The 327,250-nt window shown below is 63.4% G+C and carries 294 protein-coding genes, 1 tRNA gene and 2 pseudogenes (1 of these 297 only partly in view); 170 read left to right on the top strand and 127 right to left on the bottom strand.

The annotated features are described in order from the left end of the window. A partial coding sequence (locus ASD01_RS05915) for an isocitrate/isopropylmalate family dehydrogenase (RefSeq protein ID WP_244495191.1) occupies positions 1 to 444 on the top strand: 444 nt, incomplete at its 5' end. Positions 445 to 561: 117 nt separating this feature from the next. Here the strand turns inward: ASD01_RS05915 and ASD01_RS05910 are convergent. From ASD01_RS05910 to ASD01_RS05865, 10 genes are all read right to left on the bottom strand, one after another. Further along, complete coding sequence (locus ASD01_RS05910; RefSeq protein WP_034787996.1) at positions 562 to 1,311, bottom strand: SDR family oxidoreductase; 750 nt, start codon at positions 1,309 to 1,311, stop codon at positions 562 to 564. Between the two features lie 20 nt (positions 1,312 to 1,331). Then, positions 1,332 to 2,174: a fumarylacetoacetate hydrolase family protein gene (locus tag ASD01_RS05905; protein ID WP_034787913.1), complete on the bottom strand. Its 843-nt coding sequence runs from the start codon at positions 2,172 to 2,174 to the stop codon at positions 1,332 to 1,334. Positions 2,175 to 2,216: 42 nt separating this feature from the next. Next, positions 2,217 to 3,239, bottom strand: coding sequence for a hypothetical protein (locus ASD01_RS05900; protein ID WP_034787909.1), 1,023 nt, complete (start codon positions 3,237 to 3,239; stop codon positions 2,217 to 2,219). Continuing rightward, complete coding sequence (locus ASD01_RS05895; protein ID WP_034787905.1) at positions 3,236 to 4,129, bottom strand: SMP-30/gluconolactonase/LRE family protein; 894 nt, start codon at positions 4,127 to 4,129, stop codon at positions 3,236 to 3,238. Before ASD01_RS05895 ends, ASD01_RS05900 begins: the two co-directional genes overlap by 4 nt. Positions 4,130 to 4,138: 9 nt before the next feature. Then, the gene (locus tag ASD01_RS05890) at positions 4,139 to 5,251 is read right to left on the bottom strand and encodes a mannonate dehydratase (protein ID WP_034787903.1); all 1,113 of its coding nucleotides are present in this window, start codon (positions 5,249 to 5,251) and stop codon (positions 4,139 to 4,141) included. A gap of 19 nt (positions 5,252 to 5,270) precedes the next feature. Continuing rightward, positions 5,271 to 6,056 carry an SDR family NAD(P)-dependent oxidoreductase gene (locus ASD01_RS05885; protein ID WP_034787900.1) on the bottom strand — a complete coding sequence of 262 codons (786 nt, stop codon included), beginning with the start codon at positions 6,054 to 6,056 and terminating at the stop codon, positions 5,271 to 5,273. Positions 6,057 to 6,164: 108 nt separating this feature from the next. Next, positions 6,165 to 7,157 (bottom strand): ABC transporter permease, encoded by a 993-nt coding sequence (locus ASD01_RS05880; protein ID WP_034787896.1) that lies wholly within the window; start codon positions 7,155 to 7,157, stop codon positions 6,165 to 6,167. Continuing rightward, positions 7,154 to 8,698, bottom strand: coding sequence for a sugar ABC transporter ATP-binding protein (locus tag ASD01_RS05875; protein ID WP_082566297.1), 1,545 nt, complete (start codon positions 8,696 to 8,698; stop codon positions 7,154 to 7,156). The genes ASD01_RS05880 and ASD01_RS05875 overlap by 4 nt, the downstream gene beginning before the upstream one ends. A gap of 74 nt (positions 8,699 to 8,772) precedes the next feature. Beyond that, positions 8,773 to 9,732 carry a substrate-binding domain-containing protein gene (locus ASD01_RS05870; protein ID WP_051659114.1) on the bottom strand — a complete coding sequence of 320 codons (960 nt, stop codon included), beginning with the start codon at positions 9,730 to 9,732 and terminating at the stop codon, positions 8,773 to 8,775. A 111-nt stretch (positions 9,733 to 9,843) separates the two neighbouring features. Beyond that, positions 9,844 to 10,587 (bottom strand): FadR/GntR family transcriptional regulator, encoded by a 744-nt coding sequence (locus ASD01_RS05865; RefSeq protein ID WP_051659113.1) that lies wholly within the window; start codon positions 10,585 to 10,587, stop codon positions 9,844 to 9,846. Between the two features lie 201 nt (positions 10,588 to 10,788). On the opposite strand from ASD01_RS05865, the gene uxuA reads away from it, so the two are divergent. Together uxuA and ASD01_RS05855 are read left to right on the top strand one after the other, a co-directional pair. Continuing rightward, on the top strand, positions 10,789 to 11,979 hold the full coding sequence (uxuA, locus tag ASD01_RS05860) for a mannonate dehydratase (protein WP_034787871.1): 1,191 nt from the start codon (positions 10,789 to 10,791) through the stop codon (positions 11,977 to 11,979). 8 nt (positions 11,980 to 11,987) lie between these two features. Further along, positions 11,988 to 12,680 (top strand): RraA family protein, encoded by a 693-nt coding sequence (locus ASD01_RS05855; protein WP_034787868.1) that lies wholly within the window; start codon positions 11,988 to 11,990, stop codon positions 12,678 to 12,680. Positions 12,681 to 12,713: 33 nt separating this feature from the next. Here ASD01_RS05855 and ASD01_RS05850 read toward each other — a convergent pair whose 3' ends face one another. Further along, positions 12,714 to 13,196, bottom strand: coding sequence for an Lrp/AsnC family transcriptional regulator (locus tag ASD01_RS05850; protein ID WP_034787865.1), 483 nt, complete (start codon positions 13,194 to 13,196; stop codon positions 12,714 to 12,716). Positions 13,197 to 13,296: 100 nt separating this feature from the next. Between ASD01_RS05850 and ASD01_RS05845 the strand changes: the two genes are divergently transcribed. The 6 genes from ASD01_RS05845 (at position 13,297) to ASD01_RS05820 (ending at position 19,907) form a co-directional block, all read left to right on the top strand. Continuing rightward, a complete protein-coding gene (locus ASD01_RS05845) occupies positions 13,297 to 14,793 on the top strand; it encodes an aminotransferase class V-fold PLP-dependent enzyme (protein WP_082566296.1) in 1,497 nt (498 codons plus the stop codon). Beyond that, positions 14,786 to 15,661: an MBL fold metallo-hydrolase gene (locus ASD01_RS05840; RefSeq protein ID WP_060643635.1), complete on the top strand. Its 876-nt coding sequence runs from the start codon at positions 14,786 to 14,788 to the stop codon at positions 15,659 to 15,661. The genes ASD01_RS05845 and ASD01_RS05840 overlap by 8 nt, the downstream gene beginning before the upstream one ends. A 28-nt stretch (positions 15,662 to 15,689) precedes the next feature. Next, positions 15,690 to 16,451 (top strand): sulfite exporter TauE/SafE family protein, encoded by a 762-nt coding sequence (locus ASD01_RS05835; RefSeq protein WP_034787855.1) that lies wholly within the window; start codon positions 15,690 to 15,692, stop codon positions 16,449 to 16,451. A 157-nt stretch (positions 16,452 to 16,608) separates the two neighbouring features. Next, the gene (locus ASD01_RS05830; RefSeq protein ID WP_034787853.1) at positions 16,609 to 17,604 is read left to right on the top strand and encodes an SLAC1 anion channel family protein; all 996 of its coding nucleotides are present in this window, start codon (positions 16,609 to 16,611) and stop codon (positions 17,602 to 17,604) included. Next, entirely contained in the window at positions 17,604 to 18,563 is a 960-nt protein-coding gene (locus ASD01_RS05825) for a GlxA family transcriptional regulator (RefSeq protein ID WP_060643634.1), read from the top strand. The genes ASD01_RS05830 and ASD01_RS05825 overlap by 1 nt, the downstream gene beginning before the upstream one ends. A 45-nt stretch (positions 18,564 to 18,608) precedes the next feature. Next, positions 18,609 to 19,907 carry an amidohydrolase family protein gene (locus ASD01_RS05820; protein WP_034787847.1) on the top strand — a complete coding sequence of 433 codons (1,299 nt, stop codon included), beginning with the start codon at positions 18,609 to 18,611 and terminating at the stop codon, positions 19,905 to 19,907. A gap of 17 nt (positions 19,908 to 19,924) precedes the next feature. On the opposite strand, the gene ASD01_RS05815 is transcribed toward ASD01_RS05820, so the two are convergent. Both ASD01_RS05815 and ASD01_RS05810 read right to left on the bottom strand, forming a co-directional pair. After that, on the bottom strand, positions 19,925 to 20,782 hold the full coding sequence (locus ASD01_RS05815) for a MurR/RpiR family transcriptional regulator (protein WP_034787843.1): 858 nt from the start codon (positions 20,780 to 20,782) through the stop codon (positions 19,925 to 19,927). 76 nt (positions 20,783 to 20,858) lie between these two features. Beyond that, positions 20,859 to 21,938 carry a polyamine ABC transporter substrate-binding protein gene (locus ASD01_RS05810; RefSeq protein WP_234852724.1) on the bottom strand — a complete coding sequence of 360 codons (1,080 nt, stop codon included), beginning with the start codon at positions 21,936 to 21,938 and terminating at the stop codon, positions 20,859 to 20,861. A 162-nt stretch (positions 21,939 to 22,100) separates the two neighbouring features. Here ASD01_RS05810 and ASD01_RS05805 point away from each other — a divergent pair, with 162 nt between their 5' ends. From ASD01_RS05805 to ASD01_RS05790, 4 genes are read left to right on the top strand one after another with little or no spacing between them, the layout of a single operon-like run. Continuing rightward, positions 22,101 to 23,192, top strand: a complete 1,092-nt coding sequence (locus ASD01_RS05805; protein ID WP_034787836.1) for an ABC transporter ATP-binding protein — start codon at positions 22,101 to 22,103, stop codon at positions 23,190 to 23,192. A gap of 1 nt (position 23,193) precedes the next feature. Next, a complete protein-coding gene (locus ASD01_RS05800) occupies positions 23,194 to 24,093 on the top strand; it encodes an ABC transporter permease (protein WP_034787833.1) in 900 nt (299 codons plus the stop codon). Then, entirely contained in the window at positions 24,044 to 24,931 is an 888-nt protein-coding gene (locus ASD01_RS05795) for an ABC transporter permease (RefSeq protein WP_234824461.1), read from the top strand. The genes ASD01_RS05800 and ASD01_RS05795 overlap by 50 nt, the downstream gene beginning before the upstream one ends. 2 nt (positions 24,932 to 24,933) lie before the next feature. Next, positions 24,934 to 26,058, top strand: a complete 1,125-nt coding sequence (locus tag ASD01_RS05790) for a DmpA family aminopeptidase (protein WP_034787986.1) — start codon at positions 24,934 to 24,936, stop codon at positions 26,056 to 26,058. 36 nt (positions 26,059 to 26,094) lie between these two features. Here ASD01_RS05790 and ASD01_RS05785 read toward each other — a convergent pair whose 3' ends face one another. Next, on the bottom strand, positions 26,095 to 26,973 hold the full coding sequence (locus tag ASD01_RS05785; protein WP_034787830.1) for a helix-turn-helix domain-containing protein: 879 nt from the start codon (positions 26,971 to 26,973) through the stop codon (positions 26,095 to 26,097). 94 nt (positions 26,974 to 27,067) lie between these two features. On the opposite strand from ASD01_RS05785, the gene ASD01_RS05780 reads away from it, so the two are divergent. The 3 genes from ASD01_RS05780 (at position 27,068) to ASD01_RS05770 (ending at position 30,553) form a co-directional block, all read left to right on the top strand. Further along, positions 27,068 to 28,630, top strand: a complete 1,563-nt coding sequence (locus ASD01_RS05780; protein WP_034787827.1) for a 4-hydroxyphenylacetate 3-hydroxylase N-terminal domain-containing protein — start codon at positions 27,068 to 27,070, stop codon at positions 28,628 to 28,630. An 8-nt stretch (positions 28,631 to 28,638) separates the two neighbouring features. Next, on the top strand, positions 28,639 to 29,151 hold the full coding sequence (locus ASD01_RS05775; RefSeq protein ID WP_060643633.1) for a flavin reductase: 513 nt from the start codon (positions 28,639 to 28,641) through the stop codon (positions 29,149 to 29,151). Positions 29,152 to 29,299: 148 nt separating this feature from the next. After that, positions 29,300 to 30,553, top strand: a complete 1,254-nt coding sequence (locus ASD01_RS05770) for a sensor domain-containing diguanylate cyclase (protein ID WP_060643632.1) — start codon at positions 29,300 to 29,302, stop codon at positions 30,551 to 30,553. Between the two features lie 84 nt (positions 30,554 to 30,637). On the opposite strand, the gene ASD01_RS05765 is transcribed toward ASD01_RS05770, so the two are convergent. Both ASD01_RS05765 and ASD01_RS05760 read right to left on the bottom strand, forming a co-directional pair. Next, on the bottom strand, positions 30,638 to 31,345 hold the full coding sequence (locus tag ASD01_RS05765) for a YczE/YyaS/YitT family protein (RefSeq protein ID WP_034787819.1): 708 nt from the start codon (positions 31,343 to 31,345) through the stop codon (positions 30,638 to 30,640). Positions 31,346 to 31,509: 164 nt separating this feature from the next. Beyond that, on the bottom strand, positions 31,510 to 33,237 hold the full coding sequence (locus tag ASD01_RS05760) for an amidohydrolase family protein (protein ID WP_034787816.1): 1,728 nt from the start codon (positions 33,235 to 33,237) through the stop codon (positions 31,510 to 31,512). A gap of 176 nt (positions 33,238 to 33,413) precedes the next feature. On the opposite strand from ASD01_RS05760, the gene ASD01_RS05755 reads away from it, so the two are divergent. Then, positions 33,414 to 34,316: a LysR family transcriptional regulator gene (locus ASD01_RS05755; protein WP_060604378.1), complete on the top strand. Its 903-nt coding sequence runs from the start codon at positions 33,414 to 33,416 to the stop codon at positions 34,314 to 34,316. Between the two features lie 45 nt (positions 34,317 to 34,361). Here the strand turns inward: ASD01_RS05755 and ASD01_RS05750 are convergent, their stop codons facing one another. Both ASD01_RS05750 and ASD01_RS05745 read right to left on the bottom strand, forming a co-directional pair. Beyond that, the gene (locus ASD01_RS05750) at positions 34,362 to 35,840 is read right to left on the bottom strand and encodes an aldehyde dehydrogenase (protein ID WP_060643631.1); all 1,479 of its coding nucleotides are present in this window, start codon (positions 35,838 to 35,840) and stop codon (positions 34,362 to 34,364) included. Positions 35,841 to 35,910: 70 nt separating this feature from the next. Next, positions 35,911 to 37,362 carry an APC family permease gene (locus tag ASD01_RS05745; protein ID WP_060643630.1) on the bottom strand — a complete coding sequence of 484 codons (1,452 nt, stop codon included), beginning with the start codon at positions 37,360 to 37,362 and terminating at the stop codon, positions 35,911 to 35,913. Between the two features lie 297 nt (positions 37,363 to 37,659). Between ASD01_RS05745 and ASD01_RS05740 the strand changes: the two genes are divergently transcribed. From ASD01_RS05740 to ASD01_RS05715, 6 genes are read left to right on the top strand one after another with little or no spacing between them, the layout of a single operon-like run. After that, complete coding sequence (locus ASD01_RS05740) at positions 37,660 to 38,442, top strand: IclR family transcriptional regulator (protein WP_034787810.1); 783 nt, start codon at positions 37,660 to 37,662, stop codon at positions 38,440 to 38,442. Further along, positions 38,442 to 39,695 (top strand): Tm-1-like ATP-binding domain-containing protein, encoded by a 1,254-nt coding sequence (locus tag ASD01_RS05735; RefSeq protein WP_060643629.1) that lies wholly within the window; start codon positions 38,442 to 38,444, stop codon positions 39,693 to 39,695. Before ASD01_RS05740 ends, ASD01_RS05735 begins: the two co-directional genes overlap by 1 nt. Continuing rightward, positions 39,692 to 40,366 (top strand): HAD family hydrolase, encoded by a 675-nt coding sequence (locus ASD01_RS05730; RefSeq protein ID WP_458574489.1) that lies wholly within the window; start codon positions 39,692 to 39,694, stop codon positions 40,364 to 40,366. The genes ASD01_RS05735 and ASD01_RS05730 overlap by 4 nt, the downstream gene beginning before the upstream one ends. Before the next feature lie 2 nt (positions 40,367 to 40,368). Further along, positions 40,369 to 41,724 (top strand): aspartate aminotransferase family protein, encoded by a 1,356-nt coding sequence (locus ASD01_RS05725; RefSeq protein WP_034787806.1) that lies wholly within the window; start codon positions 40,369 to 40,371, stop codon positions 41,722 to 41,724. A 3-nt stretch (positions 41,725 to 41,727) separates the two neighbouring features. Further along, on the top strand, positions 41,728 to 43,011 hold the full coding sequence (locus ASD01_RS05720; protein WP_060643628.1) for an aspartate aminotransferase family protein: 1,284 nt from the start codon (positions 41,728 to 41,730) through the stop codon (positions 43,009 to 43,011). 7 nt (positions 43,012 to 43,018) lie between these two features. Further along, positions 43,019 to 44,029 carry a phosphotransferase enzyme family protein gene (locus ASD01_RS05715; protein WP_060643627.1) on the top strand — a complete coding sequence of 337 codons (1,011 nt, stop codon included), beginning with the start codon at positions 43,019 to 43,021 and terminating at the stop codon, positions 44,027 to 44,029. 20 nt (positions 44,030 to 44,049) lie between these two features. Here the strand turns inward: ASD01_RS05715 and hpaR are convergent, their stop codons facing one another. Then, complete coding sequence (hpaR, locus tag ASD01_RS05710; protein WP_034787802.1) at positions 44,050 to 44,538, bottom strand: homoprotocatechuate degradation operon regulator HpaR; 489 nt, start codon at positions 44,536 to 44,538, stop codon at positions 44,050 to 44,052. A 108-nt stretch (positions 44,539 to 44,646) separates the two neighbouring features. On the opposite strand from hpaR, the gene ASD01_RS05705 reads away from it, so the two are divergent. From ASD01_RS05705 to ASD01_RS05640, 14 genes are all read left to right on the top strand, one after another. After that, positions 44,647 to 45,039, top strand: a complete 393-nt coding sequence (locus tag ASD01_RS05705) for a 5-carboxymethyl-2-hydroxymuconate Delta-isomerase (RefSeq protein ID WP_034787798.1) — start codon at positions 44,647 to 44,649, stop codon at positions 45,037 to 45,039. Between the two features lie 64 nt (positions 45,040 to 45,103). Then, positions 45,104 to 46,621 (top strand): 5-carboxymethyl-2-hydroxymuconate semialdehyde dehydrogenase, encoded by a 1,518-nt coding sequence (hpaE, locus tag ASD01_RS05700; protein WP_060529319.1) that lies wholly within the window; start codon positions 45,104 to 45,106, stop codon positions 46,619 to 46,621. A gap of 33 nt (positions 46,622 to 46,654) precedes the next feature. Then, positions 46,655 to 47,635 carry a 3,4-dihydroxyphenylacetate 2,3-dioxygenase gene (gene hpaD, locus ASD01_RS05695; RefSeq protein ID WP_060643626.1) on the top strand — a complete coding sequence of 327 codons (981 nt, stop codon included), beginning with the start codon at positions 46,655 to 46,657 and terminating at the stop codon, positions 47,633 to 47,635. 50 nt (positions 47,636 to 47,685) lie between these two features. After that, a complete protein-coding gene (locus ASD01_RS05690; RefSeq protein WP_060643625.1) occupies positions 47,686 to 49,122 on the top strand; it encodes a pyridoxal phosphate-dependent decarboxylase family protein in 1,437 nt (478 codons plus the stop codon). Beyond that, entirely contained in the window at positions 49,119 to 49,988 is an 870-nt protein-coding gene (locus tag ASD01_RS05685; protein WP_060643624.1) for a fumarylacetoacetate hydrolase family protein, read from the top strand. Before ASD01_RS05690 ends, ASD01_RS05685 begins: the two co-directional genes overlap by 4 nt. A gap of 3 nt (positions 49,989 to 49,991) precedes the next feature. Then, positions 49,992 to 50,795: a 2-oxo-hept-4-ene-1,7-dioate hydratase gene (gene hpaH / locus ASD01_RS05680; RefSeq protein WP_060643623.1), complete on the top strand. Its 804-nt coding sequence runs from the start codon at positions 49,992 to 49,994 to the stop codon at positions 50,793 to 50,795. 8 nt (positions 50,796 to 50,803) lie between these two features. Continuing rightward, entirely contained in the window at positions 50,804 to 51,610 is an 807-nt protein-coding gene (gene hpaI, locus ASD01_RS05675; RefSeq protein ID WP_060517795.1) for a 4-hydroxy-2-oxoheptanedioate aldolase, read from the top strand. A 134-nt stretch (positions 51,611 to 51,744) separates the two neighbouring features. Beyond that, positions 51,745 to 52,977 (top strand): peptidase T, encoded by a 1,233-nt coding sequence (gene pepT, locus ASD01_RS05670; protein WP_060517793.1) that lies wholly within the window; start codon positions 51,745 to 51,747, stop codon positions 52,975 to 52,977. Positions 52,978 to 53,073: 96 nt separating this feature from the next. Continuing rightward, the gene (locus tag ASD01_RS05665) at positions 53,074 to 54,006 is read left to right on the top strand and encodes a helix-turn-helix domain-containing protein (RefSeq protein ID WP_082584564.1); all 933 of its coding nucleotides are present in this window, start codon (positions 53,074 to 53,076) and stop codon (positions 54,004 to 54,006) included. Positions 54,007 to 54,233: 227 nt separating this feature from the next. Next, positions 54,234 to 55,511 (top strand): ABC transporter substrate-binding protein, encoded by a 1,278-nt coding sequence (locus ASD01_RS05660; RefSeq protein ID WP_082566294.1) that lies wholly within the window; start codon positions 54,234 to 54,236, stop codon positions 55,509 to 55,511. Positions 55,512 to 55,601: 90 nt separating this feature from the next. Further along, positions 55,602 to 56,462: a carbohydrate ABC transporter permease gene (locus tag ASD01_RS05655; RefSeq protein WP_060529313.1), complete on the top strand. Its 861-nt coding sequence runs from the start codon at positions 55,602 to 55,604 to the stop codon at positions 56,460 to 56,462. Next, positions 56,462 to 57,283, top strand: coding sequence for a carbohydrate ABC transporter permease (locus tag ASD01_RS05650; protein ID WP_060517787.1), 822 nt, complete (start codon positions 56,462 to 56,464; stop codon positions 57,281 to 57,283). Before ASD01_RS05655 ends, ASD01_RS05650 begins: the two co-directional genes overlap by 1 nt. Before the next feature lie 32 nt (positions 57,284 to 57,315). Continuing rightward, positions 57,316 to 58,362, top strand: a complete 1,047-nt coding sequence (locus ASD01_RS05645; RefSeq protein ID WP_060529311.1) for an NAD(P)-dependent alcohol dehydrogenase — start codon at positions 57,316 to 57,318, stop codon at positions 58,360 to 58,362. 3 nt (positions 58,363 to 58,365) lie between these two features. Then, positions 58,366 to 59,448, top strand: a complete 1,083-nt coding sequence (locus tag ASD01_RS05640) for an ABC transporter ATP-binding protein (RefSeq protein ID WP_060643622.1) — start codon at positions 58,366 to 58,368, stop codon at positions 59,446 to 59,448. Positions 59,449 to 59,488: 40 nt separating this feature from the next. On the opposite strand, the gene ASD01_RS05635 is transcribed toward ASD01_RS05640, so the two are convergent. After that, positions 59,489 to 60,796 (bottom strand): hypothetical protein, encoded by a 1,308-nt coding sequence (locus tag ASD01_RS05635; RefSeq protein ID WP_244495190.1) that lies wholly within the window; start codon positions 60,794 to 60,796, stop codon positions 59,489 to 59,491. Between the two features lie 276 nt (positions 60,797 to 61,072). Between ASD01_RS05635 and ASD01_RS05630 the strand changes: the two genes are divergently transcribed. Continuing rightward, the gene (locus ASD01_RS05630; protein WP_034787769.1) at positions 61,073 to 61,531 is read left to right on the top strand and encodes a hypothetical protein; all 459 of its coding nucleotides are present in this window, start codon (positions 61,073 to 61,075) and stop codon (positions 61,529 to 61,531) included. A 53-nt stretch (positions 61,532 to 61,584) separates the two neighbouring features. Here the strand turns inward: ASD01_RS05630 and ASD01_RS05625 are convergent, their stop codons facing one another. Both ASD01_RS05625 and ASD01_RS05620 read right to left on the bottom strand, forming a co-directional pair. After that, positions 61,585 to 62,226, bottom strand: coding sequence for a response regulator (locus ASD01_RS05625; protein ID WP_034787767.1), 642 nt, complete (start codon positions 62,224 to 62,226; stop codon positions 61,585 to 61,587). Between the two features lie 5 nt (positions 62,227 to 62,231). Beyond that, positions 62,232 to 63,617 carry a sensor histidine kinase gene (locus ASD01_RS05620; RefSeq protein ID WP_034787765.1) on the bottom strand — a complete coding sequence of 462 codons (1,386 nt, stop codon included), beginning with the start codon at positions 63,615 to 63,617 and terminating at the stop codon, positions 62,232 to 62,234. 278 nt (positions 63,618 to 63,895) lie between these two features. Here ASD01_RS05620 and ASD01_RS36115 point away from each other — a divergent pair, with 278 nt between their 5' ends. The 7 genes from ASD01_RS36115 to ASD01_RS05585 all read left to right on the top strand — a co-directional run bounded on the left by ASD01_RS36115 (position 63,896) and on the right by ASD01_RS05585 (position 70,384). Then, positions 63,896 to 64,648, top strand: coding sequence for a hypothetical protein (locus tag ASD01_RS36115; RefSeq protein ID WP_060529309.1), 753 nt, complete (start codon positions 63,896 to 63,898; stop codon positions 64,646 to 64,648). Between the two features lie 90 nt (positions 64,649 to 64,738). Further along, positions 64,739 to 65,491, top strand: coding sequence for an EAL domain-containing protein (locus ASD01_RS05610; RefSeq protein ID WP_244495189.1), 753 nt, complete (start codon positions 64,739 to 64,741; stop codon positions 65,489 to 65,491). Between the two features lie 355 nt (positions 65,492 to 65,846). After that, positions 65,847 to 66,155: a hypothetical protein gene (locus tag ASD01_RS05605; protein ID WP_060529307.1), complete on the top strand. Its 309-nt coding sequence runs from the start codon at positions 65,847 to 65,849 to the stop codon at positions 66,153 to 66,155. Between the two features lie 244 nt (positions 66,156 to 66,399). Continuing rightward, positions 66,400 to 66,780, top strand: coding sequence for a hypothetical protein (locus tag ASD01_RS05600; RefSeq protein ID WP_034787758.1), 381 nt, complete (start codon positions 66,400 to 66,402; stop codon positions 66,778 to 66,780). Positions 66,781 to 66,846: 66 nt separating this feature from the next. After that, complete coding sequence (locus ASD01_RS05595) at positions 66,847 to 67,521, top strand: response regulator transcription factor (protein ID WP_034787757.1); 675 nt, start codon at positions 66,847 to 66,849, stop codon at positions 67,519 to 67,521. After that, the gene (locus ASD01_RS05590) at positions 67,518 to 68,987 is read left to right on the top strand and encodes a sensor histidine kinase (RefSeq protein WP_060643621.1); all 1,470 of its coding nucleotides are present in this window, start codon (positions 67,518 to 67,520) and stop codon (positions 68,985 to 68,987) included. Before ASD01_RS05595 ends, ASD01_RS05590 begins: the two co-directional genes overlap by 4 nt. A 143-nt stretch (positions 68,988 to 69,130) precedes the next feature. Further along, the gene (locus ASD01_RS05585; RefSeq protein ID WP_034787751.1) at positions 69,131 to 70,384 is read left to right on the top strand and encodes an adenylate/guanylate cyclase domain-containing protein; all 1,254 of its coding nucleotides are present in this window, start codon (positions 69,131 to 69,133) and stop codon (positions 70,382 to 70,384) included. Between the two features lie 64 nt (positions 70,385 to 70,448). Here ASD01_RS05585 and hutC read toward each other — a convergent pair whose 3' ends face one another. Together hutC and ASD01_RS05575 are read right to left on the bottom strand one after the other, a co-directional pair. Beyond that, the gene (hutC, locus tag ASD01_RS05580; protein ID WP_051659117.1) at positions 70,449 to 71,228 is read right to left on the bottom strand and encodes a histidine utilization repressor; all 780 of its coding nucleotides are present in this window, start codon (positions 71,226 to 71,228) and stop codon (positions 70,449 to 70,451) included. Between the two features lie 139 nt (positions 71,229 to 71,367). After that, positions 71,368 to 71,559 (bottom strand): hypothetical protein, encoded by a 192-nt coding sequence (locus ASD01_RS05575; protein ID WP_034787749.1) that lies wholly within the window; start codon positions 71,557 to 71,559, stop codon positions 71,368 to 71,370. Between the two features lie 287 nt (positions 71,560 to 71,846). On the opposite strand from ASD01_RS05575, the gene repA reads away from it, so the two are divergent. The 4 genes from repA to ASD01_RS05555 all read left to right on the top strand — a co-directional run bounded on the left by repA (position 71,847) and on the right by ASD01_RS05555 (position 77,377). Then, positions 71,847 to 73,043, top strand: a complete 1,197-nt coding sequence (repA, locus tag ASD01_RS05570) for a plasmid partitioning protein RepA (RefSeq protein WP_034787965.1) — start codon at positions 71,847 to 71,849, stop codon at positions 73,041 to 73,043. 3 nt (positions 73,044 to 73,046) lie between these two features. Beyond that, a complete protein-coding gene (gene repB / locus ASD01_RS05565; protein WP_060582302.1) occupies positions 73,047 to 74,048 on the top strand; it encodes a plasmid partitioning protein RepB in 1,002 nt (333 codons plus the stop codon). 155 nt (positions 74,049 to 74,203) lie between these two features. Beyond that, a complete protein-coding gene (gene repC, locus ASD01_RS05560) occupies positions 74,204 to 75,472 on the top strand; it encodes a plasmid replication protein RepC (protein ID WP_060643620.1) in 1,269 nt (422 codons plus the stop codon). A 738-nt stretch (positions 75,473 to 76,210) separates the two neighbouring features. After that, on the top strand, positions 76,211 to 77,377 hold the full coding sequence (locus ASD01_RS05555) for an RHE_PE00001 family protein (RefSeq protein WP_060643619.1): 1,167 nt from the start codon (positions 76,211 to 76,213) through the stop codon (positions 77,375 to 77,377). A gap of 43 nt (positions 77,378 to 77,420) precedes the next feature. On the opposite strand, the gene ASD01_RS05550 is transcribed toward ASD01_RS05555, so the two are convergent. The 9 genes from ASD01_RS05550 to ASD01_RS05510 all read right to left on the bottom strand — a co-directional run bounded on the left by ASD01_RS05550 (position 77,421) and on the right by ASD01_RS05510 (position 86,701). Further along, positions 77,421 to 77,636: a hypothetical protein gene (locus ASD01_RS05550; RefSeq protein WP_034787730.1), complete on the bottom strand. Its 216-nt coding sequence runs from the start codon at positions 77,634 to 77,636 to the stop codon at positions 77,421 to 77,423. A 55-nt stretch (positions 77,637 to 77,691) separates the two neighbouring features. Beyond that, positions 77,692 to 78,390, bottom strand: a complete 699-nt coding sequence (locus tag ASD01_RS05545) for a helix-turn-helix domain-containing protein (protein ID WP_060582305.1) — start codon at positions 78,388 to 78,390, stop codon at positions 77,692 to 77,694. 89 nt (positions 78,391 to 78,479) lie between these two features. Continuing rightward, positions 78,480 to 78,875 carry a hypothetical protein gene (locus ASD01_RS05540; RefSeq protein ID WP_034787727.1) on the bottom strand — a complete coding sequence of 132 codons (396 nt, stop codon included), beginning with the start codon at positions 78,873 to 78,875 and terminating at the stop codon, positions 78,480 to 78,482. Between the two features lie 180 nt (positions 78,876 to 79,055). Then, positions 79,056 to 80,561 (bottom strand): tripartite tricarboxylate transporter permease, encoded by a 1,506-nt coding sequence (locus ASD01_RS05535; protein ID WP_034787722.1) that lies wholly within the window; start codon positions 80,559 to 80,561, stop codon positions 79,056 to 79,058. A gap of 10 nt (positions 80,562 to 80,571) precedes the next feature. Then, positions 80,572 to 81,033 (bottom strand): tripartite tricarboxylate transporter TctB family protein, encoded by a 462-nt coding sequence (locus ASD01_RS05530; RefSeq protein WP_034787711.1) that lies wholly within the window; start codon positions 81,031 to 81,033, stop codon positions 80,572 to 80,574. Between the two features lie 219 nt (positions 81,034 to 81,252). Further along, positions 81,253 to 82,230 (bottom strand): tripartite tricarboxylate transporter substrate-binding protein, encoded by a 978-nt coding sequence (locus ASD01_RS05525; RefSeq protein WP_034787709.1) that lies wholly within the window; start codon positions 82,228 to 82,230, stop codon positions 81,253 to 81,255. A gap of 228 nt (positions 82,231 to 82,458) precedes the next feature. Next, a complete protein-coding gene (locus ASD01_RS05520) occupies positions 82,459 to 83,244 on the bottom strand; it encodes a pseudouridine synthase (RefSeq protein ID WP_034787707.1) in 786 nt (261 codons plus the stop codon). Positions 83,245 to 83,322: 78 nt separating this feature from the next. Continuing rightward, positions 83,323 to 84,885 carry a D-aminopeptidase gene (locus ASD01_RS05515; RefSeq protein ID WP_034787706.1) on the bottom strand — a complete coding sequence of 521 codons (1,563 nt, stop codon included), beginning with the start codon at positions 84,883 to 84,885 and terminating at the stop codon, positions 83,323 to 83,325. A 97-nt stretch (positions 84,886 to 84,982) separates the two neighbouring features. Further along, positions 84,983 to 86,701, bottom strand: a complete 1,719-nt coding sequence (locus tag ASD01_RS05510; protein ID WP_034787702.1) for an ABC transporter ATP-binding protein — start codon at positions 86,699 to 86,701, stop codon at positions 84,983 to 84,985. Between the two features lie 335 nt (positions 86,702 to 87,036). Here ASD01_RS05510 and ASD01_RS05505 point away from each other — a divergent pair, with 335 nt between their 5' ends. After that, positions 87,037 to 87,330 (top strand): DUF6074 family protein, encoded by a 294-nt coding sequence (locus ASD01_RS05505; RefSeq protein ID WP_034787698.1) that lies wholly within the window; start codon positions 87,037 to 87,039, stop codon positions 87,328 to 87,330. A gap of 10 nt (positions 87,331 to 87,340) precedes the next feature. On the opposite strand, the gene ASD01_RS05500 is transcribed toward ASD01_RS05505, so the two are convergent. The 3 genes from ASD01_RS05500 to ASD01_RS05490 all read right to left on the bottom strand — a co-directional run bounded on the left by ASD01_RS05500 (position 87,341) and on the right by ASD01_RS05490 (position 91,367). Beyond that, positions 87,341 to 88,561, bottom strand: coding sequence for an adenylate/guanylate cyclase domain-containing protein (locus ASD01_RS05500; RefSeq protein ID WP_034787961.1), 1,221 nt, complete (start codon positions 88,559 to 88,561; stop codon positions 87,341 to 87,343). Positions 88,562 to 88,629: 68 nt separating this feature from the next. Continuing rightward, entirely contained in the window at positions 88,630 to 90,696 is a 2,067-nt protein-coding gene (locus ASD01_RS05495) for a 2Fe-2S iron-sulfur cluster-binding protein (protein ID WP_034787694.1), read from the bottom strand. A 59-nt stretch (positions 90,697 to 90,755) separates the two neighbouring features. Then, a complete protein-coding gene (locus tag ASD01_RS05490) occupies positions 90,756 to 91,367 on the bottom strand; it encodes a glutathione S-transferase family protein (RefSeq protein WP_034787691.1) in 612 nt (203 codons plus the stop codon). A gap of 147 nt (positions 91,368 to 91,514) precedes the next feature. On the opposite strand from ASD01_RS05490, the gene ASD01_RS05485 reads away from it, so the two are divergent. Continuing rightward, entirely contained in the window at positions 91,515 to 92,408 is an 894-nt protein-coding gene (locus ASD01_RS05485; protein WP_034787688.1) for a LysR family transcriptional regulator, read from the top strand. A 10-nt stretch (positions 92,409 to 92,418) separates the two neighbouring features. Here the strand turns inward: ASD01_RS05485 and ASD01_RS05480 are convergent, their stop codons facing one another. The 3 genes from ASD01_RS05480 to ASD01_RS05470 all read right to left on the bottom strand — a co-directional run bounded on the left by ASD01_RS05480 (position 92,419) and on the right by ASD01_RS05470 (position 94,765). Next, positions 92,419 to 93,222 (bottom strand): LytR/AlgR family response regulator transcription factor, encoded by an 804-nt coding sequence (locus tag ASD01_RS05480; RefSeq protein WP_060643617.1) that lies wholly within the window; start codon positions 93,220 to 93,222, stop codon positions 92,419 to 92,421. Next, entirely contained in the window at positions 93,219 to 94,307 is a 1,089-nt protein-coding gene (locus tag ASD01_RS05475) for a sensor histidine kinase (RefSeq protein WP_060529378.1), read from the bottom strand. The genes ASD01_RS05480 and ASD01_RS05475 overlap by 4 nt, the downstream gene beginning before the upstream one ends. A gap of 122 nt (positions 94,308 to 94,429) precedes the next feature. Next, complete coding sequence (locus ASD01_RS05470) at positions 94,430 to 94,765, bottom strand: LytS family sensor histidine kinase (RefSeq protein ID WP_060643616.1); 336 nt, start codon at positions 94,763 to 94,765, stop codon at positions 94,430 to 94,432. 28 nt (positions 94,766 to 94,793) lie between these two features. Here ASD01_RS05470 and ASD01_RS35370 point away from each other — a divergent pair, with 28 nt between their 5' ends. Genes ASD01_RS35370 through ASD01_RS05460 form a run of 3 tightly spaced genes read left to right on the top strand, consistent with a single transcriptional unit; the run spans position 94,794 to position 98,975 of the window. Then, positions 94,794 to 95,342: a hypothetical protein gene (locus ASD01_RS35370; RefSeq protein WP_156623614.1), complete on the top strand. Its 549-nt coding sequence runs from the start codon at positions 94,794 to 94,796 to the stop codon at positions 95,340 to 95,342. 46 nt (positions 95,343 to 95,388) lie between these two features. Next, positions 95,389 to 98,439 (top strand): autotransporter family protein, encoded by a 3,051-nt coding sequence (locus tag ASD01_RS05465; RefSeq protein WP_159415703.1) that lies wholly within the window; start codon positions 95,389 to 95,391, stop codon positions 98,437 to 98,439. Further along, complete coding sequence (locus ASD01_RS05460; RefSeq protein ID WP_060643614.1) at positions 98,439 to 98,975, top strand: invasion associated locus B family protein; 537 nt, start codon at positions 98,439 to 98,441, stop codon at positions 98,973 to 98,975. Before ASD01_RS05465 ends, ASD01_RS05460 begins: the two co-directional genes overlap by 1 nt. Positions 98,976 to 99,143: 168 nt before the next feature. On the opposite strand, the gene ASD01_RS05455 is transcribed toward ASD01_RS05460, so the two are convergent. Beyond that, on the bottom strand, positions 99,144 to 99,722 hold the full coding sequence (locus ASD01_RS05455) for a flavin reductase family protein (RefSeq protein ID WP_034787676.1): 579 nt from the start codon (positions 99,720 to 99,722) through the stop codon (positions 99,144 to 99,146). 219 nt (positions 99,723 to 99,941) lie between these two features. On the opposite strand from ASD01_RS05455, the gene ASD01_RS05450 reads away from it, so the two are divergent. From ASD01_RS05450 to ASD01_RS05440, 3 genes are read left to right on the top strand one after another with little or no spacing between them, the layout of a single operon-like run. Next, complete coding sequence (locus ASD01_RS05450) at positions 99,942 to 100,265, top strand: ArsR/SmtB family transcription factor (protein ID WP_034787670.1); 324 nt, start codon at positions 99,942 to 99,944, stop codon at positions 100,263 to 100,265. Beyond that, entirely contained in the window at positions 100,262 to 100,672 is a 411-nt protein-coding gene (locus ASD01_RS05445; protein ID WP_060517747.1) for an SRPBCC family protein, read from the top strand. Before ASD01_RS05450 ends, ASD01_RS05445 begins: the two co-directional genes overlap by 4 nt. A gap of 41 nt (positions 100,673 to 100,713) precedes the next feature. After that, a complete protein-coding gene (locus tag ASD01_RS05440) occupies positions 100,714 to 100,929 on the top strand; it encodes a hypothetical protein (protein ID WP_060643613.1) in 216 nt (71 codons plus the stop codon). A gap of 19 nt (positions 100,930 to 100,948) precedes the next feature. On the opposite strand, the gene ASD01_RS05435 is transcribed toward ASD01_RS05440, so the two are convergent. Together ASD01_RS05435 and ASD01_RS05430 are read right to left on the bottom strand one after the other, a co-directional pair. Then, on the bottom strand, positions 100,949 to 101,203 hold the full coding sequence (locus ASD01_RS05435) for a helix-turn-helix domain-containing protein (RefSeq protein WP_060517745.1): 255 nt from the start codon (positions 101,201 to 101,203) through the stop codon (positions 100,949 to 100,951). 65 nt (positions 101,204 to 101,268) lie between these two features. After that, positions 101,269 to 102,162, bottom strand: coding sequence for a LysR family transcriptional regulator (locus tag ASD01_RS05430; protein WP_034787658.1), 894 nt, complete (start codon positions 102,160 to 102,162; stop codon positions 101,269 to 101,271). 122 nt (positions 102,163 to 102,284) lie between these two features. Here ASD01_RS05430 and ASD01_RS05425 point away from each other — a divergent pair, with 122 nt between their 5' ends. Next, positions 102,285 to 102,980, top strand: a complete 696-nt coding sequence (locus ASD01_RS05425) for a type 1 glutamine amidotransferase domain-containing protein (protein ID WP_060517861.1) — start codon at positions 102,285 to 102,287, stop codon at positions 102,978 to 102,980. A 241-nt stretch (positions 102,981 to 103,221) separates the two neighbouring features. Here the strand turns inward: ASD01_RS05425 and ASD01_RS05420 are convergent, their stop codons facing one another. Beyond that, entirely contained in the window at positions 103,222 to 103,695 is a 474-nt protein-coding gene (locus ASD01_RS05420) for a VOC family protein (RefSeq protein WP_060517743.1), read from the bottom strand. A 251-nt stretch (positions 103,696 to 103,946) separates the two neighbouring features. Between ASD01_RS05420 and ASD01_RS05415 the strand changes: the two genes are divergently transcribed. Next, positions 103,947 to 104,711 carry an SDR family oxidoreductase gene (locus ASD01_RS05415; RefSeq protein ID WP_060517741.1) on the top strand — a complete coding sequence of 255 codons (765 nt, stop codon included), beginning with the start codon at positions 103,947 to 103,949 and terminating at the stop codon, positions 104,709 to 104,711. 197 nt (positions 104,712 to 104,908) lie between these two features. After that, positions 104,909 to 105,646: a glutathione S-transferase family protein gene (locus ASD01_RS05410; RefSeq protein WP_060517739.1), complete on the top strand. Its 738-nt coding sequence runs from the start codon at positions 104,909 to 104,911 to the stop codon at positions 105,644 to 105,646. 75 nt (positions 105,647 to 105,721) lie between these two features. On the opposite strand, the gene ASD01_RS05405 is transcribed toward ASD01_RS05410, so the two are convergent. From ASD01_RS05405 to ASD01_RS05395, 3 genes are all read right to left on the bottom strand, one after another. Further along, on the bottom strand, positions 105,722 to 106,099 hold the full coding sequence (locus tag ASD01_RS05405) for a hypothetical protein (protein ID WP_034787648.1): 378 nt from the start codon (positions 106,097 to 106,099) through the stop codon (positions 105,722 to 105,724). Positions 106,100 to 106,109: 10 nt separating this feature from the next. After that, positions 106,110 to 107,024 (bottom strand): glutathione-dependent disulfide-bond oxidoreductase, encoded by a 915-nt coding sequence (gene yghU, locus ASD01_RS05400; protein ID WP_034787644.1) that lies wholly within the window; start codon positions 107,022 to 107,024, stop codon positions 106,110 to 106,112. 128 nt (positions 107,025 to 107,152) lie between these two features. Next, on the bottom strand, positions 107,153 to 107,572 hold the full coding sequence (locus ASD01_RS05395; protein WP_034787642.1) for a GNAT family N-acetyltransferase: 420 nt from the start codon (positions 107,570 to 107,572) through the stop codon (positions 107,153 to 107,155). Between the two features lie 239 nt (positions 107,573 to 107,811). On the opposite strand from ASD01_RS05395, the gene ASD01_RS05390 reads away from it, so the two are divergent. Then, positions 107,812 to 108,780 carry a TerC family protein gene (locus ASD01_RS05390; RefSeq protein WP_210333184.1) on the top strand — a complete coding sequence of 323 codons (969 nt, stop codon included), beginning with the start codon at positions 107,812 to 107,814 and terminating at the stop codon, positions 108,778 to 108,780. 136 nt (positions 108,781 to 108,916) lie between these two features. On the opposite strand, the gene ASD01_RS05385 is transcribed toward ASD01_RS05390, so the two are convergent. Next, the gene (locus tag ASD01_RS05385) at positions 108,917 to 110,332 is read right to left on the bottom strand and encodes an aldehyde dehydrogenase family protein (protein WP_060517859.1); all 1,416 of its coding nucleotides are present in this window, start codon (positions 110,330 to 110,332) and stop codon (positions 108,917 to 108,919) included. 96 nt (positions 110,333 to 110,428) lie between these two features. Between ASD01_RS05385 and ASD01_RS05380 the strand changes: the two genes are divergently transcribed. The 10 genes from ASD01_RS05380 (at position 110,429) to ASD01_RS05335 (ending at position 123,052) form a co-directional block, all read left to right on the top strand. Next, positions 110,429 to 111,370 carry a LysR family transcriptional regulator gene (locus ASD01_RS05380; RefSeq protein ID WP_060529293.1) on the top strand — a complete coding sequence of 314 codons (942 nt, stop codon included), beginning with the start codon at positions 110,429 to 110,431 and terminating at the stop codon, positions 111,368 to 111,370. Between the two features lie 117 nt (positions 111,371 to 111,487). Next, the gene (locus ASD01_RS05375) at positions 111,488 to 112,030 is read left to right on the top strand and encodes an RNA polymerase sigma factor (protein ID WP_034787638.1); all 543 of its coding nucleotides are present in this window, start codon (positions 111,488 to 111,490) and stop codon (positions 112,028 to 112,030) included. 165 nt (positions 112,031 to 112,195) lie between these two features. Then, a complete protein-coding gene (locus ASD01_RS05370) occupies positions 112,196 to 113,194 on the top strand; it encodes a FecR family protein (protein ID WP_051659105.1) in 999 nt (332 codons plus the stop codon). 117 nt (positions 113,195 to 113,311) lie between these two features. Then, positions 113,312 to 115,618, top strand: coding sequence for a TonB-dependent receptor (locus ASD01_RS05365; RefSeq protein WP_082566290.1), 2,307 nt, complete (start codon positions 113,312 to 113,314; stop codon positions 115,616 to 115,618). Positions 115,619 to 115,728: 110 nt separating this feature from the next. Beyond that, positions 115,729 to 116,019, top strand: a complete 291-nt coding sequence (locus ASD01_RS05360) for a DUF2218 domain-containing protein (RefSeq protein ID WP_034787636.1) — start codon at positions 115,729 to 115,731, stop codon at positions 116,017 to 116,019. A 102-nt stretch (positions 116,020 to 116,121) separates the two neighbouring features. After that, on the top strand, positions 116,122 to 117,906 hold the full coding sequence (locus tag ASD01_RS05355) for an IucA/IucC family protein (protein WP_060529292.1): 1,785 nt from the start codon (positions 116,122 to 116,124) through the stop codon (positions 117,904 to 117,906). Further along, positions 117,890 to 119,626 carry an IucA/IucC family protein gene (locus ASD01_RS05350; protein WP_060643612.1) on the top strand — a complete coding sequence of 579 codons (1,737 nt, stop codon included), beginning with the start codon at positions 117,890 to 117,892 and terminating at the stop codon, positions 119,624 to 119,626. Before ASD01_RS05355 ends, ASD01_RS05350 begins: the two co-directional genes overlap by 17 nt. Further along, positions 119,623 to 120,903 (top strand): AMP-binding protein, encoded by a 1,281-nt coding sequence (locus tag ASD01_RS05345; RefSeq protein ID WP_034787620.1) that lies wholly within the window; start codon positions 119,623 to 119,625, stop codon positions 120,901 to 120,903. The genes ASD01_RS05350 and ASD01_RS05345 overlap by 4 nt, the downstream gene beginning before the upstream one ends. Beyond that, complete coding sequence (locus ASD01_RS05340) at positions 120,900 to 122,210, top strand: DUF6005 family protein (protein WP_060529014.1); 1,311 nt, start codon at positions 120,900 to 120,902, stop codon at positions 122,208 to 122,210. The genes ASD01_RS05345 and ASD01_RS05340 overlap by 4 nt, the downstream gene beginning before the upstream one ends. Then, entirely contained in the window at positions 122,207 to 123,052 is an 846-nt protein-coding gene (locus tag ASD01_RS05335) for a sugar phosphate isomerase/epimerase family protein (RefSeq protein WP_060529013.1), read from the top strand. Before ASD01_RS05340 ends, ASD01_RS05335 begins: the two co-directional genes overlap by 4 nt. A gap of 57 nt (positions 123,053 to 123,109) precedes the next feature. On the opposite strand, the gene ASD01_RS05330 is transcribed toward ASD01_RS05335, so the two are convergent. From ASD01_RS05330 to ASD01_RS05310, 5 genes are all read right to left on the bottom strand, one after another. After that, positions 123,110 to 124,933: an adenylate/guanylate cyclase domain-containing protein gene (locus tag ASD01_RS05330; RefSeq protein ID WP_159415697.1), complete on the bottom strand. Its 1,824-nt coding sequence runs from the start codon at positions 124,931 to 124,933 to the stop codon at positions 123,110 to 123,112. 117 nt (positions 124,934 to 125,050) lie between these two features. After that, positions 125,051 to 126,235: a glycoside hydrolase family 5 protein gene (locus ASD01_RS05325; protein WP_034787610.1), complete on the bottom strand. Its 1,185-nt coding sequence runs from the start codon at positions 126,233 to 126,235 to the stop codon at positions 125,051 to 125,053. A 232-nt stretch (positions 126,236 to 126,467) separates the two neighbouring features. Next, a complete protein-coding gene (locus ASD01_RS05320; RefSeq protein ID WP_060529011.1) occupies positions 126,468 to 127,223 on the bottom strand; it encodes an alpha/beta fold hydrolase in 756 nt (251 codons plus the stop codon). A 161-nt stretch (positions 127,224 to 127,384) separates the two neighbouring features. Then, positions 127,385 to 129,772, bottom strand: a complete 2,388-nt coding sequence (locus tag ASD01_RS05315) for a 1-deoxy-D-xylulose-5-phosphate synthase N-terminal domain-containing protein (protein WP_060529010.1) — start codon at positions 129,770 to 129,772, stop codon at positions 127,385 to 127,387. Between the two features lie 50 nt (positions 129,773 to 129,822). Continuing rightward, the gene (locus tag ASD01_RS05310; RefSeq protein ID WP_060529009.1) at positions 129,823 to 130,842 is read right to left on the bottom strand and encodes a 1-aminocyclopropane-1-carboxylate deaminase; all 1,020 of its coding nucleotides are present in this window, start codon (positions 130,840 to 130,842) and stop codon (positions 129,823 to 129,825) included. A 142-nt stretch (positions 130,843 to 130,984) separates the two neighbouring features. Between ASD01_RS05310 and ASD01_RS05305 the strand changes: the two genes are divergently transcribed. Then, entirely contained in the window at positions 130,985 to 131,461 is a 477-nt protein-coding gene (locus tag ASD01_RS05305) for an Lrp/AsnC family transcriptional regulator (protein ID WP_034787587.1), read from the top strand. Positions 131,462 to 131,554: 93 nt separating this feature from the next. Here ASD01_RS05305 and ASD01_RS05300 read toward each other — a convergent pair whose 3' ends face one another. Continuing rightward, positions 131,555 to 133,390: an ABC transporter ATP-binding protein gene (locus ASD01_RS05300; protein WP_060529008.1), complete on the bottom strand. Its 1,836-nt coding sequence runs from the start codon at positions 133,388 to 133,390 to the stop codon at positions 131,555 to 131,557. Positions 133,391 to 133,437: 47 nt separating this feature from the next. Beyond that, complete coding sequence (locus ASD01_RS05295) at positions 133,438 to 134,637, bottom strand: aminotransferase class V-fold PLP-dependent enzyme (RefSeq protein ID WP_060529007.1); 1,200 nt, start codon at positions 134,635 to 134,637, stop codon at positions 133,438 to 133,440. A gap of 202 nt (positions 134,638 to 134,839) precedes the next feature. Here ASD01_RS05295 and ASD01_RS05290 point away from each other — a divergent pair, with 202 nt between their 5' ends. Continuing rightward, positions 134,840 to 135,646, top strand: coding sequence for an IclR family transcriptional regulator (locus ASD01_RS05290; RefSeq protein ID WP_034787939.1), 807 nt, complete (start codon positions 134,840 to 134,842; stop codon positions 135,644 to 135,646). 15 nt (positions 135,647 to 135,661) lie between these two features. Here the strand turns inward: ASD01_RS05290 and ASD01_RS05285 are convergent, their stop codons facing one another. The 5 genes from ASD01_RS05285 to ASD01_RS05265 all read right to left on the bottom strand — a co-directional run bounded on the left by ASD01_RS05285 (position 135,662) and on the right by ASD01_RS05265 (position 140,870). Next, positions 135,662 to 136,177: a RidA family protein gene (locus ASD01_RS05285; protein ID WP_051659103.1), complete on the bottom strand. Its 516-nt coding sequence runs from the start codon at positions 136,175 to 136,177 to the stop codon at positions 135,662 to 135,664. Positions 136,178 to 136,199: 22 nt separating this feature from the next. Then, the gene (locus ASD01_RS05280) at positions 136,200 to 137,411 is read right to left on the bottom strand and encodes an amidohydrolase/deacetylase family metallohydrolase (RefSeq protein WP_060529006.1); all 1,212 of its coding nucleotides are present in this window, start codon (positions 137,409 to 137,411) and stop codon (positions 136,200 to 136,202) included. A 3-nt stretch (positions 137,412 to 137,414) separates the two neighbouring features. After that, positions 137,415 to 138,284 carry an ABC transporter permease gene (locus ASD01_RS05275; RefSeq protein ID WP_034787571.1) on the bottom strand — a complete coding sequence of 290 codons (870 nt, stop codon included), beginning with the start codon at positions 138,282 to 138,284 and terminating at the stop codon, positions 137,415 to 137,417. Next, positions 138,284 to 139,225 (bottom strand): ABC transporter permease, encoded by a 942-nt coding sequence (locus ASD01_RS05270; RefSeq protein WP_034787569.1) that lies wholly within the window; start codon positions 139,223 to 139,225, stop codon positions 138,284 to 138,286. The genes ASD01_RS05275 and ASD01_RS05270 overlap by 1 nt, the downstream gene beginning before the upstream one ends. A 115-nt stretch (positions 139,226 to 139,340) precedes the next feature. Next, a complete protein-coding gene (locus tag ASD01_RS05265; protein ID WP_060643611.1) occupies positions 139,341 to 140,870 on the bottom strand; it encodes an ABC transporter substrate-binding protein in 1,530 nt (509 codons plus the stop codon). Positions 140,871 to 141,092: 222 nt separating this feature from the next. Here ASD01_RS05265 and ASD01_RS05260 point away from each other — a divergent pair, with 222 nt between their 5' ends. Then, positions 141,093 to 141,791, top strand: a complete 699-nt coding sequence (locus tag ASD01_RS05260) for an aspartate/glutamate racemase family protein (protein WP_060529005.1) — start codon at positions 141,093 to 141,095, stop codon at positions 141,789 to 141,791. 36 nt (positions 141,792 to 141,827) lie between these two features. Here the strand turns inward: ASD01_RS05260 and ASD01_RS05255 are convergent, their stop codons facing one another. Next, a complete protein-coding gene (locus ASD01_RS05255; protein ID WP_034787562.1) occupies positions 141,828 to 142,121 on the bottom strand; it encodes a hypothetical protein in 294 nt (97 codons plus the stop codon). 233 nt (positions 142,122 to 142,354) lie between these two features. Beyond that, the gene (locus tag ASD01_RS05250; protein WP_034787561.1) at positions 142,355 to 143,302 is read right to left on the bottom strand and encodes a LysR substrate-binding domain-containing protein; all 948 of its coding nucleotides are present in this window, start codon (positions 143,300 to 143,302) and stop codon (positions 142,355 to 142,357) included. 140 nt (positions 143,303 to 143,442) lie between these two features. Between ASD01_RS05250 and ycaC the strand changes: the two genes are divergently transcribed. Continuing rightward, positions 143,443 to 144,069: an isochorismate family cysteine hydrolase YcaC gene (ycaC, locus tag ASD01_RS05245; protein WP_034787558.1), complete on the top strand. Its 627-nt coding sequence runs from the start codon at positions 143,443 to 143,445 to the stop codon at positions 144,067 to 144,069. A gap of 77 nt (positions 144,070 to 144,146) precedes the next feature. Here ycaC and ASD01_RS05240 read toward each other — a convergent pair whose 3' ends face one another. Beyond that, positions 144,147 to 145,328, bottom strand: a complete 1,182-nt coding sequence (locus ASD01_RS05240; RefSeq protein WP_060529004.1) for an MFS transporter — start codon at positions 145,326 to 145,328, stop codon at positions 144,147 to 144,149. A gap of 309 nt (positions 145,329 to 145,637) precedes the next feature. Beyond that, positions 145,638 to 146,054: a DUF2000 domain-containing protein gene (locus ASD01_RS05235; protein WP_060529003.1), complete on the bottom strand. Its 417-nt coding sequence runs from the start codon at positions 146,052 to 146,054 to the stop codon at positions 145,638 to 145,640. Positions 146,055 to 146,197: 143 nt separating this feature from the next. On the opposite strand from ASD01_RS05235, the gene ASD01_RS05230 reads away from it, so the two are divergent. Then, positions 146,198 to 146,683: an Lrp/AsnC family transcriptional regulator gene (locus ASD01_RS05230; protein WP_060529002.1), complete on the top strand. Its 486-nt coding sequence runs from the start codon at positions 146,198 to 146,200 to the stop codon at positions 146,681 to 146,683. A 12-nt stretch (positions 146,684 to 146,695) separates the two neighbouring features. Here the strand turns inward: ASD01_RS05230 and ASD01_RS05225 are convergent, their stop codons facing one another. After that, a complete protein-coding gene (locus ASD01_RS05225) occupies positions 146,696 to 147,601 on the bottom strand; it encodes a LysR family transcriptional regulator (protein ID WP_060529001.1) in 906 nt (301 codons plus the stop codon). A gap of 130 nt (positions 147,602 to 147,731) precedes the next feature. On the opposite strand from ASD01_RS05225, the gene ASD01_RS05220 reads away from it, so the two are divergent. The 3 genes from ASD01_RS05220 to ASD01_RS05210 are packed head-to-tail and all read left to right on the top strand — an operon-like array spanning position 147,732 to position 149,482. Next, the gene (locus tag ASD01_RS05220; RefSeq protein ID WP_034787548.1) at positions 147,732 to 148,211 is read left to right on the top strand and encodes a carboxymuconolactone decarboxylase family protein; all 480 of its coding nucleotides are present in this window, start codon (positions 147,732 to 147,734) and stop codon (positions 148,209 to 148,211) included. Positions 148,212 to 148,267: 56 nt separating this feature from the next. Continuing rightward, positions 148,268 to 149,020, top strand: coding sequence for an SDR family oxidoreductase (locus ASD01_RS05215; RefSeq protein ID WP_060517706.1), 753 nt, complete (start codon positions 148,268 to 148,270; stop codon positions 149,018 to 149,020). Positions 149,021 to 149,074: 54 nt separating this feature from the next. Next, positions 149,075 to 149,482 (top strand): cupin domain-containing protein, encoded by a 408-nt coding sequence (locus ASD01_RS05210; RefSeq protein WP_060529000.1) that lies wholly within the window; start codon positions 149,075 to 149,077, stop codon positions 149,480 to 149,482. 140 nt (positions 149,483 to 149,622) lie between these two features. Here the strand turns inward: ASD01_RS05210 and ASD01_RS05205 are convergent, their stop codons facing one another. Further along, positions 149,623 to 150,111 carry an RrF2 family transcriptional regulator gene (locus ASD01_RS05205; RefSeq protein ID WP_034787539.1) on the bottom strand — a complete coding sequence of 163 codons (489 nt, stop codon included), beginning with the start codon at positions 150,109 to 150,111 and terminating at the stop codon, positions 149,623 to 149,625. Between the two features lie 115 nt (positions 150,112 to 150,226). Here ASD01_RS05205 and ASD01_RS05200 point away from each other — a divergent pair, with 115 nt between their 5' ends. Together ASD01_RS05200 and ASD01_RS05195 are read left to right on the top strand one after the other, a co-directional pair. Further along, positions 150,227 to 151,129, top strand: coding sequence for a M23 family metallopeptidase (locus ASD01_RS05200; RefSeq protein ID WP_060528999.1), 903 nt, complete (start codon positions 150,227 to 150,229; stop codon positions 151,127 to 151,129). Between the two features lie 85 nt (positions 151,130 to 151,214). Continuing rightward, positions 151,215 to 151,859: a LysE family translocator gene (locus ASD01_RS05195; protein WP_060517700.1), complete on the top strand. Its 645-nt coding sequence runs from the start codon at positions 151,215 to 151,217 to the stop codon at positions 151,857 to 151,859. Positions 151,860 to 151,918: 59 nt separating this feature from the next. Here ASD01_RS05195 and ASD01_RS05190 read toward each other — a convergent pair whose 3' ends face one another. Beyond that, positions 151,919 to 153,193 carry a GGDEF domain-containing protein gene (locus tag ASD01_RS05190; protein WP_162250933.1) on the bottom strand — a complete coding sequence of 425 codons (1,275 nt, stop codon included), beginning with the start codon at positions 153,191 to 153,193 and terminating at the stop codon, positions 151,919 to 151,921. A gap of 187 nt (positions 153,194 to 153,380) precedes the next feature. Between ASD01_RS05190 and ASD01_RS05185 the strand changes: the two genes are divergently transcribed. After that, positions 153,381 to 153,950 carry a methylated-DNA--[protein]-cysteine S-methyltransferase gene (locus ASD01_RS05185; RefSeq protein WP_060517696.1) on the top strand — a complete coding sequence of 190 codons (570 nt, stop codon included), beginning with the start codon at positions 153,381 to 153,383 and terminating at the stop codon, positions 153,948 to 153,950. Positions 153,951 to 154,080: 130 nt separating this feature from the next. Here ASD01_RS05185 and ASD01_RS05180 read toward each other — a convergent pair whose 3' ends face one another. The 4 genes from ASD01_RS05180 to ASD01_RS05165 all read right to left on the bottom strand — a co-directional run bounded on the left by ASD01_RS05180 (position 154,081) and on the right by ASD01_RS05165 (position 160,213). Beyond that, positions 154,081 to 155,346 carry an alkyl sulfatase dimerization domain-containing protein gene (locus tag ASD01_RS05180; protein WP_082572814.1) on the bottom strand — a complete coding sequence of 422 codons (1,266 nt, stop codon included), beginning with the start codon at positions 155,344 to 155,346 and terminating at the stop codon, positions 154,081 to 154,083. 122 nt (positions 155,347 to 155,468) lie between these two features. Next, complete coding sequence (locus ASD01_RS05175; protein ID WP_060528997.1) at positions 155,469 to 158,525, bottom strand: AsmA family protein; 3,057 nt, start codon at positions 158,523 to 158,525, stop codon at positions 155,469 to 155,471. A gap of 99 nt (positions 158,526 to 158,624) precedes the next feature. Then, the gene (locus ASD01_RS05170; RefSeq protein ID WP_060528996.1) at positions 158,625 to 159,569 is read right to left on the bottom strand and encodes a DUF817 domain-containing protein; all 945 of its coding nucleotides are present in this window, start codon (positions 159,567 to 159,569) and stop codon (positions 158,625 to 158,627) included. Positions 159,570 to 159,730: 161 nt separating this feature from the next. Next, positions 159,731 to 160,213: a hypothetical protein gene (locus ASD01_RS05165; RefSeq protein WP_051659098.1), complete on the bottom strand. Its 483-nt coding sequence runs from the start codon at positions 160,211 to 160,213 to the stop codon at positions 159,731 to 159,733. A gap of 541 nt (positions 160,214 to 160,754) precedes the next feature. On the opposite strand from ASD01_RS05165, the gene ASD01_RS05160 reads away from it, so the two are divergent. The 8 genes from ASD01_RS05160 (at position 160,755) to ASD01_RS05120 (ending at position 172,805) form a co-directional block, all read left to right on the top strand. Further along, positions 160,755 to 162,497: a hypothetical protein gene (locus ASD01_RS05160; RefSeq protein ID WP_060517689.1), complete on the top strand. Its 1,743-nt coding sequence runs from the start codon at positions 160,755 to 160,757 to the stop codon at positions 162,495 to 162,497. Between the two features lie 129 nt (positions 162,498 to 162,626). Further along, entirely contained in the window at positions 162,627 to 164,663 is a 2,037-nt protein-coding gene (locus ASD01_RS05155) for a type I secretion protein (RefSeq protein ID WP_234798793.1), read from the top strand. Positions 164,664 to 165,071: 408 nt separating this feature from the next. After that, positions 165,072 to 167,150 carry a type I secretion system permease/ATPase gene (locus ASD01_RS05150; protein ID WP_234798812.1) on the top strand — a complete coding sequence of 693 codons (2,079 nt, stop codon included), beginning with the start codon at positions 165,072 to 165,074 and terminating at the stop codon, positions 167,148 to 167,150. Between the two features lie 6 nt (positions 167,151 to 167,156). Then, positions 167,157 to 168,497 (top strand): HlyD family type I secretion periplasmic adaptor subunit, encoded by a 1,341-nt coding sequence (locus ASD01_RS05145; RefSeq protein ID WP_034787518.1) that lies wholly within the window; start codon positions 167,157 to 167,159, stop codon positions 168,495 to 168,497. A 522-nt stretch (positions 168,498 to 169,019) separates the two neighbouring features. Beyond that, entirely contained in the window at positions 169,020 to 169,430 is a 411-nt protein-coding gene (locus ASD01_RS05135) for a hypothetical protein (RefSeq protein WP_090297111.1), read from the top strand. Between the two features lie 111 nt (positions 169,431 to 169,541). Further along, on the top strand, positions 169,542 to 170,513 hold the full coding sequence (locus ASD01_RS05130) for an aldo/keto reductase (RefSeq protein ID WP_034787512.1): 972 nt from the start codon (positions 169,542 to 169,544) through the stop codon (positions 170,511 to 170,513). Between the two features lie 122 nt (positions 170,514 to 170,635). Then, a complete protein-coding gene (locus tag ASD01_RS05125; RefSeq protein WP_060528995.1) occupies positions 170,636 to 172,366 on the top strand; it encodes an adenylate/guanylate cyclase domain-containing protein in 1,731 nt (576 codons plus the stop codon). A gap of 58 nt (positions 172,367 to 172,424) precedes the next feature. Beyond that, a complete protein-coding gene (locus ASD01_RS05120) occupies positions 172,425 to 172,805 on the top strand; it encodes a VOC family protein (RefSeq protein WP_034787509.1) in 381 nt (126 codons plus the stop codon). Positions 172,806 to 172,871: 66 nt separating this feature from the next. Here the strand turns inward: ASD01_RS05120 and ASD01_RS05115 are convergent, their stop codons facing one another. Next, positions 172,872 to 173,297 carry an OsmC family protein gene (locus ASD01_RS05115; RefSeq protein ID WP_034787506.1) on the bottom strand — a complete coding sequence of 142 codons (426 nt, stop codon included), beginning with the start codon at positions 173,295 to 173,297 and terminating at the stop codon, positions 172,872 to 172,874. A 173-nt stretch (positions 173,298 to 173,470) separates the two neighbouring features. On the opposite strand from ASD01_RS05115, the gene ASD01_RS05110 reads away from it, so the two are divergent. Continuing rightward, positions 173,471 to 173,953: a methyltransferase family protein gene (locus tag ASD01_RS05110; protein ID WP_034787503.1), complete on the top strand. Its 483-nt coding sequence runs from the start codon at positions 173,471 to 173,473 to the stop codon at positions 173,951 to 173,953. A gap of 211 nt (positions 173,954 to 174,164) precedes the next feature. Here the strand turns inward: ASD01_RS05110 and ASD01_RS35365 are convergent, their stop codons facing one another. Further along, positions 174,165 to 174,311, bottom strand: coding sequence for a hypothetical protein (locus ASD01_RS35365; RefSeq protein WP_156400696.1), 147 nt, complete (start codon positions 174,309 to 174,311; stop codon positions 174,165 to 174,167). 282 nt (positions 174,312 to 174,593) lie between these two features. Here ASD01_RS35365 and ASD01_RS05105 point away from each other — a divergent pair, with 282 nt between their 5' ends. Both ASD01_RS05105 and ASD01_RS05100 read left to right on the top strand, forming a co-directional pair. Continuing rightward, the gene (locus ASD01_RS05105) at positions 174,594 to 175,970 is read left to right on the top strand and encodes a GntP family permease (RefSeq protein WP_034787501.1); all 1,377 of its coding nucleotides are present in this window, start codon (positions 174,594 to 174,596) and stop codon (positions 175,968 to 175,970) included. Beyond that, entirely contained in the window at positions 175,967 to 176,476 is a 510-nt protein-coding gene (locus ASD01_RS05100; RefSeq protein WP_034787499.1) for a gluconokinase, read from the top strand. Before ASD01_RS05105 ends, ASD01_RS05100 begins: the two co-directional genes overlap by 4 nt. A gap of 136 nt (positions 176,477 to 176,612) precedes the next feature. Here ASD01_RS05100 and ASD01_RS35360 read toward each other — a convergent pair. The 7 genes from ASD01_RS35360 to fdnG form a co-directional block, all read right to left on the bottom strand. After that, positions 176,613 to 176,708, bottom strand: a tRNA-Sec gene (locus tag ASD01_RS35360). Further along, positions 176,709 to 178,613 (bottom strand): selenocysteine-specific translation elongation factor, encoded by a 1,905-nt coding sequence (gene selB, locus ASD01_RS05095; protein ID WP_034787496.1) that lies wholly within the window; start codon positions 178,611 to 178,613, stop codon positions 176,709 to 176,711. Continuing rightward, on the bottom strand, positions 178,610 to 179,986 hold the full coding sequence (selA, locus tag ASD01_RS05090; RefSeq protein WP_034787493.1) for an L-seryl-tRNA(Sec) selenium transferase: 1,377 nt from the start codon (positions 179,984 to 179,986) through the stop codon (positions 178,610 to 178,612). The genes selB and selA overlap by 4 nt, the downstream gene beginning before the upstream one ends. Beyond that, positions 179,986 to 180,897: a formate dehydrogenase accessory protein FdhE gene (gene fdhE, locus ASD01_RS05085; protein ID WP_060528994.1), complete on the bottom strand. Its 912-nt coding sequence runs from the start codon at positions 180,895 to 180,897 to the stop codon at positions 179,986 to 179,988. The genes selA and fdhE overlap by 1 nt, the downstream gene beginning before the upstream one ends. 103 nt (positions 180,898 to 181,000) lie before the next feature. Continuing rightward, positions 181,001 to 181,690 (bottom strand): formate dehydrogenase subunit gamma, encoded by a 690-nt coding sequence (locus ASD01_RS05080; RefSeq protein WP_034787487.1) that lies wholly within the window; start codon positions 181,688 to 181,690, stop codon positions 181,001 to 181,003. Then, positions 181,690 to 182,676 carry a formate dehydrogenase subunit beta gene (gene fdxH / locus ASD01_RS05075; RefSeq protein ID WP_060643609.1) on the bottom strand — a complete coding sequence of 329 codons (987 nt, stop codon included), beginning with the start codon at positions 182,674 to 182,676 and terminating at the stop codon, positions 181,690 to 181,692. The genes ASD01_RS05080 and fdxH overlap by 1 nt, the downstream gene beginning before the upstream one ends. Continuing rightward, positions 182,673 to 185,759, bottom strand: coding sequence for a formate dehydrogenase-N subunit alpha (fdnG, locus tag ASD01_RS05070; RefSeq protein WP_082936535.1), 3,087 nt, complete (start codon positions 185,757 to 185,759; stop codon positions 182,673 to 182,675). Before fdnG ends, fdxH begins: the two co-directional genes overlap by 4 nt. Before the next feature lie 194 nt (positions 185,760 to 185,953). On the opposite strand from fdnG, the gene selD reads away from it, so the two are divergent. Beyond that, positions 185,954 to 187,000 carry a selenide, water dikinase SelD gene (gene selD / locus ASD01_RS05060; protein WP_234852732.1) on the top strand — a complete coding sequence of 349 codons (1,047 nt, stop codon included), beginning with the start codon at positions 185,954 to 185,956 and terminating at the stop codon, positions 186,998 to 187,000. Between the two features lie 212 nt (positions 187,001 to 187,212). Here the strand turns inward: selD and ASD01_RS05055 are convergent, their stop codons facing one another. Continuing rightward, the gene (locus ASD01_RS05055) at positions 187,213 to 188,907 is read right to left on the bottom strand and encodes an amidohydrolase (protein WP_200953451.1); all 1,695 of its coding nucleotides are present in this window, start codon (positions 188,905 to 188,907) and stop codon (positions 187,213 to 187,215) included. A gap of 420 nt (positions 188,908 to 189,327) precedes the next feature. Here ASD01_RS05055 and ASD01_RS05050 point away from each other — a divergent pair, with 420 nt between their 5' ends. The 9 genes and pseudogenes from ASD01_RS05050 to ASD01_RS05020 all read left to right on the top strand — a co-directional run bounded on the left by ASD01_RS05050 (position 189,328) and on the right by ASD01_RS05020 (position 198,871). Beyond that, entirely contained in the window at positions 189,328 to 190,572 is a 1,245-nt protein-coding gene (locus ASD01_RS05050; protein ID WP_034787477.1) for an acyl-CoA dehydrogenase family protein, read from the top strand. 39 nt (positions 190,573 to 190,611) lie between these two features. Next, on the top strand, positions 190,612 to 191,364 hold the full coding sequence (locus ASD01_RS05045) for an electron transfer flavoprotein subunit beta/FixA family protein (protein WP_060517659.1): 753 nt from the start codon (positions 190,612 to 190,614) through the stop codon (positions 191,362 to 191,364). Next, on the top strand, positions 191,361 to 192,302 hold the full coding sequence (locus tag ASD01_RS05040; RefSeq protein ID WP_034787472.1) for an electron transfer flavoprotein subunit alpha/FixB family protein: 942 nt from the start codon (positions 191,361 to 191,363) through the stop codon (positions 192,300 to 192,302). The genes ASD01_RS05045 and ASD01_RS05040 overlap by 4 nt, the downstream gene beginning before the upstream one ends. Positions 192,303 to 192,341: 39 nt before the next feature. Continuing rightward, positions 192,342 to 193,358, top strand: a complete 1,017-nt coding sequence (locus ASD01_RS05035; RefSeq protein WP_034787459.1) for an AraC family transcriptional regulator — start codon at positions 192,342 to 192,344, stop codon at positions 193,356 to 193,358. Positions 193,359 to 193,467: 109 nt separating this feature from the next. Next, positions 193,468 to 194,970, top strand: coding sequence for an aldehyde dehydrogenase family protein (locus ASD01_RS05030; protein WP_051659097.1), 1,503 nt, complete (start codon positions 193,468 to 193,470; stop codon positions 194,968 to 194,970). Positions 194,971 to 195,126: 156 nt separating this feature from the next. Beyond that, positions 195,127 to 196,024: pseudogene (locus tag ASD01_RS36475) on the top strand (NAD(P)/FAD-dependent oxidoreductase); the annotation flags it as partial. Position 196,025: 1 nt separating this feature from the next. Beyond that, positions 196,026 to 196,503, top strand: a pseudogene (locus ASD01_RS36470) (NAD(P)/FAD-dependent oxidoreductase); the annotation flags it as partial. Position 196,504: 1 nt separating this feature from the next. Further along, a partial coding sequence (locus tag ASD01_RS34415; RefSeq protein ID WP_210173928.1) for a 4Fe-4S dicluster domain-containing protein occupies positions 196,505 to 197,002 on the top strand: 498 nt, incomplete at its 5' end. Positions 197,003 to 197,059: 57 nt separating this feature from the next. Beyond that, positions 197,060 to 198,871: a phosphoenolpyruvate carboxykinase (GTP) gene (locus ASD01_RS05020; RefSeq protein WP_034789831.1), complete on the top strand. Its 1,812-nt coding sequence runs from the start codon at positions 197,060 to 197,062 to the stop codon at positions 198,869 to 198,871. Here the strand turns inward: ASD01_RS05020 and ASD01_RS05015 are convergent. The 3 genes from ASD01_RS05015 to ASD01_RS05005 all read right to left on the bottom strand — a co-directional run bounded on the left by ASD01_RS05015 (position 198,862) and on the right by ASD01_RS05005 (position 201,309). Further along, complete coding sequence (locus ASD01_RS05015) at positions 198,862 to 199,167, bottom strand: GNAT family N-acetyltransferase (RefSeq protein ID WP_063979488.1); 306 nt, start codon at positions 199,165 to 199,167, stop codon at positions 198,862 to 198,864. The genes ASD01_RS05020 and ASD01_RS05015 overlap by 10 nt on opposite strands. A 113-nt stretch (positions 199,168 to 199,280) precedes the next feature. Then, on the bottom strand, positions 199,281 to 200,045 hold the full coding sequence (locus ASD01_RS05010) for an SDR family NAD(P)-dependent oxidoreductase (RefSeq protein ID WP_034789829.1): 765 nt from the start codon (positions 200,043 to 200,045) through the stop codon (positions 199,281 to 199,283). 223 nt (positions 200,046 to 200,268) lie between these two features. Continuing rightward, a complete protein-coding gene (locus ASD01_RS05005; protein WP_034789827.1) occupies positions 200,269 to 201,309 on the bottom strand; it encodes a LacI family DNA-binding transcriptional regulator in 1,041 nt (346 codons plus the stop codon). A 251-nt stretch (positions 201,310 to 201,560) separates the two neighbouring features. On the opposite strand from ASD01_RS05005, the gene ASD01_RS05000 reads away from it, so the two are divergent. From ASD01_RS05000 to ASD01_RS04945, 12 genes are all read left to right on the top strand, one after another. Then, positions 201,561 to 202,844 carry an amino acid ABC transporter substrate-binding protein gene (locus ASD01_RS05000; protein ID WP_034789825.1) on the top strand — a complete coding sequence of 428 codons (1,284 nt, stop codon included), beginning with the start codon at positions 201,561 to 201,563 and terminating at the stop codon, positions 202,842 to 202,844. 96 nt (positions 202,845 to 202,940) lie between these two features. Further along, on the top strand, positions 202,941 to 203,687 hold the full coding sequence (locus tag ASD01_RS04995; RefSeq protein ID WP_034789824.1) for an ABC transporter ATP-binding protein: 747 nt from the start codon (positions 202,941 to 202,943) through the stop codon (positions 203,685 to 203,687). Further along, complete coding sequence (locus tag ASD01_RS04990) at positions 203,687 to 204,415, top strand: ABC transporter ATP-binding protein (protein ID WP_034789822.1); 729 nt, start codon at positions 203,687 to 203,689, stop codon at positions 204,413 to 204,415. Before ASD01_RS04995 ends, ASD01_RS04990 begins: the two co-directional genes overlap by 1 nt. 11 nt (positions 204,416 to 204,426) lie before the next feature. Continuing rightward, positions 204,427 to 205,305, top strand: a complete 879-nt coding sequence (locus ASD01_RS04985) for a branched-chain amino acid ABC transporter permease (RefSeq protein WP_034789820.1) — start codon at positions 204,427 to 204,429, stop codon at positions 205,303 to 205,305. Continuing rightward, positions 205,305 to 206,348 (top strand): branched-chain amino acid ABC transporter permease, encoded by a 1,044-nt coding sequence (locus tag ASD01_RS04980; protein WP_034789818.1) that lies wholly within the window; start codon positions 205,305 to 205,307, stop codon positions 206,346 to 206,348. The genes ASD01_RS04985 and ASD01_RS04980 overlap by 1 nt, the downstream gene beginning before the upstream one ends. A 9-nt stretch (positions 206,349 to 206,357) precedes the next feature. Then, on the top strand, positions 206,358 to 207,143 hold the full coding sequence (locus ASD01_RS04975) for a glutathione S-transferase family protein (RefSeq protein WP_051659176.1): 786 nt from the start codon (positions 206,358 to 206,360) through the stop codon (positions 207,141 to 207,143). Between the two features lie 19 nt (positions 207,144 to 207,162). After that, complete coding sequence (locus ASD01_RS04970) at positions 207,163 to 208,104, top strand: dioxygenase family protein (protein ID WP_034789816.1); 942 nt, start codon at positions 207,163 to 207,165, stop codon at positions 208,102 to 208,104. Between the two features lie 39 nt (positions 208,105 to 208,143). After that, positions 208,144 to 209,022 carry a beta-keto acid cleavage family enzyme gene (locus tag ASD01_RS04965; protein WP_034789814.1) on the top strand — a complete coding sequence of 293 codons (879 nt, stop codon included), beginning with the start codon at positions 208,144 to 208,146 and terminating at the stop codon, positions 209,020 to 209,022. Between the two features lie 27 nt (positions 209,023 to 209,049). Beyond that, the gene (locus ASD01_RS04960; RefSeq protein WP_051659175.1) at positions 209,050 to 210,054 is read left to right on the top strand and encodes a quinone oxidoreductase family protein; all 1,005 of its coding nucleotides are present in this window, start codon (positions 209,050 to 209,052) and stop codon (positions 210,052 to 210,054) included. Positions 210,055 to 210,067: 13 nt separating this feature from the next. Continuing rightward, on the top strand, positions 210,068 to 210,400 hold the full coding sequence (locus ASD01_RS04955; RefSeq protein ID WP_034789812.1) for a cupin domain-containing protein: 333 nt from the start codon (positions 210,068 to 210,070) through the stop codon (positions 210,398 to 210,400). Between the two features lie 27 nt (positions 210,401 to 210,427). Then, positions 210,428 to 211,036 (top strand): gamma carbonic anhydrase family protein, encoded by a 609-nt coding sequence (locus ASD01_RS04950; protein WP_063979487.1) that lies wholly within the window; start codon positions 210,428 to 210,430, stop codon positions 211,034 to 211,036. Next, positions 211,023 to 212,075, top strand: a complete 1,053-nt coding sequence (locus ASD01_RS04945; RefSeq protein WP_060643608.1) for an alpha/beta hydrolase family protein — start codon at positions 211,023 to 211,025, stop codon at positions 212,073 to 212,075. The genes ASD01_RS04950 and ASD01_RS04945 overlap by 14 nt, the downstream gene beginning before the upstream one ends. A 52-nt stretch (positions 212,076 to 212,127) precedes the next feature. On the opposite strand, the gene ASD01_RS04940 is transcribed toward ASD01_RS04945, so the two are convergent. Then, positions 212,128 to 213,186: an adenylate/guanylate cyclase domain-containing protein gene (locus tag ASD01_RS04940; protein WP_034789808.1), complete on the bottom strand. Its 1,059-nt coding sequence runs from the start codon at positions 213,184 to 213,186 to the stop codon at positions 212,128 to 212,130. Between the two features lie 169 nt (positions 213,187 to 213,355). On the opposite strand from ASD01_RS04940, the gene ASD01_RS04935 reads away from it, so the two are divergent. Beyond that, positions 213,356 to 213,811, top strand: coding sequence for an SRPBCC family protein (locus ASD01_RS04935; protein WP_034789805.1), 456 nt, complete (start codon positions 213,356 to 213,358; stop codon positions 213,809 to 213,811). 196 nt (positions 213,812 to 214,007) lie between these two features. Continuing rightward, positions 214,008 to 214,175 (top strand): hypothetical protein, encoded by a 168-nt coding sequence (locus ASD01_RS35940; protein WP_089042981.1) that lies wholly within the window; start codon positions 214,008 to 214,010, stop codon positions 214,173 to 214,175. 98 nt (positions 214,176 to 214,273) lie between these two features. Here the strand turns inward: ASD01_RS35940 and ASD01_RS04930 are convergent, their stop codons facing one another. Further along, on the bottom strand, positions 214,274 to 216,343 hold the full coding sequence (locus tag ASD01_RS04930) for an ATP-dependent helicase (RefSeq protein WP_034789803.1): 2,070 nt from the start codon (positions 216,341 to 216,343) through the stop codon (positions 214,274 to 214,276). Positions 216,344 to 216,718: 375 nt separating this feature from the next. Here ASD01_RS04930 and ASD01_RS04925 point away from each other — a divergent pair, with 375 nt between their 5' ends. Then, the gene (locus ASD01_RS04925) at positions 216,719 to 216,898 is read left to right on the top strand and encodes a hypothetical protein (protein WP_034789801.1); all 180 of its coding nucleotides are present in this window, start codon (positions 216,719 to 216,721) and stop codon (positions 216,896 to 216,898) included. A 206-nt stretch (positions 216,899 to 217,104) separates the two neighbouring features. On the opposite strand, the gene ASD01_RS04920 is transcribed toward ASD01_RS04925, so the two are convergent. The 9 genes from ASD01_RS04920 to hmpA all read right to left on the bottom strand — a co-directional run bounded on the left by ASD01_RS04920 (position 217,105) and on the right by hmpA (position 229,159). Further along, complete coding sequence (locus ASD01_RS04920) at positions 217,105 to 217,419, bottom strand: hypothetical protein (protein WP_034789799.1); 315 nt, start codon at positions 217,417 to 217,419, stop codon at positions 217,105 to 217,107. Then, positions 217,413 to 218,885, bottom strand: a complete 1,473-nt coding sequence (gene cysG, locus ASD01_RS04915) for a siroheme synthase CysG (protein ID WP_034789798.1) — start codon at positions 218,883 to 218,885, stop codon at positions 217,413 to 217,415. The genes ASD01_RS04920 and cysG overlap by 7 nt, the downstream gene beginning before the upstream one ends. Then, positions 218,857 to 221,514, bottom strand: coding sequence for a nitrate reductase (locus tag ASD01_RS04910; protein WP_034789796.1), 2,658 nt, complete (start codon positions 221,512 to 221,514; stop codon positions 218,857 to 218,859). The genes cysG and ASD01_RS04910 overlap by 29 nt, the downstream gene beginning before the upstream one ends. 2 nt (positions 221,515 to 221,516) lie before the next feature. Next, positions 221,517 to 221,852 (bottom strand): nitrite reductase small subunit NirD, encoded by a 336-nt coding sequence (nirD, locus tag ASD01_RS04905; RefSeq protein WP_371273748.1) that lies wholly within the window; start codon positions 221,850 to 221,852, stop codon positions 221,517 to 221,519. Between the two features lie 4 nt (positions 221,853 to 221,856). Then, a complete protein-coding gene (nirB, locus tag ASD01_RS04900) occupies positions 221,857 to 224,307 on the bottom strand; it encodes a nitrite reductase large subunit NirB (RefSeq protein WP_060643607.1) in 2,451 nt (816 codons plus the stop codon). 17 nt (positions 224,308 to 224,324) lie between these two features. Then, positions 224,325 to 225,581 (bottom strand): MFS transporter, encoded by a 1,257-nt coding sequence (locus tag ASD01_RS04895; RefSeq protein ID WP_034789792.1) that lies wholly within the window; start codon positions 225,579 to 225,581, stop codon positions 224,325 to 224,327. A gap of 325 nt (positions 225,582 to 225,906) precedes the next feature. Beyond that, the gene (locus ASD01_RS04890) at positions 225,907 to 227,121 is read right to left on the bottom strand and encodes a CmpA/NrtA family ABC transporter substrate-binding protein (RefSeq protein WP_060643606.1); all 1,215 of its coding nucleotides are present in this window, start codon (positions 227,119 to 227,121) and stop codon (positions 225,907 to 225,909) included. Continuing rightward, positions 227,118 to 227,720, bottom strand: coding sequence for an ANTAR domain-containing response regulator (locus tag ASD01_RS04885; protein ID WP_034789780.1), 603 nt, complete (start codon positions 227,718 to 227,720; stop codon positions 227,118 to 227,120). The genes ASD01_RS04890 and ASD01_RS04885 overlap by 4 nt, the downstream gene beginning before the upstream one ends. 224 nt (positions 227,721 to 227,944) lie before the next feature. Continuing rightward, positions 227,945 to 229,159 carry an NO-inducible flavohemoprotein gene (hmpA, locus tag ASD01_RS04880; RefSeq protein ID WP_034789777.1) on the bottom strand — a complete coding sequence of 405 codons (1,215 nt, stop codon included), beginning with the start codon at positions 229,157 to 229,159 and terminating at the stop codon, positions 227,945 to 227,947. Positions 229,160 to 229,478: 319 nt separating this feature from the next. Here hmpA and ASD01_RS04875 point away from each other — a divergent pair, with 319 nt between their 5' ends. Further along, positions 229,479 to 229,928: an Rrf2 family transcriptional regulator gene (locus ASD01_RS04875; RefSeq protein WP_051659173.1), complete on the top strand. Its 450-nt coding sequence runs from the start codon at positions 229,479 to 229,481 to the stop codon at positions 229,926 to 229,928. Positions 229,929 to 230,089: 161 nt separating this feature from the next. On the opposite strand, the gene ASD01_RS04870 is transcribed toward ASD01_RS04875, so the two are convergent. Beyond that, entirely contained in the window at positions 230,090 to 230,551 is a 462-nt protein-coding gene (locus ASD01_RS04870) for an Lrp/AsnC family transcriptional regulator (RefSeq protein WP_089043044.1), read from the bottom strand. A 145-nt stretch (positions 230,552 to 230,696) separates the two neighbouring features. Between ASD01_RS04870 and ASD01_RS04865 the strand changes: the two genes are divergently transcribed. Next, entirely contained in the window at positions 230,697 to 231,593 is an 897-nt protein-coding gene (locus tag ASD01_RS04865) for a DMT family transporter (protein WP_234798795.1), read from the top strand. 18 nt (positions 231,594 to 231,611) lie between these two features. Here ASD01_RS04865 and ASD01_RS04860 read toward each other — a convergent pair whose 3' ends face one another. Together ASD01_RS04860 and ASD01_RS04855 are read right to left on the bottom strand one after the other, a co-directional pair. Further along, a complete protein-coding gene (locus ASD01_RS04860) occupies positions 231,612 to 232,763 on the bottom strand; it encodes an efflux RND transporter periplasmic adaptor subunit (RefSeq protein ID WP_034789769.1) in 1,152 nt (383 codons plus the stop codon). Positions 232,764 to 232,778: 15 nt separating this feature from the next. Then, positions 232,779 to 235,922 (bottom strand): efflux RND transporter permease subunit, encoded by a 3,144-nt coding sequence (locus tag ASD01_RS04855; RefSeq protein WP_034789766.1) that lies wholly within the window; start codon positions 235,920 to 235,922, stop codon positions 232,779 to 232,781. A gap of 457 nt (positions 235,923 to 236,379) precedes the next feature. On the opposite strand from ASD01_RS04855, the gene ASD01_RS04850 reads away from it, so the two are divergent. Beyond that, entirely contained in the window at positions 236,380 to 236,982 is a 603-nt protein-coding gene (locus ASD01_RS04850) for a TetR/AcrR family transcriptional regulator (RefSeq protein ID WP_034789764.1), read from the top strand. 10 nt (positions 236,983 to 236,992) lie between these two features. On the opposite strand, the gene ASD01_RS04845 is transcribed toward ASD01_RS04850, so the two are convergent. The 4 genes from ASD01_RS04845 to ASD01_RS04830 all read right to left on the bottom strand — a co-directional run bounded on the left by ASD01_RS04845 (position 236,993) and on the right by ASD01_RS04830 (position 240,766). Continuing rightward, on the bottom strand, positions 236,993 to 238,315 hold the full coding sequence (locus ASD01_RS04845; RefSeq protein ID WP_060643605.1) for an MFS transporter: 1,323 nt from the start codon (positions 238,313 to 238,315) through the stop codon (positions 236,993 to 236,995). A 48-nt stretch (positions 238,316 to 238,363) separates the two neighbouring features. Beyond that, positions 238,364 to 238,639 (bottom strand): metal-sensing transcriptional repressor, encoded by a 276-nt coding sequence (locus ASD01_RS04840; protein WP_089042985.1) that lies wholly within the window; start codon positions 238,637 to 238,639, stop codon positions 238,364 to 238,366. 225 nt (positions 238,640 to 238,864) lie between these two features. After that, positions 238,865 to 239,323: an SRPBCC family protein gene (locus ASD01_RS04835; RefSeq protein WP_034789739.1), complete on the bottom strand. Its 459-nt coding sequence runs from the start codon at positions 239,321 to 239,323 to the stop codon at positions 238,865 to 238,867. Between the two features lie 81 nt (positions 239,324 to 239,404). Then, the gene (locus tag ASD01_RS04830; RefSeq protein WP_034789738.1) at positions 239,405 to 240,766 is read right to left on the bottom strand and encodes a dicarboxylate/amino acid:cation symporter; all 1,362 of its coding nucleotides are present in this window, start codon (positions 240,764 to 240,766) and stop codon (positions 239,405 to 239,407) included. A gap of 397 nt (positions 240,767 to 241,163) precedes the next feature. Here ASD01_RS04830 and ASD01_RS04825 point away from each other — a divergent pair, with 397 nt between their 5' ends. From ASD01_RS04825 to ASD01_RS04805, 5 genes are all read left to right on the top strand, one after another. Further along, a complete protein-coding gene (locus ASD01_RS04825) occupies positions 241,164 to 242,516 on the top strand; it encodes an LLM class flavin-dependent oxidoreductase (RefSeq protein ID WP_034789736.1) in 1,353 nt (450 codons plus the stop codon). 9 nt (positions 242,517 to 242,525) lie between these two features. After that, positions 242,526 to 243,410 (top strand): ABC transporter permease, encoded by an 885-nt coding sequence (locus ASD01_RS04820; protein ID WP_034789734.1) that lies wholly within the window; start codon positions 242,526 to 242,528, stop codon positions 243,408 to 243,410. Positions 243,411 to 243,445: 35 nt separating this feature from the next. After that, positions 243,446 to 244,429 carry an ABC transporter substrate-binding protein gene (locus ASD01_RS04815; protein WP_034789726.1) on the top strand — a complete coding sequence of 328 codons (984 nt, stop codon included), beginning with the start codon at positions 243,446 to 243,448 and terminating at the stop codon, positions 244,427 to 244,429. Positions 244,430 to 244,438: 9 nt separating this feature from the next. Then, a complete protein-coding gene (locus tag ASD01_RS04810; protein ID WP_060643604.1) occupies positions 244,439 to 245,209 on the top strand; it encodes an ABC transporter ATP-binding protein in 771 nt (256 codons plus the stop codon). 113 nt (positions 245,210 to 245,322) lie between these two features. Next, complete coding sequence (locus ASD01_RS04805; RefSeq protein WP_034789721.1) at positions 245,323 to 245,709, top strand: hypothetical protein; 387 nt, start codon at positions 245,323 to 245,325, stop codon at positions 245,707 to 245,709. A gap of 112 nt (positions 245,710 to 245,821) precedes the next feature. Here the strand turns inward: ASD01_RS04805 and ASD01_RS04800 are convergent, their stop codons facing one another. The 4 genes from ASD01_RS04800 to ASD01_RS04785 form a co-directional block, all read right to left on the bottom strand. Further along, entirely contained in the window at positions 245,822 to 246,844 is a 1,023-nt protein-coding gene (locus tag ASD01_RS04800; protein WP_034789718.1) for an LLM class flavin-dependent oxidoreductase, read from the bottom strand. 133 nt (positions 246,845 to 246,977) lie between these two features. Then, positions 246,978 to 247,289, bottom strand: coding sequence for a cupredoxin domain-containing protein (locus ASD01_RS04795; RefSeq protein ID WP_034789875.1), 312 nt, complete (start codon positions 247,287 to 247,289; stop codon positions 246,978 to 246,980). Between the two features lie 11 nt (positions 247,290 to 247,300). Then, complete coding sequence (locus tag ASD01_RS04790) at positions 247,301 to 247,822, bottom strand: DUF4142 domain-containing protein (RefSeq protein ID WP_034789715.1); 522 nt, start codon at positions 247,820 to 247,822, stop codon at positions 247,301 to 247,303. An 89-nt stretch (positions 247,823 to 247,911) separates the two neighbouring features. Continuing rightward, the gene (locus tag ASD01_RS04785; RefSeq protein ID WP_082584561.1) at positions 247,912 to 248,613 is read right to left on the bottom strand and encodes an RNA polymerase sigma factor; all 702 of its coding nucleotides are present in this window, start codon (positions 248,611 to 248,613) and stop codon (positions 247,912 to 247,914) included. Positions 248,614 to 248,925: 312 nt separating this feature from the next. Here ASD01_RS04785 and ASD01_RS04780 point away from each other — a divergent pair, with 312 nt between their 5' ends. The 3 genes from ASD01_RS04780 (at position 248,926) to ASD01_RS04770 (ending at position 252,510) form a co-directional block, all read left to right on the top strand. Continuing rightward, entirely contained in the window at positions 248,926 to 249,336 is a 411-nt protein-coding gene (locus ASD01_RS04780) for a hypothetical protein (protein WP_034789708.1), read from the top strand. 325 nt (positions 249,337 to 249,661) lie between these two features. Continuing rightward, complete coding sequence (locus tag ASD01_RS04775) at positions 249,662 to 251,365, top strand: amidohydrolase (RefSeq protein WP_034789705.1); 1,704 nt, start codon at positions 249,662 to 249,664, stop codon at positions 251,363 to 251,365. 206 nt (positions 251,366 to 251,571) lie between these two features. Then, positions 251,572 to 252,510 carry a LysR family transcriptional regulator gene (locus tag ASD01_RS04770; RefSeq protein ID WP_060643603.1) on the top strand — a complete coding sequence of 313 codons (939 nt, stop codon included), beginning with the start codon at positions 251,572 to 251,574 and terminating at the stop codon, positions 252,508 to 252,510. A 57-nt stretch (positions 252,511 to 252,567) separates the two neighbouring features. Here the strand turns inward: ASD01_RS04770 and ASD01_RS04765 are convergent, their stop codons facing one another. The 3 genes from ASD01_RS04765 to ASD01_RS04760 are packed head-to-tail and all read right to left on the bottom strand — an operon-like array spanning position 252,568 to position 255,039. Further along, positions 252,568 to 254,400 carry a carbamoyltransferase family protein gene (locus ASD01_RS04765; protein ID WP_034789695.1) on the bottom strand — a complete coding sequence of 611 codons (1,833 nt, stop codon included), beginning with the start codon at positions 254,398 to 254,400 and terminating at the stop codon, positions 252,568 to 252,570. Between the two features lie 11 nt (positions 254,401 to 254,411). Continuing rightward, positions 254,412 to 254,561 carry a DUF5989 family protein gene (locus ASD01_RS36110; protein WP_089043047.1) on the bottom strand — a complete coding sequence of 50 codons (150 nt, stop codon included), beginning with the start codon at positions 254,559 to 254,561 and terminating at the stop codon, positions 254,412 to 254,414. A 46-nt stretch (positions 254,562 to 254,607) separates the two neighbouring features. After that, a complete protein-coding gene (locus ASD01_RS04760) occupies positions 254,608 to 255,039 on the bottom strand; it encodes an SxtJ family membrane protein (protein WP_034789693.1) in 432 nt (143 codons plus the stop codon). Positions 255,040 to 255,356: 317 nt separating this feature from the next. On the opposite strand from ASD01_RS04760, the gene ASD01_RS35355 reads away from it, so the two are divergent. The 6 genes from ASD01_RS35355 to ASD01_RS04735 all read left to right on the top strand — a co-directional run bounded on the left by ASD01_RS35355 (position 255,357) and on the right by ASD01_RS04735 (position 261,191). Beyond that, on the top strand, positions 255,357 to 255,524 hold the full coding sequence (locus tag ASD01_RS35355) for a hypothetical protein (protein WP_156400694.1): 168 nt from the start codon (positions 255,357 to 255,359) through the stop codon (positions 255,522 to 255,524). After that, positions 255,521 to 257,329: a sensor histidine kinase gene (locus ASD01_RS04755; protein WP_082566252.1), complete on the top strand. Its 1,809-nt coding sequence runs from the start codon at positions 255,521 to 255,523 to the stop codon at positions 257,327 to 257,329. Before ASD01_RS35355 ends, ASD01_RS04755 begins: the two co-directional genes overlap by 4 nt. Beyond that, complete coding sequence (locus ASD01_RS04750; RefSeq protein ID WP_034789687.1) at positions 257,290 to 257,973, top strand: response regulator; 684 nt, start codon at positions 257,290 to 257,292, stop codon at positions 257,971 to 257,973. The genes ASD01_RS04755 and ASD01_RS04750 overlap by 40 nt, the downstream gene beginning before the upstream one ends. A gap of 382 nt (positions 257,974 to 258,355) precedes the next feature. Further along, entirely contained in the window at positions 258,356 to 258,769 is a 414-nt protein-coding gene (locus ASD01_RS04745) for a hypothetical protein (protein ID WP_060519282.1), read from the top strand. 66 nt (positions 258,770 to 258,835) lie between these two features. Further along, complete coding sequence (locus ASD01_RS04740; protein WP_034789684.1) at positions 258,836 to 260,083, top strand: SGNH/GDSL hydrolase family protein; 1,248 nt, start codon at positions 258,836 to 258,838, stop codon at positions 260,081 to 260,083. A 25-nt stretch (positions 260,084 to 260,108) separates the two neighbouring features. Continuing rightward, positions 260,109 to 261,191, top strand: a complete 1,083-nt coding sequence (locus ASD01_RS04735) for an SGNH/GDSL hydrolase family protein (RefSeq protein WP_060519284.1) — start codon at positions 260,109 to 260,111, stop codon at positions 261,189 to 261,191. Between the two features lie 46 nt (positions 261,192 to 261,237). Here the strand turns inward: ASD01_RS04735 and ASD01_RS04730 are convergent, their stop codons facing one another. The 3 genes from ASD01_RS04730 to ASD01_RS04720 form a co-directional block, all read right to left on the bottom strand. Beyond that, entirely contained in the window at positions 261,238 to 264,222 is a 2,985-nt protein-coding gene (locus tag ASD01_RS04730; RefSeq protein ID WP_060643602.1) for an autotransporter outer membrane beta-barrel domain-containing protein, read from the bottom strand. Positions 264,223 to 264,408: 186 nt separating this feature from the next. Then, positions 264,409 to 265,803, bottom strand: a complete 1,395-nt coding sequence (locus ASD01_RS04725) for an NAD(P)/FAD-dependent oxidoreductase (protein ID WP_034789670.1) — start codon at positions 265,801 to 265,803, stop codon at positions 264,409 to 264,411. Between the two features lie 14 nt (positions 265,804 to 265,817). After that, complete coding sequence (locus tag ASD01_RS04720) at positions 265,818 to 266,195, bottom strand: cupin domain-containing protein (RefSeq protein ID WP_051659170.1); 378 nt, start codon at positions 266,193 to 266,195, stop codon at positions 265,818 to 265,820. Positions 266,196 to 266,580: 385 nt separating this feature from the next. Here ASD01_RS04720 and ASD01_RS04715 point away from each other — a divergent pair, with 385 nt between their 5' ends. After that, positions 266,581 to 267,465: a helix-turn-helix transcriptional regulator gene (locus tag ASD01_RS04715; RefSeq protein WP_051659169.1), complete on the top strand. Its 885-nt coding sequence runs from the start codon at positions 266,581 to 266,583 to the stop codon at positions 267,463 to 267,465. A gap of 52 nt (positions 267,466 to 267,517) precedes the next feature. Here ASD01_RS04715 and ASD01_RS04710 read toward each other — a convergent pair whose 3' ends face one another. Genes ASD01_RS04710 through ASD01_RS04695 form a run of 4 tightly spaced genes read right to left on the bottom strand, consistent with a single transcriptional unit; the run spans position 267,518 to position 271,458 of the window. Further along, complete coding sequence (locus tag ASD01_RS04710) at positions 267,518 to 268,315, bottom strand: ABC transporter permease (RefSeq protein WP_060643643.1); 798 nt, start codon at positions 268,313 to 268,315, stop codon at positions 267,518 to 267,520. Between the two features lie 10 nt (positions 268,316 to 268,325). Beyond that, positions 268,326 to 269,243, bottom strand: coding sequence for an ABC transporter permease subunit (locus ASD01_RS04705; protein ID WP_082566251.1), 918 nt, complete (start codon positions 269,241 to 269,243; stop codon positions 268,326 to 268,328). Between the two features lie 11 nt (positions 269,244 to 269,254). Continuing rightward, positions 269,255 to 270,322 carry an ABC transporter ATP-binding protein gene (locus ASD01_RS04700; RefSeq protein WP_234798796.1) on the bottom strand — a complete coding sequence of 356 codons (1,068 nt, stop codon included), beginning with the start codon at positions 270,320 to 270,322 and terminating at the stop codon, positions 269,255 to 269,257. Positions 270,323 to 270,351: 29 nt separating this feature from the next. Beyond that, on the bottom strand, positions 270,352 to 271,458 hold the full coding sequence (locus ASD01_RS04695) for an extracellular solute-binding protein (protein WP_034789666.1): 1,107 nt from the start codon (positions 271,456 to 271,458) through the stop codon (positions 270,352 to 270,354). 239 nt (positions 271,459 to 271,697) lie between these two features. Here ASD01_RS04695 and speB point away from each other — a divergent pair, with 239 nt between their 5' ends. Beyond that, on the top strand, positions 271,698 to 272,651 hold the full coding sequence (gene speB / locus ASD01_RS04690) for an agmatinase (protein ID WP_034789665.1): 954 nt from the start codon (positions 271,698 to 271,700) through the stop codon (positions 272,649 to 272,651). Positions 272,652 to 272,726: 75 nt separating this feature from the next. Here speB and ASD01_RS04685 read toward each other — a convergent pair whose 3' ends face one another. Then, complete coding sequence (locus tag ASD01_RS04685) at positions 272,727 to 273,695, bottom strand: DUF808 domain-containing protein (RefSeq protein WP_034789661.1); 969 nt, start codon at positions 273,693 to 273,695, stop codon at positions 272,727 to 272,729. A gap of 265 nt (positions 273,696 to 273,960) precedes the next feature. Here ASD01_RS04685 and ASD01_RS04680 point away from each other — a divergent pair, with 265 nt between their 5' ends. Genes ASD01_RS04680 through ASD01_RS04670 form a run of 3 tightly spaced genes read left to right on the top strand, consistent with a single transcriptional unit; the run spans position 273,961 to position 278,959 of the window. Beyond that, positions 273,961 to 274,569, top strand: coding sequence for a TetR family transcriptional regulator (locus ASD01_RS04680; protein ID WP_034789660.1), 609 nt, complete (start codon positions 273,961 to 273,963; stop codon positions 274,567 to 274,569). Between the two features lie 56 nt (positions 274,570 to 274,625). Continuing rightward, the gene (locus tag ASD01_RS04675) at positions 274,626 to 275,777 is read left to right on the top strand and encodes an efflux RND transporter periplasmic adaptor subunit (RefSeq protein WP_082572805.1); all 1,152 of its coding nucleotides are present in this window, start codon (positions 274,626 to 274,628) and stop codon (positions 275,775 to 275,777) included. Between the two features lie 26 nt (positions 275,778 to 275,803). Beyond that, entirely contained in the window at positions 275,804 to 278,959 is a 3,156-nt protein-coding gene (locus ASD01_RS04670) for an efflux RND transporter permease subunit (protein ID WP_034789658.1), read from the top strand. Between the two features lie 54 nt (positions 278,960 to 279,013). On the opposite strand, the gene ASD01_RS04665 is transcribed toward ASD01_RS04670, so the two are convergent. After that, entirely contained in the window at positions 279,014 to 279,811 is a 798-nt protein-coding gene (locus ASD01_RS04665; RefSeq protein WP_034789655.1) for a C1 family peptidase, read from the bottom strand. Between the two features lie 339 nt (positions 279,812 to 280,150). Between ASD01_RS04665 and ASD01_RS04660 the strand changes: the two genes are divergently transcribed. The 20 genes from ASD01_RS04660 (at position 280,151) to ASD01_RS04565 (ending at position 303,590) form a co-directional block, all read left to right on the top strand. Further along, positions 280,151 to 281,080 (top strand): sugar ABC transporter substrate-binding protein, encoded by a 930-nt coding sequence (locus ASD01_RS04660; RefSeq protein ID WP_060643601.1) that lies wholly within the window; start codon positions 280,151 to 280,153, stop codon positions 281,078 to 281,080. Between the two features lie 111 nt (positions 281,081 to 281,191). Next, positions 281,192 to 282,085, top strand: coding sequence for a DMT family transporter (locus tag ASD01_RS04655; RefSeq protein ID WP_034789649.1), 894 nt, complete (start codon positions 281,192 to 281,194; stop codon positions 282,083 to 282,085). A gap of 282 nt (positions 282,086 to 282,367) precedes the next feature. Beyond that, complete coding sequence (locus ASD01_RS04650; protein WP_234798813.1) at positions 282,368 to 283,981, top strand: ABC transporter substrate-binding protein; 1,614 nt, start codon at positions 282,368 to 282,370, stop codon at positions 283,979 to 283,981. Between the two features lie 19 nt (positions 283,982 to 284,000). Next, positions 284,001 to 284,984, top strand: coding sequence for an ABC transporter permease (locus ASD01_RS04645; protein WP_034789647.1), 984 nt, complete (start codon positions 284,001 to 284,003; stop codon positions 284,982 to 284,984). After that, positions 284,981 to 285,883 carry an ABC transporter permease gene (locus ASD01_RS04640; protein ID WP_034789645.1) on the top strand — a complete coding sequence of 301 codons (903 nt, stop codon included), beginning with the start codon at positions 284,981 to 284,983 and terminating at the stop codon, positions 285,881 to 285,883. The genes ASD01_RS04645 and ASD01_RS04640 overlap by 4 nt, the downstream gene beginning before the upstream one ends. After that, positions 285,880 to 286,695: an ABC transporter ATP-binding protein gene (locus ASD01_RS04635; protein ID WP_034789644.1), complete on the top strand. Its 816-nt coding sequence runs from the start codon at positions 285,880 to 285,882 to the stop codon at positions 286,693 to 286,695. Before ASD01_RS04640 ends, ASD01_RS04635 begins: the two co-directional genes overlap by 4 nt. Further along, positions 286,692 to 287,633 (top strand): ABC transporter ATP-binding protein, encoded by a 942-nt coding sequence (locus ASD01_RS04630; RefSeq protein WP_051659167.1) that lies wholly within the window; start codon positions 286,692 to 286,694, stop codon positions 287,631 to 287,633. Before ASD01_RS04635 ends, ASD01_RS04630 begins: the two co-directional genes overlap by 4 nt. A gap of 87 nt (positions 287,634 to 287,720) precedes the next feature. Next, positions 287,721 to 289,745 (top strand): beta-N-acetylhexosaminidase, encoded by a 2,025-nt coding sequence (locus tag ASD01_RS04625; protein ID WP_034789642.1) that lies wholly within the window; start codon positions 287,721 to 287,723, stop codon positions 289,743 to 289,745. Between the two features lie 256 nt (positions 289,746 to 290,001). Continuing rightward, positions 290,002 to 290,880 carry a LysR substrate-binding domain-containing protein gene (locus ASD01_RS04620; protein ID WP_090427612.1) on the top strand — a complete coding sequence of 293 codons (879 nt, stop codon included), beginning with the start codon at positions 290,002 to 290,004 and terminating at the stop codon, positions 290,878 to 290,880. A gap of 194 nt (positions 290,881 to 291,074) precedes the next feature. After that, a complete protein-coding gene (gene aldA, locus ASD01_RS04615) occupies positions 291,075 to 292,499 on the top strand; it encodes an aldehyde dehydrogenase (RefSeq protein ID WP_034789638.1) in 1,425 nt (474 codons plus the stop codon). Between the two features lie 107 nt (positions 292,500 to 292,606). Next, the gene (locus ASD01_RS04610; RefSeq protein WP_034789636.1) at positions 292,607 to 293,884 is read left to right on the top strand and encodes an MFS transporter; all 1,278 of its coding nucleotides are present in this window, start codon (positions 292,607 to 292,609) and stop codon (positions 293,882 to 293,884) included. Positions 293,885 to 293,889: 5 nt separating this feature from the next. Continuing rightward, on the top strand, positions 293,890 to 295,107 hold the full coding sequence (locus tag ASD01_RS04605) for a mandelate racemase/muconate lactonizing enzyme family protein (protein WP_034789633.1): 1,218 nt from the start codon (positions 293,890 to 293,892) through the stop codon (positions 295,105 to 295,107). 21 nt (positions 295,108 to 295,128) lie between these two features. After that, a complete protein-coding gene (locus ASD01_RS04600) occupies positions 295,129 to 296,742 on the top strand; it encodes a GMC family oxidoreductase (RefSeq protein WP_034789849.1) in 1,614 nt (537 codons plus the stop codon). Positions 296,743 to 296,984: 242 nt separating this feature from the next. Next, positions 296,985 to 298,724, top strand: a complete 1,740-nt coding sequence (gene ggt, locus ASD01_RS04595; RefSeq protein ID WP_034789631.1) for a gamma-glutamyltransferase — start codon at positions 296,985 to 296,987, stop codon at positions 298,722 to 298,724. 207 nt (positions 298,725 to 298,931) lie between these two features. Beyond that, complete coding sequence (locus ASD01_RS04590; RefSeq protein ID WP_034789629.1) at positions 298,932 to 299,288, top strand: SPW repeat protein; 357 nt, start codon at positions 298,932 to 298,934, stop codon at positions 299,286 to 299,288. Between the two features lie 877 nt (positions 299,289 to 300,165). Continuing rightward, positions 300,166 to 301,101, top strand: coding sequence for a YdcF family protein (locus ASD01_RS04585; RefSeq protein ID WP_244495187.1), 936 nt, complete (start codon positions 300,166 to 300,168; stop codon positions 301,099 to 301,101). Between the two features lie 235 nt (positions 301,102 to 301,336). Beyond that, a complete protein-coding gene (gene queC / locus ASD01_RS04580) occupies positions 301,337 to 302,047 on the top strand; it encodes a 7-cyano-7-deazaguanine synthase QueC (protein ID WP_034789627.1) in 711 nt (236 codons plus the stop codon). After that, complete coding sequence (gene queD / locus ASD01_RS04575) at positions 302,047 to 302,403, top strand: 6-carboxytetrahydropterin synthase QueD (protein WP_034789625.1); 357 nt, start codon at positions 302,047 to 302,049, stop codon at positions 302,401 to 302,403. The genes queC and queD overlap by 1 nt, the downstream gene beginning before the upstream one ends. Next, positions 302,400 to 303,137, top strand: a complete 738-nt coding sequence (queE, locus tag ASD01_RS04570; protein WP_034789624.1) for a 7-carboxy-7-deazaguanine synthase QueE — start codon at positions 302,400 to 302,402, stop codon at positions 303,135 to 303,137. Before queD ends, queE begins: the two co-directional genes overlap by 4 nt. 102 nt (positions 303,138 to 303,239) lie before the next feature. Beyond that, positions 303,240 to 303,590, top strand: a complete 351-nt coding sequence (locus ASD01_RS04565) for a DUF488 domain-containing protein (RefSeq protein WP_060643600.1) — start codon at positions 303,240 to 303,242, stop codon at positions 303,588 to 303,590. A gap of 19 nt (positions 303,591 to 303,609) precedes the next feature. Here ASD01_RS04565 and ASD01_RS04560 read toward each other — a convergent pair whose 3' ends face one another. Together ASD01_RS04560 and ASD01_RS04555 are read right to left on the bottom strand one after the other, a co-directional pair. Next, the gene (locus tag ASD01_RS04560; protein ID WP_060643599.1) at positions 303,610 to 304,455 is read right to left on the bottom strand and encodes an arylamine N-acetyltransferase family protein; all 846 of its coding nucleotides are present in this window, start codon (positions 304,453 to 304,455) and stop codon (positions 303,610 to 303,612) included. Positions 304,456 to 304,457: 2 nt separating this feature from the next. Then, positions 304,458 to 305,624, bottom strand: a complete 1,167-nt coding sequence (locus ASD01_RS04555; RefSeq protein WP_060643642.1) for a serine hydrolase domain-containing protein — start codon at positions 305,622 to 305,624, stop codon at positions 304,458 to 304,460. 198 nt (positions 305,625 to 305,822) lie between these two features. Between ASD01_RS04555 and ASD01_RS04550 the strand changes: the two genes are divergently transcribed. The 3 genes from ASD01_RS04550 to ASD01_RS04540 all read left to right on the top strand — a co-directional run bounded on the left by ASD01_RS04550 (position 305,823) and on the right by ASD01_RS04540 (position 308,540). Then, a complete protein-coding gene (locus ASD01_RS04550; RefSeq protein ID WP_060643598.1) occupies positions 305,823 to 306,638 on the top strand; it encodes an SDR family NAD(P)-dependent oxidoreductase in 816 nt (271 codons plus the stop codon). A 1-nt stretch (position 306,639) separates the two neighbouring features. Then, on the top strand, positions 306,640 to 307,539 hold the full coding sequence (locus ASD01_RS04545; protein ID WP_082584559.1) for a LysR family transcriptional regulator: 900 nt from the start codon (positions 306,640 to 306,642) through the stop codon (positions 307,537 to 307,539). A gap of 149 nt (positions 307,540 to 307,688) precedes the next feature. Next, a complete protein-coding gene (locus ASD01_RS04540) occupies positions 307,689 to 308,540 on the top strand; it encodes an alpha/beta fold hydrolase (protein ID WP_060643596.1) in 852 nt (283 codons plus the stop codon). 57 nt (positions 308,541 to 308,597) lie between these two features. Here ASD01_RS04540 and ASD01_RS04535 read toward each other — a convergent pair whose 3' ends face one another. From ASD01_RS04535 to ASD01_RS04505, 7 genes are all read right to left on the bottom strand, one after another. Further along, the gene (locus ASD01_RS04535) at positions 308,598 to 309,674 is read right to left on the bottom strand and encodes an ABC transporter ATP-binding protein (RefSeq protein WP_034789608.1); all 1,077 of its coding nucleotides are present in this window, start codon (positions 309,672 to 309,674) and stop codon (positions 308,598 to 308,600) included. Beyond that, on the bottom strand, positions 309,671 to 311,932 hold the full coding sequence (locus ASD01_RS04530) for a glycoside hydrolase family 2 protein (protein ID WP_060643641.1): 2,262 nt from the start codon (positions 311,930 to 311,932) through the stop codon (positions 309,671 to 309,673). The genes ASD01_RS04535 and ASD01_RS04530 overlap by 4 nt, the downstream gene beginning before the upstream one ends. Positions 311,933 to 311,940: 8 nt before the next feature. Beyond that, positions 311,941 to 312,762, bottom strand: a complete 822-nt coding sequence (locus tag ASD01_RS04525) for a carbohydrate ABC transporter permease (protein ID WP_051659165.1) — start codon at positions 312,760 to 312,762, stop codon at positions 311,941 to 311,943. Further along, positions 312,759 to 313,658 (bottom strand): carbohydrate ABC transporter permease, encoded by a 900-nt coding sequence (locus ASD01_RS04520; RefSeq protein WP_060519380.1) that lies wholly within the window; start codon positions 313,656 to 313,658, stop codon positions 312,759 to 312,761. The genes ASD01_RS04525 and ASD01_RS04520 overlap by 4 nt, the downstream gene beginning before the upstream one ends. A gap of 82 nt (positions 313,659 to 313,740) precedes the next feature. Then, a complete protein-coding gene (locus ASD01_RS04515) occupies positions 313,741 to 315,009 on the bottom strand; it encodes an ABC transporter substrate-binding protein (RefSeq protein ID WP_060643595.1) in 1,269 nt (422 codons plus the stop codon). A 126-nt stretch (positions 315,010 to 315,135) separates the two neighbouring features. After that, positions 315,136 to 316,164 carry a LacI family DNA-binding transcriptional regulator gene (locus tag ASD01_RS04510; RefSeq protein ID WP_060643594.1) on the bottom strand — a complete coding sequence of 343 codons (1,029 nt, stop codon included), beginning with the start codon at positions 316,162 to 316,164 and terminating at the stop codon, positions 315,136 to 315,138. A gap of 134 nt (positions 316,165 to 316,298) precedes the next feature. Beyond that, entirely contained in the window at positions 316,299 to 317,186 is an 888-nt protein-coding gene (locus tag ASD01_RS04505; RefSeq protein WP_060643593.1) for a LysR family transcriptional regulator, read from the bottom strand. A 91-nt stretch (positions 317,187 to 317,277) separates the two neighbouring features. Between ASD01_RS04505 and ASD01_RS04500 the strand changes: the two genes are divergently transcribed. From ASD01_RS04500 to ASD01_RS04470, 7 genes are all read left to right on the top strand, one after another. Continuing rightward, on the top strand, positions 317,278 to 318,177 hold the full coding sequence (locus tag ASD01_RS04500; protein WP_060643592.1) for an EamA family transporter: 900 nt from the start codon (positions 317,278 to 317,280) through the stop codon (positions 318,175 to 318,177). Positions 318,178 to 318,379: 202 nt separating this feature from the next. Then, positions 318,380 to 319,342 (top strand): galactofuranose ABC transporter, galactofuranose-binding protein YtfQ, encoded by a 963-nt coding sequence (ytfQ, locus tag ASD01_RS04495; protein WP_034789595.1) that lies wholly within the window; start codon positions 318,380 to 318,382, stop codon positions 319,340 to 319,342. Between the two features lie 133 nt (positions 319,343 to 319,475). Next, positions 319,476 to 320,990 carry a galactofuranose ABC transporter, ATP-binding protein YtfR gene (gene ytfR, locus ASD01_RS04490; RefSeq protein WP_060643591.1) on the top strand — a complete coding sequence of 505 codons (1,515 nt, stop codon included), beginning with the start codon at positions 319,476 to 319,478 and terminating at the stop codon, positions 320,988 to 320,990. Then, positions 320,987 to 322,012, top strand: a complete 1,026-nt coding sequence (locus ASD01_RS04485; protein WP_060519347.1) for an ABC transporter permease — start codon at positions 320,987 to 320,989, stop codon at positions 322,010 to 322,012. The genes ytfR and ASD01_RS04485 overlap by 4 nt, the downstream gene beginning before the upstream one ends. Continuing rightward, complete coding sequence (gene yjfF / locus ASD01_RS04480) at positions 322,009 to 322,977, top strand: galactofuranose ABC transporter, permease protein YjfF (protein ID WP_034789588.1); 969 nt, start codon at positions 322,009 to 322,011, stop codon at positions 322,975 to 322,977. The genes ASD01_RS04485 and yjfF overlap by 4 nt, the downstream gene beginning before the upstream one ends. Positions 322,978 to 322,992: 15 nt before the next feature. Beyond that, positions 322,993 to 323,721 carry a FadR/GntR family transcriptional regulator gene (locus ASD01_RS04475; RefSeq protein ID WP_060528942.1) on the top strand — a complete coding sequence of 243 codons (729 nt, stop codon included), beginning with the start codon at positions 322,993 to 322,995 and terminating at the stop codon, positions 323,719 to 323,721. Positions 323,722 to 323,871: 150 nt separating this feature from the next. Then, on the top strand, positions 323,872 to 325,395 hold the full coding sequence (locus tag ASD01_RS04470) for an FAD-dependent monooxygenase (protein WP_060643590.1): 1,524 nt from the start codon (positions 323,872 to 323,874) through the stop codon (positions 325,393 to 325,395). A gap of 105 nt (positions 325,396 to 325,500) precedes the next feature. Here the strand turns inward: ASD01_RS04470 and ASD01_RS04465 are convergent, their stop codons facing one another. Further along, positions 325,501 to 327,250, bottom strand: partial view of an efflux RND transporter permease subunit gene (locus ASD01_RS04465; RefSeq protein ID WP_060643589.1) — the 3' portion only. Its footprint extends 1,439 nt past the window's final position; only the last 1,750 of its 3,189 coding nucleotides appear in the window; its start codon lies off the right edge, out of view; the stop codon is at positions 325,501 to 325,503.

Here is a 327,250-nt window from a genome sequence, read left to right as displayed (position 1 = left end):
CTGGCGGACGCCGGCGGCATGCAGCTGGTGCGCCAGCCCAAGCAGTTCGACGTCATCGTCACCGACAACCTGTTCGGCGACATGCTGTCGGACGTGGCCGCCATGCTCACCGGCTCGCTCGGCATGCTGCCCTCGGCCTCGCTCGGCGCRCCGGATGGTGTCAGCGGCAAGCGCAAGGCGCTCTATGAGCCGGTGCATGGCTCGGCACCCGACATTGCCGGCCAGGGCATTGCCAACCCGATCGCGATGATCGCGTCGTTTGCCATGTGCCTGCGCTATTCCTTCAACCTGGTGAAGGAAGCCGACAATCTGGAGAAGGCGATCGCCACCGTGCTCGACCAGGGCATCCGCACCGGCGACATCATGGCCGAAGGGGCGACGAAGGTCGGCACCACCGAGATGGGCGACGCCATCCTTGCCGAGTTCAAGGCGCTGTCGGCGTAAGCGACAACCGATCCCGGATCGGCGTCACGCTGACGCCAACAGGCCTACGAAAACCAACACCTCCGGAGCGCATCCGGAGGTGTTTTGCGTTTCACGGCCTTGCGAGAATGCGGCGTCTCAGATCGTGATGCCGCCGTCTATGTTGATTGCCTGGCCGGTAATGAAGGCCGCCTCGTCGGAGGCGAGGAAGGCGCAGATGGCGGCGACTTCTTCGACCGTGCCGAACCGGCCGGCCGGCTGGCGGCTGATGAAGGACCGGTAGGCCTCATCCCGGCTTCCAAGCTTTTCGCCAAGTTCGCCGATGCGCTCTTCCAGGGAGGGTGATGCGACAGTGCCGGGGCAGACCGAATTGCAGCGAATGCCCTGAGAAACGTAGTCAGCTGCCACCGCCTTGGTCAGGCCTATGACGCCACCCTTGGCGGCGCCATAGGCGGCACGCCGCGGGAAACCCTTGATCGAGGAGGCAACCGATCCGATGGTGATGATGCTGCCGCCATTGGCCTTCATCTTCGGGATTGCGCCGGCAATGACGTTATAGGCGCTGTCGAGCGTAATGTTCACCGAGCGCCGCCAATCGGCGGGCGAGCATTCCTCGATCGTGCCCTGATGCACGTAGCCGACCGCGTGCACGAGGATATCGACCCGGGCGAAGGCGTCGAAATAGGCACCGACCGCCACATGATCCGTCGCATCGAGCCGCGTCGTTGTAGCCCCTTCGAGCGTGGCGAGCAGCTCGGCATTGATGTCGCTGGCGTGGACCTCGGCGCCTTCAGCCATCAGTCGTTCGGCGACCGCGCGGCCGATGCCTTGGCCGGCAGCCGTGACCACGGCAATGCGCCCGGCCAAACGTCCCGTCTTTTCCTTCATGGTGAAACCCTTCTGCATGTCTAGAGGGATTGAACGACCTGACGCTGGCGGCCGAGTCCATCGATACCGAGTTCGACCACGTCACCGGGCCCAAGATAGCGCGGCGGCTTCTTGCCCATGCCGACGCCGGGGGGCGTGCCGGTGCAGATGAGATCGCCGGGCTCCAGCACGCAGAACTCGCTCATGTAGGAGACGATGGTCGCGACGTCGAAGATCATGCGCGCGGTCGTACCCGCCTGCATGCGCTCGCCGTTGACGTCGAGCCACATCGACAGGGCCTGCGGGTCCGGAACCTCGTCTTTCGTCACAAGCCAGGGGCCCGTCGGGCAGAAATTCGGGAAGCTCTTGCCCTTCACCCACTGCCCGCCGCGCTCCATCTGCCAGGCACGTTCGGAGACGTCGTTGACGATCGTGAAGCCGAGGACATGGTCCATAGCCTCGGCGCGCGATACGTTGAGCGCCCGCTTGCCGATGACGATGCCGAGCTCGACCTCCCAGTCCAGCTTCGACATTTTCTCTGAGTGGAGAAGCGGTGCGTTCGGGCCGCAATAGGTGCCGGCCGCCTTGTTGAAGAGGATCGGTTCGGACGGCACTGGCAGTCCCGCCTCTTCCGCATGGTCGGAGTAGTTGAGGCCGACGCACCAGATTGTACCGGGCCTTGCGACCGGCGGCAGGATGTCCGCATCGACCACCGGCATCACAGGGAGCGCCGCGAAATCGGCGCCGGAGAGCACTGCCAAGACACCAGGCAAAGTCTCCGCCGTGAAGTCCTGGACGAGCGAAGACACCTCCCGCGCGTTGCCCTCGCCGTCGAGGATGCAGGGCACGGCAGAGCCGTCGACGGTGAGACGCAACAATTTCATTCTCTTGGCCTTTCAGTTGGATATGTCTCAGCGAGCGACCATTCAGCCGATCGGAGCGGCTTCGACGGAAAGCCGATAGCGGGTGGTGAAGGTCTGATCGGGTTCGAAGGCAATCGCCGTTGCAACGCCGGAGCCCGCGATGGGGCTGTCGCCCGTGGAGACAGCCGGTCCGAGATCGAAGGCGGATGCGATCGGCTCGACGCCGAGCGCCACGTGCCGCCCATTCCAGGGGTAGGCCTTGCGACCGCGGTTGCTGTACCAAAGCAGCAAGCTTGGGAAATGCTCGTTCTGCCAAGTGAGCCGCGCGCGAAAACCTTCATCGCGATAGTGAAGCGCCAGGCTGCCGTCGATGCCCGAGAGCTGCAGCAGGTCCTCGGTCTCCTCGACAAGCGGCACCTGCGACGCATCGAGCATGACACCTTTGCGCGTCTCGACCTTGCCGAGCGATAACCATTGCCGATCGGGCGAGAACAGAGCCGCGCCCGGTTCGACATCGCCGGGAAAACTCCAGACGCGATCATGGGCGCCGGGTTCGATCGTGACCGAACCGGGACGGCTCGGCAGTCGGAACGTCGGATGCAGGCCGATCGGCAGGCGGCACGGACGCCGGGCCTCGATTTCCAGGGTGATGTCGATGGAGGGCGCATTTGGATCCGGCACGATCTGCCGCCGCAACAGTCGGATCGGATGGTTCTCCGGATAATGGCATTCCATCGCTATCTGGCGGTCGTCGCAGGCACCCCACGCCCAATGGACATTGGAGCTATGGCCATGCGGCACGCCGGCGCCGTCGAAACTCTCACCGTCTACGGACCAGCCTGCAGGAAGCGTGCGGCTGGCGTCGCTGCCGAAAGGCACACACGGCCACTCGCCACGCAATTCCTTCAGGATTTCCGGCAGCGTCTCGCGCTCGGGATCGTTGCCCCAAGGCGCAACTTGCAAGGGGCTGACTTGCCGCCCGTCCGGAAGCAGGAACAGCACCGGGCCGAGCATGCCGCCGAGCGACTGCACCGAGAGGCAGCCATGCGCCCAGGCGAGCGCGCGCCGTGTGGTCTCCGCGCTCACTTTGTAGCCGCCCCGAACCGGTTTTCCGGCATGCCGGCGACCGTGACGCGCATGGCATAGAGGCTGCCGGCGAGACGCTCGGCTGGCCCCGCACCGGCCGTGGTGATGTAAAGCGTCTTCAGGTCGGCGCCACCGAAAGTGCAGGTGGTGATGTTGGTGATCGGCATATCGATCGTCTCGGCAAGGCTGCCATCCGGCGCAACACGGGCGATGCAGCCACCGCCATAACGGCAGTTCCAGAGGAACCCCTCGCTGTCGATCGCCGAGCCGTCGGGCGCGCCGAGATCGAAACCGGTGAAGAAGGGTCGTTCGCCGGAAATCGAGCCGTCCACGGCATGATAGTCGAAGGCGTAAATCTCGTTTGCCAGCGTATCGCCGAAGTAGAAGGTGCTTCGATCCGGGCTCCAGCAGAGCGTGTTGGAAATGCCGAGGCCATGCCGCCATTCGGTGACGGTGCCATCGGGTGCGATCCGGTAGAGGATGCCCTCCCCCGGGGCAACGTCGCCAAGCTGGCCATCCGGAAGCACGTTGTTCTTCATCGAGCCGACCCAGAAGTTTCCGAGGGGATCGGCGCGACCGTCATTCAGCCGAACACGCGGTGAACCGGGCAGGACGAAGCCGTGATCCTGCCGCCGGTCGGTTTCGGGCCACCACCATATGAGCTTCGAGCCGAGAGCGATGAGCAGACGCCCATCTTCACGGGTCAGCGAGATCGCCACCACCGGCTCGTCGAAGAGCCACGTCCTGACCGCGCACGTCGCCTCGTCATAGCGGTGGATCAGAAAGCGGTTGATGTCGGTCCAGTAGAGCGCCGCCTCTTCCGCCGACCAGACGGCGCCCTCGCCGCAGCGGTCGCCGACGGGCGCGACACAGACGAGCTCACGGGCCATCTCCGCCTCCTATTCCGCTGCGATGCTTGTCGGGATCGAACGCGCGGGGCCGAGCGCCTCGGCATTCTGCACAAGCGCCTTCATGTAGCCGAGCGCAAAGGCCTTGCCCGCATGCCAGGAGGCGCCGCAGGTCATGGCCGGCGTATGGTCGGGGATCATCACACCCTGGTAGTTTTCGTCGCGCAGGATGCGGATGATTTCGGCCATGTCGATATCGCCCTCGTCGACGAAGGTCTCGACATAACGCGGCATCTTTCCGCGTACGTTGCGGAAGTGGATGTAGCCGATGCGGCCGGAGCGGGCGAAACGACGAACGTGCTCGTAGATATCCCCTCCCGGCATTTCCTGCAGCGAGCCGAGGCAGAGTTCGAGCCCGTTCGAGGGCGAGTCGACGATCGCCATCAGCCGGTCGTACTTCTCCGGACGGTTGACGAGCCGCGCGGTGCCACGCAGTTCCTCGGCTGGCGGATCGTCCGGGTGAGCGCCGAGCACCACGCCCGCCTCCTCGGCGACCGGCACGACCTCCTTCAGGAAGTGGCTGAGGCGGTCCCAGAGCTCCGCCGAGCTGACGGAAACGGAGGCAGCGCCGGCGACGCCACGACGATAGCGCATGTTCCAGACCATGCCGTCTGGGATCGGCGCATCCGGGCTTGGCGCGATGCTGTTTTCGACGCCGAAGCCGACGGATTCCGCACCGCCGCGGGCATAGGGGCCGCGGGTCCAGCCATAGACGCCGGCAAGCGAGAAATTGTAGCCGATGCAGGGAATGCCGGCGCGACCGGCGTCGCGAATGAGCTGCTTCAGCCCCTCGATCTGCTGCGCCCGCTCTGGCCCGTCGAGCAACACGTCATGCCAGAAGCGCGGCGAGAAGTTCTCGATCGCCGCCACTTCCAGCCCACCGGCCCGCACGTCCTTCACCAGCGCCGACAGCTCTTCGTAAGTCCAGAGCCGGTCACCGGAGCAATCACCCCAGCCGCCCTGGTCGCCACTGTCGATCTTCGGATCCTTGCCGGCGAAATAGTTGGTGAGATGCGCGACGACGTGGGTCGCGCCCGCCTGCAAGGCAAACTGAAAGTTATCCGGGGTGAGTTGCTCCCGGTAGAGCCCAAGGCCGATTTTCATCTTGTCGTTTCCTATCCGATTATTTGACGCCGATGCCGGCGGTGAGGCCGCCGTCGATGCGGAAGTCCGAGCCGGTGACGAAGGCGGCGCGATCCGAGGCGAGATAAGCGACCAGCTCGGCCACCTCCTCCGGCTCGCCGATGCGGCCGATCGGGTGTGCAGCGCCGAAGCGGGCAAAGGCTTCCGCCTCGCTGACGCCCTCGCCGCCATAGGTGCGGGCTGCAAGCGATAGCAGCGGCGTGCGCACCGAGCCTGGGCTGACCGAATTGACCCGGACCTTCGCCGCCGCATGATCGAGCGCCATGGCGCGGGTCAGCGCATGGATCGCGCCCTTGGAAGCGACATAGGCGGCGACGTTCTGCTGGCAGGCATGACCCTGCACCGAGGAGATGTTGACGATCGCGCCGCCGCCGCGCTTCATCATTTCCGGAATGCCGAAGCGGCCGGTGAGATATATCGAGCCGACATTGACCGACAGGCAGCGCGCAAAGGTCTCGGCGCTGGTGTCGAGCACGGTGCCATAGGGGTGAACGGCGGCGGCATTGACGATGATGTCGAGGCCGCCGTGGCGCAGCACCGCCTCGCGCACGGCCGCTTCGACCTCTGCTTCCACGGCAACGTCCGTCAGTCGGGTCGACATCGGCAAGTCGCGCTCTTTGGCTATGCGGTCGAAGATCTCGTTGGTGGCGACGTCGTTGCCACAGGCAAGCACGGTGGCGCCTGACGAGGCGAGCCGGATCGCCGAGGCAAGCCCGATCCCGGACGTGCCGGTGACCAGCGCGATCTTTCCCTTGAATTCAGTCATGATTGTCTCCGCGATGGATCGCGATGATCCGGGCCGGCGTCGACCCGAGATCATAAGCGTGATCGTTGGTCATAAGGGGGAGCGGGATGCGGACACCCCGCGCCGGTCTCAGCGCACCCGTTCCAGAACCTGGTTCAGGAGCACGGCGCCGAGGATGATCCCGCCGCGCACGACGTATTGCCAATATTCGCTGACATTCATCAGCGTCATGCCGTTGGAGATGCATCCAAGGAAGAGCACCCCGATCAGCGTGCCCCAGATCCGGCCCTTGCCGCCGAAGAGCGAGGTACCGCCGATGATGACGGCCGCGATCACGTCGAGTTCCATGCCGGTCGCCGTCGTCCCGGTGCCGGCCCCGATCTGCGAGGCGATCAGCGTGCCGGAGACGGCGGTTAGCGCGCCGGTCAGGCCCAATGTCAGCGCCTTCACCTTCCAGATGTCGATGCCGGAGAGACGTGCCGCCTCCATGTTGCCGCCGACCGCGTAAACCTCACGGCCGAAGCTTGTGTACTTCATCAGGAAGTGCATCGCCGCGAAGGTCAGCGCAAAGATATAGACCGGGAACGGAATGCCGAAGAGATAACCGCCGCCGAGGAAATCGAAACCGAGCGGGAAGGACGACATCGGGAAGCCGCCGGTGATCAAATTGGCGACACCGCGGAGTGCCGCGAAAAGCGCCAGGGTGGTGATGAAGGTCGGCACGTTGAACCACTGCCGGAAACGGCCGGTGAGATAGCCGAGCGAGAAGCCGAGCAGAAGTGCCACCGCAAAACCGACGGTGACCGCGCCCCAGTCACCGAACGTGTCGGTGAAACGGTCGGCGAACCAGGCAACGATGCAGCCGGCGAGCGCGGCACCGGCGCCGACCGAGAGATCGATCTCCCCGCTGATGATAACCGCCGTCATGCCGAAGGCGATGATGCCGAGCATCGAGACGGTGCGCAGCACGTTCAAGACGTTGCTGGTGGAGGCGAAGCCCGGTGCGACGAAGATCAGGAAAATCACCAATGCGGCGAGAATGATCTCCATCGGGTAGGTTTTCAGAAACTTGAGCGGCGTGTTCTGTCCGCCTGTTTCCGTGGTCTGGCTCACGAGTGTCATTGCTTGGCCCCTTCCATGCACAGGCCGTAGAGTTCGGTCAGGTCGGTTTTCGTCGGATCCACTTCGGCGACGACGGCGCCGTGATGCATGACGAGGATGCGGTCGGCGACTTCCAGCACCTCCTCGAGCTCGGTCGAGACAAAGAGGCTGGCAAGGCCATCGGCGGCCTGTTGCCAGATGATGTCGAAGATCTGGCGCTTGGCCTGGACGTCGACGCCGCGGCTCGGCTCATCGAAGAACATCACCGACGGCTGCCGGTTCAACCATTTGCCGATCACCACCTTCTGCTGGTTGCCGCCCGACAGCGACGACACGGGCAGTTCCGGATCGCCGCACTTGATGTGCAGATCGGCGATCTGGCGGCGCACGTGCGGCTGTTCGCGGCGGCGCGAAATGAAGCCTCTGTTGGAGATCGGGCCGAGGCTCGCCATGCAGAGATTGTCGGCGGTCGAAAGCGACTGCACGAGGCCGACCTCCTTGCGATTTTCCGGCGTGTAGCCGAGTCCCGCCTTGCGCATGTCGCGTGGGCTGGCACCGGTCATATCGCGACTGTTGAACGTCACTGAACCGCTGTCGATCCGGTCGGCGCCGAAGATCGCCCTCATCAGTTCGGTGCGCCCGGCGCCGAGCAGGCCGGCGATTCCGAGGATTTCGCCCGGATAGAGATCGAAAGAAACATTCTGAAAATGCCCGGAGCGGCTGAGATCCCGCACCTCGAGCACCGGCCGGGTGCGATCGAGCGTGCGCCGCGGCGGCCGCGTTGCGCGGGCGGCATCGCCGAACATCATGCCGACGATCGCCGAAGGCGTCGTCGCCTTCATCTCGACCGCGCCGATGTAATGGCCGTCGCGGATCACCGTGCAGGTATCGGCAATCTCGAAAAGCTCGCTCATCCGATGGGTGATGTAGATCATCGTCACGCCGCGGGCGCGCAGCCGTTCGATCAGTGCGAAGAGCTGCTTGACCTCGCGCGACGCCAGCGCCGAGGTCGGTTCGTCCAAGAGCAGGATCGACGGGTTGAAGGACATCGCCTTGACGATTTCCACCACCTGCTGCTGGCCGACGCTCAGCGCCGAAACCGGCTGGCGGGAATCGATCGCAAGCCCCATGTCGGCAAGCAATTCGCCGGCGCGCTTGTGCAGGCCCGCCCAGTCGACGACGCTGAAACCGGCGCGACGCCGATGCGGCAGCCGGCCGAGAAAGATGTTCTCGCCGACAGAAAGCTCCGGCACCAGCGAGAGCTCCTGGTGCACGGTGACGATGCCGGCGGCAAAGGCATCATGCGGCGAGGTGAAATGGCGATCCTCGCCATTGACACTGATCGTGCCCGATGTCGGCTCGGTGACGCCGGCAAGCAGCTTGACGAGCGTTGATTTGCCCGAGCCGTTCTTGCCCATCAGGGCATGCACCTGGCCGGGGGCGAAGCTGTGGGTGAATTCGGAGAGGGCGACAGTCGGACCGTAACGCTTGGTCACGGCCCGAAAGTCCAGCCGTCCCTGCACCCCTTGCAACGCGGCTGAACTCGGTTGCGGATAGCTCATGCGGATTTCCTGCTGTGCAAGACGAGGGAGTGGCGGGCGCGATGTCCCGCCGCTCGGCTGACGTCAAAACCCAATCACTTCAGCGCCTTCAGGCCTTCCTTGTAGGCCGCGACCGCCTGCGTATCGGCGCGCGTCAGAGGCAGCACCGGCACGTTGACCTTGGTCTCGATCTTCTTGCCGTCGAGCAGGTTCTGTGCCGCTTCGATCGCCTGCTTGCCGACCTCGAGCGGCTGCTGCGCCGTCGTTGCCTGCAGTACGTTGTCGGAATTCAGCAACATGTTGGCGAGCTGCTCGGAACCGTCGGTGCCGAAGACGAAGACCTTGCCTTCGAGGCCTGCCTTTTTCACGGCCTGGACCGCACCGATCGTGCCGCCCTCGTTGGCAGCGTAGATCACCTGGATATCGGGATTGGCCGTCAGCATGTCGCTTGCGACCGCGAGCGCCTTTTCGGCAAGCCAGGCATCCTGCTGGGCGACGATATCGACCTGGTCCTTGACGACGCTTAAGAACCCGTCGACGCGGGCGTTCGACTGTTCAGGCAGCAGTGCCTTGAAGGCGAGCGTGCCGATCTTGACCTTGCCACCATTGCCGAGGGTCTTCAGGAAGTCGGTTGCGGCGTTGCCTGTGCCGATGCCGATATCGCGGTCCGAGCTCGTCACCGTCGCCTGGGCGACGTCGCCATTGGCCGAAGTGCCGTAGGTGACGACCGTGATGCCAGCATCACGCGCCTTCTTCAGCGCCGGCACCGAGGCATCGGCCGAAAGCGGCGCCACGACGATCGAGTTCACGCCGCGAGCGATGTAGGTGTCGATGAGCTGCGCTTCCTTCTCCAGCTTGCTGTCGCTGTTGCCGGCGAGAAGCTCGTCGCCGGCGGCTTCCGCAGCCTTCTCCATGCCGATCTGGATGCCGCGGAAATACTGGTCCTGCTGGAAGACGATGCCAGCGATCGCCTTGCCGCCAGCAAAGGCTGCGCCCGGCGCAAAGCTGACGGTGGCAAGAAGTGCGGCAAGCGCCAGACGTTTCATGTTGCTCATATTGGTTCTCCTCCCAAGTGCCCTGTTCGTGCCGCCGGACCAACGGGCGAAAATCCGGCAAATGGCTGCCCGCACCGCGTGAAGCGCGGTTCGGACCCAATCTCCAAATGTTTATCGTGGCTGCGAGCTGCCCGGCACGGCATCGACGAAGCGGATGCCGAACTCCAGATGACGGCTCATCAGGTAGACATAGGCGATGCGGTCGCGCGCCCTCAGCGCCCGGATGATCTCGGCATGCGCCTCGAAGGTCGCCGCGTGCACCGGACGTTCGGCCTTGCCGAGCCGCATGACCTCCTCGATCACCGAACGCAGCATGTGATAGGCGGCAAGCGTCGTGCGGTTGCCCGAGAGTTCGACGATCGCCGAATGGAACTCATAGTCGCACTGTGCGGCTGCCTCGACGCTCTCGGCCTCAAGGATCCTGGAATTGATCGCATCGAGCCGGTCGAAATCGGCGTCGCTGGCCGTCAGGATGATGTGTTCGCCGACACCGGTCTCGATGATGCGGCGGAAGCCCTGCAGGTCATGAAACGAGTCCGGTGAGATACCGTTGTGAAAGGCAAAGAGCCGGCGGATCGCCTCGCCGTGGCCACCGCTGATCACGGCGCCCACCTTCGGCCGGGTCTCGACCATGCCATAGGCGCGCAGCACCTGCAGCGCCTCGCGCACGGTGTTGCGGCCGGCCTGGAACTGTTCGCCGAGATCACGCTCGGTCGGCAACGCGTCACCGACACCAAGGCCACGCTCAGAAATCATGTCGCGGATCTGCTCGACCAGCCGATCGACGGCCGAGGTCTTGCCCGGCTCCACGGCCTCGACGCCCGACAACACCTCTTCCCTTACCGAACTGCTCACCGGCTCTCCTCCCTGCGATGCCTTATTTGTTGGTCCAGATTGCAGTTTCCGTCAAGCGAAAATTTTAAGGCCTCAGCTTAATCGGTGATTTTCACGCGAAATCTCCGCTTTCAGACTTGAATTGTTGGACCAATGGGACATTATTGCCGGGCGTGGTCCAACAATAGCCACGGAAGCGGGTAGGAGTTCTGCATGAGACTGATGGAAGAGTGCTTTCGCTGGTACGGGCCCAACGATCCGGTGCCGCTCAGCCACATCCGGCAGGCGGGCGCCACAGGGATCGTGTCGGCGCTGCATCACATTTACGACGGCTCGCCGTGGTCCGATGAGGCTATCCTTAAGCAGAAGGCGCTGATCGAGGCGGCCGGCCTGCGCTGGAGCGTCGTCGAGAGCATTCCGGTGCACAATTCGATCAAGCTCGCGACGCCAGATAGCGATCGCTATATCGGCTGGTACAAGGATACGCTTCGCGCCCTGGCACGTTCGGGCATCAGCATCGTCTGCTACAACTTCATGCCGGTGGTCGACTGGACGCGCACGGAACTGATGCAGCCTTTGGCCAATGGCGGCTTTGCGCTGCGCTTCGATGCTGTCGATTTTGCCGCTTACGACCTCTTCGTCCTGCAGCGTCCGCATGTGGAGGACAGCTACTCAACGCAGCAGATCGCCGCCGCCCGCCAGCGTTTCGACGAGATGGACCAGGCGAAAATCGACCGGATCGAACGCAATCTGATCGCCGGTCTTCCGGCCACCGAGCGCCAGTTCAACCGGGCGAGCTTCCTCGCAGCCCTCTCGGAATATAATGGCGTCACCGCCGACATCTTGCATGAGAACCTCGCGCGCTTCCTCAGGGAGATCGTGCCGGTCGCAGAAGAAGTCGGTATCCGGCTCTGCATCCATCCGGATGACCCAGCCTTCTCTCTCTATGGCCTGCCGCGGATCGTTTCGACGCCGGCCGACGTCCGGCGCATTCTCGCTGCCGTCGACAGTCCGGCCAACGGCATCACCTTCTGCACCGGCTCTTACGGCACACGCGCCGACAACGATTTGCCGGCCATGGTGCGCGAATTCGGCCCGCGCATCCATTTCGCCCATCTGCGCAACGTCCAGCGCGAAGAAGACGGATCCTTCTACGAGGCCGACCATCTTGGCGGATCGAGCGACATGCCCGCGGTGATATTGGCGTTGATGCAGGAGCAGGAGCGCCGCGTCCGCGAGGGTCGCACCGACTGGCAGATCCCGCTTCGGCCCGATCACGGCCATCTGCTCGCAGACGACATCGGCAAGGAGCGGATCAACCCCGGCTATTCGCTGATCGGGCGCTTGAAGGGTCTCGCAGAAATCAGAGGCGTCATGCAGGGCATTGCAACGGCCATGGCGCACAAGGATTGAGGGAAGACATGAAACATTTTGAAGACGATACCGAACTCTTTACCGCCATGCGCAGCCGGCTGTTCACGGCCGTGGTCGGCGACATTCTCGACACGATGGGCCTGCAGCACCAGTTCCTGCCGCCGCAGATCAAGGCGCTGCGCGACGACATGGTCGCTGTGGGCCGCGCGATGCCCGTGCTGGAGGCGGATTTTTTCGCGACCGCTGAGGCCGGCGGCCATTCGGAATTCAGCGCCAAGCCTTTCGGCCTGATGTTCCATGCACTCGATAGCCTGAAGGAAAACGAGATCTACGTCTGTTCCGGCTCGTCGCCGCGCTATGCGGTCTGGGGCGAACTGATGTCGACGCGAGCAATGAAACTCAAGGCGGCCGGTGCGATCTGCGACGGCTATTGCCGCGACAGCGCCGGCATTCTCGCGCTCGATTTCCCGACCTTCTGCTACGGCTCCTACGCCCAGGACCAGGGCCCACGCGGCAAGGTCGTCGACTACGGCATCCCGATCGAGATCGGCGGCATCCGCATCCGGCCGGGCGACATCCTCTTCGGCGACCGCGACGGCGTGCTCGTCATCCCGAAGGAGGCGGAGCGCGAGGCGATCGCGCTGGCGCTGGAAAAGGCCGAGACTGAAAACAAGGTGCGGCTGGCGATCGAGGCCGGCATGAGCACCGTCGAGGCCTTCGAACGCTTCGGCGTCATGTAACGACAGAATGATGAGGTGCCGGGAGACGGCGCCTCACCTCAACCGGCTCAGATCCACGGGGCGACCGTTGATGATCGCCTCCATCGAGAAGAAGCCGGTGACCGTGGCGAGGTCGAAATTGGTGATGAGCTTCTGGTAGAAGGTGTCATAGCCGCGCATGCCGCGGGTCACCACCTTGATCAGATAATCCCAATCCCCGCCGATGCGATAGAAATCGATCACCTCCGGCAACCGCTCGACATGCTGCCGAAAACCGTCGCTCCATTCCTTGGAGTGATGGCGGGTGCGGATCATCACGAACACGGTGAGATCCAGCCCCAAAGCGTCGAGATCGATGTCTGCATGCGAGCCCCGGATCACACCGATTGCCTGCAGGCGCTGGAGGCGCCGCCAGCAGGCGTTTTGCGACAGGCCGACCTTTTCGGCCAGATCCCGCTGCGACAGCGACGAATCTTTTTGCAATGCGGTAAGAATGTTCAGATCGAAAGCATCGATTTTGAGCGACGATTCGATCATTTGACACAATTCCTCGATGAAACCGCAGAAGATAGGTGAGGTTTTCGACCCTGGACGGGATTACAATTGCTGTCAATGTCCGCTCCGAGGAGTAAGCGCGATGATCGTGCCCGCCGTCCACCAACCCTGCGAGGCGCTCTCGCCGCTCGCCCGGTTCCGCCAGTCCCTCAACCGGCCGGGTCTCGTCGCCGAGCTACGCGACGACCTGGTCGGAGCGAAGGCGCGGATCGCCGGTCCCTACGGCACGAAGGCACTGGTCTATGCCGACTACGTCGCCTCCGGCCGCGCGCTGCGCGTGATCGAAGATTTCGTGCTCGAAGAGGTCCTGCCTTACTACGCCAACAGCCACACCGAAGCCTCCTATTGCGGGGGCTTCATGACCCGGATGCGGCGGGAAGCGCGGGCGCTGATCGGGGAATTCTGCGGCGCCACGGCCGACCATGCCGTGATCTTCACCGGCTCCGGTGCGACCTCCGGCATCAACCGTCTGGTCAAGCTCGTCGGCGTTAGCGACGCGGTTGCTGCCGGCCAAACCGTCCGCGTCATCATCGGCCCCTACGAGCACCACTCCAACATCCTGCCCTGGCGCGAAAGCGGCGCTGAGATCGTTGAGATCGCCGAATGCCCGGCGGGTGGACCGGACCTCACGGAACTTCGCAAAGCGCTGAGCGTTGGCTCGTCCGACCTGACAGTCTGTACCCTCTCGGCCGGCTCGAACATCACCGGCATCACCAGCGACGTGGCCGCGATCACCCGCATGGTCAAGGCTGCCGGTGCGAAGATGATCTGGGACTATGCCGGCGCCGGCCCCTATGTTCCAATCGCCATGTCTCCCGTTTCCGGTGCCGAGATCGACGCCATCGTCGTCTCGCCGCACAAGTTCATCGGTGGCCCGGGTGCTTCCGGCATCCTGATCGTTCGCCGCGACAGTGTCACGACCGACAAGCCGACCTGGCCGGGCGGCGGCACGGTGAAGTTCGTTTCGCCGGATACACACGACTACAGCGCCAACATCGAGGCCCGCGAAGAGGCCGGAACGCCGAACGTCGTCGGTGACATCCGTGCAGCCCTTGCCTTCATCGTCAAACACGCGATCGGGCTTGAGAGCATGGAGCGGCGCAACCGCGAACTGGCGGAGCAGGCGTTTGCCGCCTGGAGGGCCATTCCGCAACTGGAACTGCTCGGCTTGCAAGAACCGGACCGGCTGCCGATCTTTTCGTTCCGCATCAGGAACGGCAAGGGCGGCTATGTCCACCAGCAGCTCGTCACCCGCATGCTGAGCGACCGCTTCGGCATCCAGGCGCGCGGCGGCTGCGCCTGCGCCGGACCTTACGTTCACCGGCTGCTGTCGATCGATGCCGAGCACTCCGAACAGATCCGCCAGGCGATCCTTGCCGGCGAGGAAATCGAGAAGCCGGGTTTCACCCGGCTGAACTTCAGCGTGCTGCTTTCGGAAGACAAGGTGAAGTACATTCTTGATTGCGTCACGCAGCTCGCCGCCGACGCCCCGAGCTTCGAAGCCGATTACGATTTTGACCCCGCCCGCGCGATCTTCTTCCCGTGCGCCGCGGCTGAAGAGGCCCTCGCCTATGCATAAGCCCGATGTTACCGGCTTCTACGATCCCCGCACCGGCAGCATCCAATATGTCGTCGCCGACCCGGCGACGGGCAAATGCGCGATCATCGATCCGGTGCTGGACTTCGATGAAAAGTCCGGCTCGACCGCGACGCGGAATGCCGATGCGATCCTCGACCATATCGCCGCCAAGGGTTTGACGGTCGAGTGGATCCTCGACACCCACCCGCACGCCGACCATTTCTCGGCGGCGCGCTACCTCAAAGCGAAGACCGGCGCGCCGACGGCGATCGGCGAACATGTGAAGGGCGTGCAGCGGATCTGGAAGGAGATCTACAACTGGCCGGACTTCGCCTGCGACGGTTCGCAATGGGACCGGCTGTTTGCCGACGGCGAGACGTTTCAGATCGGTGAGCTCAAGGCCCACGTCATGCATTCGCCGGGACATACGCTCGCCTCGATCTCTTGCGTGATCGGCGACGCCGCCTTCATTCACGACACGCTGTTCATGCCCGACAGCGGCTCGGCCCGCGCCGACTTTCCGGGCGGAAGCGCTGCCGACCTCTGGCGCTCGATCCAGGCCATTCTGGCACTGCCGGACGAAACACGGCTCTTCACCGGCCACGACTATTGCCCCGGCGGCCGCGAGGCGCGCTGGGAAAGCACGGTCGCCGAACAGAAGGCCACGAACCCGCACGTTGCCGGCAAGTCCGAGGCCGATTTCGTCGGCCTGCGCGAGGCGCGCGACCGCACCCTGCCGATGCCGAAGCTCATCCTGTACGCGCTGCAGGTGAACGTGCGTGGCGGCGAGCTCCCTGTCGCCGAGGACAACGGCCGACGCTACCTGAAGATACCGCTCGACGCGCTGCCCGGTTCGGTCTGGGGGTAGCGGCATCGTGGCGGACCCCTTCCAGCAGATGCTGCTTGCGATCGGCTCCGGTTCGCTCACCGGCTTCACGCTCGGCCTGATCGGCGGTGGCGGCTCGATCCTGGCGACGCCGCTCCTGATCTATGTCGTCGGCATCCGCGACGTGCACACCGCGCTCGGCACCGGAGCGCTTGCGGTTTCCGCCAATGCCTATCTCAACCTGATAAGCCACGCGCTCCGCGGTCATCTCTGGTGGCGCTGCGCGCTGATCTTCACGGTCGCGGGTTCGCTTGGCGCCTTTTTCGGCTCCAGCCTCGGCAAGCTGATCGATGGCCAGCGATTGCTGTTCCTCTTCGGCCTCGTGATGATGTTCGTCAGCTTCGCCATGCGGAAGGTCAGGTGCGACACGGCGGCGACACCGCAGTCGCTTTCGCTCGGCACACACGGCAAGACCGGCTTGACAGCGCTTCTGACCGGCACCTGTTCCGGCTTCTTCGGCATCGGCGGCGGTTTCCTCATCGTTCCCGGACTGCTGCTTGCGACCGGCATGCCGCTCATCAACGCTGTGGGCACGTCGCTGCTTGCTGTCGGCACCTTCGGCCTGACGACCGCGATCAACTATGCCGCCTCTGGATTGGTGGATTGGCGCATCGCCGGCTACTTCATCCTGGGTGGCGTCGCGGGTGGCGTGATCGGCACGATCGTTTCGACGCAGCTTTCGACCCAGCGCGATACGCTGACCAAGATTTTCCGTGCGATCATCTTTTCCGTCAGCCTTTACGTTCTCTGGCGCAGCTACGGAGCCGTGTGACCGGCTTCGCCGTCCGCAATCCATATGACGGCGCGACTGATCGGTCCTTGGCCGGAAACATACGCAGCGAGTCCGGAATCGTACTATCTGGATCATTCAAGACAACGGCGTGGCGTGTTTTAATCCTGTCAGCACTCTTTCGGACAGGAATAATCCAATGACCGTTCAATCCATGGACCTCTCGAACAGCACGCCGTTGACCCGCAGGTCGATCTCGCAGCTTCCGATCAACCTGTTCGCCTCGGTAATGGGCATAACCGGCCTGAGCCTCGCCTGGCGCGAAGCCACCAGGACGATCGGTCTGCCGGCCCTTCCCGGCGAATATGTCGGCTGGCTCGGGACTTCGATCTTTCTAAGCCTTGCGCTCGGCTACGCTTTCAAGTGGCACCGCCATCCGGCCACGGTCGCCGCCGAATTCGCCCATCCGGTTCAAAGCAACTTCTTCGCAACGGTCGCAATCGGCTTGCTTCTGCAGTCAGCTTTTCTGAACCGCTATAGCCCGCTGCTGTCAGAAGTCGTCTGGACGGCTGCGTCGGCGCTGACCTTCGCCCTCGCTTATGTCGTCGCCAGGGGCTTCCTCGGCCGGCAACAGTCGCGCGATACGACGCTGCCGCCGCTGCTCATCCCCGGTGTCGCCACTCTGGATATCGCCGTTACCGGCCACGCCATGCCGTTCGCCTGGGCACATGAGGTCAACATGCTTGCCTTCTCGGTCGGCAGCGTCATCGCCGCAGTCTTCATTGCGCTGATCTTCTCGCGGTTGCGCCATGAAGATCCACTTCCGGCGCTGGCTCGGCCGTCTCTCATGGTTCTGGTCGCCCCCTTTGCCGTCGGCTTCCTCGCCTATACCAATGTCACGGGTTCGGTCGATCTCTTCGCCACGGTCCTGTTCTACTTCGCGCTGTTTCTGATGCTCGTCCTGTCGCCGATGGTATTCCGCTCCCATGTCCCCTTCAGCGTCGGCTGGTGGGCGATCAGCTTTCCGCTTGCTGCGCTCTCGATCGCCTTCTTCCGGTATGCTGCGTCTGCCGAGAGCACCGTCCTCACCGGGCTGGCTGGACTGTTCTTTCTGTTTCTGGCTGGCGCGATTGCGGTTGTCTTCTATCGGACGATCAGCATCATCCTCACCGGCAGATTGTTCGAGGTTCGCTAATGGCCGTTCACAAAGTCGCGATCGTCGCAATGCAGGGCGTCCAGCTCCTCGACGTTATCGGCCCTTCGGACGTGTTCGCGGAGGCCAACCGTCAGAGGGGCACCGACCATTATTCGGTGGAGGTCGTCAGCGCCTCCACCGCCCCGGTGCGTGGGTCTTCCGGGCTGACCCTCCTTCCCGACCGTGCGATGGATGACGGCATTGCCGACATCGATACCCTGCTGGTTGCCGGGGACCCGCTCATTCACGAACGACCGCTTCCGATATCGCTTCTGACTTGGGTGAAGGACGCATCCGCCCGTGCCAGTCGCTTCGGATCGGTATGCTCCGGCGCCTTCGTGCTCGGCGAAGCGGGCCTGTTGAACGGCAGGCGGGCGACGACGCATTGGTCGCAAGCGGCGGAATTCGGCAAGCGCTTTCCGGAGGTGAAGCTCGAGCCCAACCGCATCTTTACCAAGGACGGCAATGTCTGGACCTCGGCGGGCGTGACAGCCGGCATCGACCTCGCACTTGCCATCGTCGAAAAGGATCTCGGCCTGCACATCGCCTTGAAAGTCGCGCGTGAACTTGTTGTCTTCCTCAAGCGACCCGGCGGCCAGACCCAGTTCAGCACGCTCCTTGCCGGCCAGCTTGCGCAGAAGACCCCTATTCGCGCGGCGCAGGACTACATTGCCGACAACCTCTCTGCCGATCTCGGTGTCGGGGCGATCGCCAGGCGCACCGGCATGAGCGAGCGAAACTTCTCCAGGCAATTCAAGCAGGAGGTGGGCATGACGCCGGCTGACTATGTTGAGAGCATGCGGCTTGAGGCGGGGCGCAGATTGGCCGAAGACACAAGCATCCCGCTCAAAAAGATTGCGACCGATATCGGCTTCCATGACGATATCGCCTTCCGTCGTTCCTTCGTTCGTCGATTCGGCACGTCGCCGGCGGCTTATCGAAAGAGCTTCGGCTCCTAAGCCTCGCTCAAGGCCCGCGCCGTTACCGCCACCGGAGAAACCAGCATGTTCGACCTGATCATCCGCAATGCCAATCTTCCGGACGGACGGCTTGGCGTCGATGTCGGCGTCAAGGGCGGCAAGATCGCAGCGATCGAGATGGCTCTTGCCGCGACAGCGGGCGAAGAAATCGACGCCACCGGCCGCCTGCTCAGCCCGCCTTTCTGCGACCCGCATTTCCACATGGACGCGACGCTGTCGCTCGGACTGCCGCGCATGAACGTCTCCGGCACGCTGCTGGAAGGCATCGCGCTCTGGGGCGAGCTGCGCCCGATGTTGACCAAGGAGGCGCTGGTCGCGCGGGCGCTGCGCTATTGCGACCTCGCCGTCAGCCAGGGCCTTCTTGCCATCCGCAGCCACGTCGACACCTCCGATCCACGGCTGGTGACGGCCGAGGCACTGCTGGAGGTAAAGGAGAAGGTCGCGCCCTATATCGACCTGCAGCTCGTCGCCTTCCCGCAGGACGGCTATTTTCGCGCGGCCGACGGCGAGGCTTCACTGAACCGCGCACTCGATATGGGCATCGGCATCGTCGGCGGCATCCCGCATTTCGAGCGCACGATGGAAGATGGCACCCGCTCGGTGGAAGTGCTCTGCCGGATCGCCGCAGACCGCGGCCTGCCGGTCGACATGCATTGCGACGAGACCGACGATCCGATGTCGCGCCACATCGAGACGCTGGCGGCTCAAACGGTCCGTTTCGGACTTCAGGGCCGCGTCGCCGGATCGCACCTGACTTCGATGCACTCGATGGACAACTACTATGTCTCCAAGCTGATCCCGCTGATGGCGGAGGCGGAGATCAACGTGATCCCCAATCCGCTGATCAACATCATGCTGCAGGGACGCCACGACACCTATCCCAAGCGCCGCGGCATGACGCGGGTTCGCGAGTTGATGGCGGCCGGCCTCAACGTTTCCTTCGGGCACGACTGCGTCATGGATCCCTGGTACTCGATGGGTTCGGGCGACATGCTGGAAGTGGCTCACATGGCCATCCACGTGACGCAGATGGGCGGGATCGAGGACAAGCGCAAGATCTTCGACGCCATCACCGTGAATGCAGCGAAAACCATGGGCCTTGAAGGCTATGGCCTCGACGTCGGCTGTAAGGCCGACCTCGTCCTGATGCAGGCGGCCGATGTCAGCGAAGCGCTGCGGCTGAAACCGAACCGGCTCTGCGTGGTCAAGGACGGCAAGGTCATCGCCAGGACGGCGCCGCGCATCAGCGAACTGCTTCTCGACGGCCGGCCGGCCTCCATCGACATCGGGCTGGATTACATCCCGCAGACGTCGGCGCCCTGAGCTTTCGGACTTCGATTTCAATCCTCGAAGTCGCCGAAGACGTTCTGTAGCCGAGTAAGCTGGGCGACGCGCTCGCCGACCTCGTCGCCGAGGACGACGATGATGTTGCTCAGAAGCAGGTCCATGACCGCGACGGTCGTTGCTGCTCCATCCCAGAGCGGACCATGGGACCCGGGCACGACGAGGCAGATGTCGGAGACCTCCGGCGCCCAGGGGCAGAACTCGTCGGTGAAGAGGATGACCTTGACGCCGGCCCGACGCGCCTCCTCCGCCAAGGGCCGCGCCTTGGCGGCGAAGCGGCGTACGTCGTGCAGGAACAGCACGCGTCCCTCGACGGAACCGTCGAGCAGCTCGGCATAGGTGCCGTTGAGGCCATCGACGAACTGCACCCGCGACCGGGTATAGGATAGCTGGCTCGCGAAATACTGCGCGATGCCGCGTACGTTCTGGTAGGCAGCGACATAGACCTCGCTGGCAGCAATCAGAGCGTCGATCGCCTGCTGCCATTCCGGCGCGGTCGTCAACTCATAGATCATGCCGAGATTGTCGATCTGCTGCTGGATCAGGCCGGCAAGCAGCTTGCCTTCGCGGTTGTCGTCGCGCAGACGGCCAACCGATCCCTTCACCTGCCAGGCAGGATTGTTGGAGCCGTCGCGCCGAAGCTCCAGTTTCAGCTCGTCGAGACCGTCGAAGCCCATGCGCCGAAGATAACGCCCGACCGTCATCGGCGAAACTTCAAGCCGGGTCGCGATCGAACGCGCCGTCTCGAAGGGAATGTCGGCCAGATTACGCTCGATGTAGTTGGCGATGAGCTTATCAGATTTCGAGCGTCTGAGCTCGTCGCTGCGCACCAGCTTCAGGATTCGCTGCGCCACGTCCCCTCCCCTTGCATGATCGGAGCGGGACGCCGGCAAGCTAGCGCCGCATATCCCGCTCCGTCGCATCGCCTGTTTATTGCGCCGTCTTCACCTTCGTCCAGACCCGATCGAGCTGGCGCACGCCGGGGCCGAGATCTTCGAAGATCTGCAGCTTCTGCATGGTTTCCGGCGGCGGGTTGATTTCCTTGCTATTCTTGATCTGCTCGGGGGTCAATTGCCGCGCAGGCACGTTGGCCGTGCCGTTCGTCTGCTGCTCGATGTTGAGCGCCGCCACTTCGGGACGCGTGTAGAACTGCATGAACTTTACGGCGTTCTCCTTGTTCGGCGCGGTCTTCAGAACGCAGATATCCTCCTGATACATCGTCGCGCCTTCCTCCGGGATCACGTAGCCGAGATCCTTCGGATTGCCGAAGACGTCGACCATCGAGCCGACGAAGAAATGACCGGCCGCCACATCGCCGGCCGCGACCATCGGGCGGGTGTCATAGGTGAAGGCGGCGACATCCGGCTTCATGGCGATGATCGTATCGGCCGCCTGCTGCAATTCGGCAGGGTCGGTGGAATTGACCTTGTGGCCATTGAGGATGAGGCCGACCGACAGCACCTCGCGCATGTCGTCAAGCAGCGTGAATTTCAGGCCTTTGGCCTTCACGGTTTCGATCAGGTCGCGCCAGCCGGTCACGTCCTTGCCGAGCAGCGTGCGGTTATAAAGGATACCGACCGTACCGAAGGCATAGGGCAGGCAATATTCGCCCTTCGGGTCGCTTTTGGCGCGCAGGAACGTCGGGTCGATGTTCTTGAAGCCCTCATAGGTGTTGATGTCGGTCTTTTCGAGCAGGTCGAGCTTGGCCATGATGTCCTGCATGTGCACCGACGGGAAGACGATGTCGTAACCCGTGGCGCCACCCTGGATCTTCGCCAGCATCTCCTCGTTGGAGGAATAGGTCGAGAGGTTGACCTTGATCTGGGTCTCCTCCTCGAACTTCTTGAGGACAGCCGGATTGATGTATTCGCCCCAGTTGTAGATGTTGAGCTCGGCCGCTTGCGCCGTGCCGAAAAGGGCTGTCAGCGTCGCGAGGGACAGTGCCACTGTGCGCGCACGGGTCGCGAAGGCTCTCCTGCCCCCGCGGGTCGTCCCGTTTGTCATCGTCATCGAAATTCTCCTCTGATGGTTCTGGCCGGACGGCCTGACACGATCTTGACCGGCCGCTTCCGGATCACGGCTTCTCGTGGCCGTTGACTCCGATAGGCAAATGGTATCCATATATCGAAAACGCACAAGCGTTATTTGCATAACATTTTGGGGAACAGAAGTATGCAGAATTCCATCGTCCGGCTGGTGGAGGCGAGCAAGGCCTTTACCACTCCGGAAGGCGGCACCGTGACCGCTCTCGACCGTATAAATCTCGATGTCCGCCGCAACGAATTCCTGACCTTGCTCGGTCCCTCCGGTTGCGGCAAGACCACACTGCTGCAGGCGATCAGCGGCTTCGTCGAACTCGACGGCGGCTCGATCCTGATCGACGGCGAGGACATGACCGACCGGCCGCCCTATCGTCGCCCGGTCAACACCGTCTTCCAGAACTACGCGCTGTTTCCACATATGACCGTCGGCGAAAACGTCGCCTACTCGCTGGAGGTGGCGGGCGTTGCCAAGCCGCAGCGCCGGGAAAAGGTCGCGTCCGCCCTGAAGATGGTCGGGCTCGAAGGCATGGAAGCACGCAAGCCGCGCCAGCTCTCCGGCGGCCAGCAGCAGCGGGTGGCGCTCGCCCGCGCCATCATCGCCCGGCCGAAGCTGCTTTTGCTCGACGAACCGCTGTCGGCGCTCGACAAGAACCTGCGCCAGGCCATGCAGATCGAACTCAAGACGCTGCAGAACGAGCTTGGCATCTCCTTCATCTTCGTCACCCATGACCAGCAGGAAGCGCTGACGATGTCGGATCGCGTTGCCGTGCTATCAGGCGGGCGCATCCAGCAGCTCGATACGCCTCGCGCCATCTACGACCATCCGGTCAACACGTTCGTTGCAACGTTCATCGGCGCCAGCAATCTGTTCGAAGGCAGGCTCGACGGCGACCGGTTGATGACGGCTGACGGCATGGCGATCCGCCACCGGCCCTGCGAGCGGAAGATTTCGGCAGAGGCAACGGCGCTGATCCGTCCGGAACAGTTCTTCCTCGCCGAGGACAACGCTCCCTTCCCGACGATCGACGTCGATCTCGACCAGATCGTCTTCGTCGGCTCCACCTTCGAGCTGTTCGGTCGCACCGCCGAGGGCCGCAAGGTCGTCGCCGAGATTCCGGCCAACCGCCGCAGCCTCGTTGGCACGGTCGAGCAGACCCGTAAGGCGCGACTTGCCTATGATCCAGCCGCCGTGCACCTGATTGGCGAAAGCGCAGGTGCCTAAGATGACGATCGCCAGTCGCCGCCGCTTCCAGCTTGCACTCCTGCTCGGGCCCGTCTCGGCCTTTCTCGCCGTCTTCTTCCTCGGGCCGCTCGCGATCATGATCGTGACCAGCTTTCTCGCACCCGGCCTTTATGGCGGGGTGGAATGGACCTTCTACCCGCATAATTTCGGCCGCATTCTCGGCTTCGCCGATCCGATGTTCGAGGAGTTCGATCCGATCTACATCGCGATCTTCCTGCGCTCGATCGAGATCGCGGCCCTTACGGTGCTCGCGACCCTCCTCGTCTGCTACCCCGCGGCCTTCTGCATCGCCCGGCTTTCCGACCGCTGGAAGAACTTCTGCCTGTTCCTGATCACACTGCCCTTCTTCACCAGTCTGATCGTGCGGCTGTTCGTCTGGGTGCTGATCCTGCGCCAGACCGGCCTCGTCAACGAAGTGCTTCTATCCACGGGGCTGATCGAACGGCCGCTCGACCTGATCTACACCAAGGGCGCGATCATCCTCGGCATGACCTATGTGTTCATTCCCTTCATGTTCATGCCCGTCTATGCCAGCGTCGAGAAACTCGACTGGACGCTGGTGCGCGCCTCGCTCGATCTCGGCGCCGGCCCCGTGCGCACCTTCTTGCGCATCATCCTGCCCTTGACCGCACCCGGCATCGCCGGCGGCTCCGTCATCGTCTTCATCCCGGCGCTCGGCAACTTCGTCGTGCCGGCGGTGCTTGGTGGCGCCAAGGTGATGATGTTCGGCAACCTCATCGAGCAGCAGTTCCTCGCCGCCCGCAACTGGCCCTTCGGTGCAGCACTGGCGATGATGGTGATGAGCGTCATGCTGATCATGATGATCGCCCATGTCATCCTTTCCGGACGGCGCGGCGCTGCCGCCGCACTGGCACGGTGAGGCGCCCATGAAGATCGCTCGATCCCTTTTTACCGGTGGCCTGCTTGCCTACACCGGCTTGTTCTTCGCCTTCATCTACATCCCGCTCGTGGTCATCGCCGTCTATTCGTTCAACGCCAATCCGGTGAACATGATGACCTGGACCGGGTTCACCACCGAATGGTACGCTCAGGTTCTCGGCTTCAAGACCAAGGTCTCCGAGAGCGCGCTCTACATCGAATCGACGGGGCAGCTGCTGCAGGCGGTGTGGAACAGCCTGGTCATCGCCGCCTCGACAACGGCCATTGCAACCGTCTTCGGCACGGCGATCGCGATTGCGCTCTACCGCTTCGAATTTGTCGGCCAGCGCTTCTACCGGGTGGTGATGTTCATGCCGATGCTGATGCCGGATATCGTGCTCGGCATCGCGCTCCTGATCTTCTTCGTCAATTCCGGCATCCGGCTGGGCCTGACGACGATCATCATCGGCCAGTGCACCTTCCTGATCTCCTACGTCTTCATCGTCGTCTCGGCCCGCCTTGCCGGCATGGATCGCACGTTGGAACACGCGTCGGCCGACCTCGGCGCCAACGAATGGATGACCTTTCGTCGGGTGGTGCTGCCGCAGCTTTTCCCGGCGATCGTCGGCGGCGCGCTGCTCGCCTTCATCATCTCGATGGACGATCTCGTCATCACCTATTTCATCGCCGGCGTCGATGTCACGACGCTGCCGATGTTCATCTTCTCCATGCTTCGGCGCGGCATCAAACCGGAGATCAACGCCATCGCCGTGATGATGCTGACCTTCTCCTTCGTCGTCGCCTCGCTCGGCCTTTACCTTCGCTCCCGGCAGAAATGATCATGAACGACAAAACCTCTACGCCCTCCAGCGCCCGCGCCCGCGATATCGGCCTGCCCTTTGCCGGCCGCACCGGCCGCTTCAACGCCATCACGGATGTCGAAGGCATTGCCGTCGGCTTCCGCACTATCGAGGAGCAAACGCCGCGACCCGGCCGAAAGCGCCCGGTGCGCACCGGCGTCACCGCCATCCTGCCGCATGCCGGATCGGAAACACCGGTCCCGGTTTATGCCGGGGTGCACCGCTTCAACGGCAACGGCGAAATGACCGGCACCCACTGGATCGAGGACGGCGGCTTCTTCCTCGGACCCGTGATGATCACCAACACCCATGCGGTCGGCATGACCCACCACGCCACCATCCAATGGATGCTGGAGCGCTACAGGACGACCTACGACACCGATGATTTCCTCTGGCTGATGCCGGTGGTCGCCGAAACCTATGACGGCGTTTTGAATGACATCAACGGCCAGCCGATCACGGAAGCCGATGTGCACGCCGCACTCGACGCTGCCGCGTCCGGCCCGGTCCAGGAAGGCAATTGTGGTGGCGGCACCGGCATGATCGCCTATGGCTTCAAGGGCGGCACCGGCACCGCCTCGCGCGTCGTTGAATTCGGCGGCCGCGACTACACGATCGGCACGCTGGTCCAAGCCAATCACGGGCAACGCGACTGGCTAACGATCCGCGGCGTTCCGGTCGGCGAACACATGCGCGACGGCACGCCGCAAAGCCAGATGCAGGAGCGCGGCTCGATCATCGTCGTGATCGCGACCGACCTGCCGATGGCACCGCATCAACTCAAGCGCCTGGCGCGACGGGCGGCGATCGGCATCGGCCGCAACGGCACGCCCGGCGGCAACAATTCCGGCGACATCTTCCTCGCCTTCTCCACAGCCAACACCCAGCCGATGGCCCACAGGGCGCCGCCGCGACTGTCGCTGGAAATCGTCAACGACGAGCTGCTTGACCCCGTCTATCTCGCGACCGTCGACAGCGTCGAAGAAGCAGTGGTGAACGCGATGATCGCGGCCGAAGATTCCGGCGGTACAGCCCATGATCGCTTCAAGATCCAGGCGATCCGGCATGAGCCTCTGATGGCGGTTATGCGGGCCTATGGCCGATAACCGACGGACTTGGCGATACCTCTCGGAGCCGGTGACTTAGCCGGCTCCAGGCGAGTTCAACCGCGCACGGCGCCAGTCGCTCGGGGCTTCGCCGACCCTCAGGCGGAAGAAGCGCGAGAAATAGGCGGCGTCGGCAAAGCCGATCTCATAGGCAATGTCTTCGAGTGGCCGGACCGTAAAGAGCAGCAGGCGCTTGGCCTCAAGCAATCGCCGCTCGTTGATCAGTTCCTTCACCTGCATGCCGAAGGCATCCCTGCTCGCCTTGGCAAGCAGGTGCGGCGTCGTGGCGAGCGCATCGGTGTAGTGCCCGACGCTCCAGTTCTCGCGGAAACGCAGATCGATGAGCCGGCGCAGTTCCGTGGCCAGCATCGCCTGTGTCGGCTGGGCGGTGGGCGGTGCTGCGGCTGCCAGGCGGGCGATCTGGGTCAGCACGGCGGCGACCAGAGACGCCAGCATCCGCTGCGCGCCCGTGGCACCGCAGGCGTACTCATCAGCGACGATATCGAGCAGTTCCGCAAGACGGCGCCAATGCCGGTCTTCACCGTCGCCACGGATCATCATCGGCGTATCGAGCCCCAGCGTCGTTTGCTCGCGGATGGAGAGCAGCGCACCATCGGCAATCGAGACGACGATCGCGTCGCTCGTCTCTGGATCGACCGAAAACCCGTGCACGATGCCGCTCGGCACGAAGCTGATGGCGGGTGCGGAAAAGTCCAAAGGCTTGTCGTCGATGAAGTAAGTTCCCCCGCCGCTCAGCCAGTAGGTGATCTGTCCCATCTGGTCGTGCTTGTGCGCCTTGACCTGGCCCTGATGCAGGTTCCGCCGCGCCATCACCGTCTCGACATGGAAGAACCCGGGCTCGACCTTCTGCTCCGGTTCGCCATAGACGAAGAAACTTGGAATGCTGCTGCTCATGCTCCACCCGAAAAAGTCCAAGTCATTTTGCCATTCTGTCCATGGCCGCTGCCGATTTCAACGCCTAGCCTTGACGAAACTCAAGGAGGAGAAAATGAGAGCAGAGGATTTCCGCGCCGACAGGGCGCGGCCCTTCACCGGCGCCGAATATCTGGAAAGCCTGCGCGACGGCCGCGAAGTCTATATCAATGGCGAGCGCGTCCACGACGTCACCAGCCATCCGGCGATGCGCAATTCCGCCCGGTCGCTCGCAAGGCTCTATGACGCGCTGCACGACCCGGCGAAGAAGGATATCCTGACGTCACCGACCGACACGGGCTCGGGCGGCTACACCCACAAATACTTCCGCGTCGCCCGCTCCTCCTCCGATCTTGCGGCACAGCAAGGCGCGATCGCCGAGTGGGCACGCATGTCCTATGGCTGGATGGGCCGCACCGCCGACTACAAGGCGGCGCTGATGAACACGCTGGGCGCCAATGCCAACTGGTACGGGCCGTTCAAGGACAATGCGCTCGCGTGGCACCGACGCGCCCAGGAAGCCGCCCTCTTCATGAACCATGCGATCGTCAATCCGCCGATCGATCGCCACAAGCCGGCGGATGCGGTGAAGGACGTGTTCGTCCACATCACCAAGGAAACGGATGCCGGCATCTACGTCTCCGGCGCCAAGGTGGTCGCAACCTCCTCTGCGCTGACGCACTACAATTTCCTCGCACAGAGCTCGGCGACGGCGACCGAGGATCCCTCGCTCTCCGTCATGTTCATCGTTCCGATGAACGCGCCGGGCATCAAGATGTTCTGCCGGGTCTCCTACGAGCAGACGGCCAACACGGTCGGCCATCCCTTCGACTATCCGCTGTCGTCGCGCTTCGACGAGAATGACGCGATCCTGGTGCTCGACAATGTCTTCGTGCCCTGGGAGGATGTTCTGGTGCTGCGCGACGCCGCCAAGATCCTCTCCTTCCACCCGGCCTCCGGCTTCATGCACGGCTACTGCTTCCAGGGCTGCACCCGCTTCGCGGTGAAACTCGACTTCCTCGCCGGCCTGCTTGCCAAGGCTTTGAGGGCGACCGGCGGCGACGCCTTCCGCGGCAACCAGGCGGCGCTCGGCGAGGTCATTGCCCTTCGACACATGTTCTGGAGCTTCTCCAACGCCATGGCGCATAACCCCATTCCCTGGGCCGACGGCGCGGTGCTGCCCAATCTCGAAGCTGCGCTTTCCTACCGCACCTTCATGTCGGAGGCCTATCCGCGCGTCGTCGAGACGATCCGCAGGGTCGTCGCCTCCGGCCTGATCTACCTGCCCTCCTCGGCGCGCGATTTCGGCAATCCCGAGATCGATCGTTATCTGGCGCAATATGTGCGCGGCTCCAACGATATGGGCCATATCGAGCGCATCAAGATCATGAAGCTGCTCTGGGACGCGACCGGCACCGAGTTTGGCGGGCGGCACGCGCTTTACGAACTCAACTATGCCGGTGCACCCGAAGAGGTGCGGCTGCAGGTGTTAAAGGGCGCCGAGCGCGGCGGGCGTCTGAAGGAGATGGAGGCGCTCGTCGATCAGTGCATGGCCGACTACGACGAGAACGGCTGGACCGGCAATACCTGGCTGCCGCCGCTCGACGACAACGCCACCCTTCGCAGCGCAGCCGAGTGAGGCCGGCCATGGAACCGCTCGTTTCTAAGACCGAGTTTCGCAATGCGATGGCGCGGGTCTGCGCGCCGGTCAACGTCATCACCACCAACGGACCCGCCGGACGCGGCGGGTTCACGGCCACCGCCATGTGCTCGGTAACCGACGAGCCGCCGACGCTGCTTGTCTGCATGAACCGGAACTCCACCCAATGCGGGCTGTTCATCGACAACAGGCGCTTTTGCGTCAACGTGCTCAGCCACGACCATCGGGATCTCGCCGGCCATTTCGCCGGCGCGACGCAGGACATGGCCGCGCGCTATGCCGCCACCGACTGGGTCGAGATGCAATCGGGCAGCTTCGCCGTCAAGAATGCGATCGTTTCGCTCGACTGCGAACTGGCCGAGGCGCGGCTCTTGGGAACGCACCATATCCTCATCGGCCGGGTCGTCGGCATCCGCTCGCGCAGCGATGGTAATGCGCTGCTCTACTTCGACCGCAACTATGTACACGTGCCGACGCAGCTCGGAAGTTTCGGCGGGTAAGCACGGACGCAGCGTCGCTGGTTCGGTGCAAACACGGCATCCTTCGCCACAGAGCCGGCGCAATCCACATCCAGTTGCTGTTCAGCGCCTTTTGTTTTTTCCCTAAAACGCGTCTATTGCCGGGCGTGGAATGAGAAAGGAAAACGGAATGGTGGTTGCTGAGCCAGCCGGACGTCCGACGACGGACGCGAAAGGCAGGGAATTCGATCGCTTGGCCGCCCTTGGACATCTCGATATCCTCGACACGCCAAGGGATGAAGGCCTTGAACGGGTCGTACGGCTGATCAAACAGGTCTTCTCCATAGAGATCGGCATCGTCTCCTTGGTCGATGCACATCGCCAATGGTACAAGGCCTGCTCCGGCCTTTCGGCCGACGAGGTCCCGCGCAAAGAGACCTTCTGCCGATATGTCGTCGTCGCCGAGGAGCCTCTCGTCGTCCACGACGCCACGAAGGATGCACGCTTTTCGCAGCACCCGGCCGTGGCCGGTCCCGAACATGTTCGGTTCTACGCAGGCGTCCCGCTGAAGACGCGGGACGGGCATACAGTCGGGACCGTGTGCGCGATCGATCGCGCGCCACGACAGTTCACTGAGACGGATCTTGCGATCCTGATGGAGTTGGCTGGCGTGGCGATGGACCGGATCGATCTGCTCCGCTCGGCCGCGACGGATGGACTGACCGGGACGCTGACGCGGCGCGCCTTCCGCGAGGAAGCGGACAAGCTGATCTCGCTCGCGGTGCGGCACCAGCATGACCTGTCTTGCATCGTCCTCGATGTGGACCATTTCAAGCGGGTCAACGACACACACGGGCATGCGGCAGGAGACGAGGTCTTGAAGGCCGTTGCCTCCATCTGCCAGTCCAATCTGCGAGCAAGCGACCTCTTTGGGCGGCTCGGCGGCGAGGAATTTGCCGTCATGCTGCCGCATGTCGACGCGACAGGCGCGCTGACGGCGGCGGAAAAACTGCGGGCAGCGATCGCCGCTCAGACGATCCACGGTGAATTCGGCCAGCTCGCGGTGACTGCGAGCTTCGGCACCGCCGCCCTTTCGGCCAATAGCAGGGATAACGCCACCTTGCTCGCCCAGGCGGATGCGGCGATGTATCTCGCCAAGGCCGGCGGACGAAACCGCTGCGTCGAATGGAGCAGTCTCGAAGCCCGCTATCCGCTCGGTCCGCGCCAGCGCGTGCTGAAGGCCGGAACCATTCTCTTCGACGACAGGCATTCACGGATCGACTGCACCATCCGGTCGCTGGGCGCCGATGGCGCGGCGGTTACGGTCTCGAATTCCGCCGGCATACCACCGGAACTCGTTCTGGTGGTCGCCGGCGACGGTTTCGAAACCAAGTGCCAGGTGGTGGCACGGGACCGGCAGAACCTCGAACTCGCTTTCGGATAAGCCTGTTCGCCCGTAAGCAGAGATCACGACACATGATGAAGGGGCGCCGGTTGGGCGCCCCTTATCGCTTCTTCGCGCGGGATGCTATTCCGCGGCCGCTTCCAGGCCTTTCGGCGAAGGTGTCGCCTTGCCCTGGAACTTCCTGAACAGAAAGAAGTAGAGCTTGATATACTGACCGACGAGAATGGCGTTCAGGATCGTGCCTTCGCGGATGAACTTGACCTCTGCGAGGAAGAGCAGACCGATACAGGCCGACAGAACCAGCAGCGTGCAGTCGAAGCCGGTCTTGATGTTGCCCCACTTCCAGCCGGTGCGCTTGAAGATGGTGTTGACGAACATGTCGATCGGCATCAGCACCAGATTGGCGCGGATCATCAGGAACAGGCCGAAGGCCAGCGCCGCATCGGCAAAGACCAGCAGCGCCACCCGCAGCGGATAGGCCTCGAGCTTGATGAACTCGGTGATCCCCAGGTTGAAGTCCAGGAAAACCGCCAGCACGAAAGCCGGGATCAGCGAGGCGAAGTTCTTGAGCTTGAAGTCCTTGGGCAGGACCAGATAGGTCAGGAACAGCATGATCAGTTCGAGCATGAAGTTGTAGGTGCCCTGGCTGAAGGGCGGATAGACCAGCGTCATGGTCCGCGTCAGGCTGCTCTGGGGTGAAATGCCGATGCCGGCGCGGATCGCCAGGCTGACACCGAAGGTCAGCACATAGATGCCGACGACATACATGATCCAGCGCCGCGTCAGGCTGCCGGTATCGACGATTTCGGCTTCCGCCGCATTGTGTGCCATTGTTTCCTCCCTCGAAACGAGGCGGAGCTCCTTACCCCGCCGGCCCATCGCCCCCTCAGCGATGCGCTTTTAAATCTTTCGGCATGTCCGCCCATTGTCGCGGAAGCACGCCACTTTCCAGGCAGACGGACGCCGAAACGCCCGTCTCCTTTTTCTGAATGGCTCTAGGCCATGAAGCGGAACCGGTGCAACGAGATGAACAGGCTGAGCAGCTTGTTGACCACCGGTTCGCCTTCGTTGCGGTTGCCAAGAGCTTCGAGCGCCGCATCGATCGCAGCGGCACTGGCCGTCAGTTGCTCGACGCTCATGTTCGCCATGACCCCGTAGATCTCCAGCGGCATGACGGCCTTTTCCACCCTGTCGTCGGTGACGATGCAGGCGCCGGCATGGGTATCGACCCGCTTGAGGCAATGGCACATCTCGGCGCTGTCCTGACCGACGACGACGAAATAGGGCTTCGGCGCCGGCCAAAAGGTCGCCACTGCGCCACGATCGACATGAACGCCCTTGAAAAGCCCGTTCACCACATGGCGTTTGCCGTCGGCATAGCGCTGGACGACCGACAGCCGGCTCATCTTCTTGCCCTCATGCTCGGCAACGACCTTGCCATCCTTCAGCGGAACCCAGATTTCCTGGTAGAATTTGGCGTGGCCGCGGCCGTAGACATCGAACAAATAGACCTTGGCCTGCGTGCCGTCTTCCGACACTTCCAGGGGCACGATGTCCAGTTGCTCCGGCGAGAGATCGGCGAGGCCGGAAACGCCGTCCTTGCACATGCCGGAATAGTCGATGTCGGCATTCTTCAGCAGCTTGCGGTCTTTTGCGACCAGTTCGCCATCCTTGAACACGTAGAGCGGATTGATCTTCGACAGGCTGTCGGTCAAGACGATATCGGCGAACCGGCCGGGCGTCAGCGAACCGATCTTGTCTTCCATGTGGAAAGAACGCGCGGTGTTGTAGGTCGCCATCTTGATCGCGTGGATCGGGTTGATGCCCATTTCGGCTGAGAGCGAAATGATCCAGTCCATATGGCCCATGGTGAGCAGTCGCTCGATCGAGATGTTGTCGGTGCAGAGCATGAAATTGTCGGTCGGCCATTTGCGGTCAACGATCGCGCGCAACAGCACCTTGATCACCTCGCTGCTGCCGACCCCGAACTTGATGTGCGTCGGGAAGCCGTAGCGAATGCTCTTCTCGATATCCTTCTCGTTCCAGACGTCGTGATTGTTGGAGACGCCGATCGCCGGCAGGTAGTTGAGGATCATGTCGGAGAGCGCGGTGACGCCCCAGTGGCCGTTCATAAAGCCACCCTTGGCGCGGACCCAGGCCGCCTTGCGGAAATCGTCGTCGTTGCCGGAACTGTAGGTGAAGTGCTCGAACTCCCCGAGGCCGATCACCGGTTCCAACTTGAGCACCGCTTCCGTCACCGATGCCGCCGTCTTCTTGCCCGGTGCGAAGGCATAGAGCCGATAGGGCAGCTGCTCGTAATCCCGGAAAAGGCTCTCGGCCGCTTCGATGCCTTCCTTGCCGGCGGCGCTGAGCAGATCCAGGCACTCGGCATAGATCGTCGTCGTGCCGCAGGGAACCATCGCCTCGGCGAGCGCCGTCGGGTGCGCGAGCTGGGATTCGAAATGGATATGCGCGTCGATCAGGCCGGGGATCGCATAGAGGCCCTTGCCGTCGAAGACTTGCTTGACCTTCAAGACGGTCTCGTCGGGGTTGAGCGCAACGATGCGCTTGTCGTAGACGAGAATGGACCCCTGGTAGACGGTCTCTCCATGAACATCGAGGATGTTCAGGTTCTTCAAAAGAAGATCCGCCTCCCGCTCGCCGTTCAGGATATCGAAGATGGCGCGCACCTTTTCGTAATGCGCGGCTTCAGTCTGGTTCACGAATAGTCCTCCACTTTCAGAGTCGTCGGCGCCTGCCCATAACCCGCCATATTCAGCGGGTGCAGTGCCGGCAGCGCGCCCCTCGCCAACCATAAGAAGTCATTGCACCGCTTCCGAAAAGCAGTATTTTCTGCTCGTACCGTTCGCTTTTCGAGAACGATTAAATGGGGAAGACCATGCTGCATTCACGCGTGCTGCGCTATATCGACGAGGTGGCGCGCTCAGGCTCGATTCGCGGGGCGAGCGAACGGCTGAACGTCGCTGCCTCGGCCATCAACAAGCATGTGTTGCAGCTTGAGGAGGATATCGGCGAGCCGCTGTTCGAGCGGCTGCCGCGCGGCCTCAGGCTGACGCCGGCCGGCGAAATCCTCGTCGCGCATGTGCGCCGGACCATGAAGGAATACAGCCAGGTCGAAGCCGAGATTCGCGATATCAAGGCGCTGCAGAGCGGCGAGGTGATCATCGCCACAATGAACGGCCTTGCCGGCGGCATCGTGCCGAAGGTGGCTGCGATCTTCGGCGCACGGCATCCACGCCTCAAGATCACGATCCGGGTGATGTTCGCCCGCGAGATCGTTCAGGCGGTGGCCGGTGGCGAGGCCGACCTCGGCTTTGCCTTCAGTCTCCCGCCGACGCCGCAGGTCGAGACACTCTGGAAGATGGACACCCGCCTCGGCGCGGTCGTTGCTCCGGAACACCCGCTCGCCGGCATGGAATCATTGCCGCTGGCCTATTGCCAGCCCTACCCGCTGATCTTTGCCGACAAGTCGATGCAGATCCATGGCATCGTCGCCGACGCCTTCGCTGAGGCCGGGCTGACAGTCGAGCCGAGCTATCTCACCAATTCCATCGAGGCGATGAAGTTCCTGGCCGCGGCCGGCGACGGCATCGCTTTCCTCAGCAAGTTCGACATTACCGAGGAACAACGAAACGGCGTGCTGACATATCTTCAAATCCGCGACCGGACTTTTGCAAAGAACGTGCTTTCGCTGGTGCAGCGGGAAAGACGCGGCCACGGCCTGGCCGCCGCCATGTTTGCCGAAGAGATCATCCGGGCCTTGCGGGCGACGATGGAATAGCCGGCTTACCCGGCCCAACGCCGATACGGTTTGTCGTCCCGGGGGTCAGAGCTGAATCCAGGCGGTCTTCAGATCGATGTATTTGTCGAGCGCGTGCAGCGACTTGTCGTGACCATTGCCGGACTGCCTGACGCCACCGAGCGGCACTGTGTTGTCGGCGCCGCCATAGGTATTGACGTGCACCACGCCGGCGCGGATGCCGCGCACCATGCGGTGCGCGCGCGACAGGTTCGCAGTCCAGACGGCCGACGCCAGACCGTAGTCGGTCGCGTTGGCGATCCGGAGTGCGTCGACCTCGTCATCAAACGGTATGACCGCAAGCACGGGGCCGAAGACCTCCTCCTTCGCCAGCTTCATATCCGGCTGAACGTCGAAAACGGTCGGCTGCATGTAATAACCGCCAGTCTCCTCGAGGATGCGCTTGCCGCCGGAGCGCAACCTTGCACCTTCAGCCTCGGCCTCTCTGACGAAATCGAGGTTCTTCTTGAGTTGAACCTCGCTCGAAATCGCGCCGGCCTCGGTCGCAAGAAACAGCGGGTCGCCGACCTTCACGGATCCTGCGATCGCTGCCACCTTCTCGGCGAAGGCTTCGTGAATGGAGCGCTCGACAAGCAGCCGCGAACCGGCAACGCAGACCTGGCCGGAGTTGCGGAAGATGCCATAGGCGGAAATGCGCGCGGCCTGGTCGAGGTCGGGTGCGTCGGCAAAGACGACGTTCGGCGACTTGCCGCCGAGTTCGAGATAGACGCGCTTGAGGTTCGAGCGCGCGGAATATTCGAGCAGCCGACGACCGACGCCGCCGGATCCGGTAAAGGCGAGAACATCGATGTCGCCATGAAGGCCGATCGCCTCGCCCGTGGTCGCGCCGCGACCGGTCACGACATTCAAGACACCCTCTGGCAGACCGGCCTCGGCGCAGATCTCCGCGAGCTTGAGCAGGCTGAGCGAGGCGCCCTCGGCCGGTTTCAGCACGACGGAATTGCCGGCGGCAAGCGCCGGCGCGATCTTCCAGGCGCCGATCATCAGCGGAAAATTCCAGGGAACGATCGCGGCGACCACGCCGATCGGTTCGCGGTGCACGAGACCGAGAATATCGTCGGCCGTCGGAGCGATCTCGCCATAGACCTTGTCGAGCGCCTCAGCATAGTAGCGGAAGGTGCCGGCGGCACTGCCGGGTTCGGCCTTCAGCGCCATAGAGATTTCCGTGCCATTGTCGCGTACGCCGAGAACGGCCAGCTCGAGTGCCTGCGCCTCTATGATCTCGGCAATGCGCGTGAGAACCTTTTTGCGCTGGGCCGGGGCAGCCTTCGACCAGCTTCCCTTCTCGAAAGCGGCGCGGGCGGCCTGGACCGCGGCATCGACATCACCGGCTGCCGCGTCGGCGATCGTCGTCAGATGCCTGCCGTCGATCGGCGAGACGACATCGAGGCTTTGACCGGAGAGGCTCTCCTGCCAACGCCCCCCGATGAACAGTTTTTGGGCCGCAACGGGCAGGTTGCGCAATTGATCAATCTTGTCCTGCATCGTGTCCTGTCCCGTTTGGTTTGCAGGGATGGCGGCAAGCCGCCATCCCCAAAGCGATATTCCCGAGAGATCAGATCTCCTGGCCGGCACCCAGGCGGGCGAACTCAATCGGATTGCCCGATTTCAGCGAGGCCGCCAGGAACAGCCCGATGACCCCAAAGATCACGACGAGCCCCGGCAAGAACACCGCGAGCATGCCGGTAGCGCCGGCGAGATCGCCGAAATTGGCCGCGATCGCGATGATGACGGCAACGAGGATCAGACCGGTGACGACGGGAATGACCTTGGTGACCAGCGGGTTCGTTTCAAGCCGAGGATTGCGGTTGAAGAAGGCGACGATCGCAAAGGCGGTAAAGGCCATCAGCGTCATCACCGCAAGCGTGCCGACGTTGGTCAGCCAGGAGAACAGCGCCAGCACCGGGTCCTGGCCCGTTGCCGCAAAGAGCGCGACGATTAGCACGGCAATAACCGTCTGGATCAGCGAGCCGACATGCGGGCTGTGGTAGACAGGATGTGTGACGCCGATCGAGGCGGGCAGCAGGCGCTCGCGGCCGGCGACGTAGAGATAGCGGGCGACACCGTTGTGGAACGCCAGCACGCCGGCAAAGAGGCTCGTGACGAAGAGCACGTTCATCAACGGCGGCAGCCAGCCGCCGGCATAGCGTTCGGCGAGGCCGAAGAGAAAAGTGGTCGGATCGGCAAGGCCCTGCAGTTCGGGCACCAGCTTGTCCGCGCCGGCGGCGTTCACCATCAGCCACGAGGTGAACATGTAGAAGATGCCGATGATCAGCACCGAGATATAGGTCGCACGCGGCACGGTCTTCTCCGGATCGCGGGCTTCCTCGCTGTAGATCGTCGTCGCTTCGAAACCGATGAAGGCGGCGAAGCAGAAGAGAATGCCGATCGACGGCGAACCGGAGAGGATCGCCGAGGGCGTGAACGAAACCGTCGTCAATCCGCCGTCGCCGCCCTTGGCGAGGATCGCGACGTCGATGACGAGCACGACCAGATATTCAAGGATGACGAGGACAGTCAGCACCTTGGCGGAGAGATCGACGCGGCGATAACCGAGAATGCCGACCGCAGCGATGCCGATAAAGGTCCAGACCCACCAGGGCAGATCGATCCCCAAGCCGGCGAAAAGCCCCGCCGTTGCCGCGCCGAAGAGGCCGAAGACGCCGATCTGCATCGCGTTATAGGCAAGGATCGCGATCATCGCTGCGGCACCCCCCATCAGCCCGCCGAGGCCCTGTGCCGTATAGGCATAGAAGGCGCCGGCATTGCGGATATGCCTCGCCATGGCGACATAGCCGACCGAGAACAGAAGCAGGATCGCGGTGACGATCAGAAAGGTGCCGGGAATGCCCGCACCGTTTCCGAGCATCATCGACAATGGAACGCCGCCGGCAACCGCGGTTAGCGGTGCAGCGGCGGAAACGACGAGAAAGGTGACGGCGCCGACGCCGAGGGCGTTCTTGCGCAATTGGTTTGCCCCGGTCACGGGCGCAGGCGAATTGGTCATGGTCTTGGCTCCCCTTGCTGGCGCGAACGCCTTTTCGCCTCCGGTCCTTCTCTCCGGCGGCTGCTCCCTGAAGCGGACTTGAGGCGCGGGGCTTGCTTTTTGTCTTTGCCGCGCAAGTCTTTCGGTTCATTATTTGAACCTTAGCTTCAAATATAGACTTGCAAATTGCATCTGGCCCTGTCAAGTTATTTCGCATGTTAAGTATCTCGACCCAGAACGACCGGGAGAGCGGGTCTACCGCTCCTTAGGAGGGAACAGGCGAGAGGACTGACGGGGCGCTCGACAACGGAGGAATGGATGAGCACCATCGGTAAGGCCTTGACTTTGCTCGACGCGATCTCGCGCCTTGAGAAAGAGGCGGGGTTGAGCGACATCGCCCGCCACTGCGGGCTCGACAAGGCGACGGCCAGGCGCTTTCTCGTCGAACTGGAAAAACACGGCTTCGTCGAGCAGGACGTGGAAACGCGCCGTTATCGGCTGGGCGGTGCACCGGTGCGGCTCGCCCGTATCCGCGAGGCGCGCTTTCCCTATCTGAGCGTGGCGACACCTTTTGCGCGGGAACTCGCAAGCCTTGCGGGCGAGACCGTCCACCTCTCCGAATATGCCGCCGGCCGCCTGTCGACCATTCATGTGGAGGACTCGCAACGGGCGCATCGTGTCATCGTCGACGTCGGCAGCATCCTGCCCTTCCACGCGACTGCATCCGGGCTCGGCTTTCTCTCCTTCTGCCCGCAGAAGGAGATCGACGCGGCCCTGTCGGCACCGCTCCAGGCCTTCACCGACCACACGCTGACGGATCCGGCCGCACTCCGCCAGACGCTCGGCGAGACGCTCCGGCGCGGCTACTCGATCTGCCATCACGGGCTTGAGACCGGCGTCGTCAGCGTCGCCGCCCCGATCCGTGCGCCCGGCACAACGCCGGTCGGCGCCATCGCTATCGCCGCACCTGCAACGCGTGCCGACAAGGAGACGGTGGAACAGATGGGGCGCGCCGCTATGGCTGCGGCAAGACGCATTTCCGAAAGACTTTTCGGGTTGGAGCAGGTTGCTGCCGATCCGCTGGCAAGGAGGGCCGGCTGATGAATGCAATGAACCGTCTCCCCAATATCCTGGTCGTGGGTACGGGAGACACCAAATGCGACGAACTCCAGTTCATGGCGTCCGTCATCCGCGAAGCCGGCGGACTGCCTGTGATGATGGATGTCAGCATTCTCGGCGACCCGCCCTATCAGCCTGAATACTCGCGCCACGACATTGCCGAAGCGGCCGGCGTCTCGATCGCGGCCATCGCATCCAGCGGCGACGAACACAGCGCCATGGCGCTGATGGCAACAGGTGCCGCCGCCCTTACCCGTTCGCTCTACGAGGCCGGCCAGGCCGATGGCGTCATCATTCTCGGCGGCTCGATGGGCACCGACCTGGCGCTGGACGTCGCCGCGGCGCTACCACTCGGCGTGCCGAAATTCATCGTCTCGACGATTGCCTATTCGCACCTCTTGCCGCCCGAGCGCATCGCGCCTGATCTGATGATGATCCTCTGGGCTGGCGGGCTCTATGGTCTCAACGGCATCTGCCGCTCGGTGCTCTCCCAGGCCTGCGGCGCGGTCGTCGGTGCTGCGCGGTTCGGTACAAAGCCGGATGGATCGCGGCCGCTGATCGGCATGACCTCGCTGGGATCGAGCTGCCTCAAATACATGAAATGCCTGAAACCCGAACTCGAGCGCCGCGGCTACGACGTCGCCGTCTTCCATTCGACCGGCATGGGCGGGCGCGCTTTCGAGGCGATCGCGGCCGAGAAGGGTTTCACGGCCGTCTTCGACTTCTGCATCCAGGAGGTCAGCAACCACCATCACGGAACGGTCGTCACCTCAGGGCCGGACCGGCTTGAAAATGCCGGGCGAGCCGGCATCCCCCAGATCGTCGCGCCCGGCGCCGTCGACATGGTCGACCTGCCGGCTTGGCAGCCCGTTCCGCAAGCCTTCGCCGACCGCCCCTATCACGCCCACAACCGGCTGCTCGGCTCGGTCACCACGTCAGCCCATGGGCGGCGCGAGATCGCTCGCGTCATCGGCGGCAAACTGGCCGGCACCGGCGCCGAAGTCGCCTTCATCCTGCCGCTCAAGGGGATTCAGGAGTGGGATCAGCCCGACGAGCCGCTCTTCGAACCGGAGGCGCTCGACGCCTTCATCGACGAGATGCGCCGGTCGATCCCGTCAGGCGTCGCGCTGCTTGAGGTCGACAGCCACATCAACGCCCCGGAATTCTCGAAAGCAGCACTTGCGATCTTCGATGACTGGGTGTCGCGCGGCATCGTGCCCGAGGGTCGGCCATGACGAAGAACATGACCGACAAGGCATTGATCCTCGACTTCGGCGGCGTCGTCACCCGAACGCTATTCGAGACCCACGATGTCACCGAGCGCGCACTTGGCCTTGCGCCGGGCACGCTCACGTGGCGCGGCCCCTTCGATCCGGCGACCGACCCGCTCTGGGCCGCCATACAGCGGCGCGAGATCACCGAACGGGACTACTGGACGACACGCACGCGCGAGGTCGGACAGTTGCTCGACGAAGACTGGAGCGACATGAAGACCTTCGTGCAGCGGGCGCGCGGGGCCGAACCGGAGCTGGTGCTCAGGCCCGAGGCACGCGACGCGATCCTTGCCGCTCACAGGGCCGGTGTCCGGCTCGCCATCCTCTCCAACGAACTCGACCTCTTCTACGGCGTCGCGTTCCGCGAGCGTTTCCCGCTGATCGAGCTCTTCGAGATTATCGTCGATGCCACCTACACCAACATCCTGAAGCCCGATCCGCGCGCTTACGAACTGGTGCTGAGCCAGCTCAGTTTGCCGCGCGAAGCCTGCGTCTTCGTGGATGACCAGTTGAAGAACATCGAGGGTGCGCGGGCCGTCGGCCTGCCTCACGTCCATTTCGACGTCACCCGCCCCGCAGAAAGCTATGCCAGAGCGCTTCAGATGCTCGGCCTCGAACTGACAGGAGCATGAGCATGCGCGAAACCAACTTCCTCATCGAGAACAACGCCCGCCACCTCTGGCATCCGATGGCGCATCCGGCCGAGATGCAGGCGACGCCGCCGCGCATCATCAATGCCGGCGAGGGCGTCGAGATCGTCGACATTCACGGCAAGAAGGTGCTCGACGCGGTCGGCGGTCTCTGGAACGTCAATCTCGGCTATTCCTGTGAACCGGTGAAGGAGGCGATCCGCCGCCAGCTCGACGACCTGCCCTATTATTCGACCTTTCGCGGCACCACCAATTCGCCGCTGATCGAGCTGTCCTACGAGCTCGCTGAATGGTTCCGCGAGGACGGGCTGACGCGCTCGTTCTTCACCTCGGGGGGCTCGGATTCGGTCGAGACCTGCCTGCGTCTCGCCCGCCAATATCACAAGCTCAACGGCCAGCCGGAGCGCACCAAGTTCGTCGCCTTGAAGAAGGGCTATCACGGCACCCATTTCGGCGGCGCCTCGGTCAACGGCAATGCCAATTTCCGTCGCAACTACGAGCCGCTGCTGCCCGGCGTCTATCATCTGCCGGCGCCCTATACCTATCGCAACCCGTTCGACACGACCGACGGCGCTGTCATCGCCAAGTCGATCGCGCGACTCTTCGAGGACGAGATCGCCTTTCAGGGCGCCGACACCATCGCGGCGCTGATCATGGAGCCGGTGCTTGGCGCCGGCGGCGTGATCGTGCCGCACGAGACCTTCATGCCGCTGATGCGCGAGATCTGCGACCGCCACGGCATTCTGCTGATTGCCGACGAGGTGATCACCGCCTTCGGCCGCACCGGCGCCTGGACCGGCTCACGTCTCTGGGGCGTGAAGCCAGACTTCATGTCGACCGCGAAGGCGATCACCAATGGCTACTATCCCTTCGGCGCAGTGATGATCGCCGACAAGGTGGCCGAGGCTTTCGAAAGCAACAAGACGGCTGCCGGATCGATCGGCCATGGTTACACCTACTCCGGCCATCCGGTCGGTGCTGCGGCAGCACTCGCAACGCTGAAGGAGACGCGCAAGCAGAACGTGGCGGCGAATGCCGGTGCCCGCGGCGAGGAACTCATCGCCGGTCTCGAAGCGCTGAAGGAGCGGCACGAACTGATCGGCGACGTGCGTGGCAAGGGTCTGATGTGCGCGCTCGAACTGGTCTCGGACCGCGAGAAGAAGACCGCTGCGGCGAAGGATGTGGTGCAGAAGGTCCAGGACGTGACCTATGACGCCGGCGTCATGGTGCGAACCTCGGGCGCCAATGTCATCCTCTCGCCGCCACTCGTCATCACCGCCGGCGATGTCGCCCGTATTCTGACGGCGCTGGACGCCGGCCTCACCGCCGCACGGGGATAAACCATGACAGGTAACGCGGATCTGATCGCGCGCCGCGAGCGGCTGCTCGGGCGCAACATGTCGCTGTTCTACGAGGAGCCGGTGCATCTGGTGCGCGGCGAAGGCGTCTGGCTCTTCGACGCCGATGGCCGCCGCTATCTCGACTGCTACAACAACGTGCCGCATGTCGGCCATTGCCATCCGCGGGTGACCGAGGCGATCGCCCGGCAGGCCTCAACCCTCAACACCCACACCCGCTATCTGCACGAAGGCATTCTCGACTATGTCGAGCGGCTGACCGCGACCTTCGACAAGAGCCTCGACGCGGCGATCCTCACCTGCACCGGCAGCGAGGCGAATGACGTGGCGCTGCGCATGGCTCAAGCCGTGACCGGCAAAACCGGGGTGATTGCCACCGACCACACCTATCACGGCAACACCGCGGCCGTGTCGCAGCTTTCGACCCGAATGCCGCCGGTCGGCGGCTTCGGCGGCCACGTGCGCCACGTGCCAGCACCCGACAGCTACCGACCGCTCGGCGGCGAGCCGGGTGACGCATTCGCTGCGGCCTTCACCGCCAAGGTCGAAGAAGCGATCGCCTCGCTTGAGCAGAGCCCGCACGGCTTCTCGGCGCTGATCATCGACCCCTTCTTCGCCAACGAAGGCTTTCCGGAATTGCCATCCGGCTTTCTCGACGGCGCCGTCGCCGCCGTCCGAAAGGCGGGCGGCCTTGTGATTGCCGATGAGGTCCAACCGGGCTTCGGTCGCACCGGCGGGCACATGTGGGGGCACCAGAAAGCCGGCATCCTTGCGGATATCGTCACGCTTGGAAAGCCCATGGGCAACGGTCACCCGATCGGCGGCGTGGTCGCGGGAAGCGAAACACTCAATGCCTTCCGCAAGGCGTTTCGTTACTTCAACACCTTCGGCGGCAACCCCGTATCCTGCGCTGCCGCCATGGCGGTGCTCGATGTGATCGAAAGTGAGAAGCTCATCGAGAACGCCGCCACCGTGGGCGCCTATGCCAAGGCGGGTCTCGCGCGGCTTGCGGACAAACATGACGTGATCGGCGACATCAGGGGCAGTGGCCTGTTCTTCGGTACGGAACTCGTCACCGATCGCAGCGAGAAAACACCGGCGAGCGATCTCGCGACAAAGGTGATCAACGGCATGCGCGAGCGAGGCGTGCTGATGGGCAAGCTTGGTATCCACCAATGCACGACGAAAATGCGGCCGCCGATGCCGTTTACCCGCGAGAATGCCGACGTCATGCTGTCGACGTTCGACGACGTGCTTTCGGGCCTGTGAGCGGCTGATGGTCGCCGCCCTACCTCCGCATTTTCGCGCCGCGCTCGACGCGCGCGCCCGTCAGGCGCTCGCCCATTGGGGCGTCGCCGACCAACGGCCGGAACTGTTGAAGTATCGGGAAAACGCGGTGTTTCGCGTATGCCTCGCCGATGGTCGGTCGGCGGCGCTGCGGCTGCACCGCGCCGGCTATCACGACGAAGCGGCCCTTCGCTCGGAACTGCAATGGATGGCAGCACTCGTCGATAGCGGTCTCGCGCTGCCGCGGCCGATCGCAACGGCGGACGGATGCCTGCTTGTTGCCCTGCCGGAGGATGAAGCGTTTGCCGCGCAGCACGCCGATATCATCGGCTGGATGGACGGACAGACGCTCGGCGAAAGCGGAAAGCCGCTGTCCCACACACCCGAAAAGCTCGGCGCGATCTTCTCGGCACTCGGCGCCACCATGGCCGAGATGCACAATCTCGCCGACCGCTGGACGTCGCCGGAGGGATTCTGGCGCCCCGCCTGGGATGCGGAAGGACTGCTCGGCGAGCGGCCGCTCTGGGGACGGTTCTGGGACTGCGACGGCTTGTCTTCGGCGCAGACAAGAGCACTTTCGGCGTTGCGCCATGATCTCCGGCGGCGCCTGGCAACGATGCCGACTCCGGCGCAGGATTTTGGGCTGATCCATGCCGATCTCGTTCGGGAGAACGTGCTCGTTGCCGCAAAAGGCGTGACCTTCATCGATTTCGACGATGCCGGCTACGGCTTTCGCCTGTTCGACATCGCGACCGCACTTCTGAAAAACCGGCGCGAGCCGGCATATGAGACGATCGAGGCTGCGCTGATCTCAGGCTATCGAAGCCGCCGCGCCCTGCCGGACGAAGCGTTTTCCTGCCTGCCGCTGTTCCTCGTGCTTCGCAGCCTCACCTATATCGGCTGGTTTGCCTCGCGGCCGGAGTTGCCCGCGGCGCGCGACCGCGTCCTGCGTTATGCCGACGAGACGCTGGCGCTTGCCGAAGAAATAGGCTTCCGATGATCGGGGCGCTGTCGAAACACTCAATCGTTGAGGCTGGCAAGTTCGTCCAGCATATCGAGCAGGACCTCGACGCGCTCGTGGCCGTAGCGAGCTTCGAGCTCCTCGTAGATCGCGCGGCTTTCCGGGCTGACGTCGGCGATCACCCGCATGCCCTCGGGCGCGATCTCGAGCAGAACGCGCCGGCCGTCGTCGGCGTCCTTATGCTTGGTGATCAGGCCGCGCTCCTCGAGCGAGCGGATGATGCGCGTCAGGCTTGGCGCCAGGATGAAGGCCTTGTCGGCCATCTCGGACGCATCGACCCGGCCGGCTTCGGCGAGAATGCGGATCACCCGCCATTGTTGCTCGGTAATATCGTGACGCGCCAGCATCGGTCGAAAATGCGCCATGACGGCTTCGCGTGCGCGCAGAAGCGCGATCGGCAGCGAACGGCGCGTGTTGTGCGGCAAAAGGGCGTCGTGGCCCAGGTCGGTGGGAGGCTTTTCGCGGCTCATAGGCGTTCTATCGGACATTTTCTTTCGTTCTGCAATCGGCAGTCGCAGCTGCGGGAAACGGGCTGCTTGACACTGTCGGCAATTTCGTTAACGTGTTAAATATATGAGAGCGCATCGGGAGGAAAGATGCCGCATCTGACAATCGAATATTCCGGTAACCTCGACACTCGCGTCGACTTTGCCAAGCTGTGCCGCACGGTGCACGCGACCATCCTCGGCACCGGCCTCTTCGAGCTTGGCGCCATCAGGGTGCGCACGATCCAGAGCCGCGACTATGCGATCGCCGACCTCCTGCCGGAAAACGGCTTCATCGACCTGTCCTTCCGCATCGGCCGCGGCCGCACGGAAGCGGAGAAGAAGGCGACCGGCGACGCGATTTTCAAGGCCGTCAGCGAAGAACTCTCGACGCTCTTCTCGACGCCGCATTTCGCCCTCAGCCTGGAGATCCGCGAGATCGATCCGGAGCTGAGCTGGAAGAAGAACGCCATTCACCCCAGGCTGCGCGCCTCCAACGGCTGAGCGCGGCCCTCCCACAAAAACACAGCAGTGCGCGGCGAAGTCTGCGCCAGCATCGGAGACCATCATGTCCAAGCTCGCCGAAAACCTCGCCAAGGCGGAACGCTATCTTGCCCGCTTCAGACGCGAAGGCGTGCTCAACTACATCAACGGTGAAGCCCTTCCCTCGCTTGATGGCGAGACTTTCGAGACCATCTCGCCCATCGACCTGAAACCGCTGGCGAAGATCGCGCGCGGCAAGGCTGCAGACATCGACCGCGCCGCCAAGGCCGCGAAAGCAGCCTTCGCCGAATGGGCGTCCATGCCCGGCGATACGCGCAAGAAGCTCCTGCATAAAATTGCCGATGCGATCGTCGCGCGCTCCGAGGAGATCGCCTTCGTCGAGTGCGTGGATACCGGACAATCGCTGAAGTTCATGGCCAAGGCGGCGCTGCGCGGTGCGGAAAACTTCCGCTTCTTTGCCGACCGGGCGCCGGAGGCACGCGACGGCAAGATGCTGCGCGGCGGCAACCAGATCAACATGACGACGCGCGTGCCGATCGGCCCAGTCGGCATCATCACGCCCTGGAACACGCCCTTCATGCTGTCGACCTGGAAGATCGCCCCGGCGCTCGCCGCCGGCTGCACGGTCGTCCACAAGCCGGCGGAGTTCTCGCCGCTGACCGCACGGCTGCTGGTGGAGATCGCCGAGGAGGCCGGGCTGCCGAAAGGTGTCTGGAACCTGGTCAACGGTTTCGGCGAAGACGCCGGCCGGGCGCTGACCGAGCACCCCGATATCAAGGCGATCGGCTTCGTCGGTGAAAGCCGCACCGGCTCGATGATCATGAAGCAGGGTGCCGAGACACTGAAGCGCGTCCATTTCGAACTCGGCGGCAAGAACCCGGTGATCGTCTTTGCCGATGCCGATCTCGAACGCGCGGCCGACGCCGCCGTCTTCATGATCTATTCGCTGAACGGCGAACGCTGCACCTCGTCCTCGCGCCTTTTGGTCGAAGACAGCATCTATGACCGGTTCACCGCGCTCGTCGCCGAGAAGGCCAAGCGCATCAAGGTCGGTCATCCGCTTGACCCCGAGACCGTCGTCGGCCCGCTCATTCACCCCGTGCATGAGAAGAAGGTGCTCGACTATATCCGAATCGGCCGCGAGGAGGGTGCAACCATTGCTGCCGGCGGCGAGAAATTCGACGGTCCGGGCGGTGGCTGCTATGTGACCCCGACGCTCTTTACCGGCGCCAATAACGGCATGCGCATTGCCCAGGAAGAAATCTTCGGGCCGGTGCTGACGGCGATCCCGTTCAAGGACGAGGCGGAGGCGCTGGCGCTTGCCAACGACACGCAATACGGCCTGACCGGCTATCTCTGGACCTCCGACGTCACCCGCGCGTTCCGCTTCACCGATCATCTGGAGGCCGGGATGATCTGGGTGAACTCGGAGAATGTGCGCCACCTGCCGACGCCGTTCGGCGGCGTCAAGAGCTCGGGCATTGGCCGCGACGGCGGCGACTGGTCGTTCGATTTTTACATGGAAACCAAGAACATCGCCTTTGCCAGCTCGGCGCACGCGATCGCCAAGCTCGGCGGCTGAGCGCGCTGGCAAAAAAATCTGGAGGAGACATCAATGCCCTTGCCGAAACCGAACCTCTACCCGCCCTTCAACATCGTGCGGCTGAGCCATGTGGAGCTCGCCGTCACCGATCTCGCCAAATCACGCGCCTTCTATGTCGACGTGCTGGGCCTGCAGGTCACCGACGAGACGGCGGACACGATCTATCTGAGGGCCATGGAGGAACGCGGCCACCACTGCATCATTCTGAAGAAGGCGTCGAGCGCAGAGGCTCGCGACCTCGGCTTCAAGGTCTTTGGCGAAGAGGATCTCGAAAAGGCCGCGCATTTCTTCAAAGCGAAAGAATTGCCTGTCGAGTGGATCGAACGCCCCTACCAGTCACGCACCTTTCGCACCCGGGATCCGCAGGGCATCCCGCTCGAATTCTATTCGAAGATGGACCGTCTGCCGCCAATCCACCAGAAATACGCGCTCTACCGCGGCGTAAAACCGCTGCGCATCGACCACTTCAACTGCTTCTCGCCCAATGTCGACGAAGCGGTCGCCTTCTACAACGAGATCGGCTTCCGGGTAACGGAATACACGGCCGACGAGGAGACGGGACGTCTCTGGGCCGCCTGGACCCATCGCAAGGGCGGCGTGCACGACATCGCCTTTACCAACGGCCGCGGCCCGCGCCTGCACCACACCGCCTTCTGGGTGCCGACGCCGCTCAACATCATCGACCTGCTCGACCTGATGTCGACCTCCGGTTGGCTCGCCAATATCGAACGCGGCCCCGGCCGCCACGGCATTTCCAACGCCTTCTTCCTCTATGTCCGCGACCCTGATGGACACCGCATCGAGATCTACTGCTCCGACTACCAGACCGTCGATCCGGATCTGGAACCGATCAAGTGGGACCTGAAGGACCCGCAGCGCCAGACGCTCTGGGGCGCGCCGGCACCGAAATCCTGGTTCGAGGAAGGCAGCGCCTTTGCCGGTGCCGAGGCGAGGGACTCGATCCTGAAAGCCCAACCGATCGTCGCGCCGTGACGTTTGGCGATTGGATCAGGTAAGGGCCTCGCATCGAACGGGAGTAGAAAATGGACGAGAAGAGTTTCACCGAATGGTCGCTGAAGGCGGCGAAATGGGGTGCGGACTATCGCGCCTCGCTGCGTGACCGCCCCGTGCGGGCGCAGACGGCACCGGGGGCGATTGCCGCCCAGATCCCAGCGCAGCCGCCGCGGACCGGCGAGGACATGCAGGCGATCTTCGAGGATTTCGAAAAGATTATCCTGCCTGGCATGACACATTGGCAGCATCCGCGTTTCTTCGCCTATTTCCCCGCCAACGCCGCCCCCGTCTCCGTCGTCGCCGAATACCTCGTCACCGCCATGGCGGCGCAGTGCATGCTCTGGCAGACCTCGCCGGCGGCGACCGAGCTCGAGACCAAGGTCCTCGACTGGCTGCGCCAGGCCATCGGTCTGCCCGAGGGCTTCTCCGGTGTGATCCAGGATTCGGCGTCCTCGGCGACACTCTCAGCCGTGCTTGTCATGCGCGAGAAGGCGCTCGGGTGGAACGGCAACAAGAAGGGCCTCGCCAGCCAGCAGCAGCTTCGCATCTATTCCTCCGATCAGGTTCACACCTCGATCGACCGGGCGATCTGGGTCTCGGGGATCGGCGAGGAGAACCTCGTGCGTATCCCGGCGAACGGGCCGCGGCGGGCGATGGACTGCCAGGCGCTCGAAGCGGCGATCCTCCGCGACAAGGCAGCAGGCCTCGTGCCGGCGGGCGTGATCGCCTGCACCGGAGGGACAAGCACGGGTGCCTGCGACGACATCGCCGAGGTTGTGCGGGTCGCCCATGCGCACGGCCTCTACGTCCATGTAGATGCCGCCTGGGCCGGTGCCGCGATGATCTGCGAGGAGTTTCGCGAACTCTGGGCCGGCGTCGAAAACGCTGACTCCGTCGTCTTCAATCCGCACAAGTGGCTGGGTGCGCAGTTCGACTGCTCGGCGCATTTCATCCGCAGTCCCGATGATCTGGTGAAGACGTTGGCGATCCAGCCGGAATATCTGAAGACGCACGGGCGCGACGGTATCATCAATTATTCCGAATGGACGATCCCGCTCGGCCGGCGTTTCCGGGCTCTGAAACTTTGGTTCCTGCTGCGCTTCCATGGTCTCGAAGGCCTGCAGACGATGATCCGCAACCACGTGCGCTGGTCCCGGCAACTGGCGGAGCGGCTGGCCGAGCGCCGGGAATTCGAGATCGTGACCGCACCGATGCTGTCGCTGTTTTCGTTCCGCCATCTGAGCCAGGGGGATTCGGACACTCACAACATCGCGCTCGTCAACGCGATCAATGACGACGGCCGCATCTACCTGACCCAGACGCGCGTCGATGGTCGCGTGGCGATCCGTTTCCAGGCGGGCCAGTTCGACATGACGCAAGAGGATGCCGAGACGGCGTTCGAGGTCATTGTCGAGGTCGCCGCCGCGCTCGACGGACAACACGAAAAAACGAAGGCTTCCCGATGACACCTCCCCGTTTCGTCACCTTTTCGGCCGGAAACAGGCGGGGCTACGGCCTCGTTTCCGGCAATGGATTGATCGACCTTAGCACACGATATGGATCGACCTTTCCAACGCTGCGCGAGGTGATCGAAGCCGGTGCCCTTACCCGGCTTGCCGACGAAGCGGCCGGACTGCCGGCGGACATTTCGCTCGACGATATCCGCTACGAGATCCCCATACCGGCACCGGAAAAGATCATTTGCGTCGGCGTCAATTTTCCGGACCGCAATGAGGAATACAAGGACGGGCAGGCGGCACCCTCCAACCCGTCGCTGTTCATCCGTTTCCCGCGCTCGTTTACCGGCCACAGTCAACCGCTGATCCGCCCGCCGGAAAGTCCGCAGCTCGATTATGAAGGCGAGATCGTCATCGTCATCGGCAAGGGCGGTCGTCGTATCCCCGAGGCGACGGCGCTCGACCACGTCGCCGCGCTTTCGCTCTCAAACGAAGGCACGATCCGCGACTGGGTGCGCCATGCCAAGTTCAACGTCACCCAGGGCAAGAACTTCGACCGCACCGGCTCGATCGGTCCTTGGCTGGTGCCATTCACCGACGAGGCCCAGCTTGCCGACATCAAGCTGGAAACCCGCGTGAACGGCGAGGTTCGCCAGCAGGACCGCACCAGCCGGATGATCTTCTCCTTCCGCAAGATCATCAATTACGTCTCTACCTTCACGACGCTGGTGCCCGGCGACGTCATCGTCACCGGCACGCCGACCGGCGCCGGTGCCCGTTTCGACCCGCCAATCTGGCTGAAGCCTGGCGACATCGTCGAGGTCGAGGCCCAAGGCATCGGCACGCTCATCAACCCAGTTGCCGACGAAGCCTGAGCCATGCTTGATAAATCCCAGACCGAAGCCGCGGCCGCCGCGCTCGACACCGCCGAACGCGAGCGCGTCCAGACCGGTCTCCTGTCGCTGCAACACCCTGAAATGACCATGGACGACGCCTATGCGGTGCAGGCCGCCTGGGTGAAGAAGAAGATCGCCGCTGGACTCCGGGTGATCGGCTGGAAGATCGGCTTGACCTCGAAGGCGATGCAATATGCGCTCAACATCGACATCCCCGATTCCGGCGTGCTCTTCGATGACATGCTGTTTGAGGACGGCGCGCGCATTCCGGGCAATCGTTTCATTCAGCCGCGCATCGAGGCCGAGATCGCCTTCGTGATGAAGGCGCCGCTTTCCGGCCCCAATGTCACCGTCTTCGACGTGTTGAACGCCACCGATTACGTGACGCCGGCGCTCGAAATCCTCGATACGCGGATCCTGCGCGTCGATCCGGAAACGAAGAAGGCGCGCACGATCGTCGATACCATCTCCGACAACGCCGCCAATGCCGGCATCGTGCTTGGCGGAAGACAGATGCGGCCCGATGCGATCGACATGCGCTGGATGGGCGCGATCGTCTCGCGCAATGCCGAGGTCGAAGAGACAGGACTGGGCGCCGGCGTGCTCAACCACCCGGCCCGCGGCATCGCCTGGCTCGCCAATCGCCTGGCGCTCTACGGCGACCGTATCGAGGCCGGCCAGATCGTGCTTGCCGGCTCCTTCATCCGCCCGGTCGAGGCGCGCCATGGCGACACCATCGTCGCCGACTTCGGCCCGTCCGGCACCGTCAGCTGCTTCTTCGAATAGGACCGACCATGCCCGCTCCGCGCAATACGTTCAAACAGGCCCTCACTGACAAGCGCCCGCAGATCGGCCTCTGGCTGGCGCTCGCCAATCCCTATACGGCCGAGATCTGCGGCGGCGCCGGGTTCGACTGGCTGCTGCTTGACGCCGAGCATGCGCCGAACGACGTGCCGCTTCTGGCAGCACAGCTCCAGGCACTCGCCGCATCGCCAAGCCACGCCATCGTCCGGCCGCCGATCGGCGAGACCTGGATGATCAAGCAGATCCTCGACATCGGCGCGCAGACGCTGCTGGTGCCGATGGTTGAAAGCGACGAACAGGCCCGCGCCCTGGTGCGCGCCGTGCGTTATCCGCCCCATGGCGTGCGTGGAGTCGGTGCCGCCCTTGCCCGGGCATCGGCCTTCAACCGTATTCCCGACTATCTGCAGACCGCCAATGACGAGGTCTGCCTGCTCGTGCAGATCGAAAGCCGCGCCGGCCTTGCCGCCCTCGACGAGATCACGACCACCGACGGCGTCGACGGTGTCTTCATCGGCCCGGCCGATCTTGCCGCAGACATGGGCTTTCTCGGCAAGCCCGGTGCGCCGGAGGTACAGCAAGCAGTCGAGGCGGCGCTCCTTCGCATCCAGTCGCACGGCAAGGCGGCCGGTATCCTGACCTCCGATCAGGCCCTTGCCCGCCGCTACCTAGAACTCGGCGCGACCTTTGTGGCGGTCGGCAACGATGTCGGCCTGCTGGTCGGCGCCACGTCGAAGCTGGCAGCGGAGTTCAAGGGTACCAGAGGCGAGACCGAGACGACGGCTGGAAAAATCTACTGATCGGCATCGTCTGCGCCGCGACCGGAGGAGCCAGTCGGGCCACCACCAACCGCATGCGTTGGGCGGTCACGACTTTCCCTCGTCTCTGTCTGGGGGTATAGCGGTCTGACGCCCACCAGCATTGGATTCCCGCCATGACCGATACCGTTCTCGACCGCTTCCTTCGTTATGTCGTCATCGACACCCAGTCCGACGCCAAGTCGAAGACGCAGCCGTCGACGGAAAAGCAGAAGAACCTCGGTCGCGTGCTCGTCGAGGAACTGCTGACGATTGGCCTTGCCGACGCCCATCTCGATGAAAACGGCTACGTCTATGCCACCATTCCTTCGAACGTGGACAAGCCGGTGCCGGTCATCTGCTGGTGCTCGCACATGGACACGGCGCCGGATTTCACCGGCACGAACGTCAAGCCGCAGATCGTCAGCAACTACCAGGGCGGCGATATCCGGCTCACGGGAGATCCGCAGCAGGTGATCCGCGTCGCCGACCACCCGGTTCTCAACGACCAGATCGGCAATGACATCGTCACGACCGACGGCACGACTCTGCTCGGCGCCGACGACAAGGCCGGGCTTGCCGAGATCGTCGCGGCCGCTCAAGTTCTCGTCGACAATCCCGAAATCAAGCACGGCACGATCAAGCTGCTCTTCACCACCGACGAAGAGATCGGCCGCGGCGTCGACAAGGTCGACTTGAAGAAGCTTGGGGCCCAATTCTGCTATACGGTCGATGGCGAAACCGCCGGCCATATCGAGGACGAGACCTTTTCCGCCGATGGCGTCGAGATCGTCATTCATGGCGTCGCCATCCACCCGGGCTTTGCCAAGGACAAGATGGAGAACGCCATCAAGATCGCCGGCAACATCATTAGCCGGCTGCCGCGGGAGGTTTCGCCCGAGGGCACCGAGGGCCGCGACGGCTTCGTGCATCCGACCGGCGTGACCGGCTCGATGGACAGGGCGCAGCTCGGCCTCATCGTGCGCGACTTCGACGAGGCGGGCCTTGCCTCGAAGGAAGCCATGCTCGAAGGCATCGTCAAGGACGTGATGAAGGCCTATCCGGGCTCCACCTACAGTTTCGAGGTCAAGCAGCAGTACCGCAACATGAAGGCCATCCTCGACCGCCATCCGGAGATCGTCGAAAACGCCATCGAGGCGATCCGCCGGGCCGGCATGCAGCCGGTGCGCGGCAGCATCCGCGGCGGCACCGACGGTTCGCGGCTCTCCTTCATGGGCCTGCCTTCGGCCAACCTCTTCGCCGGCGGCCACGCCTTCCATTCGCCGCTCGAATGGGTCAGCCGCCAGGACATGGAGCGCAGCGTAAAGACGCTGGTCGAGCTCGCCAAGATCTGGGCCGAACGCGCCTGACATAGTCCGGAAAACGGGGCGGCTTGGGTGCAATAGCCAGCCGCTCCTTCTCCAAAGGAGACGACCGATCGACACGACGCGAAGGAGGGTCAGGCGATGAGTACGGCGCGGGGCCCAAAACGCGCGCCGGCAAAGCCCGCTTCGCTGGCAACCAACCCGCCGACCTTCGAGCACATCGTCACCGGCGTCAACGAGACGTTCCTATGGCGTCTCGACAACTATCCCTGGGAACGGAACGTCTGGAACTTCCATCCGGAGATCGAAATCCATCTCATCCGCAAGGCCTCGGGCCTTGCCTTCGTCGGTGATCATATCGGCCAGTTCGGTCCGGGTTATCTCACCGTCATCGGCAGCAACCTGCCGCATGACTGGGTAACGGTTACCGAACCCGATGAGATTATCGAAGGCCGTGACATCGTCATGCAGTTCCACCCGGATCGCATGCGCGAGATCACCGACGCCCTACCGGAATTTGCCGAGCTTGAGGCCTTCTTCGCCCGCGCCGAGCGCGGCCTGGTGTTTCATGGCGAAGCCCGCGCCAAGGGCGCCGATCTGATCGAACGTATGGGCAGCCTGAAAGGGCTCTCGCGCTTCTCGCTGTTCATCCAGCTGCTCGATCTGCTGGTCAACACCGAAGAATACGAGTTGCTCTCCTCGCCGGAATTCGCGCCAGAACTCGACCAACAATCGCTTGACGTGCTGCGCGGCGCTCTGGCCTTCATCTACGAGAACATCGCCACCGACATTCATCTTGCCGATCTTGCCCGGCAGGCCGGCATGAGCGAAACGGCCTTTTCCCGTTTCTTCAAGAAGAATACCGGCAACACCTTTACCGACCACGTCAACAAGCTGCGCATCTGGCAGGCGTGCAAGCTGCTTGCCGAAACCGACGTCCCGATCACCGACATCTGCTTCGAGGTCGGCTACCTCAACATCTCCAATTTCAATCGCACCTTCCTGCGCCAGCACAAGATGACGCCTTCGGCCTACAGGCGGCTGACAGGCCAGCGTCGTACTTCCCGTTCTTAGGCGCGTTTCACCCACCCAGGCGATGAATCCTTGCGTTTGCTGCGCTGCAAACGGCTGGCATCTGGAAATTTTCTGCAAGAAAGTACAGAATTGCCGCATCGCGCACGCTAGTTCGGCAGAGCGTAAGGCCTATCATCGAACCCAGCGAAACGGTTCGCTATGAGGAAAACGCACTGGATCTGAGGAGTATCCGGCGCGCATCGCAGACCTGGGGAGGTCTTTTCACAATGAAAAAAGCCAAAACGCTCGTTTCGAGCATCGCCTTCGCATGCCTTCTTTCCACAGGCCTGACGACTGTTGCGGTCGCTGCCGAATGCTCCGGCACGATCAAGGTGCTCGCCCAGCCGCGCGACGGCCTGACGCTGCTCGAAGACTACAAGTCCGAATTCGAGAAGCTCTCGGGCGGCGCATCCTTTGAGATCGACTATCTCAACGAAAACGACCGCCGCGCCAAGACCAAGGCGGACGCCTCGACCATCGGCAAGTACAACGTCTATTACATCGACGAGGCAAATGTGGCGCTATTTGCGTCGGCCGGCTGGGTCGCGCCGCTGATGGACTATTATCCTGATGACTACGACTACGCCGATTTCGATCCGGGCCGCCAGAAGGTCGCGACCTATGACGGCAAGGTCTGGTTTGCGCCGGTCACTGGCGGCGGGGACCTCATGGTCTACCGCAAGGACTTGCTCGAGGCGGCCGGCATTACGCCGCCGAAGACGCTCGACGAATATGTTGCCGCAGTGAAGAAGCTCAATCAGCCCGACCAGGGTATCTACGGCACAGCCCTTCGCGGCCAGCGCGGCTCGGGCGCCAATGTCTGGCGCTGGATGCCCTTCTTCAAGGGCTTCGGCGGCAACTGGTTCGACGGCAAGACGCCGGTCTTTGACGGCGAACAGGCGGTCAAGGCGACCGAGACCTATCTCGAACTCTTCAAGTACTCGGCACCGGGCAGCCAGACCGGCGGCTGGGACGAGGCGGTTGGTGCTTTTACCTCCGGCCAGGTGGCGATGCTGATCGAATCCACCCCGCTCGTCGGCATGGCGATCGATCCGAAGTCCTCGAAGGTGGCCGGCAAGGTCGGCTACCTGCCGCCTCCGGCACCGTTGACGGGCGGCGGCTACGGCCATGGTCTGGCAATCGGCATGAAGGCCAACAAGGATGAGGCCTCCAAGGCCTGCGCCGGTCTGTTCGTAGCTTGGGCGACCTCGAAGGAAAACGAGGCCCGGCGGCTCGAAGCCGGACAGTTCAGCGAACTCAATCGCACCAGCATCATGACCAGCCCGAAATTCGCCGAGCTCTACGGCCCCGATCTCGGCCAGGCGCTTGCTGATACCGGCAAGGTCACCGCCGTCAACTTCTGGCAGAACCCGCAATGGCCTGATCTTGGCGACCGCTGGGGCATCATCCTCGAGGAGCTGATCACCGGAACGCGCACCGACATCAAGGAAGGCCTCGACGAACTCGACGGCTTCGCCAAAGACCTGGTTGCCCGCAGCCAGTAAGCCGGTTCCTCCCAAGGGCCATCGGCCGGCAAAGCCGCCGGTGGCCCGCACCATCGGGGGCGTTCAAAGCCCAGCCGTAGGACTGATCACATGAAGCAGAAAAACAGCCTGCCGGCGGTGTTCCTCACCCCGGCCATGGGCATCCTTGCCGTTCTCGCCCTCGTGCCGACGGCCTATGCGATCTACATATCGTTCCAAAACCGGGAACTCAGCCGTCCGGACGGCAGCTTCGTCGGTTTCGCCAACTATATCGACCTTTTCTCGGACCGCCGCTTCATCAATGCGATCGGCGTCTCCCTGACCTGGGAAGCCGTGACCGTCGGTATAACGCTCGCCATCGCCGTCGGCCTTGGCATCCTGCTGTTCGAATGCGTCTCGCCGCGCACGCGCAACCTGCTGGCGCTCCTGTTTCTGGTACCGGTGATCCTGCCACGCGTTTCGGCCGCCTTCGTCTGGAAGTTCGCCTTCCATCCGCTCTATGGCATCGCCACCTATCCCTACAAGGCAATCACCGGTCAGCCACTCGATCTCCTGTCCAATCCGGCGACTGCACTTGCGACAGTCGCATTGGTCGATGTCTGGCAATGGGGCCTGTTCTTCGCCGTCATCGTGCTGAAGCTCCTGGAAACGCTGCCGCCCCAGCCATTCGAAGCGGCACGGCTGGACCACGCCCGCACCTGGGAGATTTACGCCTTCATCGCGCTGCCGATGCTGAAGGCGCCGCTGATCTCGCTTGCCTTCGTCAAGATGATCGAGTCGCTGCGCGCCTTCGACCTGATCTACGTAATGACCCGCGGCGGCCCCGGCATCGCGACCGAAACGCTCGACATGTACGCCTTCTCGCAAGGCTTCATCGAGTCCGGCCGGATTTCCTACGCCTCCAGCATGGCGGTTCTGATGATGATCGCCACCTCGATCGCCTTCACCTTCATCTGGAAGAGGGTTCAGTGATGACCGCCCACGCCCTTGGCCGCTTCATTGGCCGGCTCATCCTTGCCGCCGCCGCCTTCTCTGCCGTGTTTCCAATGTTCTGGACCGCGCTCAATGCCTTCAAGAACCGGGTCGACATCGTGACACCGACCCCGCTCTTCTTCTTCGAGCCGACGCTCGACAACTTCGCCTATGTGCTCGGCCGCGAAAGCGTCTTTGCCGGCCTCGTCAATTCGCTGCTGATATCGGGCGCTGCGGTGCTGATCGGTGCCGCTCTCGGCCTGCCCGCCGCCTATGCGATCGCGCGCTATCCCAACCGCTGGTCCCGCGACATTCAGTTCTTCGTTCTGTCGCTGCGCTTCCTGCCGCCGGTCGCGATCGCCATTCCGCTGATGGTGATCTGGCTCGATTTCGGCCTCTATGACACCCGCCTGTCGATGATCGTCACCTATTCGCTGCTGACGCTCGCGACCATCATCTGGCTGAGCGTCCCGGCCTTTGCGCGGGTGCCGAAGGAAGTCGAGGAGGCTGCCCGCGTCGATGGCTACGGTCCTTATGCGATCTTCTTCCTTATCGCGCTGCCGATTGCCCTTCGGTCGCTGATCGGAGCTGTCGCCTTTGCCTTCGTGCTCGTCTGGAACGAATTCCTGATTGCGCTGATGCTGACGACGTCCGACGCCAAGACGTTGCCGATCGTCGCCTCGGAGCTGACGCAACTCGGTCGCGACGTGCCCTGGGGCATCCTCAACGCCTCCGTCGTGCTGCTCTCCATCCCGCCGCTGCTCTTCATCGGGGTTCTAAGTGGCATGCTCAACAGCGCCTTCAAGCGCAAGACCCAATGAATCCCAAGACTGGAAAAACAAGGAAATCCTTCATGCAAGCGTTGGTCCTCGAGCAAAAAGGCAAGCTCGCAATCCGGGAGATCGATCTCCCGCTGGAACTTGGTCCCGATGATGTCAAGATCGCCATCGACACGGTCGGCGTCTGCGGCAGCGACGTACACTACTACACCCACGGCGCCATCGGCCCCTATGTGGTGCGCGAACCGATGGTGCTCGGTCATGAGGCGGCCGGCACCGTCGTCGCGGTCGGAAGCAATGTCGAAACGCTCGACGTCGGCGACCGGGTCTGCATGGAGCCGGGTGTTCCAGAACTGACCTCCCGGGCTTCCAAGCTCGGCATCTACAATGTCGATCCCAAGGTGCGGTTCTGGGCAACGCCGCCGGTTCATGGCGTGCTCGCTCCCTTCGCAGTCCATCCCGCCGCCTTCACCTACAAGCTTCCCGACAACATCTCCTTTGCCGAAGGCGCGATGGTCGAACCGTTCGCAATCGGCATGCAGGCAGCCGCCCGCGCGCGGATTGCACCGGGCGATGTCGCCGCGGTGATCGGCTGCGGGCCGATCGGCATCATGGTGGCGCTCGCAGCCCTTGCCGGTGGCTGCAGCCGTGTCTTCATCTCCGATTTCAGCGCGGAGAAGCTGGCGATCGCCGCTCAGTATCCGGGCATCATCCCGGTCAACATCGCCGAGCGGCCTTTTGCCGATGTCATCGCCGCGGAAACCGGCGGCTGGGGCGCCGATCTCGTCTTCGAGGCGAGCGGCAGCGCCAAGGCCTTTTCCGGGATATTCGATCTGGTCCGCCCGGGCGGTGCCGTGGTTCTGGTGGGCCTGCCGGTCGAACCGGTACAATTCGACGTTCCGGGCGCAATCTCCAAGGAAGTCCGGATCGAAACGGTGTTTCGTTACGCCAACATCTTCGACCGCGCCCTGCAATTGATCGCGTCCGGCAAGGTCGATCTGAAGCCGCTGATCACTGAAACCTTCCGCTTCGAAGACAGCATCAGGGCATTCGAGCGGGCCGCATCCGCCCGACCGACTGATATCAAACTACAGATCCACATGGACAGTGGGAAGGATTGAGCCATGGCGAACATCGTCTGCTCCAATGTCGACAAGCAATACGGCGCCGTTGATGTCATCAAGGATTTCAACCTCGATGTCGCCGATCATGAATTCATTGTGTTTCTCGGTCCATCCGGCTGCGGCAAGTCCACGCTGCTGCGCATGATTGCCGGTCTCGAAGACATATCCGGCGGCATCGTCTCGATCGGCGGGCGGGCGGTCAACGACCTGCCGCCTCGCGACCGCGGCGTTGCCATGGTCTTCCAGAACTATGCGCTCTACCCACACATGACGATCTACGACAACATCGCTTTCGGACTGAAGCGCATGAAGGTGCCGAAGGCGGAGATCGATACGCGGATTCGCGCTGTTTCGGGAACGCTCGGCCTCGAGCCCTATCTCGCCCGCAAGCCGACCGAGCTGTCCGGCGGGCAGCAGCAGCGCGTCGCTATCGCCCGCGCGATGATCAAGACGCCGCGGGTCTTCCTCTTTGACGAGCCGCTCTCCAATCTCGACGCGAAGCTGCGCAATCACATGCGGGTCGAGATCGCCCGGCTGCACCAGAAGCTGAAGACCACGACGATCTATGTGACCCACGACCAGTTGGAGGCGATGACACTTGCCGACCGGATCGTCCTGATGAAGGGTGGCGCGATCGAGCAGGTCGGAACGCCCGCCGAGATATACGAACGCCCGCGCACGCTCTTCGTCGCCGGCTTTATCGGCACACCCAACATGAATTTCATCGACGTGACGGCCGAAAAGACCGAAGGCAGCTGGCTGTTGCGCAGTGCGGGCGGCAGCTTCGCGATCTCGGACGACAGGTTCACGCTTCGCCATGGCCAGACGCTGGTGCTGGGCATACGTCCCGCCGACCTGGCGCCGGCGGAAAGCGGGCTCAATCGTGTCGAGGGCATCGCCGACCTGGTCGAGTTTCATGGTAACGACGCGCTCGTGACCTTTCTGTTTGCCGGCAAGGAAATTGGCGCACTGGTCAAGGCCAGCGGCTGCCCCAGGCCGGGGGAAGCGGTATCCTTCACAATCGAGCCAAACGGCTTGCACCTGTTCGACCGGGAGAGCGGTCTCTCGGTGCTGAGTACGTGAGCGGCAAGCAACAGCCCTGCCCCGACAGGACTGTTTGCCTTCAGGCCGCGTTGGCGAATGAGGCGGCCGGGAGCGGCCCGGCCGTCATCATCGTAAAATCGAAGGGCGCGCGAACGTCGGCATCGAGCACGTATTGGCGGTGCACACGCAGGAAGTCGCGCTTGATCCGGCCATAGCGCTCCGGTGACAGCATATGCTTGAGCCGGATGTAAACGATGGGCGGCTGAGGCGCATCGCCGTGTCCGGCAAGCGCCACCACCTGGCATCTGTAGAAATTGATCGCGTCGGTCAGGCACTGGACGTCGAACCAGAAGATATCCTTCACCCGGGCGATGGCGCCGACGCGCGCGCGCAACACTTCGGCTGAGCGCAGCAGCGCACATTGCAGGATCGCGCCGCCGAGCGTGACGAAGACGATGCGTTTTCCGGCAAAGAGGCCTGGCTCCCGCTCCACCAGGGCGCCGATCACCTGGGTGGCGATGCTGGAGCCCATGCTGTGAGAGCTGATGACGTACTCGTCGGCCGGTTCGTTGAGCGCGGCCCGCACGGATGCCAGGCTGTCTTCAACCCATTGCTTTAAATATGGTTTTTCCAGACGTGCAACGGCAACCGCCAGCTCCCAGTCGGAAAAGAGATGCAGGGTATGCCACCGCTCCGACCAGGGGAGAAACAGCTTGAAAAAGACCAGGTAGGCGACGATCGCGCTCAGGACGAGAAGCGATGATTCAAGCGCAAGCCAGTAGGGGGCGGTGCCGATCAACACGCTCCCCGCGACGCCAATTGCCACCAGCAGGAACGGAAAGAGAAAGAACAGGCCGAACCGCCAGGCATGCCGGAAGTAGCCGAATGCGCCGCCTTCCCAGACGACGCGCAGGGCGCTCAGGTAGCCCGCGACCATTCGATGCAGCGTGCCCCGGCCATTCAGGCGTCGGACGATCTCGTCGTGATCGAAGATGTAGACGCGGCTGGCCGTCTGCCAGTAGGCGCCCTGGCTATCCACGTCGAAATAGCGGCCGGGTCCCTCGCTCTCCACCTGCCCGACCTGAACATCGAAATCCTGAAGTCTCGCCGTCTTGACCGCCGATCGCTTGTAGCGCGCCTGATGCTTGACGGCATCCAGCGGCTCGAAGCCCGGAAAATGCAGCACGATGCGTTTCTTGACGTGCCCGGTCGATTTGTCGTGTGACAAGTGTTGATCTTTCAAAAGGCGCAAAACGCCCGCCCCCGGGCCTCCGAAGAGGCGCAGGAGCGGGCGCTCGATGAGCGCCGGGTGGTCCCAGCCTGCCGGAGACGTCAACGATCTCGGTGTCGAGAATATGGCCAAATGAAACGATGCAACGGCGTGCATGACAATTTCAATCGCGCCATCGCCTGACTACCCGTCACGCCACGGTCGCTGCTCGGCAAGAGCGCAGGCCACAGCCGCCAAACGACGACGCATTGAACCCGACTTTGGTCCTAAGGGAATCCGACGATTGTCCGGCCGTCGCCGGGGAAAGGTCTGGGAAAGCGTAACCAGCGCAGACGCGCGTTGACTGGCCATGCCGGCCATGAGCAAAGTCGAACTTGCCGGTATCCGCCGGAGCGTGCCCACCCTGTGCCGCGACATCGCCAGAGGACTGAAATGCCCAATCGCCGGATTTTTCTTGCTGCATTCTTCTGGCCCGCGGTCCTGTTGGTGACGACCCTTCCCTACAAGCTCGATCTGACCCGTGCAGGCCTGTCGATGACCGAGACGGTCGCCCTCGCCAAGAACGGCAATAGTGGCGGCGGCAACGGCGGTGGAAATAGTGGTGGTAATGGCGGAGGGAACGGGAACGGCGGCGGCAATAACGGCAATGGCGGTGGCAACGGCAATGGAAACGGGAATTCCAACGAAAACCGTTCCGGCGGAAACTCCAAGGCCTCCCGTGCAAATGAAGACGCCACCGACGATGGCGAAACCGGTATCCGTCACAAGGGCGGCATAACCGAGCAAGTCAGGAAGGGGCGCTACATCATGAAGGATGCCCGCGGACGGACGATCATCAACCGGCGCGCGACATCAGCCGACAAGCAGCGCATGGAGACCCTGGCGCATTAGCACGCGCCGCCGATCAGCGTCGGCGGTGCGACGGTATCGGTCGGTCTCAGAGACTAAAGCTCGCGCGCGTCGCGCAGAACCATTGCCGCTTCGGTGCGGTTGGCGACCCCGAGCTTCGTCATGATCTGCGTCATGTGATGCTTCACGGTCTTTTCCTGCAGGTCCAGCTCGATGGCGACATGCTTGTTGCTCATGCCGGCGGCCACCAGGTGCAGAACCTCTTTCTCGCGGGGCGTCAGGGTTGCGACCAGACCGGATTTTCCAGGCTGAGCCGGGCCCTTCGTCGACAAAAGCTTGGCCGACAGGGTCGGCGCCACGTAACGCTCGCCCGAAGCGACAGTGCGAATGACCTCGGCGAGCGCCGAGGCGCCGACGCCCTTCAGCACATAGCCGGTGGCACCCCGGTCGAGCGCCGTGGTCACGTCATCTCCGTCTTCGGAAACCGTGAGCATGATGATCTTCTGCGACGGAGCGACCTCCAGGATCGCCGGTATCGCCTCCAGCCCGCCGCCCGGCATGGAGATATCCATGAGCATCACATCCGGTCCGAGGCTTTGCGCGATCCCGGTCGCGTCGTCCTTCGAACTGCCCTCGGCGACGATCTCAAACCCCTCGATCTCCGACAGGCTCCGGGTCACGCCTTCGCGAAACAGAGGGTGGTCGTCGACCACGGCAACGCGTATCCTTGACGTCATGATTGTCAGATCTCCTTGACGCTTGTCGTCATGCGAACGGTGGTGCCGGTCGGCTCGATGATGAGCTCAAACGTTCCGCCGAGACTTTCGATCCGTTCGCGCAGGCCGGCAAGACCAAGACTTGTGGGCGGAACTTTGTCCGGATCAAATCCGGGTCCGCCGTCGGCGACCTCGATGGTGACACGGTCGCCGACTGTTCGTTGCGATACCTGCTGCCTCACGCCGCCGGCATGCCGGTAGCCGTTGTTGAGGGTTTCCTGCACGAAGCGGTAGATGCAGATCTTTGCCGCCTGCGACAGACGGTCCGGCGGATCGGCCAGGGCGAGCTCGACCGCCGCCCCTGTGCGCTGCTGATGGGCCTTCACGCAACGCTGCAGGATCTCTGCCAGTCCGGCCGTCTCGATCTGCGGCAGGACCAGGCCGCCGCAGATTGTGCGGATCTCCTGCATCGCCTCGTCGAGGCTCGCCTTGATCGCGCCGATCTCGCGCGCACGGGTGGCCGCCGGCGTCGCGTCGCGCTTCAAGGTCTCGCTGCCCAGTCTTAGCGAAGCATAGGCGACGAGTTGGGCGGGGCCATCATGCAGGTCCGCGCCGATGCGCCTCAGATAGCTTTCGTTCAATGCGGTGGCGCGCTGCGACGCGCGCTGCAGCCGGCCGCGCAACGTTTCGTTCTGCGCCAGCGATGCCGAAAGCTCGTCGACGCGCTGGGCGAGCGCATGCCGCTGGCTCTCGATCGTCTTGCTGCCCCGAAGCACGATCGCCGACAGCACGACGAAGAAGGCAAGCGTGAAGGCTGCGACCGCCAACCAGGTGTGTGCGCGCGCCTGATTGAGGCTTTGTTCGAAATCATTGGCCACCTCATGAAATTCCGACACGGCCACCACCTGGCCGGACCAGGGCTGGAGCACCGGATTGTAGATGGCAAGCGCCGGCTCGGCCGTAGCCCTGTCCGCCGTCCCATCCCCGGCCTGGTCGAAGCGGGCGACCATTTTGCCTGAAAATGCCGTCTGAAGTTCCTCGCTTGGCTCCACCTTGGTGCCGACGGCCGCCTGGTCACTCGAATAGAGAAGCGTGCCATCCGCACGCCAAAGGCGGAACGAGAGGAGGCGTTCGCCGAGCGCGCCCTGGCCAAGGGTCTCGTCCAGCGCACGGGCAACCGTTTCATCGAGCACTTCATTCGTCTGCATATCGGGCAGCAACGGCGCGATCACGCTGTCGACGTAAAGCGCCGTCGTTGCGGCGGAATTCCGGGTGACTGCGTCTTCGATCCTGTTCGATACGAAGGCGCCGACCAGAACCATCGCACAAGCGGCGACCGCTCCTCCGATCAGCAGGAACTGGGTGGCTAGAGATTGAGAATTCCAGCGGGTGATAAGCTGTTGGACGCGCACCAGGTCTCTCGGATCGGGCCGCCGGCTCGTGCGGCGCGACGATTGTAGCAAGGCCGCGCCAACCTAACCACTCTCATGACAGGGTCAATGGCGCAGCCATCGCGACCGAACTGTTCGGACCTTTGATGCTGCGGAATAGGACCTAGGTCCTAGGCGAAAAGGCAATGGTCGGGGGCCGATGGCGCCGTCTCGGAGGCGCAGATATCGTCTTCACATCGAACGTCGTGTCTCGATCCGTAAGCAAATGAGAACGACCAGTTGGAAATGAGGAGATATCTATGCCTGTGACGAAGCTGATCGTCCGGAGCATCATGGCGCTGACGCTGGCAGTCGCGCCAATGGCTGCCGGTTCCCTGAGCCTGATCGATTCCGCCTACGCCAAAGGCGGCAATGGCGGCGGTGGTGGCAATGGTGGCGGCGGCGGTAACGGCGGGGGCAACGGTGGTGGCAATGGCGGGAGCCACGGTGGCGGTTCTGGCCACAGCAAATCCGACACTTCCCGCGGAAGCAAGGAAACGAGCACTGGCAAGTCCAGTGGAAAATCGCAGCACAAATCCGGGACCTCCGGCAGCAAGACCAAGGCGACCAAGGCAGCCAAATCGGCAAAAGCCGAGAAACCCGCCAAATCGGTCGTGGTTGCATCGGACCCGGTGGTCGATCCGGTAGTCGATCCCGTTGTGGCGCCCGAGTCTAAGCGAGGGTTCAACTCGCTCAACCGCAACTACCACGCCTATCTCAATTCAAACGATCCGAAGATGGCGGCCGTTTCCGCTTACGCAATCGCCTATGCGCAGTTCGAGGCGGAAAATGGCGTCGACGCCATCCCAGCCGATCCTGCGCTGAGCGACGAAGCGCTGCGCGAGGCGCTAGCGGGCTTCACCAAGGATGGCGTGGTGACCGACGACATGGTCGACGAAGCCAAGGGGATTCTCGGGGTCGGCCCCGCCGTTGGCAAGATCGACGAAATCCGCGGCACGCTGCCGCCGCAGACGGTGGTTGTTGTCGAACCGGAGCCGGAGACCGCCCAATAACGAGGAACTGGCCACCGGCTCACTTGGTGAGCCGGTGGCTGCATCCGGACCCGCGTCCAAGCCAATGGAGTTTAAATGTTTGACCGTGTTGTGGAAATCTTCGACCACGCAGCAAAAGAAGGGCGCGTCGGGTTTTCACTTCAACACGTCAATGCCGTCGCCGATGTCGGCACCGTGCTCTATTCGGAGTGTCTGGGAAGGATCATCCGACCCGACGGCGAGGTCATGACCGCCAGCGAGTTCATACGCTATCTGGAGGCGGCCGGCCGCATTGCTGCGCTGGACAGGCACATGCTCACGCTCGCCTTCGACTGGTTGGCGCATCATCCAACCGGCGACCTCGGCTGCAACATCTCGGTCGGAAGCATCTGCGATGAACGTAACCGGACGCTGCTCCTGGATCTGCTGTCGACCCATCGGGGGCTGGCATCGCGCCTCGTGCTCGAACTCGCCGAAAGCCTGCCGATCTCAGCGCTCCCGACGGCCGGGTGTTTCGTTCGAAGCGTACGAGAGCTTGGATATCGGGTCGCCGTCGATGACTTCGGAACGGGATTTTCGACGCCGGAGGCACTTTTGTCCCTGCCCGTCGACATCGTGAAGATCGACGGCTTCTTCCTGCGGCTCGGACGTCCCGACGCGGAGCGGTTCCTTCTGCACATGGTGGGTCTGGCGTCCTGCGTCGCTCCCGTCGTTGTGGTCGAAGGTGTTGAAACTTATGCACAATTTGAGGCCGCGCAAGGCGCCGGGGCAACGCACGTGCAAGGGTTCCTGCTCTCCGAACCGACCCTCAGCCCGCTGTTTGGCGGCGAGTTGCGTCCAGCTCAAACCGCGATGCTCTGCTAGCGTCGCGCGCAATCATCCAAGCGCACTGCACTCCCTCCCCTTATGCTTTTCTGATCTTCCCATCCCATCTTCCCAGGCGAAATCCTATGCCGATCCGCGCGATAGAAGCAGCGGGCGGCAATGTGCCTGTAGGTCGTTTTGCCTCAGGCATGCTGCCATGCTGGTGCCGCTTTTGGATGGCTTGAGACGTGCCGCGCCGCAACACCCGGTGCCGCAGCATTCACCTTTCCTGTGATCGGCCGGATTTGCGTTGGCGGCAACCCACCCGGCTTCGGACGCGAAAGCAACAGAACAGCGCAGACGCTTGCCAGTACCGGCATGTCCGGTTCCGAAGGCGTCACAGACGAGCAAGACTATGAAATTCACAAACGGGTTCAAACTCTCCTCCAGAGCCAGCCGCCGTCTGCCGACGGAATATTTCATGCTGGTGGATGTCGCGTTCGAGGGCGACGTTATCGGCTCTCTGGGCGGTTGTCCGATACGGGAATCCGTGCGCGACGGAGAGGGCCTTGTCTATCGTTTCGTCGGCGTGGCACCGCGCCTGGTGAGCGGCGGCTTTGATGTACTGGCACTTCGCACGGGCGAGTGGATCGTCAAGCCGGGCCTGGTTTACGCGGCTGATCCCAAGGTAGCGCAAACACGTGACACAGACCGCGCTGCCTAGGAAGCATGCAGCGCTTCTTCGGCAGTAACGACATCCGTTGCCCCCGCCACCGGCTTCGTCGGCGCAGCTTTCGCCAGCTTCGCGCCGGCCCTGCAATGCCCCTGTAATCTTGGCCCTTTAGCTCCCGGTCAGCCGTCGCATCGCTCCGGATCGCAGTCGTTCCGGACGGGCGGCACGTCAACGACAACTGCTGGCTTCGCGCGTCCCGTGGACGACTGGCGCTGCAGGAAAACCGGGATCCGCCATGCTCTCCATTAAGGGGTTTTGCACCCTCGCCTGGTTCGCCGCCACCGCCGCCCTGCTGGCCGGCTGTGCATCCGATACGATGAAGACCTATATCGGCCAGCCGGTCGAATCCGTCATCATCGACTATGGTCCGCCCACCAATGTTCTCGATCTCGGCTGGAACGAGCGCGCCTATCAATGGCGCAAGATCTCAACGAATGTCGTCTCCGGCACATCCAGCGGCGAAATCAGGGACACCCGGCGCGGAATGCGCTACGAGGAGTATTCGACGCCGGGCTATGTCGAGGAACAGGAGTGCTTCTATAGCTTCTACGCCCGGATGCAGCACGGCCGCTGGTACATCACCAACTTCCGCCAGCCGAAGCTGGAATGCGAGTGACGCCTCGGGCAGTCGACGTGACGGATCAGCGACCCGCATAGATGCGGGCACAGAAGGGAAAGTGGCATGCGCATCTTGCTGCTGGAAGACGAGCCGGAGATGGCCTCGGCCCTCAAGGCTGCCCTGGCGCGGCGCCAGGTGATCGTCGATCATGTCTCGACGCTCGCCGACGCCGAGGCCGTTGCCGAACTCTGGCCCTATGACGTGGTCGTGCTTGACCGCCGGGTGCCGGATGGCGAGGGGCTGGATCTTATCCCGAAGCTCAGAAGCCTTGGCGTCGAGGCGCCGATCCTGATGCTGACGGCATTGGGATCGATCAACGACCGGGTCAGCGGGCTCGATGCCGGTGCCGACGATTATCTTTCCAAGCCTTTTGCCGTCGAGGAACTGATGGCGCGGCTGCGCGCGCTTGCGCGCCGTCCGGTCACGCTCAAATCGGAGCAGACCAAGGTCGGGCGGCTCATCTACGACTTCCGCCACCGGGAGGCCGCCGTCGACGACAAGCCTCTCGACCTCCTGCGCCGAGAACGGCTTGCGCTCGAAGCGCTGATGCGGCGGCCCGGCCGAACCGTGCTCAGGGCGACGCTGGAAGAATCGGTCTACGCCATGGAAGACGAGATCGAATCCAACGCGCTCGACTCCCATCTTTCGCGCCTGCGCCGCAAGCTCGACGACGTCGGCGCCGGCGTCGAAATCCGGGCGATCCGCAATCTCGGCTATCTCCTGCGCGCGACGACATGATCAAGGTTCGTCCGCGCTCGCTGCAATGGGTCCTCGTCCGTCGGCTGATCCTCCTGCAGGCGGCCACGTTGTTCGTCTTCATCGGCCTGCTTTTCCTGGGCGTGTTCATCGCCCAGCCACGGTTGCTCGTCGACAACGAAGCCGCCTTGGATGTGCTCGACCGCGCCGTCGGGCGCGACGCGAACGGCGTGCTGGCCGTGCACGAGACCGAGGACCTGCGCGAGCTTCGCCAGTCCTATCCCAATCTCTGGTACATCGTCCGCGACGCCGCCGGCCAGGTCGTGCGCTACGGAAACGTCCCTGTTCCCTATGAAGAAGCCGGCGGCGACCTGCTGCAACGGGTGGAGGGGGCGAAATTACTTTTCGAAGAAGGCGGTACGCTTCCGGACGCTGTCCTCCACAATGTCGAGACCGAAGCCGGCCGGGTCCAGATCCTCGCGGCGACCGTTTCCTCCCGCCGCGACAATGAGCCGTTGGACGTGCAGATCAGCATCAATGTCGATATGGCGCGCGACCTCGACGGCAGGACGGCGTGGATGGAGGTCATGCCGACGCTCGTGCTTGTTGTCCTTTGCTTTCTTTTGCCGATCGTCTTGGTCATGGGCGTCTCCACTCTGCTGACGACGCCGGCCGTCGTGCGCCGTTCGCTCGCGAGCCTCGTCTCGACCGCCGACCAGGCGGGGCGCATCGACATCGACAACCGCGCGGTGCAGCTCGAAACCGAGGAAGTGCCGACCGAAATCGCCCCTTTGGTGCGGGCCTTCAACCGGGCCCTGGCGCGACTGGGAGAGGGATACGACCAGCGCAACCGCTTCCTGACCGATGCGGCCCATGAATTGCGCACCCCGATCGCGATCCTGCGGACCCGCGCCGAGCTTCTGCAGGAAGACCCCGAAACCACCCGCCTGAGGCTCGATATCGAGCGCCTGTCGCATCTCGCCCAGCAGCTTCTCGACCGGCAAGTCCTCGAACATGCCGGCGGCCCGATCGAGGTGGTCGACCTCGTTTCTCTCGGGAGGGTCATGGCAGCGGACTTCGCACCGCTTGCGTTCGAAGCCGGCTACGAGCTGGCATTCGAAGCCGAAGCGCCGGGCGCCCTGGTCAGCGCGCGGCCGCGGCAGATCGAGCAGGCTGTCGCCAACCTTCTGCGCAACGCCATCGAACATGGCGGCGGTGCCGGCACGATCACCGTTCTGGTCGATGCCGCCGGCGGGCTCGAAATCCACGACGAAGGCCCCGGCATTCCGGTAGAGGAGCGCGATCGCGTCTTCGAACCTTTCTATCGCTTGCGTCCGCGCTCCACCGGCGCCGGGCTGGGGCTCAATCTCGCGCGTGAGATCGCCCGGCTCCACGGCGGCCGTATCGACATTCTCACCGGTCCATGGCGTGGCACGCGGGTGCGCCTGCACTTGCCGTTGATCGACGGAAGCCGGCCTGCGGCCGCGCCGGCACGCCCGATCGTCTGACAGAAGCGGCGGCATGCCGCCCCAGATTTCTCAAAAGCTTTTCAGGTTGCCCCTTATCAAGGCGGTGCCGATGCTCCACATTTGCTGCGATACATCGTTCGGCTTACGCGGCTTTACCCGCTTGAGCGCCATGGAGAACAGCAATGCAGACCCCATCTGAGGCCCCCTCGCCTTCACCCGAGGATGGCAGCTTTCCGGCTCGACGCCAAGGCGTGCTCGACTGGCTGATCATCGAAACGCGCAACGAGCGCTTCATCGACAATATCCTTGTCGAGTTGGGCGAACGGCTGCAGGCCGCCGGTATTCCGGTTGCGCGCGCCACGTTGCACTTCCGCATCAACCATCCGCAATGGCTCGGCGCTCGCATCCTGTGGCGCAAGGGGCTGGCCGAGGGCGAAATCGATCTCTACGACTATGGCACCCAGAACACCGCTCTCTACCTCAACAGCCCGCTCTACGTGATCAATAACGGTGGCACCGAGGTTCGAACCAACCTCGAGGACTTGACGGAAGAGCAGGAACAGAGCTCGCTCTATGTTGACCTCAGGGCCGAGGGCCTGACCGAATACATCGCCTGGCCGCTTGAGCACACGCTCGGCAAACGCCACATCGTCACCTTTGCCAGCGACCGGAAGGGCGGCTTCGAAGACGAACATCTGGCCTTTCTCGCGAAGATCGTGCCGGCGCTGGCGCTGGTCAGTGAAATCAGGCTGAAGAACCGTTTCGTCCGAACGCTGCTCGAAACCTATGTCGGCCCGCACGCGAGCGAACAGATCCTTGCCGGCGCCACCACACGGGGCAGCGGCGTCACCGTCGGTGCCGCCATCCTGATCTGCGACCTGCGCAATTTCACAAAGCTTTCCGATCTCTGGCCGCGCGACGACGTGATCGAACTGCTGAACGCCTATTTCGACGCCATGTCGGAACCGATCGAGCGCCATGGAGGCGAGATCCTCAAATTCATGGGTGACGGGCTGCTGGCGATCTTTCCGCTAAGCAACCCCGACGCCGCGGAGAATCTGCTCCAGGCGATCCGGGAGGCGGAGGCAGCCATCGCCGTCCTGAACCAGGACAACCTCTCGAAAGGTCGCGAGCCGCTCGGCTACGGCATCGGCGTGCATGTCGGCGACGTGATGTATGGCAATATCGGCTCGCGCCGCCGGCTCGACTTCACCGTCATCGGCCCCGCCGTCAACATCGCCTCAAGGCTTGAGAGCCTGACCAAGGAAACCAAACGCCCGGTGCTGTTGTCGCGCGCCTTCGTCGAGCTGGCCGGCTGCGCCTCGAGCATGGAGCATCTCGGCGCCTACCCGGTCAGGGGCATCGGTGAACCCATCGAGGTCTTCGCTTTTTCCGGCAACGAACCGGCACCGAAGCTGCGCCTCGCCGCAGGATAATCGGCGCCGAACCGCCGATCGAGGGCCTGCTTCATCGGTTGTCCGCGGACAACCGATCCTTCGACTAGCCGATGGGGCTGGGCGCGAACTGCGCAACGAGTTCGTGGCGGTCGCCGGGATAGGTGAGCCGCACATGCGTGACCGGCGCCCGTCCGCTCCAGGTCCGCCGCTCGATGACGAGGCAGGCTGTGCCGGTGGCGATACCGAGCGCCTGCGCTGCCGACTTGCTGGCCGCCACGGCACGAATGCGGTGTTCGGCCGTGCTCCACGGTACCTTGCCGAGCAGCCACGAACCGGGCGCCGCGGTCTCGAATGTTTCCTCTTCGGCCTCCGGAACCGCAGAAAGGCTGATCAACCTCTCCTCGAAGCAAAAGGGACGCGAGCCGGCAAAATGCCGGCACGTTACGTCCAGCAGCTTGCCCGAGCTCGGGAGATCCAGGCGTTCACGATCCCGGCTTTCGACCTTGCGCACTTTTCGCTCATCCACGCGGAAGCTGTAATCGAGCCCCAGCGACTGGACTTCGAGTTTAACGTCGTGGATCTCCATGACGGCGGACTGGACCTGCGGAAAGGTAACGTAGCTTCCCGACTTGCGCCGCCGCTCGATCAGCCCGCGCTTGACGAGTTCGGTCAGGGCCTTGTTCACCGTCATGCGCGAGCAGTCATATTGCTCGGTCAGTTCGTGCTCGAACGGGATGCGGTGTCCGGGTGGCCACTCCCCGGAAAGAATGCGCCCTTCGACGTCACCGAGGATGCGCTGGTGCAGCGATAGCACCTGCCCCTGACTGTCGGCCGCATCGCCAGGCGGGTCACTTGAAACGGATCGATCTTGCTTGGTGTCCATGACAGCGAACTTAATCAATTCGCAGCCGCGAAACAGCCCTTCCCTCGCCGATTTGCGCTTTTCCACGGCGGCTGAAACGGCTTTCACGTTGACAGCTGTCAACGCTTGGGCGGCGCAGTTCGGCGCCACGCCTCACTCCTCAGTAAAGGAGGTGCCACGGCGTCAGGAACGCGCGCGCCCATTCCTGATTACGATCGGACTCTTCGCACGTCGCCTTGTCGAGCGTCGTCGAGGCGACATCCACTTCCGCCTGCCGCTTTGTCTTCATCGCCTTCGGCACAGGCGGGGGCGGCTCAAGATAGCCAAGGGTCATTCCACCGAGATAGAACATCAGGAAGCTCCATGCATCCAATCGCCAACTGAACACAATCCTGACACAATCAGATCCGCTGTCAATAGTCTATTAAATCTATGCTCTAGTTGGAGATGCGCGAACGTGCCCGAAGGGAAGTTGTCCGCGGACAACTCGGCCGCTTCACAAGCTCGCTTTCCACCGCAAGGGCAGCACCTCCGTCAAAACGCTATGCATTTGTAAAACCGCGCCGAATCGGAGCATAGTGCATCTGCGCATATTGTCCGGATATGACGATTTTTGCGCAGTTTTCGGGGATATCAATGTTGCAGCAAAAAATTCAAAGCCAGGACGCACAGGAGCATCTGCCGACGCTTCTGGCTGCCGATGCTTTGGAGCTTGCCCATCAGCTGCAGCAGCACCAAAAGAAAATCTTCCCCCCGCAAGCGCAAAAGCAGATGCGTCTCTTCAGCCCTGCCGAAGCGGCAGCCTTCATCGGAATCGGCGAAGGCTATCTGAGGCAGGTGGCCTCAGAGGGCCACGGCCCAGCGCCCTTGTCAAACGGTCGGCGCATGTATGCCGTTTCCGACATCGAACGCATTCGCCGCGTTCTCGACGATGGCGGCAAGTCGGGCAAATATGTCCCGCACCGGCGCGGCGATGAAAAGCTGCAGGTCCTGTCTGTGATGAACTTCAAGGGCGGGTCGGCTAAGACGACGACCTCAGCCCACCTCGCCCAATATCTGGCACTTCGCGGCTACCGCACGCTCGCGATCGATCTCGATCCGCAGGCTTCGCTTTCCGCCCTCTTCGGCCATCAACCGGAGTTGGATGTCGGAGAAGGCGAGACGCTTTACGGCGCGATCCGCTATGACGCCCCGCGGTCGATCGCCGATATCGTGCGGTCGACCTACACCGCCAATCTGCATCTCATTCCCGGCAATCTCGAACTCATGGAATTCGAGCACGAAACGCCGAAGGCGATGATGACGGGCGGGGCTGCAGAAACCCTTTTCTTCGCCCGCATCGGCGATGTGCTCGCCGATATCGAGAGCTTCTACGACATCGTCGTCATCGATTGCCCCCCGCAGCTCGGCTTCCTCACCATGTCGGCGCTCTGTGCCGCAACGTCCGTCCTGATCACCGTGCATCCGCAGATGCTCGACGTCATGTCGATGTCGCAGTTCCTGTCGATGACGAGTGAGTTGATGAGCGTCGTCGAAAAAGCCGGTGGCCGCACCAGCTATGACTGGATGCGCTATCTCGGAACACGGTTTGAGCCGAACGACGGCCCTCAAAGCCAGATGACCGGTTTCATGCGCGCCATTTTCGGCAATCGCATGCTGCAGAACGCCATGGTGAAGTCGACAGCTATCTCCGACGCCGGCGTAACAAAGCAAACGCTTTATGAAGTCGAGCGCTCGCAGTTTGTCCGCGGCACCTACGACCGCGCAATGGACTCTCTCAACCTCGTCAATGGCGAGATCGAGGACCTGGTCCGCAAGGTCTGGGGGAGGAAGTAATCCATGGCCCGTAAGAACCTGATCGGGATATCGGAGGAACGCGTCGACGATGCCAACGGCGCACCGGGCAACGACCGCCCGATCGCCGGGCTGATGGCCGGTGCCCGCCCCCCGACTGCTGTCGGTGGCATCACCCGGTCGCTGTCGAACATCACGCAGAAGGTCGAACGCGCCCAGGAGCTCGAGCGGCAACTTGCCGAAGGGCAAGCGGTCGTCGAACTCGATCCGGCGCTCATCGACGCATCCTTCATCGTCGATCGCCTCGGGATTGCGGCCGACGCGCAACTGAGCCTCGCTGAACAGATGCGAGAGCACGGACAACAGGTGCCCATCCTGGTCCGGCCGCATCCAACCATCGAGGGGCGATACCAGGTCGCCTACGGCCATCGCCGCCTGGCTGCTGCCCGCGACATCGGTAGCAGTGTTCGTGCGGTCGTTCGCAATCTCAATGACGAGCAATTGGTCGTCTCGCAGGGACAGGAAAACAACACCCGTTCCGACCTCTCCTTCATCGAGCGCTCGCTCTTTGGCGGCCGCCTTGAGGATCGCGGGTTTTCGCGTGAGATCATCATGTCGGCGCTGGGTGTCGACAAAGCCGCCCTGTCGAAGATGATTTCTGTTGTTCGCCGGCTACCGATTGCGCTGATCGAGGCCATCGGACCGGCACCATCGATCGGACGGCGCCGTTGGTTTGAACTCGCTGAGCTTCTCGCACAAGATGGCAAGCCGGAGGCCGCAGCCGCCTTCACGCAAGGCCGAGAATTCCAGAAGGCCGGCAGCGATCAGCGTTTCGACGCCTTGTGCACCTTCTTAAGCGCCTCCAGGGCGCGTGCCCGGCCTATCCCATGGCTGGCGCCAGACAACACAATCCCGGTGCGTATCCGTGAAACGGACGTCGAGACGACGCTTGCCTTCAACAGCAAGACGGCACCAGGCTTTGCAGATTTCGTGAGGCAGAGGCTCAAATCTCTGTACCTCGAATATCAAGAGGAAACAGGAGACTAACTGAGCAAAAGAAAAAGGCTTCCGAACGACTAGCGCTGCGGAAACCCTTCTCTCGTGTAGCAACTAGAGAATCCCATTTCCGCGAATCGGTGTCAAGAGTTTTCAACGTCGTTTCGGCGAACGGATTTCTTTTGCCTTGGAAAAGGTGAAGAAGAATGGATCGTGGGATTGTCACGACGCCCTTCGGGCGGCGGTCGATGACGCTTGGGATGTTGGCACACCAACTTTCCAGCGCTCCGGCCGTCGACGACGGGAGCGTCGACAAATGGAAATTGTTTCGAACGGTATGTGCCGCCAAGACAAGCCTTGGGGTTTCCGACCGTTCGCTTGCGGTGCTGAACGCACTGCTGTCCTTTTACCCAAAGGCCGAACTCGACCGGGCCGCCGGCCTCGTCGTGTTTCCGTCGAATGCGCAGCTTTCGCTCCGTACGCACGGCATGGCCGAGACGACGCTGAGGCGGCATCTGACGGCGCTTGTCGAGGCTGGGCTCATCCTCAGGCGCGACAGTCCCAACGGCAAGCGTTACGCCCGGCGTGACCGCAAGGGCGCGATCGGCCAGGCCTTTGGCTTCGATCTCGCCCCGATGCTTGCACGGGCGTCCGAGTTCGCAGCGGAAGCGGCACGGCTGGAAGCGGATCGTCGCTACCTGCAGGTGATGCGCGAACGTCTGAGCCTTTGCCGGCGCGACGTCGTCAAGCTCGTCGAGCTCCTGCGCCAGTCCGATGTCCTCCAAGCGGAAGAAGCGGAAACGCAGTGCCAGGCGGTCTACACGGCACTGTCGCGCAAGCCGCTGATCACCGAAGTGGAGCGCGCCCTCGCCGTTTTGTCGGCACTCCGCGACAATCTGACTAATTACCTGGAAAACTTGCTGAAAACGCAGAATACGGCTGCCAATGAACGCCAGTATGAGCGGCACATACAGAGTTCAGAATCCGATTATCAATCTGAATCTGAAAACGCTTGTGAAAGACCTGAAGCGGCATTTTCGGATCTGGCTGGCACCAAGACGTCATGCACCGCGGATGATGATACCGTTGCAGGCAGTGCAAAGTCGCCCGGCCTTTCTCGCCTTCACGATCATATCGGCGCGCTGCCGGTGGTGCTGAAAGCCTGCCCGCAGATCCGTGACTATGGACCAGCCGGGCGAATTGGCAACTGGCGGGACATGTTCCTAGCCGCAACCGTTGTCAGGACGATGCTCGGCGTCAGCCCGGAGGCCTACGACGAGGCGTGCACGGTGCTTGGTCCCGAAACGACGGCAACGGTACTCGCCTGCCTTCTTGAACGATCCGAGCACATTCATTCGGCTGGGGGCTATCTGCGGGACCTGACGCGCCGCGCGAGAAACCAGACATTCACCGTGTCGGCGATGCTGTCGGCGCGCTTGCGAGCCCAGGCCGGAGTGGTGGCCGTGAGCGGATGAACAGCGACAGGGGGCATGAGCGTCGCCTCTCGCGGAAACGCTTTGGCTTGTCTGTGACGTTGAAATGCGGGACACTGTAAGTGCAGGGATTCGTTGACATCTCTACGTTATTCTTACGTCTGAGATTGTTTTCAGACCCTCGCCACCCATCAGAAAACATTGCTGTTTCTCCTTCTTTTGGAAAGGAAGGGGCGGTTCAGTTCCGTTGCGCGGACTCAGCGTACAAGACTTCGAATTTCTCGATCTCGAGCCGAATGATTGAGCGTCCTCCCTTGTTAGAGCCCGTTCTAGCGGCAGAATCCGTTCAGGTGGCGAACTCGCGGGCTGTTGCCAGCTGTCAACAGGTTGCTAGTTTAAAGCCGAGCGCCCTCCCCCCAAAAAGCTGGGTCGCGAAAGGGTAAACTAAAGCGACAAAGCACCAAGCATAGTTGGATCTCACTGCCGCGTGGATTGCGAACACGGTATGGCTGGGGGAAACAGCGAGTATGGTACTCAACTCACTGACCGGGTTTGGCGTTGATAGACGAGACATCAACACGGTTGACAGCTGTCAACACATTGGCGTGCGCCGAGACACATGCAAGTCCTGTTTGAATAGAAATATTCGCCCCGTCGTCGTTTGCGAAATCAGGCGGCGCAGCTTGCTGGTCTTCAAGCGGTGGAGAAAGCGTCTCCTGCCTGTGGGGGAAGTGATTCTCATGTTACGTTCCACATCCGCAGGAACCGTTTATTTTCAAAATGCGATACCAGTCTCCCGATCCCTACCATCCAACGCTGATCCCGCTGATGATTTCGGCGGAAGACGCCTTGGCGCGGCTCGATGAGCGCACGAACCGTCATGTCGTCGAAGACGGGTACCGCGAGCGCGGGCATTTCTTCGATGCGACGGCAGCACTTTGGGTGGCGGGCGAACTCGTTCATGTCGAGGATCTTGTGCTGCACGATGCGCACATGGACGCCCGAGCGCCGACCCACGAGTTGACCATCGCCCATTCGGTCCTGAAAGTCCGCCGCCGCATCTGGCTCGGCGAGCCTGGTTGGGCCCTTTCTGCCCAGGGGCTTGCAACACTCAGCGGCGAACAGAGCCCAGCCCTGGAGCTCGATATCCCTTCACTTGCGCCGGCCGAAACACGGCAGGCGGCGGGTGTCGATCGTGAGCCGGAGCGGGGCGAGCCGGAGGACGACGGCGACAGCAATCCGATGGCGGCCGAATTCGCGGCCATCGACGCCGCCATCGCTCGCTCGCAGCGCCTGCTCGATGCGCATGACCAGGACACGCTGGAAGTCGCAGAACGGACGGCGTTAGCGACAGCCCGCGAGCCGATGGGACAGCTCGGCCTGCTCTTCGACGAAGAGTGGGATGAGGAAGTGCGTCTTGACGAATGGCGCCAGATGGTGGCAGCGGCTGATCAGCTGCCGCCCTGTCTTGGAGCCGCCTTGCTCTTCGATGCCTGGGAGCGGAGGGAGCCTCTGCGCCGTCAGCATTGGCTGGGGTCATTGTTGGTCGGCGCTTACCTGCGCTCCAGAGGCAAGGTCACCTCGCACCTGCTGTCGTTCAACACCGGGCTAAAGACCATCCGCTATGAGCGACGGAGGTCCCAGGACGCACTGACCCGTTGGAGCGCCTTTCTGGAGGCGATGACGGTGACGGCGGATCTCGGTCTCAAGGAACTCGACCGTCTGTCGCTTGCGAAGACCCAGATGGACATGCGCATTCGCGATCGTCGTTCCAACAGCAGTCTGCCGGCCTTGATCGACCTGGTTCTGTCGCGGCCGATCGTATCGGCAGCTTTGGTCGCCAAGCATGTCGGGGTGACGCCGCGCGGCGCGCTGAACCTCGTTCGAGAGCTTGGCATCCGCGAGATGACCGGCCGCGGGCGTTACCGCGGCTGGGGCGTGCTTTGAACCGGCGGCAGCGCGGAAAGCTTGCCGCCGGACCGTATAGGCGTCAGCCCATCGTGATCACGATCAACAGAACGAAGATCACCGGCACCAGCGTCAATGCCGGAATGATGATCGCCGGGTAGCCGAAGGCGACGATGGCGAGCAGCCAGAGCAGCGCGCAGTTGATCAGAAACAGCACCTTGGCCGTCTGTGAACCTTGCACGGCCTCCTTGAGCATCCAGCCGAACACCGGCACGTGGTAGACAAGTCTCGCAATCATGGTTTTTCCTTTGCGTGGGTGGCCGCATTGGGGGGACAGGCGGCGCGGGTTTTATTCAAGGGCGTGTCGTCTCGCCGGTCTGTTGTCGGGTGAAGCCGGCGGTCGTTTCGAGGCGTTCGGGATCGAGGACACGCATTGTCTTCGGGTGGCTGAAGTCGATCAGGCCCTCGCGCTTGAAACGGTTGAGACAGCGGCTGACCGTTTCGACGGTAAGGCCAAGCCAATCCGCAAGGTCGGCGCGGGTGAGATGGAGATGAAAGCTCAACCGGGCAGGGGCGCCGTTACGGCCGGTCCGATTGAACAGGCGCGATAGTTCCACCAGCGCACTGGCGACTTTCTCGCTGGCGGTCTTGCGACCAAGCAGCGTGGCATGGATCTGCATGCGGTGAAGCGTCGTCTTCAACTCGCTGGCGACGGCCGGATTGGTGGCGTTGAGATCCGCGTCACCCAGAGGCTCGATGCGCGCGATACTCAGCGTTTCGGCGGTGGCGATGTTGCGGCCGTCGATAGTGAAGCCGAAGAGCCGGCCCGGTCCGAGCACGTCGGTGATCTGGCGGCGACCGTCGTTGAGAAGTTGCGAAAGCACGACGCAGCCGTCAACGACACGGTAGAGCGCGCGGTTGCGTCCGCCCTCATAGAGCAGGGTCAGGTTTTCGCCGACGACACGACTACGCGAGGCCGGGCGAGGCGGCCTTATCGAGGACGCGCGAGGGGGAGCCGCTGGCGCGGCAGTGGTGATCAGGGTTTCTGGCATGATAAACGTCCGCATGACCGACGCAAGGAGGCGTGATGCCCCGATGCCGACGGGCGTCGAAGGAGGATGTTGACAGCTGTCAACGGAGGTCAAAGCCGGATGACGACCTGTGGCGGGCCTCGCGGACGGGCATTGGGTGCGTGAACTTGTGGCACCGGTCGAACTGCCGCAACCCGGATCGCAGGTGTGCGGTTTGCCTCCAGGCGCTCGCTGAGAGAACCGTCCGGCGGCGTCAGCAGCGCCCAGAAGAACCGACAGGCGCTGCAAACATGTTTATGGCCGGGCTGGTCTTTGCCGTCTTCACCCAAACCGGTCTGGCAAAAATCGGGCAGGGACCCGTCGGGCAGGGCATAGAGCGCCAGTTCGGCCGCCGGCAGGCGAGTGGCCAGGGCAGGGCCGAGATGGGCAAAACCAAGCAGGAACAGCGCCGCGGCGCAAAGCATGCGCACGGCATTGTTCCATCTGATCTTCTCGCGACGTGTCATCGCCCCGGCTCGTTCCTGTTTCGATGGGGCAGAGATTGGCGACCGGCTTGATAAAGCTCAATGTGGCAAACCGCGCAGGGGCAGAATGCCGCAGCCAGAAGAACGCCGCGCCTCCGATTGGGGCGCGGCGATTAACCTATTGAATTATATTGTTATTGTTGCGAAATTGGCGGGCAGGGATCAATCCTCCTCGACAAAAACCTCGTGGCGCTTGGCATTCACACTCGGCAGGAACACGACGACGAGCACCAGGGCTGCGATCAGAAGCAGGATGGCGCTGATCGGTCGAGTGACGAATGTCGTCGGGTCTCCGCGCGACAGGATCATGGCGCGGCGGAGGTTCTCTTCGAGCAGCGGTCCGAGCACGAAGCCGAGCAGCAACGGAGCGGGTTCGCAGCGCAGCTTCAACAGCAGGTAGCCGACGAGGCCGAAGAAGGCGACGGCATAGAGGTCGTAGACATTGGAGTTGACGCTGTAGACCCCGATCGAGCAGAACGCCATGATGATCGGGAAGAGCACGTAATAGGGGATCTTGAGCAGCTTCACCCAGAGCCCGATCAACGGCAGATTCAGGACCACGAGCATCAGATTGCCGATCCACATGGAGGCGATGATGCCCCAGAAGAGGGCGGGCTGTTCGCTTGCGACGTTCGGACCGGGCACGATGCCCTGGATGATCATCGCGCCGATCATCAGCGCCATCACCGGATTGGCGGGAATGCCGAGGGTGAGCAGCGGAATGAACGAGGTCTGCGCGCCCGCATTGTTGGCGCTTTCCGGACCGGCGACGCCGGCAATCGCACCGTGGCCGAACTCTTCGGGGTGGTCCGAGACGCGTTTCTCCACGGTGTAGGAAGCGAAGGCCGCAAGGATTGCGCCGCCACCGGGCAGAATGCCGAGCGCCGAACCGATGATGGTGCCGCGCACGACCGGCGCGAACATGCGCTTGAAGTCGTCCCTGGTCGGCATCAGGTCGGTGACCTTGGCCATCAGCACCTCGCGGGTGCGTTCGTTTTCAAGGTTGCGCAGGATCTCGGCGATGCCGAAGACACCGACGGCGAGCGCTACGAAGTTCAGGCCGTCGGCATATTCCCGGATGCCGAGGGTAAAGCGCGGCGTGCCGGAATAGATATCGGTGCCGACGAGGCCGAGCAGGAGGCCGAGGGCGACCATGGCCAGCGCCTTGACGATCGACCCGTGCGCGAGTGCGATCGAGGAGACGAGGCCGACGATCATCAACGAGAAGTATTCGGCAGCGCCGAACTTCAGGGCGATTTCGGTCAGGGGCGGTGCGAAGACCGCGACGAGGAAGGTCGAGACGGTGCCGGCAAAGAATGAGCCGAGGGCAGCGATCGCCAGGGCGGCGCCGGCCCGACCCTTGCGGGCCATCTGGTAGCCGTCGATCGCGGTGACGGCTGACGACGATTCGCCCGGCATGTTGATCAGGATCGCCGTGGTCGAGCCGCCATACTGCGCGCCGTAATAGATGCCGGCGAGCATGATCAGCGAGGAGACCGGCTCGAGTTGGAAGGTGATCGGCAGCAGCATGGCGATGGTTGCCGTTGCGCCGATGCCCGGAAGGACCCCGATCAGGGTGCCGAGAAGCACGCCGATGAGGCAGAAGAGCAGGTTGGCGGGGGAACCGGCGGTCACAAAGCCGAGCGCGAGATTGTTGAAAAGATCCATTGCGCGTCTCCTAGAATTGGACCCAGGGGCCGAAGCGCTGGAAGGGCAGGCCGAGACCATAGCTGAACACGGCGACGGAGAAGGCCGTCAGCGCTGCGGAGAGCGCCAAAGCCATGAGCGGCGTCATGCGGCCGGAGGCAAAGCAGGCGATGAGTGCCGTGAAGAACAGTGCCGGGACGAAGCCGAGGCCGCGGACCGTGAGGCCGAAGAAAACCGGCGCCGGCAAAATGAAGAGCATGCCACGCAGCGCAATCGCGCCGATCGGCTCCCCCTGGACGCGGGTGGACTGTACGAGGATCACGATGCCGAGGAGCGTCAGGATGATCGCGAGCACGAGGGGGAAATAGCCAGGCCCCATGCGGAAGGCCGTGCCGAGCTCTAGGTTGAAGGCCTGCCAGGCGAAGAACAGGCCGACCGCGGTCAGGATCCCGCCGCAGAGCGCATTGGTGCTATCGAAGGAGAGTGATTTCATCGTGTCCCCATTTGTTTTCGCGGGGTAGCCGGGCCGAGGCGTCGACGGCCTCCCGCATTGGCATTGCCGGCTCGCGCCGGGTTCGCACATTGGGCAACGTCGCGTTGACAGCTGTCAACCGCTGTTGACGGCGCCTGTCCGGACACCGTCGGGAACATGCCCATGTCAGAACCGCCGCGCCCCGAGATGACTCGAGAGCGCGGCGCGATGAGCGGTGGATTAGTCGGCGTACTGGCCGGCCGCTTCGATCACCGGCTTCCAGCGGGCGATCTCGCCTTCGAGCTTGGTCTTCAGCGCGGCCGGGGTGGCGTCGGCGTCCGAAGACGGCTCGGTGCCGAGTTCGCCGAAGCGGGCAACCACGTTCGGATCCTTGAGCGCCACCTGCAGCGACTTCGACAGGCGTTCGGTCACTTCAGCCGGCGTACCCTTCGGCGCGTAGACGCCGTGCCAGATACCAACCTGCAGGTTCGGCAGACCACCTTCGGTGGTCGTCGGCAAGTCCGGGAAGACCTTCAGGCGTTCGGGCGAGGTGACGGCGTAAGCCTTGATCGTGCCGCCCTGAATCTGCTTGGTGGTGTTGGTCGTCTGGTCGCACATGATGTCGACCTGACCGCCGAGGAGATCGGTCATCGCCGGACCGGTGCCCTTGTAGGGAACGGTGGTCAGCGGCGTTTCGATGGCGCTCATGAACATCATGCCGCAGAGGTGCGAGGCGGCGCCGATGCCGGCGTTGGCGACGGTGACCGTGTCCTTGTTCGCCTTCACATATTCGACGAGACCCTTGAGGTCGGTCGGCTCGAGGTCCTTGCGCGCGACGATGGTCATCGGCACTTCGGTGACGAGGCCGACATATTCGAAGGCGTTCAGCGTGTCATAGGCGAGTTTGCGGTAGAGCGTCGCGCTGGTTGCCATGCCGATGTGATGGAGCAGCACGGTGTAGCCGTCCGGATCGGCCTGGGCGACGCGACCGGCGCCAAGCGTGCCGCCGGCGCCGCCGACGTTCTCGACGATGATCTGCTGGCCGAGGTCCTTCGACATGGATTCAGCAACCAGGCGCGCAACCGTATCCGTCGGGCCACCGGCGGAGAAGGGCACGACCATGGTGATCGAACGCTCGGGGTAGGTCTGTGCGTTGGCGGAAACGGCAAAAATGGAAAGGGCGGCAACGGCGCCGAGCAATGCGTTGAGGGTTTTCATCTTCTTCCTCCCGGATGAAATATGGCCAGCCGGCAAGGTTTCCTCCCACGCCGGTGCTGGATGCCCCCATTTGCGGACGCAATCTTAGCACAGACAACGGGCTGTCCGCACGATCCGACGCATTTGTCAGGAGCCTGGATCGGCTTTGGGTGGATTTGGAAACATGGCGGTGCTGGCGTGGGTGGATTTCCACCCATCGCGCGTTTGGCTGCGCGCCGCGGGAAGGGCCTAGAGGCCGGTGCGCCGCTTCAGATCGGCGATTTCGTCGGCGGTGAGGTTACGCGCAGCACCCTTCGGCAAATCACCGAGAGCGATCGTCCCGATCGAAACTCGCAGCAGCCGCAGCACTTCGAAGCCGAGCGCATCGAGCATGCGGCGAATCTGGCGGTTTCGACCCTCTTCGAGTTCCACCTCGATCCACATGTTGCGGCCGCCCACCCTTAGGCGTTCGGCCCTGGCGGCCCGCAACATCTCGCCGCCTTCGTCGATGCCGGCGACCATTTGCGCAAGCTGCGCGTCGTCGATCTGCCCGGTCAGTTGCACGTGATAGACCTTGCCGACATGGGTTTCCGGATCGAGCAGCCGCTGCGCAAGCACCGTGTCGTTGGTGAACAGCAGAAGGCCCTCGCTCGCCTTGTCGAGGCGTCCGACCGGCGACAGATGGGTGGAGTCGATGTTCTTCAGGCAGTCGAAGACCGTCGGCCGGCCCTCCGGGTCATGCCTGGTCGTCACCAGCCCGCGCGGCTTGTTCAGCATCAGGTAGACCTTCTCTTGGGCAAGCACGGCCTTACCGTCGACGGCGAGACGGTCCATGTCGACATCGACCCATGCGGTGAGGTCAGTCGCCTTGCGCCCGTTGATGCTGACGCGGCCTTCAAGCACCAGCTTTTCGGCCTGCGTGCGCGAGCAGTAACCAAGCTTGGAAAGGGCGCGGGCGACCGTCACGCGTTTTCCCGTATCGGCCGCGGGGCGGCGGCCGGTATCTCGGGCGGCTGTCGGTCGCTTCTGTTTCACGTTCTGGTCTTCCGGTTGCTGGTCATCTTGTGCAGCATGGTCCCGCCTGCGAGCATCGCCGGCGGCACAATCTCGACATCAGCCGATCTTGCTATAGTCGATCCGCCGGGCGAGCCAGCAGCCGATCGTCAGCCCCGTCACCTTGCCTTCTGCGTCACGCGAAACGACTACGGTCCAGTCTCCCGGTGCCGGCGCGTCCATCGAGCGTTTGCAGCGCAGCAGCCAGACATCGTCGGCGAGCGGCCGCAGGGCGTGCATGGCGCCTCTGCCAAGCGAACCGTCGAAACCACCATAGAAGACGCCGTTGGTGGAGACGATGTCGAGATGGGCGTCGAGTTCTGCCGCATGGTAGCGGCCGGCGATATCAGGCTTGGCGGCGCCAGAGATGCGCGCGGCGTGAACCGTCAGGTTCTCACGCGGGCGCTCCATGTGCAGCGAGGCGCCTTCCACGCGAAGGGTAACGGCCGCTGACTGCGCGCTGCCATCCGGACCGACCGCAAGCGTTTCGGCACCCGTGGCGAAGTTCAGCGCGACGCGGGATTTGCCGGCGGGCCTGGTAACGAGTGCGAGGCCCGTTTCCGGATCCAGATAGCTGCCGGTGCCGTCGGCATCCCAGGTGCCTGTCGCGGGCTCGGCATCGCTGTGGCCAAGGGCGACCTTCATCAATGCGGTCGCCGCCGCATGGGCGTCGGCTTCATGGTTGAACATCACCACGACCGAAAGGCGCTCAGCGGGCGCGTAGAGCCTGCGGCTGCGGAAGCCGCGCAGCGCGCCGCCATGGCCGGTGATGGCGACGTCGCCGATCTTTTCATGCGCAAGGCCGAACCCATAATGGGCCGGGCGGCCATCGGCATAGGTCTGCGGTACGGACAGGCGGCGATAGAGACTGTTTTCGTCATTCCGCGTCCGGTCGATGAAGCATTCCCAGGCGAGCATATCGTCGAGCGAAGCGGAAACACCGGCATCGCCCGCCCAGTAGATGTTGTTGGCCGCCTCGAAATAGCCAGCCGTCTCATTGCCCTCGTAGCCGACGATACCGTCGGGGGGCAGGCTCGTATCGGCGGTGAGGGCAGCGGTCTGCATGTCGGCCGGGCCGAACACGGAACGCTGATAGAGCTCGGCCATCGAGCGCCCGGTATGCGCTTCGATGAGGTCGGCGAGAATGCGGAAATTGCCGTTCGAATAGGAGTAGCGCGTGCCCGGCTCGAAATGGGTCGACCGCGCGGAGGAGAGCAGGGGCCGTGCGTCCTCGCGGCGGAAGGCGCCGTCGTGCCTGGCGCCTTGCAGCACGGTCAGCGCCCAGTAGTCGCGCAGCCCCGACTGGTTGTGACAGAGATGGGCCACGGTCGGGCGCTTGCCTTCGAGCAGAGGCAGGTAGGCGTCGAGCGCGCGGTCGAGCTTTGCCGGTTCGCCGACGGCGTCCAGAAGCACGGCGCAGGTCATCTGCTTGGTGATCGAGCAGATCGGTACGCGGGTTGTCGCCGTCATCGGCCTGCGGGCGGTCAGGTCGGCGTAGCCCCAGCGGTGGCTGAGGATCACCTGACCATCCCGGACCACACCGGCGACGCCGCCGGGACCGGGATAGTGTTGGGGCAGGGCTTTTAGGGCGCGTTCGAGAGTGGAAAGTTCGGAAGTGGTCATGGCGCTGAAGGATCGGTCCGACGAAGGGCAGGGCGGTGTCTGCCTTCGTTCGTACCGTCCCCTCCCGGCACTTGCAATGCCGCGCCGACAGCTCTCCTCAGCCGGCGCCTGCCTGGGCGTGATAGAGGCGGCTGTAGGCGCCCTTGGCGGCCAGCAGCGTTGCATGCGGTCCCTGCTCGCGAATGCCGCTGCCGTCGACCACGACGATGCGGTCGGCATCGCGGATCGTTGCCAGCCGGTGCGCGATGATCAGCGTCGTGCGCCCCTTGGAAAGCTCGGCGAGCGACTGCTGGATTGCTCTCTCGGTTTCCGTGTCGAGCGCCGAGGTGGCCTCGTCGAGAATGAGGATCGCCGGGTTTTTCAGGAACATGCGGGCGATCGCCAGTCGCTGTTTCTGTCCGCCGGAAAGCTTGACGCCGCGTTCGCCGATCACCGTGTCCATGCCGTCGGGCAGGGCGGCGATCATGCCGTCGAGCCGGGCGCGCCGCGCCGCTTCCAGGATGTCGGCTTCGTTTGCTCCGAGCCGGCCATAGGCGATGTTGTCGCGAATGGTGCCGGCAAAGAGGAAGACATCCTGCTGCACGATACCGATCTGGCCGCGCAGCGACGACAGGGTGATGTCGCGGATATCGGTGCCGTCGACAGTGATTGCGCCTTCCATCACTTCGTAGAAGCGCGGCAGAAGCGAGCAGATCGTCGTCTTGCCGGCGCCCGACGGGCCGACGAAGGCGATCGTCTCGCCGGCGCGGATCGTGAGGTCGATATTCTGGATGATCGGCTTTTCGGCGCTGTAGCCGAAGGAGACGTTGCTGTAGGTGATGTCGCCCTTGAGATCAGCGACGTCGGTCGCACCGGGACGATCCTCGATATCGGGCTCGGTTTCCATCAGTTCGAGGAAGCGCTTGAAGCCGGCGATGCCCTTCGGATAGGTCTCGATCACCGAATTAATCTTCTCGACCGGCCGGAAGAAGACGCCGACCAGAAGCAGGAAGCTGACGAAGCCGCCATTGGTCAGCTCGCCCGTCAACACGAAGTAGCACCCGGTAATCATCACGATCAGCTGCGTCAGCCGCATGCTCATGTAGCTCAGCGACGTGCTGGCCGCCATGATACGGTAGGCCTCAAGCTTGGTGCGGCGATAGTTCTGGTTGTCGGTCTCGAACAGGCTGCGCTCATGGGCCTCGTTGGCGAAGGCCTGGACCACGCGCATGCCACCGACATTCTCCTCGATACGGGCGTTGAAGTCTCCGATCCGGCCGTAGAGATTGCGAAAATTCCGGGTCATGCGCCCGCCGTAGCGGCTGGTCACCCAGGCGGTCAGCGGCACGACGGCGGCGGTAATCAGCGCCAGCTGCCAATGCACCATCAGCATCAGGATCAGCGCACCGATGAAGGTCATGACGGCAATGAACAGATCCTCCGGACCGTGATGCGCGACCTCGCCGATTTCTTCCAGATCCTTGGTGAGGCGGCCGACGAGATGGCCGGTCTTCTGGTTGTCGAAGAACGAGAAAGAGAGCTTCTGCAGATGATCGAAGGCCATGCGCCGCATGTCCGTCTCGATATTGATGCCGAGCATGTGGCCCCAATAGGTGACGGTTGCCATCAGGCCGGTGTTGAGCAGGTAGACGATCAGCAGCCCCACGGAGGACAGCAGGATCAGTGTCCATTCCTGGCTCGGCAAGAGCTGGTCGACGAACAGCTTCACCGCAATCGGGAAGCCGAGTTCGAGCAGGCCTGATAGTACGGCGCAGGAAAAGTCGAGAATGAACAGGCCGCGATAGGGGCGGTAGAACGCGAAGAAACGCTTCAGCATGCACGTGCACTCACTGGGGGCGGGGGCGCCATGGGCGCTGATAGAAAGATGATTTTTAATGTCATGTTTTTGGATCGAAACCAACCCAGAAAAGCGTGAAAGCGTGTCGGCCACGTGACGCGACCGATGTCTCGTGCACCTGCGAGACGCAATCGGTTCACTTCGGCACCGGTGGGAAGGAAACGTTAACCATAGGCTTCGTAGAAATGGAATCAGCAGAGCAAATCGCCTTCGGTTGGGGACACCGGAAGCGGAGCCATTGCTCGATATCACTACGCGTAGGGCGTCTTTGTGCGTTCGCGTCAACGCACGAAGTCCAGGGGGCAAACGAGACGATGGCAAGCAATCAATCAGTGGAAGCCACGGAAACCAACACCATTGTTCCGTTTCCGGTGGTCAGGAGATTGCATGCCATTCGCAGTGCTGCCGCCGAGCTTGAAGATCTGCACGGTGCCGAAGCGCTGCAATTCTGGCGCCGCCGCTGCCGCGCTCTAGCGGATGAGCTCTTTGCCTGCGGATGTTCGGAAGACGAAGTGCGCCATCAGGTTCTGGTTTTTCAGGACGAGGTGCAGATCGAGCTGCAGCATCGCCACCTCTCGCGTCTTTCTGCAGGCGCGATGAGCCAGTAGCCGCTGCGTCTCAGGCCACCGGCAATTCCGGATCCCAGGTAAACAGCTCCTTGGCCCTCGCGATGCCGCGCAGCGCAAAGCGGCCGAGCGAGACTGCGTGGACCCGTTCATCCGGCGGGCAGGCTTCGACGAAATCAGACGACATGATCATGTGCCGCTCGACGGAACGGCACATCGAGGAAATGCGGCTCACCTCATTGACCGCCGGGCCGACCACGGTGAAATCGAGGCGGGTCTGGCTGCCGATATTGCCATAGAAAACTTCGCCAATATGGAGCCCGAGATAGACCTCGGTGGTCGGCTTGCCTTCGGCCTGCCGGCGGGTGTCGAGTTCCGCAAGCATGCGGCGCAGCTGCCGTTCGGCGGCGATTGCGTTGGCGCAGGCGGTCCCCGGATCGTCGGCATTGAAGATCGCCAGAACACCGTCGCCGATCAGCTTCAGCACGCTGCCGCCATGGTCGTGAATGGCGGTGATCACGGTTCCTGAATAATCGTTGAGAAGCGGGATGATCTCGTCGGGTGCTGCGGTGTCGGAGATGCGCGTATAGCCGCGCAGGTCGGAAAACCACATGACCGTTTCGATGCGTTCGGCCGAACCGCGGGCAATGCTGCCTTTGACGACGCGCTGGCCGGCATCGGCGCCGAGATAAACGTCCGCAAGCGTGCTGATGATCCTCACGCATGAGCCTGCCTTCACCGCCAGCGCAAGCGTTGGCAGCAGGATACGGAGTGCTGCGATGTCATCGTCGCTGAAGCCACCGTCGTTCCGCGTCGTCCAATAGGAATAGAAACAGTCCATCTCGCCGACGCGGCCCTGGTCGGTGAAGTGGTGGATCATGCTGACGCAGTCGGTGTGGCCTTCGTCTTTCAGCTTGTCCAATATGTTGTAGGTGGTGCCCTCGTCGGAGGAAAGCCGGATGCGGCGCTCCGCGGTTCGGTCGCAAAGCATGTGGTAGAAGATCGAATTCTGCCAGTTCAGCAGCGCCTCGCCCGTGGTCGTCGAGCCGTATTGGATGACCTCCGGCGTGATCTCGCTTTCGTCGTTCCACTGGAACGCGCGCCCCTCGAATTCGGGATGCAACGTGTCGATCAACCCGAGCGCGCGGGCAAGGTCGAGACCGGCTGCCCGACATTGCTCGCAGAAGCCGGCAAACAGCTCCGGCTCGTCCAGTCCCTTCAGGCCCTGTTCTGAAAGCCAGAGCACGATATCGCGTAGCTGTTGGTCGTTCATGGCGCATCCCGCTCGGCCGAGGTCGACTGCCTGATGATGTGGTGCATCATCCATAGCCGAACCAGGGCTCAGAGCGAAAGATGCAGTTTGCCCGTTTCGCTCTCCGCCGGCACGGCGCAACAGATCAGCGCTTCGCCTTCGCCGACCGGGAAGGAGGGCTGCGAGGGGTAGGTCACCCTGCCCTCCAGCACTGGCGTCCGACAGGTGCCGCAACTGCCGTTGCGGCAGCCGTATTCCGGCTTCAGGCCACGCGCCTCCGCCAGATCAAGCAGCGTGCCTTCGCCCGGTTGCCAGCGCGCCTCCTTGCTCGACTTGGCAAAGACGACGTGAACCGGGGCGTTCGCCGCCGGTACCATCACCGGGCCAGAACCGCCGTCCGGTCGCCGGGTCAGCGACGACAGCCCGAAGGCCTCCGCATGGATGCGGGCATCGGCGATGTTGAGCGCCCGCAAGCCGTCATAGAGCGACTGGGTGAAGGCGGCCGGGCCGCAGAGATAGAAATCGTAGTCGTCGAAGGGCAGGGTGGCCTTGAGATGGGTGAGGTCGATGCGACCGGCAATGTCATAGTCCTGGCTTTCGATGGCCGTTGCCGGCTGGCTCAGCGCCCGCACCAGACGAATATTGCCCTCGCCTTCCGCGACCAGGTCGGCGATCTCCCGATCGAAGGCGCGCTCTTCCGGCGAGCGGGCGGCCTGAAAGATCCAGGTCGGGCGCGTGCGCCGCTTGCGGCGGCTTTCGGCGACAATGTGCTTGAGCATGGCAAGGATCGGCGTGATGCCGACGCCGGCGCCGATCAGCACGGCGGGCCGCCGCTCGGTTCCATCGATCGTGAAGCTGCCGGCAGGCGCCCGCGCCTCGATCCGGTCTCCAGGCTTCAGTCCGTGCAAGTGCCGGGAAGCCACGCCGTCCTTCTTGACGCTGATGCGGTAGAGACCATCCGTCGGTGCCGAGGACAGCGTATAGCTCCTGACGAGCGGTCTTTCGCCGTCTCCGACGTTGATGCGGATCGGCAGGTGCTGGCCGGCCTGATGGGCCATGAGCCCGACGCCATCGTCCGGCGCGAGGTAGAGTGAGCGGATCGTCGTGCTCTCGTCCTCAACGCGGGCAATCCGGAACGGGCGCCACGCATCGGCAAGGGCCGCGGCCTCAAGCCGGACCTTCGCCTGATCCCAGTCGCCGGTGGAATTGAGACTGGGAGACCAGCCGCCCTCCTCGAAGGCCCAGCGAAGCGGCAGGCCGTCCTCGCGATAAATGACCTTCTCCGGCCGGAAGCGCCACAGGCGTTCGGCGCCCTGAAATGCCGCGACCTCCGGAGAAGACAGGATCACCTCGGCGCTGCCGGTCATCTGCAGCATGTCGCCGGTCGCAAAATCGACGAACAGCAGTCCTGCGCGCGGGTTGACCATGAAATTGCCGAGCGTGTTGAAGAACAGGTTTCCGGAGAAGTCCGGAATCGTCAGCACGCCGTCCTCGCCGATCTGTACGAAACCCGCCTTGCCGCCGCGATGCGAGACGTCGACCTGGCGCTCGCCGCTGTCGCGATCGACGTAGGACGCGACGAAGAAGGTGTCGGCCTTGGCGATGATGGCCCGGGCGCGGGCGTCGAGCACGCGACCATGCACCGGGCGCACCGAGGCCGGCTGGTGCGGGTCGCGAACGAAGGCGAACTGGCGAAGCTGGATATATTGCGGGCAGTTGCCGAAGCTCTGCCGGACGCGGAGCGTGAAGCCGTCGTCGGCATCGCGCCGGATCGCGCCGTTCAACCGGTTCCTGCGCCGGGTTTCGAGCTGGATGCCGAGCATGCCGATGGAGTGCGCGTCCTCCATGCCGGCATCGGCCGGATCATCCCTGTCACGCGGCAACCGTATATCGAGATTCCAGGCGTCCGGCGCCTGCATGAAGCCGGGGGCTGCCGCGCGCATCGTCGCCCAGACATCGCCGCTCGCGTCGACGGCTCCGAACATGGCGAAGGGCAGCATCGGGAAGAATTGCTGGTGCTGCTCCGGCATGAAGCTGCGCACGAAATTGCGCCCGGTCGCATCCATGCGCTCGGCGACGCCGAGGCTGCGCTGGATGGCGAGTTCGCCTTCGTGCCACGGCGAATCCGGCTTTTTCTGCTGTGCGTTGTCCGGCATGGTCGGGTGTCCCGGTTGGAAGGGGGCCGGGGCAGCGCTGCCGCCCCGGGGAGCTTGGATCAGGCGGCGAGGCCGACGGCGGTCTTCTCAAAGCCGACGAAGCCGGGCAGGCGCTCGATGCGCGAAAGCCAGGCACGAACATGGGCGTAGTCGGAAAGGTCGACATTGCCTTCCGGTGCTGCCGACACGTAGCTGTAGAGGGCGACGTCGGCGATGGTCGGCCTTGCGCCCACGAGGAAGTCGTGGCCGGCAAGCTCCGCATCGATCTGTGCAAGCACCCGGTGGGCCCTGGAGATAGCCCCTTCTGCATCCAGATTGGCGCCGAAGACCGTGACGAGACGCGCGGCTGCCGGACCAAAGGCGATGTCGCCAGCGGCAACCGAGAGCCATTTCTGCACCTTCGCCGCCGAGGCCGGATCTTCCGGCAGCCAGTCGATGCGGCCGAGCTTCTTGGCGAGGTAGACGAGGATGGCGTTGCTGTCGGCGATGACCGTGCCTTCGTCGTCGAGCACCGGAACCTGACCGAAGGGATTGAGCGCGAGGAATTCCGGCGCCTTGTGTGCCCGCGCCTTGAGGTCGACGTCGATCAGCTCGTGCGGCACGCCGAGCAGCGACAGGAAAAGCTGCGCCCTGTGCGAGTGGCCGGAGAGCGGATGGCGGTAGAGTTTCATGGGAGATGTCCTCGAAGAGCTTGAGAACCGTCACGGCCCTCCGGCGGTTCGGAATGAACCACCTTCGAGATCAATCTATGACTTTCCAATTTTCGGCAGTAGAATGCGATTTCGATAGTCTGATTTCCGAATTATGGAAGGATAAAAGTGGACCGTCTCGACGCCATGGGAGTTCTGATCGCCGTCATCGAAAACGGCAGCCTGTCGGCCGCCTCCCGGCACCTCAAGGTGCCGCTGGCCACGATCAGCCGGAAGGTTTCCGAGCTTGAAACGCATCTGGGCGCGCAACTCATCACCAGGACCAACCGCAGGATCCAGCTGACCGAGGCCGGCCGCGTCTATGTCGAGGCTGCCAAGGAGATCCTTGCCCGCGTCGAAGAGGCGGAACGGGTGGCAGCCGGCGAATACAGCACGATCAAGGGCGATCTGACGGTCTCTGCGCCCATCGTCTTCGGACGCCTGCATGTGCTTCCCGTCGTGGTCGATTTCCTCAAGGCCCATCCCGAGGTCGATATGCGGCTCGCCTTGGGCGACCGGTTCGCCAATCTCGTCGACGATCACATCGACGTGGCGCTGAGGATCGGCAACCTGCCCGACAGCAATCTCGTGGCGACGAAGATCGGCACGGTGCGCCGGGTGGTCTATGCAAGCCCCGATTATGTCGCGCGGCATGGCGTGCTCCGGCACCCGAGCGAACTTGCCGATCACGATTGCATCACCTTCGAAAACGTTACGGCCGCCCATGTCTGGCGTTTCCTCGACGGCGGGCGCGAGCTGGCCGCGCCGATCCGGTCGCGGCTTATCGTCAATACGGCGGAATCCGCCGTCGACGCGGCGATATCCGGTCTTGGATTGACGCGGGTGCTTTCCTATCAGGTGGCGCGCCAAGTGGCGGACGGCCTGCTCGTGCCGCTGCTGGAAGACTTTGAGCACCCGGCGCTGCCGGTCCAGCTCGTCTATCTTCCGCAGGGGCTGGTGCCGATGAAGCTCCGGGCCTTCGTCGACTTCGCCGCCCCGCGGCTGCGCGCGGTCCTGCGATAGTGGGCGGCGGCTAGTCCGGCTGGCTGCGTTCGCCGGTCGTCGGGCGGATGTGTCGGGCGTAGGTTCGGCCGACGCGGATCTCGCTGCCGTCGGAGAGAAGGGCGATGAGCGCGGCGAAGGGGGCCTGCTTCAGCCCCACGATACAGTCCCGGCGCACGATCGAGCTGCGATGCAGCCTGAGGAATTCTGCGGGATCGAGGCGACGCTCGAGCGAGGCGAGGCTTTCGTGGTGCAGATAGGACCGGCCCTCGACGTGAATGCGGACATAGTCGCGTTCCGCCTGAAAGCGCACGACCCGGTCGAGCGCGATCCGCACGAATTCTCCCCGGGCCTTGATCCAAAGGTCGCCGGTCTGGGTTTCGTGCTTGCGCAGCGCCTGGCGCAGCGCCGTCACGGTTTCGTTGAGTTCGAGCACCCGCTCGGCGCTCGTGCGTGCGGCGATTGCGAGGCGGGCGCGCTCGATCGCGGTGCGCAGGCGGCTGGATTCGATCGGCTTGGTGACATAGTCGACCGCGGCGGCTTCGAAGGCGCGCAGCGCATAGTGGTCGAAGGCGGTCACGAAAACGACTGCGGGTGCGTGGTCGCCCAGCCGTTCCAAGACATCGAAGCCGGTGCCGCCCGGCATCTGGATGTCGAGCAGGATCGCGTCCGGCGAAAGCTCGGCAACCATGGAGCAGGCTTGCTGCACGTTGCCGGCCGTTCCCACCACCTCAACGGCGGGAATGGCGCCGAGCAGGCGCAGCAGGCGCCGCCGCGCCAGCGGCTCGTCGTCGATGACGAGGATTGAAAGCGGAACAGTCTGGATTTCATTCATGCAAGCCTCAGCGGCATTGTGATTGCAGCTCTGAAACGACCGGGCGTGACGAGACCCGAAACGCAGGCGCCGACGCCGGGAAAACGGGCCTGGACGCGATCGGCTACATTCTTGAGGCCGATCCCCGTGCCCGGCCTCCGCTCGGTTTCGGGTGCTGCCGCAATGTCGTTTTCGACGGAGATTTCCAGCGCATGGCCCACTTTGGCGGCGCTGATGACGATTTCCACCTGATCCGGCGAGCGGCTGACCCCGTGCTTGACGGCATTTTCGATCAGCGGCTGCAGGATGAGGCTTGGCACCAAGGCCTCCTCGAGACCGGTGTCGATGTCCATTCGGAGCCTCATGCGGTCGCAATAGCGCTCGCCCTCGATATGCAGGTAACCGGCCTGGAGCGCGAGTTCGTCGGCAAGCCGCACGTCGTGCAGCGGGTCAAGCTCCAGCGTCGTGCGCAGAAAGTTGGACAGCGACATCACCATGCGCGTCGCGGCAAGGGGCTGCCCCTCCTCGATCAGGCCGGTGATGGAGTTCAGTGTGTTGAACAGGAAATGCGGATTGACCTGGTAGCGCAGCGCCCGCATTTGCGCGGCGAGGGCTTCCTCGCGCGTGATCGCCAGGCGCCGCTCGCGCTCGCGCAGTTCGAAGCTGTAGAGCAATGCCACGAAGAAGAAGGACCAGCCGACGAAGGTCGCCATGCTGTAGACCAGCGTGTAACCGATGCTGGTCCAATCGGGCGTGATCGGGTCGGGACGCACGATGAAAAGATAGAGAAGAAAGTCGACGCCGGTATTGGCGATCGCAGCCATCAGAGCGGTCGTAAAGCCGACGACGATCTTCAGCGCGATGTGTTGATGGCGGACGCCGAACATCGCTGCGGCGATGCCATAGGAAAAGACCATGCCGCAGGACATCAACAGGAGCTTGCCTGGCGCGGACATGATCGGGTCGATCCCGAGGATCGCCCAAAGAATGCTGCTGATGAGGAATTCCACGAACCAGTAGAGAAAACCGAGCCAGAGCGTCGCGCGCCGCACGCTGGCGATGTAAGCGCTCTCGTCCACCGATCTTGCGTCGTCCTCAGGTTTCATGGCCATTTTTATCCTTCAACCGGCCGCCGATGTCGATTGCCGTTCGTCGGCCAAATCGAGCGGTTTGCAGAAAGGCCCGGACTTTCGACCTTTGCCGGCCGTCGTTGGCCGGAGAGCGGCGATCAGACCAGCCGCAGCGGCATGGTGATCGCTGCCCGAAAACGGTGCGGTGCCACGAGGCCGGATACGAAGGCTCCGACCTCGGGGAACAGGGCCTTGATGCGGTCGGCGACATTCCTCAGTCCGGTGCCGGTCCCGGCAGGTTTATTCGCCGGGCGCGGCGGCTCGTTCGCCATGTCGTTTTCTACGGAAAGCTCCAGCGTCTCGCCTTGCCTTGCCGCCCGGATCACGATCTCGACCACGCCGATCGAACCGCCGACGCCGTGCTTGATCGCATTTTCGATCAATGGCTGAAGGATGAGGCTCGGGACCAGCGCCTGCTCCAGTGTAGCCGACATTGGTCCAGTTGATTGGGCCCGGATCGCCATGCTCGATCAGGCCGTGACTGAGGAGATCGACGCTGGCATTGATCGCTGCGGCGACGAGCGCCAGGGCGGAGCCGAGCAGAAGCTTGAAGAGGATGGACCTGTCCCGGAAGCGAAAGAGTGCCACTGCCATCGCATAGGACATGAGTGTCCCGTTCAGCATCAGGATCAGGGTGATCGGCGCGATCGCAATCGGGTCATATCCAAGGAAAGCCCAGAGCGTACTGCTGATGACGAACTGCATGAACTGGTAGAGGAGCCCGAGGAAGAGCGTCGCCCGCCGAACGCTTGCGGCATATCCAGCCTCGTCAGGCAAAACCGTCTCATGTCCTCGCGCCATGCGAGGTTTTATCCTTCAAGTCCATATGGTTGTCGACCGCCGTTCGTCGCCGAAAACAAGCCGTTTGCAGAAAGCCACAGCCCTTCGACGCCGCAATCTGCCGTTTGCAGAAAGCCGAATTCTCGCTTTTTGCGGGCTTGCTATAGCCGCCCCATGACCCGTGCTTTCCCGGCGAATCCGTTCGCCTGGGATTTGTGCGCCCACGAATGAAAAGGAAAAGGGGCAGACATTGAATACCTGTGCGAAGGCGGACGTTTTGAGGATCAACCTTCTGAGTTCGACGGCGCTCGGTCGCGCCGGCCTGCTCTCGCTGGCTCTGGCCGCCGTGCCACTCGTGCCGTCGCCGGCAAAGGCGGCCGGATTGCTGGTTCCAAACGACACAACGTGGTCCAGCGACCATACGATCAACGGCAATCTCGTTATCCGCGGCGGGCCGGGCGGCGCGACGCTGACCATCAACAGTGGCGCCAAGGTTGAAAGCACCGATGGCTACATCGCAGACAGCCGCGGCAGCGTCGGGACGGTCGTCGTCTCCGGGCCGGGCTCGACCTGGGACATTGTCGATGCCAACCCCAACGGCGACCGCATGCTCTTTGTCGGCGGCTTCGAAGGCGGTATCTATGGCGGCAAGGGCACGCTGATCGTCGAGAACGGCGGCAAGGTTTCGGCCAAGGAGACCTATGTCGGCGCCCTGCAGGAGGGCGACGGAACGCTCGTGGTGCGCGGCGCGGGTTCCATGCTAAACACCGAGTTCCTGGGCGTCGCCTACGGCGCACTGACGCTCAATACCGCTACGGTTCGGATCGAGGACGGCGCCCTCGTCAACACCAACAAGACCTACTTCGAAAACGGCACGGTTCTCGTCACCGGCGACAATACGCGCTGGGTCAACACCGGTGAATTCACGATCGGCGACAGCTTTACCGTCGAAAAAGGCGCTGTCGTCTCGACTAACACCGCGATCCTGCGCGAGGACGAAAGCACCGACACCATCCAGGCTGCCATCGACGGCGCCGGCAGTGAGCTCAAGGTCGCCGACAGGTTGCTGATCGGCGAGGCTGGTCGGGCGAACCTTTCGATCGCCAACGGCGGCAAGCTCTCGGTTGGCGGTGACATCGTGCTCTCCGCCGTCGGCGGCATCAACAACGAGGGCATGGGCAACCTGACGATTGGCGGCAAGGTCAATCTCAACAACATCGCTGAACCGATCGCCGAACAGGCGCAGGCGGCAGGCACGGTCAATTCCTCGGCGAAGATCGATTTCGGACCGCGCAAGGGCTACGTCAACTTCAACCATACGAACACGGGCTACGAGTTCGCCAACACGATGGTCGGCAAGGGTACGATCACCAACTTCTCCGGCGAGACCATCGTTGGCGGCGACCTGTCGAAGTTCTACGGCAAGGTGAATGTCTCCGGCGGCAAGCTGGTCCTGAAGGGCAATATCGACACGATCGACAACGACCCGGACAACGGTCCCGTGGACTTCAGCGAGACCCGCTTCGAAGTGAGCGGCGGCACCCTGATCGTCGATGGCGAAACGGGACGTGTTGAGGGCGATCGTTTCTATACCAATGAAGTGAATGTGCTCGGCGAGTTGAACCGCATTCGCAATCCGAACTCGACCGCTTTCGGCAGGCTCGGCGGCTCCGGCACGGTCGGCGACACGTTTATCGACAAGAATGCGATCATCTCGCCCGGCAACAATTCGACCGGAACGCTGACGATCATGGGCCGGCTGGATATGGCCTCTGGCTCGATCTATGAGGCCGATATCGCCGGCGACGGCCGCTCCGACCGGATCGTTGTCAAGAGCATAGGCACCAACGACAACACCGGTATCGCCAAGATCGGAACCGGTACCAATGTCCAGGTGACGGCACTCGACGCCAACACCAGCTACAAGACCGGTCAGACCTACACGATCCTGACCGCCGATCGTGCGATCGAAGGCAAGTTCGCCGAGGCGATTTCGAAATCGGCGTTCCTCGAAATCTCGCTCGACCAGAAGCAAAAGCAGGTCGATCTGACGATCAAGGTCAAGAACGGCGGCAAGCCGGGCGGCGAAGAGCCGGGTAAGCCGGGTGAGCCGGGTGGAGAGCCGAAACCGGGCGAGCCGGGCGGAGAGCCCAAGCCTGGTGTCTTCGAAGGCGAGGCTGCCACCGGCAACCAACGGCAGACGGCACTGGCGCTGAACACTCTTGCCCAGAGCGGCCCGTCGGTCGGCCTCTACAATGCATTGACACTGCTCGACGGCGCCGGGGCACGCCGTGCCTTCGATCAGCTCTCCGGCGAAGTCCATGCGTCGGCCCAGACCGCGTTGATCAACGACAGCAGCCTGTTGCGCCACGCGGCGAACGACCGCATCCGCGATGCTTTCGGCGACGTCGGCGCTGCAAACGTCCCGGTTCTGGCCTACGGTCCGGAGGACAAGATCACGACAGGCGCAGTCGCGGCGGTCAACTCTGTCCCGGTGGCGCCGCCGGCCATGGTCGGCTGGGGACAGGTGTTCGGGTCCTGGACCAACACCGACGGCAACGGCAACGCCGGTGCGCTCGATCAGTCGACCGGCGGTTTCGTTACCGGTTTCGATGCGGCTATCTCGGACAATGCGCTCGTCGGTATCATGGCCGGCTACAGCCGGACCAACTTCGACGTCGACAGCCGCTCGGCGAGCGGCAACAGCGACAATTACCACCTTGGTGTCTATAGCGGCAGCCGGTGGGGCGACGTCGCACTGCGCTCGGGCCTTGCCTATACCTGGCATTCGATCAACACGTCGCGCAATGTCGCCTTCCCGGGCTTCAGCGATCAGTTGAAGGCCGATTATGACGCCGGTACCTTCCAGGCCTTCGGTGAAGTCGGCTACCGCATCGACCTGCCGAGTGTCGCGCTCGAGCCGTTCGCCAACCTCGCCTATGTCAGCCTGCACACCGACGGCTTCACCGAGCGCGGTGGTGCGGCGGCCCTTTCGAGCCGGAGCAACACGACGGATACGACCTTCACGACGCTCGGTCTTCGCGCTTCGGCTCCGCTCAGCCTCGGCACGACCGAAGCGAAGCTGCGCGGCATGCTCGGCTGGCAGCATGCCTTCGGCGATACGACCCCGTTCTCGTCGATGGCGTTCGGCACGGGCAGCGCCTTCTCGGTCGCCGGTACGCCGATCGCCGAGGATGCGGCGATCATCGAAGCCGGCATCGACTTCGCGCTGACCGGCAATGCGAGCCTCGGCATCACCTATACCGGCCAGTTCGGCTCCGGCACGACGCAGAACGCGGTCGACGCCAAGCTCGATGTGCGCTTCTGATGCGCAGGTTCGTCTGGCTCTCGACAATGCTGATGGCGACGTTCGTCGCCATCACGCCGCTTCATGGCGAAGACGCCGCCGGCAAACCCGCGGCGCCCTCCCAGCTTTCGGAGACCTACGAGGACTGGAGCGTCGCCTGCGCCGAGATCGAGGGAAAGAAACATTGCCTCCTCTCGCAGCGCCAGTTCCACAAGAGCGGTCAGCGTGTCCTGACGATCGAGCTTCGCACGGCGGCCGAAGCCGGGCTTGAGGGGAGCCTCGCGCTCCCCTTCGGTCTTTATCTGGACAAGGGCGTGACGCTTGGCGTCGACGACGCGACCGGCGGCAAGCCGACCCGCTTCCGCACCTGCTTGCCGCTCGGCTGCATCGTGCCTTTGACCTTCACCGAAGCGACGGTTGCGCTGCTTCGTAGCGGCACGGCATTGAAGATCGGCGCGTTCGCCAGCGACAGCCAAAAGGACGTGGCGTTCGCTGTCTCGCTCAAGGGCTTCGCTGCAGCACTCGACCGGGTGATCGCCCTGTCCGGAAAGAGCTGAGGCAACGTCACGGCCTTCGCTTCACCGCCAGGCTTTTGGCCGGTTTTTTTAAGGTGCGTAGCCTCCCGGGGCGGGCCCGGTCGTGCGAAAGAGCGCGGCCGGGTCTTCTCCATGGGGGGAACCGAGTGTCGCCATCCGGACGCGCCACCGTTGGTGGGCGCTTTCGGCCTATCGGGAGGACACGTCGATCGCATCGCCGATGGCGTAGAAATGCCCGCCCGCCACATAGTGCAGGCTGCGCAAGGCCGGATCGGCCGTCTCGAACATCCAATGCCCGTCGCGAAACACGCGATCGTCGGCCCAGGCCGCGAAGACTTCGCCGATGAACAGGTCGTAGCGGCTCTCGATCGACGGCTCGCTGATCAGCCGGCAGGCGAGCCAGGCGGAGCAACCGGTAACAAGCGGAAGATCATAGTCCGGCATGTCGAACAGTTTGACGCCGGCGTTGCGAAGTTTGTCGGGATCGTCGTGAAGGCTCGTGGTGCCCACCGCATGGGTCAGCAGCGCCTGGGCGGCGGTCGGCACCTGGATGACGAACACGCCCGCTTCCTCCGCGAGGCTGCGGGTACGGGTGGCGCTGTCGAGCACGACCGTCAGCTTGGGCGGATCGTAATCGAGCGCGCAGGCCCAGGCTGCCGCCATCACATCCTGAACGCCGCCATGGCGGGCGGAAACCAGGACTGTCGGGCCATGGTTCAGCAGCCGGTATGCCTTTTCGAGAGGAACGGCACGAATATGCGAAACCATCAGACTACCTCACCGCCATTGGCGGACATTGACCGATCATGCCTCTTCTATAGGGGCGCTGCATTTCGCCAACAAGCGCAAGCTTTCGCGGTGCCGGAGGGGCGGTACGGCAGCGGCTGCAAGGCACTTGAAAGGGATGGGGGCCGACGAAACATAAGCGTTTGACAAACGCATACCCGATTGGCTATATATCATCTCATAGCCAATCGGGTATGAGACATGACTGAGTTGCAGGACGCGGTTTTTCGGGCGCTCGCCGATCCCACACGCCGTGGGCTCTTCGAACACCTTTGCCGCCAGGGGGATACCACGGTCGTCGGCTTGTTGGCCGATGCCGGGGTTTCGCAGCCGGTCGTGTCCAAGCATCTCAAGATCCTGAAGGCTGCAGGGCTCGTGCACGACCGGCATGAGGGCCGCTACACCTATTACAGCGCCCGGCGCGAAGCGCTCGCGACGCTGGTTGACTGGACGACGGAGATGGCCGGCTTCTGGCAGGACCGCTTCGACGATCTCGATGATCTCCTGAAGAGAATGGACCAATGATCGAAACAACGGAAACCACCCGCTCTGTCGTCGTCGAACGCGACTTTCCCCATCCGCCGGAGAAGATCTGGCGCGCGCTGACGCAGCCGCATCTGATTGCCGAATGGCTGATGCGCAACGATTTCATTCCCGAAGTCGGCCGTCGCTTTACCCTTTCCGCCGATTGGGGCCAGGTCGATTGCGAGGTTCAGACGATCGAGGCGAACCGCTCGCTCGCCTATCGCTGGGACACCAAGGACTTGACCAGTGTCGTCACCTGGACGCTCGCGCCCGCCAGGGGCGGCACGAGCCTGCGCATGGAACAGCGCGGCTTCAGAGCCGACCAAAAGGCCTATTTCCAGGGCGCGACGGTCGGATGGCCACGCTTCTTCACCCAGCTGGAAGACGTCGTCGCGAAACTCGACTGATCGCAGCCTTCACGACCGTTGCTCAAACCCAAGGTGCCAGAATGACCGCCCTGATCCGGAAAATCCATCGCTGGGCGTCGCTGCTCTTCTCCCTGGCCGTTGCCGCCATCTTTGCCGGCATGCCAGTAATGACGCTCCCCGAATGGGTCTACTACCTGCCCCTGCCGCCGTTGGCGGTGCTGCTACCGACCGGCATTTACCTTTTCGTGCTGCCCTATCTGGGCAAGCCCGAGGGCAGGATGCAGGCGGCGGAGTAGGGAATAGCGCCAGCCCGGCTCAATCCGCGGACAGAGCCGGGCTGGCAAAGCGCTTGCGATATTCGGCCGGCGTGACGCCGACATGTCGCATGAAGGCGCGCCGGAGCGTATCGGCATCGGCAAAGCCGCAGCGGGCGGCGACCTGCTTGGGGGCGTCCTGCCCCTGCTCGAGCAGGCGCCGGGCCGCCGCGACACGTGCTTCTACGATCGGCCCACCATCGGGCATAAGCGACCAGCGAAGCAGATAGGGCGCAAAATCGCTGCTGATTGTCATACTGCGGATCCGCTGATTGCGCGCGGTGGCACCACGGCCACGGCGCGAACTGACGAGCGCTTCCCTCAGGCCTGCTCCACGAGGCAGTCGATCAATGCTCGGGTCGCAGCCGGTAGGTTTCTGTGCGGCGGATAAATGAGGGAGAAGGGGCGCGACCGGCCACCGAATTCCGGCAGAAGCTCGACCAGGCTGCCGCGCGCCAGGCGGTCGCGCGCGATGAAATCATAGGTTTGGCAGATCCCGAGGCCTGCCTCCGTCAACGAGACGGTGCCGAGCACGTCGTCCTCCACCTGGATCGGGCCATGGGGTATCCAGTCGAGGTCGGCTCCGGCGACGCGCAACAGCCATGGGGCCGGACGCCCGCTGCTCGGCATGATGAAGGGCAGGCAGGTATGTGCTGCGAGCTCGTCGACAGAACGCGGCATGCCACGCCGCGCGACGTAATCGGGCGAGGCGACCAGCCTCAACGGCGCGTCTTCGAGCCTTCTGCCGATCATGCCGCTGTCGGGGAGCTGGCCGAGGCGTATGGCAAGGTCGTAGCCCTCGGCGACCAGATCGACATTGCGGTTGGCAATCGACAGCTCGACGGTGACGGATGGATGCCTCGTCGCGAAGCGGGTCAGCTTTTCCGGCAGCTGGAAATGGCCATAGGTCGTGGGCGCACTGAGCCGAACGCGTCCGGCAACAACGCCGTCGCCTTGAATGGCGCGTTCGGCCTGATCGATTGTCTCGAAGGCCGCCCGCACCTGATCGAGGTAGACCCGCCCGGCGTCGGTGAGGCTGATGCGCCGCGTCGTCCGCCGCACCAGCTGCGTGCCGAGTTTCGTCTCGAGCCTGGTGATGGCGCGGCTCAGCACGGAAGGCGTCGTGGCCAGCGCGACGGCTCCTGCGGTCATCGACCCCTTGTCCATGACGGTGATGAAAGCCTCGACATCGGCGAGGTGATCGAAGCGACGCATTTTTGCCTCTGAAGACCAGATCATTTCCTGCGCGGCGCATTTATCGCCGCAGATGGAAGCAATAAATAAGCAGCATCAATTGAGAGCCGCAATGTCAGGCTCGCTTCAACCAGGAGAAAATGATGCCAGAGACGACATCCGTTCCGAAAAAGCCTGTGCTCTTTGTGCTCACCAGCCATGGCATCAAGGGGGAGGGCGGCCAACCCACCGGCTTCTATCTTGGAGAGGTCACCCACCCGCTTGCCGTGCTCGAGGCGGCCGGCATTGCCGTCGAGTTTGCTTCGATCAAGGGCGGCGAGCCGCCGGTCGACGGGCTCGACCTCAATGACGGGACCAATGTCCGCTACTGGAACGACGAAGGGTTCCGTGCCGCAATCCGCACGACGGTTCGGCTCGATGATATCGATCCCGACCGCTACGCGGCCATTTTCTTCGCCGGCGGTCATGGCGCCATGTGGGACCTGCCACAAAGCCGCGCCGTCGACCGGGTGACGCGTTCGGTGTTCGAGGCCGGCGGTGCTGTCGCGGCGGTCTGCCACGGACCGGCAGCCCTCGTAAACGTCAAGCTTTCCGACGGCCGCTATCTGGTTGCTGGCCGCAACGTCAGCGCCTTCACCGATTCCGAAGAGCGCGCCGTCGGCCTCGACAAGACGGTCCCGTTCCTGCTCGCAAGCACGCTTGTCGAGCGCGGTGCGACGCACCATCCGGCCGCGGACTGGACATCGAAGGTGGTTGTCGATGGCAGGCTGATCACCGGCCAGAACCCGCAGTCGGCGACTGGGGTCGGCGAGGCGCTTCGCGATATCCTGAGTGCCTGATCCCGCGTAGCCGGGCACTTGGAAAGGTTCGGCAAGTCTGTCCCGATCGTGCTGCCGGCGATGCGTCGCCGACAGCGTGAGGCGAACCGGACAGGTGGGGCGCTCGACTGCCATTGCGTTGGCCATGGCGGGAAACCGGAAAAACCGCCATGTTCACCATCCCTGTCGCGTCCGGTTGACACTGCCCGCACACCATTGGGTAAGCCGTGTCGGGCCGGAAAGTTCCGTCGGAGCGGAGGCTTCAGCCGCGCCGCGCCGCCTCGATCGCAGCGACGTCGATCTTGCCCATGGTCATCATCGCCTCGAAGGCGCGCTTTGCTTCGGCACCGCCGGCCGCCAGGGCATCGGTCAGGACCCTTGGCGTGATCTGCCAGGAAATGCCCCACTTGTCCTTGCACCAGCCGCAGGCACTCTCCTGTCCGCCATTGCCGACAATGGCGTTCCAGTAGCGGTCGGTCTCCTCCTGGTCGTCGGTGGCGATCTGGAACGAAAAGGCCTCGTTGTGCTTGAACATCGGCCCGCCGTTGAGGCCGAGGCAGGGAATTCCGGCGACCGTAAACTCCACCGTCAGCACGTCTCCCGCCTTGCCGGACGGAAAGTCGCCGGGCGCGCGATGCACGGCGCTGACCCGGCTATCGGGAAAGATCTCGGCGTAGAAGCGAGCGGCGGTCTCGGCCTCCTTGTCGTACCAGAGGCAGATCGTGTTCTTGGCCATGACGCGTCCTTTCGTTTTGAAGCCGGAGGGGCCGTTTCCTTCGCCACCTGCTCTGCGAGATAGGTCGGCGCCCCCGTTTCTCCACCCTGAAATCTTCCCGCACTTGCCTTTGCCCGGCGGAACGCGCGTCGAAGGCATGTGCGCCGGGTCGTCGCATCCGGCGCTTTCCCGTTGGAAATTCAACCGCTGATACCTAATTGTGCGGCTTCGACACGCGCGTCGGCCTTCTCTTCGCGCTTTAGGGGATGCGGATGATACAACTGAATGAAACTGTTGCGGTGGTTACGGGCGCTGGTCGCGGCCTCGGAGCGTCCCTGGCCTATGCCCTGGCAGAAGCGGGGTGCGATCTCGTGTTGTGCGGGCGCAGCCAGAGCGCTCTCAAGGACGTGGCCAAACCGATTGCCCTCAATCTCGGGCGACGGGTACAAACCGTCGCGCTCGATCTTGCGGATGCGAAAAGCGTGGCTGCGGCAGTCGAGGGCATCAAGTCCGAGAACGGACGCATCGATATCCTCGTGAACAACGGCGCCATGTGGCTCGAGGACAGTGACGAGGATCATCCTGATGACGCGGTGCTCGGCGTCGTCAACGCGGCGGTTACCGGGACCTTCCTGTTCACCCAGGGGCTGCTGCCTTTGCTCGCTCACTCGCCCCGCCCGGATATCGTCACGATCGGCTCGATCAGCGGCCTGCCTAATGCCGCACTCCAGACCGTGTCCGTGCCCTTTTATGCTGCCAAGCGGGCACAGGCCGCCCTGGCCGATGGCCTGCGCCAGAAGCTTGCCGGTACGCCCACCCGTTCGATCGTCGTCCACCCGCCATACATTGAGGACATCTCGCCGCTTGATGGCGCATGGGAGGCGGCCGGCAGTCGACGGAAGGGCGAGGCGGCGACGAACCGGGACATCGCCGAGGCAGTGCTGTTCGCGCTGACGCGGCCGCGGCATGTAACCTTGTCGATCACCGTCGATGCCGACGATGGCGGCCTCTATCCGTCTCCGGCTCGCTCCGCCTAGCGGCAAGGCCCTGCCAGGGGCCGATCTCGCACATTGCCGAACGCCCCAATGGCGTTCGGCGAAAATCAGGCATCGTTCGCCGAGATCCTTCAATCTCGATCGTCCACATATGCAGACGATAAGTCCAATTTAGGCCGACTACAGAGGCGCCGTCCACGTCGATATATCCATGACATCAACAATGGAGAAACGACATCATGCACAGTGTCTCTGAACCGATCTTCACCTCAGGCTTTCCACTCGGAAGTTCCGCCGGCCTGGTCACCGCCTTCGAATGGCTCGGCCAGCCCTATCGCCTCACCCGCGTCGACATGCTCGGGGAAATGCGCACCGACGCCTATGAGCGCTTCAACGGTCGGGTCGAAACGCCCGCTCTCGTGACCGACAAGGGCGACGTGCTGACCGAGACCATGGCGATCGCCTTATGGCTGGAGGGGCGCGATCAGGAGCGTCGCATCAGCTTCGCCCCGGGCACTTTCGAGGCGGACCGCATGCACCAGTTCATCGCCTTCCTCAACACCGGCTTCACCGGCGCGTTCTTCTCGATGTGGGTGGCGCTGGAATCCGAAGACGCCACGGAGGAATACCGCGAAACCTTGCGCGCCTTCGGCCGCGAGTTCGTCGCCAAGCGTCACAAGCAGTTGGAAGCGATGATGGGCGACAGCAATTACCTCATCGGCGACCGGCCGACGCTTGCCGATGCGGTCTTTGCCGGCGTGGCCCGCTGGGTCGATTTCCACGAGGCGATCGATCCGAAGGACTATGCGCGCAACTATCCGCGCATCCACGCGCTGCGCCAGCGCATCGAGGCCGATCCGGCCTTCCGCTTCGCAGTGGCGATCGAGGATGGCGAGCCCGTTACCGGCAGCGGTGCGATGAAGGGGCTTGTCCCGCTTGAGGATGTGTTGCGGATGACGGGCGCACTCCGCGCGTGATGTAAAAAAGTGAGGTGGCGCACCGGCAGGCGGTGCGCCACCTCAAACAGTTGGAGCGGCCAGCCGCCGCCGACATCACACCTCGAATACGTCGACGAACGATTCCGGGAAGCTTTGCCGGGCAACCTTCTCGTTGATGACGAGCAATGCTTCGTAGGACACGGGATCGAAATCCTTGTCGACCGGCAGCACCTCGCGTCCGAACAGGAGGTTCAGCCGGGCGGCATCGAGATTGCCGCGCTCGAATGGTTCCGCGCCGAAATGATGCCAGAGGGCGTGGAGGAAGGCCGCATCGATGCGGTGCGCCCCGGAGCCGGGCCGGGCATGGCGGGGCAACGCCTTGATCGGCGTTGCTCCCTTGGGGTTGGCCCGACGGATGACGAACTGGATGCCCGTGCCCGGCATGGCGTAGGGAAAACCCCGGTGTTTCGTCATATCAGCCAGCTTGGCCATTCTATTCTCCTTAGGCGGTCTGCTTCTCGACGATCTTGTCCTCAGTCTTCGTATCGAAGTCGGAAGCGTCGTGACGCTCATGCAATTGTTCGGACGGGTTGCCGCTCAAGCGGTTGACCATGCGGCCACGCTTGACGGCCGGCCGGGCGGCGATCTCGGCCGTCCAGCGCTGGACGTGCTCGTAGCTCTGAACCTCGAGGAAAGTACCGGCATCGCCATATACCTGCCCGAGCGCCAGATTGCCATACCAGGGCCAGGTGGCCATGTCGGCAATGGTGTATTCCGAGCCGGCGAGGAAGCGGTTCTCCGCGAGATGGCGATCGAGCACGTCGAGCTGGCGCTTCACCTCCATCGCGTAGCGGTCGATGGCGTATTTGATCTTCATCGGCGCATAGGCATAGAAATGGCCGAAGCCGCCGCCGAGGAACGGTGCCGAGCCCATCTGCCAGAACAGCCAGTTCAAGGTCTCTGTGCGGGCGCGAAGCTCGCTCGGCAGGAAGGCGCCGAATTTCTCGGCGAGATAGGTGAGGATCGAGGCCGATTCGAACACGCGCACCGGCGCGCCGCCGCCCTTGGGCGCATGGTCCATCAGCGCCGGGATCTTGGAGTTCGGGTTGACGTCGACGAAGCCAGAACCGAACTGGTCGCCGTCTCCGATCCGGATCGGCCAGGCATCGTATTCGGCGTCCTTATGGCCGGCCGCCAGCAGCTCTTCGAGCATGATCGTGACTTTCACGCCGTTCGGCGTCGCCAGCGAGTAAAGCTGCAACGGATGCTTGCCGACGGGCAGATCCTGATCGCGCGTCGCGCCGGCGGTCGGACGGTTAATGCTGGCAAACGCGCCGCCATTGCCCTTGTCCCAGGTCCAGACCTTGGGAACGTCATAGCCGGCGGGGAAATTGTCAGCGGGGGATTTTTCGGTCATCAAATCTGTCCTTGTCTTGGCGGAAACCTCGAACGTCGTGTTCGCTTATATAGGAAGTTTATCAAGCCACCACATCGACTTGGCTGCGAGGACGACCATGCTCAAAGGCCAGACGCTGGAGAATTTTTTTATCGAAGTTGGATGAGACCGGCATCCGTCGGCACGAAACCGCACCGGTCGACGTAGAATTCGCGCAGATGCGGGTCGAAGTCTACATGCAGCCATTCGCAGCCCGAGGCCTTGGCGTGCGTTACGGCCTCTTCGACGAGCAGCGTGGCGTAACCCTTACGCCTCAACGGTAGCGTCACCATCGTATCGAGCAGGAAAGCATGCACGCCACCGTCCCAGGCGACATTAACGAAGCCTGTCAGTGCGCCCGAGATCCGCATGGTGACCCAGCCGAGGCTGAAGCGGTTGACCTGGCTCCACCAGTCGTCATCGGTCAAGGCGTGCTCGAAGCATTCGGCGTGCAGGGTATTCAGTTCCTTGTTTTCAAATGCGCCGCGCCAGGCGAACGCGGGTACTTCAGTCGGATTCTCTACCGTCACGGTTCAACCTCAGAGTTTGCCGGGATCGATTTTGACCACCAGGGCTCGGCTGCCAGCAAGCGCGGCCGAGTTCTTGAAAAAAATCATGGGCCTCCCTTGATACCGGAAAACCGAGCTCCTATCTGCCGCCTAACCCGCTGGTCCGGGCCCCTCTGGCGAGAGCTTCGGCACTCTTGCGATGTCGGACCTTATTCCGACAACATGTGCCGATTGGGGACCCGTCTGTGGACTTTTCCTTCATGTCTGTAGTGTGGCTGGGAACGCCACTGTGGCTGTGGGCGAGCTTTTTCGCCCTCGTGATCGCTATCCTGTCGTTCGACCTTGGTATTCTCCATAAGGAGAACAAGGAGATCAACGTTGCCGAAAGCGTCAAGCTTTCCGCCTTCTATATCGCCCTCGGCCTGAGCTTCGGCGGCTTCGTCTGGTGGTATCTCGGTGCCGAGTCCGGCCTTGCCTATATGACCGGCTTCGTCGTCGAAAAGACCCTGGCGCTCGACAACGTCTTCGTCATCGCCCTCATCTTCTCCTTCTTCGCCGTCCCGCGCATCTACCAGCACCGCGTGCTCTTCTGGGGTATCCTTGGCGTTATCGTGCTGCGCGCGATCATGATCGGCGTCGGCGCGACGCTCGTCGCCGAATTCTCCTGGGTTCTCTATATTTTCGCTGCGTTCCTGGTCTTTACCGGCATCAAGATGCTGGTGATGAAGGAGGCCGAGCCCAACGTTTCGGACAACGCGCTCGTGCGCTTCATGCGCAGCCGTTTCAACGTCACCGAGGAACATCACGGCGAGCGCTTCTTCGTGAAGCTCGTCAACCCGAAGACCGGCAAGATGACCTGGTTCATCACGCCCCTTTTCATGGCGCTGGTCATGGTCGAGGTGGCCGACGTGATCTTCGCCGTCGACTCGGTTCCCGCGATCTTCGCGATCACCACGGACCCGTTCATCGTCTACACCTCGAACATCTTCGCTATCCTCGGCCTGCGCGCCCTCTACTTCGCGCTCGCTGCCATGATCCATCGCTTCCGCTACCTGAAGCCGGCGCTGGCCGTCGTCCTGATCTTCATCGGTTCGAAGATCTTCGTCGCCGATCTCCTGGGGCTAGAGAAGTTCCCCGCGGCCCTGTCGCTCGGTGTCACCTTCGCGATCATCGCTTCGGGTGTTGTCTGGAGCCTGGTCAAGACCAAGGAAGAGCAACTGCCGGCATAACGCCCGGGCTCATCCGACCGTGACGAGAAACGCGGCGGCCTTCGAAAGGGGGCCGCCGCGATCTTTTTGGCCTTGCCGAGCGTGGGGTTGACCCTCGCCCGGACGACCCGTCGGGTCGAGCCGTCCGGGCGAGGCATCACCCGATGATCGCCTTCGGTTCGAGGAAGGCGTCGAGGCCGAAGGGACCGAATTCGCGGCCGATGCCGGATTGCTTGAACCCGCCGAAGGGCGCTTGAGCGTCGGCCGGGGTTTCGTTGATCACCACGCGCCCCGCCTCCAATTGTCGGGCGATGCTGCGCATACGTTCGGCGTCGGTGCCAAGAACGTAGGACTGCAATCCGTATTCCGTGTCGTTGGCAATCGCGATCGCTTCCGCTTCCGTTTCGTAGGAAAGAACGCTGAGCACGGGGCCGAAGACTTCCTCGCGCGCAATCCGCATGTCGTTGGTCACACCGGAAAAGACGGTCGGGCGGACGAACCATCCCCGTTGCAGCCCTTCCGGCCGGCCTTCGCCGCCGACAAGAAGCGTCGCACCCTCTTCCTGCCCCAGGCGGATATAGGCCTGGACACGCTCCCACTGCCGGGCGCTCACCATCGGGCCGATGTCGGAGGCCGGATCGCTCGAAGGTCCGGGTCGCAGCGCGGAAACGGCGTGCGCAAGGCGCGATATCACCTCCGTATGTCTTCGCTTCGGAACAAGAAGCCGGGTTCCGGCGATGCAGGCCTGCCCGCTGTTGCGGAAGGCCGATGCCAGAACATGCGGGATCGCCCGGTCGAGGTCCGCGTCATCGAGCAGGATCTGCGGCCCTTTTCCGCCCAGTTCGAGCGTGACGCGCTTGAAGCTTTCCGCTGCATTGCGCAGGATCTCCCGACCGGTCGTGGTGGAGCCAGTGAAGGTGATCTTGGCGATGTCGGGATGCCGGCTGAGTTCCGCGCCGACCACGTGGCCGTAGCCGTTGACGACATTGAGGACGCCATCGGGCAGTCGCGCTTCGTGCAAGACTTCGAGCAGCACCTGGGTCTGGATAGCGCTCATCTCCGACGGCTTGATCACGATGGTCGTGCCGGCCGCGATCGCCGTGGCGAGTTTGGTGCAGATGAAGCCGATGTTGCTGTTCCAGGGTGTGATTGCCGCGGCCACGCCCACGGGTTCCATCACCACCTCCGCATTGCCGATACGACGGGTAAAGGCGTAGTCGGCCACGGTCCTTGCCGCGACGTCGAACACGTTCGCGGCGTGCGGCACGGAGAATGCGAGGAACGACTGCGGCGCGCCGTATTCGATGGTCATGGCCGCACGAAGCGCATCGGCGTTGGCGGCGACAGCCTTCGCCAGCGTTTGCAGCATGGCGATGCGTTCGGCCGGTGTCGTTTGCCGCATGGCCGGGAAGGCCCGTTTCGCGGCAGCAATGGCCGCGTGCGCATCCCGATTGTCGCCCAGCCGGACCTCGCCGATCTTTTCCTCCGTGGCGGGATTGAAAAGCGCGAAGCGCTCGTCGCCGTGAGGCGCAACGAAAGCGCCATCGACATATATCTGCTCAATGATCTTCATCGTCCGATTTCCTGTTGCGATGAAAAGGATATGCATCGGAACGATCGTCAGGATAAGATCATCAATCACAGACACTCTGATGAGGAAAATAGCGCAATGAAGGCGAGCCTGTCCGAACTGGAGGCGGTGGCGGCAATCGCGCGGCTCGGCGGCTTTCGGGCCGCTGCCCGGGAACTCGGGGTTTCGTCCTCGTCGTTGAGCCATGCGGTCCTGGCGCTGGAGGCGCGCCTCAATGTGCGCCTGTTCAACCGCACGACGCGATCGGTGGCGCTGACGACGGCAGGCGAGGCTTTCGTTGCCGAGATCCTGCCGGCTCTTGCCGCCATCGACGGCGCCGTCGAGCGGGCGACGGAGTCTCAGGCACGACCGAGCGGCATGCTGCGGCTCAACACCTCCCCGGGAGCGGCGAAGATGGTTTTGCGGCCGCTACTGATCGAGTATCTGAGGCGATATCCAGAGATGGCGCTGGAGGTTGCGACCGACAATGCGCTGGTGGATATCGTAGCGCTCGGTTTCGACGCCGGGTTTCGTCTCGCCGAGGCGGTTCCTCCGGATATGGTCGCCGTTCCGGTCGTGCCTCAGTCGAGCATGATCGTCGTGGGTTCGCCGGACTATTTTCGCGAAAGAGCGGTGCCGCTGCTGCCGGGCGATCTGAGGCAGCACGCCTGCATCCGGGCGCGCATGGCAAGCGGCAGGATCTATCACTGGGAGTTTTCCCGGCGCGGGGAAAGCGTCGAAATCGATGCGCCGGGACCGCTCATCCTCGACGACAGCGAACTCATGCTTCAGGCGGCTCTCGGCGGGGTGGGACTGGCCTATCTCTCCGATCATCACGTCCGCGACGACGTCGAGGCCGGGCGTCTGGTTCCGGTGCTGGAAGAGTGGACGCCGCCCTACGATGGGCTATGTCTCTATTTTCCTGGCCGCCGGCACGTACCGGCGAAATTGCGTGCCCTGATCGATCTGGTCCGGGAACTGCGTTCCGGCGGCCCCCGCGCGCCCGCTCACACCCCGCATTCGCCAGCCTTGAAATTTTAACATGAGTATTACAGACAAGTTTATTTCTGCGTGCTAAGAGACACGGCGCTCGATTGGTCCCTTGGCCATAGATCGCCTCTCGGCAGGGGTGCGCACGCCGCGCCAAATCGAAATTATATGATCGGATCAGACACAGTGGTCGACATCGATACGCGCCATCAGGTCTATTTCGCCAACCGTACTGCCCTGGTCGCCTATGCCACGCGGATCGTCGGATCGCGGGAAACGGCCGAAGATATCGTGCAGGAGGCCTTCATTCGATTTGCGCCGGCAAACACCGGCAATCCGCCTTCTGCCGGACCGTCCGGGCTTTCGCTCGCGTATCTCTACAAGATCGTCCGCAACCTGTCCCTCGACCTCTTGAAGCGCCGCAAGATCGAAGCGCGGGAAGAGCAGAGCGAGCCGCCGTTCTGGTCGATGCCGATCGAGGTGCCGACGCCCGAGGACATCATTCTCGTCAGCGACGAAATCAGACGCATCTCCGGCATTCTCGAAGACCTTCCCGAGGAAGTGCGGGTCGCGCTCGAGATGCACCGTTTCGGCGGCTACACCCTCGAAGAGATCGCCGCCCATCTCGACATCTCCGTCGCGACGGCGCACCGCCACGTGCGCGCCGCCATGATGCGGGTTGCGACAACGCTTGCGGGTGGGGCCTCCTAGAATTTCAGGGGTCCCCGTGTGAAAAAAAATCGGGTGCTGGTCGTCTTTATGACAGAGCGAAAGTACCACGGAAGCGTCCCGCTTCCCGGTGACGCCGCTTGACGGGGTTGGGGGCTACAGAAACAAAGTGCTAGGGCGTCGAACATCCAAGCGGCAGGCAGGGCTTTGACCAAGGACAACCACATATCGGAGGCGCTGCTCGAAGAGGCCATGGATTGGTTCCTCGAGTTGAAGGCGCGCCCGAACTGTCGCGACACGCAAGCCCGGTTCCGCGCCTGGCTGGGCCAGTCGGAATTGCATGGCCAAGCCTGGCAGACGGCGTTGCGGACCTGGCAGCTGCTCGGTGAGGTGCCGCCGGTGCACGAGCATCTATGGCGTGGGGCAAGGCCGTCCGTTTTCGTCGAGCCACCGGTCCGCCAACGTCGCCGGATGGGAACGGGCGGCTTGGTCGCCGGCGTGGCGCTGGCGCTTGCTGCCTGCCTCGTCCTCTTCGTCTCCCTGCCGTCGCTTCTCGTGTGGTGGCAGGCCGATCACGTGACCGAGACGGCGCAAAACAGGACGATTACGCTTGCGGACGGGACGATCATCGAAATGGGCGGCGGCAGCGCCATCGCCACCGACATCAGCGCCGGCACCCGCCATGTCAGGCTGCTGAAGGGCGAAGCCTATTTCAACGTCGCCCGCGATCCCTCGCGTCCCTTTGTCGTTGAGGCGGGTGGCGTCGAGGTGTCCGTGCTGGGGACTGCGTTTGATGTGCAGCTGGCGAGCACGGAGACGACCGTCGAGCTGGCGCACGGCACGGTGGCCGTCTCCTATAGTGCAAACGCGCACAAGCAGAATTTCGAACTGGCCCCGGGAGAAATGGCGACGGTGAGCCATGCGACCGGCGCAGTCTTGCGAAGCGCGATCGCGGCGGATGATATCGGCGCCTGGCGAAGCGGCAGGATGTTCGTCAATGATGTCACGGTCGCCGCTGCCGCCGAGCGGCTGCAGCGCTACCATTCTGCCTGGATTTCCATTCCGCAGCCGGATCTGGCAGGGCGGCGTGTAACCGGCGTCTACGATCTGAAGGATCCGGATCGGGCGCTCCAGGCGCTGGTGCAGCCTTTCGGCGGCAAGGTACGCGAGGTGACCCCCTATGGCCGCATCCTGACGCGGTTTTAATTGGAGTAAAAAAATCAGGAAAAAATCGCGCGCCGGTGAAAAAAAATCCGGGGCCGGTCGTCTTTGGTTGGAAACGCGCGCCCGCAAGGCCGCGTGGAATGCCGAGACGGGGGTAAAATGCGTTCGCCGAAATGCCGCAAGGGACATCTGAAATTCGATACGGGACGTCGCCGTGAAAGACGGCGCCTGCTGACGACGACGGCGATCGCCGCGTTTTCCTCGCTCGCGCTGATGCCCGTTTCCACGGCCTCCGCCCAGCAGACCACGTCGCGCGTCAGCAACGCCCGCAGCTTCGACATCCCGTCGCAGCCGCTTTCCACCGCGCTCAACGCCTTCGGGCGGCAGTCCGGCCTGCAGGTGACCCTGGCGGCTTCCACCTCGCAGGGGCTTCGCTCGGCGACGGTCAGCGGAACGATGACGGCGGACCAGGCGCTTGCCCGGCTTTTGTCGGGCACCGGCATTTCCTACAGGATATCGGGCGGCACCGCGCTGGTCGGCTCGGCCGTGTCGGCGGGTGGCAGCGCTGCTGTCGCTGCGGACGGAGCAACGGTCCTCGATCCGATTTCGGCCTTCGGTGCCGGGCCGCTCGGCGCCGGCGAGATCGTCATCTCGTCGGAAGACCTGAAGCGCAAGAACCCCGCCAACATTGCCGACGTGTTTTCCGGCGAGCCCGGCATTTCGGTCGGCAGCTCGTTGCCGATGTCGCAGAAGGTCTACGTCCACGGCATCGAGGAAACCAGCCTCGCTGTCACGATGGATGGCGGCCGACAGAACAACAAGGTCTTCCACCACAACGGCACCAACCTCATTGACCCCGGCCTGCTGAAGGCCGTCAACGTCGATGCCGGCGTTGCGCCGGCCGATGCCGGTCCCGGGGCGCTTGCCGGCGCGATCGCTTACGAGACGATCGACGCGCGCGATCTGCTCGATGGCGACGGCTTCGGCGGCTTTGTCACGTCGAGCTACAATTTCAACAGCGACACGGTGACGACCGGGATCTCCGCATACGGCATGCGCGACGGGCTCGAGTTCCTCGGCTACTTCAATTTCGGCAACGGCAACGATTTCACCGCCGGCAATGGGCAGGACGTGGAAGGCACCTCGACAGACGTGTTGAGCGGGCTTGGCAAGCTTGCCTACGAGTTCGACAGCGGCGACCGTTTCGAGATCAGCCACGACCGCATTCGCGACGACGCGCCGCGTCCGTTTCGCGCTAATATCGGCTTTATCGACGGACGCCCACCATGGGAGCCGCGCGTGCGCGACTACATGCTCGACCGGCAGAACACGGTGTTTACCTATACCGACAGCACGCCGGAGGGCTGGTGGGATCCAACGCTGATGCTCGCCTACTCCAGGACGGAGGTCGAAATTCCGATCATCCTGCCGCCGCGCCTCAACATTCCGCCCTATCCCGCCACCGGCACCACGAGCAGCTTCAACGGCAAGTTCGAGAACAAGTTCTCGTTCGACATGGGTAACGTCATTGCCGGCGTTGACTTTTATGACGACAAGGCTGACCTCGACGACATGTTCGATGCCAGCACCGAGAAGGCGCGCAATGTCGGCATCTATGCCCAGGCCCGGCTCGAGCCCTGGGAGAGAACGCGCCTCTCCTTCGGTGCGCGCGGCGACACGCAGCAGTTTACCGGGACGACGGGAGAAGAGTGGAACAATTCGGGCCTCAGCGGCAACGTCTCGGGCGAGTACGACCTCATCGAGGACCTGCTGACCGCCAAGGCGGGCTATTCGCACGTCTGGGCAGGCATTCCGCTCGCCGAAAACTTCATCATGAATCCCAACTGGAACTATGGCAGCGGTCCGAAGCCGGTGACGGCGGACAACTATATCCTGGGCCTGGAGGCGAACTACAACGACTTCACCGTCGAGGGCAGCGTCTTCCAAACCGATATCGATGACGCGCGCACGCCGCGTTATGCGGTCACGCGCGGGATCGAAGCGCATGACGTCCGCTCGCGCGGCTTCGAGATCGGCGCCGGCTACAGCTGGGGCGATGGTTTTTTCAAGGTGAAATACGCCAATATCGACGTGGAGATCGACGGCAAGCCTGCCGATTCTGATCTCGGCACCTATCTGGCCGCGCCGGCCGGCCAGATCATCACGCTGCAAGCGGTCCACACGCTGACGGACTGGGGCGTCACTTTCGGGGCCGACGCGGAAATTGCGCTCGACTACGACGACGTTGCCGACGGCAGCAAGCCCTTCGAGGGCTACCAAGTCTTCAACGCCTTTGTCGAATACGTGCCGCCGGAGCGGCCGAACCTGTCGCTGCGCGCCGAACTGAAGAACATTTTCGACGAAACCTATTCGGATCGGGCGACCTACGGTCAGGAGTTCGGAACGGTGACGCCACTCTACGAGCCGGGCCGTTCCTTCATCCTGACCGCCAAGGCGACTTTCTAGGGCGTCCGCGACCGCAACGGCCGCCGCCTCCAGGTGGCCGTTGCCTCAACAAGCGGAGGCGGCCACCCAAGCGCCGCCCACGCAAGCGAAAGCCGAAACGGGAGTTCCAGATGCAAGAAGCCACCACCCATTTTGCGACGGAAGACGGCCAGAAATACCTGACGCAGCTCTGCAAGCATTTCGCCCACAAGGTCGACGTCGAACAGGAGGGCCCGCGCGCCGAGCTCAGGTTTTCCTGCGGCACCGGCTACCTCCATGCCACATCAGAAGGCTTGAGCATCCGCGCCCGCTCACCCGATGACGCCAACCTTGCGGACACGAAATCGGTGATCGAAAGCCATCTTCTGCGCTTCGCGTTCCGGGAAGAGCCCGATCCGCTTGCCTGGCAGCCCGCCGGCTAAGCGAACCGCTCGCAAGCTAGTTCCGACAAGAAAATTCAATGTGTTGGTCGAAAGCGCCCAACGCAATTGCGCGGCTATGCGTGTCGCGTGCCGAGGATCAGGATGCAATCGTCTAGGCAAATAGCAGAAATCGCCACCTTTCAAAGCTTCGCAAACTGCTACCTGCGCGAAGTCAATCCGGGCATCCGGGCCATGCATCGCGCCGCAGGCGGCGCCGTCGACTGCGTGGAATGGTCTCTGCCCAGGCAGCAGATGATCCTGCGCGCCGAGGTGACATCGCCGTCGCTCTGCGGCCCACACCATTTCGGCAGGGTCTGGGGCAGGGGCGTGTCCGACGCCACCTGGCGCCATATCGAACTGATTTCGGCGCTCCATATCCTGGTGCACGAATGCTACCGCCAGGTCGACGAGGCCAAGGCCGACGTTTTGCGCGGCTTCGAGCTCGAACTCTTGATGCGCGTGCTCGAAAGTTACCAGCAAACGGCACTCTATATCGACAGGGCCGCGCCGGAGCCGGCGGACGGCGGTCATTTCATCGAAGCGGAGCAGTCGCTCGTCTTTGGCCATTGGCAGCACCCGACGCCGAAGAGCCGCCAGGGCATGACCTATTGGCAGCAGGAGAGCTACGCGCCGGAACTGCGCGGCCAGTTCAAACTGCACTACTTCGCGGCAAAACGCGGCGATATCAGGCACGATTGCGCGCGCGCGGTTGCAGCGCCCGAGATCGTGCGGTCCCTCGTCGGGTCGGATGCTAACGGCATCGCGCTCGGAGACGACGAGTATCTGTTGCCGATGCATCCGCTTCAGGCTGAAGCCCTGCTGCTTGATCCCGATATCCGCGGCATGCTGGGGGACGGGCGGCTGCGGCATCTCGGCCCCGCCGGCCCGGCCTTTACCGCGACCTCGTCGGTGCGCACGGTTTACGGCGCCGATGCCGGCTGGATGCTTAAATTTTCCCTGCCCGTGCGCATCACCAACTCTGTGCGTCTCAATCGTCGTCAGGAGCTCGAAGCGGGTGTCGCAATGGCGAAGCTGATTGACCGGATCGGTTTTGCCGAACGCTCGCGAAACTTCCGCATCATTCAAGACCCCGCCTATATCACGCTCGAGCTGCCCGGACGCAGCGAGAGCGGCTTTGAAGTCATCCTGCGGGAGAACCCATTTGCGGACGGCGGTGGGCGGGGCGTCGTCACCGTCGCGGCCCTGACGGCCGATCCGCTACCGGGGCAGGTTTCGCGCCTCGAACGGCTGGTTCGGACGGTCGCCGCCCGTACGGGCGAGAGCCTGCTCGATGCGACGCACCTCTGGTTTCGCCGGTATCTCGATTGCGCCGTCGAGCCGCTGATCCGCCTCTATGACGATTATGGTATAGCGCTCGAAGCCCACCAGCAAAACAGCCTGCTGGACGTCGGCACCGGCTATCCGTCCGTCAGCTACTATCGGGACAATCAGGGCTTCTATCTGTCGGAGCGGTACCGCAGCCTGATTGCCGGCCATGTGCCCGAGACGCAAACGATCGCGTCCCTCTATTTTGCCGAGAGCGAGATTCGGGATCGCTTCGCCTATTACCTGATCGTCAATCAGGTCTTCTCGGTGATAAGCCGCATGGGCCATGACGGGCTCTGCGATGAGAGCCTGCTCCTGCGCGAACTGCGCGGGCATCTCGAGCGCTATGCCAGCCGAATGAGTGGCGCCGGGCGTGACTTTGCCCGTCACGTGCTCGACCTGCCGACGATCGTCTCCAAGGCCAACCTGACGACGCGTCTCTACGACGTCGACGAACTGCAATCCAGCAACGCGCCGTCCCTTTATCGCCCCGTGCCGAACCCGCTGAGGGCGCCGGCTGTTCTGACTGCGCCGAGGACCGACCATGCCATTGCCTCTTGATCTCAAGGGCCGCCCGGACGAGCGGGTGCTTCGCCAGCTCGTTGCCGCGCTGCTGTTCGAAGGTATCGTTGAGGCCAGCGAGCACACGGACGGGGATGTCACCACCTTCCACTGGTCGATCGGCGGCCGGCAGTTCCGCTGCCACGGCGCCATCGGCCCCTTTGGCCGGCTCCGGCTGGCTGCCGGATCGGTAGAGATGCGCGATGATGCGGACGGCTGGGTCGTGCCGCCGCTGGCGCAGCTGGTATCCGTCCTGCCGGGCAGCGGACCGACGCGCGGAAAGCTGCTCAACGAACTCACGCAGACGATCGCCTTCAGCGCCTGGAACGAGCGTCAGGTACCGGCGCGGCTGCGCCGCGCTTTGTCATTTGCGGAGTTGGAGGGAGCGCTTGAGGAGGGCCATCCCTATCATCCCTGCTACAAGGCGCGTACCGGCTTTTCCGTCGCCGACCATGCAGCCTATGGGCCCGAAATGGGAGGAGCGTTCCAGCTCGTCTGGCTTCTGGTGGCGCGCAAGCATCTTCGCTGCGCGATCCCCGGTGACGAGGATGCCTTCTTGGAAGCGGAACTGGGGGAGGAAACCTGGTCCGAACTCCGGGCGAAGCGGCAAGAGCGCGGTGTTTCGCCTGATGCGTTCGGTCTCGTACCGCTGCATCCCTGGCAATGGCGCGAACTCCGTGAGAGACAGCTTTCTGGCTGGATCGCCGCGGGCGAAGCCCTTTGCCTCGGCCCGGCGGGGGACCGATACACGGCGACGCAGTCGGTCCGATCCCTGTTGAACCGGGACCGACCGTTGGCCGCGAGCGTCAAGCTGCCGCTCAACATCGTCAACACCTCGTCGCGCCGTACCCTTGAGCCGCATTCGGTCTGCACGGCGCCGGTGATCTCGCGCTGGATCGCCGAGATGGTTGCCGGAGATCCGGCCTTTCGCGACCGCTATCCGCTCACCGTCCTGCAGGAATATGCCGGCATCATAGCCGACAGCGACGGCCCTTTGGCCGGACAGGTCGCAGCCATCTGGCGCGAGAACGCGGAAGCGACGCTTGGCTCCGGCGAGGCCGTCATTCCCTTCAACGCGCTGATGATGGTCGAAGCGGACGGGCGTGCCTTCGCCGACGACTGGATCCAGCGCTTCGGCTTGATGCCCTGGATCAACCGCCTGATTGAAGTCGCGGTCCTGCCTGTCTGGCACCTGCTGGTGCACCATGGGCTTGCGGTAGAAGCGCACGGGCAGAACATGCTGCTCGTCCATCGCGATGGCTGGCCGGCCCGGCTGATCCTGCGCGATTTTCACGAGAGCATCGAGTTTTCGCCGGGCTTTCTGCGCGCGCCGGAAAAGGCGCCGGATTTCCTGTCGCTCGAGCCGATCTACCGGGAGGCGGAGCCCGACCAGTTCTATTGGACGGACAACCTGGATTCGCTGCGCGAATTGGTGATGGACACGCTGTTCGTCTACAATTTGAGTGAGATCTCCCACCTTCTCGACCACTGCTACAACCTGCCGGAAACGCTCTTCTGGCAGCGCGTTCAAACCGTGCTTGCCGCCTACGAGGCGGAGCACGGCGCGACGGAGCGGCTGGCGCAGCTCGGCTGCGACCAACCCCGCATCCTGACCGAATCCCTGATGACGAGGAAGCTGCTCGCGCTCAAGCCGGAATACCACCACGAGGTGGCAAACGCCTTGGCCGCAAGGATGCTTCAACGAAGGAGAAAGCCATGATCCGTATCGATGACAGGCTCTATGACGAGGCCTATTTCAGCGCCAGATCGGCCGAACTCGCAGCCGAGATCGGCCTTGGCGCACAGGACACCGGCCGCTACGCCGTCTGCTTCTCGGAGACGGTCGATTGGCTGGCTCTGTTCTTTGCCATCCGCAAGGCGGGCGCGAGCGTGCTGCCGATCCATCCGGGCACACCCTATCCGGCCGCGCGCAAGCTCGCGATCGGCGCCGGCTGCGACCGGCTGTTCTACAACAGCCTGACGGCCGAAGTTCTCGAACCATCCGACCTGCTTTCGGCTGAGGGCACGCTGTTGCAGATGAGCTCCGGAACGACGGGCGCGCCGAAATGCGTGGCGCGCAACTGGACGGAAATCGATGCCGAGATCGAAAGCTATGTCGCCACCTTCCGCGAACCGGAGGACATGACGCCGGTCGTCGCCTGCCCGACCACCCATTCCTACGGGCTGATCTGCGGCATCCTGGTGGCGCTGAAGCGTGGGCAGACGCCGGTCATCGTCAACACCGCGAACCCGAAATATCTCCTGAAGGTGCTGCGCGAGATCGAACGGCCGCTGCTCTATTCCTCGCCGGCGATCCTGCACACGCTGGCGCGGCTGACGCCCGCGGGCGAACAGATCCACGCAACGATGACGTCGGGCACGCTGCTTCCCGATCCGTGGTTTGCCGACATTCGCGCCAAGAGCCGGTTCATGTTCCAGCAATATGGCTGCTCGGAATCCGGCTGCATCGCCATCAATCCGGATGTGACTTCCGCCGGTGACATGGGCTTCGTCCTGCCGCATCTGATCGCCGCCACCGGCAACACCGCCGAGGACGCGGGTGAGATCGTCGTTAGCAACGGCGACGGCGCGCCGATCCACACGCGTGACCTCGGCTACCGGCGCGCCGACGGCATGCTGGTCTTCGTTTCCCGCCTGGACGACATGATCAACGTCTCCGGCCTCAACGTCTATCCGAAAGACGTGGAGGATGCCGTCATGGCGATGCCGGCGGTCACCGACGCCGTGGCCTTCCGCAAGGCCGATCGTTTTGCCGGCGAGCGCGTGGCGCTGCTCTTTAGCGCCGAGGCGCCGGTGGCGCCGCAGGCCGTGCGCGAATGGTGCAGCCGACACCTCGCATCTCACCAGTTGCCGATGGAAATCCTGCAGATCGATGCAGTTCCGCGCCAGGCGAACGGCAAAATCAGCCGCCGCGATGTCGCGGCCCGTCATCTGGCAGGCGAATTCAACAAACCGATTGCGGGAGCCGCATCATGACCGAAAGCGAAGTTCTGGCGGCGATCGAGGCCGTCCTGACCGACAAAATGGCGCATGGACATATGGACGGCTTCGGCCTCGATGCCCGTCTCAACGAAGATCTCTATCTCGACTCCGTGCTGATCCTCGAAATCTTCCTCAATCTCGAGCTCGAATACGGGTTGTCGGTGCCGGAAGAGGCGATCGCAAAACGGGAGATCGAAACGGTCGCCGATCTCGTCGCGCTCTATGTGCCGAAGCCGACCGCCGCCATCGTGCCCGCCTTTCCGCTCACCGGCGGGACGACCGACGAGGGGGTGCACGGCGAGGCCTATTACGACATCAAGGTCCATTGCTTCGTCAGTTGCGTCTCGGACGGCCTGAAGCGAAACGGGCTCGATCAGCGGCCGTTCTATTTCGGTGTCTGGGACGCGAAGTTCGCGGTCAGCGAGCGTTTCGAGCTTCTCTATCATGCGCCCGATATCACCCAGGAATTCTTCCGTGGCTGGTTCGAGCGGCTTTACGGCGTTTCCGTCGTCGAGTGGTACGATCCGCAGCGCACCAAGCTCGACAACCTCGCAGTGCTGCTCGGGCTGATGAAACAGCGCGGCGAAACCGGCTCGGTCATGGTCATGCTCGACATGTTCCACCTGCCGGAGCGGGAGAACAAGTTCAACCAGAACCCCTTCCCGCACTATCTGATGCTGCAGGAAACGGCCGATCCCGACACATGGTTCGTGCACGATCCCGACTATCGCTGGGAGGGCGAGATTGCCCGCGAGAAGGTCGTTCACGCCATCATGCAGCCGACTGTCGGCGGCGGTTATGTCTTCGACAATGCCGAGGCGCGCGCGCCGTTTGCCGAAGATCTGAGGGCCTATTTCGAGGCCTGCTTCGTCCGGGACCGCAATCCGCTGGTCGATGCCGTCAGAGCGATAGTCGCCGCGCATCTCGACGGGACGAACGGTATCGCACTCACTGATCTCGGCGCCGCGGTGCGGGAACTGCCTGTTATCACCATCCGAAAATACGCCTATGAGCACGGCTTTGCCTTCTACTGGCGGGCGCTGAAGTTGCCGGCCGCCGAGTTCGAGGGCTGGTGCGGGGAGATCGAGGCGCTGGTTCAGTCGCTGAAGACGCTGCACTACGCCTGCATGAAGCTCGCCCAGACAGGGGATCGCTCGCTGTTGGGCGCCGTCATCGAGCGTCTCGACGAAGCCGACCGGCTGGAGACGAAGCTGAAGGTCAAGCTCGCAGAGGTCTTCGATCTCTGGTGCGATCTTGCCATCCCCCAGGAAATCCGTCCCTTGAAGAGAATTGCGCGATGAGAGTTTCGCTCTGCACCATCACTTTCCGCCACCATCTGATCTCGCTCGACGAGATCGCCGCCTGGGCCGAGGCCAACGACTTCCAGGGTATCGAACTCTGGGGCGCGCATGCGCGCAACCTCTCGCCGCGCGCGGATCGCAACGCCGAATGGCTCGACGGCTACGGCCTCTCGGTGCCGATGATCAGCGATTACCTGCCGCTCGACGGCGACGTGGAAGCGCTGCGGCACAAGGCGGTCGAGCTTTGCCGACTGGCGCGCCGGTGGCGCACCCGCAAGATCCGCACCTTCGCGGGAAGCCGTGGCAGCCTTGACGTCAGCGCTGACGAGCGGCGGGAGATTGTCGAGCGCCTGAAGGAGATCTGCACCATTACCGCAAGCTACGGCATCCAGCTGCTTGTCGAAACGCATCCGAAGACGCTCGCCGACACGGCGGCCTCGACGATGCGGCTCATCGAAGAGGTGGACCATCCCTCCTTCGCCATCAATTTCGACACGCTGCATGTTTGGGAAGGCGGCGACGACCCGGTCGCCGTGCACCGTGCGATGAAACCGCACATTCGCCACTACCACCTGAAGAACATCGTCGGCCGGGCAGAACTTTCCGTCTTCGAGCCGGCCAATGTCTATGCCGCGGCCGGCAGCCGGCGCGGGATGACGCCGCTCTTCGAAGGGGTTGTCGACTACGAACGGTTCCTGACGGAGATCGCCGATGAGCCGTCGGTCGACGCGTCGCTTGAATGGTTCGGCAACGATTGTTTCGAGACCCTGCGTCGCGATCGCAGGCAGGTCCGCGAGGCGGTTGACGGGACCGAGCCGAACCGCCGGGCCGCCGGCCAATAGGCGTTACGCATCATGATGGCCCGGAGGTCTGCGCGCCGGCTCGTGTCGGCGCGGGGCCTATTGTGTCTGAAGCCTGTAGATCTCGGTCTCTTCGCTTCGGCCGGCCAGACAATGTTTGCCGAGCTGGGCGAGATCGGAGCGATCGTCATCAGCCACCAGACCGAAGGTTTCGCCGCTCAGGAGGATCATTACCTCTTCACTTGGCGCGATCGATTTGCCGAGCTGCTCCAGCCGGTTGCAGGCGTTCACCGTGTCGCCGACGATCGTATAGGCCGACCGACCGGTCATGCCGATATTGCCGGCAACGACCGACCCGGAATGGATACCGATGCGCACCCTGAGGGGCGGCAGGCCCTTTAGGCGTCGCTCGGCGTTGTCGCTGGCGATCGATTTGGCGATCGCCCGCGCTGCCCGGATTGCCCGATCTGCATGGTCCATTTGCGCGTCGGGTGCGCCCCAGAAGGCCATGACGCAATCACCGATGAACTTGTCGATGGTGCCGCCTTCGCTTTCGATGCAGTGGCCGAGCAGATCGAAGTGGCTGTTGAGCAGTGCCGCCACGTCGCCGGCGCTGGTCTTTTCTGCCGTCGCGGTGAAATCGACCACATCGGTGAACATGATGGTGACGGTGCGCTGGGTGGATGCCAGGTCCTCACGACCGATCAGGTGGCGCACGAGCTTCTTCGGCACATAGGTCTCAAGCCAGCGCAGCCCAGTCAGCATCGTGTTGTAGGCCTTAGCCTGCTCGTCGAGTTCGGTGAAGAGGCTGCCGGGAAGCGGCCGCAGAGCGGCAAAATCGAGCATGCCGACGGCACGGACCTCACGCGCCATGCTGGTGACCGGGCGAACGATCAGGCGACCGACAACCCACGCGATGACGATCGCGACGAACAGCACCGCGAGGCCGGCAATGCCGGCCCGCAGCAGGTCCCACACCGGCTTCTCGACCGCTTCGATCGGAACCTCGACACCGATAATGAGCGGAGAGGGAGCGTAGCCGCGGATCTCGCGCGTCAGGACGACCCGTCCGTCGTCCCCGAGCTTGACCGCGCGTATCTCCATGTCCGAATCGTCGAAGGTCTCGGCCGGTTCTTTCCACAGTGCGGCGAGAAAAGGGTCGCCCAGTTCGTCGAGCTTCGGCAACCGATGCTCCGCCGAAAGGAGCGGATGTCCCGCGGCCATCAGCGGATGGGCGAGAACCTGGTCGCGGCCGTAGAGGACGAAGGGCGTCGCCCCCGGGTTCGAGACGGCAATCTGGCGCAGGAAGTCGGACATGGTGTCGACCGTTATCGTGGCACGGAAAACGCCGGCAAATTCACCGTTGTGGTTTGCCGGTTGCTGCAAATTCGTGACTGACGTGCGTATCGCCGGATCGGGTACGAAATAGACGGGCCCCCAGTGAGGCGTGCCGCTGCGCCGCGCTTCCTCGATCTCCGCGCGCTCGTTGTCGCTCGTGACCTGGTCGGTATAGGAAAAGACACCCTTTGGACCCTGCGTAACGCCGATGATATCGCCGTTGGGCTTCACGAAAGAGAGTACTCGAACTTGCGGCGTTGCCGCCAGAGCGCCCGTCATCACGCGTTCGAACTTCGGCGAATCCTTCGGGTCGAGGCGGCCGGCACCGACCTCTCGCGCCAGAAAGGCGAGCTGATCCTCCACAGGCGAGAAGCGGCTGCCGATTTGCGTCTGCACCGCCTCCAGGCCGAGATGCGCCGATTGCACGAGCAGGTCGCGGGTCGTGCCCGCTGACATGAACCAGACGACCGAGAGGATAACGGCTGCGGTCAGGGCGACCAGGGCTGCCATCACGATCGCCAGGGTGCGCGACAGGGAGATGGTTCGGTTGGGTGTTTCGGCGTTAGTCGCCTTGGTCGTCTGCACCAGCATGCCTCATGTTGCAGCAGGTGCTCGCCATTCGCGCGGCCCCGCAAGGAATGCACCCTCTTCTAGCTGTTTTGGGCTTTTTTCCAAGCGTGCGCCGGCCTTTCCCGTTCTGCGTCAATCTGTCCCTTGCAGCCGCCGGCTGATCGGCTCGAACTCCGGGGTCGCCTTGCGCGGCGTCGTGTCGCGCTCGTTGGCCTCCATCTGCTGCCAGTATTTCCAGCCGACCTTTTTCGCGCCGAGCTCGTAGTCCATGCCGTCCCAGGCATCCTCGCGGAAACTGTAGAAGGCCCAGTGCAGATCGTCCCTGTCGAGCGCGGTCAACACGTCCTCGAGATAGGTCTTGCAGCCGGACCACAGGCGCATGCAGCCGAACTCGCCGGCAACCAGCCGATTGAGCGGCACGCCCTTGTCTTTTGCCCATCGCACCGGCTCTGCAAGATAGGCTTCGACCCGGGCCCTGTCCCACGTCTCCTCGCCGTCGCCGAAGGGCACCTTGCCGGGGTAGGCGTAGGGCTTGTCGCGCTTCATGTTCGGTGCGCTGGTCGCGGCATAGGGCTCATACATGTGGAAGCTGTAGAGCACCTTCTGGTCGGTGAGCGCTGCCGGCCAATAGGAAAAGGCGTCGGCAGCCGCATACCAGCCGGCATCCGCCATGATGGGCGTTGCCGGGTCGACCGCCCGGATGGCGGCGATTACCGTCTTGTAGAAGGCCCTGAGGTCCGAGGCGCTGCCCGCCTGGTCGCCGTACCAGGCTTGCATCGTCTTTCGGTCGGCATGTTCGGCAAGGCCGTTCCTCTTTTCAGGCGCCGGCTCGTTGACGATGTTGTAGGCGGCGACCGCGGGATGATCCTTCAGCGCGCGGGCCAGATCCTGCCAGAAGGCTGCTGCCTGGCCCCACCAGATCTTGTCCTGCCAGAGACGGCCGTCGAACCGGTTGCCGTTGTTCTGCGCCCAGCGCATGCCGGGCAGCGACAGCGGCGCGATGACGACCTTGAGGCCCGCCTTGTCGGCCCGGTCGAGGGTCTCCTTCAGCGTCTTGAGGTCTGCCGCCGGTATGCCTTCGTATTTGTCGGCGTCGCCGATCAGATAGTCGCGCTTGGCCGGCTCCCACTTGTCGTAGGACAGGCGCACCCAGGTGGCGCCGTAGCCGGCCAAGGCCCTGAAATAGGCGTCGTCCGGGGGCAGCCGGTTGAAGCTGTTGCCGCCATGCTGCGGCTTATCCCAGAAGGTGATGAGATCGGCGGCACTGGCGGAGCCCGCAAGGCTGCAAGCGAGGAGGGCGGAGGCAATCAGGCGCATTCGGTCGGTCCTTCTGGAGTTCTTGGCCTTCGCGGCTCTTGGTTTGGCGCGGCCAACCTACCGGCGGATCGTTTCGCTGAAGTTCCCTGGGGAACAGCGTCAGGGTTCAAAGCGAGTTTGCGAAACCCATTGGCGGTGACTGATGCCTAGCGGTTTCGTTCTTCGCGAGAAAAAGGCCTCGCAGCGGATCAGTGATCCGCTGCGAGGCCCGCTTGCCTGGATATCTTCGCGATCAGTCGGAAAGCGCTGTCGCCGCCTTCTCAATCAGTTCGGCGACGGCGGCCGGCTGGGACAGAAAGACCGCATGACTTGCCTTGACCTCGACCGTATCGCTGCCGGCACGCTTGGCCATCGTCCGCATCAAGTCCGGATGAATGGCCCGGTCTTCGGTCGCAATCAGCGCCCAGCTCTTCTTGCCCTTCCAGGCCGGTACCGTGATCTTCGTCTCGAAGGCAGATTTTGCCGGGAAGACCTGGGAATGAGCCATGAAACGGGCTTCTACCTCGGGAACGTCGGCGGCGAAGTCCGCGGCGAAGACTTCCGGATCGAGATAGAGATATCCGTCGTCCGTTGCCGCGATGCCCTTGGTTGCAGCCGGCTTCCTGGCTGCCAGGTCAAGCAGAGTTTCGCCAGCATCCGGCTGAAAGGCTGCGACATAGACGAGGCCGGCGACGTTTTCGGAAGTCCCGGCTTCGGTGACGATCATGCCGCCATAGCTGTGGCCAACGAGGACCGATGGGCCGTCCTGCAGGTCGAGGATGCGTTTGGTTGCCGCGACATCGTCGCCAAGCGAGGTCATCGGCGGTTGGACGACCGTGACGGTGAAGCCTTTGGTGGTCAAAAGGTCGAAGACCTTGCGCCAGCTCGAGCCGTCGGCGAGTGCGCCGTGCACGATGACGACATTCTTGACGGGTTCGGCCAGGGCATGCCCAAGCGGGGCCGCCGCCAAAGCCAGGAGTGTGGCAGCCAGGATTCTCATCTTTCGCATTCTTAGGTTTCCTTTCCTTGAGAGCGGAGTGATTGTTCCCCGACAAGCGGCGCCTTCTTCGGGTGACGCTTCTGGATTTTGAGAGGCGCACGCATGCTCTGGCCGCGGGGTCCGCGGCGCATGATGGTGCGTCTTCGATAGTTCGGACGGCGATTGCTGAACTATGGGAAGAGGAGAGCCGCTTGTCCGGCAGCGGTTCGCCGGCCTGCCGTCAGCGCCATTGCGGATGCCGCGAGCGCGTTGCGGTCGAGCCGGAAGTGGCGGTAGAGATCGCCGATCGTGCCGGTCTGGCCGAAATGTTCCACGCCGTGCGCGATGGTGCGGTGGCCGGCGACGGCACCGAGCCACGAGAGCGCTGCCGGATGGCCATCGAGCACGGTGACGATCGCGCAGTGGCCGGGCAGCGGATCGAGCAGCCGCTCGATATGGCTTTTCGCACGGGGGTTGCCACGGGCCCGTTCGCGCTGGGCGGCCGTCCAACCGGCATTGAGACGGTCAGCCGAGGTGACGGCGAGCACGCCAATGTCGCGGCGGACCTCGCCTATAAGTCCGGCAGCGGCAATCGCCTCGTCGGCCACCGCACCCTGGTAGGCAATGACGACATCGCAGTTTGGCCCTGGCTTGCGCAGCCAATAGGCGCCGTCGATTGCACCCTGGCCAAAATCATCGTCGACGCGCTTCAGCGGCTGTTCGAGCGGCTTGGTGGTGAGCCTCAGATAGACGGAGCCGCCGGTCTCGTCGCGCAGCCAGGTGCGCTCGTCCGGATCGTTGTCGCCATCGCGCTGCATGTAGTCGAAGGCCCATTCCATGATGACGGCGAGTTCGTCTGCAAAGGCTGGTTCGAACGCTGCCAGTCCGTCCTGGCTGATCCCAATCAGCGGCGTGCCGATCGACTGGTGCGCGCCCCCTTCGGGCGCCAGCGTCACGCCCGAGGGCGTGCCGACGATCATGAAGCGGGCGTCCTGGTAGCAGGCATAGTTGAGCGCATCGAGGCCGCGGCAGACGAAGGGGTCATAGACAGTGCCGATCGGGATCAGCCTTTTCCCGAAGAGCGAATGGCTGAGGCCGGCGGCGCCGAGCAATAGGAACAGATTCATCTCGGCGATGCCGAGTTCCACATGCTGGCCCTCCGGAGTGAACTCCCACTTTGCCGTCGATGGAATGCGGTGCTCGATGAAGGCGTCGGCGAGCGGCTGGCGGGCAAAGAGCTTGCGCCGGTTGACCCAGGCGCCAAGACTGGTGGTGCCGGTGACATCGGGCGACGTCGTGAGGATGCGTTCGGCCAGGTCCGACTTGCCCTTGGCGAGATCGTCGAGGATCTTGCCGAAGGCCATCTGCGTCGACACCTCGCGCTGGGTCTCAAACGCGATCGGCGGCACCTCGAGCCGGTGCTCGGCGTGGCGGCGTATGCCTTCGGCAAAGAAAGGGACCGCGGCGAGGAACGCCTGGAGCGCTTGACGATCCGCCACTCCGGCGAAAGGCTCCCATTCCTCGCCGCGCCCGACACCCATATGCGCCTGCCATTCGGCGAACTGGGTCGTCGTCATCAGGCCACCGTGATTGTCCTTGTGGCCGGCAATCGGCGTGCTCCAGCCCTTGATGGTATAGGCAAGGAAGCAGGTCGGCCGATCATGGTCGATCGCTGCGAAGGTTTCGGCCATCGTCTCGACGCAGTTGCCACCGAGGTTCTCCATCAGCGCTGAAAGCTCGGCATCGCTGCGCCGCTCGATGAGCGCCGAGACGTCACCCTGGTCGCCAAGATCGTCGGCAAGCCGCTTGCGCCAGACGGCACCGCCCATGAAAGTCAGCGCCGCATAGTCCTGATTGGAGCAACCGTCGATCCAGTCGCGCAGCTTCTGGCCGCCCGGTTCGGCAAAGGCCGCGCGCTGTAGCACGCCATATTTCACCCGCACCACGTCCCAGCCGAAGGCGTCGAAGATTTTCTCGACGCGCTCGAACAGGCCCTCGCGCACGATCCCGTCGAGCGACTGCCTGTTATAGTCGATGATCCACCAGCAGTTCCTGAGGTCGTTCTTCCAGCCCTCCTGCAGCGTCTCGTAGACGTTGCCTTCGTCAAGCTCGGCATCGCCGACGAGCGCGACCATGCGGCCGATCTTGCCCTCGCCCCATTGTTTGGCACGGACGAAATCCTGGACGATCGAGGCGAGCGCGGTGATGCCGACGCCGAGTCCGACCGAGCCGGTCGAAAAATCGACATCGTCGACATCCTTGGTCCGGCTCGGATAGCTCTGCGCCCCGCCAAAGCCGCGGAAGTTCTCAAGTTTCTCGCGCGTCTGTCGGCCCATCAGATAGTGCATCGCATGGAAGACCGGCGCCGCATGCGGCTTGACGGCAACACGATCCTCCGGCCTGAGCGCCGAGAAATAGAGCGCGGTCATGATCGAGACGACCGAGGCGCAGCTGGCCTGATGCCCCCCAGTCTTGATGCCGTCGACCTTCGGCCGGATGTGGTTGGCGTGATGGATCATCCAGTGGGAGAGCCAGAGCAGGCGCTTTTCAATGGTCTTCAGATGGGTCGTGTCGGTCATCGCCAGGTTCCGATGGAGAAGGACGTAAGGTGACAGTCTAGGCCAAGGACTCAGCCGTCCTTGTAGTAGTAGCTGTAGCCGTTGAGCGCCGGTGCGCCGCCGAGGTGGGCGTAGAGAACGCGAGACCCCTCCGGGAAGAATCCCTTGCGGGTAAGGTCGATCATCCCCTGCATGGATTTGCCCTCATAGACAGGGTCGGTAATCATCGCTTCGGTGCGAGCCGCGAGCCGGATCGCCTCGTTGGTTTCCTCGGATGGTACGCCATAGGCGGGATAGGCGTAATCGGGATTGATCACGATCTCGTCTTCGCGGATCGCCCTGCCGAGGCGAACCAGTTCGGCCGTCGAGTCGACGATCCTTCGAACCTGGGAGCGGGTCTGCTCGAGCGTGCCCGATGCATCGATGCCGATCACCCGATCGGCGCGGTCCTGTGCGGCAAAGCCGACGATCATGCCGCCCTGGGTGGAGCCGGTGACGACGCAGACGACGATGTAGTCGAAGGTGAAGCCGAGCTCCTTTTCCTGTGCCGCCACCTCTTCGGCAAAGCCGACGTAGCCGAGTGCGCCATACTTGTGCACCGAGGCGCCGGCCGGGATCGGGTAGGGCTTGCCGCCGGCATCCTTAACCGACTGGATCGCATCTTCCCAGCTCTTCCGAATACCGATGTCGAAACCGTCGTCGACGAGTCGACTGTCCGCCCCCATCAGCCGTGTCATCAGGATGTTGCCGACGCGGTCATAGACCGCATCATAGTGCGGCACCCATTTTTCCTGGATGACGACGCATTTCATGCCGATCTTGGCAGCAGTGGCGGCGACCATGCGGGTGTGGTTCGACTGCACGCCGCCGATCGAGACCAGCGTATCGGCGCCCGAAGCGATTGCGTCGGGCACGATATACTCAAGCTTCCGGAGCTTGTTGCCGCCCATGGCGAGGCCGGAATTGCAGTCGTCGCGTTTGGCGTAAATCGCGACCTTTCCGCCGAGCGCCGCCGTCAGTCGCGGCAGATGCTCGATCGGCGTCGGGCCGAAGGTGAGGGGGTAGCGTTCGAACTTCTCAAGCAGTGACATGATCCAGGCCTCCGTGTGAAAATTGTAGGAAAAGGATAGGCGAAGTCTCGTGAAAGGTGCTCTCTAAATTGCTGTTCAAATTTCGCTGGATAGAATAGAGTTCCGATCAAGTTTTGATTTTCTTCAATAAACGGGATGCATAATGAAAGATTCTTCCGATGATGATTTTGACCGGATCGATCTCAAGATCCTGCGTGCCCTGCAATCCGAAGGACGGCTGACCAACGCCGACCTTGCCGAGCGGGTAAACGTCAGTCCGGCGACCTGTCATCGGCGAACACAGAGGTTGTTCGAAGAGGGTCATATCACCGGTGTGAGGGCGGAGGTCGCGCCGGCAGCGGTCGGTCTCGGAGCGTTGGTGATGGTCGGCGTTGTGCTCGATCGTTCGACGCCCGAGAGCTTTGCGGCCTTCGAGGGCGCGGTGCTGGAGATGAAGGAAGTGCTCGACTGCAATCTCGTTGCTGGCGACTTCGACTATCTTTTGAAAATCCGGGTCCGAGACATGGCGGACTTCAACAAACTGCACGGTCAGAAGCTGATTGCGCTACCGGGGGTACGCCAGACGCGCACCTTCTTTGTGATGAAGGAAGTCAAGGAGAACGCCCGGCTGCCGTTCTGACGGTCGTCGAACGATTGGCCTTTCGCATCGAAGGGCACGCGAGACCCGGTACGTCTTCAGCGTGCCGGATGCGGCCCGATAGGTGCAACCCGGTCAGACCTGGACGAAGTGATCGTCTGCGACCTGCTGATAGCGCCGCGTTTCCGGAACGTAGTTGGGCGCGCGCAAGGGGCTCTTCAGCTCGTCGCTCGCGACATTGCGGCGCGCATGGCGACGGGTCGGATCGGCGATTGGGACGGCGGCCATCAGCTTCTTCGTATAGGGATGCTGCGGATTCTCGAAAACCTGCGCACGCGAGCCGATTTCGACGATCTCGCCGAGATGCATCACGGCGACCCGGTGGCTGACGCGCTCGACGACGGCCATGTCGTGCGAGATGAAAAGATAGGCAAGGCCGAGGCTCGCCTGCAGGTCGAGCAAGAGGTTGATGACCTGTGCCTTGATCGAGACGTCGAGTGCCGAAACAGACTCGTCGGCGACGATCAGCTTCGGGTCGAGCGCCAAGGCGCGTGCGATGCAGACGCGCTGGCGCTGGCCGCCGGAGAACTCGTGCGGGTAGCGGGCGGCCATGTCGGCCTGCAGTCCGACGCGTTCGAGCAGGTCGGCGACCTTCTCACGCGCCTGCCGTGCCGTGCCGAGCTTGTGTTCGAGATAGGGTTCGGCGATCGCGGCGCCCACCGTCATGCGCGGATTGAGGCTCGCGAAAGGATCCTGAAAGATCATCTGCATGGTGCGGCGCATTTCGCGCAGCTGCCTGCGATCCATTTTGAGGACGTCCTGGCCGTCGAGCGCCACGGAGCCGCTTTCCGGCTCGATCAGCCGCATGATGGCCCGGCCGGTCGTCGACTTGCCGCAGCCGGATTCGCCGACGAGCGACAGCGTCTCGCCCGGCTGCAGACTGAAGGAGACGTTCTCGATGGCGTGGACGCGGCCTTTGAGCTTGCCGAGCAAGCCGGCGTGGATGTCGAAGCGCTTGACGAGGTTCTTGACCTCGAGGATCGGCTTGCGGCCGGCCTGGACCGTATCGGTGGCTTCCGCCGTCGCCGAAGGCAGCCCGGTCGCGGCGTCGATCACGGGAAAACGCATCGGCTGGCTTTCGCCCTTCATCGAGCCGAGCATCGGCACGGCCGAGAGCAGTGCGCGGGTATAGGGGTGTTTCGCCCGAAGGAAGATGTCCTCGGTGTTGCCGGTCTCGACCGCGTCACCGCGGAACATCACCACCGTGCGGTCGGCGATTTCGGCGACCACGCCCATGTCGTGGGTAATGAAGAGCACCGAGGTGCCTTCCTCCTCCTGCAACACCTTGATCAGGTCGAGGATCTGGCCCTGGATGGTGACGTCGAGCGCCGTCGTCGGCTCGTCGGCGATCAGGAGCTTCGGCCGGCTCGCGAGCGCCATGGCGATCATCACGCGCTGGCGCATGCCGCCGGAGAAGCGGTGCGGGTATTCGTCGAAGCGCGAGGCGGCGGAGGGAATGCGGACCTTTTCGAGCAATCGGATGGTTTCCGCCCGGGCGTCGGCCTTCGACATTGGCCTGTGGCAGAGAAGGGCCTCGGAGATCTGGTCACCGATGGTGAACAGCGGATTGAGGCTGGTCATCGGCTCCTGGAAGATCATCGCGACATCGTTGCCGCGCACGCGGCGCATCTCAGATTCCGGCAAGTCGAGAATGTTGCGCCCGCCCATCATCACCCGCCCTTCGACGCGGCTCGTCTCCTTCTGCAGGAGCCGCATGATCGACAGCGAAGTGACGCTCTTGCCCGAGCCGGATTCGCCGACGATCGCCACGGTTTCGCCGGGCGCGACGGTAAACGAGATGTCCCGAACGACAGGCTTCCAGGCGCCGTCGACCAGGAAAGAGGTCGTCAGGTTCTCGACGGAGAGAACGGGCGCCGTCGAACGGTCCGGCTGGGCTTTGGTCTCGGTCATCTCGTTTCCTCCGTCAGATGCTGCGCGTATCGTAGTTGGTCGTCGGGTCAGTCGGGCCAGCGCAGCAGGCCGGCGAAGCGGCGTGCGTTGCGTTCGGCGAGCGACGTGGCGATGATCTCGTTCGAGGCTCTCGCCTTGTCGAGCTCCTCGGCGAGGCGGCTGGCGACGATCTTCTCCTGGCCCGGATGCAGGTTGCAGGGGTCGAGGTAGAAGTAATTGTGCTCGGCCTCGTGGTCTCGCACGATGATCGGCGGCGCGCCGCGGGCCAGCGCATCGGCGAGATCCCAGGCGGTGATATGGGCTTCCTGCGGGTCGATGTTGACGCGCAGCCGGTCGAGCGGGTTGTTGGTCGGGTCGGCCTCGATCACCGGCTTGATGCCGGGACGGCCGTCGAGCGTCTCGCACCAGAGGTTCAGGTAACCGGTTTCGCGCTCGCGGATGCCGGCATGGTCGCGGGTTTCCCAGGCTTGAAGTGCCGCCATCACGCCGAGCATGCTTTCCTTGCCCACCTTCATGCCGCGGCCGATGCCGAGGTTCTGCAGGAAGGTGTTGCGCACCATTTCCTTTTTGCCGGCGACGATGCCGGAGGTCGGGCCGCCCAGGAACTTGTGGCCGGAATAGAGCACGATGTCGGCGCCCTCATCGAGGAAGATGCGCAGGTCGTATTCGGAAGCGGCGTCGACGATGACCGGCACACCCTTCGAATGGCAGACCTCGGCAAATTCCCTGAGGCCGACGAGACCGTATTGCACCACGTGATGCGAGACGACGTAGACGGCGCAAGCGGTGCGCTCGTTGATCGCGCCCTCGATGTGGTAGCGATAGGCCGACGTCGCCTGGCCGACGATCACCGGCTTGGCGCCGGCAAGCCGGATCGCCTGGTCGACGGGCGCGCCGTAGCTGACCACATGGCCCATCTGCAGAATGACTTCATTCTTGAGGCCGGTCGTATCCGGCAGGCGCTCGATGGCGGCAAGGTCGCTTCCGGTCATGGTGCCGGCAATGGCGAGGCTGATGCCGGCGGAGCAGGACGCCGTGATGAAGCCGGCCTCGGCACCCGTCAGCCGAGCAATCACCGGGCTCACCTTGCGCTGCAGGTCGTTGATCTCGACGAACTGCGGCAGTATGCCTGTCATGGCCGCGATCGCTTCCGGGACCACGATCGATGCGCCGAGGCTGGTCATCGTGCCGGAGACGTTGATAACGGGACGAAGTCCGAGAGCTTCGCGAATGTCACGGTCAGGCATAGTGGTCTCCATATGATTTTCTGGCGGTCGAAGCGGATAGACTATTCCGTCTTCGCGGAATATCTACCATAGTAATGAAGTATGAGTGAGGCTTTGCGCTATCTGACGCGGCCGCCATCGGCGGCGCGGCGGCAGCGGAAGCCGAGATTTTACCGGCAGCACGCCCTTCGAGCGGTGCAGGAGTGAAGCAGTGGACAAGACGATGACCGGCGTCGAGCCGACCGACGATATGGAAACGACCGGCAAGCCGCGCCGCTCGCGCGTGAGCGGCATGGATCGCGCCTTGCAGGTGCTCGATTTCCTTTATGAGACGGGTTCCCCGAGTGGCGTCTACGCGATTGCCAAGGCTGTCGGCGCGCCGCTGTCGACCGCTTATGTCATCGTCGACGACATGGTCGAAAAGAACCTGCTTAGCCGCGATGCCGATGGGCTCGTCTGGCTCGGCGACCGGCTCTATCACTATGGCCTTGCCTATGCCCGCTCGCTCGATTTCCTCGGCGTCGCCACCCGCGAGATGCACGACCTCGGCCGTGAAGTCGCCGAGACGATCCAGCTTTGCGGCCGCGACGGCGACTACATGCAGGTGCTCGCCATGGCCGATGGTCCCGGCCATTTCCAGGTGACCTCGCGCGTTGGTACCCGCGTGCCGCTCAACTGGACGGCTTCGGGCCGTCTGCTGGTGGGGCATCTGCCCGCCGACGAACGGCTGGAGCTGTTCCGCCGCTGTGCACGAACCTCGCCGACCGGCCGCGCCGATATCGATCCGGCCGCGCTCTCCGCCCAGGCCGAAAGCGCGCTTTCCGCAAGGCTGTCGATCCAGGCGGGCGAATCCGACTATGCCGTCGCCTGCGTCGCAGCCCCGATCCTCGACGACAAGGGCAATTGCGCCGCCACGATCTCGATCGTTCTGCCCGAGCAGAAAATCCTCGACGATCGGGCGTTCTACGCCGATCACGTCAGGGTTTCCGCCGAGCGGATCGAGAAAATGATGGGCTGGCGCAGCCACTGATCCGACCTCCCGTCGTCACTCGTGCAGAGCGACGATCGCCTCGATCTCGACGGTGATGTTGCCGGGCAACGACCCGAAACCCACCGCCGAGCGCGCATGGCTGCCGGCCGCTCCAAAAACGTCCATCATCAGGTCCGAGCAGCCGTTGATGACGCGCGGATGTTCGGCAAAATCCGGAACGGCATTGACCATGCCCAGGATCTTGACGATGCGCTTGACCTTTCCGAGGTCTCCGAGCGCATCATGCATGACCGCAAGCAGGTTGATGCCGGTTAACCGTGCGTGGTCATAGGCGCTGTCGATGTCGACATCGCCGCCGACCTTGCCGGCGTAGAGATGACCGTCGGGCTCGCGTGGGCCCTGGCCGGAGAGATACAGGATGTTGCCTTCGCGCACATGCGTCACGAAATTGGCGATCGGCGGTGGCGCCGGCGGCAGGTTGATGCCGAGGGCCTGAAGGCGTTCGTAAGGTGAGACAGCGACGGGGCTGTCGTTTTTCGGGTCCATACTGTTCACGCGTTGTCCTGTCATTTCTGTATTCTGTCGCCCTGGCTTAGCGGTAGCTGAAGCCGTGGCTGTGGTCCGGGCACTCGATATGCTGCGGCTGGTAACGATTGGCGGCAACCACGTGGGTGCCCATGACCGCGTAGCGCGGCTCGAAGAGGCGGTTGAGGTGCGCTTCGGCGCCGAGTGAATCGAAGACCCGAAGCTCGCTATCGACGAGGTCGAAGAGGGTGAATTCGGCGCGGGCGCCGACGGTAAGCAGATTGTCCATCGGCAGGCGGATGACCGAGGCGGGCGCTTGAGTCACGGCCTCGACCACCTTTTCGAAAGGCATGCCGACGCTCAAGAGCTTCGACATGGTGGTGCCCAGGTCCCAGACGGACTGGTTCATGCTGCGCAGGTGCACGTCGGTGGAGATCGAGAAGGGGAGCAGACCGCGGGCGATCGCCACTTCCGCCACGCGGAAGGAGAACGAGGCGCCGCCGTGGCCGATGTCGAGGCGGATGCCTTCGCCGGCGCAGCGTTCGGCAAGCTCAAACAGGTCCTCGTCCTCGATGATGCTGGAACCGGCCTTGCCGTTGAAGCAATGGGTGACGATGTCGCCGGGCCCGAGGATTTCCAGAACCTCGTCATAGAGCGCCGGCGGCTCGCCGACATGCACCATGACAGGGATCTTCAGGATTTTGGCGATCTTCTTGCCGAGCTTCACCGGCGTCACGCCCCAGGAACCGGTGATGACGTGGCTGGCGCGCACCTTCAGGCCGACGATGTGCTCGCGGTTTTCCTGGTAGCAGGCGATGATACGGTCGATGTCGATCGAGCGGATGTCGGAGAGTTCGCTGACGCGGTTGCAGGCGACAAGCCCGATCGAGCCGAGATTGAGGAACGCCTTGATGCGCTCGCGCGACGGCTCGATGATGTATTCGCGAAAGCCGTGGAAATTGGCTTCACCGGCCGAACCCGCGTCGACGATAGTGGTGACGCCGCGCTCCATGCCGCAAAGCTGCGGGCGCACAGAAATGTCGGTGCCGCCGTGCCAGACGTGGGCGTGCAGGTCGATCCAGCCGGGCGAGATCCAGGCGCCCTTGCCCTCTATGCGACGCACGTCGCCTGATGCCTCCAGGTTCGGGCCGAGGGCTGCGATGCGGCCTTCGCCGTCGACCAGGATGTCGGTGGTTTCAGCCGGTGCGGCCATGCCGAAGGCGACGGGCTTCACCTGCCGGATCAGCACCGGACCGGCGTTCGATGTTGCGTTCGTCATGACTTACAGGTCCTTTCTGAGGCGGGGATCGAGCATATCGCGCAGGCCGTCACCGACCATCTGCAGCGACAAGACCGAAAGCACGATGGCGATGCCGGGGAAGAGCGTTACCCAGTCGGCCTGGCCGATATATTGACGCCCGGAGGCGATCATCGTGCCCCAGGTCGGGATTTCCGGGCTGACGCCGACGCCGAGGAAGGAAAGCCCGGCTTCGGCAAGCATCGCATGGGCGAAGAGGAAGGTGCCCTGCACGAGGACGGGCGAAAGCAGATTGCGCAGCACGTGACGCGTCATGATGTGTGGCGTCGAGATCCCGAGCGCGCGGGCCGCCTCGACATAAGGAAGCTCGCGGATGACCAGTGTCGAGGCGCGCACCACGCGGGCGAGCCGCGGCGCATAGACGATGCTGAGCGCGATGATGACGGTCGTCAGCGAGGGGCCCAAGGCCGCGACCAGCGCGATCGCAAGCAGGATGTCCGGGAAGGCCATCATCGCGTCGATGACGCGGGCGATCGGCGTGTCGAGCTTCGGAAAGAAGCCGGCGAGCAGACCGAGCACGACGCCGATCACGGTTGCAAGCGTGACGACCGCCGCACCGACAAGCAGCGACAATCGGCCGGCATAGATGGTGCGGGAGAAGACATCGCGGCCGAACTCGTCGGTGCCGAAGAACCATTGCAGGCTCGGCGGCTGCAGCCGGTTGACGATCGACAGCTTGCCGGGCGCATAGGGTGCGATCAGCGGCGCGAAGACGGCAAGCAGCACGAAGACGGTGAGCACGATCAGGCCGAAGGCAACGGTTTTGCGCTTCAACAGCCGGCGGACGAACTTGCGGCCTTCGCTCTCGGTGGGGGCAGATACGGTGATAGACATCAGTAGCGCACCCTTGGATCAACGAGGAGATAGAGCATGTCGATCACGAAATTGATCAGCACGTAGAGCGCGGCAATGACGAGCAGCGCGCCCTGGATGACGGGATAGTCGCGGCGAAGCACGGCGGAGACGACGAGATTGCCGACGCCGGGCAGGCCAAAGACGGTTTCCGTGACAACCGCACCCGAGATCAGCACGGCGGCGGTGAGGCCAATGATCGTCAGGATCGGGATCAGCGCGTTTTTCAGTGCGTGCTTCATCACCACCTTGCGTTCGCCGAGGCCTTTGGCGCGGGCGGTGCGGATGAAATCGTCGCCGAGCACGTCGAGCATCGATGCACGGGTAAAGCGCAGGATCAGCGCCGAGGAGACGACGCCGAGCGCGATCGCCGGCAAGGTCAGGTGATACATGCGCTCGGTGAAGGAGGATCCGGGGCCGCCATAGCCGGAGACCGGGAACCAGCCGAAACGCACGGCAAAGACCTGGATCAGGATCAGGCCAAGCCAGAAACTCGGTATGCTGGCGGCGAGCATGGCAAGCGTTGTTGCCGCCTGGTCGACGAAGGAGCCGCGCCTGTAGGCGGCATAGATGCCGATCGGCAGCGCGATGGCGCAGGCAATCACGATGGAAAACAGGGTCAGGAAGAAGGTCGGCTCGGCACGCTCCGCCAGTGCTGACGTGACCGGCTGGTTGAGGAAGATCGACTGACCGAGATCGCCCTGCAGCAGTTGTCCGATATAGTAAACATATTGCAGGCCGAGCGACTGGTCGAGGCCAAGCCGGCTGCGCAGCGCCGTAATGTCTTCCTGGGTTGCTTCCGGACCGAGCATGACGGCGGCGGGATCGCCGGGCGTCACGCGGACGATGACGAAGACGATCGTGACGACAATCGCCATGACGACGATCATGCCCATCAGCCGTTGGAAGATGTAGCGTAACATGGTGGCCTCGAACCTTTCCTGTGCGCTCCGCCGCAAGGGTGGAGTGACGCGCCCCTTCGAGCGGGCGCCAGGCGCATGGCCCGGCTGCCCGCCGAAGTCCCTTGGGAGGGGGAGCTTACTTCTTGATCGAAGCGTTCCAGAAGTACGGCCACGGGGCCGGCGAGACGCCGTCGAGCGACTTCGACTTCGCCGAAAGCGCGTTGAAGTCGCCGATCTTGATGAACGGCACTTCCTCGAAGATCACCTTCTGCACGTCTGCCCACAGCGCCACGCGCTTGGCCGGGTCGGATTCGGCGTTGAAGGCATCGACCGCCTTGGCGCGCGCAGGCGTATCCCAGTTGCCGGGCGCCTTGGTCGACATCATGCCGATGAGGGCCGGTTCCGGCAGGAAGGGGCTGTGGGTGATGTAGATGTCCCAGAGCGTCGGGTCGGCGCGGCGCTGGGTCAGCGTCGCCCAGTCGACCACCTGCAGATCGACGGTAAAGCCGGCGAGCTTCAGATATTCGGCCGCGACCTGCGCCATCTTGTAGTGGAACTCGTACTGGCGGCTCGTCAGGATGCGCAGCGGCTCGCCCTTGTAGCCGGCGGCCTTCAGGAGTTCGCCAGCCTTTTCCGCATCGGCGATGTTGTAGGCGCCTTCGGTGCCGGCATCGGTCCGCCAGGTAAACTGCGACGGGTAGAGAGCGGCGTCGAGCGCATAGAAGTCTGTGGTGCCGAAGGCTGCCGCCATCATGTCTTCCATGCTGAGCGAAGCGCGGATCGCCTTGCGCAGGTCGAGGTTCTTGGTCATGCCGTTGCCGGAGTTCAAGACAAAGACTGGCCAGCCGAAGGGCTGCAGCATGACGGGTTCGGAAGCGCTCGAACCCTTGACGCGTTCGAAGGATTCGACCGGCAGAGAATCGACATAGTCATACTGGCCGGAAACGGCCGCTTCGACGCGGGTGTTCGGGTCCGGAACCGGCACGAAGCGGATTTCGTCGGCATATTGGTGGCGGGCGCCGCCATAGCCGTTGGCTTCGCCTTCCGGCGACTTGTAGGCATCGTAGCGGGTGAGCTGGATGTACTGGTCCGCCTTGCGTTCCTTCAGCTGGTAGGGGCCGGTGCCGACGAAATCAGTCATCGGCTCGGCCTGCTTTTCGGAAGGAAGCACGATCGCCGCGGAGTTGTTGAAGGCGAGCAGCGAAACGAGCGGCGCGTAAGGGGTGGTGAGCGAGATCTTCACCGTCAGCGGGTCGATCGCTTCGATGCCGGAAGTCGTCGTTGCCGTCTGCTTGCCGCGCGAGGCGACCTTGGTCCAGCGCTCGAGCGAGGCGACGACGTCCTTCGAGTCGAGATCGGTGCCGTCGTGGAACTTGACGCCCGAGCGCAGCTTGATCGTGTAGGTCTTGCCGTCGGCGCTGATCTCCGGAAGTGCTGCCGCCAGAAGCGGGGTCGGCTTCCAGTCCTTGTCGAAGGTGTAGAGCGTCTCGAAGATGTGTTGCGAGACTATGCCGACCAGGTCGGCCGTCGATGCCATCGGGTCGAGGGTCGGCGGCTCACCGACGGTCGCGACGTTGATCACGCCGCCCTTTTCCTGCGCAAAGGCGAGAGTTGCCGATGCCACCAATGCGGTTCCAATAAGCAATGCGAGTTTAGTCGATTTCATATTTGCTCCTCCTCATATTCCATAGTTATGCTATGTCGTTCTTTATTTTGGAATATAAAAAGGCACAAAGCCGGAAATGTCAACCGGCTGTCGTCGTCGTGTCACAACCGCCGGCAGCGGCGGGCCGGAACCCTTGTCCTGGAGGGTGCATAAGTGGACGGGAGCTATCGCGAAGGCGCGGGATTTGTTAGCCCGGAGTCCGGATTGAAAAGGGAGAAGAGAATGAAGGTCATCGGCCTGATCGGCGGCATGAGCTGGGAGAGCTCGGCGGAGTATTACCGCATCATCAACGAGACGGTTCGCGCGCGCCTGGGCGGCGTGCACTCGGCGAAATCGCTGATGTGGTCGATGGACTTCGGCGAGATCGAGCGCCTGCAGCATCACGGCGACTGGCCGGCCCTGACGGGAGAGATGATCGCCGCAGCGCGACGTCTCGAGGCAGGCGGCGCCGATTTCCTGATGATCTGCACCAACACCATGCACAAGATGGCGGCGGACCTTTCGGCAGCCGTCTCCATTCCGCTGCTGCATATCGCCGACCCGACGGCGGAGAAGATCAAGGCGGCGGGCCTTCGCAAAGTCGGCCTGCTCGGAACGGCCTTCACCATGGAACAGGACTTCTACAAAGGTCGCTTGGCGGAAAAATTCGGTCTCGATGTGCTGGTGCCGGAGGTGGAAGACCGGGCGAAGGTGCACGAGATCATCTACCGCGAACTCGTTGCCGGTATCGTCAAAGACAGCTCGCGCGACGCCTATCGCGCTATCATCGCGCGGCTTGTCGATGCGGGCGCGGAAGCGATCATCATGGGCTGCACCGAGATCATGCTTTTGATTTCACAGGCTGATAGCCCGGTCCCGGTGTTCGATACGACCGAGATCCACGCGCTTGCTGCGGTCGACCTCGCGCTCGGGGACGCCTGACCACGGCCGACTGGCCGTCGGCCGTGGTTGCAAGGGCTAGTGCAAGGTGAATTCCCGAGGTTCGCCCGGAAACAGGCTGAGAAGTGCTATGCCCTGCTGCAAAAGCAGTTCGGCGGCTGGCAAGTCGCCGACCACCAGGTCGTCCGCACAGCCGATGATGATGTTGGCGAGGCTGATCGAGTTCTCGGCGAACCGGTCGTCGCCGATCTCGTAGGCCTTCTCGGCCGTTGCCTCGAGCGCTTCCGCTACCAGCGCCATCATGTTCGAGCGTTCATCCAGCGTCATGGCATCCAGTGTCTTGGCGTCGGGAGTTTTGGCAGTTGTCTGCATGATTACCTTCCCTATTGTTCAAGCCGAAATGGCCGCGCCGGCCGAAGCCGGGGGAAAAGTCTACGACTGGGGTGAGTCCAGGAGGGGAGCCGGCGTCGAACGCGGCTTCTCCATTAAGATCGTGCGTTGCGGTGCGATATGCAAGGAATGGCTACTATGCGGCCGGCGCATGGGTCCGCGGAGGGCGGCCGCCGGGGTAGCACGTCAATGGAGCCCGTTGACCGCCGGATGCGTTAGGCCGTGATATGGGGTGGCCTTGCCGGCCATGCCAGGCTTTCGTCGATCGCGAGGCGATCGGCGGCGCATTCCTGGGCAAGAAAGTCGATGAAGGTGCGAACGGAGGGCAGTAGCCCGCGCCGCGAAGGAAAGACGGCGTGCACGACGCCGGACGCCGGGCGCCATTGCGGCAGCACCGGCACGAGCGTGCCGGCTGCCAGGTCCTTCCAGATCATCATCGTCGGCAGTTGCACGATGCCGGCACCGTCGAGCGCCGCTTCGCGTAGCGCCGCCATATCGTCGGTCAGGAAACGTGGCTCGTGGCGGATGACGGCCCGTTCTCCATCGGCGCTTTCCAGCCGCCATTCATAGGTGTGCGTGGCCGAAGTCCAGGCAAGACTCGGCAATCCCGTCAGTTGCGCGGGCTCAGCGATCGGCGCCTTCAGAAATCCGGGCCTGGCGACGAGATATTGCGAACTGTCGTCGAGCTTGCGCATCACCAGCTCGCTTTTTTCGAGCGGCGGGAACCGGACACGGATCGAAACGTCGAAACCTTCGGCGATCACATCCACGCGCCGGTTGGTGCTTTCCAGCTGCAGGCCGATCCGCGGATGGGCGGTCATGAACCGGGCAAAGAGCCGGCCGAACTGGAACGAGATCAATGCGGTCGGGCAGCTCACCCGGATGATGCCCTGCGGCTCTCCCTGATGCTGCGCGATGAAGGCATCGGCCGCTTCCGCCTCGATTAACACCGCGACGCAGCGCTGGTAATATTCGCGGCCGACATCGGTAACGAAGAACCGACGCGGCGAACGCTGGATCAGCCGAACCCCGATCCGGTCTTCCAGCATAGCAATGCGCCGGCTCAGCCGGGATTTCTGCGTACCGGTTGCCCGTGCCGCAGCCGCAAAGCCGCCATGATCCACGACTTGGACAAAATAATAGAGGTCGTTCAGGTCCTGCATCGTTCTATTCATAGGACGCTGCGTCGAAATTCACAATCTTTTTGCGGCGACGGTCCTGCAGTAGCTTACGTTCAATCACAGCAGATCGGCAACGAAGGCCGCTGGCGGTGATGAAAACCAAACGAAGGAAAGGACTTCCGATGACCAAGCCCTACGTACGCCTCAACAAGGATGATGTTGCCGTCCTGCTCGTCGACCATCAGACCGGCCTGTTGTCGCTGGTGCGCGACTTCGACCCGGACAAGTTCAAGAACAATGTTCTGGCGCTCGGTGATCTCGCCAAGTACTTCAAGCTGCCGACGGTTCTCACAACCAGCTTCGAGGATGGCCCGAACGGCCCGCTGGTTCCGGAGCTGAAGGAACAGTTTCCCGATGCGCCCTTCATTCCCCGTCCGGGCCAGATCAACGCCTGGGACAATGAGGATTTCGTCAAGGCGGTGAAGGCCACCGGCAAGAAGCAGCTGCTGATCGCCGGCGTCGTGACCGAGGTCTGCGTGGCGTTTCCGGCGCTTTCGGCGATCGAGGAAGGCTTCGAGGTCTTCGTGGTGACGGATGCTTCCGGCACCTTCAACGAGGTGACACGCGATTCCGCCTGGTCGCGCATGACCGCCGCCGGCGTTCAGCTGATGACCTGGTTCGGCGTTGCCTGTGAGCTGCATCGCGACTGGCGCAACGACATCGAGGGTCTCGGCACGCTGTTTTCGAACCACATCCCGGACTACCGCAACCTCATCACCAGCTACAATACTATGGCGGCGCGCAAGTAAGACACGCCAGACGATGAACGACGAAAGCCCCGGCCTCGGATGGCCGGGGCTTTTCGTGTTGTCTGTTGCCGTGGCCTTTATGCGCGGCTGGCGGCCTGCTGGGCGTCGTCTTGCACGTCCAGACGGGCCGCGGGCTTGAGCCGGCCGGTCAAGAGCAGGCTGACGGCGAGGAAGGGCACGAGCACGCCAAGACCGAAGCGCATGTCGCTGTATTCGGCGATCAGGCCGATCAGCGGCGGCCCGAGCAGGAAGCCGAGCAGCGCGATGAAGGACAGAATGGCGACGCTCGCGGCCGCCGGCCGGTCCTTCTGGTCGGCAGCGGCTGTGACGGCGAAGGGAAAGCCGACGGATACGCCGAAGCCCATGGCAGAAAAGCCGAGAAGTGCTGCCCAGGCGGCGGGGCTTACCACCACGAGAATGAGCCCGCTAATGCTGGCGATACCGCAGGCACGTGCCACCGCGACCGGGCCGTAGCTCGCCTTCAGCCGGTCGCCGGCAAAGCGCCCGGCAGCCACCATAAAGGCGAAGATCGAGTAGCCGAAACCGGCGCTGGCGCTGGAAAGCCCGAAGATGTCGCGCAGGAAGACCGCCGACCAGTCGGCGACGGCGCCTTCGGTCATGGTGATGCCAAAGACGAAGAAGCAGACGCCAAGCAATGCCCAGCCCGGCAGCTTGCGTCTGGAGGGCGACGCTTCGGCAGCCGCGGCCTCGCCGGTCTTCAGGAGCGGCAGCTTCCGGGCGAAGTAGACGCTGATCGGCAACATGCCTGTCGCCGTCAGCGGCACCGCCCATTCCGGCGCTACATGCAGCGCTGCGAAGCCGACGCCAACCAGGCTGCCTGTCATGATGCCGAGGCTCCAGAAGCCGTGGCAGGTGCTCATGATCAGCTGCCCGGAGTGCTTCTCGATCGCATCGGCCTCGACGTTGAGGCCGAGTTCGAGCGTCGTCAGTGCCGCGCCGACGATGGCGAGCGCCACGAAGAGCACCTCGATGTTCGGGGCCCATGTCGGCAGCCAGACGAGCGCCAGAAAGACGACGAAGCCGTAGAGGATGGTCGCACGGCCGCCGATCCAGGCGACAAAACGGCCGGCAAACGGCAGGGTCAGCAGAATGCCGACGGGCATGCCGAGCAGCGCGATCGCCAGTTCCGCCGGGCCGAGGCCGAGCCTTTGCTGCACGTCGGGAATACGCGGCAGCCAGGCGCCGAAGGCGATCGGTTGCAGGAAGAAGATCAGCATGATGAGCCGTTGGTTGGTCATGCGCATTGTTCCCCGGATAGCGTGTCGCGCGATGCACCCTCGGCAGCGGCGGGAGCCGTCGAGCCGATGCGGTATGTGAAGGAATTCTGATATTCTGAAAATTGTTTTCAGAGCTTGTCGCGCAGGGCGGGTCCCGTCAAGGCGAGAAGAGGCCGTCAAGTCGGAAAGCGCGGCCTTTCCGAGCGAATGGCTGTTGGTGTTGCGAATGTGTCGCCACCAATCCTGGCATTGGTCTGGTTCCGGTGAAAAAAATGTACATACCGGAAGCGGCGGGCTCCGACCCGCCGTGCCGTTGCGCGTGCTTTTGTCCTATCGCAGCAATTTCAGCGATCCCGTCAGCGATCTGACCCACTTCACGTCGCCGGCAAGACCGATGCCGTCGATCGTCTCCTGCGCGAGATCCCGTTCCGGAAATTGCGTCTCGTAGTCGGCATAGCTGTGCAGCGAACGCGCGAAGGCTGGAAACGGCACGACGACACGATCGTCTTCTTTCGGCAAGGCCTTCAGGAGCAGCGCCCGGATCGTCGCGACATCGGCCTGGAGGATCGGTACGGGCCGGTTGGAGCTGATGTCGATGGTGTTCTGCCTGCTGTCCGTCAGCCGCTGGTTACCGAGACCGGGCATCGCCGAGCCGATGCCGATGCAGATCGCTGCGATCGTGTTGGCGAGATGACCGGGTGTCAGTTCGGGATTGACGACGATGGCGAGGCGGGTGTCCTGAAGCACGTGGTCTGTTTCCTCTCTGTTTCTCAAAGGATGCTGTCGGCCGGGAGAATAGACCGTGTGGCGAGGCAGTTTCTTTCTGATGTTGCGAGAAATTGCCAAGATGGGGTAGATTCATCCCAGTATCGCCGAAAACGAGATAGAAGATGCCCTCCGCCCTGACGCCCGCCGATGTAAAGATCCTGACCGCGCTGCAAAGTGACGGGCGCCTGAGCAACCAGGCGCTTTCGGAGGAGGTTGGCATGTCGACCTCGCCCTGCTGGCGGCGGGTACGGCAACTGGAGGACGACGGCGTCATCCAGGGCTACATGGCGGTACTCAATCGCCGGGAAATCGGCCTTGGGGTGCTCGCCTTCATCCGGGTAAAGATCGACAGCCATACGGAGGCGGAGGCGGACGCCTTCGCCGAGGAGGTGATGAAACTCGACAGCGTCGTTGCCTGCTACAGCATTGCCGGCGATGCGGATTTTCTCCTTCAGGTCGTCTCTGCCGATCTCGATTCCTATTCGGATTTTGCCATGAAGGTCGTGCGGCGCCTGCCGTGCATCAAGGAGATGCAGACGACCTTCGTGCTGAAGGAGATCAAGGCCTATGGCGGGCTGCCCCTGCGCGCCTCGGCCGGCCAGCGCTGACCCAAACCACGGTCAGGAGGCGGAGGCCATCAGCGGGTCTTCCCGGACCACCTGGACAAGGAAATCGAGAACGGTGCGCACGCGTAGCGGCACGTTTCTGCGCGAGGGATAGACGACGCTGATCGGCAGGCGCGCCGGCGGGAATGCCGGCATCACGTTGACCAAGCGGCCAGCCTCGATGTCCGGGCAGGCCAGGATATGGGAGAGGATCGCAAGGCCGTTGCCGGCGAGCACCGCGCGATGCACGGCCACGGCACTGTTGGCGACGAGCCGGGGCGCGATGCGCACGAAAACGTCGCCGGACCCGTCGGAAAACGTCCACTGGCGGCCGTCGCCGGCGCGGCTGTAGCAGATGCATTCATGCTTCCCGACGTCGTCGGGAGTCTTTGGCGCGGGGCGCCGGTTCAGATAGTCGGGTGCCGCCACCAGAAACGCGGTCGTCCAGCCGATCCGCCGGCAGATCAGGCCGCCCTCCGACACCGGACCCAAGCGAACCTCCAGATCGATGCCCTCCCCAACCAGTTCCGATGGTTCCTCGCGAAACAACATCTCTACGGAAAGCCCCGGATGACGGGCGAGCAGGGCGGCCAGGCGATCGCTCAGATAGAGCCCGAGCGGCGCGGGCACGGTGAGCCGCACGCGGCCCGCCACGAGGCCAGTCTCGCCGCAGGAAGCCTCGTTCAGAGCATCGACCGCCTCGACAACTTTGAGCGCCATCGGGATCATGTGTTCCCCCTCGGCGGTCAGCGCCAGCGCATTCGTCGTCCGGTGCAGAAGACGCATGCTCAGGTGCTCCTCGAGTGCCGAGACCTGGCGTGATACCGCCGGCTGGGTCAGGCCGAGATCGTTGGCAGCCGCGGAAAACGAGCCGGTCTCCGCCACCCGCAGGAAGGCTCTGAGCGCAGAAACGATGTCCATCCGGCTTCCCCCAAACGTTTCGACATAAGCCTTATGCGCCGAGTTTACCCCCGGCGCGCTTTACTGTCCATCGATTAAGGATATCTTATATCCATAAGGATAACAGATGTCCTTAATTAGGAGCAAAGCCATGACCCAGCGCCTCAACTACGCCCAGCAGTCACCCGAGTTCTTCAAGAAAATCTCCGACTTCAGCCTCAGCCTGAAGGACAGCGTCATCGAGCAGACAATCCGCGATCTCGTCAATCTGCGGGCTTCGCAGATCAACGGCTGCGCGTTCTGCGTCGACATGCATGTGAAGGAGGCGAAGATCCACGGCGAGAGCGAATTGCGCCTCTACCACGTGGCAATCTGGCGGGAATCGAACCTGTTTGCGCCGCGCGAACGCGCAGCACTTGCCTGGACCGAGGTGCTGACGAAATTGCCCGAGGGCGGCGTTCCGGACGAACTCTATGAGCGCGTGCGCGGCCAGCTTTCGGAAAAGGAGATCTCCGATCTGACCTTTTCCATCATGGCCATCAACGCCTGGAACCGCGTCAGCGTCGCGTTCAAGTCCGTGCCCGGTTCGGCCGACAAGCTCTATGGGCTCGACAAGGCCGGGCTCAACTGAGCCCGCAGCAACCGTCATGCACGGCGGCGCGATGGGCGCCGCCGATGGAGGATCCCATGAAAATCGTCATCATCGGCGGCACCGGCCTCATCGGTTCGAAGACGGTCGAACGCCTGCGCAAGCGCGGACACGAGGTGATTGCCGCCTCCCCGAACACCGGCGTCAATACGATCACGGAAGAGGGGCTCACCGAAGCGCTCAGCGGCTGCGAGGTCGTCGTCGACCTCGCCAACTCCCCCTCGTTCGAGGACAGGGCGGTGCTCGAATTCTTCGAGACGTCGGGCCGCAATCTGCTTGCCGCCGAAAAGGCTGCCGGCGTCAAACACCATATCGCGCTTTCCGTGGTCGGAACCGAGCGGCTGCAGGAAAGCGGCTACTTCCGCGGCAAGCTTGCGCAGGAAAAGCTGATCGAGGCCGGTGGCATCCCCTACACGATCGTGCACTCGACCCAGTTCATGGAGTTCCTGAGCGGGATCGCGCAATCGGGAACCGTCGGCGACCTCGTGCGTCTGTCGCCGGCCTATGTGCAGCCGATCGCGTCAGACGATGTTGCCGATGCCATGACCGACGTGGCGCTCGCCGATCCCGTCAACGGCACGATCGAGATTGCGGGTCCGGAGCGCTCGCGCCTCAGCGATCTCGTCGCCCGCTATCTCAGGGCGATGGGCGACAATCGCAAGGTCGAGCCGGACCGGGAGGCGCGCTATTTCGGCGCTCTGCTCGAGGACGGCTCGCTTGTTTCCGACAACAATCCCCGCCTCGGCCGCATCACCTTCGAAGAGTGGTTCGCAACGGCACCCCGCAAGTAACCGAACCGGAGGCGCGCGCGTCGCGCATCTCCCTCATCTGAAAGGATTTTCGACATGATCAAGTCTCTCCTCACCACCCTCGCCGTTACCGCAACCCTGTTCGGGACCGCCGTCGCCGGTGACGCTGCCAAGGTGACGCTCGTCTATGAGCATGAATTGCCGAACGTTCCGGACAAGAGCATTAAGGGCGTTCTGGTGGAATATGGGCCTGGCGGCTCGTCCGATGCGCACACCCATGCGAGCACGGCCTTCATCTATGCGACGGTGCTCGAAGGCTCGATCCTCAGCCAGGTCAATGATGGTCCAGTCAAGGAATACAAGGCCGGCGAGAGCTTCTCCGAGATGCCGGGCGACCGTCACGGCGTCAGCGCCAACGGCAGCAAGACCGCGCCCGCCAAGCTGCTGGCGGTCTTCGTCGTCGACACCGCCGAAAAGGAACTGACCTTTCCGATGACGAAGTGACGCCATGCCAAGGGCCGACTGCCGATCGCGCAGCCGGCCCTTCTTTCGGCCCAACCGTTGGGGCCAGCCAAGTTTGCCGAGCATCTGCCGGCGCAGGCCTATCTCTACGCTTCGCCTGCTGAAACCGCGGCCGGCGCCGCTCATCCGGCGCGTTCTAGCACCCAGGCAAAGCTTCGCTTCGAGAGATCGGCGGGAATTTCCTTCGAGAGGATTTCCATCAGGTCGGACAGGCGCACGCTTCGCAGCTTGTCGCGCCAGGCTTCGTCCGCCTCCCACATGATGCGCGCCACCGCACAGGGGGTCTCGTCGCAGTAACCAGGCGCCCGACAGGGATTGTTGGCCCGGATATTGGTACAGACGAAGGTGCGCGACCGGCCTTCGACCGCCTCGACGATATCGAGGAAAGTCAGTTCCGCCGGCGCTTTCGCCAGCCGGTAGCCTCCCGAAGGACCGAGGGTCGTGTGGACGAGGCCCGCCTGTGACAGGCTCTGCAGCGCCTTCGACAGATACTCCTTCGGAAGTCCGTGGAATTCGGCCAGCGCCTTGGTCGATAGGTAGCGGCCCTCGGGCAGGCCGGCGAGAATGGCGCAACAGTGCAACGCCCATTCGACTTGGCTCTTAAGGATCATACGCTCTAACGATCTTTTTTTCGTCCGGCAGATGCCGCCCGCGTCTATTAAGGACAAAAAATATCCCTATTTTTTCCCTGTGTAAACAGCGCCGTCAGGTGCAACAGGAGGGATCATGGTCGTTGTCGTCGGTTTTCTGCTTGTTCTCAGCATCCTGCTGCCGCTTGCCTTCATCTGGCGACTGTGGCGGCTGAATGAACCGACGCGGCTTGGCTGGCTGCTGGCGCTTGCAGAGACCGTCGTGCTGCTCACCCTGATCGGACTTCTCAACCGCTGGGACATCGCCGGCTTCTGGACCCGGGCGGCGCTGGCCGCGCTCGCGGTCGCGGCGTCTTTGGTTTCGTTGCCCCGACATTGGCGCCGGCCCTGGCTGTCGCTGGATCGCGGAGCATTGGCGCGCAGCCTGGTGCCGACCGTAGCCTCTCTTTTCGTCTTCGGTGCAGCACTCGCCTATGTCGCCTGGGGCATCGGCTCGCAGCACGGTCCGCACGGGCTATCGTTTCCGCTGGCCGGTGGTCGCTTCGTCGTCGCTCAGGGCGGCGGCATCGGCGTGCTCAATCATCACAGCGATCACCCGGTGCAACGGCATGCCCTCGACATCACGGCGATCGGCGACGCCGGCTTCCGGGCGTTCGGCCTGCTACCTAGGGATCCCGCTGACTATGCCATCTTCGGCAAGACCGTCGTCAGCCCGTGCGAGGGAGAGATCGTCGCGGCAGTGGATGGGCTGCCCGACCTGCCCCCGCCCGAGGCGGATCGGGGCAACCCGGCTGGAAACCACGTGATCGTTGCCTGCGACGGCATGCGGGTGGAACTGGCGCATCTGCGCAAGGGGAGCGTGACCGCCTTGATCGGGGCGCGGGTTCTCGCCGGCGATCCGATCGGCGCTGTCGGCAACTCTGGCAACAGCACGGAGCCGCATCTGCACATTCATGCCGTCGATGCCGGATCCGGAAAGGCTGTTCAACTGTCCTTCGACGGGCGTGTTCCTTCCCGCAACGCGCAATTCGCCAGGTGAGAACCGATGCGTGGTTGAGCGGGCGGTGCTTTACACGTTCGATCTGAACGGCCAAAGATAGGCCGCTCACGGGAGGAGCTCGTTCATGGACATCAGCACCATGGCTGCCTTTGCGGCCGTCACCTTCATCGCGGTGGTCACGCCCGGCCCGGACGTGATCCTGGCGATGGCCAATGGCTCTCGTTTCGGCATGAAAAAGGCGGTTGCCGGGATGATCGGCGTGCTCCTTTCCGACTTCTTCCTGATCGCCGCCGTGGCAGCCGGCCTCGGCGCCATCCTTGCCGCGTCGGAGTTCTGGTTCTCGGTCGTCAAATATGCGGGTGCCGGCTATCTCGCCTGGCTCGGCTACAAGATGCTTCGGCCCGGTAGAGCCGAGAAAGCGGAAACGCAAGGCGCCGAAAACGGCGATCTCGTTCGCACGGAATCCGCGCTTGCGATCTGCCGCCACAGCATGATCGTGGCCATCACCAACCCCAAGGCCTACCTGTTCTTCTCCGCACTGCTGCCGCAGTTCATCAACCCGGCCGCGCCGCAACTGCCGCAGTTCCTGGCGCTTACCGCCGTGTTCACCGTCGTCGAGTTTGCCGTCATGTTCGGTTACGCTCTTGTCGGCTTCAAGACGACGCAGTTTGCCGCCTCGTCGATGCGGCGCTGGATGGAACGAGGCTGCGGCGGCGCCTTGCTTGTCTCGGCTGCCTCGCTCGCGCTGGTAAAGCGCGTCAACGGCTAGGCGGCGGGTCGCGATAGCGGGGTGCCCGGCCGATCGTTCGTTTTCGGGATGCGGAAGGTTCAGGAGCCGGTGGGCCGCCGTGTCGCAGCACTGATTCTGGCAGGGCTCAATGATAGAAGCGTCGCCGCCGTTTCGGCGGGTGCGATCGAGCCCGCTGCAAACTGCGGCACGCCCGACGGATCTTCCGACCAAACGCTGTTTCTGCCGGCGGCCTTCGCGGCATAAAGCGCGGCGTCGGCGGCGGAAATGATCGCGTGCACATCCTCGTGCCGGTCGGCAAAGGCAATGCCGATGCTGACCGTTGCCGACAGCACGCCCTTGGTCGTGCTCAGCCGGCGCGCTTCGAGCGCGGTGCGAATGCTGTCGGCAATGGCGATCGCGTCGGCGCGATCCGCCTGCGGGAGGCAGGCGGCGAATTCTTCCCCGCCCATGCGCGCGATCAGGGCGTCACGCGGCACGGCCTTCGAGAGGATCCCGGCAAATTCCACGAGCACCTGGTCGCCCACCGCATGGCCGTAGCGATCGTTGATCACCTTGAAGTGGTCTATGTCGAGATAGAGCAGTGCTCCCTTGGCCGGTTGCGTGGCGAGATGGGTCTCCAGCTGCGCAAGGAACGAACGGCGGTTCGGCACACCCGTCAGCGCGTCGGTCTCCGAGGCGAGCTTGTAGCGTTGCTGGGTTCGCTCCTTGACCATGGCGAAGAAGGCGAAGCCACCGGCGAGGCTGTGAAAAAACAGCTCGAAGGTCAGCAACTGGTACCAGAGCGGCTGCGAAGTTCCCGCGGCCGTGTTGCCGGCGAGCGGCCAGATCAGGATCAGCGGGATGCGGGCGAGATAGAGCAGGCCATGGGTGGCGAACACGAAGGCGACGATGTAGGAGCTCGGGAGCTTGCGGAAATTCTCCGAGCGGAAGATCTCGTGCGCGATCAGCGCCGAATAGGCGAAGATCAGGATCGAGTAGAGCACGATCCGGCTTGTGACGCTCTCGCGAACATAGTCTGAAGAATAGGTGACGACGATCCACAGGAGCGGCCCGACGAGCGCGGAGGCGATCTTGAGCGGCTGATTGTCAAAGGCGCGCAAGCCCAGCCAGATCATCGCGAGCCCCAGCACCGCGAGCGCGTTGCCGAGCGAGATGGTGATGAAGTTGTAGCCGTCGCCGCGCAGCGTCAACAGGACGAAGCCGACTGCGCCGATGGCGAAGGCCAAGGACCACAGAAGCAGTTCGAGGCTTTTGCGCTCCTGCCGCCAGGCAAAACCGAAGAAAGCGGCGAAGATCACCAGCGTTACGAACGAACTGAGCATGATCGTCGGGGTATGCAGGATGTCCACCATCGTCTCCTGATGTTCGCGCGAAACCATGCCCGACAAGCGTAAAGCTTTCGCAAATGACGGCATTTGGTGGCGTGCGCGGCTCCGGGCAATCTGTGCCAAAACGGCGGTCGCGTAGGCAGGAAACGGGTTGAATTCGGCGGCGTCCTGCACGATTTTTGAGGGAGGCGTACAAGTGGAGGCGAGGCCGATGGGTCAGGCGATGCATCGTTATTTCATCTTTGAGACCGCGGCCGGTTTCTGCGGCATCGCCTGGAACGATGTCGGCATCACGCGCTTTCAACTGCCGACCGGCACGCTAGAGGCGACCGAGCGGCTGTTGCTGCGGCGGCTGCCTTCCAGCGAGGCGTCGGAGCCGACGCCGGTAATCCGGGCGGCGGTGGAAGCCGTGCGGCACTACTTCGAGGGCAGGGAGGTCGATTTCTCCGGCTTCGCGGTGGATCTGCAAGGCCAGGATGAATTTTTCCTGCGCATCTATGCGGCCGCGCGGGCGCTGCGCTGGGGCCAGACCACGACCTATGGCGCGCTTGCCAAGGAACTGGGCGTCGGGCCGGAAGCAGCACGCGATGTTGGCCAGGCCATGGCGAAGAACCCGGTATCGCTGATCATCCCCTGCCACCGGGTGCTGGCCGCCGGCGGCAAGATCGGCGGGTTTTCAGCGCCGGGCGGTTCGACCACCAAGACGCGCATGCTCGAACTGGAAGGCGTCCATTTGGAGGAGCAACAGGCCAAGCCCGCACAGCAGTCTTTCGGCTTCTGAGGTGAGGCTGCTCCAGCGCGTGGCGCCTAAAGCCTGTCGCGTCACAAAGGATTCACACGCCAGACTGTAAGCTCTTGTTTTTATGCGTCTCGTTGCCGCAAAACCGATGCACAGTTTTGCGCGACATGCATTAGCCTTTGGAGCGCTGCTCGGCCTCGCGTGCGTAAACCGCGAGGAAGGCCTTCCCCATCAGCGAATTCTCGTTCTCGATGCTCTTTCGCAGGACCGCGGCCCGAATTGCCTGAATGGCCCGGTCGTCGGGTGCGGCTGCGCTGGCGAATTCCACGAGTTGCACCGCGAGGCGAAAATTCCCAGCCTCCGATAGGTGCGTGGCCCGCTCCGCAAGCTTTTCGGCGCCGCCGGCAAGAGCGGCCAGTTCCGATGCGAGATCGGCAGTCCTCGGCGGCTTGAGATGGGCCGCGTCACCATCGAACCAGCCGGCATAGAAGTGATAGATGCCGCGGACGAGGAATTCCGGGTCGTCGTATTTCGCTGCCAGATAGGGCTTGCCCAGATATGCCTCGGGCACCTTCACCGCATGCAGAACCGCGTCGAGGCTGGCGCCCCTGTTGAGGAGCGCGAGCGTTTCACGCACGAGATGCTCGAGCGCCTCTGCCCCGTGGCGCAGCATCTCGGCCGCGCGCTCTTCGCCAAAGACGACCGGACCGTGACCGGGAATGAGGACCGCCGGAGCGAGCGCCTCCATCCGCCGAAGTGCCGTCGCCCAATCGGCTGCATAACGCTGCACCTTGCGCGGATTGCCGGCGTTCGGAAACACCCAGATGACGAAATCGCCGCTCGCAAGGACACGTCGTTCCGGTAGCCAGACGAACGTGGCATCGTCGGTTTCGCCTCTGCCGTGAAAAAGTTCGATCCGCTCGCCACCGACGGACAGTGACAGGGTATCGTCATAGACCGCGTCCGGTCGCCGCTGACCGATTGGGTAGATGTAGCCCGGTTTGTTGAACTGCTGGCTCTGCGCGATGCTGTTGTAGCCATGCGAAGCCTCGTAGCGCTCCATCCGCCGCTTCACGTTGCGGTGGGCGACGATCCGCGGGCGCGCTAGCCCACGCGCATCCGCTTCCTGGTCGATAGCCGTGATCCCGCTGGTATGGTCGATATGGCCATGCGTGAAGATGACGGTGTGTATGGGGCTGTCGTCCCAGGAGCGTATGACGTCGAGGGTCGGCTTTGCCGTTTCCGGCTTCGCGGTGTCGATCAGGACCAGACCTTCGCTGGTACGGATGGCCGTCACGCTGCCGCAGAAATAGGTCGTGTGGACGGTGATGATGTTGTCGGCGACATGGGTGATGGCGCCGTGCGAGACCGCGGCGGTCCATTCTTCCATCTGAGCCGTGCCGTCCCACAGACGCTCGAACAACGGGTCGTGTCTCATGGTCTTTCTGTCCTCGAAGCAATCGCCGACAGCTTTAGCATTGCCGGCCGTGGTTGGAAGCCGGCACGTGTGGTCTTGTGGACATGCCTCAGGTTTTGGGCTGCATCATCTGAGACGCTCGCTCATTGAAGAAGCTTGAACAGCTTTCCCAAAGTGCCGCTGTCCTGCGCCGGCGGCTCGGCTTCTGCAGCGGGTTGCTGCTCCGGCTGCGGCGTTTCCGGCGCCGGCTGTTCGGCAGCCGTGTCGGGCGGAACTTGCCCATCGACGGGCGGTGCCGCCTCGGGCTCGGTGCCGCCACCGCCGATGATCTGCTCGATGGAGAGCTCGCTGCCTTCGTCCTTCGGCTGCTTGCCGATCGCACCGCTGAGGATGTCGCGAAGCTTTCCTCCCTTGCCGTCCCCGGACAGAAGCTCATCGAGCCCCAGCTTGCCGGTCGGCAATCCGAGCTTCTTCAAGGTCGAAAGCGCGGCATCGGGGTTTTTCAAAAGGCCCGAAAGGTCGGGATAGATGCGCGGAGCGGCAAACGACCCTTCGATGACGACGGGCACGCCGATGCCTTCGGTGGCGATGTCGGCGCCCTGGCCCTGCAAGGATGCGACCACGCGCGGATCGAGGCGGAAGTTCAACTGGTCCTCCGGTAGGTTTGCCTCGCCTTTGCCGCTCATCCGCACGAGGGGGCCGACGAGCTTGATGTCGTCGGTGCGCGCAATTCCGTTCTCGATGGCAAAGGATGCCCCGAGTTCGGTAAAGCCGGTCGCCTTGTTGTCGTTCTGCTTGAAGCCGGAGGACATCAGGCCGACGAGATTGTTGTAGACGTCGGCAACGTCGATCCCGCGAATGGCGCCGTCGGAGAAACGGACCTCAGCCGTGCCCTTGAGCGATCGCTTGAGCGTGCCGGTCGTGCCGCCGGCGCCTGCAATGTCGAACGTCGTCTGCAGCGCGCCTTCGAGATGCTTGAAGTTTGCAAGGTCGGTGAGCAGTGGTGCGGCCGAGGCGCCCGATATCGAGGCCTTCACGGCGATAGACGGCTCCGTGCCGGATCCGTCGGCGGTCAGGCTCGCGGCCACCTGGCCGCCATAGAAGGGGCTATCCGGAATGTCGAGGTTCGCGATGCCCTCGGAGATCTTCAGGGAGGTTGCGACCGGCCCGGCGACGACGCGGCCGTAGGCGAGTTTTTCGGCATCGACCTTGATGGAGGCATCGATGGAGCGAAGAGCGGACAGATCCAGCGGAGCATCCGTTGCAGGGCCACCACTCGCTTTGCTTTTGGCCTTCGCCTGCGGCGCGGCCGAAGGCGCGCCGGCCAGCCGCGCGAGGTCTAGTTCCTTGAAATGGAGCGCGCTCGAAATTTTGAGCGGTGTCCCGAGTTCGACCGCGCCATTGCCGCTTCCTTCGACCCCGTTGACCGAGAGCGTGGCCTTCTGGAATGCGAGGCCCGCAGCGCTTGCCTTCACGTCGCCATTGAAGGCGAATTGCGTGATGCCGCCCGCGTCGGCCTGACCGATCCAGGCAAGAAGCGCTCGCAGGTCTGCGGCCGCGAAGTTCAGCTTGCCGGCGTAGCTGCCCGCAAGCGCCGCCTTGCCATCCAGCGCAAGCGTCGCTTCCTTCGTGCGCAGGTCGAGCTTCAGCGGGATGTCGCCCGCACGGGCATTGGCGTTCATGAGCAGGTCGCGGATCGGTAGGGTAAGATCGATCTCGGCCGGTTTGCCGCGCCACTCAAGGCTGCCCGCAAGACGCATTGGCTTGGTCAGGCCCTCGATCTTGAGGGCGAGTTTCTTTGCCTTCACCTCGGCCATGGCCGGATCGGCGATGCCGGGAATGACGATGGTCGCGTCACGCAGGCTTGCGCCGCCGGTCACGTTGATCGTCTTGCGCACAGAGTTCGCGCTTAGTCCGCGAAACGCGAAGGCCGTGTCCATCGTCACGGTTCCCGACAGCGGTACCGATTGGCCGGCCAGAGCCGCGAGTTTGGAAACGTCGAGCCCGTTGCTGACGACGCGGCCATGGAAAATCGGCTCGGCGGCGCCGACGTCGGCGGCGAGATCGGCGGCAACACTGCCGGCGTCGATGCCGAGATGCTCGAGCCGCCCGGTCAACTGCCCGTCCTTGAGGGTCGCCGTCAGCGCGACGTCGGATGCGGAAATGTCACCAACGGCAAGGGCGCCGACATTGACGCTGATATCGGCGTCAAAACCGGCCAGCGCCTGCAGGCCTGCAGCTGCCTTGGCCTTGTCCGTCCGGCCTGCCGGTTCCTCGGGCTGCGAGGAGGATGCGGCCGTCTCGCCGTCATCGAGAAATGCGCTCAGATCCAGCCGCTCGGCGTTGAGGTCGGCGAGGAACCGCGGGCGGCTGCCCGGCACGAACAGCGCGTCGAGCCCGAGCGCTTCGTCGCCGATCGTAAGCTTGCCGCCGCGGATCTGGTATCCGCCGTTGGCATTCAGCGCCACCTGGCCGCTGGCGGTCAGTTCGGTGAGCCCGGCCGCAAGCTGGGGCTCGGCCTCCAGGGAAAGGCTGAGTTCGGCAGGCTTGTGCTCGAGCAGCGGACGCAAAGGCGAAACGGCAAGCGTGACATCGTAGCGCCGGCCATCGACGCCGGCGCCGGCCGAGAGCGACAATTCGCCATCGATATCCGGAACGGCGAGCGTAAGATCGAGATCGCTGACGACGTCGACCGAACCGCCGGCGCCCTCCTGCCGCAGCGTTCCCTCGCTGATCGAGATCTTGTCGATGGCGCTTTTCTCGAGGAAGGCGACGAGGGCGGCGAGCGGATCGCGCGTTTCGCCCGTGCTCGCCTGTCCCGCCTCAGCTCCCCCGTCTTGCGCAGCCGCTGCGGCCTCTGCCTTCGGCCGCAGCGCCACGACCGGGCGTACAAGCCTTACTTCCCTCACGTGCAGGCGGTCGGACCATAGCGAGGAGAGCGTCACGGAGCCCGCGACTTCGCCGATCTCGGCGGTCATGCCGTCGGCATCGAGCGAGACGTTTTCGGCCACCACCGCCAGATGCGGGACGACGGAAAGTCTGACCGGGCCGTTGAGCGCGATCGCGCTGTCGGTCGCGTTCGAGAGTTGCCGTCCCAGTTCGGCGCGCATCCAGTCGCTCGAAACGAAGCTGGGCAGGATCATGACTGAAACGACAGCGAGGACGCCGAGCGCCAGCAGGCAAAGAAAGAAACGCCGCATGTTTCCCCTCGTTGCGAAAGCGATTGATTCGGTATCGTTTTCCAGCGCGCGCCGTTTTGCAACTCCTGGGGCGATCTGCCTTCTCGTCGTACGGTTGCGCTATCGCGCGCCGACACCCTTTCCGGCGACGGCTGCATCGCCCATCTCGACGGCTGTACTCTCGGCCACGGCTGCTGGAGCGGCGACCGCGCGCGGACGATGCACGAGCGTGACCAGCACGAACGACAGGATCATCAGCAGATACCAGGCGCCGAGCTTTTGCGCGGAGACCAGCGTCCAGCCGGCATGCTGCGAGGGATAGATCCAGGCCCGCGACCAGGTGCCGATGTTTTCGGCGAACCAGATGAAGAGGGCGACCAGCAGGAAGCCCACGAGCAGCGGCATGCGGTGGCGAAAGCGGAAGACGCGATAATGCACCGTGGTGCGAAGGAAGAGGATCGCAGTCAATCCGAACAGCGCGTAGCGAAGGTCGATGATGTAGTGGTGGCTGAAGAAGTTGACATAGATGGCAAGGGCCAAAAGCAGGGTCGCGATGAGCGGCGGATAGTTGCTGTAGCGCATGTCGAGAATGCGGGTCACGCGCGCCAGATAGGAGCCGACGGCGGCATACATGAAGCCCGAAAACAAAGGCACGCCGCCGATGCGGAAGAAGCTTGGCTCCGGATAGATCCACGAGCCGACGGAGGTCTTGAAGATTTCCATCAGCGTGCCGACGACGTGGAAGATCAGGATGACCTTGGCCTCGGCGATGGTCTCGAGCTTGAAGACGAGCAGTGAGATCTGGATGGCGATGGCGCTCAGGAACAGGAAGTCGTAGCGGGCGAGACCACTGCCTTCGGGCCAGTAGAGTTTCGTTGCCAGCATCAGGGCCAGCATCGCGCCGCCGAAGAGGCAGGCGAAGGCCTGCTTGATGCCGAACACCAGAAATTCGGTCAGGCCGCCAAGGAAGCCGCTTGCCGGAAGCCGGTCGAGCACGCCATGCGCCGCAGCGTCGATGCGCACCTCAAGGCTCGTAAACCGCCTCTCCTCGGGTTGTCCAACCATCCGCATCGCCTCCTGCTGCCGTCGCTGCTGCGATGGCCTGACAATGCGGTTGAATTGTGGATGGCTGGAAACCGGGCCGTGTGGAGGTGGCTGCCGCGCATCCGCCACCAGCGGCGGCAGCAGGATTGCGGCATGCCGTCGTCTGCGCTCGTGGCGGGTGATCAGCGCGGGAAGGCGTAGCGGTCGACGATCGCCCAGATTTCCCGGTTGACCTCCTGCAGCTGCTCGATCACCTCGTTGATCCGCGCGATCTCCGCCTCGTTGATCTGCTCGATCTTGCCGTACTTGATCGTGTCCTTGCTGTCGAAGATCGCCATCAGTTGCGTGCTCGCCTGGTCGCCGGTTTCGTCGAAGGAATAGATGCAGTGGCTGTATTTGTTGCGGAGTTTTGCCTGCCGGCCAAGCTGTTGGGTAATCGAAAGAATTTCTTGCCGCTGCGCGGCAGGCGTCTTTCCCATCTTGGTCAGCCGCTCGACGAGTTCGATGCGGGCCCGCGTCGTGTTCAGCGTCAGGAAGATGACGATCGCGGTTTCCTTGTCGACCCGGGCGAGGCCGGCGATGAGGTAGATGAGCAAACTCTCCGTATTCGTCCACGTGTAGTTGAGTTGTCCGATTAAGAGGAGGATTTCGTGAAATCTTGCCATGGGCCTTCCAGTGCTCGCCGGTTGCCAAATGCCACACCACTGCTCGTCAGAATACTGCATTCCTGCGTCCAGTAAATTCGTTCTGACGATGGTCGCGCAGGCCCGGAAATGCGGCGCTCGGGCCCTCTCCGGCGCGTGGCCAGCCGTCGGGTGACGGCCATATTTTGCCTAGCCCACGGGTGAAGGTTTCTGCGTCTCGTCGCTAGCCCGCGAAGGTTAGCCCGAACTGACAACTTACAATGCGTGTCGGTTTTAGACAGAGTCTCCTCTGCAACCGGCGAGCAGGACGCACTCAGGCCCCCTTTGGGCAAGCTCTGCATCGAATGGAATACCCAGTTGGGAACCTGTTCCGGTCCTCTCGACCAAGTAAGGGGAGAGGCAACAAAAGCGATCAAAGTATCGACAGATGGGCGACTAGGCGCCCGGAGGAAAACACCGTTACTGAGTTCAACAAGTCCAACACGTAGCCCGCGCATGGCCCAAATCCGCGTAAGAGAAGAATGCGGCTCGGCTGTCGCGGCCTCAACTCGAGGTAATCGTCATGAGTAAGGACAAGAATATCCTGTGGCCATGGGATGACAGCCAGTCTCAAGATCAAGACCAGGGACAAGGACAGGGCCAGGGTCAGGGACAATTGCAGGCGGAGCTGCAAGGCCAGCTTCAGGGACAGGGACAAGGCCAGGGCCAGGGGCAAGACCAGGGACAGGGCCAGGACCAAGGTCAGGGCCAGGATCAGGGACAATCGCAGTACAGCGAGTCCTACAACGGCAATCTCAACGGCAACGGCAACCTCAATGGTAACGGCAACGCCAATGCCAACGGGAACGGCAACCTGAACGGCAACGGCAATGCCAACCTGAACGGCAATGGCAACGCCAACCTGAACGGCAATGGCAACGCCAACCTCAATGCCAACCTCAACGAAAACAGCACCCATGTCGACGTCGACAGCAAGACGACCGTCGACGTGGACGTCGATCTCGACCTGAGCGGCTACAAGCCGTCCGACGACGACTTTGCCGATATCGACAACTCCTCGATCCACGGCATGGCGAACACGAGCTTCAAGGACATCCTGAACGGCTCGATGAACGGCAACAGCAACGTTGCCAACGTGTTCAGCCAGAACGCCATCATGTCGGATGACGACAGCGCCTCTGACATCAACAACAGCGGCACGCTTAACCAGAACGGCAACGCCAATGCCGGCGACGCCCGCTCGGGCGACGGCATTCAGGCCGGCGCAGACGGTGGTGAAGGCGGAAGCAAGGCCTATGCCAACGGTGGCGACGGCGGCGATGGCGGCCATAGCGTTGGTGGCTTCGCGGGCGCTGGCGACGGCGATGGCGGCGACGCAGACAACAATGCCGATGCGACCGGCGGTGCCGGCCTTGGCGGCATTGCAGCCAGTGTTGGCGTTGGCGGCGGCAGCTCCAGCGGTGACGCAAATGGCGGTACGGCGACAGCCGGTGCCGGTGGTGCCGGTGGTGCCGGCCTCGGCGTCGGCCTCGGTCTCGGTGTCGGCCTTGGTGTCGGCGCGGCAGCCGGCGGCGACGGCGGCAGCAATGGTGCCGGCAACGGTGGCACAAGTGGCGACGTCACGAGCGGCCCGGCAGGATCTTCGGATGCAGGTGACGGCGGCGATGCCGGCGGCTTCATCCTTCCAATCCTGAACCTCGGTGGCGACGGTGGCGACAGCAACGGTGGCAACAGCGTAGCGGTTGGCGATACCGGCAGTGCTGACGGTGGTGATGCCGGCGATGCCGGCGACGGCGGCGGCGCTTTGGGTGCTGGTCTTGGCGCGGGTGCTGGCTTCGGCGCCGGTGCAGGCGTCGGCGGTGCCGGCGGCGGTGGTGGCGATGCCTATGCCGGTGGCGGCTCTACGGGTGACTCGACCGGTGGTGACGGTACCGGTGGTGCAGCGACCGGTGGTCACGGCCTCGGCGGCCTCGCGCTCACGGGTTCGTGGGCAGCCGGCGGCGACGGTGGCGATGCCTACGGTGGCCATGCACTCGGTGGTGCCGGCGGTGCCGGCGGCGCGGGTGGCTTCGCGACGAACGGTGATGGCGGTGCGGGTGGCAGCGCCGGCATGTGGGGCTCGTACAATGGTGACGACAGCTTCGTCGAAGGGCTCTCCTCGGCTTCGGCAGACGCAGTTATCGACACCAACGCCTTCAACCAGCAGATCGTGCTCGGCGCGAACCTGCAGGGCAACACGATCGACATGACGGTCGTCGGTGGTGATTACACGACCACTGCCGTCGGCGACGACGACAACACCTGATCGGTGAGGGGGCGTCGATCCGCGTCTCGCGGGATCGACCCGAGAATGACTGCGCGGGAAGCTCTCGCGCAGTCAGGCACGACCCGCCAAGCCGGCGGGGACTGCCGACGACAAGAGGAGGGCCTGACCTTGTATTCCGCAAAGATCACCGAGGCCATTGCCCATTTCATCGGTCTCTTCGAACTCTCTACCGAAGAGGCGCGTCTGCGTGAAATCCATGAGAAGTTCGACCCGGATCGCGACGTCCACAAGGATCCGAAGGAGCTCGTTTCTGCGCCGGTCAAGGTGCACGCACCTTACGATCTCGACGACTTCAACCCCGACGTCCCGTACAAGCCGGTCGGACCGGACATCTTCATGCCGATACCGGACGGCTATGCTGGGGTGTCCTTCCCCGAATACCCGATTTTTGGCGGCTCCCTTGGCCGCGCCAGCTCGGAAGCCTTCCTGCAGGGCGCATCGCCGAGATCGGCCTCGCAGGTGGTCGAGCCGCACATCAACCCGCCGGGCTCGGTGGTGGTCTACAGCAACCAGACCGCCGAGCTTTCGGACAATGATTTCGTCAGTGTCGGCGGGCATGGCCTGAAGTCCGGCCTGCAGATCGACAACAGCGCGACGATGGCCGAGCTCATCGACGCGACGCAGAGTATTTCGCTGCTCGGCGAGACGGATGTCGCCGGCTCCAGTGACGCGATCGCCAGCCTCGTTGTCGGCACGGCCGAGAGGCTTGAGGCATTCTCCACCGGCGGCGAAGCGGAGGCCGGGGGGCTGAGCGTCACCCATTTTTCAGCCAGGGCCAGCACGCTCGAAGGCATCTATGTGAACGGCGTGATCGTTGAGGAAGCGCCGGTTCTCAAGGATCACCTGCCGGACCCGGACGAGGCTTCCGATGCGCCGGACGAGCCCGAACTGTCGAACGACGGGGTCGAAGTCGAGGGCGGCATCGCCTATGGCGAGGGTGCCGTCGCGGTCGACACTTCGGTCGAGCTGGAAGCGGGCAGCAACACGCTGGTCAACTCCGTCGTCATCACCAGCGACTGGCTGCAGGCCGAAGTGCTGGCGGTGGCCGGCGACCACGTCGAACTCAACGCGATCGTTCAGGTCAACACCCACTATGACAGCGACCTCGTCAGTTCCGCGCTGAGCGGCAACAATATTGAGCAGCATGCTACCCAGGCGTTCAACATCGCCATGTTCAAACATGTCGAGCCGGCGCAGACGACGCATGCCGACACCGCCGACTTCCCCAAGGTCTGGGCCATCACCGAGGTCAAGGGCGACCTGATGATGGTCAACTGGCTCCAGCAGTTCACTTTCATGTCGGACCAGGACACGGCGATCCTCGCGGCTTCGGGCTCGAAGCTTTCGATCGTCGGTGGCGACAACACGGCGGCCAACCAGATATCGCTGCTGGAGCTCGGATACCGCTTTGACCTGATCTTCGTCGGCGGCAGCGTCTTCGACGCCAACATCATCCAGCAGACGAACATCCTGCTCGACAACGATCTGATCGGTGCCGTCGGCGGCTTTCACACCAGCGGCGGCGGTTCGGTCTCGACCGGCGGAAACCTGCTTTGGAACTATGCCGGAATCGTCGAAGCTGGCAGTGCAGGCCCGGTCAATCCGATGTCGGACGGTTACCTGTCCGCGCTGCAGGATCTGTCGGAAGGCAAGAAGCCGTCGGGCGACGACTTTCTGCATGATCCCGCCTTTGCCGGGCTGAATGGCCTGAGGGTGCTCTACATTTCCGGCGACCTCATCAGCCTCAACTACATCCAGCAGACCAACATTCTCGGCGACAGCGATCAGGTGACGCTGGCGATGAACGCGCTCGAGGCGCGCCCGGACGCGGACTGGACCATTTCCACGGGCTCGAATGCTCTGCTGAACTATGCCGGGATCGTCGATGTCGATACGGGCAAGACGATCTATGCCGGCGGCGGCGCCTATTCGGACGAGGTGCTCATCCAGGCGGAGCTGGTCAAGAACGATCCCTATCTCGGTAGTCAGAACCCGGATGCGCTGGTCAGCGAAGCGGTCGTCTTTCTCGGCGACGACATGCTCACTCCGGATTTCGGCCACCAGCCGCAGGATCAGATCTCGCCGAGCCATGGGCACGGCATCGATACGGCCAGTGCCGACCCCATGCACAGCATGGTCGCCTGATGGGAGTGCGGGAGGATAGTCATGACCGACCGCACGAATCCGTCTCGGCCAGTGTCTGCCGAAACCGGCGCCGATGCCGCTTCGCGTGCGGAGGAAAACGGAACACGGCCGGAAGCATCCGGCGCCGACGCCGCGCGACGGCAGTTTCTGCGCAAGCTCAATCATCAGGAACACGTTCTGGACCGTGCTGTTAGGGAGATCGACGGGGTGGCGGACCAAATAAGAAGAGTGGCGGCAAACGGCGCCGGCGAGGATGGCAACTGGACCCCTTCACCCGTTTCGCCTCTTCCCGGATCGGGCGTTGCCGCAAGGCCGGTACAGATCACCGGTCCGACACCCGGCCTCGCACCGGCGCGCGCTGCTGCACCGGCCGCACCGATCGGGGCAGCGCAGGCGTCACGCGCACAGATGGGAACGCCACGGGCGGATGCCGCTGAGACGGTCAACGTCACGTCGCGGCCGTGGCCTCCAAAGACCGAGCCCGTGGCCAGACCCGAGCCGGCTCTGCGCGGCGAGGCGACGGTCGAGCGCCGCCCGTTGCAGGAGGAACCAAAGCCGGCACCCTGCATCGAAAAGCCGGTCGGAAAACCGGTTGCCTGGCCGACCGCGGAGATGAAGGAGAGATATTCGCCTTCGGGCATGGTGGTGATCGAAGCCGACCGTGGGCCGATCAAGGCCGAGCCGCGGTCGCCCGACAAAGGTGGCGGATCGTCCGACAAGGGCGGCGGCGGAGGCGGTGGAGGGGGCGCGTTCCACAAGCGCCTTGGCCCGGTCGATTTTTCGGCGAGCCTCAGCGCTGGTCTCAAGGCGATCCGGCAGAACCTGATGATCGTCATGCTGTTTACGATCGTCACCAACATCCTCGTGCTTTCGATCCCTGTTTATCTGTTCCAGATTTCGGACCGGGTGCTGACCAGCCGCTCGGTCGACACGCTGGTGATGCTGACGGCGATCATCGTCGGCGCGGTGCTGCTGCAGTCGGTTTTCGACGCCATTCGCCGCATGATCCTGATGCGCACCGCCGTGGAGGTGGCCGCGCAACTCGGCGCGCCGATCCTGAGCGCGGCAGCGAGAGCCGCCCTGCATAGCAACGGGCGCGAGTACCAGACGCTTGGCGACCTGCAGCAGCTTCGCTCCTTCCTCGTCTCCGGCACGCTGCTTTCGTTTCTCGATGCGCCGATCGCGCCGCTCTTTCTGGTGGCGGTCTTCCTCATCCATCCGCATCTCGGGATAATCGTCGTCACCTCAGCCGTTCTCCTCCTCATCGTTACGCTGTTGAACCAGAAAGCGACGGCTGCAGCGTTCGGCGAAGCGACCAATTTCCAGACCAAGGCCAACCTTCACCTCGATTCGATGTCGCGCAACTCCCAGATCATCAACGCACTGGCGATGATCCCGGAGGCCGTGCACATCTGGGGCAAGGACATGGCCGGTTCGCTCAAGGCCCAGGTGATGGCGCAGGACCGCAACATCGCCTTTGCTTCGCTGTCCAAGGCGGTGCGCCTCCTGACGCAGGTGACGATGCTTGGTTGGGGTGCCCATCTCGCCCTCAATGGCTCGCTCACCGGTGGCATGGTGATTGCGGCCTCCATCATCGCGGGCCGCGCCCTTGGGCCTATCGAGGGCGCGATCGAGGGATGGAGCCAGGTCATCCAGTCGCGTGCTGCCTACGGGCGCATTTCCGCGCTGCTGAAGACGTCACCGCTCAATTTCGAACGGTTGAAGCTGCCGCGGCCCGAAGGGCGCCTCGATGTCGAGCGCCTGCTTTTCGTTCCGCAGGGCACCAAGCGCGTGGTGCTCAACGGAATTACCTTTGCGCTGGAGCCCGGCGATTCGCTTGCCGTGATCGGCAGTTCCGGTGCCGGCAAGACGACGCTCGGCAAGATGCTGGTTGGATCCATCCTGCCGACGTCGGGCAACGTCCGGCTGGATCTCATGGACCTGAGGAACTGGGACCAGCGGCAGTTCGGCGAAAGCATCGGCTACCTGCCGCAGGATGTGCAGCTGTTTCCCGGCACGATCAAGGCCAACATCGCCCGCATGCGCGAGGATGCCACCGACGCCGACATCTACGCCGCTGCCAAGCTTGCCGACGTTCACGACATGATCGCCATGCTGCCGCACGGATACGAGACCGTGGTGGCCGCCGACGGCTCGCCTCTATCGGGCGGCCAGAAGCAGCGCGTCGCCCTTGCCCGCGCCTTCTTCGGCAACCCGCGCATGGTTGTGCTCGACGAGCCCAACTCCAATCTCGATACCGCCGGCGAGGCGGCGCTGACGCGGGCGCTGACGCACGCCAAGCGCGAGAAGATCACGGTTGTCACCATCACTCAGCGACCGGCGCTTTTGAACAGCGTCGACAAGGTTCTGCTGCTCGTCAACGGCACGGTGGCGCTCTTCGGCATGCGCCAGGACGTTCTCAAGGCACTCGCTTCGCGTGGGGTGAATACCGAAGGCAACCCGCTCGAACAAAACCAGCTTCCGTAGGCGATCATGAGCGACATGGCCAAAGTGCAGGATCTGACCTGGTACGCAGAGGTTCCGCGTTCAATCTGGCAGCATACGATGATCGGCCTGGTGCTGATCGTCGTGACCTTCGGCGGCTTTGGCCTTTGGGCCTTCACCGCGCCTTTGGCGGCAGCCATCATCGCCCAGGGCAGCTTTGTCGCAACCGGGCAGAACAAGGTGGTCCAGCACTTCGAAGGCGGGATCATCAAGGATATTCTGGTGAGCGAGGGCGACCGCGTAACCGTGGATCAGCCGTTGGTGCGGCTGGACGAAACGGCCGCACAAGCGAACGAGAGGCAGTATTTTCTGCGCTGGGCGCGGCTGGAGGCGATCGTCGCCCGGCTGACCGCGCAGGCGCACGGTTTGAAGCAGATCGTGCTGCCCGCGGTTCTCACGGAGCATGTCAAGAAAGATCCTGAGATTGTCCCGATCGTGCAGAGCCAGGAGCTCAATTTCCAGACCTGGAGGAGCAAGCTCGACAGCGATATCGGACTGTTGAAGCGGAATATCGAGAGCCTGGAGTTCCGCTCGCAAGGTTTTCAGGAGCAGCTGAAATCGGTGCGCGAGCAAAGAGTCCTGCTCGAGGAGGAATACATCGGCAAGAAGACGCTTTTGGCCAAGGACCTGATCCGCAAGACGGAGATCAAGACCATCCAGCGCGCGATCGCCGATGCAGAGGGCCAGATTGGCCGTCTGATGTCCGAAGTCTCGGAGACCGGCTCCCAGATCCTCAAGCAGCAGCAGCAGGTCAACCAGACCGAACAGAGCTACCAAGAGGCTGCGCTCGACGAATTGCAGAAGGCCGAGGGTGAACTGGACACAGTGCGTGAACAATTGCGCGGCGCCACCAATGTGCTCCGCCGCGCGACGATCAACGCGCCGGTGACCGGCACGGTCATCAGGATGCATTTTCATACGTCCGGCGGCGTCATCGAGAGCGGCAAGCCGATCATGGAAATCCTGCCGGCCGATGTACCGCTCATCATCGAGGCGCAGGTGCTGCGCACCGACGTCGACAATATCCGGGTCGGCGAGAAGGCGACGGTGCGGCTGACCGCGCTGAACCAGCGCACGACGCCGGTCCTCAATGGGCAGGTCTTCTACGTGTCGGCGGACGCCCTGCCGGTGCAGACGCATGAGGGCACGCGCGAAGTCTACCTGGCGCGCGTCAGCCTTCCGGCAAGCGAGCTTGCAAGAGTTCACAATTTCGTCGTGACCCCCGGCATGCCGGCGGAAATTCTGATCCAGACGGCGGAGCGGACCTTCTTCGACTATCTCACCAAGCCGATCCGCGACAGCATGGCGCGCGCCTTCATGGAAAACTGACGGTTTCGCGCGGCAGCAGCGCCTACGCCGTCGGAATACGGGCGGCGTGAAACCCGTTTCCGCCTGCCCGCGTGTCGCCTGAAAGCACTCGCGTTTCGCCGGCATCACCGGCCGTTCGATCGCATTTACGGCGGCTCTGGACCGATGCGCCGGTATTGCGCTGCGCGCATAGCGCATAGCTGGCTTGCACAAAATCCGCCTACGATTTGGGCAGAAACCCTGTATATTCACCTCATCGAAGCAATGCATCTCCTCCCGCAGAGCTTCGATGCGGTGAACGATCTCCTCCTCCCATGGATCGTTCACGAGATCAGCGCCACTCCTCCTCCCAGGCTGCTGATCGATTTTTAGAGAGCCTGCCGCTCCTCCCGCGGCGGGCTCTTTTGTTTTTCGGCAGACGCTGCCGGCAATTGCGTCCTTCAAGTGTCGAATTCGTCGACGCCACGCCCCCGTGATCAACAATGCATGCCCGCGCACGGAACCAAAGTACCCGGTTAGCGGTTACCCCTGTGGAGGTGCGTGATGTCTATCCGGCACGTGAAATCCGATCCGCAGTCGAAACCACAGCGCTGGGCGTTTCACCATGGCGCAGGGCGCCTGCGGGCAGGAGACGCGACCCGCGACGGGTCCACGACGCAGGAACGGTTGTCGCCCGTGGTCGACGCGGGCGACGGCGGCCTGGTGGCGCCGGATCTTTCGGGATCTCTCGCCCCTCATCGCAACCGGCAGCCGCCGCCGCACGACTACAGCCGTCCGGCGGTCGGTCGCGATGCGCTGGCTTCCATCCGCGACATGCGCGACGAAGACTGCAGCGGCGGGCCGATCTGGGTCGCCTTGCTCGGCGACAATACGAGCGAGGGCATGCGGCAGTTTATGGGGCTCGTGCTCGCCTTCATCTTCCTGTCGGCCGTTTTCTTCTGGTTTCTTGCCTAGGACGTATGAGGCAACTAAGCCGCCGTGGCCGTGACATTTTCCCGGTTGACGGTCGATCGCTGAAGCCTAGATAACCGGCGGTACTCCTTCCCCAATGCCAGCGAGAGCGCCATGCACTACAGAACCTTCGGCCGTACGGGCCTGCGCATTTCCGAAATCGGTTACGGTGCCTGGGGCATCGGCAAGAGCCATTGGCAGGGCGCGCGCGACGACGAGTCCGCCCGCGCCCTCAACCGCGCGGTCGACCTCGGCCTCAATTTCATCGACACCGCACTCGGCTACGGCCAGGGCCACAGCGAGAAGCTGATCGGCGCCTTGCTGCGCGAGCGGTCGGAGACGATCCATGTCGCCACCAAGATCCCACCGAAGAACATGCAATGGCCGGCGCACGCCGGCACCCCGGCCGAGCAGACCTTCCCGGCCGACCACGTGATCGCCTGCACCGAGACGAGCCTGCGCAATCTCGGCGTCGAGACGATCGACGTGCAGCAGTTCCATGTGTGGTCGGACGAGTGGGTAGGCCGCGGCGACTGGCTGAAGGCTGTCGAGCGGCTGAAGCGCGACGGCAAGATCCGCTTCTTCGGCGTTTCGATCAACGACTACGAGCCGGACAATGCGCTCCGGCTGATCGAGACCGGCGTCGTCGACAGCGTGCAGGTGATCTACAACATCTTCGAGCAGGCGCCGGAAGAAAAACTGCTGCCCGCGTGCCTGAAGCACAATGTCGGCGTCATCGTCCGCGTGGCGCTCGACGAAGGTGGTCTGACCGGCCAGATTCGCGCCGATACCGTCTTTCCCGAGGGTGACTTCCGGGAAACCTACTTCCGGGGCGAGCGCAAGCGCGAGGTCGAGGAACGAACGCAGAAGATCGTCGAGGATCTGGAAATCAAGCCCGACGCACTGGCCGAGACGGCGCTGCGCTTCGTTCTCAGCCACCCGGCCGTATCGACGGTCATTCCCGGCATGCGTTCGGTGCGCAACGTCGAGCGCAACTGCGCCATCGGCGACGGTGCCGGCCTGCCGGATGCACAGCGGGCGAAACTGACCGCCCACCGCTGGCGGCGCAACTTCTATCGGGATTGAAGCCGCCGTTTCGCCGCCTGTCATCGACGCTCCCAGGGATCTGTCGGCTGCGTGGCCGCGTCTTCAGTGCCTCGCCCGTCCGGATATGCTATCCATAGGGGTGCTGGAGCCTGGGGGCGCCGATGGAACAAAAGCTCTCCGTCATCATGGCCGCGGACGTGGTCGGCTATAGTCGGCTGATGGAGCTCGACGAGAAGGGCACGCTTGCGACCCTCATGGCTCACCGGCAGGAGCTGTGGGACGTCGCGGTCGCCGCGCATCACGGGCGCATCGTCAAGCTCATCGGTGATGGCATGCTGATGGAGTTTCGTGCCGTGGAAGACGCAGTTCTCTGCGCGGTCGAGATCCAGCGGGGAATGCAGACGAGGAACGCCGGTACGCAGCGGGATCGCCGGATCGAATTTCGCATCGGGATCAATCTCGGCGATATCCTGTTTGACGACGGTGACGTTTACGGTGACGGCGTCAACGTGGCGGCTCGCATCGAGAGCCTCGCCAGGCCGGGTGGCATATCCGTCTCCGCCTCGGTTCACGACACGCTGGGCGGTCGCCTGGACATCCGCTTCGAAGACACGGGCGCACAGCCGTTGAAGAACATCGGCCGCCCCGTCCACATCTACAATATCGTCATCGACGACGGCGGATCGGAGGGGGCGGCGCTGATGGCGCCACCGACACAGGAGGTACGGGAAAATCCCCCCGTCAAGTCGAGCCGGACGCTTCTCTATGTGTCGCGCTTTGCGAATTTGAGCGGCAATCCCGATGAGGATTATTTCGCGGCCGGCATCACGCAGGACGTCGTCGCGGCATTGTCGCGGTTCTCCGGTTTGAACGTGATCGTTCGGTTGCCGCGTCCCGAGCCGCAACCTCAGGCACGCACAACCTACTACACGCTCGAAGGCAGCGTCAGGCGCGCTGCCGACCGGGTCAGGGTCAATGCCAGTCTGACCAATGCCACTGGCGAACACATCTGGGCGGAGAAATACGATTTCGACCTTGTCGACATGTTCGATGTCCAGGACGAGTTGTCCCGTTCCATTCCGGCTGCCTTGAATGTCAAAATCGAAGAGGCCGAACGATACCGGATTCTCGCCGAGCCGCTCAAAGGATCAAGCGCCTACGATTTCTATCTGCGTGGCCGGCACATTGAAAAAAGCCTGAAACCGGATGAGGTCAGGCGGGCAAAGGAGATGTTCCTGGCCGCGGTCGACGCTGATCCAGCCTACGCCCGCGGATATCTCGGGCTGGCCTGGCTGGATATACGCAAACTGAAATGGAACGAGCGTGCCGACATGGAAGCGACGCTTGCCAGTGCCTTCGCATCGGCAAGCAAGGCTTTGGAGCTCAGTCCCTGTGACGCCGATGTTCACTGGGCGCTCGGCGTCGTCCATTTGTGGAGGGGAGAGGCAGAACGCGCCATCGGTTGTTACGAGCGTGGGCGCGAACTGGCGCCGAACAATTGCGATCTTCTTGCGGAATATTGCGATGCCCTGGGGTATCTCGGTCTGTTGGAGGACGCGATCAGGATCGGGGAACTGGCCTTGCGGCTGAACCCCAGTCGTCCGGACTGGTATTTCTGGAACATCGCGGCTGCCAGGTATCTCTCCGGCCAGTACACCGAAGCGTTGGCTCTGCTGGAGAAGATGGCCGATCTTGGTTCGGCCTACCGTTTGCTGGCGGCGACCTACGCGCAACTCGGGCACCTTGAGGATGCACGTCGCGCCGCGGCGGAACTCCTGAAACTCAATCCGGAATTCTCGATCGAGCGATACGGTTCCCGTGCACCCTACCGGGATAAGGCCTTGCTTGCGCGTTACGTTGAAGGATTGCGGCTGGCCGGACTGCCGGAGTGAGTTCGGAACGGCGTGAGGGAGCCGCATCGGCCGGCCGGGTTTACTTGGAGGAAAAGCAATGTCGGAAACAGTCAATGTCCGCTACATGGTCGACGACGTCGAGGCGGCGATCGCCTGGTACACGACCCACCTCGGCTTTTCGCTTCTGTCGAGCTATGCACCGGCTTTCGCGGATGTGCAGCGCGGTGCGCTGCGGCTGCTGCTGAGCGGACCGACGAGTTCGGCCGGCCGGCCGATGCCGGACAGCGAGAAGCCGGGGCCGGGCGGCTGGAACCGCATCCATCTCCTCGTCGATGACCTCAACGCCGAAGTGGAGCGGCTGCGCCGTGCCGGCGTCATGTTCCGCAATGACATCGTCACCGGTCCCGGAGGGGCGCAGATCCTTTTGATCGATCCCTCCGGAAATGTTGTCGAACTGTTTCAGCCTGCGCGACGATAGCGACCCGCGCGCCCGCGGGTCGTCGATGCGCTCGCACCGCTGGGGATGCGAGCGCCAGGTCGGCTCTCAGCCGGCGCTGGTGTCGACCACTTCGAAATCGTGGGTGATCGTCGCGGTCTTGGCGAGCATGGCCGAGGCCGAGCAGTATTTCTCGATCGAGAGCGAAACGGCGCGCTCGACCTTGTTGACCGCAAGTCCGCGTCCCTTGACGATGAAGTGCATGTGGATGCGGGTAAAGACGCGCGGTTCCGTATCGGCGCGGTCGGCGTCGAGTTCGACGACGCAGTCTTCCACCGGCTCGCGGCCCTTCTCCAGAATGTGCACGACGTCATAGGCCGAGCAGCCACCGGTGCCGATCAGCACCAGTTCCATCGGGCTCGGTCCCGGGGTGCGCCCCTCTTCGCCGAAGGCGGTTCCCAATACGACTTTGTGGCCGCTACCAGACTCTCCGACGAAGGTCCGGTCTTCCACCCATTTGACGCGTGCTTTCATGTGTCTCGTCCTGTTGTAGCCATGGCATGATCACGGACCCAGACGGAGCCGATGATCCCCCGTTCACATAGCGTCTTGGAGGGTTTTCGCAAATGGCCCGCGTCCGCTAAAATCGCAGCCAGCGCCATCGGTGCGGGAACGGACGGCGCGGAAACCAGGCAAAGGGTGTTTTGATGAACGAGACGACGGGAAATGCGCCTGACCGTTCCGGCGCGGTGATCCATCCGCCGATCGCCTGGGTGATGTCGGTGGGCGGTGGCCTCGTGCTCGACCGGCTCTACCCGTTGCCTTTCGTGCCCGCGATGGTGCCGGACGCCCTCGTCGGCGGCATCATTTTTCTCGCCGGTCTCGCGCTTTTGATCTGGGCGGCGGTGAGCTTCAGGCGTGCGGGAACCGAAATCCAGATCCATCGCCCGACATCGGCGATTGTCGAAGCCGGTCCCTACCGCTTCACCCGCAACCCGATCTATACTGGCATGTTTCTCGGCCTGATCGGCTTTTCCATCGTCTTCGACAGCCTGTGGCTGCTGATCCTGCTGGTGCCTTTCTACCTTATCATCCGCTATGGCGTCGTGGCGCGCGAGGAGGCCTATCTCGAGCGCAAGTTCGGCGACGTCTATCGGGTCTACAAGGCGCGCGTCAGGCGCTGGCTCTGATTGCACAAATCGGCATGCTCCGCGGCGATGAAACGGGTCCGGACGTCGCGTCGCAGCACTCGCGATTTCGGGTGGATGAGTCGGCAGGCCCTCGATTGATCATAGCCGAGGCGGCTGCGCGTGTGCCTAGGGGGTATTGCCGGGATGGACTTGAACGAGCGTCCATCCCGCTGGAACACGAAAGGTGGTCTTTCGTGCAGAAGGTCGGGCCTTATCTCGGCGCTACGATCCCGTGATAGTAGTCGCCGTCACCAGCTTCATAATCGGCGGCGTAGCCGCCACCGCCACCGCCGCCGCCGCCGGTCTGGGAGCATCCGGCGAGGGCGAGAACCATTGCCAACAGGATTGTAGCGCGCATTTATTCTACCTTTCAGTTGAATGATCACGACAGAGGCTGCCGAGTTGCTGCCATACCTAACACGCCCGGTGGAGTATGATCGAGCGCGTGTGGCGATGTGTGCCTATGGCAATGCGCCGCGCCTCAAGCGCGCGATCGCCTGTCGACGGCGATCGTTAGCGCCAGGCCACAAGCCCTTCTTCATACGGCCGTATCTCCTGTGCCCACCTCTTTCAGGTAGGTTGCTGTGAAGGGCCATAGACTATATGGCCCTTGACCTCACTTCCGGAACAAGGAGGACACATGACTTCGATCGAACCCGCCTACGGAACCGCGACGCTCCTGCTGATCGCGGCGGCAGCCGTTGGCCTGCTTCTTTTTCTTATCCTCCGGTTGCGCCTGCATGCCTTCGTCGCTCTGGTTTTGGTCAGCCTCTTGACGGCGCTGGTGACAGGCATCTCCTTCGCGGACGTGGTCCCGACCCTCCTGCAGGGCTTTGGCTCGACGCTTGCCTCGGTGGCGCTGCTCGTCGGTTTTGGCGCGATGATCGGGCGGATGCTGGAGGTCTCCGGTGGCGCGCAGGTGCTCGCGGATCGGCTGATCGGCCAGTTCGGACCTGAGCGCGCGCCTCTCGCGCTCGGCGTCGCCTCGCTGCTGTTCGGCTTTCCGATCTTCTTCGACGCCGGCCTCGTGGTCATGCTGCCGATCATTTTCAGCGTCGCAAGCCGCTTCGGCGGCTCGGTTCTGCTTTATGCGCTGCCTTCGGCAGGCGCCTTTGCGGTCATGCACGCATTCCTCCCGCCCCATCCAGGCCCGGTGGCCGCCAGCGAATTGCTGGGGGCGGATATCGGCCTGCTCGTGCTCGTCGGCCTCGTCGTGGCGCTGCCCACATGGTATCTCGGCGGCTATCTCTTCGGCCTATGGGCAGGCAAACGCTTCGAACTGCCGGTGCCAACCCTTCTCGGGTCGCCGAACGAGGCGGCGCACGACGAAGTGCCCCCGTCTTTCGGCACGGTGATGCTGGTGCTGCTGCTGCCGCTCGTGCTGATCTTCCTCAATACCGGCCTATCGACGCTGGCCGCCGCCAAGATGATCGACGGCGGCGCATTGTGGGTCAGCATCCTGCGCATGGCCGGGCAGACGCCCGTCGCCCTGCTGATCACTGTGCTCGTCGGCATGTGGGTCCTCAGCGGCGAGCGTACGCTCAAGGACATGGAAAAGCTGATGGACGGGGCGCTAGGCCCGATCTGCGGCATCATTCTCGTTACCGGAGCCGGCGGCATGTTCGGCGGCGTGCTGCGAGCAAGCGGCATCGGCCAGGCGCTCGCCGGCAGCCTCGAGGCGATCGGCATGCCGCTGATCGTCGCCGCCTTCCTCATCTCCACGGCCCTGCGTGTGGCGCAGGGGTCGGCGACCGTGGCACTGACGACGACGGCGGGCCTTCTCGCTCCAACGGTCGCGGCAACGACGGGGCTTAGCCCCTTCGACCTGTGCTTCCTCGTGATCGCCATCGCTTGCGGCGCGACGGTGCTGAGCCATGTGAACGATTCCGGCTTCTGGCTCGTCGGCCGCTTCCTTCAGATGGATGAGCGGACGACGCTCAAGACCTGGACGGTAATGGAAACCCTGCTCGGGGTGATTGGTTTCGCCTTCGCGCTTGTGGGATGGTGGCTGCTATGAGTGAGGACCTTCAGCATATCGTGGTGATGGGCGTATCCGGCAGCGGGAAGACCACTGTCGGCGAGGCGCTGGCCGCAAGGCTCGGCTGGCGTTTTGTCGAGGGCGACAGCTTTCACCCGCCGGAGAACGTCGCCAAGATGTCCGCGGGCATTCCGCTCGACGACAATGACCGTGAACCCTGGCTGCGGGCGCTGGCCGCAGAAATTGCCAAGGACGAGGCGGCTGGCAGCCCTTCGGTGGTCGGGTGCTCGGCCCTGAAACGGTCCTATCGCGACATCCTGCGCACGGGCGCGCCGCGCGTCTGCTTCGTGCATGTGCACGGCGACCGCACCGTGCTGGCCGACCGGCTCTCGCATCGGGCGGGACACTTCTTCCCTGCTTCCCTGCTCGACACTCAGCTTGCGACCCTCGAGCCGCTCGGTCCGGACGAGGATGGCGTCGTCGTCGACGTGGCTCTTCCAACAGCTGAGCAGGTCGATCTTGCCATCCAGGGGCTGGGCAACTAGCCCAGCCGCGCTTGCGCTTCTCACTTCGGCGGACAGTCGCTGTACGGCGGGGACGGGGCGTGCAATCGCGCATTGAAGGCGAAGCGATCCCTGAACGTCCGCGCATCCCGCAGCCTGAGCTCCAATGCGTGAGCGCTGGCGGAGGGGAGTGGGGGTCGAACCCACCCGGGACAGGCTCGCTGCCCCAACCGGATTTGAAGTCCGGCCGTCCCACCGGAGACGATTCCCTTCCTCAGCGCTGAAACAGGTCGCTGCGATGGGGATTTATGCGACGCAGATCTCCCCTGCGCAAGGTCAGGCCGAGCCGGTCGTAGAAATCGAGGACCTCGATGGCGACCTTGCGGCCGTTGTGGACCCGGTCGCGAAAGCTGGGCGCGGTGAACCAGCCGTCTTCCGCCTGTGCCGCCACATCGAGCACGATGGCCGCCATCTCCTCAACGACCGCGCGGGCGAAAAAATGGTCGTGCGCGATCTCGTGGGTCTGCCCGAGCCTCTGGGCGAGCTTCAGCACGCGCCGTATGTCGCGCTCGTCGGCATTGAGAAGGGCCGCGAAATCGCGCACGCGCGGTGGCCGGAAGCGGCTATCGTCGACGAGGTGCGGATGGATCCGCTGCCACAGGTCCTCGTCCGCCGGCGACAGCCGAACCTCGTGGCCCGGCAGGCGCAGGAAGGCGCCGTCAAGCACGATTCGACCTGCCGCGGCTTCGTCTCGGAGGAACGCGAGGAAGCTTGTCGTCGGCAGGCGCGGTTTGAGCAGGAGCCGCAACCGTTCGCGGCCGATGCCGGCAAGCTCCGGGTTTTCTGCGTGGAAGGCTGTGAGTGTGTCAGTCAGGTTCGCCCGCAATCCGTCCGCTGCTGCGGACGAGAGCGCGTGGTCGCCGATGGCCCTCGCCCCGGCGGCAATCAGCAGCCCGGAAAGCGTGTCCTCGCCCAGGCCACGGTCGCGCAGGAAGGCCGCAAGCTCGATCGGTGCCAGGTCGGACAGGTCGGAAAGGGCCGCCGCCGGGTCCTCGTTGCCAGAAGCGGTAAGGAAGGCCAGTCGCTCCGGCGTGCCACGCTTTCGCGCCGGCGGGCGCAGATCGAGAAAACGGCCACCGCCGATGGTCCGGATGGCCGAGGTGTCGCGCAGGATGAAGTGGTCGCCGATGGTCGCGGCGATGGGGCGGTCGAGGACCAGTTGCACGAGGCCTTGTGTCCCGGGATCGAGCGGGCCGGCAAGAGGCACGATCCGCGCACCGACCTCTGTCGCATGGGTGTGCAAGCGTGCGGGAAACCAGGTGCCGATCGGCTTGGCCTCCGAGGCAAGCACGCGGACCTCCGCGTCGATCCGGTCCGTCGGTGCATGCAGTGCCGGGGCGAGGACCACGTCGCCGCGCCGGATCGCGTCCTTCGTCACCCGTTCGCCGGCGATGTTCAGCGCGCAGCGTTGGCCGGCAAGCCCCTCCGCTGCTTTCCGGTTCTGCGCATGGATCCCGCGTATACGGGCGGTCAGGCCGGACGGGCTGACCGTGACGCTATCGTCGAGCTTCGCACGGCCGCCGAGCACCATGCCGGTCACGACCGTGCCGGCGCCCGCAAGCGTGAAACTGCGATCGACGGCAAAGCGCAGCAGGCCGGCATCGTTGCGTGCGGCGGTTTCCGCTTCGGCGGCGGCGAGCCCCGCGCGCAGGACCTCGATGCCTTCGCCGGTAAGGGCGGAGACGGCAAGGATGGGCGCCTTTTCCAGACCGGTGCCGGCGAGGGCGGTCTGGATCTCCGCGGTTACCTCCGCGCGCCGCTCAGGCCCGGCCAGATCGGCCTTGGTGAGCGCAACGAAACCTCTGGTGATGCCGAGCAAGTCGAGGATCGCGAGATGCTCGCGCGTCTGCGGCATGATGCCGTCGTCGGCTGCGACCACCAGCAGCGCGAAATCGATGCCGCCAGCGCCGGCAAGCATCGTATGGATCAGCCGCTCGTGACCCGGCACGTCAACGAAGCCGGTGACCGTCCCGCCGCCGAGGTCGGTATAGGCAAAACCGAGGTCGATGGTGATGCCGCGGGCTTTTTCCTCGGCAAGGCGGTCGGCGTCCGTGCCGGTCAGGGCCTTCACCAACGCCGTCTTGCCGTGGTCGATATGCCCTGCCGTCCCGACGATCATAGTGCTGCCAGGGCCGCGATGAGCATCTCGTCGCTTTCCAGGCAACGCAGATCGAGGACCAGCGCGCCATCACGGATATGGCCGACGACCGGGATGGGCAGGGCGCGAAGCCGTGCGGAAAGCCGTTCCGGCGCGTCGCCGCCGCTGCCTGTCAGCCGCAGGCCGGCGCTCGGGATCGTATCGACCGGCAAGGCGCCGGAGCCGACCTGGCTCTGGCACGTGCAAGCTGCTGCCGAATAGCCGTGCGGCTTGAGCAGCGCATCGATTGCCGGAGCGAGACGGGCCGCCTGTGCGCCGATGTCGACCTCCGGCCGGGAAAGAAAGCGCAGCGTCGGCAGCCGCTCCTTCAGCCGATCGGGATCGCGATAGAGCTTCAGTGTCGCTTCGAGCGCGGCGATGCGGATCTTGTCGAGACGAACGGCGCGTTTGAGCGGATTGCGGTTGATGGCGGCGATGAGATCGCGCCGACCGACCACGAAGCCCGCCTGGGGGCCGCCGAGCAGCTTGTCGCCCGAAAACGTGACGAGATCCGCGCCTTCGGCGACGGCTTCCGCCACCGTCGGCTCGCGTCGCAATCCGAAGATGGAGAGATCGATGAGTGAGCCCGAGCCGAGGTCGTTCAAGAGCGGGACACCGGCCCTGCGGGCAATCTCGGCCAGTCTTGGCGCCGGCACCTCGGCGGTAAACCCTTCGATCCGGTAGTTGGAGGTATGGACCTTGAGGATGACGCCGGTCTCAGGCCCGATCGCGCCCTCATAGTCACGCGGATGGGTGCGGTTGGTGGTGCCGACCTCCACCAGCCTGGCGCCGGCGCGGGCCATGATGTCGGGCATGCGGAAGGCGCCGCCAATTTCGATCAGTTCGCCGCGCGAGACGATCGCCTCGCGTCCGTCGGCCAGGGTATTGAGCGCAATCAGCACGGCGGCGGCATTGTTGTTGACGATTGTGGCGTCCTCGGCGCCGGTCAGTTCGCAGAGCAGGCCACGCAGATGATCGTCGCGCTGACCACGACCGCCGCCGTCAAGGTCGAACTCCAGCGCCAGCGGGTTGGCCATCGCGGCGCTTGCGGCGCTGACGGCTTCTTCGGCCAGAATGGCGCGGCCGAGATTGGTGTGCAGCACGGTGCCCGTGAGATTGATGAGCGGGCGAAGGGCGGAGCGGGCGGCAGCCGCCAGCTCCTCGGCGATGCGGCGCGGCAGATCGGCCGCAAGCGTTGCCCCATCGTCGCCCGCACGGATTTTTTCCCGCGCGATCTCAAGCCCGGCGCGGACGGCGGTGACGACGGCGAGACGGCCATGTTCTTCCGTCAGCGCCAGTCCCTCTGGCGAGGTCAGCACCTGGTCGACCGAGGGGAGCACGCGAAAATCCTGCATCAATACCCCGCGAGATAGGGGTTGAAGCCACCTCGGCGAAACTCGGTCTCCTTCATCAGGATATCGAGGCCAAGGCTGCCGACGTCGTCGGCGATCGGCTCCAGGCTCGGATTTTTCACCTGGTAGAAGATCTTGACCCAGGCATGGCATTCCCGACAGGTCTCAGCCTTTACCGTCGCCTCCGAGGTCTCGACCGAACGATAGCTGATGCCCTTGGTCGAACCGCAACAGAGGCACTTCACCCGCACCTCGTTCCATTGCGTGGCGCAGCAGGCGCAGGCGGCATAGCGCACGTTCTCGACGCCCTGTGTACCCACGACCGACGACGTCGCCGGCCGGCCGCCGCAGGCGGGACAGACGCCGAGGCTGACAGGGACGAGGGCTTCCGCATCGAGCGTCGCGGCGAGCCGCGCCATGTGCAGCTGCACCGCGGCCGCGACGAAGAGATGGGGAGCGGCGCTGTCTTCCGGAACCCGATCCGATAGGATGTTGGCGAGCAACCAGTGCCGGTCGCCGTCCTCTGCTGCGCGTACCGCATCGAGCGCCAGGCGGGCGGGGTCGGGCATGGCGAGATCGGCAGCGCCTTCGAGAAGCGCGTCGAGGGTTGCGGAAAGGCCGGGGTCATCGACAAGCGCCATTCGGTCGAAAGGCGGCATGGCGGCGCGGGCGGCCTCGGCGAGGCGCGCCGATGTGGGCGCCGCGACGGGCGGAAGGGTTACCGCCAAGCGAGCCTGGAGTTTGGAGAGCGCCGCGAGGAAGGTGAGATAAGGCGCAAGCGCGTTGCTTTCGGCGAGAAACGCGAAGCGGCGTGCGCGTGTCTGGAACAGTTTGACCGGCTCGGGCAGGAAGGCCAGCGGCGGTTTCGGCACGCCGCCGATGAGGGAGGGATCGGGTTGTATGTCTTCTGCCATCGCATCTCCGGCAATCCGGCCGCAAGGCCCGATCATGCAGCATTACAAGGTGCTACGGCAACCTTTGCGCGCCTGATAGGACGCGCGGCGCTGTAGGAGACGTTCATTTTGACGGGTCGGAGCCCTGGCGTCCAGCCAGTTCGCGCAGCCATTTGCGATGATGCCGAAAGGCCCAGCCGCCGGTGACGGTGCCGCGGGTCATGGCCCTTATCGTGCCGCGCGTCCAGATTGCCGCATAGACATGGACGATGAAGATCAGGATCGTGAAAAGCGCCGCCAGCGCATGCACCGCGACCGCGATGCGGCGAACGGGGATGGAAACGAGGTCCGGGAAGTACTGCTCCCAGATCATGATGCCGGTCGTCACGAGCACGACGATCAGACCGGACATGCCCCAGAAGACCATCTTCTGGCCGGCATTGTATTTTCCGAGTTCGGGCAGGCTCTCTTCGTTGCCTTGGAGTAGATCACCGAACTTGCGGCTCCATTCCACATCCTCGCGCCGCGGCAGATTGAGCTTCCACATCTGCGCAAACAGGAGGAGGAAGCTTGCGACGAGGATAAGTCCGACGATCGGATGCAGCCATCGCGTGGTCTGGCCGCCGCCGAAGAGGCCGGTCAAGAAAAACAGCGACGGGTGGAAGAAGGAAAGTCCGGAGATCAGAAGCACGATCATGCAGGCGGCGGTGACCCAATGGTTGAGACGGGTATAACCACGATAGCGATTGACGGTGACCGGATGCTTCGTCTCGATCCTGTCGCCGGGGGCCGAATAGATACGTTTGTCAGCCATCACGCCTCCCTGCCGCCTTGCGGGCGGTTGCGATCCTCGACGAGTTCCTCCGCCTCGCCTTCCTCATGGGCGGTCACCTCGTTCGGCCGGGCGAAGATGCCGTGCAGCACGGCGCCGGCGGCGGCAAGTCCGGCAACGGCGAGGCCGACGGTCTTAGCCGGACCCTTCCAACCGCGCACCACCGGCGAAATCTGCGGATCCTCCGGCAGCCCGGAATAGAGCGGCGGTTGATCGGCATGGTGCAGCACATACATCACATGCGTTCCGCCGACGCCTTGCGGGTCATAGAGGCCGGCATGATCGTAGCCGCGCGACTTCAGGTCCTCGACGCGCTCGTTGGCAAGCGTGACCATGTCTTCCTTCGTGCCGAAGGTGATCGCCTTGGTCGGGCAGGCCTTGGCGCAGGCCGGTCCTTGTCCAACCGCCACGCGGTCCGAGCAAAGCGTGCATTTCTTCGACACATGCGCGGTCTTCGAGATACGCGGAATGTTGAAGGGACAGCCGGCGATGCAATAGCCGCAGCCGATGCAGTTGTCGGAGATGAAATCGACGATGCCGTTGGAATATTGCACGATGGCGCCCGGTGCCGGGCAGGCCTTGAGACAGCCGGGATCGGCGCAGTGCATGCAGCCGTCCTTGCGGATCAACCACTCGAACTCGTTGGTAACCGGGTTCTCGTATTCAGCAAACCGCATCAGCGTGAACATATCAGCCGTCAGGTCATGCGGGTTCTCGTAGACGCCGACATTTTCCTCCAGGTCCGGATGGGTGTCGTTCCATTCGATGCAGGCGGACTGGCAGGCCTTGCAGCCGATGCATTTCGACACGTCGATCAGCTTGGCGACCGGGGTCAGTTGTCGTTCGGGTGTCGGCACGTTGCTTGTTGCCGAAGCCTTGACGACGTCGCTCGGCAACAGGTTCGACGCCAGCGGTTGCAGCGGCGGGTTGGCGGCGGCCGTTACCGGTTCCGGTGCGCGTTCGCTCATGCCGAAGCTCCTTCTTCCGCCGCCGGTTCGATGTTGACCAGGAAGGCCTTGAACTCCGGCGTGTCGATATTGGCGTCGCCGACGAAGGGGGTCAGGCTGTTCGGGCCGAAGCCCTTGCGGGCCGCACCCATGAAGCCCCAGTGCAAGGGAATGCCGACCACATGGACCGGCTTGCCGTTGCAGATCAGCGGACGAATTCGCTTCGTCACCACTGCCTTCGCCCAGACCTCGCCACGTGCGCTCCACACGCGCACCCGCCCGCCCTTGGTGATGCCGCGTTCAGCCGCCAGCTCCTCGCTGATCTCCACGAAGAATTCCGGCTGCAGCACGGCGTTGACACGGCTGTGCTTGGTCCAGAAGTGGAAATGCTCGGTGAGGCGGTAGGATGTGGCAACGAAGGGGAAGTCGGTGCTCGTGCCCAGCTGTTGCAGGTCGCCTGGAAAGATGCGCGCTACGGGATTGCCGCGAAGTTTGGCGTTGAACGGATTTTCGACCGGGCTTTCGAACGGCTCCATATGTGTTGGGAACGGCCCGTCCCGCATCAGCTTGCGGGCAAAGAGGCGGGCGGTGCCCTCCGGCGTCATGATGAACGGCATCACCGCCTCGGGCTTTGCCGTCACCGCTATGTCGGGCACGTCGAAGCCGGCCCAACGCTCGCCGTTCCATTCGATCAGTTTACGCGCCGGATCCCAGGGTTTGCCCTGGAGATCGCAGGACGCGCGATTGTAGAGGATGCGGCGATTGGCCGGCCAGGCGAAGGTCCATTTGAGGAAGGTGCCGACATCGCCCGGATCGCTGTTGTCGCGCCGGGCCATCATGTTGCCTTCTTCCGTCCAGGACCCGGCATAGATCCAGCAGCCCGACATGGTGGAACCGTCGTCACGCATCACGCCGAAGTTCGGCAGGAGCTTGCCCGCCTCGACCAGCACCTTCGTCGGATCGGTCGGGTCATAGAGCGTCTGCAGCGCGCGTCCGTTCATCTCCTGGGCAAGCTCGGCCGGTTCCGGCTCGTAAGGGTCCTTGTAATCCCAGGCAAGGTTCAGGATAGGCTCGGGACAGACCCCGCCTTCCTTGCGGTAGAGTTCACGCACCCGCAGGAAGATGTTGGCCATGATCCAGGTGTCGTGCTTGGCGTCACCAGGCGGTGTCGCCCCCGGCCAGTGCCATTGCAGCCAGCGGCCCGAATTGACAGTGGCGCCCTCGTCCTCGGCAAAGCAGGTCGCCGGGAGTTGCAAGACCTCCGTCATGATCTTGGCGGAGTCCACCTGGTTGTAGATACCGTGGTTTTCCCAGAAATGCGCCGTCTCGGTCTGCAGCGGGTCGATTGTCACGAGCAGTTTCAGCTTCGACAGACCCTCGGTCAGCTTCGCCCGATTGGGGAAGGACAGAAGCGGGTTGAAGCCCTGGCAGAAGTAGAGGTTCACTTCGCCGCGGCTCATCATGTCGAACATCCTGAGGATGTCGTAGTAGGGGACATCGAGCTTCGGCAACCAGTCGAAGCCCCAGTCGTTTTCCTTCGTGGCAGCGCTGCCCCACATGGCCTTCAGGAAACTGACCATGAATTTGGGGGTGTTCTGCCAATAGCTTGTCTGGCCGGGAACGAGCGGCTTGTTGCCGCGCGTCGACATGTAGGTGGTGTAGTCCGTCTCCTTTTCCGTCGCGAGGTTCATGTAACCCGGCAGGGAGTTGGAAAGCAGGCCGATGTCGGTCAATCCTTGGATGTTGGAGTGACCGCGTAGCGCGTTGACGCCACCGCCCGGCAGGCCGACATTGCCGAGGATGAGCTGCAGCATCGCCATGCCGCGGATGTTCTGGGCGCCTTTCGAATGCTGCGTCCAGCCGAGCGCGTAGAGCGAGGTCATCACCTTGTCGCGCGCCGACGTCGCGCCGATCATCTCGCAGATCTTCAGATAGCGATCCTTGGGCGTGCCGCAGATATTTTCCACGAATTCCGGTGTGTAGACCGCGACATGCTCTTTCAGGAGGTTCCAGACACAGCGCGGGTCCGTGAGAGTCGGATCGGTTTTGACCGTTCCGTCCTCGTTGAGTTGGTAGTCCCAGGCGGTACGATCGTAGTCGCGCTTCTCCTCGTCATAGCCGGTGAAGAGACCATCGGCCCAGCCGAACTCCGAGTTCACCAGATAGGTGGCGTTGGTATAGTTCTTGACGTAGTCCCACTGCACCTTGTCGTTCTCGATGCAGTAGCGGATCGCGCCCATCAGGAAGGCGATGTCGGAGCCGGGGCGGATCGGCGCATAGACATCGGCGACCGAGGCCGTGCGGTTGAAGCGCGGATCGACCACGATCAGCCGGGCGCCGCGATGATGCTTGGCTTCCGTCACCCATTTGAAGCCGCAGGGATGAGCTTCGGCCGCGTTGCCACCCATGACGATGACGAGGTCGGTGTTCTTGATGTCGGTCCAGGCGTTCGTCATTGCGCCGCGGCCAAATGTTGGAGCCAAACTGGCTACCGTGGGGCCGTGTCAGACGCGTGCCTGGTTGTCGAAGCCGACGACTCCCATAGACCGGACGGTCTTGTAGGTCAGCCATCCCGTCTCGTTGGTGCCGCCCGACGCCGCAAGGAAGCCCATCGTCGTCCAGCGGTTGACGGTCACGCCGGCCGCGTTCTTCTCGATGAAGTTCTTGTCGCGGTCGTCCTTGATCGCTCGGGCGATCTTGTCGAAGGCATCTTCCCAGGAGATGTCCTGCCAGGTGTCGGCGCCCGGAGCGCGGTGACGCGGCTTCGTGGCGCGGGTCTCGGACTTCACGAAGTCCTTGAGCGCCGCGCCCTTGGGACAGAGCGTCCCGCGGTTGGTCGGATGATCGGCATCGCCCTCGATATGGATGAGCTCCGCCTTCTCGCCGGCGGAAAGATCACCCTTCGAATACATCAGGATGCCGCAGGCGACCGAACAGTAAGTGCAGACGTTGCGGGTCTCGGTGGTGCTTGCGAGTTTGAAGGCACGCACATGGGCGGCTGTTGCGGCCTCGGCTGCTCCGAAGCCCATGGCGCCGATCGTGGTGGCCGCGGCTCCTGCGCCAGCGAGCTTCAGGAAACTGCGGCGGGAAAGATCGATGTTCATTGGAGGTCATCCTCTTCCATGCGTATCGGTCTTACCGGGATGGTCGAACCTCAAGGCCCTGGTGTCAAGAAGGAATTGAATGGCATTTGCCCCGAAAAGTCATGGTCTTGCCCGGGATCATCGGTCATGATCGCGAGCTGCGACAGGGCCGCCTTTGACGCAACCGTATGAAGGGAGTTCCAACCGTGAGCAGTATTTCCGCTTCTGCCGAACCGCGCCTGACCTCGCTTGCCCATGGCGGCGGCTGCGGCTGCAAGATCGCCCCGGGCGTGCTTCAGGACATTTTGCGCGGACGGGTACAACTGCCGGTCCCGCCGGAACTTCTGGTCGGCATTGAGACCTCGGACGATGCAGCGGTCTATCGCCTAAACGATCACCAGGCGGTGGTCGCCACCACGGATTTCTTCATGCCTGTTGTCGACGACCCCCACGATTTCGGCCGGATCGCCGCGACGAATGCCATCAGCGACATCTACGCCATGGGCGGAACGCCGATCTTCGCACTGGCGCTGGTCGGCATGCCGGTCAACGTGCTCTCGACGGAAACCATTGGCGCCATCCTCGACGGCGGGGCGGCGGCCTGTCGGGCGGCCGGCATTCCGATCGCCGGCGGCCACACGATCGATTCCGTCGAGCCGATCTACGGTCTCGTCGCGATCGGCCTCGTCGATCCGGCCCATCTCAAGCGCAACAGCGGAGCCGAGCCGGGTGACGTGCTGATCCTCGGCAAGCCGCTCGGCGTCGGCATCTTTTCCGCGGCGTTGAAAAAGGGCGCGCTCGATGAAGCCGGCTATATCAGGATGATCGAAAGCACCACGCGCCTCAACACGGCCGGACCCGATCTCGCGCGGCTTTCCGGCGTGCATGCCATGACGGACGTGACGGGTTTTGGCCTTGCCGGCCACGCGCTCGAAATGGCGCGCGGGTCGAACTGCCAGGTCCGGGTCGACTGGTCCGCCGTTCCCCTTCTGGAAGGTGCTTTCGATCTGGCTGCCGCCGGTTTTGTCACCGGCGCCTCCGGGCGGAACTGGGCAAGCTATGGGCAGGACGTGGCCTTTGCCCGCGAGATGGGCGCGATCGACAAGGCGCTGCTTTGCGATCCACAAACGAGCGGCGGCTTGCTCGTCGCCTGTGACCGGTCGTCCGCGCAGGCGGTGCTCGACCTGTTCGACAAGCACGGTTTCGGCGCGGCGGTGATCGGGGAAACTGTGGCCGGGCCGGCGGGATTGGTGATCGCGTAGCCTTTGGCGCTTACCCGGCCCTGCCGAGCTTGGCTGCGTCTCTCTAAGCCAAATCTCGCGTCGACCAGAGTGGTCGCAACGTCTTTCGTCGGGACGGGTTGGTCCCGGCGATGATCGGTGTATTGCGGCCGGGCTGTGTCGGCCGCAACAAGATGGATGCGGAGGCACGATCTCGCCACGCCGTGACGGTTGGGGTGCGCTTCTGACCCCGGCTATTGCTCGGCAGACCGGAGCGCGCCGGCATCGTACACGACCTTGCCGCCAAGCAGGGTCAATACCGATCGGATGGTATCGATCTCGTCGACCGGCATCGTCATGTAGGGCTTGTCGAGCACTGCGAGATCGGCGAGCTTGCCGGCGGAAAGCGTGCCGCGATCCTCCTCGGCAAAGGCGATCCATGCTGCGTTTCGCGTGTAAAGCCGCAGCGCCTCTTTGCGCGTGAGCAACTGGTCGCTCGCCTTCTGCACCGTGCCTCCAAGCGAACGCCCCGTCAGGTGGTACTCTATCGCCTGCCAGACGCCGGCGACGCCGATGCGTGTGGAGTCGGTGCCGCCGGCGACAAGCAGCCCCTTGTCGATGGCAAGGCGCGTCGGTGGTGAAACGGCTGCGACAGCCGTGCCATTGGCGCCTGCGATGGCCGCTCCCTCGAAATAGGGACCCATCTGGACGGTGTAGGCGAGACCCATCTTTTGCATCCGGTCGAGGGTCCGTTCCGATCCGGTGTTGAGGTGGGCGATCGACCACCGGAGGTCGTTGAGCGGGTGCGTCTTGTGCACCTCTTCGAAAACGTCGAGGATGGCGCTCGCGGCGTCATCGGTATAGGCGTGGATCTCGACGGGGATACGCCGTTCCGCAGCGAACTGCGCGACTTTCAAGAGTTCGTCGCGCGCTTCCTTTGGCGGAGCGAAACCCGGCCCCATCTGCACGCCGTCGTTCATCGCAAAGACCAGGGATTCGCCAAGACCCAGGAAGCTCAGCGTGCCGTCGTCGTGGACGGCGGGACGGAACGACATGATTTCGCGGAACCATTCGGCTTCTTTGCCGGGATGGGCCGCCGGAATTCGGTAGCCGGCCCTCAGTGTCAGGCCGCCTTCGTCCCTGAGCGCGAAGAACGGTTCATAGCCGACGGCCGGCCCTGCGGAAGGGTCGATGAAGCCGGTGACGCCGACCGCGTTCAGATGCGAAAAGAAGACCTTCAGGTTCGCCTTGCGCTCGTTCTTGCCGATTGCACTGAGTTGTCCGAAGAGCACGTTGAACGAGCCGATGTTGCCGAAGAGCCTGCCCGTTGCGCGGCTTTCTTCGTTGCGCTCGATCGTGATGCCGGGCGGCAGCTTCGGCGCAGCACTGTCGAGAGCAAGCAGCTCGATCCCCTTGGTGTTCACGAGCGCGTAGTCGTAGAGATATTGCACATAGGCCGGCGTCTGCGGGAGGGTCTTGTCGAGGTCGGCGACGTCAGGCGCTCGGCGCTCGGCGAACTGGTCCGGATGCCAGGAGCCGACGACCGCGACCCACTGGTCCCTGGCACGATCCCGCGCCGCAGTCTTCAAGGCTTCAAGCGCGCTCGCAAGGCTCGTTTCGTCATGCCAGTAGGTCTCGAACGGATAAGTCTGGCCGCCGCGGATCGCGTGGATATGCGTATCGACAAGGCCGGGAATGACCGTGCGGCCGCCAAGGTCCAGGACCTCCGTATCAGGTCGCACCAGGTTCTCGATGTCCTCGTCGCTGCCGACCGCCACGATGCGGCCATCGGAAATGGCAAGCGCTTCCGCCGCCGGTCGAGCCTCGTCCATGGTGACGATCGTCCCGTTTCTGAGCACGAGGTCGGCACTATCGTTTGCCAAGGACGATTGCGTGAAAACGGCAAGCTGCGCCGCGGCGAGGCAGAAGGTCGAAAACCGGCGGATCAAGGCACTCTCCTCAACAGGATCGGTGAAACCAAACTGGCGGAGGGCGCGGGTGGTTCGCGTTGCTTTCTCCGGCAGGTGCGGCGTCGGATGGTGGCCGAGCCTCTTCGCCACGCCTGAGATAGCGGGCCTAAAAAAGATACGGACGCTACAAACCGGCGGTAGGCGCCGAAATCGAGCCACAGCGTCTTAAAAATAGGACAAGGATTTCGGCGATTGCCGATCCAGACTGCGATCGCAGGTGGAGCCGGCGAGGCGAAGGCCGGCGATCACTTGCTTCCGATGGCGCGCTGAAAGTCCACGCCGAATTGGACGATAGTCCACCAAAAGAGCACACTTGGACCTCATCTCCACCGGAACGGCAAGCTACCAATCTCTCGGCAGGATGAGGAACCCGCCAGATCAGAACCAAGGGAGCGAGAAATGATCCACGCCGATGACGGCTCACTGTCCCAGGAACAGCGAATGATGCGCGACAGCTGCCGCGCCTTCGTCGACGACGCGGTGACGCCTTTCATTCGATCGAACTGGCAGCGCGAATGGGACATGAGCCCGGGTGAGCGGCTGCCGCGCTCGATCCTGGAGGGCGCCGAAACGATCGGCGTCCGCACGCTCGGCGTGCCGGAAGCCTATGGCGGCGTCGACCTGGAGCGCGAGACAGAGGTTAGAACCTTCGCGCTGATCTCCGAAGAAATCGCTCGTGGCGACTCCGGCCTTGCCGACAAGCTGGTGCAGAACTGGAAGGTTTCGATCCTCCTGCGCGAATTCGCGCCAAGGCACCTGCAGGACAAGTGGTTTCCGCGCCTTCTGGCGGACCCGCAGTTCCTGCTGGCCCATTGCCTTACCGAGCCGCGCGGCGCTTCGGACCGCTGGCTACCCTACAATGTGCCCGAGGCGGCGATGCACACGAAGGCCGTGCTCAAGGACGGGCACTGGGTGATCAACGGCCGCAAGCAGTTCATCTCGAACGGCTTCGATGCGAGCCTCTACGTCGTCTATGCCAATACGGACTCCTCCGTCGGCATGCTGCAGGGAACCTCGAGTTTCCTCGTGCCGCGCGACACGCCGGGCCTGACGGTGACGAAATGCAACGAGACCATGGGCTGCCGTTTCATGAACAACGGCGAGCTGGTGTTCGAAGACTGCCGGGTGCCGGCGGATCACCTTCTCGTCCAGAACACAGCCCTTGGCAGCGCCGGGCAGTATTTCCGCGCCGGCAAGATCATCCAGGCGGCCAAGAACCTCGGCGTCGGCGTCGCCTGCTTCGAGCGCACGGCCGACTATGTCCAGAACTATGTGCAGGGCGGGCGTATTCTCATCAAGCACCAGGCGGTGGCGCTCAGGCTCGCCGACATGGCGACCCGGATCGAGGCGGTGCGCGCGCTGATCGAGCGGGCGTCGAGGGCCGTCGACGAGCGGCATCCGGACATGGATATTCTTTGCAACATGGCCAAGGTCTACGCGTCGGAGGAGATCATGAAGGTCGCGACCCACGCGCTGGAACTGCATGGCGGCAACGGCGCAATGCTGGAGTTCGGCATCGAGAAGCTGTTCCGCGACGCCGCCATCTTCCTGCACATGGACGCGACCGTCGATGTCAGCCGGATGAAGATCATCAAGACCATGTTCCCGGCAACCGCCGGCAAATACGCAGGCCCTGAAAACTAGGACCTGTCGGAGGAGTTGGCGGGCAAGGGAGGACGAAGGATGAAGATATTGGTCGCGGTGAAGCGCGTTGTCGATCCGAACGTGAAGGTGCGGCTACGGGCGGATGGCAGCGGTCTCGACCTTGCCGCCGCCAAGATGACGATGAACCCGTTCGACGAGATCGCTGTCGAAGAGGCGGTCCGTCTCAGGGAGGCGGGCATCGCCTCCGAGGTGGTCGTCGTTTCCGTCGGTCCCGAAAAGGCGACGGAGACATTACGCACTGCACTGGCGATGGGGGCCGATCGCGGCCTCCTCGTCCGGACGGAGGCGACGACCGAACCGCTGGCGGTCGCCAAAGCGCTGAGCGCCGTCGCCGGCGAAGAACAGCCGGCCCTGATCCTTCTTGGGAAGCAGGCCGTCGACGATGATTGCAATCAGACCGGACAGATGCTGGCCGCAAAACTCGGTTGGCCGCAGGCGACCTTTGCCTCGCAGCTCACCGTCAATGGCGATCGCGCCACTGTCATTCGCGAGGTCGACGGCGGATCGCAGACGCTCGCGCTCGCCCTGCCGGCAATCGTCACGGCGGATCTGCGCCTGAACGAGCCGCGCTACGCGTCGCTGCCGAACATCATGAAGGCCAAGAAGAAGCCGCTGGAGGAAAGGCAACCTTCGGACTACGGCCTGGTCATCGAGGAGCGCCTGGAAGTCGTCCGCCTCGAAGAGCCGCCGACAAGGGCCGCCGGCATCAAGGTGAAATCGGTGGCGGAGCTTGTCGAACGGTTGAAAACGGAAGCGGGAGTGCTGGCATGAGCGTGCTTGTCTTGGCCGAACACGGCAATGCGCAACTGGATGAGGCAACGGCAAGGGCGGTCAGCGCCGCGCTTTGCCTCGGCAACGACGTTCACGTGCTCGTCGCGGGCAAGGGGTGTCACGACGCAGCCCTGGCTGCCGCCGGTCTCGACGGCATCTACAGGGTCCTGGTCGCGGATGGGGAAAGCCTTGCCAACCAACTTGCCGAGCCGCTCGCCGACCTGATCGTCGCCTTGTCGGGAAACTACGATGCCATCGTCGCGGCATCCACCTCGACCGGCAAGAACGTGATGCCGCGCGTCGCGGCACTGCTCGACGTCATGCAGATCTCGGACGTGATTGCGATCGATGGTCCTGACCTGTTTCGCCGTCCGATCTACGCCGGCAACATCGTTCAGACGGTGCGCTCGAAAGACCCGAAGCGCGTTCTGACGATCCGGGCGGCGGCATTCCGGCCCGTGGGTCAGGGGAAGGCGAAGCCAATCGAGGTAGTCGACGTTGCGCCGGGCTCCTGCCGTTCGACATTCGTCGCCAATGCTCTAGCGGCTTCGGAGCGGCCCGAACTGACCTCGGCGCGCATCGTCGTGTCCGGCGGGCGCGGTATGGGCTCGGCAGACAATTTCGAGACGGTGCTCGCGCCGCTCGCCGACACGCTGGGGGCGGCATTGGGTGCGAGCCGCGCGGCCGTTGACGCCGGCTATGTCTCGAACGACCTTCAGGTCGGCCAGACCGGCAAGATCGTCGCTCCCGACCTCTACATCGCCTGCGGCATTTCCGGCGCGATTCAGCATCTGGCGGGCATGAAGGATTCGAAGGTGATCGTCGCGATCAACAAAGACGCGGAGGCACCGATCTTCCAGGTTGCCGATTATGGTCTCGTCGCCGATCTCTTCGAGGCGGTTCCCGAGTTGAAAGGGACGCTCGCAAGCGCGACTTGAGCAGGTGGCATCGGCACTGAGGCAAACAGGGGGGACGAGATGGCAAGGACAGATGGGCAGCCGGGCGGCGATCCGGATCAGGACGTGGACGACACCCTGTCGGCGCCCTTTCGTTCCTACGCGCTCGAACGGGCCGATGCGCCTCGCTTCCACATTCGTCTGGTCGAAAAGACACAAAGGCTCTATCCGGCGCACAAGCACGACTACTTCCAGATCGTCTATTTCATGACCGAAGCGCCGACGGCGCGCGTCGGCCTCAGATCCTACAAGCCGCAGCCGGGCTCGGTTTATTTCATCGCGCCGATGACCCCGCATCAGATGCGCTTCAGCAGCGCGTCGCGGTCCGTCGTGATCTACTTCGACCTCGATTTCCTCCGGCCGGGCATCACGCGCTCTTATCCGATACAGGAACTGGTGCGCATTGCCCCCGAACTCACGCCCTTTGCCTGGCAGGGGCACATCGACTTTAACCTGGACGAAGCCCAGGCGGCGCGCGTCGAGGAGGCCTGCCGGGTGATGATCCTTGAGCATGCCGAGGATCGGATCTGCACGGGGGAGATCATTCGCGCCGAGCTGACGCTGATGCTCGGCAGGATCTGCCGGGCCTATGAGGATCGTTTCGACGAGTTGTCACCGGTTCTGCCGGCGATCGGCCGGGACAGCGGACATATGCGCCGGATCTCAGATTTCATCGCGGAGAATTACCTGCGCTCGCCGACCCTCGATCAGGCGGCCGCCTACGCCAGGCTTTCCCGCAGCCGCCTCTGCGCGCTGTTGCGGCAGCATACGGGCACCAGCTTCAACGCGCTCATCCGCGAGATGCGCATCGATGACGCGCGCGAACGCCTGGTGCTGACCGACGAGCCGATCGGGCAGATCGCCTATGCGGTCGGCTACACCGACGAGAAGTATTTCCTGCGAGCGTTTCGAAAGTCGGTCGGAATGACGCCGACGGCCTATCGGGTGAAACGGTTGAGCGACCTCGCCGTACCCGCGACGACGCGGCGCGGTCTCGGTGCGCGGGCCCCGGGCCTGATGCCAAGGAGCAGGAGCTAGCGGATCACACGGAACCAGCCGGACGACGGGATTGTCCGACGGACAGAGAAAAGCCTGACCGGGATGCGGTCCGGCATGTGCGGTTGATTGCAACATGGGAGGAGTAGCAATGCTTAAGAATGTCGAGGATCAGGCGCGGGCGCCGCTCCGGATGTCCGGCCTGTTCGTGGGTGGGGAATTCCTGGACGACGGCGGCGCCACCACGTTCAGCGTCGAGGAGCCGGCAACCGGGGCGACGATCGCGCATGTGACCAATGCATCGGAGGCCGACGTCGACCAGGCAGTCAGAAGCGCCCGCGGCGCCTTCCAGTCCTGGCGCGACCGTTCCCCGCGCGAGCGCGGCCAGATCCTGCGCGAAGTCGCCGCCCATATTCGCAAGCATGTGGACGAACTTGCCGAGATCGAGGCGCGCGAAGTGGGCAAGCCACGTCGCGATGCGCTCCGCTTCGACGTGTCGTTCTGCCATGCCTGCTTCGACTATTTCGGCGGTCTCGCCGACACGATCCACGGCGAGATCCTCGATCAGGGACCGATCGAGGCGCGCATCAACTACGAGCCCTATGGCGTAGTGGCCGCGATTCTGCCTTTCAACTGGCCGCCGATCCACTTTTCCAAGAAGTGCGCGCCGGCGCTCGCCGCCGGCAACACCGTCGTCATCAAGCCCGGCGAGCAGGCGCCGTTGACGGTGTTGCGCCTCGTCGAACTCGCCAATGAGATCCTGCCGCCGGGCGTTCTCAACGCGGTCGCCGGCATGGTCTCCGGCCCGGCACTTGCCGCCCATCCGCTGGTCGAGCGCATCACCTTCACGGGATCGACGATGACGGGCCGGCGCGTGCTGCAGTCGGCCGCGCAGAACCTCACCTATGCCACGATGGAGCTTGGCGGAAAGAACGCGCTGATCGTGCTTCCCGATGCCGATCTCGACGTCGCGATCAACGTTGCGCTCGAAGGCATGTTCTACAATCAGGGAGAGGCCTGCACATCGACATCGCGCATCCTCGTGCACGATAGCCTCCATGACCGGTTCCTGGAGCGGTTCGCGCGGGCGACCGAGAAGCTGGTCGTCGGCGACGGACTTGATCCGGCGACCGATATCGGCGCGATGGTCGATGCGAAGCACCGCGACAAGGTTCTGTCCTATCTCGACATCGCGCTGAAGGAAGGAGCCCGCCTCGTCACCCAGGGCAGGTTGCCGACCGACGAGAGATTGAAGGACGGCTACTGGGTCGCGCCGACGGTTCTTGCAGATGTTACGCCTGACATGACCCCGGCGCGCGAAGAGATGTTCGGTCCGATCGCCAGCATCATGCGGTTTTCGACCGAGGAAGAGGCGATCCGCATCGCCAATGACAGTGAATACGGCCTGACGGCGGCGATCTGCACGACCGACGAGGCCCATGCCGGCAAGATCGCAGCCAAGCTCGAAGCGGGCATGATCTTCGTCAACAACTACATGCGCCGCGCCTTCCTCGGCTCGCCCTTCGGCGGCCAGAAGGGAAGCGGTTTCGGCCGGGAAAATACGGCGGAAACGCTGCGCGAGTTCATGCGCTCAAAGAACGTCCGGTTTCCGTCGGGCCGGGGGAGCATCCCGACCTGGCCACCGAAGGAGTGAGTTCTTCCTGATCCAGATCTATTGAACCGAACCTCCAGCACGGTGACGACGCCCCGTCTTCGGCTCGTCGCCGTGCGAACTTCTAGCGGTCCTCGGCGAGGGCGGCCGTCGCGTTTCGCGCGGCTCGCCTCAGTAGGGCCGCCAATTGATAGGCGCATGCAGATGGTTGAACGCGAGAGCATGGAGTTCGACGTTGTGATCGTCGGTGCGGGGCCGGCGGGTCTTGCCGCGGCGATCCGGCTGAAGCAGGTCAATCCGGAGCTTTCGGTCGTCGTCTTGGAAAAGGGTGCCGAAGTCGGTGCGCATATCCTGTCGGGCGCCGTCGTCGATCCCATCGGCATCGACCGGTTGCTGCCGGGCTGGCGCGACGAGGCCGACCATCCGTTCAAGACCGAAGTGACGGACGACCACTTCCTGTTCTTAGGACCCGCCGGCTCGATCCGCCTGCCGAACTTCCTGATGCCGCCGCTGATGAACAATCACGGCAACTACATCGTATCGCTTGGGCTCGTCTGTCGCTGCTTTGCCGCCACCGAAGTGCTCTACAACGACGAGGGTGCGGTCATCGGGGTTGCCACCGGCGACATGGGCATCGAGCGGAACGGCGAACCGGGCCCGAACTTCGCCCGCGGCATGGCGCTGCTCGGCAAATACACGCTGATCGGCGAGGGCGTGCGCGGTTCGCTCGCCAAGCAGCTGATCGCCAAGTTCGATCTCTCGAAAGACCGCGACGTCCAGAAGTTCGGCATCGGCCTGAAGGAGCTCTGGCAGGTCAAGCCCGAGAACCATCGTCCGGGCCTGGTGCAGCACTCCTTCGGCTGGCCGCTCGGCATGAAGACCGGTGGCGGCTCCTTCCTCTACCATCTCGAAGACAACATGGTCGCCGTCGGCTTCGTCGTGCACCTCAATTACAAGAACCCCTATCTCTTCCCCTTCGAGGAGTTCCAGCGCTTCAAGACGCATCCGGCGATCCGCGGCACGTTCGAGGGCGGCAAGCGGCTTTCCTATGGCGCACGTGCGATCACCGAGGGCGGTTACCAGTCGGTACCGAAGCNAGACGCATCCGGCGATCCGCGGCACGTTCGAGGGCGGCAAGCGGCTTTCCTATGGCGCACGTGCGATCACCGAGGGCGGTTACCAGTCGGTACCGAAGCTGTCCTTCCCCGGTGGTGCGCTGATCGGCTGTTCGGCCGGTCTCGTCAACGTGCCGCGCATCAAGGGCAGCCACAATGCGGTGCTTTCAGGCATTCTCGCGGCCGAGAAGCTGGCGGCAGCGATTGCTAGTGGCCGCGCCAATGACGAGCCGATCGAGATCGAACGCGGCTGGCGCGACAGCGCCATCGGCCAGGACCTGAAGCGGGTGAGRAACGTCAAGCCGCTGTGGTCGAAGTTCGGCACGGCGATCGGCGTTGGGCTCGGCGGTCTCGACATGTGGACCAACCAGCTGTTCGGCTTCTCCTTCTTCGGCACGCTGAAGCACGGAAAGACCGACGCGCAGTCGCTCGAACCCGCAGCGCAGCACCAGAAGATCGANAACGTCAAGCCGCTGTGGTCGAAGTTCGGCACGGCGATCGGCGTTGGGCTCGGCGGTCTCGACATGTGGACCAACCAGCTGTTCGGCTTCTCCTTCTTCGGCACGCTGAAGCACGGAAAGACCGATGCGCAGTCGCTCGAACCCGCAGCGCAGCACAAGAAGATCGACTATCCAAAGCCGGACGGGGTTCTGACCTTCGACCGGCTGTCCTCGGTGTTCCTGTCGAACACCAACCATGAGGAAGACCAGCCGGTCCATCTCCAGGTGAAGGACATGGATCTGCAGAAGCGCTCCGAGCACGACGTCTATGCCGGTCCGTCGACGCGCTACTGTCCGGCCGGGGTCTACGAATGGGTGGAGAAGGACGGGAAGGACGTCTTCGTCATCAACGCGCAGAACTGCGTGCACTGCAAGACCTGCGACATCAAGGACCCGAACCAGAACATCAACTGGGTGCCGCCCCAAGGCGGCGAAGGCCCGGTCTATCCGAACATGTGAGTTCGGGAGGCGGGCCGCGCGGACCGAATTCATTATTGCCAAGCGAGAGACGCATCCATGCAAGACCCGACTGTCATAACCAACCCCGTTCTCAGCCAATGGATCGACGAGGTTCGGGCCCTGTGCGAACCGGATCAGGTCCATGTCTGCGACGGCAGCGATGCGGAATACAGGCGTCTGTGCAGCACCCTTGTCGCCGCGGGCACCTTTATCCGGTTGAACGAAGCGAAGCGCCCAAGCTCGTTCCTCTGCCGCTCCGATCCCCGCGATGTCGCCCGCCTCGAACATCGCACTTTCGTCTGCACCTCCAGCCGGGAGGACGCAGGGCCCACCAACAATTGGGCAGATCCTGCCAGCATGCGCGTGGAGCTTTCGCGATTGTTCAAGGGATCGATGCGCGGGCGCACCATGTATGTGATCCCGTTCTCCATGGGGGAACCCGGCTCGGACCTTGCGATGATCGGGGTTCAGATCACCGATTCCGCCTATGTCGCGGTCAGCATGAAGTTGATGGCGCATATCGGCCTGCCGGTCCTGCGCGCACTTGGCACGCGCGAATTCGTGCGCTGCCTGCACTCGGTCGGAGCCCCGCTCGCGCCCGGCGACCGCGATGTGCCGTGGCCCTGCAACGCGGAGCACAAATATATTGTGAGCTTCCAGGACGACGGCTCGATCGCATCCTTCGGTTCCGGCTACGGCGGCAATGCGCTTCTCGGCAAGAAGTGCCTGGCACTGCGCACGGCCTCGCTGAAGGGCCGACAGGAGGGGTGGCTTGCCGAGCACATGCTGATCATGGGCGTGGAGGATCCCACTGGGAAAACGACCTATGTCGCGGCCGCCTTTCCGTCCGCCTGTGGCAAGACCAATTTCGCCATGCTTCTGCCGCCCGAGGGTTTTGCGGGATGGAAGGTCAAGACGGTCGGCGACGACATCGCCTGGATTCGGCCGGATGCGGACGGCAGGCTGCGGGCCATCAATCCGGAAACGGGCTTCTTCGGGGTTGCCCCGGGCACCAACGAGAAGACCAATCCCAACATGATGGCGGCGATCGCGCGCGAGACCATCTTCACCAATTGCGCGCTGACGCCCGACGGCGACGTCTGGTGGGAGGGCATGACGGAGGAGGCGCCGCCGGCGTTGGTGGACTGGCGCGGTCTCGACTGGACGCCTCAGGCCGGTCGCCCGGCCGCGCATCCGAACGCCCGTTTCACCGTTTCGCGCGACCGCTGCCCGAGCATGGACCCATCGGCCGCGCACCCCGCCGGCGTGCCGATCTCGGCCTTCATCTTCGGCGGGCGGCTTTCCCACACTTTTCCGCTTGTCTTTGAGGCAAGGGACTGGCGCGAGGGCATCTACTGGGCGGCAACGCTGGGGTCGGAAGCGACGGCGGCCGCGGAAAATCAGGCCGCGACCCGGCGCGATCCCTTCGCGATGCTGCCCTTCTGCGGCTACAACATGGCCGACTATTTTGCCCACTGGCTTTCGATGGGAGACCGGCTTGTGAATGCGCCGGCAATCTTCCGCGTCAACTGGTTCCGGCGTGACGAGGACGGTGCATTTCTCTGGCCGGGCTTCCGGCAAAATATGCGCGTGCTCAAATGGATCGTGCAGAGGACGGAGAGGACTGGCGGCGGAAAAGCCACGTCGATCGGCCTTGTGCCGGGCTATGACGACATCGACTGGCATGGCCTCGACTACGACCGCCAAACCTTCGACGCGCTGATGAGGTTCGATCCGGCCAAACTCGCCAAGGAACTGCAAAGCCACGACGTCTTGCTGCAGTCCTTCGGCCAACGATTGCCGTCAGCGCTTTCCGCCATTCGTCGCGCCTTGCTCGACGGGGTTGACCAGACGCCGGATCAAGCCTGAGGTCCCGGGCACGCCGCCCCGTCATCCAGCCAGGCGGTGGTCACGGCCACCGTCTGGCTCAGCATTGCCGGGCGTTCAGCCGTCGCGATCACCCGTGCGTTTCGCGCGCGAAGAATGTCGAAGACGCCGGTCGCAAGCCGCGTGCCGATCCCCTGTCCCGACAGGGTCTGCAGCACTTCCGTGTGCGTGAGAACGACCCGGCCGTCCTCCAGCCGATAGTAGGCAACGGCGATCTCGTCGCCGATCGGCAGCTCGAATCGAGACGCCTGAGTGTTATCGATGACCTTTTCGACCATTTCGTCCCTACCTTCCTGCAACCGTTATCCGCGCCGTCGCTGTGCCCTGGACTATAGGAGGGACGAGACATCCGCGCGACCACTCTGTCGCGCGGATGCGGAGTTCTGTGGTCTCAGAGCGCCCGGCCGCCATCCACCTGGATGATGTGGCCGGTCGAAAAGCCGAGCAACGTCGCGCTCGCCAGGATGGCGGCGGCGATGTCGTCGACTTCGCCGATGCGGCCGAGCGGGGTCGAGGACGCGACCTTGTCGTTGAAGTCCGAGCCTCGCCCGGGGACGAATTGCGTGTCGACGACACCAGGAGAAACCGCAAGGACCCGGATTTCCGGGGCAAGGACGCGGGCGAGCGCCTTGGTCATCACGTCGATGCCGGCCTTGGCGGCGCAATAGGCGATATTCGAGCCAATACCGGTGAAGGCGGCGATCGACGAGATGGAGACGACGAGCCCGTCGCCGGATTTTTTCAAAAGTGGCGCGAAGGCGCGGATCGCCGCGAACTGGCTTCGCCAGTTCACCTTGAAGATGTCGTCGATCAGTTCATCCGTCAGCGCGTCGAGATCCCGGTGGGCGATAGGCTTGGTGAAGCCCGCGGCATTGACCAGCACATCGAGCTTGCCGAACTTCTGTTCGATGGTGCGGGCAAGGTCGCCAAGAGCGCGGGAATCCGTGATGTCGACGGCATATCGGGCATGACGTTCAGCGTTCGCAAGGGAGGAAATCACCGCATCCGCGCTTGCGGCCCCCTGTTCACGCGGCGTGTGGGTGATCAGCACGGTCGCTCCCGCATCTGCAAACAGGCGCCCTGTTGCGGCGCCGATTGCGCCGTTTCCGCCGATGACGAGAACTGTCTTTCCAACCAAGGACCGCGGATACGCCATAAGTTCCTCCCTCTTGACGTGATGTCTTTCAAGCCGACGGAAACGTCCGCCCGGCAATTTGACGGTTGATCGATGCGACCTTAGGGCAATCGATTGCACGAAACAATAGGCAATCGATTGCATGAAGGTTCGCGGAAAACGCTCGCGCAGAGGCGTTCGCAGGGGAAAGCGGTGCGAAGGGACCGAAACCGCCGATTCGTCGCGAGCTGCCGGCTGGGGATTGTCAGCGCTTCTGCGCTGCCACCGGTCCCGTGCTTTCGCGTTCCAGGAGCTCCACCGGCAGCACGGTCTCGAGCGGAATGTCGTCGTCCGCGCCGGCATTCATCAGGCGCAGCAGGATCGATGCGGCGGTGATGCCCGCATCATACTGCTGGATGCGGACGGTGGTGAGCCTTGGACGCGCGAGTTGCAGGAACGGCATGTCGTTGAAGCCGCTGACGGAAATGTCCGATGGACAGTCGAGGCCGTTCTCCCGCAAGACGTCGATGCAGCCGAGCGCCAGGCGGTCATTTGCGCAGAGCACGGCGGTAAAGTCGTTTCCGGAGGCGAGCAGCTCGCGCGTGCAGCGGGCGCCTTCGTCCTCATCGAAGCGCATGGCGGTGACGATGAGCTGCGGGTCGATGTCGATCGACATTCTCTTGGCGGCGTTGCGGAAGGCGGCCAGGCGTAGCTGCCCGGTCGAGAGATCCTGCGGCCCGGCCAGATGCGCGATCCGCCGGTGGCCGAGTTTCGTCAGGTGGCGCAGCATTTCGCAGATGCCCATGTCCTCGTCATTGATGACATAGGGGATGTTCGAATTCTCCACGCGCCGGTTCAGCGTCACCACCGACAGGCCGTCCTGGGCGGCCTTGGCGATCGAGGGGTCGCTTCTAAGCACCGCTGCATGGATAAGTCCGTCGACACCCCGATCGCGCAACACTTCGAGAAGGCGAACCTCGCGCTCGCGCTCGCTGTCGGTGTTGACGATGATCGACGCATAGCCGAGCGGTTCCAGAACGCTTTCGATCCCGCGCAGGATCGGTGGGAAAATCGGGTTGGTGATATCCGGAATGACGACGCCGACCGTCATCGTCCGGTTGGTGCGAAGCCCGAAGGCGATGCGGTTGGGGCGATAATCCAGGCGTTCCGCCGCGGCCTGGATCTTCGCCACGACCTCTGGCGTGATGCTCTTGCGCTCGGTCGGGTCAAGGGCGCGCGATACGGTCGACACATGAACGCCGGTCGCGCGCGCAATGTCCTTCAGCGTGGTTCGTTTCTTCTGCATGTGTCACCTCTCGCCTCCATTTAAAATCTTGCCGGAGGTTTTGCAATCGTTCGCATGGATGCTTGACAAAGCGCAAACGGTGCGCATAATCGCCCATGTGCAATCGTTTGCATATTCAGTTTGCGGCAGGGCAGTTGAGGAGCTGGCCTGCCGTCGATCGAACAGTGCGCAAGTTTCGTCCGGCGTGGCCGGGCGATTTGTTTTTCGCTTCAATGCAAACGATTGCGCGCAAATGTCTGGGAGGAGACAAAATGGGACTCAATCGGCTGATCGCGGCAGCAACCGTCAGTGTGCTTTCGGCAAGCACCGTTGCGAGCGCTGCGGAAACAATACGGATCGGCGCATCGCTGCCGATCACCGGTGGCCTTTCGGTCAGCGGCGAGAAGCATAAGCGGGGCTACGAACTCTGCAACAAGCTCATCAATGAAGCGGGCGGCATTCTCGGCAAGCAGGTGGAGCTGATCGTCAGCGACAATCGCTCCGACCCTGCGACGGCCATCAATCAGTACGAACGCTTCATCAACGTCGACAAGGTCGATGCCGTCTACGGTACGTTCTCGAGCCGCTTGACCTTTCCGGTCGGCAACGTTCTGTCCAAGTACAACATGGTTCACCCGGTTCCCTCGGGCGGTGCGCTCCGGATCTATGCCCAGGGCTACAAAAACCTCTTCTATTTCCAGGTCAATGCTGCCGAATACACAGGCAAGGACGTGATCGGCCTCCTGAAGGAGATCAAGGATCCGGCGGATGCGCCGAAGACAGTCGCCGTCGTCCATGCCGACGACTTCTTCGCCAATGCGATCGCCACCGGCCTTCTCGGCCAGAAGGTGATCGATCCCGCCAACGACAAGGAAATCGCCGACCTCGCGCCCGGTTACTTCAAGGAAGCTGGCATCGAGGTGGTGATGGAGGAGAAGTGGCCCGAGGAAGGCTTCAACGACTGGCTGAACCTTGCCAATTCGATCAAGCGCTCCGGCGCTGAAATGATCGTCGGCCTGACGGCTTCTGCGGAAGAGGCGGTCCAGCTCATGCGGGCGCTCAAGACCGTCGGCGCATCGGCAAAGCTCGTCTATCTCAGCCAGGGTGCCCAGACGGAGTTCATCGAGGGTGTGGGGAACGACGCGGCCGATGGCGTCGTCATCCACACCACCTGGCACAAGGATGTTCCGTTCAAGAGCACGCTTGCCGGAAAGCCCTTCGACAACGCCGATTTTGTGAAGGCGTTCGAAGCCGAATATGGTGTCGAGCCGGATGAAGACAGCGCCATCCCTTTCGCCGTCTGCCAGGGTATCGAGCAGGCCATGGTTGGCGCCGGCAGCACGGATAACGCCAAGATGGGCGAATGGCTGCACGCCCGCACCAAGGAACAGCCTGTCCAGACAGTGCTCGGCGATTTCAGCTGGGACGATCTCGGCCTGCCCGTCGAAAAGTCGCACATCATGACCCAGTGGCAGGATGGCAAGCTGACCTTCGTCTACCCGACCGGCCAGTTCGAGGGCATCGTGCCCTTCCGCTATCCCAAGTCCGGTTTCTGACCCTTTGCGAGGCAGAGGAGGGTGTTTCGCTCGCGAGGCGCCCTCCCGATTGGCAGGCATCTACTACCCAATTTCTAGTACAAGGAGATCGCGCGGATGCTCGAGGTTAAGAACCTGTGCAAGCACTACGGCGGAATTCGCGCCGTGGACGGCGCAAGCTTCAAGGTCGAGAAAGGCTCGATCACGGCACTCATCGGGCCGAACGGCGCCGGCAAGACCACGGCCTTCAATTGCATCAGCCGCACCGTCGTCCCGACCTCGGGCGAGGTCTGGCTGGATGGCGAGCGGATCGACAATCTGCGTCCGCACAAGATCACGGCAAAGGGCCTGAGCCGGACCTTCCAGATCTCGCGCAACCTCGCTGACATGACGGTGCTGGAAAACGTGATCGTACAGGCGCGCTGCCGCGGCTTTGCCGACCTGTTCCGGCCGGCGGTCTCGGCGGAAGAGCGCGACAAGGCAATGTCGATCCTCGATTTCCTCGGGATCACCCGCATTGCCTACGAGGATGGGCACAACCTGTCCTACGGCCAGAAGAAGCTGATGGATCTGGCAGCGCTGCTGATGGCCGATCCGAAAATCATCCTGCTCGACGAGCCCGCCGGCGGCGTCAACCCGACGCTGCTCGAAGAGATCGTCGGCCACATCCGGGCGCTCAACGCCAAGGGCCTGACGGTGCTGATCGTCGAACACAACATGGACCTGATCATGCGGCTCTCGCACCGCGTCGTGGTCATGGCGCACGGGCGGGTAATCTGCGACGGCACGCCCGATGTGGTGCGTCGCGATCCGCATGTGCTCGAAGCCTATCTGGGCGGCGTACTGGAAGAGGAAGCGGCCTGATGAGCGATCTCCTGCAAGTCACCAATATCACCGCCGGCTATGGCGACGGCCCGGCCATTCTCGATGGCGCGCGGCTGACGGTCGAGCCAGGCAAGGTCCACTGCATCATCGGCCCGAACGGCGCCGGCAAATCGACGCTGCTGAAAGCGATCTGCGGCATGCTGACGATCCGCAAGGGCGACGTCATCTTCAAGGGCGAGCGGCTGAACGGCCTGCGCCCCGACCAGATCCTGCGCAAGGGCATCTGTTTCGTACCGCAGGAACGGGCGCTGTTTCCGAAGATGACGGTGCGCGAAAACCTGCGCATGGGCGGATATGTGCTCAACGACGCAAAGCTTCGTGACCGCCGCATCGACGAAATCCTCGAGCGCTTTCCGGTGCTGCGCGAGCGCGCCGACCAGCATGCCGGCACCATGTCGGGCGGCCAGCAGCAGACGCTTGCGATGGCGCGGACGCTGATCGTCAAGCCCGACATCGTCATGCTCGACGAGCCCTCCCTCGGGCTGGCGCCGAAGATCGTGCAGGAGATGTTCGACATCATGAAGATGATGTCTCAGGAGGGCGTCACCGTCCTGCTCGTCGAGCAGAACGCGATGATGGGCCTCAAGAATTCCGACTGGGGCGTTGTGCTCGATCTCGGCCGCACCCTCTTCGAGGGGCCGGCCGAGGCGGTTCTGGCGGACCCGCGCATCCAGGAACTTTACCTCGGCGGCCGCAAGGTCGCGTAGCGGAGGACGTGATGACAGACATTCTTCAGATACTGATACTCGGCCTCGCGCTCGGCGGCGTAATCGCGCTGATGGGGTCCGGACTTTCGCTGGTCTTCGGCGTCATGCGCATCGTCAACCTGGCCCATCCGTCGCTGATCATCTGCGGCGCCTATGTCAGCTATTGGGCCTTCAAGCTCTGGGGCCTCGACCCGATCGCCACGCTGCCGATCGCGGCACTGATCATGGCGGCGATCGGCGTGCTGCTCTATCGCCTGATGTTCGAGAGCCAGGCCAAAAGCGCCCGCTACTCGGAAATGACGGTACTTCTTACCTTCGCGCTGGCGATGATCGTTGAAGGCTTCCTCGGCGCCGCCTTCACCAACACCCAGCGCGTGACCTCGCCGGAATATGCGACGGACGCCTTCTTCATCGGCAGCCTGTTCATCCCGAAAGGGCAACTCTATGCCGGCTGTGTGTCACTCGCGATCATCGGCGCGCTGACGCTGTTCCTCAACTACTCGCGGCTCGGCTACGCCATCCGCGCCACCACGCAGAACCGCGAGGCCGCCGAACTGCTCGGCGTCAACGTCAACCTCATCAGCATGATCGCCTTTGCAATAGGCATCGGGCTTGCAGGTGCTGCCGGTTCGCTGGTGAGCTTCGTCTTCAGCTTCTTCCCCGCCAAGCAGTGGGAATGGATTGCAATGCTGATGTCGGTCGTCGTCCTTGGCGGCATGGGCAGCGTGCTCGGCACCGTCGTCGCCGCTCTTCTCCTGTCGGTCATCGCCGCATTCGTCGGCACCTGGGTGGGCGCCACCTGGTCGACCATGACCTTCTTCCTCGCACTCTTCGTCATCCTGCTGATCCGTCCCCAGGGCCTGTTCGGCGAAAAACCGGAGTTGGCATAATGGCCGTAAACCTACAACAAGCCGACGCGAGCTCGGTGCTCGAGGCCCGTCGCATTCACAACCAGAAGCTTGCGCGCCAGCATGACCAGACCCGCGCCACATGGTTCCCTCTCACCGTTCTCGGTGTGCTGCTCGCCCTGCCGCTCCTGCAACTAACCGGCAACTACAACTACCTGCTGCACCTTGTCCTGTTCACGGCTTCTTATGCGGTCATGGCCAGCGGCTGGAACATCATCGGCGGGTTCGCCGGCTATATCTCGCTCGGCCACGCGGTGTTCTTCGCGATCGGCGGCTATTTTTCAGGCGTGCTCCTGGCGCGATACGGCATCTCGTCGCTCTTGACGGCACCGCTCGCCGGGTTGGCGGCCGCGGCCTGCGGCTATCTAGTCGGCCTCATCACGCTGAAGGTTCGTGGCCCGAGCTTCATCATCTCGTCGATCGCGCTCCTGATGATCGCCCGTATTCTGTTCGACCACTGGGAGTTCATCGGCGGCGCCAACGGCCTGTCGCTGCCGGTAACCGATCTGCCCGTTCAGACGGCGAAGCTGCCCTACTACTACGCCTTCGTGCTGATGGCTGCCTTCACCGTGTGGGCGACCTATCGCATCAAGCATTCCAAGTTCGGGCTTGGCCTGCGCGCGCTCTCCAAGGACGAGGTCAAAGCGGAAAGCGCCGGGATCAACACCCGCTTCTACAAGGTGCTGGCCTTCGCATTGTCCGCCTTCTTTGTCGGCATGGCCGGTGCAGTCTGGGGTGAGTATCTCACCTATCTCCGGCCGAACATCTTCCTGATCATCCTCGTTTCGGCAAACCTGGTGCTGATGTGCATTCTCGGCGGCAAGGGCACGATTGCGGGGCCGGTCGTGGGCGCGATCCTGATCGTCGCCTTCAACGAAATCTTCGTGGCGACCCTCGGCGCCTCCGAGATCAACATTCTCGCGACCGGTTTCGTCATGGTTCTCGGGCTGATGTTCTTCCCGAACGGCGTGATCGGAACGCTCGCCCGCAAGGGCAAGCTGCCCCGCGTCCTCAACTGGGATTGAGAGGCGACGATGCAGGACTTCATCCTCTACAACGCCCCTCAATCGACGTGCAGCCAACGGGTGCGATACGTTCTCAACGCCAAGGGCCTCGCCTTTAAGGAGCACAAGCTCGATCTCTTCACCGGTGACCAGCTCAAGCCCGAATATCTGGCGATCAACCCGAACGGCGTCGTGCCCTCGCTCGTCCACCAGGGCCGCGCGGTCACCGATTCCGCCGTCATCATGGAGTATCTGGAAGACATTCTCCCTGGTGGGCTTCGGCCAAGGGACGCCTTCGGCGCGGCGACGATGCGGGCAATGATGCGCTTCATCGACGAAGTGCCGACACCGGCGATCCGCGTGCCTTCCTACAACCTCGCCTTCCTGCCGCACTATCAGGCGATGACGGCGGAGGAGTTCCAGGCGGTCTGCGATGCAAAGCCGCTTCGCCGCGAGTTCCTGATGAAGATGGGGCGAAGCGGCTTTCCCGAGCCGGAAATGGAAGAAGCGCTCGGCCGCCTTGAGCGCGGCGTTCAGCGCATGGCGGCGTGGCTTTCCGACAATGGCGGGCCGTGGGTCATGGGCGATCAGCTGACGTTGGCGGATATCGCGATCATGCCGGTGATCGTCCGGATGGACGATATCGGACTGTCCTCGATGTGGGCGGAGATGCCGGCGATCCAGAGATGGCTCGATGCCATCCGCGCAACCGGCGCCTTCGCTGAAACCTATTACTACGGGTCGCTGCTGACCGAAAAATATCCGCACCTGAAGACGGCCAAGCCCGAACTTCGGCTCGCCGGGTCCGGCCTGTGACGCGGAAAGGAGAACAGGGATGAACAGCCATATCAGCCCCGAGGCAAAACTGATTTCCAAGGAGGCCGACGTCACGCCGACGGTGCTTGCCGCCATGTCGCGCGGCGACGATCCGCGGCTCAAGCAGATCATGGACACGATGGTCAGGCATTTGCACGCCTTCCTGCTGGAAGCGCGCCCGACCGAGGCGGAATTCGAGTACGCCCTGCGCTGGATCACGGCGGTCGGCCAGGCGACCAACGAGGCGCACAACGAGACCGTGCTTGCCGCCGACGTGCTCGGCGCTTCGACGCTGATCGACCTGATCAACAATGACGGCATGCAGGGCGAGACGCTGTCAGCGCTCTTGGGGCCGTTCTATCGCGGGGGTGCGCCGAAATGCTTAAACGGCGACTGCATCGCCCGTTCGGATACGCCGGGATCGCAGCTCTACTTCACCGGGCGAGTGACCGATCCAGCCGGCCGACCCGTCGAAGGGGCGACCCTCGATGTCTGGCAGGCGTCCCCGGTCGGGCTTTACGAGAACCAGGACGAGACCCAGGACGACTTCAACCTGCGCGGCCGTTTCACCACGGATGGCGACGGTCATTTTCACTTCGTGTCGGTGAAGCCGGCAGGCTATCCGGTTCCGACCGACGGGCCGGTTGGCGACCTGCTGCGAGCGCAGAAGCGGACACCGATGCGTCCGGCCCACATCCACTTCATCGTCTCGGCGCCGGGCTACAAGACGCTCGTCACCCAGATCTTCTCCGACAGTCACGAGGCCCTGGTCAACGACGTGGTCTTCGGCGCGAAGCAGCAGATCGTCGGGAAATTCTTCCGCCACGATAGCCCGGACCCGGAGTTTCCGGGCGCCGCGGCGCCCTTCTACAGCTGCAACTATCACTTCAAGCTGGTGGAGGGTCAATCGGTCCTGCCGCTGCCTCCGATCTCCGGAAAGAAGGTGGCGCACCATGGCTGAGAGATCAAACAGGTCGCGCCCTGGCGCGGGAGGCTTGTGATGCAGCAGAACGTCATCATCACCTGCGCGGTCACGGGCAATCTTACGACGCGGGAAAACCATCCCGGACTTCCCGTCACGCCCGAAGAGATCGCCAATGCCTGCCTGGAGGCGGCCGATGCCGGCGCGGCGATCGCCCACATCCACGTGCGCGATCCGGTTACGGCAAAGCCCTCCATGGAGCTAAAGTACTACCGCGAGGTCGTCGAGCTCATCCGGGCCAAGAACACGGCGCTGATCCTCAACGTCACGACCGGGCCCGGTGGCCGCTACCACCCGAGCGACGAGAACCCGGCGGTCGCCGGACCACGCACGACGCTGATGCGGCCGGAAAAGCGGGTCGAGCACATCGTCGCGCTGAAGCCTGATATCGCCACGCTCGACCTCAACACCATGACCTTCGGCTCCGAGGTCGTCATCAACACGCCGGCCAACGTCAAGATCATGGCCGACATTATCAACGAGGCGGGCTCCAAGCCGGAGCTTGAGGTCTTCGACACCGGCCACATCCAGCTCGCGCAGGACCTCCTGAAAGCCGGCGTGCTGAAGTCGCCGGCGATGTTCACGATCGTCACCGGCGTCAAATACGGCTTTCCCTCGACCACCGACGTGATGGCGACCGCGGCGCGCATGCTGCCCGGCGACGCCGTCTGGACCGGCTTCGGCGTCGGTCGAATGTCGTTCCCGATGGCCGTTCAGGCCTATCTGCTCGGCGGTCACGTTCGGGTTGGCCTGGAGGACAACTCCTACATCGCCAAGGGCGTGCTCGCCAAAGGCAATGGCGAACTGGTCGAGCGGGCAAGAGACCTGATCGAGAAGCTCGGCGGCCGGATCGCCGAGCCCTCCCAGGCCCGCGAAATTCTCGGACTGCGTGCATAGGCATCGATTTCTGCAAGGAGGCATAGAATGAACATTCAGGTGGACGCGAAGATCGCCCGAGCGCTGAGGGTGACGGAAAAATCCCCCGATCTCGACAATCTCAAGATCGACGTCGTCGATGTCGCGGTGCCGCGGCCGGGTCCCGGGCAGGTGCTGGTCGAGATCGTCGCGGCGGGGGTCAATCCCAGCGACGTGAAGGCATCCCTCGGGCACATGCCGCACGCCATCTGGCCGCGCACGCCGGGCCGCGACTTCGGCGGCATCGTGCGCGAAGGACCGTCGTCGATGATCGGCATGGAAATCTGGGGCGGGGGCGGCGAACTCGGCATCACCCAGGACGGCAGCCACGCCAAATGGATGGTGCTCGACCAGAAAGCGGTGCGCGCCAAGCCTGCGAATTTCACCATGCAGGAAGCGGGCTCGATCGGCGTGCCGTTCATCACCGCCTTTGAGGGCCTGCGCGAAGCCGGCGGCGTGCAGCCGACGGATGTCGTGCTCGTCTGCGGCGGCAACGGCAAGGTCGGGCAGGCGGTCATCCAGCTCGCGACCATGGCCGGCGCCAAGGTCTTTGCGGTCGAGTACAATGAGCAGCCGCTTCTGGCGCACACCAACGCGCCGGTCGAAATGCTCAACAGCGCCAAGGATGACGTTGCGGCGATCGTGCGCGAAAAGACCGGCGGCCACGGGGCCGACATCGTCTTCAACACGGTCGGCAGTCCCTATTTCGAGATCGCCAACAACGCGATGGCGAAGCAGGCGCGCCAGGTCTTCATTTCCACCTTCGACCGCGCCGTGCCGTTCGATATCTTCAACTTCTTCCGCGGGCGTCACAAATATATCGGCATCGACACGCTGGCGCTGTCGTCGGTCGAGGGTGCCCGAATCTTCGACAAGCTCAAGCCGAAGTTCGAGGAAGGCAAGTTGAAGCCGTTCCCGATCAATCCGGCGACCGTCTATGGCTTTGCCGACGCCGCCAAGGCCTACGCCTCGGTGCTGCGCGGCACGCCCGAGCGCGTGCTGCTGGTGCCCTGAGGAGGAGCGGACGATGCAGGTGACGCGCTACGGCGATGCCAGATCCTATGAGGCGCCGGAGCACTACGGCATGCACTGCCTGCGGCTCCAGGGAAAGGAGGCGACGGCAACCGATACGATCTGGATCGGCCTGTCGCACCTCCTGCCCGGTGGTCATACGTCGCTGAAGGACGCCACGGTCGAGAAGATCTACATCGTCGTTGCCGGAGAGGTGACGGTCGAAACCGGCAGCGAGTGCGTCACGCTCGGCTTTCTCGACAGTTGCCGGCTTGCGCCCGGCGAGGCGCGTGCGCTCGCCAACCGCACCAATGCGCCGGCGTCCATCCTGCTCGCCATGCCGACCTGAGCGCCGCCGCAGAACGGAGAATATTTGATGGTTTCATCGGGTCTTTACCAGCTGGGCGCGCGCGCGCCGCGCGTTCCCGCCAATGGACGATTTTACGTCGCGCCCGGCGCCGTGGTGATCGGCGACGTGTGGCTCGAAGAGGATGTCAGTATCTGGTTCAACGCCGTCTTGCGCGGCGACAACGAGCCGATCATCCTTCGGCGCGGCTGCAACGTCCAGGACGGATGCGTCGTTCACACCGATCCCGGATACCCCGTGGAGATAAGCGAGGATGTTACCGTCGGACACAACGCCACAATTCACGGATGCCGGATCGGCAAGGGAAGCCTCGTCGGCATGGGGGCGGCGATCCTCAACGGCGCGCAGATCGGTGAGCGATGCCTGATCGGCGCCGGCGCATTGGTGCGGGAAAACATGGTCATCCCGGACGGCTCTCTGGTCCTCGGGGTGCCCGCCCAGGTCGTGCGCGTTCTTGACGGAAAGACGGCCGAAGCTTTGTCGATCGGGGCGCAACGCTATCGCGCGAAAGCCCGGAGCTATCCCGGGGATCTCCAGCCGGTCTCCGTCGAACACGTATCGTCGGGGGCGGACCCAAGCAATTACATCATGCGGGAGAACATGCATGACGCAGAATGAGAACCGATTGGTCAGTGTCGTCGAGCATTGGCTCCCGCGCATGGAGGTCGCCGGGATCCCGTCGGCAACCGCACGTGCCGTCATCGAGCGAGCCGGCGTCTGGCAGAAGTGGCTTGCTGCCTGGAGCGAGGAGGGCGAGCGTCACGCAGAGCTCGGCGCTGCGGCTCTGGTCGCCGGCCGCAACGTGACCGCCGGCGAAGCCTATGCCCGCGCCAGTCTTTTTTATCATTTCGGACAATTCATGGCCTTCGAGGATCTGGAGGCAAAGGCGAGGGCCGCCACGCGAAAGGTGGAACTCTACCGTCTCGCGGCACCCTTGCTTGATCCGCCTGGCGAGATGGTCGCTGTGCCCTTTGAGGACGGCGAGCTTCGGGCCGTTCTTCGCGTGCCGAACGGAGACGGCACACACCCGCTGGCGCTGATCATCCCGGGCTCGGATTCGACCAAGGAGGAATTCCCGGCCTTCGAGCGGCATTTTCATGCCCGCGGCGTTGCGACCCTTTCGCTCGACGGTCCCGGCCAGGGTGAGGGCCGTTCGATGGGTACGCTGCGCCCGGACATCGGTTCGGCGGTTGAGGCGGCCATCCGGTCGGTAGAGGCGCACCCGCGCCTTTCGGGCAAGGTCGCGCTCGTTGGCGTGGCCTTCGGCGGCTTTCTTGCCCTGCGCGCCGCCGCGTCCGTGCCAACGCTCGCCGGCGTCGTCTCCATCAACGGCTTCTTCGATCTCGGTGGGTTCTGGGACGCGCTGCCGCAGGTCTATCGCGACAACATGCGCTTCTCGCTCGGGGGCGCGGATGTTCGCGAACGTGCCGACCGTTTCACGCTGGCGCGCTGCCCGCCGCCGACCGCCCCGGCGCTCATCCTCCACGGCGGACGCGACAAGATCTTTCCACCCTCCGAAGCGGTAAAATGCGCAGATATCTGTGCGCGTGGAGCCGAACTGCACATCTTCGAGGATGGCAACCACGTCTGCAACAACATCCCCTGGCTCTACCGCCCGCTTGTCGCCGACTGGGTGGCGGAGCGCACGCGCGTGTGACCGTCGAAGACGGACGCTTCGCCGTTCACGGCATGGCCGTGGAAGGGCTGCGTCACGCGTCCGGCAAGGTGAAGACGGCGCAGGGTGCTGCGATGCCGCGCAAGGGATGCTCGCCGAGCGGCAGCAGCGGCGTCGACGCGGCCTCAGCCACGGCACCGGAGATCAGCACGGAGCAGCCGAGCGGCCGGCACAGGCCCTCCAGGCGGCTGACGAGATTGACCGCCGGGCCGATGGCTGTGAAGTCGAGCCTATCGGCGGCACCTATATTGCCCCAGAGAATGTCGCCGAGGTGCAGGGCGACGCCGAAGGAGAGCGGCGGTAGCCCCTCGGCCTGCCGGGCCTGGTCGAGATGCGCCATGCCGGCGCGCGCGGCGGTGACCGCGCGCAAGGCCGCGTCGCAGGCTTCGCTCGGCGAGCCGCTCACCGGAAAGATCGCCAGAACGCCGTCGCCGATGAATTTCAGCACCTCGCCGCCAAAGGCATGGATCGCGCCGGCGAGGCGATCGAACCAGGCGTCGAGGGCCGCGATCACCACGGCGGGTTCCGATGTTTCGGACAGCGCCGTGAAGTTGCGCAAATCGGCATAGAGCAGGGCCGCGCGAATGGTTTCACCGGTGCCGCGGGTGAGCGCTCCGGCGCGGACACGGGCGGCGCTGCGGCGGCCGAGATAGGCGTCGAGCAGAGCGGTGAGCGCGGCCCGCTCGGCAAGAACCGCCAGGGGCGCGACGGCAAAGCGCGCGACATCACCAAGCCGCGCCGTCTCTTCCGGGCCGAACGGGCGCGTCCCGGCCCAGCCGAGCGGCGCGCGTTCGTTCCCCGAACCGGTCGATTGTTGCAGCAGTGGCCCGAGCCCGGCCAGCCACTCCTCTCCCGCCCGGTCGGAGACGGCGCCGGCAAAGCCCAGGCTCTCGATCACCACGCCGGTCTCGGCTCGCCAAAGCCAGGTGCGGCGGGCGATGATCGGATGCGGCACGGCGAGCGTAAGCGCGCCGCCCGAGAGCGGCAGACCGTCGGCGACGAGCCGGCGGCCAATGTCGGACAGGAATCGGTCCGGCTCCTGCGAGGCGCTTGCCTCGTCCACGAGCCAGGCAAGGGGGGCGGACAAATCCATGCCGAAGAGGATAGGGTCGAGCGCCCTATGGACAAGCCCTTTCCCGCCGCCGCGCTGCGCGCAAGTCAGGGGCGGACGGTGGCGCCGTCCGTCACGGCGGTCTATGATTGCGGCAGCCTGCAGAAGGACTCTCAAGCCGCAGGCAGGCCAATCAGCAAAGGGAAGACCGATGCCAGAAGCCCTCGTCGTCCGCCGCGAAGCGCATATTCCGGCGCCACCCGCCGCAGTGTTCGCTCTTTTGACCGACCCGGAAAAGATCCTGCGCTGGATGGGAACGGAGGCCGACACCAAGGCGGAGCCCGGCGGTCTCTATCTCGTCAACGTAACCGGGGCCCGTTTTGCCCGCGGGTCTTTCCGCGAGGTCGTGCCGGTGCATCGGCTCGCCTATAGCTTCGGCTGGGAAGGCAGCGACATTGTCCCGCCCGGCTCGAGCCTGATCGAGATCGACCTGATCGAGCAGCCGCCCGGAACATTGCTGCGCCTTACGCAAACGGGTCTGCCCAGCGCCGAACAATGCGCCGGCCATGCGGAAGGCTGGGCACATTATCTGGAGCGGCTGGGCCAGGTTGCGTCGGGCCGCGATCCAGGCCCCGATCCCTGGCTCGGCCGCGACGGCGCGGCTTGATGCAGACGTCCCTTGCCTGCCACGACTGGGCCTGAAGGCTTGACGACGGCGTTGGAATGCCATGTTGCTTGGGATTGGCGCGAACCTGCTTTCACATCTTATTGATGCCAAATCAGGACGTTAGGCGGTACATGTCATTGCGGTGCGCTGGCTGAACGCGCCGGGACATGTATGAGTTTACTCGGGATGGGAGCGAATGGACGACAACAACATCATCAAATTTGAACGACCAAAGCCGAAAAAGGAGGCGAAGCCGGCCAGCCCTGTGCCGCGGAAGGCGTTGATTTGGCTGGCACTGATAGCCGCCTTGGTTGCGGTGTGGTCGTACTATCAGTTTATCGCGCCGCCGAGCTTGCCAGGCTAACAACGCTACAGACCGGCGGTTGGCGAGCGGCACGCGCTCCTCGCTTGGTCTGTCTGCAGACACGAGCGCACAATTCGCGAGCTCGCCACCGCCTTCGCTCACTTCCACATGGAGCGCATGCGGGCGCCGACGTCGATGCGGATCTGCTTGGCGCTTCGCTCGCTGGCGCTTGCCGAGATCTTCGGCCAGCTCGTCGTCTCGAAAAACTGAAGCAATGTCGCCGGGATGAAGCGGGTTCGCGAGGCGTAGACATGCCGGTCGCCCTGGGCGTTCTGGCCGTGGGTGAAGAAGCGCTGCGGCGTCACCAGGGAGAGATGATCGCGTGCCCGTGTCATGCCGACATAGAGCAGCCGCCGCTCCTCTTCGAGTTCGGCAGTTGTACCCACGCCGAGATCGGACGGAATGCAGCCGTCGACGACGTTGAGCATGAAGACCGAGCGCCATTCCTGGCCCTTCGCCGAATGGATGGTCGACAGGATCAGATAGTCCTCGTCGAGCAGCGGCACGCCCGCCTGGTCGCTCGTGGCATCGGGCGGGTCAAGGGTCAGCTCGGTCAGGAAACGTTCGCGGTTCTGGTAGCCGCCGGCAATCTGCTCGAGCTGCAGCAGGTCGGCCTTGCGCGTGTCGGCGTCTTCATGGATCCGGTCAAGATGGGGCTCATACCAGGCGCGCGCAGCGCCAATCTCCTGCGGCCATCCAGGCTCGGCCCGTCGCAGACCGGACACCAGGTCGACGAAGCCGGTCCAGTTCTCGCCGGTCTTGGCGGGAGGCGGGATCTCAGCAAGAGCCGCGAGTGGTTCCGGATCGGCGGCGATCGCATCGAGGATCTTTCCAGCGGTCTGTGGGCCAATACCGGGCAGCATCTGCAGCAACCGGAAACCTGCGACGCGATCACGCGGGTTCTGCGCGAAGCGCAGGACTGCGAGCAGGTCCTTCACATGGGCGCTGTCGAGAAACTTCAGGCCACCGAATTTCACGAACGGAATGTTGCGGCGGGTGAGTTCGACTTCGAGCGTTCCGCTGTGATTGGACGAGCGAAAAAGCACCGCCTGCTGCTTCAAGGCGATACCGATCTCGCGGCCAGCGAGAACCTGCTCCACGATGTAGGCGGCCTGATCCGCTTCGTCCTTGACGGCGACGAGCAACGGGCGCTGCTCCGATTGCCTGTCCGTCCAGAGGTTCTTGGTAAATCGCTCCCGCGCCAGGCCGATCACGCCGTTCGCAGCGGCGAGGATCGGCTGCGTCGAGCGGTAGTTCCGGTCGAGGGTGATGACGTCGGCAGGCTCGGGCGAAAAGGCGTTCGGGAAATCGAGAATATTGCGAACCGTCGCAGCCCTGAAAGAATAGATCGACTGGGCGTCGTCGCCAACGACCGTCAATCCGTGGCCGCCCGGTCTGAGCGACATCAGGATCGACGCCTGCAGCCTGTTGGTGTCCTGATACTCGTCGACAAGAACATGATCGAAGCGTCCGCCGATATCTTCGGCAAGCTCCGGATCGGAAACCATCTGCGCCCAGTAGAGCAGGAGATCGTCATAATCGAGCACGTTCTGCGCCTGTTTGGCATCGACGTAAGCCGCAAACAGCGCCTTGAGCTGTTCGTCCCAGCCGGTGACCCAGGGATAGGCCGACTTCAATACGTCGCCAATCGAGCTTTCAGAGTTCACGACGCGCGAATAGATCGAAAGGCACGTTCCCTTTGTCGGGAAGCGGCTTTCCGTCTTCGAGAAGCCGAGCTCGTGGCGCACGAGGTTCATCAAATCGGCGCTGTCCTCCCGGTCGTGGATCGTAAAATCCGGGCCGAGACCGATTTGTTCGGCGTAGATGCGCAGGATCCGGGCGCCGATGCCATGGAAGGTGCCGGCCCAGGAGAGCGCGTCCGTCATGACTGCAGCGTTGTCGCCAAGGACCTGGCGGCAGATGCGCGCGACCCGGCGGGTCATCTCGGCTGCTGCGCGTCGAGAAAAGGTCATCAGCAGAATGCGGCGCGGATCGGCACCGTTGACGATGAGATGCGCGACGCGGTGGGCGAGCGTATTCGTCTTGCCGGAGCCGGCACCGGCGATGATGAGAAGCGGGCCGCCGACCTGTCCTTCCGGCAAGCCGATACCGTGCTCGACCGCCTCACGCTGGCGGTCATTGAGTTTTTCGAGATAGGCGGCGCTCATGCGTTCCCGTTCGTTTTCGTCGCACTCAGTCACTGCCCGCATCGATTTGCATCCAAGAGTCGGGCAGGAACAAAGAAAGAACTAGCAATTTAGCATCCAGATGAAAACCCTGACGTCGCCGAGTTTTCGCTCCTGCAACGTCGGAATGTCACTCTTCCAAGGTTTTGATGACCTGCGAGATCGCCGATAGGCTTGATTGCTGCAGGTAAGGCCAATCGGCCGTGGATCGAGATCTGTCGCGGGTGATCGCCGGCTTATCGATCGGCCTATACCTATGGCTGTGCGCCGCACGAAGAACGCGCGACGGCTTGTGGCCTTATATAGTAGATTAGAAATATGCTCCGCTCCTGCGTCCACTCGAAAGAGGAAGAGCACATGGACGAACGGAGCGTTGAAAATACCTGCGAGGCCACCGGCTCGACCGCCGAATTGCAGGAGATTGCGCGCAAGCTGGCGTCGCTCGCCCAAGAGATCAGGTCAATTGCAGCGACCCCGCTCGGCGAGACGGTCGTACTCGACGAAAGCGGCGATGGATCGGAAACGGCAGTCGACTGATGTCGGCCGCGGGGCAGCGGCTTTACTTGTTCGGTACAGGCATTCATTCCTCAATTGGGAGATGGCCGTGATCTGCCTGCGCGCTTAGAACCAGCCTACGGTGGCGACCTTGGGATATTCGGGACGTCGATACGAGGCGACGCCTTCGAATATCCCTTGGCGCGTCAGCAGACGCTGGTGTCTGTTCAGGGGCAGCATTGAGCTCGTCACGCCACGACCGTCATCGTCATTTCGATGTAGGCGGCAAGGCACAGGGCTGAAGCCAAGATGCCCGGCGTTGAAGGCACGGCTTGCATTATTTTCGCGAAGAACATACCGCCGGCGATGAGCAATCCGCCGAAAAGCAGACCGTGTTCTGCAACAGCGAGGCCGATGGCGCAGAGGTTCACGGCACTCGCAACCATGGTGAGGGGCGCTGCGGCCAGCGCAGCGTTCGATTGAGCCAGGAAGATGAGCCTGAAACGCGGCCAGCTGAGGCCGATGGCGAGAACGATGAACACCAGGGAGATGCCCATCAGCATGCTCCTGCGAGAGTGCACTCGATCGATCCGGCCTGCTTGTCTCGGGCCGAAAACACGTCGCCGACAGCGATGAGGACCGGGTTGTCGTAGCCGATCTCCGCTATGCCCAAGGGCATTGTCGCGAGCGCGCCGCGCCAGCTGCGTTCCGTCGGACGGCTGACATCGCTCATGATCACGGCCGGTGTTTCAGGTGAACGGCCTTCGCCGATAAGCTTTTCGGCAATCAGCCTCGCCGTTCGGCCACCCATGTAAAAGACCGCCGTGCTGCGCGGATCGGCAATGCCTCCCCAGTCGACATCATCGGGCAGGCCGCCGTGGCGGGAATGACCGGTCACCAGCCGAAGCGACTGGGCATAGTCGCGATGGGTCAGCGACAGACCGAGACGGGAGGCCATGGCGCTTGCGGCAGTGATGCCGGGGATAACGTCGACGGGAATGTTCTCGCGGTCGAGATGGGCGATTTCCTCGCCGGCCCGGCCGAAAACCATGGGGTCGCCGGATTTCAGCCGCACCACGCGTTTCCCAGCCTTGGCGAGCTTGACCATCATGGCGTTGATGTCTTCCTGCCGGCAGCTTTCGCGGCCGCCGCGCTTTCCGACGAGCATGCGCTTTGCCTCCCGCCGGGCGAGTTCGAGCACGTCTGAAGAAACGAGGTCGTCGAAAAGGATGACATCGGCCGCTTGCAGCGCGCGCACGGCCTTCAGCGTCAGGAGTTCGGCATCGCCCGGTCCCGCGCCGACCAAAGTCACGTGACCGATGGCGGGGGCTCCCGCGAGCCTTTCGGCATCAGCAAAAAGCACCCCGCCTACGCCCTCCTCCGGCGTATCCATGGTCGAAAAGACGCGATCGGCAAAACGTTCCCAGAAGAGGCGGCGCCGGGGACCGGGTTCGATCCGGCGGTTCACCGCTCCACGAAGAGACTGGGCCAGCGCTGCCCAGGCCTTCAGGCTTTTCGGCAGCAGCGTCTCGATCTTGCGGCGGATCGTCTGGGCGAGGATCGGGGCGGCGCCATCGGTCGAGATTGCAACGATGACGGGCGAGCGGTTGACGATCGAGCCGAACTGGAACTCGCAGAAGTCCGGCTGGTCGATGACGTTGACCGGAACGCCCGCCGCGCGGGCGGCGGCGAAGAATGCCCGCGCCTCCGCCTGGTCCTCGCAATCGCCGACGGCGAGCGCGGCACCGTCAAGATCGGCGGGCGCCCAGTGCCGGCGGTTTAGCGTGACGCTGGCGGTGGGGTGTTGCGGGGTACGGCCGGCAAATGCCGCGAGCGCCTCGTCGTTCCCTTCAGCGTAAAGGTCGACGCGGGCGCCGCAGGCGGCCAGAAGCTCGACCTTCCACATCGCTCCGTCCGTTGCACCGGCCACCACGACGCGCCGGCCCTCCAGCGCCCAGAAGACGGGCAGCTTGGCGAGCGCCTCCATGCGGGCGGGTCCGTCACTCTGCGGCTGCTGCAAGACATCCATCGATGATCCCCCTGATTTCGGCGCGGCATGAGCCGCAATTGGTTCCGGCATTGAGCGCCACGCCGACGGCCTCGACGCTGTGGCAACCGCCGCGTACGGCCGCGACGATCTGGTTGACGCCAACACCGAAGCAGGAGCAGACGGTGGCGCCGGGATCCGGCTTGTCCGCCCCCGGACGGCCCGCGACGAGCGCGAAGCGCTTGCGCAGATTGGCGTGGTCAGCGCCGAGTTGTGCGATCGCCCAGTTGCGCGCGACGGCGACCGGTTCGCGCGCTAGGAAGAAGGCCGCGAGAAGCTGCGGACCATCGAAGAAGGCGAGCCTGATGTCGCCGGTCTGTGCATCCGCATAGCCGAGCGGCTCTACGCCTTGCGGGATCGCAAGAACGCGGCGGCACCAGCCGGCCCAGTCGTCCACCGGCTCGGCAAAAGCCAGTTCCAATCGCCAGCCGCCAGCCGCCTTCGCCAGCGCCCAATAGGCAGCATCTGGATCGACCGGCTTTGCCAGCGAGACAGCGAAGGCGTAGTGCGTCGCCTTGAACTTTCGCGCGGCGACCGCAATGTTCTTCGATGCCGGCTGGCCGGAAAGACGATCGGTGATCGGCGGCACGAGGACATCGATGCGTGCCTTCGCCGCAAACTGGTCGTTCCAGTGCATCGGCGCGAAGATGCTGCCGCGCGCCTGGCGCTCGGTGATGAGCGCACGCACGAACGCCTTGCCCTCAGGGCTTTCAATCTCGATAAGGTCGGCGTTGCCGACGCCGATCTCCATCGCATCACGCGGGTGCAGTTCCGCAAACGGTTCGGCGATATGGGCCGAGAGGCGCGCGCTTTTGCCTGTGCGGGTCATCGTGTGCCACTGGTCGCGGATGCGGCCGGTGTTGAGCGTGAACGGGTAATCGGCATTGGTGCGGTCGGTCTCTGCCGGGCGAACGGCCACGAACCGGCCTCTGCCGTCAGCGTGATAGAAGTTGCCCGCCGCAAAGAAACGGCTTTCGGCGCGCTTCTGGCCTTGCCGTTGGGGCCACTGGAAGGGCGTCAGCCCGTCGTAGTCCTCAAGCGCAAGATCGGCATAGGCGCCAATGTCGAAATCGCGGCTGCCGGCATTTTCGAAGGCCGAGAGCGCGGCATGTTCGCGGAAGATCGCGGCGGGCGCTTCGTAGGCGAAAGCATCGGTATGGCCCAGGCGGCGACCGACCTCGGCCAGTTGCCACCAGTCCGCCCGGGCTTCTCCCGGTGCGGCGAGAAACGCCCGCTGGCGCGAGATGCGGCGTTCGGAATTGGTGACCGTGCCGCTCTTTTCCCCCCAACCGAGCGACGGCAGCAGCACATGCGCGTGGCGGGCGGTATCAGTTTCTTTCAGGATGTCGGAAACCACGACGAAGGGACAGGCCCTGATCGCGGCCTCGACGGCGTCGGCATCCGGCATCGAGACGACGGGGTTCGTTGCCATGATCCAGAGCGCCTTGACGCGACCGTCTGCCACCGCCCGGAAGAGATCGACGGCCTTGAGCCCCGGCTTTTCGGCAATCTTTGGCGAACGCCAGAAGCGCTGGACGCGATCGCGATCACCGGCATCTTCGATCGCCATGTGTGCGGCGAGCATGTTCGCAAGCCCGCCGACCTCGCGGCCGCCCATCGCATTCGGCTGCCCCGTCAGCGAGAACGGCCCCATGCCCGGCCGGCCGATGCGGCCGGTCGCAAGGTGACAGTTGAGGATCGCGTTGACCTTGTCGGTGCCCGAAGACGACTGGTTGACGCCTTGGCTGTAGCAGGTCACGACCTTCTCGGTTGTCGAAAACAGCCGGTAGAATTCGCGCAACTGCATCGCCGGAAGGCCGGTCCGCTCGAGCACGTCGTCGAACGAAACACCGCCTGCTGCGAGCAAGGTATCACCGAAGCCGGCCGTATGCGCCGCGACATAGTTCTGGTCGACGGCATTGCTGGAAACCAGATGTGAGAACAGCCCGACGAAGAGCGCCACATCGGCGTCGGGCCGGATCGCGAGATGCAGGTCTGCGATATCGGCCGTCATGGTGCGGCGCGGATCGATGAGAACGATTTTGAGGCCCGGCCGTTTCGCCTTGGCGGCGGCAAGGCGCTGGTAGAGGACGGGGTGGCACCAGGCAAGGTTCGATCCGGTAAGTACGACCAGATCGGCCAGCTCCAGATCCTCATAGGTCCCGGGTACCGTATCCGAACCGAAGGCACGGCGATGACCGGCAACCGACGAGGACATGCAGAGACGTGAATTGGTATCGATGTTGGCGGAACCGACAAAACCCTTCATCAGCTTGTTGGCGACGTAGTAGTCTTCGGTGAGCAGCTGGCCGGAGACGTAGAAGGCGACCGAATCCGGGCCGTGTTCGGCAATCGTTTCCGCAAAGCGTGCGGCGACGAGGTCGAGCGCTTCGTCCCAGCCAGCCTGGCATCCGTCGATCTCCGGATGCAGCAGCCGACCGTCGAGGTCGAGGGTCTCGGCGAGTGCGGACCCCTTGGAGCACAGCCTGCCGAAATTGGCGGGATGGTCGGCATCGCCGCGCACGGCGACGGCGCCGTTGTCATCGACCGTCGCGATGACCCCGCAGCCGACGCCGCAATAGGGACAGGTGGTCTTGACCTCCTTTTCCATGGTCATTCCGCCGCAATCAGCAGGCTTTCGAGCGCAATGAACAGCACGCCGCCGTCAATACGCACCGGAATGGTGCGCACCGCGCCTTCGTCGGCCCCGAGCGCCTTGCCGGTTTCGAGCGAGATCGCCCAATTGTGCAAGGGGCAGGTGACCGCCTTCGCGTGGACGATGCCTTGTGACAGCGGCCCGCCCTTGTGCGGGCAATGGTCCTCGATGGCGAAGACCTCGTTTTCGGCTGTGCGGAAGACGGCGATCTTGCCCTGAGGCGTCTTCACGCAGCGCGCGCCTCGCAGCGGAATGTCCGAGATGTCGCCGATCGGGTGCCAGGTCATGTTCATCATCTCACTCCGCAGCTTGGGGGAAGCCGACCGTCGCCATCGGCCGGAACTCGTGTTTGTCCTTGCCGGAGACGCGCTCCGACCAGGGGTCGACCTGGGCGAATTTCTGGCTGAAGACGAAGCGGTCGTAGTAGGCCTTGCGCTTGTCCGTATCCTCCATGATCTGGCGGCGGATCTCGTCCAGCCCGACTCGTTTCGCCCACTTGTAGATGCGCTCGAGATAGCGGGCCTGCTCGCGGTACATCTGCGTCAGCGCCACGATGTGTTCCAGCGCCTCGTCCTCGCTTTTCACCAGGCCAAGTACCTCGGTGCCCTTGATGTCGAGCCCGGCAGCACCGGCGAAATGGATCTCGAAGCCCGAGTCGACGCAGATGACGCCGATGTCCTTGCAGGTGGCCTCCGCGCAATTGCGCGGACAGCCGGAAACCGCCATCTTCAGCTTGGCGGGCGTCCAGGAACCCCACATGAACTTTTCGATCCGGATGCCAAGCCCGGTGGAATCCTGCGTGCCGAAGCGGCACCAGTCCGAGCCGACGCAGGTCTTCACCGTGCGCAGACCCTTGGCATAGGCCTGGCCCGAGATGAAACCGGCCTTGCCGAGATCGGCCCAGACGGCCGGTAGATCTTCCTTTTCGATCCCGAGCAGGTCGATGCGCTGGCCGCCGGTCACCTTCACCAGCGGAATTTCGAACTTGTCGACCACGTCGGCGATGGCCCGCAGCTCGCCGGAATTGGTGACCCCACCCCACATGCGCGGCACGACGGAATAGGTGCCGTCCTTCTGGATGTTGGCGTGAACGCGCTCGTTGATGAAGCGCGATTGGTAGTCGTCGGCATATTCGTCCGGGAAATCGCAGACGAGGTAGTAGTTGAGCGCCGGGCGGCACTTGGCGCAGCCGCAGGAGGTCTTCCATTCCAGCTCCTGCATGACCGCGGGAATGGTCTTCAGGCCCTTGGCCTTGATCAGCCGACGTACGTCGTCGTGGCCGAGATCGGTGCAGCCGCACATCGGCTGGACGGCGGCCGGTCTGTAGCTCTCGCCGAGCGTCAGCGTCATCAGCTGTTCGACAAGGCCGGTACAGGAGCCGCAGGAGGCCGATGCCTTGGTATGGGCGCGCACCTCGTCGAGCGACGTCAGGCCCTTGTCGGCAATCGTGGAAACGATCTTACCCTTGCAAACGCCGTTGCAGCCGCAGATTTCCGCATCATCCGGCAAGGCTGCAACGGCCGCCATAGGGTCCAGCGGAGCGCCTCCCTGGAAGGCCTGGCCGAAAATCAGGGTCTGGCGCATCTCGGAGACGTCGGTCTCCTTCTTCTTCAGATCGTTGAACCAGGCGCCGTCGGATGTTTCGCCATAGAGCACGGTGCCGATGATGCGGTTGCCCTTCAGCACCAGCCGCTTGTAGACGCCGGCCGTGGCGTCGCGCAGGACGATCTCCTCGCGGTCGTCGCCATCGGCAAAGTCGCCGAGCGAGAAAAGTTCGATGCCGGTGACCTTGAGCTTGGTCGGCGTGTCGGAATGGACAAAGGCGGCGGAGCGGTCGCCAGCCAGATGCGAGGCGGCGACACGGGCCATCTCGTAAAGCGGCGCGACGAGGCCATAGACCATGCCGCCCACTTCCGCACATTCGCCGAGCGCCCAGATGCGGCCATCCGAGGTCTGCATGCCCTGGTCGACGACGATGCCGCGGTTGATCGCAAGGCCGGCCTCCTTCGCAAGGCCGACACTCGGCCGAATGCCGACGGCCATGACGACGAGCGTCGCCGGAATGATGCGGCCGTCGTCGAGCTCGATGCCTTCGACCCTGCCGTTGCCGACGATCGCCTTGGTGTTGGCCTTGCAGATGATCTTGATGCCGCGGCCTTCCAGCTCCTTCTCAAGGAGATAGCCGGCGGCCGGGTCGAGCTGGCGGTCCATCAGCGTCGGCATCACGTGAAGAACGGTGACGTCCATGCCGCGACCGGCAAGGCCGGCGGCCGCTTCAAGGCCGAGCAGGCCGCCGCCGATGACGACGGCTTTTTCGCGCGACTGGGCGGCGAGCAGCATGGCCTGCACGTCATCGAGATCGCGATAGGTGATGACACCGGGCAGGTCCTTGCCGGGCACCGGCAGGATGAAGGGCACCGAACCGGTCGCGATCACCAGCTTGTCATAGCTTTCGGTCACGCCATGGTCGGAGGTCACGGTTTGGGCATCGCGGTCGATCGCGACGATGCGATGACCCTTGTAAAGCGTGATGCCGTGTTTGATGTACCAGCCGTCGCCGTGGATGATGATCTCTTCGTAATCCTTTTCGCCCGACAGCACCGGCGACAGCATGATGCGGTCGTAGTTGACGCGTGGTTCGGCGTTGAAAATGGTCACGTCGTAGTGCCCGGGCGCCTTTTCCAGCAGGTGCTCCAGCATGCGCCCCGGCGCCATGCCATTGCCGATGATGACGAGTTTCTCGGTCATGGTCTGTCCTTGTCTGTTTACGCGGCAGCAGCCGTCGGCAGGGTGAGCGCGCGGCGTTCCATCTGGCGGATCGAAAGATGCATCCACAGGAGCGATGCGACGACGACGGCAAAGAGAAGCAGGAAGCAGCTCGACCACAGGCCGGTCGCGTCCTTGAGCAGGCCGAAGGCGATCGGCAGCACGAAGCCCCCGAGCCCGCCGACCATGCCGACGATGCCGCCGACCGCCCCGACGTTTTCCGGGTAATAGGCCGGGATGTGCTTGTAGACGGCGGCCTTGCCAAGGCTCATGACGAAGCCGAGCACGAAGACCGTGACGATGAAGACGGCAGGCGTAATGCCGAAGCCGTGGCCCTCGCCGGCGGCCGGCAGCGACAGGATCAGTGTTGCCACCGCCGAGATGCCGAGCATCCAGTACATGACGCTACGCGCGCCCTTGCGGTCGGAAAGCACGCCGCCGAAGGCACGGAAGACGCTGCCGGGGATGGAGTAGGCGGCTGCGACCATGCCCGCCACGGCGATATCGAAGCCGTAGACGCCGACGAGATAACGCGGCAGCCAGAGCGAGAGGGCGACGAAACCGCCGAAGGCGAAGAAATAGTAGAGCGAGAAACGCCAGACCTGGGCGTTCTTCAGCGGTGCGAACTCCTGGAGCAGGCTGCGCTTTGGCAGCTGGCGCTCGCGGCGGCTGCGGAAGGCCGGATCGTCGCTTGTCGTGAACCAGAAGACGAGTGCCGTGACGACGAGTGCGGCCGCCCAGATCTCGGCAACCGTCTGCCAGCCCCAGGCAATGAGGACGAAGGGCGCCAGGAATTTCGTCACCGCCGCGCCGACATTGCCGGCGCCGAAGATGCCAAGCGCCGTGCCCTGCTTTTCCGGCGGAAAGAAGGGCGAGACATAGGCGACGCCGACCGCGAAAGAGCCGCCGGCAAGACCGATGCCGAGGCCGGCGAGCAGCATCTGCGGATAGGTGGTGGCGTAGGTGAGCAGAAAAGTCGCAAGGGCTGCGGCCAGCATCGTCAGCGTATAGACGAGGCGCCCGCCGTAGCGCCCGGTCCAGACGCCGAGCAGGATGCGCACCAGTGAACCGGTGAGGATGGGCGTGCCAACCAGCAGGCCGAACTGCGCTTCGGTGAGCGCGAGGTCCTGCTTGATGCGGATGCCGATGATGGCGAAGATCGTCCAGACGGCGAAACAGATCGTGAAGGCAAAAGTGGACATCCACAAAGCCGTGGCGGGTTCGCTGGCGGATAATGGCTGCTTGTTCTCAGACATGGCTTCTCCGAGGCCCGACAAGGTCGTGCCGCTCCATCTTGGGGGTGAAAAACAAAAAGCCGCTGGCCAGGTATGCCCGACACGGTTCGCTCCGTGTGCGCAGTCCTGATCAGCGGCTTTGCTGGTAGGGCGCCCGTCGTTGGACACCGATCTCTTGGCCCGAGGGCCTGAGAATATAAAAGCAATCAGCGTGCCAGTTTTGGCAAGCTATTGATCTAAAAGAAAAAGTGAAATCGTCGGCCTGGCGTCATCCCGGTGGGTGACATTCCTTGGTGCAGTGCGAAGCCATTTTTTGTGCAATGCGCATAAATTAGGCGTCGCGCATTCAGCCTGCAGACTGGGCAGCGATGTAGGCATCGAGGTCGTCGGGATCGAAGCGTCCGCCATCGAAGAAACCATCCGGCCCGAGCGTCAGCGCGCCCGATGAGCCGACTGGGGTTTCGACGGTCAAGGCGCCTTCCACCTTGGCGCTTGCCGACGGCATGGCGATACCAAGGTGCTTCAATGCGGCGCGGTAGATGTCCGGCCGGTAGGTTTCCGCGGCGATGCGCTGGCGCTCTGCCGCATGCTCGATCTGCCGCCAGCGCACCATCTGGGTGTAGAACCAGAGGGCATGGCTCTTCCAGGGGAAGGTCGCCGCCTTGGCATTCGGAACGAAGAAATCTCTGACCACCCGGACCTCACCGCCGCCGACCGGCAGCGTGCCTTTGAGGGCGGGAAGAAGCAGTTCGGCGTCGCGCCCCACATAGGCAGGCTTTGCCAGAAGGGTCGCGAGTGCCTCGTGGTTATCCGGGCGGGCGCACCAAATTGACGCCTGATGAAGCGCCACGAGCAGGGCGGCCATCGCCTCCGGGTTGGCCTCCCCCCACTTTGCGTTGACGCCAAGCACCTTCTCGGGGCTCGACCGCCAGATCGCCGCCTTGACGGTGGCGAGATGTGCGCCGCGGCGAAGCACGCCGAAGGTGTTCCAGGGCTCGCCGGCGCAATAGCCGTCGATCACGCCTTCGGCGAGCGCATCGCCCATGTCGGGTGGCGGCAGCACGACGATCTCGATATCACGGTCCGGATCGATGCCGCTCGCCSCCAGCCAGTAGCGCAGTTCGTAATTGTGCCCGGAATAGGGATGCACGACGGCAAAACGCAGCGGCGCGCCCGCCTGCGCATCGATCGCCTTGCGCAGGGCTGCACCGTTCGCGCGCGCATCGAGATCCGTGGTCGCGCCGTTTTCCGCCATCCTTTGCCAGAGCGCCGGAGACACCGTCACCGCATTGCCGCCGAGACCCAGCGACATCGGCACGATCATTTCAGGGGCAGGCACATTGAGGCCGAGATTGCCGGCGATCGGCATGGGCCCGAGAATATGCGCCACATCGACATGGCGAACCGCAAGTCGGTCGCGGATGCTCGCCCAGGAGCGCTCACGCAGCAGGGTCAGGTCGATCCCCTGTTCTTCGGCAAAGCCCATCTCGCGGGCGACAACGAGCAAGGCGCTGTCGAGGAGCGGCACGAAACCGGCGGTGATGGCGTGGCGCGTCGTCATTCCTTTCCTCCCGGATCGAGCAGGCTTGCCGCCGTGACGAGGCTTTGGGCGATGTCGACGATCTTGCGGTTCTGGTTCATCGCCGTGCGGCGCAGCAGCGCATAGGCCTCTTCCTCGGAGAGCCCGCGCGAGCGCATCAAGAGGCCCTTGGCGCGGTCGATCACCTTGCGGTTTTCCAACTCGCCGCGGGTTTCTTCCAGCTCGCGGTTGAGGCGGGAGAAGGCGTTGAAGCGGCTGATCGCCATCTTCAGGATGGGGCGCACCCGTTCCTGCTTCAGACCGTCGACGATATAGGCCGAGACCCCGGCCTCGACAGCCGCCTCGATGGAGGCCTCGTCGGACTTGTCGACGAACATCGCGATCGGGCGCTTCACCGCGCGCGAAAGCTGGAAGATGCTTTCCAGCATGTCGCGGTTTGGGTTTTCGAGATCAATCACGATGACGTCGGGATTGAGGTCCGCGATACGCCGCGCCAGGCCGTGCATATTGTCGATGACGGTGACATGGTCATAGCCCGCGTCGCGCAGCCCGTCCTCGATGATGGCGGCGCGGATGCGATTCTCGTCGATGACCAGGACGTTTAGTCTGCTGTGCTGCATGCCACGACCGCATTCTGACCAAGCTTGACCTGCCGTGTCGGCTCTTTTTGCAATGCAGCATGGCGGGTCCGAAAGCAAGGGCGATCTTTCGGATGGCGTTTACGCACAGGCGGGACTGCCGCAATCCTCGGCGCAGGTCGGCTTGCCGCGGCGCGAAGGCAGCGCCGCGGCAATGAGGAGATCAAGCTCTTCCACGGTCCGTGAAAGTGCCGACCGAAGGCATTTTAGGCTGCAATGAGTTCGTCGGCTGGGCCGAAGAACTCATAGTGGACCCGCTCGCTGGAAACGCCTTCCCTGGCAAGAGCCGGGACGAGCGCACGAAGGAACGGTTTGGGGCCACAGAGATAGAATTCGGCATTGGCGATCGGCGTGTGCTTGCGAAGCCATTCCGCGGTGATGAAGCCATCGAAGTCGTGCGACAGCCCCACGGCATCCCCGTTTGCAGGCGCACTATAGAAGCTGCTGATCGTGATCTTGCCGTGTGCGTCGGCGAGTTCGCGAACATGCCGATCCATGGCATGCGTGCCGCTGTTCAGCGCGCCGTGGACGAAGTGCGCCTCGAGGTTCGGATGTTCCTCGGCGATCGTCTCGAGAATGCTGACCATGGGGGTCAGGCCGACGCCACCCGACAGCAATACGACAGGTGCTTCCGGCGCTTCGGGGAGGAAGAAGTCGCCGGCCGGCGGGGTCGCGCTCAAGACCGTGCCGACGGTCGCCTGATCGTGGAGATATCGGGATCCGCCTTGCCCCTGCGCCTCGCGCTTTACCGAGATGCGGTAGAAGCTGTCGTTCGGCCCGCTGGAGATCGAGTAGTTGCGCTTCATCTCCAGGCCATTGTCCAGTTGGAAGCGAAACGTCAGATATTGGCCGGGTCTGTGGCGCGCAACGCGACCGCCGTCCTTGGGTTTCAGGATAAACGAGGTGACGACGTCGCTCTCGCGAACTTTTGAGACGATGACGAAATCTCTCCAGCCGTTCCAACCGCCCGAGCGCTCCATCAGTTCGCCGCGTATGGCGGTTTCGCGCTCCTTGAGAATATCGGCCAGGAACCAATAGGCCTCGCCCCATGCGTTGAGGAGCTCAGGGGTCGCAGCACTTCCGAGCACATCCTCGACGGCGGCGAGAAGAGCCTTGGCTACAAAGGGATAGTGCTCCGGAAGGATATGGTAGCCGATGTGCTTGTGGGCGATCCGTTCGACCACCGGGCCAAGCACGCCGAGATTATCGATGTTCTGCGCATAGGCGAGAATGGCGGCGGCAAGCGCGTTGACCTGTGAACCGCCTTCGCCCTGATTGGCGTGGTTGAACAGCGCGCGGATATGATCGTCACGGAAGAGGCGGGCATACATGCTCTTCGTGATTTCCGTTCCGTGGGCCGCGAGCGCCGGAGCGCTGGCTTTCACGATCTGGACAGTCTCGGGGGAGAGTGGTTTCGGCATGATTTTTTCCTTTCGGTGGGACGTATCAGTGGGGGCAGGTTGGTGATCCTGGAAATGCAGCCGGCAATTCACCGGGCCCGGTGATCGGGAACTGTGTCCCAATCTCTCGCGGCAGCGAATCCCGCGCTCAAAATCCTGTTAATGCGGACTTCGCCCTGGAAGCATTCGACGATCATCCTGATCTCAGCTCCGGCTACCGTTCGCGCGTTCATCGCAAATGACCCTTAAAGATGTATCTGAAATGCATCTATTCGCTTGCGATCAAAGATGCTAATTAAATGCATGTTTTTTGAACGGACTTTTTGACGCAGATCCCGCGATGAGGCTCACGAAATACACCGACTATGCGATGCGCCTGATGATCTATCTGGGCTCCCAGCCCACTGGGCTCAGCTCCATCCGGGAGATATCCGATACCTTCTCGGTCTCGCAGAACCATATGATGAAAGTGGTTCAAGACCTCGCGAATGCGGGGTTTCTGGAGGCTGTACGCGGCCGGAACGGCGGTATCAGGCTCGCAAGGGCTGCGAACGAAATCAATCTCGGCGCTCTCCTCCGGCACACGGAGGAGTTGTCGGATCTGATCGATTGCCGAGGTTGCCGCATCGCGCCGGCCTGCAGCCTGCCGTCCGTCCTTTCGGAAGCCACGGCCGCCTTCGTCGCGGTCTTCGACAAGTACACGCTTGCGGATCTCGTCGAAAAACGCTCGACGCTCGGCGTGCTCCTGGGTTTCAGGGCAGCGTTGCCGGGCGAAGATTGCACCGTGTGACGAAGGGATTGGTGACCCGCGCGTGATAGGTCGCCAGTCGCTCGAGGAATAATAACGCCCGGCACCCCAATGACTCGTCGCGACCTGCTACTTCACGTCCGATTTGAGGTTGCGCCGCTTTGCTGGGGCGAGCTTGGCCGTGGCTGGAGCCCGCCTGAGCATCAGATCGGTAGCAGCGCGTCCGGCTTGACGTCGCCGACCGAGGCGTAGGTGTGCGTCTCCCTGACGCCGGGCAGGGGCAAAATCACCCGTTCGAGAAAATCCTGGAACAGCGACATGTCGGCAATGCGCGCCTTCACCAGATAGTCGAAGCCGCCGATCACCATGTGGCATTCCAGAACTTCCGGCGCCTTTGCAACCGCGTCGGAGAAGCGCTCGAAGATATGCGGGGCGGTATGGTCGAGGCGCACCTGGATGAAGACGACGGTGCCCCGGCCGATCTTCTTCGGATCGAGGATCGCTCGCACGGCCTTCACGTAGCCCTCGCGGAAGAGGCGCTTCACGCGCTGGCTCGTGCCCGTTGGCGACAGGCCGACACGCTCTGCCAGCTCCAGTGTGGTCCGCCGGCCATCTTCCTGCAGCAATCTCAACAAGGTGCGATCGATGGTGTCGAGGCCTGCAATTTCGTTCTTCACACTATTTTGTCCATGAAAGAGTGATAATCGCTTAGATTCATTGAAATCAGTGTATTTTGACGCGGCCGTTCGCGCAATACGGTGCTTCTGTCGAAGCCGCCGGGTAAGGCTTCCGCAATGTGGAGAGACGGGCGTGCAAAGTGTTACGATGGGGGAGGGCGACCGCAGCCGGCGGCTGGCGATATGGGCAGGGGTGGCGGTCGTCGCAATCACCACCTTACAGTTTGTGGCCGCCCGGTTCAGTCTGCGCGAGCATCTGACCGCCGCCGACATCGTCACCTTGCGGTTCTCTGGCGCCGCCCTGGCCTTCCTGCCGGTGTTCCTCAGCGTCGGCTTGCCGAAGTTGATGCAGCTTGGCTGGCGCAAGGCAACCGTGCTGGCGCTGCTGACGGGGCTGCCCTATCCGCTCATCATCAACCAGGGACTTTCGCTGGCACCGGTCGCCCATGCGGCAGCACTCTCTCCCGCCGTAATCGTCTTCTTCTCGTTCCTGTTTTCCCGTCTCGTCTTCAAGGACAAGGCCTCCGGCACGCGCCTTGCTGGCGTTGCCACGGTCATTGCCGGCCTTTTTCTGTTCGTGCTCCAATCGGGCGTCGCCGACGCCGGGACATTGCGGGGTGATCTGTTGTTCGCCGTTTCGGGGTTGATGTTTGCCACCTTTGCGGTGCTGGTGCGGCTATGGTCCGTCGACGCCGTGACGGCGACGATCGCAGTGGTGTTCTTCTCCTGTCTGCCGTTGCCCTTGCTGCACATTCTGGCGCCCAGCGGGCTCGCTGCCGCCTCTTTCACCGAAATTGCCACGCAATTCGTCATCCAAGGCTTTCTCGCCGGAGCGCTCGCGAGCGTTCTCTACACCTATGTCATCCGTCAATTGGGTCCGCAGCCTGCGTCGCTGTTCATGCCGTGCGTCCCGGTGACGACGACCGCGGCGGGGGTCGTCGTTCTCGGCGAAGTTCCGACGCTGCTTCAGGTCGTTGCCATTGCCGTCATCACGTTCGGCATGGTCTTCCCGATCCTGAAAAGGGCGTAGGCCGGGCCGGCGACCGGCCTATTTCTGCGCCTGCTCGGCCGGCATCGGTTTGACCGGTGCGCCCGGGAAGATTTTCTGCAGGTTTCCCGCGATCACCTGGTCGCCTTCCGCAACGCCTGAGGTCAGGCCGATGAGATCACCGCTCGTCGGGCCAAGAGTGACCAGCCTTTGTTCGACCGTTTCACCCTTGCCGACGACATAGATGTATTTGCCGAGCTGGCTCGAGCCGAGCGCCGTTTCCGGCACCATCAGCACGTTCGGCTCGTCGCGGATCTTCAGCCGGACGCGGACATATTGGCCGGGCAGCAGGGAAAGATCAGTATTGTCGATCGTCACGCGCGCCACCACCGTTCCGGTATTTCCCTCGACCGTGTTGTTGATGAAGGTGAGGTCGCCGCGATAGCGCGGTTCCTTGTCGCCAGGCAAAAGCACTTCCGCCTGCACTTTCCCCTTCGCCCGGGCCTTCTGGATGTCGGCGAGTTCTGTTTCGCTCGGGTTGAAGGAAACATAGATCGGCGAAAGCTGCACGAGGTTGTTGAGCGGTGTCCCGGCGGTGTTGCTGACAAGCGTTCCCTCCGGCGCCTGGTCGCGGCCGAGCCGGCCGGCAAAGGGCGCGTGGATTTCGGTGTAGTCGAAATTGATCTCGGCGGTGCGCACCGCCGCCCGCGACATCTCCAGTGCCGCTTCGGCCTGGTGCACAGCACTCTGGCGCTGATCGAAGCTGTCCTTGTCGAGGTAACCCGTCGTGGCCAGTTCATTGCCGCGGTTGAGATTGGAGCGGAGATAGGCGAGCGACGCCTGGTCGCGCTCGACCTGGGCCTTTGCCTGATCGAGCGCTGCCCGATAATCGCGCGGGTCGATCCGATAGAGCAGATCACCTTCCTTCACATCCGAACCGTCGGGCACCGCCTGCGACTCGATATAGCCCGTGATCTTGGCGCGGAGCGTCACGTTGCGGATCGCTTCGGTGCGGGCCGAATAGTCGAGATAGATCGGAATGGTTTTCTTGACGACCGAGGCGACCGGCACGGGCATGGCCTGTTGCGGCGGCCCCACCGCCGCGCCGGCGTCGCCGCCCTTCAGCTCGAATCCGCCGTTCTTGTAATGATAGGCCGCAGCAAGGGCGGCGACCACGACCGCTGCGGCAAGGACCAGTCTCGAACCACGCATGTCAGGCTCCAATTCCTATTCCGCCGCCTCCGGCTCGTGACGCTGGCCGATCGGCCGCGAGGACGTGCCCTCGCGCCATTTTTCGATGACCGCGTAGAAGACCGGGACGAAAATGAGTGTGAGGATCGTCGCCGCCAGCATGCCGCCGAAGACGGTGGTGCCGATTGACTGGCGGCTGGCAGCACCTGCGCCCCTGGCATACATCAGCGGCAGCACGCCGAGGATGAAGGCGAAGGCCGTCATCAGGATCGGCCGCAGCCGGAGACGCGCCGCTTCCGCGGCGGCTGCGACGACGTCGAGCCCTTCCTCGCGTCGGCGTCTTGCGAACTCGACGATCAGGATGGCGTTCTTGGCGGCAAGTCCGACCAGCATCACGAAACCGATCTGCGAATAGACGTCGATCTGCATACCGCGCAGCCAGAGCGCCGAAAGCGCGCCCAAAAGCGCGAGCGGCACTGACAGCAGCACCATGAAAGGCATCGACCAGCTTTCATACTGGGCGGCCAGGATCAGGAAGCAGAAGACGAGGGCGAGCGCAAAGACGAGCGCGGCGATCGAGCCTGCCCGGATCTCCTGATAAGTAATGCCGGTCCACTCGAATGTGTAGTCCCTGGGCAGCGTCGTTTTTGCCACCCGCTCCATCGCCGCCACCGCCTGGCTCGAGCTGAAGCCGGGTGCTGCCGCACCGTTGATCAGCGCCGAGGGGTAATTGTTGTAGTGGGTGATGGTCTCCGGGCCGACCGTCGGCTTGAAGGTTCCTAGCGTATTGAGCGGCACCATTTCCCCCTCAGTGTTGCGCACGTAGAGACGAGAGAGATCGGTGGCCGAGGCGCGTGCGCCTTGATCGGCCTGCAGCGTCACGCGGAAGGTGCGGCCGAAGATGTTGAAGTCGTTGACATAGAGCGAGCCGAAATAGATCTGCAGTGTGCTGAAGATATCCGGCAGGCTCAGGCCCAGCAGCTTCGCCTTGTCGCGGTCGAGGTCATAGTCGAACTGTGGGCTCGAGGTGCTGAAGGTGGTGAACAGCTGGTAGGGATTGATTTCCGGCTGCTTGCGCGCCTCAGCGATCAGCGCCTGCGTCGCGTCGTTCAGCGCCTCGGCGCTGCGGCCGGCAAGGTCCTCCACCTGGAACTCGAAGCCACCGGTAGCACCCAGCCCCTGGATCGACGGCGGGTCGAAGGCGAGCACCAGCGCGTCCGGGATCTGCAGCAGTTGCGGCATCACCTCTTCACGCAGCGCCGAGGCGCCTTGTTCGGGCGGCCGCTCGTCCCATGGCTTCAATACGGCGAATTGCACGGCCGAGTTTGACTGGGCGGCGAAGGACAGGAAGTTGAAGCCGACGACCGAACCGACGAAATCGACGCCGGCGGTGCCGCGCAGGATCTCTTCGGATCGCCGCGCGACCGCCTCGGTGCGTTCGAGCGAGGCACCATCGGGCAACTGGATGACGACGAAGAAATAGCCCTGGTCCTCGACCGGCAGGAAGGTCGAGGGGATGCGCTGCCATAGCGCATAGGTCGAGGCGATCGCGGCGAGGAAGACGGCAAACAGCGCCCAGCGCCAGCGCACGAGCCCGGCGACGCTGCGCGCATAACCGTGCGACAGGGCGTGAAAACCGCTGTTGAACCAGCGGAAGAGGGCAAAACGCGGCTCGCCGCGATAGCGCAGGAACGCGGCGCTCAGCGCCGGACTGAGGGTCAGCGAGTTGAAGGCGGAAAAAGCGACGGAGATTGCGACCGTCAGCGCAAACTGGTTGTAGAGGCTGCCGGCGACGCCCGGAATGAAGGCGACGGGGATGAAGACGGCCAGCAGCACCGCGGTCGTCGCGATGATCGGGCCGGTCACCTCCTGCATCGCCTTTTTGGTGGCCTCGAGCGGCGGCAGCCCGGCCTCCAGCTGGCGTTCGACGTTCTCGACGACGACGATCGCGTCGTCGACCACAAGCCCGATGGCAAGCACCATGCCGAGCAGGCTCAGCATGTTGAGCGAGAAGCCGAAGAGATACATGACGACCAGCGTCGCGATCAACGAAACCGGAATGGCGATCGTAGGGATGATCGTCGTGCGCAGGTTTTGCAGGAAGATGAAGACGACGAAGACGACGAGGGCGAGCGCCTCGAGCAGCGTGAACACGACATCCTTCATCGCCGCCGAGACGAAACGCGTGGTGTCGTAGAACATGTGGTAGGCGATGCCCGCGGGGAAGCGCTGCGACAGCTCGTCCATCTTCGCCTGCACGCGGGCCTGCAGGTCGAGCGCGTTGGAGCCCGGTGCCTGGAAGACGGCAAGCACGACGCTTTCCTTGCCGTTGAAGGTGACCGACGAGGAATAGAGCAGCGCGCCGAGCTCGATGCGCGCCACATCGCGCAGCCGCGTCGTTGCCCCCGTCGTCTGGTCGGCGCGCAGCACGATGTCGCCGAACTGGGACGGGTCGCTCAAGCGTCCGAGCGCGTTGATCTGCATCTCGAAGGGCGTGCCGGCCGGTGCCGGCGATTGCCCGATCTTGCCGCCGGCGACCTGGATGTTCTGCTCGGCAATGACGTTCTGGACGTCGACGGCGGTAATGCCGAGATTGGCCATGCGATCCGGATCGAGCCAGACGCGCATCGAATAGCGGCGCTCGCCGAAAAGCTGGACGTCGCCAACGCCCGGCAGGCGTTTGAGTGGATCGAGGATCTGCAGGTAGGCGTAGTTGCTGACCGCGGCGAAATCGACCGAATTGTCAGGCGAATCCAGGCTGACGAGCACGGTGAAGTTCGGGATCTGCTTGGCGATGGTCACGCCGGTCTGGTTGACGAGGGCCGGAAGCGAGGAGGCGGCCTGCGAGACGCGGTTCTGCACGTCGAGCGCGGCGACGTCGATCGGATAGCCGACCTCGAAGGAAATGATGATGCGCGACGAGCCGTCGTTCGAGCTGGTCGAGGTCATGTAGAGCATGCCGGGCACGCCGTTGATCTGCTGTTCGAGCGGCGTCGTCACCGTGTCGGCGACCACCTGGGCGCTGGCGCCCGGATAGTTGGCGGCAACGACGATCTGCGGCGGCGTGACGTCGGGAAACTGCGAAATCGGCAGCAGGAAATAGCAGATGCCGCCGGCGAGCGTCATGATGATGGCGATCGCCGATGCGAAGATCGGCCGGTGGATGAAGAAGTCAATCATGGGGCCGATCCTTTGGGAGCGCCACCATCGCAGCAGGCGGCGTGGCGGAAACTCGGCACCGGCACGCCCGCCGCGCGGACCTTGCGGTCAGCGACGGTCTCCCCAGCCTTCAGCCCATCCAGCATGCGCATCATAAGGCTCCAGCACGAGATCATGAAGGGCCGATCCGGTCCTAATCACGACGACCAAATCACGAGCGTTATCGAATCTAAAAAGTCTCTGCGGTGTGCGCTCTGGCTAAAAGACGCCTGGCGACCGCGCTCACCGACACTGCGCATGAAATTTTTCTGCTGTTACCGCCGCCGTTTCCGGAAGAGCTCTTTGCCGCAAGCGGATGCTCCTTGATTTGCCACGGTGGCGAAAATGTTACTGGTCGGTAACATCGTCGCATGTTATCGACCAATGACAGGGCGTCAAGGGGCAAGATTTTCCGCGCCGTTCACGCCGGACCACTGCGATGACAACGGATTTCTGCAAACCATCCCGTCGTTCGCCGCGCGATCGCATCGTCGAGGCTGCGCGTGATCTCTTTCGCCGCCGAGGCATTCGCGGAACCGGCGTCGATGCGATTGCCGATGCTGCCGAGAGCAACAAGATGACGCTCTACCGCCACTTCAGTTCGAAGGACGAGCTGATCGTCGAATGCCTGCGCCATGCGGGAATGGAGATGGATGGCTTCTGGCGCGAACTGGAAGACCAGCACCCGGGCGACGGTATCGGTCAGCTCAGGGCCTGGGTCCGGCGTATCGCCGAGCACCTCGGCGAGGACAAGTGCCAATGCGAAATGATGAGCGCCGCCGTGCAGCTGACCGATGAGGATCACCCTGGCCGCGAGGTGATCCGCCTCTTCAAGGATGCGCAGCGCGACCGGGTCGTCGAGCTGTGCCGCCGGGCCGGCATCGCCGACGCAGAGCTGCTCGGCGACACGCTGCTGCTGCTGATCGATGGCGCGCGCGCCGCGCAGCAGAGCAGCGGCGCCGAAGGGCCAAGTGCTCGTTTCGCCGAGATCGCCGATGCGGCGATCCTGTCTTTTGCCGGCAACAGCACCGCCTCCAAGTAGCGGCCGTTGCCTACCGCTGGGCTGGCCAGTCCGGGTGATGGCTGTCGATCACGAACACATGGGTGTGGCGGTGGCCGCTGCCGACGCGCGTCGCACCGGCAAGATGGGGGTGATCGCCCGCCAGCGCATGATGGGTGTGTTCGATTTCGTCCGGGTCGGGCGCGGGCCAGAGCCGGGCGGCCGCGGCGACAGCGCCGATGGCGATGAGGCCAAGCGCGATGAAGGTCGTGCCGAGCCCGGCGGTAGCGCCGAGCCAGCCGGCCAGCGGATAGGTGATCAGCCAGCAGGCATGCGAAAGGGCGAACTGCGCTGCAAAGAGCGCCGGCCGGTCTTCGGGCTGGGCGGAGCGGCGCAGCAACCGGCCGGACGGCGTCTGGGTCAGCGAGTAGCCGATACCGATGGCGAGCCACAGCGGCAGCACCGAAGCGAAATTTGGAACGAGGGGCCCGATGAACAGGCCGGCGACGAGGATCGTCGCCCCGGAAAACATCGCGAAACGGTCAGGCGTCCTGTCGAGCAGGCGCGGCAGCATCAGCGCGGCAATCATCGAGCCGCAGCCAAAGGCGGCAAGCGCGATCGCCGTGTCGGTCTGGGTAAGGTCGAAGCCGGCCTGAACCAGCACCACCGTGTTGACGATGACCATCGAACCCGCCGCCGAGACCGCGAGATTGAGCGCGAGCAGGCCGCGCAGCCGTGGCGTCGAGAGATAAATGCGCAGACCCCGTGTCGTGCGGTCGTAGATACCGCGCCGTTCCGCAGCCTTCGGGCTTGGCAGCGCGACGGACACGACGAAGGCGGCCGAGGCGAGGAAGCCGATCACCGTGCCGGCAAACAGGTCATGGAAACTGACGACGGTAAGCAGTGCCGCAGCGAGCATCGGGCTTGCGACGCTTTCGAGATCATAGGCAAGCCGCGAGAGCGACAGGGCGCGGGTGTATTCCTTTTCATCCGGCAGCACGTCGGGAATGGTCGCCTGGAAGGTGGGGGTAAAGGCGGCCGAGGCCGACTGCAGCACGAAGATCAGCACATAGACCTGCCAGATCTCGGTCACGAACGGCAGGAACAGCGCGACGGCGGCGCGCACCAGATCGAGGCTGACGAGCATGGCACGGCGTGGAAGCCGTTCGGCGAAGGCGGCGGCGATCGGCGCCACGCCGACATAGGCGATCATCTTGATCGCGAGCGCCGTCCCGAGCACCGCGCCCGCTTCGGCGCCGGCCAGATCATAGGCGAGAAGGCCAAGCGCGACGGTTGCGAGGCCGGTTCCGATCAGCGCGATCACCTGCGCCAGGAACAGGTGGCGATAGGTGCGGTTTGCGAGGATCTGCAGCATGATGATTGGGCCTCGCTCGGTGGCGGTTTGTGGCAGCGGATTTGCTGCTCAGAGGTATTTCGTGATCGCCTTGAACTCGTCGATGGAGTGGCGCTGCTCGTGCGGAAGCGCCCCGATCGTGTCTTCAAGGCAATGGTCCAGGTGATCCTGGATCAGGGTTCGCTTCGCCTGGCTGATCGCCTTCTCCACTGCGTGGAGCTGCTGGGCGATGTCGAGGCAGGAGCGGCCGCCTTCGATCATGGTGATGACGCTCTTCAGGTGCCCCTCCGCGCGTTTCAGCCGCTTGACGATCTCGGGATGGGTGTCGTGTCTGTGCTCGCTCATATCAATATCCTATCCCCCTGGATAGGATATTTCAAGGGAGTGATTTTCGATGGTTGCTGCGGTGTCCGAAGGCGGGCGTTGTGGCGCCATGTATCTGGTCTATCCGGATCCAGATGCGGCGGGACCGGGTGCCCAGCGCCTGGGCGAAATCATCAGGCACGAGGCACGCGCCTGGCGCAATAGTCGTCCGTCTGCGCGTCTTTCCGGAATGTGCCCGCCGTTGCTTTAGGCCAGCCTCTTCGAGAGGCCGCGGCGGCCGCGCTCCATCACCACCCCGTGGTTCCAGCGAAAGACGGGTCTGAGGATAAAGGAAAGACGGACCATCCAGGGCTTCGTGACTGTCACGATCCAGTCATAGCGAACGCGGCAAGCGCTGCCTTCGCCTTGCAGGGTCCAGCGGCCGATGCCGTCGAGTTCGCCCAAGGCCCGGCCTTCGATGAAGAGAGGCGGCTCGACTTTGGTGGTCTCCATGTCGAAGACCAGTTCGTAGGGGAGTGCCGTCGACCAGCGCATGCGCCTGACGGCGCCGACACCATGTTCGTCCCCCTCGTTTAGCAGCGTAACCTGCTTCACCGATGGCCACCACTCGGGCCAGCGTTCCGGCGTGCTGAGTTCACGCCACACGTCTTCAAGCTGGGAGGCGATCGTCCATTCGGTGACGAGATGAAAGTTGGTCGACGACATCGCCGATCCCTCAACAGGCGGAACGCCTGAAGTATAACACGGCATGCGGACCTTGCGGCCCGCATGCGTCGTTTCACGCCGTCAGGCAGCGCGTGCAGCGGCGCCAAGCGGTTCCAGGTCGTCGAGCACCTTGTCGCCGTTGTAGACGGTCTCGTCGAGAATGCCTTCGCGCTTGGCGACGATCGTCGGCACGAGCGCCTGACCGGCGACGTTAACCGCCGTGCGGCCCATGTCGAGGATCGGGTCGATGGCGAGCAGCAGGCCGACCCCTTCGAGCGGCAGGCCGAGCGTCGAAAGCGTCAGCGTCAGCATGACAGTCGCGCCGGTGAGGCCGGCGGTTGCGGCAGAGCCGAGCACCGAGACGAAGACGATCAGCACATATTCCTGGATGCCGAGCGGCAGGCCGAAGAACTGCGCGATGAAGATCGCCGAGATGGCCGGGTAGATCGCGGCGCAGCCGTCCATCTTGGTGGTGGCGCCGAGCGGCACGGCGAAGGCGGCATATTCGCGCGGCACGCCGAGGCTCTTTTCGGTCACTGTTTCGGTAACGGGCAGGGTGCCGACGGAGGAGCGTGAAACGAAGGCGAGCTGGATCGCCGGCCAGGCGCCGGCAAAGAAGCGCGAGGGCCTCAGGCCGTGGCCGACGAGCAGCGCCGGGTAGACGACAAAGAGCACGATCGCAAGGCCGATATAGACGGCAGCGGTGTACCAGCCGAGCTGCGCCAGCGTTTCCCAGCCGTACTGGGCAACGGCGCGACCGAGCAGGCCGATCGTGCCGATCGGCGTCAGCCGGATAACCCACCAGAGGACCTTGCGCACAATCGCGAGAAGCGACTGGTTGAAGGCGAGGAACGGCTTGGCAGCATCGCCCACCTTCAGCGCCGCGGCGCCGACGGCGATCGAAACGACGAGGATCTGCAGCACGTTGAAATTGAGCGAGGTGGTGGCACCCGTGTCGGTGACCTTGGTGCTGGCTTCAAGGCCGAGCATGTTGGCGGGCACGAGGCCCTTCAGGAAATCGAGCCACGAGCCGGAATAGGAGGGGGCCTTGGCAGCTTCCTGCGAAACGGCCGAACCGATGCCCGGCTGAATGATCAGGCCGAGTGCGATGGCGATGACGACGGCGATGAGAGAGGTGATCGCGAACCAGAGCAGCGTCTGCCACACGAGCTTGGCGGCATTCTGCAGCGTCGCCAGGTTGGCGATCGAGGCGACGATGGCGGTAAAGACGAGCGGCGGTACGAGCGCACGCAGAAGCTGGACGAAGATCGAGCCGATCGTCTGCAGGGTGACCGTCAGCCAGTTGGCATTGCCGCTGGCATCGACGCCCATATTGCGGGCGATGAGGCCGAGCAGCAGGCCGATGACCATGGCCGCCAGGACTTGGAACCCGAAGGAAGCATAGATCGGCTTTGGTGAGGATTGGGTGGTTGCTTGGGACACGTCTTTCACTCTCATTGTGTGGCGGCGGCCACATTTTTAGGCAATGGCCGCCGCAAGTGCCCGAAAAATAGTCGAGTATTCTGGTCGAGATAAGAAAACCTTTGGCTCGAAAACTATTCCAAGTGGAATATTTTCCCGGATCAACCGCGCACTCTCGCTCCGGCCGGATTGCGCCTGAGGGCGGCGAAGCGGTCATCGATCTCTAAACCGGGCGAACTGACGAAAAACATTTCAATCCCGGCACGTCTCGTTGAAATCCTCTTTCTCTATAAAATTAGTATATAATGTAACCTGTCTGTCGTGGCCGGAGTTCGCCGCGTGTTGCGGAGCGCCTTGTGCGCTTCGCCCTCGGCAGGGTGATCTCCTCGAGTTTAAAGCGAGACAGGAGAGGATTGAGATGACACGCAAGATCCGGCTTGGAGCCTTTCTTCCCGGCGGCGGGCAGCATATTGCCGCCTGGCGCCACCCCGACCAGCCAGCCGACGGGGCGACCAGTTTCGAGTTTCACAAGCAGCTGGCGCTGACCGCCGAACGTGGTCTGTTCGATGCCTACTTTCTTGCCGACGGGCTGGCGATCGGCTTCGGTGGCGCGCGAGAGGGCGGCAATGCCCGTGTTGCCGGCTTCGAACCGGTGACCCTGTTTTCGGCGCTGGCGCCACTCACCACCCATCTCGGTTTCATAGCCACCTCGTCGACGACCTATGAGGAACCCTATACGACAGCGCGCAAGTTCGCGTCGCTCGACCTCATTTCCGGCGGTCGCGCCGGATGGAACGTGGTGACGACCACGGGTGATCCGACCGCCCAGAATTTCAACCGCGACACGCAGCTTCCGCATGCCGAGCGTTACCGGCGCGCCGCCGAGCATGTCGATGTGGTCAAGAAGCTCTGGGACAGTTTCGAGGACGATACCTTCATCCGCGACAAGCAAACGGGCGTCTTTTTCGATCCGGCGAAGCTGCACGACACGGATCACCGCGGCGAGCATTTCAAGGTCCGCGGCCCGCTCAACATTTCGCGCTCGCCGCAGGGACATCCCGTCATCGTGCAGGCCGGCCAGTCCGATGATGGCAGGGGCCTTGCCGCCGCCACTGCGGAGGTGATCTTCACGGCGCACCAGCACATCGAAACGGCGCAGGAATTCTATCGCGATATCAAGGCCCGCGCCCGGGGCCTGGGCCGCAACCCGGACCACATCCTGGTCATGCCCGGTGTCTCGCCCTTCGTCGGCCGTACGGAAGCCGAGGCGCGGGAGAAATACGAACGGCTGACCTCGCTCATCGTCGAGGAGGACGGCATCGGCCTGCTCAACGGCCTGACCGGCGGAACGCTCGATCTCCGTGGTTACGACCTCGACGGGCCGCTGCCGCCGGCGCCGCCGACCGAGGGCATGAAGAGCCGCCAGGCGCTGATCCGCCAGATCGCCGACGAGAACAACTTCACCATTCGCCAGCTCTACCAATGGATCGCGTCGGCGCGCGGCCACTACACGATTGTCGGTACGGCGGGGCAGATCGCCGATACCCTGCAGGAATGGTTCGAGAACGAAGCCGCCGATGGCTTCAACATCCTGCCGCCATGGTTCCCGACGGCGCTCGACGACTTCGTCGAGCTGGTGATCCCGGAATTGCAGCGTCGCGGCCTGTTCCGCACTGCCTACGAGGGCAAGACGCTGCGCGAAAACCTCGGCCTGCCCGTTCCCGTCAACCGCTGGACTGCTGCCCGGTCGGCCGTTCAGGCAGCAGAGTGAGGTGTTGCCATGTCCTATGAAACCATCAACCCCTCGCTTGCGGCAGGCTTTGCAACGGCGCGCCGTGAGGCTCTTGCCAAGAGTTCCACTTCGCCCGCCGCGCATTCCCGGCCGAACTCCGTGCCGCGCTGGCGCCGCCTGCTCGGCGCAATCGTCGCCCGCTACGGCCTCGTGCTTACGTTTCTGGCCTTCTGGCAGGTTGCAAGCACCGTGGGCTGGGTCAACGCGGCGGTGTTTCCGCCGCTCGACGTGATCCTGTCGGCCCTTTGGGACGGCATCGCCGGCGGCGCGCTGCTCGACGACATCGCCATCAGCCTGCAGCGGTCGGGCATTGCCTTTGCAGCCGCCGTCGCGGTGGGAATCCCGCTCGGGCTGTTCATGGGCCAGGTCCGGCTTGTCGAACAGGCACTCGACCCCGTCCTTCAGCTTTTCCGCCAGACCTCGGCCCTGGCGCTCTACCCGGTCTTCATTCTGCTGCTCGGTCTCGGCGAAACGTCGAAGGTCTTCGTGATCTTCTGGGCGACGCTCTTTCCGATCCTCCTGTCGACGATCGGTGGGGTCAAGGAGGTCGACAGGAAGCTGATCGAGATGGCTCGCACCTACGGCGCCGGCTCGCTCGCCGTCTTCCGCCGCGTGGTTCTGCCGGCCTCCGTGCCTGCGATCTTCGTCGGCCTCAGGCTCTCGGCCACGACCGCGTTGCTGCTTCTGATCGCTGCCGAAATGATCGGAGCGAACAAGGGCATCGGCTTCCAGGTGATGAACGCCCAATACAACTTCCAGATCCCGCTGATGTTTGCATCGATCCTGCTGCTTGCCCTGCTCGGTCTCGCCGCCAATGCGCTGCTCGTTCTCATCCAACGCAATCTCTGCCGCTGGTCTGCGCCGAACGCCTGACCGCCTTACCAGTTCCCCTTCGAAAGGATATCGAGATGACCTTCCACCCCCGCAATCTTCTTCTCTCGGCAGCCGTCACACTTGGCCTTGTTTCACCGGCGGCCGCTGCCGACGCGGTCACGCTTCGCTATCTCGCCAGCCAAGGCGGTCTGTCGGCACATGAACTCGCGCAGGAACTCGGCTATTTTGATGGAACCGGCATCACGATCGAGAGCGTCGGCTACGCCACCGGCGGCCCGGCATCACTGATCGCGCTGGCCTCCGGCGACGTCGAGATCGGCAGTGCGGCGACATCGGCCGTGCTGAACTCGATTATCAGCGGCAACGATTTCGTGGCCGCCTATCCCTCCAACGGCATCAATGACGAAGTGCAGTCGATCTTCTACGTGCTGGAAGACAGCCCGATCAAAAGCATCAAGGACATCGCCGGCAAGAGCATAGCGGTGAACACGCTCGGTGCGCACCTCGACTATACGATCCGCGAGGCCTTGCACTCTGTCGGCCTGCCGACAGATGCCGCCAACCAGGTCGTCGTGCCCGGTCCGCAACTGGAACAGGTCCTGCGCTCCGGCCAGGTGGATATCTCGGCCTTCGGCTATTGGCAGACGACCTTCGAGGGCGCGGCTCGTAAGAATGGTGGTCTGCGCGCGATCTTCGACGACACCGACGTGCTCGGCGAGATCGCCGGCGGCTTCGTCGTGCTCAGACGCGACTTCGTGAAGGAGCATCCGGAAGCGGCAAAGACCTTCGTGCTGCAGTCGGCCCGCGCGCTCGACTATGCCCGCGAACATCCGCAGGAAACGAAGGACATCCTTGCCAAGGCCCTGAAAGCCCGCGGGGAAAATCCTGAGATCGCCCAGTACTTCCGCGGCTATGGGGTGCGGGCCGGTGGCCTGCCGGTCGAGCGTGACCTCCAATTCTGGATCGACGTGCTGGTGCGCGAAGGCAAGCTCAAGCAGGGCCAACTGGCGCCAAGGGACGTGCTCTTGGCCGTCGACGGCGCAACGGCCAGCAACTGAGGACGTTCCATGAGCGTTACCCAGAACCCTCGCCGGGGAGAGGTGACGATCCGTCACCTCTCCAAGTCCTACCGCCTGAACGGCACGCCCTTGCCTGTGCTTCGGGATATCAACCTTAATATCCGCTCCGGCGAGACGCTCGCTATCGTCGGCGCCAGCGGTTCGGGCAAGACGACCCTGCTTCGGGTGCTGGCGGGTCTTGAGGATCCGGATGCCGGAGAGGTGCTGATCGACGGAAAGCTGACGAGAGGTGTCGGCACCGACCGTGCCGTGATCTTCCAGGAGCCGCGGCTCCTGCCCTGGCTGACGGTGCTCGACAATGTCGGCTTCGGGCTGGAGTCGCGTGGTCTTTCCCGTGGGCAGGCACGAGACCGGGCGCGGCGCTACGTGCAACTGGTCGGCCTGCAACAGTTCGAAGACGCCTATCCGCGGCAATTGTCGGGCGGTATGGCGCAACGCGTCGGCATTGCCCGGGCGCTTGCGGTCCAGCCGGAAATCCTGCTGCTCGACGAGCCGCTGGGCGCGCTGGACGCCATGACCAAGATCAGCATGCAGCAGGAGTTGGCGCGGATCTGGCGCGACGAGGACGTGACAACCGTGCTCGTCACCCATGATCTCGAGGAGGCGATCTATCTCGCCGACCGTATCCTCATCCTGCCGCGCGAAAAGGGCGGCGAACCTCGGCTGATCGAGATCGACCTGCCGCGGCCGCGCGACCGCAGCGCCAGCGCCTTCGTGCGCCAGCGCGAGGAACTGCTCGGCATCTTCGGACTGCACTAAGGTCGCGTGCGGAACGGTTGCAGCGATTACGCGTTATTCTCTCTCGACGTTCGCATCCACCGGGGGCGATGCTGCCAGATGGTCGGATGCTCAGCCGAGACAGGAGCAACGCCATGAAGCTTTCGAACGGAATGTCATTCGCCGCAATCGTTTTTGCCCTTGGCACGGCAACACCGGCGCTCGCCAACGGCTTCTACACCGGCATCGATCCGCACAATCCGCCGGGCACCCAGAACCGGGTGCTCTACGGGCAACCCTACTATGTCGAACCCGCGCCCGGCCCGGTCTATGTCGAGCCTGTAGAGCCGCAAGTCTATGTCGATCCGATGCCGACTGGCAGCATCTATGTCGATCCGTATGTCGATCCGGCGCCGGGTTATGTCTACCGCCCGCCGGCCCGCACGCTGGGTGATGCCCGCCAGCGCTACACGGGCGAGTATCAGAGCGGCGGACAGGGCGACTACTATCTGGGCGTCGCGCATCCGCCGCAGGTTCCCTGAAGAACCGGTTAAGCGAAGGGGCGCGGCAGTACCGCCGCGCTCCCTGATTCGGCCGGGTGCCTGAATTCAGATGCCTATTTCAGATGCCTGGAGTTTGAGGCGTCGCCTGTCGCTAGCGCCAACCAAGTGCCGGCGCGACATGCTTGAGGATCGCCTCGATCACATGGGCGTTGTACTCGACGCCAAGCTGGTTCGGGACCGTCAGGAGCAGCGTGTCGGCCTCGGCAATCGCCTCGTCCTTTGCCAGTTGCTCGACCAGCACGTCGGGTGCTGCGGCGTAGCTGCGCCCGAAAATCGCCCGCGTCTTGTCGTCGATGAAACCGATCTGGTCTTCCTGCTTGTTTCCGCCGCCGAAATACATGCGGTCGCGATCGTCCACCAACGCAAAGATGCTGCGGCTGACCGAGACGCGCGGCTCGCGCATGTGCCCCGCCGCCTTCCAGGCTTCCCGGTAGGCGCGGATCTGGTCGGCCTGCTGGACATGGAACGGCAGCCCGGTCTCGTCATCCTTCAGCGTCGAGCTCTGCAAGTTCATGCCGAGCTTGGCGGCCCAGACGGCCGTGGCGTTCGAGCTTGCGCCCCACCAGATGCGTTCTCTGAGGCCCGCGGAATGCGGCTCGAGGCGCAGCAGGCCGGGAGGATTGGGGAACATCGGCCGCGGATTGGGTTCGGCGAAGCCTTCGCCGCGCAGGACGTCGAGCAGCACTTCCGCGTGCCTTCTTGCCATGTCGCTCTCAGTCTCGCCCTCGGACGGCTGGTAGCCGAAGTGGCGCCAGCCATCGATCACCTGTTCCGGCGAGCCGCGGCTGATGCCGAGCTGCAGCCGTCCGCCGGCGATGAGATCGGCCGCACCCGCATCCTCGGCCATGTAGAGCGGGTTCTCGTAGCGCATGTCGATGACGGCGGTGCCGATCTCGATCCGGCTCGTCTTTGCACCGACCGCCGCCAAAAGCGGAAACGGCGAGGCGAGCTGGCGGGCGAAGTGATGAACGCGGAAATAGGCGCCGTCTACGCCGAGTTCTTCGGCCGCAACGGCGAGATCGATCGATTGCAGCAGGGCGTCGCCCGCCGATCGCGTCTGCGACTGCGGCGAGGGCGTCCAGTGTCCGAAGGAAAGAAAACCGATCTTCTTCATGGCCGTGCCGCCTCCTCGATGGAACCAGCCGCTTCCATGGCATAATTCGGTTCCCGGATACAGCCGGTGTCTGGTGACTTCGCCGTGAACGGCGGCGCGTGGGGATGCGCTCGCACCGCCGCCCTCAAGTCTTTCATCGCACCTGCAGGCGCGCTTTCATATTTGGGTGAAAGCGGCAGGTATAGTCGAAGGTTCCGGCCTTGGTGACGGTGAGTGTCGCCATCTTTTTCGGTGGTATCACCACGTCGAAATCACCCTTGGCCGTTGCCGTGTGCGCCATGACGTCCTTGTTGTCCCACTCGATCACGTCGCCGACGGCGGCGCTGATTTCGGCGGGCGAAAACACGAGCTTTTCGATCGTCACCCGGATGGTCTCCGCCCACGCCGATGGCGCAGCCAGCATCAGAGCCAGGCCGGAAATGGCGCCAAGGCTTCGCTTCCGCATCATGTCGCGGCCTACTTCATCATCCCGGCGACATGCTCGGCATGTTGCTGGTGCCCCTGGAACAGCTTGAGCCCGGTCTCCAGCAGGTCCTTGAGCTCGGCATTCTTCGCGGAGGGAATAAGCAGGGTTTCAAGCGCGCCATTGACCTGCTTGTGGTAGGCCACCTCGTTGGCGACATAGGCCTTGTCGAAGTCGGCGCCGCTCAGCTTCGCCAGCTTTTCACGCTCTTGCGTAGCCGCTTTCGTCAGCGCGCGGCTGGTGTCGTTGTCTTCGGGCGTCACCTTGAGCTTCTTGACGAGATCGAGGGCCTGCTTGTTCACGGCCTCGTGGTCGCGCAGCATGTCGTTGGCAAAGCCGATGACCTCCTTGTCCTTCGAGATTTTCAGGGCCTGCTTGGCGGCCTCGATATCGATGACGCCGGCGGTATAGGCGATATGGGCGATTTGCGGATCTTTGACCTTCGTGTCGGCTGCATGGGTAGCGCCACCGATGAGACAGGCGACGGCGAGGGCTGAAGTGAAACGGGCATACATCGGGAACTCCTTTTCCGGCCGCAAGTGGCACCGGTCTTGATGGATGACACCCGTTGGATGCGCGCCGCAGTCAAAGGTTCCCGAAAATGTCAGCCTGATAGCCCGAGCCGGTGCATGACCGCCTCCGTCAATCGCGCGCAGCGACGTCCAGCGAAGGGAAAGGCATTCAGGAGCACCGGCCCGACCTGGCGATCGATCTGCTGACGGACGAGCTGACGAGCCCGGTAGAGGCGGCTCCTGACCGTCTTTGGGTTGATGCTGAGGAGGGCGGCGGTTTCTTCGACGCTCATCGCTTCGATGACGCGGGCGGTAAAGACCAGGCGGAAGGCTTCCGGCAAAGCGTCGGCGGCCTCTTCCACCAGCCGCAGGATCTGACGCTGCGCGAGGCTGCGTTCCGGATCGTCGGCGTTCGCAGCATTGGGAAAGGGTACGATCTCGGCGCCGGCGTTGTCCGTCGGAAGCGGAACCTCCCGTCGCGTCGCCGACCGGCGCAGGCGTCCGAGCGCCTCGTTCAACACGACCCGATGCAGCCAGGTGGCGAGGCTGGCATCGCCACGAAACGTTTCGAGGTGTTCGAACGCGCGCAGATAGGCTTCCTGCACCACATCCTCGGCGATGCTGTCGTTGCGCACGACGGCGCGCGCGATGCGAAAAAGCCGCTGGTTGTGCCTTGTCATGATGATCCGGAAGGCTTCCGGATCCCTCGCAAGCGCACGCTCGACGAGAGTCTCGTCCGTCAAATGGTCCGCTTCCGCCGTGGCGGGTTTTGTCTGCACGGCATCCTTCATCATCCACCTCCAAACCACCGTTTGATGCGGATCGGGCAAAAACGTTCCCGAGAAAACATACGCCGCGTTAGCGGCAACCGAAATAGGGGCAGGGGCGTGCTTCCAGTCGCGAGGGTGTCTCTACGAAGCGGCATTTCGCGTGTTTTCGCCAGCGGAAGTTGGGTCTTGGGGCGCTGTTCGCGCAGCGGTATTGGCAAGCCCTCTTTTTTTCTCTGGCCAGGGAACTGGGGTTCCCTCTGGCGAGTTTGAGGATCGGCGACCCCGGTGTGCAGGGGCGCGTATCGCGGTCGCATCTTCGCACTAGGAGAGACGACGATGAAGCATCAAACAATAGAACAGTTGCAGGCGCTCGCCGAAATTCGTCCCGATCCCGTCATGACGAGAACGGAACGGCTTCAGCGTTGGGCCGAACTCTTGGAAAGCAATCCCGATCGCCGGCTTGGCACGCTTTCCGGTACTGAACGTGCGACTGCTGCCGTGCGTCAGGCCATGCAGGTCAACGGTTCGCCCATGACCGTCGCCTTCGAGGATACGCAATTGCGCCTCGCGGGGCTCGCAGACGACAGCTACGGCGAAGCAAAACGCTTTTTCGAAATATCGGATCATCAGCTGCACGACATCGTCTGCGACTGCAATTTCGGTAGTTCGGTGCGGGCTGCCTATGCCGCCCGTCGGGTTCGCGCGGCCATTGGTCTCTGGCCGCGTCTGAAGGCGCTCTTTAGCTGAGGGCTGAGCCCATCGGCCAGCCTCGGGGGAAGCCAGGGCGCCAGCCGGAAGCTTCCCTAACCTCCTGTTTCTCGTAAGCGGCGCGGCCTCGCTTTCGCGCCCGGTAAGGATATTGCGCCCGACTGGGTGGCAAACCTGGTTTTGGTCAGCCCGAGCCGATGCGCACCGCGTTGCAACGGACACAGTGTGGTCGTCGCGCGGCATGGCGCAAACCTAGCCCGAGGGAGTATATCGCGATCCTCCCCTCTTGCAGCATCATCCCCTCAACGCCGGTGCCGCGCGGCTCGCCGGGGGTGGAGGGATGTAGCCGCGGGAGGAGGATTTCATGACATTGGCAGCAGTAACCCGGGCTCTGGGTGCAACGTCCGCGCTGGCGATCCTGGTCGGCACGGCGCAGCCGGTTTGGGCCGCACCCGATCTGATCGTGCTCAACGGCGACGTGCGCACGGTGGACCAGGGCAAGCCGAAGGCACAGGCCTTCGCAATCGAGAACGGCAAGTTCACCGCAGTCGGCAGCAACGACGAGATCAAGGCACTGGCCGATGCCGAGACCAAGGTGATCGACGCCGGCGGCAAGACCGTGACCCCTGGCTTCATCGACGGGCATACGCACCTCACATCTGGCATGGACATGGTGACCGGCGTCGACCTCTCCTACATCCCGGACAAGAAGACCTGGCTCGAAAAGATCAAGGAAGCCGATCAGCGCCTGCCGAAGGGCGTCTGGCTGATGGGCGGCGGCTGGGACTACACGCTCGGCGAGGGCAAGCTGCCGACAAAGGAAGACCTCGACGCCGTGGTGCCGGATCGCGTGGTGGTCCTGCGAGATATCGATTTCCATTCCGTCTGGGTCAATTCCAAGGCGCTCGAAGTGGGCGGCGTTACCGCGAAGTCGGAAGTCGAAGAGGGCGGGCAGGTGCTCTTGAACGACAAGGGCGAGCCGAGCGGCATCCTGCTCGAAAAGGCCGGCGACCTCGTCGAGAAGCATCGTCCGGTGGCGACCGACAGCGAGCGGCGGGCAGCGCTGCTTGAGACGATGAAGTTTGCCAACAGCCTGGGGATCACCGGCGTCAACGACATGTCGGATCTCGCCGCCGTGCACGACTATGCCGCGATCCTCTCGGAAAAGAAGATGCCGCTTCGCGTCTGGTACGGCTTCTTCGAAGGAGATCCGAAGAAGATTGCCGCAGCGGTCAAGGATCGCGACGAGGTCGACAAAGCGGCCGCCGATTCCGGCGAGCAGGAGGTAAAGGGGCCGATGCTCAAGCTCGGCTACACCAAGTCGGTGATCGACGGGGTGCTCTCGACCCGCACCGCCTATATGCATGAGGACTATTCCGACCAGCACGGCTGGAAGGGCAAGCCCTTCGAGACCAAGGAGCAGCTGGCGGCGGCAATCAAGGCCTCCAACGAAAACGGCTTCCCGACGGCGGTGCATGCGATCGGCGATGGCGGCGTCAGCCTCGTTCTCGACGCTTTCGCCGAAGCCTCCGTGCCCCGGCCGCAGCCGAACCGTATCGAGCATATCGAGGTGGTCGAGACCAAGGACATCCAGCGCTTCAAGGATCTCGGTGTCGTCGCCTCGATGCAGCCGAACCATGCGACCGGCACGATCGGTAAGTACATCACCGAACGCATCGGTACCGATCGCGAGCCGCGGGCCTATGTCTGGCATTCGATGCTCGACGCCGGCGTACCGCTGGTGTTCGGTTCGGACTGGCCGACATCGCCGCTGAGCCCGCTGACTCAGATCAACGATGCCGTCTTCCGCGAGAGCCCCTTTGGCTTGGGTGACGGTCCCTGGCACCCCGAGCAAGCGGTCACCTTCGACCAGGCCCTGCATGGTCTCACCCAGGCGGGTGCCGACATGACGCCTTGGGGCGGTGAGATCGGCTCGATCAGCGTCGACAAGTGGGCGGATTTCGTCGTGATCGACGGCACTCTGTCCGATCCACTCGACCGTTCGATCCGCGAGCGCAAGGTGGAGGCGACCTATCTCGCCGGAAACGAGGTCTATCGCCGGCCCTGATCGGGGGCGGCAGCGTCCTTCTCTTGCCGGTCGCCGTGCGAGGACACGTCGATCGGCAGCCTTCCCACCGATCCAGATCACGCTCGGCCGGCGCTACCAGCGCCGGCCGATTTGCCGTTCAGGGCCATGGTGCACTAGCTTAGTGCCTGAAAATTCATAATAATTTCGCTTCACTTTGGAGCTTATCAAGCTAAGGACGCGATGGAATGGCGTTGGACTCGTTGGACGTGCGGCTGCTGCGGATCTTCGTGACAATCGTGGAGGCGGGTGGTTTTGCGGCGGCGCAGGGCGAGCTCAACCTGTCGCTCTCGACGATCTCCAACCATATCTCGGCGCTGGAAAGTCGCCTGGGTCTGATCCTCTGCCAGCGGGGCCGGTCCGGTTTCCGTCTTACCGAGGAGGGGCGTGCAGTCTACGAGGAGGCCAAGCGCCTGTTCGGCACGATCGACCAGTTCGATATCCGCATGAAGGGGCTACAGCACCGGCTGAACGGCACGCTTTCCGTTGGTCTGATCGACAACACCCTGTCCGACCCGGCCTCCCGTCTGACCCGCGTCTTTGCGCGGATGACGGATGAAGCGCCCGAGGTGGCGCTTTCGATCGTCACCCGACCGCCGCATGAACTGTTGCGCGACGTGATAACGGGCGAGCTCCACATCGCGATCGCGAGCTTCCCGCGCACGACGCTGGGGCTCGAATATGTCGATCTTTACGAGGAGACGCAGCGCTTCTATTGCGGGGCCGAGCATCCGCTGTTTTCCCGCGATGACAGCACGATCGAAATCGACGACATCCGGTCCTACAATCTGATCGGTCGCTCCTATTGGAATGCGCGCGACCTCAAGATATTCTCGATCGCCAATCCGCGCGCGACGGTCAGCGACATGGAGGCGGAGGCGCGGCTGATCCTTTCCGGGCGCTATCTCGGCTATCTGCCCGATCACTTCGCCAGCCGCTATGTCAGCGCAGGGCTGCTGCGGCCGATCCGCCCGGATCTCTTCAGCTACAGGGCGCCTTTCCAGGCAGCCTTCGACAAGTCGCGGGCGAAATCGGGGCTGGTGCCGTTTTTCGTCAAGCTGCTGACGAGCGAGTTCGGCGTCGCGCCCTCCGGCCGAAGCGCCTCGCGGCTGCGTGCCGGACGTTAGAACGCCGGGTCGCTGCTGCGGCCCGGCGTTCTGAAGGAACAGATTACGTGGCCGGTTCTAGTCGAGCTCGAAGTTCTCTTTGTAGTCCTGCTTCAGGTGCTCCGGCTGGTTTTCCTTCTTCAGGATGCAATTGCCGACGACGAGGCGCTCGATCTCCGTTCCCATGAAGCAGCGATAGGCGTCTTCGGGATTGCAGACGATCGGCTCGCCACGCACGTTGAAGCTGGTGTTGACGAGCACCGGGCAGCCGGTGCGCGCCTTGAACCGGGTCAACAGCTCCCAGTAACGCGGGTTGGTCTCGCGGTGCACCGTCTGGATACGGGCGGAGTAATCGACATGGGTCACCGCCGGTATTTCCGAGCGCGGCACGTTGAGCAGATCGATGCCGAACAGATTTTCCTGCGGGTGATTGGCGTGCAGGCGGCGGCTTTCCAGGACGTCGCCGACAAGCAGCATGTAAGGGCTGTCGGTGTCGATATCGAACCAGTCCGACAGGTCTTCACGCCGGATCGACGGAGCGAAGGGACGGAAGCTCTCGCGATACTTGACCTTGAGATTGAGCATCTTCTGCATCGTCGGCGAACGGGCGTCGCCGAGGATCGACCGTCCGCCGAGAGCCCGCGGTCCGAATTCCATCCGCCCCTGCATCCAGCCGACCGCTTTTTCCTCGGTCAGCGCCGAGACGGTGGAGGAGGTGATCTCTTCGTCCGAGAGGACCTCGAAGTTCGCCCCGGCGTTGGCAAGCCGCTGCTCGACTTCACCTTGCGCGAAGGCCGGTCCCAGATAGCCGCCCGACATGGAATCGCTGTCCTTCACGACACGCGCGCTTCCAAGATATTCGTGCCAGACCGAGAGGGCCGCCCCGAGGGCGCCGCCCGCATCGCCTGCGGCGGGCTGGATCCAGATATCGTCGAAGATCCCGGCCTTCAGCAACTTGCCGTTCGCCACGCAGTTGAGCGCGACGCCACCGGCAAGGCAGAGGTTCTTTTCGCCTGTCTGGCGCCGGGCATAGCGGGCGAGCCGCATGACCGCCTCTTCGGTCACGACCTGCACGGAGGCCGCAAGGTCCATCTCGCGTTGGGTCAGCGGCGATTCCGGCTTGCGGGGTTCGCCTCCGAAGAGGTCGTGAAAGGCCGGCGAGGTCATCTTCAGGCCCGTGCAATAACCGAAATAGTGCTGGTCCAGACGGAAGGAGCCGTCGTCCTTGAGATCGATCAGGTTGTCGAGGATCGTCTGCGCAAAACGCGGCCGCCCGTAGGGCGCAAGCCCCATCACCTTGTACTCGCCCGAATTGACCTTGAAGCCCGTGTAATAGGTAAAGGCCGAATAAAGCAGGCCAAGGGAGTGCGGGAAATGCAGCTCCTTCAGGAAGTCGAGGCGATTGTCATGGCCATGGGCAAGCGATGTGGTGCACCACTCGCCGACGCCGTCCATGGTGAGGACTGCGGCTGAGGCGAAGGGCGAGGGAAAGAAGGCGCTCGCTGCATGGGACTGGTGGTGCTCGGTGAAAAGCAGCGAGCCATCCCATTCCTTCTTGCCGACAAGCTTGCCGAGATCCTTGCGCAGCATCTTCTTCTGGAAGAGCTTTTCCTTGATCCAGACCGGCATCGCCACGCGAAACGAACTGAAGCCGTGCGGCACTGTCGCAAGATAGGTCTCGACAAGCCGCTCGAACTTCAGGAACGGCTTTTCGTAGAAGACGACATGGTCGATGTCGTTCATGGTGCAGCCTGCTTCCGACAAGCAGTACTCTATTGCCCGCGCCGGAAAATCGGGGTCGTGTTTCCGGCGCGTAAAGCGCTCTTCCTGTGCAGCGGCTACGATGCGCCCGTCTTCGACGAGCGCGGCCGCGCTATCGTGGTAAAAGGCCGAGATACCGAGGATACGCACGATGGTGCCGCCTAGAACAGCGTATAGATGAAGGGGGCGACGGCCGTTCCCTGCGTCAGTACCACCAGGGTTCCGAAGATGGTCGTCATGACCAGGATCGGCAGCAACCAGTATTTCTTCCGGTTGCCCATGTAAGACAGGAGTTCCCTAGCAAGGTCCATTTTCGTGTCCTCTGTCCGATACAATAAGGGATAGGTTCTTCAAATTTCAGAACTGGTTTTTCATCGTTGCCTGGGCTGCTTCGCCCTGTGGCTTGTCGATCCAGTAGGTCTTGGCGTTCTTGTCGAACTGTTCGGTCAGCGCGTCATTGCCGCGAAGCCTGAGATAAATGCCGATCGGCACGAAGGTCGTGACGTAGATCAGGAACATCACGACCGGATTGACGATCTTGAACAGCACAAGGCCGAGCCGCATCCAGAGATGGTTGGCGCGTGTCAGGGTCGAAGGCGCGATCAGGGCCAGCACGACCAGAACCACGCCGATCAGGGCGAGCACAGCCGTTACGGTCGTAATCTCGGAAGCCCGCCACCATTTCACGAGCGCGATCAGGGTAAGGATGCCACCGACGGTGTAGCCGAAACTTCTGTTCGACGGTCCTTCCGGGGGCTTCTCGTTCAGTGGTCCGTGAGAAATGCTCATTGCTATCCACCTCAAAGCGGTTAGCTAAAAAACGCACAATTTTCATTGTGCCGACGAATGAAAAACTCTTTAGTCATTTATATTGGGAGAATATGAGCGGCAAATACTGGGGTAGGTCAATATGCCAATGGATATAGAGGGTCATATCCGGCTTACGATTCTTGGCGCGATCTTCTGATACTCGGGTTGATGTCCGCCGGTCGGCCCTGTTCCAGGGCTTGCCTGCAGCAGTGCAAGGTTCGTGTGGTCCGGGCGCGCGCGCGTAACCTTGGCTATACTGGTGGCGAATGCATTTGAGCGCTGGAAGAGACGAGCGTATGCTGACGACACTTGAATATGCTGATTGCAGCGGCTGCCAGGGCCGTGCCGTCCTCGTCGTCGAAGATGCGGTCGGCGACGGTCGGTGGCCGCGATTTGATTTATTCTCGCTCGTCACGCGCAGGGTTGTTTTCAAAGGGGCGGCGCAGAGCGGAGACTTGGCATGAAGCTAGAGCCGTCAAACCGTTTCAGCGCCCGCCGCGTGAGCCCGACGGCGGCCGCTCCACCACACGGTGCCGGCGCGCCGATGGATCTGGACCAGGCGTCCGGCCGCAAGGTCTGGACGAACACCTTCCGAGCTCGTTCCGACAAGGTGATCGCCGTCGGGCGCATTCTGCTGGCGCTCGGCAGCGTCTGGATCGCCTGGCTCGATTCCGTTCACGTGCCGCTGCCGCCAGAGCCCATCTACTTCCTGCTGATCGGCTATCTCTTCTATGCCATCGCGGCCGCCTTCCTCGTCTGGCGCACGGAGATTTCGCGCGTGCGCGGCACGCTGGTGCGTCACATCATCGATGTCGCGGCGTTTGCGATCTTCATGTCGATGACCGACGGCCCGGCAAGCCCGTTCTTCATGCTGATGCCGTTCACTTTGCTGTCCGCGACGCTGCACTGGCGCTGGCGCGGGGCGCTCTACACCGGTCTCGTCTGCCTGGCGGCCCTGCTCTACCTCGGTTACTTCGATGCCGGCGATATGCTCGATCCGGATGCCGATACGACGACGAACGCCTCGCGGATCCTCTTCATCTTCGTTGCGGCTGCGCTGCTCGTCTGGCTGGGCGCACACCAGGAGGCGGTCCGGGCCGAGCTTCTTCGGCTGGTGCAGCGAACACCGAGCCAGCCGCGGGGACGCGAGTGGCCGGCGCGCGCGGCCCTCGATTATGCCGCCCATGTCATGCTGGTTCCGCGGGCCCTCTTGTTGTGGACCGATGCGGAGGAGCCCTGGACCTATGCGGCCCTGTGGAACGAAGGCGAACTCGAGGTCATGCAGATGCCGCCCGATGCCTTCGGTACCTGGACGGACGAAAAATTGCTGCGCAGCAGCCTGCTTGTCACCGAGGCCGCGCGTGGTCGCGTTCTCGTGCATATCGGCGAGGGGCGGTTTCATCAATGGTCGGATCCCGATCCCCCGATCTCGCCAGCGCTTGTGGAAGCTTTCAACATCAACGCCGCGGTCTCGACCTTCTTCCAGGTCGACGATCTGCAGGCGCGCCTCTTCGTTCTGGAGCCGCCTGCGCTCACGCTCGATGACGTGGCGATCGCGGAGATCATCGCCGACAGGATCAAGGCGCTGTTCGAACAGGCGATCCTGGTTAGACGCCTGAGTGACGAGGCGGCCGTCGACGAGCGCATCCGCATCGGCCGCGACCTGCACGACGGGGTGCTTCAGGCGCTTGCGGGCACAGCACTGCAGCTTCAGTCGCTGCGCAAGCTCAAGGATGCGGGGCCGGATGTGCTTGCTGAACGCCTCGAGGCCATCCAGGCGATGCTGCTCGAAGAACAGCGGGAGCTTCGCGGCTTCATCCGCGCGCTCGAGCCGGGTGGCAATCTCCAGGCTACCGGCGAAATGCAGCTCGAGCGTCAACTGGAAGCGGTGGCCGCACGGCTGCGGCAGCAATGGCAGATCGACGTCTCGATCGCCTTCGACCCGCCGTCCGGCATCGACCTGCCGCTGGCGCTGACCTACGAGCTTGCGCGCATGACGTCCGAAGCGACCGCCAACGCGGTCAGGCACGGCGGCGCGCAGAAGGTCAGGATCACGCTCAGCATCGACAACGGATCGATCGTGCTGACGATCGACGACGACGGGGTCGGCTTCGGTTATGGTGAGCGTCTTGACCATGCCGAGCTTGAACGAGAAAAAATCGGACCGCGGAGCCTGCGTGAACGGGCGGCAGCGCGTGGCGGAAAACTTGCGATCGAAAGGATAGCGGAATGGACTCGAGTGGTCGTCATGCTGCCAATGCCGCAATAGCGTTGCGCGCGGTCGTCGTCGACGATCATCTGATCGTGCTCGACGGGCTTCGCCGGCTGATCGAGACCGTGCCCGGCTGGGAGGTGGTGGCGACCTGCGAGCGTGCGACCGATGCGCTGCAGGTTCTGTCCGAGCGGGGCGCCGATATCGTCGTCGCAGATCTTCGCATGCCGCATATGGACGGGCTCGAATTCATACGCCGGGTGCGCAGCGCCCACCGACAGCAGATCGCGATCGTCATCCTGACGGCTGATATCGGTGACGATCAGGTTGCCGAAGCGATCCGGCTCGGAGTGAACGGCATCGTCCTCAAGGAACAGGCCCCGGACACCCTGCTCGACTGCATGAATGTCGTGGCCAGCGGCAAGACCTATTTCCAGGATCAGGCGCTGAAGTCCGCGATCGAGCGGATACGCGCGCAGGAGGCCGTTGAGACCCGGGGCGTCGACCTCCTGACACAGCGCGAGATCGAGGTCTCGCGGCTGGCGGCCTCGGGGATCCGCAGCAAGGAGATCGGTGCCCGGCTCGGCATATCGCCGGGCACGGTCAAGCTGCATCTCCACAGCATCTACAGCAAGCTCGGAATCTCGACGCGCGTCGAGCTGGCCAATCTGGCGAACCGGCTCCCGAAGAGCCCACTATGACGGCGTCGCCCGCGCTTGCAGGCCCCCTGCTTCTGGCCTGAGCCTCCCCTTTCGAAAACATCCAGCCCGCGACGAGACGCCGCGACCGGCGCTTTCTGCCGCAAGCGAACTGTAAGAAACAGGGCCGGAGTATATCCATCTGGATATATTCAGAACGAAAATCCTAGGATAGAGTTCGGAATTGTAAGGCGTCTCCGGCAGAGAAGTGAAACCTCCGAAGCTCATGTCGCTATATAACGAATAAGTTCATGTTTTCGTATTCTGAAGATATTGACGGTGTTCTTCTCTGTTCCGGAGAGCCACTATGCATGTTCAAAGTGTTATTGAAATAGCTGAAACAGACGGTCGGCTTCCGGTCGAGATAATCATAAAGGGTTATCGTTTGAGCCAGAAGCGGCTTACCGTCTTCGTTTTAAACGAGGTGACGCCGGCCGCGGTCAACCGGATCCTGGATCCCGTGGTGCCGACGTTGCCTCTTTTCATTCCTGGCGTGCTTTACGTCAAGATTTCGGATGATGCCCGCGTGCGGGAAGCGGTCGAGACGGCGGATGTCGTCTATGCCGCGACCAGCCTGTTTCGCGATCAGTTGACCGGCTACGGGACTTTGCCCGGGCTGCTTCGACCGATCGAGCTCCTGCGGCCGGATTCCTCCAAGCGCATCCGGCTCGCAGATACTGGCGAACACGCAGGCTCCGACGAACCGAAGCGTCCCTCCGTCGCAAAGACATCGAGGCGCACGACCACCTATCTCGCCAGCCTGGCACGGTCCTATTGGCGCGAGGCCGGAAGCGCCTGAACCGGGCGATGCGGCAATCATCCGAAATGCTTCAACACAGATCGCACAATCAAGGTGTCAGCTGACATGCCCCGAAAAGCCGAACGTCAGGATGCGCTCAACAACAACAATCCGACGGCGACGCCTGCGGATTTCATCGATCAGAACAAGCCTCAATCGAGCGGAATCCTGCAACGCATGCGCCGTTCGCGCAATTTCGGCGGTGTCATGGATGGGCTGATCATTCTCGTTTCGGGACTTGTCGCCATTCTGCTGTGCGAACTGCTGCTGCGTCTGGTGCCGAGCCTGCAGCTTCCGGTCGGCGAGGGCGAATATGTCTATTGCGGCGTGCCGCGGGGGCGGCATCAGTCGCACGCGCTCTACGGCTATACGGAAATACCGGGCAACAGCTACTTCGAGCGTTTCAGCCCGCTCGATCCTTGGAACCGCGTCCAGATCAACCGCGACGGTTTCCGCGACAATGCGACGGGCACGGGTTCGCCGGTGTTCGTCCTCGGCGATTCCATGGTGCGCGGCTCGCTCGTCAAGGAAAGCGAAACCTTCAGCTCGCTCCTGAACGCATGGCACCCGCAACTGCTGCTCAAGAACTACGGCACCGGCGGCTACGGCCAGCCGAACGAGATCCGGGTCTATGAGGACAAGGGCCACAGCATCCCTCATAACCTCGTCGTCGTCGGGCTCTCGCTCAGCACCGACCTTGAGGACAATGCCGAGCGTGCGGTTCTGACGCCCTCGTCCATCGATATCACGGTCGAGCCGGCCGGTAGCGGAACCAAGAAGCCCAGCCTCGCTTTGCAGGCACATCTGTACCTGTGGCAGAACAGCAAGCTCTACAACTGGTTCTACTCGACCCTGCTCAGACCCTATGTTGGCGACCGGGCGTCCCGGCGTGACATCGGCCATGCGATCGAGCTGACGCGGCGCCTGTTCGTCCGGCTTGCCGACGATGCCCGCGCCAACGGCGCCGAGCTGCTCGTCGTCATCCTCCCGGGCTGGGCGGAACTGGTTGGTCGCGACGACGGCCTGCAGCCGGAAAAGCAGCGCGAAATGATCAAGGCGCTCGCCGCTGCGACGCCCGGAGTGTACGTGGTCGATCCGACCGAAAAGCTCTCCGCCAACGATCCGATGAAAACCTATGGCATCGGCGACAAGCACCTTTCTCCGCTCGGACATTTTCTTGTGGCCGAGGCGATCGACCAGTGGCTGGTCAATGATTGGAGCGGCGGCAAGGGCCTGACGGTCGGCGAGCACCAGTTCGTAAAAACCGCTCCGGTGGAGCCAGATTGCCTGAAGTTTTCTCAGGTCGGACAGTAATCGGCGGACCTGAAAGGAAGATCCGATGAATTCCAATGTAACACGCGTCGTTCAAATGGAACAAAACAGCGTCCGGAAATCCTCCATTCTCAAGCGAGCCCTGCTTGCGGTTCTCGCGACGGCTTTCAGCCTCGCCCTTTGCGGCCTCATGATCGAAGGCATGGCGCGCACCGTCTTCGACAACGGCATGGATTTCGACCTCGAGATGTGGAAATACGCCCGCGACCTGAAACGGGTCAGCGCCGAGCCGGCGATCGGCCACGAGCATATTCCCAATTCGAGCGGCGTCTTCATGGGTGTGCCGGTCAGCATCAACTCGATCGGCCTGCGCAACCGCGAAATCGGCCCGGTTGCCGCCGGGACGACGCGGGTGATGATGCTCGGGGATTCGCTGACCTTCGGCTGGGGCGTCAAAGAGGAAGATACGCCCTCCAGGCTGCTGGAAACGGTCCTCAACGGCGGCAGCCAGGGGGCGCCGAAATACGAGGTGATCAACACCGGTGTCGGCAACTACAACACCCAGATGGAAGTCGCCTATTTCATGACCAAGGGCGTCGAGCTCAAGCCGGACGTGGTCGTCCTCAACTATTTCATCAACGATGCCGAGCCGACGCCGCGCCGTCACGAGGTCGGCTGGGGCGAGTATTCGCAGGCCTATGTCGTACTCGCCTCGGCGGTCGACAAAATCTCGCGCATCTTCCTCGGTCGGGCGGACTGGAAGGCCTATTACCGGGGCCTCTATGAAGACGACCAGCCCGGCTGGACGGAAGGGCAGGATGCCATGCGGCGGCTGATCAGCTTCTGCCGCGAACGTGGCATCAAGCTCGTGCTCGTCAACTATCCCGAACTGCATGAAGTCAAGCAGTATCCGTTCCCGGAAGTCACCGGCGCGGTCGAGAAGATCGCCGAAAGCGAGGGGGTTCCCTTCCTCGATCTTCGCCCCTCGGTCGAGGATCTCGTTCCCGAAACGCTGTGGGTATCGCCATCGGATGCGCACCCGAACCGGATCGCCAACGAGCGCTTCGCCGCCGCGATCGCCGGAACGCTGGAACGCTCCTATCCGGACCTCTTCGCCGGAGCCGGATCGGTCGCCAAGGTCCAGCCGTGAGGCTAGCGCGACCGGCTGCTGAACGTCCTGGTCGGAGACATGCGCGTCAAAAATCGACGATCAGGTTTGCGCGGCCGGCACTCGACCGCGCGCCGTCGCCGAATTCGCCGAGATAGGTGATTGCCAGCCGCGCGGATTTGGAGAGCCGGGCGGAAATGCCCGCTTCCACCACCAGCGCATCGCGCGCGATGGGCACGCCTGCGATGGTGAAGGGGCTGGCACCGGCAAAGGCAAGGCGCGCGGACGGCGAAAGGTCGCCTTCCGCATGGCGCCAGCCGAGCATGCCGGAGGCTGAGATCGGCATTTGGTCTATCGGCAGATTCGCCCACCAGCGCACGCCGATGGTCGTAAGCATGGCGTCGTCAGTGGCACCTTCTGCCGAGAGCGCCGCCGAACCACCGTTTTCCTTGAACGCATCGGTATCGAGATAGACATAGGCCAGGTTTGCGAACGGCTGAAGCCTGATGTCGTCTGCGCTGAGCGTGAAGGAAAGGTCGGCGAACACCTGGGCAACAGTGCTGTCGTAGTCGGCGGTCAGGCGGTCTGTGAACGAGCCGAAGGCGAGGTCACGCTCCGACGAAACCTCGTTGTGGCTATAGATCGCGCCGCCTGCAAGGTTCAGCGCCCCGATGTTCCCATATCCGTAGAGGCCCGCATGGTAAGCATCGACACGCGCCTGCGGCTGAACGGTGAGATGGCTGTAGCCGAGGATCCCACCGAGGCGCCAATCGTCGGAAACCGCCGTATCAGCGCCGACGAGGGCACCCGCCGTGCGGTTACCGATAGCGGCTGCGTTGCCGTCACCGGACAAATGGCCCGCGCCTGCAAAACCCGACGTCCAGAAGACGGCGTCCTCGGTTTCCTGAAGGGTCGAGACGGCCGAGCCCGCGCGCTCCAGAATGGCGTCCCGCGGAAAACGGCTGTCCCACATCAGCGCGCTCTTGACTGAGGCGTGTACCTCGCCGCTCAGCTGGGAAAAGGCGCTTGCGGCCGTTGCATCATCCAGCGAGAGCACGGCCAGCGTGAGCGGGCTCGTGACGCCCAGCGCTTCGACAGCGCTTGCTGCTGCGCGCCCATTGGCGGTTTCTGCGAGGTCCGCGAACGCAACGTCGTTCCGGTCGAGCCTCAGATCGATGCCGGTGGCGCCATAGGTCAGCGTCGGCGACAGGAACGCAAGATTGCTTGTCACCGCATCGAACCGGCCGCTGACAGTGCCGGCGGAAGCGATCGTGTAGCTCGTCGACGGGTCATAGACGCCGCTGCCGGCGAGGACCGCTAGCCTGCCGCCCTCAAGCGAAAGCGCGCCCGAAACGGCCAGGCGGTCGGATTGCCCCGCCGCATCCACATCCACCTGATAGATCGAGCCCGAACGGAACGTCAGGTCGCCGTTGACGGTGGCAACCGCGATGCCCGGGCCGGGAGAGACCACGCCGCCGGCATTGACCGTCAGGCTGCCGACGATGCCGCTGCCGGACAAGAGACCGCCGTCGAAGATTTCGACCGTCCCGGCGACCGTACCCTGGTTGACGAGAGCGCCGCCCGTGATGTTCGCCGCGCCGCTGATCGTGCCGGTGTTTTGGAAGAGGCCGCCGCTGTTTGCGAGCGAAGCGATGGTTCCGTCGTTCGACCCGGTGCCGGCGTTGGAAACTGCCCCGGCAGTCGCGCCGCTGTTATTGGTGAAAGTGCCGTTGGCACCGATCTCGACGTCGGCGAGCGCCGCATTGTTGACGACGCTGCCGCCGGCGACGGTTGTCTTTCCGGTCACCGTGCCGTTGCCGTTGTTGGTGAAGGATCCGCCATCGTTGCGCACGGAAGCGATGGTTCCGGCATTGGACAGGGTGCCGGCGTTGGTGACGTTGGCGGCCACGGCGCCGCTGTTGTTGACGAAGGCTGCCGCGGCCGCGACGTCGGCGTCGCTAACGACGAAATTGTTCGTCACGGTGCCGCCTGTAACCGTCGTCTTGCCGGTGACTGTGCCACCGGCATTGTTGGCGAAGTTTCCGGCTGTGTTGGTAAGTCCGGCGATCGTGCCGGCATTCGACGCGGCGCCGCTGTTGGTGACCGCGCCGGCGCTTGCCCCCGACGTGTTCGTGAAGGTGCCGCCCGCGCCGACGGTGACCGTACCGAGGGTCGCGTTGTTGTTGACGGCGCCGCCAGAGACCGTGGTTTCGCCGGTCACTTCGCCGCCGAAATTGTTCGTGAAGCTTCCGGCGTCGTTGCGCACCGATGCGATGGTGCCAGCGTTCGAGACCGTGCCGGCGTTGGTAATCGCGCCCGCAGTTGCGCCATTGTTGTTGACGAAGGCGGCCGCTGCCGCGACATCCGCGTCGGTGACGACGAAGTTGTTGGTGACGGTTCCGCCCGCCACCGTCGTTTTCCCGGTGATCGTGCCGCCGGTATTGTTGGTGAAGTTCCCCTGGGTGTTCGTCAGCGAGCCCATGGTTCCGGCGTTGGAGGCGGTGCCGGCATTCACCGTCGCGCCGGCGACGGCGCCGGTGTTGTTCACGAAAGTGCCCCCAGCCGAGACTTTGACGTCACCAACCTCGCCGTTGTTGGAAAGCGACGTGGCGCTGCCGACGCTGGCGCTGTCCAGCGTTCCGTTCACCGACACGTTGCCGTTGTTCAGCGTCAGCCTTCCGTTGAGGTCCCCATCGATCGACAGGCTGCCGCCGTTCAGCTCGACATTGGAGGTGAGTGCGCCGCCCGCGTTGATGCTGACGCTCCCGGAATTGATCGTGCTACCGTTGGTGACGGTCAGCGCGCCGGTGTTGGAGATGGTGACATTGCCGCCGTCGACGCCAAGCTGGCGGATCGTACGGCCGTCGTTGACCTGCGGAGAGCCGGTGTTGACCTCCGCTGCGTCGCTCGCGCCGGGCAGGGCGGGCGCCCAGTTCGCGCCGTTGCCGAATTCGTTGTCGGCTCCCCCGGTCCAAACGGACTGGGCAAGCGCCGGTGTCGAGACGGCAAGAGAGGCTAGTGCCGTGAAAAGGCCGAGGCGTTTGGAAAGGACCGCGAGCGGTGTTTGTCGCATGGGTGCCGCCGGTGCTACGAACGCTCGCGAATCAGCCAGCGGAATGGGTAGCTTTGGCTATCTAATCATGGTTAACGATTTACTACCACCGTTGCTCCCGGGCCGGATGGGCCACCGCCATCGCCCGGTGGCAGAGCCGAAAGTCTCGGCTCCGCTTGCCCTTTGAAGCCGCCGGGAAACGCATGATCAACTGAGCGGGAAGCCCATGGCCGAGACCATCTTGAGCCACGGCCTGCGCCAGCCACCGGACTTGTCGGCGGTGTCGAGCGCATACATGGTGATCTGGGCGCCGAGCCAGCGGAACGGCTCGGGTGGGATCGTATTCGGAAGGCTGGTGGCGAAATCCAGCCGGCTCTCCGGGGTCTTCGAGCCGTCGAGGATATCGAGCGCTATGCGCGCGCCGAAACGTGAGGCCGAGACGCCGAAGCCAGAATAGCCGCCGGCATAAACGACCTTTTCGTCATGGTAACGCTGGAAGTGTACGGCCATGCGGGTGCTGAGGTCGATCGGCCCGCTCCAGGCATGGCTGAAGCGCAGGCCTTCGAGCTGTGGAAAGGTGTCGAAGAAAGCGGCGGCAAGGGGCTCATAGGTATCGAGTTCCCGGTCGATCGACGGAAACGGATCGCCGGCGAAGGCATAGGCGAGGCGGCCGCCGAAGATGATCCGGTTGTCCTTGGTGAGCCGCATGTAGTTCATCTGGGTGCGAGTGTCGTAAACGCCCTGACGATGGCTCCAGCCGATCGCTGCCATCTGCTCCGCTGACAGGGGCTCTGTCGCCAGCACCCGATCGCGCACGGCGACGACCCTGTTTTTGATCTTCCTGTGGCCGGCGGCAAAGGCGTTGGTGGCGAGCAGCACCTTCGGCGCGGTCACGCTGCCGGAAGCCGCGTGTGCCTTCATCCGGTCGCCGAGGTCTTCAAGGCCTGTCAGTTCGGTGTTTTCGAAGATCCGTACGCCGAGCGTGAGCGCGACCCGTTTCAGTCCGAACGCCAGCAGCGCCGGATGCACCGTGCCGCAGATATGCTTCGACCAGACGCCGGCCTTGTAGCGCGGCGAATTGATTTCGGCGCGGACGGCGCTCTGATCGAGGAAGACCGCCTGGTGGCCGTACTTCAGGTGAAGCTCGTGCTCCTCGTGCAGCGCTTCGATATGGGCGTCGTCGACCGCGACCGTTAGCTCCCCGCCCCACTCGGCATGACAGTCGATCGCATGCTCCTCAAGCGTCTTGAGAAAGCCGTGCATGTTCTCCTGGCCGAGCTTCTCGAGCGCTGCGATGTCTTTCGGGAAAATGCGCACGGCGTTCGACAGCCCGTGCATGACCGAGGTTGAGACGACACCGCCCGGCCGACCCGAGGCGCCGTTGGCGACCGAGCCTTTCTCGATCAGAATGACGTCGATCTCGGGCTGGCGCTGCTTTGCCTGGATGGCGCCCCACAACCCGGTAAAGCCGCCACCCACAACGAGAAGGTCGGCCTTCAGATGACGCGTCAGTCGCTCTCGCGGCTCGGGCGCATCCGGCCGGTCGAGCCAGAAGGGCGTCATCGTCACGTCTGCAAGGGCTTTGTTTCTTACCTGGGTCATGAGGACGGCTCACATCACTTCGCGGCAGGGGCGGTGTAGAGGACGTAGACCTTGCGCATCGTCTCCAGCACTTCGAAACGCACTTCGACGCCGGCTGGAAGCACGTAGCTTTCGCCCGCCGAAAAGGTCTCGACCGAGCCATCCGGGTTGGTGATCGCGACCTTGCCAGAGAGGATGACGCTGTATTCATTGCCATCGGGATAGGAGAGCATTTCCGCATAGGGCGTCGACTGCCACGTGCCGATGACGACGGCCTTATCGGGGCTTTCGAAATGAACGTCGCCGAGCTCGTCCGCAAAGCCCGAAAGGATCGCCTCCGGCGGCACGACGCTGCATTTTTCAAGCGCGTTGAGGCCGACACCATCGCGCCCGAGTTTGATGACCTTCGACATGTTCACTCCAGTTCAGAAAGACGAGCGCCAAGTCGATCGGCCGCGCGCCAGGGTTTCGTTGTTTCATTCTTCTACGGAACGATGGGATGTCCGAGATCAATATGCCGTCTCGACAGTCACGTGCCGCCTTGCCTGCCGCGGATCTACTGTGCGGCTTGCATCATTTTTCTAGGCGTCGGTATCGCTGCTCGGAATACGCCAAAGGGCTAGGTTCGCTCCGAGGCGGGCCATCCGTGCCGCGCCGCAAGGCCTTGCCCCGCCGGATGTCGGCCACCTATGCCGTTGTTTTGGTTCGCCAAAAGATAGTTTTGGAAATCCCGTAGTGAAATTCCGTTACTTGCGACCAACCCAACCTTCGCCTAGTCTGCGCTTGGAGGAGAACAATATGAACGACGATACGATCATCAAAGTCTGCGCGCCGGCGCAGCAGGTGTCCGGTGTAGGCGATCTGGCGCTGTCGCTGATGGAGGGGGTGGGCCGTTCGGATTTCCAGGACCGGCTGACACATTCGCTCAAGCGGCACATTGCGATCGATGCCGGTCTGATGCTCCTCTATCGACGCGACGCCGCGCCGAAGATCCTGTTTAACGACTGGCGCACGGACAGGGGGCTGTCGGATATTCGCGCCTATCTGCAGGGGCCGTACCGGATGGATCCGTTCTACCGGCTGGCGCTCGACAATGGCGACGACGGGCTTTATCGCCTGCGGCAAATCGATCCGTCCTTCGACCGGTCGCAGTACTACCGCGACTACTACCGGCATTCGGGCCTGCACGACGAATTCAACGTCTTCATCGGCATCGATGCCGACACGAAGATCGCAATCTCTCTGGCGCGCCGCCATGCGCACGCGGCCTTCAGCGGCGAAGATCAGGATTTCCTGCAGAATGCGGCGCCGCTCATCAGCATGGCCGTGCTTCGGCATTATCGCGACCTCAGACCCGAAGGCCTGGGCGACGACGGCTCGCCGCTTCAAAGCGCCCTGGCGCAGGCGGTGCGCAATTTTGGCCGCAGCCTGCTGACCGATCGCGAGTGCCAGGTGGCGCAGATGATCCTGCGCGGTTACTCGGTCAAGGGTGCTGCCGAAAAGCTCGGCATCTCGCCGGCGACCGTCAAGCTGCATCGCCGCAACCTCTACGCCAAGCTCGACATCACTTCGCAGACGGCATTGTTCTCGCTGTTTATCGATGCCGTGTCTTCGGCAAGCAATGCCTTCGAGGATCCGCTGGCCACGTATCTTTCGCCGGCTGGCGCGCTGAGGCCGCACTGACCCGGCGCATTTGTCGGGAATTCCGGGTAAGTCTATCTTCCTCAGAGTTACCTCAAGCCGCGGCGCTCACCCGTTGTTCGGAGCGCCGCGAGACCAGTTGAGCGGCCACCAATCCAAACACGACGATGCCGAGGATAATCGTCGAGATCGCGTTGATCTCCGGCGTCACGCCGAACTTGATCTGTGAATAGATCTTCATCGGCAGGGTCGATGCACCCGGCCCGGTCGTGAAGCTCGAGATGACCAGGTCGTCCAGCGACAGGGTGAAGGACAGCAGCCAGGCGGAGACGAGCGCCGGGATCATGTTCGGTAAGGCGACGCTGACGAACGCCTTTGCCGGAGGGCAGCCGAGATCGCGCGCCGCCTCCTCCAATGACGGGTCGAGTTCGACCAGCCGCGATTGCAGCACGACAGTCGCAAAACAGAGCGTGAAGGTGGTGTGCGCCAGCGTGATGGTGAGCGGCCCGCGGTCGATCCCGAGCGTCACGAACATCAGAAGCATCGACACGGCCATCACCACCTCGGGCATCACCATCGGGGCGAGCAGCATGCCGTTCAGCAGTGCCCGGCCACGGAAGCGACGCAGCCGCACCATGACGATGGCGGCAAGCGTGCCGAGAAGGGTGGCGGCGGTGGCCGAGACCGCCGCGACCAGGAAGCTGACTTTCGCGCCCTCGATGATCGAGGGATTGTTGAGAACAGTCGCATACCATTGGGTGGAGAAGCCGCCCCAGACCGTCACGAGCTTCGAGCCGTTGAAGCTGTAGACGACGAGCACGACGATAGGCAGATAGAGGAAGGCAAGACCGAACAGGATCGACAGCCGATTGAACCAGCTTGGTTTTGTCATGGCTTGCTCCTCAGCCTTGTTCACGCGATTGGCGCGACTGGAAATAGACGATCGGTACGACCAGCAGAGCGAGCAAGACGATGGTCACGGCAGCGGCCATCGGCCAGTCGCGGTTGTTGAAGAATTCGAGCCAGATGGCGCGGCCGATCATCTGCGTGTCGGCGCCACCCAAGAGATCCGGGATCACGAATTCACCGACGACCGGGATGAAGACCAGCGCGCAGCCCGCGAGCACGCCGGGCAGGCTCAACGGGAAGGTGACCCGCCAGAAGGCGGAGATGCGCGAGCAGCCGAGATCGCGCGCCGCCTCGATCAAAGTCCGATCGGCGCTGCTCAAGGTCGAATAGATCGGCAGCACCATGAAGGGCAGGTAGGTGTAGACGATGCCGATATAGATCGCCGTCTCGGTGTTGAGGATTCGCAGCGGCTCGCTGATCAGCCCGATCTTTAAAAGCAGCGCGTTCAAAAGACCGTCGTTCCTGAGAATGCTCATCCAGGAATAGACGCGGATCAGCATCGAGCTCCAGAACGGCACGATCACCAGAAAGACCAGCAGGGACCTGGAGGAGGGCGAGCAGGACGCGATGCCATAGGCGAGGGGATAGGCGATGAAGAGCATGGCAGCCGTGGAGATCGCCGCGATCTTGAGGCTCGTCAGATACGCCAGAAGATAGGTGTCGTCGGTCAGCACATAGAGGAAATTCTCGAAATTGAGCCTAAGGTTCAGGATCGAGCCGTCCCAGGCGGTCAGCGGCTCGAATGGCGGCATGCCGAGGCGGACGGTCGAAAGGCTGATACCGGCAACCAGCGCGAAGGGCGCGAGGAACAACACGAGCAGCCAGGCATAGGGGATGGCGATCAGCAGGCGCTTGCCCCAGTTCGCCTTTGCGGAGGGGGCGGCTGCGGAAGAATGGGCGATGGAAGACAAGGGTCGACCTCCTATTCGGCCAGCAGCCGGCTTGCCTGCGGCGGCCAGTTTGCGAACACGCGGTCGCCGACGCGAAGATCGCTCTCGGCGCCGAGATTGACCCGGCGCGCGTCGAGCGTCGCGCCCGACTTCAGCCGCACGCGGTAGTGTCTCTCGACACCGGTATAGGTGAGCTGTTCCACGGTGCCTTCGAGGCCGCTGCCCGAAGTTGTAAGCTCTACCCGTTCAGGGCGGACCGAAACCCAGAACGGCCGGTCGAGCGCCACCCGGTCGGTGAAGGCGGCGCGGACACCGCCGCCGGCCTCATCGCTTTCGATCCGCAGTTCTTCGCCATCGCGTTCCGATCGTCCGCCGGCAAAGACATTGGTTTCGCCAAGGAATTTCGCGACGTAGCGCGACCGCGGCGCCTCGTAGACGTCTGACGGCGAGCCGACCTGCAGCACCTGTCCCTGCTTCATGATGGCGATGCGGGTGGAAACGGTCATCGCCTCGTGCTGATCATGGGTGACGATGATGAAGGTGAGGCCGAGTTCGCGTTGCAGGCGGACGAGTTCGAGTTGGGTTTCGGTGCGCAGGTTCTTGTCGAGCGCGCCCAAGGGCTCGTCAAGCAGCAACACCTTCGGCCGCTTGACCAGTGCGCGGGCGAGCGCCACGCGCTGGCGCTGGCCGCCGGAAAGCTGCGCCGGCTTGCGATCGAGCAGTGCGGTCAGCTGCAGCTTTTCCGAGACCTCGTCGATCCGCTTCCTGATCTCGCTCTTGTCGAGACCGTCCTGGTGCAATCCGAAGGCGATGTTCTTGCCGACCGTCAGATGCGGAAAGAGCGCGTAGGATTGGAACATCATGTTGGTCGGACGCCGATGCGCCGGAACGTCGGTGACGTCGGCGCCTTCCAGCCTGATCGCGCCCGAGGTCGGCGTCTCGAAGCCGGCGATCATCCGCAGCAGCGTCGACTTTCCGCAGCCGGAGGGCCCAAGGAGCGAGAAGAATTCGCCCCTCTCGATGCCGAGGTTGATGTTGTTGACGGCCGTGACGACGCCATAGGACTTCGCCAGGTTTTCGATCGAAATATAGGATGGCACGGGATCTGGTCCTGCTGTTGACGGTTGGCCTATTGGCCGGCCCGGAATGCTGACCAGACGCGGGTGCGCTCGCGCGTCTGGCGCGGTGGCAGCGACTTGTCGACGAAGAGCTTGGAACGGACCTCGGCAGGCGGATAGATGTTCGGGTTGTCTCGGATGCCGGCGTCGACCTCTGCCGTCGCCGCGGCATTGGCGTTGGCGTAAAAGACGCGATTGCTGATCGCGGCGACTGTCTTCGGCTCGAGGATATAGTCGATGAAAGCCAGCGCCTGTTCCGGATCCGGTGCGTCGGCCGGGATCGCCATCGTGTCGAAGGAAATGATCGTGCCTTCCTTCGGGATCGAGTAGGCGACCGCAACACCGGTCTCCGCCTCTTCGGCGCGGGCCGCTGCAATGCCGGCGTCGCCGCTCCACATCAGCGCCAGGCAGAGCTGGCCGGAGGCCATGTCGGCCACGAGCTGGCCGCTTTGCATGTGCCGGATAAAGGGGCGCAGCTTCAGCAGCAGTTCCTTGGCTTTGTCGAGATCCTCCGCCTGTGTGGAATAGGGATCGAGGCCGAGATAGTTGAGCGCGATCGGGATCACCTCGTTCGGCGCATCGACGATGCCGATGCCGCAGTCCTGGAATTTCTGGGCGATCTCGGGCTTGAAGAACATGTCGAGGCTATTGACCGGTGCCTCGGGCAGGCGCTCGTTGACCAGCTTGGCGTTGTAGGCAACGCCCGTCGTCAGCCACATGTAGGGAACGAGATACTTGTTCTCCGGGTCGTGCTCGGCGACAAGCTTCAACAGGTCCTTGTCGAGATTGCCGTAGTTCTTGAGCGCTGTGACATCGATCGGCTTCAGTGCGCCGGACTGGATCAGGCGCTCGCCGACCGTGGCGCTCGGGAAGGCGACGTCGAAACCGCTGCCGCCGGCAAGCAGCCGGGTTTCAAGCACTTCAAGGGAATCGTAGAAGTCCACCCGAGTTTCAACGCTGGTCTTCGCCTGGAAATTCGAAACGGTGTCTTCGGCGAAGTAGTCGGAGAAATTGTAGATGAACAGCTTGTCCTGCGCCTGGGCGGTCGTTGAGGCCGCAATGGCGGCGAGCGACGCGGCGAACATGGAGCGCAGGGCGGTGCGGGTTAACTTTTGCATGGTTCCTCCCAAGAACAGCGTATTTTTGTTTTCGCCAAAGTGATTGGCGGGTCCTTTGAGGGCAACACTCCCTTTGGCTAGGTGTGGGAGACGCGGCGGCGTCGTAAACGGCAATCGACGCCGGCCTTTGCCGCATCGGGCATGTTTGTTTGACCGCGATCGAAGTAACGTTCGATCGAAGGGCATTTCTCGGGTGGCAATGGCTGCTAGGGTTCCGGCGACAGAAAGGGAGAACTTCCATGGACGAAAAATTCAACCAGCCGCTGGGCGGCAACGATATGCCCCGCTTCGGCGGCCCCGGCACGATGATGCGTCTTCCCACCGCGACCTCGGCTGAAGGCCTCGACGCCTGCTTCGTTGGCATCCCCATGGATATCGGCGCGTCCAACCGGTCTGGTACGCGCTACGGACCGCGCCAGATCCGCGCGGAATCCGTGATGATCCGTCCCTACAACATGGCGACCGGCGCCGCCCCGTTCGAAAGCCTGCAGGTCGCCGATATCGGCGACATCGCCATCAACACCTTCAACCTGCCGGCCAATATGGAGATCATCACCCGCGGCATCCGCGAGATCCTTAAGCATGACTGTATCCCGCTGACCCTCGGCGGCGATCACACGATCAGCTACCCGATCCTGAAGGCGATTGCCGAAAAACACGGGCCGGTCGCCCTCATCCATGTCGATGCGCATGCGGATATCAACGACACGATGTTCGGCGAGAAGATCGCGCACGGCACGCCGTTCCGTCGCGCCTATGAGGACGGCTGCCTCAATCCCAATCTCGTCTTCCAGATCGGCCTGCGCGGCACCGGCTATGCTTCCGACGATTTCGACTGGTCGCGCGACAGGGGCTTCACCGTCGTCCCGGCCGAGGAATGCTGGCACAAGTCGCTGGTGCCGCTGATCGAAGGCATCCGCGCGAAGATCGGCAACCACAAGACCTACCTGACCTTCGACATCGATAGCCTTGATCCGGCCTATGCGCCGGGCACCGGCACGCCCGAGATCGGGGGCCTTACCGTCATCCAGGCACTCGAGATCATCCGCGGCTGCCGCGGTCTCAACCTGGTCGGCGCCGATCTCGTCGAGGTGAGCCCGCCCTTCGACACGACTGGAACGACCGCGATCACCGCGGCGAACCTGCTTTATGAAATGCTCTGCGTGCTGCCGGGGGTGAAGTACAAGCGGTAACGGCTCCGGCAAGCTTGATTGCGGATTGGCAGGAGGCCGGAGGCGGCCTCCTTTCCGAAAACCTTTCGAACGCCTTTAGCGCTTTGCCGGGCGCAGACGCCCCCAGATCGGCGCGACGACATTACCCAAGACGACGATCGTGATGGCGCCGACGACGAGGGCGAGCAGTGCCTGCTGTGCCGAGGTCGCAAACCAGCCGACGAGCCCGGGCGCGAACTGAAGCGCCTGCGCGACATGCTCGGAGATGTCGTGGATGAAATGTTCAGGCCCGGCCTCGCCAAGTTGCGCCATGCCGTGCACGAGAATGCTGCCCCCGACCCACAGCATGGCGGCGGTGCCGATGGCGGCGAGAGCCTTGAGGAACACGGGCATGCCGAGCACCAGTCCGCGGCCGAGCGGCCGCAGGAGCGCGACGGGGTTTTTGGCAAGCGCGACGCCGGCGTCGTCGGCCTTCACGATCAAGCCGACCGCTCCGTAGACGGCAAGCGTGATGAGGATGCCGACCCCGGCCAGAACTGCTGCCTGTGTGTAGATGCTGGCGTCGGCAACGGTCGAGAGCGTCAGTGCCATGATCTCGGCGGAAAGAATGAAGTCGGTTCGGATGGCGCCCGCAACCTTCTCGTTTTCGAGCGCTACCGGATCGCTCGTCGCGCCGAGCACGGCTTCCTCATGTGCGTGGGCGGCATGGGGGAAGAGGGCACCATAGAGCTTCTCGGCGCCCTCGTAGCAGAGATAGATGCCGCCGAGCATGAGCAGCGGCGTGATCGCCCAGGGTGCGAAGTAGCCGAGCAGAAGGGCTCCCGGCAGAAGGAAGAGCAGCTTGTTCTTGAGCGAGCCGAAGGCGATCCGCGCGATGATCGGCAGTTCCCGTTCCGGCGTCAGGCCAACGACATAGCGTGGCGTCACGGCCGCATCGTCGATCACGACGCCAGCGGCCTTGGTGCTGGCCTTCACCGTCTGGGCGGCAACGTCGTCAAGCGAGGCCGCAGCCATCTTGGCGATCGCAGTGATGTCGTCGAGGAGGGCGATGAGACCTGTGGCCATCGATGGCTGAACCCTTTGAGAGAAATCCGAAAAACACGGCAGTTAAGTCGCCAGTAACCACCATAGCGTGTCGAGTCAACGGCGCCGCGGTTGCACCCCGTCACCCAGTCTGCGTCGCGGAGGCCCTCGTGTGCCAGAGGAGGGCGTCTCGCTCGTTCTTCAAAACGTGATCAACCACGCCCGACTGTGCCATTGACGCACACCTCGTTTCGATTTACGACTGACGAAATACGAAATTCGTCAGTCGTAAATCGAAAGGCCAGCGATGCCGGTGAGCAACGATATCGTCGTCGACCAGACACGGCAGGACAACATCACGCGCATCCTCGATGCAGCGGAGGGGCTGTTCCGGCACTTCGGCTACAGCAAGACCAATGTTGCCGACATCGCCCGCGAGCTCGGCATGTCGCCGGCAAACATCTACCGTTTCTTTGCCTCGAAGACCGAGATCCACCAGGCGCTTTGCGCGCGCATGCTCGCGGCCAGCTACCAGATGGCGCAGGAGATCTGCCAGTTGCCGCTGAGCGCGAGCGAGCGCCTGCACCGCTACGTCCACGCACAGCACAAAATGACGGTCGAACTGATGCTCGACGACACGAAGGTGCACGAGATGGTGATCGTTGCCATCGAACGCGAGTGGCACGTCATCGACAAGCACATCGACAGGATCGACGCGCTCCTCGCCGACGTCATCCGCGAGGGGATTGCCGCGGGCGAGTTTCGCGACCAGGACGCCGATGCCGCGTCCCGTTGCTTTGGGGCGGCGACCGTCACGCTTTGCCACCCGCAAATGGTCGCCCAGTGTCTGAGCAAGACGAACCGCGCAAGCCCGGAAGAGCTGGTCGAGTTCGCGATCAACGCATTGAAAATTTAGCAGAAATATTTCCGGCGCGGCTTCGGCCTGCGCCAGCCTGTTTTGGGAGTGCGAACATGTTTAAGCTCATAGAATTTCGCCGCCGTACTTCATTTTTTGCCACTGCTGCACTCCTCTCGATGCTCGCGGCGACACTGGCCGGCTGCTCGCAGGAAAAGACCGAAGCCACTGCGGTGGTGCGCCCGGTCAAGGTCGTCGAGATTGCTGAGGCCGACACGGCCCGCCAGCTCAGCTATTCCGGCTCCGTGCGGGCACGGACCGAAATGAACCTCGGCTTCCGCGTCAGCGGCAAGATCGTCGAGCGGGTCGTCAATGTCGGCGACCGCGTAAAGGTCGGCGATCTGCTCGCCCGCGTCGACGCCACCGATTATGAGCTCGCCGTGCGCAGCGCTTCGGCCAATCTGGAAGCGGCCGAGCGTCAGGTCGAGACAGTCAAGCTGGTGCGCGATCGCGCCGAACAACTGCTCGCCCGAAAATTTGCCTCGCAGGCCCAATTCGATCAGTCGGTGCTGAGCTACAATCAGGCCGTGGCGACGCGCGACGCTGCGAAGTCGGCGCTGTCGCAGGTGGAGAACCAGGTGACCTATACGAACCTCGTCTCCGACCGGCCGGGCATCGTCACCACGATCAATGCCGATGTCGGCCAGGTCGTCGGTTCGGGCACGCCTGTCGCGACTGTCGCCGTCGAAGGCGAAAAGGAAGTGCAGGTCGCCGTGCCCGAGACGGAGATCGCCAATTTCAAGACCGGCCTGCCGGTCAAGGTCGGGCTCTGGTCCGACACCGGGTTGTCGCTTGACGGCACGGTACGCGAGGTGGCGGGCAGCGCCGACCCGCAGTCGCGGACCTTTTCCGTGCGGGTAAGCCTGCCGAACGATCCGCGGGTTCTGCTCGGCATGACCGCGACCGTCGAGGCGTCGGCCGGCAACGGCAAGCCTTACGTCTCGGTCCCTTTGAGCGCGCTTGCACAGAAGGACGGCTACACCATCGTCTGGGTTGTCGATCGCGGCACCGAAACCGTCAGCAGCCGTCCCGTCACGCTTTCCGACTTCACCGCTGACGGCGTGCGCGTCACCGATGGGCTTGAGGTCGGCGACCTTGTCGTTGCTGCCGGGACGCAGTTCATGGCCGACGATCTCAAGGTGACGATCTCGAACGCGACGACGCAGCACTCCGCTTCGGCCCAGGCCGAAGTACCGCTCCTGCGCTGACACTCGAAAACCGCGGAACCGAGCCGATGACCACCTCCTCTTCCGACGAAAACCGGCCCTTCAACCTTTCGCGCTGGGCGATCGCGCACCCGAGCATGGCGCGCTTCCTGTTCGGCCTCATCATCCTTGCCGGCGTCTTCGGCCTGATGCGCATGGGGCAGAAGGAAGACCCGGACTTCACCTTCCGCGTGATGGTCGTGCAGGCCTTCTGGCCGGGGGCCTCGATCGAGGAGATGCAGGACCAGGTCGTCAACAAGATCGAGCGCAAGCTGCAGGAAACGCCGCATCTCGATTTCGTGCGCTCCTATACGCGTGCCGGCAGCGCGATCATCACGTTGCAGGTCGAAGGCGACACCAATGCCGAACAGGTGGCGGATGCCTTCTACCAGGTCCGCAAGAAGGTCGGTGACATCTCCAACGAACTGCCCGAAGGTTTGCTCGGTCCCTATTTCAACGACGAGTTCGGCGACACCTTCATCACACTGCATTCGCTGAGCGGCGAAGGCTACAGCTATCCGGAGCTGAAGAAGTTCGCGATCCAGGCGCGTGACATGCTTTTGACGACGCCCGGCGTCGAGAAGGCCGTCATCATCGGCGACCAGCCGGAGAAGATCTATATCGACGTCTCATCCAATGCGCTGGCCGAGCGCGGGCTGACGCTCAACGACCTGCGCAGCACGATTGCCGGCCAGAACAACATCGACCCGGCCGGCGCGGTCGATACCGGCACGCGCTCGGTGCGCATCTCGGTCGAAGGCAGTCTTGACAAGGTGGAGGACCTGAAGAACCTGAGGCTTCGCGCCGGCGGCCAGATCACCCGACTTGGCGATATCGCCACGGTCAGCTCCGGTCTCGAAGATCCCTATTCGCGCAAATTCCGTTTCAACGGTGAAGACAGCGTCCAGATCGGCGTCGTCATGGCCAAGGGCTTCAAGGTGACCGATGTCGGCAACGCGGTGGAGGCGACCTATCAGCACTTCGAAGCGTCGCTGCCCTATGGCGTCAAGGTCGACCAGGTCTCCAACCAGCCTGAAGTGGTCAAGGAAGCCGTCGGCGAATTCATGAAGGCGCTCGGCGAGGCGCTGGCGATCGTGCTCGTCGTGTCGTTCCTGTCGATCGGCTGGCGCTCGGGCCTGGTGATCGCGATCACCATTCCGCTGGTGCTGGCTGCAACCTTCGCCATCATGTACGAGCTCGGCATCGACCTGCAGCGCATCTCGCTCGGCGCACTGATCATTGCGCTCGGCCTTCTGGTCGACGACGCCATGATCGTGGTCGAGATGATGGAACGAAAGCTGGAAGAGGGCTTGGTGAAGGTCGAGGCTGCGAGCTTCGCCTATACCTCCACTGCCTTCCCGATGCTGACCGGAACGCTGATCACCACGGCCGGCTTCATTCCCGTCGGTTTTGCCGCTTCGACCGCCGGGGAGTATGTGCGCTCGCTGTTCTACGTGGTCGGCATCGCGCTCGTCGTCTCGTGGTTCGTTGCCGTCTATTTCACCCCCTGGCTCGGCAATATGCTCCTGAAGCAGCGCAGCCACGCCGGCAATCATCACGACGTCTTCGACACGCGCTTCTACCGTCGCCTGCGCACGACGGTCACCTGGGCCGTGCGCCATCGCATCATCGTGCTGTCGACGACGCTCGCCCTCTTCTTCGTCAGCCTCTGGGCCTTCCAGTTCATTCCGAAGAACTTCTTCCCGCAGTCGTCGCGGCCGGAGATCCTCGTCGATCTCTGGCTGCCCGAGGGCACCAGCATCAAGGAAGTCGAGAAGCAGGCCAAGGCACTCGAAGCCCGCATGATGGACGACGAGGACAAGCGCTTCATCGCCACCTATATTGGCGAGGGCGCGCCGCGCTTCTTCCTGCCGCTCGACCAGCAGCTTCGCAATCCGAACTTTGCCCAGCTTCTCGTGATGGCCAAGGACGAGCCGGCGCGCGAACGGTTGATCGCCAAGATGCGCGGAATTCTAGCTGCCGACTTCCCCTCGATCCGCGCCAAGGTCGATCGCCTGTTCCTGGGCCCGCCAACCGGCTGGCCGGTGCAGATGCGCATCATGGGGCCGGATCGCGACGAAGTCAGGCGTATTGCCGATCGCGTCAAGGCGAAGTTCCACGAGAACCCGCTGCTCGGCGCCGTGCACGACGACTGGCTGGAGCCGGTGCCGGGCATGAAGCTGGTGATCGACCAGGACCGCGCCCGCGCGCTCGGGGTCACCTCGCAGCGCATTCGCCAGATACTGCAGGCAAGCGTCACGGGTGCGCCGCTCGACAATTTCCGCGATGGCGAGGAGACGGTGGCGATCGTTGCCCGCGAGCCCGCTGAAAGCCGCAAGCTGCTGAGTTCGGTCGACTCCATATACATCCCGACCGACTTCGGTGGCTTCGTACCGCTTTCGCAGGTTGCCAAGGTCGTGCCGGTGCTCGAGCAGGGCATCGAATGGCGCCGCGACCGCCTGCCGACGATCACCGTGCGCGGCACCCTGCCGGATGGTGTGCAGCCGAACGACGTGGCGATGAAGATGTTTGGCGAAATGCAGCCGCTGCGCGACAGCCTGCCCGCCGGCTACTCGATCGCCATCCAAGGGGGCGCGGAGGACTCTGCCGAAAGCCAGGCCTCGATCGCCGCCAAGGCGCCGATCATGCTCGGCGTCATCGTCATCCTGCTGATGATCCAGCTGCAGCATTTCGGCAAGGCGATGCTGGTTCTCGCGACCGGTCCGCTCGGCATCATCGGTGCGGCTGCTGCCCTTTTGATCAGCGGTGCGCCTTTCGGCTTCGTTGCGATCCTGGGCGTCATTGCGCTGCTCGGCATCATCATGCGCAACTCGATCATCCTCGTCGACCAGATCGACCAGGATATCGCCGCGGGCATGGACCGCGCCGAGGCGATCATCGGCTCCGCCGTCAGGCGTTTCCGGCCGATCACGCTTACCGCCTTGACGGCCGTGCTGGCGCTGATCCCGATCTCGCGCGGTGTCTTCTGGGGGCCGCTCGCCTACGCCATGATGGGTGGCATCCTGGTCGCGACCGTGCTGACCATCCTGGTTCTGCCGGCGGGCTATGCGCTCTTCTTCGGTCGCGAACCGAAGAAGAGCTCCGTCGAGCCTGAGACGCCGGCAAGCCTTGAGGCCGAGGACACGAAGACCGTAGCCTATCCCGCAGCCGTGGCGGCGGAGTAGGGCCACGGCTCCGTTCAGGGATGGTAGATCGGGCGGCGGGCAAGCCGCCCGACGTCAGCCGGTGATGTACATCGCCTGGCCCTGGGCGAGGCATTGGAACAACTCGTAACCCATCCAGATGTAGCCGCGACGCCCGTTCCATTCGCAGCCCCAATTCTCACCGAAGCTGTTCTGGATGAGGACGGCCTGCTGCTCGTCGTCATAGCCGATGACCAACATGCAATGGCCGGTGTTCGGCAACTTTTCCAGAGGCCCTCTCAATGGGCCCGGCCCTTCATATTGCATGAAGCTCTTGTTCAGTGACGTGCCGTAGCAGAGCGCTCCGCCCGCGACGATGACGGCCTTGATCGCGTCGAGATCGCTGGTCTCGACCGTCGCCCAGCCGGGTATCTGGAAGCTGGCGTCGGGAAGGGCGCCGGGATCGTAGCGCGACCACAGCTCGGGACAATTCGGAAAATAGGGAGCCGTCTCCCAGTTTGGGGTGCCGCCCTGCTTGAGCAGATTGAGATAGGAGGCCAGCTGTGATCCCGCGCAACCCGTTTTCCCGTAGCTCTTCATCACTTCGATGTAGATATGGGCCGGACTTGCCTGCCGCACGGGTTGCAACGGCGCTTCGCCGGTCGAAACGGCCGCCCAATAGGTGGCAAGCCCGTAGGTCGTGGCCCAGGCGGCGCAACTGCCGGGGCTGCCGACATGGCTCGGTGTGCCCTGCGCCTTGGGCGGCGGCAGGTAGAGCGCGTTGACGGTTGCCGCGCTCGGCAGTGATGCGGGTATCGGCGGCCGGAGCGTCGGGCCATCTTCCTTGATCGTGGGATCATAGCCGAAGTTGAGGATTGCTTCCTGTACGGTCATCGGGATCTCCTGCCGACAGCGAGGGTTGCGTGGGTTAAAGGCGTGATGTCACAGGCGTCGCGCGCCGCCGGCATTTCCGGTGAGACACAGCCGAAAGCGGCTCCCTCGTTTCCCGAAGGCGCAGTCGAAATCTCCCCGGATACGCGGTGCTCGTATCAAGATGATGCACTCATAGGTAGCTCTTATCAGGATTTTGCATGCCGAAAATCCCGAGTTTCGCGGGGTTTCGATCATTCCATTGCTGCACAATAATGAAATGCATGTTTCATTATTGACTTTCAATGGACCATGTATTCCGTTTATGACTCACAGGTCATCTGTTCCTTTGGGAGGTTTCGAATGAGGAAGTTGCTGTTTGCCGCCATGTCGGTTCTGCTGGCTGGTACCGCTCACGCCGAAAACATCGGCATCACCATTGCCCGTTCCGATAGCGCGTTCCTGACGATCCTGCGTCAGGGCATGGAAGACCGCGCCGCCAAGCTCGATGGCGTTTCGGTTCAGGTCGAGGACGCCCAGAACGATCCGAGCAAGCAGCTGGACCAGGTACAGAACTTCATATCCTCCGGCGTCGACGCGATCGTCGTGGTTGCCGTCGATGGCGACGGCACGCCGGCGCTGACGAAAATGGCGAGTGCCGCCGGTATTCCGATCGTCTACGCCAACCACCCGCCGGCCGATGCCGATGGGCTCCCGGCGACTGCCGCCTTCGTCGGTTCGAACGAGATCGATTCCGGCACGCTGGAAACGAAGGAAGTGTGCCGGCTGCTTGGCGGCAAGGGTTCCGTTTATGTGCTGATGGGACCGCTCAACAATCATTCGTCGCTGATCCGGACGAAGGATATTCACGACGTCATCGCCACCGATGACTGCAAGGGCATGAGCGTGATCGAGGAACAGAGCGCCAACTGGGATCGCCTCGAGGCGAGCAACATCATGACCAACTGGCTCTCGACAGGACGGGAATTCGATGCCGTCATCGCCAACAACGACGAGATGGCGATCGGCGCGATCCAGGCGATGAAAGCGGCGGGCACCGACATGTCGAAGGTGGTGGTCGGTGGCATCGATGCGACGCCGGACGGGCTTGCCGCCATGGCCGCAGGCGATCTCGACGTCACCGTCTTCCAGAACGCAATCGCGCAGGGCGCGACCGCGATGGATGCCGCCGTCGCCCTGGCGCGGGAGGAAAAGACCGAACGGCATATCTGGGTTCCGTTCGAACTGGTGACACCTGAGAACATGAAGGACTACGCCAAGGCGAACCAGTAGACGGCCGTTCTTGTCACAATCCGAACAATCACTGGTAGATCTCGGTTGTAACCGACAGAGAAGCCGGCAGGCCGCTCGCTACGGCCTTTCGGCTTCTCTGGTGTCCAACAGATGACCCCTGATCGTTCCGCCCAGCCCCCTTCCCAGCCGATTGCCGATCTGCAGATCGCGATCGCGGCCTTTGTGGCGGGCGCCGGATGGCTGTTTTCGATCCACGCTCTTGCCGAGTTTCCGCCACTGCTCTTCCTCAGCAGCCGTTTTGTCATCGCCGGTCTGCTGATCGGTCTCTTGGCGAGGTTCGCATCCTTTGCCGAACTCGGCAGGGCGGTGCGCCTGCTGCTTCCCGCCGCGCTCGCCCTTGCGGTCGCCATGATGGCCTGGATTTTCGGCCTGAAACAGACGACGAACCCGGGCGTTGCGGCCTTCATCACCTCGACCGGCAACCTGCTGGTGCCGGTTTTCGGTCTGCTGTTCTTCGGCTGGCCGGTCGGGCGAGCGCTCGGGATCTCGATCGCCGTCGCGCTTGCCGGGATGGGCTTGCTGTTTCTTGGCCCCGGCGCTCGGGTGGAGGTGGCTCACCTCTATTTTGTGGTCTCGGCCCTGCTTTGGGCGGCGAGCATTGCGTTGGTCAAACGCAATTCCACCGAAGTAGGCGCGGTGGCCACAGCCGCGATCCAGCTGGTGGCCGCAGGGGTGGTCATCCTCGCGGTCTCGCTGCCTGTCGAACAGATGCCCGCGGCAGTCCCTTCGATCGCGATCTGGGGCTGGTTTCTGGCAAGCATCCTGATCTCGACCTGCCTGCGCTTCGTCCTGCAGTTTCGCGGCCAGCAGATGATCTCTGCGGCGCGGGCATCGGTGATCATGTGCTGCGAACCGGTATGGGTTCTCGTCTTCGCGCTGGCGTTTCTGGGGTCACCCTTGAGCCTTTCCCAGATCCTGGGCTGCGCGGTGATTCTGCTCGCGATGCTTGGCCAAGTCGTTTTCCGACCAAATTCCGCCGCCTGAAAGAGCCGCCAAATCGCAAGATTTCGGAAGTGGTATTCTCGTTCGAAATACCACTTGGCGGTTCGGACCATAACTTTAGTCTCGGCGAAAATACCCCGATTGACAGCGCGACTTTGACGGACTTATCGTTAAGTCAAATTACTTGACTTAATAGTTCGATCAACGAAACCTGAGGGGGAATTCGTCATGACGGCAGTCGAGGAAATGCGGCCTTTGCGCAACGCGCCGGGGGGCGGAAGGAGCGGAACGACACGGCGTTTTGTTGGCGTCGCGTCCGTGCTGATGATGATCGGCGCCGCTGAGGCCCGCGCTGAATCCGTGCTCACCATGCACATCGAGGAGCAGACGAGCTGGGTGCAGAATTTCAACCCGTTCGACCTCGGCGGTCGGCGGCAGAGCACCATGGATTTCGTCTACGAGCCGCTGGTGATCTTCAATGATTACGACGGCGGCAAGCCGGTCTTTCGGCTTGCGACCGCCTACAAATTTGCCGACGATCTGAAGTCGATCACATATACATTGCGCGACGGCGTGAAATGGTCGGACGGCAAGCCGCTCACCTCGGCAGATATGAAATTCACGCTCGAGCTGATGCTGAAGAACCCGGCGGTCGATACCGTCGGCGTTGGCGAAACCGTCGCTTCGGTGGAGGCGCCGTCGACGACCGAGGTGAAGATCAACCTCAAGGATGTCGACACGCATTTTCCGGAGTCGCTTGCCGATTTCCCGGTGGTGCCCGAGCACATCTGGAAGGACGTGAAGGATCCGCTGGCCTTCAAGAACGAGACGCCCGTCGGCTCCGGCCCGATGACCGAGATCCGCCGCTTCACGCCCCAGGTCTACGAGCAGTGCCGCAACCCCAACTATTGGGACGCGGCGACGCTGAAGGTCGATTGCCTGAAGCTGCCGCAGATTTCCGGCAACGACCAGATGCTGGCGCTCCTGCCGGAGGGCTCGATCGACTGGTTCGGCTCGTTCCTGCCGCAGATCGACAAGACCTATGTCGGCCTCGACCCTGACCATAATGGCTACTGGCAGCCTCCAGCCGAAACCGTTTCGTTCCAGATGAACTTCAAGTCGTCGAATCCGGGCAACGCCGAGGCCTTCAACGATATGACGTTCCGGCGCGCCTTCAGCCTTTCCATGGATCGCACCGCGATGGTCGATATCGCCGGTTTCGGCTATCCCGTCGTCAACACCCATGCGAGCGGTCTGCCGCCGCGCTTCGACAGCTGGCGCAACAAGGCCGCCGAGGGTGCTCAGGACGAGTGGCTCGCCTATGACATCGACAAGGCCAACAAGCTGCTTGACGATGCCGGCTACAAGAAGGACGGCGAGGGCTTCCGCACCACGCCGAGCGGCAAACCGATCGCCTTTCCGATCATCGTGCCGAACGGCTGGACCGACTGGATCGACGCGGTGCAGATCGCGGCCGAAGGCTTGCGCAAGATTGGCATCAACGCCTCTGTCGCAACGCCCGAATACGAGCAGTGGCAGAAACAGATCCTCGACGGCAGCTTCGAGGCGGTGATGAATTCGCGTGCCGACGGCCCGACGCCTTTCCGCGGCTACTTCCAGTCGCTGTCGACCGGCTTCGGTGGGCGTATCACCAGCGCGCCGTCACGCTATTCCAACCCCGAACTCGACAAGGTCTTCGATGATTACCGCCGGGCGGCGACGGACGACGACCGCAAGAAGCTGTTCGATCAGGTGCAAGTGATCGTCGCCGACAACCTGCCCGTCGTTCCCGTCTTCAACGGTCCGACCTGGTATCAGTTCTCGACCAAGCGCTTTACCGGCTGGGTGACGAAGGACGAGCCTGTCATGAACCCCGAGGATCACGACAACAACCGGATGCGGCTGGTGCATCTGCTCCGCCTGAAGCCCGTACAATAAACGGCAGCGGGTTCCAGCGATGCGACTTTCCCGTCGACGGCTTACCGTCTACTGCGTGGCGTTCCTCTTCGCGATCGTCATGAACTTCGCGGTTCCCCGGCTGATGCCGGGGTCCCCCGTCGACAGCATGATCGCCCAACTCGGACCGCGGGCAACGCCCGCGGCCATCGAGGCGATCAAGGCGCGTTTCGGTGCGATCGAGCAACCGATCTGGCAGCAGTTCGTCGACTATGTCGTCGGGCTCGCCCATTTCGATCTCGGCGTCTCGGTCAAGTATTATCCGCAGACGGTGCTTGAAGTTCTCGGCCGCTCGGCCGGGTGGACGGCGTTTCTCGTGGTCACCGCCATAACCTTCTCTCTTTGCATCGGTGTGCTGCTCGGCGCCGTCGCCGCCTGGCGCCGTGGCGGGCGTTTCGACAGTTTCGTCTCGCCGTTCTCGGTGGTGCTGATTGCCGTTCCGCCCGTCATCATCGCGCTTGCGACGCTTTTCACTTTCGGCGTGACGCTCCGGCTGCTGCCGGTCGGCTACGCCTATGATCCGAGCCTCGACCCGGGGCTGAACTTCACCTTCTTCGGCAGCGTCTTCCTGCACGCGATCATGCCGGTGCTGACGCTCTCGCCCTATCTGATTGGCGAGTTTCAGACGACGATGCGCTCCAGCATGATCTCGGTGCTCGGTGAGGACTACGTCACCATGGGGCGAGCCAAGGGCCTCTCGGAAGCAGCCGTCATGTTCGGCTACGCGGCGCGCAACGCCATGCTGCCGGTGCTCACCAACCTGGCGCTGATGCTGGGGGCGGTCTTTGGCGGCTCGATCGTGACCGAGATCGTCTTCAACTATCCGGGTCTCGGACTGACGCTCTATACGGCAAGCGTTGCCCGCGACTATCCCGTGATCCAGGGGCAACTGCTGCTGATGACGATCGCCACGCTCGGCGCCAATCTTCTGGTCGACATCATCTATGGCGTGGTCGATCCGCGCATAAGGGAGGGCAGGGCATGAATGCGGGCGTCTCCTTGTTCTGGCGGCAGAAGAAAGCCGTCGCCGGCCTTGTCATCATTCTCACGCTCTGCCTGATGGCGCTGTTCGCGCCGGTTCTCGCACCGGGTGATCCGAGCGAGCGTGTCGGTCGTTCGCATCAGCCACCAACCGTCGAGCATGTCTTCGGCACCACGAAGATGGGCCGCGACGTCTTCTCGCAATTCGTCTGGGGTGCCAGGCCGTCGCTTGCGGTCGGCTTTGCCACCGGCCTTGCGATTACTGCGCTCGGCACAATCGTCGGCCTCGTCGCCGGTTACTTCGGCGGCCGCACGGATGCGACGCTTGATCTCGCCACCAATGCCGTCCTTGTCATACCGAATATTCCGCTGCTGATCCTGCTTGCGTCTTTTGCCGGCACGGTCGGGCCGATGGCGATCATGGCGATCATCGCGCTCACCTCCTGGCCCTGGGGGGCGCGGATGACGCGGTCGCAGACCATGGCGCTCCGGCAGCGTGAATTCGTGGTGGCGGCGCGCATGGTCGGCGAGCCGCATTGGCGGGTCATCTTCGTCGAGATCCTGCCCAATCTGGTGCCGCTGATCGGCATCAACGTGGTCGGCAGCATCATCTATGCGATCGTCGCGCAGACGACGCTCGAATATCTCGGCTTCGGCGATCCGCTCCGGGTGACCTGGGGCACCATGCTCTACAATGCGCAAAACTCCTCGGCGATCATCGTCGGCGCCTGGTGGGACATCGCCGTTCCGGCCGCGGGCATCGCGCTCGTCGGTCTTGGTCTCGCGCTCATCAACTTCACCTTTGACGAGATCGCCAATCCGCAGCTTCGCTCCGGTCCGGCGCTCAGCCGCTGGCTGCGTCTCACGCGGCTACGCCGTCGCGAACTGGAGGCGGCCCGATGAGCGATGCACTCCTGGAAATCCGCAACCTGAACGTCGATTACCTGCTTGACGACGGCGCTTTCCGCGCGGTTAACGATGTCTCCTTCGAGGTGCGCCGCGGCGAACTCTTCGGCCTTGCCGGCGAATCCGGCTGCGGCAAGAGCACGATCGCCTATGCGATCACGCGGCTATCAAAACCGCCGGCCTGGGTCGCCGGCGGCGAGATCCTGCTCGATGGTCAAAACCTCCTGAAGATGCCGGAAGCGTTGCTTCAAAACGTCCGCTGGCGGCGGATCGGCATGGTGTTCCAGAGCGCAATGAACTCGCTCAACCCGCTGATGCGGGTCGAGGCGCAGTTTTTCGACGTCTTGCGCAAGCACACCGGCGCGACCAGGCCGCAGGCCCGTGCACGGGCCGAAGAAATGTTCCGGCTCGTTGGAATCCCGATCAACCGCCTCGACGACTATCCGCACCAGTTCAGCGGCGGCATGCGCCAGCGCATCGTTATCGCAATCTGCCTGGCGCTGAAGCCGGAACTGATCATCATGGACGAGCCGACGACGGCGCTCGACGTCGTCGTGCAGCGGGAAATCCTGGAGCAACTCGTCGACCTGCAGCGCAACCTCGGTTTTTCGGTGCTGTTCATCACCCACGACCTGCACCTGATGGCGCAGCTCTGCCATCGCATCGGTGTTATGCTCAAAGGGCAACTGGTCGAGGTCGGCGACACGCAGCAGATCAGCCGTGCGCCGGAACACGACTACACGCGGAAACTCTGGGGCGCGATCCCGCAACTGCCCTCATCCGTCCGCAGCCTGGGGGTCGTCGAATGAACGTGATGCCGCTAACGACGACCATGGCTGACGAAGACGATGCGATCGTGCGCCTCAAGGACATCAGGCGCAGCTTCGGTACCGTCGAGGCTTTGCGCGGCATTTCGCTCGCCTTGAAGCCCGGCCGGGCGCTGGCGCTCGTCGGCGAATCCGGTTGCGGCAAGACCACCTGCGCCCGCATCGTCGCGCGGCTCGATGCGCCGACATCGGGGACGATGGCGTTTCGCGGCGCCGACGTTACCCAGGCCGGAGGAAGGGCCGACGAAAAGATGCGTCGGCGGGCGATCCAGATGGTGTTTCAGGATCCCTTCGCCTCACTCAACCCGGTGTTCTCCGTCTACCATCACCTCGCGCGGCCACTGCTTTTGCATGGTCACGCCAAGAACGGGGGCGAGGCGAAAGCTGCCGTCGCGCGTCTGCTCGCCGATGTCGGTCTGGACGCCGATGTGACGGCACGAAAGTTTCCGCACGAACTGTCCGGTGGCCAGCGCCAGCGCGTCAACATTGCCCGGGCGCTTGCCGTCGGGCCGGATGTGCTCGTTGCCGACGAGCCGACATCGATGCTCGACGTGTCGATCCGCCTCGACATCCTGGAACTGCTCGCGCGCATCAAGCGCGAGCGGAACCTCGCCATGCTCTACATCACCCACGATATAGCCACGGCCGCCCACATCGCCGAGGAGGTCGTGGTGATGTTTGCCGGGCAGATGGTCGAGTGGGGCGAGACCAGCGCCGTCATCGGCAATCCCCGCCATCCCTATACGCAACTGCTTCTTTCCGCGGTCCCCGACCCCGATCGCCCCTTTGTGCCAGGGCAAAGCGCCCGCTTCCTTGCCCATGCCGACGACGTGCGGCGAAAGAGCCGTCCGGCCTCCGACAACGTGGAAGAAGTTACCGTGAATCACTTCGTCCGTGCCCTTGGCCGAACGCCGGCGTGAGCTATGTGAACCGAGGACCCGCATTCCCCAAGAAACGCGCTGGCCCCCGGGGCGGCCGCAGAGACCAATCACTCATGGAGCCATTTGATGACGTTTGCCGCCAAATCTGACTATCTTCTGGAAACGCTCTGGGTGCCCGTCGGCACCGCCGACAGGTCGGTCTATGCGCTGACGCTCACCAACAATTCGGACCGGCCGATCAAGGGCTTTCGCCTCGGCGTCTCGGGCCCGGCGCGCATCGATCCTGCCGCTGAGGTCGAGGGCGGGCAGCTTCTGGTCCGGCTCTCCAACTATGCGGAATTCGCGCCGCCGGAAGGTTTTGAGCTGAAGCCCGGCGCGACCTGGACGCTCAAGGCTCACGGCATGAGCTTCGAGCCGCGCCACTGGACCGATGGCGCCAACGCCGCCTTCCTCGTCCTGTCCGATGGCACGAATGCGCCGGTTGCCGTGCTTGCCTCGCGGGCGCACGGTGACAATGCCGAGCTGAAGCGTGGCGCCGCCGTCTATCCGGTGCCGAAGGTGGCCCCCGTGCCAGTCTCGATCGTGCCGTGGCCGCAAGCGGTTGCGGTCTCCGGTCAGCTATTGGCGCCTCCGGGCCTCGATCTGAAGGCCGAAGGCAGTGAAGCGTCCGCCGCGGCGAAGGCGTTTGCCGATCTCACGGCCAGCCTGTTTCCGGTCGAGGGCATTGTCCGGCCGGCGGCGGAGGGCGGTTTCCCGGTCGAATTGTCAAAGGCGTCGCACCTTGGTCCGGAGGCCTACACGATCCGTTTCTCGCCTGCCGGCGTCGCCATTTCGGGCGGTAGCCAGACGGGTATTCTCTACGGCCTGATCACGCTCGGCCAGGTCCTGCGCGGGGCGCGGTCGCATCCGGGCACCTTCGTGTTTCCGACGGGCGGGGAGATCAAGGACGAGCCGGCGCTCGCCTGGCGCGGCACCCACCTCGACGTCGCCCGGCAGTTCTATAGCACCGCGGAGGTAGAGCGCTTCCTGCAGCTGATGGCCTGGAACAAACTCAATCGCTTTCACTGGCACCTGACCGACGACGAGGCCTGGCGCGTGGAGATCGACGCCTATCCGGCGCTCACTGAAATCGGCGCCTGGCGCGGCCATGGTCGCAAAATCCCGCCGCTGCTCGGCTCCGGTCCTGAACCGACCGGCGGCTACTACACCAAGGCGGCGGTTCGTCAGATCGTAGCGCTTGCCGCCAGCCTCGGCATCGAGGTGATGCCGGAAATCGACATCCCCGGTCATTCCTATGCGATGCTGCAGGCAATCCCGGAACTGCGCGATCCCGAGGAAAAGGGAAGCTATCATTCGGTCCAGGGCTTCCCGGACAACTGCCTGAACCCGGCGCGCGAAGAGACCTATCGCGTGCTGGAAGTCATCTTCGACGAGTTGATCGAACTCTTCCCGATGCGGGCGATTCATGTTGGCGCCGACGAGGTGCCGCTTGGTGCCTGGTCCGGCTCGCCGGAAGCGCTCACGCGGCTTCGTGCACTTGCCGGTGACGAGGTCGCCGAAACCCACGCCAAACGCCTGAACGTCGTCACCAACACCCATGGCGCCGACGAGATCGACGGTTCGGGTGCGGCGGTGCTGCAGGGCGAGTTCCTGGCGCGCGTCCAGGCGTTCCTGGCGAGCCGAAATTGCGTTACCGGCGGTTGGCAGGAGGCGGCCCACGGCAACGTCATCGACAAGGCGAAGTCGTTGCTCTTCGGTTGGCGCACGGTCGAGGCGTCGGCCGCGCTTGCCGAGGAAGGTTACGACATCGTCGTCTGCCCGGGCCAAGTCTACTATCTCGACATGGCCAACAGCCCGGCCTGGTCGGAGCCCGGCGGCAGCTGGGCCGGCTGGTCAGACCCGGAAAAGCTCTACACCTTTGACCCGGTCGAAGGCTGGACCGACGCACAGAAAAAGCACCTGCTCGGCGTGCAATGCTGCATCTGGTCCGAACCGATGACCGACCGCGCCGTCTTCGACCGGCTCGTCTTCCCGCGGCTTTCGGCGCTCGCCGAAACCGGATGGACGCGACCCGAACGTAAGTCCTTCAAGCGCTTCGAGGCGCTGGTCGGGCTGATGCCGGTGCTCTACGGCTTTTATGCTGCGGAGTAGGAGCGGTTAAGTTTCCAGTTTTCGTCTGGGCTTGGCCAGGCGATGGATTGGATAGGCAAACGGCGGCGAGAGCCGCCGTTCGTCGTTCGGAGCTAGCCAGGCGTGCGCTTCCGCTTTGCTGGATACGATTTGGATTTTCGTGCTTGTGCGCCGGAGCGTGACACGCAAAGGTGCGCATCGATCCCGCGACGACCCGCGGGATGCAGCGTTTCCTGAGGCCAAGTTATCGATGCGAAGACTTCCTGGATTGTCGGCGATGAAGGTCTTCGAAGTGGTCGGGCAGACCCGCAGCTTCACGCGGGCGGCCGAGCGGCTCAACCTCACGCAAAGTGCGGTCAGCCGCCAGGTTCGCAACCTCGAGGATGAGCTTGGCGAAGACCTGCTCATCCGTCGCCACCACCATCTCGAGCTGACGCCGGCCGGTGCCGAACTGCTGGCGACGATCCAGGAAGCGTTCCATAGCATCGAGGTTTCGCTGCGCAGCATCACCGAGAAGAGCAACCAGAACCGCTTGCGGATCAACGTTCCGCCGACCTTTGCCAAGCGCTGGCTGCTGCCGCGTCTGCCGCGGCTGCGCGTGGCCCTGCCCGACGTCGATATCAGCCTCAGCACCGAAGCCACGGACACGATTGCCGAGCGCGGTCTTCTCGACTGCGCCATCCGCTTCGGCGATGGCGAGTGGCCGATGCTGGATGCCAGCATCCTGATGACGGAGCGGCATGTGGTCGTCTGTGCGCCATCACTGCTCGAAGGGGTGAAAGTCGAGGGTCCGACGGACCTGCAGCGCTTTACCTTCCTGCACGTGCTCGCTTCACCCGACCGGCGTTATCTGACCTGGCGCCATTGGCTGGATGCAGCCGGGTTCCAGGATGTCGATACCCGCGGCGGGCTAGAGTTCGACCTGCTCGATCTGGCGATCGAAGCGGCCTGTGCGGGCCTCGGCGTCACCGTTGCCGATCGTTCGATGGTTCGCAATCAGCTTGAGACCGGGCAGCTCGTGCAGCTTTTCGACGTCGAGGTCGAGGGGCATGAATCCTACTGGTTCGTCACGCGGCCCCAGGCCGGAAACGACCGCAAGGTCGACGCGTTCCGTGCCTGGCTGCTTACGGAAGTTTCGGCCGACCGGGCTGCCTGAGCCAAGCATTCCATTTTGGAATGCTCTCGCTGAAAATTACTCGCTTGTGCCTCCGGCCCTATCGTCGCAACAGTTTCGTGACGGTCTCGGTCGGGAGAGAGACGGGCCGTCGCTCATTGTGCTCTCTCCCGCGCAGTCCGCTTGTCCTGCGCGCCTTTGGCGCCCGGAGCCGCGGCCAACACATCCGAGATGCCATGAGCCCCTATCGCAATTTTTCCGGCGGTCGTTTCATCGAAAGCACGTCTGCGGTGACGATCGACGTCCGTAATCCGGCGACAGGCCAGGTCTTCACATCGGTGCCGGCAGCAACGGATGAGGAGGCAACAGCAGCGGTCGAGGCAGCCATGAAGGCGCAGCGCGCCTGGGCGGCACTGCCGGCCATCCAGCGTGGCGATGCGCTGCGTCGACTGGCGACGGTGCTGGAAAGCCGGGCTGAGACCATCGGCGCTGCCCTGGCGAAAGAGTCGGGCAAGAGCCTCGCCGACGCGACCGCGGAAGTCATCTACGGCGCCGAACTGATGCGCTACCACGCCGAATGGGCGCGCCGCATCGAGGGCGAAGTGATCGAGAGCGACAATCCCGGTGAAACCCTGCTCTTGAAGCGTGTTCCGATCGGCGTCGTTGCCGGGCTGATCCCGTTCAACTATCCGATCTACACACTGGTGCGCAAAATCGCCCCGGCGCTGATTGCAGGAAACGCCGTTGTCGTACGGCCGAGCAACAATACGCCGACATCCGCCTTCGTTTTTGCCGAAGCGATCGTCGAGGCCGGCCTGCCGGAAGGCCTCGTCAACATCCTCACGATGTCGCATGACGTTGCGAAAACGCTCTGCACTCATCCCGGCGTCGGCATGATCACGCTGACCGGCAGCGTTTCGGCCGGCCGCATCGTGCTCGACTACTGCAAGGAAAACATCGCCAAGCCCTCTCTCGAACTCGGCGGCAAGACTCCCGTCATCGTCGAGCCGGATGGGGATCTCGATGCTGTGGCACAGGCGATCATCGCCGCCAAGACCGCCCATTGCGGCCAGGTCTGCACCAGTGCCGAGCGGCTCTACCTACACGAAAGCGTGCATGACACGCTGCTCGCCAAGCTGCGTGAAGGTTTCGCTGCCCGCGCCTTCGGCGACCGCGCCGAGGATGCGACCCGCATGGGCCCGCTCGCCAACGACGCCGCGCAGAAACGCGTGCATGAAATGGTCGAGCAGGCGCGGGCGGAAGGCGGAACGGTCGAGACCGGCGGTTACCTGCCGGAAGGACCGGGCTACTTCTATCCGCCGACGTTGATTTCCGGCTGCCGCCAGGAGATGGAGATCGTGCGCGAGGAGGTCTTCGGGCCTGTTCTCGCGGTGATCCGCTACTCGACCTTCGAGGAAGCGCTGGCGCTGGCGAGCGACCATCAGTTCGGCCTGAGCTCGGTGCTCTTCACCGAGAACTATCGCACCGTCATGCGGGCCAGCGACGCCATCGAGGCCGGCGAACTCTACGTCAACCGTTTCCCGGCGGATCCCTATCAGGGCTTCCACGCCGGCTGGAAACGCTCGGGTCTCGGCGGCGACGACGGCAAGCACGGGATGCTGGAATTCACCCAGACGCGCCTCGTCGTCCTGAAACACTGATCATTTGAAATGACGCAATTCCGGACGGGAACCGGAATTGTTCGGACATCAACATCAAGACCGGGCCGATGGCATGCTCCCGCCATCGGTCGGGGAGGAGACTACCCTTGAGCTCAATTTCCGAAACAGAAATCGCTGCGCCGTCCGTGTCGGCCCGCAGCCGTTACCTGCAACTGGCGCTGATCGTGATCGCCGCGGGCGCGATCTATCCGATCCTCTACCTGCGCCAGTCCTACCAGACGACGATGCTGGAGGTACTCAAGCTCACCAACACCGAGCTTGGCGTTCTCTATTCCATTCTCGGCACCAGCTTCCTGGTCGGCTACCTGCCGAGCGGCTGGCTCGCCGACCGCGTCCAGCCGCGCATCCTGATCCTCGTTTCCATGGTCGGCACGGGACTGCTCGGCCTCTGGTACGCGACGCTGCCCGGCTACTCATCGCTTCTCGTCATCTATTGCGGCTTCGGCGTCACGACGGGCCTGACGTTCTGGGCGGCGACGCTGAAGCAGGTGAACCTGATCGCCGGCGCCAATGAGCAGGGACGCTTCTTCGGCATTCTCGACGGCGGCCGTGGCCTGGTCGAGGCGCTGCTTGCCAGCGTCGCCATCGCGCTCTTTGTCTTCACGACGGAAACGCGCGGCGCCGGGCTTGCCATGGGTTTCCGTGATGTCGTGCTGCTCTATGCCGTTTTCTGCATCGTCGTCGGCATCGCCTATTTCGCCGTGTCGCAGCCCGTCGTTGTCGAGAAAGGCGCGCGCAAGCGCGAAGGCAACCTGCTGGCCGACATCAAGACGCTGCTCCGTATCCCCGAGGTCTGGCTCGTCGCCGCCATCATCTTCTGCGGCTATCACGTGTTCCTCGCGACCTACAGCTTCTCGGCCTATCTGCAGGAAGGCGGCTTCGGCATTTCCGCCGCCATGGCCGGCGTGATCGTCACGATCAAGCTGTGGCTGCGCCCGGTCGGCGGTATCGGCGGCGGCCTGCTTGGCGACCGCTACGGCAAGACCGCGATCCTGCTCCTGAGTTTCATCGTGGCAGCCGCCAGCCTCGTGGCGATGATCGCCCTGCCGGGCATCGGCTCCACGGTCCTCTTCGTCGGACTGGTGCTGCTCGTCGGCCTCATCACCTATACGATCCGTGGCCTCTACTGGGCGATCCTCGACGATTGCCACGTGCCGGCCAACATCACCGGCCTTGCGATCGGCATCATCTCGCTCGTCGGCTACGCGCCCGACACCTACCTGCCGCTCGTCAACGGATACCTCTCAGACCGTTATCCGGGCATCGCCGGCTACCAGTTCTATTTCGGCTACATCGCCGCCATCTGCGTCCTCGGCGCCATCGCCACCCTGGTGCTGATGGCCCGCCTCAAGAAAAAGGGATGACACAAATGAAGATCGCGTCTCTCAAGACCTATGCCGTCGCCGTCCCGCCGCCGCATGTGGGCGGAATGTACTGGATCTTCGTGCGCCTCACGACCGCCTGCGGCATCGAAGGCATCGGCGAGATCTACGCGACCTCGTTCCATCCAAAGGCGCTGACGCCGCTGATCGAAGACGTCTTCGAGCGGCATCTGCTCGGCCATGATCCGCACCAGATCGAGCGCTTCTGGCGCTCGGCCTATTCGAGCGGCTTCACCCAGCGCCCGGACCCGACGATGATGGGTATCGTCTCGGGTCTCGAAATCGCCTGCTGGGATATCATCGGCAAGGCCGCCGGCCGGCCCGTCGCGGACCTGCTCGGCGGCACCGTGCACGAGAAGCTCCGCGCCTACACCTATCTCTACCCGAAGAACGCGGCTGGAGAGTTCGACTTCAACGATCCGGATCTCGCCGCCGGATGCGCCGTCGAAATGGTCGAAATGGGCTTCACCGCCGTCAAGTTCGACCCGGCCGGTCCCTACACCAACTATTCCGGCCACCAGCTTTCGCTCGGCGTGATGGACCGCTCGGAGGAATTCTGCCGCAAGATCCGCGACGCCGTTGGAAGCAGCGCCGATCTGCTCTTCGGCACGCACGGCCAGATGGTGCCGTCCTCGGCGATCCGGCTGGCGCGGCGTCTCGAAAAATACGACCCGCTCTGGTTCGAAGAACCGGTTCCTCCCGGACAGGAAGCGGCGATGGCAGAGGTGGCGCGCGCGACCTCGATCCCGATTTCGACCGGCGAGCGCCTGACGACCAAGTACGAGTTCCAGCGCGTCCTCGAACTGAAGGCTGCCTCGATCCTGCAGATGAACGTCGCACGCGTCGGTGGGCTTCTCGAGGCGAAGAAGATCGCCGGCATGGCAGAAGCCTATTACGCCCAGATCGCCCCGCATCTCTATAACGGCCCGGTCGGGGCTGCGGCCAGTATCCAGCTGTCAGCTGCGTCGCCGAACTTCCTCATCCATGAGGCGATCCTCGATTTCAGCGGATTTCATGCGGATGTGCTGAAGACCAAGCTCGCCGTCGAGGATGGCTACATCATCCCGTCGCGCGAGCCTGGCCTTGGCATCGAGCTCAACATGGACGTCGTCGAAAAGCACACGCCGTACACCGGCGAGCGCCTGCACCTGCAGATGGACAGCCGGCCGGCGGACGTGAAGGCCTTCGCGCCGGCACGCGGATAACTCCGACGATAGGACATGCAGATGATCTACGACTACATCATCGTCGGCGCCGGGTCGGCCGGCTGCATTCTTGCGAGCCGGCTCAGCGAAAATGGTCGCCACAGGGTGCTTTTGATCGAGGCTGGCGGCAACGACAATTCCTTCTGGTTCAAGATCCCGGTCGGCTACGCCCGCAGCTACTACAATCCCCAGGTCAACTGGATGTATTCGAGCGAGCCGGAGGCCGAGCTTCAGGATCGCAGCATTTACGTGCCGCGTGGCAAGGTCCAGGGCGGATCCGGCTCGATCAATGCGATGATCTATGTGCGCGGCGCGCGCGACGACTTCGACGACTGGAAAAACGCCGGCAATACGGGCTGGGGCTATGACGATGTCCTGCCCTATTTCCGCCGGCTCGAAACCCATGCGCGCGGATCGTCCGAATGGCACGGCGGCGAAGGCCCGATCCACATCACCCCGATGCGCGGCATGACGCACCCGATCACCGACGCTTTCCTCGAAAGCTGCGGATCGTTGCAGCTGCCGCTGAACGAGGATTTCAACGGCGCCTCGATCGAGGGCGCCGGCGTCTACGACGTCAACACCAACAACGGCCGCCGCTCGCATTCGAGCGCGGAGTATCTGAGGCCCGCCCTCAAGCGTCCCAATCTCACGATCGAACGCTACGCGCAGGCAGAAAAGCTGGTCTTCGGCGAAGACGGACGCGTGACCGGTGTCGATGTCATACAGAATGGGACGCGGCGCCGCTTCACGGCGGGGCGCGAGGTCATCCTGGCCGCCGGTGCGGTCGGTAGCCCGCAGCTGCTGCAGGTCTCGGGCATTGGCGACGGCAAGGCGCTGTCGTCGCTCGGGGTCGAAACGCGCCGGCATCTGCCGTCGGTCGGCCTGAACCTGCAGGATCATCTCTGCGCCAGCTTCTATTATCGTGCGACGATCCCGACGCTCAACGACGAGTTCGGCAGTCTCTTCGGCCAGATGCGTCTCGGTCTGCAGTATCTCTTGACCGGCAAAGGACCGTTCTCGATGAGCGTCAACCAAGCGGGTGGTTTCTTCCGCGGCCGGCCAGACGAAGAGCGGCCGAACATCCAGCTCTATTTCAACCCGCTCTCCTACCGCATCCCGACGGATCCGAAGGCCGGGCTGAAGCCGGAGCCCTATCCCGGCTACCTGATCTGCTTCAATTCCTGCCGGCCGACGAGCCGCGGCAGCATCTCGATTGCGTCCGGCGACCCCTCGGTGAAACCGCTGATCCGGCCGAACTACCTGACGACCGATCGCGACATCGACGAAGTGCTGCAGGGAAGCCGGCTTGTCCGCCGGATCGCGTCGGCCTCGGCACTCTCATCGTTGACGGCGGAAGAGATTTCGCCGGCGCCGCGCGTGGAAAGCGACGAAGCGCTGATGGACTATTTCCGCGAAAACTCCGGCTCGATCTATCATCTTTGCGGCACCTGTGCGATGGGGCCGGACCAGGAGAGCTCGGTGGTCGACAGCCGCCTGAAGGTTCACGGTGTGCCCGGTCTTCGCGTCGTCGACGCTTCGATCTTCCCCAACATCACCGCGGGCAACATCAACGCGCCGACGATGATGGTTGCGGAGAAAGGTGCCGATCTGATCCTTGCCGATGCCGCCTGAGCGGCACGGCTTTCCTGTCGACTGGGGGACCCGACGCAGTGGTCGGTCAGGCGTAGGGGTGTCGTTGAACGTCAGGCGTGATTTGCCATCGTCGATTGAGCGTGACTATACTTCCCGCACTTCATAGCCGTCCATATCAGGTGCTTGCCCCTACCGAACGATCGTTGCCACCGCGCTCGACGCGGCGAGACCACGGTCATTGAAATCTGGCAATGCGCCGCGAGCCTGCGAGGGAGAGACGCATGCCGAGTTTCCGCTTGAAGACCCTGTCGATTACGTTGCTCTTTGCATCGAGCCTGACGCCCTGGGCGGTACAGGCGGCTTCACCCGAGCCCGTGAAGGCGGAGCACGGCATGGTGGTCACGGCCCAGCACCTGGCATCCGATATCGGTGTTGCCGTGCTGAAAAGCGGTGGCAATGCCGTGGATGCAGCCGTTGCCGTCGGCTATGCGCTTGCCGTCACCTATCCGACCGCCGGCAATATCGGCGGCGGCGGTTTCATGACCATCCGCTTTAAGGACGGCAAGACGACGTTCCTCGATTTCCGCGAGCGGGCGCCTCAAGCTGCGACCAAGACCATGTATCTCGACGCCAAGGGCAATGTCGTCGACGGCCTGAGTACCGAGGGCTATCTCGCCGTCGGCGTTCCCGGCCCGGTCATGGGCTTCGAAATGGCGCGCAGCCGATATGGCACCAAGCCGCTTGCCGAATTGATCGCGCCGGCGATCGCGCTTGCCAAAGACGGCTTCGTGCTGGAGCAGGGCGATATCGATTCCTTCGAGGGCGAGACGGACAGGCTCGCCAAGGACCCGGCCGCGGCCGCGATCTTCCTGAAGGACGGCAAGCCGTTCGTCGCCGGCGAGAAGCTGATCCAGGCCGATCTTGCCGCATCGCTTTCGAGCATCGCCGAGAAGGGCACCGACGCCTTCTACAAGGGCGCGATCGCCGACCAGATCGTCAAGGCGAGCGCGGAGAAAGGCGGCGTGCTCGCCAAGGCAGATTTCGAGCGCTACGCCGTGCGCGAACTGGAGCCGGTCAAGTGCAACTACCGCGGCTATGACATCGTCTCCTCGCCGCCGCCATCCTCCGGTGGCGTGATCATCTGCGAAATCCTCAACGTTCTCGAAGGCTACCCCATTTCCTACATGGGCTATGGCGCCGCCGACACCGTGCATGTGATGATCGAGGCCATGCGCCACGCCTATGTCGACCGCAACACGTCGCTCGGCGATCCTGATTTCGTCGAGAACCCCGTCGCCAAGCTCACCGACAAGGCCTATGCCAAGGACATCCGCGACAAGATCGATCCGTTCCGCGCCGGCGTTTCCGCCACGCTGATCCCCAAGGGTTTCGGCGAAAGCAAGGAGACGACGCACTATTCGATCATCGACGACGAGGGCAATGCGGTTGCGGTCACCTATACGCTGAACGGCTCCTTCGGCGCCGGCGTCGTGGCGCCCGGAACCGGCATCCTGCTCAACAACGAGATGGATGATTTCACTGCCAAGCCAGGCGTGCCCAATCTCTACGGTCTGGTGCAGGGCGAGGCCAATGCGATCGCGCCCGGAAAGACGCCGCTGTCATCGATGAGCCCGACGATCATCTCCAAGGACGGCAAGCCCTTCATGGTGATCGGCAGCCCCGGCGGTGCACGCATCATCACCATCACGCTCGAAGCGATACTCAACGTCATCGACCACGGCATGAACATCCAGGAAGCGGTCGACGCGCCGCGCGTCCATCACCAGTGGCTGCCGGACAAGGTGTTCATGGAGCCCTATGCGCTCTCGCCAGATACCCGCAAGCTGCTGTCGGCCATGGGCCACAATGTCCAGATCGATGAAAGCTGGACGATCTGGGGACAGGCGACCGGCATCCTCGTCGGCGGCGAGAGCCTTTCGGACATCGAGGCCGGCGGCGGCGCCCGCTACAATGGCGCAGTCGACAGCCGCATCGGCGCGGGTGCTGCGCGCGGTTACTAGACGCGCGCGAATCGGCGCAAAGCTGCGCCCTCGACACCCATTCAGAGCGGCGGATCGTCAGTTCGCCGCCTGATTTCGCGCATGCGACCACCGCGTGCTCACGCGAAAAAGATTTGAAAGCGGTTCCGGTTGAATTTATTATGTTTTCAGAGCGTGCGACCGCACGCGATCGTACGCTTTGGCCAAGCTTCATTCGTGGAGGTTGTCATGGCACTGATGGAAGGAAAGAAAGCACAGGACTGGATCAATCTGGTTCTTGCCGTCTGCCTGTTCGTCTCCCCCTGGATCATGGGTTTCGTTGTCGAAAGCGTTCCGGCCTGGAACGCTTGGGGCGCCGGCGTCGTGCTCGGCGTTCTGGCTATCGCGACGCTTGCCATGTTTGCGGAATGGGAAGAATGGGCAAGCCTCATCGTCGGGCTCTGGCTGATCGCTTCACCCTGGCTGCTCGGTTTCTCGACCAGTCCCAACCCCATGTGGACGCATGTCGTCCTTGGGGTGTTGGTGACCGCGCTCGCGATCTGGGCCGTCTGGGACGAACGGCAGCATCCGCATGCACATGCATGACGATGAGTAGAGAAGATTGCGGCCCGGCGCCGCAGCGCCGGGCCGCAATCAGTTTGCATCATTCGCTGCAATTTTGCGTTTGCGGCTGGCCGGATCGAGAGCGAAATCTGAAAAACCGTGCGGAACCGTCCTCTTCGGATTTGCGTGAGTTCAAAGGTCAGATCCCTTCGAACAATCCAAACGGGCCAGCGCATGGATTCACCTTACGGTGTCTTCGACAGCACGGCGCGCAACGACCGCCACGAACTCCCGAGCGCCGGGGTAGGTTTTCGGCTACCCATCGGCAGCGAGGTCGTTGAAGCAGGCTTTGCTCTTGCCGAACCATGGAAATCACTGCCGGCAAGCCAATGTTCATGACATCCTGGTCATTCAGCGATTGCGCACGCCCGCTGCGCGGGCGATGGCGTGCAATTGGATAATACCAATATAACGCCAATCAGCGACTGTTTCGGAACGTGAACGCAACTTGTATGCGCTATCTGTAAGAAATGTAACACGAATTATCCCGGCTTCAGTCACCATTACGGATAGTTGCGCCGCCGCGATCTGGACAGGTGGTCATGTTTTGGTATTTCTAATACTGGCCGCAAGGAGATGGGCCAAATCGGAAGTGAATACGGAACGCTATTGGCCCGAGGGCGAGCAAGCCGGCGGGCAACCGGAAAACTGGGAGATTTAAATGAAGCCGAGTTCCATTTTTGCCCCGTTGGGGTCGACCGTGACAGCATCGGGCACCCCGCGTTCGGTAAAAGCGGGTAGCGCACGGCGCCGCCTCCTTGGACTGTTGACAGCGACAGCGTGTCTCATTTCAGCGGCTCCAGCCGGCGCCTTCGACCAGGCAAACGCTGCCCGTATAAAACAGCTAGTCGACACCGGCATGCAGTATTACTGGTCGGGCGGCGACGTCAAAAAGGCGGAAGCCGAAGTCTTCAAGGGCATTACGCTGCATGGCAAGTATGATGTCGTGGAGGAAGCCTTCAAGGAAGCGTCGACGCTCGCGCCTGAGCGGTTGGATTTCCAATATGCCGTTGCTGCGACCCAGATCATCCAGAAGAAGCTCGACGACGCGCAGGCGACCTTCCAGAGCATCCTTGGCAAGGACCCGACCGCTTTTGATGCGCAAAGCTGGCTTGAGGCAATTGCCCGCATCCGTGGCGATGAGACCGGCGCGGCGCTTGCCCACCAGGCTCTGGCCGGTCTCGATCGCGAGCGAGCGGAAGAGTATCGCAAGCGGTTTGTTCGCGCAGAACAGATCATGGCTGAAAAGCCGAACTTCGACGTCCCGACTGTGCCAGGCAAAGTCGTGATCGTCGCGCTGGGCTACGCGCTCGCCGATGACGGCAAGGCGCAGCAAACCTTGCTCGATCGTCTCGAGGTGACGTTGAAGGTCGCCGAGGCCAACCCGACAGCGCTCGTCATGGTGAGTGGCGGCGTGCCGAAAAATGGCGTTACGGAAGGTGACGTCATGTCCAAGTGGCTGGTCGACAAGGGTATCAGTCGCGATCGCATCATGATTGAGGACAAGTCGAAAGATACGATCGGCAATGTGATCAATGCCGCCAATCTCCTGGTGCGGCATCAGGCCGACACGGTAATCCTGGTGACCAGTTCGAGCCACATGCGCCGCGCGCGCACGGTCATGGAGGATGCCTTGAAGCAGCGCGACCTGCCATCGGCAGTGGTGCCGCTGAATGCACTGGACGCGCCAACCCAGGATGAAGCGGCAAAGATCGGGGCGGACGAGCGGTTGGTCATCTACCGTGATCTGATGCGGGTTTCGGGCGTATGGGCCTATCCGGGGCTGCAGCAGTAGTCATCGGAACATCCCCGAAAGCGCCTGATGCTTGCGCGTCCCACCCTTGCACTTAAGGGTGGGACGCGTGCGTTTCTGGCTCAGTTTGAGAATGCGCCGGTCGCGTGTATGGCACGCAGGAAGAGGCTGCGTACTCCCGCACTTCAACATAATGCTTCCCATCCGTCCTGCTTTGCCCTAGAAGGCGCGCCGTAATCCGGTCGCAGCCTACCCGGTCAAAACAAGGACACCTATCATGAAGACAATCGTCATCTGCTCCGGCGGATTGGACTCGGTATCGCTTGCCCACAAGGTCGCAGCCGAACACGAACTCATTGGCCTGCTCTCCTTCGATTACGGCCAGCGACACCGCAAGGAGCTGGACTTTGCCGCCGCCTGTGCCAAGCGGCTCGGCGTTCCGCATCAGGTCATCGACATCAGCGCGATCGGCGCCCATCTCACGGGATCGGCATTGACGGACGATGTCGACGTGCCCGACGGCCACTACGCCGAGGAAACGATGAAAGCGACGGTGGTTCCGAACCGCAACGCCATCATGCTCGCCATCGCCTTCGGGTTGGCAGCAGCGCAGAAGGCGGATGCGGTGGCCGTCGCCGTGCATGGCGGCGACCATTTCATCTATCCCGACTGCCGTCCCGGCTTCATCGACGCGTTTCAGGCGATGCAGAACCACGCGCTCGACGGCTACGCCGACGTCACGCTCTACGCGCCCTATGTGACGATTTCGAAGGCGGATATCGTCACCGACGGCGCGAGCCACCAGACGCCCTTCGAAGCGACCTGGTCCTGCTACAAGGGCGGCGCGCGCCATTGCGGGCGCTGCGGCACCTGCGTCGAGCGGCGCGAGGCCTTCCATCTGGCCGGCGTTGCGGATCCGACCGACTACGAAGATCCGGATTTCTGGGTGGCGGCGACGTCGGCCTTTGCGGCCGAGGAGGTGAAGTGATGTTCCGGATCACCAAGGAATTCCATTTCTCCGCCTCGCATCAGTTGAAGAGCCTGCCGGCAGACCATCAATGTGCGCGGCTGCACGGCCACAACTACGTCGTCGAAGTCGAGCTTGCCGGCGCGGAGCTCAACGAGCACGGCTTCGTGCGCGACTATCACGAGCTTTCGCCACTGAAGCGCTACATCGACGAGAGTTTCGATCACCGCCATCTGAACGACGTTCTCGGCCACGACCGGGTGACGGCCGAATGTCTGGCGAAGCACTTTTACGACTGGTGCAAGGCGAGGCTGCCGGAAACCTCCGCCGTGCGTGTCAGCGAGACGCCGAAGACCTGGGCGGAATACCGGCCATGAGCGGGCCCGGCGAAACGCGCATCCGTGTCAGCGAAATCTTCGGGCCGACGATCCAGGGCGAGGGCATCCTGATCGGGCTTCCGACCGTGTTCGTGCGAACCGGCGGCTGCGACTATCGCTGCAGTTGGTGCGACACGCTGCACGCGGTCGACAGCGAGTATCGCGACCAATGGCTGCCGATGGGCGTCGAAGAGATCTGGAGCGAGGTCGTCACGCTCTCCGGTGGCAAGCCGCTGACGGTCTCGCTTTCCGGCGGCAATCCGGCGATCCAGCCGCTGGCGCCCCTGATCGCCCGCGGGAAAGCCGATGGCTATCGCTTCGCGCTGGAAACGCAGGGCAGCATCGCCAAGGACTGGTTTGCGGATCTCGACGTGCTGGTGCTGAGCCCGAAGCCGCCGTCGAGCGGCATGGAAACGGACTGGCAGACCTTCGACGACTGTCTTCGAATGGCAGCGGATGGGCCGCAGGTGGCGCTGAAGATCGTCGTTTTCGACGAGCGCGACTATGCCTATGCCCGGGATACGGCGGCCCGGTACCCCCATCTGCCGCTCTACCTGCAGCCTGGCAACCATACGCCTCCACCCCCTGACGACGACGACGCCAAAGTCGACATCGACGGCATCATCGATCGCATGCTCTGGCTTGTCGGCAAGGTGACGGAAGATCGTTGGTTCGAGGCCCGCGTCCTGCCGCAGCTGCACGTCCTGCTCTGGGGCAACAGGCGCGGGGTGTAGGCGGCAGACGCGCCCTTACCGCTTGCCGGCAAGCGCCTTCGCGCTTGGATCGCCAATCGGCGGCAGCTATGGTCCTCAAATCAAGACCAATGAGGGGCGTTCATGCAGCTGAAGACGAAACGTGTCTATGAGCCGAAGGCCGATGGCGACGGGATGCGCGTCCTCGTCGATCGCCTCTGGCCGCGCGGTTTGACCAAGGCGGAAGCCGCGGTCGATCTCTGGCTGAAGGACATGGCGCCGACCACGGAGCTGCGCCGCTGGTTCCATGCGGATGAAGGCACGTGGGAAGAGTTTCGCGAGCGCTACCTTGCCGAGCTCGACGGCAATCCGGTGGCAGTTGACCTGTTGCGACAGCGCATTGCTGAGGGCCCGGTGACTTTGCTTTACAGCGTGAAGGATGAGGCCCGCAATCATGCGGAGATCCTCAAAGGCTACATCCTCACCCATCGATAGACGAGGCGCCGGGTTCACGTCATGTCGTTGGAATGGATGCCTCGAATGCGCCGCCGGCGCGCGCAGCGATCCGGCGCCAGTCGCCGTCGAGGGGTAATCCGAAGACGTTGATAAGGGCAGATTCGATTGCCGGTGCATCGAATTCCTGGCGCGTCACGGTGCCGTTCCTGTCACGGATCGTCAGCCGGTTTCCGAGCAGGATGTTACGTGTCTCCTCGGTGGTCAACGTCACCAGCAGGGTCTGTCGGAAAAGCGAATGCGGATCCGTGTATGTCGCGATGTTTGCGATCCGATACGCGTCCTCTCCACAAATGCTCGGCGATACCTCGTAGACCGGTACCCAGTCACGACCAAGTAATGCCTCCAGCACGTAGCCATCGAGCGTTTGGCTGAGACGGAACGGCTCATGCTGCGTCGGTTGCGGCGTGGTCCGGTCGAAACGCAGCGGCGCGGTCGGCACGCAACTGCCGAAGCCGACATCGACCAGATAGCCGACATCGTTCACGAAGACGCGGAGCGCCATGTGCGACCAGGCCGGCGGCGGCGCGCCGTGGGCGCGCATCCACAGGACGCGGGCGATCAAGGGATCCACCCGGTAGCCGAGCGACGTGAGCACGCGCTGCAACAGGCCGTTCTGCTCGAAGCAATAGCCGCCACGCCGGCGGTCGATGAGCTTGGCGTCGACCGCCGCCGGCGAAAGGTCGATCCGACGGCCGAGAAGCACGTCGATGGCCTCGAAGGGGATTGACGCGGCATGGCGGGCGACGATCCTGCCAAGCGTTGTGAGATCGGGCGAGAGCGGCCCGACATGACCGATGCGGGCGAAGTAGCGGCCGAGGTCGACGGGAAATGGGGCGCTCCGCATGGCTAGAGGCTCCGATAGATGGCGTCGCGAAGATCGTCCGGAAAGCGTCCGTTCATGCCCTCAAAAGCGGTGTTGGTGAGCGCAACGACTGTCAGACCGCGGGCCGGGTCGATGAACCACTTGTGCCCGTAGGCGCCGTCCCATTGCAGCGTGCCGCGCGACTGCGGTGTTCCCGCCATCTCGGGTTCGACAAGCACGGCGCCGCCGAAACCGAACTCCCACCCGGCGCCGGCGGCCAATCCGCCCGTCCTTGCCTGAATGTCGAACATCGAGCGGGTGCTGGCGGCGTCGAGCACCGGCGAGTGTCCGGTCCTGAGGCTTTCGAGAAGGCGGATCACGTCGCCTGCCGTGCCTGCCATGCCAGCACCGCCGGAGGGAAAGGCCCGCGGGTTCAGGATCCGGCCGGGCGAGAGGCGCACGGGATTGCCGAAGAAGGGGACCGCGTCATCGCCAATGAGCCGCCGTGGCCGCGGCGAGGCATCGCCATAGTGGACCACGAGCCTGCGTTTATCGGTCACGGAAAAGGCGGTGTGGTTCATCCCCATCGGGCGTGTGACGAGTGCTGCGATCGCCTCCGGCAGCTTTGATCCCGTCGCCTCTTCGATAACGGCGCCAAGCACGTCGAGGCTCATCGAATAGCCCCAGCCGTGTCCGGGCGGATAGGACAACGGAATGGCGGTGAGCTTGCCGATGAGGGCGGTGAGATCATCGTCGGTGTCGTCGAGGCCGCTGCTGATGGCGTGCCGGCGATAAGGGCCGTCGCCTCGCTCCATGAACACGTAGCTCAAACCGGCACTGTGCGTCAGGAGTTGGCGGAGGGTTATCCGAGGCTCGCTGCCGTCCGGCAGCTGCGGCCTGAACGCGGGAAGCCATTCCGACACGATATCGTCGAGACCGATGGTGCCCCTTTGCACCAGGTTGAGAGCGGCGACCGTGACGATCGGCTTTGCGACCGAGGAGAGCAGGAAGATGCTGTCCTCGGTCATCGGCCGGTCGGTCTCGCGGTCCGCAAGCCCGGCGGCATGTCGGTAGCCGGGCTCGCCGTCGATAAGGATCTCGACGACTGTGCCGACGATGCGCTGTTCATCCAGGGCTTCCGCGATCACCCGGTCGAGTTCGGCCTTCAGCCGCGTTCTGCGCTCCGATCTTCCTTGTCTTGTCGCATCCATGATCGTCTCCTGTGCTTCTCGAAACTGCGGCCCGGTCGACGCTTCAGGGCGAAATTCGGGCTCCCGGACAAAGGCAAAGCCCGTTCGCAACGAAAGTCGATCGTCTGTTCCCGTATGGGAGGCATACGCGCCTGCACGAGGCAGCCGTCGTCGTCCGGCGCTAAAAACGGTGCGACAACGTCAGATGGAGTCGGGTTGATGAACACAAACAATCTGGGATTTGCAGGCAAAGTCGCCTTAGTCGCAGGCGCCAGCAAGGGTATCGGCGCGGCCACCGCCCGCGCCTTTGCGCAGGCCGGCGCATCCGTTGTCCTTCTTTCCCGCTCGCAGCCGGCGGTCGAGGCGTTGGCGGTTTCCATCCGCCAGGCGGGCGGCGACGCACTGGCGATCGCTGCCGATGTCGGCGACGAGAGTGCCATGAAGCAGGCGCTTGCAAGTGTGATGCAGCACTATGGCCGGCTCGACGCCGCCTTCAACAATGCGACGGATGGAACCATGCCGGCCCCGCTTGCCGATCTCGACATCGAAGGGTTCGATCGCGGCATCCGCACCAACATTCGCGGCACCTTTCTCGGCATGCGTTACCAGATCGAGGCGATGGCGAGGGGCGGTGGCGGTGCGATCGTCAACATGGCGTCGGTTGCCGGCATCAACGGCACCTCCGGGCTTTCCGCCTATGTCAGTGCGAAGGCCGGGATCATCGGGCTGAGCAAGGCTGCGGCGCTGGACTATGCCGACCAGGGCATCCGGATCAATGTCGTTGCGCCCGGGCCGATCCGCACCCACCATCTCGAGGCCGCCGGCGCGGACATCCAGCGGCACGCAGCACTTTCGACGCCGATGCGCCGGCTTGGCCGGATGGAGGAGGTGGCCGCAAGTGTCCTCTGGCTCTGTTCCGATGCGGCGAGTTACATCACCGGCGTGGTGCTGCCGATCGACGGGGGCATGACGGCGGGCACGAAAGTGCCTATGGATTACCGTCGAGGCGAGCCGCCTCGGCCGGCTGAACCCTGAGGTGCCTGTGGACTGGGAAGAACTCCATCTTGTTCAGCACTTGGTCCGCCACGGCTCGCTGAGTGCAGCGGCCCGTGCGATGGGCACCACGCAACCGACGCTCAGCCGTCGCCTCGAGGCTTTTGAGCAGAAGACGCGCAAAACGCTGTTCGAGCGGCAACCGGGCGGCCTCGTGCCGACCGCCGTGTGCCTCTCCATCCTTTCTGCGCTCGAGCACATGGAGGCGAACGCGCTTGCGGTGGAGCGGCGCCTTGCGGTGCAGGACGACGCACTTGAAGGCACCATCACCGTGACCAGCCTCGACTGGATCGGAGACTACCTCCTGGCGCCGATCCTGACCAAGTTTGCAGCAATGCATCCCGGCGTCAGCATTCACCTTTTGAACGATGGCCGGCGCTTCAACCTGTCCCGACGGGACGCGGACATCGCCTTGCGTTTCGGCAGTTTCGACCAAAACGATATCGTCGAGCGCAAGGTTGCCGATGTCGCCTACGGCCTGTTTGCAACAGAGGCCTACCTTGATCGTTTCGGCCATCCGGATGTTGCGGGCGAAGGCAGGAACCAGACGATTGTCGAGCTGGTGGAGGTGCCTGTGCGGGTATCGCTCTCGACCTGGCTGAAAGATCTTTTGCCGGAGGCGAGAGTGCTGCTGCGCACGAATTCGATCCGCTCGCAATTGAGTGCGGTTGAGACCGGACAGGCACTTGCCACGCTGCCGCACTTTATCGCCGCCGGCCGGAATGGCCTTGTGGCCCTTGACCTCGGCGTTGCCGCGCCGGTTCTGCCGCTGAAGCTCGGTGTTCACCCGGAATTACGTGAATTGCCGCGGGTGCGAAAGCTCATGGATTTTGCCGTATCGCAGTTCGCGCCCCTGCGGGTGAGCCTCAACCCGTCAGGCTGAAGTGCCGGCGGACCAAGGCGCGACGCGTTTGCTGGGCACTGCAACGAATGCGCGAAATTTTCTTGGCTGTCGATGTCGGGAGATGACGACGTCATGCGTCTTAATCTCGAAGGCGGTGCTCAACCGCGCTGACAACAAGGAGATTGAGAATGTTTCGTACCGCTTTGATCGCTGGCGCCCTGCTCATGTCCGGCACTGCCTTTGCCGAGGCTGAGACCGTCGAAGTCAACGGCATGAAGATGTATTACGAGGTCTCGGGCGAGGGCGAGCCGCTGGTCGTGCTGCACGGCGCCTACATGAACATTCCCTCGATGGGCGCGATCATCCCGAAGCTGGCCGAGACCCACAAGGTCTATGCAATCGAGTTCCAGGGCCATGGCCACACCACCGATATCGAACGCCCGATCACCTATCCGAACCTCGCGGACGACGTCGCCGCCTTCATGGATGCGGTGAAGCTGGAGAAGGCCGATGTCTTCGGCTACTCAATGGGTGCGGCTGCCGGCCTGCAGCTGGCGATCCGCCATCCGGACAAGGTGAACAAGCTAGCCGCCGCGTCCGTCGGATACGATGCCGAGGGCTGGCAGCCGGAATTCAAAGCATTCATCCCGCAGATGACTGTCGAGATGTTCGTCGGCATGCCCTTTTCCGAAGACTACCGCAAGCTCGCTGCCAATCCGGATGGGTTTCCCGATCTGGTCAAGAAGCTGATCCAGCTCGAAAAAGAACCGATGGCCTGGGAGCCGGATGTCAAGGCACTGAAGACCCCGGTTCTCGTCATCGCCGGCGATGCCGATGTGGCGACGTTGGAGCACACGGTGGCACTGTTCCGCCTGCTTGGTGGCGGCGCCATGGGCGACATGGGAAAGCCGCTATCGCCTTCGCGGCTCGCGATCCTGCCGGCGACGTCGCACACCGCCGTCATCAACCAGACGGAACTGTTGGAGGCTTTCATCGAGCCCTTTCTGAAGGGTGAGACACCGAAGGGCATGTTCCCGTGACAACGACGAACGGCGCCATCTTCGCAGATGGCGCCGCCCTCCTATGGTGGATAGCTTCTAGCGCAGGCGCCTGCCGTCTGCGTCGAACACCAGAGCGGCTGTGGGTTCGAAACGGGCGGCGATGCTATCGCCGGACTTCAGGCCGCGGCCGTTTTTTGTTTCGATGATGATCAGTTCGCCGTCGCCGTGCCGGGCATAGGCAAAGGTCTCGCCGCCCAGATGCTCCAGCATGTCGATCGTCAAATCGAGGCTCGCCGAGCCGCTGTCGCCGAAATGCTCGGGGCGAATGCCGATGGTCACGGTGCTGCCGGGCGTTACGTCCTTGACCGCAATCGGCAGCGTCGCATTGCCGAAATCCGCCAGGCGGACATGTTTCTCCCCGCCCGCGTTTGTTTCGACGATCCCCTTCAAAAAGTTCATCTTCGGCGAACCGATGAAACCGGCGACGAAGAGATTGGCCGGATCGTCGTAGAGGTCGAGCGGCGAGCCGACCTGCTCGACCACGCCGCCGCGCATGACGACGATCTTGTCGGCAAGCGTCATCGCCTCGACCTGATCGTGGGTGACGTAGATGATTGTCGTTGCAAGCTTCTTGTGTAGCCTGGCGATCTCGATACGCATGTGCACGCGCAGTTCCGCATCGAGGTTCGACAGCGGCTCGTCGAAGAGAAAGATCTTCGGGTGCCGCACGATCGCGCGGCCGATCGCCACGCGCTGGCGCTGGCCGCCCGAAAGCTGTTTTGGCTTGCGGTCGAGCAGCGGCCCGAGTTCCAGGATGTTCGCGGCTTCGCCGACGCGTTGTGCGATCTCGGCCTTCGGCACGCCGGCAAATCGCAGCGCGAAACCCATGTTCTCCCGAACCGTCATATGCGGGTAGAGCGCATAGGACTGGAACACCATGGCGATGCCGCGTTTCGACGGATCGACATCGTTCATGCGCTCGCCGCCGATCGTGAGATCACCTGACGTGATCTCCTCCAGTCCGGCGATCATCCGAAGCAGGGTCGACTTGCCGCAGCCGGATGGCCCGACGAAGACGACGAACTCACCGGTCTTGATGTCGAGGTCTACACCCTTGATGACCTCGAAGTTGCCATAGGACTTTCTGACGTGCTTAAGTTGGAGTTCGCTCATGCAGCCGCCGCCTCGTCCGACACTGCCGAAAGCTCCAGCCTTACGGTTCCAAGCCGCGTCGAGGTCACCGCGACGGCGACGCCGCCGGCAGCACCCGTCGTTTCCAGCCAGAAGCCGGTCGAACCGCCCTGGAAGATCAGGCGATCGGGGCCGAGCAGGCGGGCAGGGCCGGTGACTGTCACGTCGACCGCGTCATTGAGGAAGGGCAGGATGTTGCCGGCCTGATCGAGCGCGCGCACGATCACCCGCACGCTGTCGCGCCCTTCGGCCCGAAGCGCCGTGCTGTCGGGGACGACTTCTAGCGCCGTCGGCACCGGATCGGCGACCATGCGGAGGTTGGCGACGGGCTCGCCGTCGATAAAGCCGGTGAAGGCTGCGTCATCCCACTTCATGCCCCAGACGCCGAGTTCGTCCTTGGTGAAGTGGCGATGGTCGATGACGACGGGCGGGTGCGGCAGATGCGGGAAGTTCTCGCGGTCGGGGCCGACGCGCTTGACGAGCGATCCGTATTTCAGCTCGACCTCGTCGCAGTTGGTGAGCACGATCAAGGGCAGCACGCCGCCGATGTTGCGCTCGCCGCGTGCCCAGAAGGTGACCGGCTTCATCACCACGCCCTCCGACGGTTCGCATTGGCTGGCATAGACATAGGCCGCGAATTTCGGCTGGCGGAACATGTCCATGACACCGTGATAGCAGATCCGGTCGCCGGAGCCGAAGTCCTTGTGGGTGTTGTAGTCGAACATGCACCAGCCGACGGCGCCTGAAATGCTTGGGTCGCCATAGGCCGCGTTCAGCACTTCCAGGTGCCGGCGCACATGCTCTGCCTGCCGTTGCTCCTGGTCGTAGATCTTCGTCGGAAACATGTGGCCGCCGAATTCGGTGATGAGATAGGGCACCTTGCGGGTGAGCCCGGTGCATTCCTGCTGCGGACGCAGCGCCGTGCGCGGGCGGTTTGCGCCCGGCAGTTCCTCGTTGCCGAGGATAAAGTCGTTCATGGTGTAGACGTCTTCGAGGTATTCGCTGTCGGTAATGTAGCGCACGCCGCCGGTCTGGCGCGTGGGGTCGAGTTCGCGTGCGAGCCGGTTGGTCTCGACGTAGAAATCATGCGAGTCCTGGGATTCGTTGATGCGTACGCCCCAGATGATGATCGACGGGTGGTTCCAGTCGCGCTCGATCATGCGGCGGACGTTTTGGATCGCCTCCTGTTTCCAGCCCTCGCCGCCGATATGCTGCCAGCCGGGGATTTCCTCGAAGACGAGCAGGCCGATGCGGTCGCAATGGTCGAGGAACCACTTGGATTGCGGATAATGCGAGGTGCGCACGAGGTTGCAATGCAGCGTGTTCTTCAGGATCTCGGCATCGCGCTCCTGCGCCGTGCGGCCCATGGCGTAGCCGACATAGGGGAAAGCCTGATGGCGGTTGAGGCCGCGGATTTTCAGCGGCCGTCCGTTGAGCTTGAAACCATCCGTGGTGAACTCGGCGGTGCGGAAGCCGAAGCGTGACGACAGCCGGTCGCTGCCGCGATCGCTGCGCAGCTGCGCTTCCACTTCATAGAGAACGGGGCTGTCGATATCCCAGAGCGAGAGGCCCTTCAGGCCCGTGATCTCAAGGGTGACGCTCTCGCCGCGGCTTTCACCGGCTGCTTCCGCCAGCACCCCGTTCGCGTCCTTGAGGAGTGCCGTGACCGTGCCGGCAAAGTTGACGCCTTGCGGATTGCCGAGATCGCAGCGGATCGAGACGGACTTGGCATCGCTGAGCGCATCGCGGGTTTCGATCTTGAGATTGGCGATCGAAACGGCATCGGTGACCTTCAGCCAGACGTCGCGATAGATGCCGGCATAGGTGAGATAGTCGATGCGGCCGCCGAAGGGCGGGATCTCAGGGTTTTCGCTGCCGTCGATCTTGACCGTGATCAGGTTGTCGCCTTCCCGCAGCTTATCCGTCAGTCTTGCTTCAAAGGGCGTGTAACCGTCCTTGTGGGCGATGATCTCCTCGCCGTTGAGATAGACGACGGCGTCGGCCATGGCGGCGTCGAACACGACCGAGACCTCGCGGCCGTGGAACTCCCGACGCCAGGTAAGCACCTTCTGATAGGTGAAGGCGCGCTGATAGGATGCCTCGTCGAAATAGTTGAACGGCAATTCCACCGCATTGTGCGGCAGGCTGACCGATTTGCCTGCCTGCAGCCGGCCAGCGCTTGCCGCATCGAAGCCTTCGGAGAAAGTCCAGGTATCGTTGAAAGAGGTAACAGAACGCATGATCATTCCTATTTGACTGAGCCCAGCATTCCCTGGACGAATTGGCGTTGCATGAAGAAGAAGACGGCGAGGGTGGGAAGTGTCGCGAGAATGGTGCCGACCATGACGACGCCGTAGTCGGGGTAGTAGGCGGAAGCGAGCGAGGAGATGACCAGCGTGATCGTCTTCTGCTCGTTCGACTGCAGCACGATCAGCGGCCAGAGATAGTTGTTCCACGCCGTCATGAAGACGATGATGAAGGCCGCCGCATAGGTCGAGCGCATGACCGGCACATAGATGAACAGGAAGATCTGCCATTCCTTGAGCCCGTCGACCTTTGCGGCGTCCCGCAGTTCCGACGGGAAGGCCTTGGTGGTCTGGCGGAAATAGAAGACGACGAAGGCAGAGCCGATGGTCGGCAGCACGACAGCGAGGTGCGTGTTGATCAGCCCCGCCTTGCCCATCATGATGAACAGCGGGATCATCAGCGCGGCAAACGGGATCATCATCGTCAACAGAAGGGCGCTGTAGATCCTATCGCGGTGGCGCGAGCGGAACATCTCGAAGCCGTAGCCAGCCAACGACGACACGGCGAGCGTCAGCACCGTCGCGAGAATGGCGATCTTGGCCGAATTCCAGAAGACCAGCGGTGCGTTCACCTGGGTGAAGAAAGTGGCGATGTTGGTGGCAAGCGCGCTGCCCGGCATCATCCTGCCCTTGATGATGTCGATCGAAGAATTGGTCGCGCCGAGCAGCATCCAGACGAAGGGAAAGATCGAGAGAAAGGCCATCAGCCCGACGAAGCCGTAGGTGACGATGGTGCCGACGATACGTGTGGTTCCGTTGTTCATCGGTCGCGCTCCCGTGCCGCGAAGAATTGCAGGCAGGCGAGCAGGGCGACGAGCACCACGATCACATAGGACACCGTCGCCGCGTAGCCGAAATTCGGCATGAAGCGGAAGGTCAGGTTGTAGATATAGAGCGACAGGGTCAGCGTGGCGTTGGACGGTCCGCCCTTGCCTTCGGTGAGGTTATAGACCTCGTCGAAGAGCTGGATCGTGCCGATCGTCGAGATGATCGTCGTGAACAGAATGACGGGCTTCAACAGCGGGATAGTGATGTGGGTGAAACGCGCCCAGGCAGGCACGCCGTCTATCCGCGCGACCTCGTAGATCGACTTGTCGATGTTCTGCATCGCCGCGAGATAGAAGATCATGTTGTAGCCGGTCCAGCGCCAGGTGATGGCGAGGATGACGAGCACCTTCGCCCAGAAGGGATGGGTCAGCCACGGGATCGGCGAGGCGATGAGGCCGATCGCCTCGAGCGTCGAGTTGACGATCCCGTCGAGCGCGAACATGCCCTTGAACAGCACCGAATAAGCAACCAGCGAGGTGACGCAGGGCAGGAAGATGGCGGTGCGGAAGAAGCCGCGGCCGACGAGTTTCGGATTGTTGAGCAGCGACGCAAGGATCAGCGCCAGCAGGATCATGATCGGCACCTGCACGACGAAATAGGTCAGCGTGTTCGTCAGTGCCTTGATGAAGACCGGATCGTTCCAGAGGCGGACGATGTTCGAAAAGCCGGCGAATTTCAGCATCATGCCGCGGCCGGACTGGAACGACATCCACAGCGACCAGACGATCGGATAGATCATGAAAAGGGCGATCAGCCCGAGTGCCGGCGCGACGAAGAGCCAGCCATTGACGTTGTAATATCGGCCGATGCCGCCGCGACGCGCGAGAGCCATCATCATCCCCATGGATAGCAGGAGCCGTTGGCCGCGGCGTGTTTACCGCGGCCAGGAGCAATGCAGATAATCGCCGCGGCGATTACTGGACCTGTGCGCTGACCTCGGCGTCGATCGCCTTCAGGATGTCGTCGACGGGCGTTCCCTGCTGCAGTGCCGGAAGCTGTGCGGTAACGGCCGTGTCTGCCTCGTTGGTGAAGACGCCGTAGTTGACCGAGGGAACCTTCGCGAGCCAGTCGGAGAAGTTCTGCCAGACCTTTTCGCCACCGAAGAAGGCATCGGCCTCGCCATAGGCGGCCCCGCCGCGGGCAGCGAGCAGTGAGCCGACGGCGCCGCGGTCCGTAAGGATCGTCTGGTAGAAGTCGACGTCCTTGGCGTAGACCTCGTTCAGGAAGTCGATCGCTTCGGCCTTCTCGGCTGAGCTTTCAAGCACGTACCAGCTCGAGCCGCCGAGGTTCGAGGCGTGCGTCGCGCCGTCGATCGAAAGCGCCGGGATCGGCGCCACGCCCCATTTGCCCGACTGGTCCGGCTGCGCCTTGACGGTGCCGGTGATCCAGACGCCGGTGATGACGGTGGCGACATCGCCGGACGTGAAGGTGCCGACCCAGTCGGCCCAGCCGGCGGCAGGCTTGTAGATGTTGGCGGCCATGATCTTGCCGACCGTCTCAAGCGACGCCTTCAGCGCCGCGTTGCCGGTGATGTTCGTCTTGCCTTCCTTGTCGAAATACCATTGCCCGGCCGATTGCATGATGATGCGCACGAGCCCGGCGTCGGTCGGGTCGAGACCCATCATCTTCTTGCCGGTCTTGGCTTCGACCTGCTTTCCGATCTCGATGAAGCGATCCCAGGTGATGCCTTGCATGTCCTGCGCCTTGAAGCCCGCCTGCTCCAGATAGTCCTTGCGGTAGTAGAGACCGGTGACGCCGGAATCGAATGGCATGCCGTAGACCTGGCCATCCAGCGTCATCAGCTCGACCTTGTAGGGAGCGAAGCCTGAGTAATCGACGGTGCCGGAGAGCGGCGCGAAGGCTCCGGGGAAGGACTGCAGATATTTCTGCGCGCCGTAGTCCTCGATGAGAACGATATCCGGCAGGGCGTCTGCGGTGCCGGACGAGAGGCCGGTCTGCAGTTTCTGCTCGACGTCGGCCTTGGCGAAATCGACGATGTTGAAGGTCACGTCCGGGTGCGTCTTGGTGTAGCGCGCGCCGGCCTCCTTCATGATCGCGACGTTGAAGTTCGGATCCCAGCACCAGATGGTGATTTCCTTGGCCTCGGCGGCCGTGACGGCCAAGAAGCTGGCGCCTGCAAGCGCGATGGCGGCAAAGCGCGGCAGATAGGTACGCGTGTCCATAGTTTCTCCTCCCTCGAAATTCGTTCCCCGAGACGTTCCTCCTGGTCTCGGCGCGGAGTATTTCGCAAAATTCTGGAGAAGGCAATATTTCAGTAAATTTTTACCACGCGTTTTTTACCGACCGTTTTACGCACCAGGAACGGCGGCTCTCGCCATCGTGCTGCCGCGCCAGACCATCTCGGTTCCGAGGATCACCTTCTTGGCCACGTCTCGCCCGGTCAGCCGCTCGACCAGGAGGTCAACGGCGGTCTCGCCGATCACTTCGGCGGGGATCTTCACCGTCGAAAGCGGCGGCCCGAGAAACTGGGCGACAGGAATGTCGTTGAAACTCGCCACGGCAACATCGTCGGGGATCCGCAGGCCCATTTCGTGAATCGCGCGGTAAGCGCCGATCGCCATATTGTCGTTGCAGGTGACGAGGATCTTGGGCGGATTGGGCTTCGACAGCATCGCCTTGGCGAGCGTATAGCCGCTATCGGGCGTCAGCTTTTCGACCATGCAGAGTTCGGGATCGTAGAGGCCGGCCTTCGTCATCCATTGTATGAAGGCGCGGCAGCGACGCTCCGAATGGATGTCGTCCTTGTCTCTGAAAGCGTCGATCCAGCCGAGAAAGCCGATGCGGCGGTAGCCCATGCCGTAAACGCCGTCGAGCAGGCGGTTCATCGCGATCGAGACGTCGCTCATCACGCTGTCGTCGACGTCATCGTCGGGGGCAAAGTCCGCAAAGACCAGATGGCGGCTGTGCCGGCGCAGCCAATGGACCTCTTCGCCATAGTGGTGGCCGACGGCGACGACGCCGCTGGCGCCCTGCAGGATCGCGGCCTCCGGCAGGTTGCCGTTGTGGAAGACCTTGACCACCTCGATCTTCAGCGCCTGACAGCGGTTTTCGATGCCGAGCCGGACGCCGACATAATAGGGGTCGATCAGTTCCTGGGCGGGCTGAAGGAAATGCACCAGCGCGAATTTCAGGCCCTGCATTGCCCCGGCGCCGCGGCCGCGGTTGCGCGGGGTGGCGTAATTCAGCGCCTCGGCCGTTTCGATGATCGCCTGTCGCTTCTTGGTGGAGATCGAGAGGGTCGGATCGTAATTCAGCACCCGAGAAACAGTCGCCGAAGAGACCCCGACAGCCGAAGCGATTTCCTTGATTGTTACCATGTCCAACGTCCCGCCCGCCGCCGCGGCCCTCCTTTCGGGCGCGGCGCAATTTTTATTTAGTAAAATTTTGCCTGGGGTTTTTCAATCGCTGGGCGTCTTATTTCGTTCATGGAACGGGACGCAACCGCGCGTGGTCACGCCGCGCGGCCGATTGCCAAGGCCTGCGCTTGCAGTTCGTCGGAAAGAAACGCCCAAAGAGCCGAGACCGGGCGGGACGCCAGACCCTGATCGTCGGCGGCGAAAAGCCCAAGCTCGATCACCGGGGCAGGGGGCAGACCCTCTTCACCGCCGAGAACCCGCATCGTGTTGGTACGGATGTTGAGATCGAGGAGAACGGCTATGCCGAGGCCCGCCTCGATCATCGACTGGATGGAAGACAGGCTGGCGCTCGTCAGCACCGTGCGCCAGGGGCGATCCCCGCCCTTCAGCGCCTCGATCATCTTCTGCCGCCAGGTGCAGACGCCGTCGAAGGTGATGAGTGGCAGAGGCCCTTCCGCCGGCACCTCGAAACCGCGCGCCGCAACCCATCGGAGCGGCAGTCGCCAGGTAAGGATCGCCTCGCCGTGGATCAGCGCCGGGTCGCCGATCGCGACATCGAGCCGGCCCTGCGACAGCTTCTCCGACAACACGGTGCTTTCGGTCACCGTCAGTTCGAGCGCGACATTCGGATGGCATTCGGCAAACCGTTGCAACGCTTTTGGTAGCGAGCCGACCGCGATATCCTCGATCATGCCGAAGCGGATCGGTCCCTGGACGGCCTGCCCGGCAAGCGCCCGCCGGGCGCCGGCGCTCAGGCCCAACATCTTCTGCGCATAGGGCAGCAGCACATGCCCGGCTTCGGTCAGGTCCATGCCCCTTGCATTGCGGTTCAGGAGCTTGGCGCCGAGATCGTCCTCCAGCCGGCGCAACTGCATGCTGACGGCCGCTTGCGTCCTGGCCAGCCGCTGCGCAGCGCCGCTGACGCTGCCGCATTCGGCGGTCACGACGAAGGCGCGCAACAGGGCGATATCCAGATCATGCATATAACGATCCCTTATGAAGGTATCACAATTATTAGCGTTCCTTATTGTGCCGGGATTGTTATGTCTGTTCAAGCCCAAGGGGAGAACGGACATGGCGGAAACAGAGACGACAGCGGATAGCGCGTGGAGCGAACCGGGTGCGACGGACGACACCAACGGGCGCGTCACGCTTGCCATCGTCTTCTGCCTTCTCTCGATGTCGAGCGTGCAGTTTGGCGCAGCCCTTTCGAAGCCCGCCATGGAAAGCGTCGGAGCCTTTGGCGCAACCTGGCTGCGGCTATCCTGGGCGGCGGCCTTCCTGCTCATCCTCGTCCGCCCGCCTTTTCTCCGCTACACCCGAGCGCAATGGATTTCCGCGCTTTCGCTCGGCGCGACGATGGCGGTGATGACGCTCTGCTTCTTCGCGGCGATCGCCCGCATTCCCCTCGGCCTTGCCGTGGCGATCGAGTTTCTCGGTCCTCTGACGGTCGCTGCCGTTTTTGGCGGCCGTGGCTGGCGCCTGCTTTGTCCCGTTATCGCTGCGGCCGGCGTGCTCTGCCTCTCCTGGGACGGTTCCTCCTGGGTCGCAGATACGCGCGGGCTTCTGTTCGCCTTCGGTGCGGCGATCGGTTGGGGCGGCTACATCATCCTGATGAAGCAGGCTGGCCAACGCTTCAAGGGACTGGAAGGGCTCGCCGTTTCGCTGCTTTTTGCCGCGCTCTTTGCGACTCCGTTCGGCCTGTCTCAGGTGCAGTCCGGCTTCTCCTTCGACATGCTCTTGATGACGGCCGGGCTTGCCATCCTGGTGCCGCTGCTGCCTTATGCGCTCGAATTCATGGCGCTGCGGCGCATGCAGCCATCGGCCTTCGGCATCCTGATGAGCCTGGAGCCGGCGATCGGCGCGGGTGCCGGCTTCATCGTGCTGGGTCAGGCGCTTTCCCTCAACCAGATCTTCGGCGTGGCCCTCGTCATGCTCGCGAGCGCCGCCGGAACCTTGCTGGCGAAAGCCTAGAGCGCAGCAGCCAGGCTGTTTTGCCTGCCATCGGCTTTCTGAAACTCGCAGTTGGGGGCTGGCGCTTCAGCCCGCCGCGCCAACCTCTCCAAAAAAATAGGCGCGTTGCGCACGACAGGCGAGATGTGCCCGTTTACAAAAGTAATATTATATGATTTTTTCTCGATGGCTGCGTGGAGGCAGCTTTCTTTGGGAGGAAATCATGAAAATCGCCAAGGCACTTGCGAGTGCAACGATCCTTGCTGCCTGCACGTTTGGCAGCGCATCCGCGGCCGATCTGGTCGTCGGCTTTTCGCAGATCGGCTCGGAGTCCGGCTGGCGCGCCGCCGAGACGACACTGACCAAGCAGCAGGCCGAACAGCGCGGCATCGACCTCAAATTTGCTGACGCACAGCAGAAGCAGGAAAACCAGATCAAGGCGATCCGCTCCTTCATCGCGCAAGGGGTGAATGCCATCCTCGTGGCGCCAGTGGTTGCAACCGGCTGGGACGAAGTGCTGCAGGAAGCCAAGGACGCGGAAATTCCGGTCATCCTGCTCGACCGCACGGTCGATTCGTCGAATGAGCTTTACCTGACGGCCGTCACGTCCGACCTCGTGCATGAGGGCAATGTTGCCGGCAAATGGTTGGTCGACACGACCGCGGGCAAGCCCTGCAACGTCGTCGAGCTTCAGGGCACGACCGGCTCCTCGCCGGCGATCGACCGCAAGAAGGGATTTGAACAGGCGCTATCCGGCCACGACAACCTGAAGATCATCCGCAGCCAGACCGGTGACTTCACCCGCACCAAGGGCAAGGAAGTCATGGAGAGCTTCCTCAAAGCTGAGGACGGCGGCAAGAACATCTGCGCGCTCTACGCCCACAACGACGACATGGCCGTCGGCGCCATCCAGGCAATCAAGGAAGCCGGCCTGAAGCCGGGCAAGGACATCCTTGTCGTGTCGATCGATGCCGTTCCGGACATCTTCCAGGCGATGGCAGCCGGCGAAGCCAATGCCACGGTCGAGCTGACGCCGAACATGGCCGGTCCCGCATTCGATGCGCTTGCCGCCTTCCAGAAGGACGGCACCGCGCCGCCGAAGTGGATCCAGACGGAATCGAAGCTCTACACGCAAGCCGACGAGCCGCTGAAGGTCTACGAGGAAAAGAAGGGCCTCGGCTACTGACGTCGGCCGTGGCCCGCGCTGCTTCTCGCGCGGGCCACGCTCTTTCCCAAGTTTCCGTCTGAAGAGCACAGCTTGCCGCAGCTAGGCGCTGTGCTTCTCGTCAGTAGATACCAGCATCGCGGAGACGGTATCGATGCAGACCAATGACCACATTCTCCAGGCGATCCGGATCGAAAAGACTTTTCCGGGGACCAGAGCCCTCGACAAGGTCGATTTTCACCTCAGGCGCGGAGAGGTTCATGCGCTGCTTGGCGAAAACGGTGCCGGCAAGTCGACCCTGATCAAATGCCTGACCGGCGCCTATCGTCGCGACGGCGGCGCCATCCTGCTCGACGATGCCGAGGTTGATCCGCGCGACACCTTCGAAGCCCAGGCGCTCGGCATCGGCACGGTCTATCAGGAGGTCAACCTGCTGCCGAACCTGACGGTTGCCGAGAACCTCTTCCTCGGGCGCCAGCCGCGCCGCTTCGGCATGGTCGACGCCCGTGCCATGAATCGGCGGGCTCGGGATCTGCTTGCCGATTATGAACTCGACATCGACGTCACCCGCGATCTCGCCAGCTATTCGGTGGCGATCCAGCAGGTGGTCGCCATTGCCCGCGCCGTCGATCTCTCCGGCAAGGTGCTGATCCTCGACGAGCCGACGGCGAGCCTCGATGCGCATGAGGTGGCGATGCTGTTCCGCATTATCCGGCGCCTCAAGGCACGCGGGCTCGGCATTGTATTCGTCACCCACTTTCTCGAACAGGTCTATGAGATTTCCGACCGGATTACCGTGCTTAGGAACGGGCAGCTCGTCGGAACGCGTGAAACCGCCAATCTCGATCGCCGCGAGCTGATTGCGATGATGATCGGCCGCGAGCTGGCGGCGGAAATCCACGCGCCGCGCGCCGAGGCCCAGCAAGGGCCGTTGCGCTACCGCTTCCGAAACTACGGCCGCAAGGGGCGCGTCCGACCCTTCGACCTCGATGTCCGGGCCGGCGAAGTGGTCGGCATGGCCGGCCTGCTCGGCTCCGGACGGACGGAGACCGCCGAGCTTCTCTTCGGCGCCCATCGCGCTGACAGCGGCGGGGCCGAGATCGATGGTCGTGCGGTCGACCTTGCGTCGCCGCGCGCTGCCATTCGCCATCGCTTCGGCTTCTGCCCGGAGGATCGCAAGACTTCGGGCATTATCGGCGATCTCTCGGTGCGCGAAAACATCGTGCTGGCGCTGCAGGCCCGCCGAGGCTGGACGCGGCCGATCTCGCGGGCGGAGCAGAACCGGCTGGCGGACCACTATATCCGCGCGCTCGATATCCGCACCGCCGATCGGGAGAAGCCGATCAAGCTTCTGTCCGGCGGCAACCAGCAGAAAGCGATCCTCGCGCGCTGGCTCGCGACCGAGCCCGAATTCCTGATCCTCGACGAGCCGACGCGCGGCATCGATGTCGGCGCCCATGCGGAAATCGTCAAGCTGATCGAGGCGCTGCGCGAGAAGGGCCTGTCGCTGATCGTCGTCTCCTCGGAGATCGAGGAACTGGTCGCTTACAGCACCCGGGTCATCGTGCTTCGCGACCGCGCCCATGTCGCCGAACTCGACGGCAGCCGCATCACTGCCAGTGAGATCGTCGAAGCGATCGCCGCAACCAATGAAAGGAGGACGTCGTGACGTCGTTCCTCAGGCTCTATTTCAACCGGTTGCTGCCGCAGCTGATTGCGCTCGGCATAATCGTCGCGGCGGTATCACTGGTGTTTCCCGGCTTCCTCAACCTGCAGATCCAGAATGGCCGCCTCTATGGCAGCCTCATCGATATCCTCAATCGCGGCGCGCCGGTGGTGCTTTTGGCAATCGGCATGACGGTCGTCATCGCCACCAAGGGCATCGACCTCTCGGTTGGCGCGGTCATGGCGATCTGCGGCGCAACGGCCGCCGCGGCGATCACGTCGGGACACTCGCTCGCCGCGACGCTGCTGATCACGCTTGGCGTCGGTATCCTTTGCGGTCTCTGGAACGGGGTGCTGGTCGCGGTGCTCGACATCCAGCCGATCATCGCGACGCTGGTGTTGATGGTCGCCGGTCGCGGCGTCGCCCAGCTCATCACCGAGGGGGCGATCCTGACCTTCAACGACCCCGGCCTCGTCTTCATCGGCAGCGGTTCCTTTGCCGGCCTGCCGATGCCGGTGGTGATCTGGTTGATATTCGGCATATTGACTGCGCTGCTCGTAAGGCGGACGGCGCTCGGCATGCTGATCGAGGCGATCGGTGTCAATCGCCAGGCGAGCACGCTGTCCGGGGTGCTGACGCCTGTGCTGTTGATCGCCGCCTATGTGCTTTCCGGTCTCTGCGCTGCCATCGCCGGCATTATCGCCGCCGCTGACATCCGCGGTGCGGATGCCAACAATGCCGGTCTGTGGCTGGAGCTCGATGCCATCCTTGCGGTCGTCGTCGGCGGCACGTCGCTGCTCGGCGGCCGCTTCAGCATCGCGGCATCGGTGCTCGGCGCGATCATCATCCAGGCGATCAACACCGGCATTCTTCTCTCCGGCTTCCCGCCAGAGTTCAACCTGATCATCAAGGCCGCGATCATCGTCTTCATCCTGGTGCTTCAGTCGCCGCGCTTCCGCACGGCCTTTGCCTTCCTCGTGCCGGCGCGCGGTGCGAGAAACCCGAGCGAGCGAGCCGCAAAATGAAGCCGAAATATCTTCCGCTCACGGCAACGCTCGTGATCTTCCTGCTCGGCTACGCGCTTTGCGTGGCGCAATATCCGAACATGCTGTCGACGCGTGTCATCGGCAACCTTCTGACGGACAACGCCTTCCTCGGCATTGCCGCTGTCGGCATGACCTTCGTCATCATCTCCGGCGGCATCGATCTTTCGATCGGCTCGGTGATCGCCTTTACCGGCGTGTTTCTCGCCGTCGTGCTGGAACACACGAGCATCCACCCGCTCATTGCCTTCGCGATGGTTCTGGCGATCGCGACGCTCTTCGGCGCCGCGATGGGGGCGATCATCCACTATCTGGAAATGCCGCCCTTCATCGTCACGCTGGCGGGCATGTTCTTGGCGCGGGGCATGGCCTTCGTGTTGTCGATCGACAGCATTCCGATCAAGCATCCCTTCTACGCGACCTTGAAGGCGCTGTACTTCAAGCTGCCGGGCGGCGGGCGCATCACCCTGATTGGCGGCCTGATGTTGCTCGTCTTCGCGATCGGTATCCTGATCGCGCACCGCACACGCTTCGGCACCAATGTCTATGCGCTCGGCGGCGGCACGGCGACGGCGCGACTGATGGGCGTGCCGGTTGCGGCGACGACGATCCGCATCTATGCGCTCTCGGGCCTGCTTGCGGGATTGTCCGGCATCGTCTTTTCGCTCTACACCTCGGCCGGCTATTCCCTTGCCGCCGTCGGCGTCGAGCTCGACGCCATCACCGCGGTCGTCATCGGGGGCACGCTTTTGACCGGTGGTTCGGGCTTCGTTGCCGGCACGCTGGTAGGCATCCTCATTCAAGGGTTGATCCAGACCTACATCACCTTTGACGGATCGCTGTCGAGCTGGTGGACGAAGATTCTGATCGGCCTTCTGCTCTTTGCTTTTATCCTGCTGCAGAAGGGCATCATCTTCGTTTCGCGCCAGCGCCAGCAGCGGGCGTGAGGCAAGGGTCGCGCGATGTGGCCGTCCCCCCATCAGCCGCGCAAACGCACGAGCCACCGGCTCGTCGTCGAGGAACTCGGCCAGGCGGTGGTCGGAGGGGAATTCGCTGTCGGGGATATCCTGCCGGGCGATGTGGAGCTGGCGGCACGCTTCAACGTTTCGCGCACGGTCCTGCGCGAGGCGATGAAGACACTTGCCGCCAAGGGGCTGATTGTCGCCCGCGCCCGCATCGGCACGCGCGTGATGCCGCAGGCAAACTGGAACCTGTTCGATGGCGACGTGCTTTCCTGGCATTTCCGGGCCGGTGTCGACGAGGCGTTTCTCCGCCATGTCAGCGAGGTCCGTCTGGCGCTCGAGCCCTATGCGGCCGGACTGGCGGCACGCCGCGCCACGGACGCGGATATTTCCCAGATGATGCGGCTGGCCGTTGCCATGGGCGATGCCGGCCATAGCGCGCAGACGCTGGCGCGCGCCGATCTCGAATTCCATCTCCGTCTGCTTGAAGCGTCGCTCAATCCGTTCATGCAGACCGTCGGCAGCCTGATCGAGGCGGCGCTGATGGGTGTCTTTCAATTGAGCAACACGGCCGCCGATGGCGCCGAGATCGACCGCGTCGCGGTCGCGCATATCCGCATCGTCGAGCAGATCCGCCTGCGCAACGAGGAAGGTGCACGGGTTGCGATGGAGCAGGTGATCCGCGTCGGCCAGCAGCAGTTGATCGCCAATTTGAGGGCACGCGGCTGATCCGCAGCCGTGTCCGTCGGCAAGACACAAGGCGGAATTCGCCGCGCTGCTTGGCATTTGCCGGCACCTGCGCGTAGGCTGCCGTTGTGGGCGGAGAAACCCAAATCCCGATGCGACCGGGCCGCCGACAGAGCGAGCGGGGAGAGCAGGGTGAAACAGGATGTGCTGATCGCCGGCGCGGGACCGACCGGCCTGGTGCTGGCTCTCTGGCTGACCGCCCAGGGTGTCAAGGTCCGCATCATCGACAAGAACGTTGGTCCCGGCCCGACATCGCGGGCGATGGTCGTGCATGCGCGAACACTTGAGCTTTACCGGCAGCTCGATCTGGCCGATGCCGTGCTCGAGGCGGGTCACCGCAACCCTTCGGTCAACCTCTGGGCGAAGGGCAAGGTCAAGGCGCGGATATCCTTCAGTCCGACCGGCGGGAAAATGACGCCCTATCCCTTCGTTCTTGTCTATCCGCAGGATCATCACGAGCGGCTGCTGGAGGCCCGACTGGCGGCCTTGGGCGTCAAGGTCGAGCGGCAGACCGAGCTTGTCGAGTTCGAGCATGACGCCGCCGGGGTGAGCGCTCGCTTGCAGTTGCCCGATGGTGGCTCGGACGTTTGCACGGCGCAGTATCTTGCCGGGTGCGACGGCGCGCGCTCGCCGGTCCGGCACGGACTGGAGGTCGATTTTGCCGGCGGAACCTACGACCAGACCTTTTACGTCGCTGACGTTGAAGTGAGTGGGGCGACTGCGAATGGAGAAGCCCATATATCGCTCGAAACCGGTGATTTCGTCGCCTTGCTCGCCTATGCCGAGGGGCGGGGCCGCCTCATCGGTCTGGTGCGGGAGAAGCGGGAGGATGCAGACGCACTCACCTTCGCCGATGTGAGCCATCGCGCCATCGAAAGCCTTCGCCTCACCGTCGACAAGGTCAACTGGTTCTCCACCTACCGTGTGCATCATCGTGTCGCCGATCGCTTCGGGCGCGGGCGCGTGTTTCTGCTCGGCGACGCTGCGCATGTGCATAGTCCGGTCGGCGGCCAGGGCATGAACACCGGCATCGGCGACGCCATCAATCTGGCCTGGAAGCTTGCAGCGGTGCTGAAGGGACAGGCGCCGGACCGCCTGCTCGCCAGCTATGAAGGCGAACGGATCGCATTTGCCCGCCAGCTCGTCGAAACGACCGACCGGCTGTTCACCTTCGTGACGGCCGAAGGCCGCGTCGCGGATTTCCTGCGCATCCACGTCGCCCCAGCCTTGGCTGGTGTCGCCTACCGCGTCGGCGGTGTCAGAGAATTCCTGTTTCGCATCCTGTCGCAGACGCAGCTCAACTATCGCGGCGGCCCCTTGAGCCGGAGTGCGCGCGGCCGGGTGCAGGGTGGCGATCGGCTGCCCTGGCTAGGCATCAATGGCCTCGACAATTACGCTTCGCTGGCGGCCATCGCCTGGCAGGTGCATGTCTATGGCGAGGCGCAAAACGACATAAGAGCTTGGTGCGCGGCCAAGCACATGCCGCTTCACGTCTTCCCATGGGGCGAGCAACAGGCTGCCGGCGGCCTGGTGCGGGATGCTGCCTATCTGTTGCGTCCGGACAGCTATGTGGCGGTGGTTGCGGACCGAGCGATGCCGGAAGCCCTCGAAGCCTACTTCGCCGACCAGGGGATCCGCCTGTCGGCGCCGGCTTGAGATTTCTCGAGACGGCGGCGCGGTGCGCCGCCGATGCTTGGTCGCAAGGAGCGTCAAGCTGAGACGAGAGATACGATCCCTTGTCGGCTTGAACTCGACCGGCGGTCAGTGCCCGGCCGGCGTCTCGGCCTTGCGTTCCGCTGCTTCGCCTTCAACGGCCGGATGCCGGGAAATGCCCACGAGCTTGTGGCCGCGCTCACGCAGCCACTGGAAAGCGACGTAGAGCGCCGGAATGACGAAGATGCCGACGAGCGCTGCGGCAAGCATGCCGCCAGCGACACCGGTGCCGACCGCGCGCCGACTGAGTTCGCCGGCGCCCTTGGCGACCACCAGCGGCACCAGGCCAACGATGAAGGCGAAGCTCGTCATCATCACGGCGCGGAAGCGGGCGCGGGCGCCTTCGATCGCCGCATCGACGATGCTTGCTCCAGCCTCGCGGTGCGCCTTGGCAAACTCGACGATCAGGATCGCGTTCTTCGAGGCGAGCGCGATCAGCACGACGAGGCCGATCTGGGCGTAGATGTCGAAGGACAGACCCGCGACGAGCACGGACAAGAGCGCGCCTGAGACGCCGAAGGCAACCGACAGGAGCACCGGCACGGGGATCGTCCAGCTTTCGTAGAGCGCGACGAGGAAGAGGTAGGCGAACAGCACGGCCATTGCCAGGATGGCGGTGGTCTTGCCCGCCGCCTCCAGCTCCTGCAACGCCGTTCCGGTCCATTCGTAGCTGTAGCCGGGCGGCAGGGTCGAGGCCGACAACGTTTCCATGGCGGCAAGCGCCTCGCCCGAGGAGTGGCCGGCGGACGGCTGGCCGTTCAGCGTGATCGAGCGATAATTGTTGTAGCGCACGATCGACTGGGGACCGACGATATAGTCGACCTTGGCGACCGAGGCGACCGGCACCATGTCGCCGCTCGTATTGCGCACGTGTAGGCGCTGGATGTCGTCGACGGCGTTGCGGTCGGCTTGCGCCGCCTGCATCGTCACCTTCCAGGTGCGGCCGAAGAGGTTGAAGTCGTTGACGTAGTAGCTGCCGAGCGTGCCCTGCAGCGTGGTGAAGAGGTCGCTCACCGAAACGCCGAGGGCCTGCAGGCGGTCGCGGTCGATATCGAGATAGAGCTGCGGCGAGCTTGCCGAATAGGTGGTGAAGGTCGGCCCGAGCGCCGGGTTCTGGTTGGCGGCGATAATCAAGCCGCCCGCCGTTGCCGAAAGATCGGCGACGGAACGGCCCTGCAGATCGAGCAACTGGTACTCAAAGCCCGAGCCGGTGCCGAGGCCCATGATTGGCGGCAGGTTGAAGGCGAAGATCTGCGCGCCGCGGATCGCTTGGCCCTTGACCATGGTCGTGCGGATCGCCGCCTCGACGCCGGCCGCTTCGCTCAGGCGTTCCGCAAAGGGTTTCATCGTGACGATCGCGAAGGCCGAGTTGGACTTCGACAAACCGTCGAGGAAGGAGTAGCCGGTGACGGTGATGACGTTGGCAACGCCCTCGATGCCGCCGAGCATCGTCTCGACCTGTTTCACGACTTCGTCGGTGCGGTTGTAGGAGGCGCCTTCCGGCAGACGGATTTCCGTGAAGAACGCGCCCTGGTCTTCCGCCGGCAGGAAGCCGGTCGGCACGACCTTGAAGAGGAAGCCCGTGGCGACGAAGGCGACCGCGAGCAGTGCCAGGCCGATGATGGCGCGCCGGGCGATGTGTCCGGCGACGAAGGCATAGCCGTCACGCCCCTTGTCGATGGTCCGCGAGATGTAACCGAGGATGCCGCGCTTCGGCCCATGATGGGGTTTCAAGAGCACCGCGCAGAGCGCCGGGCTGAGCGTCAGCGCGTTGATCGCCGAGATCACCATCGACACT

The sequence above is a fragment of the Ensifer sp. Root423 genome (genome assembly GCF_001426275.1).
Classification (GTDB): Bacteria; Pseudomonadota; Alphaproteobacteria; order Rhizobiales; family Rhizobiaceae; genus Ensifer; species Ensifer adhaerens.
Note: the sequence above shows the minus strand (reverse complement) of the source record. Positions and strands in the feature narration are given on the sequence as shown.

Coding starts and splice junctions, on each gene's coding strand:
- ASD01_RS05910 (WP_034787996.1), bottom strand. CDS start 1,311: ATGAAGGAAAAGACGGGACGTTTGGCCGGGCGCATTGCCGTGGTCACG.
- ASD01_RS05150 (WP_234798812.1), top strand. CDS start 165,072: ATGGGAACGCCACGGGCGGATGCCGCTGAGACGGTCAACGTCACGTCG.
- ASD01_RS05550 (WP_034787730.1), bottom strand. CDS start 77,636: ATGATTGCGAGACTTGTCTACCACGTGCCGGTGTTCGGCTGGATGCTC.
- ASD01_RS05625 (WP_034787767.1), bottom strand. CDS start 62,226: ATGACGTCAAGGATACGCGTTGCCGTGGTCGACGACCACCCTCTGTTT.
- ASD01_RS05285 (WP_051659103.1), bottom strand. CDS start 136,177: ATGACAGGACAACGCGTGAACAGTATGGACCCGAAAAACGACAGCCCC.
- ASD01_RS05740 (WP_034787810.1), top strand. CDS start 37,660: ATGAGCACCATCGGTAAGGCCTTGACTTTGCTCGACGCGATCTCGCGC.
- ASD01_RS04600 (WP_034789849.1), top strand. CDS start 295,129: ATGATCTACGACTACATCATCGTCGGCGCCGGGTCGGCCGGCTGCATT.
- ASD01_RS05505 (WP_034787698.1), top strand. CDS start 87,037: ATGGCAAGCAATCAATCAGTGGAAGCCACGGAAACCAACACCATTGTT.
- ASD01_RS05795 (WP_234824461.1), top strand. CDS start 24,044: ATGTCATCCTTTCCGGACGGCGCGGCGCTGCCGCCGCACTGGCACGGT.
- ASD01_RS05645 (WP_060529311.1), top strand. CDS start 57,316: ATGCAAGCGTTGGTCCTCGAGCAAAAAGGCAAGCTCGCAATCCGGGAG.
- ASD01_RS05905 (WP_034787913.1), bottom strand. CDS start 2,174: ATGAAATTGTTGCGTCTCACCGTCGACGGCTCTGCCGTGCCCTGCATC.
- selB (WP_034787496.1), bottom strand. CDS start 178,613: ATGATCGTCGGGACGGCAGGGCATATCGACCACGGCAAGACGGCGTTG.
- ASD01_RS05880 (WP_034787896.1), bottom strand. CDS start 7,157: ATGACACTCGTGAGCCAGACCACGGAAACAGGCGGACAGAACACGCCG.
- ASD01_RS05240 (WP_060529004.1), bottom strand. CDS start 145,328: ATGACCAACCAACGGCTCATCATGCTGATCTTCTTCCTGCAACCGATC.
- ASD01_RS05735 (WP_060643629.1), top strand. CDS start 38,442: ATGAATGCAATGAACCGTCTCCCCAATATCCTGGTCGTGGGTACGGGA.
- hpaE (WP_060529319.1), top strand. CDS start 45,104: ATGTCCAAGCTCGCCGAAAACCTCGCCAAGGCGGAACGCTATCTTGCC.
- ASD01_RS04960 (WP_051659175.1), top strand. CDS start 209,050: ATGAACATTCAGGTGGACGCGAAGATCGCCCGAGCGCTGAGGGTGACG.
- ASD01_RS04635 (WP_034789644.1), top strand. CDS start 285,880: ATGAGCGATGCACTCCTGGAAATCCGCAACCTGAACGTCGATTACCTG.
- ASD01_RS05120 (WP_034787509.1), top strand. CDS start 172,425: ATGTCGGAAACAGTCAATGTCCGCTACATGGTCGACGACGTCGAGGCG.
- ASD01_RS05705 (WP_034787798.1), top strand. CDS start 44,647: ATGCCGCATCTGACAATCGAATATTCCGGTAACCTCGACACTCGCGTC.
- ASD01_RS05635 (WP_244495190.1), bottom strand. CDS start 60,796: ATGCACGCCGTTGCATCGTTTCATTTGGCCATATTCTCGACACCGAGA.
- ASD01_RS04855 (WP_034789766.1), bottom strand. CDS start 235,922: ATGATTGACTTCTTCATCCACCGGCCGATCTTCGCATCGGCGATCGCC.
- ASD01_RS04760 (WP_034789693.1), bottom strand. CDS start 255,039: ATGAGCATTTCTCACGGACCACTGAACGAGAAGCCCCCGGAAGGACCG.
- ASD01_RS04945 (WP_060643608.1), top strand. CDS start 211,023: ATGACGCAGAATGAGAACCGATTGGTCAGTGTCGTCGAGCATTGGCTC.
- ASD01_RS05255 (WP_034787562.1), bottom strand. CDS start 142,121: ATGCAGACAACTGCCAAAACTCCCGACGCCAAGACACTGGATGCCATG.
- ASD01_RS04860 (WP_034789769.1), bottom strand. CDS start 232,763: ATGCGTGGTTCGAGACTGGTCCTTGCCGCAGCGGTCGTGGTCGCCGCC.
- ASD01_RS05135 (WP_090297111.1), top strand. CDS start 169,020: ATGTCTATCCGGCACGTGAAATCCGATCCGCAGTCGAAACCACAGCGC.
- ASD01_RS04590 (WP_034789629.1), top strand. CDS start 298,932: ATGGCACTGATGGAAGGAAAGAAAGCACAGGACTGGATCAATCTGGTT.
- hmpA (WP_034789777.1), bottom strand. CDS start 229,159: ATGCCGAAACCACTCTCCCCCGAGACTGTCCAGATCGTGAAAGCCAGC.
- ASD01_RS05540 (WP_034787727.1), bottom strand. CDS start 78,875: ATGACACGTCGCGAGAAGATCAGATGGAACAATGCCGTGCGCATGCTT.
- ASD01_RS04530 (WP_060643641.1), bottom strand. CDS start 311,932: ATGCGTTCTGTTACCTCTTTCAACGATACCTGGACTTTCTCCGAAGGC.
- ASD01_RS04835 (WP_034789739.1), bottom strand. CDS start 239,323: ATGTCGTCGACCAACTTTCATCTCGTCACCGAATGGACGATCGCCTCC.
- ASD01_RS04965 (WP_034789814.1), top strand. CDS start 208,144: ATGCAGCAGAACGTCATCATCACCTGCGCGGTCACGGGCAATCTTACG.
- ASD01_RS05320 (WP_060529011.1), bottom strand. CDS start 127,223: ATGCGAAAGATGAGAATCCTGGCTGCCACACTCCTGGCTTTGGCGGCG.
- ASD01_RS05720 (WP_060643628.1), top strand. CDS start 41,728: ATGACAGGTAACGCGGATCTGATCGCGCGCCGCGAGCGGCTGCTCGGG.
- ASD01_RS05300 (WP_060529008.1), bottom strand. CDS start 133,390: ATGACCGAGACCAAAGCCCAGCCGGACCGTTCGACGGCGCCCGTTCTC.
- ASD01_RS05340 (WP_060529014.1), top strand. CDS start 120,900: ATGACCGAAAGCGAAGTTCTGGCGGCGATCGAGGCCGTCCTGACCGAC.
- ASD01_RS05105 (WP_034787501.1), top strand. CDS start 174,594: ATGACTTCGATCGAACCCGCCTACGGAACCGCGACGCTCCTGCTGATC.
- ASD01_RS04940 (WP_034789808.1), bottom strand. CDS start 213,186: ATGGATTTGTCCGCCCCCCTTGCCTGGCTCGTGGACGAGGCAAGCGCC.
- ASD01_RS05440 (WP_060643613.1), top strand. CDS start 100,714: ATGACCGCCCTGATCCGGAAAATCCATCGCTGGGCGTCGCTGCTCTTC.
- ASD01_RS04910 (WP_034789796.1), bottom strand. CDS start 221,514: ATGGAAAAGGAGGTCAAGACCACCTGTCCCTATTGCGGCGTCGGCTGC.
- ASD01_RS05225 (WP_060529001.1), bottom strand. CDS start 147,601: ATGGACATCGTTTCTGCGCTCAGAGCCTTCCTGCGGGTGGCGGAGACC.
- ASD01_RS05275 (WP_034787571.1), bottom strand. CDS start 138,284: ATGTCTATCACCGTATCTGCCCCCACCGAGAGCGAAGGCCGCAAGTTC.
- yjfF (WP_034789588.1), top strand. CDS start 322,009: ATGAAGCCGAAATATCTTCCGCTCACGGCAACGCTCGTGATCTTCCTG.
- queE (WP_034789624.1), top strand. CDS start 302,400: ATGAGCGGGCCCGGCGAAACGCGCATCCGTGTCAGCGAAATCTTCGGG.
- ASD01_RS05790 (WP_034787986.1), top strand. CDS start 24,934: ATGAACGACAAAACCTCTACGCCCTCCAGCGCCCGCGCCCGCGATATC.
- ASD01_RS05750 (WP_060643631.1), bottom strand. CDS start 35,840: ATGCAGGACAAGATTGATCAATTGCGCAACCTGCCCGTTGCGGCCCAA.
- ASD01_RS05685 (WP_060643624.1), top strand. CDS start 49,119: ATGACACCTCCCCGTTTCGTCACCTTTTCGGCCGGAAACAGGCGGGGC.
- ASD01_RS05110 (WP_034787503.1), top strand. CDS start 173,471: ATGAACGAGACGACGGGAAATGCGCCTGACCGTTCCGGCGCGGTGATC.
- hpaH (WP_060643623.1), top strand. CDS start 49,992: ATGCTTGATAAATCCCAGACCGAAGCCGCGGCCGCCGCGCTCGACACC.
- ASD01_RS05755 (WP_060604378.1), top strand. CDS start 33,414: ATGCTGCATTCACGCGTGCTGCGCTATATCGACGAGGTGGCGCGCTCA.
- ASD01_RS05785 (WP_034787830.1), bottom strand. CDS start 26,973: ATGAGCAGCAGCATTCCAAGTTTCTTCGTCTATGGCGAACCGGAGCAG.
- ASD01_RS05845 (WP_082566296.1), top strand. CDS start 13,297: ATGATCGTGCCCGCCGTCCACCAACCCTGCGAGGCGCTCTCGCCGCTC.
- hpaR (WP_034787802.1), bottom strand. CDS start 44,538: ATGTCCGATAGAACGCCTATGAGCCGCGAAAAGCCTCCCACCGACCTG.
- fdhE (WP_060528994.1), bottom strand. CDS start 180,897: ATGGCAGAAGACATACAACCCGATCCCTCCCTCATCGGCGGCGTGCCG.
- ASD01_RS04750 (WP_034789687.1), top strand. CDS start 257,290: ATGGACTCGAGTGGTCGTCATGCTGCCAATGCCGCAATAGCGTTGCGC.
- ASD01_RS05455 (WP_034787676.1), bottom strand. CDS start 99,722: ATGGTTTCGCATATTCGTGCCGTTCCTCTCGAAAAGGCATACCGGCTG.
- ASD01_RS05180 (WP_082572814.1), bottom strand. CDS start 155,346: ATGAGACACGACCCGTTGTTCGAGCGTCTGTGGGACGGCACGGCTCAG.
- ASD01_RS04625 (WP_034789642.1), top strand. CDS start 287,721: ATGACGTTTGCCGCCAAATCTGACTATCTTCTGGAAACGCTCTGGGTG.
- ASD01_RS04840 (WP_089042985.1), bottom strand. CDS start 238,639: ATGAGCGAGCACAGACACGACACCCATCCCGAGATCGTCAAGCGGCTG.
- ASD01_RS36110 (WP_089043047.1), bottom strand. CDS start 254,561: ATGGACCTTGCTAGGGAACTCCTGTCTTACATGGGCAACCGGAAGAAA.
- ASD01_RS05050 (WP_034787477.1), top strand. CDS start 189,328: ATGATCCACGCCGATGACGGCTCACTGTCCCAGGAACAGCGAATGATG.
- ASD01_RS05450 (WP_034787670.1), top strand. CDS start 99,942: ATGACTGAGTTGCAGGACGCGGTTTTTCGGGCGCTCGCCGATCCCACA.
- pepT (WP_060517793.1), top strand. CDS start 51,745: ATGACCGATACCGTTCTCGACCGCTTCCTTCGTTATGTCGTCATCGAC.
- ASD01_RS04925 (WP_034789801.1), top strand. CDS start 216,719: ATGGACGAACGGAGCGTTGAAAATACCTGCGAGGCCACCGGCTCGACC.
- ASD01_RS35355 (WP_156400694.1), top strand. CDS start 255,357: ATGCTGACGACACTTGAATATGCTGATTGCAGCGGCTGCCAGGGCCGT.
- hpaD (WP_060643626.1), top strand. CDS start 46,655: ATGCCCTTGCCGAAACCGAACCTCTACCCGCCCTTCAACATCGTGCGG.
- ASD01_RS35365 (WP_156400696.1), bottom strand. CDS start 174,311: ATGCGCGCTACAATCCTGTTGGCAATGGTTCTCGCCCTCGCCGGATGC.
- cysG (WP_034789798.1), bottom strand. CDS start 218,885: ATGGATGTCTTGCAGCAGCCGCAGAGTGACGGACCCGCCCGCATGGAG.
- ASD01_RS05435 (WP_060517745.1), bottom strand. CDS start 101,203: ATGACAATCAGCAGCGATTTTGCGCCCTATCTGCTTCGCTGGTCGCTT.
- ASD01_RS05575 (WP_034787749.1), bottom strand. CDS start 71,559: ATGTTCTATCTCGGTGGAATGACCCTTGGCTATCTTGAGCCGCCCCCG.
- ASD01_RS05530 (WP_034787711.1), bottom strand. CDS start 81,033: ATGAAATCACTCTCCTTCGATAGCACCAATGCGCTCTGCGGCGGGATC.
- ASD01_RS04630 (WP_051659167.1), top strand. CDS start 286,692: ATGAACGTGATGCCGCTAACGACGACCATGGCTGACGAAGACGATGCG.
- ASD01_RS05825 (WP_060643634.1), top strand. CDS start 17,604: ATGGCCGTTCACAAAGTCGCGATCGTCGCAATGCAGGGCGTCCAGCTC.
- ASD01_RS04800 (WP_034789718.1), bottom strand. CDS start 246,844: ATGAAGAAGATCGGTTTTCTTTCCTTCGGACACTGGACGCCCTCGCCG.
- ASD01_RS05545 (WP_060582305.1), bottom strand. CDS start 78,390: ATGCCAGAAACCCTGATCACCACTGCCGCGCCAGCGGCTCCCCCTCGC.
- ASD01_RS05215 (WP_060517706.1), top strand. CDS start 148,268: ATGAAAATCGTCATCATCGGCGGCACCGGCCTCATCGGTTCGAAGACG.
- ASD01_RS04810 (WP_060643604.1), top strand. CDS start 244,439: ATGAGCGTTACCCAGAACCCTCGCCGGGGAGAGGTGACGATCCGTCAC.
- ASD01_RS05475 (WP_060529378.1), bottom strand. CDS start 94,307: ATGAAACCTGAGGACGACGCAAGATCGGTGGACGAGAGCGCTTACATC.
- ASD01_RS05460 (WP_060643614.1), top strand. CDS start 98,439: ATGCGCAGGTTCGTCTGGCTCTCGACAATGCTGATGGCGACGTTCGTC.
- ASD01_RS04525 (WP_051659165.1), bottom strand. CDS start 312,762: ATGAACAACGGAACCACACGTATCGTCGGCACCATCGTCACCTACGGC.
- ASD01_RS05590 (WP_060643621.1), top strand. CDS start 67,518: ATGATCAAGGTTCGTCCGCGCTCGCTGCAATGGGTCCTCGTCCGTCGG.
- ASD01_RS05420 (WP_060517743.1), bottom strand. CDS start 103,695: ATGGCCAAGAACACGATCTGCCTCTGGTACGACAAGGAGGCCGAGACC.
- ASD01_RS04875 (WP_051659173.1), top strand. CDS start 229,479: ATGAGGCTCACGAAATACACCGACTATGCGATGCGCCTGATGATCTAT.
- ASD01_RS05595 (WP_034787757.1), top strand. CDS start 66,847: ATGCGCATCTTGCTGCTGGAAGACGAGCCGGAGATGGCCTCGGCCCTC.
- ASD01_RS05125 (WP_060528995.1), top strand. CDS start 170,636: ATGGAACAAAAGCTCTCCGTCATCATGGCCGCGGACGTGGTCGGCTAT.
- ASD01_RS04680 (WP_034789660.1), top strand. CDS start 273,961: ATGCCGGTGAGCAACGATATCGTCGTCGACCAGACACGGCAGGACAAC.
- ASD01_RS05250 (WP_034787561.1), bottom strand. CDS start 143,302: ATGCAGGACCTGAACGACCTCTATTATTTTGTCCAAGTCGTGGATCAT.
- ASD01_RS05335 (WP_060529013.1), top strand. CDS start 122,207: ATGAGAGTTTCGCTCTGCACCATCACTTTCCGCCACCATCTGATCTCG.
- ASD01_RS04620 (WP_090427612.1), top strand. CDS start 290,002: ATGAAGGTCTTCGAAGTGGTCGGGCAGACCCGCAGCTTCACGCGGGCG.
- ASD01_RS05130 (WP_034787512.1), top strand. CDS start 169,542: ATGCACTACAGAACCTTCGGCCGTACGGGCCTGCGCATTTCCGAAATC.
- ASD01_RS04995 (WP_034789824.1), top strand. CDS start 202,941: ATGCTCGAGGTTAAGAACCTGTGCAAGCACTACGGCGGAATTCGCGCC.
- ASD01_RS05010 (WP_034789829.1), bottom strand. CDS start 200,045: ATGGCGTATCCGCGGTCCTTGGTTGGAAAGACAGTTCTCGTCATCGGC.
- ASD01_RS05655 (WP_060529313.1), top strand. CDS start 55,602: ATGAAGCAGAAAAACAGCCTGCCGGCGGTGTTCCTCACCCCGGCCATG.
- ASD01_RS05265 (WP_060643611.1), bottom strand. CDS start 140,870: ATGAAATCGACTAAACTCGCATTGCTTATTGGAACCGCATTGGTGGCA.
- ASD01_RS05835 (WP_034787855.1), top strand. CDS start 15,690: ATGCTGCTTGCGATCGGCTCCGGTTCGCTCACCGGCTTCACGCTCGGC.
- ASD01_RS05585 (WP_034787751.1), top strand. CDS start 69,131: ATGCAGACCCCATCTGAGGCCCCCTCGCCTTCACCCGAGGATGGCAGC.
- ASD01_RS05405 (WP_034787648.1), bottom strand. CDS start 106,099: ATGGCCAAGCTGGCTGATATGACGAAACACCGGGGTTTTCCCTACGCC.
- ASD01_RS04845 (WP_060643605.1), bottom strand. CDS start 238,315: ATGCTGCAGATCCTCGCAAACCGCACCTATCGCCACCTGTTCCTGGCG.
- ASD01_RS05045 (WP_060517659.1), top strand. CDS start 190,612: ATGAAGATATTGGTCGCGGTGAAGCGCGTTGTCGATCCGAACGTGAAG.
- ASD01_RS04805 (WP_034789721.1), top strand. CDS start 245,323: ATGAAGCTTTCGAACGGAATGTCATTCGCCGCAATCGTTTTTGCCCTT.
- ASD01_RS05840 (WP_060643635.1), top strand. CDS start 14,786: ATGCATAAGCCCGATGTTACCGGCTTCTACGATCCCCGCACCGGCAGC.
- ASD01_RS05690 (WP_060643625.1), top strand. CDS start 47,686: ATGGACGAGAAGAGTTTCACCGAATGGTCGCTGAAGGCGGCGAAATGG.
- ASD01_RS05885 (WP_034787900.1), bottom strand. CDS start 6,056: ATGACTGAATTCAAGGGAAAGATCGCGCTGGTCACCGGCACGTCCGGG.
- ASD01_RS05780 (WP_034787827.1), top strand. CDS start 27,068: ATGAGAGCAGAGGATTTCCGCGCCGACAGGGCGCGGCCCTTCACCGGC.
- ycaC (WP_034787558.1), top strand. CDS start 143,443: ATGACCAAGCCCTACGTACGCCTCAACAAGGATGATGTTGCCGTCCTG.
- ASD01_RS05490 (WP_034787691.1), bottom strand. CDS start 91,367: ATGAAACTCTACCGCCATCCGCTCTCCGGCCACTCGCACAGGGCGCAG.
- ASD01_RS04510 (WP_060643594.1), bottom strand. CDS start 316,164: ATGGTAACAATCAAGGAAATCGCTTCGGCTGTCGGGGTCTCTTCGGCG.
- ASD01_RS04920 (WP_034789799.1), bottom strand. CDS start 217,419: ATGCTGATGGGCATCTCCCTGGTGTTCATCGTTCTCGCCATCGGCCTC.
- ASD01_RS05855 (WP_034787868.1), top strand. CDS start 11,988: ATGAAACATTTTGAAGACGATACCGAACTCTTTACCGCCATGCGCAGC.
- selA (WP_034787493.1), bottom strand. CDS start 179,986: ATGCAGGATTTTCGCGTGCTCCCCTCGGTCGACCAGGTGCTGACCTCG.
- ASD01_RS05305 (WP_034787587.1), top strand. CDS start 130,985: ATGAAAGATTCTTCCGATGATGATTTTGACCGGATCGATCTCAAGATC.
- ASD01_RS04815 (WP_034789726.1), top strand. CDS start 243,446: ATGACCTTCCACCCCCGCAATCTTCTTCTCTCGGCAGCCGTCACACTT.
- ASD01_RS04715 (WP_051659169.1), top strand. CDS start 266,581: ATGAACGACGATACGATCATCAAAGTCTGCGCGCCGGCGCAGCAGGTG.
- ASD01_RS05895 (WP_034787905.1), bottom strand. CDS start 4,129: ATGGCCCGTGAGCTCGTCTGTGTCGCGCCCGTCGGCGACCGCTGCGGC.
- ASD01_RS04985 (WP_034789820.1), top strand. CDS start 204,427: ATGACAGACATTCTTCAGATACTGATACTCGGCCTCGCGCTCGGCGGC.
- ASD01_RS05030 (WP_051659097.1), top strand. CDS start 193,468: ATGCTTAAGAATGTCGAGGATCAGGCGCGGGCGCCGCTCCGGATGTCC.
- ASD01_RS04970 (WP_034789816.1), top strand. CDS start 207,163: ATGAACAGCCATATCAGCCCCGAGGCAAAACTGATTTCCAAGGAGGCC.
- ASD01_RS04770 (WP_060643603.1), top strand. CDS start 251,572: ATGGCGTTGGACTCGTTGGACGTGCGGCTGCTGCGGATCTTCGTGACA.
- ASD01_RS04930 (WP_034789803.1), bottom strand. CDS start 216,343: ATGAGCGCCGCCTATCTCGAAAAACTCAATGACCGCCAGCGTGAGGCG.
- ASD01_RS05355 (WP_060529292.1), top strand. CDS start 116,122: ATGCAATCGTCTAGGCAAATAGCAGAAATCGCCACCTTTCAAAGCTTC.
- ASD01_RS05165 (WP_051659098.1), bottom strand. CDS start 160,213: ATGGCAAGATTTCACGAAATCCTCCTCTTAATCGGACAACTCAACTAC.
- ASD01_RS05745 (WP_060643630.1), bottom strand. CDS start 37,362: ATGACCAATTCGCCTGCGCCCGTGACCGGGGCAAACCAATTGCGCAAG.
- ASD01_RS05220 (WP_034787548.1), top strand. CDS start 147,732: ATGACCCAGCGCCTCAACTACGCCCAGCAGTCACCCGAGTTCTTCAAG.
- ASD01_RS05185 (WP_060517696.1), top strand. CDS start 153,381: ATGGGTCAGGCGATGCATCGTTATTTCATCTTTGAGACCGCGGCCGGT.
- ASD01_RS05730 (WP_458574489.1), top strand. CDS start 39,692: ATGACGAAGAACATGACCGACAAGGCATTGATCCTCGACTTCGGCGGC.
- ASD01_RS05510 (WP_034787702.1), bottom strand. CDS start 86,701: ATGCTGAAGCGTTTCTTCGCGTTCTACCGCCCCTATCGCGGCCTGTTC.
- ASD01_RS04820 (WP_034789734.1), top strand. CDS start 242,526: ATGTCCTATGAAACCATCAACCCCTCGCTTGCGGCAGGCTTTGCAACG.
- ASD01_RS05870 (WP_051659114.1), bottom strand. CDS start 9,732: ATGAGCAACATGAAACGTCTGGCGCTTGCCGCACTTCTTGCCACCGTC.
- ASD01_RS04795 (WP_034789875.1), bottom strand. CDS start 247,289: ATGCGGAAGCGAAGCCTTGGCGCCATTTCCGGCCTGGCTCTGATGCTG.
- ASD01_RS05495 (WP_034787694.1), bottom strand. CDS start 90,696: ATGCCGGACAACGCACAGCAGAAAAAGCCGGATTCGCCGTGGCACGAA.
- ASD01_RS04500 (WP_060643592.1), top strand. CDS start 317,278: ATGGCGGAAACAGAGACGACAGCGGATAGCGCGTGGAGCGAACCGGGT.
- ASD01_RS05205 (WP_034787539.1), bottom strand. CDS start 150,111: ATGATCCTTAAGAGCCAAGTCGAATGGGCGTTGCACTGTTGCGCCATT.
- ASD01_RS04990 (WP_034789822.1), top strand. CDS start 203,687: ATGAGCGATCTCCTGCAAGTCACCAATATCACCGCCGGCTATGGCGAC.
- ASD01_RS05640 (WP_060643622.1), top strand. CDS start 58,366: ATGGCGAACATCGTCTGCTCCAATGTCGACAAGCAATACGGCGCCGTT.
- ASD01_RS05410 (WP_060517739.1), top strand. CDS start 104,909: ATGCACAGTGTCTCTGAACCGATCTTCACCTCAGGCTTTCCACTCGGA.
- ASD01_RS05500 (WP_034787961.1), bottom strand. CDS start 88,561: ATGAACGACCAACAGCTACGCGATATCGTGCTCTGGCTTTCAGAACAG.
- ASD01_RS05315 (WP_060529010.1), bottom strand. CDS start 129,772: ATGACCGACACGACCCATCTGAAGACCATTGAAAAGCGCCTGCTCTGG.
- ASD01_RS04640 (WP_034789645.1), top strand. CDS start 284,981: ATGAATGCGGGCGTCTCCTTGTTCTGGCGGCAGAAGAAAGCCGTCGCC.
- ASD01_RS05210 (WP_060529000.1), top strand. CDS start 149,075: ATGATCAAGTCTCTCCTCACCACCCTCGCCGTTACCGCAACCCTGTTC.
- ASD01_RS04475 (WP_060528942.1), top strand. CDS start 322,993: ATGTGGCCGTCCCCCCATCAGCCGCGCAAACGCACGAGCCACCGGCTC.
- ASD01_RS35940 (WP_089042981.1), top strand. CDS start 214,008: ATGGACGACAACAACATCATCAAATTTGAACGACCAAAGCCGAAAAAG.
- ASD01_RS05350 (WP_060643612.1), top strand. CDS start 117,890: ATGCCATTGCCTCTTGATCTCAAGGGCCGCCCGGACGAGCGGGTGCTT.
- fdxH (WP_060643609.1), bottom strand. CDS start 182,676: ATGAGCGAACGCGCACCGGAACCGGTAACGGCCGCCGCCAACCCGCCG.
- ASD01_RS04670 (WP_034789658.1), top strand. CDS start 275,804: ATGACCACCTCCTCTTCCGACGAAAACCGGCCCTTCAACCTTTCGCGC.
- nirD (WP_371273748.1), bottom strand. CDS start 221,852: ATGAACATGACCTGGCACCCGATCGGCGACATCTCGGACATTCCGCTG.
- ASD01_RS05805 (WP_034787836.1), top strand. CDS start 22,101: ATGCAGAATTCCATCGTCCGGCTGGTGGAGGCGAGCAAGGCCTTTACC.
- ASD01_RS05270 (WP_034787569.1), bottom strand. CDS start 139,225: ATGTTACGCTACATCTTCCAACGGCTGATGGGCATGATCGTCGTCATG.
- ASD01_RS04725 (WP_034789670.1), bottom strand. CDS start 265,803: ATGACCCAGGTAAGAAACAAAGCCCTTGCAGACGTGACGATGACGCCC.
- ASD01_RS04540 (WP_060643596.1), top strand. CDS start 307,689: ATGTTTCGTACCGCTTTGATCGCTGGCGCCCTGCTCATGTCCGGCACT.
- ASD01_RS05875 (WP_082566297.1), bottom strand. CDS start 8,698: ATGAGCTATCCGCAACCGAGTTCAGCCGCGTTGCAAGGGGTGCAGGGA.
- nirB (WP_060643607.1), bottom strand. CDS start 224,307: ATGACCGAGAAACTCGTCATCATCGGCAATGGCATGGCGCCGGGGCGC.
- ASD01_RS05345 (WP_034787620.1), top strand. CDS start 119,623: ATGATCCGTATCGATGACAGGCTCTATGACGAGGCCTATTTCAGCGCC.
- yghU (WP_034787644.1), bottom strand. CDS start 107,024: ATGACCGAAAAATCCCCCGCTGACAATTTCCCCGCCGGCTATGACGTT.
- ASD01_RS05035 (WP_034787459.1), top strand. CDS start 192,342: ATGGCAAGGACAGATGGGCAGCCGGGCGGCGATCCGGATCAGGACGTG.
- ASD01_RS04515 (WP_060643595.1), bottom strand. CDS start 315,009: ATGGACACGCGTACCTATCTGCCGCGCTTTGCCGCCATCGCGCTTGCA.
- ASD01_RS05230 (WP_060529002.1), top strand. CDS start 146,198: ATGCCCTCCGCCCTGACGCCCGCCGATGTAAAGATCCTGACCGCGCTG.
- ASD01_RS05375 (WP_034787638.1), top strand. CDS start 111,488: ATGATCGGATCAGACACAGTGGTCGACATCGATACGCGCCATCAGGTC.
- ASD01_RS05170 (WP_060528996.1), bottom strand. CDS start 159,569: ATGGTTGGACAACCCGAGGAGAGGCGGTTTACGAGCCTTGAGGTGCGC.
- ASD01_RS04505 (WP_060643593.1), bottom strand. CDS start 317,186: ATGCATGATCTGGATATCGCCCTGTTGCGCGCCTTCGTCGTGACCGCC.
- ASD01_RS05145 (WP_034787518.1), top strand. CDS start 167,157: ATGAGCGACATGGCCAAAGTGCAGGATCTGACCTGGTACGCAGAGGTT.
- ASD01_RS04755 (WP_082566252.1), top strand. CDS start 255,521: ATGAAGCTAGAGCCGTCAAACCGTTTCAGCGCCCGCCGCGTGAGCCCG.
- ASD01_RS04775 (WP_034789705.1), top strand. CDS start 249,662: ATGACATTGGCAGCAGTAACCCGGGCTCTGGGTGCAACGTCCGCGCTG.
- ASD01_RS05385 (WP_060517859.1), bottom strand. CDS start 110,332: ATGAAGATCATTGAGCAGATATATGTCGATGGCGCTTTCGTTGCGCCT.
- ASD01_RS05630 (WP_034787769.1), top strand. CDS start 61,073: ATGCCCAATCGCCGGATTTTTCTTGCTGCATTCTTCTGGCCCGCGGTC.
- ASD01_RS05480 (WP_060643617.1), bottom strand. CDS start 93,222: ATGAATGAAATCCAGACTGTTCCGCTTTCAATCCTCGTCATCGACGAC.
- ASD01_RS04535 (WP_034789608.1), bottom strand. CDS start 309,674: ATGAGCGAACTCCAACTTAAGCACGTCAGAAAGTCCTATGGCAACTTC.
- ASD01_RS05415 (WP_060517741.1), top strand. CDS start 103,947: ATGATACAACTGAATGAAACTGTTGCGGTGGTTACGGGCGCTGGTCGC.
- ASD01_RS05325 (WP_034787610.1), bottom strand. CDS start 126,235: ATGCGCCTGATTGCCTCCGCCCTCCTCGCTTGCAGCCTTGCGGGCTCC.
- ASD01_RS04950 (WP_063979487.1), top strand. CDS start 210,428: ATGGTTTCATCGGGTCTTTACCAGCTGGGCGCGCGCGCGCCGCGCGTT.
- ASD01_RS05890 (WP_034787903.1), bottom strand. CDS start 5,251: ATGAAAATCGGCCTTGGGCTCTACCGGGAGCAACTCACCCCGGATAAC.
- uxuA (WP_034787871.1), top strand. CDS start 10,789: ATGGAAGAGTGCTTTCGCTGGTACGGGCCCAACGATCCGGTGCCGCTC.
- ASD01_RS05115 (WP_034787506.1), bottom strand. CDS start 173,297: ATGAAAGCACGCGTCAAATGGGTGGAAGACCGGACCTTCGTCGGAGAG.
- ASD01_RS05850 (WP_034787865.1), bottom strand. CDS start 13,196: ATGATCGAATCGTCGCTCAAAATCGATGCTTTCGATCTGAACATTCTT.
- ASD01_RS04645 (WP_034789647.1), top strand. CDS start 284,001: ATGCGACTTTCCCGTCGACGGCTTACCGTCTACTGCGTGGCGTTCCTC.
- ASD01_RS04730 (WP_060643602.1), bottom strand. CDS start 264,222: ATGCGACAAACACCGCTCGCGGTCCTTTCCAAACGCCTCGGCCTTTTC.
- ASD01_RS05800 (WP_034787833.1), top strand. CDS start 23,194: ATGACGATCGCCAGTCGCCGCCGCTTCCAGCTTGCACTCCTGCTCGGG.
- ASD01_RS05425 (WP_060517861.1), top strand. CDS start 102,285: ATGCCAGAGACGACATCCGTTCCGAAAAAGCCTGTGCTCTTTGTGCTC.
- ASD01_RS04735 (WP_060519284.1), top strand. CDS start 260,109: ATGAATTCCAATGTAACACGCGTCGTTCAAATGGAACAAAACAGCGTC.
- ASD01_RS04980 (WP_034789818.1), top strand. CDS start 205,305: ATGGCCGTAAACCTACAACAAGCCGACGCGAGCTCGGTGCTCGAGGCC.
- aldA (WP_034789638.1), top strand. CDS start 291,075: ATGAGCCCCTATCGCAATTTTTCCGGCGGTCGTTTCATCGAAAGCACG.
- ASD01_RS04650 (WP_234798813.1), top strand. CDS start 282,368: ATGATGATCGGCGCCGCTGAGGCCCGCGCTGAATCCGTGCTCACCATG.
- ASD01_RS04790 (WP_034789715.1), bottom strand. CDS start 247,822: ATGTATGCCCGTTTCACTTCAGCCCTCGCCGTCGCCTGTCTCATCGGT.
- queD (WP_034789625.1), top strand. CDS start 302,047: ATGTTCCGGATCACCAAGGAATTCCATTTCTCCGCCTCGCATCAGTTG.
- ASD01_RS05200 (WP_060528999.1), top strand. CDS start 150,227: ATGGTCGTTGTCGTCGGTTTTCTGCTTGTTCTCAGCATCCTGCTGCCG.
- ggt (WP_034789631.1), top strand. CDS start 296,985: ATGCCGAGTTTCCGCTTGAAGACCCTGTCGATTACGTTGCTCTTTGCA.
- ASD01_RS36115 (WP_060529309.1), top strand. CDS start 63,896: ATGCCTGTGACGAAGCTGATCGTCCGGAGCATCATGGCGCTGACGCTG.
- ASD01_RS35370 (WP_156623614.1), top strand. CDS start 94,794: ATGCTCGATCAGGCCGTGACTGAGGAGATCGACGCTGGCATTGATCGC.
- ASD01_RS04780 (WP_034789708.1), top strand. CDS start 248,926: ATGAAGCATCAAACAATAGAACAGTTGCAGGCGCTCGCCGAAATTCGT.
- ASD01_RS04660 (WP_060643601.1), top strand. CDS start 280,151: ATGAGGAAGTTGCTGTTTGCCGCCATGTCGGTTCTGCTGGCTGGTACC.
- ASD01_RS04695 (WP_034789666.1), bottom strand. CDS start 271,458: ATGCAAAAGTTAACCCGCACCGCCCTGCGCTCCATGTTCGCCGCGTCG.
- hpaI (WP_060517795.1), top strand. CDS start 50,804: ATGCCCGCTCCGCGCAATACGTTCAAACAGGCCCTCACTGACAAGCGC.
- ASD01_RS05650 (WP_060517787.1), top strand. CDS start 56,462: ATGACCGCCCACGCCCTTGGCCGCTTCATTGGCCGGCTCATCCTTGCC.
- ASD01_RS04520 (WP_060519380.1), bottom strand. CDS start 313,658: ATGGCTCTCGCGCGTCGCGGCGGCATCGGCCGATATTACAACGTCAAT.
- ASD01_RS05100 (WP_034787499.1), top strand. CDS start 175,967: ATGAGTGAGGACCTTCAGCATATCGTGGTGATGGGCGTATCCGGCAGC.
- ASD01_RS04740 (WP_034789684.1), top strand. CDS start 258,836: ATGCCCCGAAAAGCCGAACGTCAGGATGCGCTCAACAACAACAATCCG.
- ASD01_RS05775 (WP_060643633.1), top strand. CDS start 28,639: ATGGAACCGCTCGTTTCTAAGACCGAGTTTCGCAATGCGATGGCGCGG.
- ASD01_RS05430 (WP_034787658.1), bottom strand. CDS start 102,162: ATGCGTCGCTTCGATCACCTCGCCGATGTCGAGGCTTTCATCACCGTC.
- ASD01_RS04605 (WP_034789633.1), top strand. CDS start 293,890: ATGAAGATCGCGTCTCTCAAGACCTATGCCGTCGCCGTCCCGCCGCCG.
- ASD01_RS05600 (WP_034787758.1), top strand. CDS start 66,400: ATGCTCTCCATTAAGGGGTTTTGCACCCTCGCCTGGTTCGCCGCCACC.
- ASD01_RS04785 (WP_082584561.1), bottom strand. CDS start 248,613: ATGATGAAGGATGCCGTGCAGACAAAACCCGCCACGGCGGAAGCGGAC.
- ASD01_RS05535 (WP_034787722.1), bottom strand. CDS start 80,561: ATGGATCTTTTCAACAATCTCGCGCTCGGCTTTGTGACCGCCGGTTCC.
- ASD01_RS04935 (WP_034789805.1), top strand. CDS start 213,356: ATGCCAGAAGCCCTCGTCGTCCGCCGCGAAGCGCATATTCCGGCGCCA.
- ASD01_RS05715 (WP_060643627.1), top strand. CDS start 43,019: ATGGTCGCCGCCCTACCTCCGCATTTTCGCGCCGCGCTCGACGCGCGC.
- ASD01_RS05000 (WP_034789825.1), top strand. CDS start 201,561: ATGGGACTCAATCGGCTGATCGCGGCAGCAACCGTCAGTGTGCTTTCG.
- ASD01_RS05515 (WP_034787706.1), bottom strand. CDS start 84,885: ATGACCACTTCCGAACTTTCCACTCTCGAACGCGCCCTAAAAGCCCTG.
- ASD01_RS05390 (WP_210333184.1), top strand. CDS start 107,812: ATGTCTGTAGTGTGGCTGGGAACGCCACTGTGGCTGTGGGCGAGCTTT.
- speB (WP_034789665.1), top strand. CDS start 271,698: ATGGACGAAAAATTCAACCAGCCGCTGGGCGGCAACGATATGCCCCGC.
- ASD01_RS04975 (WP_051659176.1), top strand. CDS start 206,358: ATGCAGGACTTCATCCTCTACAACGCCCCTCAATCGACGTGCAGCCAA.
- ASD01_RS05295 (WP_060529007.1), bottom strand. CDS start 134,637: ATGCCTGACCGTGACATTCGCGAAGCTCTCGGACTTCGTCCCGTTATC.
- ASD01_RS04675 (WP_082572805.1), top strand. CDS start 274,626: ATGTTTAAGCTCATAGAATTTCGCCGCCGTACTTCATTTTTTGCCACT.
- ASD01_RS04655 (WP_034789649.1), top strand. CDS start 281,192: ATGACCCCTGATCGTTCCGCCCAGCCCCCTTCCCAGCCGATTGCCGAT.
- ASD01_RS05820 (WP_034787847.1), top strand. CDS start 18,609: ATGTTCGACCTGATCATCCGCAATGCCAATCTTCCGGACGGACGGCTT.
- ASD01_RS05160 (WP_060517689.1), top strand. CDS start 160,755: ATGAGTAAGGACAAGAATATCCTGTGGCCATGGGATGACAGCCAGTCT.
- ASD01_RS04885 (WP_034789780.1), bottom strand. CDS start 227,720: ATGCAGCACAGCAGACTAAACGTCCTGGTCATCGACGAGAATCGCATC.
- ASD01_RS04555 (WP_060643642.1), bottom strand. CDS start 305,624: ATGGATGCGACAAGACAAGGAAGATCGGAGCGCAGAACGCGGCTGAAG.
- ASD01_RS04710 (WP_060643643.1), bottom strand. CDS start 268,315: ATGACAAAACCAAGCTGGTTCAATCGGCTGTCGATCCTGTTCGGTCTT.
- ASD01_RS05190 (WP_162250933.1), bottom strand. CDS start 153,193: ATGGTGGACATCCTGCATACCCCGACGATCATGCTCAGTTCGTTCGTA.
- ASD01_RS05290 (WP_034787939.1), top strand. CDS start 134,840: ATGACCGGCGTCGAGCCGACCGACGATATGGAAACGACCGGCAAGCCG.
- queC (WP_034789627.1), top strand. CDS start 301,337: ATGAAGACAATCGTCATCTGCTCCGGCGGATTGGACTCGGTATCGCTT.
- ASD01_RS05605 (WP_060529307.1), top strand. CDS start 65,847: ATGAAATTCACAAACGGGTTCAAACTCTCCTCCAGAGCCAGCCGCCGT.
- ASD01_RS05770 (WP_060643632.1), top strand. CDS start 29,300: ATGGTGGTTGCTGAGCCAGCCGGACGTCCGACGACGGACGCGAAAGGC.
- ASD01_RS04665 (WP_034789655.1), bottom strand. CDS start 279,811: ATGACCGTACAGGAAGCAATCCTCAACTTCGGCTATGATCCCACGATC.
- ASD01_RS04560 (WP_060643599.1), bottom strand. CDS start 304,455: ATGCGGAGCGCCCCATTTCCCGTCGACCTCGGCCGCTACTTCGCCCGC.
- repB (WP_060582302.1), top strand. CDS start 73,047: ATGGCCCGTAAGAACCTGATCGGGATATCGGAGGAACGCGTCGACGAT.
- ASD01_RS05810 (WP_234852724.1), bottom strand. CDS start 21,938: ATGACGATGACAAACGGGACGACCCGCGGGGGCAGGAGAGCCTTCGCG.
- ASD01_RS05280 (WP_060529006.1), bottom strand. CDS start 137,411: ATGACGAACGCAACATCGAACGCCGGTCCGGTGCTGATCCGGCAGGTG.
- ASD01_RS05380 (WP_060529293.1), top strand. CDS start 110,429: ATGAAGGCGAGCCTGTCCGAACTGGAGGCGGTGGCGGCAATCGCGCGG.
- ASD01_RS05005 (WP_034789827.1), bottom strand. CDS start 201,309: ATGCAGAAGAAACGAACCACGCTGAAGGACATTGCGCGCGCGACCGGC.
- ASD01_RS04685 (WP_034789661.1), bottom strand. CDS start 273,695: ATGGCCACAGGTCTCATCGCCCTCCTCGACGACATCACTGCGATCGCC.
- ytfQ (WP_034789595.1), top strand. CDS start 318,380: ATGAAAATCGCCAAGGCACTTGCGAGTGCAACGATCCTTGCTGCCTGC.
- hutC (WP_051659117.1), bottom strand. CDS start 71,228: ATGGACACCAAGCAAGATCGATCCGTTTCAAGTGACCCGCCTGGCGAT.
- ASD01_RS04720 (WP_051659170.1), bottom strand. CDS start 266,195: ATGTCGAAGGTCATCAAACTCGGGCGCGATGGTGTCGGCCTCAACGCG.
- ASD01_RS05310 (WP_060529009.1), bottom strand. CDS start 130,842: ATGTCACTGCTTGAGAAGTTCGAACGCTACCCCCTCACCTTCGGCCCG.
- ASD01_RS04585 (WP_244495187.1), top strand. CDS start 300,166: ATGCAGTATTACTGGTCGGGCGGCGACGTCAAAAAGGCGGAAGCCGAA.
- ASD01_RS05365 (WP_082566290.1), top strand. CDS start 113,312: ATGCGTTCGCCGAAATGCCGCAAGGGACATCTGAAATTCGATACGGGA.
- ytfR (WP_060643591.1), top strand. CDS start 319,476: ATGCAGACCAATGACCACATTCTCCAGGCGATCCGGATCGAAAAGACT.
- ASD01_RS05765 (WP_034787819.1), bottom strand. CDS start 31,345: ATGGCACACAATGCGGCGGAAGCCGAAATCGTCGATACCGGCAGCCTG.
- ASD01_RS05020 (WP_034789831.1), top strand. CDS start 197,060: ATGCAAGACCCGACTGTCATAACCAACCCCGTTCTCAGCCAATGGATC.
- ASD01_RS05830 (WP_034787853.1), top strand. CDS start 16,609: ATGACCGTTCAATCCATGGACCTCTCGAACAGCACGCCGTTGACCCGC.
- ASD01_RS05175 (WP_060528997.1), bottom strand. CDS start 158,525: ATGCGGCGTTTCTTTCTTTGCCTGCTGGCGCTCGGCGTCCTCGCTGTC.
- ASD01_RS05040 (WP_034787472.1), top strand. CDS start 191,361: ATGAGCGTGCTTGTCTTGGCCGAACACGGCAATGCGCAACTGGATGAG.
- ASD01_RS05360 (WP_034787636.1), top strand. CDS start 115,729: ATGCAAGAAGCCACCACCCATTTTGCGACGGAAGACGGCCAGAAATAC.
- ASD01_RS05665 (WP_082584564.1), top strand. CDS start 53,074: ATGAGTACGGCGCGGGGCCCAAAACGCGCGCCGGCAAAGCCCGCTTCG.
- ASD01_RS04565 (WP_060643600.1), top strand. CDS start 303,240: ATGCAGCTGAAGACGAAACGTGTCTATGAGCCGAAGGCCGATGGCGAC.
- ASD01_RS05555 (WP_060643619.1), top strand. CDS start 76,211: ATGCGATACCAGTCTCCCGATCCCTACCATCCAACGCTGATCCCGCTG.
- ASD01_RS05470 (WP_060643616.1), bottom strand. CDS start 94,765: ATGTCGGCTACACTGGAGCAGGCGCTGGTCCCGAGCCTCATCCTTCAG.
- ASD01_RS04955 (WP_034789812.1), top strand. CDS start 210,068: ATGCAGGTGACGCGCTACGGCGATGCCAGATCCTATGAGGCGCCGGAG.
- ASD01_RS05015 (WP_063979488.1), bottom strand. CDS start 199,167: ATGGTCGAAAAGGTCATCGATAACACTCAGGCGTCTCGATTCGAGCTG.
- ASD01_RS04825 (WP_034789736.1), top strand. CDS start 241,164: ATGACACGCAAGATCCGGCTTGGAGCCTTTCTTCCCGGCGGCGGGCAG.
- repC (WP_060643620.1), top strand. CDS start 74,204: ATGGATCGTGGGATTGTCACGACGCCCTTCGGGCGGCGGTCGATGACG.
- ASD01_RS05260 (WP_060529005.1), top strand. CDS start 141,093: ATGAAGGTCATCGGCCTGATCGGCGGCATGAGCTGGGAGAGCTCGGCG.
- ASD01_RS05445 (WP_060517747.1), top strand. CDS start 100,262: ATGATCGAAACAACGGAAACCACCCGCTCTGTCGTCGTCGAACGCGAC.
- ASD01_RS05080 (WP_034787487.1), bottom strand. CDS start 181,690: ATGGCTGACAAACGTATCTATTCGGCCCCCGGCGACAGGATCGAGACG.
- ASD01_RS05725 (WP_034787806.1), top strand. CDS start 40,369: ATGCGCGAAACCAACTTCCTCATCGAGAACAACGCCCGCCACCTCTGG.
- ASD01_RS05525 (WP_034787709.1), bottom strand. CDS start 82,230: ATGAAAACCCTCAACGCATTGCTCGGCGCCGTTGCCGCCCTTTCCATT.
- ASD01_RS04895 (WP_034789792.1), bottom strand. CDS start 225,581: ATGTCTGAGAACAAGCAGCCATTATCCGCCAGCGAACCCGCCACGGCT.
- ASD01_RS05660 (WP_082566294.1), top strand. CDS start 54,234: ATGAAAAAAGCCAAAACGCTCGTTTCGAGCATCGCCTTCGCATGCCTT.
- ASD01_RS05195 (WP_060517700.1), top strand. CDS start 151,215: ATGGACATCAGCACCATGGCTGCCTTTGCGGCCGTCACCTTCATCGCG.
- ASD01_RS04550 (WP_060643598.1), top strand. CDS start 305,823: ATGAACACAAACAATCTGGGATTTGCAGGCAAAGTCGCCTTAGTCGCA.
- ASD01_RS04850 (WP_034789764.1), top strand. CDS start 236,380: ATGACAACGGATTTCTGCAAACCATCCCGTCGTTCGCCGCGCGATCGC.